Source organism: Bacillus sp. TSO22, from assembly GCF_020223595.1.
In the GTDB taxonomy this organism is placed as follows: Bacteria; Bacillota; Bacilli; order Bacillales; family Bacillaceae; genus Bacillus; species Bacillus inaquosorum.
In genome coordinates this window covers 173,015-634,387 of sequence record NZ_JAHAWO010000009.1, presented here as the reverse complement: position 1 = coordinate 634,387, position 461,373 = coordinate 173,015, and the positions used below count along the sequence as shown (strand labels likewise).

421 protein-coding genes, 3 pseudogenes, 8 riboswitches and 1 other annotated feature (2 of these 433 only partly in view) are annotated in these 461,373 nt (G+C 43.5%); of the genes and pseudogenes, 356 read left to right on the top strand and 68 right to left on the bottom strand.

Features of this window, described 5'->3' with window-relative positions; translation table 11 throughout:
- Positions 1-415: the final stretch of a glycosyltransferase family 2 protein gene (locus KHQ79_RS11715; protein ID WP_060398472.1), read on the top strand. The gene continues 689 nt to the left of window position 1, outside the view; the window shows 415 of its 1,104 coding nt (coding positions 690-1,104); its start codon lies off the left edge, out of view; the stop codon is at positions 413-415.
- A 5-nt stretch (positions 416-420) separates the two neighbouring features.
- Here KHQ79_RS11715 and guaD read toward each other — a convergent pair whose 3' ends face one another.
- Positions 421-891 (bottom strand): guanine deaminase, encoded by a 471-nt coding sequence (guaD, locus tag KHQ79_RS11710; protein ID WP_060398473.1) that lies wholly within the window; start codon positions 889-891, stop codon positions 421-423.
- A 135-nt stretch (positions 892-1,026) separates the two neighbouring features.
- Here guaD and KHQ79_RS11705 point away from each other — a divergent pair, with 135 nt between their 5' ends.
- Positions 1,027-1,653, top strand: coding sequence for a histidine phosphatase family protein (locus KHQ79_RS11705; RefSeq protein WP_225515237.1), 627 nt, complete (start codon positions 1,027-1,029; stop codon positions 1,651-1,653).
- Between the two features lie 39 nt (positions 1,654-1,692).
- Here KHQ79_RS11705 and metE read toward each other — a convergent pair whose 3' ends face one another.
- Both metE and isp read right to left on the bottom strand, forming a co-directional pair.
- On the bottom strand, positions 1,693-3,981 hold the full coding sequence (gene metE / locus KHQ79_RS11700; protein ID WP_225515235.1) for a 5-methyltetrahydropteroyltriglutamate--homocysteine S-methyltransferase: 2,289 nt from the start codon (positions 3,979-3,981) through the stop codon (positions 1,693-1,695).
- Between the two features lie 127 nt (positions 3,982-4,108).
- Positions 4,109-4,264: riboswitch (SAM riboswitch) on the bottom strand.
- Between the two features lie 131 nt (positions 4,265-4,395).
- Complete coding sequence (gene isp / locus KHQ79_RS11695; RefSeq protein ID WP_003239048.1) at positions 4,396-5,355, bottom strand: serine protease Isp; 960 nt, start codon at positions 5,353-5,355, stop codon at positions 4,396-4,398.
- Between the two features lie 222 nt (positions 5,356-5,577).
- Between isp and rsbRB the strand changes: the two genes are divergently transcribed.
- Entirely contained in the window at positions 5,578-6,411 is an 834-nt protein-coding gene (rsbRB, locus tag KHQ79_RS11690) for an RsbT co-antagonist RsbRB (protein WP_225515233.1), read from the top strand.
- Positions 6,412-6,443: 32 nt separating this feature from the next.
- Here rsbRB and thiX read toward each other — a convergent pair whose 3' ends face one another.
- Genes thiX through KHQ79_RS11670 form a run of 4 tightly spaced genes read right to left on the bottom strand, consistent with a single transcriptional unit; the run spans position 6,444 to position 10,016 of the window.
- The gene (gene thiX, locus KHQ79_RS11685; protein WP_119913765.1) at positions 6,444-7,208 is read right to left on the bottom strand and encodes an HMP/thiamine ABC transporter permease ThiX; all 765 of its coding nucleotides are present in this window, start codon (positions 7,206-7,208) and stop codon (positions 6,444-6,446) included.
- Positions 7,183-8,826, bottom strand: coding sequence for an ABC transporter ATP-binding protein (locus KHQ79_RS11680; protein ID WP_225515231.1), 1,644 nt, complete (start codon positions 8,824-8,826; stop codon positions 7,183-7,185). Before KHQ79_RS11680 ends, thiX begins: the two co-directional genes overlap by 26 nt.
- Complete coding sequence (locus KHQ79_RS11675; RefSeq protein WP_019258206.1) at positions 8,813-9,412, bottom strand: ECF transporter S component; 600 nt, start codon at positions 9,410-9,412, stop codon at positions 8,813-8,815. Before KHQ79_RS11675 ends, KHQ79_RS11680 begins: the two co-directional genes overlap by 14 nt.
- A 1-nt stretch (position 9,413) precedes the next feature.
- Positions 9,414-10,016 (bottom strand): YkoF family thiamine-binding protein, encoded by a 603-nt coding sequence (locus KHQ79_RS11670; RefSeq protein WP_003239036.1) that lies wholly within the window; start codon positions 10,014-10,016, stop codon positions 9,414-9,416.
- A gap of 96 nt (positions 10,017-10,112) precedes the next feature.
- Positions 10,113-10,224: riboswitch (TPP riboswitch) on the bottom strand.
- Positions 10,225-10,325: 101 nt separating this feature from the next.
- Here KHQ79_RS11670 and ykoG point away from each other — a divergent pair.
- From ykoG to mgtE, 7 genes are all read left to right on the top strand, one after another.
- A complete protein-coding gene (gene ykoG, locus KHQ79_RS11665; RefSeq protein ID WP_225515229.1) occupies positions 10,326-11,012 on the top strand; it encodes a two-component system response regulator YkoG in 687 nt (228 codons plus the stop codon).
- A gap of 3 nt (positions 11,013-11,015) precedes the next feature.
- Positions 11,016-12,380: a two-component system sensor histidine kinase YkoH gene (ykoH, locus tag KHQ79_RS11660; RefSeq protein WP_003239033.1), complete on the top strand. Its 1,365-nt coding sequence runs from the start codon at positions 11,016-11,018 to the stop codon at positions 12,378-12,380.
- The gene (locus tag KHQ79_RS11655; RefSeq protein ID WP_225515227.1) at positions 12,377-13,057 is read left to right on the top strand and encodes a PepSY domain-containing protein; all 681 of its coding nucleotides are present in this window, start codon (positions 12,377-12,379) and stop codon (positions 13,055-13,057) included. Before ykoH ends, KHQ79_RS11655 begins: the two co-directional genes overlap by 4 nt.
- A gap of 92 nt (positions 13,058-13,149) precedes the next feature.
- On the top strand, positions 13,150-13,665 hold the full coding sequence (locus KHQ79_RS11650; RefSeq protein ID WP_225515225.1) for a PepSY domain-containing protein: 516 nt from the start codon (positions 13,150-13,152) through the stop codon (positions 13,663-13,665).
- An 81-nt stretch (positions 13,666-13,746) separates the two neighbouring features.
- Positions 13,747-13,884, top strand: coding sequence for a transcriptional regulator SplA domain-containing protein (locus KHQ79_RS11645; RefSeq protein WP_003218541.1), 138 nt, complete (start codon positions 13,747-13,749; stop codon positions 13,882-13,884).
- Positions 13,885-13,991: 107 nt separating this feature from the next.
- A riboswitch (M-box (ykoK) riboswitch) is annotated at positions 13,992-14,158 on the top strand.
- A gap of 90 nt (positions 14,159-14,248) precedes the next feature.
- On the top strand, positions 14,249-14,371 hold the full coding sequence (locus KHQ79_RS22235) for a hypothetical protein (protein WP_003239030.1): 123 nt from the start codon (positions 14,249-14,251) through the stop codon (positions 14,369-14,371).
- 17 nt (positions 14,372-14,388) lie between these two features.
- A complete protein-coding gene (gene mgtE, locus KHQ79_RS11640; RefSeq protein WP_225515223.1) occupies positions 14,389-15,744 on the top strand; it encodes a magnesium transporter in 1,356 nt (451 codons plus the stop codon).
- A gap of 42 nt (positions 15,745-15,786) precedes the next feature.
- Here the strand turns inward: mgtE and KHQ79_RS11635 are convergent, their stop codons facing one another.
- The gene (locus KHQ79_RS11635; RefSeq protein WP_003239028.1) at positions 15,787-16,119 is read right to left on the bottom strand and encodes a MerR family transcriptional regulator; all 333 of its coding nucleotides are present in this window, start codon (positions 16,117-16,119) and stop codon (positions 15,787-15,789) included.
- Positions 16,120-16,312: 193 nt separating this feature from the next.
- Between KHQ79_RS11635 and KHQ79_RS11630 the strand changes: the two genes are divergently transcribed.
- The 3 genes from KHQ79_RS11630 to KHQ79_RS11620 all read left to right on the top strand — a co-directional run bounded on the left by KHQ79_RS11630 (position 16,313) and on the right by KHQ79_RS11620 (position 17,335).
- Positions 16,313-16,468 carry a hypothetical protein gene (locus KHQ79_RS11630; RefSeq protein ID WP_003218545.1) on the top strand — a complete coding sequence of 52 codons (156 nt, stop codon included), beginning with the start codon at positions 16,313-16,315 and terminating at the stop codon, positions 16,466-16,468.
- 87 nt (positions 16,469-16,555) lie between these two features.
- Complete coding sequence (locus tag KHQ79_RS11625; RefSeq protein ID WP_003239027.1) at positions 16,556-16,738, top strand: hypothetical protein; 183 nt, start codon at positions 16,556-16,558, stop codon at positions 16,736-16,738.
- Between the two features lie 132 nt (positions 16,739-16,870).
- On the top strand, positions 16,871-17,335 hold the full coding sequence (locus KHQ79_RS11620) for a MarR family winged helix-turn-helix transcriptional regulator (RefSeq protein ID WP_003232536.1): 465 nt from the start codon (positions 16,871-16,873) through the stop codon (positions 17,333-17,335).
- Positions 17,336-17,339: 4 nt separating this feature from the next.
- Here the strand turns inward: KHQ79_RS11620 and KHQ79_RS11615 are convergent.
- Positions 17,340-18,469 (bottom strand): annotated as a pseudogene (locus KHQ79_RS11615) (MGDG synthase family glycosyltransferase).
- Between the two features lie 91 nt (positions 18,470-18,560).
- Here KHQ79_RS11615 and KHQ79_RS11610 point away from each other — a divergent pair.
- Entirely contained in the window at positions 18,561-19,112 is a 552-nt protein-coding gene (locus KHQ79_RS11610; protein ID WP_032732168.1) for a YkoP family protein, read from the top strand.
- Between the two features lie 27 nt (positions 19,113-19,139).
- On the opposite strand, the gene KHQ79_RS11605 is transcribed toward KHQ79_RS11610, so the two are convergent.
- Positions 19,140-19,952, bottom strand: coding sequence for a metallophosphoesterase (locus KHQ79_RS11605; protein ID WP_225515221.1), 813 nt, complete (start codon positions 19,950-19,952; stop codon positions 19,140-19,142).
- Between the two features lie 196 nt (positions 19,953-20,148).
- Here KHQ79_RS11605 and KHQ79_RS11600 point away from each other — a divergent pair, with 196 nt between their 5' ends.
- Together KHQ79_RS11600 and KHQ79_RS11595 are read left to right on the top strand one after the other, a co-directional pair.
- Entirely contained in the window at positions 20,149-21,843 is a 1,695-nt protein-coding gene (locus tag KHQ79_RS11600; RefSeq protein WP_225515219.1) for a DUF6044 family protein, read from the top strand.
- 12 nt (positions 21,844-21,855) lie between these two features.
- Positions 21,856-22,869 carry a glycosyltransferase family 2 protein gene (locus KHQ79_RS11595; protein ID WP_225515218.1) on the top strand — a complete coding sequence of 338 codons (1,014 nt, stop codon included), beginning with the start codon at positions 21,856-21,858 and terminating at the stop codon, positions 22,867-22,869.
- A gap of 23 nt (positions 22,870-22,892) precedes the next feature.
- On the opposite strand, the gene KHQ79_RS11590 is transcribed toward KHQ79_RS11595, so the two are convergent.
- From KHQ79_RS11590 to KHQ79_RS11580, 3 genes are all read right to left on the bottom strand, one after another.
- A complete protein-coding gene (locus tag KHQ79_RS11590; RefSeq protein ID WP_225515216.1) occupies positions 22,893-24,728 on the bottom strand; it encodes a DNA ligase D in 1,836 nt (611 codons plus the stop codon).
- A 3-nt stretch (positions 24,729-24,731) separates the two neighbouring features.
- Entirely contained in the window at positions 24,732-25,616 is an 885-nt protein-coding gene (ku, locus tag KHQ79_RS11585; protein ID WP_003239017.1) for a non-homologous end joining protein Ku, read from the bottom strand.
- A gap of 88 nt (positions 25,617-25,704) precedes the next feature.
- Positions 25,705-28,107, bottom strand: coding sequence for an EAL domain-containing protein (locus tag KHQ79_RS11580; protein WP_225515214.1), 2,403 nt, complete (start codon positions 28,105-28,107; stop codon positions 25,705-25,707).
- Between the two features lie 215 nt (positions 28,108-28,322).
- On the opposite strand from KHQ79_RS11580, the gene KHQ79_RS11575 reads away from it, so the two are divergent.
- The 4 genes from KHQ79_RS11575 (at position 28,323) to KHQ79_RS11560 (ending at position 32,174) form a co-directional block, all read left to right on the top strand.
- Entirely contained in the window at positions 28,323-28,958 is a 636-nt protein-coding gene (locus KHQ79_RS11575; RefSeq protein WP_019258221.1) for a DedA family protein, read from the top strand.
- A 259-nt stretch (positions 28,959-29,217) separates the two neighbouring features.
- The gene (locus KHQ79_RS11570; protein WP_412056950.1) at positions 29,218-30,012 is read left to right on the top strand and encodes a TerC family protein; all 795 of its coding nucleotides are present in this window, start codon (positions 29,218-29,220) and stop codon (positions 30,010-30,012) included.
- A 264-nt stretch (positions 30,013-30,276) separates the two neighbouring features.
- Positions 30,277-31,032, top strand: coding sequence for an RNA polymerase sigma factor SigI (gene sigI / locus KHQ79_RS11565; RefSeq protein ID WP_225515210.1), 756 nt, complete (start codon positions 30,277-30,279; stop codon positions 31,030-31,032).
- Positions 31,029-32,174 carry an anti-sigma factor domain-containing protein gene (locus KHQ79_RS11560; RefSeq protein ID WP_225515208.1) on the top strand — a complete coding sequence of 382 codons (1,146 nt, stop codon included), beginning with the start codon at positions 31,029-31,031 and terminating at the stop codon, positions 32,172-32,174. Before sigI ends, KHQ79_RS11560 begins: the two co-directional genes overlap by 4 nt.
- Before the next feature lie 10 nt (positions 32,175-32,184).
- Here KHQ79_RS11560 and sspD read toward each other — a convergent pair whose 3' ends face one another.
- Complete coding sequence (gene sspD / locus KHQ79_RS11555) at positions 32,185-32,379, bottom strand: acid-soluble spore protein SspD (protein ID WP_003218568.1); 195 nt, start codon at positions 32,377-32,379, stop codon at positions 32,185-32,187.
- 121 nt (positions 32,380-32,500) lie between these two features.
- Positions 32,501-33,202, bottom strand: a complete 702-nt coding sequence (gene htpK / locus KHQ79_RS11550; RefSeq protein ID WP_003239009.1) for a transcriptional regulator HtpK — start codon at positions 33,200-33,202, stop codon at positions 32,501-32,503.
- 168 nt (positions 33,203-33,370) lie between these two features.
- Here htpK and htpX point away from each other — a divergent pair, with 168 nt between their 5' ends.
- From htpX to KHQ79_RS11530, 4 genes are all read left to right on the top strand, one after another.
- Positions 33,371-34,267: a protease HtpX gene (gene htpX / locus KHQ79_RS11545; RefSeq protein WP_225515206.1), complete on the top strand. Its 897-nt coding sequence runs from the start codon at positions 33,371-33,373 to the stop codon at positions 34,265-34,267.
- Between the two features lie 163 nt (positions 34,268-34,430).
- Positions 34,431-35,780: a TrkH family potassium uptake protein gene (gene ktrD, locus KHQ79_RS11540; RefSeq protein ID WP_225515204.1), complete on the top strand. Its 1,350-nt coding sequence runs from the start codon at positions 34,431-34,433 to the stop codon at positions 35,778-35,780.
- Positions 35,781-35,934: 154 nt separating this feature from the next.
- Complete coding sequence (locus tag KHQ79_RS11535) at positions 35,935-36,090, top strand: hypothetical protein (protein ID WP_003232510.1); 156 nt, start codon at positions 35,935-35,937, stop codon at positions 36,088-36,090.
- A 2-nt stretch (positions 36,091-36,092) separates the two neighbouring features.
- Positions 36,093-36,263 (top strand): hypothetical protein, encoded by a 171-nt coding sequence (locus tag KHQ79_RS11530; protein WP_003239006.1) that lies wholly within the window; start codon positions 36,093-36,095, stop codon positions 36,261-36,263.
- A 42-nt stretch (positions 36,264-36,305) separates the two neighbouring features.
- Here KHQ79_RS11530 and KHQ79_RS11525 read toward each other — a convergent pair whose 3' ends face one another.
- Positions 36,306-37,328, bottom strand: a complete 1,023-nt coding sequence (locus tag KHQ79_RS11525) for an acyltransferase family protein (RefSeq protein ID WP_060398489.1) — start codon at positions 37,326-37,328, stop codon at positions 36,306-36,308.
- Between the two features lie 252 nt (positions 37,329-37,580).
- On the opposite strand from KHQ79_RS11525, the gene kinE reads away from it, so the two are divergent.
- From kinE to KHQ79_RS11510, 3 genes are all read left to right on the top strand, one after another.
- On the top strand, positions 37,581-39,797 hold the full coding sequence (gene kinE, locus KHQ79_RS11520; protein WP_225515202.1) for a sporulation two-component system sensor histidine kinase KinE: 2,217 nt from the start codon (positions 37,581-37,583) through the stop codon (positions 39,795-39,797).
- Positions 39,794-40,291, top strand: a complete 498-nt coding sequence (locus KHQ79_RS11515; RefSeq protein WP_060398491.1) for a methylated-DNA--[protein]-cysteine S-methyltransferase — start codon at positions 39,794-39,796, stop codon at positions 40,289-40,291. Before kinE ends, KHQ79_RS11515 begins: the two co-directional genes overlap by 4 nt.
- Positions 40,292-40,380: 89 nt before the next feature.
- The gene (locus KHQ79_RS11510) at positions 40,381-40,506 is read left to right on the top strand and encodes a hypothetical protein (RefSeq protein ID WP_003218585.1); all 126 of its coding nucleotides are present in this window, start codon (positions 40,381-40,383) and stop codon (positions 40,504-40,506) included.
- A gap of 33 nt (positions 40,507-40,539) precedes the next feature.
- On the opposite strand, the gene mtnA is transcribed toward KHQ79_RS11510, so the two are convergent.
- The 3 genes from mtnA to KHQ79_RS11495 all read right to left on the bottom strand — a co-directional run bounded on the left by mtnA (position 40,540) and on the right by KHQ79_RS11495 (position 43,926).
- Complete coding sequence (gene mtnA / locus KHQ79_RS11505) at positions 40,540-41,601, bottom strand: S-methyl-5-thioribose-1-phosphate isomerase (RefSeq protein WP_003238999.1); 1,062 nt, start codon at positions 41,599-41,601, stop codon at positions 40,540-40,542.
- Between the two features lie 7 nt (positions 41,602-41,608).
- A complete protein-coding gene (gene mtnK / locus KHQ79_RS11500) occupies positions 41,609-42,802 on the bottom strand; it encodes an S-methyl-5-thioribose kinase (protein ID WP_225515200.1) in 1,194 nt (397 codons plus the stop codon).
- Between the two features lie 105 nt (positions 42,803-42,907).
- Positions 42,908-43,063, bottom strand: a riboswitch (SAM riboswitch).
- 83 nt (positions 43,064-43,146) lie between these two features.
- A complete protein-coding gene (locus tag KHQ79_RS11495) occupies positions 43,147-43,926 on the bottom strand; it encodes a carbon-nitrogen family hydrolase (RefSeq protein ID WP_060398492.1) in 780 nt (259 codons plus the stop codon).
- 94 nt (positions 43,927-44,020) lie between these two features.
- On the opposite strand from KHQ79_RS11495, the gene mtnE reads away from it, so the two are divergent.
- From mtnE to mtnD, 5 genes are all read left to right on the top strand, one after another.
- On the top strand, positions 44,021-45,214 hold the full coding sequence (mtnE, locus tag KHQ79_RS11490; protein WP_225515199.1) for a methionine-glutamine aminotransferase: 1,194 nt from the start codon (positions 44,021-44,023) through the stop codon (positions 45,212-45,214).
- A 41-nt stretch (positions 45,215-45,255) separates the two neighbouring features.
- Positions 45,256-45,356: riboswitch (SAM riboswitch) on the top strand.
- A gap of 84 nt (positions 45,357-45,440) precedes the next feature.
- Complete coding sequence (gene mtnW / locus KHQ79_RS11485; protein WP_225515197.1) at positions 45,441-46,658, top strand: 2,3-diketo-5-methylthiopentyl-1-phosphate enolase; 1,218 nt, start codon at positions 45,441-45,443, stop codon at positions 46,656-46,658.
- The gene (gene mtnX, locus KHQ79_RS11480) at positions 46,655-47,362 is read left to right on the top strand and encodes a 2-hydroxy-3-keto-5-methylthiopentenyl-1-phosphate phosphatase (RefSeq protein WP_225515195.1); all 708 of its coding nucleotides are present in this window, start codon (positions 46,655-46,657) and stop codon (positions 47,360-47,362) included. Before mtnW ends, mtnX begins: the two co-directional genes overlap by 4 nt.
- Entirely contained in the window at positions 47,320-47,949 is a 630-nt protein-coding gene (locus KHQ79_RS11475) for a methylthioribulose 1-phosphate dehydratase (RefSeq protein ID WP_225515193.1), read from the top strand. The genes mtnX and KHQ79_RS11475 overlap by 43 nt, the downstream gene beginning before the upstream one ends.
- 14 nt (positions 47,950-47,963) lie before the next feature.
- Positions 47,964-48,500 carry an acireductone dioxygenase gene (gene mtnD, locus KHQ79_RS11470; RefSeq protein WP_225515191.1) on the top strand — a complete coding sequence of 179 codons (537 nt, stop codon included), beginning with the start codon at positions 47,964-47,966 and terminating at the stop codon, positions 48,498-48,500.
- A 40-nt stretch (positions 48,501-48,540) separates the two neighbouring features.
- On the opposite strand, the gene KHQ79_RS11465 is transcribed toward mtnD, so the two are convergent.
- Positions 48,541-48,861: a YkvA family protein gene (locus tag KHQ79_RS11465; protein WP_133487678.1), complete on the bottom strand. Its 321-nt coding sequence runs from the start codon at positions 48,859-48,861 to the stop codon at positions 48,541-48,543.
- Between the two features lie 202 nt (positions 48,862-49,063).
- Here KHQ79_RS11465 and spo0E point away from each other — a divergent pair, with 202 nt between their 5' ends.
- Entirely contained in the window at positions 49,064-49,321 is a 258-nt protein-coding gene (gene spo0E, locus KHQ79_RS11460; RefSeq protein ID WP_003218598.1) for an aspartyl-phosphate phosphatase Spo0E, read from the top strand.
- 85 nt (positions 49,322-49,406) lie between these two features.
- On the top strand, positions 49,407-49,838 hold the full coding sequence (locus KHQ79_RS11455) for a hypothetical protein (RefSeq protein ID WP_019258237.1): 432 nt from the start codon (positions 49,407-49,409) through the stop codon (positions 49,836-49,838).
- 27 nt (positions 49,839-49,865) lie between these two features.
- Here KHQ79_RS11455 and KHQ79_RS11450 read toward each other — a convergent pair whose 3' ends face one another.
- Entirely contained in the window at positions 49,866-51,386 is a 1,521-nt protein-coding gene (locus KHQ79_RS11450) for a sporulation kinase KinD (RefSeq protein ID WP_080010785.1), read from the bottom strand.
- Positions 51,387-51,578: 192 nt separating this feature from the next.
- Between KHQ79_RS11450 and mhqR the strand changes: the two genes are divergently transcribed.
- Complete coding sequence (gene mhqR, locus KHQ79_RS11445; protein WP_003232475.1) at positions 51,579-52,016, top strand: MarR family transcriptional regulator MhqR; 438 nt, start codon at positions 51,579-51,581, stop codon at positions 52,014-52,016.
- 39 nt (positions 52,017-52,055) lie between these two features.
- On the opposite strand, the gene motB is transcribed toward mhqR, so the two are convergent.
- The 3 genes from motB to clpE all read right to left on the bottom strand — a co-directional run bounded on the left by motB (position 52,056) and on the right by clpE (position 56,109).
- A complete protein-coding gene (gene motB, locus KHQ79_RS11440) occupies positions 52,056-52,841 on the bottom strand; it encodes a flagellar motor protein MotB (RefSeq protein WP_225515189.1) in 786 nt (261 codons plus the stop codon).
- Complete coding sequence (gene motA, locus KHQ79_RS11435; RefSeq protein ID WP_003238984.1) at positions 52,813-53,625, bottom strand: flagellar motor stator protein MotA; 813 nt, start codon at positions 53,623-53,625, stop codon at positions 52,813-52,815. The genes motB and motA overlap by 29 nt, the downstream gene beginning before the upstream one ends.
- A gap of 384 nt (positions 53,626-54,009) precedes the next feature.
- Complete coding sequence (gene clpE / locus KHQ79_RS11430) at positions 54,010-56,109, bottom strand: ATP-dependent protease ATP-binding subunit ClpE (protein ID WP_225515187.1); 2,100 nt, start codon at positions 56,107-56,109, stop codon at positions 54,010-54,012.
- 366 nt (positions 56,110-56,475) lie between these two features.
- Between clpE and KHQ79_RS11425 the strand changes: the two genes are divergently transcribed.
- The 9 genes from KHQ79_RS11425 (at position 56,476) to KHQ79_RS11385 (ending at position 63,565) form a co-directional block, all read left to right on the top strand.
- Positions 56,476-57,519, top strand: coding sequence for a YkvI family membrane protein (locus tag KHQ79_RS11425; protein ID WP_003238981.1), 1,044 nt, complete (start codon positions 56,476-56,478; stop codon positions 57,517-57,519).
- 139 nt (positions 57,520-57,658) lie between these two features.
- Positions 57,659-57,703: riboswitch (PreQ1 riboswitch) on the top strand.
- 127 nt (positions 57,704-57,830) lie between these two features.
- Positions 57,831-58,490, top strand: a complete 660-nt coding sequence (gene queC, locus KHQ79_RS11420; protein WP_225515185.1) for a 7-cyano-7-deazaguanine synthase QueC — start codon at positions 57,831-57,833, stop codon at positions 58,488-58,490.
- On the top strand, positions 58,483-58,932 hold the full coding sequence (gene queD / locus KHQ79_RS11415; RefSeq protein ID WP_080010786.1) for a 6-carboxytetrahydropterin synthase QueD: 450 nt from the start codon (positions 58,483-58,485) through the stop codon (positions 58,930-58,932). Before queC ends, queD begins: the two co-directional genes overlap by 8 nt.
- Positions 58,925-59,656, top strand: a complete 732-nt coding sequence (queE, locus tag KHQ79_RS11410; protein WP_003238976.1) for a 7-carboxy-7-deazaguanine synthase QueE — start codon at positions 58,925-58,927, stop codon at positions 59,654-59,656. Before queD ends, queE begins: the two co-directional genes overlap by 8 nt.
- Positions 59,657-59,673: 17 nt before the next feature.
- Positions 59,674-60,171 carry a preQ(1) synthase gene (gene queF, locus KHQ79_RS11405; protein ID WP_003218613.1) on the top strand — a complete coding sequence of 166 codons (498 nt, stop codon included), beginning with the start codon at positions 59,674-59,676 and terminating at the stop codon, positions 60,169-60,171.
- Positions 60,172-60,520: 349 nt separating this feature from the next.
- The gene (locus KHQ79_RS11400) at positions 60,521-61,720 is read left to right on the top strand and encodes a DUF3880 domain-containing protein (RefSeq protein WP_032732105.1); all 1,200 of its coding nucleotides are present in this window, start codon (positions 60,521-60,523) and stop codon (positions 61,718-61,720) included.
- Between the two features lie 15 nt (positions 61,721-61,735).
- The gene (locus tag KHQ79_RS11395) at positions 61,736-61,963 is read left to right on the top strand and encodes a LysM peptidoglycan-binding domain-containing protein (RefSeq protein WP_003238974.1); all 228 of its coding nucleotides are present in this window, start codon (positions 61,736-61,738) and stop codon (positions 61,961-61,963) included.
- Positions 61,964-62,054: 91 nt separating this feature from the next.
- On the top strand, positions 62,055-62,990 hold the full coding sequence (locus KHQ79_RS11390) for a glycosyl hydrolase family 18 protein (protein WP_003238973.1): 936 nt from the start codon (positions 62,055-62,057) through the stop codon (positions 62,988-62,990).
- A gap of 284 nt (positions 62,991-63,274) precedes the next feature.
- On the top strand, positions 63,275-63,565 hold the full coding sequence (locus KHQ79_RS11385; RefSeq protein ID WP_225515183.1) for a DUF3219 family protein: 291 nt from the start codon (positions 63,275-63,277) through the stop codon (positions 63,563-63,565).
- A 123-nt stretch (positions 63,566-63,688) separates the two neighbouring features.
- Here the strand turns inward: KHQ79_RS11385 and KHQ79_RS11380 are convergent, their stop codons facing one another.
- Positions 63,689-63,874 (bottom strand): YkvS family protein, encoded by a 186-nt coding sequence (locus KHQ79_RS11380; RefSeq protein ID WP_003232446.1) that lies wholly within the window; start codon positions 63,872-63,874, stop codon positions 63,689-63,691.
- A 164-nt stretch (positions 63,875-64,038) separates the two neighbouring features.
- On the opposite strand from KHQ79_RS11380, the gene KHQ79_RS11375 reads away from it, so the two are divergent.
- The 5 genes from KHQ79_RS11375 to pfeT all read left to right on the top strand — a co-directional run bounded on the left by KHQ79_RS11375 (position 64,039) and on the right by pfeT (position 69,315).
- Positions 64,039-64,233: a hypothetical protein gene (locus tag KHQ79_RS11375; RefSeq protein WP_003238971.1), complete on the top strand. Its 195-nt coding sequence runs from the start codon at positions 64,039-64,041 to the stop codon at positions 64,231-64,233.
- Between the two features lie 298 nt (positions 64,234-64,531).
- Positions 64,532-65,161 carry a cell wall hydrolase gene (locus KHQ79_RS11370; RefSeq protein WP_019258246.1) on the top strand — a complete coding sequence of 210 codons (630 nt, stop codon included), beginning with the start codon at positions 64,532-64,534 and terminating at the stop codon, positions 65,159-65,161.
- 118 nt (positions 65,162-65,279) lie between these two features.
- Positions 65,280-66,617 (top strand): sporulation protein YkvU, encoded by a 1,338-nt coding sequence (gene ykvU, locus KHQ79_RS11365; protein ID WP_100274798.1) that lies wholly within the window; start codon positions 65,280-65,282, stop codon positions 66,615-66,617.
- Between the two features lie 50 nt (positions 66,618-66,667).
- Positions 66,668-67,165: an endospore biogenesis thiol-disulfide oxidoreductase StoA gene (stoA, locus tag KHQ79_RS11360; RefSeq protein WP_225515181.1), complete on the top strand. Its 498-nt coding sequence runs from the start codon at positions 66,668-66,670 to the stop codon at positions 67,163-67,165.
- A gap of 236 nt (positions 67,166-67,401) precedes the next feature.
- A complete protein-coding gene (pfeT, locus tag KHQ79_RS11355) occupies positions 67,402-69,315 on the top strand; it encodes a metal-transporting ATPase PfeT (protein WP_225515179.1) in 1,914 nt (637 codons plus the stop codon).
- A gap of 37 nt (positions 69,316-69,352) precedes the next feature.
- On the opposite strand, the gene KHQ79_RS11350 is transcribed toward pfeT, so the two are convergent.
- Positions 69,353-69,556 carry a hypothetical protein gene (locus tag KHQ79_RS11350; protein WP_133487657.1) on the bottom strand — a complete coding sequence of 68 codons (204 nt, stop codon included), beginning with the start codon at positions 69,554-69,556 and terminating at the stop codon, positions 69,353-69,355.
- A gap of 164 nt (positions 69,557-69,720) precedes the next feature.
- Between KHQ79_RS11350 and papB the strand changes: the two genes are divergently transcribed.
- From papB to splB, 8 genes are all read left to right on the top strand, one after another.
- Positions 69,721-70,815 carry a di/tri-peptidase gene (papB, locus tag KHQ79_RS11345; protein ID WP_225515177.1) on the top strand — a complete coding sequence of 365 codons (1,095 nt, stop codon included), beginning with the start codon at positions 69,721-69,723 and terminating at the stop codon, positions 70,813-70,815.
- 281 nt (positions 70,816-71,096) lie between these two features.
- Positions 71,097-72,062 (top strand): LacI family DNA-binding transcriptional regulator, encoded by a 966-nt coding sequence (locus KHQ79_RS11340; RefSeq protein ID WP_003238962.1) that lies wholly within the window; start codon positions 71,097-71,099, stop codon positions 72,060-72,062.
- 84 nt (positions 72,063-72,146) lie between these two features.
- A complete protein-coding gene (glcT, locus tag KHQ79_RS11335; protein ID WP_003238961.1) occupies positions 72,147-72,992 on the top strand; it encodes a glucose PTS transporter transcription antiterminator GlcT in 846 nt (281 codons plus the stop codon).
- A 228-nt stretch (positions 72,993-73,220) separates the two neighbouring features.
- Positions 73,221-75,320 carry a PTS glucose transporter subunit IIABC gene (gene ptsG / locus KHQ79_RS11330; protein WP_003238960.1) on the top strand — a complete coding sequence of 700 codons (2,100 nt, stop codon included), beginning with the start codon at positions 73,221-73,223 and terminating at the stop codon, positions 75,318-75,320.
- A 97-nt stretch (positions 75,321-75,417) separates the two neighbouring features.
- Complete coding sequence (locus KHQ79_RS11325; protein WP_003218637.1) at positions 75,418-75,684, top strand: phosphocarrier protein HPr; 267 nt, start codon at positions 75,418-75,420, stop codon at positions 75,682-75,684.
- Positions 75,684-77,396: a phosphoenolpyruvate--protein phosphotransferase gene (gene ptsP / locus KHQ79_RS11320; protein WP_019258254.1), complete on the top strand. Its 1,713-nt coding sequence runs from the start codon at positions 75,684-75,686 to the stop codon at positions 77,394-77,396. Before KHQ79_RS11325 ends, ptsP begins: the two co-directional genes overlap by 1 nt.
- Before the next feature lie 90 nt (positions 77,397-77,486).
- Positions 77,487-77,726: a splAB operon transcriptional regulator SplA gene (gene splA / locus KHQ79_RS11315; RefSeq protein WP_003218644.1), complete on the top strand. Its 240-nt coding sequence runs from the start codon at positions 77,487-77,489 to the stop codon at positions 77,724-77,726.
- Positions 77,727-77,803: 77 nt separating this feature from the next.
- Positions 77,804-78,832: a spore photoproduct lyase gene (splB, locus tag KHQ79_RS11310; RefSeq protein ID WP_003238958.1), complete on the top strand. Its 1,029-nt coding sequence runs from the start codon at positions 77,804-77,806 to the stop codon at positions 78,830-78,832.
- Here splB and KHQ79_RS11305 read toward each other — a convergent pair.
- On the bottom strand, positions 78,825-79,526 hold the full coding sequence (locus KHQ79_RS11305) for a GNAT family N-acetyltransferase (RefSeq protein WP_133487647.1): 702 nt from the start codon (positions 79,524-79,526) through the stop codon (positions 78,825-78,827). The two genes, splB and KHQ79_RS11305, sit on opposite strands and share 8 nt — an antisense overlap.
- Before the next feature lie 133 nt (positions 79,527-79,659).
- Between KHQ79_RS11305 and mcpC the strand changes: the two genes are divergently transcribed.
- From mcpC to KHQ79_RS11290, 3 genes are all read left to right on the top strand, one after another.
- Complete coding sequence (gene mcpC, locus KHQ79_RS11300; protein ID WP_225515175.1) at positions 79,660-81,627, top strand: methyl-accepting chemotaxis protein McpC; 1,968 nt, start codon at positions 79,660-79,662, stop codon at positions 81,625-81,627.
- Positions 81,628-81,775: 148 nt separating this feature from the next.
- Positions 81,776-82,642 (top strand): NAD(P)-dependent oxidoreductase, encoded by an 867-nt coding sequence (locus KHQ79_RS11295; protein ID WP_003238955.1) that lies wholly within the window; start codon positions 81,776-81,778, stop codon positions 82,640-82,642.
- A 589-nt stretch (positions 82,643-83,231) separates the two neighbouring features.
- Entirely contained in the window at positions 83,232-84,122 is an 891-nt protein-coding gene (locus tag KHQ79_RS11290; RefSeq protein ID WP_225515173.1) for a Vgb family protein, read from the top strand.
- Positions 84,123-84,705: 583 nt separating this feature from the next.
- Here the strand turns inward: KHQ79_RS11290 and KHQ79_RS11285 are convergent.
- Positions 84,706-85,515, bottom strand: a complete 810-nt coding sequence (locus KHQ79_RS11285) for a CAP domain-containing protein (RefSeq protein WP_225515172.1) — start codon at positions 85,513-85,515, stop codon at positions 84,706-84,708.
- A 337-nt stretch (positions 85,516-85,852) separates the two neighbouring features.
- On the opposite strand from KHQ79_RS11285, the gene KHQ79_RS11280 reads away from it, so the two are divergent.
- Both KHQ79_RS11280 and kinA read left to right on the top strand, forming a co-directional pair.
- Positions 85,853-87,967 carry a peptidoglycan D,D-transpeptidase FtsI family protein gene (locus KHQ79_RS11280; RefSeq protein WP_225515170.1) on the top strand — a complete coding sequence of 705 codons (2,115 nt, stop codon included), beginning with the start codon at positions 85,853-85,855 and terminating at the stop codon, positions 87,965-87,967.
- 163 nt (positions 87,968-88,130) lie between these two features.
- The gene (gene kinA / locus KHQ79_RS11275) at positions 88,131-89,951 is read left to right on the top strand and encodes a sporulation histidine kinase KinA (protein ID WP_003238947.1); all 1,821 of its coding nucleotides are present in this window, start codon (positions 88,131-88,133) and stop codon (positions 89,949-89,951) included.
- A gap of 9 nt (positions 89,952-89,960) precedes the next feature.
- On the opposite strand, the gene KHQ79_RS11270 is transcribed toward kinA, so the two are convergent.
- On the bottom strand, positions 89,961-91,142 hold the full coding sequence (locus KHQ79_RS11270; RefSeq protein WP_003238945.1) for an aminotransferase A: 1,182 nt from the start codon (positions 91,140-91,142) through the stop codon (positions 89,961-89,963).
- A 200-nt stretch (positions 91,143-91,342) separates the two neighbouring features.
- The gene (locus KHQ79_RS11265) at positions 91,343-91,504 is read right to left on the bottom strand and encodes a hypothetical protein (RefSeq protein WP_003238943.1); all 162 of its coding nucleotides are present in this window, start codon (positions 91,502-91,504) and stop codon (positions 91,343-91,345) included.
- A 206-nt stretch (positions 91,505-91,710) separates the two neighbouring features.
- Between KHQ79_RS11265 and cheV the strand changes: the two genes are divergently transcribed.
- On the top strand, positions 91,711-92,622 hold the full coding sequence (cheV, locus tag KHQ79_RS11260; protein WP_032732103.1) for a chemotaxis protein CheV: 912 nt from the start codon (positions 91,711-91,713) through the stop codon (positions 92,620-92,622).
- Between the two features lie 42 nt (positions 92,623-92,664).
- Here cheV and KHQ79_RS11255 read toward each other — a convergent pair whose 3' ends face one another.
- The 4 genes from KHQ79_RS11255 to KHQ79_RS11240 form a co-directional block, all read right to left on the bottom strand.
- A complete protein-coding gene (locus tag KHQ79_RS11255; RefSeq protein ID WP_003238939.1) occupies positions 92,665-93,129 on the bottom strand; it encodes a YkyB family protein in 465 nt (154 codons plus the stop codon).
- Positions 93,130-93,254: 125 nt separating this feature from the next.
- Entirely contained in the window at positions 93,255-94,547 is a 1,293-nt protein-coding gene (locus KHQ79_RS11250) for an MFS transporter (RefSeq protein WP_225515168.1), read from the bottom strand.
- A gap of 75 nt (positions 94,548-94,622) precedes the next feature.
- Positions 94,623-95,117 (bottom strand): L,D-transpeptidase family protein, encoded by a 495-nt coding sequence (locus tag KHQ79_RS11245; protein WP_080030847.1) that lies wholly within the window; start codon positions 95,115-95,117, stop codon positions 94,623-94,625.
- A gap of 56 nt (positions 95,118-95,173) precedes the next feature.
- Positions 95,174-96,034, bottom strand: coding sequence for a metallophosphoesterase (locus tag KHQ79_RS11240; RefSeq protein WP_225515166.1), 861 nt, complete (start codon positions 96,032-96,034; stop codon positions 95,174-95,176).
- A 142-nt stretch (positions 96,035-96,176) separates the two neighbouring features.
- Here KHQ79_RS11240 and fadH point away from each other — a divergent pair, with 142 nt between their 5' ends.
- The 14 genes from fadH (at position 96,177) to KHQ79_RS11175 (ending at position 106,004) form a co-directional block, all read left to right on the top strand.
- Complete coding sequence (fadH, locus tag KHQ79_RS11235) at positions 96,177-96,941, top strand: 2,4-dienoyl-CoA reductase (RefSeq protein WP_003238930.1); 765 nt, start codon at positions 96,177-96,179, stop codon at positions 96,939-96,941.
- A gap of 63 nt (positions 96,942-97,004) precedes the next feature.
- On the top strand, positions 97,005-98,228 hold the full coding sequence (locus KHQ79_RS11230) for an EAL domain-containing protein (protein WP_003238927.1): 1,224 nt from the start codon (positions 97,005-97,007) through the stop codon (positions 98,226-98,228).
- Positions 98,229-98,475: 247 nt separating this feature from the next.
- Positions 98,476-98,610: a hypothetical protein gene (locus KHQ79_RS22230; protein WP_268279105.1), complete on the top strand. Its 135-nt coding sequence runs from the start codon at positions 98,476-98,478 to the stop codon at positions 98,608-98,610.
- 328 nt (positions 98,611-98,938) lie between these two features.
- Complete coding sequence (locus KHQ79_RS11225; protein WP_003218671.1) at positions 98,939-99,178, top strand: YkuJ family protein; 240 nt, start codon at positions 98,939-98,941, stop codon at positions 99,176-99,178.
- 110 nt (positions 99,179-99,288) lie between these two features.
- Complete coding sequence (locus KHQ79_RS11220) at positions 99,289-99,807, top strand: ribonuclease H-like YkuK family protein (protein ID WP_003218672.1); 519 nt, start codon at positions 99,289-99,291, stop codon at positions 99,805-99,807.
- A 133-nt stretch (positions 99,808-99,940) separates the two neighbouring features.
- The gene (gene abbA, locus KHQ79_RS11215; RefSeq protein WP_010886502.1) at positions 99,941-100,138 is read left to right on the top strand and encodes an AbrB antirepressor AbbA; all 198 of its coding nucleotides are present in this window, start codon (positions 99,941-99,943) and stop codon (positions 100,136-100,138) included.
- A gap of 138 nt (positions 100,139-100,276) precedes the next feature.
- The gene (gene cbpB, locus KHQ79_RS11210) at positions 100,277-100,720 is read left to right on the top strand and encodes a cyclic-di-AMP-binding protein CbpB (protein ID WP_003238922.1); all 444 of its coding nucleotides are present in this window, start codon (positions 100,277-100,279) and stop codon (positions 100,718-100,720) included.
- A 146-nt stretch (positions 100,721-100,866) separates the two neighbouring features.
- On the top strand, positions 100,867-101,748 hold the full coding sequence (gene ccpC, locus KHQ79_RS11205; protein WP_003238920.1) for a transcriptional regulator CcpC: 882 nt from the start codon (positions 100,867-100,869) through the stop codon (positions 101,746-101,748).
- 110 nt (positions 101,749-101,858) lie between these two features.
- Positions 101,859-102,335 (top strand): flavodoxin, encoded by a 477-nt coding sequence (locus KHQ79_RS11200; RefSeq protein ID WP_119913783.1) that lies wholly within the window; start codon positions 101,859-101,861, stop codon positions 102,333-102,335.
- Entirely contained in the window at positions 102,325-103,218 is an 894-nt protein-coding gene (locus tag KHQ79_RS11195) for a WD40/YVTN/BNR-like repeat-containing protein (RefSeq protein WP_225515164.1), read from the top strand. The genes KHQ79_RS11200 and KHQ79_RS11195 overlap by 11 nt, the downstream gene beginning before the upstream one ends.
- Positions 103,219-103,233: 15 nt before the next feature.
- Positions 103,234-103,689 carry a flavodoxin gene (locus KHQ79_RS11190; protein ID WP_003238914.1) on the top strand — a complete coding sequence of 152 codons (456 nt, stop codon included), beginning with the start codon at positions 103,234-103,236 and terminating at the stop codon, positions 103,687-103,689.
- A gap of 104 nt (positions 103,690-103,793) precedes the next feature.
- A complete protein-coding gene (dapD, locus tag KHQ79_RS11185) occupies positions 103,794-104,504 on the top strand; it encodes a 2,3,4,5-tetrahydropyridine-2,6-dicarboxylate N-acetyltransferase (protein ID WP_003238912.1) in 711 nt (236 codons plus the stop codon).
- A 69-nt stretch (positions 104,505-104,573) separates the two neighbouring features.
- Positions 104,574-105,698, top strand: coding sequence for an N-acetyldiaminopimelate deacetylase (locus tag KHQ79_RS11180; RefSeq protein WP_225515162.1), 1,125 nt, complete (start codon positions 104,574-104,576; stop codon positions 105,696-105,698).
- A gap of 60 nt (positions 105,699-105,758) precedes the next feature.
- The gene (locus KHQ79_RS11175) at positions 105,759-106,004 is read left to right on the top strand and encodes a YkuS family protein (protein WP_003238909.1); all 246 of its coding nucleotides are present in this window, start codon (positions 105,759-105,761) and stop codon (positions 106,002-106,004) included.
- Between the two features lie 37 nt (positions 106,005-106,041).
- Here KHQ79_RS11175 and mscT read toward each other — a convergent pair whose 3' ends face one another.
- The gene (mscT, locus tag KHQ79_RS11170; protein ID WP_003238907.1) at positions 106,042-106,845 is read right to left on the bottom strand and encodes a small-conductance mechanosensitive channel protein MscT; all 804 of its coding nucleotides are present in this window, start codon (positions 106,843-106,845) and stop codon (positions 106,042-106,044) included.
- A 243-nt stretch (positions 106,846-107,088) separates the two neighbouring features.
- On the opposite strand from mscT, the gene ahpA reads away from it, so the two are divergent.
- From ahpA to rok, 3 genes are all read left to right on the top strand, one after another.
- Positions 107,089-107,631 (top strand): biofilm-specific peroxidase AhpA, encoded by a 543-nt coding sequence (gene ahpA, locus KHQ79_RS11165; protein WP_003238905.1) that lies wholly within the window; start codon positions 107,089-107,091, stop codon positions 107,629-107,631.
- A 69-nt stretch (positions 107,632-107,700) separates the two neighbouring features.
- Entirely contained in the window at positions 107,701-108,159 is a 459-nt protein-coding gene (locus KHQ79_RS11160; protein WP_003238903.1) for a TlpA disulfide reductase family protein, read from the top strand.
- Positions 108,160-108,609: 450 nt separating this feature from the next.
- Positions 108,610-109,194, top strand: coding sequence for a transcriptional regulator Rok (gene rok, locus KHQ79_RS11155; protein WP_003238902.1), 585 nt, complete (start codon positions 108,610-108,612; stop codon positions 109,192-109,194).
- 41 nt (positions 109,195-109,235) lie between these two features.
- On the opposite strand, the gene KHQ79_RS11150 is transcribed toward rok, so the two are convergent.
- Positions 109,236-110,201 (bottom strand): coiled-coil domain-containing protein, encoded by a 966-nt coding sequence (locus tag KHQ79_RS11150; RefSeq protein ID WP_225515160.1) that lies wholly within the window; start codon positions 110,199-110,201, stop codon positions 109,236-109,238.
- Positions 110,202-110,336: 135 nt separating this feature from the next.
- Between KHQ79_RS11150 and KHQ79_RS11145 the strand changes: the two genes are divergently transcribed.
- From KHQ79_RS11145 to sipT, 16 genes are all read left to right on the top strand, one after another.
- The gene (locus tag KHQ79_RS11145) at positions 110,337-110,936 is read left to right on the top strand and encodes a molybdenum cofactor guanylyltransferase (RefSeq protein WP_119913785.1); all 600 of its coding nucleotides are present in this window, start codon (positions 110,337-110,339) and stop codon (positions 110,934-110,936) included.
- 50 nt (positions 110,937-110,986) lie between these two features.
- Positions 110,987-112,006: a molybdopterin-synthase adenylyltransferase MoeB gene (locus KHQ79_RS11140; protein ID WP_225515159.1), complete on the top strand. Its 1,020-nt coding sequence runs from the start codon at positions 110,987-110,989 to the stop codon at positions 112,004-112,006.
- A gap of 17 nt (positions 112,007-112,023) precedes the next feature.
- On the top strand, positions 112,024-113,316 hold the full coding sequence (locus KHQ79_RS11135; protein ID WP_225515157.1) for a molybdopterin molybdotransferase MoeA: 1,293 nt from the start codon (positions 112,024-112,026) through the stop codon (positions 113,314-113,316).
- Entirely contained in the window at positions 113,277-113,798 is a 522-nt protein-coding gene (gene mobB / locus KHQ79_RS11130) for a molybdopterin-guanine dinucleotide biosynthesis protein B (protein ID WP_225515155.1), read from the top strand. Before KHQ79_RS11135 ends, mobB begins: the two co-directional genes overlap by 40 nt.
- A complete protein-coding gene (locus tag KHQ79_RS11125; protein ID WP_003238892.1) occupies positions 113,798-114,271 on the top strand; it encodes a molybdenum cofactor biosynthesis protein MoaE in 474 nt (157 codons plus the stop codon). The genes mobB and KHQ79_RS11125 overlap by 1 nt, the downstream gene beginning before the upstream one ends.
- Positions 114,264-114,497, top strand: coding sequence for a molybdopterin converting factor subunit 1 (moaD, locus tag KHQ79_RS11120; protein ID WP_003238889.1), 234 nt, complete (start codon positions 114,264-114,266; stop codon positions 114,495-114,497). Before KHQ79_RS11125 ends, moaD begins: the two co-directional genes overlap by 8 nt.
- Before the next feature lie 222 nt (positions 114,498-114,719).
- Positions 114,720-116,477, top strand: coding sequence for an ABC transporter ATP-binding protein (locus KHQ79_RS11115; protein ID WP_225515153.1), 1,758 nt, complete (start codon positions 114,720-114,722; stop codon positions 116,475-116,477).
- Between the two features lie 10 nt (positions 116,478-116,487).
- Entirely contained in the window at positions 116,488-118,302 is a 1,815-nt protein-coding gene (locus KHQ79_RS11110; protein WP_225515151.1) for an ABC transporter ATP-binding protein, read from the top strand.
- A gap of 112 nt (positions 118,303-118,414) precedes the next feature.
- Positions 118,415-119,110 (top strand): YknW family membrane protein, encoded by a 696-nt coding sequence (gene yknW / locus KHQ79_RS11105; RefSeq protein ID WP_119913792.1) that lies wholly within the window; start codon positions 118,415-118,417, stop codon positions 119,108-119,110.
- Positions 119,111-119,114: 4 nt separating this feature from the next.
- The gene (locus KHQ79_RS11100) at positions 119,115-120,248 is read left to right on the top strand and encodes an efflux RND transporter periplasmic adaptor subunit (RefSeq protein WP_225515149.1); all 1,134 of its coding nucleotides are present in this window, start codon (positions 119,115-119,117) and stop codon (positions 120,246-120,248) included.
- Positions 120,249-120,941, top strand: coding sequence for an ABC transporter ATP-binding protein YknY (gene yknY / locus KHQ79_RS11095; protein WP_187953228.1), 693 nt, complete (start codon positions 120,249-120,251; stop codon positions 120,939-120,941). It abuts the gene before it with no gap.
- Complete coding sequence (gene skiZ, locus KHQ79_RS11090; protein ID WP_060398534.1) at positions 120,938-122,131, top strand: sporulation-delaying-protein transporter subunit SkiZ; 1,194 nt, start codon at positions 120,938-120,940, stop codon at positions 122,129-122,131. Before yknY ends, skiZ begins: the two co-directional genes overlap by 4 nt.
- A gap of 279 nt (positions 122,132-122,410) precedes the next feature.
- Positions 122,411-123,166, top strand: a complete 756-nt coding sequence (locus tag KHQ79_RS11085; RefSeq protein ID WP_003218720.1) for a DeoR/GlpR family DNA-binding transcription regulator — start codon at positions 122,411-122,413, stop codon at positions 123,164-123,166.
- Positions 123,163-124,074, top strand: coding sequence for a 1-phosphofructokinase (gene pfkB / locus KHQ79_RS11080; RefSeq protein WP_003238876.1), 912 nt, complete (start codon positions 123,163-123,165; stop codon positions 124,072-124,074). Before KHQ79_RS11085 ends, pfkB begins: the two co-directional genes overlap by 4 nt.
- Positions 124,075-124,088: 14 nt before the next feature.
- The gene (locus tag KHQ79_RS11075) at positions 124,089-125,990 is read left to right on the top strand and encodes a PTS fructose transporter subunit IIABC (RefSeq protein ID WP_225515147.1); all 1,902 of its coding nucleotides are present in this window, start codon (positions 124,089-124,091) and stop codon (positions 125,988-125,990) included.
- 144 nt (positions 125,991-126,134) lie between these two features.
- Positions 126,135-126,716, top strand: coding sequence for a signal peptidase I sipT (gene sipT / locus KHQ79_RS11070; protein WP_003238872.1), 582 nt, complete (start codon positions 126,135-126,137; stop codon positions 126,714-126,716).
- 35 nt (positions 126,717-126,751) lie between these two features.
- Here the strand turns inward: sipT and KHQ79_RS11065 are convergent, their stop codons facing one another.
- Complete coding sequence (locus KHQ79_RS11065) at positions 126,752-127,021, bottom strand: hypothetical protein (RefSeq protein WP_003222329.1); 270 nt, start codon at positions 127,019-127,021, stop codon at positions 126,752-126,754.
- Between the two features lie 177 nt (positions 127,022-127,198).
- Between KHQ79_RS11065 and KHQ79_RS11060 the strand changes: the two genes are divergently transcribed.
- Both KHQ79_RS11060 and KHQ79_RS11055 read left to right on the top strand, forming a co-directional pair.
- The gene (locus KHQ79_RS11060; protein WP_003238870.1) at positions 127,199-128,818 is read left to right on the top strand and encodes an ABC-F family ATP-binding cassette domain-containing protein; all 1,620 of its coding nucleotides are present in this window, start codon (positions 127,199-127,201) and stop codon (positions 128,816-128,818) included.
- A 59-nt stretch (positions 128,819-128,877) separates the two neighbouring features.
- Positions 128,878-129,789, top strand: a complete 912-nt coding sequence (locus KHQ79_RS11055; protein ID WP_225515145.1) for a ketopantoate reductase family protein — start codon at positions 128,878-128,880, stop codon at positions 129,787-129,789.
- A gap of 28 nt (positions 129,790-129,817) precedes the next feature.
- On the opposite strand, the gene KHQ79_RS11050 is transcribed toward KHQ79_RS11055, so the two are convergent.
- The 3 genes from KHQ79_RS11050 to mreBH form a co-directional block, all read right to left on the bottom strand.
- Positions 129,818-131,050 (bottom strand): aminopeptidase, encoded by a 1,233-nt coding sequence (locus KHQ79_RS11050; RefSeq protein ID WP_225515143.1) that lies wholly within the window; start codon positions 131,048-131,050, stop codon positions 129,818-129,820.
- A gap of 111 nt (positions 131,051-131,161) precedes the next feature.
- Positions 131,162-131,296: a protein YkpC gene (locus KHQ79_RS11045; RefSeq protein ID WP_003238865.1), complete on the bottom strand. Its 135-nt coding sequence runs from the start codon at positions 131,294-131,296 to the stop codon at positions 131,162-131,164.
- A 100-nt stretch (positions 131,297-131,396) separates the two neighbouring features.
- A complete protein-coding gene (gene mreBH, locus KHQ79_RS11040) occupies positions 131,397-132,404 on the bottom strand; it encodes a cell shape-determining protein MreBH (RefSeq protein WP_029316824.1) in 1,008 nt (335 codons plus the stop codon).
- Positions 132,405-132,686: 282 nt separating this feature from the next.
- Here mreBH and abhA point away from each other — a divergent pair, with 282 nt between their 5' ends.
- The 5 genes from abhA to ade all read left to right on the top strand — a co-directional run bounded on the left by abhA (position 132,687) and on the right by ade (position 137,915).
- On the top strand, positions 132,687-132,965 hold the full coding sequence (abhA, locus tag KHQ79_RS11035; protein WP_003238863.1) for a transcriptional regulator AbhA: 279 nt from the start codon (positions 132,687-132,689) through the stop codon (positions 132,963-132,965).
- A 192-nt stretch (positions 132,966-133,157) separates the two neighbouring features.
- The gene (kinC, locus tag KHQ79_RS11030) at positions 133,158-134,444 is read left to right on the top strand and encodes a two-component sensor histidine kinase KinC (protein WP_060398540.1); all 1,287 of its coding nucleotides are present in this window, start codon (positions 133,158-133,160) and stop codon (positions 134,442-134,444) included.
- Between the two features lie 15 nt (positions 134,445-134,459).
- Positions 134,460-135,287: a gamma-glutamylcyclotransferase family protein gene (locus KHQ79_RS11025; protein ID WP_225515141.1), complete on the top strand. Its 828-nt coding sequence runs from the start codon at positions 134,460-134,462 to the stop codon at positions 135,285-135,287.
- 71 nt (positions 135,288-135,358) lie between these two features.
- A complete protein-coding gene (gene ktrC, locus KHQ79_RS11020) occupies positions 135,359-136,024 on the top strand; it encodes a Ktr system potassium transporter KtrC (protein WP_003222311.1) in 666 nt (221 codons plus the stop codon).
- 157 nt (positions 136,025-136,181) lie between these two features.
- Entirely contained in the window at positions 136,182-137,915 is a 1,734-nt protein-coding gene (gene ade / locus KHQ79_RS11015; protein ID WP_225515139.1) for an adenine deaminase, read from the top strand.
- 237 nt (positions 137,916-138,152) lie between these two features.
- On the opposite strand, the gene rnjA is transcribed toward ade, so the two are convergent.
- Positions 138,153-139,820, bottom strand: coding sequence for a ribonuclease J1 (gene rnjA / locus KHQ79_RS11010; protein ID WP_003238841.1), 1,668 nt, complete (start codon positions 139,818-139,820; stop codon positions 138,153-138,155).
- Positions 139,821-139,825: 5 nt separating this feature from the next.
- On the bottom strand, positions 139,826-140,035 hold the full coding sequence (rnpZA, locus tag KHQ79_RS11005; protein WP_003238840.1) for an RNA polymerase subunit omega 1: 210 nt from the start codon (positions 140,033-140,035) through the stop codon (positions 139,826-139,828).
- Between the two features lie 382 nt (positions 140,036-140,417).
- On the opposite strand from rnpZA, the gene KHQ79_RS11000 reads away from it, so the two are divergent.
- Positions 140,418-141,191, top strand: a complete 774-nt coding sequence (locus KHQ79_RS11000; RefSeq protein WP_225515137.1) for a Cof-type HAD-IIB family hydrolase — start codon at positions 140,418-140,420, stop codon at positions 141,189-141,191.
- Between the two features lie 41 nt (positions 141,192-141,232).
- Here KHQ79_RS11000 and def (KHQ79_RS10995) read toward each other — a convergent pair whose 3' ends face one another.
- Both def (KHQ79_RS10995) and KHQ79_RS10990 read right to left on the bottom strand, forming a co-directional pair.
- On the bottom strand, positions 141,233-141,787 hold the full coding sequence (gene def, locus KHQ79_RS10995) for a peptide deformylase (RefSeq protein ID WP_119913799.1): 555 nt from the start codon (positions 141,785-141,787) through the stop codon (positions 141,233-141,235).
- Between the two features lie 108 nt (positions 141,788-141,895).
- Positions 141,896-142,045, bottom strand: a complete 150-nt coding sequence (locus KHQ79_RS10990; RefSeq protein ID WP_060398544.1) for a YjcZ family sporulation protein — start codon at positions 142,043-142,045, stop codon at positions 141,896-141,898.
- Positions 142,046-142,258: 213 nt separating this feature from the next.
- Here KHQ79_RS10990 and KHQ79_RS10985 point away from each other — a divergent pair, with 213 nt between their 5' ends.
- The 5 genes from KHQ79_RS10985 to lpdA all read left to right on the top strand — a co-directional run bounded on the left by KHQ79_RS10985 (position 142,259) and on the right by lpdA (position 148,307).
- Positions 142,259-142,930, top strand: a complete 672-nt coding sequence (locus tag KHQ79_RS10985) for a YkyA family protein (protein WP_100274761.1) — start codon at positions 142,259-142,261, stop codon at positions 142,928-142,930.
- 420 nt (positions 142,931-143,350) lie between these two features.
- Entirely contained in the window at positions 143,351-144,466 is a 1,116-nt protein-coding gene (gene pdhA, locus KHQ79_RS10980) for a pyruvate dehydrogenase (acetyl-transferring) E1 component subunit alpha (RefSeq protein ID WP_003222294.1), read from the top strand.
- A 3-nt stretch (positions 144,467-144,469) separates the two neighbouring features.
- Positions 144,470-145,447, top strand: a complete 978-nt coding sequence (gene pdhB, locus KHQ79_RS10975; protein ID WP_014113660.1) for a pyruvate dehydrogenase complex E1 component subunit beta — start codon at positions 144,470-144,472, stop codon at positions 145,445-145,447.
- A 114-nt stretch (positions 145,448-145,561) separates the two neighbouring features.
- Positions 145,562-146,890 (top strand): pyruvate dehydrogenase complex dihydrolipoyllysine-residue acetyltransferase, encoded by a 1,329-nt coding sequence (pdhC, locus tag KHQ79_RS10970; RefSeq protein WP_225515135.1) that lies wholly within the window; start codon positions 145,562-145,564, stop codon positions 146,888-146,890.
- Between the two features lie 4 nt (positions 146,891-146,894).
- Positions 146,895-148,307, top strand: a complete 1,413-nt coding sequence (lpdA, locus tag KHQ79_RS10965) for a dihydrolipoyl dehydrogenase (RefSeq protein WP_003222288.1) — start codon at positions 146,895-146,897, stop codon at positions 148,305-148,307.
- Between the two features lie 44 nt (positions 148,308-148,351).
- Here the strand turns inward: lpdA and slp are convergent, their stop codons facing one another.
- Complete coding sequence (slp, locus tag KHQ79_RS10960; RefSeq protein WP_003238801.1) at positions 148,352-148,726, bottom strand: peptidoglycan-associated lipoprotein Slp; 375 nt, start codon at positions 148,724-148,726, stop codon at positions 148,352-148,354.
- Between the two features lie 418 nt (positions 148,727-149,144).
- On the opposite strand from slp, the gene KHQ79_RS10955 reads away from it, so the two are divergent.
- Positions 149,145-149,264, top strand: a complete 120-nt coding sequence (locus tag KHQ79_RS10955) for a GapA-binding peptide SR1P (RefSeq protein ID WP_003232305.1) — start codon at positions 149,145-149,147, stop codon at positions 149,262-149,264.
- Between the two features lie 34 nt (positions 149,265-149,298).
- Here KHQ79_RS10955 and speA read toward each other — a convergent pair whose 3' ends face one another.
- Positions 149,299-150,771, bottom strand: coding sequence for an arginine decarboxylase (gene speA, locus KHQ79_RS10950; RefSeq protein ID WP_225515133.1), 1,473 nt, complete (start codon positions 150,769-150,771; stop codon positions 149,299-149,301).
- Between the two features lie 184 nt (positions 150,772-150,955).
- On the opposite strand from speA, the gene KHQ79_RS10945 reads away from it, so the two are divergent.
- The gene (locus KHQ79_RS10945) at positions 150,956-151,222 is read left to right on the top strand and encodes a UPF0223 family protein (RefSeq protein ID WP_003238797.1); all 267 of its coding nucleotides are present in this window, start codon (positions 150,956-150,958) and stop codon (positions 151,220-151,222) included.
- A gap of 32 nt (positions 151,223-151,254) precedes the next feature.
- Here the strand turns inward: KHQ79_RS10945 and KHQ79_RS10940 are convergent, their stop codons facing one another.
- Entirely contained in the window at positions 151,255-151,893 is a 639-nt protein-coding gene (locus KHQ79_RS10940; protein ID WP_003238795.1) for a YktB family protein, read from the bottom strand.
- A gap of 241 nt (positions 151,894-152,134) precedes the next feature.
- On the opposite strand from KHQ79_RS10940, the gene KHQ79_RS10935 reads away from it, so the two are divergent.
- The 3 genes from KHQ79_RS10935 (at position 152,135) to KHQ79_RS10925 (ending at position 153,713) form a co-directional block, all read left to right on the top strand.
- The gene (locus KHQ79_RS10935) at positions 152,135-152,323 is read left to right on the top strand and encodes a hypothetical protein (protein ID WP_009967148.1); all 189 of its coding nucleotides are present in this window, start codon (positions 152,135-152,137) and stop codon (positions 152,321-152,323) included.
- Positions 152,324-152,461: 138 nt separating this feature from the next.
- Positions 152,462-153,259 (top strand): inositol monophosphatase family protein, encoded by a 798-nt coding sequence (gene suhB / locus KHQ79_RS10930; protein ID WP_225515131.1) that lies wholly within the window; start codon positions 152,462-152,464, stop codon positions 153,257-153,259.
- Positions 153,260-153,284: 25 nt separating this feature from the next.
- Entirely contained in the window at positions 153,285-153,713 is a 429-nt protein-coding gene (locus KHQ79_RS10925) for a GNAT family N-acetyltransferase (protein WP_003238787.1), read from the top strand.
- Positions 153,714-153,785: 72 nt separating this feature from the next.
- On the opposite strand, the gene KHQ79_RS10920 is transcribed toward KHQ79_RS10925, so the two are convergent.
- From KHQ79_RS10920 to nprE, 4 genes are all read right to left on the bottom strand, one after another.
- Positions 153,786-154,700: a class I SAM-dependent methyltransferase gene (locus KHQ79_RS10920; protein ID WP_225515129.1), complete on the bottom strand. Its 915-nt coding sequence runs from the start codon at positions 154,698-154,700 to the stop codon at positions 153,786-153,788.
- 142 nt (positions 154,701-154,842) lie between these two features.
- Positions 154,843-155,745, bottom strand: coding sequence for a prolyl oligopeptidase family serine peptidase (locus KHQ79_RS10915; protein ID WP_225515127.1), 903 nt, complete (start codon positions 155,743-155,745; stop codon positions 154,843-154,845).
- Positions 155,746-155,820: 75 nt separating this feature from the next.
- Complete coding sequence (locus KHQ79_RS10910) at positions 155,821-156,255, bottom strand: Rrf2 family transcriptional regulator (RefSeq protein WP_019258305.1); 435 nt, start codon at positions 156,253-156,255, stop codon at positions 155,821-155,823.
- A 99-nt stretch (positions 156,256-156,354) separates the two neighbouring features.
- On the bottom strand, positions 156,355-157,920 hold the full coding sequence (gene nprE, locus KHQ79_RS10905; protein ID WP_225515125.1) for a neutral metalloprotease NprE: 1,566 nt from the start codon (positions 157,918-157,920) through the stop codon (positions 156,355-156,357).
- A gap of 289 nt (positions 157,921-158,209) precedes the next feature.
- Here nprE and KHQ79_RS10900 point away from each other — a divergent pair, with 289 nt between their 5' ends.
- Genes KHQ79_RS10900 through KHQ79_RS10885 form a run of 4 tightly spaced genes read left to right on the top strand, consistent with a single transcriptional unit; the run spans position 158,210 to position 161,220 of the window.
- The gene (locus KHQ79_RS10900; protein ID WP_225515123.1) at positions 158,210-160,150 is read left to right on the top strand and encodes a hypothetical protein; all 1,941 of its coding nucleotides are present in this window, start codon (positions 158,210-158,212) and stop codon (positions 160,148-160,150) included.
- Complete coding sequence (locus KHQ79_RS10895; RefSeq protein WP_003238776.1) at positions 160,140-160,409, top strand: hypothetical protein; 270 nt, start codon at positions 160,140-160,142, stop codon at positions 160,407-160,409. Before KHQ79_RS10900 ends, KHQ79_RS10895 begins: the two co-directional genes overlap by 11 nt.
- Positions 160,409-160,930, top strand: coding sequence for a sigma-70 family RNA polymerase sigma factor (locus KHQ79_RS10890; protein WP_225515354.1), 522 nt, complete (start codon positions 160,409-160,411; stop codon positions 160,928-160,930). Before KHQ79_RS10895 ends, KHQ79_RS10890 begins: the two co-directional genes overlap by 1 nt.
- Positions 160,927-161,220, top strand: coding sequence for an anti-sigma factor family protein (locus tag KHQ79_RS10885; RefSeq protein ID WP_003238772.1), 294 nt, complete (start codon positions 160,927-160,929; stop codon positions 161,218-161,220). Before KHQ79_RS10890 ends, KHQ79_RS10885 begins: the two co-directional genes overlap by 4 nt.
- Positions 161,221-161,261: 41 nt before the next feature.
- Here the strand turns inward: KHQ79_RS10885 and KHQ79_RS10880 are convergent, their stop codons facing one another.
- Together KHQ79_RS10880 and KHQ79_RS10875 are read right to left on the bottom strand one after the other, a co-directional pair.
- The gene (locus KHQ79_RS10880) at positions 161,262-161,873 is read right to left on the bottom strand and encodes a hypothetical protein (protein WP_225515121.1); all 612 of its coding nucleotides are present in this window, start codon (positions 161,871-161,873) and stop codon (positions 161,262-161,264) included.
- A gap of 271 nt (positions 161,874-162,144) precedes the next feature.
- Complete coding sequence (locus KHQ79_RS10875) at positions 162,145-162,333, bottom strand: YlaF family protein (protein WP_003238768.1); 189 nt, start codon at positions 162,331-162,333, stop codon at positions 162,145-162,147.
- Between the two features lie 112 nt (positions 162,334-162,445).
- Between KHQ79_RS10875 and typA the strand changes: the two genes are divergently transcribed.
- Together typA and KHQ79_RS10865 are read left to right on the top strand one after the other, a co-directional pair.
- The gene (gene typA, locus KHQ79_RS10870) at positions 162,446-164,284 is read left to right on the top strand and encodes a translational GTPase TypA (RefSeq protein ID WP_003232278.1); all 1,839 of its coding nucleotides are present in this window, start codon (positions 162,446-162,448) and stop codon (positions 164,282-164,284) included.
- A 56-nt stretch (positions 164,285-164,340) separates the two neighbouring features.
- Positions 164,341-164,658 (top strand): YlaH-like family protein, encoded by a 318-nt coding sequence (locus KHQ79_RS10865; RefSeq protein WP_084992590.1) that lies wholly within the window; start codon positions 164,341-164,343, stop codon positions 164,656-164,658.
- Between the two features lie 54 nt (positions 164,659-164,712).
- Here the strand turns inward: KHQ79_RS10865 and KHQ79_RS10860 are convergent, their stop codons facing one another.
- Together KHQ79_RS10860 and KHQ79_RS10855 are read right to left on the bottom strand one after the other, a co-directional pair.
- A complete protein-coding gene (locus tag KHQ79_RS10860; RefSeq protein ID WP_003238763.1) occupies positions 164,713-164,922 on the bottom strand; it encodes a YlaI family protein in 210 nt (69 codons plus the stop codon).
- A gap of 82 nt (positions 164,923-165,004) precedes the next feature.
- Positions 165,005-165,634, bottom strand: coding sequence for a YhcN/YlaJ family sporulation lipoprotein (locus KHQ79_RS10855; RefSeq protein ID WP_060398559.1), 630 nt, complete (start codon positions 165,632-165,634; stop codon positions 165,005-165,007).
- A 154-nt stretch (positions 165,635-165,788) separates the two neighbouring features.
- Between KHQ79_RS10855 and KHQ79_RS10850 the strand changes: the two genes are divergently transcribed.
- Positions 165,789-167,117: a PhoH family protein gene (locus tag KHQ79_RS10850; RefSeq protein ID WP_225515119.1), complete on the top strand. Its 1,329-nt coding sequence runs from the start codon at positions 165,789-165,791 to the stop codon at positions 167,115-167,117.
- Between the two features lie 2 nt (positions 167,118-167,119).
- Here the strand turns inward: KHQ79_RS10850 and KHQ79_RS10845 are convergent, their stop codons facing one another.
- Positions 167,120-167,605 carry a peptidyl-prolyl cis-trans isomerase gene (locus KHQ79_RS10845; protein WP_225515117.1) on the bottom strand — a complete coding sequence of 162 codons (486 nt, stop codon included), beginning with the start codon at positions 167,603-167,605 and terminating at the stop codon, positions 167,120-167,122.
- Positions 167,606-167,707: 102 nt separating this feature from the next.
- Here KHQ79_RS10845 and glsA point away from each other — a divergent pair, with 102 nt between their 5' ends.
- The 5 genes from glsA (at position 167,708) to KHQ79_RS10820 (ending at position 174,394) form a co-directional block, all read left to right on the top strand.
- Positions 167,708-168,637, top strand: coding sequence for a glutaminase A (glsA, locus tag KHQ79_RS10840; RefSeq protein ID WP_003238757.1), 930 nt, complete (start codon positions 167,708-167,710; stop codon positions 168,635-168,637).
- 97 nt (positions 168,638-168,734) lie between these two features.
- Positions 168,735-169,016 carry an Fpa/YlaN family protein gene (locus KHQ79_RS10835; RefSeq protein ID WP_003221339.1) on the top strand — a complete coding sequence of 94 codons (282 nt, stop codon included), beginning with the start codon at positions 168,735-168,737 and terminating at the stop codon, positions 169,014-169,016.
- Positions 169,017-169,222: 206 nt separating this feature from the next.
- Entirely contained in the window at positions 169,223-170,434 is a 1,212-nt protein-coding gene (ftsW, locus tag KHQ79_RS10830; RefSeq protein WP_003238755.1) for a cell division protein FtsW, read from the top strand.
- A 74-nt stretch (positions 170,435-170,508) separates the two neighbouring features.
- Positions 170,509-173,955 (top strand): pyruvate carboxylase, encoded by a 3,447-nt coding sequence (gene pyc / locus KHQ79_RS10825; protein WP_019258317.1) that lies wholly within the window; start codon positions 170,509-170,511, stop codon positions 173,953-173,955.
- A gap of 298 nt (positions 173,956-174,253) precedes the next feature.
- On the top strand, positions 174,254-174,394 hold the full coding sequence (locus KHQ79_RS10820; protein ID WP_225515115.1) for a hypothetical protein: 141 nt from the start codon (positions 174,254-174,256) through the stop codon (positions 174,392-174,394).
- An 18-nt stretch (positions 174,395-174,412) separates the two neighbouring features.
- Here KHQ79_RS10820 and ctaA read toward each other — a convergent pair whose 3' ends face one another.
- Complete coding sequence (ctaA, locus tag KHQ79_RS10815) at positions 174,413-175,333, bottom strand: heme A synthase CtaA (protein WP_003238753.1); 921 nt, start codon at positions 175,331-175,333, stop codon at positions 174,413-174,415.
- A gap of 354 nt (positions 175,334-175,687) precedes the next feature.
- On the opposite strand from ctaA, the gene cyoE reads away from it, so the two are divergent.
- From cyoE to ctaG, 6 genes are all read left to right on the top strand, one after another.
- A complete protein-coding gene (gene cyoE / locus KHQ79_RS10810; RefSeq protein WP_003221348.1) occupies positions 175,688-176,605 on the top strand; it encodes a heme o synthase in 918 nt (305 codons plus the stop codon).
- 240 nt (positions 176,606-176,845) lie between these two features.
- Positions 176,846-177,916 carry a cytochrome c oxidase subunit II gene (coxB, locus tag KHQ79_RS10805; protein ID WP_060398563.1) on the top strand — a complete coding sequence of 357 codons (1,071 nt, stop codon included), beginning with the start codon at positions 176,846-176,848 and terminating at the stop codon, positions 177,914-177,916.
- Positions 177,917-177,948: 32 nt separating this feature from the next.
- A complete protein-coding gene (gene ctaD, locus KHQ79_RS10800) occupies positions 177,949-179,817 on the top strand; it encodes a cytochrome c oxidase subunit I (RefSeq protein WP_003238747.1) in 1,869 nt (622 codons plus the stop codon).
- Complete coding sequence (gene ctaE, locus KHQ79_RS10795; RefSeq protein WP_060398564.1) at positions 179,817-180,440, top strand: cytochrome c oxidase subunit III; 624 nt, start codon at positions 179,817-179,819, stop codon at positions 180,438-180,440. Before ctaD ends, ctaE begins: the two co-directional genes overlap by 1 nt.
- 2 nt (positions 180,441-180,442) lie before the next feature.
- Positions 180,443-180,775 carry a cytochrome c oxidase subunit IVB gene (gene ctaF, locus KHQ79_RS10790; protein WP_003238744.1) on the top strand — a complete coding sequence of 111 codons (333 nt, stop codon included), beginning with the start codon at positions 180,443-180,445 and terminating at the stop codon, positions 180,773-180,775.
- Positions 180,776-180,801: 26 nt separating this feature from the next.
- The gene (ctaG, locus tag KHQ79_RS10785; protein WP_060398565.1) at positions 180,802-181,695 is read left to right on the top strand and encodes a cytochrome c oxidase assembly factor CtaG; all 894 of its coding nucleotides are present in this window, start codon (positions 180,802-180,804) and stop codon (positions 181,693-181,695) included.
- Positions 181,696-181,726: 31 nt separating this feature from the next.
- On the opposite strand, the gene KHQ79_RS10780 is transcribed toward ctaG, so the two are convergent.
- Positions 181,727-182,089, bottom strand: a complete 363-nt coding sequence (locus KHQ79_RS10780) for a YugN family protein (RefSeq protein WP_003238740.1) — start codon at positions 182,087-182,089, stop codon at positions 181,727-181,729.
- Between the two features lie 139 nt (positions 182,090-182,228).
- Here KHQ79_RS10780 and KHQ79_RS10775 point away from each other — a divergent pair, with 139 nt between their 5' ends.
- The 8 genes from KHQ79_RS10775 to coaD all read left to right on the top strand — a co-directional run bounded on the left by KHQ79_RS10775 (position 182,229) and on the right by coaD (position 186,933).
- A complete protein-coding gene (locus tag KHQ79_RS10775) occupies positions 182,229-182,675 on the top strand; it encodes a CBS domain-containing protein (protein WP_003238738.1) in 447 nt (148 codons plus the stop codon).
- 84 nt (positions 182,676-182,759) lie between these two features.
- Positions 182,760-183,800 (top strand): CAP domain-containing protein, encoded by a 1,041-nt coding sequence (locus KHQ79_RS10770; RefSeq protein WP_225515113.1) that lies wholly within the window; start codon positions 182,760-182,762, stop codon positions 183,798-183,800.
- Positions 183,801-184,028: 228 nt separating this feature from the next.
- A complete protein-coding gene (ylbD, locus tag KHQ79_RS10765) occupies positions 184,029-184,427 on the top strand; it encodes a YlbD family protein (protein ID WP_225515111.1) in 399 nt (132 codons plus the stop codon).
- A 15-nt stretch (positions 184,428-184,442) separates the two neighbouring features.
- A complete protein-coding gene (locus KHQ79_RS10760) occupies positions 184,443-184,682 on the top strand; it encodes a YlbE-like family protein (protein ID WP_003238732.1) in 240 nt (79 codons plus the stop codon).
- A 105-nt stretch (positions 184,683-184,787) separates the two neighbouring features.
- A complete protein-coding gene (ricF, locus tag KHQ79_RS10755; RefSeq protein WP_003221370.1) occupies positions 184,788-185,237 on the top strand; it encodes a regulatory iron-sulfur-containing complex subunit RicF in 450 nt (149 codons plus the stop codon).
- A 54-nt stretch (positions 185,238-185,291) separates the two neighbouring features.
- Positions 185,292-185,564 (top strand): YlbG family protein, encoded by a 273-nt coding sequence (locus KHQ79_RS10750; protein ID WP_009967171.1) that lies wholly within the window; start codon positions 185,292-185,294, stop codon positions 185,562-185,564.
- Positions 185,565-185,888: 324 nt separating this feature from the next.
- The gene (gene rsmD / locus KHQ79_RS10745) at positions 185,889-186,443 is read left to right on the top strand and encodes a 16S rRNA (guanine(966)-N(2))-methyltransferase RsmD (RefSeq protein ID WP_225515109.1); all 555 of its coding nucleotides are present in this window, start codon (positions 185,889-185,891) and stop codon (positions 186,441-186,443) included.
- Positions 186,444-186,447: 4 nt separating this feature from the next.
- Complete coding sequence (gene coaD, locus KHQ79_RS10740; protein ID WP_225515107.1) at positions 186,448-186,933, top strand: pantetheine-phosphate adenylyltransferase; 486 nt, start codon at positions 186,448-186,450, stop codon at positions 186,931-186,933.
- Between the two features lie 10 nt (positions 186,934-186,943).
- Here coaD and spoVV read toward each other — a convergent pair whose 3' ends face one another.
- A complete protein-coding gene (spoVV, locus tag KHQ79_RS10735; protein ID WP_225515105.1) occupies positions 186,944-188,170 on the bottom strand; it encodes a dipicolinic acid transporter SpoVV in 1,227 nt (408 codons plus the stop codon).
- A 180-nt stretch (positions 188,171-188,350) separates the two neighbouring features.
- Between spoVV and KHQ79_RS10730 the strand changes: the two genes are divergently transcribed.
- Together KHQ79_RS10730 and ddcP are read left to right on the top strand one after the other, a co-directional pair.
- On the top strand, positions 188,351-189,133 hold the full coding sequence (locus KHQ79_RS10730; protein WP_003238724.1) for a patatin family protein: 783 nt from the start codon (positions 188,351-188,353) through the stop codon (positions 189,131-189,133).
- A gap of 1 nt (position 189,134) precedes the next feature.
- Positions 189,135-190,160, top strand: coding sequence for a protease DdcP (gene ddcP / locus KHQ79_RS10725; RefSeq protein WP_003238722.1), 1,026 nt, complete (start codon positions 189,135-189,137; stop codon positions 190,158-190,160).
- Between the two features lie 16 nt (positions 190,161-190,176).
- Here the strand turns inward: ddcP and KHQ79_RS10720 are convergent, their stop codons facing one another.
- Together KHQ79_RS10720 and KHQ79_RS10715 are read right to left on the bottom strand one after the other, a co-directional pair.
- On the bottom strand, positions 190,177-191,424 hold the full coding sequence (locus KHQ79_RS10720; RefSeq protein ID WP_225515104.1) for a nucleotidyltransferase: 1,248 nt from the start codon (positions 191,422-191,424) through the stop codon (positions 190,177-190,179).
- Positions 191,421-191,606 carry a hypothetical protein gene (locus KHQ79_RS10715; RefSeq protein WP_003238719.1) on the bottom strand — a complete coding sequence of 62 codons (186 nt, stop codon included), beginning with the start codon at positions 191,604-191,606 and terminating at the stop codon, positions 191,421-191,423. The genes KHQ79_RS10720 and KHQ79_RS10715 overlap by 4 nt, the downstream gene beginning before the upstream one ends.
- 27 nt (positions 191,607-191,633) lie before the next feature.
- Between KHQ79_RS10715 and KHQ79_RS10710 the strand changes: the two genes are divergently transcribed.
- The 3 genes from KHQ79_RS10710 (at position 191,634) to gerR (ending at position 193,081) form a co-directional block, all read left to right on the top strand.
- Positions 191,634-192,152: a YceD family protein gene (locus tag KHQ79_RS10710; protein WP_003221388.1), complete on the top strand. Its 519-nt coding sequence runs from the start codon at positions 191,634-191,636 to the stop codon at positions 192,150-192,152.
- 21 nt (positions 192,153-192,173) lie between these two features.
- The gene (gene rpmF / locus KHQ79_RS10705) at positions 192,174-192,353 is read left to right on the top strand and encodes a 50S ribosomal protein L32 (protein ID WP_003154457.1); all 180 of its coding nucleotides are present in this window, start codon (positions 192,174-192,176) and stop codon (positions 192,351-192,353) included.
- A gap of 146 nt (positions 192,354-192,499) precedes the next feature.
- Positions 192,500-193,081, top strand: a complete 582-nt coding sequence (gene gerR / locus KHQ79_RS10700) for a sporulation-specific transcriptional regulator GerR (protein WP_003238716.1) — start codon at positions 192,500-192,502, stop codon at positions 193,079-193,081.
- Between the two features lie 55 nt (positions 193,082-193,136).
- Here the strand turns inward: gerR and KHQ79_RS10695 are convergent, their stop codons facing one another.
- Entirely contained in the window at positions 193,137-193,619 is a 483-nt protein-coding gene (locus KHQ79_RS10695; RefSeq protein ID WP_003238714.1) for an N-acetyltransferase, read from the bottom strand.
- A 159-nt stretch (positions 193,620-193,778) separates the two neighbouring features.
- On the opposite strand from KHQ79_RS10695, the gene KHQ79_RS10690 reads away from it, so the two are divergent.
- From KHQ79_RS10690 to sirC, 53 genes are all read left to right on the top strand, one after another.
- Positions 193,779-194,675: a 2-dehydropantoate 2-reductase gene (locus tag KHQ79_RS10690; protein WP_225515102.1), complete on the top strand. Its 897-nt coding sequence runs from the start codon at positions 193,779-193,781 to the stop codon at positions 194,673-194,675.
- A gap of 70 nt (positions 194,676-194,745) precedes the next feature.
- The gene (gene bshC / locus KHQ79_RS10685; protein ID WP_225515100.1) at positions 194,746-196,365 is read left to right on the top strand and encodes a bacillithiol biosynthesis cysteine-adding enzyme BshC; all 1,620 of its coding nucleotides are present in this window, start codon (positions 194,746-194,748) and stop codon (positions 196,363-196,365) included.
- 125 nt (positions 196,366-196,490) lie between these two features.
- Positions 196,491-196,922: a division/cell wall cluster transcriptional repressor MraZ gene (gene mraZ / locus KHQ79_RS10680; protein WP_003221402.1), complete on the top strand. Its 432-nt coding sequence runs from the start codon at positions 196,491-196,493 to the stop codon at positions 196,920-196,922.
- A gap of 69 nt (positions 196,923-196,991) precedes the next feature.
- Entirely contained in the window at positions 196,992-197,927 is a 936-nt protein-coding gene (rsmH, locus tag KHQ79_RS10675) for a 16S rRNA (cytosine(1402)-N(4))-methyltransferase RsmH (protein ID WP_003238706.1), read from the top strand.
- A 39-nt stretch (positions 197,928-197,966) separates the two neighbouring features.
- The gene (gene ftsL / locus KHQ79_RS10670; protein ID WP_003238704.1) at positions 197,967-198,320 is read left to right on the top strand and encodes a cell division protein FtsL; all 354 of its coding nucleotides are present in this window, start codon (positions 197,967-197,969) and stop codon (positions 198,318-198,320) included.
- Positions 198,321-198,325: 5 nt separating this feature from the next.
- Entirely contained in the window at positions 198,326-200,467 is a 2,142-nt protein-coding gene (pbpB, locus tag KHQ79_RS10665; RefSeq protein WP_456537248.1) for a penicillin-binding protein 2B, read from the top strand.
- A 131-nt stretch (positions 200,468-200,598) separates the two neighbouring features.
- Positions 200,599-202,539, top strand: a complete 1,941-nt coding sequence (locus KHQ79_RS10660) for a stage V sporulation protein D (protein WP_119913819.1) — start codon at positions 200,599-200,601, stop codon at positions 202,537-202,539.
- A 175-nt stretch (positions 202,540-202,714) separates the two neighbouring features.
- The gene (locus KHQ79_RS10655) at positions 202,715-204,199 is read left to right on the top strand and encodes a UDP-N-acetylmuramoyl-L-alanyl-D-glutamate--2,6-diaminopimelate ligase (protein WP_133487530.1); all 1,485 of its coding nucleotides are present in this window, start codon (positions 202,715-202,717) and stop codon (positions 204,197-204,199) included.
- Positions 204,200-204,309: 110 nt separating this feature from the next.
- Complete coding sequence (gene mraY / locus KHQ79_RS10650; protein ID WP_003238695.1) at positions 204,310-205,284, top strand: phospho-N-acetylmuramoyl-pentapeptide-transferase; 975 nt, start codon at positions 204,310-204,312, stop codon at positions 205,282-205,284.
- The gene (gene murD, locus KHQ79_RS10645; protein ID WP_133487529.1) at positions 205,285-206,640 is read left to right on the top strand and encodes a UDP-N-acetylmuramoyl-L-alanine--D-glutamate ligase; all 1,356 of its coding nucleotides are present in this window, start codon (positions 205,285-205,287) and stop codon (positions 206,638-206,640) included.
- A gap of 60 nt (positions 206,641-206,700) precedes the next feature.
- On the top strand, positions 206,701-207,801 hold the full coding sequence (spoVE, locus tag KHQ79_RS10640) for a stage V sporulation protein E (protein WP_019258336.1): 1,101 nt from the start codon (positions 206,701-206,703) through the stop codon (positions 207,799-207,801).
- Between the two features lie 121 nt (positions 207,802-207,922).
- Positions 207,923-209,014 (top strand): undecaprenyldiphospho-muramoylpentapeptide beta-N-acetylglucosaminyltransferase, encoded by a 1,092-nt coding sequence (gene murG, locus KHQ79_RS10635; protein ID WP_225515096.1) that lies wholly within the window; start codon positions 207,923-207,925, stop codon positions 209,012-209,014.
- Between the two features lie 31 nt (positions 209,015-209,045).
- The gene (gene murB, locus KHQ79_RS10630; protein WP_003238687.1) at positions 209,046-209,957 is read left to right on the top strand and encodes a UDP-N-acetylmuramate dehydrogenase; all 912 of its coding nucleotides are present in this window, start codon (positions 209,046-209,048) and stop codon (positions 209,955-209,957) included.
- Positions 209,958-210,086: 129 nt separating this feature from the next.
- Positions 210,087-210,878, top strand: coding sequence for a cell division protein DivIB (divIB, locus tag KHQ79_RS10625; RefSeq protein WP_084992560.1), 792 nt, complete (start codon positions 210,087-210,089; stop codon positions 210,876-210,878).
- Complete coding sequence (locus KHQ79_RS10620; RefSeq protein ID WP_003238685.1) at positions 210,875-211,570, top strand: DUF881 domain-containing protein; 696 nt, start codon at positions 210,875-210,877, stop codon at positions 211,568-211,570. Before divIB ends, KHQ79_RS10620 begins: the two co-directional genes overlap by 4 nt.
- A 22-nt stretch (positions 211,571-211,592) precedes the next feature.
- Positions 211,593-212,300: a DUF881 domain-containing protein gene (locus KHQ79_RS10615; RefSeq protein WP_019258340.1), complete on the top strand. Its 708-nt coding sequence runs from the start codon at positions 211,593-211,595 to the stop codon at positions 212,298-212,300.
- Positions 212,301-212,317: 17 nt separating this feature from the next.
- Positions 212,318-212,683: a small basic family protein gene (locus tag KHQ79_RS10610; RefSeq protein ID WP_003238683.1), complete on the top strand. Its 366-nt coding sequence runs from the start codon at positions 212,318-212,320 to the stop codon at positions 212,681-212,683.
- A gap of 176 nt (positions 212,684-212,859) precedes the next feature.
- Positions 212,860-214,182, top strand: coding sequence for a cell division protein FtsA (gene ftsA / locus KHQ79_RS10605; protein ID WP_003238682.1), 1,323 nt, complete (start codon positions 212,860-212,862; stop codon positions 214,180-214,182).
- Between the two features lie 35 nt (positions 214,183-214,217).
- A complete protein-coding gene (gene ftsZ / locus KHQ79_RS10600; RefSeq protein WP_003238681.1) occupies positions 214,218-215,366 on the top strand; it encodes a cell division protein FtsZ in 1,149 nt (382 codons plus the stop codon).
- A 302-nt stretch (positions 215,367-215,668) separates the two neighbouring features.
- Positions 215,669-219,970: a S8 family peptidase gene (locus KHQ79_RS10595; RefSeq protein ID WP_225515094.1), complete on the top strand. Its 4,302-nt coding sequence runs from the start codon at positions 215,669-215,671 to the stop codon at positions 219,968-219,970.
- Positions 219,971-220,161: 191 nt separating this feature from the next.
- Positions 220,162-221,091 carry a sigma-E processing peptidase SpoIIGA gene (spoIIGA, locus tag KHQ79_RS10590; RefSeq protein ID WP_032732082.1) on the top strand — a complete coding sequence of 310 codons (930 nt, stop codon included), beginning with the start codon at positions 220,162-220,164 and terminating at the stop codon, positions 221,089-221,091.
- Between the two features lie 62 nt (positions 221,092-221,153).
- The gene (gene sigE, locus KHQ79_RS10585) at positions 221,154-221,873 is read left to right on the top strand and encodes an RNA polymerase sporulation sigma factor SigE (protein WP_003221446.1); all 720 of its coding nucleotides are present in this window, start codon (positions 221,154-221,156) and stop codon (positions 221,871-221,873) included.
- 139 nt (positions 221,874-222,012) lie between these two features.
- Entirely contained in the window at positions 222,013-222,795 is a 783-nt protein-coding gene (gene sigG / locus KHQ79_RS10580; protein WP_009967190.1) for an RNA polymerase sporulation sigma factor SigG, read from the top strand.
- 152 nt (positions 222,796-222,947) lie between these two features.
- On the top strand, positions 222,948-223,742 hold the full coding sequence (locus KHQ79_RS10575) for an ABC transporter ATP-binding protein (protein WP_060398584.1): 795 nt from the start codon (positions 222,948-222,950) through the stop codon (positions 223,740-223,742).
- Between the two features lie 12 nt (positions 223,743-223,754).
- Positions 223,755-223,856, top strand: a riboswitch (TPP riboswitch).
- Positions 223,857-223,942: 86 nt separating this feature from the next.
- Complete coding sequence (locus KHQ79_RS10570; protein WP_119913822.1) at positions 223,943-225,223, top strand: acetylornithine deacetylase; 1,281 nt, start codon at positions 223,943-223,945, stop codon at positions 225,221-225,223.
- A gap of 82 nt (positions 225,224-225,305) precedes the next feature.
- Positions 225,306-225,551 (top strand): YlmC/YmxH family sporulation protein, encoded by a 246-nt coding sequence (locus KHQ79_RS10565; protein WP_003232153.1) that lies wholly within the window; start codon positions 225,306-225,308, stop codon positions 225,549-225,551.
- Between the two features lie 162 nt (positions 225,552-225,713).
- Positions 225,714-226,550, top strand: a complete 837-nt coding sequence (pgeF, locus tag KHQ79_RS10560; protein WP_119913823.1) for a peptidoglycan editing factor PgeF — start codon at positions 225,714-225,716, stop codon at positions 226,548-226,550.
- Positions 226,551-226,556: 6 nt separating this feature from the next.
- The gene (locus KHQ79_RS10555; protein WP_003238669.1) at positions 226,557-227,249 is read left to right on the top strand and encodes a YggS family pyridoxal phosphate-dependent enzyme; all 693 of its coding nucleotides are present in this window, start codon (positions 226,557-226,559) and stop codon (positions 227,247-227,249) included.
- Positions 227,246-227,701 carry a cell division protein SepF gene (sepF, locus tag KHQ79_RS10550; protein ID WP_019258347.1) on the top strand — a complete coding sequence of 152 codons (456 nt, stop codon included), beginning with the start codon at positions 227,246-227,248 and terminating at the stop codon, positions 227,699-227,701. The genes KHQ79_RS10555 and sepF overlap by 4 nt, the downstream gene beginning before the upstream one ends.
- Positions 227,702-227,707: 6 nt before the next feature.
- On the top strand, positions 227,708-227,980 hold the full coding sequence (locus KHQ79_RS10545) for a YggT family protein (RefSeq protein WP_003221463.1): 273 nt from the start codon (positions 227,708-227,710) through the stop codon (positions 227,978-227,980).
- Positions 227,981-228,040: 60 nt separating this feature from the next.
- Positions 228,041-228,814: a YlmH family RNA-binding protein gene (locus tag KHQ79_RS10540; protein WP_225515092.1), complete on the top strand. Its 774-nt coding sequence runs from the start codon at positions 228,041-228,043 to the stop codon at positions 228,812-228,814.
- A gap of 93 nt (positions 228,815-228,907) precedes the next feature.
- Positions 228,908-229,402 (top strand): septum site-determining protein DivIVA, encoded by a 495-nt coding sequence (gene divIVA / locus KHQ79_RS10535; protein ID WP_003221468.1) that lies wholly within the window; start codon positions 228,908-228,910, stop codon positions 229,400-229,402.
- Positions 229,403-229,464: 62 nt separating this feature from the next.
- Positions 229,465-229,691: a binding site (T-box leader), on the top strand.
- A gap of 52 nt (positions 229,692-229,743) precedes the next feature.
- Complete coding sequence (gene ileS, locus KHQ79_RS10530) at positions 229,744-232,509, top strand: isoleucine--tRNA ligase (protein ID WP_225515090.1); 2,766 nt, start codon at positions 229,744-229,746, stop codon at positions 232,507-232,509.
- 144 nt (positions 232,510-232,653) lie between these two features.
- Entirely contained in the window at positions 232,654-233,028 is a 375-nt protein-coding gene (gene ylyA / locus KHQ79_RS10525; protein WP_003238661.1) for a sporulation-related RNA polymerase-binding protein YlyA, read from the top strand.
- A 102-nt stretch (positions 233,029-233,130) separates the two neighbouring features.
- Positions 233,131-233,595, top strand: a complete 465-nt coding sequence (gene lspA, locus KHQ79_RS10520) for a signal peptidase II (protein WP_003238660.1) — start codon at positions 233,131-233,133, stop codon at positions 233,593-233,595.
- Position 233,596: 1 nt separating this feature from the next.
- Positions 233,597-234,508 carry an RluA family pseudouridine synthase gene (locus tag KHQ79_RS10515; RefSeq protein WP_003238658.1) on the top strand — a complete coding sequence of 304 codons (912 nt, stop codon included), beginning with the start codon at positions 233,597-233,599 and terminating at the stop codon, positions 234,506-234,508.
- A 183-nt stretch (positions 234,509-234,691) separates the two neighbouring features.
- Positions 234,692-235,237, top strand: a complete 546-nt coding sequence (pyrR, locus tag KHQ79_RS10510) for a bifunctional pyrimidine operon transcriptional regulator/uracil phosphoribosyltransferase (RefSeq protein WP_003221477.1) — start codon at positions 234,692-234,694, stop codon at positions 235,235-235,237.
- A gap of 174 nt (positions 235,238-235,411) precedes the next feature.
- Positions 235,412-236,719: a uracil permease PyrP gene (pyrP, locus tag KHQ79_RS10505; protein WP_019258351.1), complete on the top strand. Its 1,308-nt coding sequence runs from the start codon at positions 235,412-235,414 to the stop codon at positions 236,717-236,719.
- Positions 236,720-236,864: 145 nt separating this feature from the next.
- A complete protein-coding gene (locus KHQ79_RS10500) occupies positions 236,865-237,779 on the top strand; it encodes an aspartate carbamoyltransferase catalytic subunit (protein ID WP_060398591.1) in 915 nt (304 codons plus the stop codon).
- Complete coding sequence (locus KHQ79_RS10495; RefSeq protein ID WP_225515088.1) at positions 237,763-239,049, top strand: dihydroorotase; 1,287 nt, start codon at positions 237,763-237,765, stop codon at positions 239,047-239,049. Before KHQ79_RS10500 ends, KHQ79_RS10495 begins: the two co-directional genes overlap by 17 nt.
- On the top strand, positions 239,046-240,140 hold the full coding sequence (locus tag KHQ79_RS10490) for a carbamoyl phosphate synthase small subunit (RefSeq protein WP_060398593.1): 1,095 nt from the start codon (positions 239,046-239,048) through the stop codon (positions 240,138-240,140). The genes KHQ79_RS10495 and KHQ79_RS10490 overlap by 4 nt, the downstream gene beginning before the upstream one ends.
- Positions 240,125-243,340: a carbamoyl-phosphate synthase (glutamine-hydrolyzing) large subunit gene (carB, locus tag KHQ79_RS10485; RefSeq protein WP_060398594.1), complete on the top strand. Its 3,216-nt coding sequence runs from the start codon at positions 240,125-240,127 to the stop codon at positions 243,338-243,340. The genes KHQ79_RS10490 and carB overlap by 16 nt, the downstream gene beginning before the upstream one ends.
- Positions 243,337-244,107 carry a dihydroorotate oxidase B electron transfer subunit gene (gene pyrK / locus KHQ79_RS10480; protein WP_003238651.1) on the top strand — a complete coding sequence of 257 codons (771 nt, stop codon included), beginning with the start codon at positions 243,337-243,339 and terminating at the stop codon, positions 244,105-244,107. Before carB ends, pyrK begins: the two co-directional genes overlap by 4 nt.
- Positions 244,107-245,042, top strand: a complete 936-nt coding sequence (locus tag KHQ79_RS10475) for a dihydroorotate dehydrogenase (protein WP_225515086.1) — start codon at positions 244,107-244,109, stop codon at positions 245,040-245,042. The genes pyrK and KHQ79_RS10475 overlap by 1 nt, the downstream gene beginning before the upstream one ends.
- Positions 245,011-245,730 (top strand): orotidine-5'-phosphate decarboxylase, encoded by a 720-nt coding sequence (gene pyrF, locus KHQ79_RS10470; protein WP_225515084.1) that lies wholly within the window; start codon positions 245,011-245,013, stop codon positions 245,728-245,730. The genes KHQ79_RS10475 and pyrF overlap by 32 nt, the downstream gene beginning before the upstream one ends.
- Positions 245,727-246,359 carry an orotate phosphoribosyltransferase gene (pyrE, locus tag KHQ79_RS10465; RefSeq protein ID WP_284438275.1) on the top strand — a complete coding sequence of 211 codons (633 nt, stop codon included), beginning with the start codon at positions 245,727-245,729 and terminating at the stop codon, positions 246,357-246,359. Before pyrF ends, pyrE begins: the two co-directional genes overlap by 4 nt.
- Before the next feature lie 144 nt (positions 246,360-246,503).
- Positions 246,504-246,609, top strand: a riboswitch (SAM riboswitch).
- 162 nt (positions 246,610-246,771) lie between these two features.
- Entirely contained in the window at positions 246,772-247,473 is a 702-nt protein-coding gene (locus KHQ79_RS10460) for a phosphoadenylyl-sulfate reductase (protein WP_003238646.1), read from the top strand.
- Between the two features lie 11 nt (positions 247,474-247,484).
- Positions 247,485-248,549 (top strand): sulfate permease, encoded by a 1,065-nt coding sequence (gene cysP / locus KHQ79_RS10455; RefSeq protein WP_003238644.1) that lies wholly within the window; start codon positions 247,485-247,487, stop codon positions 248,547-248,549.
- A 48-nt stretch (positions 248,550-248,597) separates the two neighbouring features.
- Positions 248,598-249,746, top strand: coding sequence for a sulfate adenylyltransferase (gene sat / locus KHQ79_RS10450; protein ID WP_225515082.1), 1,149 nt, complete (start codon positions 248,598-248,600; stop codon positions 249,744-249,746).
- Between the two features lie 12 nt (positions 249,747-249,758).
- On the top strand, positions 249,759-250,352 hold the full coding sequence (gene cysC, locus KHQ79_RS10445) for an adenylyl-sulfate kinase (RefSeq protein WP_003238641.1): 594 nt from the start codon (positions 249,759-249,761) through the stop codon (positions 250,350-250,352).
- A gap of 98 nt (positions 250,353-250,450) precedes the next feature.
- Positions 250,451-251,224, top strand: a complete 774-nt coding sequence (cobA, locus tag KHQ79_RS10440; RefSeq protein ID WP_019258360.1) for a uroporphyrinogen-III C-methyltransferase — start codon at positions 250,451-250,453, stop codon at positions 251,222-251,224.
- Positions 251,225-251,226: 2 nt separating this feature from the next.
- The gene (sirB, locus tag KHQ79_RS10435) at positions 251,227-252,012 is read left to right on the top strand and encodes a sirohydrochlorin chelatase (protein ID WP_225515080.1); all 786 of its coding nucleotides are present in this window, start codon (positions 251,227-251,229) and stop codon (positions 252,010-252,012) included.
- Positions 251,993-252,481 carry a precorrin-2 dehydrogenase/sirohydrochlorin ferrochelatase family protein gene (gene sirC, locus KHQ79_RS10430; protein ID WP_225515352.1) on the top strand — a complete coding sequence of 163 codons (489 nt, stop codon included), beginning with the start codon at positions 251,993-251,995 and terminating at the stop codon, positions 252,479-252,481. Before sirB ends, sirC begins: the two co-directional genes overlap by 20 nt.
- 38 nt (positions 252,482-252,519) lie before the next feature.
- Here the strand turns inward: sirC and rqcH are convergent, their stop codons facing one another.
- A complete protein-coding gene (rqcH, locus tag KHQ79_RS10425) occupies positions 252,520-254,232 on the bottom strand; it encodes a tRNA modification protein RqcH (protein ID WP_225515078.1) in 1,713 nt (570 codons plus the stop codon).
- 121 nt (positions 254,233-254,353) lie between these two features.
- Here rqcH and KHQ79_RS10420 point away from each other — a divergent pair, with 121 nt between their 5' ends.
- The 17 genes from KHQ79_RS10420 (at position 254,354) to spoVM (ending at position 271,911) form a co-directional block, all read left to right on the top strand.
- Positions 254,354-257,026 (top strand): calcium-translocating P-type ATPase, SERCA-type, encoded by a 2,673-nt coding sequence (locus KHQ79_RS10420; protein ID WP_225515076.1) that lies wholly within the window; start codon positions 254,354-254,356, stop codon positions 257,024-257,026.
- Between the two features lie 81 nt (positions 257,027-257,107).
- Positions 257,108-257,983: a YicC/YloC family endoribonuclease gene (locus KHQ79_RS10415; protein ID WP_019258365.1), complete on the top strand. Its 876-nt coding sequence runs from the start codon at positions 257,108-257,110 to the stop codon at positions 257,981-257,983.
- Between the two features lie 76 nt (positions 257,984-258,059).
- Positions 258,060-258,329 (top strand): extracellular matrix/biofilm regulator RemA, encoded by a 270-nt coding sequence (remA, locus tag KHQ79_RS10410; protein ID WP_003154355.1) that lies wholly within the window; start codon positions 258,060-258,062, stop codon positions 258,327-258,329.
- Between the two features lie 7 nt (positions 258,330-258,336).
- Positions 258,337-258,951: a guanylate kinase gene (gmk, locus tag KHQ79_RS10405; protein ID WP_003238626.1), complete on the top strand. Its 615-nt coding sequence runs from the start codon at positions 258,337-258,339 to the stop codon at positions 258,949-258,951.
- Between the two features lie 3 nt (positions 258,952-258,954).
- On the top strand, positions 258,955-259,158 hold the full coding sequence (gene rpoZ / locus KHQ79_RS10400; protein WP_003221520.1) for a DNA-directed RNA polymerase subunit omega: 204 nt from the start codon (positions 258,955-258,957) through the stop codon (positions 259,156-259,158).
- A gap of 81 nt (positions 259,159-259,239) precedes the next feature.
- On the top strand, positions 259,240-260,460 hold the full coding sequence (gene coaBC, locus KHQ79_RS10395; RefSeq protein WP_019258367.1) for a bifunctional phosphopantothenoylcysteine decarboxylase/phosphopantothenate--cysteine ligase CoaBC: 1,221 nt from the start codon (positions 259,240-259,242) through the stop codon (positions 260,458-260,460).
- Entirely contained in the window at positions 260,457-262,874 is a 2,418-nt protein-coding gene (gene priA, locus KHQ79_RS10390) for a primosomal protein N' (protein ID WP_225515074.1), read from the top strand. The genes coaBC and priA overlap by 4 nt, the downstream gene beginning before the upstream one ends.
- Positions 262,875-262,900: 26 nt before the next feature.
- Positions 262,901-263,383, top strand: coding sequence for a peptide deformylase (gene def, locus KHQ79_RS10385; RefSeq protein WP_225515072.1), 483 nt, complete (start codon positions 262,901-262,903; stop codon positions 263,381-263,383).
- Positions 263,384-263,387: 4 nt separating this feature from the next.
- Positions 263,388-264,341: a methionyl-tRNA formyltransferase gene (gene fmt / locus KHQ79_RS10380; RefSeq protein ID WP_003238617.1), complete on the top strand. Its 954-nt coding sequence runs from the start codon at positions 263,388-263,390 to the stop codon at positions 264,339-264,341.
- Positions 264,328-265,671, top strand: a complete 1,344-nt coding sequence (rsmB, locus tag KHQ79_RS10375; RefSeq protein ID WP_225515071.1) for a 16S rRNA (cytosine(967)-C(5))-methyltransferase RsmB — start codon at positions 264,328-264,330, stop codon at positions 265,669-265,671. Before fmt ends, rsmB begins: the two co-directional genes overlap by 14 nt.
- Positions 265,672-265,674: 3 nt before the next feature.
- Positions 265,675-266,766, top strand: coding sequence for a dual-specificity RNA methyltransferase RlmN (rlmN, locus tag KHQ79_RS10370; protein WP_003238612.1), 1,092 nt, complete (start codon positions 265,675-265,677; stop codon positions 266,764-266,766).
- Positions 266,767-266,772: 6 nt separating this feature from the next.
- Entirely contained in the window at positions 266,773-267,537 is a 765-nt protein-coding gene (gene prpC, locus KHQ79_RS10365; RefSeq protein WP_225515069.1) for a protein-serine/threonine phosphatase PrpC, read from the top strand.
- On the top strand, positions 267,531-269,477 hold the full coding sequence (gene prkC / locus KHQ79_RS10360; protein WP_225515067.1) for a serine/threonine protein kinase PrkC: 1,947 nt from the start codon (positions 267,531-267,533) through the stop codon (positions 269,475-269,477). Before prpC ends, prkC begins: the two co-directional genes overlap by 7 nt.
- A 14-nt stretch (positions 269,478-269,491) precedes the next feature.
- Complete coding sequence (gene rsgA, locus KHQ79_RS10355) at positions 269,492-270,388, top strand: ribosome small subunit-dependent GTPase A (RefSeq protein ID WP_225515065.1); 897 nt, start codon at positions 269,492-269,494, stop codon at positions 270,386-270,388.
- 4 nt (positions 270,389-270,392) lie between these two features.
- Positions 270,393-271,046 (top strand): ribulose-phosphate 3-epimerase, encoded by a 654-nt coding sequence (gene rpe, locus KHQ79_RS10350; protein WP_003221541.1) that lies wholly within the window; start codon positions 270,393-270,395, stop codon positions 271,044-271,046.
- Positions 271,047-271,116: 70 nt separating this feature from the next.
- Complete coding sequence (locus tag KHQ79_RS10345; protein ID WP_225515063.1) at positions 271,117-271,761, top strand: thiamine diphosphokinase; 645 nt, start codon at positions 271,117-271,119, stop codon at positions 271,759-271,761.
- Positions 271,762-271,830: 69 nt separating this feature from the next.
- Positions 271,831-271,911 (top strand): stage V sporulation protein SpoVM, encoded by an 81-nt coding sequence (gene spoVM, locus KHQ79_RS10340; RefSeq protein ID WP_003221545.1) that lies wholly within the window; start codon positions 271,831-271,833, stop codon positions 271,909-271,911.
- A 72-nt stretch (positions 271,912-271,983) separates the two neighbouring features.
- On the opposite strand, the gene rpmB is transcribed toward spoVM, so the two are convergent.
- Positions 271,984-272,172 (bottom strand): 50S ribosomal protein L28, encoded by a 189-nt coding sequence (rpmB, locus tag KHQ79_RS10335; protein ID WP_003221548.1) that lies wholly within the window; start codon positions 272,170-272,172, stop codon positions 271,984-271,986.
- 278 nt (positions 272,173-272,450) lie between these two features.
- Between rpmB and KHQ79_RS10330 the strand changes: the two genes are divergently transcribed.
- From KHQ79_RS10330 to ftsY, 13 genes are all read left to right on the top strand, one after another.
- Positions 272,451-272,813, top strand: a complete 363-nt coding sequence (locus KHQ79_RS10330; protein ID WP_003238605.1) for an Asp23/Gls24 family envelope stress response protein — start codon at positions 272,451-272,453, stop codon at positions 272,811-272,813.
- 15 nt (positions 272,814-272,828) lie between these two features.
- Complete coding sequence (locus tag KHQ79_RS10325; protein WP_225515061.1) at positions 272,829-274,490, top strand: DAK2 domain-containing protein; 1,662 nt, start codon at positions 272,829-272,831, stop codon at positions 274,488-274,490.
- Positions 274,491-274,628: 138 nt separating this feature from the next.
- Complete coding sequence (gene sdaAB, locus KHQ79_RS10320) at positions 274,629-275,291, top strand: L-serine ammonia-lyase, iron-sulfur-dependent subunit beta (protein ID WP_003238602.1); 663 nt, start codon at positions 274,629-274,631, stop codon at positions 275,289-275,291.
- Between the two features lie 23 nt (positions 275,292-275,314).
- Positions 275,315-276,217, top strand: a complete 903-nt coding sequence (gene sdaAA, locus KHQ79_RS10315) for an L-serine ammonia-lyase, iron-sulfur-dependent, subunit alpha (RefSeq protein ID WP_003238601.1) — start codon at positions 275,315-275,317, stop codon at positions 276,215-276,217.
- The gene (gene recG / locus KHQ79_RS10310) at positions 276,195-278,243 is read left to right on the top strand and encodes an ATP-dependent DNA helicase RecG (protein WP_060398615.1); all 2,049 of its coding nucleotides are present in this window, start codon (positions 276,195-276,197) and stop codon (positions 278,241-278,243) included. The genes sdaAA and recG overlap by 23 nt, the downstream gene beginning before the upstream one ends.
- A 108-nt stretch (positions 278,244-278,351) precedes the next feature.
- Positions 278,352-278,918: a transcription factor FapR gene (gene fapR, locus KHQ79_RS10305; RefSeq protein ID WP_003238599.1), complete on the top strand. Its 567-nt coding sequence runs from the start codon at positions 278,352-278,354 to the stop codon at positions 278,916-278,918.
- Positions 278,919-278,931: 13 nt separating this feature from the next.
- Positions 278,932-279,933: a phosphate acyltransferase PlsX gene (plsX, locus tag KHQ79_RS10300; protein WP_003238598.1), complete on the top strand. Its 1,002-nt coding sequence runs from the start codon at positions 278,932-278,934 to the stop codon at positions 279,931-279,933.
- An 18-nt stretch (positions 279,934-279,951) separates the two neighbouring features.
- On the top strand, positions 279,952-280,905 hold the full coding sequence (fabD, locus tag KHQ79_RS10295; protein WP_003238597.1) for an ACP S-malonyltransferase: 954 nt from the start codon (positions 279,952-279,954) through the stop codon (positions 280,903-280,905).
- On the top strand, positions 280,898-281,638 hold the full coding sequence (fabG, locus tag KHQ79_RS10290; RefSeq protein WP_003238596.1) for a 3-oxoacyl-[acyl-carrier-protein] reductase: 741 nt from the start codon (positions 280,898-280,900) through the stop codon (positions 281,636-281,638). The genes fabD (KHQ79_RS10295) and fabG overlap by 8 nt, the downstream gene beginning before the upstream one ends.
- An 84-nt stretch (positions 281,639-281,722) precedes the next feature.
- Positions 281,723-281,956 (top strand): acyl carrier protein, encoded by a 234-nt coding sequence (acpP, locus tag KHQ79_RS10285; RefSeq protein ID WP_003154310.1) that lies wholly within the window; start codon positions 281,723-281,725, stop codon positions 281,954-281,956.
- Between the two features lie 139 nt (positions 281,957-282,095).
- A complete protein-coding gene (rncS, locus tag KHQ79_RS10280) occupies positions 282,096-282,845 on the top strand; it encodes a ribonuclease III (protein WP_003232030.1) in 750 nt (249 codons plus the stop codon).
- 100 nt (positions 282,846-282,945) lie between these two features.
- Positions 282,946-286,506, top strand: a complete 3,561-nt coding sequence (smc, locus tag KHQ79_RS10275) for a chromosome segregation protein SMC (protein WP_225515059.1) — start codon at positions 282,946-282,948, stop codon at positions 286,504-286,506.
- Between the two features lie 19 nt (positions 286,507-286,525).
- Complete coding sequence (gene ftsY / locus KHQ79_RS10270) at positions 286,526-287,515, top strand: signal recognition particle-docking protein FtsY (protein WP_003238594.1); 990 nt, start codon at positions 286,526-286,528, stop codon at positions 287,513-287,515.
- Between the two features lie 36 nt (positions 287,516-287,551).
- On the opposite strand, the gene KHQ79_RS10265 is transcribed toward ftsY, so the two are convergent.
- A complete protein-coding gene (locus KHQ79_RS10265; protein WP_088110940.1) occupies positions 287,552-288,037 on the bottom strand; it encodes an Ig-like domain-containing protein in 486 nt (161 codons plus the stop codon).
- Between the two features lie 179 nt (positions 288,038-288,216).
- Here KHQ79_RS10265 and KHQ79_RS10260 point away from each other — a divergent pair, with 179 nt between their 5' ends.
- The 108 genes from KHQ79_RS10260 to mutL all read left to right on the top strand — a co-directional run bounded on the left by KHQ79_RS10260 (position 288,217) and on the right by mutL (position 396,671).
- Entirely contained in the window at positions 288,217-288,549 is a 333-nt protein-coding gene (locus KHQ79_RS10260) for a putative DNA-binding protein (protein WP_003238590.1), read from the top strand.
- Positions 288,550-288,562: 13 nt separating this feature from the next.
- Positions 288,563-289,903 carry a signal recognition particle protein gene (ffh, locus tag KHQ79_RS10255; protein ID WP_019258383.1) on the top strand — a complete coding sequence of 447 codons (1,341 nt, stop codon included), beginning with the start codon at positions 288,563-288,565 and terminating at the stop codon, positions 289,901-289,903.
- Positions 289,904-290,008: 105 nt separating this feature from the next.
- Positions 290,009-290,281, top strand: coding sequence for a 30S ribosomal protein S16 (gene rpsP, locus KHQ79_RS10250; protein WP_003220815.1), 273 nt, complete (start codon positions 290,009-290,011; stop codon positions 290,279-290,281).
- Complete coding sequence (locus tag KHQ79_RS10245; RefSeq protein WP_003238584.1) at positions 290,281-290,526, top strand: KH domain-containing protein; 246 nt, start codon at positions 290,281-290,283, stop codon at positions 290,524-290,526. The genes rpsP and KHQ79_RS10245 overlap by 1 nt, the downstream gene beginning before the upstream one ends.
- A gap of 121 nt (positions 290,527-290,647) precedes the next feature.
- Positions 290,648-291,034: a YlqD family protein gene (locus KHQ79_RS10240; RefSeq protein ID WP_003238581.1), complete on the top strand. Its 387-nt coding sequence runs from the start codon at positions 290,648-290,650 to the stop codon at positions 291,032-291,034.
- 4 nt (positions 291,035-291,038) lie between these two features.
- The gene (rimM, locus tag KHQ79_RS10235; protein ID WP_060398618.1) at positions 291,039-291,563 is read left to right on the top strand and encodes a ribosome maturation factor RimM; all 525 of its coding nucleotides are present in this window, start codon (positions 291,039-291,041) and stop codon (positions 291,561-291,563) included.
- A complete protein-coding gene (gene trmD, locus KHQ79_RS10230; RefSeq protein WP_003238578.1) occupies positions 291,560-292,291 on the top strand; it encodes a tRNA (guanosine(37)-N1)-methyltransferase TrmD in 732 nt (243 codons plus the stop codon). The genes rimM and trmD overlap by 4 nt, the downstream gene beginning before the upstream one ends.
- A 139-nt stretch (positions 292,292-292,430) precedes the next feature.
- Positions 292,431-292,778 (top strand): 50S ribosomal protein L19, encoded by a 348-nt coding sequence (gene rplS / locus KHQ79_RS10225; protein ID WP_003220825.1) that lies wholly within the window; start codon positions 292,431-292,433, stop codon positions 292,776-292,778.
- A 144-nt stretch (positions 292,779-292,922) separates the two neighbouring features.
- Complete coding sequence (gene ylqF / locus KHQ79_RS10220) at positions 292,923-293,771, top strand: ribosome biogenesis GTPase YlqF (protein ID WP_019258385.1); 849 nt, start codon at positions 292,923-292,925, stop codon at positions 293,769-293,771.
- A gap of 70 nt (positions 293,772-293,841) precedes the next feature.
- Positions 293,842-294,609, top strand: coding sequence for a ribonuclease HII (rnhB, locus tag KHQ79_RS10215; RefSeq protein ID WP_060398619.1), 768 nt, complete (start codon positions 293,842-293,844; stop codon positions 294,607-294,609).
- Between the two features lie 29 nt (positions 294,610-294,638).
- Entirely contained in the window at positions 294,639-296,369 is a 1,731-nt protein-coding gene (locus KHQ79_RS10210) for a hypothetical protein (RefSeq protein WP_225515057.1), read from the top strand.
- Positions 296,366-296,647, top strand: coding sequence for a FlhB-like flagellar biosynthesis protein (locus KHQ79_RS10205; protein ID WP_225515055.1), 282 nt, complete (start codon positions 296,366-296,368; stop codon positions 296,645-296,647). The genes KHQ79_RS10210 and KHQ79_RS10205 overlap by 4 nt, the downstream gene beginning before the upstream one ends.
- A 173-nt stretch (positions 296,648-296,820) precedes the next feature.
- Complete coding sequence (gene sucC, locus KHQ79_RS10200) at positions 296,821-297,978, top strand: ADP-forming succinate--CoA ligase subunit beta (RefSeq protein WP_003238568.1); 1,158 nt, start codon at positions 296,821-296,823, stop codon at positions 297,976-297,978.
- Positions 297,979-298,006: 28 nt separating this feature from the next.
- Positions 298,007-298,909 (top strand): succinate--CoA ligase subunit alpha, encoded by a 903-nt coding sequence (gene sucD / locus KHQ79_RS10195; RefSeq protein WP_003238566.1) that lies wholly within the window; start codon positions 298,007-298,009, stop codon positions 298,907-298,909.
- A 60-nt stretch (positions 298,910-298,969) separates the two neighbouring features.
- Positions 298,970-299,863 carry a DNA-processing protein DprA gene (gene dprA / locus KHQ79_RS10190; RefSeq protein ID WP_225515053.1) on the top strand — a complete coding sequence of 298 codons (894 nt, stop codon included), beginning with the start codon at positions 298,970-298,972 and terminating at the stop codon, positions 299,861-299,863.
- Positions 299,864-300,047: 184 nt separating this feature from the next.
- Entirely contained in the window at positions 300,048-302,123 is a 2,076-nt protein-coding gene (gene topA, locus KHQ79_RS10185) for a type I DNA topoisomerase (RefSeq protein ID WP_225515051.1), read from the top strand.
- Positions 302,124-302,198: 75 nt separating this feature from the next.
- Positions 302,199-303,506, top strand: coding sequence for an FADH(2)-oxidizing methylenetetrahydrofolate--tRNA-(uracil(54)-C(5))-methyltransferase TrmFO (gene trmFO, locus KHQ79_RS10180; protein WP_225515049.1), 1,308 nt, complete (start codon positions 302,199-302,201; stop codon positions 303,504-303,506).
- A gap of 67 nt (positions 303,507-303,573) precedes the next feature.
- The gene (gene xerC / locus KHQ79_RS10175) at positions 303,574-304,488 is read left to right on the top strand and encodes a tyrosine recombinase XerC (RefSeq protein ID WP_003238557.1); all 915 of its coding nucleotides are present in this window, start codon (positions 303,574-303,576) and stop codon (positions 304,486-304,488) included.
- A 12-nt stretch (positions 304,489-304,500) separates the two neighbouring features.
- Complete coding sequence (gene clpQ / locus KHQ79_RS10170) at positions 304,501-305,046, top strand: ATP-dependent protease subunit ClpQ (RefSeq protein ID WP_003238555.1); 546 nt, start codon at positions 304,501-304,503, stop codon at positions 305,044-305,046.
- Between the two features lie 16 nt (positions 305,047-305,062).
- Positions 305,063-306,466 (top strand): ATP-dependent protease ATPase subunit HslU, encoded by a 1,404-nt coding sequence (gene hslU, locus KHQ79_RS10165; RefSeq protein ID WP_019258392.1) that lies wholly within the window; start codon positions 305,063-305,065, stop codon positions 306,464-306,466.
- Positions 306,467-306,505: 39 nt separating this feature from the next.
- Complete coding sequence (codY, locus tag KHQ79_RS10160; protein WP_003238551.1) at positions 306,506-307,285, top strand: GTP-sensing pleiotropic transcriptional regulator CodY; 780 nt, start codon at positions 306,506-306,508, stop codon at positions 307,283-307,285.
- Positions 307,286-307,665: 380 nt separating this feature from the next.
- The gene (gene flgB / locus KHQ79_RS10155) at positions 307,666-308,055 is read left to right on the top strand and encodes a flagellar basal body rod protein FlgB (RefSeq protein ID WP_003238548.1); all 390 of its coding nucleotides are present in this window, start codon (positions 307,666-307,668) and stop codon (positions 308,053-308,055) included.
- Positions 308,055-308,507: a flagellar basal body rod protein FlgC gene (gene flgC / locus KHQ79_RS10150; RefSeq protein WP_003238546.1), complete on the top strand. Its 453-nt coding sequence runs from the start codon at positions 308,055-308,057 to the stop codon at positions 308,505-308,507. The genes flgB and flgC overlap by 1 nt, the downstream gene beginning before the upstream one ends.
- An 11-nt stretch (positions 308,508-308,518) precedes the next feature.
- Positions 308,519-308,839 (top strand): flagellar hook-basal body complex protein FliE, encoded by a 321-nt coding sequence (gene fliE, locus KHQ79_RS10145; protein ID WP_003238544.1) that lies wholly within the window; start codon positions 308,519-308,521, stop codon positions 308,837-308,839.
- 45 nt (positions 308,840-308,884) lie between these two features.
- Complete coding sequence (fliF, locus tag KHQ79_RS10140) at positions 308,885-310,495, top strand: flagellar basal-body MS-ring/collar protein FliF (RefSeq protein ID WP_225515048.1); 1,611 nt, start codon at positions 308,885-308,887, stop codon at positions 310,493-310,495.
- 12 nt (positions 310,496-310,507) lie between these two features.
- A complete protein-coding gene (gene fliG / locus KHQ79_RS10135) occupies positions 310,508-311,524 on the top strand; it encodes a flagellar motor switch protein FliG (RefSeq protein WP_003231981.1) in 1,017 nt (338 codons plus the stop codon).
- Entirely contained in the window at positions 311,517-312,269 is a 753-nt protein-coding gene (fliH, locus tag KHQ79_RS10130; RefSeq protein WP_060398627.1) for a flagellar assembly protein FliH, read from the top strand. Before fliG ends, fliH begins: the two co-directional genes overlap by 8 nt.
- Positions 312,266-313,582: a flagellar protein export ATPase FliI gene (gene fliI / locus KHQ79_RS10125; protein WP_225515046.1), complete on the top strand. Its 1,317-nt coding sequence runs from the start codon at positions 312,266-312,268 to the stop codon at positions 313,580-313,582. The genes fliH and fliI overlap by 4 nt, the downstream gene beginning before the upstream one ends.
- 2 nt (positions 313,583-313,584) lie before the next feature.
- Entirely contained in the window at positions 313,585-314,028 is a 444-nt protein-coding gene (gene fliJ, locus KHQ79_RS10120) for a flagellar export protein FliJ (RefSeq protein WP_003238536.1), read from the top strand.
- Between the two features lie 11 nt (positions 314,029-314,039).
- Positions 314,040-314,654: a MotE family protein gene (locus KHQ79_RS10115; protein WP_019258398.1), complete on the top strand. Its 615-nt coding sequence runs from the start codon at positions 314,040-314,042 to the stop codon at positions 314,652-314,654.
- Between the two features lie 12 nt (positions 314,655-314,666).
- Positions 314,667-316,124: a flagellar hook-length control protein FliK gene (locus KHQ79_RS10110; RefSeq protein WP_225515044.1), complete on the top strand. Its 1,458-nt coding sequence runs from the start codon at positions 314,667-314,669 to the stop codon at positions 316,122-316,124.
- Positions 316,121-316,543, top strand: a complete 423-nt coding sequence (gene flgD / locus KHQ79_RS10105; RefSeq protein ID WP_225515042.1) for a flagellar hook assembly protein FlgD — start codon at positions 316,121-316,123, stop codon at positions 316,541-316,543. The genes KHQ79_RS10110 and flgD overlap by 4 nt, the downstream gene beginning before the upstream one ends.
- A gap of 20 nt (positions 316,544-316,563) precedes the next feature.
- Complete coding sequence (gene flgG / locus KHQ79_RS10100) at positions 316,564-317,358, top strand: flagellar basal body rod protein FlgG (protein WP_003238530.1); 795 nt, start codon at positions 316,564-316,566, stop codon at positions 317,356-317,358.
- A gap of 39 nt (positions 317,359-317,397) precedes the next feature.
- Entirely contained in the window at positions 317,398-317,613 is a 216-nt protein-coding gene (gene swrD, locus KHQ79_RS10095; RefSeq protein WP_003220876.1) for a swarming motility protein SwrD, read from the top strand.
- On the top strand, positions 317,610-318,032 hold the full coding sequence (gene fliL, locus KHQ79_RS10090; RefSeq protein ID WP_225515040.1) for a flagellar basal body-associated protein FliL: 423 nt from the start codon (positions 317,610-317,612) through the stop codon (positions 318,030-318,032). The genes swrD and fliL overlap by 4 nt, the downstream gene beginning before the upstream one ends.
- 33 nt (positions 318,033-318,065) lie before the next feature.
- Positions 318,066-319,064: a flagellar motor switch protein FliM gene (gene fliM, locus KHQ79_RS10085; protein WP_003220879.1), complete on the top strand. Its 999-nt coding sequence runs from the start codon at positions 318,066-318,068 to the stop codon at positions 319,062-319,064.
- Positions 319,054-320,187: a flagellar motor switch phosphatase FliY gene (gene fliY, locus KHQ79_RS10080; protein WP_225515038.1), complete on the top strand. Its 1,134-nt coding sequence runs from the start codon at positions 319,054-319,056 to the stop codon at positions 320,185-320,187. The genes fliM and fliY overlap by 11 nt, the downstream gene beginning before the upstream one ends.
- Before the next feature lie 25 nt (positions 320,188-320,212).
- Positions 320,213-320,575, top strand: coding sequence for a chemotaxis protein CheY (gene cheY, locus KHQ79_RS10075; RefSeq protein ID WP_003220882.1), 363 nt, complete (start codon positions 320,213-320,215; stop codon positions 320,573-320,575).
- Between the two features lie 14 nt (positions 320,576-320,589).
- Complete coding sequence (gene fliZ / locus KHQ79_RS10070) at positions 320,590-321,249, top strand: flagella biosynthesis regulatory protein FliZ (protein ID WP_225515036.1); 660 nt, start codon at positions 320,590-320,592, stop codon at positions 321,247-321,249.
- Positions 321,242-321,907: a flagellar type III secretion system pore protein FliP gene (gene fliP / locus KHQ79_RS10065; protein ID WP_019258404.1), complete on the top strand. Its 666-nt coding sequence runs from the start codon at positions 321,242-321,244 to the stop codon at positions 321,905-321,907. Before fliZ ends, fliP begins: the two co-directional genes overlap by 8 nt.
- A gap of 14 nt (positions 321,908-321,921) precedes the next feature.
- Positions 321,922-322,191: a flagellar biosynthesis protein FliQ gene (fliQ, locus tag KHQ79_RS10060; RefSeq protein ID WP_014113798.1), complete on the top strand. Its 270-nt coding sequence runs from the start codon at positions 321,922-321,924 to the stop codon at positions 322,189-322,191.
- Positions 322,192-322,198: 7 nt separating this feature from the next.
- Entirely contained in the window at positions 322,199-322,978 is a 780-nt protein-coding gene (gene fliR / locus KHQ79_RS10055) for a flagellar biosynthetic protein FliR (RefSeq protein WP_003238525.1), read from the top strand.
- Positions 322,978-324,060 (top strand): flagellar biosynthesis protein FlhB, encoded by a 1,083-nt coding sequence (gene flhB / locus KHQ79_RS10050; RefSeq protein ID WP_225515034.1) that lies wholly within the window; start codon positions 322,978-322,980, stop codon positions 324,058-324,060. Before fliR ends, flhB begins: the two co-directional genes overlap by 1 nt.
- A gap of 32 nt (positions 324,061-324,092) precedes the next feature.
- Positions 324,093-326,126: a flagellar biosynthesis protein FlhA gene (gene flhA, locus KHQ79_RS10045; RefSeq protein WP_019258406.1), complete on the top strand. Its 2,034-nt coding sequence runs from the start codon at positions 324,093-324,095 to the stop codon at positions 326,124-326,126.
- Positions 326,126-327,226, top strand: a complete 1,101-nt coding sequence (locus KHQ79_RS10040; protein ID WP_060398631.1) for a flagellar biosynthesis protein FlhF — start codon at positions 326,126-326,128, stop codon at positions 327,224-327,226. Before flhA ends, KHQ79_RS10040 begins: the two co-directional genes overlap by 1 nt.
- Positions 327,217-328,113 carry a flagellum location/number ATPase FlhG gene (gene flhG, locus KHQ79_RS10035; protein WP_225515032.1) on the top strand — a complete coding sequence of 299 codons (897 nt, stop codon included), beginning with the start codon at positions 327,217-327,219 and terminating at the stop codon, positions 328,111-328,113. Before KHQ79_RS10040 ends, flhG begins: the two co-directional genes overlap by 10 nt.
- A 1-nt stretch (position 328,114) precedes the next feature.
- Complete coding sequence (cheB, locus tag KHQ79_RS10030; RefSeq protein WP_003238518.1) at positions 328,115-329,185, top strand: protein-glutamate O-methylesterase CheB; 1,071 nt, start codon at positions 328,115-328,117, stop codon at positions 329,183-329,185.
- A 5-nt stretch (positions 329,186-329,190) separates the two neighbouring features.
- Positions 329,191-331,200: a chemotaxis protein CheA gene (gene cheA, locus KHQ79_RS10025; RefSeq protein WP_225515030.1), complete on the top strand. Its 2,010-nt coding sequence runs from the start codon at positions 329,191-329,193 to the stop codon at positions 331,198-331,200.
- A 21-nt stretch (positions 331,201-331,221) separates the two neighbouring features.
- The gene (cheW, locus tag KHQ79_RS10020) at positions 331,222-331,692 is read left to right on the top strand and encodes a chemotaxis protein CheW (protein WP_003238516.1); all 471 of its coding nucleotides are present in this window, start codon (positions 331,222-331,224) and stop codon (positions 331,690-331,692) included.
- An 18-nt stretch (positions 331,693-331,710) separates the two neighbouring features.
- Positions 331,711-332,340, top strand: a complete 630-nt coding sequence (cheC, locus tag KHQ79_RS10015; protein WP_019258412.1) for a CheY-P phosphatase CheC — start codon at positions 331,711-331,713, stop codon at positions 332,338-332,340.
- Positions 332,337-332,837, top strand: coding sequence for a chemoreceptor glutamine deamidase CheD (cheD, locus tag KHQ79_RS10010; protein WP_019258413.1), 501 nt, complete (start codon positions 332,337-332,339; stop codon positions 332,835-332,837). Before cheC ends, cheD begins: the two co-directional genes overlap by 4 nt.
- Before the next feature lie 22 nt (positions 332,838-332,859).
- A complete protein-coding gene (gene sigD, locus KHQ79_RS10005; RefSeq protein ID WP_003220911.1) occupies positions 332,860-333,624 on the top strand; it encodes an RNA polymerase sigma-28 factor SigD in 765 nt (254 codons plus the stop codon).
- Between the two features lie 28 nt (positions 333,625-333,652).
- Complete coding sequence (locus tag KHQ79_RS10000; RefSeq protein ID WP_225515028.1) at positions 333,653-334,156, top strand: DUF6115 domain-containing protein; 504 nt, start codon at positions 333,653-333,655, stop codon at positions 334,154-334,156.
- Positions 334,157-334,299: 143 nt separating this feature from the next.
- Positions 334,300-335,040 carry a 30S ribosomal protein S2 gene (rpsB, locus tag KHQ79_RS09995; RefSeq protein ID WP_003220918.1) on the top strand — a complete coding sequence of 247 codons (741 nt, stop codon included), beginning with the start codon at positions 334,300-334,302 and terminating at the stop codon, positions 335,038-335,040.
- Positions 335,041-335,140: 100 nt separating this feature from the next.
- Positions 335,141-336,022 (top strand): translation elongation factor Ts, encoded by an 882-nt coding sequence (gene tsf, locus KHQ79_RS09990; RefSeq protein WP_003238511.1) that lies wholly within the window; start codon positions 335,141-335,143, stop codon positions 336,020-336,022.
- A gap of 145 nt (positions 336,023-336,167) precedes the next feature.
- The gene (pyrH, locus tag KHQ79_RS09985) at positions 336,168-336,890 is read left to right on the top strand and encodes a UMP kinase (RefSeq protein ID WP_003238510.1); all 723 of its coding nucleotides are present in this window, start codon (positions 336,168-336,170) and stop codon (positions 336,888-336,890) included.
- Between the two features lies 1 nt (position 336,891).
- A complete protein-coding gene (gene frr / locus KHQ79_RS09980; protein WP_003238508.1) occupies positions 336,892-337,449 on the top strand; it encodes a ribosome recycling factor in 558 nt (185 codons plus the stop codon).
- Positions 337,450-337,579: 130 nt separating this feature from the next.
- Positions 337,580-338,362, top strand: coding sequence for an undecaprenyl pyrophosphate synthase (locus tag KHQ79_RS09975; protein WP_060398636.1), 783 nt, complete (start codon positions 337,580-337,582; stop codon positions 338,360-338,362).
- Positions 338,363-338,365: 3 nt separating this feature from the next.
- Positions 338,366-339,175: a phosphatidate cytidylyltransferase gene (gene cdsA / locus KHQ79_RS09970; protein WP_080010796.1), complete on the top strand. Its 810-nt coding sequence runs from the start codon at positions 338,366-338,368 to the stop codon at positions 339,173-339,175.
- Positions 339,176-339,236: 61 nt separating this feature from the next.
- Positions 339,237-340,388: a 1-deoxy-D-xylulose-5-phosphate reductoisomerase gene (gene dxr, locus KHQ79_RS09965; RefSeq protein ID WP_225515026.1), complete on the top strand. Its 1,152-nt coding sequence runs from the start codon at positions 339,237-339,239 to the stop codon at positions 340,386-340,388.
- Positions 340,389-340,394: 6 nt separating this feature from the next.
- Positions 340,395-341,663: an RIP metalloprotease RseP gene (gene rseP / locus KHQ79_RS09960; protein WP_133487465.1), complete on the top strand. Its 1,269-nt coding sequence runs from the start codon at positions 340,395-340,397 to the stop codon at positions 341,661-341,663.
- A gap of 32 nt (positions 341,664-341,695) precedes the next feature.
- Positions 341,696-343,390 (top strand): proline--tRNA ligase, encoded by a 1,695-nt coding sequence (gene proS, locus KHQ79_RS09955; protein ID WP_225515024.1) that lies wholly within the window; start codon positions 341,696-341,698, stop codon positions 343,388-343,390.
- 108 nt (positions 343,391-343,498) lie between these two features.
- Positions 343,499-347,812, top strand: a complete 4,314-nt coding sequence (locus KHQ79_RS09950; protein ID WP_225515023.1) for a PolC-type DNA polymerase III — start codon at positions 343,499-343,501, stop codon at positions 347,810-347,812.
- A gap of 330 nt (positions 347,813-348,142) precedes the next feature.
- On the top strand, positions 348,143-348,613 hold the full coding sequence (gene rimP, locus KHQ79_RS09945) for a ribosome maturation factor RimP (RefSeq protein WP_003220940.1): 471 nt from the start codon (positions 348,143-348,145) through the stop codon (positions 348,611-348,613).
- Positions 348,614-348,647: 34 nt separating this feature from the next.
- Positions 348,648-349,766, top strand: coding sequence for a transcription termination factor NusA (gene nusA, locus KHQ79_RS09940; RefSeq protein ID WP_225515021.1), 1,119 nt, complete (start codon positions 348,648-348,650; stop codon positions 349,764-349,766).
- 13 nt (positions 349,767-349,779) lie between these two features.
- On the top strand, positions 349,780-350,055 hold the full coding sequence (gene rulR / locus KHQ79_RS09935; protein WP_064813803.1) for a glucose-induced regulator RulR: 276 nt from the start codon (positions 349,780-349,782) through the stop codon (positions 350,053-350,055).
- A gap of 1 nt (position 350,056) precedes the next feature.
- Positions 350,057-350,359, top strand: coding sequence for a YlxQ family RNA-binding protein (locus KHQ79_RS09930; RefSeq protein ID WP_003220946.1), 303 nt, complete (start codon positions 350,057-350,059; stop codon positions 350,357-350,359).
- Positions 350,360-350,378: 19 nt separating this feature from the next.
- The gene (gene infB, locus KHQ79_RS09925; RefSeq protein ID WP_003238494.1) at positions 350,379-352,532 is read left to right on the top strand and encodes a translation initiation factor IF-2; all 2,154 of its coding nucleotides are present in this window, start codon (positions 350,379-350,381) and stop codon (positions 352,530-352,532) included.
- Positions 352,529-352,807, top strand: coding sequence for a DUF503 domain-containing protein (locus tag KHQ79_RS09920; protein WP_003238492.1), 279 nt, complete (start codon positions 352,529-352,531; stop codon positions 352,805-352,807). Before infB ends, KHQ79_RS09920 begins: the two co-directional genes overlap by 4 nt.
- A gap of 16 nt (positions 352,808-352,823) precedes the next feature.
- The gene (gene rbfA / locus KHQ79_RS09915; protein WP_019258420.1) at positions 352,824-353,177 is read left to right on the top strand and encodes a 30S ribosome-binding factor RbfA; all 354 of its coding nucleotides are present in this window, start codon (positions 352,824-352,826) and stop codon (positions 353,175-353,177) included.
- 83 nt (positions 353,178-353,260) lie between these two features.
- Positions 353,261-354,190, top strand: coding sequence for a tRNA pseudouridine(55) synthase TruB (gene truB, locus KHQ79_RS09910; RefSeq protein ID WP_225515019.1), 930 nt, complete (start codon positions 353,261-353,263; stop codon positions 354,188-354,190).
- An 18-nt stretch (positions 354,191-354,208) separates the two neighbouring features.
- Positions 354,209-355,159: a bifunctional riboflavin kinase/FAD synthetase gene (gene ribF / locus KHQ79_RS09905; protein WP_225515018.1), complete on the top strand. Its 951-nt coding sequence runs from the start codon at positions 354,209-354,211 to the stop codon at positions 355,157-355,159.
- Between the two features lie 156 nt (positions 355,160-355,315).
- Positions 355,316-355,585, top strand: a complete 270-nt coding sequence (gene rpsO / locus KHQ79_RS09900) for a 30S ribosomal protein S15 (protein ID WP_003154182.1) — start codon at positions 355,316-355,318, stop codon at positions 355,583-355,585.
- Between the two features lie 172 nt (positions 355,586-355,757).
- The gene (gene pnp, locus KHQ79_RS09895; protein WP_019258423.1) at positions 355,758-357,875 is read left to right on the top strand and encodes a polyribonucleotide nucleotidyltransferase; all 2,118 of its coding nucleotides are present in this window, start codon (positions 355,758-355,760) and stop codon (positions 357,873-357,875) included.
- A 116-nt stretch (positions 357,876-357,991) separates the two neighbouring features.
- A complete protein-coding gene (locus tag KHQ79_RS09890) occupies positions 357,992-358,951 on the top strand; it encodes a polysaccharide deacetylase family protein (protein WP_019258424.1) in 960 nt (319 codons plus the stop codon).
- A 39-nt stretch (positions 358,952-358,990) separates the two neighbouring features.
- The gene (locus KHQ79_RS09885) at positions 358,991-360,220 is read left to right on the top strand and encodes a M16 family metallopeptidase (RefSeq protein WP_225515016.1); all 1,230 of its coding nucleotides are present in this window, start codon (positions 358,991-358,993) and stop codon (positions 360,218-360,220) included.
- Between the two features lie 77 nt (positions 360,221-360,297).
- Positions 360,298-360,555 (top strand): YlmC/YmxH family sporulation protein, encoded by a 258-nt coding sequence (locus KHQ79_RS09880; protein ID WP_003238478.1) that lies wholly within the window; start codon positions 360,298-360,300, stop codon positions 360,553-360,555.
- Between the two features lie 189 nt (positions 360,556-360,744).
- Complete coding sequence (gene dpaA, locus KHQ79_RS09875) at positions 360,745-361,638, top strand: dipicolinic acid synthetase subunit A (protein WP_225515014.1); 894 nt, start codon at positions 360,745-360,747, stop codon at positions 361,636-361,638.
- A gap of 2 nt (positions 361,639-361,640) precedes the next feature.
- A complete protein-coding gene (gene dpaB / locus KHQ79_RS09870; protein WP_003238472.1) occupies positions 361,641-362,243 on the top strand; it encodes a dipicolinate synthase subunit B in 603 nt (200 codons plus the stop codon).
- 125 nt (positions 362,244-362,368) lie between these two features.
- Positions 362,369-363,409 carry an aspartate-semialdehyde dehydrogenase gene (asd, locus tag KHQ79_RS09865; RefSeq protein WP_019258426.1) on the top strand — a complete coding sequence of 347 codons (1,041 nt, stop codon included), beginning with the start codon at positions 362,369-362,371 and terminating at the stop codon, positions 363,407-363,409.
- 91 nt (positions 363,410-363,500) lie between these two features.
- A complete protein-coding gene (gene dapG / locus KHQ79_RS09860) occupies positions 363,501-364,715 on the top strand; it encodes an aspartate kinase (protein WP_225515012.1) in 1,215 nt (404 codons plus the stop codon).
- A 30-nt stretch (positions 364,716-364,745) separates the two neighbouring features.
- Positions 364,746-365,618: a 4-hydroxy-tetrahydrodipicolinate synthase gene (gene dapA / locus KHQ79_RS09855; RefSeq protein WP_003238467.1), complete on the top strand. Its 873-nt coding sequence runs from the start codon at positions 364,746-364,748 to the stop codon at positions 365,616-365,618.
- Between the two features lie 178 nt (positions 365,619-365,796).
- Positions 365,797-367,464: a ribonuclease J2 gene (rnjB, locus tag KHQ79_RS09850; RefSeq protein WP_019258427.1), complete on the top strand. Its 1,668-nt coding sequence runs from the start codon at positions 365,797-365,799 to the stop codon at positions 367,462-367,464.
- 116 nt (positions 367,465-367,580) lie between these two features.
- Entirely contained in the window at positions 367,581-368,318 is a 738-nt protein-coding gene (gene tepA, locus KHQ79_RS09845) for a translocation-enhancing protein TepA (RefSeq protein WP_003238463.1), read from the top strand.
- Positions 368,315-368,527, top strand: a complete 213-nt coding sequence (locus tag KHQ79_RS09840) for a YlzJ-like family protein (protein ID WP_003238462.1) — start codon at positions 368,315-368,317, stop codon at positions 368,525-368,527. Before tepA ends, KHQ79_RS09840 begins: the two co-directional genes overlap by 4 nt.
- Before the next feature lie 129 nt (positions 368,528-368,656).
- Complete coding sequence (spoIIIE, locus tag KHQ79_RS09835; RefSeq protein ID WP_225515010.1) at positions 368,657-371,020, top strand: DNA translocase SpoIIIE; 2,364 nt, start codon at positions 368,657-368,659, stop codon at positions 371,018-371,020.
- Positions 371,021-371,163: 143 nt separating this feature from the next.
- Positions 371,164-371,889, top strand: a complete 726-nt coding sequence (locus KHQ79_RS09830; RefSeq protein ID WP_003238458.1) for a GntR family transcriptional regulator — start codon at positions 371,164-371,166, stop codon at positions 371,887-371,889.
- Between the two features lie 124 nt (positions 371,890-372,013).
- Positions 372,014-373,225 carry a bacillibactin exporter BcbE gene (gene bcbE / locus KHQ79_RS09825; protein WP_133487443.1) on the top strand — a complete coding sequence of 404 codons (1,212 nt, stop codon included), beginning with the start codon at positions 372,014-372,016 and terminating at the stop codon, positions 373,223-373,225.
- Positions 373,226-373,475: 250 nt separating this feature from the next.
- Positions 373,476-374,756, top strand: a complete 1,281-nt coding sequence (gene yfmF, locus KHQ79_RS09820) for an EF-P 5-aminopentanol modification-associated protein YfmF (RefSeq protein WP_225515008.1) — start codon at positions 373,476-373,478, stop codon at positions 374,754-374,756.
- Positions 374,753-376,039: an EF-P 5-aminopentanol modification-associated protein YfmH gene (gene yfmH / locus KHQ79_RS09815; RefSeq protein ID WP_003238452.1), complete on the top strand. Its 1,287-nt coding sequence runs from the start codon at positions 374,753-374,755 to the stop codon at positions 376,037-376,039. The genes yfmF and yfmH overlap by 4 nt, the downstream gene beginning before the upstream one ends.
- Positions 376,040-376,093: 54 nt before the next feature.
- Complete coding sequence (gene ymfI, locus KHQ79_RS09810) at positions 376,094-376,822, top strand: elongation factor P 5-aminopentanone reductase (RefSeq protein WP_032732048.1); 729 nt, start codon at positions 376,094-376,096, stop codon at positions 376,820-376,822.
- A gap of 80 nt (positions 376,823-376,902) precedes the next feature.
- Positions 376,903-377,160, top strand: a complete 258-nt coding sequence (locus KHQ79_RS09805) for a DUF3243 domain-containing protein (RefSeq protein ID WP_003238448.1) — start codon at positions 376,903-376,905, stop codon at positions 377,158-377,160.
- A 129-nt stretch (positions 377,161-377,289) separates the two neighbouring features.
- Positions 377,290-378,081, top strand: coding sequence for a DUF3388 domain-containing protein (locus KHQ79_RS09800; protein ID WP_003220998.1), 792 nt, complete (start codon positions 377,290-377,292; stop codon positions 378,079-378,081).
- Positions 378,082-378,099: 18 nt separating this feature from the next.
- Complete coding sequence (gene rodZ, locus KHQ79_RS09795) at positions 378,100-379,014, top strand: cell shape determination protein RodZ (RefSeq protein WP_133487437.1); 915 nt, start codon at positions 378,100-378,102, stop codon at positions 379,012-379,014.
- Between the two features lie 49 nt (positions 379,015-379,063).
- Positions 379,064-379,645 (top strand): CDP-diacylglycerol--glycerol-3-phosphate 3-phosphatidyltransferase, encoded by a 582-nt coding sequence (gene pgsA / locus KHQ79_RS09790; protein ID WP_003238444.1) that lies wholly within the window; start codon positions 379,064-379,066, stop codon positions 379,643-379,645.
- Between the two features lie 18 nt (positions 379,646-379,663).
- Positions 379,664-380,914, top strand: coding sequence for a competence/damage-inducible protein A (locus tag KHQ79_RS09785; RefSeq protein ID WP_003238442.1), 1,251 nt, complete (start codon positions 379,664-379,666; stop codon positions 380,912-380,914).
- A gap of 172 nt (positions 380,915-381,086) precedes the next feature.
- Positions 381,087-382,133, top strand: a complete 1,047-nt coding sequence (gene recA / locus KHQ79_RS09780; protein ID WP_060398650.1) for a recombinase RecA — start codon at positions 381,087-381,089, stop codon at positions 382,131-382,133.
- 167 nt (positions 382,134-382,300) lie between these two features.
- The gene (locus tag KHQ79_RS09775; protein WP_148981772.1) at positions 382,301-383,476 is read left to right on the top strand and encodes a serine hydrolase domain-containing protein; all 1,176 of its coding nucleotides are present in this window, start codon (positions 382,301-382,303) and stop codon (positions 383,474-383,476) included.
- Between the two features lie 275 nt (positions 383,477-383,751).
- Positions 383,752-385,314, top strand: coding sequence for a ribonuclease Y (gene rny, locus KHQ79_RS09770; RefSeq protein ID WP_003221010.1), 1,563 nt, complete (start codon positions 383,752-383,754; stop codon positions 385,312-385,314).
- A 69-nt stretch (positions 385,315-385,383) separates the two neighbouring features.
- Positions 385,384-386,178: a 2',3'-cyclic-nucleotide 2'-phosphodiesterase gene (ymdB, locus tag KHQ79_RS09765; RefSeq protein ID WP_003238436.1), complete on the top strand. Its 795-nt coding sequence runs from the start codon at positions 385,384-385,386 to the stop codon at positions 386,176-386,178.
- Between the two features lie 199 nt (positions 386,179-386,377).
- Positions 386,378-386,638, top strand: coding sequence for a stage V sporulation protein SpoVS (spoVS, locus tag KHQ79_RS09760; protein ID WP_003154135.1), 261 nt, complete (start codon positions 386,378-386,380; stop codon positions 386,636-386,638).
- 265 nt (positions 386,639-386,903) lie between these two features.
- Complete coding sequence (tdh, locus tag KHQ79_RS09755) at positions 386,904-387,947, top strand: L-threonine 3-dehydrogenase (RefSeq protein WP_225515006.1); 1,044 nt, start codon at positions 386,904-386,906, stop codon at positions 387,945-387,947.
- 13 nt (positions 387,948-387,960) lie between these two features.
- Complete coding sequence (locus KHQ79_RS09750; protein WP_225515004.1) at positions 387,961-389,139, top strand: glycine C-acetyltransferase; 1,179 nt, start codon at positions 387,961-387,963, stop codon at positions 389,137-389,139.
- A gap of 144 nt (positions 389,140-389,283) precedes the next feature.
- Positions 389,284-390,813, top strand: a complete 1,530-nt coding sequence (gene miaB, locus KHQ79_RS09745) for a tRNA (N6-isopentenyl adenosine(37)-C2)-methylthiotransferase MiaB (protein ID WP_225515002.1) — start codon at positions 389,284-389,286, stop codon at positions 390,811-390,813.
- 1 nt (position 390,814) lies between these two features.
- Positions 390,815-391,246 (top strand): regulatory iron-sulfur-containing complex subunit RicA, encoded by a 432-nt coding sequence (ricA, locus tag KHQ79_RS09740; RefSeq protein WP_003238428.1) that lies wholly within the window; start codon positions 390,815-390,817, stop codon positions 391,244-391,246.
- Between the two features lie 262 nt (positions 391,247-391,508).
- A complete protein-coding gene (cotE, locus tag KHQ79_RS09735) occupies positions 391,509-392,054 on the top strand; it encodes an outer spore coat protein CotE (RefSeq protein ID WP_003221022.1) in 546 nt (181 codons plus the stop codon).
- A gap of 132 nt (positions 392,055-392,186) precedes the next feature.
- Positions 392,187-394,769 (top strand): DNA mismatch repair protein MutS, encoded by a 2,583-nt coding sequence (gene mutS / locus KHQ79_RS09730; protein WP_060398655.1) that lies wholly within the window; start codon positions 392,187-392,189, stop codon positions 394,767-394,769.
- A gap of 15 nt (positions 394,770-394,784) precedes the next feature.
- Positions 394,785-396,671 (top strand): DNA mismatch repair endonuclease MutL, encoded by a 1,887-nt coding sequence (gene mutL, locus KHQ79_RS09725; RefSeq protein WP_060398656.1) that lies wholly within the window; start codon positions 394,785-394,787, stop codon positions 396,669-396,671.
- A 121-nt stretch (positions 396,672-396,792) separates the two neighbouring features.
- On the opposite strand, the gene KHQ79_RS09720 is transcribed toward mutL, so the two are convergent.
- On the bottom strand, positions 396,793-396,876 hold the full coding sequence (locus tag KHQ79_RS09720) for a hypothetical protein (protein WP_187441455.1): 84 nt from the start codon (positions 396,874-396,876) through the stop codon (positions 396,793-396,795).
- Between the two features lie 684 nt (positions 396,877-397,560).
- Between KHQ79_RS09720 and KHQ79_RS09715 the strand changes: the two are divergent.
- From KHQ79_RS09715 to KHQ79_RS09695, 5 genes and pseudogenes are all read left to right on the top strand, one after another.
- Positions 397,561-397,930 (top strand): annotated as a pseudogene (locus KHQ79_RS09715) (tyrosine-type recombinase/integrase).
- Between the two features lie 315 nt (positions 397,931-398,245).
- Positions 398,246-398,503: a hypothetical protein gene (locus tag KHQ79_RS09710; protein WP_060398657.1), complete on the top strand. Its 258-nt coding sequence runs from the start codon at positions 398,246-398,248 to the stop codon at positions 398,501-398,503.
- Between the two features lie 18 nt (positions 398,504-398,521).
- Positions 398,522-398,902: a hypothetical protein gene (locus KHQ79_RS09705; RefSeq protein ID WP_003238417.1), complete on the top strand. Its 381-nt coding sequence runs from the start codon at positions 398,522-398,524 to the stop codon at positions 398,900-398,902.
- Positions 398,903-398,998: 96 nt separating this feature from the next.
- Positions 398,999-399,367, top strand: a complete 369-nt coding sequence (locus tag KHQ79_RS09700; RefSeq protein WP_225515000.1) for a hypothetical protein — start codon at positions 398,999-399,001, stop codon at positions 399,365-399,367.
- 415 nt (positions 399,368-399,782) lie between these two features.
- Positions 399,783-400,388: a hypothetical protein gene (locus KHQ79_RS09695; RefSeq protein ID WP_225514998.1), complete on the top strand. Its 606-nt coding sequence runs from the start codon at positions 399,783-399,785 to the stop codon at positions 400,386-400,388.
- A gap of 366 nt (positions 400,389-400,754) precedes the next feature.
- On the opposite strand, the gene KHQ79_RS09690 is transcribed toward KHQ79_RS09695, so the two are convergent.
- Positions 400,755-401,222: a regulatory YrvL family protein gene (locus tag KHQ79_RS09690; protein WP_225514996.1), complete on the bottom strand. Its 468-nt coding sequence runs from the start codon at positions 401,220-401,222 to the stop codon at positions 400,755-400,757.
- A 176-nt stretch (positions 401,223-401,398) separates the two neighbouring features.
- Positions 401,399-401,956 carry a hypothetical protein gene (locus tag KHQ79_RS09685; RefSeq protein WP_225514994.1) on the bottom strand — a complete coding sequence of 186 codons (558 nt, stop codon included), beginning with the start codon at positions 401,954-401,956 and terminating at the stop codon, positions 401,399-401,401.
- Between the two features lie 120 nt (positions 401,957-402,076).
- On the opposite strand from KHQ79_RS09685, the gene KHQ79_RS09680 reads away from it, so the two are divergent.
- The 15 genes and pseudogenes from KHQ79_RS09680 to KHQ79_RS09610 all read left to right on the top strand — a co-directional run.
- Positions 402,077-402,694 (top strand): TetR/AcrR family transcriptional regulator, encoded by a 618-nt coding sequence (locus KHQ79_RS09680; RefSeq protein WP_225514992.1) that lies wholly within the window; start codon positions 402,077-402,079, stop codon positions 402,692-402,694.
- A 187-nt stretch (positions 402,695-402,881) separates the two neighbouring features.
- Positions 402,882-403,559, top strand: a complete 678-nt coding sequence (locus tag KHQ79_RS09675) for an MBL fold metallo-hydrolase (protein WP_225514990.1) — start codon at positions 402,882-402,884, stop codon at positions 403,557-403,559.
- Between the two features lie 182 nt (positions 403,560-403,741).
- Positions 403,742-403,937: pseudogene (locus KHQ79_RS09670) on the top strand (hypothetical protein).
- Positions 403,937-404,803, top strand: coding sequence for an ACP S-malonyltransferase (gene fabD / locus KHQ79_RS09665; protein ID WP_003238400.1), 867 nt, complete (start codon positions 403,937-403,939; stop codon positions 404,801-404,803). The pseudogene KHQ79_RS09670 and the gene fabD (KHQ79_RS09665) overlap by 1 nt, the downstream one beginning before the upstream one ends.
- Positions 404,804-405,315: 512 nt before the next feature.
- Positions 405,316-406,290, top strand: coding sequence for an acyltransferase domain-containing protein (locus KHQ79_RS09660; RefSeq protein WP_225514988.1), 975 nt, complete (start codon positions 405,316-405,318; stop codon positions 406,288-406,290).
- Positions 406,287-408,569 (top strand): ACP S-malonyltransferase, encoded by a 2,283-nt coding sequence (fabD, locus tag KHQ79_RS09655; RefSeq protein WP_225514987.1) that lies wholly within the window; start codon positions 406,287-406,289, stop codon positions 408,567-408,569. Before KHQ79_RS09660 ends, fabD (KHQ79_RS09655) begins: the two co-directional genes overlap by 4 nt.
- 88 nt (positions 408,570-408,657) lie before the next feature.
- The gene (locus KHQ79_RS09650) at positions 408,658-408,906 is read left to right on the top strand and encodes an acyl carrier protein (RefSeq protein ID WP_225514985.1); all 249 of its coding nucleotides are present in this window, start codon (positions 408,658-408,660) and stop codon (positions 408,904-408,906) included.
- Positions 408,884-410,131, top strand: coding sequence for a beta-ketoacyl synthase N-terminal-like domain-containing protein (locus KHQ79_RS09645; RefSeq protein ID WP_225514983.1), 1,248 nt, complete (start codon positions 408,884-408,886; stop codon positions 410,129-410,131). Before KHQ79_RS09650 ends, KHQ79_RS09645 begins: the two co-directional genes overlap by 23 nt.
- Entirely contained in the window at positions 410,132-411,394 is a 1,263-nt protein-coding gene (gene pksG, locus KHQ79_RS09640; RefSeq protein WP_003238391.1) for a polyketide biosynthesis 3-hydroxy-3-methylglutaryl-ACP synthase PksG, read from the top strand. It begins immediately after the preceding gene.
- Entirely contained in the window at positions 411,382-412,161 is a 780-nt protein-coding gene (locus KHQ79_RS09635) for an enoyl-CoA hydratase/isomerase (protein WP_225514980.1), read from the top strand. Before pksG ends, KHQ79_RS09635 begins: the two co-directional genes overlap by 13 nt.
- A gap of 41 nt (positions 412,162-412,202) precedes the next feature.
- Entirely contained in the window at positions 412,203-412,952 is a 750-nt protein-coding gene (locus KHQ79_RS09630) for a polyketide synthase (protein ID WP_003238386.1), read from the top strand.
- A 45-nt stretch (positions 412,953-412,997) separates the two neighbouring features.
- Positions 412,998-428,105 (top strand): non-ribosomal peptide synthetase, encoded by a 15,108-nt coding sequence (locus tag KHQ79_RS09625; protein ID WP_225514978.1) that lies wholly within the window; start codon positions 412,998-413,000, stop codon positions 428,103-428,105.
- Positions 428,089-441,786: a type I polyketide synthase gene (locus KHQ79_RS09620; RefSeq protein WP_225514977.1), complete on the top strand. Its 13,698-nt coding sequence runs from the start codon at positions 428,089-428,091 to the stop codon at positions 441,784-441,786. The genes KHQ79_RS09625 and KHQ79_RS09620 overlap by 17 nt, the downstream gene beginning before the upstream one ends.
- A gap of 15 nt (positions 441,787-441,801) precedes the next feature.
- Positions 441,802-454,605: a type I polyketide synthase gene (locus tag KHQ79_RS09615; RefSeq protein ID WP_225514975.1), complete on the top strand. Its 12,804-nt coding sequence runs from the start codon at positions 441,802-441,804 to the stop codon at positions 454,603-454,605.
- Between the two features lie 67 nt (positions 454,606-454,672).
- Positions 454,673-461,373, top strand: partial view of a non-ribosomal peptide synthetase gene (locus tag KHQ79_RS09610; RefSeq protein WP_225515348.1) — the 5' portion only. The gene runs 9,757 nt beyond the window's last position; 6,701 of the gene's 16,458 nt are visible here — the first part of the coding sequence; the start codon lies at positions 454,673-454,675; its stop codon lies beyond the right edge, outside the window.

Genomic DNA, 461,373 nt, shown 5'->3' with positions numbered 1-461,373 from the left:
AAAACAGCAAATTCCGCCGCCTGCTTTCTATTATTTAAAGTATAAATTATTGATTGACGCAGAACGGTACGAAGAAGCGGAACGGGATATCAATGAAGCGCTGGGGCATTATCCCGATTACTGCACGCTTCACTATTATAAAGGGATTATTATGTATCAGTCTAAAAAAGTAAGAGAAGCGATCACAGCGTTCGAAGCTTGCCTGCAAATCGATAGTGAAAATCTTCAGTACGTACAGGTGAAAGGAGCAGCTGATTTTAGATCAAGCTGCTGGCTCGGTGTCTGCCATGCTGAATTGCATCAGCATATGACCGCTGTTTTGTATTTGCAAAAAGCGCTGAAAGTCAATCCGAAGTGCGCACGGGCACAGCGGCTTCTCACCGAATTAACAAAGGATCAGGCCGCACATGCCTGATCCTTTTAATATTCTTTCTTATTGGCAAAATCCCGCCATGCCTGGAATGGAGATAAATGCTCCTTCAGGGTCACCTGATAAAAAGGTATGTTTCTTTTTTCTGCCGGTTTATCAATTTCTTCATATATGAATGAATCATCAAATCCGGCTTCAGCAGCATCTGTGTGCTCCGCTGCATAGTAAACGGCTTTCGGCCTGGCCCAGTAGATGGCGCCTAAGCACATGGGACACGGCTCGCAGCTCGCATATAAAATGCAATCATCAAGCTGATAGGAGTCAAGTGCCCGGCAGGCGTTTCGAATAGCCGTCACTTCTGCATGGGCAGTCGGGTCATTGCTTGTTGTGACGTTGTTCTGCCCTTCGGCTATAATAGCTCCGTCTTTCACGATAACGGCTCCGAAAGGCCCGCCAACTCCCGCATTCACTCCTTCACGAGCAAGATCGACAGCCCGTTTTAAGAACTTTTCATGATTCATCCTAAACCCTCCTGTCAATTGAGTGTTATAAGTATAGCCGAAAAGAAGTGCAAAGAACATTCTCAAAAAAGTGAAAAGTAAACAAAATATTTGGGGGATTTGCTAAGATAAGAGGAGAAAAGAGGAGGGGTGATCATGCTGCATTTATATATTGCTAGGCACGGACAGACTCAATGGAATGTGGAAAAACGGATGCAGGGCTGGCTGGATTCTGATTTAACAGAACTTGGACTGTACAACGCCCGCGCTCTTGGGAAGCGTCTGAAAGATATTGAATTTAATCAGGTTTACATCAGCCCGAGCAAGCGGACAGAAGAGACGGCAAAAACCATACTGGGATCGCGCCGGCCCCCGCTGGTTAAAGATCATATATTCAGAGAAATGTCACTGGGCTCATGGGAAGGGAAAAAACAAGAGGATATTGAAAGAGACGAACCTGATCTTTTTCATGCTTATTTTCATCATCCCGAAGCTTATCGCCAGCCGGGATGTGAAACGTTTTTTGACCTTGAAAGCCGGGTAAGGCTGGCTCTCCAAACGATTTTAGACAGCCATTCTTCCGGTAATGTTCTCTTGGTTACCCATTCTGTCTTTATATTAATGTTGTTAAATATCATAAAGGGAAGACGCATTAATGACATATGGAATTCTGCTTACATACATGATACTTCATTGAGCCTTGTGGAATTTGATGAAAATGGAGCAGCCAAAATAGTAAAAGAAGGGGATGGGGAGCATCGAAAACCGATTCCCGCTTTCTAATAGAAAAAACCATCTGCCAAAGGCAGATGGTTTCTATATTTATACAAGCTGTGTCTGCTGAGCTCTTGCCTGTTTTGCGGCTTCAACCATGTTTTTCAATGCTGCAACCGTTTCTTCCTGCTGTCTTGTTTTCAATCCGCAGTCTGGATTTACCCAGAAGCGGTCAGTCGGACAGACGGCAAGCGCATCAACGATAATGTTGTACATTTCTTCAGTTGACGGCACACGTGGGCTGTGAATGTCATATACACCAAGGCCTAGTCCCTTCAGATACGGATGCTCTCTTAAGTAATCCAAAAATCCTCCGTGGCTTCTGCTGTGCTCGATCGTAATAACATCCGCGTCAAGATCATTAATCGTATCGACGATGTCTTCAAAGTTGCTGTAGCACATATGCGTATGAATTTGCGTCTCGTTTTTCACGGAAGAAGTGGTTAATCTGAATGCTTCTGCCGCCCAAGTCAAATATTCATCCCAATCTTGGGTTTTTAATGGAAGACCTTCACGCAGCGCCGGTTCATCGACTTGAATGATTTGAATGCCTGCGTCTTCAAGCGCTTTTACTTCTTTGCGAAGAGCAAGCCCAATTTGGAAGGCGATTTCTTTTCTCGAAATGTCGTTTCGAGGGAAAGACCAGTTTAAGATCGTAACAGGGCCCGTCAGCATTCCTTTCACATGCTTTGAAGTCAATGACTGTGCATACACAGTATCTTTTACTGTCATCGGTTCAATAAATTCAACATCTCCGTAAATGACTGGCGGGCGGACACAGCGTGAGCCGTATGATTGAACCCAAGCGTATTTTGTGAAGGCAAAGCCGGCCAGCTTCTCACCGAAGTATTCGACCATGTCGGTCCGTTCGAATTCACCGTGAACAAGGACATCAAGTTCCAATTCTTCCTGAATATCAATCCATCTTTTTGTTTCTGCATTGATAAAGTTTTGATACTGTTCATCAGACCACTCATTTTTCCGCCATTTTTGGCGTGCGCTCCGCACTTCAGCAGACTGCGGGAAGCTCCCGATCGTAGTCGTCGGCAAAAGCGGAAGGCCGAGAGATTTATTTTGCAGGGCTAAACGTTCTTCAAACGGAATCGGGCGCTTGAAGTCTTTATCGGCTAATTGCTCAAGCTCTTTCTTCTGTTCAGAATTCGCGCCTGTTGCAAACTGTTTGAGCGCCTGAATATCAGTTTTAGCCTGCTGAATTTGTTCGCTGATCGCCGCTTTTCCTGAAACTAAGCCTTCTTTCAAAGCTGTCAGCTCGGCTAGTTTTTCTTTTGCGTAGGATAATCCGTTCAGCAGATCCTTTTCCAAATGCTCGTCAGGGTGTTTTGCTACAGGAACGTGCAGCAGGCTGCTGGAAGGCTGAATCCACAGTTCCTCAACTTTTGCAATGCTGAGAATATCGAGAACGGCATCGAGACGTTCTTCAAGATCTGCTTTCCAAATGTTGCGTCCGTCGATCACACCGGCTGCCAGCACTTTGTCTGTTGGAAAGCCGTGTGTTTTCAGCTGTTCCAGGTTTCTGCCTTTATCGTGAACGAAATCAAGGCCAATTCCCTGTACCGGGTAAGAGATCAGCTCTTCATAAGCATCAACAGAATCAAAATACGTCTGCAAAAGCACATTCAAGGAGGAAAGCTCGCTTGTGATGTTTTCAAATAATTCTTTTGCGCCGCGGACATCTTCGGCAGAGGCGGTAACGAGCGCCGGCTCATCGATTTGAACCCATTTTACGCCTTCTTCTTCAAGCTCTTTCAAAAGCTGTACATATAACGGCACAAGGCGTTTTTGGATCGCTTTAGCTTCAGACGGCTCATAGCCTTTGGCAAGCGTAACGAACGTATAAGGGCCGACAATCACAGGTTTTGTTTCAACGCCGTATTCCTGTTTGATCCGGCGATAATCTTCGAGCTGTTTGTTTTTTGTCAGGCGGAACTCAATGCTCTCGTCATATTCCGGAACGATGTAATGGTAATTTGTATTAAACCATTTTGTCATTTCACTAGATACAGCGTCTTTAATTCCGCGGGCGATAGCGAAGTATGTATCGGTAGCGTCAGTCAAATGTTTGAACCGTTTTGGAATCCAGTTGAAGCTGACTGCTGTGTCGAGTACATGGTCATACTGGGTGAAATCAGAAACAGGCACAACATCAATCTGCTGGTCAATTTGTGTTTTTACTGCGGATAAAAATAGTTCGTCGATTTGCTTTAAAAACGTATCTTTATCAGTGCTGCCTTTCCAATACGCTTCAAGTGCTTTTTTCCATTCTCTGTTCAGTCCGATTCTCGGAAATCCTAAATTTGATGTTTTGATGGTTGTCATTGTTTCTCCTCCTTTATATGTAAAACACTCTCGTTAACCCGCGGATACAGGCTGCTAAGAGGTTTTCTCACAATAAAAAGCCTCTTTCCCATGAGAGAAAGAGGCTTTTCTGCGTAAAACACTGCCTCTCTCATCTCTCAGACACAATCTGATGGAATTAGCACCGTGCCTTATGAGACATCAGTCTCGGCGCGAAAAGCAGTGCGCCCCATTTCACAATGGAATTACGGTCGGTTGCTGTTGGGGTCAAAAGGCCAATCCCTCGCCCAACTCTCGATAAGAGAAAATGTTATTAATTTTTTGAAAAGTTGAATCATTTGTTGGTAATCTTAACAGTAATTCAAATTCGTTGTCAACATAGAATTTGAAATTTTATTTACAAATTACGACATAAATTATATGAGAAAAATAATTTTATAGGGTCATCAAATGTGATTGCTCTGCTTTTTCTGCCAGCTCATCAGGAGCAGTTAAATAAAGGAATCCATTACCTGCCAGTGTTTTTGCGATATCAAGCGGGAGTGTCCTGCGGACCAGCTGCGCATAAACCTCAGGCTCAGTTAGATCTCTTTGAAACGATTCTTCTTCAAAGCTTTTAATTAAAGCAAGTGCTCCGCTGACATGAGGGGCAGCCATTGAAGTGCCGGTCAGCTTACCGTATTTCTTGTTAGGGAGGGTGGATAATATATTTTCTCCCGGTGCAACGAGATCAATTTCTTTATTTGCGTTAGAAAATTCTGACGATTCTCGAGCTACGGAAACAGAACCAACCGCGATCACATCATTATAAGCCGCAGGGTAGGAAAGCTCCTCTGTACGTTCGTCGCCGTCACCTTCATTTCCCGCTGCGCAAACGACAAGCACTCCATTTTTTACGGCGTTTTTCACCGCTTCTTCAAGCTCTGGCACATCGCTCGGTCCGCCAAGAGACATTGAGATGATATCGACTTTCTGTTCCACAGCGTAGTTAATGCCGTTAATAATCCATTCGTATTGTCCGCTGCCGTTTTCACCGCCAAGAACCTTCACAATCAATAGGCTTGCCTCAGGCGCGACTCCGGCAATGCCGCCGCTTGAATCATTAGCTGCAATTGTTCCGGCGACGTGTGTGCCGTGTCCGTTGTAGTCGGAAATCGCATCTTCCTTGCCGCCGTCATCATCCGTGAAGTTCTTTCCTCCGATGATTTGGTTTTTTAAATCAGGATGGCTTGCGTCGCAGCCAGTGTCCAATACAGCAATTTTTACATCTTTGCCTTTTACCCCTTTTGCCCACATTTCTGGCGCCTTAATCACTTTAATGCCCTCAGGAAGCTCGTTTACATCCATGATCTGCTCATTCGTCACATACGGGATCAAGCGGATTTCACCATTCATAAAAAAGCCCTCCTTTTTTATGCTTTCAAGTGGATTCAAGGGTGTTGCCTCATATTATATGAAAAAAACAACCGTTCGGACAGAGCCATTTGAAGCATTTTGAAAAAATAGGATCCAACCCAAAGAATTAGTAATTTTCAAAATATTGGATGGTTTCAGCGTGTATGACTGGGATTCATCTGTCAGTCAAGTTATAATAGTGTTGGGGAAAGGAGCAGTGTGATGAAACTGAATGAAGAATTATATGCGTTTTTTTCAGAGCATGTGGAACAAATGGCCGAGGAATGGATTGAAACGATGGAGGAAAGTGATCCGAATTCGCTTTACGCCTTACATAATGCATCTGTAACGGAAGAATTGAAAGAGCAGGACAGGGAATTTTACCGGCATCTGAATTACATGTATGTTTTACCTGAAAAACAATTTCTCGAAGAATTTCAAGAGTGGGTCATTGAGCTGACAAACGATCAAAAGCATCTCGACACTCCGGTTCAGTACGTCATTCGAGAGTTTATGAGAAATCGGAAATTATATACGAAGTATTTTGAGAAGTTCGCAGAAGAAAACAAATCGGCGTTTGAACCGGGAGAGAAACAAAAATGGGCCGATTTGATTGTAAGAGTCTTTGATTTTACCATTTATACATTTGTCGATCACGCAGAAACGAATGCCAAACAGCAATTAAACGCCCAGAGAGAAATGATATTGGAATTAAGCTCGCCTGTCATTACCCTGAGCAAATCAACAGCTCTGCTTCCGCTTGTCGGTGACATTGATACCGAGCGGGCAAAGTTTATTCTGGAAAACACGCTTCATGCTTGTGCAAAAAGACGCGTGGAGCACCTGTTAATCGATCTGTCAGGTGTTGTGGTGGTCGATACGATGGTGGCGCACCAAATCTTTAAATTAATTGAAGCGCTCAACTTAATCGGTGTCCGATCAACCCTGTCAGGAATCAGGCCTGAAATTGCGCAAACCGCTGTACAGCTGGGGATTGATTTTTCGAACATTACAATTAAAACCAATCTTGCCCAGGCATTAAACTATCATCAATAAGAAAAAAAGCCGCTATCGACAATAGCGGCTTTTTATGAGGCAAAATATAAAGATACGAGAAAAGATCCTGCGAATAACAAGAGAACGAGGCAAAAGAACAGCCAGTCGCGGCGGTTTACGGTCAACGTCCGGTAATATGTCCGATTTCTGCTTCCTGTAAAACCTTTCGATTCCATCGCAAGCGCCGTCCGTTCCGCTTTTCTGATGGCGCTTGCCAAAAGCGGGATGGTATACCGCTTTAGCGCGCTGACTTTCTCTTTGAAGCCGTTCTCCGCCGCTCCTCCTCTGATTTTATGAGCCTGCTGGATCAGCTGGACCTCATCTTTTAACAACGGAAGAAAACGAAAGCCTGCAATGACGCCATATGCGAGCTTTGGTGAGAGCTTGCACTGCTGGACAAGGCTCAGCATAAATAAAATTGGATCGGTCGTAAAAACAAACATCATCGATAAGGCGGAAAAGCATAAAATACGAAACCCGAGAGAGATGCCGACAGACACATTGCCACTGTTGATCGAAAAAGGGCCGGCTTGAAACAAGAAATTATCCGGGGTTGTCGGAACCTTTCCAAAAACAGCGGCTGTCCATACGCATCCGAATGCCAAAATTAAAAACGGAATCGTAAACAAAAACCATTTTTTCAATGGGATTCTGGCTGCTAATAGGACACTCGCCACGATGATGATATAAAAACACGCAGGGGTGTAGGGATTGTAAATAAACGACAGCATGACAACACAGCAAAAAACCGCCGCTGCTTTCACTGTCGGATTAATAAGATGTAACGGCTGCATCATCACGCACCTCCTCTTGATATGCCATCCATTCATATAGAAGGGGAAGGGTGAGCTTTGCGTTTTTGACAAGCCTTGTTTCCTGAGAAAATAACTGCGCTGGAGATCCGTCAAAGGCCAGGCCCGTATCGTGAAGCACAAGCACGCTGTCGGCATACGAAGAGACTAGCTCCATATCGTGTGTAATCATAAGGACAGCGGTTCCTTCTGCCTTGATACGCTGAATCATATCCATGCATTCAGCCGCCGTGCGGGCGTCCTGGCCAAAGGTTGGTTCGTCTAATAATAAAACCTTTACGTCATGCATGAGCATGGTAGCGACGCTCAGGCGCCGTTTTTGTCCTTGGCTGATTGCAAACGGATGATGATCAGCCAAATGCGCAAGACCGAAACGATGCAGCAGGTGCTGCGCTTTTTTCTCGGTTTCAGCATCTGCTTTCTGGCCGAACAGCAGCTCGTCATATACTGTATCGGTGACAAACTGATGCTCCGGGTTTTGAAAAACAAATCCCATTCGTTTTCGCAGTTCATTTTCTTTATACGATTGCAGCGGCTTATCATATAGAAGAATCTTTCCGCTTTTCGGCTTCATCAGACGGGCGAGGACGGATAAGAGCGTCGATTTTCCGGTGCCGTTCGGGCCGACAAGCGCCGTTAAAGAGCCTTCGCGTAATGAAAAGCTGATGTCTTTGAAAATCGTCTGCTGTCCTCTTGCGAACGAAAGGCTGCTGACTTCCAGCACACTTTCCCCAGAAGGAGCTTTCTTCTTTTCAGCATGCCCGGCAGGAAAAGGTTCTTTAAACAGCGTTTCTTTTGATAGAGTAAACGGCATACTGAGTTTTTCCTGCAGGCCGCACACTTTTGGAATCGCGATGCCTAGTTCCTTTAGGGTCTCCGCTTCGTGCAGAAATAGATCTTCTGTCCGGCCGTCCAGCGCTTTTTTTCCTGCTTTGTCCAGCACAATTGTCCTCTCAATCCAAGGCGCCCATTCATCAAGCTGGTGCTCAATGACGAGGAGGCTGAAGCCTTTTTCCCTCTGAAGGTCTTTCATCATGTGAACGAACTCCCGCGCTGAATAAGGATCTAACAGAGAAGTTGGCTCATCCAACATAATAAGCTCAGGCTCCATCGCCAAAATACAGGCGAGAGCGACTTTCTGCTTTTGTCCTCCTGACAGAGTGGATATCGTTTTTTCTTTTAAAGAAGTAATGCGTAATTTTTCTAAAACCGCATCAATTTTTTCTGTCATCTCTTTTTTTGGAATCTGCAGATTTTCCAGCCCGAAAGCGATTTCGTCCTCCACCGTCAGCATGCAAAACTGCTGATCAGGATCTTGAAAAACGACTCCGACATGCTGAGCAATCGTTTCGGAGGTTTCAGGGTCTGTGACCGGCTTCTGACATAAAAAAACATGTCCGGACTGTATGCCGTCGCAAGCCTCCGGGTAAAGACCGTTTAAACATAGGGCGAGCGAGCTTTTTCCGCACCCGCTCGGCCCTAGTAATAAAGCGCATTCTCCTTTTTGAAGCTCAAACGAAATGTTTTGAAAAACCGGTTTCTCGTCTTCTTCATAAGAGAAGCTGAGCTGGTCAACCGTTAGGAGCTCATCAAAGGCTTGCATTGTCTGATACCCGTTTTCTTTTCTTTTTCAGTTCCTTTCCGAGTGCCATTCCGTTTAACACACCCGTATAAGCGAGAGAGTCGCTGACAGCTTTTCCGAGGAGCCCCGCAAGAAGCGCGCCGGAAATCAGACGGATGACAAGCGAAATGAGAAGATAACCAGGTGAATACGCTGCATAGCCAGAAACAAAGAGATCATAGATAAAGCTGGCTACTGAAGATCCCATTCCTGCCAGCAAAAGTACAGGCAGAGAGTATGCTTTCCAGCGTGTCGCGAGAAATACAGCTTCAGCCCCGAGACCTTGAACAATGCCGATGACGATGACCATTGGGCCAGATGGATTTCCCAGCAGGCATTCAACGAGAGCAGCAATGATTTCAGAAACAAGCGCCGCACCCGGTTTTCGAATAATGTACGCGGCGATGACAGAAACGATAAACCAAATGCCGTAAATCGGTTCATAAGCGATTGGACCGAACATACCGGCAAGTACGTTTCCAAAATGCGTGAATAATAAATAAACAACGGCAAAAACGATACTGATAACGGACATGATGACAATTTCTTTTACTTTCCAGCTTTTCATTTTATCCCTGCTTTCTGTTTTTTCTTGATGGACTGTTAGCCGAGACATTCACAGTCATGGTTACGTGGTTTGTTTGCTGTTCAGCCATGCGGAAAACGGCTTCCAGTGTTCTGAATACGTCATGCGCGTCCCCGTCAAGCTCGCTCGCGTAATGGACACCCTGTACGAAGGTGCCTTCTGCTTTCGCAATGTCGACAGCTTCGATGATCAAACCCATATAATCCGGCTCATTCATCGGGTAAAGCGCAAATTGGCATGGTGCTTCCGCGTTCAGGCTTCCGACAGCATCTTCATTGACACGCTTGCCGTCTGCGGAAAGATATGTATCTCCTTGGGTATCGCCCGGGCACCCGATGGAAAACGTGCCGTTCATGACGATGTGTTTTTCGCTGTTCGCCGCATAAAGATAAATGGCTTTGGCAGCATCGAATACATGATCAATCGATCCGCGCAAGACTGTGCTGATATGGTCGGTTTTCGTCCAAACCTTAGATGTGTCGGTTTTTTTCAGCGCAGACTTGATCACACTGATAAAATCATCTGTCATCGGGTATAAAGAGAAGCGAAAACCAGCGATTCTGCTTGTACCGCAAATATGATCCATTTCTCCGACCTCCTGTTTTTTTGGTAAAATAAAAAACTGCATATCCTAAGGGAATATGCAGTCATAGATCGATTAAGCGCACAAAAAAATACACCATTCGGTCAACCTGCACTTCCCCACGCTGGTATTATCCAGATCGGGTCATAAGGGATCAAAGCGCGTTTTTGCGCGCTTTATCTCAGCCAAAACAGCACCCCTAGTGCTTTCCGTATACAATTTTTTATTTTGACATCATAATAGATGATAAGAATCATTTTGTAAACAATGAAATCATTTTTTTCATATTGGGATAGGAGAGGATGATCGATTTTGGAAAAAGGGCACATATTAATTGTGGAAGATGAAGAAAAAATCGCCAGGGTGCTTCAGCTTGAATTGGAATATGAAGGATACAGCGTCACCATCAAACAAAATGGCACAGAAGGGCTGAATGCGGCCGCGGCAGGCGGGTATTCTCTGGTGCTTCTTGATGTCATGCTTCCGGGGCTTAGCGGCCTGGAGGTGCTGCGCCGCTTGAGAAAAACGGATCAGCAGACACCTGTCATTTTATTAACGGCGCGCGACAGTATTCCTGATAAGGTAACAGGGCTGGACATCGGTGCGAACGACTATGTCACAAAGCCGTTTGAAATTGAGGAATTGCTTGCGAGAATCAGGGCGGCGCTGCGCCAAAATGGACCAAAAACAGAAGATATCGGCACCTTTCTTACATATGACGACTTGCGGGTGAACGAAAAAACCCGTGAAGTGAGACGGGGAAACAAAGAGGTGGAATTAACGCCGCGGGAATTTGATTTGCTCGTCTATATGCTGAAGCATCCGCAGCAAGTGCTGACACGGGAGCAGATTTTAAACTCGGTATGGGGATTTGATTACATTGGTGATACAAATGTCGTGGACGTGTACATAAGATACATCAGAAAAAAACTGGACTATCCTTACGAAAAACAGCTGATCCATACTGTTCGCGGGGTCGGCTATGCCATTAAGGGGTAAACGATGAAGCTGAAGACCAAGATTCATCTGTACACATCAATATCGCTGCTGGTTTTATTAATTTTGGTCCATACCGCAGTCTATCTCATTTTTTCATCCGCGCTGACATCAAAGGATGCAGCCCGGCTTGCAGATGAGACGGATAACATTGCCGAAGCGCTGCATGCTGCTGAAACAGAAGGAGTGGCTTTGCAGGACATGCTGCAGGCCTATCTTCCGGCAAACGGCATGGTCCGTGTAGTGAATGGTGATCAAAAAGCCGTCATGACCATTACAAAAGAAAAAGAGTTTAAAGATTTTCCTCTTTCATTTCACAGCGGGGAAACGGCAGATGTAAGGAAACATGACGGCAAACTGTTTGCTGAAGCCGCTGTTCCGGTTATTTGGACCGATGGTCAAGTGGTATCTCTTCAGCTGGTTGAAAGGCTCGAGAACACAGAGGAGAGTCTGTTTCTTTTGAAAATCATCTTAATCGCTGCAAGTGCTGCTGTCTGTATCGCTTCTTTTTTTGCCGGCAGCTTGCTCGCCCGCCGTATCATTAATCCGATCAGACGATTAATGATGACAATGAAAGATATACAGCGGGAGAAAGCATTCAAAACGATTTCCTTGGAAGGACAGTCGCACGACGAGTTATATCAGATGGGGCTGACATTTAATGAGATGGCGATGATGCTGAAAGAGCACTACGATAAACAGCAGCAATTCGTTCAAGACGCTTCACATGAATTGAAAACCCCGCTCACGATTATAGAAAGCTACAGCAGCCTAATGAAGCGGTGGGGGGCAAAAAAGCCGGAAGTGCTTGAGGAATCGATTGAAGCCATTCATTCAGAAGCGGTGCATATGAAAAAACTGACCAACCAGCTGCTGGCGCTGGCCAAAAGCCATAAAGGTCTTGAGCTTGACCTGAAAACAATCGATCTGATTGAAGTGTCACGCGCCGTCATGCAAACGCTCCAGCCCGTCTATCAGCGTGACATTTTGCTTGAAACAGATAAGGAGAGCCTGCTTGTAACAGCTGATGAAGAACGCATCAAGCAGCTGCTGACCATTTTGCTCGATAATGCCATAAAGTATAGTGAAAAAGCCATTGTAATGACAGCCGGAACGAGGAATGGACAGCCGTTTCTGTCAGTAAGGGATGAAGGCATCGGAATACCCGAGGAGCATATCCCGCACCTGTTCGAACGGTTCTACCGGGCGGATGAGGCACGAAACAGAAAAACAGGCGGGACGGGTTTAGGCCTTTCCATTGCCAAGCAAATCGCCGATGAGCACGGCATTGAGCTGTCTGTAAAAAGCAAGCCGGACCAAGGAACAGCTGTCACCATGCAATTCAGAGAACAGAATGGGGGAGGCCGATGAACAAAACAATAAAAGCGGTATCTGCTGCGGCAGCAGCGATTTTAGCCGTCATCATCTGTGCGGTTCTTATCATTCGGCAAACCCACGAGGACGTCCTGTCAAAGGAGGCTGTCGTAAAAAAAATCGAAGCCTCCTATGAAGGCGAGGTCACGAAAGTAACGCAATCAAAGAATAAAAGAACATATGATATGACCCTTGAAAATCCAAAGGGAACTTATTTTATAAAAGCTGACGCAAAATCGGCTGATATTCTTTCGATAAACAGAGTAAAAGCGATGAATCCATCTGCCATGACAGAAAAAGAAGCCGAGCATCTCGCGCTTGAGCGGGTGCCGGGAACCGTCAAAAAACAAACACAACAGAATCGTGTTGCCACATATACCATACAAAAAGAAGACGGAAAAACATACGAAGTGAAGGTAGATATGCAGGCAAAAGCAGTCGTGTCGGCTGATCAGATCAGCAGTGAAGATCAACAAAAAACACCGATTACGAAAAAAGAAGCCAAAACCATTGCAGAGCGAGAAACGGGCGGTACAGCGGATGACGCAGATCTCGAAGAAAATGAGGGCACTCTCATCTTTGAAGTGGATGTTGATCTTCCGGATGATAAGGAAGCGACAGTGAAAATCAATGCCTACACCGGAAAAGTTGCAAACATTGTGTATGAAGACTGACGGTTTCTCATCAAATTCTCATCTTTCTCTCGTTTTCCTTTCATGTTGAGTGTGTAAACTGTACTCATACGAAAACAAAGGAGGAATCACATATGCTAAAGAAAAGATGGATGGTTGGCCTATTAGCAGGCTGTGTAGCGGCCGGCGGATTCAGCTACAACGCGTTTGCGAAAGAAAACAATGAAAACACACAGACTGCTTCGTCCAAGACTGGTGCACTCACTGAACAGGAAGCAGAATCGATTGCCAAAACGGTTGTTGACGGCACGGTGGATGATATCGACAGAGACATTTACAACGGCAAAGAAGTCTATGAAGTCGAGATCCAAAAAGACGGTGAAGACTACGACGTTTATGTAGATATCAATACAAAACAAGCGCTCAATGACCCGTTAAAAGAGAAAGCAGAACAAGTTGCCATAACAAAAGAAGAGGCTGAAGAGATTGCCTTAAAGCAAACAGATGGAACCGTAACAGAAAGCAAGCTTGACGAAGACGACGGTGCTTACATCTATGAAATTGAGATCAAAACGAAACAAGGAACTGAGGCGGAATTTGAGATTTCCGCAAAGGATGGACATATCATTAAGCAGGAGATAGACGACTAATCAAAACCCCGCAGCAGCGGGGTTTTTTCATGATAAGAAACCTTCTTTTGGACAATCTAAATAGAAAAGGAGGCGAAACGCATGGAAAAGAAAGAGGAGCAATACATCAATCAGGCTGAATATGTCCCTCATCCGACGAAGGAAGGAGAGTACGCCTTATTTCTTCATGAAACGTATCATTTGCTCTCTGAAGATGATGAGACGCAAACAACAGAATAAGGGCTTAGGCCCTTGTTTTGTTCCGTATTTGTGATGAAAGCGCATTTATTACTTTTTTGAGTTGACACAGCTTGTTTTTTTCTGTAATCTCAGTGTGTCAATTCAATTAGGAACTTCGTTAGGTGAGGCTCCTGTATGGAGATACGCTGCTGCCCAAAAATGTCCAAAGACGCCAATGGGTCAACAGAAATCATCGACATAAGGTGATTTTTAACGCAGCTGGATGATTGATCCTATGCCATACAGTGCTAAAGCTCTACGATTGAAGGCGCCCGCACGCTTTTTTGCCGTGCTTCTTTCTCCTTCAATCCCGAAGGCTTTTTTTATGCCTTTAAAACGAATTTTACCAAAGGAGGTGCGGAGTATGGATTCTCCCCATTCGAGTCAATCTGAAGAAGTACCCATATACTATGACAGCAAGGCAACTGATTACACGATGAGGAGACGATCTGCCGCACCTTCAGGCGAGGCCGGCACGTCTCCGTAGAGGAGGTACGAGTCCCGATGGTTCAAAACATGACCTATGACGAACTCATTTTACGCATCATTATTTTATTGCGAGACGGGAAAATCAAGGATTTCAGAAGCGTTATTGATGAGCTTCAGCCCTATGATATGGCATTTATTTTTAAAGAAATGCCGGAAAAACACCGCGCCCGCTATTTATCTTATTTAACTGTAGATGATATCACTGATATGATCGGAGAGCTGGAACGTGAATTTCAGCTTGCCGTCTTAAATAAAGTCGGAAAAACCAGAGCAACACTAGCGATGAACAAAATGGACAACGATGACCTCGCTCAATTGCTTGAAGAAATGGACGAAGAACTGAAGGAACAGCTATTGTCCAGCATGGAAGCATCAGAGTCTAAGGCTGTACAGCTTTTGATGAATTATCCGGCTGACTCAGCGGGACGCATGATGACAAACCGCTATGTGTGGATTCCTCAGCATTATACGGTAAAAGACGCGGTCGTCAAACTGAAAAGCTTTGCTGAAATAGCTGAATCGATCAACTACTTATATGTCATCAATGAAAGCAAACAGCTGGTGGGCGTACTTTCCTACCGCGATTTGATTCTAGGCGAACCTGAAGAAAAGGTGCAGGATTTAATGTTTACCCGCGTCATCTCAGCAGGCGCTCTCCAGGATCAGGAAGAAGTTGCCCGCCTGATTGAACGTTACGATTTCTTGGCAATTCCGGTTGTGGAGGAAAACAACGTGCTTGTCGGCATTGTAACGGTCGATGATATTATCGACGTCGTCATTCGGGAAGCTGATGAGGATTACGAAAAATTTGCCGCTTCCGGTAAAGACATCACCTTTGACACAAAGGCTTACGTGGCGGCATACCGGCGTCTGCCATGGCTGATTTTACTCTTGTTTATCGGACTGATTTCAGGAAGCATTATTAGTTATTTTGAAGATGCGCTGCAGCAGGTTGTCGCGCTGGCGTTTTTCATGCCGATGGTGTCAGGGATGACAGGAAATACGGGAACCCAATCTCTCGCGGTTGTCATCAGAGGTTTGTCTAAAGAAGAAATGAACAAAAAAACGATTGTACGCCTGATCCTCCGGGAGTTCAGAACAAGTATTTATATCGGAGCGGTTTGTTCTGTTCTGATTGCGATTATCGCCATCTTATGGCAGGGGAACGCGCTTCTGGGATTTGTTGTCGCCTCTTCACTGCTCTTTACTTTAATTATCGGCACGATGTCAGGAACCATTATCCCTATTATTTTGCACAAGCTGAAAGTAGACCCGGCGATCGCTTCAGGACCGCTGATTACAACGTTAAACGATATTTTGTCTTTATTAATTTACTTTGGCATTGCCACTGCATTCATACACTCATTATAAAAGTAAAAAGTCCGTCTCAATTGCGAGTCGGACTTTTATCATTTAACGGTTTTTGTACCGAAAGTGAGCATTAAGCTGCCCCTCCAGCATTTTTTTCCGCACTTGCGGATCGTTTTTTACCATCTGCTCTTTTTTGCGCATATCCTTTAAAATCTCTGCCGTCTGTACGCCGTCTTCACGCTTATTGGCGATATCCATCAGCCGCTCCACATCGGCGAAAGAATATTTTCTCGTTCCCCTTGAAGACCGCTGCGGATAAATGAGCTTCCGTTCCTCATAGTACCTGATCTGTCTTACGGACAATCCTGTCAATTCACTGACAATCCCGATTGAAATCACTTTTTTGTCTTTATAAGAATGATCTTCTGTGGTCATTTTTCCACCCCTGGATGTCTTTTGATAATAGTATATAAAAAACAAAGAGAAAAAACCTGACGCTTGTCATATTTTCTAACATGAAATAGAAGATTATTGAAAAAATACGGAAGAAAAATTAACAAGAATAATGCGTAACATCCAAGCGCGTTTTATCCTTTATGTAACGAATAAATGAGGAGGAAGGATAATCATGGAGGAAGAAAAAGCGGTCTCACTGGCAAAAGAAATTATAGAGTTGGATATCAAACGTGATGAAATGCTGGAGACGTTTATGCAGCTTGCCGGAGAACATGCTTTTCAACTATTAAGATCGGTTCAAAACGGACTGTACCGAAAATCTTCGTAAACATAAATTCTTTACATTAGATTCATACCACGTTCATTTAAATAGAGTATCTTGTGTATAGGATACCTCAAAATGAAGGAGGACGCTATGAGTAATTTATTGAAATCCGCTTTAGAAAAAGAACGAAGCCATTATTCTGAAAAACTCTTTCAAATCGGAGTTTATAATAAAGAAATAATGAACAAAATGACGATTTCCGAACTGCGAAAGGAATACACATATTTCTTCCGCAACATTGCAAATCACAAAAAAAATCCTTATACAAGATAATGTATAAGGATTTTTTTGCTTTCAGAAGGAATTTCTCGAATTATAGCGAATACATATAGTAAGGGACTGAACTCTTATTATATGTAAGGGTTTTCATTATTTTTTTATAAAAATCCTATATACGAGGTAGATATGATGAGATTATCGTTTAACGAAGAAGAAGTTGAGCGTGCGATGAATTTGTACAGAGTTTTTGCAAGGGCTTTCAAAAGTGTGTCTGAACATAGTATCCGTGACAGTAAAGAGCACGGCTTTAATCCGACTGAATTTGCTGTACTGGAGCTCCTGTACACAAGAGGCCCGCAAAAATTACAGCAAATTGGGTCGAGACTTCTGCTTGTGAGCGGAAACGTCACATATGTCATTGACAAATTAGAAAGAAACGGGTTTTTAGTAAGGGAGCAGGACCCGAAAGATAAACGCTCCGTTTACGCGCATTTAACTGACAAGGGAAATGAGTATTTGGATAAAATTTATCCGATTCATGCGCTGCGTATTGCGAGAGCATTTTCAGGCCTTTCGCCTGATGAACAGGACCAGCTGATCGTCCTGCTGAAGAAAGCAGGCATTCACAGCCAGCATTTGCTGTTTCGTTAACATGTTACACTCTCTGTTTCAGGAGAGTGTTTTTTTGTTTTATATGATCCTTTTTAAGATATCTTCAATCTTCCGATCAGATATTTCACCAAGATATTGATTGACTTGTTTTTCGTATTCGTTCACCTGTTCATTCGATTGGAAAAATGCCGCAATCTGTTCTTCTGCCTTTTTCATGTCCCAGTTTCTCATATCTGTGACAAGCTTTCGTTCCTTTAGAAGGTTTAAATTCATCTCCTCCTGGCCCGGCAGCGCATGATAAATAAATACCGGAAGCCGTTTCTGTAAGCATTCGCTGATGGTCACGCCTCCGGGTTTTGTCATAATGCCTGACGCCTGTTCGTATAAACGGTTCATCTCTGCTTTGCTGTGAAGGTAGGGTATCGCCTCAATAAAAGGGTGGCCTAAACTTTTGACATAGCAGTAGAGCTTTTCGTTCCTGCCGCATAATATTTTGTATAAGATGTTTCCGCCTGGCGACAGCTCCTGAACCCATTTTAAAATACCCCCGACCCCCATACTGCCGCCTGTGATAATGATGGTATATGGCGGATGATGCTGACAGGTGTCTGCAGATCCCATTTCAAACATCCGGTGAACGGGAATGCCGGTCAAGTATATGTTTTTCTGATTGATTCCTTCAGACACGAGCTGCTTCTTGACATCCATGATCGGAACAAAATGGTAATCAATGTTTTCCCGCCCCCATAATTGATTCACAAAAAAATCAGTGTATACATTCACAACCGTCAGATTCGGAAATTCCGGCTTTAGCCGGTTCAGCAGATAAGAAGGCAGCGCATGCGTACAGAAGGCGATATCAGGCTGTTTTTCTTTGAGAATGTGCCTCATTTGTTGTGTGAACAGCCATTCGTACATGGTATAGCGTTTGTCATTCTGATATTCTCCGCAGGCAAGGAGCCTGTAAATGCCGCTGTACGTTTTCGGGAAATATTGAATCCATTTTAAATACGTCTCAGAGGATAGTTTTTCTAACCGTCTATACGCATGTGAAAAGATATCAATTTTTTCAGATGCCAGCCCTTGTGACTCCAGTTCAGCCTGCAGGGCATCGGCGACATGATGATGTCCGGTGGAAATGCTTAAAAAAGGAAAAATGAGAATGTTTTTCATGACGGTCCTCCTTAAAAAATATGGCAACTATATTTTGGGGAGAACGATGACAAAATATAAGGGTATTTTTGATCATAAGGAAGGTGAAGAGATGAAAACCTGTTTCCTTTCCATTTGGAGAGTGATTGACCCGTTTTATTTCTTTTTTTCAAGGCTGACCTTGATTGACAAAGATCGAAAAAGTGTCTTTCGAGTCAGGCTGACGAAGTACAAAGGGCATCATGTCGTGCTGAGCGACGGAACGCATATAAGAAAAAATGATGTGCTCGTTAAAATCCATTTGCACAATATTAAGCTGATCAGGGAGCTGCAAGGCATTGAGAGTGCAGTCAGAAAGGGGATCATTATCTATCAAAAAGTATATCAATCAATGCCGATATTATTGGAATACATCAATAATCATAAAAAAAGTGAAAAAATTAAAGGAATCGTGGGAATTACAATGCTTGACAAAGGTGTAGAAAGGCTCGGCTTTGATGTGGTCACCCCTGTCAATCCTTTTTACAGATGCTTTAAAAAGATAACCCATATGCCCATTTTATATTTAACGTCAAAGCAAGTGGGCCTGCGGCATTTACCGAATACATCCTATTTGTTTATTTCAAAAGAAAAGCTTCAGAAAACCTATCAAAAAAAAGACTGATGCCTTGGTCAGCACAGTCTTTTTTGATTATATCTGATGAAATGTCACTTCAGGGCGGCTTCCGACACGGATATTCACACCGGTTTGTCCTAAGCCTTCGCTGATATAAAACGGCTTATCGTGGTGATAATGAAGCCCTTTAATCATGTTCATGCGCACGAGCTTGCCCATTTTCACCAAATGATACGGTTTTGGCCAGTGGATTTGGCCGCCGTGAAAATGGCCTGACAGCAGGTAATCAAAATGAACATCTTTCATATCCAGAATAATGTTTGGGTCATGTGTTAAAACAAGATGATAGCCGTTGTCTAGATTTTGATAAGAGCCGATAATATTACTGCGATTCGTGCTGTAATCATCAATGCCGATAATATTGACAGGCCCTGCAGCTGTCTTGATTTGAACATGTTCATTTTGCAGCGTGATACAGCCGTTTTCCTCTAAAACACGCTTCAATCTCTGAAAGTCCTTTTCTTTCAATACATAATCATGGTTACCGAACACCGCGTACATTCCATATGCAGGCTTCAGCTTTTGCAATGCGTTTAAATAACCTGCCAGCTTCGGAATATTACGTTTCCGATCTAGAAAATCCCCGGTAAGCGCAATAATGTCCACAGGCTGATTTTTTGTTAAATGATACAGCTCTTCAGGTGAAACAGAAATGTTTTCTAAGTGAAGATCTGATAAATGAAGGATATTTAATTTTTTTCTGGCTGGAAGACCGTCTTTTTGATCAATTGAAATGGTGTTGACCTTCACGTCTTTTGTATTGCGTTTCGCTTTATATATAAATGGCACACATAAGAGTATGGCCAATGAAAGTAAGATTGTAAACAAAATATATCCCCTCCCTCCTATCAGTATAGTAAGTGATCGGGCCTTTTGGATAGCGGGAATTAATGGGTAAGAGACAGGTTGAAAAACGGATTGTCATCTGATGAATGTTTTAGAAGGGAAAAGGGATAATAAATTTTGACACATGAGGCAGAACATGCCGGATATGGAGTCAGAATAACAGATGGATGTGTAAGCGATGTTACGATTGATGAGACAACACAAAAAAGAAACATATTATCTCTGGATCGCATTATTTCTTCTTTTGCTGTATGTATCCCCGCTTTTTATTTTAAAGGAGGATGCCCATATTCGTGTCCACGATAATTTAGATTCCAATATCGCTTGGTACAAGGTGCTGGCAGATAGCGGAGAAATCGTCGGCAAGGTTGACGCGGCCATTCCGCAAATCATTAACGGCCTGCCGCGGGATGCCTTTGGCACCGAGTTGAGCGGAATTGTTTGGCTGCATGCTTTCTTTTCTTCCATGACTGCCTATGCAATAAGCCAGACAATTACAAGGGTTGTCGCTTTTTTTGGAATGTATGTGCTGCTGAAGAAGCACGTGATCCCAGAGCCAAAGGCGGCTTTCATCCGAATTGGCGTATCGCTGGCATTTGCCTTAACACCTTTCTGGCCTTCGGGAATGCTGAGTACGCTTGGATATCCTTTGGCATTGTGGGCTTTTTTGAATATCCGAAAAGGGGATATCTCATGGAGAGAGTGGCTGACGCTCGGTTTGCTTCCTTTATATTCAAGCTTTGTCTTAGGCTTCTTCTTTTTCTTGGCAGGAATGGTGTGCTTTTGGCTGTATGATGCTATCACAAAAAGAAAATGGAATTTGATGTTCTTAGGCAGTATTGCTTTTATGACCAGTATTTATCTTTTCGTAGAGTACCGGCTCGTTTATTCGATGCTGTTCTCGCACGCACCGATGCATCGGATTGAATTTATTTCATCCAGGCATGACGTTTGGCATTCTCTCCGCCTATCCGTAAAAAACTTTGTCTATGGCCATAATCATGTGATGACCGTTCACACCGTTGTCATCCTCCCGATCCTGCTGCTTTTATTTGCAGCTTTGCTGTTCAAGCGAAACCGGACAAAGCCGGAAAATGTGTATCTGTTTTTATGTGTACTTAATTACGGACTGTCTTTATGGTATGCGTTTTGGTTCAACAAAATATGGGCGGTGCCAAAGCAGAAATTTGCCTTTTTAGCTGAATTTAATTTTGCCCGTTTTCATTTCCTGCGGCCGCTTGTCATATACGTGAGCTTTGCGCTTGCTTTATATCTCATTTGGCGAATGGGAAGAGGGTGGAAATGGCTTGTATATGCCGCTGTGGCTGCACAGCTGATGGTATTGGCGCCTTTTAATGAAGAATATACGTATGGCGTTCACTACAATGCGCCGACATTCCGGGAGTTTTATGCATCTGAGCAATTCAAAGAGATTAAGGAGTACATCGGGCGTCCGCAAGATTCATACAGGGTGGCGAGCATCGGACTGCATCCGTCTATCGCCCAATATAACGGGTTTTACACGTTAGATACGTATAACAACCTGTACCCGCTCTCATATAAATATGAATTTAGGAAAATCATCGAAAAAGAGCTGGAAAAAAACGCTCGGCTGAAACAATATTTTGATGAATGGGGCAGCCGCTGCTATCTTTTCGTCGACGAGCTCGGTAAACGGTATGATTTTAAAAAGAACTCGAAGAAAACGATCAACAATCTGGAATTAAATACAGATGTATTTAAAAAAATGGGCGGACGTTACATTTTTTCTTCAGTTCCGATCATGAATGCTGACCAAAACCATCTCGCGCTCGTCAAGACGTTTGACCATAAAGATTCCGCCTGGCGCATTTATTTATATGAAACAAGATAAGGAGGATATCGATTGAAACAGCCACAGCCAGTGTTAACCATCGTCGTTCCGTGTTTCAATGAAGAGGAAGTGTTTCAAGAGACAAGCCGTCAGCTGACAGAGGTTGTAGACGGCTTAATTGAAGAAAAATTAATTGCTGAAGACAGTAAAATTCTGTTTGTCGATGACGGCAGCAAAGACAGAACCTGGGCCTTGATTGCCATGGAAAGCATAAGAAACAAGAAGATTACCGGCTTAAAATTAGCCTGCAATGTCGGACACCAAAAAGCGCTTTTAGCCGGACTCCATAAAGCGAAGAACAGATCAGACTGCGTCATTTCGATTGATGCTGATCTTCAGGACGACATCTCTGTGATCCGGGATTTTATGCTGAAATATCATGAGGGCTGCGAGATCGTTTACGGTGTCCGCCGCAGCAGAAAAACCGATACCTTTTTCAAGCGCACGACCGCTTTAGGGTTTTACCGCCTCATGAATAAGCTTGGGATTAAATTAATTTATAATCATGCGGATTTTCGTTTAATGAATAAAAGATCGCTTGAAGAGCTCGCGCGCTATTCGGAAGCGAATCTGTTTTTAAGAGGCATTGTTCCCATGATCGGCTTTAAATCAGCCGAAGTCTTGTATGACCGTAAGGAACGCTTTGCCGGTAAAACGAAATATCCGCTCAAAAAAATGCTATCATTCGCTTTTAACGGGATTACATCATTCAGTGTTGCGCCAATTCGATTCTTTACGCTTTTAGGTTTTGTTTTACTTTTCGTCAGTGCTGTGGCGGGAATCGGCGCGTTCGTTCAAAAGCTGCTCGGTCATACAAATGCAGGCTGGGCGTCGCTCATCATTTCCATTTGGTTTTTGGGCGGGCTGCAATTAATGGGAATCGGGATCATCGGAGAGTATATCGGTACGATTTTTTCTGAAGTGAAAAGACGGCCGAAATATGCAATTGATATCGATTTATATAATGAGCCGCTGAGCCCTCTCCAGCGCCAGGAAGAAGAACGGTTGGAAAAAAAGTACAGTTGAACGGAAAGAGCTGACTTAATTAGTCAGCTCTTTTTCTGCAACTGATGTAAAATGGCGCTAAGAGGCTCGTCTTGCGGGTAACGGTAAAAATCAAAAAATGGGCAGCCCTGCTTCTTAATACGATCAACGACAGTATCAATCGTAAACAGGGCGGGGGTTAAGGATGTTTGTACCTCATGCCAATAGAGCGGTGCCGCGACAGTGCCAAGGTCGTTCCCTCTTGTTGAATAAGGACAGATAATCGTTTTACCTTCTGCATGCTGCAAATAATCAAGATACAATTTGCCGTGCCTGTTTTTAATCAAGCGTTCTGTTGTAAAGAGCTCGGGAAATGCATTGGTGCAGTACACTGCGATCAGCTGTGTAAATTGACGTGTTTCTTCATACGTAAATGCCTCAGGAGACAAGGGAATATAAAGCTGGATGCCTTTGTTGCCGGACAGCTTCGGATACGATGTGATGCCAAAGGAGTCAAACAGTCGCTTCAGTTCATTTGCGGCCTGCACGGCCATGAGAAAGTCATCTCGTGAAGGCGGGTCCAAATCAATGACAATCTCAGCCGGACGTCTGCTTTTAATGGTTTGAAAAGGAACATGAAACTCCAAAGCAAGCTGGTTGGCAAGCCATAATAAAGTGGACATGTCCTCGCAGATGATGTGCTCATGGCTTCCATCATTGAAAGATTGAACAAAATCTGGCGCATAGTCTGGCTTATTTTTTTGAAAAAACGATTCGCTCCTTGATCCATGCGGATAGCGGATGACGGTGACAGCACGGTTTTTCAGAAATGGGAACAGGTAGTCACTGACTTCAATCATGTACTGAATAAAATCTTCCTTTGTTTTTTTATTCTTTTCAAATACGATTTTATCCAGGCTTGTGAACTGAAGCTTTGGATGAACCGGTTTTGAGTGGCGTATGACTTGCGCATACGTGCATTCTGTCCAGTCCATATGGAATTCAAAGCTGACAAACGATACCTCTCTTAATGTACCTTGGAGAATCGTTAAGTATTGAACGGTTGCACAAATCGACGGTTCGAGGGTAAATTCACCTGATGCTGTTTTATGTCCGTGCTGTTCCATAATCTTGCGTATGGCGCTTTTTTCCTCATCGCGCATTCCGTGTGAGACGGAGGCAATAGGTGTCATTACGCCGTTTTTTAACACAGACACCGTAAGAAAGCCATTGTTGGGGTTGAAACCTGTTATACAAACATAAGCTTGTTTAAAATTTTTATATTTGAGCCAATCAGACGACCGCTTTTTTTCAAGCCATTTGCTGTTTGTTTTCTTCGCTACAATTCCTTCACCGTCATATTTCGTAACCATCTCCCACGTCGGATCAAAATGATTATAGCAGGGGATATACTGAATGGTTTCCTTAGCGTAAGGGTCTGGAGACGCAGGAAGCTTTGCCGCAGACATGAGATCGTACAGCGATTTTTTCCGATCCAGATACGAAAGAGATGATACATCTTCTCCGCTTCGCTCTAACAGATCAAAGGCGAGAAAGCAGCACGGCCGCGCGTTTGCCGATTCCTGAATCTTGTCTGATCTTTTCAAACGCCCACGCACTTGAAGGTGTTCAAAATCTGCACGACAAGGGTTCACCAAACGTACAATTTCGCCATCGAGTGTCAGCGGAAGATCTTTTTCCATGTGCTGAAAGGCTGTCTTGGCGAATTGAGTGATTTCAGGGAAGGTGCTGTTAAGCTCCAAGCCATTTCTGCTAGTTAAAGTCACACCTGCTGAATGGATGCGGAGAATGCAGCGGTATCCATCATATTTTACTTCGTAGCGCCATTCTGCTCCTTTTGGCGGTGACGAAGTAAGGACGGGCTGCATCGTAAACGCCATGTGTTATGACGTGCCGGAGGCTTTTTTTCTAGTCGTTTTTTGTTTTTTATCTCCGGCTCCTTTCGGTTCAGCGGCCTGTTCTGGTGCGGCTGCCGGGGTTTCCCGGTTCGGCTTTCTCGTGCGGTCGATGCTGGCTTGCAGGGCGCTGACAAGGTCGATGACATCTTCACGAGGAGGCGCTTTATCAGGAGTGACGGCTGTTTCTTTATTTTCGAGCTTGTCATTGACTCTTTGCAGCAGGGCGTGCCGGTACGTATCTTCATATTTCTCAGGCTCAAACTCAGTCGTCAGCTCATCTATTAATGTGATAGCGGTTTGCAGTTCCTTATCGTTTACATTCGATTGATCCGGTACACCTGGGACATGAGCAGCGCTTCTGACCTCATCCGGATAATGGATAGACTCCATAATGATACAATTTTCATAAACGCGGAGGATGGCAAGCTGCTGCTTCGACCTGATTGTCATATTGGCGATGCCGATCTTTCCGGTAGAGCGCAGCGCCTCACGCAGCAGGGTATAGGCTTTCGTGCCGTTATCCCCGGGGCCGACAAAGTAGGAGCGATTAAAATAAATCGGGTCAATTTCCTGAAGCTGAACAAAATCAACAATCTCAACGGCTTTCTCCTCATGCTCCTGCTTTAAGCTTTTTAGATCATCGTCCGTCAGCACCACATATTTTCCTTTTACATATTCGTATCCCTTTACAATTTCATCAGGACCAAGTGTTTTTTCGCAATTCGTACAAATTTTTTCGTATTTGATTGGCGCGTGATCCTCTTTATGAAGGCTTCGCAGCTTAATGTCTTTATCCTCTGTGGCCGCATATAGCTTGATGGGAATGTTTACTAATCCGAAACTGATCGATCCCTTCCACATTGTATGCATATCGATAAACCCCTTTTTTTCTTTAGTGTGAAGAGGAGGAGTACGATTCATGTGTAGCAACTTATGGGTAAAAAAACAGCCGGCACTGTTATTGCAGCGGCTGTTCGAGAATTAATTGTTCGAGTTGTTCCGGCGGTATCGGCCTGCTGAAATAGAAGCCTTGTAAATGGTCACAGCCTTTTTCGTAAAGAAGCTGTTTTTGAGCTGAATTTTCCACGCCTTCAGCAATCACCTGCAAAGACAGCTGATGGCCCATGGCAATAATAGCCCCGGTAATTTGCTCTGATTTCGGATGGGTTTGAATATCATCGATAAACGATTTGTCGATTTTCAGCCTGTGAATCGGAAAATCCTTCAAATAGCTAAGAGAACTGTGCCCCGTTCCGAAATCGTCAATACTGATTCTGATTCCTAATTCCGTTAAAGACGACAAAACTTTTTTGGAGTGATCGAGATTGTCCATTGTCATGCTTTCTGTCACTTCAACTTCAAGAAGCTGCGGAGGAAGCTGGTATTTCATTAGCGTGTCCTTGATCAGGGGAATCAGATCTTCGGATTGAAACTGTCTGGCGGAAATATTAATAGCGACAGAAAGATCAAAGCCTTTGTCATACCAAGCCCTTGCCTGCTTGCAGGCTTCATCTATTATCCACTTTCCGATATCAATAATGAGACCCGTCTCTTCAGCAACACCAATGAATTCTCCGGGCGGACACAGCTGCCCATCGGGGGTGACAAGGCGTATTAGTGCTTCGGCACCCGTCATTTTTTGGTTTTTTGTACTGAATTGAGGCTGATAATGCAAGACAAATCGATTGTTTTCTATGGCTTCTCTGAGCACCATCTCTTGGTTAAGCTTGACGGTTTCTTTGTTGCCGATTGAAAAAGAATAGTATCTGTATTTGCTTTTGTTTCGTTCTTTAGCGGCATACATCGCCATATCTGCTTTTTTCATCAATTCAAGGCCGTCCGTCCCGTCTTTCGGTGATATCGCAATCCCGATACTGACAGATGTGACAAGCGTGTGATCCTGGATTTTAAATGGCTTTTTGAATTTTTGGATAATTTTTCTTGCTAAAACATCTGCTTCGCCTGTTCTGGTATTGGCGTCCGTCAATATGATAATAAATTCATCTCCGCCAAGGCGGGCGATAAATCCATTATCAGGGACAACAGAAGACAGACGTCTAGCTGCCAGCTGAAGCAGCTGATCGCCGACATTGTGTCCTAGTGCATCGTTAATCACTTTAAAGCGGTTTAAGTCCAGAAAGAATACAACGGTGTTATAATTCAAGGTATACTCGCGATTCAGCACCTCTGTTAAGTGCGAGATGGCGTGCCGTCTGTTGGGTAAATCTGTTAGCGAATCGTAATGAGCCATTCTATGGATTTCTTTTTCTGCTCTATACTGCTTTGTCATGTCCTTGCAGATGACATAAATGCTGTCCAGCTCTTGATTGACCTCAACGGGTATGAGCGTAATATTTAAGTGGAACTGGCCTTTTTCAGTGGTAAGGTCGCTATCGCTGTTAATGGCTTGTTTCTCTTTTTTGACTTGCTCAAAAAGGCGCTTAATCTTCTGCGATGTATAGTTTCTCCAATCGTGCATGCTAAAGCCAAATTTGCTGATCATGTCCTCACCAGCATGATTGGATGATACAATCTCTCCTTCTAATGACAAAATAAAAATGGCATCAATATTGTGAATGATTAAAGACTGAAACCTCTGTTCGTTATCCTTTATGCGTTCGCTCTGTTTAATAAACTTTCGGTCGGCATGGGAACTGAATAATAATAGCGTTTGTATACAGAAAATGAGTAACGTAACAAAAATCGACCAATGAAACGTATGGACCTCCATATGGCTTCCGGGCGGTGCCATGTCCATGTGGAAAGTCGCCGCAAGCATTCCCGTATAGTGCATGCCTGAAATCCCTATACCCATTACAATCGAACTGATGACTTTATAGAACATAAGATGATCAGAATGTTTTTTTACAGCCAAATCAAAGAATATTTTTAACGAGACGAAAGATGCTACAATTGCAATAATTATTGAAACTGTAAAAAGAATCGGTTCGTACATAATCATTACCCGGGAAATGGAAGACATTCCGATATAGTGCATAGATGCAATAGATGCGCCAAGCACTACTGATCCGGTAAGCAGTCTGTAATATGTAAGAATGTGTCGGCTGACAAAATATAATGATACAAATGATCCGGAAACAGCTGCGCCAATGGATGCCATTAAAGGCATGAATTCATATTGCATCGGCATCTCCATATGCATGGCCATCATCCCGACAAAATGCATTGCCCAAATACCGAATCCCATAATAAGTGAGCCGCTGATCAGCCAAACTTTGCTTTTTAAACCTGTATTGATGGTGACTTTCCTTGACAATTCAAGGGAAGTGTACGATGCGGCACAGGCAATTAGAATAGATAAACATATGAGTGTTGTATTATACGTTACGTGTATTTCCAAATGGAGATTCCCCCCGTGTGTTCCAGTCTAGTTGACTCTCCTTAATATCGGCTGCTTAACCGCAGAGTTTCAGCCTTTAAGACCATAGAAATTGCAAGAAATACATGTGAGATTTATTTTTAGTTCAGCTGACCGTGAAAAATGTGTTAAAATCATGTTGACGTTTTCCGAAAAAACAAAATGTATTTTACATAAATTTGGACAAAGGGGAAGTGATGGATATCGAAGAGCTGATTATGTCTTGGATAGAAGCATTTAAAAGCTTATCTTATTTTGGAATATTTCTAGCGCTCTGTATTGAGTTTATCCCTGCTGAAATCGTCCTGCCGCTTGCGGGTTATTGGGTATCTAAAGGTGATATGACGCTTGCCGGCGCCGTTTTGGCGGGGTCGCTTGGGGGAGTGGCCGGCCCGCTCACGCTGTATTGGATAGGGCGATACGGAGGAAGGCCGTTTCTTGAGCGTTTTGGGAAGTACCTCTTTATTAAACCTGAGGCTCTCGATAAGTCGGATGAATTTTTCAAAAAGCATGGGGGCTTTGTAGCCTTCAGCGGCCGTTTCTTGCCAGGCATCCGCACATTGATCTCCATACCGTGCGGAATTGCAAAAATGAACGTTTGGGTGTTTTCGCTTTATACGTTCATCGCTATGGTCCCGATAACATTTGTATATGTTTATCTCGGTGTAAAACTCGGTGAAAATTGGAAGGAAGTCGGCTCTATTCTCGATCAATATATGCTTCCGATCGGGATAGCGATTTTGGCGCTGTTTGTGTTTTACTTGCTGTTGAAAAAGAGGAAAAAACGCACGCACTCCGAACATTTATCTGTATTTTTAAAAAATAAACGTTGACAAATAATCGCACTGCACATATCATTGACGTATAATATCATATTTCTTGAAATCCCAAAGGGGAGTAGCGTCCGGAATGCTTTCCGGAAACAAAGTCGTCATTTCATGGATTGTCATATCCATCGGCTTTGTTGGCATGCCTGAATTCATGTCTAGCAAGACCTTTGCCTTATGTCGGCAAAGGTCTTTTTTGTATGGTCCGGCCGGCATAAGATCGGATGAAGAGAAAGAAAACAACTTTTTTGGGAGGGTATCATTTATGGATGCAGCATTATTATTAGAGTATGGTTGGGTTCTTCTCGTCTTGATCGGGCTGGAAGGTATTTTAGCCGCCGATAACGCGTTGGTTATGGCGGTAATGGTAAAACATTTGCCGGAGGAAAAAAGAAAAAAGGCTTTATTTTACGGATTGGCAGGGGCTTTTGTTCTGCGGTTTGGCTCTTTATTCGCGATTTCTTTTTTGGTCAACGTATGGCAGGTTCAAGCGATTGGCGCGATCTACTTACTGTATATCTCAGCAAGCCACCTATTGAAAAGGTATGTATTTAAGAAAGAAGACACGCATAAAGAGACGAAACAAAGCGGTTTTTGGCCGACTGTTTTAAAAGTTGAACTGGCTGATATCGCGTTTGCGGTTGATTCCATCTTAGCGGCAGTAGCGCTAGCGGTTACGCTTCCTGGAACATCGCTTCCGAAGATCGGCGGACTTGACGGAGGACAATTCATCGTCATTTTGGCCGGTGGTATCATCGGCCTGGTGATTATGCGGTTTGCGGCTTCAATGTTTGTTAAATTATTAAAGGAACGTCCAAGCCTAGAAACAGCAGCCTTTGTGATTGTCGGCTGGGTCGGAGTGAAGCTTGCTTTATATACACTTGCTCATCAAGATATAGCGGTTGTTTCCGAGCACTTTATCCATTCTGGAACATGGAAGTTGATATTCTGGGGTGTATTAGCGGCAATCGCGGTTTGCGGCTGGTTCATGTCAGGTGCAAAAAAACAGCCGGAGGGCGCACAAAACGAACAAAAAAACAGCAGCCGGGAAAGGGCGTAATCTTAAAGACTCTGCTTGAAAAGCAGAGTCTTTTCATGTTTAAAACGTTTTCATAGGCGAAATAAAATAACATTTTTATAACAGCTTTGTTACAAAAAACACGGATAAAACCCCCTTAATTCTCTAGAAAGGCACGAAATCATGTATAGTACGTCAGAATGGTTTGTCATAATTGAGACATTGGAAATTAATATTTCTTTTTCTCCTTTGCGAATCCCTATCAAATTAGCTATCATTAATGAGTAGTTATAGGGAGGAACTGAGGTGAAACCAGTGCTTAGCCTTTTGTTTAAATTGGGAAAAAAGAAGCAAACGCTTGAAAAAACTGTTGAAAGTATACAAAAAGGCAATAAAGATCTGCAAAATGAATTAATACAGCAATATAAGCCATTTATCGCAAAGACGGTTTCATCCGTTTGTAAACGATATATAGATGAAAAAGACGATGAGTTCAGCATCGGACTGATCGCGTTTAATGAAGCTATTGAAAAATACTCACCTGAAAAAGGCAATTCTCTGCTCGCATTTGCTGAGCTTATTATAAAAAGAAAAGTCATTGATTACATCAGAAAAGAAGCTAGAAGCGCACAAAATATAAATATCGATTTACAGGAAGGAGACGATCAGGAGTCATCACAAAGCCTGATTGAAGCTGAGCTTTCCATTGATGAATACCGCCGTCAGATTGAACAGGAGCAGAGGCGGGAGGAAATTCTCTATTTTCAGAAGCAGCTCAAAGATTATGGTTTATCGTTTAAGGAGCTGCTTGAAAACTCTCCAAAGCATGCGGACGCAAGGCAAAACGCCATAAAGGTGGCGATTACCCTCGTTGAACATGAAGAATTGGCCACTATCTTGTATACAAAGAAACAGCTTCCGGTGAAACAGCTCGAACAGCTTGTCTCTGTAAGCCGAAAAACGATTGAGAGAAACAGAAAATATATTATTGCGATGTGTATTATCATTACAGGTGATTATATTTATTTAAAAGATTATCTTAAAGGGGTGCTGCACTCATGAGAAGAGGGATTATAGTAGAGAAAAATAGAAAATTCGTCACGTTGCTGACCCCTGACGGACAATTTTTAAAAGCCAAAAATGATCGCCACAGCTATGAAATCGGAGAAGAAATCATGCTTCCGAGTGAGTCACGCATGGGCAGAAGGGCCAGCTTTTTTGATTTTTTAAAACTGCGCCCTTTCAAAATGGGGATTTTTACGATGACTGCTATTATGCTTTTTATTTTTATAGTTCTCCCCGTTTTTTCTAATAATAAGGCCTATGCGTATATGACAATTGATATCAATCCAAGCTTCGAAATGGCGTTAAACAGCGATTACGAAGTGATTGAACTGACGCCTCTGAACGATGAGGGGAAGAAGGTCGTGAATGATATAGATGATTGGGAGAAGACTGATTTTAAAAAGGTGATTGACGATATTATAACCGACTGCAGTGAGCACGGATATGTAAATGAATCGAAAGAAATATTGATTTCCACTGTTTATGAAAATACGGAAGATAATACATATAAAACCGCTGTGAAAAAGCAGCTGAATGATGTGACGGAAAAATATAAAACGACATACCGCATGGAATCTCTCGAGTCAGATATGCAAACGAGGGAAAAAGCGAAGAAGGAAGGCGTTTCAACAGGCAGCTACATCAAATCAAATGAAAAGAATAATCATAAAGATTCAAAAGAAGACTCCACCAAACCATCCGGGGAAGAGGATCAAAAGAGTGCCGGAAATGAGGATGAAACCATCGATCAAACAGACGGCGAGGACAGCAAGCAAGGAGATAATGAACAGCTGGATGATACGGATTCCGGTGAACAGAAAGAAGACACAACGGATGACCAGACTGATGATAGTGACAAAGATAAAGATGTAAAGGAATCAGATGAAAACACAAATGCTGAAAAAGATGGGGATCATGAGCAAACCCCAATACAAGATCCTCAAGATAAAGGAAATGAGGAAAATAGCGCTGAAAAGGGCCAAAGCCAGTATCACAGGGACTGGAATAACGGTGACAAAGGAAAGAATCGTTCTTCGTCCGGCGGGAATAACGCTTCTGACCGCCGTAATCCAAACGGCTACAGCAGTAATAATAATTCAGCTCAAACTGAAGATTCGCCGAGTGACCCCGGCGAATAAAGACCTGAATTTATTTAGTTGTGCCATTTAATTGTGATTGTGCTTGCTGTACCAGACGCTTTGTCATTTCCCCGCCTACAGAGCCGTTAGCGCGTGCGACTGTATCAGAACCAAGGTTCACACCGAATTCTTGAGCCACTTCGAGTTTAAATTGGTCTAGTGCCTGCTCCACCCCTGGAACAACGAGTTTATTTCTGCTCGCCATCTTTTTCATCTCCTTTTTCTATAAAGAAATTCTTAACGCGTATTTAGTTTGAAATGTACGGGGTTTATTTATGCTGGCAATTGTTGTGGAGAATAAGAAAACCCCGGCCTTTAGCCGGGGACTATAGAATGTCAGCTGTCATTTTATGTGCGGTTGCCTGAATATGGAACGTCAAAATGGAGAGTACTGTAATGGCGATGATCTGTCTGATTTTAAGCCATTGGCTGTCATTCAGTTCTTCAAAACGGTGGCGAAGACGATTTGTCTCCTGTTCGACGATCTCCTGCAGATTGGATTCTTTCATAGAAGGCGTGTCTTGGTGATAAATGGCATCAAGCACATATGCACAGCTTTCATAATAATCAATCGGGCTGATGACATCATCGGATCTGTCTGAGATGGTGTTAAAGGCCACTTTTAAAATAGCCCGTATGTGTTCAAAGTCATAAATGGATTTTAAATCACGTACAATTAAAAGAATGACTGCCTGTTCAACTGAATATTTTTTGCCCAGTTCAGGATGTCCGATCAGATCTTTGATATCACGCTTTACCCAGTTTTGGATCGCGGTTGACTTTAACGAAGTCAGCTCGCATAAGTTGCCAAGTTCTACGATTTCGTTTGTAGAGAGACCGTATTCTTTTTTCTGTTTTTTTCGTTCGTATCTTGTAAGAAATTCAGGAATTTCAAGATGATTGGCTGCATTGTCTGCTGACATGTTCGCTGATTGGACGAGAATGTCGAGCGGGCTTATTTCTCCTTGTCCTTTTAGGGAATAGAGCAGCCGCACCATATCGGTTCGAGTGAGTTTAAAAATGTTCATTGTTCACCTCTTCAAAACAATTTGACGCGGATATAAGTTTATGTATGAATTCAAAATTAAAGCGTCATCAATACATTAACATCATACGTCTAATTACTTGCATTTTCAAACGGTTGTTTTATAATTAAATATACAGGTTCTTTTGATCTTAAAATAACGGAGGTTATTATGGCGAAAAGAATTTTTCTGTTTATTTTAACGAATATTTTGGTGCTTACAACAATCGGGATCGTTTTGTCTGTTTTAAGCTCTGTTACTGGTGTCGGAACGTACTTTACAGCTGACGGCGGTATCGATCCAATTGCGCTCCTTGTGTTCAGTTTAGTCGTTGGTTTTGTCGGTTCCTTTACATCTCTTGCGATGTCCAGATGGATGGCAAAGACGATGATGGGTGTCAGAGTGCTGAACCCGAACAAGCACACACTCAGTTATGAGGAACAGCAATTGGTTGATCGCGTACACCGATTAAGCCGCTCTGCCGGTTTAACCAAAATGCCGGAGGTCGGAATTTACCGTTCACCTGAAGTGAACGCGTTTGCGACTGGACCGTCAAAACGCCGTTCCCTTGTGGCAGTGTCGTCAGGGCTGCTGGAGCAAATGGATGATGCCGCTGTTGAAGGTGTGCTTGCACACGAGGTCGCGCATATCGCTAATGGTGATATGGTGACAATGACGCTTTTACAAGGTATTGTCAATACCTTTGTCGTCTTTTTATCGCGTATCGCAGCATGGATTGCGAGCCGTTTTGTCAAAGAAGATCTTGCGCCGATCGTTCATTTTATTGCAATGATTGTCTTTCAGATTGTCTTTTCCATTCTCGGCAGCCTGGTTGTGTTTGCGTACTCACGCCATCGTGAATTCCATGCTGACAGGGGAGGAGCGGATCTTGCCGGCAAGGATAAGATGATTCATGCGCTCCGGACGCTTAAGAGCTATTCTTCCCGCATTATAGAAGACGATCAGACAGCTGTCCAAACATTAAAGATTAATGGCAAGAAGCGATCTTCGCTTTTCTCTACTCACCCTGATTTAGATGAGCGAATCAGACGGTTAGAAGCGAAATAACAACATTCCTCTGAGATAATCCTCAGAGGTTTTTTTTATTCCTTTGACTAAAACGATAAAAAATGAAGCAAGTTAAGAAAATGTTTCGTAAAAGCCTTTAAAAATGGACCTAATATCTTTAGAATAATTACCGTATCTAAAAAGAGAGGCAGAAGGATTTTACATGAAATTTAAGCTTGGAAAACTGATACAGGCACTATCTCCAGCCCAGCTGATTGCATTATATTATTTTCTTGCAGTTACTGTGGCCGTTATATTGCTGAGTCTGCCGGCGGCCCATAAACCGGGGGCGGACTGGACGTTTATTGATGCGCTGTTTACGGCTGTCAGTTCAGTCAGCGTGACGGGGCTGACGGTAGTTGATACAGCTGACACATTCAGCACAATAGGTATTTTTATATTGGCATTTGTTCTGCAATTTGGCGGAATCGGGATTATGACGCTCGGAACGTTTATTTGGCTGATCATGGGAAAACGAATCGGGCTGAAAGAACGTAAATTGATTATGGTTGACCAAAACCAATCCCAGTTTTCAGGGATTGTCAATCTCATGAAGCAGGTTCTTTTTCTGATCTTGTGGATTGAATTTTTTGGCGGGCTCATACTCGGCACCTATTTCTTAACCTACTATGATTCCTATCAGGAAGCTTATTTACACGGATTTTTTGCCAGTATCAGCGCAACCACAAATGGCGGATTTGATATTACCGGCAGTTCCATGATTCCATTCCGCCACGATTATTTTGTGCAGTTTATTACAATGCTTTTAATTGTATTTGGAGCAATTGGATTTCCCGTGCTTGTCGAAGTAAAGGATTTCTTGTTTTCAAAGCATCGGAGATATCCGTTTACACTTTTTACGAAAATCACGACCATTACGTTCGGCTCACTCGTCTTGTTTGGAGCCATCGGCATTTATATCCTGGAAGCAAACCACGCGTTTGCGGGAAAGTCATGGCATGACATTTTGTTTCTGTCCCTGTTTCAATCAACGGCAACCCGAAGCGGGGGGCTGGCAACCATTGATATCAGCCAATTATCAGACGCTACAATATTTTTTGTTTGCGCGCTGATGTTTATCGGAGCGTCGCCAAGCTCAGTCGGGGGAGGCATCCGGACAACGACTTTCGCTCTGAACCTTCTTGCGCTGTTTCATTTTGCCCGCGGCAATAAAGCGGTAAAGGTATTCAAGCGGGAGCTTCACCCTGCAGATCTCATGAAGTCGCTTGTTGTCACGATGATGGCAATCCTGCTCGTTTTTGGCGCGACACTTATCCTGACCATCACAGAAAAGCATTCTCTGCCGGAGCTGTTGTTTGAAGTGTGTTCGGCATTCGGCACAACCGGACTGTCGCTTGGCATTACTGCTGATTTGAGCAACGTTGGAAAATGCGTCATTATGACTGTGATGTTTATCGGGCGAATCGGCATCCTGACCTTCCTGTACCTGATCGGAAGAAAGGAAATCGAAGCGAATTATCATTATCCGAAGGAAAGAGTGATTATCGGATAGAAAAAACACCGCATGTTTTGCGGTGTTTTTTGATTGCCAAAAAAAAGATGTGTGACGCCGTTTCAGTTGGAGAACCTAACATCAACAGGTGCAGCTTAAGGATATTGCATCTTTAATGAAATAAAATGTCTGAAAACTGGCGAGGAGGATTCGTATGAAGCGCAAAGCTGAAGTGAATGAAGCCATTAAAAATAACAATACACCTACCGAGAGCATGGACCCAAATTCATATAAGACACAGTATCATGACGACCCGAATTTTAGGGGTGCAAACCGCAATTCCAAACAGGGTCAGCAAGGAGGCATGTGATTTTGAAGAAAAACCGTCATAGCAAAGATATGCAAAATCATAAAAAGCCTATGAATAAGAAGGTGCTGGAGGAAGAATTCTCAAGTGAATTTGGGGATTATAATGCCGGGAAAATCATTGAAACGCTAGAAGTCACAAAGCCTAAAAAGAAAAAAGAGAAAAAACAAAAATAAAAAAAGACCTCTTAGGCGATGTTCCGCTTAAGAGGTGCTTTTCTATTTTAAATAAGCATTTTTGCTGCTTCCCCTGACGAATTGCAATAAGCTGGTCATTCTCAGCTCAATGAAGGGCTGAGCAACTGTCTTAACAAAATTGCTGGAGAGAACGGACGTAAGGGCAGCGGTTAAAAGTAATAGAATGACTAAGTTCTGATAGTCAGTAAGCTGATCCTCAAGACCGACCTGCCGCAGCGTTTTAATAATAAACCCATGAAGCAGATAGACGTAAAATGTCCGCGTGCCCCATTTTGTAAAGAAATAGCGTTTTTGCGGAACGAGCGCTAAAAAGCTGAAAGTAGATGCGAAGGCGAGTACATACCAGCCGATCCTGATCAGGCCGCTAGCCAGGGTAACGTCTCCAAATGAAGAATACGGTTTAGAGCCGAACAGAAAAGAATAGTCAAAATCAATGCCCCAGCAGATGACGAATACGGCGGCAAGCACCCCGGTCGCAATTTGTTTGCCTCGTTTTGATCTCAGTAAATCAAAATGATGTTTATTTAAATAAAACCCGACAAGGAACATCGGTAAGAATACAAATGTCCGCGACAAGCTCAGCGTGCTGCTGACAAAGTCAAGATAGCCGATCAGCACGGCAATTCCGCAGCTGACAAACAGCGCCCACAGCTTAGAAAGCTTTGAAAAAGGATAAAGCAGCAGATTCCAAAAGAATAAGCTGACGAGAAACCATAACGACCATTGCGGATCAATCGGATTCACATTTGCCATACTTTCGTCTTGCATAATGTAATAAAAGACGGAATAAATGATTTGGAAAATCAAATACGGAATAATCAGCTTGACCGCTAGCTTTTTCACATATCCCGCGCGTTTAAAGCCTTTCGCGAAATATCCGGATACGAGAATAAAGGCAGGCATGTGGAATGTGTAAATGAACTTGTAGAGGTAGAGCATAAAGTTGTTATCATTAATAAAAGATCGAAGAATATGACCGAATACAACAAGGAATATCAATAAGAATTTTGCATTATCAAAATAACTGTCCCGCGATTTACTCATAGCATCACCTTCTCTTTAATCAGTCACTAAGAGATTATTCCCTGTTGGTATATATTTTAAAATAAAAGATGAAAAAGGAATCTAAAAAACCGTTGATTGTTAGGACGATGTAAAGTGGCGGTAAGGATCGTAGAAAATGTCTTCGTTATGTAACCGCGCTGAAATTTTCTGAAATTTATAGGGCAAATGAAGGAAGTTCCCGCATTTTGTAGAAATATTGAGGGATAGGTTTTGAAGAAGGAGTGTACACGTATGGAAACTCTTGGTGTCCAGACAAATTCAGAGCTGCAGGAAGAACTGAAGCGTCTCAAAGAAGAAAATGTCCGGCTGAAAAAGGAATTGAATCAGCATCAAGTGATTGTCAACAATACGCTCGATGCTATTTTTATATGTGATAATGAAATGCGGATCGTTCAGGCGAATGAAGCGACGGAGAGGATGCTTCAAGTTGATTCGGAAGATTTGAAAAAGCGTTCCGTTTTGGATTTTTTGTTTTCAATCCCAAAGGATGAGCTGAATCTTGCCGTAAAGAAGTTTTTTAAGAAAGGTTTCCTGTGGAAGGAGGTTCCGATCAGGCTTGATGGCGGGGCGACAAAATACATAGAGTTTCTGGCCAAAAGAGGGATTGGCGAGGATTTCTTTTTTGTTGTCATGAGAGACATATCTTCCAAGAAGATTCTGGAGCGGGAATTCTCTATGAATGAACAGCTTTTTAAGGACTTGTTTGACAGAGCTGTTGACGGAATCGTTCTGTTTGATAAAGATGGCGGTTTTATTGATGCCAATTTGTCCTTCTGTAAAAGCTTTGAAATCAATCAAAATGAGCTGTCTCATTTATCGTTGTATGAGTTCATAGACAGCGGCTCACGAAAAGACTTTGATAATATATGGAAGGCGCTCAACCGCAAGGGAAAAGCGAAGGGGGAGCTGCCCGTCAAGCTTCGTTCAGGAGTCCAAAAGCTATTTGAATTCACGATTACTTCAAACATCATCAGCGGTTTTTACATGTCCATTATGAGGGATATCACAGAGAAGCGGTCTATGGAGCTGCAGCTCTTTAAAAGTGAGGAGCGATTTAGAGAAATATTTGAAAATGCGATGGACGCCATTATCATCTGGTCGAATGACGGAAGAATTGTGAAGGCGAATCAGTCAGCCTGTAAAATCTTTGAGCTGCCGATGAATTTGCTGTTGAAGAGAAGGCTGTGTGATTTTCTCGTTGACTCGCAGCAGAAATACAGCATAACGAAAAGGAAATACGCAAAATACGGAGAGATCAGAGAAGAGCTGCTGTTTCAAATGGGGAACGGGCAGTTCAAAGAACTCGAATTTACCTCAAAGCGGACAATATTAGAGAATCAGCACTTGACGATTTTAAGAAACGTCAGCGACAGAAAGCGGATGGAAAAGGAGCTTCGGGAAAGTGAGCTGAAATTCAGAAAAGTGTTCAACGGCTCAATGGACGGCAATGTATTGTTCGACAATCAATACCGAATCATCGACGCCAACCCGTTAGCAAGCAACATTTTAGGCCTGTCACATGAAGAGATTAAACAGCACAGCCTATTAGATATTATTTCTTCATATGAAATAGAAAACCTTGCTTCGCCGGCAAGGCAGATTAATTTTGATGAAATGGACAACGAAATTCCGTTTTTGTTGAGCAGCAATGACAACAGAAAACTGGAATTCTCATTTAAACGAAATATTATTCAAAATATGAACCTGGCTATCTTTAAAGACGTAACAGAGCGAAAAGAACTGGAGGAACGCCTGCGCAAGTCAGATACCCTTCATGTTGTCGGCGAACTCGCTGCAGGCATCGCTCATGAAATCAGAAATCCGATGACAGCTCTTAAAGGCTTCATTCAGCTTCTGAAAGGAAGTGTGGAGGGAGACTACGCCCTTTACTTCAACGTGATCACCTCAGAACTAAAGCGCATCGAATCCATCATCACCGAATTCTTGATTTTAGCCAAGCCCCAGGCCATTATGTATGAAGAAAAACATGTTACCCAAATTATGAGAGACACCATAGACCTTCTCAACGCGCAAGCCAATCTTAGCAACGTGCAAATGCATCTTGAGCTAATTGGCGACATCCCACCGATCTACTGTGAACCGAATCAGCTGAAACAAGTATTTATCAATATATTAAAAAATGCCATCGAAGTGATGCCTGACGGCGGAAACATTTTTGTGACGATAAGGACATTGGATCAAGATCATGTTCTCATCTCCTTAAAAGACGAGGGAATCGGAATGACAGAAGATAAATTAAAGCGCCTTGGTGAACCGTTTTATACGACAAAGGAACGGGGAACTGGACTTGGGCTTATGGTAAGCTATAAAATTATTGAAGAGCATCAAGGCGAAATCATGGTAGAAAGTGAAGAAGGGAAGGGCACCGTTTTCCATCTTACGCTTCCCGTCAGACAGAATGCTGAAGAAAGAAGGATTGATGAATGAACTACTATACGACAGCGGAAACGCCGCTCGGGGAACTTATAATTGCTGAGGAGGATGGACATATCACTCGTCTATTTCTCAGTCAGGAAGATTGGATGGATTGGAAAGAAAGCGTTCAGAATACAGAGCACATGGAAACACCTTATCTGGCAGAGGCCAAAAAACAGCTTCATGAATATTTCGCCGGCGAAAGAAAGAGATTCTCACTGCCGCTCAGCCAAAAGGGCACTCCTTTTCAGCAAAAAGTGTGGGAAGCGCTGGCGATGATACCATACGGAGAATCCCGAAGCTATGCTGACATCGCCGCTGCGGTCGGCAGTCCGAAAGCGGTGCGCGCAGTCGGACAGGCTAATAAACGAAACGACCTGCCGATTTTTGTCCCATGCCACAGAGTGATCGGCAAAAACAGTGCGTTAACAGGGTACGCTGGGAGCAAAACTGATATCAAAGCATTTTTGCTGAACATCGAGCAAATCTCCTACAAAGAAAAATAAAACATATGGCACGTTCCCTTTTTTCACGGCCGACATATCATTTTATTAAGTTAAAAAAGTTGGTCTGATGAAAAAGGAGGACAAAGCAATTGAAGCCGAGCCGCTCTGAGAAAATTGCCGTTTTTGCCAAACTGTTTGTGAAACTGCATATCTTATCAAGCGCTCAAAAAGATGAAATCATCAATATCAATAAAAACAAACAAAAAAACCGCTGACTCGGCCCAAAATGAGCAAAGTGCAGCGGTTTTTTAGTGAACCTTTTCGCCTCTGAACAGCTGTTCAATTTCTTCTTCATACGAACCGGTCATAATCCCTTTTTCTGTGATGATTCCTGAAATGAGATCATGGGGCGTAATGTCAAAAGCGGGATTAAAGACAGGCACGTCGGTTGGTGCGGTCCGGACTCCGGAAATCTGCCTTACTTCCTCGGGATCCCGTTCCTCTATCGGGATATCAGCGCCGCTTTTCACTTTCGTATCAAATGTAGATAATGGTGCGGCGACAAAAAACGGAATATCAAAGGCGTTTGCTAAAATCGCGAGACCGTATGTTCCGATTTTATTTGCCGTATCACCGTTCTTTGCAATTCGATCAGCTCCGACGATGACAGCGGAAATTTGTTTTTCCTTCATCGTATGGGCGGCCATGCTGTCTGTGATTAGAGTGACATCAATGCCTCCCTGCATCAGCTCCCACGCAGTGAGGCGTGAACCTTGAAGGACAGGTCTTGTTTCACAAGCATAAATATGCAATCCCAAATCCTTTTGTTTGGCTAAGTAAAATGGAGCGAGTGCCGTTCCATAACGGCTTGTCGCGATAGAACCGGCATTGCAGATCGTCATAATCCGGTCGCCTTTTTTGAAAAGCTGCAGGGCGTTTTGGCCGATCATTCGGCACGTTTCCTCATCTTCGACCTGAATCTGAATCGCTTCATGGACAAGGTTTGTTTTTGCTTCATTTACGGAAATGGCGTTTTCGATCGAATGACTCAGTCTCTCAAGCGCCCATGATAAATTAATGGCGGTAGGCCGTGAGCTGTTTAAATACTGTTTGATGTCATCCAGTCTGCGGCGGAATTCCGTGACATCATCTGTTTCGATGTCTTTTGCAGCAAGCGCAAGTCCGAAGGCAGCTGTAATGCCGATGGCCGGAGCGCCTCTTACTTTGAGTGTGACAATGGCGTCAAATACATCCTCTTTCGTCGTCAGCTCCAGATATTCCGTCACATCAGGAAGCTTTTGCTGATTTAAAATGGTAATGGCTGTTTCTTTCCATTCAACAGAACGCGGAACAGCAAATGAATGGGTCATGAATGGATCATTCCTTTACAAGTAACTTAAATAATTCAATAACATCCGTTATCGTTTTGAATTCCGAACGTTTTTCGATAAAAGCTGTGCCGGTTTCGAGCGCCAGCCGTTTTCTGCCGATTCGTTTATCAAACGGCACGATCGTATCCAGATCAGCCACATGCGCAAGTCCGATCGCGCGGCGTATCAGCTCGCAGCCCGCAAACCCGATCGCCTCTTCAAAAATATGACTGAGCGTATCAGTAAGGTAACCGTCGATTTTGGCGTAAACATCCAGACTGTCCTTCTCCCAGGCTACACTAAACGTCTCTTTAAACGTTTCCCAGACCTGCTTAACATGTTCATATAACGGCCCTCTGTCAGCCCCGTCACGACCGAGTGCGTTCAAGAATAAGTTGGCAATAAATTGGCCTACATCAAAGCCGATCGGTCCGTAAAAAGCAAATTCAGGATCAATCACCTTTGTTTCATGTTCGCTGGCGAAAATGCTTCCTGTATGCAAATCACCATGAATCAATGTTTCTGCAGATGTTAAAAACGACTTTTTCAGCTTAGCGGCTTCGATTTTGACGTTGTCATTATTCCACAGCTTCTCGACAAAAGGCCGAAGCTCTTCTTCAAAGTCATTTGTGTCATGATCAAAGAAAGGATCTGTAAAGACAAGTCTTTCCGTTATGTCGCACAGCTCCGGATTTGTAAATTGTTTAACAAGCTGTTTTTTCACCTTGGGTTCAAGCGCGTAATCTGATGAGTAGAAAAGTGTTTTTCCTAAAAATTCACCGATGTGCTGTGACAGGTGCGGATAATGTTCCCCCTCAATGAGTCCTTTTCTTGCGATTTTCAGGTGAGAAAGATCCTCCATGACGGTAACCGCCATTTCTGTATCAGAATAAAACACTCTTGGAACCAGATGGGGGACATGCTCGCCCTGGCGTATGAGAGCACTGCTTTCAATTCTTGCGCGATCGATTGTCAGCGGCCAGCTTTCTCCGACCACTTTTGCATAAGGAACTGCCTGTTTAATGATCAATGCTCTGTCATGTTCTTGATCATAAATATGAAAAACGTAATTTAAATTGCCGTCGCCGATCTCCTGGCATGTCAGCGTGCTTTTGCTTGGAAATAAGCCAAGCTTCACCGCAAGTGCCACAGCGGAGCTTTCATTTAACGTTTCGTATAAAGGTGTTTTTGTGACTGCCATTGTCATAACCTCCAATTATGTAATCTCTTTGATATGTTTGCAGCTGAATGGCCGTAAAAAAGCCTCCTTCTCAGAGAGAAGGAGGCTTAACATCTATGTCCGCCTCTCTTATCTCTCAGATCAGATCTGAAGGAATTAGCACCGTGCCTTAAGAGACGAGCGTCTCGGCGCGAAAAAGATGCGCCCCATTTCACAATGGAATTACGGTCGGTTGCTGTTGGGGTCAAAAGGCCAAATCCCTCGCCCAACTCTCGATAAGAGAATATATTCACTTGTTAAACAATTCTAATTTATCAGTTGATGAACATAGTAACAGGTGTTTTATTAAGTTGTCAATATATTTTTTAATATAAATCTTTTCTGATATCATCGAAAACAGGAATGCTCTCCCGCACTTCAACGCTTTCCTGAAGGTCGATTTCCGCACGTACTATGCCTTCTTCCAGGCCGCCTTCAGCAAGTATACGCCCCCATGGATCAATAATCAGGCTATGCCCGGCAAATTCATTATCTGGATTTGAACCGGTACAATTGCAGGCAGCGACAAAGCATTGATTCTCAATGGCCCGCGCAATAAGCAGGCTTTTCCAATGATCAAGGCGGGGAAGGGGCCATTCCGCAGAAATAAACAGCACGTTGGCTCCTTTCGTCGTATGTTTTCTGATCCACTCCGGAAAACGGATATCGTAACAGATCAGTCCTGAGCTTTTGACGCCATCTAGCTCAAAGTAGCCGTCTTCGGAACCGGCTGATAAATACACATGCTCATCCATCAGCTGAAAAAGATGGACTTTTCTGTACTCTTTAATGATTTGTCCTTCCTTATCCGCGATGTACATTGTATTATAAACATCAGAATCCTTTCTGACAGCGACCGATCCGGCGACAATATGAACGCCATGTTTCTTTGCCGTTTTCTTCAGCCAGTTCTGAGCAGAACGCCCGTCTTCATCAGCGAGCTCATCAAGGTTGGACAGGTCATATCCGGTCGTCCATAATTCAGGAAGAACAAGAACATCAGCATGCTTACTTTCTTTTTCGATTAAAAATTCAGCCTTTTTTATATTTTCCGAAGGTTTACCGTATGAAATATCAAATTGAAGACAAGATATCGTCCATTTCATCTTTTTAACACCCCAAATTTTTCTTTACTTTTTTCATTTAACCATATATGATGATGGACTATTATTTCAAGAATTTTTTAGAAGGTGAGAATAGATGAAATTTGAACAGTCTCATGTATTGAAGGAATTGCCTAAACAATTCTTCGCTTCTCTGGTGCAGAAAGTGAACCGAAAGCTCGCAGAAGGACACGACGTCATTAACCTCGGACAGGGAAATCCGGATCAGCCGACTCCGGAACATATCGTTGAGGAAATGAAACGAGCCGTTGCTGATCCAGAAAATCATAAATATTCGTCTTTTCGCGGCTCATACAGTCTGAAGTCGGCAGCGGCAGCATTTTATAAAAGAGAATACGGCATTGATCTTGATCCTGAAACTGAAGTCGCTGTATTATTCGGCGGGAAAGCCGGTCTGGTCGAGCTCCCGCAATGCTTGCTGAATCCTGGTGATACGATTTTAGTTCCGGACCCGGGCTATCCTGATTATTGGTCAGGTGTCACACTCGCGAAAGCGAAGATGGAAATGATGCCGCTCGTAAAGGACAGGGCGTTTCTTCCTGATTACTGCAGCATCGCCGCTGAAGTGAGGGATCAGGCGAAATTGATGTATTTAAATTATCCGAATAATCCGACCGGAGCTGTTGCTACCTCTGAATTTTTTGAAGAAACCGTGAGTTTTGCGAAAGAAAACGGGATCTGTGTCGTTCACGATTTTGCTTACGGCGCTGTAGGATTTGACGGCTGCAAGCCTTTAAGCTTTTTGCAGACTGAAGGTGCGAAGGATATCGGAATTGAAATTTACACGCTGTCAAAAACGTATAATATGGCAGGGTGGCGGGTCGGCTTTGCCGTCGGAAACGCTTCGGTCATTGAAGCGATTAATCTTTATCAAGACCATATGTTTGTCAGCCTTTTCAGAGCGACTCAGGAAGCTGCAGCGGCGGCACTGTTAGCTGATCAGGCATGTGTGGCGGAGCAAAATGCCCGATATGAAAGCAGGCGAAACGCTTGGATCACGGCATGCCGGGAAATCGGCTGGGATGTGACAGCTCCGGCAGGTTCATTTTTTGCATGGCTGCCTGTGCCTGAAGGGTATACTTCCGAGCAGTTCTCAGACCTTTTGCTGGAAAAAGCGAATGTGGCGGTTGCAGCTGGAAACGGCTTTGGTGCATATGGTGAGGGTTACGTCAGAGTCGGACTGCTGACAAGTGAAGAAAGACTCAAGGAAGCCGCTTATCGAATTGGGAAACTGAACCTGTTTACCCAAAAAAGCATTGACAAGATCTGATAACGATGGGATAATTCAAAATAATTTATAAAATCTATATTTTCTTATCAAGAGCAGGCAGAGGGACGAGCCCGATGAAGCCCGGCAACCGACTTGTAAAGCACGGTGCTAATTCTTGCAGCTGGCGGCTGAGAGATAAGATTCGGACGAGAAACGAAACCTCTTTAGACGCGATTGCTGTTTGAAGAGGTTTTTTTATATGGATGAAAATGAAAGGAGCTCTGGCATGAGTGAGTTATTAGCAACATATCTCCTGACAGAACCGGGAGTCGATGCAGAGAAAAAAGCAGACCAAATCGCAACAGGATTGACAGTAGGCTCCTGGACTGATCTGCCCTTGGTAAAACAGGAGCAAATGCAAAAGCACAAGGGACGGGTGATAAAGGTCGAGGAGAGAGAGGGGACTCTTGCATCAGGAAAACAAGCGGTGATCACAATTGCCTATCCTGAAATGAATTTCTCTCAGGATATTCCGGCTTTGCTGACAACAGTGTTTGGCAAGCTGTCGCTGGACGGGAAAATCAAATTAATCGATCTTCACTTCTCTGAAGCATTTAAGCGCACGCTGCCGGGACCGAAGTTTGGCGTATATGGTATTCGGAAGCTGTTGGGAGAGTTTGAGAGACCGCTGTTAATGAGCATATTTAAAGGGGTTATCGGAAGGGACCTGAGTGATATTAAAGAACAGCTCAGACAGCAGGCGCTTGGCGGTGTTGACTTGATTAAGGACGATGAAATTTTCTTTGAGACAGGTCTGGCGCCTTTTGAAACAAGAATTACAGAAGGAAAGCAAATATTGAAAGAAACGTATGAGCAAACCGGGCATAAAACGCTGTATGCTGTCAATTTGACTGGACGTACGGCTGATCTGAAAGACAGAGCGAGACGCGCTGCCGAATTAGGAGCGGATGCGCTTTTGTTTAATGTCTTCGCTTACGGTTTGGACGTCATGCAAAGCCTAGCGGAAGATCACGAAATCGCAATCCCGATTATGGCACATCCAGCGGTCAGCGGGGCGTTTACGTCTTCACCGTTCTACGGCTTTTCTCACGCTCTTTTGCTCGGAAAATTAAACCGGTATTGCGGTGCTGACTTCAGTCTCTTCCCATCTCCATACGGTTCGGTTGCGCTTCCAAAAGAAGATGCGCTGGCGATTCACGAAGAATGTGTGAGAGAGGATGCCTTTCATCAAACATTTGCCGTTCCGTCAGCAGGCATTCATCCCGGTATGGTTCCGCTTTTAATGCGGGATTTCGGTATAGATCATATTATTAACGCCGGGGGAGGAGTACACGGACATCCGAACGGCGCCCAAGGCGGGGGCAAAGCATTCAGAGCCATTATTGATGCGGTCTTAGAAGCTCAGCCGATTGATGAAAAAGCCGAACAATGTAAGGATCTGAAGCTTGCGCTTGATAAATGGGGAAAGGTTGAAGCCGTATGACGACTCGAAAGCCTTTAATTATTTGTGATTTTGACGGAACCATCACAATGAACGACAACATTATAAGTATCATGAAAACTTTCGCTCCGCCGGAGTGGACGGCATTAAAAGACGGCGTACTTTCCAAAACGCTTTCGGTCAAGGAAGGTGTCGGGCGGATGTTCGGTCTTCTGCCAAGCAGTTTAAAAGAAGAGATTACAAGGTTTGTATTGGAAGATGCAAAAATCAGGGAAGGCTTTCGGGAATTTGTAGCGTTTGTCAAGGAGCATGAGCTTCCGTTTTATGTCGTTAGCGGAGGAATGGACTTTTTTGTGTATCCATTGCTTGAAGGCATTGTGGAGAAAGATCGTATTTATTGCAACCATGCGTCATTTGACAGTGACTATATTCATATTGACTGGCCTCATTCTTGCAAGGGAACATGCAGCAACCAATGCGGCTGCTGCAAGCCGTCGGTGATACATGAACTTTCTGAGCCAAACCAATATATCATCATGATCGGTGATTCGGTTACAGATGTGGAGGCGGCAAAGCTGTCTGACCTTTGCTTTGCAAGGGATTACTTATTAAACGAATGCCGGGAACGGAACCTGAATCATCTTTCGTATCAAGATTTTAATGAGATAAGAAAAGATATTGAGAATGTAACGGAGGTACAGGAATGGCTGCAAAACAACAACGCTGGCGAGAGCTCGCTGAAGTAAAACGGGAATTGGCCGAACGAGATTGGTTTCCGGCGACTAGCGGCAATTTGTCTATTAAGGTTACTGATGAGCCTTTAACATTTCTCGTAACCGCAAGCGGTAAAGATAAACGAAAAGAAACGGACGAAGATTTTCTGTTAGTGGATCAAAACGGAGAGCCTGCCGAGAGCGGACATTCTTTGAAACCGTCAGCAGAAACGCTCTTGCATACACATTTGTACAATAAAACAAATGCCGGATGCTGCCTGCACGTCCATACGGTAAACAATAATGTGATTTCAGAGCTATACGGGGACCAAAAGAAAATCACATTCAGAGGCCAGGAAATTATAAAAGCGCTCGGCCTGTGGGAAGAGAATGCAGAAGTGACCATTCCGATCATTGAAAATCCGGCTCATATTCCTACACTCGCGGCACTGTTTGTCGAAGAGGTTTCAGAAGATTCAGGAGCTGTTCTGATCCGAAACCACGGTATTACCGCTTGGGGCAGAACGGCATTTGAAGCAAAAAGAGTGCTTGAAGCATATGAATTTTTGTTCAGCTACCATTTGAAATTGAAAACACTCCAGCATCAGCTGGTTAAATAAAAGGAGGAACTAAATTGGCAACAATTCGAATTCATGATGAGGCGAATACAACGATTGTAAAACAAGAGGAAGTTGCAAGCTTTCTCGACAGTCAAGAGGTTATTTATGAGCAATGGGATATCGCAAAGCTTCCTGTACAGCTTTCTGAGAAATATGATCTGACAGAAGAAGAAAAACAGCAAATCCTCGATACCTTTGAAACTGAAATTAAAGATATCTCAGCCCGACGCGGCTATAAAGCACAGGATGTTATCTCCTTGTCAGACAGCAATCCGAAACTTGATGAACTGCTTGAGAACTTTAAAAGAGAGCATCACCATACAGACGATGAGGTCCGTTTTATCGTAAGCGGACACGGCATTTTTGTTATTCAAGGCAAAGACGGAACGTTTTTTGATGTCCGTTTAAACCCTGGAGATTTAATCTCAGTGCCTGAGAATATCCGCCATTACTTCACGCTTCAGGAGGACCGCAAAGTTGTTGCTGTGAGAATCTTTGTCACAACTGAAGGCTGGGTTCCGATTTATGAAAAAGACAGCGTGAATCAATAAGCAGGAAAAGCCCCGTTCAATCGAACGGGGCTTTTTATATTTATTGCAAACGCCACTTTTCATATTGTGACATTTCTTTTTTAATCAGTGTCCAAATCAAACCTAGAACAGCTGCATCGTCAATGATCCCAAGACCGAGGATAACGTCTGGAATGATATCGAGCGGCATGGCGATATACAAGATGGCAGCACTTAGAAGCAAAAGTGTTTTAATCTGTGAACGGGGGTAGTCACCGTTTCTCCAATCGCGAAGCATTTGAAAAAAAATAGTGATGTGCTGGATACATTTTTTTCGGTTTTTCCTTTTTAAAACCGCTTTTCCGCCTGCCGCTCCGAGCATTATTGCTTTCTTTTTCTTCATCGGGCATACCTCCTGCCTGGCGGTGTGTTTAAGATATTCTTCACCTGGGTATTGTTCTTCTAATCCTATCAATATATCTATTATACCTGAAAAATTAACTTATTTAATGAAAATATGTTTACAAATAAAGTATAATCTGTAATAATGCACAATAACCCAATCAAACTTGTTTCCTATTTCTTAGCGGCGAGGGGTGAAGTGAATGGGCGGTTCTTCTGAACAAGAAAGATTGTTGGTGTCTATTGATGAAAAAAGAAAGTTAATGATAGATGCCGCTAGAAAGCAGGGATTTACAGGGCATGACACGATCAGACACAGTCAGGAGCTGGATTGTTTAATAAATGAATATCACCAGCTCATGCAAGAAAACGAACATTCCCAAGGGATTCAAGGCCTTGTAAAGAAATTAGGCTTGTGGCCCCGCAGAGATGTTATGCCTGCATATGATGCAAATAAATAGCGGCGCTATCAGATGCATATATAAAGAGAGAGCTTTTCAGAAGCGCTCTTTTTTTCTGGAAAAATTCATATGAAAGAGGGAACTGATGAAAGAACTGGCGATTATCATTACTGAAATGGTCAATCAATTTCATGATGCTTTTATTTCATTATGCGGAATGTTTGGCATTCATTTAACCGACAAAGAGATGCATTTTTGGGTGATCGGCATTTTTGGCATTTTCTTTTTCGGCGTCACTCACGCTGTGTTTACATGGCTATCTAAGTGGAGCATGACAGCCTTGTCCTTTATCTATACCGTTACAGTCATCATTGTCATCGTATTTGCTATTGAAATTCAGCAAAAAGTAACGGGGAGAGGGAATATGGAGTTTTTAGATGCCACTGAGGGTTTAAAGGGTTTTTTGGTATTCTTTATGTTTTTTTTGGTTCTGAAACTGCTGTTGCGTTTCATCAAAATACTCTTTTCTGGCAGAACAGCAAGCAAGTCGAATGGCAATTCACGTTCAAGAAGATAAAAACCCCTCCTGACACGGTCAGGGGGGTTATGAAGCGGATACGGGGAGGGTGATCGTCACCTCCGTGCCTCTTCGCACTTCACTTTCGATATGAATGGAGCCTCCGTACATCAGCACGATCCGTTTACATACAACAAGGCCGAGACCAGTTCCTTTTTCTTTAGAAGTGACAAAGGGAAGGAAGATATGATCGAGCATTTCCTGAGAAATCCCTTCACCGTTATCCACGACTTTGATAATGGCCTTTTTATCCAAAGCTCCTAAGGAGATCGTCAGTTTGCCTCCTTCAGGCATTGACTCGAGGCCATTTTTTGCTACATTTAAAATCACTTGTTTAATATGATCTTTTGTACATTTTACGAGTAAGGGCTGCTCGGTTAAATACTGTAATTCAACTTCAACATTGTATAGGTTGCCCTCAGAATAGATGATCGGCATAATTTCACCGATAATATCCTGAAGCGAGTTCAGCTCCCATTTTTCAGCTGTCGGCTTGCCAAGAACGAGGAACTCACTCACAATTTGATTAATGCGCTTTATCTCCTGTTCAATAATGGAGAAGTAAAGCTGATCTTCTTCACCTTTATATTTCTTTTGCAACAGCTGAATAAAGCCGCTTATGCCGGTGAGCGGGTTACGGATTTCATGAGCCGTGCTGGCAGCAAGCGTCCCGATCAGCTCTAATTTTTGCGCCTCATTTTCTGACCGCTCCAGCTGGGTCTGCCGCTTCAGCAAATAATACAGCACGAGAATAAAAAGGATATTCAGCAGAACAATAATACATGAAAGTGGAAGCACAAGGCTTTTCGTCAGTTCTTCTATTGTGACGGGGTTCGGATATACTTTCATATTCCAGCTGATATCATCCAGATATCCGCTGACTGGTTTCTGATCTTTTGCATGAGAGGCCTGTCCGCTTGTAAAAATCATTTTCCCGCCTTGGTTTATCACTTCAATATAAACATCAGGGCTCAGCAAGTTAATGAGGTTTTTCAAATAATCAATTTGAATAGCTGCGACAAGATAATCTGTCACATTTTCCTTTGAGTCCAAAACAGGAACACAAATGGTAAAAATCGGCTGGCCTGTAATTCTGCTCGAATAACTATCTGAAATGACTGTCTTTTTTGTTTCCTTCGCTTTTGTAAAAAAAGATCTGTCGGCCAGGTTTACTTTCGTTTTTAATTCCGTTGTGCTTACGGTAACGTCTCCTTTGGCGTTCAGAAAATAGAGACCGGAAAATCTCGGCTCTGAATCAAAGGTTTTTTCCAAAATCGACTGCATTTTCTTTATATCAACCGGTCTGTCAATGGCGATGGACAAGGAGGTCATTCTCGCCTTTGTTTCTCCGATTAAATAATTGATTTTGTTGCGGTGAAGGTTCAGCAGGACACTAGCTTCTTGCTTATGTTCTGCAGCTATTGTATCTTTTTCTTTTTCATATACGAAAAAGCTGATGACGATTGCCGGAATCACGACCAGTATAATATAAAGTTTGACTCTCCCGCAGGCGCCTTTTAGTATTTTCAATTTGCATCGCTCCAACATACACCTGATTAGAGGTATTATATCATTGTTTCTTCTTCTTTAATAAGAAAAAATAACCAAAAAAATTAGAAAAAGATGTTGAGCAGCTTACATGATAAAAAAGAAGAGAAATATTGGAAAGATTTTTATTGACATTTTGGTCTTTGTTTATTAATGTTTCTCTGTAACGGTTTCTAAAAGGATGATTGAGACATGACAGAAAAATCACTGAAGTTATTTATCGTGCTGTCGCGCGCGTATCGGTCTATTAACGATCATATGAATAAACATATTCATAAGCATGGACTGAATCCGACTGAATTTGCTGTGCTTGAGCTGTTGTACCATAAAGGCGATCAGCCGCTGCAGCAGATAGGGGATAAAATTCTCTTGGCTAGCGGGAGCATCACATATGTTGTAGATAAGCTGGAGCAAAAAGAACTCCTCATTCGGAAAGCGTCTCCTACAGACAGACGAGTGACATTTGCACAAATCACTGAAAAAGGCATCGGTCTTTTGAACGATATTTTCCCTGATCACGCTGCTGAAATTGATGAAATGATCAGCGTATTAAGCGAAGAAGAGGTAGAGATGTGCACAGAAATGTTAAAAAGAGTAGGATTAAACGCAAAACAATTTCATAATAAGTAAAAAAAGGAAGCCTGATATGTCACAAGGCTTCCTTTTTTACTATTTTTCATTTGTTTCCGCTGCGCCTCTCGGCAAGATGAGAACTTCAACGCGCCGGTTTTTGCTGCGGCCTTCCGCTGTTTTGTTGGAAGCCACCGGTTTATACTCACCGTAGCCCTTGGCACTGAACACTTTTGCGTCTAGCTTAGGGTTTTCAATCAGAAGCCCCATAAAGTTTACCGCTCTCATGACACTTAAATGCCAGTTTGATTGGAATTCAGAATTTTTAATTGGCATATTATCAGTATGTCCGCTGATAATGATATTTCTCGGAGGATTAATCACAAGAAGATTAGAAATCTCTTTTGCAAGCGGTACATCTACTTTACGTATGGTCGCTTTTCCAGAATCAAAGAAAATGCTGTCTTTAATCGTAATCAGCAGGCCTTCACTAGTCATCTTTGTTTCCAGCTGATGTTCCAGCTTTTTATCTTTGATGAACTTTTCCACCTGGCTTTTTACATTTTCAAGCTCTTCTTGATCAGCTGCTTTTTCTCTTTCTTTCTTGTTTTTCTCTTTCTCTTCTTTTTCCTTTTTCACTTCATCGATTCCGTCTGACTCGTTTGCAGGAGGGGTGACACTGGAGTAGTCCAGTACGCCGGTGCCGCCTGTAAAGACTTCATTAAATGATTTTGAAAGCATTTGAAACTTAGCTGCGTCAATTGAACTGCTTGCGTACAGCACAATAAATAATGCCAGGAGAAGAGTAAGGATATCGGCGTAAGGAACCAGCCATGATTCATCAACATGCTCGTCCTCATGCTTCTTCTTCTTTTTTCTCGCCATTTTGCGCCTCTCCTTGTTCTGCAAATTTCAAGCGGTCCTTCGCAGGAAGGTACATTAAAAGCTTTTGTTCGATGACTTTCGGTGCTTGTCCTTCTAATACGGACAGGACGCCTTCAATCATAACCTCACGCAGTTTTACTTCTTGTTTTGATTTTCGCTTTAATTTATTTGCGAAAGGATGCCATAACACATATCCCGTAAAGATACCGAGAAGGGTGGCGACAAAGGCTGCACTGATGGCGTGTCCAAGCTCATCTGTATTGTCCATATGAGAGAGGGCGGCAATCAGTCCGATTACTGCGCCGAGTACGCCAAGGGTCGGCGCGTAAGTTCCCGCCTGTGTAAAAATAGCGGCTCCGGCTTGGTGCCTGTCCTCCATCGCTTCAACTTCCTCTGTCATGATATCTCTGATAAATTCCGCGCTTTGCCCGTCAACAGCCATGCTGAGCCCGTTTTTCAGGAAAGCGTCATCTACATCCTCAATGCTTGCTTCTAAAGCAAGCAGGCCTTCGCGGCGCGCAAGCTGGGCCCATTCTGAGAACATAGGAATGAGCTCCTCTATTGTCAGCTGTTTGTTTTCCTTAAATAACACTCGGAACAGTGCAGGCACTTTTTTAATTTCTTTAGTTGGGAACGCAATAACGACTGCTGAGATTGTCCCGGCGATAATAATTAAGATGGCAGCGGGGTTTGCAAGCGCGCTGAAACTGACGCCTTTCAGAACCATCCCGACGCTCAATGCCACAAAAGCAAGAATAATACCGATTAACGAAGTTTTATCCATAGTTTTCACCAAATCCTTTTTTACTAGCTTGTCTATGGTTAATATCGGTTTCGGTGCCCGGAACTTTAGGGACATTGTGAATTTGTTCATGAAATATTCAAGGAAGAGGCATAGAAGGGAGAAATAAACAAAACCGGGCCTTTTAAAATTGAAAAGCCCTCTTAACGGTATTGAAATTGACAGCTTGATTGCAAGCTGTTCCTCAGACGGTCTTCATATAAAAATAGAAACAAATATTCACTGTATATAAACAAGCTCCATCCCTCCTTAAGAAAAGGGTAAAGGATGAAGGGGAGTAGCGCTTCAGGGGAAGGGACGGTATTTTCTCAGCCAAGAGTATGAATGCACAAAAAAACGGCTTCCTAAATAGGAAACCGCTGATCGTTATTTCGCTTGTACTTTGATTTTATTATCCTCTGCAGTGACGTGAAAACTTGTGATCTCGCTATTGTCAAGCAGCAGATCGGTCATTTCATCCTCCACCCATTCTTGGATGGTTCTTCTGAGCGGACGTGCACCGAATGAAGGATGGTAGCCCAGCTCAGCGATTTTTTCTTTCGCTTCGTCTGTCACACTCAAGCTGATGCCGCGTTCTGCCAATGTTTCTTCAAGTTCTCCAAGCAGCAGGCTGACGATTTTGACCAGATGTTCTTTTTCCAGTGAGCGGAACTCAATAATGCTGTCAAAACGGTTGAGGAACTCAGGTTTAAAGAACATGCTCAGTGAATCAATCAATGTTTGTTCTTCGATTACACTGTCATCTGATTGGAAACCGACTTTCGTTTGTTTTTCGCCGGTACCCGCGTTACTTGTCATGATAATCACAGTGTCTTTAAAGCTTACGGTTCTGCCTTGGCTGTCTGTCAGACGGCCGTCCTCCATGATTTGCAGGAACATATGCTGAACGTCAGGGTGTGCTTTTTCAATTTCATCCAGCAACACGATGCTGTAAGGATTGCGGCGCACTTTTTCTGTTAATTGTCCAGCTTCCTCATGGCCGACATATCCAGGCGGTGAACCGATGATTTTAGATACGGCGTGTTTCTCCATGTATTCGCTCATATCGAGGCGGATAATAGAGTCTTTTGTGCCGAATAATTCATCTGCCAGCGTTTTAGAAAGCTCTGTTTTCCCTACGCCGGTAGGACCGACAAAGAGGAAGGAGCCGACTGGTCTGTTTTTGGATTTTAATCCTGCGCGGCTTCGTCTTACCGCTTTTGCCACTTTTTGAACAGCGGCTTCTTGTCCGATGACACGTTCATGAAGTTTTGCTTCAAGCTCTTTCATTTTTGTTTGTTCATCTGCCTGCAGTTTGCCGACAGGGATGCCTGTTTTTTGTTCAACAATTTCCTGAATGTGCTCAGCTCCTACAGTGACAGCAGAATGAGCGGAAGAGCTGTTCAGTTTTTTCTCCAATGCGATTTCTTCATCACGGAGTTTTGCCGCCAGTTCGTAATTTTCTTCTTCCAGGGCTTTTGTTTTTTCAGCTTCAATCGCAGTTAAGCGTTCAGCCGCATCCTCATCATTCAGTTCATCAATTAACAGGTTGGCCTTTGACCCTGCTTCATCCAATAGGTCAATTGCTTTATCCGGCAGGTGTCTGTCTTGAATGTAACGGGATGATAAAGTCACACAAGCTTTGATTGCTTCATCACTGAATGTCACGCCATGGTAGGCTTCATATTTGTCTTTAATCCCTTGCAGAATGAGGATAGCCTGTTCAATTGAAGGCTCCTGTACCATGACAGGCTGAAAACGTCTTTCCAGTGCGGCATCTTTTTCGATTTGACGGTATTCTTTCAATGTTGTCGCACCGATGACTTGCAGTTCGCCTCTGGCAAGGGCAGGCTTGAGAATATTGCCTGCGTCCATTGAACCTTCTGCAGAGCCTGCGCCAACGAGAAGATGAATTTCATCAATGAACAGTATGACATTTTTTCGTTCTTTCAGCTCAGTGATCAGCTGTTTCATTCTCTCTTCAAATTGGCCTCTGATCCCTGTGTTTGCAACCAGGGATGCAACATCAAGCAAGTAAAGCTCTTTGTTTTTCAGTTTGTTTGGAACATCATCTTCAGCAATTTTTAAAGCAAGCCCTTCGGCGATTGCGGTTTTCCCTACACCCGGCTCACCAATGAGAACCGGATTGTTTTTGTTGCGGCGGTTCAGAATTTCGATCACGCGCGCCACTTCTTCATCACGGCCGATGACGGGATCAATGAGACCGGCTTTTGCACCGTTTGTAATATTTTGAGCCAGCTCATCAAGCAATCCTTTTTTCTCGCTTTGTTTTGCTGCGTTTTGTTCTTTCGGCTGGAATGCTTGTTCAAACGGAAAACCGAAAGATTGAGGACCCATGCTCATTGAAGGTTTGCGGGTCAGCTCGTTATAGCAAGTTTCACATAGAACCATATGTTTATGAACAGAATTTATTTGCATGTTAAGGCGAATCGTCGCCTCGTTTTTATGACAATGTTGACAACGCATTTGCCAAAACCTCCTTAAAAGTTTGATCTTCTTTGACCAATGGATGTGAATAAAAAGGCCGTTTGGATTTGACCTTCTTTGACTATAAGTATACGGCAAACTTATCGGCTTTCAAAACAATATGCTCAGAGCAGTCTGACTATTTGACTAACTTTGACCAATTGATTTTAAAAAAAGGCCGGTTCGTTTGACCAACTTTGATTAATAGTATACTCTGACTAACTTTGACTTTCAAGTCATTTGCGTAAAAAATTTTTGATTTGTTTACACAGTAAAACATGTTTTCTTCGTCTTTTCAAGGAACTTGTCTCATAGGTTATAAAAAGGCATATATGGACAAAACTGCGGTTCGTTTGGAGGGGAGAAATGGAACAATCAAAAGGATCAGCAAGTCAGCTTGCTTTCGTGTATATCGGCACAGTAGTTGGAGCTGGATTTGCGACTGGCAGGGAAATTGTTGAGTTTTTTCTGAAGTTTGGCTGGTTCGGTTTATTCGGCATTATCGTCAGCGGCGGGATGTTTACGTTACTGGGAGCCAAGCTGATGATCATTTCAAAGCGAATCAATGCCAAGTCATATCAAGAAATGAACATATTCTTGTTCGGGGCGACGGCTGGCCGGATTATCAATGTGTTTATGCTGTTTGTTCTCCTCGGCGTCACATCTGTTATGCTCTCTGGGGCAGGGGCGCTTTTTGAGGAGCAGCTGGGGATGTCCGCTCAAATTGGGATGCTGATTACAATTGGGTTGAGCTTAATTGTGATGACTAGAGGTGTAAAAGGCATTTTCGGTGTCAACGTGTTTGTTGTTCCTCTTTTGATCATCTTTTCTATGATTGTGGTGGCCGACTCTTTTATTTTCAGCGAGTCGCGGAACACAGCTCAGTGGGTATGGCCGCATCGCTGGGACTGGCTCTTATCAGCGTTTTCTTACGGCGCTTTGAATTTATCGCTTGCCCAAGCGGTTTTGGTTCCGCTTGCGAATGAAATGTCATCGGAAAAAGTGATAAAAAAAGGCGCTTTAATCGGAGGCACGATACTGACGATTGTGCTGTCCGCGAGTTTTCTGTCTTTGTCGATGCTCCCGGATGTATTTTTGTATGATATACCGATGGCCCAAGTGGTTTATCTCTTTGCACGATCTGTCCATTTGATTTATTTGCTCATTATTTTCGGCGAAGTGTTCACATCGGTTATCGGCAATCTATATGGGTTGGAAAAACAAGTGCAGAGCTTTCTTCCAATCAAAAGCAAATATATCTTTGCAGCCATTATGACCACGGCTTATATCACGAGCCAAATTGGATACGGCAAGCTCATTTCAACGATTTATCCATTGTTTGGCTATGTGAGTCTGGCCTTCATAGGCGCCCTGATTTGCAAAAAGGCTCCCCGGCGGCGCAGTTTATAATTACATATATAATAAAGCGGGCCGTCATTGCAGAACGGCGCTTGTTCGGGAAGCTAGGGGCTGACTTTTTTATTGTCAAGAAAAACAACATTATGGTAAGATAGCAGAAGTGAAAAATTGAAGAAAATCCGTGCGATATGCGGGAGAGGTTCTAGCTACACCCTCTATAAAAAACTAAGGACGAGCTGTATCCTTGGATACGGCCTTTTTTATGTTTTTCTAGAGCACCTTCCGAAAAGGTGTTTTTTTGTGTGAATCAGCTGTAGCGATGTCTCTCGCCGACGTTTTTATTGCGGAGAAGGAGAGGAATCATGAAAAAAGAAAAAGCAATTGTCGTATTCAGCGGCGGTCAAGACAGCACCACATGTTTACTATGGGCTCTAAAGGAATTCGAAGAAGTCGAAACGGTGACTTTTCATTATAATCAGCGTCATTCGCAGGAAATTGAAGTGGCAAAATCTATTGCAGAAAAGCTTGGTGTGAAAAACCATTTGCTTGATATGTCACTTTTAAATCAGCTTGCACCGAATGCCCTGACAAGAAATGATATTGAAATAGAAGCAAAAGATGGTGAACTGCCATCCACATTCGTTCCGGGCCGCAATTTGGTATTCTTATCTTTTGCGTCTATCCTGGCATACCAAATTGGTGCGCGCCACATTATTACAGGAGTTTGCGAGACAGACTTCAGCGGTTATCCTGATTGCCGTGATGAATTCGTAAAATCTTGCAATGTAACGGTAAACCTGGCGATGGAGAAGCCGTTTGTGATTCATACACCGCTCATGTGGCTCAATAAGGCGGAAACGTGGAATCTTGCAGATGAGCTTGGCGCGCTTGATTTTGTAAAAAACAACACGCTGACCTGTTATAACGGCATCATCGCGGACGGCTGCGGCGAATGTCCGGCATGCCACCTTCGTTCAAAAGGTTATGAAGAATATATAGCGATGAAAGGAGAGCGTGCATAAATTGTTATCTCAAATTTATCCGCAGGCCCAGCATCCTTACTCATTTGAACTGAATAAGGACATGCACATCTCAGCTGCTCATTTTATCCCTCGGGAAAGTGCGGGAGCGTGCAGCAGGGTTCACGGGCATACGTATACCGTAAATATAACCGTTGCCGGCGACGAACTTGACGATTCCGGCTTCCTTGTCAATTTCAGTGTGCTCAAAAAACTGGTGCACGGAAACTATGATCATACGCTTTTAAATGATCATGAAGAATTTTCTCAGGACGACCGGTATTCGCTGCCGACAACTGAAGTCGTGGCGAAAACGATTTATGACAAGGTGCAGGCTTACTTAGACACATTGGAGAATAAGCCAAGCTGTGTACAGGTGTTTGTCCGTGAAACACCGACAAGTTATTGTGTCTACCGTCCGAAAAAGGGTGGTTTGAATGGCTAAAGGAATTCCTGTATTAGAAATTTTCGGCCCGACGATTCAAGGGGAGGGCATGGTGATCGGACAGAAAACGATGTTCGTCCGGACAGCCGGCTGTGATTATTCCTGCAGCTGGTGTGACTCCGCCTTCACTTGGGACGGGTCTGCTAAAAAAGATATTCGCTGGATGACGGCTGAGGAGATTTTTGCAGAGCTTAAGGAAATTGGGGGAGACGCGTTTTCCCACGTGACGATCTCAGGCGGCAACCCGGCCCTGTTAAAGCAGCTGGATGCTTTTATTGAACTGCTAAAGGAAAATGACATCCGTGCAGCGCTTGAAACCCAGGGGACCGTTTATCAAGACTGGTTTACACTGATCGATGATCTGACGATTTCTCCAAAACCGCCAAGCTCAAAAATGGTGACGAACTTCCAAAAGCTTGATCACATTTTGACTTCACTTAAAGAGAATAATAGACAGCATGCTGTCAGCTTGAAGGTAGTTATTTTTAATGATGAGGATTTGGAGTTTGCCAAAACGGTGCACAAGCGTTACCCGGGAATCCCGTTTTATTTACAAGTCGGTAATGATGACGTGCATACGACAGATGATCAGACATTGATTGCACATTTGCTTGGGAAATATGAAGCCCTTGTTGATAAGGTAGCTGTCGATGCGGAGCTGAATCTGGTCAGAGTGCTTCCGCAGCTGCACACCCTGTTATGGGGCAACAAACGCGGAGTATAATAGAAAGGAAGATAAATATGACGACAAGAAAAGAATCAGAATTAGAAGGTGTCACACTGCTTGGCAACCAAGGAACAAATTATTTGTTCGAATATGCGCCGGACGTGCTTGAATCCTTCCCGAACAAACATGTAAACCGTGATTACTTTGTAAAATTCAACTGTCCTGAATTCACATCTTTATGCCCGAAAACAGGACAGCCTGACTTTGCGACAATCTACATCAGCTACATTCCTGATGAAAAAATGGTTGAAAGCAAATCATTAAAGCTGTACCTGTTCAGCTTCAGAAACCATGGAGACTTCCACGAAGACTGCATGAACATCATCATGAACGACTTGATCGAATTAATGGACCCGCGCTACATTGAAGTATGGGGCAAATTCACGCCAAGAGGCGGAATTTCCATTGATCCGTACACAAACTACGGAAAGCCGGGCACGAAGTATGAGAAAATGGCCGAGTACCGCATGATGAATCATGACTTGTATCCGGAGACAATTGATAATCGTTAATGAGAAGTCACACTCAGTTACAATAAAATTGTGACCTGAGGTGCAACCTGAAGTGTAACTTAATGCAGTGAAAAATTGATATTGCAGAGGTAATTTAAGACGTACAAATGTGTACGTCTTTTTTTTATGCACAAAAACAATTTATTAACGTAAATATTTTGATAGAAAAGCTAGCAAAATCAAAGGCAAATATGCTGTAGATCGCTTTCTTTTTTTGTGGGGCATCTGCACAAGCTATCATGTCATCTCGCACCTGAACGTTTTTTATAGACTAGTACCGCGACAAGTTATATTACAAATACATACCAATAAAGTAGACATTAAATAGTGAAAGAGAGGACGAAAACGTGTGAAAATTCTTTTTCTTGAGAGTCATCCCATGTGGCTCTATGGTTTACCGAATGGGTTTAGGGAAGCAGGCCATACCGTAATGATTTCGGGTCCTGTAAGCCGGGAAAATATTACTGAAATGATAGACGAATTTAAACCGGATCTAATAGTATCTATGGGATGGACACCAGAGCATTCAAGGGAAAAGCAAGCCTGGATTCGCAACGCAACTAAAAAGGTGAATATTCCTCTCGTTTATTGGGCAACTGAAGACCCACTGCACACTCAAAACTTTACCATCCCGTTAATTAAAAAGATGAAACCGGATTTTGTTTTCACCGTTACACCTTCTCTGTGTAAAATTTATGAAAGCATGGGGATTAAAGCAGCTCACTTAGACTTTGCATATCACGAAAGTATACATCATCAGATTAAACCATTGGAGAAATACAGTTGTGATATAGCAGTGGTGGCTAATGCTTACCCTAATTATCTTGAAGAACATCCGGAAGTGTTCCGTTCGTCCTCTTTAAAAACGCTTATTCGCCCTCTTATACGAAAAGGGATTCGCATAGATTTTTGGGGCAAAAATTGGGAAAAAATGAGTAAACATATAGGAAAAGAAATTCCCCGCAATTGGATTCATGGATACCTCGATTATACTGAAGCATATAAAGTTTACAGTTCAGCAAAAATCATTATCGGTTTGCAAAACTGTGAAAGCCAACTTACGCAGCGCACCTATGAAATTCTTGGTTCCGGCGGGGTTTTATTGACATCGGATACACCGGCAGTTCGAGGTAAATTCAAACCTGGCCGCGATCTCATCGTCTCTTCCTCCCCAAAAGAAACATTTGAAAAGGTGAAATACTATTTGAATCATGATAGCGAGAGAAAAAAGATTCAGATAAACGGTAAAAAGGCAGTGAAGAATGACTCCTATCGGCATAGAGCTGAGAGAATGATTGAGGTGCTAACAAGAAGAGGAATCATAAGGAACGTAGGGGAAACCATACATTACGTAGATGTTCTCAAAGAAAAATACGAGATTCATCATGTTACTCCCGGTGAAACATTATTGAAAATTGCCATGAAGTATAAAGTTTCTCTGCAGCAAATCATGGAGCTTAATCATTTCAAATCAGATCAAATATATGCTGGACAAATTATTAAAATAAGAAAGAAACGGTCTAGAGATGTGAAAAATAAATTTTTCTAAAGGAGAGTAATAAGAATGAAGGGGAAAATACCTAAAACAAGAAACCAAGCGAATAAAGTAAAAAGAACGCCTCGTTATATGGAATTTCCCGTGACATACGAAGTGTATCATGTGGAATCTGGTGATACACTATGGACGATTTCCAAATCCTTTAATATTCCGGTACAACAACTTATGAATCTTAATAAGCTTTCTTCAGATATTATTTATCCTGGACAAATGATAAAGATAAGAGAGAGGTAATCTATGAAGTTTCGGAAACGAAACAAATTGAAATGATCAATCATTTTATTTGTTGGGAACTTGATATTTTTGGGGATGAAGGGGTTATGAGATGTTTCAAATGAGCTATTTCTATTCTGGATTAGGTTGCGATTTTATTCAACACGTTGATCAAACGAACGGAGTATTAAATGTCGTGTCTCCTGACTTTTTCTATATCAGGAAAGATGGATCATTGCTTCTCCGTTCAGCTAATCCCGATGTAATTAAAGCTCTTCATAGAAGAAAATTAAAAGTAGTTCCTTTTCTAAGCAATCATTGGGATCAGGATTTGGGACGATCTGCATTAAAGAACCGAGTGCTTTTGGCTAAACAAATTTCTAATGCAATAGAAGAACTGGATCTAGACGGAGTCAATATCGATATAGAAAACCTTACAGAGAAAGATCGGCAGGCATTTACGGAGTTTGTTAGACTGGTGAGAAAAGGTATTCCTAAGCGTAAAGAGGTATCGGTTGCAGTGGCGGCAAATCCTTTTGGCTGGACGAAGGGCTGGCACGGATCATATGATTATGAGAATTTAGCTAAACATGCGGACTATCTAATGGTTATGGCCTATGATGAAAGCCGCCTTGCTGGGCCTACTGCAAGTGTAGGATGGGTGGAAAAGTCCATTCAATATGCTCTAACCCAAAACATCTCTCCCCAAAAACTAGTTTTAGGATTGCCATTCTACGGCCGTTGCTGGATGCAAGGCCAATCTAACTCCCAAGCCATTTCCCTTTACCTTGTTAACTCACTAGTAAAAAGACATAACGGAACAATTATTTTTGACACAAAGAGTCAATCTCCAAAAGCTGTTTTTACGATCAAACACGATAAGAAGGATCCATTACCGCCAGGAGCATATACATTATGGTTTGAAAATGAACAGTCACTCAGAGCAAAAATAAAACTCATTCAAAAATATAATCTGAAAGGCCTTGGCAGCTGGAGTCTTGGACAAGAGGATTCGTCATTCTGGAATAAAGTGTTTAAAAATATATAGGCGGAGACGACTGATAATCATTAATATAGTTTCTCCTGCGAAAATGCAGGGGATTATATACATAAAAAAGACGAGTGAATCCGGGGGGAATGCCACTCGCCACCTTCTAATGAAAAGACGGGATGCTGGATGGCAGCTCGTCTGTTTCATTATAAAACATCGAACGTATGTTTGTAAAGGCGTCTTTTTTAAAGAAATGGTTAAAATAACTGCTCCGAACAGATTCATTGTAAACGTTAGCTAAGTTATGTTAAGATGCATGAACTGATAAGGAGTGGTACAAAGTGAAAACATTGCGTTTAAACGATGTAACGTTAGAAATGGCTTCATATCAAGAAGAGAGTGAGCCGAAGAGGAAAATTGCCTTCACCTTACACGTCACAAGTGAGACTTATCAAGATATCGCTGTCCTGTTATATGAAAAAACGTTTAAAGTCGAGGTTCCTGACGAGAATCTTGCCTTCCGCGGGGAAATCACAAATTATTCAACGTCATTGACCAACCTGTACGAAGCGGGAGCCGTCAGTGAGTTCCATATCGAAATAATGGAAACAGACGGGAGCGCCGATTCATAATCGGTGTTTTTTTATGTGAAAAAGCTGCCGGGCGGCAGCTTTTGAGAAAGCTAAATTTGATATGTAAGGTGTTTAATTTCTCGTCTTGCAGTTTTTGCGAAAGTGTGTGGATGAAAGGAGGTTTTAATAGGAGTCTCTGATGATCTTGTAATTTTTATGATTGACAACCGTCAGTGAATCTAGCTCAAGATCCCGATAGTTATCCATAATGGTAACATCTACGATAACAGAATTCTCATTTACTTTTTCTACAACACCGGTTAACCCGTTTTTAAATTCAATTACGTTTCCGACCTTAGCGATTTTCACAAGCTTCCTCTCCTTTAAACATAATTATTCCTTTTGAAAGTATTTTGCAGTATTTTCATTGAGAAGTAAAGCGATAAGGAGTTTTATCTCCCTAAGGATTTGTCCTGGCGTTATAAAGATGATATATTGTTTTTCGTCCAAAGAATAAAAAGGGGGAGTTTTGATTGCGTCCCGAAGACATAACAGAACAGATTGAGCAGCTGCGCACTGGCGAAATAAAGGAACTGAGAGTCCAAAAAGAAGACTTTCTTGATTTCAGGGCCGTTTTATCTAAACAAGACGATTTTAAGTATTTCCGCGGCATAGCCCAGCAAGGCGGGGATGTGGTGTTTCAATATTTAGAACAGCCAAGAAGTTAACAAGGTTTCTCATGAGTGAGAAGCCTTGTTATCATATATGACAGAAAAACAGCCTTTTATTACATTGGCTGTAACATTCGTAAATAAAATGTAAATCGAAAAAAATGGATAAATATGCTTTTTGTTGACAAGATTTATAGAAAAACAGCCTGTTTTTTTGCCAGTAACCAGCGCATCACCCGGTATATTCCATCCTGGTACCTGTTTGGGAGAGTTGGAAAATCTTTTTCCGTGAAAATGATTTGTTCTCTTGTTAAGGTTATGAAGTGTTTTTTGAGCACTTTAAGGAGGAAACTGTATGACGACAAAATTTACTGCTCTGGCTGTTTTTCTTCTTTGTTTCATGCCTGCTTCGAAAATTGAACATACACAAGCTTCACTACTGAGCACAAAGAAGACTAAACATGAAGAAGCTAAGCTGCTTACACATATAAATCAAGACACAGACACATCTTTCTCTTCACTGTCTGCTGATAAGGACAAGAAAAAAATAAAACCGATCAAGCTATCAGCGAACACTGAAAAGAAAGAAGAAGAAAAACCAAAGAAAACGAATGATAAGGAAGAAACATATTCGCAGTCTGAAAAAGAATTGCTTTCCCGTCTTGTTCACGCAGAGGCTAAGGGAGAATCCTATGAAGGAAAGGTCGCTGTTGCAAGCGTTGTGCTGAACAGGACGGAGAAAAAAGGTTTTCCTGATACAATAAGAGGGGTTATTTATCAGAAAAACGCCTTTGAACCGGTCGCGAACGGAAGCATTAATCAAAAGCCTGATAAAGAATCAATTGCTGCTGCCGAAGAAGCGCTGTCTTCAAAAAATAGAGAAACAGATGCCATATTCTTTTATAATCCGAAAACAGCGTCGGATGATTGGATTCGCTCAAGAAAAATCGTAGAAAGAATCGGCGGGCACGTTTTTGCCATCTAAGCATAGAAGAGACAATTTGTCTCAGCTGTGCTTTTTTTTCATATAAAGAGTAAAAATAAAATAATTTTTGAACTTGTCTCATATGATGTTGGTAGTACAAGAGACAAGGGGAGACATCATGAATCGATTTGTGAAAGGGATCATTCTTTTATCCATTGCCGCCTTTTTCGCTGAATGCCTTGAATTTGTGGTGAATATGATTTTGGCACGGGAACTTGGCGAGCATGGGATGGGGCTTTACATGAGTATTTTGCCCACGATTTTTTTAATTATTGTCATCGCAAGCCTGGAACTGCCGATCTCGATTTCTAAATTCATTGCTGAATCAAATCCTAAGCTTCATGAAAGCATGCTGAGGCACGCTTTCAGAATGACAGCCATATTTACAGCATTTTCTACTGCCGCCGCCAGCATTGCGCTTCCGTTTATTCCGGTATTTGATACATACCACCCGTTTATTAAAGGGATTGTCATCGGCTTAATTCCTGTTGTGGCCTTTACTTCAATCGCCAGGGGTTACTTTATGGGTGTGCAAAAAATGGGGAAGATCGCAATCGCCAATGCGCTGAAAAAAATCATCCAGCTCTTGTGCTTATTCCTCTTTTTTCAATGGTACTCATTTGAATTGGACATGGCTGTGCTGATTTCCTTGTTTGTCCTAGTCGTGAGTGATGTGGTCGTGCTTGTTTATTTATATTCACAATTTATCATGGCGAGGCGGGCTATGTCCGGCCAGCAGCACATTCATTTGCGCGGAAAGGATGTAAGAAAAAGACTGCTTGCCGTTTCAATTCCTACAACAGGACTTCGCATTTTTCATGCCGTTGTCAACGCTATAGAACCCTTTTTAGTAAAAGGAGCGCTTTTGGCAGCGGGCGTTGCCGGAACAGCAGCGATCGACCAATACGGAATGCTGGCCGGAGTGGCTGTGACGATAGGATCGTTTCCTGCTTTCATTGCCCACTCGCTAATGGTTGTCATGATTCCGAGTATTTCTGAAGCCTATGCGCTCTCACAATATGACATCGTATTAAAAAGGCTGAAGCAGTCGATTTTCATTACATTTGGTTACGGTATACCGGCTGTTTGGATTATGTTCCAGTTTGCGGAGCCTCTGACCCACCTGTTTTTTCACTCTCCTGAAGCGCAGTATTACTTGCAGCTGTTATGGCCTTACTTTCTCTTTCATCTGTTTGTCATGCCGCTGCAGGCGTGTTTAATCGGGATGGGGTTTGTGAAAGAAGCGTTTTATCACAACGTGTGGAGCCATATCGTTGCCCTAAGTATGATGTATGTGCTGGGATCAATGGAGAATCTGCAAATGCTCGGGATCATCCTGGGGATGAACACCGGCATGATTTTGCTGACGAGCCTTCACTATACACAGATTTGCAAAGCGCTGCGGGTATCAGTTTTCCTTACGGGAGGAAACAGAACGCCGCGAATTGAAGGATGATAAAGAAAAAGCAGGGGCAAGCTAATTGAAAAGCATGAAAGGAAGATTCCATGTTGACGAAGCGCTTGCTTACTGTATGCATTATGTTATTGGGGATGATTGCATGGTCTCCTGATGTGGCAGCTGCTGACGATAAACAGCCTGCCGTTCCCGCTGTTTTTCTTATGAAAACGATAGAAGGGGAGGATATCTCGATCCCGAATAAAGGGCAAAAAACCATCCTGCATTTTTGGACATCATGGTGTCCGCCCTGCAAAAAAGAGCTTCCGCAATTTCAATCATTTTATGATGCCCATCAATCTGAGAACGTAAAGCTGGTAACGGTGAATTTAGTGAACTCGGAACAAAATCAGCAAGCCGTTGAAGACTTTATTAAAGCAAACAAGCTGACGTTTCCGATTGTTCTTGACTCAAAAGGGGAATTAATGAAGGAGTATCGCATCATCACGATCCCAACCTCGTTTTTATTGAATGAAAAGGGAGAAATTGAAAAAACAAAAATTGGTCCGATGACGGCGGAACAACTGAAAGAATGGACGGAAGAATAAGCTGAGAGCGTAGCCTTTCAGCTTTTTTGTCATATAATGAAAGGTGACAGATGTTAATGATAATTATTATCAAAAAGAAATTAAAATAATTATAATTGAAATTTTCTTCCCGCATGCTATAATTAAGGAAGACATCAAGAAATAACAACGATGAAGCTGCCTTTTGGGCGGCGATTTTGTTTTTTATAAGGGAAATGAAGATGATTTGCGTTCTCAATTAGAGGGGAGAATTAAATATGAATGAACAAGTTATCGTTCAACACGATCCGCATAAGCCATTAAAAACAGAACAGAAAGATAAAAACTGGGCACAGCATGCTGAGCTTATCGCAGCACTGGTGTCAGGCGGTCTTATTTTGGCAGGCTGGCTCTTATCGGGACATCAAGTAATATCAGTAACGCTTTACTTGCTGGCTTTTGTGATCGGCGGATTCGCTAAAGCAAAGGAAGGAATCGAAGAAACGCTCGAATCCAAAACGCTGAATGTAGAACTTTTAATGATTTTCGCTGCTATCGGCTCCGCCTTGATCGGATACTGGGCAGAGGGTGCTATTTTAATATTTATTTTTTCCTTAAGCGGCGCTTTAGAAACATACACGATGAATAAAAGCAGCAGAGATTTAACATCTTTAATGCAGCTTGAGCCTGAAGAGGCAACACTGTTGGTCAATGGCGAAACCAAAAGAGTTCCGGTTTCGGACTTGCAGGCCGGTGATATGATTGTGATCAAACCTGGAGAACGCGTAGCGGCAGACGGTGTCATTGAATCGGGCTCAACAAGCCTTGACGAGTCAGCATTAACAGGTGAATCAATGCCTGTAGAAAAAAACACCGGCGACGCTGTATTTACGGGAACTGTGAATCGCAACGGCTCCTTGACCGTTCGTGTCACGAAAGCAAATGAAGATTCGTTATTCAGAAAAATTGTCAAACTGGTTGAATCTGCGCAAAGCAGTGTTTCACCCGCACAGGCTTTCATTGAACGATTTGAAAATGCTTATGTAAAAGGTGTGCTGATTGCGGTAGGGCTCTTGTTATTCGTGCCACACTTTGCGCTAGGCTGGAGCTGGAGTGAAACCTTCTACCGCGCAATGGTGTTTATGGTTGTCGCTTCACCTTGTGCGCTTGTCGCTTCTATTATGCCCGCGGCGCTTTCCTTAATTTCGAATGGCGCCCGCAACGGTATGCTTGTAAAAGGTAGCGTCTTTCTTGAACAGCTCGGTTCTGTGCAAATGATTGCCTTTGATAAAACGGGCACTGTAACAAAAGGCCAGCCTGCCGTCGAGACTGTCAGAATCGCAGAAGGATTCAGTGAAACGGAGGTTCTTGAGGCTGTCTACGCCATCGAAACGCAATCAAGCCATCCGCTCGCTCAAGCTATAACGTCATACGCTGTAAGCCGCGGCGTGAATCAGTCAGGCTACATATCTATAGAAGAAACATCAGGATTTGGCGTTATGGCAGAAGTCTCTGGCGCGAAATGGAAGATTGGTAAAGCAGATTTTATCGGCAAGGAAATGGCAGCACAATTTATAAAACAAACAGCATCAGATGTCATTCAAAGCGGCCATACGATTGTATTTGTGAAAAAGGATGATCAAATAGCGGGCTGTATCGCACTGAAAGATCAAATCAGGTCCGAAGCAAAAGAGGTCATGGAAGAATTGAACCGGCTTGGTATTAAAACGGCCATGCTGACAGGAGATCATAAGGACACGGCTCAAGCGATAGCGAAGGAAGCCGGAATGACAACTGTTGCGGCAGAATGCCTGCCTGACCAAAAAGTGAATGAAATCAAACGGTTAAAAGAAGAATTCGGAACGATTGCAATGGTCGGTGACGGAATCAATGATGCGCCGGCACTTAAAGCGGCGGATGTCGGCATTGCAATGGGCGGCGGAACAGATGTTGCTCTTGAGACCGCTGATATGGTACTCATGCAAAACGATTTGAAAAAACTCGTAAACATGTGCCGCTTGTCTCGGAAAATGAACAGGATTGTCAAACAAAATATCGTATTCTCCCTAGCTGTGATCTGCCTGCTGATTTGTGCAAACTTTTTGCAGGTGATGGAATTGCCATTTGGCGTGATCGGTCATGAAGGAAGTACGATCTTGGTAATATTAAACGGGTTAAGGCTTTTAAAATAAAACCAGCAGTCCAATCGGGCTGCTGGTTTTTTATGTATCAAGCTTTCTCTTCTTTTTTGTCTTTACCGGATCTTTTTGTAACCATGATGAGAGCGAGGATGCAGCAAAGGAAGCCCGCTGCACAACCGATGATAGAGCTGTAATAATAAAAGCCGACCATCTTCATACCGATAAAAGGAGCGGAAATTCCCAAAATCGTTAAGAGCATAACTGCTTTTCGCCTGAAAAAATTCATCAGCAAACGGAACAACTCCCTGCGATTGAACTCTACTGTCAGTATACAGGATGGGGGGCAGGAAATAAAATGAATCTGAAAATGAAGGCGCCGCGAAAGGCAAACACCTGTAAAACCTGTTACAATGGAAGACAGAACAATGCATTGCAAATGGCAGGGAGGAACAAGAAGTGAATAGAATACAACGCGTCTCTTCATGGCTGAAGGAAGCGGGGCATACTGCCGCATTTATTCATACGAAAGAAAATGTTTTTTACTTAACCGGTTTTTACACAGAGCCGCATGAAAGATTAATGGGTTTATTTATTTTTCAAGAAGAGGAGCCTTTCTTTGTTTGTCCTGGAATGGAAGCAGGTCAGGCACGCAGCGCAGGCTGGAATCATGAAATCATTGGCTATGCGGATCACGAAAATCCGTGGGAGCTGATAGAGAAAGCCTTGAAAAAGCGAAATATCAGCATACATACACTCGCGGTAGAAAAAGATTCGATCTCACTATCACGCGCAGAACAGCTAAAGCATTCAGTGGGCGGGGCTCAATTTATTTCAGCAGAAGAAACACTCAATCAATTTCGCCTGATTAAAGACGACAATGAAATTCGTTTGCTGAAAGAGGCGGCAAAACTTGCTGATTTTGGTGTTGAAGTCGGCACAGCCGCTTTGCGTGAAGGCATCAGTGAAGTGGAAGTGCTCGCTCAAATCGAGTATGAGCTGAAGAAAAAAGGAATTCAGGGCATGTCTTTCTCCACAATGGTTCTATTCGGAGAAAAATCAGGCCAGCCTCATGGAAATCCAGGGACAGCCACATTGAAGAAAGGTGATTTCGTTTTATTTGATCTCGGTGTTATTCTTGACGGCTACTGCTCTGATATTACAAGAACGTTTGCATACAAGACCATCAATCCGAAGCAAGAGGAGATTTATGAGACCGTTCTTCAAGCGGAAAAAGCTGCGATTGAGGCAAGCAAACCCGGTGTCAGAATCGGAGATCTGGATTTAACTGCCCGCGGGATCATTGAAAAAGCGGGATACGGAGATTATTTTCCTCACCGGCTGGGACACGGACTCGGGATTTCCGTCCATGAGTACCCGTCTATGAGCCAAGCCAACGATACACTGCTGCAGGAAGGCATGGTCTACACGATCGAACCGGGTATTTATGTGCCTGAGATCGGCGGCGTGCGCATTGAGGATGACGTTCATGTAACAAAGGACGGAGCGGTTGCTCTGACCCAATATCCGAAGGAATTAATCATACTGCCGTAACAGGAAATAAAAAAGGACTTTGTTCTTGACATCGTCCTTTTTTATCTGCATTAAATAAAAAAATCATCAAATGTTCGAAAGGGTTTAATTTCATGTTTTTGGTTGAGAGGTTTTACAGCAAGACAGCTGCCGCCGAGAACAGTCAGACATAATCCAATTAAAATGAAGAAACCCATGTGATCTTCTCCTTTCAGCTAAAAACACAAAATATGTCTGGTACGCTCATATCATATTGTATGAAACGCATTCCAGATCAAGGGAATTTAGAAAGAAGGGAATCTATGGCTAATATTAAAGACATTGCAGAAAAAGCCGGTGTCTCCGTTACAACGGTTTCCCGAGTCATAAACAATCATCCTTACGTCAGCGAAGACAAAAGAAATAGAGTGCTCGAGGCAATGGAAGCATTAGAGTACACGAGAAATATCCACGCTGTTCATTTGTCGAAAGGATTTTCAAACATGATTGGTGTTGTCTTGCCGACGATTAATCTGCCTTATTTTGCAGAGCTGATCGCAGGTATAGCTGACGCAGCCGCGGAATCCGGGATTCACCTCTCTTTATTCCAAACAAACTATGATGTGCAGAAAGAAATCTTTGCGCTGTCCCAATTAAAGCAGCGTCAGGTTGACGGGTTGATTTTTTGCTCAAAGGCGCTGGCTGATGAAAAACTCATGGAATGGGAGGGCCCGATATTGCTTTGCCAGAATTCAGATATCAGCCGTTTTCCAACCATCAGCATTCCTCACCAACAAGCATTCCGGAAAGGCTTGGACTATTTAATTGCCAAAGGGCACACAAAAATAGCCATCTGTTTGGCAAGAAAAAAGGGCATGAACAGCCATTTCCGAATCAAGGCCTATAAAGAAGCATTGGAAGAGATCGGAGAAGCATTTCGTGAAGACTGGGTGATCGAGAAAGCGATTACAATCAATGATGGCAAGGCGCTTTTTCATAAGTGGCAAAAGTGGAAGGAAAAGCCGACAGCTATTTTTGTTGCCAATGATCAAGTGTCAGCAGGGCTTTTACTTGAAGCAAGAGCCCAGCGGGTATCGGTACCGGATGAGCTTGCAATCTTAAGCGTTGATAACCATGAAATCAGCCAATCGCTTGGTATCACAACAATCGATATTCAGACAAAGGAAATGGGAAAGCAGGCATTTGCCATGCTGGAAAAAAGAATTCAAGGGCAGCCGATTGAAAGGAAAGTTCTGGATTACCGTCTCGTCGAAAGATCGACTGTTTAGTGAAAGCATCGAAAAAAGGTTTGACGTGCATTCCGTTCGTTATGTACGATATGAGGTATTGAATGACAAAAGGAGCTGAGGATCGTGAATGGGTCCTTCACAGTGAAAAAGGTACTGAATAATAACGTATTAATTGCTTCTCATCATAAATACAGCGAAGTCGTTTTAATCGGAAAAGGTATTGGTTTCGGAAAAAAACAGGATGATGTCATTGAAGATAAAGGCTACGATAAAATGTTCATTTTAAAGGACGAGAAGGAACAAAAGCAGTTTAAAAAGCTCCTTGACTATGTTGATGAAAAGCTCGTTGATATTTCAAACGATGTGATCTACCACATCAGCAATAGGACAAACCACTCATTAAATGAGCATATTCACATTGCGCTGACAGACCATATCGCATTTGCGATCAAAAGGCAGCAGCAGGGCTTTGATATGAAAAATCCATTTTTAATGGAGACTCAGTCGCTGTATCCGGAGGAATACCAAATTGCCAAAGAAGTTATCGATATGATTAATGAAAAAGCGGGAATTTGCCTTCCGGAAGGAGAAATCGGTTTTATCGCCCTGCATATCCATTCAGCCCTGACAAACCGCCCGCTGTCTGAAGTCAATCAGCACTCGCAGCTGATGGCGCAGCTTGTTGAGGTGATTGAAGACTCATTTCAAATGAAAGTAAATAAGGAAAGTGTCCACTATTTGCGGCTGATCCGGCATATCAGATTTACAATAGAGAGAATCAAAAAAGAAGAACCGACTAAAGAACCAGAAAAATTAATGTTGTTATTGAAAAATGAATATCCGCTATGCTACAATACAGCTTGGAAATTGATTAAAATCTTGCAGCAAACATTGAAGAAACCAGTTCATGAGGCGGAAGCGGTTTACCTAACGCTTCATCTGTACCGATTAACCAATAAAATTTCATAAATTCAGTTTATCCTTATAACGTGTTACTGATCCGATCAGGCATGAGTGATTGAGGGGAAAAAACGGGAAGTCTATTCTCGTTCTTTTGTGCACCCAATTTGCTCATGCCTTTTTTGTTGTGTAAAAGGGCAAATGTAAACGGTTAAACTGGAAGACTTACGCCTGTGAATTCGTTGTCATGATTTTTAGCTGTAAGGTCAGACTAGTAAAAAGAGGAGGTCAATTCTTATGTTTAAAGCATTATTCGGCGTTCTTCAAAAAATCGGGCGCGCGCTTATGCTTCCAGTTGCGATCCTACCGGCTGCGGGTATTTTGCTTGCGATCGGAAATGCAATGCAAAATAAGGACATGATTCAAGTCCTGCATTTCTTGAGCAATGACAATGTTCAGCTCGTAGCAGGTGTTATGGAAAGCGCTGGGCAGATTGTTTTCGATAACCTTCCGCTTCTTTTCGCAGTAGGTGTAGCCATCGGGCTTGCCAACGGTGATGGAGTTGCAGGGATTGCAGCAATTATCGGTTATTTGGTGATGAACGTATCCATGAGTGCGGTTCTTCTTGCAAACGGAACCATTCCTTCCGATTCAATCGAAAGAGCCAAGTTTTTCACGGAAAACCATCCCGCATATGTAAACATGCTTGGTATACCTACCTTGGCGACAGGCGTGTTCGGCGGTATTATCGTCGGTGTGTTAGCTGCATTATTGTTCAACAAATTTTATACAATTGAACTGCCGCAATATCTTGGTTTCTTTGCGGGTAAACGTTTTGTTCCAATTGTTACGTCAATTTCTGCACTGATTCTGGGTCTTATTATGTTAGTGATCTGGCCTCCGATCCAGCATGGATTGAATGCCTTTTCAACAGGATTAGTGGAAGCGAATCCAACCCTTGCTGCATTTATCTTCGGGGTGATTGAACGTTCGCTTATCCCATTCGGTTTGCACCACATTTTCTATTCGCCGTTCTGGTATGAATTCTTCAGCTATAAGAGTGCAGCAGGGGAAATCATCCGCGGGGATCAGCGTATCTTTATGGCGCAGATTAAAGACGGCGTACAATTAACAGCAGGTACGTTTATGACAGGTAAATATCCATTTATGATGTTTGGTCTGCCTGCCGCGGCGCTTGCGATTTATCATGAAGCAAAACCGCAAAACAAAAAACTCGTTGCAGGTATTATGGGTTCAGCAGCCTTGACATCCTTCTTAACAGGGATCACAGAGCCATTGGAATTCTCATTCTTATTCGTTGCCCCTATCCTGTTTGCGATTCACTGTGTGTTTGCGGGACTTTCATTCATGGTCATGCAGCTGTTGAATGTTAAGATTGGTATGACATTCTCCGGCGGTTTAATTGACTACTTCCTATTCGGTATTTTGCCGAACCGGACGGCATGGTGGCTTGTGATTCCTGTCGGCTTAGGGCTGGCGGTCATTTACTACTTCGGATTCCGATTTGCCATCCGCAAATTTAATTTGAAAACACCTGGACGCGAGGATGCTACGGAAGAAACAGCAGCATCTGGGAAAACTGGTGAAGCAGGAGATCTTCCTTATGAGATCCTTCAGGCAATGGGTGACCAGGAAAACATCAAACACCTTGATGCTTGTATCACTCGTCTGCGTGTGACTGTAAACGATCAGAAAAAGGTTGATAAAGACCGTCTGAAACAGCTTGGGGCATCCGGGGTACTGGAAGTCGGCAACAACATTCAGGCTATTTTCGGACCGCGTTCTGACGGTTTAAAAACACAAATGCAAGACATCATTGCGGGACGCAAACCAAGACCTGAACCGAAAACATCTGCTCAAGAGGAAGTAGGTCAGCAGGTTGAGGAGGTCATTGCAGAACCGCTGCAAAATGAAATCGGCGAGGAAGTTTTCGTTTCTCCGATTACCGGCGAAATTCACCCGATTACTGATGTTCCTGACCAAGTTTTCTCAGGAAAAATGATGGGTGACGGTTTTGCGATTCTCCCTTCTGAAGGTATTGTCGTATCACCGGTTCGAGGAAAAATTCTAAATGTGTTCCCGACGAAACATGCAATCGGCCTGCAATCAGACGGCGGAAGAGAAATTTTGATCCACTTTGGTATTGATACGGTCAGCCTGAAGGGCGAAGGATTTACGTCTTTCGTATCAGAAGGAGACCGCGTTGAACCTGGACAAAAACTTCTTGAAGTTGATCTGGACGCAGTCAAACCGAATGTACCGTCTCTCATGACACCGATTGTGTTTACGAACCTTGCTGAGGGAGAAACAGTCAGCATTAAAGCAAGCGGCTCAGTTAACAGAGAGCAAGAAGACATTGTGAAGATTGAAAAATAAGGGTGTTAGTACGCTGTGCTTGTCAGATGACAAGTACGGCTGTATGATATAATATTGTGAAGTAATATAGCTTTAAGTTAAAAGGAGAATGATAAAAATGGCACAAAAAACATTTAAAGTAACTGCAGATTCTGGAATCCACGCTCGTCCTGCGACAGTTCTTGTACAAACTGCAAGCAAATACGACGCTGACGTTAATTTAGAATATAACGGCAAAACAGTTAACCTTAAATCTATCATGGGTGTTATGTCTCTAGGTATCGCTAAAGGCGCTGAGATCACAATCTCTGCTACTGGCGCTGACGAAAACGATGCTCTTAACGCTCTAGAAGAAACAATGAAAAGCGAAGGACTCGGCGAGTAATGCAAGAATTAAAAGGGATTGGCGCTTCAGCCGGCATCGCGATTGCAAAAGCGTACCGGCTTGAAGAGCCAGATTTAACGGTTGAAAAGAAAAACATCTCTGATTCTGAAGCGGAAGTAAGCCGTTTTGATGAAGCGATTGCACGTTCAAAAGAAGAGCTCGAAAAAATCAAAGAGCACGCTTTAAAAGAACTTGGTCAGGATAAAGCTGATATTTTTTCTGCTCACCTTTTAGTTCTCAGTGATCCTGAGCTTCTAAACCCTGTGAAAGAAAAAATCAGCACTGATTCAGTGAACGCTGAATTCGCTTTAAAAGAAACGTCTTCTATGTTCGTTTCCATGTTTGAATCAATGGACAACGAATATATGAAAGAGCGTGCGGCAGATATCCGCGATGTAACAAAACGCGTAACCGGCCACCTGCTTGGCGTCGAAATTCCAAACCCAAGCATGATCTCAGAAGAGGTTATTATTATAGCTGAAGACTTAACACCATCTGACACAGCTCAATTAAACCGTGAGTTCGTAAAAGGATTCACAACTGATATTGGCGGACGCACATCTCACTCTGCCATCATGGCGCGTTCTCTTGAGATTCCTGCAGTTGTTGGTACGAAAGCGGCTACAGGCACAATCCAAAACGGCGTGACTGTTATCGTTGACGGTATCAATGGCGATGTCATTATCGACCCATCTGCGGAAACTGTAAAAGAGTATGAAGAAAAACATAATGCTTATTTGGCTCAAAAAGCTGAGTGGGCGAAGCTTGTCAATGAACCGACTGTCTCAAAAGACGGACATCATGTAGAACTTGCAGCGAATATCGGTACTCCTGATGATGTGAAAGGCGTTCTTGAAAACGGCGGAGAAGCAGTTGGCCTTTACCGTACAGAGTTCCTTTACATGGGAAGAGATCAGCTGCCTACAGAAGATGAGCAGTTTGATGCTTACAAAACGGTTCTTGAGCGTATGGAAGGAAAATCAGTTGTCGTGCGGACACTTGATATCGGCGGAGACAAAGAGCTTCCTTACCTGCAGCTTCCTAAAGAAATGAACCCGTTCTTGGGATACAGAGCGATTCGTCTTTGCCTTGAAGAGCAAGAAATCTTCAGAACACAGCTTCGCGCGCTGCTTCGTGCAAGTACATACGGAAACCTGAAAATCATGTTCCCTATGATTGCGACAGTTAACGAATTCAAAGAAGCAAAAGCGATCCTTCTTGAAGAGAAAGAAAAGCTTGTAAAAGCGGGACAGGCTGTATCTGACGATATTGAAGTCGGTATGATGGTTGAAATTCCGTCAACTGCAGTCATCGCTGATCAGTTTGCTAAAGAAGTTGATTTCTTCAGTATTGGAACAAACGATTTGATCCAATACACGATGGCAGCTGACCGTATGAATGAACGTGTATCTTACCTGTATCAGCCATACAACCCGGCAATCCTTCGCTTAATTACACTCGTAATTGAAGCGGCACACAAAGAAGGAAAATGGGTTGGCATGTGCGGAGAAATGGCAGGAGACGAGATTGCGATTCCGATCCTTCTCGGCTTAGGCTTAGATGAGTTCTCAATGAGCGCAACGTCTATCCTTCCGGCAAGAACACAAATCAGCAAATTGTCTAAACAAGAAGCTGAGTCATTCAAAGAGAAAATTTTATCTATGAGCACGACAGAAGAAGTTGTCGCGTTCGTAAAAGAAACATTCAAGTAATGTACAAAAACCAGACGGCCTCCGGCCTGTCTGGTTTTTTTCATAAGTAAGGGTATAGGAGGGCACAATAATATGGCTAGGAGGGATAGTATGTCAAACCAATTTAACGCAGGAGATACAGTTTACGTGATCTACAGAAATCCGCACGCCGCCAATGTTGCCCACATAAAGGAAGCTGAAATTGTACACCACCCATACCATGAAGGTGAGCTTTCCCTGTTTATTTATGAAACCTATCATCCGTTTGCAGAGGACGATGCTGTGTTTGCAAGCTATGAAGAGGCTAAATCACTTTACAAAGAACTATTTGATATCGATCCGTATGAGTAACAAGGAAATCATTACAACTCATATCCTTTCCGCCTTATGAGAAAAGTAACGTTAGTAAAGGAAAAGGATGTGGCATCATGCAGAACCCATTTGTTCCGCAGCTTGTGTATATAGAACCGAGAGCGCTGGAATATCCGCTGGCTCAAGAATTACAAGATAAATTTGAAAAAATGGGCATTGAAATCAGAGAAACGACATCCCACAATCAGGTGCGTAATATTCCTGGAAAAAATCATCTTCAGCAGTATCGTAATGCGAAGTCAACTTTAGTTATCGGTGTCAGGAAAACATTAAAGTTTGATTCTTCTAAACCCTCGGCTGAATATGCCATTCCGTTTGCAACAGGCTGCATGGGTCACTGCCATTACTGCTACCTGCAAACAACCATGGGATCAAAGCCGTATATCAGAACCTATGTAAACGTCGAAGAGATATTGGACCAGGCAGATAAGTATATGAAGGAGCGCGCACCAGAGTTCACAAGGTTCGAAGCTTCATGTACGTCAGACATTGTAGGAATCGATCATCTGACACACACGCTGAAGCGCGCCATAGAACATTTTGGACAAAGTGAGCTCGGAAAGCTCAGATTTGTAACGAAATTTCACCATGTCGATCACCTACTAGATGCAAAGCATAACGGGAAAACGAGATTCAGATTCAGCATTAATGCCGACTACGTGATTAAAAATTTTGAGCCGGGAACCTCACCTCTTGATAAGCGGATAGAAGCGGCGGTAAAAGTTGCAAAAGCAGGGTATCCGCTAGGCTTTATTGTTGCGCCGATTTATATTCATGAAGGCTGGGAAGAAGGATACAAACATCTGTTTGAAAAACTTGATGCCGCTTTGCCGCAAGATGTCAGACATGATATTACTTTTGAATTAATTCAGCACCGTTTTACAAAACCGGCGAAACGAGTCATTGAGAAGAATTATCCAAAGACGAAGCTCGAATTAGATGAAGAAAAGCGGCGTTATAAATGGGGCCGTTACGGGATCGGAAAATATATTTATCAGAAAGATGAAGAGCATGCACTTCGGGAAGCGCTTGAATCCTATATTGATACTTATTTCCCAAATGCGAAAATCGAATATTTCACTTAAAGGGCTGTTGTGACGAACAGCTCGCTTTTTTATAAAAAGGATTTTTCCATTCCATCAAAACGCCGAAATTCAATGATTCTTCATCCTCTAAATAATTGCTGACTACACGAATCGGTGAACGGCCGCAATGGAGGAGAAAGGACAGCACAGGGTCTTTTTTCCTGCCCTCCATCACATCTTCAACGTATTGTACAGCGCTGATCTCGTGCGAGTATTTATGATAAAAAGGAATGCGCCCGCCGCCGAGCAGGCGCTCCAGTCGCTTGTCAACAGTCAGCTCATACATCGTGTTCATCAGCCATTTTCCGATTCCAAGCTTTCGATAATGAGGAGAAACGGAAATATCCACTACATATAAAGTATTTCCATGAGGATCATGATTTTTAATAGATCCGTTGTCTGTTGCCTGCGCCCATGTATGGTCAGGAGACTCTGGCTTAAAATGTACGATAAGGCCAGTCATAGAACCAACTATTCTGCCATTGACCAGCGCGCATAAAGCCCCTTCCGGAAAGGTTTTGATATGGCTTTCAAGCTGTTCCTCTGACCACAGCAATTCCTGAGAAAACGGAGGGGGGAAACATTCTCTTTGAAGTGAAATCAGCCCCTTTATGTCAGTCTTTGAATAGTTTTGGATGGTCAGAGCCTCAAATTTTCTGCCGTTATGCACGTACATTTGTTTTAGTATGATCATCACCCTCCTTATGTGTTTTATTATAAATAAGATTGAATGTTCAGTAAATATATTCCGGATTTCATATAATTTATTTTTTTATTATTCATTTTTCAAATGAAAGGGCCGATATAGAAATTAGGAGGGGATTGGTTTGTTTAAAAAACTTCACATGAAGATTGCTGTTTTTGTTTCGATCATGTTAATCGTCACAGTTGTTCTTTTAATGCTGTCTTCTTATCTGACGCTAAAACCAATGATTACAGAGGATGGGAAAAATACAACTCAAAACGTGACACAGTCACTTGAACAAAATATTGAATTGCAATTAAAGAGTTATGCCATTTCGTTAACAAGATTGGCTAATGGAGAATTAACTCATACATTTGTCACGAAACCAAGTAAAGAAGCTTCTCGGCTGTTTAATGATGACATTAAACAAATCAAAGATAACGATAATTATGTTGCGCTGGCTTACATAGGCACCGCAAAAAAAGAGATGTTTACATATCCGAAAGCCGATTTTGCTGATGATTATGACCCGACATCAAGACCATGGTATAAGCTTGCAGCTGAAACTCCGGATCAAGTCGTTTGGACGGAACCCTATAAAGATGTCGTGACAGGAGACATGATTGTCACTGCATCGAAAGCGGTACTTGACGGGCAGAAAGTGATAGGGGTTGCCAGCTACGATTTGAAACTTTCTGCTATCCAGAGCATGGTCAATAAGCAAAAGGTGCCTTACAATGGATTTGCCTTTTTAGCTGATGCAAGCGGCAATCTTTTAGCCCACCCGTCAAACCAAGGAAAAAATATATCAAAGGATCAATCATTGAAAACCATTGCATCTGAGAAAAAAGGGATACAGGATGAAAATGGGAAAATGGTTGTGTACCAAACGATTGGTGTAACGGGCTGGAAAGTCGGAACACAATTTGATACTGATAAATTAATGTGGATTTCAGATAAAATGAATCGGGCGAACCTTTGGATATCACTGATCGCGCTTGTCGCAACGATAATTCTCAGCTATTTCCTGGCCAAAACGATAACCGGCCCGATACAGCAGCTGATCGCAAAAACGAAGGCAGTCTCCGAAGGCGATTTAACCGTTCATGCTGAATCAAAATCCAAGGATGAAGTCGGTATTTTAACAAGAGACTTTAACCAAATGGTTGAAAATATGAAGGAAATGGTTGAACAAGTAAGACTCTCTTCAGGGAAAGTATCTGATACCTCTGAGCAATTAACGGCTGTCTCTGCGGAAACAAATGAAACAAGCGGACAAATTGCAAAAGCAATTGAAGAAGTAGCCGCAGGAGCATCAGAACAGGCTTCTGAAGTTGAGACCATTAATGAAAAATCAGAAAGCCTGTCAACTAAAATCAGACAAATCGCTGAGGAGGCGGGCGGAATTAAAGAGCGCTCAAAATCATCTGAGGATGCAAGCTATAAAGGACTTGACGCGCTCGGCCAGCTATTGATGAAGTCAAACGAAGCCAACATGGAAACAAAAAAGGTTGAAACGATGCTGCTTGATCTGGAAAATCAAACAAAGAATATTGAAGAAGTGGTTACAGCTATTTCGAATATTTCTGATCAGACCAACTTGCTTGCTCTAAATGCCAGCATTGAGGCAGCCAGAGCCGGAGAAAGCGGACGCGGCTTTGCCGTCGTAGCCGATGAAGTGCGGAAGCTTGCTGAGCAATCAGCACTTTCTACAAAGCATATCAGCGAGACTGTGAAGCTTATCCAGCTTGAGACAAAAGAGGCCTCTCACGCAATGGTTGAGGCAAGCAGAATGAATGATGAACAAAACAGTGCCATTCATGAGACTGGAGAGGTATTAAACACGATAACCGCAGAAATGCAATCACTGGTACAAGGCATTGATCACATTTACGAAGAAATTCAAAGAATGAGTGATGAACAGCTCGCGATTTCTGAAGCGATTCAAAGCATATCAGCCATATCACAGGAATCGGCCGCTGCAGCAGAGGAAGTGAACGCATCAACCGATGAACAGCTGATCACCCTTGATAAAGTCAAACACTCAACGGAAACGTTAAAACATGCAAGCCAAGAGCTTATGAACACAATTCAGAAATTCAAATTGTAATCCAATCAAATCCCCAAAACATGATATGTTTTGGGGATTTTTCATTTTAAGAGTCTACTATATGATGAATAGATATGGTAGTCTAGAAAATGAAGGAAAAATGATAAATTTTAACTAAAATCAAACAAAGCATCTGGGAGGAATGACCTTGAAAAAAACAATTGGTTTTATCGGTCTTGGAGTGATGGGAAAAAGCATGGCATCACATATTCTGAAAGACGGCCATCCTGTATTGGTGTACACCCGGACAAAAGAAAAAGCAGACAGCATACTTGAAAAAGGCGCGGTATGGAAAGAAACGGTCAAAGATCTTTCAAAAGAAGCGGATGTTATCATTACAATGGTCGGCTATCCCAGTGATGTTGAAGAAGTGTATTTCGGAAGCAGCGGAATTATTGAAAATGCAAAAGAAGGCGCATATCTCATTGATATGACGACATCTAAACCTTCGCTTGCGAAGAAGATTGCTGAAGCGGCCAAAGAAAAAGCATTGTTCGCTTTAGATGCCCCTGTTTCCGGCGGAGATATCGGTGCACAAAACGGAACTCTCGCGATTATGGTCGGCGGAGAAAAAGAAGCATTTGAAGCCTGCCTGCCGATTTTCTCTTTAATGGGAGAAAACATTCAGTATCAAGGACCGGCTGGAAGCGGCCAGCATACCAAGATGTGTAATCAGATTGCAATCGCAGCTGGTATGATCGGTGTTGCTGAAGCGATGGCCTATGCTCAAAAATCAGGCCTGCAGCCGGAAAATGTCCTGAAAAGCATCACAACGGGCGCAGCCGGAAGCTGGTCATTGTCAAATCTTGCTCCCCGTATGCTTCAAGGTAACTTTGAACCAGGTTTTTATGTGAAACATTTTATTAAAGATATGGGAATTGCGCTTGAGGAAGCGGAATTAATGGGGGAAGAAATGCCAGGCTTGTCGCTTGCGAAATCCTTGTATGACAAGCTCGCTGCACAAGGCGAAGAAAACAGCGGAACACAAAGTATATATAAGCTATGGGTGAAATAAAAAAGATTGCATGCCTTCAGGCTGTGAGCCTTATTTGATATTCGTTCTGAGAAGGATTTATCCTTCTCTTTTTTATTTCAATCGTGTTTTTACTCTTTTTAAAACTTGAGGCATACGATTTACAATGCTGCTGTCACTGATCCGCATTATTTTATTTTTGTTCAAAAAGCACCCTTCTTTCGATCATGCGCCTTTTTTTGGGGGAGAAAAATATCATCATCTCCTGCATACATTGTTTTTTATTTTTAGCAGTTGACAAAACTGAGACAGTATTTTACTGTTGCCTTAACATAAAACGGAAGGGTGAAAATAAGAACATGATTCTATAACCCTAGCTTTTAGAAAGAATCAATAGCTTAACCTATACATTTAACTTCAGTACTATTTTTCCGATGATCTGAATGCTTATTTGTTTTGTTTATTGATTCATTTTCTGAGATAGGATTATGGGGTAATGTTCTTTATTTATACTGACTAAAGCGGCTTTGAAGTGAAGCCTATTTAGGTATGAATGTAAGCATTGCCTCCTATCTCAGAAAAGTGAGTATAGGAGGCTTTTTTGTAGATTATTATTGATGGGGGAATTGATATGAAGCTTGAACAGCAAGAAATAAATATTTTACATTCTGATTCTGGTCCATACGGGATAGCCATTTCACACGAAGGAAAGGTATGGTTTACTCAACATAAAGCTAACAAGATTAGCTGTATTGATAAGAAGGGGCAAGTTCAAGAGTATACTGTTCCGACACCTGATGCTGGAGTCATGTGTTTAACGGCGTCTTCAAAAGGTGAAATCTGGTTTACAGAAAATAGAGCTAATAAGATAGGAAAATTGACAGCAAAAGGGCAATTCATAGAATATCTTTTGCCACATCCAAATTCAGCCCCATATGGAATTACGGAAGGTCCAAACGGCGATATCTGGTTTACTGAGATGAATGGAAATCGTATAGGTAAATTGACATCAGAGGGCAAGATTCATGAATACGAACTGCCTAATGAAGGATCATATCCTTCTTTTATTACGTTGGGTTCGGATCAGTCACTTTGGTTCACTGAAAACCAGAACAATGCTATCGGCAAAATAACCGAATCAGGAGAGGTAACGGAATATCCAATTCCTACACCAGCATCAGGACCAGTAGGGATTACAAAGGGGCATGACGATGCGCTTTGGTTTGTAGAAATCATGGGTAATAAGGTAGGTAAGATTACGGTTTCTGGTGAAATAACTGAATATGACATCCCTACACCAAATGCACGTCCCCACGCTATCGCTGCAGGAGTGAAATCTGATTTATGGTTTACCGAATGGGGGGCAAATAAAATAGGAAGGCTGACAAGTGATCAAACAATTGAAGAATATACAATCAACACACCTAATGCTGAACCTCATGGCATTGGATGCGATAATGATGGAATAGTGTGGTTTGCCTTAGAATGTAACAAATTAGGAAAACTAAAGTTAACAAAATAATGAAAAAGGAGCCACCCTTTGCTCCTCAGGCCGTCGAGAAAACCTCGGCAGCCTCTATTTCCCCCATCGCACGGTTTGGTTTTCAAGTAGAAGCCGTCGCTTTCAGATTCTGGTTACTTAAACGACCCCAATCTCTAAAGGATTATCTGACTGTGATATCTTTGGTGTTATCGCTCATAGGCGCTATCATCCTGCCCTGAAGTTTGTTTCCACAATGGTAATTTCATTGCGACAGTGAAAAAGACAGGTGCATTTGTCTGAACCGGCATTTACGCATTCAACAACTGACCGCAAAGGCCATCGGTCATATAAATCACCCCGCATGTATGGAGACAAAATCGTTTGTCTGTTTCAGGGAAAACGGAATGTGAGCGAACAAGTTCTCCTCGCAGCCGCGCACCCGAATATGAAGAAGATTGCCATATACCTAGCCAAGCAGGGTTAGATATGTAGGTGCTTTTTTTCTGTTTCTAGAAACAGATCAATTGGTGTATGAAAAGGTATAAATCAAAAAAAGCTTGCAGAAAAAACATGGTTTTTTCTACAAGCTGAAGATTATCTGTATCGTACAGGATATTTTTTATTATTTTCCGATGAATTGCTGTGTCCAGATGCTTCCAGACTCAACGTAGCCTACACCGATGTGAGTAAAGTTAGGGTTTAGAATGTTTTTTCTGTGTCCTTCACTGTTCATCCAAGCTTTTACTACTTCTTCTGGTGTCTTTTGGCCCTTAGCAATGTTTTCACCTGCTGTTTTGTAGCTGATTCCGAAAGATTTCATCATATCAAACGGTGAGCCGTAAGTTGGGCTTTGGTGATCAAAGTAGTTTTTGTCCTTCATGTCCTGAGATTTTGCGCGTGCAGATTTGCTTAACGTTTCATCAATTTGAAGCGGTTTTAACCCTTGTTTTTGTCTTTCTGCATTTGTAAGCTCAACAACTTTCTTCTCATATGCGCTTACAGATGAAGGCGCAGATGTAGTTGTGTTTGTTTTTTCAGCAGCTGCAGGTGCTTTAGAAGCAGCGTTTTGTTCAGTAGCAGCTGGTGCTTTAGAAGCAGTGTTTTTTTCAGCAGCTGCTTTTTCAGCAGTCTTTTGCGCAGGTTTTGCAGTTTCAGTCTTTTGAACATCCTGAATGTTCATGTTAGATTGCTTCGCATATTTTTGAAGAAGCTGCTTGATCTCTTTTTCGTTTGCAGCGTCTAATGTTTTGATATTTGTTTTAATATGCAGTTTTTTCACTGCATCGTTAAGGGGCATGTTTTGCACAGTGTTCCCCGTTTTTACTGTTACCACATGCTGGCAGGAGAGTTCTTTCGCTGATGCTTGCTGTACGCCCCCGAATGTGAATAATCCAACCGCAGCGGCAGCAGATAAAATAAATGCTTTCTTCATTAGTTCATAACCTCCTAGAGTTGTTTGTTTCTACAAAAAAATCATAACATAGCTTTTTTGTCATAAAGTATCCATCACTTTCCTTTGACAAAGAGAGATTGTCATTTTCGTAACCAATATGCGCATAACCGCTGTGAAGAAGGGAATCAGCTGCATTTCATATTATTATCGTACAGTTACATAGCTTCCTTTTATTTGAATCGTTAGTTATATTTTAATGTGTTTTTATATTGACAGCTTTTTTTATCCCTTTTTGCTGTAACAACTGTTACAAAGGTGTTACAATTAATCTCAGTATATGTAAATATATTGAATGATTTGAGAGGGGTAACCAGAAGTGACTGAAATAGGGCGTGAACCAAAGAAAAAGCGCAAAGGAAACCGGGCAATTAGAATGAACTTTTTTTTCCTTGCTGTCTTTGTTCTATTCACTGCATTAATCTTTAAGCTTGGCGTTGTTCAAATTGTTGAAGGTGAACAGCATGAAGAAGACGCTGAGAAAGCAAATGCAAAAACAGCGTACTATCCCGCGCCGCGAGGAAAGATGTACGACAGAAACCAGAAAGTGGCTGTCGATAACCAAAGTGTGCCTGAAATTGTGTATGTTTCTACATCGAGCACAAAAACAGAAGACAAAATCAAAACAGCGAAGCGTCTGGCTGCTTTAATCCATATTGATACCGAATTTTTGAAGGAAAGAGATTTGCGTGATTACTGGATTGCATCTCATCCGAAAAAAGGCGCCGCTCTGCTTAAGGAATCTGAAAGCAATCTGAAAGGGGCCGAGGCTTACAAGCTTCAAATTGAGCGTGTGCCGAATCAAGAGCTGAAAACTATTCAGCGAGATGATGAAGAAATGGAAATCGCTGCGATATATACAAGGTTTTCAAGCGGTAATGCTTACGAACCTCAAATCGTAAAGGCGATGAACCCAAATGAAAGCAACAGCAATGGAAAGAACGGAACGCTGCTTGATGAGAAGAAAAGCTCCACGCAACGACCAAAAAATGACTTAACATATGATGAAATTTCAATTGTTTCTGAGCATTTAGAAGAGCTTCCGGGAATCGACATCGTAAACGATTGGACGCGAAAATATCCTTATGACAAAACCCTCTATTCCGTTTTTGGAGGTGTCACGACACCTGATCAGGGCCTGCTGAGCGACCGGAAAGATTTCTACTTAACAAGAGGCTATGCGAATAATGACAGGGTTGGGAAAAGTTATATAGAGTATCAATATGAAGACTACTTAAATTCCCAAAAGGAAAAAGTGCAATATGTAGAAGATAATAAAGGAAATGTCGTCAGCCAAAAAACCATTGATAAAGGCAGCAGGGGATACGATCTTCAGCTTTCTTTTGACATGGAGCTCCAAGCAAAAGTGGAAAAGATCATTGAAGAAGAAGTGAGAAACAGCCGTGCACGTGGGAACTATATGCTTGACAGAGCCTTTGTCGTGATGATGGACCCGAATAACGGCGATATTTTATCGATGGCGGGAAAAAAGATAGATTTAGAAACAAACAAAATTCAAGATTATGCGATAGGGGCATTTACAACCCAATATGAAATGGGTTCAGCAGTAAAGGGTGCCACCGTACTTGCCGGTTATCAGGACGGGATTCCGCATTATAAATATTTTCTCGATGCTCCAATGCTTCTAGGAACAAATCTGATAAAAAAATCTTATACCAATATGGGAACCATTAATGAATTAACCGCTTTGCAAAAAAGTTCTAACGTATATATGTTTAATGTCGCCTTGCATATTGCGGGTGTAACATACAGGCCACATGGGTCTCTCCCGGCTGATCAGCAGGATTTACTGAAAATGAGAAACTATTACAGCCAGTTTGGCCTGGGAGTAAAGACAGGTATTGATCTGCCTCAGGAATCAGCCGGTATGCAAACCACACCTGAAACTGTAGGGGGATTAATTTTAGACTTGGCAATCGGTCAATATGATACATACACACCGCTTCAAATGGCGCAGTACATTTCAGTAATCGCCAATGGAGGCTATCGTGTGCAGCCTAGAATCGTCACTAGTATTCATGAGCCAGGCAGTAAAGACCAGCTTGGTAAGGCAATTGAACATAGAAAACCTAAAGTACTGAATAAGATCAACAATTCAGAGAGTGATTTGAAGCAAGTCCAAACAGGTATGAAATTAGTCACTTCTTCAGGGACAGCTAAAAATACGTTTACAGAAGATGTATCAGGGAAAACGGGAACAGCGGAAACATTTTACTACGGCACGAATCGCAACTGGTGGGGGAAAAAAACATACAATCTGACTTTTGTCGGCTATTACCCGTCGAAAAATCCAAAAGTGGCTTTTAGTGTTGTTGTTCCATCAGTAGATGATGATGATAAGATCAATAAAATTATTGCCAAAAGAGCTATACACGCCTACGCAGAGCTCGAAAAGAAACATAGCAAAAAATAAAAAAGAGGGTGCACATCTGAAAGATTGTGTGCCCTTTCTTTTATTCAAAAATTGACGATCAACATAAGAATAGAAGGAGAATACTCATTTTCTAGCGAATCATACTAGGTAAAAGTCAATCTGTATATATCGAAACACGATGATCATGCAAAGGAGGGATTCTGTGGAACAGGATACGCAGCATGTTAAACCATTTCAAACAAAAACCGATATTCATGCAGTCTTGGCCTCTAATGGACGCATCATTTATATATCTGCCAACTCTAAACTGCATTTGGGCTATCTTCAAGGAGAGATGATTGGATCATTCCTCAAAACGTTTCTGCATGAGGAAGACCAATTTTTAGTTGAAAGCTATTTTTATAATGAACATCATCTGATGCCGTGCACCTTTCGTTTTATTAAAAAAGACCACACGATTGTGTGGGTGGAGGCTGCGGTAGAAATCGTTACGACAAGAGCTGAGCGGACAGAACGGGAAATCATTTTGAAAATGAAGGTTCTTGAAGAAGAAACAGGCCATCAATCCCTAAACTGCGAAAAACATGAAATCGAGCCTGCAAGCCCGGAATCGACTACATATATAACGGATGATTATGAACGGTTAGTTGAAAATCTCCCGAGTCCGCTATGCATCAGTGTCAAAGGCAAGATCGTCTATGTAAACAGCGCGATGCTTTCAATGCTGGGAGCGAAAAGCAAGGATGCTATTATTGGAAAATGGTCCTATGAATTTATTGAAGAAGAATATCATGATATCGTCAGAAACAGGATTATACGAATGCAAAAAGGAATGGAAGTCGGAATGATCGAACAGACGTGGAAAAGGCTTGATGGCACACCTGTTCATTTAGAAGTGAAAGCGTCCCCGACCGTCTACAAAAACCAGCAGGCTGAACTGCTGCTGCTGATCGACATCTCTTCAAGGAAAAAATTCCAAACCATCCTGCAAAAAAGCCGTGAACGATATCAGCTGCTGATTCAAAATTCAATCGATACCATTGCGGTGATTCATAATGGCAAATGGGTATTTATGAATGAGTCGGGAATTTCACTGTTTGAAGCGGCTACCTATGAGGATTTAATTGGCAAAAACATATACGATCAGCTGCATCCTTGCGATCACGAGGATGTAAAAGAGAGAATCCGAAACATCGCCGAGCAAAAAACAGAGTCAGAAATTGTCAAGCAATCCTGGTTCACCTTCCAGAACAGGGTCATCTATACGGAGATGGTCTGCATTCCGACGACCTTTTTTGGTGAAGCGGCTGTCCAAGTCATTCTTCGGGACATTTCAGAGAGAAAACAAACAGAAGAATTGATGCTAAAATCGGAAAAACTATCAATCGCAGGTCAGCTTGCGGCGGGAATCGCCCATGAAATCCGCAACCCGCTGACAGCGATCAAAGGATTTTTGCAGCTGATGAAACCGACGATGGAAGGGAATGACCACTACTTTGATATTGTATTTTCTGAACTCAGCCGCATCGAATTAATACTCAGTGAACTGCTAATGCTGGCAAAACCCCAGCAAAATGCCGTTAAAGAATATTTGAACTTGAAAAAATTAATTGGTGAGGTATCGGCCCTGTTAGAAACGCAGGCAAATTTGAATGGCATTTTTATCAGAACCAGCTATGAAAAAGACAGCATTTATATAAACGGAGATCAAAACCAATTAAAACAGGTATTCATTAATTTAATTAAAAATGCAGTTGAATCGATGCCTGACGGGGGAACAGTAGACATTATCATAACGGAGGATGAGCATTCTGTTCATGTCACTGTCAAAGATGAAGGGGAAGGCATACCTGAAAAGGTGCTGAACCGGATTGGAGAACCATTTTTAACGACAAAAGAAAAAGGCACGGGGCTTGGACTGATGGTGACATTTAATATTATTGAAAATCATCAGGGAGTCATCCATGTAGACAGCCATCCCGAAAAAGGCACAGCGTTTAAAATTTCATTTCCCAAAAAATAAAACAACGGCTTAAACGCCGTTGTTTATCGTCTGCATTGATTCCCGTTTTTTTAATACAAATAATTCTAAACGGTCCAGGCCTTCTCTTAGCGTGTCCAGCGAGTATGCGAAAGACAGCCTCACATATCCTTCACCATACTTTGAGAACGAGCTGCCCGGCACGAGTGCCACACCAGCATCCTCCAAAAGAGCCATACTAAAATCAAATGAAGACATTCCAAATGATTTAATAGAAGGGAAGATATAAAACGCGCCAGACGGTTTTACAACGTCAAGTCCCATGGAAACAAGACGGTCATACACATAGTCCAGACGTTTTTTGTATTGCTCCCTCATAATCAGGGCGTCATCAAAGCCGTTTGTCACAGCTTCAAGCGCGGCTTTTTGGGAAATCGAAGACGCACATGACACATTGTATTGATGAACCTTTAAAATGTGCTTTGCAATGTCTTTCGGTGCAAATAAAAATCCAATTCTCCATCCGGTCATGCTGTGTGATTTTGACAAGCCGTTAATGACAATCGTTTGATCCCGCAAATGGGTTGCGATAGAGTAATGCGGTCTGTCATATGTTAATTCACTGTATATTTCATCAGACAATACGAATACATTTCTGCCTTTTAAAAGGGCGGCGATGCTTTTCAGCTCTTCTTCAGATAAAGTCACTCCGGTAGGATTTGACGGATAAGGAAGCACCACACACTTGGTGTTAGGAGTCAGAGCATCTTCAATCAGCCGGGCAGTAAGCTTAAAGCCGTGTGACGTAGTATCAACAATGACAGGCTTGGCGCCGCACAAATTGATAATAGGTTCATAGCCTGGATAAATCGGGCCTGGCATAATCACTTCATCACCGGGAGATAAAATTGTCCGGAATGCAGCATCAATGGCTTGGCTTGCGCCTGTTGTGATGATGATTTCAGATTCAGCATCATAGTTGAAATCTGCTTTTTTCTTCATATAAAGCTGCACAGCTTGTCTCAGCTCGAGGTAGCCGGCGTTCGGCGTATATGACGTCACGTTTTCATCAATGGCTTTTTTTGCGGCAGCTTTCACGTGATGCGGCGTGAAAAAATCAGGCTGGCCGATTGTAAGTGAAATGACATCTTCGTGTTGAGCTACAAGATTTGAGAATTTGCGTATTCCTGAAATTTCAATCTCTCTTGCTTTCGGATTCAGCAAATGTTCCATAATTCATCACCTTAACAAATATAATGAGTTTATCCTATTTTACCACTAGCTGATCATTTGTCACCTGTTTAGCCGATATATTTCGATTGTATGCGCCTATTTTCTAAACATACCTTTCTTTTCAGAAAAAAGAAGACAACCAGCGATTTGATTGTCTTTATTGTATCATGTTCTATTATTGTTTATATGTGCCAATTTCATTAATAACCATAATCAAAATGAAGGTCTTCGTGCCAAATCATATACGGGGGATGCTCTTCTTGAAGGTCAGCTGATTCTTTCTTCATATGCAGATAAGTCTCTTCACTGATATCTTCTAAAACAGTCATTTCATTTTCTTTAAATATTACTAAGGTACCCATTATTTACACCCTTCTTTGGAAAAATCCTTGACTATTTTATCACTGTTAGTTGGAAAGTCAATGGTTATTAGGAAAAAAGTTTCTTTTTTTGAGAATCGCGGCGTAACGCTCCCAGAATCCGATTTTGAAGTACCATGCCATTCACTTTTTACAATTTACGCCGATATATACAGTACAATACTGAATGCGAATAGCGAGGGATTGAATTGTCGTTACAACAATACGAAATTTTATTGGATTCTGGTACAAATGAATTAGAAATTGTGAAGTTTGGCGTGGGCGATAATGCTTTCGGAATTAACGTCATGAAGGTAAGGGAAATTATTCAGCCAGTCGAGGTGACATCAGTGCCTCACTCCCATCAGCATGTAGAAGGAATGATTAAGCTCAGAGGAGAAATTCTTCCTGTGATCAGCCTCTTCTCATTTTTTGGAGTTGAGCCTGACGGATCAAAAGACGAGAAATATATCGTGACTGAATTTAATAAACGGAAAATTGTTTTTCATGTCGGATCTGTTTCTCAAATTCACCGAGTGTCTTGGGAATCAATTGAAAAGCCGACATCGTTAAATCAAGGAATGGAGCGGCACCTTACCGGAATTATTAAGCTCGAAGACCTGATGATCTTTTTGCCTGACTATGAAAAAATTATTTATGACATCGAATCAGACTCAGGTGTGGAAACGTACAATATGCATACCGAGGGCTTCGATGAAAGAAGAACTGATAAAAAGCTTATCATTGTAGAGGACTCACCGCTCTTGATGCGCCTCTTGCAGGATGAATTAAAAGAAGCAGGGTACAACAATATCTCTTCGTTTGAAAACGGAAAAGAGGCATATGACTACATTATGAACCTTGCTGAAAACGAAACTGATTTATCAAAACAGATTGATATGATCATCACTGATATTGAAATGCCAAAAATGGACGGGCACAGGCTCACAAAGCTCCTGAAGGAAAATCCGAAAAGCTCAGACGTGCCAGTTATGATTTTCTCATCATTAATTACGGATGATTTGCGTCACCGTGGAGAAGTCGTTGGCGCAGATGAGCAAATCAGCAAGCCTGAGATCAGTGATTTGATTAAAAAAGTGGATACGTATGTGATTGAATAAATAAAAACAGCCGGTGCCTGAAGGGGCACGGCTGTTTTTATTTTAAAAGTAACTCTCGCCAAGTTTTTTAAAGACAGGTTTATGATAAGCTGGCTGCTGGCGATTTGGCACAAGCGGCTTTTCTTTCATGCCGACATATTCTTGCAATAGGTGTTTCGCTTTTGTTAAAGACATATGAGCTTTAGGATTTCGGTACGATTGATTAAGTGTACCTAAATGCGGAAGATGTTCGAAGTCTTCTTTAGTTGGAGGCATGTGAAAATAGTAGTCTCCGATTGAGATAAGCACGTCCGATTGCTGTTGGCTGAACCTTGGATTTTTTGAAAAATGAAGCCCTATTTTCTTTCCTTTACCTTCTTTGACAAGCTTTTGCAAAGCCCGTTTTTTCAGCAGATATAGGTATTTAGGGTTGGGGGCGGTTTTTGCATGGCGGTTCACAGTGTAAACTGCTTTTGAAAGATTTTCTACGGTTGGCTGCAGATCTTTCGTATATGCATGGTCGTCCATTATTTCTCTCCTTTGCTCTTATCAAATTCTATATGATTAGATTATACTTTTTTAAAGTTGAAATGCAAATATTGAATGTAAAAATGCGCTTTTTTCTGAGAAAAAAAGCGCACTTTTAACGTATATTATACAGATCTTACTTTCTTCCTCGGCTGCTCTTGAAATGCTTCCTGAACATTCACTTCCGCAGCCTGTGCACTGTATTTTGGCAGTGCAACAAAATAAAAAATAAAAACAAGCAGGATGATAACGCCCATGCCGTAATAAAGATAATCAATGTTTGAAACGAACTTAGGGAATAACAGCGCAACTAAGCCGAGTGTCAAAGACTGTGCAAACATCATAAAAGGGTCCTGCAAGCCGCTTACACGTCCCATCAGCTTTGGATGAACAATCTTTGGCATCCATCCTCCGATTGCAATGTTGATCGGTCCGATGCACATTCCCAGGGCAAAAGCTGCCGCGTAATACACCCATAAAACATTCGTGTAGCCGAGGACGAAAATCAGCAAGCCTGCAATGAAAATCGGTATCGACATTAAAAAGTGCGGCTTCACTTTTTTAGAGATGACCGTGCCGATTACACTTCCAGCCAGCAGCCCAAACCCGAGTGCGATCGTAAATACAGACGTATGCCACTCATAACGGTCAGGCGCCAATCCGTATTTCATTGTAAACATCGGCAATACGGCGAATCCTCCGTTGACAAATCCAAATATGAAGAAACCGAAAATAAGAGATGCCAGCAGTTTGTTTTTTAAAATATAGAGAATGCCTTCCCTAAAATCATTTATTGAATCTTTAACAGAAGCTTTTCTCCAGCTGAATGCACCGTTTGGCTGTCGGGCTTCTTTCGGAATCCGGCAGCTGCGGATCAGCAGCCCGGAAATGATAAAGCTGACAAAATCAAGAATAATGGCGCCTTCAATTCCGATTGTGTTGTACATAACAGCGCCTATTCCGACTCCGAACACCATAAAAATACTAAAAAGCATCTGGTTAAGCCCTGCCGCTTTCGCATAATGCTCCTTCGGCAAGATGGCTTGTACCAAACTGTTTTCTGCCGGAAAGAAAAACTTCGTTACGGCGCTTCTGACAAATAAAATACAGAAAACAAGAGGAATATTGCCGGTAAATAAAGTGAAAAAAAGAACGACAGTCAGGCCGGCTCTGATCCAATCACAGTTTTCCGCTACCTTTTTTCTGTCAAAACGGTCCGCTACGACTCCCACGATCAGAAATACAAATACGGTAGGAAGAGAATACATCAGCTCCGCCAAGGTCGTATATGAAGGCTGGCTGCTGAAGCGGTCCAGCAAGAAAAAAGCAAATGCCATGTTGCCTACTGTCGTGCCCATTTGAGAAGCGAGTGCTGCGAAAAATAGACGAACAAAATTACGATTTTTAAATATATCCATAAAAACGCTCCTTACCCTAAAGGTCCCACTTTATCATATTATAAACCGCCTGTTTTTGAAACAAATAAGAAAACATTACCGGTTAATGGTGACTCTTGTTCCGTTTGGCACAATTGAAGCGAGTTCGATCACGTCTTTGTTATGCATGCGAATGCAGCCTTTAGAAACAGCCTTGCCAATCGAAGCGGGATTATTCGTCCCATGTATTCCGTAGTGCTGCTTTGAAAGGCTTAGCCAATAAGCGCCAAATGGGCCACCGGGATTGGGCTGGCGGTTAATAATGTAAAACTCGCCAGTGGGCGTTTGCGTCAGTATTTTACCTACGGCGATGGGATAGGTTTTCATTACCCGATTATTTTGGAACAGCGTAAGGGTCTTCGCTCCGATTGAGACTGCGATATGATACGGAATCGTATTGGGGTCTGGCAGACCGGGTATGACAATGCGTTGTCCCGCAGTGATCCCTGCCTGCAGTGACGGATTAGCCTGAATTAATGCAGCGGTGCTGATTCTGAAATCAGCTGCGATGCTGTTCAGTGTATCACCTTGCTTCACCTGGTACGTAAGCAGTTTCCTCACCCTCTCTTTTTACTTATAAGTATTGATGAGGAGCCCATCCTGCTACATTAATTTGTGCTTTTTAAGGTAAAGACAGTGATTTCAGGTTTGGCCAGAAACCGCAAAGGCAATCTGGTCATCCCGAGGCCGCGATTTACGTAAATATGAGTGCTGCCTGTTTGATACATTCCCTCTGTGTAGACATTTCCATAGGGAGGCGTAATAATCGGTCCGTAAAAAGGCAGCTGAATCTGGCCGCCGTGTGTATGGCCGGAAAGCTGAAGATTCACCGGATAGCCTGTTGTGTTCAAGGCTGCATCAGGTTCATGGACGAGCAAAATGGAAAAAAGTCTGTCGCTTAGCCTTGATAGGATGCCTTCATAATCTGGGTTTCCGAGCATTAAGTCATCAAGAAATGCAATCTCGATTTCGCTGCCATCTGTGAGCGACAATGTTTGATAGCCATTGCGGTATACTGTAAAACCGCCGGCTGTCATCAGGCTTTTGTATACGGCAGTTCCATAGCCTCCGTGATCATGATTGCCGTAAATACAAAGCTTGCCGAAGGGCGCATTCAGTTTTTTCAATAATGGAATCACTGCCTGGTGTTGCAGATACGTATCAGGATTATCGATGATATCACCGGTAAAAACAATGAGATCAGGTTTACATTCATTAATTGTCAGAATGACAGTTTTTAAGTCTTCAAGAGTAAAATAATCACTCAAGTGCGTATCACTGAACTGCACGATTTTAAAACCGTCAAATCCATGCGGGATGAGAGAGCTTTTTATTGTGTGTTCGGTTGTCTCAATCATATGCGGCTCCAGGTATCTGGCATAGCCGTATCCTCCGCCGGCCGTTAAAGCCCCGGCGGCAAGAGCGCCGAACATTCCTTTTAAAAATTGCCTTCTGGACATCTTTTTCATTTCAAACCAACCTTTAATAGAGTTTTTCTATTATATCATCTGTATCTTAAAAAAATCTCATGTCAGCATGTACTGACAGAAGCAGGCATATAATGATAGAATAATATTGAATGAATACTCATTCATAACAGGAGGGAGAATCATGGAAAAAAAGGCGGTTATCATTACTGGCGGGTCAAGCGGCATGGGAAAAGCAATGGCAAAAAAACAGGCTGAATTAGGCTGGTACGTCATGGTGACAGGGCGGAACCAGGAAGCACTTGAGGAAACGAAAAGAGAAATTGAGACCTTTGAGGGGCAGGTCGCATGTTTTCAAATGGATGTCCGTTCTGATTCCGCCGCTTCAGAAATGATTACAGAAGCGATAAAAGCCTTTGGCCGGCTTGACGCGCTGATTAACAATGCGGCCGGAAACTTTATTTGTCCGGCAGAAAAGCTGACGCCCAATGGATGGAAAGCCGTCATTGAGATTGTTTTAAACGGCACATTCTTTTGCAGCCAAGCCGCGGCAAAGCATTGGATCGAGCAGCAGCAGAAGGGTGTCATTTTAAATATGGCCGCCACATACGCTTGGGGAGCGGGAGCGGGGGTCGTTCATTCCGCTGCGGCTAAAGCAGGGGTATTGTCACTGACAAGAACGCTGGCCGTTGAGTGGGGAAGCCAATACGGAATCCGAACAAACGCCATCGCACCCGGCCCAATTGAACGAACAGGAGGTGCGGAAAAGCTTTTTGAATCGGAAAAAGCGATGGCCCGCACAATGAACAGTGTACCGCTGGGCCGGCTGGGCACGCCGGAGGAAATCGCTTCTTTGGCCGCGTTTTTGCTTTCTGACGAAGCATCCTATATAAACGGGGATTGTATCACAATGGATGGGGGGCAATGGCTGAATCCTTATCCGTTTTAAAGCATATTAATCTATGGATTCAATGTGGTATAATCAGACAAAGATAGAGAAGCAGGTGATAACATGTTGGATCCACTTGATATTTTAACGAACATTGATGATGTCCTTCCATATTACCAGGCGATTTTCAGTGCCGAGGAACAGAAGATCGTCGGATATGAGGTGCTCGGACGAATTTTGGCAGATTCAGAAATCCAAAGTCTCGGGCCTTTCTTTTTAGATGCAGGGATACCTGAAGAATATAAACTAGAGGTTGATAACAGAATTATCCGCCAGGCTCTTGACCGCTTTTTAGAAGCGGATTCTGATCTGCTGATTTTTATGAATCAGGATGCCAATCTCCTAATGCTTGATCATGGTGAAAGCTTTCTGGAGCTTCTGAAAGAATATGAAGCAAAGGGAATCGAACTCCATCGGTTTGTGCTTGAAATTACAGAGCACAATTTTGAAGGGGATATTGAGCAGCTCTACCATATGCTTGCCTACTATCGTACATACGGAATTAAAATCGCAGTTGATAACATCGGAAAAGAAAGCAGCAACTTGGACAGAATCGCACTGCTCTCACCAGATCTGTTGAAAATCGATTTGCAGGCGCTAAAAGTATCACAGCCATCACCGTCATATGAGCATGTGCTGTACAGCATATCTTTATTAGCGAGAAAAATCGGTGCGGCGCTGCTGTATGAAGACATTGAGGCGAACTTCCAGCTTCAATACGCTTGGAGAAACGGGGGCCGCTATTTTCAGGGCTATTACTTGGTGTCTCCGTCTGAAACGTTTCTAGAGAGAGATGTATTGAAACAAAGACTTAAAACTGAATTTCATCAATTTATCACACATGAGAAAAAGAAGCTTGAAACCGTCTATGAGCACTCTGAACAGTTTTACAAACGAGTGCATCAGGCTGTGACGTCTTTGCGAAAAAACAATCTATCTTCTGATGATGACTTTATTAAAAAGCTGGCGGAAGAGCTGACAGATTGCAGCTTTAGAATTTACATGTGTGATGAAGAAGGCGATCAGCTGACGGGAAATGTGTTTAAACAAGATGGAGAATGGGTTTACCAGCCGGAATATGCGGAAAAGAACTGGAGCTGGCGACCTTATTTTCTGGAGAACATTATGAGAATGAGAAATCTCAGAAAAGGATTTTTCAGTGATTTGTACAGTGATTTGGAAACAGGTGAAATGATTAGAACGTTTTCGTATCCGATGGATGATCAGATGTATTTATTTATAGACTTGCCTTATTCTTATTTATATGAACAGGATGGACTGATTTAAGCGGCTGAATGGCCGTTTTTTTTATATGAATTGAAAAAAATATCAAAAAACGATTGACATTGATACTGAGAATCATTATCATTTAATTATAGAGAGAAGCTACTCTCTGTTCCCCAACCCCTCTATCAGATCAAGATCCGAAAAAGCTTGGCGCTACCCCCGCCAAGTTTTTTTATTTGCCAAAGCATAAGACAATCTAACGAAACAATAAACCTTACTAGTGGAAAACGTTCTGGGAGGAACAAAAATGTTCTTTCAGCGTGCGAACACCCCGACTCAATGCAGCAGCGGCCGTGCAAGAGTAGGCGACAAATTCGGCAAGAAGTCCACTCTGATCATTACATATTCCAATCGTTTAATTTACGAAGCAAGAACAACATGAAAACCGCTTTGCGATCTCGTATCCAGTATGACTGCTAAGAAGTTTGCCCACGTTGAACTTCTCCAGGAATTTCAAAAAAAATTTGCTGAAATTGCAAAAAAGCTTCTTGATTCTGCGGGCATATGAAAAAAAACATAATTGTGTGCATGACATTCCAAAAAAAGCCTCAAACTAATTAAAAATAGTTTTTTCACATTTTTTCTTTTCTTAAATTCAGCAGTGAAAATGCCATCCTGTACGACTTTATGGTATGATGCTCAATAGAACTTGTATTATAATAAATACTTGTTGATTTGAAGTTGCTTTTTGAAAGGAGTCTTTTTTTAGAATGTCACAATTAATGGGTATCATCACACGGCTGCAAAGTCTGCAAGAAACAGCGGAAGCGGCTAACGAGCCAATGCAGCGTTATTTCGAAGTAAATGGTGAGAAAATATGCAGTGTTAAATATTTCGAAAAAAATCAAACGTTTGAGCTGACGGTTTTCCAAAAAGGTGAAAAACCTAACACATATCCGTTTGATAATATCGACATGGTTTCCATCGAAATCTTTGAACTTCTTCAGTAAGATTCCTGATATAGGGCGAACAAGCTTCCGCTTTTGCAAAAAGTAATCGCAATAAACGATAAGGAACATACTTGTTTCATGGTTGTAAATCCTTGAAAAGGAGTGTCGTCATGGCTGATTCTTTTCTGTTTTATAATCTTTCAGAAGCACAGATGACCTTTCAAGATGTGATGGAACGGCTTAAAGCCTTTGTTCGAAAGGACCCCCGTTCTTCCTATGTGTTATCGATCGGAACCGATTCACAGGTCTACCGCGATTACACAAAGTTTATTACCGCATTGCATTTGCATCGTACAGGCAAGGGAGCTTGGGGCTGTTTGAAAAATCATACAGTCGACAGACCCATACATAGCCTTCGGGAGAAGATTTCGTTAGAAACGGCGTACAGCCAAGAAACGGCCGCTCATATTCTTGATGGGCACTTAATGGATATTACCGATCTGCTCCTGCCCTTTACCGGTGAGGGGGCGGATCTTACCTTTGAGGTTCATTTGGATATTGGGAAAAAAGGGCTTACAAAAGAACTGATCCAAGAAATGACAGGACGTATCACTTCCATGGGGATTGAGGCGAAAATAAAGCCGGATTCATACACTGCCTTCAGCTATGCAAATCGTTTCACAAAATAATTCTGGCTGAAAAGCCAAGGGAAATGTCGAATTATGCGGTTGACGTTTGTTTTCTGATTACTTATTCTAGCGGTAGAGCTGAAAGTAAGTTGTCTTGCTTTCAGAGGTATTCAGTATAAAACAGGGGGCCTGATTGCGAATGAGTCTTATCGGTGAACGATTTACAGAAGAAGAACAAAAACTTCTGCTGAATATCCTGATCAACCATGAATATGCCATCGAGCTTTTAAGCAGTGAAATCAACGATATAGAGACAGGAACCAAAAACGTTGACGGAACCACCTACAAAAAACTTGTAACGCTATACGACCGATTTCGATTTGAAAATTAATGGAGCACCCTATAATTGATACTCGCCCAAAGAGTATCTTTTTTATTGAAAGGAAACTTTTCGACAAATACTGATAAAGTTTATATTATTGTAATATAGGGAATGTATTGTTGATGAAAATGAAAAGGGGTCGAAAACATGATAAGCTTACAATCAGACCAGCTTCTTGAGGCAACAGTCGGACAATTTATGATTGAGGCGGACAAAGTAGCGCACGTTCAAGTCGGCAATAACCTTGAGCACGCATTATTAGTGCTGACAAAAACCGGATACACAGCCATTCCAGTTCTTGATGCTTCCTATCGTTTACATGGTTTAATCGGTACAAATATGATCATGAACAGCATTTTCGGGCTTGAGCGAATTGAATTTGAAAAGCTTGACCAGATTACTGTCGAGGAAGTCATGGTCACCGATATTCCGCGTCTTCATATAAATGATCCAATTATGAAGGGGTTCGGCATGGTCATTAATAACGGATTTGTCTGTGTTGAAAATGATGAGCAGGTGTTTGAAGGAATTTTTACGAGAAGAGTGGTTTTGAAGGAATTGAATAAGCACATACGCTCATTAAACAAGTAGGCTTTACGGCCTATTTTTATTATATTGGCAGAGTAACAAAGAAAGCGCATACATAATTTAAACCAGAATAGGGCTTGAATCAGAAACAAAGATTTTATTAGAATGGGAGATAAGAAAAACTTATTGATCATAAAAAGGAGGACGACATGCAGCTTCAAGAGCTTCATATGCTCGTAGTTTTAGCTGAGGAGTTAAATATGAGAAAGGCGGCGGAACGGCTTTTTGTATCTCAGCCGGCTTTATCTCAGCGCTTACAAACAATTGAAAAGGCGTGGGGCACAAAAATCTTTTTAAGATCCCAAAAAGGATTAACGGTAACGCCGGCCGGTGAGAAAATCATTCAGTTTGCGAATGATGTGACGTTAGAGCAGGAAAGAATAAGAGAAAATATTGATGAGCTTGAAGGTGAAATTCACGGCACATTGAAGCTTGCCGTCGCCTCCATAATCGGCCAGCATTGGCTCCCTAAAGTCCTGAAGACGTATGTGGAAAAGTATCCGAATGCAAAGGTCTCGCTCATTACCGGCTGGAGCAGCGAAATGCTGAAAAGCTTATATGAGGATCAGGTTCATATCGGCATTATAAGAGGCAACCCTGAGTGGAAGGGCCGTAAAGATTACTTAATGACAGATCACCTTTATTTAGTGGACACTGAAATTTCCTGCATCGAAGACATTGCCCATACAGAACGGCCGTTTATCCAATTTAAAAGCGACAGCACTTATTTTCAGGAAATTCAGCACTGGTGGCATCAAAAATTTAAAACGTCTCCAAAACAGACAATATTGGTTGATCAGATTGAAACGTGCAAACAGATGGCGTTGCACGGAATTGGTTATGCCATTTTGCCGTCTGTTACCCTGCAAAACGAAGATAAAGTCAACAAAATGCCTCTGTTAGACACGAAGGAGCAACCAATCGGACGGGATACATGGCTATTAGGCTATGAACCTGCCTTTGAGCTGAAGCAAGTTCAAGCTTTTGTACAAGTGATAAAGGATATGCTGGATCAGGAAAATCCATTTTAAAGACAGCGATATGCTGTCTTTTTTTATTTATATATTGACAATGAAAATCATTATCATTTAAAGTGATACATATGATATTGAAAATCATTATCAATTGATGAGGTGATAACATGGCTAAAGCCTTGATTACATATGCAAGCATGTCAGGAAATACAGAAGACATTGTTGCAATTATAAAAGAAACGCTTCAGGAATATGAGTTGGATATCGATTGTGTCGAGATAGATGATGCGGATGTGTCTGTTCTGACATCCTATGATTATGTGCTGATTGGCACGTATACATGGGGCGACGGCGACCTGCCTTACGAAGCGGAGGATTTTTTTGAAGAGGTCAAACAGCTTCAGCTTAATGGCTTAAAAACAGCCTGCTTCGGATCTGGTGATTATTCATATCCGAAGTTTTGTGAAGCGGTCAATTTGTTCAGTGACATGCTGCAAGAGGCGGGAGCTGCTGTTTACCAGGAAACATTAAAAATCGAACTGGCGCCTGAGACAGATGAAGATGTAGAAAGCTGCCGAGCGTTTGCGAGAGGTTTTCTTGCATGGGCAGATTATATGAACAAGGAAAAAAGCCATGTTTCATAAAGGAGCGACTGCTGTCACGGCGTCGGCATTTTCTGGTTATTTTGTGGCGGTACAAAGAGAAGGCATTTTTCATTATTCCTTGGAGCAGGGCTGGAGAAAGCTTTTTCGTTTGAAAAGCAAAATTCATTGCATCAGTTACATAGGGCCGTACTTATTTGGCGTCGGTGAAAAGGGAACGGTCATTCGCTCGTCTGACGAAGGGAAAACCTGGACGATGTCTAGCTTTCCGACAAATGCAACAGTGTGGGCGATTACCGGGCGAAACGACGGGTTTGTCTGCGCCCACGGCAAGCATTGCATTTATGTATCGGATGATTTTGGGGTTTCGTGGCGTGTAGCCAAGCCTTTTGCGGATTTTGATAACCCGCCTGTTATCCGTTCGTTATGCGTGCACGGCGGCAGTCTTTTCATCGGCACACAAATACACGAATATTTTGGAGGCATTTGGGCTTACGACTTTAAACGTAACACTGTCCAAATCGTTAAGAAAGAAGAAAGCCGGATGACGGCATCCATGCTCGTGTTCAATGAAAATTGGCTGGTGGCGGCGATGGGTTCTGTGAAAGGAAAGCACGGTGCTGTCACTGTTAGGAATATTTTGACTGACGAAGAATTCACCATACAATCCAGCATGATCAGAAAAGAAGAATCATTTCTTGATATTTCAGAGGATGATGGAATCATATATGTTACCACCACGCAAGATGAAAATGGTTATTCGAGAATTTACCAGGCTGATCTCGAAGCCAGGGCGTTAAAATGGTTCGATACCATTAAAGGGCATGGGTGGAGAGTGGCCAATCAGAAAGAGAATTTCTTTTGTGCAGGCTTGTATGAATGTAAATTTGTCCAACCGTACGAAGTTTCAGCAATGATTCATTAGAGGAGGAAAATAGAATTGGGGAAGATATTGCTCGTTTATGCAACAATGTCAGGCAACACTGAAGCAATGGCTGATTTGATTGAAAAGGGGCTTCAGGAGGCGGAAGCGGAAGCAGACCGTTTCGAAGCGATGGATATTGATGATGCACAGCTGTTTAACGACTATGATCATATCATTATGGGAACCTATACGTGGGGTGACGGAGATCTGCCTGATGAATTTTTAGACCTTGCTGAAGACATGGATGAGATTGATTTCTCCGGCAAAACATGCGCTGTATTCGGTTCCGGTGATACAGCATATGAATTTTTCTGCGGAGCGGTTGATACGCTTGAAGCAAAAATAAAAGAACGCGGAGGCGAAATTGTTCTGCCTTCGGTAAAAATCGAAAATAATCCAGAAGGTGAAGAAGAGGAAGAATTAATGGAGTTCGGGAGACAATTCGCAAAGAAAAGCGGATGCGCTGTCTGATCACCCAATGGGAACTGCTAAAGCGGCTGTTCCTTTTTTTCTTGTCTTTGTATCTTTCCTTTGATACAGTAATGAGGTAGAAAATCAGGAGGAGGACTTTACATATGAAAATGATGGACGCAAATGAAATTATTTCATTTATTCAAAATAGTACAAAATCTACACCTGTAAAGGTTTACGTGAAAGGTGAGCTGGAAGGAATCAATTTCGGCGAATCTGCGAAAGCTTTTATCAACGGAAACACTGGTGTCGTTTTCGGTGAATGGAGCGAAATCCAAACAGCAATTGAAGAAAATCAAAGCAAAATCGAAGACTATGTGGTTGAAAATGACCGCCGCAATTCTGCGATTCCAACGCTTGATCTTAAAAATATCAAAGCGCGTATCGAGCCGGGCGCGATCATCCGCGACCAAGTTGAAATCGGTGATAACGCAGTCATCATGATGGGTGCTTCTATCAATATCGGCTCAGTCATCGGCGAAGGTACAATGATTGATATGAACGTTGTACTGGGCGGACGAGCTACTGTTGGTAAAAACTGCCATATCGGCGCGGGTTCTGTACTTGCGGGCGTTATTGAGCCGCCATCCGCTAAACCGGTTGTCATTGAAGACGACGTTGTGATCGGCGCAAATGCCGTTGTGCTTGAAGGCGTAACAGTAGGTAAAGGAGCCGTTGTTGCTGCGGGAGCGATCGTAGTAAACGATGTTGAGCCATACACTGTTGTTGCAGGAACACCTGCTAAAAAAATCAAAGACATTGATGAGAAAACAAAAGGCAAAACTGAAATCAAGCAGGAATTACGCCAGCTGTAAGGAATGATTTGATAAAAAGGGCGTGGATAATATATCCACGCCTTATTCGTATAGGCAGGAGGAATGAAAATGAAGAAAGAGGAGCTCATCGCAATCCGCAGAGATCTGCACCGTATACCGGAGCTTGGATTTCAGGAGTTCAAAACCCAACAGTATTTATTAAATGTCTTGGAACAGTACCCGCAAGACAGAATTGAAATTGAGAAATGGCGAACAGGGCTTTTTGTAAAGGTGAACGGGACTGCGCCGGAAAAAATGCTGGCGTACAGAGCGGATATCGACGCACTTTCTATTGAAGAGCAGACCGGTCTTCCATTCGCATCAGAGCATCACGGAAACATGCACGCCTGCGGACACGATTTGCATATGACGATTGCACTCGGCATTATTGACCATTTTGTTCACCACCCGGTCAAACATGATTTGCTTTTTCTGTTCCAGCCCGCAGAGGAAGGGCCTGGCGGTGCAGAACCAATGCTCGAGAGCGATGTATTAAAAAAGTGGCAGCCTGATTTCATCACTGCGCTGCATATTGCTCCAGAGCTGCCTGTAGGCACCATCTCGACAAAAAGCGGTCTCCTTTTTGCGAATACATCAGAGCTTGTCATCGATCTGGAAGGAAAAGGGGGACATGCAGCCTATCCGCATTTGGCTGAGGACATGGTTGTAGCAGCAAGCACACTTGTCACCCAGCTGCAAACGATCATCTCTAGAAACACAGATCCGCTGGACAGTGCCGTCATTACAGTTGGTACCATTACCGGCGGTTCAGCGCAAAATATCATCGCGCAAACAGCTCACCTGGAAGGCACGATCCGTACGCTTTCTGAAGAATCGATGAAGCAGGTAAAGGAACGGATTGAAGATTTGGTAAAAGGAATCGAAATTGGGTTCCGCTGCAAAGGAAAAGTGACATATCCGTCTGTGTATCACCAAGTTTACAATACGAGCGGACTGACAGAAGAATTTATGTCTTTCGTTGCTGAACATCAACTGGCAACAGTAATTGAAGCAAAAGAAGCAATGACTGGAGAGGATTTTGGCTACATGCTGAAAAAATATCCTGGCTTCATGTTCTGGCTCGGCGCTAATTCTGAACACGGGCTTCATCACGCAAAGCTGAATCCTGATGAAAATGCGATAGAAACAGCGGTTAACGTCATGACAGGTTATTTTTCTGTTTATGCCAATTAAGTACAAATGAAAGAATAAAATTCCATAAAATGAGCACTCTAGTAAACGGAGGTGTTCAATATGGCTAAAAAAATAGGAATTGAACAATCGTTATCAGATGTAGAAGCTGCATTAAAAGAAAAAGGATATGACGTTGTAATGATGAAAAGCCCTGCCGATGCAAAAGGCTGTGACTGCTGTGTCGTAACAGGTCTTGATAATAATGTGCAAGGGATAGCCGATACGGTAACACAAGCACCTGTCATTACAGCTTCCGGGATGACTGCTGAAGAAATTTGCAGCGAAGTTGAAAGCAGAATTCAGTAAAATAAAAACCGAAGCAAAGAGCTTCGGTTCTTTTTATTTATTCTGTTTCTTTAGGAAAAGCGCGGTCAAGCGCGTTTTTTATTTCTTTTCTCAGCACTCGCTCGACCCGCCACTGTTCCATATTTTCTGTTTTGGCAATGATTCTGATCACAATTTCAGAAGTTCCCAGTTCTTGAATTCCGATGACATTGGGGCCTTCTTTTATTTGCGGGAGAGCGGCTGCCGTTTCATCACATACTTGCTGTAAAATGTGGATCATTTCATCAATGTTTCTTTCAGTCGGCACTTTAATATCAACCAGAGCCTGCATTGTTCCCCGAGAATGATTGCTCACGTTTGTAATGTTTCTGTTTGGGATGTAATGCAGTGTTCCGTCAAAGCTGCGGACTTGAGTTGTTCTTAAGCCAACCTGCTCGACAATTCCGTTAAAGGTGGAAACGGTAATATAATCTCCGACATCCAATTGTTTTTCAAGCAGAATAAAAAAACCTGTCACGATGTCGCTGACAAGCCCTTGGGCGCCAAATCCGACAGCCAGTCCGACAATTCCTGCTCCTGCTAAAAGGGCGCTTGGATCGTAATGAAACAGATCCAGAACCATGACGAAGAATATAAAAATCAGTATGTAAGCAAATATGTTAAGAGTCAGGCTTCGGAGCGTATGTGCACGTCCGATAGACAAGCTGTTCTGCTCCTCGAATTTTGCAAACAGATGTTTAATGATTTTCATGCCTAATGATCGGACGATAAAATAGAGCAATATCATAATGACGAGTTTAATGAGCAGAACACCTGCATTTGTAATCAGTCCCGCCCAATCGTATTGTTTAATAAAATCCATGTTGGTGCTCCTTTTCTGAATTGATTGCTGCACGTTGAGATTTGTTACCCTATACATGAACATGTTAAACGTTTTATTTGAAAATGTCGAAGCCAAAGACATGCAAGATTTGTTAAAAATTGACTCGGGAAATCTCCTCCTATATAATGGGCATTGTGATGTTGTTAACGTAATATGGATAAAAATCCTTTATTTTCATGTGAATCCGGCTTTTAAGCCAAACTATAAATTGGAGGGATACATATGGCGGAACGTATGGTAGGTAAACAAGCTCCTCGTTTTGAAATGGAAGCAGTCCTTGCAAGTAAAGAATTTGGCAAAGTAAGTCTTGAGGAAAACATGAAAAAAGACAAATGGACAGTGCTGTTCTTCTATCCAATGGATTTCACTTTTGTTTGTCCGACAGAAATTACAGCAATGTCTGACCGCTATGACGAATTCGAAGATCTTGATGCAGAAGTAATCGGGGTTTCTACTGATACAATCCATACTCATTTGGCGTGGATTAATACAGACCGAAAAGAAAACGGCCTTGGCCAGCTGAAATATCCGCTTGCTGCTGATACAAACCACGAGGTATCCCGTGAATATGGCGTATTAATCGAAGAAGAAGGTGTGGCCTTGCGGGGATTGTTTATTATCAATCCTGAAGGCGAGCTCCAATATCAAACGGTTTTCCATAATAACATTGGCCGTGATGTTGATGAAACGCTTCGTGTTCTTCAAGCGCTGCAAACTGGCGGACTCTGCCCGGCCAACTGGAAACCAGGCCAAAAAACACTTTAATTCTTTCTAAGAACGAAAAAGGGTCTAACATATTCGTTAGGCCTTTCTGTTTAATAGGAGGGAAAAGCAATGAAATTACGTCAGCCAATGCCTGAATTAACAGGGGAAAAAGCTTGGTTCAATGGTGAAGTAACGAGAGAGCAATTGATCGGGGAAAAGCCGACGCTTATTCATTTCTGGTCCATCAGCTGTCATCTGTGCAAAGAAGTGATGCCGCAAGTGAATGATTTTCGTGATAAATATCAAGATAAACTGAACGTTGTAGCTGTGCATATGCCTCGTTCCGAAGATGACCTTGATCTCGAAAAAATTAAAGATGTAGCTGCTGAACACGACATTACTCAGCCGATTTTTGTCGACAGTGATCATGCTTTAACCGATGCATTTGAAAATGAATATGTGCCTGCATACTATGTGTTTGATCAAACAGGACAGCTCCGTCACTTCCAAGCCGGAGGGAGCGGCATGAAAATGCTTGAAAAACGTGTGAATCGCGTTCTAGCTGAAACAGAACAGGCATCTGAATAGTTCTTCATAAAAACCTGATCTCTTCAGGTTTTTTTATTTGTGCAAGAAAGTAATCGGAGAAGTGTAAGAAGCTTATTTTTCCAAATTTGGGCATAAGAAATGGTGATTTGTTTGATTGATACGCTAAAAAAACTGCTAATTTTTTATGTTTTTCCTCAATTTTAGATAAATTTCATATCCCATAACTCGAAAATTGTAGATATTACACTAAATTTCATTAAAGAAGTAAGTAAAATATATATTTTCAACATTATACCAATTGAATTTGAAAGACCCTCGATCCCTTGTGAATAAAGGACTCTTTTGAAAAATAAAACATTTTCAGAAAATAAGGAATTTTTCATAGAGTAAATATAATAGTAAAATGCTAAAATAATAGTTGATAAAATTACTTTTGTAATCTAATATCTTAATTAAAGATGTTAATTTTGATAGGGGGTACATTGAGGAATGTTTAATGAAAGAGAAGCTTTGCGCTTACGATTAGAACAATTAAATGAAGCTGAAGTGAAAGTCATTCGTGAATATCAAATCGAACGTGATAAAATATACGCAAAATTAAGAGAGCTGGACAGAAATGGAAGCCCTTCCGAAGTCAAAAAGGATTTCCGTTCTGAACGAAAAACTGACTCTCTGCCGGTTCTTGCTGAGCTTGCGGCTCAGGAAATCAGAAGCTATCAGCCGCAATCACAACAGCAGTCTGTACAGCCTCAGCTTCAATCTATTTCCTCTCTTCCTGCCGGTATACCTGACGGAACAACACGAAGAAGAAGAGGAACGGCAAGACCGGGATCGAAAGCAGCTAAGCTGCGTGAAGCTGCCATTAAAACATTAAAACGCCACAACGCGGCGATTAAGAGCTCCGAGCTTCAAAAAGAGATTGAAAAAGAAAGCGGTCTTGAAATCCCTAATATGACAACGTTTATGCAAAGCTTAATTAAAATGTACCCGGAAGTGAAAAAACCGTATCGCGGCCAGTACATTTTAGAAGGTGAAATCGAATCAGCTGAATCTGCAGAATCAGCAAATGAATAAACATACAGAAAAACTGCTTGGCGTAGTGCTCAAGCAGTTTTTTATTGAGTTTTTTTCTGTGAAGGTTTGTTTTCTTTTTCAAGATTGAGCTTATATACCCACTTTTGATAAGGTTTTTCCTCAGCGGCTCTGTTTTTCAGCTCTTCGATTGTATGAGTCATGGACTGGTCTGATGATTGGGCGCGAACGAGCTGTTTTTGAAGTGCATGTATCTGTTTGGTGACATCTTCAAGTATGGTTTCTACATGATTTGGCTGCGCGTAGACCGCTGGAGCTTCTTCTTCCGTTTTTTCTGTTTGTTTCGTGCCGCCATCAATATCGGCAAAATGAGAAGCAATCCAGGCATCACTTTCATCAAGCTGCCGTTTATACGATATAATAGTTTCGTGAAATAATTTTTCTTTCGTTTTTTCTATTTCGAGCAGCCTTTCTTTCGTTTCTATGATTCGGTCTTTCATATGATCAACTTCTATTTTGATATGTTTTAGCTGATATTCTTTTTCTACCATTTGCTCTTTTAGACGGCCGTTTTCGGCTTTTATCATTTCGGTTTGCTGTTTTGCTTGAAGCAGTGCGTTCTGTTTCTGCTCAATAGAGGCCTGAAGATGGCTGATCCGTTGATGCAGATGTTTATTTTCTTCTTCAATTTTAATTTTAGCGATATGAAGTTTATGTTTTTCTTGGATTTCGGCTTTGCGTTTGTAGGTTTCAGCAGAAAGTAGCTCCTGCAAAGCAACGATTTTATCAAGCAGTTCAGCTCTTATTTGGTGCAGGGTATGGCTGGTATGGGAGGCGTGTTGTTCTTTCGTTGACATTTGTGTTAATTCGGCAGACAGCTGCTGAAGTTTTTCTTTCATATCGTTATTTTCTTTGAGCAGTTTGTTATTTTTCTGATGGAAGTAGCTTGCTTCAAGTTCGGCAATCAGCTTATGGCACCTTGAAAGCTCTGATTTTAAGTAAAGGTTCTCCTGAGACACGTCGTGGAAAAAAGGACCTGATCTTTTCATTCGAACCATCTCCCTCATGATGTTAACACTACAATATGCAAATACTGAACAGCTATTCCTCTTTAATAAACAGACAAGCAGTGGCGTCGGGGCTTTGCTTTTGCTATGCTTTTAACGAACTAGAGGTGAGATGACATGGAGCATATAAACGTACTGCTGGCAGGGGGAGCCTCACGGCGCTTCGGAGAACCGAAGGCGTTTGTGAAATGGAGGGGCAGGATGTTTTACGAATGGGCCAAAAGGGCGCTTGGAGAACATACGGTTATCATCAGCCGTCCTGAGTTTATTGATAGATTTCAAGAAAACGGTGAAAATGAAGTGTATCAAGATGCTGAGCCTTTTCAAGGCATGGGGCCATTGGCTGGTATATATACCGCTTTTAAAAAGACAAACGGTGATCTTTATACCGTTCTTTCCTGTGACACGCCGCTGATACAAAGAAGGACGATGCTGGAGCTCGAGCGTTTGATGACTGCCGGTACAGACGCGGTTGTCCCGATTTCAGACGGACGGGAGCAGCCATTGATTGCAATGTACCATAAAAGAATCATGCCCATTCTATATGATCAGCTTTCTGAGAAGAGATTAAGAATTTCAGATTTGTTAGATCGAATTTCGGTTTGTTACGTACACGCTGAAGAAATTGGGGCAAATCCGGCTGAGTTTATCAACATTAATACACGTGAGGATTTTAACTGTTTGGAAGAAAAAACGGATTCCTTCAGGTGGGACTGATGGGGCAAAAACATGTTAAGATGACATAAAAGATAAGGAGAACAGGTTTGATGGAGGAGCGTTATTCACGGCAAATCAGATTTAAACAAATAGGGGAAAAGGGCCAGAAAAGACTGGGAGACAGCCATGTCCTGGTTGTCGGAGCGGGGGCGCTTGGCACTGCAGGAGCTGAAGGGCTTGCGAGAGCGGGAGTCGGCACCATTACCATTATTGACCGTGACTATGTGGAGTGGAGCAATCTGCAGAGGCAGCAGCTTTATACAGAAAGCGATGCCAAGCTCCGCATGCCGAAAGCCATGGCTGCCAAGGAGCATCTATCAGTGATTAACAGCGGAATACATATTGAGGCCCATGTTGCCGAAGGAACGGCCGAAACGCTTGAGCCGCTGATTGAAAAAGCAGATGTCGTGATCGACGCGACAGATAATTTTGAAACCCGCATGCTGATAAACGATCTTGCCCAGAAAACAAAGACACCGTGGGTCTATGGCGCTTGTGTAAGCAGCCAAGGGATGTTCATGACGATTATTCCGGGAGAAACCCCTTGTCTGTCTTGTTTGTTTGAGCAAATTCCTGTCGGCGGGGCGACGTGTGATACGGCTGGCATCATTCCGCCAGCTGTGCATATCGTGTCTGCCTATCAGCAGGCTGAGGCATTAAAGCTGTTAACAGGCCAAACAGACGCGGTACAGCGAGGTTTTGTGACATTCGATGTCTGGAACAACTCGCATATGAAGATTAACGTTAATCATGTACGCCGTGAGGATTGCCCGTCTTGCGGAACACATGCGGTTTATCCTTATCTCCAAGACTGGAACACACCAAAAGCCGCTGTACTGTGCGGCCGTGATACAGTTCAGATAAGGTCGGAGTCATTAAAAAGAATTCCGAAACAGGAGCTCATCAAGCGGCTGAAAACAATTGGCAAGGTCGAGGCCAATGCGTTTTTGCTGCATATTTTTTACGAGGATTTCAGAATTGTCATATTCAATGACGGACGTGCACTGGTGCATGGAACAAATGATGTGAAAGAAGCCAATTCCGTGTTGGCAAGAGTAATTGGATTGTAACAACAGGAGGGGTCAGAATGCTGGAGAAAAGAACACCGATACCGGTAGACGAGGCAGTTCGGCGTGTCTGCCATTTTCAAAAACAAGGGGAAACAGAATGGGTGGCGCTTGAAGACAGCCTTCATCGATTTTTAGCTGAAGACGTAACAGCAGATCACCACGTACCCGCATTTGACCGTTCACCATACGACGGTTTTGCCGTCAGAGCGTGCGATACGGCTGAAGCTTCACGTGAGAACCCGGTTAGGTTTGAAGTCATTGACCATATCGGAGCGGGGGCTGTATCTGAAAAAGAACTTGGCCCGTTTGAGGCCGTGCGGATTATGACTGGCGCGCAAATCCCTGAAGGGGCTGATGCTGTCGTCATGATTGAGCTGACTCAACCCTTTGAGGAGAATGGGAAGGCGTTTATGTCTTTAAAACGCCGTTTTCAGCCAGGGGATAATATTTCAAAAACAGGTGAAGACGCTCAAAAAGGGAGTGTTTTATTGAGAAAGGGTACCCGAGTGACACCAGGAGTGACTGCGCTTTTGGCAACGTTCGGATACGCATCTGTGCCTGTCGTGAGAAAGCCTGTTGTCGGGATTATCGCAACCGGTACCGAATTGCTGAATGTCAGTGATCCGCTGGAGCCGGGGAAAATCCGCAACAGCAATGCCAGTATGGTGTATGCGCAAGTAATAGAAGCAGGCGCATCACCGCTTTATTTAGGGAAAATTTCTGATGATCTGGATAAAAGCTTTGCCGCGGTCAAAGAAGCGATGAAAAAGGTTGATTTTCTGATTACAACTGGCGGTGTGTCGGTTGGTGATTTTGACTTTTTGCCTGCGATCTATGAAAAACTCGGAGCGGACGTGCTCTTTAATAAAGTTGCCATGCGACCGGGCAGCGTGACGACGGTGGCGCATGCAAACGATATGCTGCTGTTTGGCCTGTCGGGTAATCCGTCGGCATGCTATGTCGGCTTTGAACTGTTTGTCAAACCGATGATCCAGACATGGCTTCTCAATGAAAAACCTCATTCGATTTGTGCGGAAGCTGTTTTGACTAAGGATTTTCCAAAGCCGAACCCCTTTACCCGATTTGTTCGTGCTTTCGTATATCATCAGGAAGGAAAGCTGTTGGCGGAACCCGTCGGATTAGATAAGTCCAGCTCCGTCACGTCACTTGCAGAAGCAAATGCGTTTATTATCCTGCCGGGCGGCACGAGAGGATATGAATCAGGCAGAACGGTTCAAGTGCTGCTCATCAGAGAAGAGAATGGAAGTGAATGGCCTTGGTCCGTCCTTTCCCGATCGTCCAAGTTGTAGGATTTCAAAACAGCGGGAAAACAACGTTTATCGAGCGCATCCTTGAAAAAGCCTTTGAACAGGGGCTCAATTTAGGCTGCCTGAAGCACCACGGTCACGGCGGTGAACCGCAAACGTTCACTGAAGGAAAAGACACTGACCGTTATCGAGCGGCAGGTGCTGATGTGACAGCAGTAGAAGGTGCTGGTGTGTTACAGCTGACCGCTCGCCGCAATTGGGATTTGCCGCGGCTGATTGAGTTATATCGGTTTCTAGAAACAGACTGCCTTCTGATTGAAGGCTTTAAAAAAGCCCCTTATCCTAAAGTGGTTATACTAAGCAAAGAGGAAGATCTAGAAGCGCTGCAGGCAGTAAATACAATCGCCATCATCTATAGAAAAAAAGAGCATATGATAGAGCATCAGGGATTACCCGTTTTTCATGCGGATGATCCGGTTGCCGTGGATTTTGTGCTTTCACAGCTGAAGGGGGAATCTGCATAATGGAACGGTTTGAGATCACGAAAACACCCATTATTACTGAAGACATTATCAAAAAAGTGGAGAAACGGGAAGCAGGGGCAATTACGACATTTATTGGCACGGTTCGGGAATGGACAAACGGAAAAAGAACGGTTCGGCTGGAATATGAGGCATATGAACCGATGGCCGTACAAATGCTGGCTCAAATCGGCGCTGAAATCGAAGAAAAATGGGAAGGTGCTTCAGCTGCGATCACGCACCGTATAGGTGTGCTGGATATCGGTGAAGCAGCGGTAGTGATCGCTGTATCATCTCCCCATCGAAAAGCTGCTTATGAAGCCAATGAGTATGCGATCGAACGAATTAAACAGATTGTGCCGATTTGGAAAAAAGAAATTTGGGAAGACGGTGAGCAATGGATCGGCGATCAGCTTGAAACAACAGCTTATCCGAACGGAAAACCAGATCTAAGCGGGGGAGAGCAGCATGATTAAAATTCTTTTATTTGCAGGGCTTGCTGAACAGGCTGGCAAACAAGCATTGGAAATAGATATGGAACAAGCAACTACAGACGAAATAAAAGCGAATCTAAAAGAACAATACGGCCTTGCATCCATTGATACAGCTATGATTGCTGTTAACGAAAGCTATGTAAAGGAAAATACTTCTGTATCTTCAGGTGACACGGTAGCCATCATTCCGCCGGTCAGCGGAGGATGAAAACCGGACGGCACTCAGCCGTCCGGTTTTTTTGTGCTTCATTCGCATATCCCCAAGTACTCCCAGCATACAATGATTTTCTGTAAGCGTTTATTTTACATAAGGGACTCCCTATAAAGTAAGAGACTCACTCCAACATTAGACTGAATTTTTGAAAAACAATAGAAATTTATTTCGGGTATCGATATAGTAAAGAAGATATAAACGAGAAAGGTGCTGGATATGGAGACATTTAAAAGATTAAAAATGTTTTATTGGCCGTACAGAAAGGTGTTTATGTGGTCGCTTCTCGCCATGCTTTTGATGACTGCGATTACTGTCGTTTATCCGATTATCCTGCAAATTACGATTGATGAAATCGTGCTGGGGAGACAGTATCAGCTTGCAGCATGGGTCAGTTTAGGATTTATTGCGGTAATGGCCCTGAAAGGAACCGCCACTTTTTTTCACCAATATTTAGGTGATATGTTCGGGATCAAATCCGTTTATCGGCTGAGAAATGGCCTCTATGAAAAACTGCAGCGGCTTTCTTTTTCTTATTATGATAACGCGAAAACAGGTGATTTGATGTCCAGGCTGACAGCTGATGTTGAAGGGCTTCGTTTTTTCTTATCATACGGTCTCGCTGAGCTCATTCGATTCGTCCTGTTGGTCGCCATCAGCCTGTCGGTCATGTTTTACTATTCTGTTCCACTTACGCTTGTAACAATAGCTGTTCTGCCATTTCTCGCTGTTGCTGTATATCAGTTTGACAAAAGGGTCCATCCGGCCTTTAGAGGCATCCGCAAATCGTTTGCAACACTCAATACAAAAGTTCAGGAAAATATCAGCGGCATCAATACGGTGAAATCTCTTTCCAGAGAAGATTTTCAGATCAGCACTTTTAATAAGGCTAATGCGGAATACAGGGCACAGTATTTACAAACATCATCCATTTGGTCTGCGTATTTCCCTTTAATGGAGTTCATCGGTAATATTTGTATTGTAGCTCTCCTCTCATATGGCGGCTACTTGGTCATGCAAAATCAGCTTAATCCCGGCGAGCTTGTCGCTTTTTTCAGCCTCGTGAATTATATGATGTGGCCGATTATGAACTTAGGTTTTGTAATCAATATGTTCTCTCAAGCAAAAGCGTCAGGTGAACGCCTGCTGGAAATTCTGGAAAAAGAAGAAGACATCACAGACCATGCTCATGTTTCGCATAAACAAAAATTAACCGGCAATGTCCATTTCGAAAATGTTTCTCTTGCATACGGAAAAGAACAAACAAACGCGCTGCGCAATGTAAGCTTTGAGGCAAACAGCGGGAAGGTAATCGGCCTATTGGGCCCGACAGGTTCAGGCAAAAGCTCAGTTACACAGCTCCTCACCAGATTTTACAGCCCTGTTGGCGGAATGATTACCATTGATCACAAGCCCCTCACAGATTATTCATTAAAAACCCTTCGCTCCAATATCGGGGTCGTACTTCAAGAATCTTTTCTGTTTTCATCTACGATTCGAGCAAACATTTCGTACGGGAGGCCGGATGCCTCAATGGAAGACATCATCGAAGCCGCAAAAAGGGCGCAGGCTCACGACTTTATTATGGAGCTTCCTGACGGATATGACACCATGCTGGGAGAGAGGGGAATGGGGCTTTCCGGCGGACAGAAACAGCGTATTGCCATTGCGAGAGCCATTTGCTTGAACCCGAGCATTTTAATATTGGACGACGCCACAAGTGCAGTAGATATGCAAACGGAGCACAGCATACAGCTTGCCTTAAAAGAAGTCATGAAAAACCGCACAACCTTTATCATCGCTCACCGCATTTCTTCACTGAAACACGCCGATGAAATTCTCGTTTTTGATAAGGGGCGCATTTGTGAAAGGGGAACACATCAAGAGCTTCTTGAAAAAGGCGGCTATTATAAAAAGATTTACGATTTGCAATACCGTGATGTCAAATTGATCAATGAGCCGCATCAGGTCGGATAGGGAGGGCCATATGAAACAAGCAAAAAAACAGGGGATTTTGGAGCGTTTCTATTATTCTTCAGATGAAATCATTGAAAAGCCGTTTAACTGGGCTCAAATGTGGCGGCTGCTGAGCTATGTCAAACCATATCGAAAAACAATTTTGCCGCTTTCCTTTCTCACCGTATTGATTGGGACTGCTGTAAAGCTTGTGATTCCTATTCTGATCGGCGTTTATGTTCTCGATCAAGCCATTACAGCGAGAAACTCGGGGCTGCTGATCCAGCTCATTTTCATCATTAGCGGTTTATATGTCCTCAATTATGCCGCCAATGTGTTAAGAATCAGGTGGATGAATCAGCTTGGCCAGCATGTGATATACGATTTGCGGCAGCATTTATTTACCCATGTGCAGCGCTTATCCCACCGATTTTTTGATCAGCGGTCGGCCGGGTCGATCTTGGTCAGGGTTATGAATGATATTAACTCTCTTCAGGAGCTCTTTACAAGCGGAGTCATCAACTTATTGACGGACTTGCTGCTTTTGGCCGGCGTTATTATCATTTTGTTTACGCTGAGTCCTGAGCTGACTATCGCCATCATGGTGACACTGCCGATTATGTTTTTTATTTCAACAAGTCTAAGGAAAAAAATACGCCGCTCGTGGCAATCGGTGCGTCTAAAGCAATCGAAGCTAAACTCTCATTTGAATGAAAGCATTCAGGGCATCCGTGTCACACAGGCATTTACGCAGGAAGAAGAAAACATGGCGTATTTTGACGGCGTTAATCAGGAGAACTATCAATCTTGGCAGGAAGCAACAAGAAAAAATGCCATGTTCCGTCCTCTGGTAGAAATGACGAATGCGATTGGAACAGCTGTCTTAATTTGGTATGGCGCCACACTCATCATGAATGAAACCATCACGATTGGCGTCTTCGTTTCTTTTGCCTTCTATCTGGGCATGTTTTGGGAACCTATTTCGAGACTGGGCCAGGTCTACAACCAGCTGTTAATGGGGATGGCATCATCAGAGCGGATTTTTGAGTTTCTGGACGAACAGCCAAATGTCAAGGAGAAGCCGGATGCCATTCATAAGAAAACGATAAATGGAGAGATCAGCTTTGAAGAGGTTGAATTTTCCTATGATGAAAAACGAAAAGCCCTTCACGCTGTTTCCTTCTCTATCCCGGCGGGCTCGACGCTTGCGCTTGTCGGGCATACGGGAAGCGGGAAAACGACGATCGCCAACTTAATCAGCCGTTTTTATGATGCCACGGGAGGCGCGATTAAAATAGACGGTATTCCGATTCAGGATCTTTCTCTTGCCAGTTTGCGCTCTCAGATTAGCATTGTGCTGCAAGATACATTTATTTTCTCCGGGACCATCATGGAAAATATTCGTTTTGGACGGCCGGGTGCTTCAGAAGAAGAGGTGATGAAAGCTGCCCAAGCGGTCGGAGCGGATGAGTTTATATCTGGTTTAGCAGAAGGATACAAAACAGAGGTGGAGGAAAGGGGCAGCGTACTGTCTGCCGGACAGCGCCAGCTCATTTCCTTTGCAAGAGCATTGCTTGCCGATCCGGCTATTATCATCCTCGACGAAGCAACGGCAAGTATTGATACAGAGACGGAGGTGAAAATTCAGCAAGCTTTGAAAACGTTGCTGAAAGGGCGTACAGCAGTGATGATCGCCCACAGATTGTCCACGATCCGCGACGCCGACCGCATCATTGTTCTTGATCACGGCAGGAAAATGGAAGAAGGAAACCATGAGCAGCTGCTCGCTAAAGGAGGCATCTATGCCGGGCTTGTGAAAGCGCAATACAGTACAGCGATAGAATAAGAGCAAAAGCCTTCAGTTATACTGCAGGCTTTTCGAATTTTATTAGAAAAACATGAAACTTTTTGATACTTCTCCCGTATGATCTGTTAGATATTCTCAAGGAGGTTTTGAAATGGAAACAAATGTAGAAAAAAACAGCGGAATGGTGACTGAAAAGCCGTCACTTTTCGGAGTGATCACAAGCCCTGCCGTTCAGTTTGAAAGAATAAGAGAAAGGCCGGTTGTATGGGGGCCGCTTTTGATTGTTGCAGTGATTATCATCGTTGGCGCGGTGCTGCAATCGCTCGGTACGGATTATAGTGAACTTCTGAAAAGCGGGGACACTCAAGGGTTATCAGCTGAACAAATTGAAACAGTCGCAACCATAACCAAATTTGGAGGAATGGCAGGCGCTATTTTCGGCGGTATCGCAGCGTTATTTATTGCCCCTCTTATTTATTGGCTCTGTGTGAAAATATCAGGCGGGGTTACGTCATACAAAAAAATGCTTTCTCTCGGTCTATTTGTCTCTTTGATTAGCAGCCTAGGATTATTGATTAATGGAATCGTTGCTTTTACAACTGATGCGAGCTCTCTTTACAGTATGACGTCATTGGCAGGAATTATCCCGTCTGACGGAGCTCTCGCCAGTGTGTTGAACACCTTTGAGATATTCAGCATATGGAGCTATGTATTATTAGCAATCGGACTTCACAAAACAGGCGGCATCTCAAAAAAAGCAGGATGGATTTCAGTCATTGTTCTTTTCGGGATTTTGGTCGCATTTTCGTTCTTTTCAGGTTTAATCAATTCTGTGGCGGGTGCATAAACTCATGAAAAAAGTTTGGATCGGAATTGGAATCGCCGCTTTAGTCGCTCTTTTTGTTGGAATTAATATATACCGGTCTGCCGCTCCGACAAGCGGCAGCGCCGGCCAGAAGATACAGACGGGAAGCCTCGAAGAAAAAGAAATCTCGTCAACGGTTATGGTTCCTGGCACACTTAAATTTTCAAATGAACAGTATGTGTTCTATGAAGCGGATAAAGGGACATTAGAAGACATTAAAGTGAAGGAAGGCGATAAAGTTAAAAAGGACACGCCTTTAGTCACCTATACAAATGAGCAGCTGAGCTTGGAAAAAGAACAGAACCAGTTAACGGCTGAATCGAATCAGCTTCAAATTGACCAAATTCAAGAAAAGATAAAAGCGTTAGACAATAAAGAAAAAGAACTGGCAAAACAGGTTGGAAAGAAAGAAGCAGAAAAACAAATTGAATCTGAACGGACGGAGCTTCAAATGCAGGAAAAAACAGCTGAGATCGAATTAAAACAAACCGAGCTTCAGCGGCAGTCACTTGCCAGTCGGGTATCAGATCTTGAAGTGAAAAGCGAAATCGAAGGCACTGTTATTTCTGTCAACCAAGAAGCGGCATCCAAAAAATCAGATATTCAAGAGCCTGTCATACATATCGGCAACCCAAAAGACCTTGTCGTCTCAGGGAAATTGTCTGAATACGATACACTGAAAGTCAAAAAAGGCCAGAAGGTCACACTCACTTCAGATGTTATCCAGGATAAAACATGGAAAGGCACAGTTTCCGCTGTCGGACTTGTTCCGGATCAGCAGGAAAGCACTGCGGCACAAGGAACAGAACAAGCAGTCCAATACCCCCTTCAAGTGAAAATAAAAGGGAAGCTTCCAGAAGGAAAGCCAGGCTTTAAATTCATCATGAATATTGAAACAGATAAGCGGAAAGCAAATACGCTTCCTTCAAAGGCAGTTAAAAAAGAAGATGATCAATATTATGTGTATACAGTAAAAGACGGAAAAGCAAAACGAGTTGATGTCAAAATCGGTGAAGTAACAGATGATCTGACAGAAATTAAAGAAGGAATTTCTCAAGATGATCAAGTCATTTTGAATCCTTCTGATCAGGTGACCGATGGAACGGAAGTGAAAGCATAAATGATTCAGCTTTCTAATGTGCGAAAAAGCTATCAGATCGGCAGGGAAACGTTTGATGTTCTCCATTCTATTCATTTGGACATCCATCAAGGGGAATATGTCTCAATTATGGGGCCGTCAGGATCAGGGAAATCGACGATCATGAATATTATCGGCTGCCTTGACCGGCCGACTTCCGGTACGTATAAATTAGACGGCGAAGATATTTCTTCATATAAAGATAAAGAATTGGCGGCAGTCCGTAACCGGTCCATCGGTTTTGTATTTCAGCAATTTCAGCTTCTTCCGCGGCTGAATGCCAAAAAAAACGTCGAGCTGCCGATGATTTATTCCGGGATAGGCAAAAAAGAACGTCAAGAGCGGGCTGAGAGAGCGTTGGAAAAAGTCGGGTTAGCTGATCGAATGCTCCACATGCCCAATGAGCTGTCTGGCGGGCAGAAGCAGCGGGTGGCGATTGCGAGGGCGATCGTGAATGAGCCAAAATTGATTTTAGCTGATGAACCGACCGGCGCGCTTGATACGAAAACAAGCGCGGCGATTATGGATCAATTTACAGCATTAAATGCCGAGGGGACGACAATCGTTCTTGTTACTCACGAGCCGGAGGTTGCAGATTGTACGAATCGGATTGTCATGGTGCGTGACGGAAACATTGTTCCTGCCAGCTCCGGGCAAAGGAGCGTGGGAGAATGAGCCTGTTAGAGAACATCAGAATGGCTCTAAGCTCTGTTCTTGCCCATAAAATGCGTTCGATCTTAACGATGCTCGGTATTATCATTGGTGTAGGATCTGTCATTGTCGTCGTTGCGGTAGGGCAGGGCGGCGAGCAAATGCTGAAACAGTCGATCAGCGGTCCGGGAAATACCGTGGAGCTGTACTACATGCCAAGTGATGAGGAGCTTGCAAGCAATCCGAACGCCGCAATTGAATCTACGTTTACAGAAAACGATATTAAAGGTTTAAAAGAGATAGAGGGCATCAAACAAGTCGTTGCTTCCACTTCTGAGAGTATGACAGTGCGTTATCATGAGGAAGAAACGGATGTTACGATTAACGGAATAAACGATGGATACATGAATGTCAATTCTTTAAAAATAGAAAGCGGCAGATCCTTTACCGACAATGATTTTCTCGCGGGGAAAAGAGCCGGAGTCATCTCTCAAAAGATGGCAGAAGAGCTGTTTGATAAAACCTCCCCTCTCGGTGAAGTAGTCTGGGTCAACGGACAGCCTGTTGAAATTATCGGCGTGCTGAAAAAAGAAACAGGCTTGCTTTCTTTCGGTTTAAGTGAAATGTATGTGCCATTTAATATGATGAAATCCTCTTTTGGCACAAGTGATTTCAGTAACGTATCATTGCAAGTCGAATCAGCAGACAACATAAAATCAGCTGGAAAAGAAGCTGCACAGCTGGTAAATGACAATCATGGCACAGAGGATTCTTATCAAGTGATGAACATGGAAGAGATTGCTGCCGGAATTGGCAAAGTAACGGCGATTATGACGACAATTATCGGCTCAATTGCAGGCATCTCTCTTTTGGTCGGCGGAATCGGTGTTATGAATATTATGCTCGTATCAGTCACAGAACGGACGCGAGAAATCGGAATCAGAAAATCACTCGGTGCGACGAGGGGGCAGATTCTGACTCAGTTTTTAATTGAATCAGTCGTATTGACGCTTATCGGCGGACTGATTGGGATTGGAATCGGATACGGAGGGGCCGCGCTTGTTTCTGCCATTGCGGGCTGGCCGTCACTCATATCCTGGCAGGTTGTATGCGGGGGCGTGCTTTTCAGTATGCTCATTGGTGTTATTTTCGGCATGCTTCCTGCAAATAAAGCCGCAAAGCTTGATCCAATTGAAGCTCTGCGTTACGAGTAGCCTCATGCAACATGCATGAGGCTTTTTTATGTTTAGTGATTTCTACTACGAATATAAAAGACTTTTTTCATTAAAATAAGAAGAAAATGTCGTACAATTGTCCTTATTTTTGTCGAATTTACAGTTTACAAACCCTATAGACATGCGTTAATATGGAGAAACGTGAAAGATTTTGATAGTTATTGAATGAATTTGAATGATTTTAGTTGCCTAAACTGAAAATAGCGTTTACAATGAAATTGTATTCAAAATGAATACGTTTTCATTAGGAGGTGAAGCATGCTAACTCCTGAACGGCATCAATTGATTATTGATCAAATAGAAAAGTATGATGTGGTAAAAATTCAAGAGCTCATAAATCTGACAAATGCTTCTGAATCAACAATCAGAAGAGATTTATCGACACTTGAAGAACGCGGTTTTTTAAAGCGTGTTCATGGGGGAGCCGCCAAGCTTTCCGATATCAGACTTGAACCCGATATGCTTGAAAAATCATCCAAAAACCTTCACGATAAATTGAAGATTGCTGAAAAAGCGGCTTCACTTTTAGAAGAAGGGGATTGCATTTATCTTGATGCAGGCACGACGACTTTGCACATGATTGATTTTATGGATAAAAGCAAAGATATTGTCGTTGTCACAAACGGGGTGATGCATATCGAAGCATTAATAAGGAAAGAAATTTCTTTTTATCTGCTTGGAGGATACGTAAAGCACAGAACGGGCGCGGTTATTGGAGGCGCTTCACTGATTGCCATGGATCAGTACAGATTCGATAAGAGTTTTCTGGGGACAAACGGTGTCCATACAGAGGCTGGATTCACAACGCCGGACCCTGATGAGGCCCTTTTAAAACAGAAAGCTGTCAAACAGGCAAAACACGCTTACGTCTTAGCAGACCCTTCGAAATTCGGAGAAATTTCATTTTCGGCATTCGCCGGAATAGGCGACGCAACAATCATTACGACTGACGCTGAAGAGCTTACATTCGATAATTACCAAGAAAAAACTGTCGTAAAGGTAGTGAAACCATGATTTACACTGTAACACTTAATCCATCTGTCGATTATATTGTTCACGTTGAAGATTTTACTGTAGGAGGCCTGAACCGTTCCGTATACGATACAAAGTATCCAGGGGGCAAAGGCATCAACGTATCGAGACTGCTGAAAAGACACCATGTACCGTCTAAAGCGCTCGGATTTGTCGGCGGATTTACCGGAGAATATATCAAAACGTTTTTGCGGGAAGAAAACCTGGAAACAGCTTTTTCTGAAGTGAAAGAAGATACCCGTATCAATGTAAAGCTGAAAACTGGTGATGAAACTGAAATTAACGGGCAAGGACCGACAATTTCGGATGAAGATTTCAAAGCCTTTTTAGAACAGTTCCAATCTTTGCAAGAGGGAGATATCGTCGTCCTTGCAGGAAGCATTCCATCTTCACTGCCTCACGATACTTATGAAAAAATCGCAGAGGCCAGCAAACAGCAGAACGCGCGAGTTGTTCTGGATATCTCAGGCGAGGCGCTTTTAAAAGCGACAGAAATGAAACCCTTTTTGATGAAGCCAAACCATCATGAGCTGGGAGAAATGTTCGGCACGACAATTACATCTGTTGAAGAAGCTGTTCCTTATGGGAAAAAGCTTGTAGAACAAGGCGCTGAACATGTAATCGTATCCATGGCCGGAGACGGAGCGCTTCTGTTTACGAACGAAGCCGTTTACTTTGCTAACGTGCCTAAGGGGAAATTGGTAAACTCAGTCGGAGCGGGAGATTCCGTCGTTGCAGGGTTCCTTGCCGGTATTTCCAAACAGCTGCCGCTTGAAGAAGCATTCCGCTTAGGAGTGACATCAGGCAGCGCTACCGCGTTCTCTGAAGAACTTGGAACAGAAGAATTTGTCCAGCAGCTTCTTCCTGAAGTTAAGGTCACACGTCTATAGAGGAGGAAACAAAAGTGAAAATAACTGAGCTTTTAACGAAACATACGATAAAGCTTAATATTGAGAGCAAAGAAAAAGAAAATGTTATTGACGAAATGGTCACTGTTCTTGATAAGGCTGGAAAGTTAAATGACCGACAAGCCTACAAAGAAGCCATTTTAAATCGTGAGAGCCAGAGCTCAACGGGTATTGGTGAAGGAATCGCTATCCCGCATGCGAAAACGGCAAGCGTTATCAACCCGGCGATTGCGTTCGGACGTTCTAAAGACGGTGTCGATTATGAATCATTAGACGGCCAGCCGGCTCACTTGGTGTTCATGATCGCTGCGACTGAAGGCGCAAACAACACTCACCTTGAAGCATTGTCAAGACTTTCAACGCTGCTAATGCGTGAAGAAATCCGCAAGCAGCTCCTTGAAGCTGAGTCAGAAGATGCCATCATCGACATTATTAATCAGCACGATAAAGATGATGACGAAGAGGAAGAAGAAGCGGCACCAGCACCTGCCGGAAAAGGGAAAATCCTAGCGGTTACTGCATGTCCGACAGGTATTGCACACACATTCATGGCTGCGGATGCCCTTAAAGAAAAAGCGAAAGAGCTTGGTGTGGACATTAAGGTCGAAACAAATGGGTCAAGCGGTATTAAGCACAAGTTGACTGCCCAAGAAATTGAAGATGCACCTGCAATCATTGTCGCAGCGGACAAGCAGGTTGAAATGGAGCGCTTTAAAGGCAAGCGCGTGCTTCAAGTACCTGTTACAGCAGGTATCAGACGCCCGCAAGAGCTTATCGAAAAAGCGATGAATCAAGATGCGCCGATTTATCAAGGAAGCGGCGGTGCTTCTTCAGCTTCAAACGATGAAGATGAAGCAAGAGGCAAGTCTGGCAACAGCATCGGAAGCGCGTTTTATAAGCATTTGATGAGCGGTGTCAGCAACATGCTTCCGTTCGTAGTCGGCGGCGGTATCCTCGTTGCGATTTCATTCTTCTGGGGAATTAATTCATCCAATCCGGATGATCCTACTTACAATACGTTTGCTGCAGCTCTTAAGTTTATCGGCGGTGACAATGCATTAGGATTAATTGTGGCTGTTCTTGCCGGATTCATCGCAATGAGTATTGCAGACCGTCCTGGTTTTGCGCCTGGTATGGTCGGCGGATTTATGGCAACTCAAGCAAATGCTGGATTCTTAGGCGGTTTAATTGCCGGATTCCTGGCTGGTTATATCGTTGTTCTTTTGAAAAAAGCATTCGTCTTTATTCCGCAGTCACTTGACGGACTGAAACCTGTATTAATTTATCCGCTGCTTGGAATTTTCTTAACTGGTATTATCATGCGTTTCGTTGTGAATACACCGGTAGCGGCATTTATGGATTTCTTAACAAACTGGCTCGAAAGCCTTGGTACTGGAAACTTAGTATTAATGGGTATTATTTTGGGCGGTATGATGGCGATCGATATGGGTGGTCCGCTTAATAAAGCAGCCTTTACGTTCGGTATCGCGATGATCGATGCAGGCAACTATGCGCCTCATGCAGCGATCATGGCCGGCGGTATGGTTCCTCCGCTTGGTATCGCACTTGCAACAACAATTTTCCGAAACAAGTTCTCTCAGCGTGACCGTGAAGCAGGTATTACATGCTACTTCATGGGTGCTGCTTTCGTAACAGAGGGAGCGATCCCGTTTGCTGCGGCTGATCCGCTTCGCGTCATTCCAGCTGCTGTCGTTGGTGCAGCTGTTGCCGGCGGATTAACAGAATTCTTCCGTGTAACGCTTCCGGCCCCTCACGGAGGAGTATTCGTAGCCTTCATTACAAACCACCCGCTGCTTTACCTATTAAGTATCGTGATCGGTGCTGTCGTGATGGCAATTATCCTCGGTATCTTAAAAAAACCTGTTACAGAGAAATAAGAAAAAAAGCGTCCTTCATTCGAAAGGACGCTTTTTCTTTATCCTGCTGGCGGGAGCGCGGTTAAGTTATGTACTTTATCATCATTTATGATAAAGTAAAAGAAGGGAAACAACTGACATAGCAATCGTCTAGGAGGAAACACTTTGACCGAGGAAAAAAATACGAAAACTGAAAAAACGGCGAAGAAAAAAACCAATACGTACTTGGAATGGGGAAAAGCGATTGTCATCGCTGTTCTGCTGGCTCTCCTGATCCGTCACTTTTTGTTTGAGCCTTATTTAGTTGAAGGTTCATCTATGTATCCCACATTACATGATGGAGAAAGGCTGTTTGTGAATAAAACAGTCAACTATATCGGCGAACTGCAGCGCGGAGATATCGTCATTATCAACGGTGAGACGTCAAAAATCCATTATGTAAAAAGATTGATCGGAAAGCCTGGAGAAACCGTTCAAATGAAGGATGACACGCTTTATATAAACGGAAAAAAAGTAGCCGAGCCTTACTTGTCTAAAAACAAAAAGGAAGCAGAAAAACTTGGTGTCAGTCTGACAGGCGACTTTGGACCGGTTAAGGTTCCAAAAGGCAAATATTTTGTCATGGGAGATAACCGGCTGAATTCAATGGACAGCCGAAACGGGCTGGGACTGATTGCGGAAGACCGGATTGTCGGTACATCGAAGTTTGTCTTTTTCCCGTTTAACGAAATGCGTCAAACAAAATAAAAACGCCTTGCTGGCCTTTGGACAGCAGGCGTTTTTTAATTTGAAAAAGAAGCGACTAATGCAATGCATAATACCGTGATGAACACTGAACCGATAATGGCCAGCACACTGAAGAAAAGGTGAACCTGTTTGTTCTCTTTTCCGCGCTTTTCTAAAAGTCGCTTAGAGAAAATGTGCGAAAATATGTAAATAAGGGCTATGCCAATATATAAGCCGATATCTTTGGCGGTAAAGCCTGTTACGGCAAGGTAAAAGCCCGTAAAAAAGATTAATAAGCAGTATTCAGTAAGTGTTAAAAGCCTCAACGTGTTCCTCCATGAGAGTGTAATTTTCCAGCCGGATGCATCTCTCTGCTTCATTGTAACATAGCTGGCCGCTTTGAGTGTATAAGTGTTTTCTCTCTGTTTTATCAGGGAATCATTTCTCTTGCCCTGCATTCATGGTATACTTTTATTGATGATAGACATGATGGAGGATAATAAATGATTGCTGTAAATAATGTAAGCTTGCGGTTTGCAGATCGCAAGTTATTTGAAGATGTCAATATTAAATTTACCCCAGGCAACTGCTATGGGTTAATTGGTGCAAATGGTGCCGGTAAATCAACGTTTCTGAAAGTGTTATCAGGCGAAATTGAGCCTCAGACAGGCGACGTTCATATGAGTCCTGGCGAGCGTCTTGCCGTCTTGAAGCAGAACCATTTTGAGTACGAAGAGTATGAAGTGCTGAAAGTGGTCATTATGGGTCACAAACGCCTGTATGAAGTCATGCAGGAGAAAGACGCCATCTACATGAAGCCTGATTTCTCAGATGAGGATGGAATTCGTGCTGCTGAGCTCGAAGGTGAATTTGCAGAGCTGAACGGATGGGAAGCGGAAAGTGAAGCTGCGATCCTTCTAAAAGGCCTTGGAATCTCAGAAGATCTTCATACGAAGAAGATGGAAGACCTTGGCGGTTCAGAGAAAGTAAAAGTGCTCTTGGCCCAGGCATTATTCGGCAAGCCGGATGTTCTGCTGCTTGATGAGCCGACGAACCACTTGGACCTTCAGGCGATTCAGTGGCTGGAAGAGTTTCTGATTAACTTTGAAAACACAGTTATTGTTGTATCCCATGATCGTCACTTCTTAAATAAAGTGTGTACACACATCGCTGACCTTGATTTTAACAAAATCCAAATCTATGTCGGAAACTATGATTTCTGGTACGAATCAAGCCAGCTGGCGTTAAAGCTTTCTCAAGAAGCGAACAAGAAAAAAGAAGAGCAAATTAAACAGCTTCAAGAGTTTGTCGCTAGATTCAGCGCCAATGCGTCTAAATCTAAGCAGGCAACATCAAGAAAGAAACTTCTCGAAAAAATTACGCTGGATGATATTAAACCGTCTTCCCGCCGCTATCCTTACGTTAACTTTACGCCGGAACGGGAAATCGGAAATGATGTTCTTCGGGTGGAAGGCTTAACGAAAACAATCGATGGCGTAAAAGTGCTCGACAATGTCAGCTTCATTATGAATAGAGAAGATAAAATTGCTTTTACTGGCCGCAACGAACTGGCTGTTACTACGCTGTTTAAAATCATTTCTGGGGAAATGGAAGCTGACAGTGGAACGTATAAATGGGGCGTTACAACATCTCAAGCGTTTTTTCCAAAAGACAACAGCGAATATTTCGAAGGCAGTGATCTGAATCTTGTAGACTGGCTTCGCCAATATTCTCCTCACGACCAAAGTGAGAGCTTTTTACGCGGATTCTTAGGTCGCATGCTGTTCTCCGGCGAAGAAGTCCACAAAAAAGCAAATGTACTATCCGGGGGAGAAAAGGTTCGCTGTATGCTTTCGAAAGCGATGCTTTCTGGCGCCAATATTTTAATTTTGGATGAGCCGACCAACCATTTAGACTTAGAATCCATTACAGCGCTCAATAACGGCTTAATCAGCTTTAAAGGCGCTATGCTGTTTACATCCCATGACCATCAGTTTGTACAGACCATTGCCAACAGAATTATAGAAATTACACCTAACGGCATCGTCGATAAGCAAATGAGCTATGATGAGTTCCTTGAAAATGCTGATGTGCAGAAAAAATTGACTGAACTATACGCGTGATAAAAAAAGCAGAGATTCCTCTGCTTTTTTTGCTACATAGATATGAAAGGGGACACGACATGAAATTTTTAGTTGTCGGAGCAGGAGGAGTAGGCGGGTATATTGGCGGACGGCTTGCAGAGAAAGGCAATGATGTGACATTTCTCGTACGCCAAAAGAGAGCTGAGCAGTTAACAGAAACCGGGCTTGTCATCCATAGTGAAAAGGGGAGTGTATCATTTCAGCCCGCATTAATCAGTGCTGGAGAAACAGGGCAGTTTGATGTCGTTATCATCGCTTCTAAAGCATATTCACTTGGTCAAGTGATAAACGATGTCAAACCGTTTATCAATCGCGAATCTGTCATTATCCCTTTCTTAAACGGGTACCGACACTACGAGCAGCTGTTTGCGGCATTTTCAAAAGAACAGGTGCTGGGCGGTTTGTGTTTTATAGAAAGTGCCCTAGACAACAAGGGAGAAATTCATCATACGAGCGCATCGCATCGTTTTGTATTCGGAGAATGGAACGGTGAGCGTACGGAACGAATAACAGCGCTTGAAGAGGCGTTTTCAGGCGTGAAGGCAGAAGTCATCATCAGCGATCATATCGAGAAGGACATTTGGAAAAAGTATCTGTTTATTGCGGCGCAATCGGGGATCACAACGTTATTTCAAAGGCCGCTTGGCCCGATCCTCGAAACAGAAGGCGGACGTCACACGGCTCAAACTCTTATTGGAGAGATTGGCTCTATTTTGCGAAAAGACGGCGTTCCGGCTGATCCGAGTCTTGAGGAAGAGAGCTTCCGGACGATGTTAAGCATGTCTTATCATATGAAGTCCTCCATGCTGCGTGACATGGAAAAGGGACAAACGACTGAAGGCCACCACCTGCACGGCTTTTTGCTTGAAAAAGCAAAGCGTTTATCTCTTGCGGCACCTATATTAGAAACGGTTTATGCCAATCTGCAAATGTATGAAGCAGAAAAATAAAAAGGAGGCGAAAGCCTCCTTTTGTTTACTAAAAAGCCCAATTTCCGTTTCTGAAGATAGGCTCTCTTTTACCGTCTGCTGTAATTCCGTCAATATTCATATCCTGAGAACCAACCATAAAGTCCACGTGTGTAATGCTTTCATTTAAGCCTTCTTTGACAAGCTCCTTACGAGACATCTGCTTTCCGCCTTCAATGTTAAAGGCATAGGCACTGCCGATCGCCAAATGATTTGACGCATTTTCATCAAACAATGTGTTATAGAAAAGAATATTTGATTGTGATATAGGCGAATCGTAAGGAACAAGTGCCACTTCACCTAAATAGTGAGAACCCTCATCTGTTTCCACCAGTTCTTTTAAAATGTCCTCGCCTTTTTCGGCTTTAATGTCGACTATACGGCCATTTTCAAAAGTGAGGGTGAAGTTTTCGATAATATTTCCGCCGTAGCTTAACGGTTTTGTGCTCGATACGAATCCGTCGACTCCATCTTTTTGCGGCAGCGTAAATACTTCCTCTGTCGGCATATTGGCCATAAACTCATGGCCGCTTTCATTTACGCTGCCCGCGCCTGCCCATACATGCTTTTTCGGCAGCTTAATGGTTAAATCAGTTCCCTTTGCTTGATAATGTAAAGCAGCATAATGTCTCTCGTTCAAATGGTCAACTTTTTCATGAAGATTTTGATCATGCTTGATCCAAGCTTGTACCGGGTCGTCTTCGTTTACGCGCGTTGCTTTAAAAATTTCTTCCCACAGAAGCTGAATCGCTTCCTCTTCTGATTTGCCAGGAAACACTTTCTGAGCCCAGCCTGCTGATGCCGCACCTACGACAGTCCAGCTGACTTTGTCCGATTGAATATATTGTCTGTATGTATGTAATGCTTTGCCAGCAGCTTTTTGGAATGCAGCAATCCGCTTGGAATCTACACCTTTTAGTAAGTCTGGGTTTGACGACACGACAGAGATGAAAGCAGCTCCTTTTTTAGCAAGCTCTTCTCTGCCTTTTGCTTCCCATTCAGGGTATTCTTCAAATGCTTCAAACGGCGCGAGTTCATATTTGAATTTGGCGACTTCGTCATCCTGCCAATTCACCGTTACATTTTTTGCGCCTTTTTCATATGCATGTTTCACAATTAAGCGGACAAAATCCCGTACATCTGTTGAAGCATTTACGACTACATACTGCCCTTTTTGGACGTTTACGCCGACTTCTACCGCCAGCTGTGCATATGTATTTAATTTCTGTGAAAATGAATCCATGAATCATTCCTCCTCAAGCTTTTTTCTCATCATATCAAATATAATCCTATAAAGGAAAGAAAGGAGGCCAAAGTGAAAAACCCAAAACAACATGTCTTGGGTTTTTCAATATTATGGATGATTCAGTTTTACAGTGCCGCCTGCAGGCGAATGGGGCATATTGGCCAAAGAAATGCTCATGCCTCCAAGAATGATTCCGCTTAAAATGGCTGCGATCGCTACTCTTCTTCCTAAATCTCTTAGCATCTGTTTCCTCCTTAACGTTTCTCCATTTCCCACAATATGAAGGAAGTGAGGAAAAAAGAAGCAAGAAATTTGCTGGATGTGAGATTTTTGCAGGAAAAGACTATTTAATCGCCTTTTGAAGCTTATCGATCACTTCTAAAGAACGGCCTGTGCCGATTGCCACAGATTCAAGCGGATTTTGCGCCACGTGTACAGGCACTACAATCTCTTCTGTGAGCCATTCTTTTATCCCGTTAAGAAGTGCGCCGCCGCCCGTTAAAATAACGCCGCGATCAACAATATCTCCGCTCAATTCAGGCGGGCAGTCCTCAAGCGTAGCTCTGATGGCTTCAAGAATATGCAGGAGAGATTCACGCATGGCATCTTGAATTTCGTTAGATTGAAGCATAATGGTTTTTGGAAGGCCTGTCACGAGGTCGCGTCCCCGAATTTCCATTGCTTCCGGCACATGCTCAATCAGGGCATGGCCAATTTCCATTTTCACCTGCTCAGCTGTGCGTTCCCCGATCAGCAAATTGTATTTTTTCCGGACAAAAGAAACGATATCCTCATCAAGCTGGTCTCCGCCGATTCTGATAGAGTGACAGGAAACAACGCCGCCGAAGGAAATGATGGCGACCTCTGTCGTCCCTCCGCCGATGTCTACTACCACATTGGCAACCGGCTCATCAACCGGTAAATCCGCTCCAATTGCGGCTGCTACTGGCTCTTCAATTAAATGGACGTTTTTCGCGCCGCAATTTTTCACTGCATCACTGATGGCGCGGCGTTCTACTGCTGTTGAGCCTGACGGTGTGCAAACGACTACATTCGGTTTTCTGAACGACATGCCGATGCTTTTTGCGGCTTTTTTCATAATGTGCTTTAACAAATCAGTTGTCATATCATAGTCTGCGATAACGCCATCTTTCATTGGTCTGACAGCGACAATTTTTCCCGGCGTTTTGCCAATCATGTTTTTTGCGTCAGCTCCGATAGCAAGTACTGCTTTTGTCGTTGTATCCACGGCGACAACAGATGGTTCATTTAAGATAATTCCTTTATTTTTGCTGTAAACAAGTATATTAGCTGTTCCTAAGTCAATCCCGATTTCAGTTGATTGAAACATGTCTTCACCCAATCTCTATCCTGATTTTATATGATTCTACATTTAAAGTTTCTAAGAAATGAAGCGATTTTTGGGGGTGTGCGTCGGGAAAGAAATGTTTTTGTAAAAAAACGCGGAACTGTGTAACAGAAGTAATACATTTCTCGGTTTTATGGAAAAAATATCTTGTAATTCTTATAGAAAGCGGGAAACTTTTTCTAAGTTTCGTACGTCTACGATATATTGAGGTACATCCTTAAACATTACATGAGAAAAGAAACATTTAAAGGAAGAAGGGTTTTTATGAAATCAATAGGTGTTGTGAGAAAAGTAGATGAATTAGGCCGTATTGTTATGCCGATAGAATTAAGACGGGCACTGGATATTGCCATAAAAGACAGTATTGAATTTTTTGTTGACGGAGATAAAATTATCTTGAAAAAGTACAAACCTCATGGTGTTTGTTTAATGACCGGAGAAATCACTTCAGATAATAAAGAATACGGCAACGGTAAAATTACGTTAAGCCCAGAAGGTGCACAGCTGCTTCTTGAAGAAATTCAAGCCGCTTTAAAAGAATAATATCATGTTGAAAAAAGGCGGAGCGATACAATCTCCGCCTTTTTTTGCGTGCCTATTTCTGTTTACCGCCGCCTAAGATATGACAGCATGAACATCAGGTAATGAATGATTTGGGATACTTTACATATTTTACTCAATTTTTTGTCGAAGAATGGTACAATAAACAAAGAAACACAAGCGGCAGGTGGTCATATGAGAAAATATCAAGCGCGTATCATTTCCATCATTTTGGCAATGATTTTTATTATGTTTTGGGATTATTTATTTTATTTTATAGGCAAAAACCCGATTAATTGGCCTGTTGATATTGTGTATACTGCGGTCACGATAGTAAGTGTCTGGATGCTGGCTTATTATATTGATGAGAAACAGCAGCTGGTTAAGAAAATGAAGGATAATGAATGGAAGTATAAGCAGCTCTCTGAAGAAAAGAACCGCATCATGGATAATTTGCAGGAAATCGTATTTCAAACGAATGCAAAAGGCGAAATTACATATCTAAACCAAGCGTGGGCATCAATAACCGGCTTTTCAATCCGTGAATGTATGGGAACGATGTATAATGATTACTTCATAAAAGAAAAGCACGTAGCCGACCATATTAACACCCAAATCCAAAACAAAGCGTCTTCTGGCATGTTTACTGCAAAATACGTGACAAAGAACGGCACGATTTTTTGGGGAGAAGTTCATTATAAGCTTTACTACGACCGGGATGACCAATTTACAGGCAGCCTGGGCACAATGTCAGATATCACAGAGCGGAAAGAGGCTGAAGATGAGCTCATTGAGATTAATGAACGGCTGGCGAGAGAATCTCAGAAACTGTCAATCACAAGTGAACTTGCCGCCGGTATTGCACATGAGGTCAGAAACCCTTTAACATCTGTCAGCGGTTTCCTTCAGATTATGAAAACACAATATCCGGACAGAAAAGGCTATTTTGACATCATCTTTTCAGAGATTAAAAGAATCGATTTGGTGCTCAGCGAGCTGTTGCTGCTGGCAAAACCGCAGGCGGTCACATTTAAAACACATCAGCTCAATGAGATCTTGAAACAGGTTACGACACTGCTTGATACCAATGCTATTTTGTCCAATATTGTCATAGAAAAAAATTTCGAAGAGACAGACGGCTGTATCATTAACGGGGACGAAAATCAGCTAAAGCAGGTCTTTATCAATATTATTAAAAACGGGATTGAAGCAATGCCAAAAGGCGGTGTCGTTACCATTTCGACTGCTAAGACAGCCTCTCATGCAGTCATAAGCGTCAAAGATGAAGGGAACGGCATGCCGCAGGAAAAGCTTAAGCAGATAGGCAAACCTTTTTATTCAACAAAAGAAAAGGGCACCGGACTCGGGCTTGCCATTTGTTTGAGAATCTTGAAGGAACATGACGGGGAATTGAAAATCGAAAGTGAAGCTGGAAAAGGCAGCGTCTTTCAAGTGGTTTTGCCTTTAACATCAGACAGCTGAGAGGGGAAAAATAAAATGAACTCGCTTCTGTTTGTATACGGGACATTAAGAAAGCATGAAAAAAATCATCATCTGCTGGCACAATCGGCATGTATCAATGAGCAGGCCAGAACGAAGGGATGTCTGTTTGCTGCAATAGAGGGGCCCGCAGCCGTTTTTGAAGATGAAGGCTATATATACGGCGAAGTATATGAAGCAGATGAATTGTATATACATAAGCTCGATCAGTTTTTTCAAGGCTATGATCAACAAACGGTGCTTGTAGAAACGGATACCGGGATCAAAAAAGCGCTTATTTATTTTATGAACAAAGACAAGTGTGCCGGCTTTCCGAAAATAAGCAGCGGCGACTGGAAAGAACATCAGATGATCAGTAAATCGCAAAATCCTGTTTATTATTTTGCCTATGGGTCCTGCATGGACAATGCCCGCTTTCAAAAGGCGGGAGTCGATCACTATTTTCAAGATCCAGTGGGAAGAGCTGTTTTAAAAGGATACACAACCCGCTTTACGCTAAAAAGAGAGGATGGCTCAAGAGCGGATCTGATGGAAGACGGAGGAACAACAGAAGGTTTTTTATACCGTATCCCTTTTTCTGCTCTCTCCTATCTATATAAAAGGGAGGGCGTTGAATCTCTTACGTATCGGCCGGCATTTGTAGATGTTGAAGCAGGCGGAAGGCGCTACACGGACTGTTTAACCTTTCTCGTCCTTCAAAAAGCAGCGGAAACTGCCCCGCCTGAGCACTACCAGATTGAAATTGAACGCGGAGCGGAGCTGTATTTGTCACCGGGGTTTGCTGACAAGCTTAAGCGGCATATGAATTCGCTGCCAAAAGGTTAACGAAATTAACACTGTTACAAAAGAATATGATAAAATTTGATCAATATGATGTCAGGTAAAGGAGCACCACTATGAAAAAAGAATTTGCGGTAATTGGACTAGGCCGTTTTGGTGGCAGTATTTGCAAAGCATTAAGCGAAGAAGGCGTAGAGGTTATGGCAATGGATATCGATGAAGATAAAGTCAACGAGTATGCCAAGATCGCATCTCACGCCGTTATCGGTGATTCAACAGACGAATCTGTCCTGAAAAATTTAGGTCTGCGAAACTTTGACCACGTCATTGTAGCCATCGGAGAAAATATCCAAGCGAGTATTTTAACGACTCTCATTCTGAAAGAACTGGGCGTTCACACCATTACAGTTAAGGCCCAGAACGATTATCACGAAAAAGTGCTGTCTAAAATTGGTGCAGATCACATCGTCCATCCGGAACGCGATATGGCAAAGCGAATTGCGCATAACATCGTATCCAACAACGTACTGGATTATTTAGAGCTGTCTGAAGAGCATAGTCTTGTTGAAATCGTAGCCAACAGCCGCCTGGCCGGAAATACGCTTCTCGATTTAGATATTCGTGCGAAATACGGTATTAACATCGTAGCCATCAAAAGGGGCAAGGAAGTTATCGTATCGCCGCTTGCAACCGAGGTCATACATCAAGAAGATATTCTCATCGTTATTGGTTCGGTTACAGACATTTCCCGTTTTGAAAAAAGAGTTCTCCATACAAAATAGCAGTAAAACAAAAGCCGTCCCAAAGGGGCGGCTTTTAATATTATCAGAATATAACAACTTTAATGAAGTGAGCGCCAATTTCTTAAAATTTTATTGACTAAGCATAGGCGTTCCGATAGCATATTGTACCATATAATAAAAAAGAGGAGGGGCCTATTTGAATAAAGAAACGCTGGTCAATAGGCTGAATGCTTCAGCCCGAAGACAAAAAGCTGATATCGTCATTAAGAACGGAAAAATCATGGACGTATTTAACCAAGAGTGGATATATGAAGATATTGCAATTACAGATGGAGTCATTGTAGGCCTCGGCGAGTATGAAGGCGAAAAAATCATTGATGCAGAGGGACAAATGGTTGTTCCGGGTTTTATTGATGGACATGTACATATTGAGTCTTCAATGGTTACACCGATTGAGTTCGCTAAAGCGGTATTGCCGCATGGCGTGACAACCGTTGTTACCGATCCGCATGAAATAGCGAATGTGTCTGGCGAAAAAGGGATTGCATTTATGATTGAACAGGCTCGGCAAACACCGCTGAATATCCATTTTATGCTTCCCTCCAGTGTGCCTGCTGCAAGCTTTGAGCGATCAGGCGCAGTACTCAAAGCTGCTGATTTAAAGCCTTTTTACGAAGAGCAAGAAGTATTGGGACTGGCTGAAGTCATGGATTATGTGTCGGTTCAGCATGCTGAAGAAGATATGGTTCAGAAACTGCTCGATGCCCGCGTTGCAGGAAAGCGGATTGACGGTCATTTAGCGGGTTTATCAACAGATCTCATTAACATTTATAGAACCGCATTTGTCTTGAACGATCATGAAGTAACGACGAAGGAAGAAGCCCTTGATCGTATTAGAAGGGGAATGTATGTCATGATGCGTGAAGGATCAGTCGCAAAAAACACTCTAAAAGTGCTGCCCGCGGTGAATGAAAAGAACGCGCGCCGTTTCTTTTTCTGTACAGATGATAAGCATGTGGATGATTTATTGTCAGAGGGAAGTGTAAATCATCAAGTAAAAATGGCGATTCAAACCGGACTTGACCCGTTTTTAGCCTATCAATTAGGAAGCCTTAACGCAGCCGAATGCTACGGGCTAGATACAAGGGGAGCGATCGCCCCGGGTTTTGACGCTGATCTGCTCTTTGTTTCTGATCTGGAAAACGTCACAGTCACAATGACGATGGTAAAAGGACAGACTGTTGCTGAAGGCAAAAAAGCAGTCTATCAAGATAGCGCTCCAGCTGCAGCTCCAGAACCGGCACTGCTCGATTCTGTTAAGCTTGCTGCTCCTCTTAAAGAACAGAATTTACATATGCCAATCAATTCAAGTCAGCAAATCAATGTGATTCAAATTATTCCAAACCAGCTTGAAACACGATTGGTACATGTTCCGGCTCCTGATGCACACGTTTTTGAGCCTGACACCGAGCTCGATTTGTTAAAGATTGCAGTCATTGAGCGGCATAAAGGATTAAAAGAAGTCGGACTTGGTGTGGTGAAAGGATTTGGATTCAAGAGCGGAGCGATTGCAACAACCATTTCGCATGATTCCCACAATATTATTGCCGTTGGAACAAATGATGCCGATATCGCGGCTGCAGTTAATAAGCTGCAGGAAATTGGCGGAGGATTAACGATTATAAAAAATGAAGAAGAGCTTCATTCAGTACCGCTGCCGATTGCGGGGTTATTATCCGACCAATCTGCGGAGCAGGTGAATCAAAGCTTGCTGACGCTGCATGATAAATTGTCGTTAGTTGGTTTCACAGGCGGGTTTAATCCATTTTTGACGCTGTCGTTTTTAGCTTTGCCTGTCATTCCCGACATTAAAATGACGACAACGGGATTATTTGATGTGAAGTCATTTCAGCATATTGGATTACAATAAAAAAAGATGCACTCTCAAGTGAGTGCATCTCAGCGTAGCGACAAACCCTCGCATTCGTTGTCAGGCCTGCGCTTCGGTGCTCACGAATTTCAACATTCGCTGTGCTCCGATGCTCGTCCTTCCTAGAATTCAAGGGTTTTCAATCACGCTGAAAAGATGAAAAAATCCTAAAACTAAAAATCGTTTTAGGATTTTTTCAACAATCTAAGATGCACTCTCAAGTGAGTGCATCTTTTTTTAAACCTCCATAATGATCGGAAGGATCATCGGACGGCGTTTCGTTTTTTCGTATAAGAACGGCGCAAGCGTATCTGTAATCTCGTTTTTGATTTCAGACCATTGAGTCGTTTTTCGTTCCATCACTTTTTGTAAGTGGTTTGAAATGAGCTCTTGAGCGTCATTGATCAAGTCGCCAGATTCTCTCATGTACACAAATCCTCTGGAAATCAAATCAGGCCCAGCTGAAATCTTAAAGCCATCCATGTCAATGCTGACAACCACGATGACAAGGCCTTCTTCAGAAAGAATTCTGCGGTCACGAAGCACGATATTGCCAATATCACCGATGCCGCTTCCGTCAATGTATACTGAACCGGACGGGATTTTGCCGGCAACTGAAGCTTCATCACCTTTAAGCGCCAATACTTCACCATTATCCATGATAAAGCAGTTTTCTTCAGGGATGCCGCAATCTGTTGCAAGTTTGACATGCATCTTTTGCATTCTGTACTCACCGTGAATCGGCATGAAGAATTTAGGCTTAATTAAACGTAGCATAAGCTTCTGTTCTTCCTGTCCGCCGTGACCGGATGTATGGATATCATTAAGAGGTCCGTGAATAACCTCGGCCCCTGCACGATACAGCTGGTTGATTGTACGGCTCACGCTGATTGTGTTGCCTGGGATAGGGGATGAAGAAAATACGACTGTATCTCCAGGATTGATTGAAATCTGGCGGTGTGTGCCGTTTGCAATCCTTGATAATGCCGCCATCGGTTCCCCTTGGCTTCCTGTACATAAAATCGTTACTTTATTAGCAGGCATACGATTGATTTCGTTATGCTCAATAAACGTATTTTTAGGACAGTTAATATATCCGAGAGTTTGTCCGATTTCGATAGCCGATTCCATACTGCGTCCAAATACGGCAACTTTTCTTCCATTTAATACAGCAGCCTCAATTACCTGCTGCAAGCGGTGAATATTCGACGCAAATGTAGCAAAGATAACTCGGCCGTCTACCTTGCGGAAAATGTCGTGAATGCTTTCTCCGACACGGCGTTCAGACATGGTGAACTCTGGGTTCTCGCTGTTCGTGCTGTCTGAAAGGAGGCACAGAACGCCTTCTTTTCCGATTTCGGCCATTTTCGTCAAGTTTGCCGGCTCGCCGACTGGAGTAAAGTCGAATTTGAAATCTCCAGTATGTACGATGTTTCCAGGCGGTGTCTTTACAACAATACCGTAGGAATCCGGAATACTATGTGTTGTTCTGAAGAATGACACAGCCGTTTTGCGGAACTTTACGATATCATCCTCACCGATAATGTTCAGTTTCGTCTGTCTTAATAATCCATGCTCTTCAAGTTTATTCCGAAGTAAGCCGATCGCGAGTTTACCGCCGTAAACAGGAATATTTACTTGTCTGAGCAGGTACGGAATACCGCCGATGTGGTCTTCGTGCCCGTGGGTGATAAAAAGCCCTTTAATTTTATCTTCGTTTTTGACTAAATACGTGTAATCAGGGATAACGTAGTCAATTCCCAGCAGTTCGTCCTCGGGAAACTTGATCCCCGCATCAATCAGCACAATTTCATCCTGAAATTGTACCGCATACGTATTTTTACCGATTTCGCCCAACCCTCCGAGGGCAAAAACAGCAGTCTGATCATTTTTTACAAATTTCATACCGCTCATAACTCCAATACTTTAAAATTTTCGCTCTGTTGTTCATATTCTAAAAATGCACCATTAACAGGTGTGATAAACTCAATATTAAATTTCTTCTCTTTCAGCTTTGTTCTGACGTCACGCTCAGATACGCCTTCAATATAAAGTGAATCTGTCTTTTCCCGAACAGGTACTTCGTCAGCCTTTTCTTGATAAAATACCTTATAAATCATCCAAATCTCTCCTTAAATGCCGTATGTTAGACTCGCTTACTCTATTATATTCGAAAACGGAATATAAGGAAAGCCTTGAGCAAAATAAGGACCTCTCGAAAAGTGAAAGATCCCTTGTCAGGCAATCGCTTTCTTGCGGAGCATTCCGTTCCATTGTCTTCTGAGTTTCTTTCTTAATTTGCGCAGCATTTGTTAGTTCCTCCTTTAATATAAACTTGTCCAGCGTTCTTTTATACAAATAGTATACGGAGATTGAGGAAGACTTTTCGTGGTTATTAATGGAATTTAATGTGATTTTTGAACGAAATAGTTTGCTGAATGGCAATCTTTTTGTATGATGAGGGTGGGAATTGCAGATCATGACGATAAAGGGGAAGTTATAATGGACTCAAAATTAATCTTTTTTGATATTGACGGTACGATATATGATCATGACAAGAATATACCGGAAAGTACGAGAAAAACGGTGGCTGAGCTGCAGCGCCAAGGGCATCATGTGTTTATCGCCAGCGGGCGGTCTCCGTTTATGGTTAAGCCGATTTTGGAGGAGCTGGGCATATACTCATTTATCTCCTATAATGGGCAGTATGTTGTCTTTGAAAATCAAGTGATCTATAAAAATCCGCTGCCTGAAGAGGCAATCAGACGATTATTAAAGCAGGCGGGAGAGGGCAAACATCCTGTTGTTTTTATGGCTGAGGACACGATGAAAGCGACTGTTGCGGATCATCCCCATGTTCTGGAGGGAATCGGCAGCCTTAAAACCGATTATCCAGAAACCGATGACCTTTTCTATGAAGGAAAAGAAATTTTTCAGCTGCTTTTATTTTGCCAGGATGAAGAAGAAAAGGCTTATGCCGCTTTTCCTGAATTTGACCTCGTACGCTGGCATGAGTTTTCGACTGATGTTCTGCCGCACGGAGGTTCGAAGGCGGAAGGGATCAAAAAAGTGATTGAGCGTCTCCCGTTTGATATCAGCGATACATATGCTTTCGGTGACGGATTAAACGATCTTCAAATGATTGAATATGTCGGGACAGGCATAGCTATGGGAAACGCTGTTCCTGAATTAAAAGAAATCGCGGACTTTGTAACAAAGGCGGTAGACGAGGATGGAATCGCGTACGCTGTCAAAGAATTGGGTCTTTTAAAATAAAGAAACGGCTGGCACTGCACTGTGCCAGCCGCTTTTTCTTTTTAGCGCTCAATCGCGATTGCATTTTCAGGTTCTTTGAAAGGATTCTCCTTATCAATATGATCATAGAACATAACGCCATTTAAATGATCGATCTCATGCTGAAACACAATAGCCGGAAATCCTTTTAAACGGATATCAATGTTTTCGCCTTCAAGGGTTGTTCCTTTTACTCTGATGCGAGCGTAGCGGGGAACATAACCGGGAATCGCTTCATCAACAGACAGACAGCCCTCGCCGCTTGTTAAGTAGCTTTTTTCGACAGAATGGCTGACGATCTTAGGATTAAACAAAGCATAGCTGTATAACTTTCCGGAAGCATCCTCCGCATGAACGGCGATCATTCGTTTTTTGATATTAATTTGAGGAGCTGCGAGTCCTACGCCTGGACGCAGCGTGTATTTTTCGGCTAATTCTGGATTTTGGCTGTTCTTAACAAATTCGATCATGTCGGCCAGCTGCTGTTTGTCTGCATCAGTCGGAGGCAGCTCAACAGGTTCGGCTGTCTCTCTTAGGGCTGGATGGCCGTCACGTACGATGTTTTCCATAGTAATCAAGAAACTTCACTCCTAAAACTTAATATGTAAATTATATCGGATTTCTTCACAAAGGTGCAACGAACGAATGACCAGCCGTAGATGGCTGGTCAAGTTCATGCTGTGTGATTAGCAACAGCCTCCGCCTAAATAAGCAGCTCCGACAATGATTAACAGAATGAATAAAACAACAATTAGCGCAAATGTGCGGCCGTAGCCATATCCATATCCGTAACCACCATAACCGCAGCAGCTTCCGCCGTAACCATATCCATACATATTACAAAACCTCCTCTTTTAATTACGCCAGAGCCTTTATCAGTAGGCATAGCGTCTACTATAAGCTATGTAAAAACAAAAAAGTTGTATGGTCATCTGTCCTGATTTTTCAGTTTTTTGATTTGATTGCAGCGTTGCATTCATACAGTACATCTATTGCCAAATGCCCCCATGGATTCTATAGTAGAAATTGTCAAGATTGGGGGATTTAACGTGAAAGACGCAATAAAACGGCAGCCCGTAATGAAAATCGGAGCTTTTTGTGCTGTGACATTGATATTAACAGGTTGCATGGGACAGGACCCGGTTGATTCACTGCATCACTCATTAGAAAAAGCCGCAGAATCGGAAAAGCCGTTTCAAGAAGAACAGAAAACGCTCGAAGAATTAGAGGCGAAAGAAAATCAGCTTTATGATGATGTCATGAATCTCAATATGGATGATTATAAAAAAATTGTTGCTTTATCTAACGAGGCACTTGAAAATGTCAGCAAGCGAGAAGAACATCTAAAGATTGAAAATGACAGCATCAAACAATCGGAATCGGAATTTGAGGAAGCAAAAACCTCTGCCGAACATATTAAGGATAAACACATAAAAGAAAAGGCAGATGCCGCAGCAAGCCACATGGAGAAAAGATATTCATCATATGGCACTATGTATGAAGAATATAAAAAAGCGCTTCAGCTTGATAAAAATCTGTATAAGCAGCTGAAAGACAAAGACTTGACACGAGACGATCTGGATCAGCAGATCGACAAAGTCAATGCTTCTTATGAAAAAGTCCTTAAATATAGCGGAGAATTTAATGAACAAACAGAAAAATATAATAAAGCCCGGGAAGATCTATATGATGCCGCGGGCTATCATGTGAAAAAGAGCTGACTTTGGACAGCTCTTTTTTAAATAAACACGCCACCGATTTGTTCAAAATTTTCATTTCTATTGTAGTACAGCGTGGGAGTGTATACTAGTACAGTTTTGGATGCAGTCAGCATCTGTTTTTTTATTGAAAATGTAAAGCGAATACATTTATTGAAAATCAGCGATGAAAACGATTGACGGTTCTTCTTTATTTGGTGTAAACTAATCCATGTTAAGCGGTGTTGTATTAGTTTTTTACAACTTCGAAATAATACAGTTCAAAGCAGAGTGTAACTATCCTACATAAAAGGTTTCGGCAAACTGGGGATCGGCTAAAATATATACGACTTACTGCTGATACTTTAGGGTACCCTAAGTTTGTATGTATAAAAGGAATGCACGTCTAATGACTGTTTAAAAGAAAGGAAGAGGTGACTTAGTATGGCTGCAAAAACGAAAAAAGCTATCGTTGACAGTAAGAAGCAATTTGATGCCATTAAAAAGCAGTTCGAAACGTTCCAAATTTTAAATGAAAAGGGAGAAGTCGTGAATGAAGCGGCGATGCCTGATTTAACAGATGATCAATTAAAAGAGCTAATGCGCCGCATGGTATTTACGCGTGTGCTTGATCAGCGCTCTATCTCATTAAACCGTCAAGGACGTCTCGGATTCTACGCTCCTACTGCGGGTCAAGAAGCTTCTCAGATTGCAACGCATTTCGCGCTTGAAAAAGAAGACTTTGTACTTCCTGGATACCGTGATGTGCCTCAGTTAATTTGGCACGGCCTTCCATTATACCAAGCGTTTCTTTTCTCTCGCGGACATTTCAGAGGAAACCAAATGCCTGATGATGTGAATGCCCTTTCTCCACAAATCATTATCGGTGCTCAATACATTCAAACTGCCGGTGTTGCGCTTGGTCTTAAAAAGCGCGGCAAGAAAGCTGTCGCAATCACTTACACTGGTGACGGCGGAGCTTCACAAGGGGACTTCTACGAAGGAATTAACTTTGCCGGCGCTTATAAAGCACCTGCAATCTTCGTAGTACAAAACAACCGCTACGCGATTTCAACTCCGGTTGAAAAACAATCTGCGGCTGAAACAATTGCACAAAAAGCTGTCGCTGCCGGTATTGTCGGCGTACAAGTAGACGGAATGGATCCGCTTGCTGTATACGCTGCAACTGCTGAAGCACGCGAGCGCGCAATCAACGGCGAAGGCCCAACACTGATTGAAACACTTACATTCCGTTACGGCCCGCACACAATGGCTGGTGACGATCCGACTAAATACCGCACAAAAGAAATCGAAAATGAGTGGGAACAAAAAGATCCGCTTGTACGTTTCCGTGCGTTCCTTGAAAACAAAGGCTTATGGTCTGAAGAAGAAGAAGCAAAAGTAATTGAGGATGCGAAAGAAGAAATTAAGCAAGCGATCAAAAAAGCTGATGCTGAGCCTAAGCAAAAAGTAACTGATTTAATGAAAATCATGTACGAAAAAATGCCTCATAACCTTGAGGAGCAATTTGAAATTTATACACAGAAGGAGTCGAAGTAAGCCATGGCGCAAATGACAATGATTCAAGCAATCACGGATGCGTTACGCACAGAACTGAAAAATGACGAAAATGTCTTAGTTTTCGGAGAAGACGTTGGTGTAAACGGCGGCGTATTCCGTGCGACAGAAGGATTGCAAAAAGAATTCGGTGAAGACCGTGTGTTTGACACGCCACTTGCTGAATCTGGTATCGGCGGACTTGCCCTTGGTTTAGGCTTAAACGGCTTCCGTCCGGTAATGGAAATCCAATTCTTCGGATTTGTTTACGAAGTAATGGATTCTGTTTCTGGCCAAATGGCTCGTATGCGCTACCGTTCTGGCGGACGCTGGACTTCACCTGTAACAATTCGTTCTCCGTTCGGCGGCGGTGTTCATACTCCTGAACTTCACGCTGACAGCTTAGAAGGTCTTGTTGCACAGCAGCCTGGTATCAAAGTTGTTATTCCATCAACTCCTTACGATGCCAAAGGACTTTTAATTTCTGCAATCAGAGACAATGATCCTGTTGTTTTCTTAGAACACATGAAGCTTTACCGTTCTTTCCGTCAGGAAGTTCCTGAAGAAGAATACACAATTGAGCTTGGCAAAGCTGACGTAAAACGTGAAGGTACTGACCTTTCAATCATCACTTACGGCGCAATGGTTCATGAATCATTAAAAGCTGCCGAAGAGCTTGAAAAAGACGGCATTTCAGCTGAAGTTGTCGACCTTCGTACTGTAAGCCCGCTTGATATCGATACAATCATCGCATCTGTAGAAAAAACAGGACGCGCGATTGTTGTTCAAGAGGCACAAAAACAAGCCGGTATTGCTGCAAACGTAGTAGCAGAAATTAATGACCGTGCGATCTTGAGCTTGGAAGCGCCTGTACTTCGCGTGGCTGCGCCTGATACAGTATTTCCTTTCTCTCAAGCGGAGAGTGTATGGCTTCCAAACCATAAAGACGTTCTTGAAACAGCAAGAAAAGTACTTGAATTTTAATCAAACTGCATAATCGAGAGGGAAGATGAACGTTTTCCCTCTATTATATATCTGTTTTCAATGCTTACGATGTAAACTTTAAAATTGCTTAATCAAACTAGGAGGTCGAGAACTGTGGCATTTGAATTTAAACTTCCAGATATCGGGGAAGGTATCCACGAAGGCGAAATCGTAAAATGGTTTGTCAAGCCTAACGATGAGGTAGACGAAGATGATGTACTGGCTGAAGTCCAAAATGATAAAGCAGTAGTAGAAATTCCTTCACCTGTTAAAGGAAAAGTATTAGAATTAAAAGTTGAAGAGGGAACGGTTGCAACTGTTGGACAAACGATCATTACGTTTGATGCACCTGGTTACGAAGATCTTCAATTTAAAGGCAGCGATGAGTCTGACGATGCGAAAACTGAAGCACAAGTTCAGTCAACTGCAGAAGCTGGACAAGACGTTGCGAAAGAAGAGCAAGCTCAAGAGCCTGCAAAAGCAACTGGCGCAGGACAGCAGGATCAAGCTGAAGTTGACCCGAACAAACGCGTGATCGCTATGCCTTCTGTACGTAAATATGCTCGTGAAAAAGGCGTAGACATCCGTAAAGTAACTGGTTCAGGCAACAACGGACGTGTTGTAAAAGAAGATATCGACAGCTTTGTAAACGGAGGAGCGCAAGAAGCTGCGCCGCAAGAAACAGCTGCACCACAAGAAACAGCTGCTAAACCGGCTGCTGCACCAGCTCCAGAGGGCGAATTCCCAGAAACACGCGAAAAAATGAGCGGTATCCGTAAAGCAATTGCGAAAGCGATGGTTAACTCTAAACACACTGCTCCTCACGTAACGTTAATGGACGAAGTGGACGTAACAAACCTTGTTGCACATCGTAAACAGTTCAAACAGGTTGCTGCTGATCAAGGAATCAAGCTGACTTACTTGCCTTACGTTGTAAAAGCTCTTACATCTGCACTGAAAAAATTCCCTGTTTTAAACACGTCAATTGACGATAAAACAGATGAAGTAATCCAAAAACATTACTTCAACATCGGTATCGCTGCAGACACTGAAAAAGGTTTGCTTGTACCGGTTGTGAAAAATGCAGATCGTAAATCTGTCTTTGAAATTTCTGATGAGATCAATGGCCTTGCAACAAAAGCTCGTGAAGGCAAGCTTGCTCCAGCTGAAATGAAAGGCGCATCTTGCACAATTACAAACATCGGTTCTGCCGGCGGACAATGGTTCACTCCGGTTATCAACCATCCAGAAGTTGCGATTCTTGGTATCGGACGTATTGCAGAAAAAGCGATTGTTCGTGATGGCGAAATCGTAGCAGCTCCAGTCTTAGCTCTTTCTCTCAGCTTCGACCACCGTATGATCGACGGAGCAACTGCGCAAAATGCATTAAATCACATCAAGCGTTTACTGAACGATCCACAATTCATTTTAATGGAGGCGTAATGTTATGGTAGTAGGAGATTTCCCTATTGAAACAGATACTCTTGTAATTGGTGCGGGACCTGGCGGCTATGTAGCTGCCATCCGCGCTGCACAGCTTGGACAAAAAGTAACAGTCGTTGAAAAAGCAACTCTTGGAGGCGTTTGTCTGAACGTTGGATGTATCCCTTCAAAAGCGCTGATCAATGCAGGCCACCGTTATGAGAATGCAAAGCATTCTGACGACATGGGAATCACTGCTGAAAACGTATCAGTTGATTTCACAAAAGTTCAAGAATGGAAAGCTTCTGTTGTAAACAAGCTTACTGGCGGTGTAGCAGGTCTTCTTAAAGGCAACAAAGTAGATGTTGTAAAAGGTGAAGCTTACTTTGTAGACAGCAATTCAGTTCGTGTTATGGATGAGAACTCTGCTCAAACATACACGTTCAAAAACGCAATCATTGCAACTGGTTCTCGTCCTATCGAATTGCCAAACTTCAAATATACTGAGCGTGTCCTAAATTCAACAGGCGCTTTGGCTCTTAAAGAAATTCCTAAGAAGCTCGTTGTTATCGGCGGCGGCTACATCGGAACTGAGCTTGGAACTGCGTATGCTAACTTCGGAACTGAGCTTGTTATTCTTGAAGGCGGAGATGAAATTCTTCCTGGCTTCGAAAAACAAATGAGCTCTCTCGTTACACGCAGACTGAAGAAAAAAGGCAACGTTGAAATCCATACAAATGCGATGGCTAAAGGCGTTGAAGAAAGACCAGACGGCGTAACAGTTACTTTTGAAGTAAAAGGCGAAGAAAAAACTGTTGATGCTGATTACGTACTGATTACAGTAGGACGCCGTCCAAACACTGACGAGCTTGGTCTTGAGCAAGTCGGTATTGAAATGACGGACCGCGGTGTCGTGAAAACTGACAAACAGTGCCGCACAAACGTACCTAACATTTATGCAATCGGTGATATCATCGAAGGACCGCCGCTTGCTCACAAAGCATCTTACGAAGGTAAAATCGCAGCAGAAGCTATCGCTGGAGAGCCTGCAGAAATCGATTACCTTGGTATTCCTGCGGTTGTCTTCTCTGAGCCTGAACTTGCATCAGTTGGTTACACTGAAGCGCAGGCGAAAGAAGAAGGTCTTGATATCGTTGCTGCTAAATTCCCATTTGCAGCAAACGGCCGTGCGCTTTCTCTTAACGAAACAGACGGCTTCATGAAGCTGATCACTCGTAAAGAGGACGGTCTTGTGATCGGTGCGCAAATCGCCGGCGCAAGTGCTTCTGACATGATTTCTGAATTAAGCTTAGCGATCGAAGGCGGCATGACTGCTGAAGATATCGCGATGACAATTCACGCTCACCCAACATTGGGCGAAATCACAATGGAAGCAGCTGAAGTAGCAATCGGAAGTCCGATTCACATCGTAAAATAATGCTCATATCAAAAACAGCCCTCGCTCAAAGCGGGGCTGTTTTTTTATTTTGACAGCACATGCTGTAATGGTTTAATGATGTCTTCTTTCTTTTTCACACATCCCTCGATTTTCACCACGACATGGCGCTGATCCACAACCATAAGGGTAGGGACGGTTTCAATCTCATCTTCCCAGCCCTCTTTGTTATCATAGACCTTCATTTTATCTATTTGCTCAGGATAATCTTTTTCTAAATCAAGCAGTGCATCATAATATGGCGCTTCCTGGTCAATTTGGTTTTCATCAGAAAAAAACAGGATTTGTGTATGATGAATGTTGTCAATCCGGCTTTTTTTCATCGGATTGATGGTGGAAAGCGTACAGCCCGATAAAGCAAATACTATTATCAGTATGGGGAATACCGCGCGATATCGCATCTATCTTCTCCTCTGTATAAACAATAGTAAACTAGTTTTAGTTTATCATGAGAGGCGGCTTAAACTGCTTCTTGTTACCTAATTGTTATATAATTGAAACCGTTTTTAAAGTGACATTACATATCATATCAATCGTTTAAAATAGCGATCTGGGAGTATATAGGATTTATCGCTGTGTTCTTCAATAAACGTTCAAGAAAACATGAAATCATAAATATGTTTTGGCATATGTATCGATTAAAGCTGTTGCATGAAGAAGATATAGTGTGATGGAAGACGAAAAAATATGCTATATATAAGGATATAGAAATAAATGTGTTATACAATTTATTGTTGACATTTTAAATGTGACATATTAATATAATAGCAACAAAAGAAATTAAGCGTTTTCAAATTTCAAAGAAATGGGGAATGAGAGATGGGTACGATTGTTTGCCAAGATTGCAACGAAGCCATTCATTACTTTGAAGATGAGAAAGTGACAACATTATACGGAACATGCTGCGGACAATGTCAATGTCCTGTTGATGAAGAGTAAAAAAAGCATGCGGCTCAAGCCGCATGCTTTTTATTTATTGAATCGCTTTTTGCTCTTTAATGACCCGGATCATGTTTAGCGTCGAGTCCTCAGGCCCTTGAACAGGGAGACCTGCGTCGAGGTTCTTGAAAATGTAGCTGATGTTTTCTTCTGTAATAATCTCACCTGGAATGAAGATTGGAATACCAGGCGGATATACCATGACAAATTCAGCGATAATCCGTCCGGATGCTTCTTTTAATGGGATGACTTCCGTATTTGCATAGAAAGCATCACGCGGTGTCATTGCCAATAAAGGAATTTCCGGAAGCAAAACCTCAGTTTGCCGATGTGTTACATCTTGTTCTGACATTTGATGTGCGATCTCCGTTAAAGCCTCTACAAGCCGGTCTGCATCATTTTGGCTGTCACCAGGGGTGAAAATACACAAAATATTGTACAGATCAGAAAGCTCAACTTCAATATTAAAGGATTCACGAAGCCATTTTTCAACGTCATGACCTGTAAGCCCAAGATTTTTGACAGAGATAATCAATTTTGTCGGGTCATAGCTGTAAGCTGCTTTCGAACCAAGCATCTCAGAACCGACACAATAAATGCCTTCAATCTGATTGAGGCGATCTCTCGTCTGGTTGGCAAGCTTCAGTGTCTCCTCAGCAAGGTGATGGCCTTCTGTTGCAAGGCGTTTTCTGGCAACATCCAGAGAGGCGAGAAGCAAGTAAGATGTTGACGTTGTTGTAAGCATGCTCAGGATGGATTGCACTCTGTCTTTAGATACAAGGCCTTCTCTCATGTTTAAAATAGAGCTTTGTGTCAGTGATCCGCCCAGTTTGTGGACACTTGTCGCTGCTATGTCTGCTCCTGCCTGCATAGCTGAAAGCGGCAATTCATCGTGAAAATGAATATGAACGCCGTGTGCTTCATCAACAAGCACCGGCACATCGAACGAATGAGCGAGTTCTACGATGCTTTTTAAGTCGGCTGCAACACCGAAATATGTCGGGTTGATGACGAGAAGCCCTTTTGCATCTGGGTGCTCGGTAAGTGCCCGTTTAGCAGATTCGAGTGTAATGCCGTGGGAGATGCCCAATTCATTGTCAATTTCAGGATGAATAAAGATTGGGATCGCTCCGGAAAATACAATAGCTGTCATAATTGATTTGTGCACATTTCTTGGAATAATAATTTTATCTCCAGGTCCGCAAACAGCCATCACCATTGTCATAATGGCGCCGCTTGTTCCTTGAACAGAAAAAAATGTGTGGTCCGCGCCAAATGCTTCAGCCGCCAGATCCTGTGCTTGTTTAATGATGCCTTTTGGCGCGTGCAGGTCATCTAATGGTTCAATATTGATTAAATCTATGCTTAACGCGTTTTCACCGATAAATTGTCTGAATTCTGGGTCCATTCCTGCCCCTTTTTTATGGCCGGGAATGTGGAATTGAACAGGCTGTCTGCTTGCATGCTTTTTCAGTCCTGTGTATAAGGGTGTTTCATGTTGCGACAATTGTTTTCCCACCTTTGTAATCATACCTATGCATAATAGTGTGTATTAAAATCAGTTTCTCAACCGTTTTTTAGACGTAAAACAAATGAATTATATTATGAACTTGAAAGAATGTAAAGAACAATTTATGATCAAATGAAGATGCTTTCTCTTAAGGGAAGCAAATCTATAAGGAGTGAAGAAAATGGAATACCAATATCCGATGAATGAAGATTGGACAACCGAAGAAGCAGTAGATGTGATTGCGTTTTTCCAGCAGGTTGAGCATGCATATGAAAAAGGTGCGGATCGTGAAGAACTGCTTAAAGCTTACCGCCGTTTCAAGGAGATTGTCCCGGGGAAGGCCGAGGAGAAAAAGCTATGCAGCGAGTTTGAAGAACAAAGTACATACTCTCCTTATCGTACGGTCAAACAAGCAAGAGAATCTGATCAGGCGAAGATTAAGATGTAAGAAAAAGAGCCGGGTGATATCCCGGCTCTTTTTTATGCTTGTGATACTTTTTGGGTGAAACGGTACAGAAAAGCAAGCTGCTGGAAGGCATCGTCGATACGCTGAAGGAATTCCTGGTTATTCATATTCAGCACTTCTTCTTTTTGAAGCTGGATGCCGCATAACAGCTCGGCTTTCTTTATAGTCTGCAAACGCTCAAACAACGTCTTCAGCTGTTCCTTGTCCATTTCAGACTGCTTATGTACTCCCGGTTTTGTGTGATCTGCGGACCAAACGAAGCTGTCTGGAATATTCTTGGTAATCGTTTCCTGGTTCGCTTCAAGCAATTTGCCGTATTCTTCTTTGATAGGGGATTCATAAATAATCGCGAACCACACAAATACGTGGCTTTCCCATAAACCAATCTGAAAATGCGGCAGTTTTTTATAGCCTCTTTTGCTGTTTGCGAACGCCACCCAGCTGTCAGCAGGGGGATTGACGGATCTTCTTGCGTGCTTTGCCACATGCGGAAACATTTCATCTCCGGTTAGAGCTGATAAAGTTGGGGCAAAATGTTCGCCTAGAGCTGTAAGCTTCGGACGGACCGTCTCTTTTAATACTTCCATGCGCGCGTCTAAGCCTTCTATTGTAAATGTGTTAAAGTCTTCTTCCGTAAAACGCATTTGTGTCATGATTTTTCCTCCTTCATGCTAAGTATACATATTTTATCACAGTTAGGACGAGCGGCAAAAAGATTGAGCGCGTTTGAAGAAAGGGGAAATGTGGTAATAAATGAGTAGGTAAACACACAATTTTCAGAATCATGTTACGCGCAAATAGAACAATCATACGATATAAGAAGTAATCATTGTTGAATGGCAAAATGGGATGCTTTTTTTACAAACAAATGATCTCTGGAAGGGGCGAAAGACAATGAGGCAAGTTGTGAAAGAGGGATTTAAGGAAGAGAAAAACAATCGTGTAGCTGTCTGGAGACTAGAGGTTGATTATGAATTGGCAACCCTATATGAAGCAATGCAAAAAGAAAATGAAGAACAGATTGAGCAAAGCAAAAACAAACTTGAGCGACTCAGAAAAGAATGGATTCGTCTTAACGGGTAAAAAAGCGATAGTGAAAACGAACCGCGTGAATGGTTCGTTTTTACATGAGAAGGGATATTTTTCATTTTCCTTGCTTTTTCACCGCCGTTATCAGTATCCTATAAAATAAAGGTCTACATAGAAGAGAGGTACGCACGAATGACAAATTGGACGGAAATTGATGAAATTGCAAAGAAATGGGTAAAAGAAGCAGGCGCGAGAATTAAACAATCCATGCATGAAAGCCTGACAATTGAAACGAAATCAAATCCGAATGATTTAGTCACCAATATTGACAAAGAAACGGAAAAGTTTTTCATTGACCGCATTCAAGAAACGTTTCCGGGACACCGCATACTCGGCGAAGAAGGGCAAGGGGACAAACTCCACTCACTGGAGGGAGTCGTCTGGATTATCGACCCGATTGACGGGACGATGAATTTTGTGCACCAGCAGAGAAATTTCGCAATTTCAATCGGAATTTTTGAAAACGGAGAAGGGAAAATCGGGTTAATTTATGATGTGGTGCATGATGAGCTGTATCACGCATTTAGCGGCAGAGGAGCTTATATGAATGAAACAAAGCTGGCTCCCTTAAAAGAAACCGTCATTGAAGAAGCGATTCTTGCCATTAATGCGACATGGGTGACGGAAAACAGAAGAATTGATCCAAGTGTGCTAGCGCCCCTTGTGAAAAGAGTCAGAGGCACTCGCTCCTACGGTTCTGCTGCTTTAGAGCTGGCAAATGTTGCGGCAGGAAGAATAGATGCTTACATCACGATGCGGCTTGCGCCATGGGATTATGCAGCCGGCTGTGTGCTGTTAAATGAAGTAGGAGGCTTTTATACGACCATTGAGGGAGAGCCGTTTACCTTTTTAGAAAATCACAGTGTGCTGGCCGGAAACCCATCTATACATAAAACGATATTTGAAGAGTATCTTCATGCTGGAAAGTAGGCCTTTTGAACAAGATGACCTCAGCTTGTTAGAGAAGCTCGCGGAGGCTCATCCTGTATGGAAAGAGGAGGAGTTTGGGGAGAAAGATGCAGAAAGCTATATAATCTCCTATTCCATGTACAACGGGTCATGGCTTGTATGGGAAAAAGATGGTCAGCCTGTTGCCGTCAGCTATCATCTCGAGTGGGCGCCTTCCAACGGAAAGCCGTGGCTTGGAACGGTGCTGGTAGACCCGGCTGAAGAAAAAAAGGGACATGCGAGGATAATCATTGAACGGATCAGCAAATCGCTTAGAGACAAACATAAAGCGATGTTTGCGGCAGTTCCCATTGACCGCAGTGAATGGATACTGTTTTTGAGCCAATGCGGCTTTGAACAGCTGAAAACGGAAAATGATGAGAAAGGCAAATCATTTTTGATCCTGGTAAAGCCTTTAGCGGAAGCTGCCGTATGATGACGGCAGCTTACTTTTTTTATGCCAGTACCTTAAAAAGCCTCCCAAAATTGAGAGGCATCTGTTAAAAAATTATTTTTTCACTGCATGAATATAATGAATCGCTTCAAACGCTGACAAATAGTCTGTTCGATTGCCAAAGAAAAGGCCATTAATGTCGTCTGGTGATAGATGTTCATAAATCAGCAAACCTGATGACTCTAACATTCTTTCAATTTCATCATAAGTAAAACAAGATTTCATCGGTTCTCCGCTTGCAGCAGCCATCTTCACCATATGTTCAACTCTATTTGATGTTCCTTTTGCAGTAAAGAGTGTTTCGTCCGCATAATCAAAAACGATAGAGCTCCCTGATGGGACATGAGAAAATAAATTGCTGATCAAGATTGCATTTTCTTCTCGTGTTAAATAATAAGACACTCCCAGAAGGCTAAAGAATGTTTTTGTGTTTTCAAATCCTTTATCTATGAGAGGCTGATACGAAAACGTTTTGGTAAAATCCATAGGAACAAAGTGAAGATGTTCAGGAACTGTCAGATTTGCATCTGTCAGTTTATTTTTTTTGAATTGCTGTGTAGCCGGATGATCAACCTCGAAAACTTGTAAGCTGTTTTCCAATTCAGGATGCCGAAAACAGAAAGTATCGAGCCCGGCCCCAAGAATGACATACTGTTTTGCTCCAAGCATTAATTCGTTGTGTAAGACTTTTTCGCAATACGAAGCACGTGCTAAGGGCGTGGGCGACAGCTGGACTTGCGTAACCCATTTTAATATTTCTTCGGGATCATTTTGCAGGCGTTCAGCAATCTCTTTATTGAAAAACGTGATTCCTTGAATCATATTCTCGCTGATGTCGGAAAACTCTTTTTCGTTAATAAGCTCTTTTGCAATAAAATCATCAAAAATGAGAGGCGTGTCATATCGGCTGTGATACGCACGGGCAAAAGCTGAAATCAAAGACGTTAAGCTGGACTCATTTTTCCTCATGAAATGATCCTCCCATAAAAAAATAAGATTCCCCTGGCCAGGAGAATCTTATTATACATATAAATATATTAATAGTAAATTATAGCATAAATAAAATTTTTTGTCAATGTTTTTGCTCTTTCTTCAGTCGTATGAACTTCCTTTATTTCATATGCTTACGTTCATTCTTTAGATAGCAGTTAAAAAAATCTTTTACAATGTTAAGAGTATGATGCTGGGTAAAACCGATATGTCCGGCCTCCTTTATTTTATACATAATGGCATCGTGGCCTGCTTTTTTTAGTGCGTGATAAAATTCAGCGCTTTGCTCATACGGAACGACGTCATCCTGATCACCATGCATAATAAGAATTGGCGGCGCCTTGCGATGTACATATTCAATAGGGCTGGCTTTTCTGGCTTTTTCCTTATGTTCCTGAATTGCCCCGCCAATAAGCTTTGATTCAGGAGAATGAGGGGAGTCATGGTCAAAAATAGACGGATATCGGCTCATTGTCAGTAAATCGGTCGGCCCAAACCAATCTGCAATGGCCTGCACTCGACTCGATACATGTGCATATTCCCGGTTTCCATCGAATTCTTTTAATCCTTCAGTTAATCCGAGCAGTAGAGCCAAGTGTCCGCCGGAAGAATCTCCCCAAACCCCGATGTTTTGCGGATCGATACTGTATGCTGAAGCGTTGGCTTTTAAAAAACGTATTGCTGTTTTTACATCCTGCAGCTGAGCGGGGAAGACTGCATCGCCGCTTCCTCTGTACTGCACACTTGCGATGGTGTACCCCTCTTTTGCAAATTCAGCAAGCTGAGGCAAAAAAGCGTATGTATCCTGTTTTGTCCAGCCCCAGCCGCATCCTTGTAAATAAACAATTAAAGGGTAGGTTTCTTGGTTGCCCTTTTTGTCAAACAACGCATCCATTGGATCACGGCGTACCAACAAATTTAATGTAAGAGTAGTATTTTCTACGGTTGAAAATTCAATATCGGGAATGAGTTGTACATAGGAATTAACATTTTGCTCCCAATGAAGTTCTTTTATTTCTTTCATCTCATCATCTCCAGTATGAAATAGGGTTTAATCGTTGTAATAAACTTCATTACAACGGTTATAAAAAAAGTATGCTTACTGTGAAGCATTTCTTTTTTGAACGATTAATTCAGTCAGTTCCTTTACGCTTGTTTCCTTCAATATATTCTCCATGGCATCTTGGGCTTTTAATAAAATGAGCTCGAGAACACGATGAATATTTGCTCCGACCCAGCAGTTTGGGTTGGGATTTTCATGGGAATGAAAAAGCGCGCCTTCTTCAACAACTTCAGTGGCCTTATAGATGTCGTATAAAGTGATGGCGTCTGCATCTTTTAATAAATAAGCCCCACCCGAACCCCTTTTCACATCGATTAGACCTGCTTTTTTTAATAAGCGGCTGATTTGGCGAATAATGACTGGATTGGTATTTACGCTGTCAGCCATTTGTTCTGAGGTGAGGTGATCCGTCCGCACATTTAATAGAGACAACATATGTACGGCTATCGTGAAGCGGGTGCTGATTCTCATGGTATCATCCTTTCGTTGTAATGATTATACTTACAACGAAAAAGGAAATCAATACATGTAACGAAAAAAAGCCTGAGAGATCTCAGGCTTTTTCTAATATTACAATCCAACAGCATTCCAGGCTGCTTCAACTTTAGCGGCATCAGTTGAGCCGTACAGATCACGGGCAGACTGAATAAGAGCTGCCTTTGCATCTTTGAACGTGGAAGAAGGCGTGAGGTACGTTGTTAACGCACGGTAATAGATTTGCTGTGATTTAGATACACCAAGCTTTGTAATGGTATTGTAAGCGGCTTTGTTTGGAATCCCGCTGTTTATGTGTACGCCGCCATAATCGCCTTCATCTGTGTTTGGAAGGTTTTGATAATCGGCGTAGTTGTCAGGCTGATCGTATTTTGTCGGATTGGACAGGCTGCGGAGAGCAGGCTGGCTGACTGTAATGTCTTCACCAATGTCCCAGTCTTCTGTATCTGTAAAATAACCGAATACGTCAGAGAATGATTCGTTTAATGCCCCCGGCTGATTTTCATAAATCAAGTTGGCCGTTTCTTGAGTGACGCCATGTGTCATTTCATGTGCTGTCACATCTAATGAGCCGGAAAGCGGAGAGAAGAATGATCCGTCGCCGTCACCGTAAATCATTTGATCGCCTGTCCATGCAGCATTGTTATACCGAGTGCCGTAGTGAACGGAAGAAACGATTTTACTGCCTTTGTTATCATAGCTGTTCCGTTTAAATGTCGAATAAAAATAATCGTACACTTTACCAAGGTTATAGTGGGCGTCAACGGCTGCCCGCTGAGATGAAGTTGTAAATGTATTAGTTGTGCTTGAGACAAGCGTTCCCGGAAGGCGGCTTTGTCTGTTTTGCAAGTCATATGTGATGATTTGAGTGCCTGTTGGTTTTGAAAGATCTCTTAGAACGTATTTTCCGCTCTCATAAGAGATGTTCAAAGGAACGGTTGCGCCCTTTAGAGTTGTTCCGCTTCCAGTGGCGGCAGCATGCTCTACTTTATTTTGCTGTTTTAATATGCTGCCTGTTTCGGCATCAACTAAGACTTCCCAGTTTGCAGGTTCAGGCTCGATATAGCGAATCGTCACATCGTAAGCAAGACGATAGCTGCCGTCCTTTGTTTCTACCGCTTTTAACTCGGCTTTATCACTGTTTTTGGCCGTTCCGTTAGAAACAGCGTCTGGTGATTTGCCGATGGCTTTGAAAGCGAGTGCCAGCGCTTTTTCAGAAGAGACTTTTTGGCTGTTTTCTGTTTTGCCAGCAGATTGATTGTGTAATTCACCATTGACCGCATAGACATTATCGGATTTATCGACGTGAACGATCACTTGTGAATCTTTAATAGGCACTCCATTAACCACAGGCGCATATCGAAAGTGCTTGTACCCAAGGGCATCAGTCGTGCTTTCAACTAGCTTCAGCCTTTTAGCAGGGTCACCTTTGAAAATGTTACTGTTCTTTTTCAAAAACTGTTTGACAGCCTTGTCATTTGGTGCAGATAGTTCTGATTGCGCAATTGCGTTTTTGGAGAGGAAATTTGTTTGATTCTCTTTAAGCTGATGACTTTCAGCAGCCTGAACACCAGGAAGGCTGATTGACAAACTCATAAACGAAGCAGCGACAGCAACAGACAATTTCTTACCTAAACCCACAATAAATCCCCCTTTTTGAAAATACTGAAAAATCTTTATATCGTTATATTAAACTAGCATTCTGGAATACTCAACAAAAACTAACATAACTAGACAAAATTGATAGAATTGTCCTGTGTTTATTTTTGCTGAATAATATCAAGATGAGTCATGTGTCATGTGATGGTGCATTGCAAGTGTTATGTCTTTTTACATATCAAGGAGAAGATGAGAGATTTTTTGTTTCTTATTGAAACTTTTTGACAAGCCGGCTGTCTAACCGACTGAGGCCTTAATAAGAAGTAAAGGATTGTTGTTCTTGTTGGAGTTATTCAGTCATTATGTATTGCATTTCGAACGTTATTTTATATTAAGCAGACAAAGCACCTTGCTGATTCAATGGTCCATTGTTGTTCTTGCGGGCTTATATCTATTGGTGCATCATCCTAAAATAAACCGGTACCGCACAATGTTCTTGGCAGGTGTCTTATTGCGGATTGTTTTGCTGGCCGGGGTGTCTGTTGAACTCATTCATCAGGTGCAAGTAACAAACTTTTCCAGTGCTTACTTGAGGGATGATGGAAATGAACTGCTGCCGCTGTTGCATTTTTTGTTATACGGATACGTGCTGCTGACGGCTTTTCACTATATGCTGGTGCTTCGTGATCATGGCGGAAAAGGCATGTTTTATACGTTTGATCTTGCCGTTGTCAGTTTGCCGATTGTACAAATGATATTCAGTTTCTTTTCGTTTTTGAAGGAATATCCTGATGGGGTCGAGCCGATTGATTTCGTGTTCCTGTTTTTAATCATCATTCTACCTATTGTGTTGAATGTACTGTTTTTCAAACTGTATTGGAGAACAAATAAGATTTTACTGGGTTTATTTTATACGCTGATTATCGGACTGCTTGTCCTGCTGCTTGCGCCATATCCTGAGCATATCTCGATTGACTATGGTGCGGTGATGCCATATACGATTTATTTGACAATGGCGGGATTTTTGATGAGCTATCATCTGTTCCAAAAGTCAGGGAAGGTTTATGTGCGTGTGAATAAGTGGCTGACGATGGCTGTCATTGTGTTTTTTATCTTGCTCTTAAATCCGATATATAACATAGGAACGGCTGCTTTCGCTGTTTCAAAGCCAGCAAATGTCCACGATTCATTCAATTTTGTAGGAGAGCACATTTCATCAGAAAAAGCGGAACAGATACTAAAGTCGTTTTTTCCTACGGATGAGACATTGTATTTGCATGATACAAAGATGGATGTGCATTATTTCTACTCATTTGAAAGCATGAGCTATGAGGCTGAAGTGGATGAGGTGTCACAGCTGATTCTTAATTATCAGTACTTGAAAAAGCCGCGGGGAAAAACGCTTACTGATCAAGAGTACGTCCGGAAATCCGTTGCTTTCCTTGAACGGCATGGCCGTGTGTTAAATAAGGATCATGTCGAAACAGTGGTATCCAAAGAAGACGGCCAGACAGTCGTACATATATTCTTGAAAAATCAATTTCATAAAAAAGATAACGATGATGAAGGCACAGTATTTTATTGGGAAAAGGAAACCTTAATGGGCTTTGGTGAAGATCCTTCTATTTATCAGCTTAATTCTCTTCAGCATGTTCATATCACAGAACGAGACATACACGACAAAGTGAAGGAAATGTTTGCAGTTTTAAACATACCGAAACAGCCTTATCAGATCACAGATATTGAAAGCGACAGCCTGCTTGGAAGTTTAGTGCAAGTTGAAACAAAAGACGGAATTGTTTTGGACTTTGAAAGTGAATCCGGCAGTTTACAAAGTCTTTCGCTTCCAACGAAAAAGAATATCTCATTGACAAACAGTCGGCTGCAACAGCAAATATTATTGGTCTTCGGTGCTGATGTATCAGAAATGAAGAAAAAAAGCAGGCAGAGTGATACGGTGATGTATCATGACTCTTCTAAAACGTACGAGCTTTTTGAAGATCAAGGGCTGCTTAACGTTTATGTTTACAGCGATACACGCGATAAATCATTTCCTTATACGTATCGTGATGGAAAATTGGCTTATGAAAAAGTAGCTGCTGCATATCGGGATGTCATTTATAAAAAGCGCATGCGTCCGATTATCATTCAAAGAGGAAATGAACGCCATTATGCATGGCTGATCATTATTCAGCCGTTCGGGTCAAACCGCCATGATGCTTACGTGGTGGATGGAGAAACACAAGAGGTGAAAAGTCTTTATGAATCATAAAGAAAAAGAGTCTGTTTTTTTAGATTTATACGACCTATATAAAGAGGGTGAGCTAGAGGATGAATCAATGGAATGGATGAAACAGCATGAGCCCTTATATCAAAAGAGCGCGGAAGGCTTAAAGAGTGAATCTTGTTTCAAGAGAAGCCCGGGTGCTGAAGAAGAGAACCAAATTAGACATATGAAAGTATACCTGTCTTCCATGTATATCTGTTTCATTTTATTGGCCATCTGGATGACGGTGTGGTTTTACTTTTAATGAAGCATAGGGATTCTATTGAGGACTTGTATCGACAGTATTACCAAGAAATTTTGAATTATTTATTCAGAAGGACTCATCACCTTGAAACAGCCAAGGACTTAGCGCAGGACACGTTTATGAAAGCTCTAAACGGTTTGTCTTCGTTTAGGGGGCATTCTTCCATCAGAACGTGGCTTTATACAATTGCACATCACACCTTTGTTAATTGGTACCGCAGGGATGTCAAATACCAATTTACTGATATCAGCAAAAATGAAGGGTTAACGCAGACAACTTATGAACAGCCTGAACAGTATCTGTCACGGATGGTAAAAAACGAAACACTTCGGCAGGAGCTCCTGCAGTTAAAGGATCAGCATCAATCCGTTTTGATTTTAAGAGAATTCCAAGAGCTTTCTTATGAAGAAATCGCGGAGATATTAGGATGGAGTCTTTCAAAGGTGAAAACCACACTTCACCGGGCCAGATTAGAGCTTAAGAAAAACATGGCGAAAAGAAGAGAGGAGGAGGGGATATGACCTGCTTTCTAGTAAGAGACCTGCTTCCTCTGTATCTTGAAGGTGATTGTAAAAGAGAAACGGAACACGTCATTGAAGAGCATTTAAAAACCTGCAGCAGCTGTAGAGAAATGTTTGACATGATGGCTGAGCCTTTTGAATTGGAAGGTGAACAGGCCGTTGAGGAGAATTTTCTGCCGGAAGAGGAAATACGGTTTAAACAGAGGTACTACGGTTTGCTGATCGTTAAAGCTGCCTGCTGGTTTGGAGCGGCGGTTGCCGTGATGCTGATCATCAAACTGCTGATATAAGGAAAAGCGCTTGCCGGAACACGGACAAGCGCTTTTTTAGATTAAGCTTGGGGATGAATCATTTCGTAGATTGCGGCAAGCTGTTCTTGTGAAAGAGCACCGAAGAGTTTTTCGTAAACGTCAGCTTGCAGTGGTGTCGCGCCTGCTTTTACCGCTGCATCTTTATCATAGCTGTATACACCGTCCTGTAATACAATTGCTGCTTGAAGAATGTGGATCTTTAGGGAAACAGCAGAGAAAAATTGTTCAAGTGCGAGTGCTTCTTTTTCTGTGAAGCCAAGTTCAATTGCTTTTTCTGTATCAAATTTGTAATTTCCATCTTCGACATACACACATTGTGAAACAACATTGAAAAATTCTGATGTCGACTCCCATAATGTTGCGATTACTTGAGCCTCTTCTTTTGTCATTCCTAGCTCGACAGCTTTTTCACTGTCAAAATAATACACACCGTCTTGTTCGTATATACATTGATTTAATATATCAATGAATGTATTGAGATCTTCGTTTGTGATTGTCTGATGTTGAACATGAACAGCAGTGTTATCAGCCAATGTTTTTGCGCTGGCTGCATCAGGGCCGAACGTTAATAGAGCAGCTGAGGTCATTGCGGCAGTCGTTAGCATAGCTTTTTTTACAAATGTTTTCTTCATGTTTCTTCTCTCCCTTTTATGAATTGTGCTACAAATTCCATTATAGGGAGAGATTAGTGTGAGAAAAATAGGCTCTATGGTATTTTATGTATGCCGTTGCCGAACTACTTTTGGCCGTCACATGTGTAATCGTTAGAACGATTGTCTATGTATGAATCGTGTTTTGCATCTTCCCGACTAAGAAACAGGGGAGATAAGACTTAATGAAATAAAAAACACCGCTTTCTTTGCGGTGTTTTTTGATTACAATGTCTCCAGCGGGGCAATGCTTTTAATCAAGCAAGCCCTGCTCGCGCATTTTCTTTTTTAATGTAAATCCGCCGCCCATAACGGCGCAAACCAGTACAATGCTGGCTGCAATGCCTATTGCGCTTTTTTCAGCGATAAAGACGCCGATCAGCATAATGCTGAAAACCGCTGCAAATGCAAATAATAGTAAAAGCCAATTCATTTTTTTCATATTTTCCATCCCCTTTTACGTCTTATAATAAGTTTACAGAAAAACGTGACGCTTTTAAAGAGGATGTGTGGTATAATATGAAAGTTATCTAATTTTATTAGGAGATGAAAAAGTGAAACTTCGAAATGATCTTCGCAACATCGCGATTATTGCCCACGTTGACCATGGGAAAACGACTCTAGTCGATCAGCTTTTACATCAGGCTGGTACGTTCCGTGCCAACGAACAGGTTGCTGAACGCGCAATGGACTCTAATGATCTTGAACGCGAACGCGGCATTACAATTTTGGCGAAAAATACTGCGATTAACTATAAAGATACACGCATCAATATTTTGGATACCCCTGGACACGCAGACTTTGGGGGAGAAGTAGAACGGATTATGAAAATGGTTGACGGCGTAGTGCTTGTCGTTGACGCATATGAAGGCTGTATGCCTCAAACTCGTTTCGTTTTGAAAAAAGCTCTTGAGCAAAACCTGAACCCGGTTGTTGTTGTAAACAAAATTGACCGTGACTTTGCTCGTCCTGAGGAAGTTATCGATGAGGTTCTTGATCTGTTCATTGAGCTTGATGCCAATGAAGAGCAGCTCGAGTTCCCAGTAGTATACGCTTCAGCGATTAATGGAACAGCGAGTCTTGATCCAAAACAGCAGGATGAAAACATGGAAGCTTTATATGAAACGATTATTAAGCATGTTCCGGCACCTGTTGATAATGCAGAGGAGCCGCTTCAATTCCAAGTTGCCCTTCTTGACTACAACGACTATGTAGGCCGTATCGGTATCGGACGCGTATTCCGCGGCACGATGAAAGTCGGCCAGCAGGTTTCTCTTATGAAGCTTGACGGAACGGCTAAATCATTCCGTGTAACAAAAATTTTCGGTTTCCAAGGCTTAAAGCGTGTGGAAATTGAAGAAGCAAAAGCGGGAGACCTCGTTGCGGTTTCCGGTATGGAAGATATCAACGTTGGTGAAACGGTCTGTCCTGTAGACCATCAAGATCCGCTTCCAGTGCTTCGCATTGATGAGCCGACACTTCAAATGACATTTGTCGTAAATAACAGTCCGTTTGCAGGCCGTGAAGGCAAATATGTAACGGCCCGCAAAATCGAAGAGCGTCTTCAGTCACAGCTTCAGACGGATGTGAGCTTGCGTGTCGAGCCTACAGCTTCTCCTGATGCTTGGGTTGTTTCCGGACGCGGTGAGCTGCATTTGTCAATTTTAATTGAAAATATGCGCCGTGAAGGCTATGAGCTTCAGGTGTCAAAACCTGAAGTTATCATCAAAGAAATCGACGGCGTACGCTGTGAGCCTGTTGAGCGTGTACAAATCGATGTTCCTGAAGAGCATACAGGTTCTGTCATGGAATCAATGGGTGCCCGCAAAGGCGAGATGGTTGATATGATCAATAACGGTAACGGCCAAGTCCGTCTCATCTTTACAGTTCCTTCCCGCGGATTGATCGGTTACTCTACAGAGTTCCTGTCATTAACACGCGGATTCGGTATTCTGAACCATACGTTTGACAGCTACCAGCCGATGCAGGCGGGCCAAGTCGGCGGACGCCGTCAAGGTGTGCTTGTGTCAATGGAAAACGGAAAAGCGACATCTTATGGTATTCAAGGAATTGAAGACCGCGGTGTTATCTTCGTTGAGCCGGGTACTGAAGTATACGAAGGAATGATCGTTGGAGAGCATAACCGTGACAACGACCTTGTTGTTAACGTCAGCAAAATGAAACAGCAGACGAACGTCCGCTCTGCGACAAAAGATCAGACAACTACAATCAAAAAAGCGCGCATCATGTCTCTTGAGGAGTCTCTAGAGTACTTAAACGAAGATGAATACTGTGAAGTAACACCTGAATCCATCCGTTTAAGAAAGAAAATCCTCAATAAAAACGAACGTGAAAAAGCAGCTAAAAAGAAAAAAACAGCAGGATTGTCTTAATCTCTTGCAGAATTTGAAAAGATAGAACCCGCACGTTTGCAGGGGAGGGAATCTTTTTGAATGACGTAAATGAACGCCTGTCGTTCTTCGCCGCTCTATATCAAGTAGACCGGCAGCCTGCGGCAGGCATGTGGCTGCTGTACGGCACGATTTTTGTGCTAGCCGTTATTGTGTTTAAGCTTGGCTTTGCTAAACGGCTTCCGGTATTAAAATCAGCAGTGGTGTATTTATTTCTGGCTTTGGGCTGCACTGTTTTGACCTTTTTAGGAGTGTTTTTGCCCGTGGCAGAGGGATTGGTCGTCGCTGCGCTGATTTTAATCATTTACAAAATTCGGCTGTATCAGTCGAAAAAGGGACAGTCTGCAAAATCATAAAAAGACTCAGCTGAGAAGCTGAGTCTTTTTTGTTCTTTATGGTAAAGCGTTGCTTTATTTTTTGACTTTTTCTTTCTTCTGCTGTCCCGGATGAAAAGTGAATTTTCCCGTTTTCAGCCGTTCTTCTGTTTTTTTGGTAATCCGGTCGTGGCATTCCTGACACATATATGTATGGATTGGGCGGTTTCGAAGCCGTTTCGCGATCAGGGTATCATCATCAATAGTTTCAATTTTATCGCAAATAGAACATTGGACCCTCATCATATCACCTCTTTCACTAACATGTATTATAGCACGGATCAGAAGCTGTCCAAAATAAGAAAAAGCTAAAGCGCGAGGCTATAGCTTAATCATTGGTATTCTTTTTCATATGATGATCAGATTGATCGTTTTGCTCCTGATCCATTTCCTGCTGCTGCTTTCTGTTTAATTGATCATTTTGCTGCTTTGTTTGCGGCTCGTCTTCATTATCAATCACATCGTTAGGCACTTCCGGAAGCACTCGGCCGACAATCGCAGCCAATTCATCTAATATGCCTGTCACCGGACGGCCTTCACTGATTTCTCTGCTCATTTCATTCAGGCGGCTGACCGTATCTGGGTCAGCAATGACAACTGCGTTGGCGCCGTATCGATCATTTTTTAGAGCTTGGGCTACAGAATATTTAATGGTTTCCACTTTGCTTCTGTCCAAAGTATCATCGACGTCAATCCCCACAACGGCATATCCTCCGAGCACAACGGCTGTTGCATCCTTGACATCAGGGATTTTTTCAGCAACGCTGACAAGATGCTTGGCAATATCCGTTCTTGTTCCATTGTCTTTTGTCTCCTGTGTTGTGTCCTTTACGTGAATCGGTTTAGTTTCCTGTTGTCTTGTTGATTCTTCTTCAACATTTTGATCCTGTCTTCCTTGCTGGTAGGCACATGCGGACAGGATAAGCGTCAGCTGTATGATAATGAAAAGAATTCGCACTTGCGGGTTCCCTCCTTGAGATACATTCATTAATTTTATTGTTGAATTAACCTTCTATCTTTATGCACAAAAACATATATTTTAGCAGGCATTCACCTTTTTCATCGTAAGAGAAGCAGGAAGAACTTTGACCCTTATATCAGGAGGCTGAGACTTGAGTAAAATTTATGTGTTAGATACGAATGTGTTATTACAGGATCCTAACGCGATATTTTCTTTTGAAGAAAATGAGGTTGTCATCCCTGCTGTTGTATTAGAAGAGGTTGATTCAAAAAAACGGTATATGGACGAAGTTGGGAGGAATGCAAGGCACGTATCTAAGCTGATCGATGCGCTAAGGCAAAAGGGCAGGCTGCATGAGCAGGTCCCGCTCCACACTGGGGGCACACTGAGAATTGAACTGAATCATCGTTCGTTTCACCAGCTGCAAGAGATCTTTATTGAAAAAACGAACGATAATCGTATATTAGCTGTTGCTAAAAACTTAAGCCTTGAGGAAGAAACGAAGGAAGATGGCAGGGCGGTTATCCTTGTCAGCAAGGATGTATTGGTCAGAGTTAAAGCAGACGCAATCGGGCTGCATGCTGAAGATTTCTTAAATGACCGGGTTGTGGATAATGATGAAATGTACAGCGGCTATAAGGATTTATATATCAGCCAGCAACTGCTCAGCTCTTTTTATGGGAAAAATCAAATTTCAGTAAATGATTTAAAACAGCACGCATTTTATCCGAATCAATTCGCATTAATGAAGGATGAGCTGGGAGGATCATCCTCAGCTGTCGGAATTGCAGATAAAACAGGAAAGGTCTTAAAAAGGCTTGTATTTGATGATGAACATGTATGGGGAATCAGGCCGAAAAATGTACAGCAGACAATGGCATTAGAGCTTTTGCTGCGTGAAGATATTCCGCTCGTCACCCTGATCGGAAAAGCAGGAACCGGCAAAACGCTTTTAGCATTGGCGGTGGGGCTATTGCAGACAGAAGACTTGGGAATATATAAAAAGCTGGTCGTCGCAAGACCGATTGTTCCTGTTGGCAAAGACATCGGATACTTGCCCGGCGAAAAAGAGGAAAAGCTAAAGCCTTGGATGCAGCCGATTTTTGACAACTTAGAGTTTCTGTTTAATGCGAAAAAACCGGGGGAGCTTGAGGCCATTCTGTCGGGTATTGGCTCAATTCAGGTTGAGGCGCTGACTTATATCAGGGGGAGAAGTATTCCGGATCAATTTATTATTATTGATGAAGCGCAAAATTTGACCAGGCATGAAGTGAAAACGCTGCTGACGAGAGTTGGTGAGGGCAGTAAAATTGTCTTAATGGGCGATCCTGAACAAATTGATCACCCATATTTAGACAGTTTGAACAATGGTTTGGCCTATGTGGTTGAGCGATTTAAAGGACAACCCATCTCAGGCAGCGTGAAGCTGTTAAAAGGTGAGAGATCAGGTCTCGCTCAGCTGGCCGCTGACTTGCTGTAATACTAAACGATTTCAATTTCTTTTATATGGGTGATCGGCTGTTCGTGATCAACTGGATCTTCAAAGTAAATATGTACGGGGCCGCCTTCTTGAATCGGCTTGCCTGCTTCACTGAAATGGACAATACTGTTCAGAGCGGTTTTAAGAGGAACGGCGGCCTTTCCCGAACTTGTGACGAATACGCATTGTGTCGCGGAGCTGAGCGGCTCGGCATTTTTCAGAACAGTTCCAAGTTTCATTGCGAAACTGCCGTTCATCAGTTTTTGCTTCTCGAATTGTTTTTCCGTCTTTAATGTTGGCGGCGCAATCCGGCCTTCTCTGATCACGCGTTCAGGATCAAGATCCGATTCATCCCCGGCTGATTGTAAATGTATGTCTTGACCGTCCCCTTTGCGGTCAAACGAAAATTTGCGATCATCAAAAATCCATACACTCGGATCAATGGTGATCGGATATGTAACATTGCCTTTTACTTGTATAACACTCATGATATAACCCCCTTCTCTCAAAATTATAAAAGTTTTCGCATGAATTGTCACTTTGTGTACAAATTATGTGTATTGAAATGCTCAGGGAGCGAGGGTGGTTGCATGGTATGCCGGCATAATGACGAGCTTGAAGCCTTAGTAAAAGAGGCAAAAAAGGTGACAGACAAGGGGGAAGTAGCCAGCTATATTCCCGCCTTGGCAAAAGCTGATAAACACGGTCTGTCAGTGGCGATTTATTATTCCAATAATGCTTGTCTGTCAGCGGGTGACGTAGAAAAAACATTTACGCTTCAAAGTATATCGAAAGTCCTCTCACTTGCATTGGTGTTAATGGAATACGGCAAAGATAAGGTCTTCAGTTATGTCGGACAGGAGCCGACCGGTGATCCGTTTAATTCAATTATCAAGCTGGAAACAGTGAATCCGAGCAAGCCGTTAAACCCTATGATCAATGCCGGGGCATTGGTCGTGACAAGCTTGATTAAAGGGAAGACGGTGAAAGAGAGACTTGATTATTTGCTTTCTTTTATCAGAAGGCTGACAAACAACCGAGAGATTACATACTGCCGGGAAGTGGCTGAATCCGAATACAGCACGTCAATGATTAATCGGGCAATGTGTTATTATATGAAGCAGTACGGCATTTTTGAAGATGATGTAGAAGCTGTAATGGATTTATACACGAAGCAATGTGCGATTGAGATGAACAGCCTGGACTTGGCGAAAATCGGATCTGTATTCGCGCTGAACGGCAGACACCCTGAGACTGGGGAGCAAGTCATCTCAAAAGATGTTGCGAGAATTTGCAAAACGTTTATGGTGACGTGCGGAATGTACAATGCAAGCGGGGAATTTGCAATTAAGGTCGGAATTCCTGCAAAAAGCGGCGTATCCGGAGGGATTATGGGCATTTCGCCTTACGATTTCGGGATCGGCATTTTCGGCCCGGCATTGGACGAAAAAGGGAACAGCATTGCGGGTGTAAAGCTTTTGAAAATAATGTCTGACATGTACAGGCTGAGTATTTTTTAATTTATGGCATCTGCTTAAATCCTCTTGCATTTTCTGCTCATACCCTTTATGATAAATAGAAGAATTAGGTACTCGCCTGGGGAACGGAGGGATACTTTTGGCTTCAGAGATGATAGTTGACCATCGGCAAAAAGCTTTTGAGCTCTTAAAAGTTGACGCTGAGAAGATTTTGAAGCTGATCCGAGTACAAATGGATAACTTAACGATGCCTCAATGTCCTCTATATGAAGAGGTTTTAGATACTCAAATGTTCGGGCTTTCGAGGGAAATCGATTTTGCTGTCCGCCTGGGATTGGTTGATGAAAAAGACGGTAAAGACCTTTTATACACATTGGAGCGCGAATTGTCGGCTTTACATGACGCGTTTACAGGTAAATAAATGATAAAACTCAAACTTATTAACAGTTTGGGTTTTTTTATAACCGCTAATTTTCTCTCATCTCCTTAAAGACGGTCTTTTTTTACACATTCCTACCGAATCGTATAGAGATTCTTCGTCTCGTTTGATAAATTGTAGTAAAATAAAAAAATAGAAATACATAAAAACCATAGATAATGGAAGTTAGAAGCAGGGAAGAGGATGTTATGTTAAAAAAAATGCTAAAATCTTATGATTACTCACTGATATTCGCAATTGTTTTATTATGCGGATTCGGTTTAGTGATGGTATACAGCTCAAGCATGATTACGGCTGTTTCTCGGTATGGAGTAAGCAGTAATTTTTTCTTCATGCGGCAGCTGTTTGCTTTAATTGCGGGGGGCGCTCTTTTTATTCTCATGGCTTTGTTTCCTTACAAAGCACTGGCTCACCAGAAGTTTCAGAAGGGGATGCTGCTTGTTTCTGTTCTGGCGCTTATCTCGCTGTTCGTATTCGGGCATGTTGCCGGAAACGCACAAAGCTGGTTTAAAATTGGCGGATTGAGTTTGCAGCCGGGCGAATTTGTCAAGCTGGTGGTCATATTATATCTTGCAGCCGTATACGCCAAAAAACAAAGCTATATTGATCATCTGTTAACGGGAGTGGCGCCTCCAGTGGTGATGACAATCATTCTTTGCGGATTGATTGCTATGCAGCCTGACATCGGTACAGCGTCGATTATCGCTTTAATTGCAACATGCATGATTTTGTGCTCAGGTTTCAGCGGAAAAACGTTGGTAAAGCTTATTTTGTTGGGCGGGATTGTTTTAATACTGGTCAGCCCGATTATTTATTTAAATAAGGACAAGATACTAACAGAAAAGCGTTTAGATCGTTTTGAGAGCCTTGAAGACCCGTTTAAATATGCGGATTCATCAGGTTTACAAGTGATCAATTCATATTATGCGATCGGCTCAGGCGGTATTTTCGGTCTGGGACTCGGTGAAAGTATTCAAAAATACGGATATCTGCCTGAATCACATACTGACTTTATCATGGCCGTGATTGCTGAAGAACTAGGTATTTTTGGGGTATTGTTTGTGATTTTCCTATTGGGTTTTATCGTAATAAAAGGCTTTTATATTGCCAGGAAATGCGAGGACCCGTTTGGAAGTCTTCTAGCGATCGGCATTTCGAGCATGATCGCCATACAATCGTTTATTAACCTTGGCGGTGTCAGCGGATTAATTCCGATTACGGGGGTTACGCTGCCATTTATCAGTTACGGGGGCTCTTCTTTAGTGCTGCTGCTGGCGAGTATGGGGATATTAGCGAATATCAGCATGTTTGTGAAATATTCAGAGAATAAGAAAAAGAGAGAGCCCTTGGCGCCAAAGGGAATGAAAAAGAAACAGCTCAAAAAAACTGTTTATCTGTAAAAAACAAGTGTGTACATGGGAAGGATATTTCGCTATGATAGATTATATTCCATTCGGGTAAGGGGGAGAAAAGTTTGTCTCAGCAAACGATACAAAAAGTATTAGTAGCAAACAGGGGAGAAATTGCAATCCGAATATTTCGGGCTTGTACCGAATTAAATATTCGTACTGTTGCGGTCTATTCAAAAGAAGATTCCGGTTCCTACCATCGGTACAAAGCGGATGAAGCATACCTGGTCGGTGAAGGGAAAAAACCGATTGATGCTTACCTGGATATTGAGGGTATCATTGATATTGCGAAAAGAAACAAAGTCGATGCGATTCATCCGGGATACGGTTTCTTATCTGAAAATATCCATTTCGCGAAACGATGTGAAGAAGAAGGCATCGTATTCATTGGTCCAAAATCCGGGCATCTAGATATGTTTGGTGACAAGGTAAAAGCGCGTGAGCAGGCAGAAAAAGCCGGAATCCCTGTGATTCCCGGAAGCGACGGTCCTGCAGAAACGCTTGAAGCAGTCGAACAATTTGGACAAACTAACGGTTATCCGATTATCATTAAAGCTTCGCTTGGCGGCGGCGGCCGCGGTATGCGGATTGTCAGATCTGAAAGTGAAGTCAAAGAAGCATATGAGCGTGCAAAATCAGAAGCAAAAGCAGCCTTTGGCAATGATGAAGTTTATGTAGAAAAATTGATTGAAAATCCGAAACATATTGAGGTTCAGGTGATTGGAGACAAGCAGGGCAATGTCGTCCACCTTTTTGAGAGGGACTGTTCTGTTCAAAGACGCCACCAAAAAGTCATTGAAGTGGCACCGAGTGTCTCGCTGTCACCTGAATTGAGAGATCAGATTTGTGAAGCGGCAGTTGCGCTTGCGAAAAATGTAAACTATATAAACGCAGGTACGGTTGAATTCCTTGTTGCAAACAACGAGTTCTACTTTATTGAAGTAAACCCTCGCGTACAAGTTGAACATACGATTACAGAAATGATTACAGGTGTCGACATTGTTCAAACACAGATCCTTGTTGCCCAAGGGCACAGCCTTCACAGCAAAAAAGTAAATATTCCTGAGCAAAAGGACATTTCTACAAACGGCTATGCCATTCAGTCACGGGTTACGACTGAGGATCCGCAAAATGATTTCATGCCTGATACAGGAAAAATCATGGCTTACCGCTCAGGCGGCGGTTTTGGTGTCCGTCTTGATACCGGAAACAGCTTCCAAGGAGCCGTAATTACGCCGTATTATGATTCACTTCTCGTTAAGCTATCCACTTGGGCTTTAACGTTTGAACAGGCGGCGGCCAAAATGGTCCGAAACCTTCAGGAGTTTAGAATCAGAGGCATTAAAACAAACATTCCGTTTCTTGAGAACGTTGCAAAGCATGAGAAGTTCCTGACAGGGCAATATGATACATCTTTCATTGATACAACACCTGAATTATTTATTTTCCCTAAACAGAAAGACCGCGGAACGAAAATGCTCACTTACATCGGCAATGTGACAGTGAACGGGTTCCCTGGAATCGGTAAAAAAGAAAAACCGGCGTTTGACAAGCCGTTAAACGTAAAAGTAGACGTTGATCAGCAGCCTGCCAGAGGGACAAAGCAAATTCTCGATGAAAAAGGTGCTGAAGGGCTTGCGAAATGGGTTAAGGAGCAGAAATCTGTCCTTTTAACTGATACGACATTCAGGGATGCCCACCAATCGTTATTGGCGACGAGATTCAGATCTCATGATTTGAAAAAAATCGCGAATCCGACGGCTGCTTTATGGCCTGAGCTATTCAGCATGGAAATGTGGGGAGGCGCGACCTTCGATGTAGCTTACCGATTCCTGAAAGAAGATCCGTGGAAGCGTTTGGAGGACCTTCGCAAGGAAGTGCCGAACACCTTATTCCAGATGCTGCTTCGTTCATCAAATGCGGTCGGCTATACGAATTATCCGGACAATGTGATTAAAGAATTTGTGAAGCAATCTGCTCAAGCCGGTATTGATGTGTTCCGTATTTTCGACAGCTTAAACTGGGTAAAAGGGATGACGTTAGCCATTGATGCTGTTCGGGATACCGGCAAAGTGGCAGAAGCAGCGATTTGTTACACGGGAGATATTCTTGACAAGAACCGCACGAAATATGATCTTGCTTATTATACGTCGATGGCGAAGGAGCTTGAGGCTGCCGGAGCCCATATTCTCGGAATTAAAGATATGGCGGGACTGTTAAAACCGCAGGCTGCATATGAACTCGTTTCTGCATTGAAAGAGACGATCGACATTCCGGTTCACCTTCATACGCATGATACGAGCGGCAACGGTATTTTTATGTATGCGAAAGCTGTTGAAGCCGGCGTTGATATTATAGACGTGGCGGTCAGCTCAATGGCGGGATTAACGTCTCAGCCTAGCGCGAGCGGGTTTTATCATGCGATGGAAGGCAACGCCCGCCGTCCGGAAATGAATGTTCAAGACGTTGAATTGCTGTCCCAGTATTGGGAGTCAGTGCGTAAATATTATAGTGAATTTGAAAGCGGAATGAAGTCTCCGCATACTGAAATTTATGAGCACGAAATGCCTGGAGGCCAATACAGCAACCTGCAGCAGCAGGCGAAAGGAGTAGGCCTTGGCGACCGCTGGAATGAAGTTAAGGAAATGTACAGACGCGTCAACGATATGTTCGGTGACATCGTGAAGGTAACGCCTTCCTCTAAAGTAGTCGGAGATATGGCGCTCTACATGGTGCAAAATAATCTCACTGAAAAGGACGTTTACGAAAAAGGCGAATCATTAGATTTCCCTGATTCTGTAGTGGAGCTTTTCAAAGGAAATATTGGCCAACCTCATGGCGGATTCCCGGAAAAACTCCAAAAGCTGATCTTAAAAGGCCAGGAGCCGATTACGGTCAGACCGGGAGAGCTGTTAGAGCCGGTATCCTTTGAAGCAATCAAACAGGATTTTAAAGAGCAGCATAACTTGGAGATTTCAGATCAAGATGCTGTGGCGTATGCTCTTTATCCTAAAGTCTTCTCTGATTATGTGAAAACGGCAGAAAGCTATGGAGACATTTCGGTATTAGATACGCCGACATTCTTCTATGGCATGACCTTAGGTGAAGAAATAGAAGTGGAAATTGAGCGCGGAAAAACATTGATTGTCAAGCTGATTTCAATCGGTGAGCCTCAGCCTGATGCCACTCGCGTCGTTTATTTCGAACTGAACGGACAGCCGCGCGAGGTTGTCATTAAAGACGAAAGCATCAAGTCTTCCGTTCAGGAAAGGCTGAAAGCGGACCGGACAAACCCAAGTCACATCGCAGCTTCTATGCCTGGAACGGTTATTAAGGTATTGACTGAAGCAGGCACAAAAGTCAATAAAGGTGATCATTTGATGATCAATGAAGCGATGAAAATGGAAACAACGGTTCAGGCGCCTTTCTCAGGAACAATCAAGCAGGTTCATGTCAAAAATGGCGAGCCGATCCAAACGGGAGATCTTCTTCTCGAAATTGAAAAAGCATAATAAACCGGAGTGTATATCATTGGATATACACTCTTGTTTTTTTAAAAGCGGAGTGAAACAGTTGAAAGTGTGTGTATGGTTTTAAGGCTTGAAGACAATTCAGCACTGTCACAAATCATTTTCTATTCAAAACAAAAAACAGAACTTATCTGCTGCCGATCTTTCAGGTAGATCAGTACTTTATAAACGTGAAGTATGATATAAGCCATGAATATCTCTTTAAGACTCAATCTGTTTTTTTAAAATGAGGCGCGGCAAAAGGCTTTACCTGCACATTTTTTATCATGAAGCGATACAGATGGACTCATATGAAATTGATGAGGTTTCTATAATCAGGATGATGCAGGTTACGGAGCGCACCGATCCGCTCATTGATCATCAAGTTCAGCGACTAGCGATGGAAGCGTATGAAGCGGCAAAAAAAAAGACCAAAGCGTAGGGCTTTGGTCTAGAGTCGTTATGATTGTCTGGATTCATAACGGAAACGTGCAATTAATAATAAGAAATAGCATAGAACGCCAAACAGGCAGGCTATAAAGAACGAGTGGGCAAGTGCAAAACCCAGAGCGAGTTCAGTGTATACGATCATAATACCGGACAGCGCCTGTAATGTGATAAAAATAAGACATGAGATCCAGCCCCAAAAGATCTGTTTTTGATCTTTATAGGAAGTAATAGCATGAACAGCGGCAACAATAATCCATACAAACAACAGCAAGGCTGCTGCTCTGTGGCCCATTTGCACCCATTCATGGAATTGAGTCGGAAGTCCATTGTTCAGCGGACTGCACAGCGGTACATCAGGACATGCCAAGCTTGACTCGGTATGTCTTACATATGCACCAGTATACACAACGATATAGGAATATATTAAAATCCCTATCATGTGAAATTGCATTGTTTTGCCGATTTGAAGCGGCTTAACCAGCTTTCTAACTGATTTATCAGCTTCAAATATGAGCAATGTCAAAATGAGCACTGAAGCGAAAGAAATCAATGAGATGCCAAAGTGAAGCGCCATAATCAGCGCGTTTGAACCGAATACGACAGCCAATGCGCCAAGCAGTGCCTGTAGAAATAAAAAGATAATAGACATGATCGCGAGAAACGTTGTTTCACGGAAAATAGGCGTAATTTTTCTCCAAGACCAAAACGCAAGGCTTAACACAAGGATAATAGAAATCCCGCTTGCGAATCTGTGGCTCCATTCAATAATTGAAGCCGGATTCAGTTCAGGGAAAAAACGGCCGTGACACAGCGGCCACTGTCTGCCGCATCCTTGGCCGGAACCTGTTTTTGTAACGAGGGCACCCCCGATTAAAACAATAAGCATGACAAATGTTGTCAGAACACCGAGAGCTTTTAATGCTTTATTCATACAATATTCACCTTCTCAACATACTGCTGCAATTTTATATACGTTCCAAGTGTAAGCGAATATGTGTTTTGTGGCAATTCTTAGAGCCTTTTGTTCACAAAAATATAATAGAATGACGGCTTCCGGAAAATGTACACTTGATTATTCCTGCCGGGTCTGATAGAAATAAGGTAAACGCACTGCCGATTTGGCGATTGCCTTCATCTTTGGTAAAATTCATAAAAAGTTCACAAATAAATTCCTGTTTGTCGTTTAATATTTAATAGGATGTTTTTTTACAAGATGTTATCTTGTATGATAGAGTTGCAGGTTTTTTTATTCTCCTGCGTTAGGTTTGTAAGGGAGGTTTACGTTATGGCTAACTCCAGAATCTTAAATGATACAGCTATAGACGGACAAATTGAAGAAACAACGGCATGGAAAGATTTTCTGTCCCTTATTAAAATAGGGATCGTCAATTCTAATCTCATCACGACTTTTACTGGAATGTGGCTTGCACTGCATATTTCCGGTTTGAGTTTTTTAGGCAATATAAACACCGTTCTTCTTACATTAATCGGGTCTTCTCTGATTATTGCGGGCTCCTGCGCGATCAATAACTGGTATGACCGGGATATTGACCATGTTATGGAGCGCACGAAAGTAAGACCTACGGTTACGGGTAAAATTCAGCCGAATCAGGCGTTATGGTCTGGAATTTTACTGGTTGCTTTAGGATTGATCATGCTGCTGATGACAACTGTCATGGCTGCCGTTATCGGTTTTATCGGAGTCTTTACGTATGTTGTATTGTACACAATGTGGACGAAACGCCGTTATACGATTAACACAGTAGTAGGAAGTGTTTCCGGTGCAGTGCCGCCGCTTATTGGATGGACGGCAGTAGAAGGCAATATCGGTGTCGTGGCATGGGTATTATTCATGATTTTATTTATTTGGCAGATTCCTCATTTCTTAGCATTGGCTATTAAGAAAACGGAGGATTACAGAGCTGCAAATATTCCGATGCTTCCTGTCGTATACGGATTTGAAGTGACAAAAAGACAAATTATTGTCTGGGTTGCGTGTCTGATGCCGCTACCGTTTTTCCTTGGAAGCCTTGGCCTTCCGATTGTCATCCTCGGCTTGCTGTTAAATATCGGCTGGCTGATTCTCGGCTTGATGGGCTTCCGCTCCAAGAATATCATGAAGTGGGCAACACAGATGTTCGTTTACTCGCTCAATTACATGACAATCTATTTCGTTGCCATGGTTGTCTTGACTCTTTTCTAAAAAAATAGATACATTGCTTGTTTTATCGCTTCAAAATAAACGATGACAACTAGTAAATGCCGCCTTGACCTTTTGTTTAATCAGGCGGCTTTACTTTTATACATAGATGGCATTTTGAGTAAAAAAACTCATAATTTAAGAGAAGAGGAAATGTAAGTGCTTTATTGGTGGTAGGCTGGATTGCGATGAATTTCGAGTCTGCTTTCCGCCTTGTATTGACCAGAAAAGGGGTTGGGTGAAATGGTAAAGCATTGGCGTCTTATTTCATTATTAGCCTTAGTGCCGCTTCTATTAAGCGGATGTGGAAAACCTTTTTTATCCACACTCAAGCCTGCTGGCGAGGTGGCTGATAAACAGTATGATCTGACAGTGCTCAGCACATTGATTATGGTGGTTGTTGTTGCAGTAGTATCTGTTATCTTCTTTTATGTGATTGTGAGATTCAGAAGATCACGGGTCGGTGAGAACACGATACCGAAACAGGTAGAGGGGAACAAATTTTTAGAAATCACATGGACCGTGATCCCGATTTTGCTGCTCATCATTCTTGTGATCCCTGTCGTATTATATACGCTTGAGCTAGCAGATACATCACCAATGGATAAGAAAAGCCGCAAAGCTGAGGATGCGCTTGTAGTCAATGTCCGGGCAAATTTATATTGGTGGGAGTTTGAATATCCTGATTACGGCATTATCACAAGCCAGGAGCTGATTGTGCCGACAGACCAGCGGGTATATTTTAATTTAAAAGCTTCCGATGTCAAACATTCCTTCTGGATTCCTTCAGTCGGAGGAAAACTTGATACGAATACAGATAATGAAAATAAGTTTTTCCTGACATTTGATTCAAAACGAAGCAAAGAAGCAGGAGATATGTTTTTTGGGAAGTGTGCAGAGCTTTGCGGCCCTTCACACGCGCTGATGGATTTTAAGGTAAAGACGATGTCTGCAAAAGAATTCCAGGGCTGGACAAAAGAAATGAAAAACTATAAGTCTACAACAGAAAGTGATTTGGCTAAGCAGGGCGAAGAACTGTTTAAAGAGAAGAACTGTCTAAGCTGCCATGCGGTAGAGCCGAATGATAAACGTGCAGAAGCAGCAAGAACGGCACCTAACTTAGCGACCTTCGGTGAAAGGGCAAAAGTGGCAGGGGTGAAAGACGCCAACGAAGAAAATGTGAAGGCTTGGCTGAAGGATCCTGAGAGCATAAAACCGGGTAACAAAATGACAGGAACATATCCGAAGCTGTCAGACAGTGAAACAGATGCGCTTTATGAATACTTAAAAGGCTTAAAAACGGAAAGCAAGTAGGGAAGAAAGGGAGATATTGGGGGAGGTCACATATGTTGAATGCGCTTACAGAAAAACGGACGCGCGGATCTATACTTTGGGATTATTTGACGACGGTGGACCATAAAAAAATCGCAATTCTTTACTTAATCGCCGGGGGATTCTTCTTTCTTGTCGGGGGAATTGAAGCGATGTTTATCAGAATTCAGCTTGCAAAACCTGAAAATGCTTTTCTCAGTGCCCAAGCGTACAATGAAGTAATGACAATGCACGGGACGACAATGATCTTTCTGGCTGCGATGCCGCTTTTATTTGCCTTGATGAATGCGGTCGTGCCTTTGCAGATTGGGGCTCGCGACGTTTCGTTTCCATTTTTAAACTCGCTCGGTTTTTGGCTCTTCTTTTTCGGGGGCATTTTCTTAAATCTAAGCTGGTTTTTGGGCGGAGCACCAGACGCGGGCTGGACGTCATACGCCTCACTTTCGCTTCATTCTGAAGGGCACGGCATAGACTTTTTCGTCCTCGGACTGCAAATATCGGGGCTTGGGACGCTGATAGCCGGGATTAACTTTTTGGCCACGATTATCAACATGAGGGCTCCGGGCATGACATACATGAGGCTGCCTTTGTTTACATGGACGACATTTGTGGCTTCGGCATTGATTTTGTTTGCATTTCCGCCGCTTACGGTCGGATTGGCACTGATGATGCTGGATCGGCTGTTCGGCACCAATTTCTTTAATCCGGAGCTTGGCGGGAATACGGTCATTTGGGAGCATTTATTTTGGATCTTTGGCCATCCGGAGGTTTATATCTTAATTTTGCCTGCATTCGGTATTTTTTCAGAGGTCATCCCTGTGTTTGCCAGAAAGCGTTTGTTTGGGTACTCATCAATGGTTTTTGCCATCGTGCTCATTGGCTTTTTGGGCTTTATGGTTTGGGTGCATCACATGTTTACGACAGGTCTCGGCCCGATTGCAAATGCGATTTTTGCGGTTGCCACAATGGCTATCGCGATACCGACCGGGATTAAGATTTTTAACTGGCTTTTGACGATCTGGGGAGGAAATGTAAAGTATACGACAGCGATGCTGTATGCCGTCTCATTTATTCCGTCCTTCGTGCTCGGCGGTGTGACGGGAGTCATGCTGGCAGCAGCAGCAGCTGATTATCAGTTCCATGATACGTATTTTGTGGTAGCGCACTTCCACTATGTCATTATTGGCGGCGTGGTATTCGGCCTTTTAGCCGGTGTTCATTTCTGGTGGCCGAAAATGTTCGGTAAGATTCTGCATGAAACGATGGGGAAAATTTCATTTGTATTGTTTTTTATCGGCTTTCATCTCACGTTTTTCATTCAGCATTTTGTCGGTTTGATGGGGATGCCGCGCCGGGTTTATACGTTTTTGCCAGGCCAGGGTCTTGAAACCGGCAACTTGATCAGTACGATCGGAGCGTTCTTTATGGCGGCAGCTGTTATTCTTCTGCTGGTCAATGTCATTTGGACATCAGTAAAAGGTGAATATGTCGGAGCCGATCCTTGGCAGGACGGACGTACGCTTGAATGGACCGTTTCTTCACCGCCGCCGGAGTATAACTTTAAACAGCTTCCTTTTGTCAGAGGGCTTGATCCGTTTTGGATCGAGAAGCAGGCAGGACACAAATCAATGACACCGGCTGAACCGGTTGATGATATTCATATGCCGAACGGTTCAATCCTGCCGTTCATCATTTCCTTCGGCCTCTTTGTCGCAGCGTTCGGTCTGCTGTACAGAACCGATCACGCTTGGGGGCTGCCGGTGATCTTTATCGGACTCGGCATCACATTTATTACGATGCTGCTTCGCTCAGTAATTGATGATCACGGCTATCATATTCATAAAGAGGAACTGCCGAATGATGATAAAGGGGTGAAGGCATAATGCAAATTGAAGAAAAATTCACCGCAGAAACCTTTCCAGCTTCTCCCGAAAAAGTAACACTGGAAGGGAAAAATAAATTTTTAGGCTTTTGGCTTTTTCTTGGGGGAGAGACAGTTTTGTTCGCGTCTCTCTTCGCAACGTTTCTTGCACTCCGGAATTCAAACGCCGGTGATCCGCCTACGACGGAAATGTTCGATGTAACACTTGTTTTTATCGCCACAATGCTATTGTTAACGAGCAGTTTAACGAGTGTGTACGCGATGTACCACATGAAGAACTTTTCCTTCGGCAAAATGCAGCTTTGGCTGGGAATTACGATCTTATTGGGGGCTGGCTTTTTAGGACTGGAAATCTATGAGTTTAAGCATTATACCCATGAGTTTGGCTTTACCATCACAAGCTCTGCGCTCGGTTCCGCGTTTTACACGCTTGTCGGTACACACGGCGCCCACGTGGCATTTGGGCTTATGTGGATCAGCGCGCTGATGATCCGTAATGCAAAGAGGGGTCTGAACCTGTATACGGCGCCTAAGTTTTATGTTGCCAGTCTTTATTGGCACTTTATTGATGTCGTGTGGGTCTTCATCTTTACCGTTGTATATTTAATGGGGATGGTGGGATAAACATGGTCGGTAAAAAAAGCAGAGGGCATATCAACAGCGACCTTGAATTTAAAAAAAAGAAGCATGCTCAGGAGATGAAATATCAGGTTCTGTCTTTTGGCTTAATGATCGGTCTTACGATTGTTGCATTTCTGACTGTGGCAACGGACGGTGTCGGCAGCTGGTTTACGATTCCTTTCATTATTCTGCTTGCTGCAGTTCAAGTCATCTTCCAGCTGTATTATTTCATGCATATGAATCAAAAAGGGCATGAGGCGCCGGCACTGTTTTTGTATTCAGGGGTGTTTGTCGCGTTCATCACTGTGCTTGCGTTTGTCACAATTATATGGTGGTAATTTGAACAGCCGCCGGAGGTGAAGGAATGAATCAGTTAGAGGTATTTGGGTTTCGCGCGATGTGGAGCCCTTATCTTTTTTGTATCCTGTTGGGCATTACGGTGCTTTATCTCTTTTTTTACAGGCGAATGTCTTCAAAGCCTGAACGGATAACAGGTAAAGAGATGATGTGCTTTCTGTCGGCGATGCTGTTTTTATATGCAGCCGAGGGAAGCCCGGTTGATCTGCTCGGACATATTATGTTCAGCGCGCATATGGTGCAGATGGCTGTGCTGTACTTGGTCGTCCCGCCGTTATTGATCGCGGGAATTCCTGCATGGCTCTGGGAGAAAATCATTTTCAAGCCTGCCATTAAACCGGTTTTTTCATTTTTCTCGACGCCTTTAATTGCTTTGCTTTTATTTAACGGCATTTTTTCTTTATATCATGTTCCGTTTATATTTGATGCTGTCAAAACGGATCCGTTTTACCATACGTTAATGACTTGGCTTATCTTTGTGCTTGCGTTTTTGATGTGGTGGCCGCTTGTTCACAAGGTAGAGCGTCTTCGGCAGCTCAGCGGCTTGATGAAGCTGGGATATATTATGGCGGACGGTATACTGCTCACGCCTGCTTGCGCACTGATCATGTTCAGCGGTGCGCCGTTATACGCCACCTATACAGATCCGTCTGCGTGGGCTGAGGCAATGAAGCTTTGTGTGCCTGCAGATATGATGGGGCAGGTCCCATTAACAGGACCGGAGATATTCAATACACTGCCTTTGTTAGAAGATCAGCAGCTCGGAGCGGTTATGATGAAAATCATTCAGGAAATTGTGTACGGTACTTTTTTGGCGATTATTTTTTTCCAATGGGTGAAGAAAGAAAGGGAAAAGGACGGGCAAGAGGAGCCGCCGTATATTCAGCAAACGATATCATAAAAGGTACAGCAAAACATGCTGTACCTTTTCATTACATTTGAACTGTTTTTAACAAGTCGGAGATGTCCTGAATCAGTGCCTTGCTTTTTGTCACAACCTGTACGGGAAACTCTTCCGTTTCTCCATATTCTACTCCATGCGGGTAATAATGCTTGCCTAAGAGAGGGGACATTAATTGAATCACGGCGCGGCCGCTTCCAACATCGCCCTCTGCCGCAATGCCTTGTATCCGCAGATAAAACGTACCCTCGATCGTCGAAAACTTCCTGTCATAGGTGACTCTTTCGTAATCCCATTGACCCGCTCTGACGAGGCCTTTGCTTTCCATCAAGTCGTCCAGCCAGCTTAGCTCAGCCTTTACCCCTTCAAGTCCGCTTTCAGTAAACTTCAACACTGACCCCTCCTTATAAAAATTACCTTTCCTGACAATCATAGTATGAAAGCGTTAAACTTTCAATGAATCTTCTTCTTTTGAAAGTATGCAAAAATTAAATTTTGACGACAATAGCACTAGACTAAAGGAGGTTATACGGATGACAAAAATAAAAGATCTGATGACAGCCGACTTGCAATATTGCACGGTATTAGATAATGTATATGAAGCTGCGGTAAAGATGAAAGACGCGAATGTAGGTGCGATTCCGATAGTTGATGAGGATGGAGAAACACTGGTAGGCATCGTAACCGACCGTGATCTCGTGTTAAGAGGAATCGCCATAAAAAAACCAAACTCGCAAAAAATCACTGACGCGATGACCGAAAAACCTGTCAGTGTGGAGGAAGATGCTTCAGTCGATGAGGTTCTTCATTTGATGGCATCCCATCAGCTCAGAAGGATACCTGTTACAAAAAACAAAAAGCTGACTGGAATTGTCACGCTTGGTGATCTTTCTTTATCTGAACAAACCAATGAACGTGCCGGCAGTGCCTTATCGGATATTTCCGAGGGTGATAATAGAGAAGAAGGCTTTTTTCATTAACACATAAATCTTTGACATGTTAAATAGGCTGTATTGTAATGAGATGTAAGGCAAGACATTGTGATTCGCCACGGGGGTGATAGATTGAAAAATATATTGAGAGCACTGGTTATCCTCTTGATTATCTGTGGAACTTATGTTCTGTTTATTCAATATGGATCTGTTCCTGAAAAAAAATCAAATGACAGCGAGCCTCAAGTGTCTAATGAGGAAGCGCAAAGCGGCAAACGAATACATATGCCGACTTCAGGGTTATTGTCCTTTATGGGCAAGTCCGCCGATGATGTAACGAAAAAACTGGGGGAACCTGAACGCATTGACCCTTCAGCTTATGATTATGATTGGTGGGTATACAATCAAGGAAAAGACCAATATATCCAAATCGGGGTATTAAACAATAAAGTGGTCACATTATATGCGGCTGGGAATGATATTAACGCAAAGCCTTTCAAAATTGGTGAATCGACCGGAGAAGTATTCAAGACGACCCAGGTGGCACCATTTGTGAATGTAGAGTATAAAGGAAATTCCTATCGATTTGAGTTTTCTGAAGAGGATATCAATACAAGACCGACTGTAAAAGTAGGAAAGATGTATGTCCAGCTGTATATGGACAAATTTGAGGGGAAGCTATCCAGCATCAGGGCATTTGATGCGCAAACCTTTGTTAAGCAAAGACCTTATGAGGTTGTGTACCGCGGTGAATTGATTGAACCGAAAGCTGTTTCAGATGATAAGTGGAAAAAGATCCAAACAACGAGCGAAAAGCAAATACTTGATTTGACGAATGTCATACGCGTCAAACATGGGCTTGCGAAGCTTGAGTGGGATCAGCCGACGGCGGAAGTGGCTTTTGGACATAGCGAGGATATGAAGGACAATAACTATTTCTCCCATGTCTCTAAAAAATACGGCTCACTGAAAGACCGCTTAGAAGAAGGGGATGTTGACTTTCAGCAAGCGGGAGAAAATATCGCATACAATTATGTGGACGGTCCGGCCGCTGTAGAAGGCTGGCTGAATAGTGAAGGCCATCGAAAGGCGCTTCTGAATTCAGATTATACGCATCTTGGTGTCGGAGTAGACCGAAAATATTACACCCAAAATTTTATTAAACGATGGTAATGAAAAGCCGCGGACGAATGGTTCCGCGGCTTTTCCTATTCCGCAAAAGCTGATAGTGCAAGTACTGATGGTAACAGAGGATGCAGATTCCCATTCCTTCTAAGGCTACGGCTTTTATGTGTATGGAGGCAAGGTTAAAAATTCATGCCTGAATGAATATAGGCGAACACAATGCCTCACAAAACGATACATTGTAGTAGGTATCGATTTTCGGAGGGGGTGAGGATTGTGGCGAATCAACATGGCAATCATTCAATCAATGACTTTAAACAATTCGTCAAAAAGCATCCCAAGCTGATAAAAGAAGTGCGTAAAGAACAAAGAAGCTGGCAGGACGTTTATGAAAATTGGGTTCTCTTTGGGGAGAGCGACCCGATTTGGGATCCATATCGGGAACCGGAAGAAGCTGCGGAAGATGTGCCTGAAACACCGCAAAAAAATGATTTTGTCTCTAAGATGGTGATAGCGGTGAAAAAGATGGATGTCAATCAAATGAACGAACAAATCAATAAAATGAGCCAGTCGATCTCATCGTTGCAAAGTCTTCTTCATACATTTTCCGGAAACGGCCAGAAGCAATCTCAGCCAGGCTCTGGACAGCATCCTTTTTCTTTTCGAAAGGATTAAAAAAGGGGAGCTCATATGCGCAAAGAGGTTCAGGAATTTATTTTAGCAAACGAAGAACGGAAACGATTCATCAGAGAACAGCCGATATGGTACCGCAGGCTTTCGAGAAAACCGGATGATCTGTCCTCCTTTCAGCTTGAGATGATGAACTTTTATGAAAAAACCATACCGCACCGGGTGAACCAGTTTTCGAACGGGGTTCAAATGGCGCAAATGATGATGCAAATGTTTCAAGCGATGCGGACAAAAGATTAAAAGGCCCGAAAGAGGGTCTTTTTTCGTGAGATTGTTTTCGGGCTGCGGTTAAGCATTTTCCAATTGGTTGGTTTCATGGTAAACTAACAACTGGAGGTGCGTGTTATGTATGCGACGATGGAATCCGTGCGGCTTCAAAGTGAAGCTCAGCAGCTTGCCGAGATGATTCTGCAGTCGGAGACGGCTGAGAACTACCGCAATTGTTACAAGCGTCTCCAGGAAGATGAAGAGGCAGGGCGGATTATTCGTTCTTTTATCAAAATAAAAGAGCAGTATGAGGATGTACAGCGTTTTGGTAAATATCATCCTGACTATAGAGAAATATCCCGGAAAATGAGGGAGATCAAGCGGGAGCTGGACCTGAACGATAAGGTGGCTGACTTCAAGAGAGCTGAAAATGAGCTCCAGTCTATTCTTGACGAGGTTAGCGTCGAGATTGGGACTGCTGTTTCAGAGCATGTTAAAGTTCCGACTGGGAACCCTTATTTTGACGGTTTGTCTTCATGCGGAGGCGGCTGCGGTTCAGGCGGAAGCTGCGGATGCAAAGTATCCTGACGAGACTGGCCGTCTCGTCTTTTACATAAAAGAGAAATCAGGCAGGTGATTGTATTGGAGAATAGGCGCCAGGGCATGGTTGTGTATTTGCATTCCCTTAAGCAAAGCAAAATGCTGAGGAAGTTCGGAAATGTGCACTATGTATCAAAACGCTTAAAATATGTCGTGCTGTATTGCGATATGGACCAAATTGAAAAAACAATGGACAAGATCGCATCGTACTCGTTTGTGAAAAAAGTAGAGCCTTCTTATAAACCGTTTTTAAAATTGGAATTCGAGTCAAAGCTTGATAAAGCAAAAGAATACGATTATAAAATCGGAATATAGCTGTATAAAAAAATCCCCGCAGGCTTCTGCGGGGTCCTTCTATTCCTTAACATGTTAAGGAGAAGGCAAAGGGAGAGGAGAAACCGGAGGAAGAACTTATGGGGAAACGTAAGTCTTCTCCGCGGTTGGCAACAACATCCTCTAGATGCTGTTGCTTATAGTATGGACAAGGATCATTCTGCCTATACACCTGTTTATCAAGATTAGCGTTCATTGTTTGAAAGAATGCTTTATGTTAAGATAGGGATGATTTTTTTCTATGTACATAGCGGCGTCCGGCCGAACAAAGAAACAAAATAGCTTTTAGAAAAAGTGGTGTGGAACATGAGAGTAATTTCTGGATCAAAAAAAGGCCGTTCATTAAAGGCTGTGCCGGGAACATCAACAAGACCGACAACCGACAAAGTGAAGGAATCCATTTTCAATATGATCGGCCCTTATTTTGACGGGGGCAGGGGACTTGACTTATTCGCGGGGAGCGGAGGCCTAGGAATCGAAGCGCTTTCACGCGGATTTGAGCATTGTATATTTGTTGACCGTGATTTTAAAGCAATTCAAACGGTAAAATCAAATTTGAAAACGCTGGAGCTTACAAAACATGCACAGGTATACCGCAATGATGCGGAACGGGCTTTGCATGCTGCTGCCAAAAGAGAAACAGGCTTTCACGGAATTTTTCTTGATCCGCCGTATAAGGAACAAAAGCTGAAAGCGCTCTTAACGATGATTGACGAATATCAAATGCTGGAAGAAGACGGCTTTATCGTTGCTGAGCATGACAGAGAGGTTGAGCTTCCCGAAACCGTAGGAGATCTTGTGAGGACAAGGAAAGAAACCTACGGGCTTACAGGGGTGGCGATTTATAAAAAGAGGGGGTAGTGATGTGGCGAGTATAGCTGTCTGTCCCGGCAGTTTTGATCCGGTGACCTACGGGCATTTGGACATCATCAGACGCGGGGCGTATATTTTTGAACAAGTGTATGTATGTGTGCTGAATAATTCTTCAAAAAAGCCCTTGTTCAGTGTGGAAGAACGGTGTGAGCTTCTGAGAGAAGTGACAAAAGACATTCCAAACATAACAGTTGAAACGTCGCAAGGGCTGTTGATCGATTATGCAAAAAGAAAAAATGCGAAAGCGATTTTAAGAGGCTTGAGAGCGGTATCTGATTTTGAATACGAGATGCAGGGGACATCCGTAAACCGTGTGCTGGATGAATCCATTGAGACGTTTTTTATGATGACAAACAATCAATATTCGTTTTTAAGTTCAAGCATCGTAAAAGAAGTGGCAAGATACAATGGCTCGGTATCAGAGTTTGTGCCGCCGGAAGTAGAGCTGGCGCTTCAGCAAAAATTCAGACAAGGATGAGGGTTTTGACTCATCCTTTTTTTGTTCCGTTTGTCAGTCTGTAAGAAAAAATGATAATGTACGTAAACAGCGCGCATAATGTGACAGCAGGCCCAATCTGCACAAGCAGATTCCATCCGTTTATAAATGCAGTTGGCATTTCGCCGCTATTAAGAGGTTTGAATACATGCTGATATGGATCATGCCATGCTATGTAAAGAGGTTTCCATAAAAGCATGACGAACACGGCCGCATAAACGCCCTGCAGCAAACGTGCGATAAAGAATGGTTTAAATCTGATATCGGTTTCCGATAAAATACCTGCCACCTGAGCTTGAACGGAAAAGCCGCTAAACCCGAGAATAAAGCTGACGATAATGGCTTTTTGCAGAAGAGAAACATCTGTCTCGCTGACAAGCTTGCTTCCTAACGTGATTTCAAACATCCCTGATAAAAGGGGAATGTCCAATTTAGCCGGAAGCTGAAACAAGGTCAGCGCGCCTTTTGTGAAAACAGACAGAATATCAGTCAGCTGAATGACAGACAACAGCCGGTTAAAGACAGAAAATAAAATAATAAAGCCGCCTACCATAAGAAGCGTTTGAACTGAAGACGTCACAGCGTCGCCTAAAATTTTGCCCAGAGGCCGTTTTTCCGCAAGTCTGGCAGTGTGAAGAGCGTGTAAAGCATCTTTGATCGAAGGAAAAGGTATCGTTTTCCTCCTTCTGAGATGCTGCTCTTCCTTGCGTCCGTAGGAACGCATCGTTAAACCGACAGCCAGATTCCCCAAATAGTGTGCAGAAGCCAATAAAATGCCCAATGACGCGTTTTGAAAGAAACCGACGGCAACAGCGCCGAAAATAAAGAGCGGGTTTGAAGAATTGGTAAACGACGCAAGCCGTTCTGCTTCTACTCTTGAAATCTGTTTTTCCTGCCGCAGACGGGCAGTGAGTTTTGCTCCCGCTGGGTTTCCTGATGCCATTCCCATAGCAAGTACGAAGCCGCCGACACCCGGCACACGAAAGATCGGCCGCATAAAAGGCTCAAGCAAAACACCGACAAACCGTACAATGCCAAAACCGATTAAGAGTTCAGACAGAATAAAAAATGGCAGCAATGACGGAAACACAACCTCCCACCACATAGAAAGCCCGGTTTTAGAGGCTTCGAATGAAGCCTGCGGATGTGAGATGACAGTCGCTGTTAAAAAAAGAAAAAACGAAGCAATCAAAAGTGTATTAATCTTCGACAAGTTCATTCTTACCTCCCCGATGCTAAAAATGCCCAATGACATGTATATCATGATAAAATAATGTATGACACGAAACGGCCAAGCAGTACCTGTCCTCTTGATTCTTTGTACTAATATACGAGCATAGGGGTTCAGTTTAGACCATAGAATTCGGTATACAGGGAATTCAGGCAGGAGGTTAACGCGTTGGCCAAACCTAAAATCGGGTTAGCGTTAGGATCGGGAGGGGCCAGAGGGCTCGCTCATCTCGGTGTGCTTTCCAGTTTACATAAGCACCAAATTGAAGTGGATATGATTGCGGGGAGCAGCATGGGCGCTTTGGTGGGCAGTTTCTATGCCGCCGGCCATGACGTGGCAACGATGAAAAAAGTCGCCAAAGCCTTTAAACGGCGGTTTTATGCTGATTATACGGTGCCCAGACTCGGTTTTTTAAAAGGTGACCGCGTCAGGCAGCTTGTGCATGCTTATACATTCGGAAAACCGATCGAAGAGCTTCAAATCCCGCTGGGCATTGTTGCATGTGATTTACAGACGGGAGAAAAGATTGTGTTCCGCAAAGGATCAGTGTCAGATGCGGTGCGGGCCAGCATAAGCATACCGGGTATCTTTATTCCGCAGAAGCTGGACGGACGGCTTCTTGTAGATGGTGCGGTCGTAGACCGAATTCCGGTTTCTGTTGTAAAAGACATGGGCGCTGATATCATCATCGCCTCTGATGTCTCCAGGGTTCGAAAAACCGAAACGGCGTCGCATATTTTTGATGTAATTATGCAAAGTATGGATATACTGCAAAATGAATTGGTGCGACATCAAACGATCGCCGCGGATATCATGATTCGCCCTTCTCTTGAAACATACAGCTCCAGCTCGTTTGCCAATATTGAAGCAATGATATCGGCAGGCGAGGAGGCGACAAACCGAATGATCAGCCAGATAAAAAAAGAAATAGAGAATTGGGAGGGCTTATAATTTGCTACGTAAAAAACATTTTAGCTGGATGCTTGTCATCCTCATTTTGATTGCCGTTTTATCATTTATAAAACTTCCATTTTATATTACAAAACCGGGAGAAGCGACAGAGCTTGCTTCACTGATAAAAGTGGAGGGAGGCTACCCGGAAAAAGGGAGTCTGTCCTTAATGACTGTCAAAGTGGGACCGGCTAATCCATTTACATATGTGTGGGCAAAGATGCACCCTTATTATGAGATTGTTCCTGATGAAAGCATCAAGGAAGAAGGCGAATCAGATAAGGAGTATATGAAAAGGCAGATCCAAATGATGGAAAGCTCGCAAGAAAACGCCGTCATAGCCGCCTATCAAAAGGCAGGAAAAAAAGTCAGCTATTCCTTTAACGGCATATACGCAAGCTCAGTTGTAGAAAACATGCCTGCAAAAGGGAAAATAGAAGTCGGTGATAAAATCATCAGCGCAGACGGCAAAAACTATCAGTCTGCTGAAAAGCTGATTGATTATATCAGCAGCAAAAAAGCGGGAGATAAAGTCACGTTAAAAATCGAAAGAGAAGAAAAAGAAAAGAGTGTCACCCTTTCGTTAAAACAATTTCCTGATGAGCCGGAACGGGCAGGAATCGGAGTATCGCTCTATACGGACAGAAACGTGAAAGTGGAGCCTGATATTGATTTTGAAATCGAAAATATCGGCGGACCGTCAGCAGGGTTAATGATGTCTCTTGAAATCTATAATCAGCTGACAAAAACAGACGAAACAAAAGGCTACGATATTGCGGGAACCGGTACAATTGATGTTGACGGAAAAGTAGGCCCGATTGGCGGCATTGATCAAAAAGTCGTCGCCGCAGACAAAGCCGGAAAAGACATTTTCTTCGCGCCAAATCAAAATGGTGCCAGCAATTCTGATTATAAAAACGCAGTAAAAACAGCAAAAGATATCGATTCAGACATGAAGATTGTGCCTGTTGATACGATGCAGGATGCGATTGATTATTTGAATAAGCTGAAAGCAAAAAGCACCTGATACTCAGGTGCTTTTTCTATAAGTTTAAAAAACGTTGTTCATCCTCGTCATATTGAATCGGTGCATGTCCGTATTCTTGCAGGTCAAACTCAGTTCTCAGCGGCTCTTCTATCGGCAGGCTGTAGATCCTGCTCGCTTTAATGTCCAGATCTAGAGCGGGATGGGAGAAAGAAGACAGTTTGCTGACAAGCGGAACGGACAGCGCTTTTTTCTTTTCCGATAAATAAGCCTGTCCTTTTTTCGTCATGCCGAGAAGCCTGATATAAGGCACTTCTTTGTCGTCAAGTAGCTTGTGTATATCCTGTTTTTTCGTTCTGGTTAAAATGTGCGTGTTCATCCGCTGAAGCCTTGTCCACGTATAACGTTTTGTTTTCAGCAGCTCCATAAATTCCTGATAGGAGCTGGCTTTTCTGATTGAACGAAGAATTCTGTGCTCTAAGCCCTCCTCCACCTCGTATATTTGCTGTAATTCTTGTGCTGTTACAGTTGAAAGGCTGTATTTTAAGTAAGAAAAATAGCTTTCAGGTGTATGCCACAGTCCGAAAGATTTGCGGTAATCTGCCAATTCACATGCAGATGCAGCAGGAAGAAACCGAAGGCAGTTTTCAAGATTCTGTTCAATCATCGCTTTTCTGATGCTTGTGGCGCTTGCGATATGGTGTTCGCCTTCAGGAAGGTCGGCATCATGATAGTCCGAGGAAATTCGAGCTGTGGTATAAGGTTTCATCGGATATCTCCCGGAAAGAATGGAAGTCACATAATGGTATCCCAGAATGTTGTTTGGTTTTGACAAATCAAGTGCATTTTCGGTATGTAAAATGGAGCTGAAGGCGATAGCTGCCGCTGCTGGGTAGCTTGCACCCTTTTTAATTTCTTCTTTAATACGCTGATCAAATGTATGTTTATGATCATCAATAAGCTTTGCAGTTTTTAAAAACGGCTCAATATCACCATTTTCGCTTCCGAAAAACAGCGCCTCGCATCCGAGTTTGTTCAGGCTGGATACACTGCCGCGTGCAAAAATCTCCGCTTTTTGCACCGCATACAGATAAGGCAGCTCAATCACAAGATCGACGCCGCTTTGCAGCGCCATTTTTGTTCGTGCCCATTTTGACACAACAGCTGATTCTCCGCGCTGTAAAAAATGCCCGCTCATTACCGCGACAGCCGCGTCGCATCCGGTTTGCCGCTTTGCTGTTTGGGCATGATAAAGGTGACCGTTATGAAAGGGATTATATTCAACCACCAATCCGACAGCTTTCATATTTTTTCCGCCTTTCTTGCTATGTTTAAAAACGTATGGTACATTTGCAAATGAAAACTCTTATGTCTTATTTTTGTTTTAAGTGTATGCATAGCACATTCCGCTGTCAACGATACTTGAATGGCAGCATTATGCTGTAAAGAAAAAATATTGACAAAAACAATCTTAAAAGCTATAATCATGTTTGTTGCTTTCCTGAGGTGATACAAATGAAATGGACGATTTATCAGCTGCATCAAATGCCAAAACAAAGTTTTGAATTTGATGAAACAGTTGAGTTAAATGAGCTGACAAAACTGAATTCTGACATTCGCCGCATTTCTCCCGTCCGGGTGAAGGGCAGAGCGGATATCAAATCCAAACAGGTTTCGTTTGATTTTACAATTTCAGGCGAAATGATTTTGCCATGCTCAAGAACACTCGTTGATGTTCCGTATCCATTTGAAATTTCAACAAAAGAACTGTTTATATTTCATCAGACGGATGATATAGAAGATGATGACGTTCACATTGTTGAGGACGATACTATCGACTTAACTCCGATCGTGAAAGAAGAAATTCTTTTAGAAATCCCTATGCAAATCTTTTGTGAATCTGAACAAGAAAAAGGGGCTGCTCCTCAAGAAGGAAAGGACTGGCAAGTCATTTCGGAGGAAGACAAGAAGAATCAAGTTGATCCGAGACTTGCAGCCCTCGAAAAGCTCTTAAAACAAGATGATGAATCTTAACTCTTTAAGGAGGTGGGAATAATGGCTGTACCTTTTAGAAGAACTTCTAAAATGAAGAAAAGATTGCGCCGTACACATTTCAAACTTAATGTACCTGGTATGACAGAATGTCCGTCATGCGGAGAGATGAAATTGTCTCACCGTGTATGCAAAGCATGCGGATCATACAACGGCAAAGACATAAATGTAAAAAGTAACTAAGTAAGAAAAGCGCAGGGTGAAAACCCTGCGCTTTTTCTTTTTCTCTTCCTGTCAGCTTGCGGAAAAATTGTGAGTGCAAATAGTCTATCTAATCTATTACTGGCATATGTATGAGATAAATAAGCTGACATGGAGGGAGATTAAATTTGACCATTACAAGACAAGATGCTTGGACTCAGGATGAGGATTTGCTGCTGGCGGAAGTGGTGCTTCGTCATATTCGAGAGGGAGGAACACAGCTTTCCGCCTTTGAGGAGGTTGGAAGGGCGCTGACCAGAACTGCGGCAGCCTGTGGTTTCAGGTGGAACTCGTATGTGAGAAAACAATACCAGTCAGGCATAGAGCTTGCGAAAAAGCAGAGGAAAGAATTGAGAAAGCAAATCGGCGTTCATTCAGTCAATATGCCGAATTCCGTGAAGCAGACTGCCGCGGCAGCGCCAGAAGGAAAACGAGATTTGTCCATTCAGGATGTGATTCAATTTCTTGAACAATTCAAAGAAACGCCGTCTTCGCAAGAATTTCAGCTTGAAAGGGAAAAATTGAAGGAGCAAATCCAATCGCTACAAAAAGAGCTTGAGGATTTACGGAGTGAAAATCAAACATTGAGGAACCAGCTAGAGATGACAGAAGAGGATTACAAGGCGCTGATCGATATCATGGATCGGGCCAGAAAAATGGTTGTTTCAAAGGAAGACGGAAGAATGAAAAAAGCAGCTCAAGAAACGTAATGAACGTCTGAAATGAACCGGCCCTATATTTAGAAGAGGCCGGTTGTTTTTATTTCTATGCAGACTCTCCCGGTGTCATTTCGTGATCCATGTCAGGATGCCAGATGAGCGGGTTTTCCCCTTTGTCCCGCGCCATATCATACTTAACAGTTTCAAAGTTCATTTTATTCCAAAATTCCGCTGATTTCATTCGTGGATTTGTCCGGATCGGCATTTTGAATGATTTAGCGAATTCAACCAATGCTGTCCCGTAACCCCTGTTCTGGTAGCCCGGAAGAACCTCAAGCTTCCACAGCTCCAAATAATCCTGGCGATTGTCGAAATAAGGATTCGATTTGCCGTTAACTTGATATAGACTCATTCGCGCTACAAGTTTATCCCCAAAATAAATCCCGTAAAAAGGCGAAGTGCTGTCATTTTCAATAATATTATCCTGAAGATCTTCAAGCATTGAAAGCTCCTGGATACCGTATTCTTTGAATTTCTTGAATTCATCAAGCGTTTTATAGTTGATAAGCAGACGTTCTACCTTTACCAAACAAATCTCCCCCTTTGTTGTTTCTACATATATTGTAAACGCTTTATTTAAAAAATCCAAATATTTAAACTTTAATTTTAAGCACACGGGATCTTTGAGAAGTAATTTCTTTGCACTTCTGCTATGATAATACGTAAATGCTAAATTGGGTGTGACATCATGAAAATTGGAATTATCGGCGGAGGTTCCGTCGGCCTTTTATGCGCCTATTATTTGTCACTTCATCACGAGGTGACTGTTGTGACGAGGCGGGAAGAACAGGCTGCGGCCATTCAGTCTGAAGGGATCCGGCTTTATAAAGGCGGAGAAGAATTCAGAGCTGATTGCAGTGCGGACATGAGTATCAATTCGCATTTTGATCTTCTTGTCGTGACAGTGAAGCAGCATCAGCTTCAGTCTGTTTTTCCATCGCTTGAACGGATCGGGAAAACGAATATTTTATTTTTGCAAAACGGTATGGGGCATATCCATGATCTCAAAGACTGGCGCGCTGGCCATTCCATTTATGTTGGAATTGCTGAGCACGGAGCTGTAAGGAAATCAGATACTGCTGTTGAACATACAGGCTTAGGTGCGATAAAATGGAGCGCGTTCGACGGTGCTGAACCAGATCGGCTGAATGTCTTGCTTTCGCATAACCATTCGGATTTTCCGATTCGTTATGAGACGGATTGGTATCGCCTGCTGACGGGCAAGCTGATTGTAAATGCTTGTATCAATCCGTTGACCGCGTTATTGCAGGTGAAGAACGGAGAACTGCTGACAACGCCAGCTTATCTGGCTTTTATGAAGCTGGTTTTTCAGGAGGCGTGCCGTATTTTAAGGCTTGAAAACGAAGAAGAGGCTTGGGAACGGGTTCGGTCCGTTTGCGGGCAAACGAAAGAAAATCGTTCTTCTATGCTGGTTGACGTCATCGAAGGCCGGCAGACAGAAGCTGACGCCATTATCGGATATTTATTGAAGGAAGCAAGACTTCAGGGCCTTGATGCCGTCCACCTGGAGTTTTTATACGGCAGCATTAAAGCTTTGGAGCGAAATACAAACAAAGTCTTTTGAGCTTTTTCGGTAACATGCTATACTCATTTCGGATAACTAACTATTTATTGGAGAAAGGAAGTTCTAGAAGATGCAGCTAACTGAACTTTCCATCAAAAATCAAAATGTGTTTGTACAGCACTATATAGATGGCAAAGAAGAAATGTCTTCTTTTTTTGATTACAGCATTCATCATAAGGACATGTGGCGCGAAAGACTGAAAGATTTATCCTCCCGGTTTTTCGCAAGAGAGGAATTGGCGGCGTACTTATCCTCTTACCATCATAAATTCGGATCAAGTGCCATGCAGTCTGCCATTGAGAAGCTGAAGGACCCGTCAAGTGCCGCTGTTGTCGGCGGACAGCAGGCCGGACTTTTAACAGGACCGCTTTACACTATACATAAAATCATTTCAATCATTGTGTTAGCAAAGGAACAAGAAAAGCAACTGCAAGTGCCTGTCATACCGATCTTTTGGGTGGCCGGAGAAGACCACGATTTGGATGAGATTAATTTTGTCCATACGTCAGAAGAGAATGGGCCTGTGAAAAAAAAGCTGCCTCAGTCTTACTGGAAGAAGTCTTCGGCAGCAAGCACATCGCTTGATCAGGAAAAATGTGCCGCCTGGATAGATGATGTATTTGCCGCGTTTGAAGAAACAGACCATACGAATGCACTTCTCGACAATGTAAAACGATGTTTAAGGGAATCTGTTACGTTTACTGACTTCTTTGAACTGCTGATTGCGGATCTGTTCCAAGAGGAGGGCTTAGTATTATTAAATTCTGGAGATCCGGGGATTAAAAAGCTGGAAACGGCCATGTTCCAAAAGATTCTTCGGGAAAATGATGAACTCGCCCGCGCTGTTTCAGATCAGCAGGCCTTCATGCGTGAAGCAGGCTACAAACCGATTATCGAGTCCGGAAAAGAGCAGGCGAATCTGTTTTATGAATATGAAGAAGAACGTTTTTTAATTGAAAAAGATAACGGCCGTTTTGTGATCAATGAGCTTGATCTCGGATGGACGATGGATGAACTTTATACCCATATGGAAGAACATCCTGAGCGCTTCAGCAACAATGTTGTGACGAGACCGTTAATGCAGGAATACCTCATTCCGACTTTAGCATTTATTGCAGGCCCTGGAGAAATCAACTATTGGGGTGAGCTCAAACAGGCCTTTGCGGTGATGGGCTTTAAAATGCCTCCTGTTATGCCGAGGCTGAACATTACAATACTTGAACGGCATATTGAGAAAAAACTGCTTGAACGGAATATCTCGTTACAAGACGCGATTGAACGCGGAACGGAGAATCAAAGAGAGACATACTTTGAGCGCCAGATTCCGGAAGAGTTTACCGCGGTGATGGATCAGGCGAAGAGCCAAATTGAAGCGATTCACAAAACGGTCCGGCAGGAGGCGTTAAAGGTTGATCAAAGCATGGAACCTTTACTCATGAAAAATGCCGCTTTTATCCAGGATCAGCTTCAGTTTTTAGAGCGTACGGTGACGAAACGAATTGAAGAGAAAGAAGGCTACGTTCTGAGGGATTATGAGAGAATCCAAAATAGCATTAAGCCGATGCTTGCGCCGCAAGAACGAATTTGGAATATTATGTATTATTTGAACAGGTACGGTCCAAAATTCTTCACATCATTCAAGAATCTGCCATTTTCTTTTCAAAATCAACATCAAGTTGTCAAACTTTGAAATAAAGTTTTAAAGAACCCTGAATAGTTCAGGGTTTTTTTTTATGGGTAAACAGTGTAAAATGAAGTTGTGGAGAGAAGTGGTGGATAGTGGTGAGTTAAGGAGAGAAAGTGGGGCAAGAGATCATGTTTATGGGTGAATATCAGCATACCATCGATGCGAAGGGCCGCATGATCGTACCCGCTAAATTCAGAGAAGGCCTCGGTGAGCAGTTTGTGCTAACTAGAGGGCTTGACCAATGTCTCTTCGGCTACCCTATGCACGAATGGAAACAAATTGAAGAAAAACTAAAAGCTCTTCCTCTCACTAAGAAAGATGCCCGCGCGTTTACCCGTTTTTTCTTTTCAGGGGCAACCGAATGCGAACTGGACAAGCAAGGCAGGGTAAATATTGCATCATCTCTATTGAATTACGCCAAACTGGAAAAAGAATGTGTTGTTATCGGGGTTTCTAATCGAATTGAATTGTGGAGTAAAGTAATTTGGGAACAATACACAGAAGAGCAAGAAGATTCATTTGCTGAAATTGCTGAAAACATGATTGGGTTTGATATATAATGATTCTTCGTGTATAACACTCTAAAAACAATTTCAATTCATCCTGATAAAAGGTGGGACCAACACAATATGTTTCAACACAAGACAGTACTTCTTCATGAAACCGTAGACGGGCTTAATATTAAACCGGACGGTACATATGTAGACTGCACACTCGGCGGAGCTGGGCACAGTACATACTTATTGCAGCAGTTATCCGAGAAGGGGCGTTTAATCGCTTTTGACCAAGATGATACGGCATTACAGCATGCGAAAGAAGCGTTGTCCGATTATAAAGGGCAGCTCATTCTGATTAAAAGCAATTTCAGGTATTTAAAAGAATGTTTGAATGAACAAGGCATTACAGAAGTAGACGGTATTTTATTTGATTTAGGGGTGTCCTCCCCGCAGCTGGATACACCGGAACGCGGATTCAGTTACCATCATGACGCTCCGTTGGACATGAGGATGGACCAGTCGGCCACGCTTACGGCGAAAGAAGTCGTAAATGAGTGGCGCTATGAGGATCTCGTACGTATTTTCTTTAAATACGGCGAAGAGAAGTTCAGCAAACAGATCGCCAGAAAAATTGAGGAGGCAAGAATCAAATCTCCTATTCAAACTACGGGCCAACTGGTCGATCTAATAAAAGACGCGATTCCCGCTCCAGCGAGAAGGAGCGGGGGACATCCCGCTAAACGCGTGTTTCAGGCAATCAGAATTGCCGTGAACGATGAACTTAAGGTTTTTGAAGAGGCTTTGGAGCAGGCAATTGAGGTTCTTAAGCCAGGGGGAAGGGTATCAGTCATTACCTTCCACTCGCTTGAAGACAGAATTTGCAAAAGCACTTTTAAAGAAAAGTCGTCGCTTCCGGAACTTCCACCGGGTCTTCCTGTCATACCGGAAGAGTTTGAACCGGAGCTGAAGCTCATCACACGAAAACCGATTACGGCATCTCATGAAGAGCTTGAAGAAAACAACCGGGCTCGTTCTGCGAAGCTTCGGATTGCCGAAAAAAGAAAATAACGAAACACGAACGCAAAATTAAAAGGAGGTCATCAGCCTATGAGCAATTTAGCTTACCAACCAGAGAAACAGCAGCGGCATGCGATCAGTCCTGAGAAAAAAGTGATTGTCAAGAAAAGGGCTTCCATTACTCTCGGAGAAAAAGTGCTTCTTGTCCTCTTTGCTGCGGTGGTGCTCAGCGTATCGCTTTTGATCGTATCGAAGGCGTATGCGGCATATCAAACCAATATTGAGGTACAAAAGCTTGAGGAGCAAATTTCATCCGAAAATAAGCAAATTGGTGACCTCGAAAAAAGCGTTGCTGATTTAAGCAAACCGCAGCGCATTATGGACATTGCGAAAAAGAACGGCTTGAATTTAAAAGATAAAAAAGTGAAAAACATACAGGAATGATTCAAATGCCAAAAAAGAATAAATTTATGAATAGAGGAGCAGCGATTCTAAGTATTTGTTTCGCTCTCTTTTTCTTTGTCATCCTCGGGAGAATGGCATATATTCAAATAACCGGAAAAGCGAACGGTGAAGTGCTTGCGACAAAAGCAACAGAGCAGCATGAAAAGAAACGGACCATCGAAGCAAGCCGCGGCTCGATATTAGACCGAACCGGAAAAGTGATTGCAGAGGACACAGCTACGTATAAGCTGATTGCGATTCTCGATAAAAAAATGACCACTGATGTCAAGCATCCTCAGCATGTCCAAGACAAAGAAAAAACGGCGGAAGCGCTGTCTAAAGTAATAAACATAGACAAGGCTGATATCCTTGATATCTTAAATAAGGATGCAAAACAAGTAGAGTTCGGCTCAGCGGGCCGGGATATTACGTATTCACAAAAGCAAAAGATCGAAAAGCTGAAACTCCCGGGCATTTCATTTTTACGGGATACAAAACGCTACTATCCAAACGGCGTTTTTGCATCCAATTTAATCGGCTATGCCGAGGTTGATCAAGACACAAATGAAATTTCCGGCGCGATGGGATTAGAAAAAGTGCTGGATAAGTATTTGAAGGAGCGGGACGGATATGTGACTTATGAAAGTGACAAATCCGGCTGGGAGCTCCCGAACAGCAAAAATAAAATTACAGCGCCAAAAAATGGTGACAATGTATATTTAACCATTGACCAAAAAATTCAAACCTTTTTGGAAGACAGCATGACAAAAGTGGCGAAAAAGTATAATCCGAAAAAAATCATGGCCGCAGTCGTCGATCCGAAAACGGGCAAAGTCCTTGCGATGGGACAGCGCCCAAGCTTTGACCCGAACACACGCGATGTGACGAACTACTATAATGATTTGATTTCATATGCTTATGAACCAGGATCAACGATGAAGATTTTTCCACTCGCTGCTGCCATACAGGAAAACGTGTTTAATCCGAATGAAAAATACAAATCCGGTACGTTTGAAGTTGGCGGGGAACCTGTGAAGGACCATAATAGGGGTGTAGGCTGGGGACCGACAACATATCATGACGGCGTCCTAAGATCGTCAAATGTCGCATTTGCGAAGCTGGCGAAAGAAAAGCTGGGATACGACCGTCTCAATCAATATTTACACAAATTCAATTTTTATCAAAAAACAGGTATTGATTTGCCTGGAGAAGTCTCAAGTAAAATCAACTATAAATATGAATTTGATAAAGCATCAACCGCATATGGCCAAGCGTCTGCTGTTACACCGATTCAGCAGCTTCAGGCTGCAACCGCAATTGCGAATGATGGCAAAATGATGAAGCCTTATGTCATTGACCATATTGTTGATCCAGATACAGATAAAACCGTTTATCAAAATAAGCCTGAATCAGCTGGAACCCCAATTTCTGCAAGCACTGCGAAAAAGGTGCGAGATATTTTAGGAGAAGTCGTAACGTCGAAAATCGGAACAGGACAATCCTATAAAATCGAAGGATTTGATGTTGCCGGGAAAACAGGTACTGCGCAAATAGCAGGTAAAGGCGGATATTTGGACGGAACAGATAACTATATCTTTTCGTTTATGGGTATGGCTCCAAAAGATGATCCTGAGCTTTTAATTTATGTTGCTGTACAGCAGCCGCAGTTGAAGGCAGGACAAAGTAGTTCAGATCCAGTTTCTGAAATCTTCAACCCAACAATGAAAAACAGCCTGCACTACCTAAACATAGAGCCAACTGAAAAGTCTGACTCAGATAAGGAAGACACAAAAGCGCAGACGATGCCTGATTTAACAGATCAAACGGTAACTGCTGCTCAAAAGAAAGCAAAAGAAGAGAATCTCACACCGATTGTCATCGGCAGTGATATCGCTGTAAAAGAACAGTATCCGAAAGCGGATGAGGAAGTTCTGACCAATCAGAAGGTCTTCCTGAAAACGGGCGGCAAAATCAAAATGCCTGATATGACAGGCTGGTCGAGAAGAGAGGTTCTTCAATACGGCGAGCTGGCGGGTATTCATATTGAAGTAAGCGGACAAGGCTATGCTGTCAGCCAAAGCGTCAAGAAGGACAAAGAAATAAAAGACAAAACCGTCATCAAGGTAACGTTTAAAAATCCAGATTAAAAAAAGAAAGCCTGCTGGGATTTTCCCCATTATGCAGGCTTTCTTTTTTTATACCTTCAAAGGAGCATCGTTCTACCCGTCCAATTTCAGGCATAAAATGAAACAAGCCTAAATAAGGAGTGGACGGTCTCTTGCGCGTCTCGAATGTAACGGTTAGAAAACGTTTATTATTTGTTTTGCTTTTTGGCGTGATCGTGTTTCTGATCATTGATACAAGGCTGGGGTATGTTCAGTTTGTGATGGGCGAGAAACTGACTTCGCTGGCGAAAGATTCCTGGAGCCGGAACTTGCCGTTTGAGCCGGAGAGAGGCGAGATCCTGGATCGGAACGGCGTGAAGCTGGCAACAAACAAAAGTGCGCCGACCGTATTCGTCGTCCCGCGCCAAGTTCAAAATCCGATGAAAACGAGCAAGCAGCTTGCGGCGGCTTTAAACATGTCAGAAGAAAAAGTATATAAGCATGTGACAAAAAAAGCGTCAATCGAAAAGATAACTCCTGAAGGGAGAAAGATTTCAAATGAGAAGGCGAAAGAAATCAAAGCGCTTGATTTAAAGGGAGTGTATGTTGCGGAGGACAGTATCCGCCATTACCCTTTCGGCAGCTTTTTATCTCATGTGCTTGGATTTGCCGGCATTGACAACCAAGGGCTCCTTGGACTTGAAGCCTATTACGACGATGATCTGAAAGGGGAAAAGGGCTCTGTTAAGTTTTATACAGATGCAAAAGGGAAGAAAATGCCTGATGAAGCGGACGACTACACACCGCCTAAGGACGGGCTTGATATGAAGCTGACAGTTGATTCGAAGGTTCAGACGATAATGGAAAGGGAGCTTGATAACGCTGAGGCCAAATATCACCCTGACGGTATGATTGCCGTAGCGATGAATCCGAAAAACGGAGAAATATTGGGGATGGCTAGCAGGCCTGACTTTGACCCGGCTGATTATCAATCAGTCGATCCGTCCGTCTACAATCGGAATCTGCCGGTATGGAGCACGTATGAGCCGGGATCCACCTTTAAAATTATTACACTTGCAGCAGCTCTTGAAGAACAAAAAGTAAATTTGAAACGTGATCAATTTTATGATAAAGGGCATGCGGAAGTGGACGGAGCGAGACTGCGGTGCTGGAAAAGAGGCGGACACGGGCTGCAGACGTATCTAGAGGTTGTACAAAACTCCTGCAACCCGGGGTTTGTTGAATTAGGCGAGCGCTTAGGGAAGAATAAGCTTTTCAAATATATTAAAGACTTTGGTTTCGGCCAAAAAACGGGAATTGATCTGCAGGGCGAGGGGACAGGAATCTTATTCCCGCTTGATAGAGTAGGTCCGGTCGAGCAAGCGACTACGGCTTTTGGACAGGGGGTATCTGTCACGCCGATTCAGCAGGTTGCAGCCGTATCTGCCGCTGTAAATGGAGGAACGCTCTACACACCTTATATTGCAAAGGAATGGATCGACCCTGTAACGAAAAAAACGGTTAAAAAACAATCACCAATCGCAAAGAAACAAGTCATTTCTGAGGAGACATCCAAACAAATCCGCTATGCTTTAGAAAGCGTCGTTGCAGAAGGTACCGGCCGTAACGCATTTGTTGAAGGATATCGTGTCGGCGGAAAAACGGGAACCGCACAAAAGGTAAAGGATGGAAAATACCTCGAAAACAACCATATTGTATCATTTATCGGTTTCGCGCCGGCTGACGATCCGAGTCTTGTCGTCTATGTCGCGGTGGATAACCCGAAAGGCACGATTCAGTTTGGCGGAACGGTTGCAGCGCCTATTGTCGGGAATATTATGAGAGACAGCCTGCCGGAGATTGGTGTGAAGCCTCGGAAAAATCAAATCGAGAAAAAGTACCAATGGAACGACACAAAAACAATAGAAGTTCCGAATGTTGTAGGGATGTCTGTCTCAGATCTTGAGTCACTTTTGGTGAATCTCAATGTGGATGCTTCCGGGAAAGGAAGCAAAATCGTTAAACAATCGCCAGCTGCCGGAACGAAAGTAAAAGAGGGCTCAAAGATACGCGTTTATTTGACTGAAGAAGATGAAAAAGAGGCAGCCGATTAATTCGGGCTGCCTATTATTTTATTGCAGAAAAAATGCTCATATCTTCAAGATTAGCTGGATGTATCCTTTTATTTACGCTAAAATATGAACTGTATGCTTAAAATCATTATCACATCATTTGACGTGACTTCAAATGATAAAAAGAACGAATTAGAATGTTGAGAGGTTTGATACGATGAAACTTACAAAGCTGCTTACATACTTAACAACCGAACCTTCTGTAAACGACTCACAAGACCCTGAAATAACTTCAATTGAGATGGACTCCAGGGAAGTAAAGAAAGGGAGTCTTTTTGTATGTGTAAAAGGGTATACGGTAGATGGCCATGATTTTGCGCAAAAAGCAGTAGAGAACGGCGCAGCGGCTATTGTGGCTGAAAGAGAGCTCGATGTGGATGTGCCCGTCATTATTGTCCGGCAGTCACTGCGTGCGCTCAGCGTTTTGTCTGATGCGTTTTACGGACAGCCGACAAAGAAGCTTCAGCTGATCGGGATAACAGGCACAAACGGCAAAACATCAACGACCCACATGGTCGATGAGATTCTGAAAAAAGCGGGAAAACGCACAGGCTTGATCGGCACAATGTACATGAAAATCGGCGATGAAACACTTCCCGTTAAAAACACGACTCCGGAAAGCGTCACGCTGCAGAAAACGTTTAAGAAAATGAATGACAAGCAAGTTGACACTGCTATCATGGAGGTTTCTTCTCACGCTTTATCTTTAGGGCGTGTTCATGGCTGTGATTATGATATTGCCGTGTTTACGAATTTAACGCAGGACCATCTGGACTATCATAAAACGATGGATGAGTACAGACAGGCAAAAAGCCTGCTCTTTTCTCAGCTTGGCGGGGCTTTCAACCATGAATATCCAAAGCGTGCCGTACTGAACGCTGATGATGAGGCGAGTGCTTATTTTGAAAAGGTGACTGCAGCGCATATTTCTACATACGGAATTAAAAACAACGCTGATGTGATGGCGAAGAACATCACGATCACTGCACAGGGCACAAGCTTTGATCTTGTGACAAACAAAGGCACTAAACATATCACGATGTCGCTCGTCGGACAATTTAACGTGTATAATGTGCTGGCAGCTGTTGCAACATGTATTGCAGCAGGCATACCGTTTGAAACCATCACTGAAGCTGTTGAAGAATTGCATGGCGTAAGAGGCCGCTTTGAATTGGTCAATCAGCAGCAGGAGTTTCCGGTTATTGTAGATTACGCGCACACACCGGACAGCCTTGAAAATGTGCTGAAGACATGCAGAGACATGACGGAAGGAAAGCTCTTTGTCGTTGTCGGCTGCGGGGGAGACAGAGATAAGACGAAACGCCCAAAAATGGCTAAAATCGCTGTAGAGCTGGCTGATGAGCCGATTTTCACTTCAGATAACCCGCGAAGCGAAGATCCTCGCGCGATTTTAAGAGATATGGAAGCCGGAGTAGAGAACGAATACTACCACAGCATTGCAAACCGCGAGCAGGCAATCTTTTTCGCGATTGCCAATGCCAAAAAAGGAGATGTAGTTCTCATAGCCGGAAAAGGGCATGAAACCTATCAGCAGATCGGAAGCGAAACCTTCGATTTTGACGATGCTGAAGTGGCGGCGAGAGCCATTGTCGAACTCAATAAGAATAAGACGAATTCATAGGAAAGAGATGTTATTGAATATGGAGCTTGAAAAGAATTTTCATATGAGAAAAAATCATGAATATGATAACTACGTATGTCGTTTGAAAGAAACAGGAGGAGAAAAGGACAATGCTTGAGCAAGTCATTCTGTTTACAATTTTAATGGGGTTTTTAATTAGTGTTCTGCTCTCTCCGATTCTTATTCCGTTTTTAAGAAGATTAAAATTCGGCCAGAGTATTAGAGAAGAAGGACCGAAATCACATCAGAAAAAATCAGGGACGCCGACAATGGGCGGGGTCATGATCATACTTTCTATCATTGTGACAACAATTGTTATGACACAGAAATTTTCAGAAATAAGCCCGGAAATGGTGCTGCTTCTGTTTGTTACGCTCGGCTACGGTTTGCTTGGCTTTTTAGATGATTACATCAAGGTCGTCATGAAGCGCAATCTGGGATTGACGTCAAAGCAAAAGCTGATCGGACAAATTATCATTGCGGTTGTATTTTATGCCGTGTACCATTACTACAATTTCGCGACAGATATTCGCGTGCCTGGAACTGACTTATCATTTGATCTTGGCTGGGCTTACTTTATCCTGGTGCTCTTTATGCTTGTCGGCGGATCAAATGCGGTTAACCTAACTGACGGTCTTGACGGCTTATTATCCGGTACTGCGGCGATTGCTTTTGGCGCTTTTGCCATCCTGGCATGGAATCAGTCTCAATATGACGTAGCGATTTTCTCAGTTGCCGTTGTGGGTGCGGTGCTGGGCTTCCTCGTATTTAATGCTCATCCGGCCAAAGTCTTTATGGGAGATACGGGATCACTTGCATTGGGAGGAGCCATCGTTACCATTGCCATTTTAACGAAATTAGAGATCCTGCTGGTTATCATCGGCGGTGTATTCGTTATCGAGACATTATCCGTTATACTGCAGGTTATCAGCTTTAAAACGACAGGTAAACGTATCTTTAAAATGAGTCCGCTTCATCACCATTATGAGCTTGTCGGCTGGTCTGAATGGAGAGTAGTCGTGACGTTTTGGGCTGCGGGACTTTTGCTTGCCGTTTTAGGAATTTACATCGAGGTGTGGTTATAAGTGGAAAACGATCAATTTTTACAGAATCAGCATTTTTTAATCCTTGGGCTCGCGAAAAGCGGGTATGCGGCGGCATCCATTCTTCACGAAAAAGGCATTTATGTTGCAGTCAACGACCAAAAGCCTTTTGAAGAAAATGAACCAGCGCAGAAGCTTTCTAAAAAAGGACTCGAGGTTGTTTGCGGAGAGCATCCAGTTTCTCTGTTTGATCAGCATCAAATCACGGTCCTGATCAAAAACCCGGGAATTCCATACGAAAATATTATGGTTCAGGAAGCGGAAAAAAGAGGCATCCCGGTTTGGACGGAAATTGAGCTCGCTTATTACCTGACAAACGCCAAGTTTATCGGGATTACCGGATCGAACGGAAAAACGACCACGACAACGCTGATTTATGAAATGCTCAAAGCTGACTCGCAAAAAGCACTGATTGCCGGAAATATCGGCACAGTCGCAAGTGAGGTTGCCTATCATGCTGATGGGGATGAGTGGATCGTTACTGAATTGTCTTCGTTTCAGCTGATGGGGACACACGCTTTCAGACCGGAAATCAGCTTGATTTTAAACATATTTGACGCTCATTTGGATTATCACCATACGCGAGAAAACTATGAAAAAGCGAAACAGAAAGTGTATCTTCATCAGACTGCTTCAGATAAAGCCATTGTCAACCAGGATGATGAAACCGTCATGCGTCTGGCTGAAGCCGGAAAAGCCGGTACCGTTCCATTTTCAGTCAGCAAAACGCTTGAACAGGGGGCTTATGTAAAAGACGGTATGATTATGTTCAACGGCGAAGTCATTCTTCCTCTGGAAGAGGTTGTGCTGCCCGGCGCTCATAACCTGGAGAACATTTTAGCTGCCATTGCAGTTGTGAAAACGGCAGGAGCGTCCAACGAAGCAGTAAAAAAGGTGCTGACAAGCTTTACTGGCGTGAAGCACCGTCTCCAATATGTCACAACAGTGAAAAACCGCAAGTTTTATAATGACAGTAAAGCGACAAACATTTTGGCGACAAGCAAGGCGCTTTCAGCTTTTGACAAACCGGTCATTCTGCTTGCGGGCGGACTGGATCGCGGAAATGGTTTTGACGACTTAAAACCGTATATGAAGCATGTCAAAGCAGTGCTGACATTTGGCCAGACTGCTCCGAAACTCGAGAAGCTCGGTAATGAGATGGGAATACAACATGTCAAACGTGTCGATAATGTTGAACAAGCAGTATCTGCGGCGTTTGCGCTCTCAAATGAAGGAGATGTCATCTTGCTGTCACCTGCGTGTGCGAGCTGGGATCAATTCAAAACATTTGAAGAACGCGGTGACATGTTTATAGATGCCGTGCATATGCTTAAGTAAGGGCTTGTCTTGAAGTAAATCGGCAGCCCTAATGACTTTAAGCTTGGGGTGTCGATTGCTTTGACTACTAAAAAAACATCGCCTGATTTGTTATTGGTCATCATTACGTTATTATTATTAACAATCGGATTAATTATGGTGTACAGTGCGAGTGCGGTATGGGCGGATTATAAATTTGATGACTCATTCTTTTTCGCGAAACGGCAGCTGCTGTTTGCGGGAATAGGCGTCATAGCCATGTTTTTTATCATGAATGTTGATTATTGGACATGGCGGACATGGTCCAAATTGCTGATGGTTATCTGTTTTTTTCTTTTGATTCTTGTTTTGATACCGGGCGTCGGCATGGTGCGGAACGGCTCAAGAAGCTGGATCGGAGTCGGGGCATTCAGCATACAGCCTTCAGAGTTTATGAAGCTTGCGATGATTGCATTCCTTGCTAAATTTCTCTCTGAAAAACAAAAAAACATAACATCGTTCAGAAGGGGATTCATCCCGGCACTTGGCATTGTATTTTCAGCATTTTTGATTATTATGTGCCAGCCTGACCTCGGAACGGGGACAGTAATGGTCGGAACTTGTATTGTCATGATTTTTGTAGCTGGCGCGCGAATCGCCCATTTCGTCTTTCTCGGACTGATCGGCCTCAGCGGATTTGTTGGGCTCGTACTATCGGCCCCATATCGGATTAAGCGGATTACTTCATATTTAAATCCGTGGGAAGATCCGCTCGGCAGCGGTTTTCAAATCATTCAATCGCTTTATGCAGTGGGGCCCGGCGGATTGTTCGGAATGGGACTTGGACAAAGCAGACAGAAGTTCTTTTATCTGCCTGAGCCGCAAACAGACTTTATTTTTGCCATCTTGTCAGAGGAACTTGGGTTTATCGGGGGAACACTTATTTTGCTCCTCTTCAGCGTCCTGCTGTGGAGAGGAATCAGAATTGCACTCGGTGCACCTGATCTGTACGGAAGCTTTGTCGCAGTCGGCATTATTTCAATGATTGCCATTCAAGTCATGATTAATATCGGCGTAGTAACGGGCCTTATTCCGGTAACAGGGATCACGCTCCCGTTTCTGAGCTACGGAGGTTCTTCATTGACCCTGATGCTGATGGCCGTCGGTGTGCTGCTGAACGTGAGCCGATACTCGAGGTATTAATGAATGTTTGCCTAAAGCTCCCTGTGAAACAGGAAGCTGGGAAACAATTGATGCGATAACCCTGTCCAACAAAACAGGGTTATCGCTATGTTATAGAGAAACTTAGACTGGGGGAAGAGATATGCGAATTGCAATAAGCGGAGGCGGTACAGGGGGACACATTTATCCCGCTCTTGCCTTTATTAAAGAAGTGCAGCGCCGTCATCCTAATGTGGAATTTTTATATATCGGAACAGAAAACGGGCTGGAGAAAAAAATTGTGGAACGGGAGAATATACCGTTTCGTTCAATTGAAATTACAGGGTTTAAAAGAAAGCTGTCATTTGAAAACGTCAAGACTGTGATGCGTTTTCTGAAGGGTGTAAAAAAGAGCAAATCGTATTTAGCGGAATTTAAGCCTGATGCCGTAATTGGAACGGGCGGCTACGTATGCGGACCGGTTGTCTATGCCGCTGCCAAGATGGGAATTCCGACTATCGTCCATGAACAAAACAGCCTGCCGGGCATCACGAATAAGTTTCTTTCAAAATATGTTAATAAAGTAGCAATTTGTTTTGAAGAAGCAAAATCGCATTTTCCTAGCGAGAAAGTTGTATTTACGGGAAACCCGAGAGCCTCTGAAGTCGTCTCAATAGAGACGGGCCGATCAATGGCTGAATTTGGGCTTTCTGAAGAGAAAAAAACGGTCTTAATCTTCGGCGGAAGCAGAGGCGCCGCACCGATTAACCGTGCTGTCATTGACATGCAGGATGCGCTGAAAACAAGAGACTACCAAGTGCTGTATATTACCGGTGAAGTTCACTATGAAAAAGTGATGAATGAGCTGAAAAGCAAGGGTGCAGCTGATAATATGGTCACAAAGCCGTTTCTTCATCAAATGCCAGAGTATTTGAAGGCCATTGCTGTCATTGTGGCCAGAGCTGGTGCGACGACGATTGCTGAAATTACTGCTCTCGGAATCCCAAGTGTACTGATTCCAAGCCCATATGTAACAGCGAATCACCAAGAGGTCAATGCGAGATCTCTCGGCCAGCATGATGCGGCGATTGTGCTGAAAGAAACAGAGCTCAACGGGGAAAAACTGATTGAAGCGCTTGACCGGATCGTACTGAATGAGAAAACGTTAAAGGAAATGAGCGAACGGACAAAGTCACTCGGTGTTCCTGACGCGGCTGCCCGTTTATACAGCGTACTCGAAGAATTGAAAAAATAATAGAAAAGCAAATGGAATGCGGAGGTTTACGATGGAGAAAGTGATACAGGAATTAAAAGAACGCGAAGTCGGCAAGGTTCTTGCAAATGAACCGCTCGCGAATCATACAACGATGAAAATCGGCGGACCTGCGGATGTATTGGTCATTCCAAGCAGTGTAGATGCTGTCAAAGATATTATGGACGTTATTAAAAAATATGATGTGAAGTGGACAGTCATCGGCCGCGGATCAAACCTTCTTGTTTTAGATGAGGGAATCAGAGGCGTAGTGATTAAGCTGGGCGCAGGTCTTGACCATTTGGAGCTTGACGGGGAACAAGTAACAGTCGGAGGCGGTTATTCCGTGGTCCGTCTTGCAACATCATTGAGCAAAAAAGGCCTGTCCGGGCTGGAATTTGCTGCCGGTATTCCAGGATCAGTCGGCGGAGCGGTTTATATGAATGCCGGCGCCCACGGTTCTGATATGAGCGAAATCCTCGTCAAAGCACATATTTTATTTGAAGACGGCACGATTGAGTGGCTGACAAATGAGCAGATGGATTTCAGCTATAGAACATCTGTATTGCAAAAGAAACGCCCGGGCGTTTGCCTTGAAGCTGTTCTGCAGCTGGAGCAGAAGGATAAGGAATCAATCGTTCAGCAAATGCAAAGCAATAAAGATTACAGAAAAAATACACAGCCGTATTCAAGCCCTTGTGCGGGAAGCATATTCAGAAATCCGCTTCCGAATCATGCCGGAAACCTTGTAGAAAAAGCAGGCTTGAAAGGATATCAAATCGGCGGTGCAAAGATATCGGAGATGCACGGAAACTTCATCGTCAATGCGGGCGGAGCATCAGCAAAAGATGTGCTTGATCTCATTGACCATGTGAAAAAGACAATCCGTGAAAAATACGAGATTGATATGCACACAGAGGTTGAAATCATCGGCGAAAATCGCTGATTCAAGTTCTGACTGAAGCTGTTCATATGATATACTGTAAGCAAACGACAAACGGCATCGTAGTATGCCGTTTGTTTTGGAATAGACAGACTTTTAACAGCTGTTTCATTTGAATGAGGTGAACAGGCAATGAACCCGGGTCATGACCGAGAAAAAATCGTAAACATTGAAGAACGGATTCCTAAAATTAAAGAGCAGAGGAAACAGAAGGCAAACCGCCGTCTCATTTCATTTATTATGCTCTTTTTTATTATGGTGCTGATCATCGTGTACCTGCAGACGCCAATCAGTAAAGTATCAACCATCTCTGTTACAGGGAATGAAAATGTATCCAAAAAGGAAATTATCGAGCTTTCCGATATTAACAGCGGAGATACTGAGTTTTGGAGTTTGGACAAGAAAAAAACAGAAAAGAAGATTCAGCAAAATAAATTAGTAAAAAAAGCGGAGATCAGCAAATCGCTTCCTAATAAAATCAACATTGCGATCGAAGAGTATAAAGCGATTGCTTATTTAGAAAAAGACAATGTGTACTATGAAGTGCTTGAAAACGGATCAGTTCTGCCAAACGAAGTAACGCCGGAGGATGCCGGACCGATTTTGGTCAATTGGACAAACGCGAAAAAGCGGTCTCAAATGGCCAAGCAGCTCGATGCTTTGTCAAATTCTTTAAAACAGTCAATTTCAGAAATTTATTACACGCCTGTAAAAATGGATGAAAACCGTATTAAATTGTATATGAACGACGGTTATGTTGTCACTGCGTCTATTAAAACCTTTGCAGACCGAATGAAAACGTATCCTTCTATCATTTCACAGCTTAGCAGCAATAAGAAAGGCATTATTCATTTAGAAGTTGCCACCTATTTTGAAGAGTTTGGAAAAAACAATAAAGCTGCTAAAAAGGAAGATGAAAATTGAGGGGCAAATCAGCAGTCCTTCTTTCTTTGATTATGCTTATCGCAGGCTTTTTGATCTCATTTTCTTTTCAAATGACAAAAGAAAACAACAAAAGCGCGGCTGAGACGGAAGAATGGAAAAAAGAATATGCGCTGAGAGATGAACTCCTGAAACAGGAGAAAGAAAATAAGAATCTTGAAAAAGAATTGTATCAAAAGCAAAACAAAGTCCGTCAGGCGGAAAATAAGCTGAAGAAAGAAAAGACGGAATACTATAACGTCCTCGAAGATACAGAAAAGTACAGAATGTATATTGGGGAAGTCGGTGTGCAGGGAGAAGGCGTTGAGGTGACCTTGGAAGATGCGTCGTACATACCGGAAGGGGAGAATGTGAACAGTTACATCGTTCACGAAAGCCATATCTTTCAAGTGGTAAACGAACTGTATATTTCGGGGGCGGCGGCCGTCGCCGTTAATGGCCAGCGTTTGACACATGATTCCTATATCAAGTGCAACGGTCCTGTTGTAACGGTAGACGGGGTACAGCATCCGGCTCCGTTTACGATATCCGCTATTGGAGATCCTGATGTTCTGCTGCCTTCGTTAAATATAGCAGGAGGCCTGATCGATCAGCTGTCAATGGATCATATTTCTGTTACCGCAGAAAAAGAGAAAAACGTACAAATGAAACCGATTCTGAAAACGAAGGAATGACTGAAAAAGCGGGTGAAACAGATTGAAAATAAAGCGTTCCTTCATAAGCATCAGTGTGCTTATGGTCATCTTCGGCCTCATGATATCTGTTCAGTTTAACTCGTTAAAGCATCCTAAAGTCCGAGATACAAGAGATATGTGGGATATAAGAGAAGAGCTGACATCAGAGCAGAAGAAGCAGGAAAAGCTGCTGGCTGAAATAAACAAATATGATAAACTGCTGAATAGTTATTCGCAAAGTAAAGAAATGACAAAAGAAACCGCGCTCAATAATACCTTGCAAACCTTAAAAAAAACAGCAGGCATGACCGATATAACAGGTAGCGGAATTGTCATCACCATTTCCCCGCTTTTTTCTGAAAGCTTAACAGGAGAGCCGATCGAAAATCCTCCTCCGGATTTGCTGAAGAAGCTGATCAATGAACTCAACTCCTTTGGTGCAGAGCATATCTCGATTAATGAGCGAAGAGTTGTGAATCATACAGTCATAAGGGATATAAACGGCACAACAAAAATAGACGGATACGGCCTTGACGATTATCCTTTAACAGTAAAAGTGCTCGCCGAAGATCCGGACATGCTGTACAGCAGAGTGAAGGGGTCCGGCCTTGAGGATCTTTTTGCATCTGAAAATTTAGCATTAAAAGCCGGTAAATCTAAAAGCGAGCTGACATTAAAAGCATACGACAGACCATTGGACGTACAACAGCTGAAACCGCTTAAAGACTGAAAAGGAGGAGAATTGTCATGTGGCTGCCCGTGCTGGGACTGGTGCTCGGAATAGCGATTGGACTGATGACAAACTTAACGATACCGAGTGAATACTCAAACTATTTATCGCTTGCGGTGCTCGCCGCACTTGATACATTAATCGGCGGAATCAGGGCGCATTTACAAGGTACATATGATGAAATGGTATTTGTTTCCGGTTTCTTTTTTAATATTATATTGGCAATAAGTTTAGCTTTTCTGGGAGTCCATCTTGGTGTAGACTTGTATTTAGCAGGTATATTTGCATTTGGAGTCAGATTATTTCAGAATATAGCTGTTATTAGAAGAAATCTACTAACAAAGTGGACTCTTTCTAAAAAAAATAAAAAAAATGTGATATAAAAGAGGATATACATAGGATATAACGAATATTTTCAATAAACATAAAATGTGAAAAGCACATAAGGAATATTCTGTTGTGATATTTTTTGTTACACACTTGTAAAGCCACATTCATTGTATTGTTGTTCCGCAAATAATAGAATAGAAATGATCGAAATGTGAGGAGGTGCCATAGAATGAACAACAATGAACTTTACGTCAGTCTTGACATCGGTACGTCCAATACAAAAGTGATCGTCGGAGAAATGACAGATGATTCCCTTAATATTATCGGTGTGGGAAATGTACCGTCTGAAGGGTTGAAAAAAGGCTCAATCGTTGATATAGATGAGACCGTTCATTCTATAAGAAAAGCGTTTGACCAAGCTGAAAGAATGGTAGGTTTTCCGCTTAGAAAAGCTATTGTCGGCGTTAATGGAAATTATATCAATATTCAAGATACAAACGGTGTTGTAGCAGTTTCCAGTGAGAATAAAGAAATTCAAGTTGAAGATGTACGCCGTGTCATGGAGGCGGCACAGGTTGTTTCAGTACCGCACGAACAGCTGATTGTCGACGTCATTCCTAAACAGTTTATCGTAGATGGAAGAGATGAAATCACCGACCCGAAAAAAATGCTGGGTGTGCGTTTAGAAGTAGAAGGCACCCTGATCACCGGTTCAAAAACAATCTTACATAACTTGCTTCGCTGTGTTGAAAGAGCCGGTATTGAAATAACTGATATATGTCTTCAGCCGCTGGCAGCCGGTTCTGCTGCATTGTCAAAGGACGAGAAAAATCTTGGTGTGGCTCTCATTGATATAGGAGGAGGGTCAACAACCATTGCCGTGTTCCAGAACGGACATCTCACTTCTACCCGTGTCATTCCTCTCGGAGGCGAAAATATCACCAAAGATATCTCCATCGGATTGAGAACGTCAACAGAAGAAGCAGAACGCGTGAAAAAGCAATTTGGACATGCCTACTATGACGAAGCCTCGGAAGATGAAGTATTTGAGGTAACCGTTATAGGCACCAATCAAAAACAAACATTTACACAGCAGGAAGCAGCGAATATCATTGAAGCAAGAGTAGAAGAAATTCTTGAAATTGTTTCAGAAGAGCTTCGCAGTATGGGAATTACCGATCTGCCGGGAGGCTTCGTGCTGACAGGGGGACAAGCAGCAATGCCGGGTGTCATGTCATTGGCACAGGATGTGCTGCAAAACAATGTCAGAGTGGCAAGCCCGAATTATATCGGTGTAAGAGATCCTCAATATATGACGGGAGTGGGTCTGATCCAATTCGCCTGCCGAAATGCAAGAATCCAAGGCAGAAAAATAGGCTTTAAGATGCCTGAAGAAGCGATACAGGAAATTGCAGTCTCATCATCAGAGGAACAAGAGCAGCATCACCACCAGAATGAGGTGCAGCAGCGGCCAAAAGGAAAACAAAAAACACAAGCCGAACATAATAAACAGAGCAAAATGAAAAAACTATTAAGCATGTTTTGGGAATAGATAGATAGTCATTCGGCAGATTAGGAGGATTTAGCATGTTGGAGTTCGAAACAAACATAGACGGCTTAGCATCAATTAAAGTAATCGGAGTAGGAGGCGGCGGTAACAACGCTGTCAACCGAATGATTGAAAATGAAGTGCAAGGAGTAGAGTACATCGCGGTAAATACGGACGCTCAAGCTCTTAACCTGTCAAAAGCAGAAGTGAAAATGCAAATCGGCGCAAAGCTGACAAGAGGATTGGGAGCAGGTGCGAATCCGGAAGTCGGAAAAAAAGCCGCTGAAGAAAGCAAAGAGCAGATTGAAGAAGCGTTAAAAGGCGCTGACATGGTATTCGTGACAGCTGGTATGGGCGGCGGAACAGGAACAGGTGCTGCACCGGTTATCGCACAAATCGCGAAAGACTTAGGCGCATTAACAGTCGGAGTTGTTACAAGACCGTTTACATTTGAAGGACGCAAAAGACAGCTTCAGGCTGCAGGCGGAATCTCAGCAATGAAAGAAGCGGTGGATACACTGATCGTGATCCCGAACGACCGAATTCTGGAAATTGTTGATAAAAACACGCCGATGCTTGAAGCATTCCGTGAAGCTGATAACGTACTCCGTCAAGGGGTTCAAGGTATTTCAGACTTGATTGCTACACCTGGTCTTATCAACCTTGACTTTGCTGATGTGAAAACAATCATGTCAAACAAAGGATCTGCTTTGATGGGTATCGGTATTGCGACTGGAGAAAACCGCGCGGCAGAGGCTGCGAAAAAAGCAATCTCCAGCCCGCTTCTTGAAGCGGCCATTGACGGTGCGCAAGGTGTCCTCATGAACATCACTGGGGGAACAAACCTCAGCTTATATGAAGTTCAGGAAGCAGCAGACATTGTCGCTTCTGCGTCTGACCAAGACGTAAACATGATTTTCGGTTCTGTTATTAATGAAAATCTAAAAGATGAGATTGTGGTGACAGTGATTGCAACTGGTTTTATCGAACAAGAGAAGGACGTCACGAAACCCCAGCGTCCAAGCTTAAACCAAAGCATCAAAACACATAACACAAGTGTTCCAAAGCGTGAACCAAAACGTGAGGAGCCTCAGCAACAAAACACAGTAAGCCGTCACACGTCACAGCCGGCTGATGATACGCTTGACATCCCGACATTCTTAAGAAACCGTAATAAACGCGGCTAATGTAAAGGACAAAATCGTTTTCGATTTTGTCCTTTTTGTTTTTCTCCAAAACTTTTCTTCTTGTAAAGTCTTTTTCCCTATGTCTTCCTTCACAGAATAACAAATCAGCCTATTAGACCTATTCTTATTTCATGACGATTTTATCATTTTCATATATATGGAAATCGAATGACATAAAACGACAATATCTGTAATACAGATTGTCTACAGTTAACGTACAGCGATGTTCTGACAAACCATTCACTTTTTAAAAGGAGGGACGACATTTTTTTACAAAGCATTTTGAAAAAAGGGGGATAAAAATGAGGAAAAAAACGAAAAACAGACTCGTTAGCTCTGTTTTAAGTACGGTTGTTATCGGTTCACTGCTGTTTCCGGGTGCAGCCGGGGCAAGCAGCAAAGGCGCCTCAACTTCTGTTAAACAGGAGCTTCAATCTGCTGAATCCATTCAGAACAAGATCTCAAGTTCATTAAAGAAAAGCTTTAAAAAGAAAGAAAAAACGACCTTTCTGATTAAATTTAAGGATCAAGCTGACACAGAAAAAGCGGCAAAAGCAGCTGTCAAAAAAGCAAAATCGAAGAAGCTGACTGCCGCTAAGACGGAATATCAAAAGCGTTCTGCCGTTGTGTCATCCTTAAAAGTCACAGCCAATGAATCACAGCAAGACGTCTTAACATACTTGAACAGCCAGAAAAATAAAGGAAATGCAGACCAGATCCACTCTTATTATGTGGTGAATGGGATCGCTGTTCATGCCTCAAAAGAGGTTATGGAAAAAGTAGCGCAGTTCCCCGAAGTGGAAAAGGTGCTTCCAAATGAGAAACGGCAGCTTTTTAAGTCATCCTCCCCATTTAATATGAAAAAAGCGCAAAAAGCAGTCAAAGCAACCGACGGTGTGGAATGGAATATAGACCAAATCGACGCCCCGAAAGCTTGGGAACTTGGATACGATGGAACTGGCACAGTTGTCGCGTCTATTGATACTGGTGTGGAATGGAACCATCCGGCATTAAAAGAGAAATATCGCGGATATAATCCGGAAAATCCTGATGAGCCTAATAATGAAATGAACTGGTATGATGCCGTAGCAGGCGAAGCAAGCCCTTATGATGATCTGGCTCATGGGACCCACGTGACAGGTACGATGGTGGGATCTGAACCCGATGGAACAAATCAAATCGGTGTAGCGCCTGGCGCAAAATGGATTGCTGTAAAAGCGTTCTCCGAAGAGGGCGGCACTGATGCTGACATTTTGGAGGCGGGTGAATGGGTTTTAGCTCCAAAGGATGCAGAGGGCAATCCTCACCCGGAAATGGCTCCTGATGTTGTCAATAACTCATGGGGCGGGGGCTCAGGACTTGATGAATGGTACAGAGATATGGTCAATGCCTGGCGTGCGGCCGATATTTTCCCTGAGTTTTCAGCGGGGAATACGGATCTCTTTATTCCGGGCGGACCTGGTTCTATCGCAAACCCGGCAAACTATCCGGAATCGTTTGCAACTGGCGCGACTGATATTAACAAAAAGCTCGCTGACTTTTCTCTTCAAGGGCCATCTCCATATGATGAAATAAAGCCGGAAATTTCTGCACCGGGCGTAAATATCCGGTCTTCCGTTCCCGGCCAGGCATATGAGGACGGATGGAACGGCACATCAATGGCAGGACCGCATGTGTCTGCTGTTGCTGCACTGCTGAAACAGGCGGATGCCTCACTTTCTGTCGATGAGATGGAGGATATATTAACGAGCACGGCTGAACCACTGACGGATTCAACATTTCCTGATTCTCCGAATAACGGATACGGTCATGGTTTGGTGAACGCTTTTGATGCTGTATCAGCTGTTACAGATGGTTTAGGAAAAGCAGAAGGACAAGTTTCTGTAGAGGGAGATGATCATGAGCCTCCTGTCTATCAGCATGAGAAAGTAACAGAAGCCTATGAAGGCGCCAGCCTGCCGCTGACTTTGACAGCTGAAGACAATGTGAGTGTGACGTCTGTAAAACTGTCCTATAAGCTGGATCAAGGTGAATGGACAGAAGTAACGGCTAAACGAATCAGCGGTGATCACCTGAAAGGAACGTATCAGGCAGAGATTCCAAACATTAAAGGAGCTGCACTAAGCTATAAGTGGATGGTTCAGGATTTTGGCGGCCATGTCGTTGAGTCTGACACATACGATGTAACTGTGAAGCCAAGCATCACGGTGGGATACAAGCAGGACTTTGAAGCTGCACCCGGCGGCTGGATTGCAAGCGGAACAAATAATAACTGGGAATGGGGAGTTCCGTCTTCAGGTCCAACTACAGCAGCATCGGGAGAAAAAGTATACGGAACAAACCTGGCAGGAAACTATGATAATTCAGCAAACATGAATCTCGTGATGCCTCCCGTTGAAGTGCCGGATTCAGGAAACCTGTTTCTTCAATTTAAAAGCTGGCACAATTTAGAGCATGATTTTGATTACGGTTACGTTTTTGTTCTTCCGGAAGGCGAAAAGAATTGGGAGCAGGCTGGTGTCTATAATGGAAAGACATCAAGCTGGACGGATGAAGAAATTGATTTATCCGCTTATAAAGGTCAAAACATTCAAGTGATGTTTAACCTTCAATCAGATGAAAGCATAGCAAAAGAGGGCTGGTACATTGATGATGTAGAGCTTTCTGACAAATCGGCCGGAAAAACAGCCAAGAAGAATAAGCTGGGCGTCGAAAAGCCTTCAGGAAAGCAAAAGAAAAAGCCAGTGAACCCGAAAAAGGCTAAGCCATCTGCAAACACAGCGGTAAAAAATCAGAGTAAAGATATACAGCCTCAGGTTTTGCCGATCAGGGCACAAGTCAGTGTCGTGGAAACAGGAAAATCAACATATTCAGATCAATCCACAGGGCAGTACACGCTGACACACAAAGCGGGAGATTATACGCTTAAGGCAGAAGCGTATGGTTATCAATCGAAAACCCAAAAAGTTTCTCTGCAGGCAGATCAGACGACACAAGCTAATTTTACGTTAGAGGAAATGAAGAAGGGGACATTAAAAGGCACAGTCATTAATAAAACGACAGGAGAGCCGGTAAAAGGCGCCACCGTCTATGTTATAGAGGATGCTGCAGTTGAACCTGCTACAACAAACGACAAAGGTGAATATACGCTTGAGGCCTATGAAGGCGCCTATACGATTAAAGTCGCTGCACCGGGTTATTACAGCGATGAATTTACCGTTGATTTAAAAGGTGATGTTACGAAGGAAACTGTACTGAAGCCTTTCGTCGGTTATCCGGGTGAGATTGCATATGATGACGGAACGGCGGAAAATGCCAATTCCTATTTTGCAGCAGGTAACGGATGGGCGGTAAAAATGACGTTGGCTGACGGCAAGGACAAAGGCATGCTTACAGGAGGACTGTTCAGATTCTGGGATACAGAGTTCCCTGATCCTGGCGGCACCGAGTTTAAGGTTGAGGTATACGATGCTACAGGAGAAGACGGAGCACCAGGCAAAAAAATTGCCGGGCCATTTAACGCCGAAGCCCTTCGCAATGGCGAATGGACCAAGGTAGATCTCAGTTCAAAAGGGATTATGGTCGATAAAGACTTTTATCTCGTGTATATCCAGTCAAAACCTGATCCGTATTCACCTGGACTGGCAATGGATGAAACCGGTCAGAATTCTGGCCGCAACTGGCAGTATATAGATGGACAATGGCAGCCAGGTGACGAAGCGGACGGCAACTATATGATTCGCGCATTAGTTGATTATGAAGCTGCTGTACCTGAAATTACTTCACCGGCAGACAAATCGTACACAAACAAGGAGAACGTTACTGTAAAAGGAAAAGCCTCTCCTGGTACAACAGTACACATTTATAATGGAGAGAAAGAAGCAGGAGAAACGAAAGCTGCTGCGGATGGCACCTTCCAGGCAGGCATCTCACTCAGCAAGGGTGAAAATAAGCTGACGGCCACGGCATCAACAGACAACGGAACTACGGATGCCTCCAGCCCTGTTACAGTCACGCTTGATCAAGTCAAGCCTGAATTGACGCTGGACAATCCAAAGGATGGCGAGAAAACAAATAAAGAAGCACTGACTGTCAAAGGGGCTGTATCCGATGACAATCTGAAAGAAGTCAAGGTGAATGGCAAAAAAGCAACGGTTACAGATGGTTCATACTCAGCCCGTGTTCTCTTGGAGAACGGAAGCAATGAAGTCAAGGTGACTGCCTCTGACTTGGCGGGCAACAAAACGACGAAAAAGGCAGTCATTGACGTTAACTTTGACAAGCCTGTCATTTCCGGATTGATCCCTGGAGAGGACAAAACCTTAAAAGCCGGTGAATCTGTGAAAATCGCTTTCTCAAGCGCTGAAGATTTGGATGCAACGTTTGTCATTCGCCTGCCGCTGACAAATGCAAGGGCGAGTGTGCAAAACGCCACCGAGCTCCCGCTAAGAGAAATTTCTCCGGGGAGATATGAAGGCTATTGGACAGCCACTTCTTCTATTAAAGCAAACGGAGCAAAAGTAGAAGTGATTGTACGAGATGAGTATGGAAATGAAACTAGAAAAACAGCGAATGGAAAACTTTATATCAATACTGAAAATTAAGTGTAAAAAAGCTGCCGTCACAGGCAGCTTTTTTATATACTCTCATTTATTTCCTCGACAAATTAAGCAGATATCCCTGAAAAATTGTATTTTCCTCTCAACATTAATTGACAGACTTTCCCACAGAGCTTGCTTTATACTTATGAAACAAGAAGGGGAACAGCGTGATGCAAGAAAGAAAGGAGTCAGATGTGAAAATCTATTTAGATGTCATTTGGCTGTTAAACTTTTGTTTTGATGCACTTTTACTTTTGCTCACGGCATTTATTTTAAAACGTCATGTGAAAAAAAGAAGACTGATAGGCGGAGCGTTCATCGGTTCAAGTATTGTCCTTTTGATGTTTACTCCTTTTTCGCCGATCGTTGAACATCCGGCCGGGAAGCTGGCTTTTTCAGTTGTGATTGTGATGGTGACATTTGGATTTAAAAGATTTCGTTATTTCTTTCAAAATTTGTTTTCCTTTTATTTTGCCACTTTTTTAATGGGGGGAGGAATTATCGGAGCTCATTCTTTGCTGCAGTCACATTCCGTTGTTCGAAACGGTGTCATGATCACCAATCAAACAGGGTTTGGAGACCCAATCAGCTGGTTGTTTATTGTTGCTGGCTTTCCAGCGTTATGGTTTTTTTCTAAGAGAAGAATTGACGACATTGAAACAAAAAACATTCAATATGAGGAACGAGTCAGCGTACAGGCGGATTTGGGCGGTCAAACGCTTCATGTCAGAGGGTTGATTGATTCCGGTAATCAGTTGTACGATCCTCTTACAAAAACGCCGGTTATGATTATTTACATTGATAAACTGGAGCCGATTTTCGGAGCGGCTGAAACGATGATCATTCGAAACACAGATCCATTGGAAGCGATTGAACAGCTCGATGATTCATTTCGTTTTTTAGATAAAATGAGGCTGATTCCATACAGGGGGGTAGGGCAGCAAAATCAATTTTTATTATGCATTAAACCGGATCACGTAACGATAATGACAAAAGAAGAAATGGTTTCTGCGGATAAATGCTTAATCGGCATCAGCACAACAAAGCTATCGGCAGATGGAGAGTTTGACGCGATTATTCATCCGAAAATGCTTTCGGGCAAGGCCATCAAACACGTTTCATAATGTTCGCAAATGTCCGTTACTTATCATACTCAAACGACGTGACATTTAGAAGGGAGAGGAAGATGAAAAAACTGAAATTGCGACTGACGCACCTCTGGTATAAGCTGCTGATGAAACTTGGATTGAAAAGTGATGAAGTCTATTACATAGGCGGGAGTGAAGCGCTGCCGCCGCCATTATCTAAAGATGAGGAGCAGGTTCTGTTAATGAAGCTCCCAAACGGTGATCAGGCGGCTCGCGCCATTTTGATTGAACGCAATCTGCGTCTGGTCGTCTATATCGCACGGAAATTTGAAAATACAGGAATTAATATAGAGGATTTAATCAGCATCGGCACCATCGGATTAATTAAAGCTGTGAATACATTCAATCCAGAAAAGAAAATCAAGCTGGCGACCTATGCCTCACGGTGTATAGAAAATGAAATCCTGATGTATTTAAGAAGAAACAATAAAATTCGTTCAGAGGTTTCCTTTGATGAGCCGCTTAATATTGATTGGGATGGCAATGAGCTTTTGCTTTCTGACGTACTCGGCACTGACGATGACATCATCACAAAAGATATAGAAGCCAACGTAGATAAAAAACTCTTAAAAAAAGCGCTTGAACAGCTCAATGAGAGAGAAAAGCAAATCATGGAGCTGCGGTTTGGGCTTGTCGGTGAAGAAGAAAAAACCCAAAAGGATGTAGCGGATATGATGGGGATTTCACAGTCCTATATTTCGCGGCTTGAGAAAAGAATTATAAAAAGATTGAGAAAAGAGTTCAACAAAATGGTGTAAAATTTTTTATGGTTATAACCCCTTGATTTTACAGGGATTTCCTGATTTCGACTGTTTTTCGGTCTGAGTGCAGTGCATATTTTTCCCACCCAAGGAGATACTTAACGTTGTACAGCAGCTCCTGTAGGGAGGGAAAAAAGTGTCTAGGAATAAAGTCGAAATCTGCGGGGTGGATACCTCCAAATTACCAGTACTCAAGAATGAAGAGATGAGAAAGCTGTTTAGGCAGCTGCAGGATGAAGGCGATGATTCAGCCAGAGAAAAGCTTGTAAACGGGAACTTGCGTCTTGTCTTAAGTGTCATTCAAAGATTTAATAACAGAGGGGAGTATGTTGATGACTTATTTCAGGTCGGCTGCATCGGACTAATGAAATCCATTGATAATTTTGACCTAAGCCACAATGTTAAGTTTTCAACATACGCTGTACCTATGATTATCGGAGAGATCCGCAGGTATTTACGCGATAATAACCCGATCCGTGTTTCAAGATCGCTTCGGGACATCGCTTACAAGGCGCTTCAGGTAAGAGAGCGGTTAATCAGTGAGACAAGCAAGGAGCCGACTGCAGAAGACATCGCAAAAGTTCTTGAGGTACCGCATGAGGAAATCGTATTTGCGCTTGATGCCATCCAGGATCCGGTTTCTCTATTTGAACCGATCTATAACGACGGGGGAGACCCGATCTATGTGATGGACCAAATCAGTGATGAGCGCAATACAGATTCACAATGGATTGAAGAGCTGGCTTTAAAAGAGGGCATGAGAAGGCTGAATGATAGGGAAAAAATGATTTTGAGAAAGCGCTTCTTCCAAGGGAAAACACAAATGGAAGTAGCCGAGGAAATCGGGATTTCCCAAGCCCAGGTGTCCAGGCTTGAAAAAGCGGCTATCAAACAAATGAATAAGAATATTCATCAATAGTGAAATGAAAAGCCTTTAAAACAATTTATGTTTTAAAGGCTTTTCTATTGATTGCGGGTTGTTTACGTTTTGGAAAAAATAAGGTATCCTAGTCCGTACGAAGTTTTATGAAAATTAAAACAATTATAATAGAAGTTTAGAGGAGGACCACGATGATTTTGCAGCTTGACAATGTCTCACTAAAACGAAATGGAAAATGGATACTGAGGGATATTCATTGGAAGGTGGAGGAAAAGGAAAATTGGGTCCTTTACGGATTAAATGGTGCCGGAAAGACAGCGCTGTTAAATATGCTTTGCTCATATTACTTTCCAACATCAGGCGAGATGCAGGTGCTTGGCCATGAATTTGGAAAAACCGAGCTTGGGGAGAAGCTCAGACGGAAAATTGGCCTCGTCTCAGCGGGTCTTCAGCAAAAATTGTATCCGGCAGATTCAGCCTTTGAGATTGCGTTGAGCGGAGCTTACGCTTCGATAGGATTATATGAAACGCCAAGTGCGGAAATCAGGGAAAAAGCGATTGGTTTGTTAGAGGATTTGGGTGCAATAGAATATGCCGACCGACGCTATGAAACCCTTTCTCAAGGAGAAAAACAAAGAGCCTTGATTGCAAGAGCGCTAATGGCCGATCCGGAGCTGCTGATATTGGACGAACCGGTCACAGGGCTGGATTTTATTGCCCGGGAAAAGCTGTTAGACACGATTACATATATTGCAAACAAAGAAAAAGCGCCATCGATCCTTTATGTGACACATCATGCGGAAGAAATTTTACCGGTCTTTGACAAAGCCCTTTTGTTAAAACAGGGAGAGGTCTTTAGCTCAGGAGAAATAAAGGAAATGCTCACTGATCACATACTTTCCGCTTTTTTTGATACGCCAATCCATGTATTATGGAATCAGGATCGGCCGTTTTTAACAAGAGCCGAGCCGATAACGAATGCCTGACAAACACATATAGATTCATCCTAGGGGTGCTTTGCGAAGCTGAGAGAGACATTGTCTCAACCCTTTTGACCTGATCTGGATCATGCCAGCGGAGGGAAGCGGTGAAATAGCGGAGTACATAGGACTCTGTTTGTTTTTACTAAGCCGTTTCATAACATTTGAAACGGCTTTTTGATTTTTAAGAATAGGAGCGGATCACATTGAATCAACAAATAGACTCTCTGTTAAAAAAGGTGGAAGATCAAAAGGAGGAGCTTATTCAGCTGGCAAAAACGCTGATTTCTTATCAAACACCTGCACCGCCTGCAAGAAATACAGACGGCATTCAGTCATGGATTGCTCGGTTTTTAAATGAAATGGGATTCTCGATCGACAAATGGGACGTGTACCCGGGAGATCCCAATGTTGTAGGCCTGCTAAAGGGAACAGATGCAGCAGACTATCATAGCTTGATCATCAATGGTCATGTAGATGTGGCAGAGGTAAAAGAGGATGAGGATTGGGAGCATGCTCCGTTTCATCCAATTGAAAAAAACGGTTTCTTAATCGGACGGGGTGCTTCTGATATGAAAGGCGGAATGGCGTGTGTGCTGTTTGCGGTCAAATTGATTCGTGAAGCCGGCATTGAACTTCCCGGTGATTTGATTCTGCAATCGGTTATCGGGGAGGAAGTTGGAGAAGCCGGTACGCTTGAGTGCTGTAAGAGGGGCTATCGCGCTGATTTTGCAGTTGTCGCAGATACGAGCGATATGCATATTCAAGGCCAAGGCGGTGTCATTACAGGCTGGATCGAAATCAAAAGCAGTCAAACGTTTCATGATGGGACGAGGCGGAATATGATTCATGCAGGCGGAGGAACATTCGGGGCAAGCGCAATTGAAAAAATGGCAAAAATCATTGCGGGGCTCGGTGAACTTGAGCGCCACTGGTCCATTATGAAAAGTTATCCCGGCTTTAAACCAGGCACAAATACGATTAACCCGGCTGTCATTGAAGGCGGCAGACATGCGGCTTTTATAGCGGACGAGTGCCGGCTGTGGATCACAGTCCATTTTTACCCGAATGAAACCCATGACCAAGTGGCAGCGGAAATAGAAGATTACATCAATCGGCTGAGTGACAGTGATATTTGGCTTAGGGAAAACCGCCCTGTTTTTAAGTGGGGAGGCTCATCTATGATTGAAGACAGAGGAGAAATTTTTCCGGCACTGGAAGTTGATCCTGGCCACCCAGGCGTCTCAGCGCTTACTGTGTCTCATGAGAAAGTGAAACGGGAGCGCCCAGTTATGGACGTTTCTCAATCCGTTACAGACGGGGGATGGCTGTATAATGCCGGCATTCCATGCGTGATATACGGTCCCGGCGATCTGCACAATGCACACTCCGTAAACGAGGAGGTATCGATTGAGCAGCTGGTAGATTATACAAAAATCATGCTCGATTTTATCATCAGCTGGTGCAGCCGTAAAAAAGAACAGTGATCATGAAAATTTCTTCTTGCTGACAAGGTTCAGCCCGCCCGTTCATATACTGGAAAAAAGGACGGAAAAAGGACGTGATGGGATGATCAGCATTTCTGAATTTCAGGTGAAGGATGTCGTCAATGTCTCAAACGGAAAAAAGCTGGGGAGCATTGGTGATATAGATATCAATGTGACCACTGGAAAAATTCAGGCGATCATACTGGGAGGAAATGGGAAGGTTCTCGGTTTTTTTGGAAAGGAAGAGGAATTGGTCATTCCATGGCGAAATATAGTAAAAATCGGGGAAGACGTGATCTTGGTCCGATTAAGTGAACCGCATGCATAACCTGCTTTGTCTGCCGCGGATTGGCAAATGCCGGAAGTCTCGATTCTTCCGGCACATTTCATTTAGAAATATGCAAATCGGCGCTCAACGAATGCAGAAAGATGTGGTAAAATAAGTGGGAAATTCCGCTTTTTTAAATGTTTGTCGAAAGGTTGGATCATCATGAATACATATCACCCATTCAGTCTTACCACACCCTCGACACTCATGATACAAGACTGGACACAAACGAATCAAAACAACAGAGAAGTCATTGCCGGATTTACTACGAAAAACGGCGGTGTCAGCCAAAAGCCTTTTGAATCGTTAAATACAGGATTGCACGTTCATGACAAAGATGCAGATGTAGTTAAAAATCGTGAATATATTGCCGATATGTTTAATATTGATTTGCAGTCTTGGGTATTTGCTGATCAGACACATGATAATCGCGTTCAGAAAGTGACGCAGAGGGATAGGGGAAAAGGCGCCCGTGAGTATCACACGGCTTTAAAAGCAACGGACGGGCTCTACACAAATGAAAAGAATGTGTTTTTGGCATTATGCTTTGCTGATTGTGTGCCTCTTTTCTTTTATGATCCGGTTAAATCGCTTGTCGGAGTCGCCCATGCCGGGTGGAAAGGCACTGTCAAACAGATTGGCAGAGAAATGGTGAAGCAATGGACCGAGCAGGAAGGTTCAAAGCTCTCAGATATTTATGCTGTTATCGGACCGTCTATCAGCGGAGCATGCTATACGGTTGACGACCGTGTCATGGATGCTGTCCGCGCATTGCCAATTACAGCAGAACGTGCTGTAAATCAGACGGGACAGGGACAATATCAGCTTGATCTGAAAGAGCTGAACCGCCTCATACTGATCGACAGCGGTTTGGCAAATGAACAGATTTCTGTCAGCGGTTTATGCACGGAAAGTGAGCAGTCGCTTTTCTATTCTCACCGCCGCGATCAGGGGAAAACTGGACGGATGATGTCCTTTATCGGAATGAAGGAGGCATAAAAGATCTTGCGTGTTGTTGATAATTTACGACATATAAACGAACGAATAAACGAAGCATGTAACAGATCGGGCCGCAGCTCCGATGAAGTTACGGTTATTGCTGTCACAAAATATGTATCGCCTGAAAGAGCACAGGAGGCAGTGGATGCGGGCATCACCTGCCTCGGAGAGAATCGGGACGCGGAACTGCTCCGCAAACAGGAAATGATGAAAGGGAATCCTGAATGGCATTTTATCGGCAGTCTTCAATCAAGAAAAGCAAAAGCTGTCGTCAATGCGGTTTCCTATATCCATTCCTTAGACCGGCTCTCATTAGCGAAAGAAATTGAAAAACGGGCTGAAGGTACTGTCCAATGCTTTGTGCAGGTCAATACCTCTCTTGAGCCTTCTAAACACGGCATGAAAAAAGAAGAAGTCATTCCCTTCATACAGGAGCTTTCCGGTTTCGAACACATCGTTGTGGCCGGACTGATGACAATGGCTCCGCTGACTGATGATCAAGATCAGATCAGAAGCTGTTTCCGGGCGCTGAGAGAACTCCGTGACCAGGTTCAGGAGCTGAAACAGCCAAACGCTCCGTGTACTGAACTGTCGATGGGCATGTCAAATGATTTTGAAATTGCAATTGAAGAAGGGGCTACTTATATTAGAATCGGCTCATCGTTAGTCGGAAATGAAACAGGGGGTGTACAGCAATGAGTATGAAAAATAAACTGAAAAACTTTTTCTCGATGGATGAGGAAGAATACGAATACGAATATATTGAGACAGAGCGGGAGTCTCAAGAAGAGCATGAGCAAAAAGAAAAGCCGGCTTATGCCGCAAACAAACCTGCGGGCAAACAGAATGTAGTGAGCTTGCAAAGTGTTCAGAAATCCTCTAAAGTGGTGTTGAGTGAGCCGCGCGTTTATGCGGAGGCGCAGGAAATAGCCGACCATTTGAAAAACCGGCGGGCAGTCGTCGTCAATCTTCAACGGATACAGCATGACCAGGCTAAGCGGATTGTTGACTTTTTAAGCGGAACCGTTTATGCCATCGGCGGCGATATTCAAAGAATCGGCTCGGATATTTTCCTCTGCACGCCTGACAACGTAGATGTATCAGGCACAATTTCTGAGCTCATATCTGAAGACGAACATCAGAGGTGGTAAAGCGAGATGATCCTTTATCAAGTTTTTTCGGTTTTAAGCTTATTAATTACAATATACTCATTTGCCCTGATCATATATATTTTTATGTCATGGGTGCCGAGTACGAGGGAAACGGCAGTCGGGCGTTTTTTAGCTTCGATTTGTGAACCATATCTCGAACCATTCAGAAAAATCATCCCTCCGATCGCAATGCTGGATATTTCACCGATCGTAGCTATACTTGTGCTTCGGTTTGCGACAACCGGCTTGTGGGGGCTTTATCGCATGATTGCGTTTTAAAGTGACAGTTTGATAGGGGCTTGGCAGCAGCCAAGCCTCTTTACATAGAAGGGAAAGACGATGAGCGATATCTATCAGCACTTCAGAAAAGACGAGCGGGCCTTTATTGATCAGGCGCTCGAATGGAAAAGTATTGTCCAGGAGCAGTACCGGATGAAACTGACTGACTTTTTAGATCCCCGAGAGCAGGTCATCCTCTCTGCTGTTACCGGACAGGCAGATGTTGGGCTTGCTTTTTCCGGCGGCTATGACAGAGCGGAGCGGAAACGGGCGATCCTCTATCCAGAGTACATCATTCCGGAAGAATCGGATTTTGAACTGCAGGCGTTTAACGTCCGTTATGCTGAAAAGTTTGTCACAGTAGACCACCGTTCTCTCCTAGGTGCATTAATGGGTATAGGCTTAAGGCGGCAAAAGTTTGGTGACATCGTGTTTTCTGAGACATCAGTGCAATTGATTGTCTCAGCCGATACCGCTGATTTTGTGGCTGCACAGCTGACCCAAGCAGGCAAAGCTGCGGTCAGCCTAGAGAAAATTGACTTGTCAGACCTTAACATTCCGGCAATAGATGTCGAAATAAGAGATGACACGGTTTCTTCTTTAAGGCTTGACGCCGTCTGCGCCTCTATGAGCAGGCAATCCCGCCAGAAATCACAGACGCTCGTGAAAAACGGACTCGTGAAAGTGAACTGGAAGGTAGTTGAAGATCCTTCATATATGGTAGCAGAAGGGGACATGCTCTCTATCAGAGGTTTTGGACGATGCAGCTTAACAAAAATCGAAGGAAAAACCAAAAAAGACAAATGGAGAGTTACGTTTGAACGACAAAAATAGTCGGTTTTTCAGTTTTTTTCTCCATCTGTGCGAAATTTGTTTTATAATGTGAACTAGATAACCGTACTGAAATGTAAAAATGGAGGTGGCATAATGCCATTAACGCCAAATGATATTCACAACAAGACGTTTACAAAAAGCTTTCGCGGATATGATGAAGATGAAGTAAATGAATTCCTAGCGCAAGTCAGAAAAGATTATGAAATTGTTCTCCGTAAGAAAACTGAGCTTGAAGCGAAAGTCAATGAACTTGATGAAAGAATCGGACACTTTGCCAATATTGAAGAAACGCTGAATAAATCGATTTTAGTTGCTCAAGAAGCGGCTGAAGACGTAAAACGCAATTCTCAAAAAGAAGCAAAGCTGATCGTTCGGGAAGCGGAGAAAAACGCTGATCGCATTATCAACGAATCTTTATCAAAATCAAGAAAAATTGCAATGGAAATTGAAGAGCTGAAAAAACAGTCTAAAGTTTTCAGAACACGTTTCCAAATGCTGATTGAAGCACAGCTCGATCTTCTGAAAAATGACGATTGGGATCATCTGCTTGAGTATGAAGTCGACGCGGTATTTGAGGAAAAGGAATAAATTCTCTGATTATCTTGACATTATCTTAGCTTGTCGAATATAATACGTTCATAAATTCAGATGAAAAGACGGTTGAAAGGGACAGTCATGTTTCCTTCAGGCCTTCATAGCGACCCGGAGATGGTGAGAGCCCGGGATGGCCGGAATCATGTAGATCAGCCCTTAAGTTTCCTTTCTGAACTCACAGTAGGTTAGGACGTTCATCACGTTACGATGCTCGAGAGGAAAAAGCGTATGCTGGCTTTTTCTAAAAGGGTGGTACCGCGAGATAAGCTTTCTCGTCCCTTATGGGATGAGAGGGCTTTTTTTATTTTCTGAAAAAATGCAGTGGAGGAATGAAAATGGATTTTAAAGACACGCTCTTAATGCCGAAAACAGATTTCCCGATGCGAGGGAATTTGCCAAACCGTGAGCCTGACATTCAAAAGAAATGGGAGGAACAGGATATCTACCGTCTTGTGCAGGAACGGACGAAAGACCGCCCGAAATTTGTTTTACATGACGGACCTCCGTATGCAAACGGCGACATCCATATGGGCCACGCGCTTAACAAGATCTTGAAGGATTTCATTGTCCGTTACAAATCAATGAGCGGTTACAACGCGCCGTATGTACCAGGCTGGGATACACATGGATTGCCGATTGAAACAGCTCTTACAAAAAACAAAAAAGTCAACCGCAAAGAAATGTCAGTAGCGGAATTCCGCAAGCTGTGTGAAGAGTACGCCTGGAAGCAAATCGAGGGGCAGCGTGAGCAGTTCAAACGCCTTGGTGTCCGCGGTGACTGGGAAAACCCGTATGTGACATTAAAACCGGAATACGAAGCGCAACAAATCCGCGTATTTGGTGAGATGGCAAAACGAGGCTACATTTATAAAGGCCTTAAACCGGTTAACTGGTCACCTTCAAGTGAGTCTGCTTTGGCTGAAGCTGAGATTGAATATCAAGATAAACGTTCAGCATCTATTTACGTTGCTTTCGGTGTGAAAGACGGAAAAGGCGTTCTTGAAAACGGTGAGCGTATCATCATTTGGACAACAACGCCTTGGACAATTCCGGCGAACCTCGGAATTTCAGTGCACCCTGATCTTGAGTACAGCGTGGTTGCAGTTGGTGAAGACCGCTTTGTCGTAGCAAGTGCTTTAGTCGAAAATGTTGCATCTGCATGCGGATTTGATCAATATGAAGTGACAAGAACGATTAAAGGGAAAGACCTTGAGAACATTATCGCTGAACACCCGCTCTATGGCAGAGACTCACTCGTTATGCTAGGCGAGCACGTAACAACTGATGCCGGAACAGGCTGTGTTCATACAGCGCCCGGACACGGAGAAGATGACTTTATCATCGGTCAAAAATACGGTTTAGATGTGCTTTGCCCAGTTGATGAAAAAGGTGTAATGACAAGTGAAGCTCCTGGCTTTGAAGGCATGTTCTATGATGATGCGAACAAAGCGATCACACAGCAGCTTGATGAAAAAGGCGCGCTTGTGAAGCTTGAATTCATTACTCACTCTTATCCGCACGATTGGAGAACAAAGAAACCAACCATTTTCAGAGCGACAGCGCAATGGTTTGCGTCTATTAAAGATTTCAGATCAGACCTGCTGGATGCCATTAAAGAAACCAAATGGGTTCCTGAATGGGGCGAGCAGCGTTTGCACAACATGGTGCGTGACCGCGGAGACTGGTGTATTTCCAGACAGCGTGCGTGGGGTGTTCCGATTCCGGTATTTTATGCCGAAAACGGAGAACCGGTTATTACAGATGAAACCATTGAACATGTTTCTGAATTGTTCAGACAGCACGGCTCAAACATTTGGTTTGAAAAAGAAGCGAAGGATCTTCTTCCGGAAGGCTTTACGCATCCTGGCAGCCCTAACGGCATATTTACAAAAGAACAGGACATCATGGATGTTTGGTTTGATTCAGGCTCTTCCCATCAAGCGGTGCTTGAAGAACGTGAAGACCTCGTTCGCCCGGCTGATTTATATCTAGAAGGATCAGACCAATACCGCGGCTGGTTTAACTCATCTCTTTCTACAGCAGTAGCCGTAACAGGAAAAGCGCCATATAAAGGTGTGCTCAGCCATGGATTTGCACTGGATGGAGAAGGACGCAAGATGAGTAAATCAATCGGTAACGTCGTTGTTCCAGCTAAAGTCATGAAACAGCTCGGTGCCGACATCTTGAGATTATGGGTGTCTTCAGTTGATTATCAGGCGGACGTTCGTGTGTCTGACGCAATTCTGAAGCAGGTTGCTGAAGTATACCGTAAAATCCGCAATACGTTCCGTTTCCTTCACGGCAACCTATTCGATTTTGATCCAAAAACGAATGCGGTGGCTGTCGAAGATCTTCGCGAAGTGGATCAGTATATGCTGATTAAGCTGAACAAACTGATTGATAAAGTGAAAAAAGCGTATGATGAGTACGAATTTGCGGTTGTGTATCACAGCATCCATAATTTCTGCACAATCGAATTGAGCTCATTCTATCTTGATTTCGCAAAAGATATTGTGTACATCGAGCATGCGGATCATCCGGATAGACGCAGCATGCAGACAGTATTCCATGAAACGCTTCTTGCATTAGTGAAGCTTTCAGCGCCGATTCTTCCTCATACGGCTGACGAATTATGGTCTCATTTAACATTTGTCGAAGAGCAAAGCGTTCAGCTGGCAGACATGCCGGAAACAATTGCGGTTCCAAACAGCGAAGCGACAGAAGATAAATTTGACCGCTTTATGGCTATTCGTGATGATGTACTAAAAGCGTTAGAAACTGCGCGGAATGAAAAAATTATCGGTAAATCATTGGAAGCGAACCTGAAATTGTATCCAAACAAAGAAAACCAAGAGCTCTTGGCTTCCATTAAAGAAAATCTTTCTCAGCTGTTTATTGTTTCTGAACTAACAATCAGCGAAGAAAATGAAGCGCCGAACGATGCGCAAAGCTTCGAGACAGGCAAAATTGCTGTCGAGAAAGCGGAAGGCGAAATGTGTGAGAGATCCCGTGTGATCTCAAAAGATGTAGGCGCGAATCCGAAATACCCTACACTTTCACTGCGAAACGCAGAAATCGTTGAAAAATACTATCAAAAATAATGAAAAATAGTCCGGCGTTAAAGCCGGGCTTTTTTTGTGCCAAGAGTGACATCGTTTAGAACGGCAGGAAAAATCTTATGGGCTTTAGATCATCATTCACAGGCAACACTATAGGTACTACGTTAAGAGCAGGAGTTGTGATGAATGAATGATCAACTGACCGCAATTTATACGGAACTTCTTCTGATGAAAGAAGAATTACAGTCGAGATTATTTGAGTATTCTTGCTTTCAGGTTTCAACAAGCCCGCAAGCAGCAATCAATCATAAACAAAAAGCAACTCTGATCTATCACATTAAAGAAGAGCTACAAGACGTTCTCCTCGCATTGTCCAAAATCGAAAACGGCACATTCGGATACTGTGAAGAAACCGGGGCTCCCATTCCTCTTTCAAAACTGGCGGTGTTGCCGACTGCCCGAACAGCAAACGATTTTCTTTATTCTGTCCAATTCGAAAAAAAAACGCTTCCGCTGTGGAAATCAACCGATATCGAATATGGTCAGGCACTGTATGAATAACAGTGTCTGGCCAGTTTATATGCCTGATATTTCTTTACTCCAGTGCTTTTTATTGATAAAATGCATAATGGATTAAAGTAACCGTAAACTGGAGGAACGTTTGTGCTGTATTATGTGATTGCACTACTTATTATTGCAGCCGATCAATTGACAAAATGGCTTGTTGTTAAAAACATGGAGCTTGGACAAAGCATTCCGATCATTGATCAGGTATTCTATATCACCTCCCATCGCAATACGGGTGCTGCATGGGGGATATTAGCCGGTCAGATGTGGTTTTTCTACCTCATTACAACCGCGGTTATTATTGGCATTGTTTATTACATACAGCGTTATACAAAAGGACAAAGGCTTCTTGGTGTGGCCCTCGGACTTATGCTTGGCGGTGCCATCGGCAACTTCATCGACCGGGCTGTCAGACAGGAAGTTGTGGATTTTATCCATGTCATTATTGTGGATTATAATTACCCGATTTTTAACATCGCGGACTCGTCACTATGTGTCGGCGTAATGCTTTTATTTATACAAATGCTGTTGGACAGCGGGAAAAAGAAAAAGGAGCAATAGCATGAATCAAATTGATATAACCGCTTCAGAAGAACAAAAAAGTGAGCGGATTGATAAATTTCTGGCATCGACTGAAAATGATTGGTCGAGAACCCAGGTGCAGCAATGGGTGAAAGACGGACAAGTTGTCGTGAACGGAAGCCCTGTAAAATCGAATTATAAAATTCAGCCGGGTGATCAGGTGACCGTCACCGTACCTGAGCCGGAAGCGCTCGACGTGCTGGCAGAACCTATGGATCTGGATATTTATTATGAAGACCAGGATGTGCTGGTCGTCAATAAACCTCGCGGAATGGTTGTGCACCCAGCCCCTGGGCATCTTACGGGTACGCTTGTAAACGGTCTTATGGCTCATTGTACGGACCTTTCCGGAATAAATGGCGTGATGCGTCCGGGGATCGTTCACAGAATCGATAAGGACACGTCCGGCTTATTAATGGTAGCGAAAAATGATATGGCGCATGAGTCTCTCGTGAACCAATTGGTCAACAAAACGGTCACGCGGAAATATACGGCAGTTGTCCACGGGCTTATTTCTCACGATGACGGCACAATTGATGCACCGATTGGACGAGACAAGAAAGACCGTCAAAGCATGACTGTGACGCGTGATGGCAAAAACGCCGTCACTCATTTTCATGTGCTTGAGCGTTTTCAGGATTTTACGTTGGTAGAATGCCAGCTTGAAACAGGGAGAACGCATCAAATTCGTGTTCATATGAAATATATCGGATTTCCATTAGCAGGCGATCCAAAATACGGTCCAAGAAAAACGATCGATTTTAACGGCCAGGCCCTTCACGCCGGAATTTTAGGTTTTGATCATCCTCGTACCGGTGAATATGTCGAATTTGAAGCGCCGCTCCCGGAGGATATGGCAGAATTAATCGAAAACCTCAGAAAAAACGGTTGACAGACTGTTTCTTTTCTGAAATAATAAATGAAGCTCAATAGATTCTTTAAAACAGTCCAGAGAGGCTGAGAAGGATAACGGATAGACGGGATGCGTGTATATGCGCGCACCTTGTCCTAAAACCCCTCTATGCTCTGGCAGGAGGGGTTTTTTTCTTCTATATGAACTGTGAGGTGTCACACATTGAATCAAAAAGCTGTCATTCTCGACGAACAGGCAATCAGACGGGCACTGACCAGGATTGCTCATGAAATGATCGAACGCAATAAAGGAATGAATAACTGCATCCTTGTCGGCATCAAGACAAGAGGGATTTACTTGGCAAAACGCCTTGCAGAACGAATCGAACAGATTGAAGGGAATCCTGTAACAGTTGGTGAAATTGATATTACTCTTTACAGAGACGATCTTTCCAAAAAAACGAGCAACGAAGAACCGCTTGTGAAGGGTGCAGATATTCCGGTAGACATCACAGATCAAAAAGTCATTCTCGTTGACGATGTCCTGTACACCGGAAGAACGGTCAGAGCAGGTATGGATGCGCTTGTTGATGTAGGCAGACCTTCCTCCATTCAGCTGGCTGTGCTTGTTGACAGAGGACACCGGGAGCTGCCGATCCGAGCGGATTATATCGGGAAAAACATCCCGACATCAAAAGCTGAAAAGGTTATGGTTCAGCTTGATGAGGTAGATCAAAACGATCTCGTCGCCATTTATGAAAATGAATAATAGATCACCTTTTTAAAGGCAATCCAGAGAGGTTGCAAAGAGGTGCACAACAAAGTCCCGGAAGTATTCGGCAGGTCTTTGTATGCCTCTTTGCGTAAAAATAGCAAAGAGGTTTTTTTATACAGTCATTGAGTCATCCTAAAATGAAAGTCAACAATCAGGGGGAAATTCATCATGAGTAAGAAAAAAGTAAATTTAGGAGTCAGGGATGTCCCGACACCTTTCTCTTGGGTTTCATTCAGCCTGCAGCATTTGTTTGCCATGTTTGGCTCAACGATTTTGGTTCCGAAGCTGGTCGGAATGAGTCCTGCTGTGGCATTGGTGACAAGCGGCATCGGGACACTTGCTTACCTTCTTATAACGAAAGGGCAAATTCCGGCGTATCTCGGTTCATCCTTCGCCTTTATTTCTCCAATCATACTGGTAAAAGCGACCGGCGGGCCGGGAGCGGCAATGGTTGGGGCGTTTCTTGCAGGGTTAGTGTACGGGCTGATTGCCTTATTGATCAGGCAGCTTGGAACAGGATGGCTGATGAAGATTCTCCCGCCTGTAGTCGTAGGCCCTGTTATTATCGTCATCGGGCTGGGTCTGGCAAGTACTGCGGTAAACATGGCGATGTACGCTGATCCGAACGCAAGTGAATTAGTCTACAGCTTAAAGCACTTCAGTGTCGCAGGAGTTACGCTGGCCATCACGATTATTTGCGCCATTTTCTTACGAGGATTTTTAAGCCTGATCCCTGTTTTGATCGGAATTATCGGCGGATACTTGTTTGCCCTTACTCAAGGGATTGTCAACTTCCAGCCGGTGCTTGACGCGAAATGGTTTGCAGTGCCTGAATTTATCATCCCGTTCAAAGACTATTCACCGTCAGTAACACTCGGCATCGCAGCGGCAATGGTTCCCGTCGCGTTTGTGACAATGTCAGAGCATATCGGCCACCAAATGGTGCTGAGCAAAGTTGTCGGACAAGATTTCATTAAGAAGCCGGGGCTTCATCGCTCCATTATGGGGGACAGCGTGGCGACAATCCTTGCTTCCCTGATCGGCGGTCCGCCGACAACGACTTACGGGGAAAACATTGGCGTGCTGGCCATCACAAGAGTATTCAGCGTCTTTGTCATCGGCGGCGCGGCAGTGATTGCCCTTTGCTTCGGCTTTATCGGCAAAATCTCAGCGCTGATCAGTTCAGTGCCGTCAGCGGTCATGGGAGGCGTCTCCTTCCTGCTGTTCGGAATCATCGCTTCGAGCGGTCTGAGAATGCTGATTGACAACAAAATTGATTATGAAAACAACAGAAACCTCATTATTACATCAGTTATCCTTGTGATCGGTGTAGGAGGCGCATTTATCCAAGTGTCTCAAGGGGGATTCCAAGTGTCGGGAATGGCGCTTGCAGCAATAGTCGGTGTCATCTTAAACCTGATTCTTCCACAGCCGAAGGAAGAGCAGGCAGATACATCTGAACAACATCATATCTAAAACCTTTTAAAGAAAGTCCAGAGAGGCTTGGAAGGGTTATGAAGAGAAGGAAGCTTCAATGCTGCCCTCTATTTAACCATACCCCGAGTCTATCTAAGACCGGGGTTTTTTTCAGCCTTAAAGTTGAAATGAGAGGGGAAAAAACATGAAGCATTTAACGACGATGAGCGAACTCAGTATTGAGGAAATCAAAGATTTGCTTCAAACAGCACAAGACCTAAAAGGCGGAAAAACAGACAATTGGCTTATGGGGAAATTTGCAGCGAACCTGTTTTTTGAACCGAGCACGAGAACGCGGTTCAGCTTTGAGGTCGCAGAAAAAAAGCTGGGTATGAATGTGCTCAACCTTGATGGAACAAGCACAAGCGTGCAAAAAGGCGAAACCTTATACGACACCATCCGGACGCTCGAATCAATTGGTGCGGACGTGTGCGTCATCAGGCACAGTGAGGATGAGTACTATAAAGAGCTTGTCAGCCAGGTGAATATCCCGATTCTGAATGCGGGAGACGGATGCGGCCAGCATCCGACACAATCACTGCTTGATTTAATGACGATTTATGAAGAGTTCAATACGTTCAAAGGGCTTACCGTCTCCATTCACGGCGATATCAAGCACAGCAGAGTGGCAAGGTCTAATGCAGAAGTTTTGACTAGACTAGGTGCCCGAGTCCTGTTTTCCGGTCCTTCGGAATGGCAGGATGAAGAAAATACATTCGGCACATATGTCTCAATGGATGAAGCAGTTGAGTCTTCCGATGTCGTCATGCTGCTGCGCATTCAAAATGAAAGACATCAGTCCGCTGTCAGCCAGGACGGCTATTTAAACAAGTACGGTTTGACTGCAGAACGGGCTGAACGTATGAAGCAGCATGCGATCATTATGCATCCAGCTCCGGTAAACAGAGGAGTCGAGATTGATGACAGCTTAGTCGAAAGCGAAAAATCAAGAATCTTCAAGCAAATGCAAAATGGCGTATTTATCAGAATGGCAGTGATACAGCGTGCCTTACAAACCAATGTGAAAAGAGGAGAAGCAGCGTATGTCATATCTCATTAAAAACGGCTGGATACTTAACAAAAATGGTGAAAAAACAGAAGCGGATATTCGAGTGACAGGAGAAATCATCTCTGAAATCGGCAAGCTTGATGCAGCGGATGCAGAAACAGTAATTGATGCAAAAGGATTGCTTGTTTCACCTGGATTTGTTGATCTCCACGTACACTTCAGAGAGCCGGGCGGAGAGAAAAAAGAAACCATTGAAACCGGCGCAAAAGCAGCAGCGCGCGGCGGCTATACAACAGTAGCAGCAATGCCGAATACGCGGCCTGTTCCTGATACGAAGGAGCAGATGGAATGGGTGCAAAACCGTATTAAAGAAACATCATGCGTCAGAGTTCTTCCGTATGCATCTATTACGATCAGACAAATCGGCAGTGAAATGACAAACTTTGAAGCTTTAAAAGAAGCCGGGGCATTTGCCTTCACAGATGACGGCGTCGGTATACAGACAGCAGGAATGATGTATGAAGCGATGAAACGGGCAGCTGCAATTGACAAAGCGATTGTTGCGCATTGCGAAGACAACTCCTTAATTTACGGAGGAAGCGTTCATGAGGGGACATTCTCCAAAGCGAACGGTCTCAATGGCATTCCTTCTGTGTGTGAATCGGTCCATATTGCCCGCGATGTATTGCTGGCTGAAGCGGCAAACTGCCATTACCATGTATGCCATATCAGCACGAAAGAGTCTGTCAGAGTCGTACGCGATGCGAAAAAAGCAGGAATCAGAGTGACAGCAGAAGTATCACCGCATCATTTGCTGCTTTGTGATGAGGACATCCCGGGGCTGGACACAAATTATAAAATGAATCCTCCGCTCCGCAGCGCAGAAGACAGAGCCGCTTTAATCGAAGGTCTTTTAGACGGAACAATTGATTTTATCGCAACAGACCATGCGCCGCATACAGAAGAAGAGAAAAACACAGACATGAAGCTGGCGCCATTCGGAATTGTCGGCTTAGAAACAGCGTTTCCGCTTCTATACACACACTTTGTCAAAAAAGGCAGCTGGTCGCTGAAACAGCTGATTGACTACATGACAATCAAACCATGCGAAGCGTTCGGTCTCCCATACGGAACATTACAAACGGGGCAAGTCGCTGACATTACGTTAATCGATTTGGAAAAAGAAGCAGTTATAGACAAAGAGACATTTTTATCAAAAGGAAAAAATACACCATTCAACGGCATCAGCTGCACCGGCTGGCCGGTCGCTACAATTGCGGCAGGAAAGCTTGCTTATGAAGAAGGGAGACTTGTCAAATGAAGAGACGATTAGTACTGGAAAACGGGGCGGTATTCGAGGGAGAAGCCTTCGGAAGCTTAGAGCACAGCATGGGAGAAGTCGTTTTTAACACTGGGATGACAGGCTATCAGGAAATTTTATCTGATCCTTCTTACTGCGGGCAGATCGTAACATTAACGTACCCGCTTATCGGAAATTACGGCATTAACCGTGATGATTTTGAATCCATTACCCCTTTTGTGAAAGGGCTGATCATCAAAGAATTATGTGAACTGCCTTCAAACTGGCGTTCAGCATACACATTGGACGAATATTTAAAAATGAAAAACATTCCGGGATTGCAGGGAATTGATACGAGAAAGCTGACAAGAATGATTCGCACGGCAGGCGCGCTAAAAGGAACATTCACTTCACCAGATGAAGATATCGAGGCAGTGCTGAAAAGACTGAACGAAACTGAACTGCCGAGAAATCAAGTATCCCAAGTATCAGCCAAAACAGCATATCCGAGCCCGGGAAGAGGCAAACGCATTGTCTTGGTTGACTTCGGCATGAAGCACGGGATTCTAAGAGAGCTGAACAAACGGAAATGTGACGTTATCGTTGTGCCTTACAACATTACAGCAGAAGAAGTGCTTCAGCTGAAACCGGACGGCATCATGCTTTCTAACGGACCTGGGGATCCAAAAGATGTGCCTGAAGCGATTGAAATGATTAAAGGTGTTCTTGGAAAAGTGCCGTTATTTGGAATATGTCTTGGCCACCAATTATTCGCGCTGGCGTGCGGGGCGAATACTGAGAAAATGAAATTCGGCCACAGAGGCTCAAACCACCCGGTAAAAGAGCTGGCTACCGGAAAAGTCGCCTTAACATCTCAAAACCATGGCTATACAGTGTCATCCATCAACGAAACAGAACTGGAAGTGACACATATCGCAATTAATGACGATACGATTGAAGGGCTGAAGCATAAAACACTGCCGGCATTTACAGTTCAATACCATCCTGAAGCCTCGCCTGGTCCTGAGGATGCCAACCATCTATTTGACAGATTCATTGAAATGATCGAAACAACAGAGAAAGAAGGGGAAGCGGTATGCCAAAACGCGTAGATATTAACAAAATTTTAGTAATCGGATCCGGACCGATCATCATCGGCCAAGCAGCAGAATTTGACTATGCGGGAACGCAAGCCTGCCTTGCTTTGAAAGAAGAAGGCTATGAAGTCATCCTTGTCAACTCAAACCCTGCCACGATCATGACAGATACAGAAATGGCTGACCGGGTTTACATCGAACCGCTCACACCGGAATTCCTGACACGAATTATCAGAAAAGAACGCCCAGATGCCATTCTCCCCACTCTCGGAGGCCAAACCGGTTTGAATCTTGCGGTTGAGCTTTCAGAAAGAGGCGTCCTGGCAGAATGCGGCGTTGAAGTGCTTGGCACGAAGCTGTCTGCGATTCAGCAGGCTGAAGACCGCGACTTGTTCAGAACACTGATGAATGAGCTGAATGAACCGGTGCCTGAAAGTGAGATCATCCACTCTCTGGAAGAAGCTGAAAACTTCGTCAGTCAAATTGGTTTCCCTGTCATTGTCCGCCCGGCATATACATTAGGCGGAACAGGCGGAGGCATCTGCTCGAATGAAACCGAACTGAAAGAAATTGTTGAGAACGGCTTAAAATTAAGCCCGGTGCATCAATGTCTGCTTGAAAAAAGCATCGCCGGCTATAAAGAAATCGAGTATGAAGTCATGAGAGACAGCCAGGATCACGCCATTGTCGTTTGTAACATGGAGAATATTGATCCAGTCGGAATCCACACTGGAGACAGTATTGTAGTCGCGCCGAGCCAAACGCTCAGCGACCGCGAATATCAGCTCTTGCGGAATGTATCGTTAAAACTGATTCGCGCTCTTGGAATCGAAGGCGGATGTAACGTACAGCTCGCTTTAGATCCAGACAGCTTCCAATACTACATTATTGAAGTAAACCCGCGTGTCAGCCGTTCATCTGCTCTTGCATCAAAAGCGACGGGATATCCGATTGCAAAACTCGCTGCTAAAATCGCAGTCGGCCTTTCATTAGATGAAATGATGAACCCGGTGACAGGAAAAACATATGCAGCATTTGAACCGGCTCTTGACTATGTCGTATCCAAAATTCCGCGCTGGCCGTTTGATAAGTTTGAATCAGCAAACAGAAAGCTCGGCACGCAAATGAAAGCGACAGGAGAGGTCATGGCGATCGGCCGCACGCTTGAAGAGTCATTGCTGAAGGCTGTGCGTTCCCTGGAAGCGGATGTGTATCATCTGGAATTGAAAGACGCTGCTGACATTTCCGATGAGCTTCTTGAAAAACGAATTAAAAAGGCCGGTGACGAACGCTTATTCTACTTAGCTGAAGCATACAGAAGAGGCTACACGGTAGAAGAGCTCCATGAATTTTCCGCTATCGATGTCTTCTTTCTGCATAAGCTGTTCGGAATCGTACAGTTTGAAAAAGAATTGAAAGCACATGCTGGTGATACGGATGTGCTGAGACGGGCAAAAGAACTCGGATTCTCTGATAAGTACATCAGCCGTGAATGGGAAATGAAAGAATCGGAGCTTTACAGCTTGAGAAAACAAGCGGGAATTGCGCCGGTTTTCAAAATGGTAGATACATGTGCGGCAGAATTTGAATCAGAAACGCCATACTTCTACAGCACATACGAAGAAGAAAATGAGTCTGTCGTTACGGATAAGAAAAGTGTGATCGTGCTTGGTTCCGGTCCGATTCGAATCGGCCAGGGTGTTGAGTTCGACTACGCGACTGTTCACTCTGTGTGGGCCATTAAACAAGCAGGCTATGAAGCCATTATTGTCAATAACAATCCGGAAACCGTTTCAACAGATTTCAGCATCTCAGACAAGCTGTACTTTGAGCCGCTTACAATTGAAGATGTCATGCATATCATTGACCTCGAACAGCCGGTGGGCGTTGTCGTACAATTCGGCGGGCAAACTGCCATTAACCTGGCTGACGAGCTTTCTGCACGCGGAGTCAAAATCCTTGGGACTTCATTAGAAGATTTAGACCGCGCTGAAGACCGGGATAAATTTGAACAAGCGCTTGGAGAACTTGGCGTTCCGCAGCCGCTTGGCAAAACAGCGACATCAGTTGATCAGGCGGTAAGCATCGCGAGTGACATCGGCTATCCGGTACTGGTGCGCCCTTCCTATGTACTAGGCGGCCGGGCAATGGAGATTGTTTATCATGAGGAAGAACTGCTTCATTACATGAAAAACGCAGTCAAAATCAATCCGCAGCACCCAGTATTAATTGACAGATATTTAACTGGGAAAGAAATTGAAGTGGATGCAGTATCTGATGGTGAAACAGTTGTAATCCCGGGAATTATGGAGCACATTGAACGTGCGGGCGTTCACTCCGGAGACTCAATCGCTGTTTATCCGCCTCAGTCTCTCACAGAGGACATTAAGAAAAAAATTGAACAGTACACGATTGCACTAGCGAAAGGGCTGAACATTGTCGGTTTGCTCAATATTCAATTCGTCTTGTCAAAAGGCGAAGTGTACGTGCTCGAAGTGAATCCGAGATCAAGCAGAACCGTACCGTTCTTAAGCAAAATTACAGGTATCCCAATGGCGAATCTCGCAACCAAAATCATTCTCGGTCAAAAGCTGTCTGCGTTTGGCTATACAGAGGGCCTTCAGCCTGAACAGCAAGGTGTATTTGTAAAAGCACCGGTCTTCTCCTTTGCTAAGCTGAGAAGAGTGGACATTACGTTAGGGCCTGAAATGAAATCAACAGGTGAGGTCATGGGTAAAGATTCTACCCTTGAAAAGGCGCTCTATAAAGCCCTGATTGCTTCAGGCATTCAAATCCCTAACTACGGTTCCGTGCTTTTAACAGTGGCTGACAAAGACAAAGAAGAAGGGCTAGCCATCGCTAAGCGGTTCCATGCGATCGGCTACAACATTTTAGCCACGGAAGGAACGGCAGGTTACCTGAAAGAAGCTTCAATTCCAGCGAAGGTCGTCGGAAAAATCGGCCAGGACGGCCCGAACTTGCTTGATGTGATCAGAAACGGAGAAGCGCAGTTTGTCATCAATACGCTGACAAAAGGAAAGCAGCCTGCACGAGACGGATTTAGAATCAGACGTGAATCAGTAGAAAACGGTGTTGCCTGCTTAACATCTTTAGATACGGCAGAAGCGATATTGCGAGTACTGGAAAGCATGACATTCCGTGCTGATCAAATGCCGGCAGTCAATACAAATCAGGAGGCGGCAGTCACTATATGAAAAAAGCGTATTTGACAGTATGTTCTAACCAGCAAATTGCAGACCGGGTGTATCAAATGGTTCTGAAAGGGGAGCTTGTCCAAGGGTTTACAACCCCGGGACAGTTCCTTCATCTTAAAGTGAGCGAAGCGGTTACGCCTCTTTTGAGAAGGCCGATCAGCATCGCCGACGTCAACTTTGAAAAAAATGAAGTTACCATCATTTATCGAGTAGATGGGGAAGGAACAAGGCTCTTGTCGCTAAAGCAGCAGGGAGAGCTTGTAGATGTCCTCGGGCCTTTGGGAAATGGCTTTCCGGTCAATGAAGTCCAACCCGGAAAGACGGCTTTGCTGGTAGGAGGCGGTGTAGGTGTGCCGCCTCTCCAAGAGCTGTCGAAACGCTTGAACGAAAAAGGGGTCAAGGTCATACACGTTTTAGGATTTCAATCAGCAAAGGATGTTTTTTACGAAGAAGAGTGCCGGCAGTACGGAGACACGTATGTGGCAACAGCTGACGGAAGCTATGGGGAAACTGGGTTTGTTACAAATGTAATTAAACAGAAAAATCTAGAGTTTGACATTCTCCTCAGCTGCGGGCCGACACCGATGCTGAAGGCGTTAAAACAGGAATATGCCCATAAAGAAGTCTACCTGTCTATGGAGGAACGAATGGGCTGCGGAATCGGCGCATGCTTCGCGTGTGTGTGCCATACAAACGAAAGTGAGACATCCTACGTAAAAGTATGTCTCGACGGGCCTGTATTTAAAGCTCAGGAGGTGGCGCTGTAATGCTAGAGGTGAAATTACCTGGGCTTGATTTGAAAAACCCGATCATTCCTGCATCAGGCTGCTTCGGTTTTGGAAAAGAGTTTGCGCGTTTTTATGATTTGTCTTGTCTCGGAGCAATCATGATCAAAGCTACGACAAAAGAGCCTCGCTTCGGGAATCCGACCCCTAGGGTAGCTGAGACTGGCGCTGGAATGCTCAATGCGATCGGTCTGCAAAATCCGGGGCTGGAAAGCGTCTTGCAAAATGAGCTGCCGTGGCTTGAGCAGTTTGATACGCCGATCATTGCCAATGTCGCAGGCTCTCAAGTCGAGGATTATGTTGAAGTCGCGAAGCATATCAGCAAAGCGCCTAATGTTCATGCACTTGAATTGAACATTTCCTGCCCGAATGTGAAAACAGGCGGAATCGCTTTTGGCACGAACCCTGAAATGGCTGCCTGTTTGACGAAAGCGGTTAAAGAGGTTTCAGATGTGCCCGTTTATGTGAAGCTTTCCCCGAACGTGGCAAATATCACAGAAATTGCATCAGCGATCGAAGAGGCGGGAGCGGATGGTCTTACGATGATCAACACATTAATCGGCATGAGGCTCGATTTAAAATCAGGCAAGCCGATATTAGCGAATAAAACAGGGGGACTTTCCGGCCCTGCTGTGAAGCCGGTTGCCATTCGCATGGTGTATGAAGTCAGCCAGGCTGTCAATATCCCGATTATCGGTATGGGAGGCGTGCAGACGGCTGAAGATGCACTGGAGTTTCTTCTCGCGGGAGCAAGCGCGGTCGCAGTCGGAACAGCAAACTTTGTGAATCCTTTTGCATGTCCAGACATCATTGAACAGCTCCCTGCTGTTTTGCGCCAATACGGCTATCAATCAATTGAAGAATGCATCGGAAGGAGCTGGAATCATGAAAAACAACCTGCCCATCATCGCGCTTGATTTTGCATCAGTTGAAGAAACACTTGCATTCTTAGCGCCTTTTCAGCAAGAACCGTTATTTGTAAAGGTTGGAATGGAGCTTTTTTATCAAGAAGGGCCATCCATAGTTAAACAGCTAAAAGAAAGAAATTGCGAACTGTTTTTAGATTTAAAACTTCATGACATCCCGACCACTGTAAACAAAGCGATGAAGCGCCTTGCCGGTCTCGGAGTAGACCTCGTCAATGTTCATGCGGCCGGGGGCAAAAAAATGATGCAAGCAGCTCTGGAAGGTTTAGAAGAAGGTACGCCGGCTGGAAAAAAATGCCCGTCACTTATCGCGGTAACCCAGCTGACAAGCACATCTGAACAAATGATGAAAGATGAACTGCTGATCCAAAAGCCTCTGATCGACACGGTTGTGCACTACAGCAAACTGGCGGAAGAAAGCGGACTGGATGGAGTGGTCTGCTCTGTTCATGAAGCAAAAGCCATTTACCGAGCGGTTTCGCCTTCATTTCTGACTGTCACTCCGGGGATCAGGATGTCAGAGGACGCTGCGAATGACCAAATCCGCGTAGCAACACCTGCAATTGCAAGAGAGAAAGGTTCATCAGCGATTGTGGTAGGACGCTCGATTACAAAAGCAGCAGACCCGGTAAAAGCCTATGAAGCTGTCAGACTCGAATGGGAGGGAATCAAACAATGAAACAAATCATCGCAAAACATCTATTAGACATCCAAGCTGTATTTTTACGCCCAAACGAGCCATTTACATGGGCAAGCGGCATTTTATCGCCAATCTACTGTGACAACCGCCTTACACTATCTTTCCCGGAGGTCAGAAATGATGTCGCCACAGGCATCAGCAAGCTTGTCGAAGAGCATTTTCCTGAAGCTGAAATGATTGCGGGAACAGCAACAGCCGGTATTCCTCATGCTGCTCTGGCGGCTGACCGTTTGAATCTTCCGATGTGTTATGTGAGAAGCAAGCCGAAAGCGCACGGAAAAGGCAATCAGATTGAGGGAGCTGTTCAAAAAGGCCAAAAAACGGTCGTCATTGAAGACTTAATCTCCACAGGAGGCAGCGTGCTTGAAGCTGCGGCAGCTTTACAAGCGGCTGGCTGTGAGGTGCTTGGAGTTGTCTCAATCTTTACGTACGGGCTTCCTAAAGCGCAGGAAGCGTTTGCGAAGGCAGAACTGCCATACTACTCATTAACTGATTATGATACGCTGACAGAGGTCGCGCTTGAAAACGGAAATATTCATTCGGACGATCTAAAAAAGCTGCAAACGTGGAAGCAAAATCCCGAGTCAAAAGATTGGTTTAAAAAATAAAAAATAAATTCCGGTGATGCACAGGGGCTTCAAAGCCTTGCTGTGCGTGAAAACAGGCCTAGAGGCCTGTTTTTTTATTAATCCTATAAAAAAAGTCGGGTTGACTTATGTTAGAATTGTGCTAAAATTTACTACAAATCTAAAAACTTATCAAGAGCGGCTGAGGGACTGGACCTATGAAGCCCGGCAACCTGCACAGTGTGTAAGGTGCTACTTCCAGCAAAATGAATTCCATTTTGAAAGATAAGGGCTACATGCTGTTCCTGTCTTTCTTTCCGCCGGATTGAAAGTTTTTTATTTTAAGAGGAAAAAAGGCTGTTTGCGATATCAGCAGCTGCACCACATTACAATTGGGAAAAGACAACCGGCAGAAAGCTACTGTTTGTTTGTCTCCGAAAGGAGGAAAGAAGAAATGTTAACGTACGATAATTGGGAGGAACCAACGATTACATTTCCGGAAGACGATCCTTATAAAGGAGCGCTGTCAGTTTTAAAGTGGGCATACGGCCATTACGGCAATCAGCTTGTTTATGCCTGCAGTTTCGGAATTGAGGGAATCGTTCTGATTGACTTAATTTATAAAGTGAAAAAAGACGCAGAGATTGTGTTTCTTGATACAGGACTTCATTTTAAAGAAACCTATGAAACGATTGAGCGAGTGAAAGAGCGTTATCCGGGTCTTAATATCATCCTGAAAAAGCCAGATCTTACCCTTGAGGAGCAAGCCGAAGAATATGGTGACAAACTGTGGGAAAGAGAGCCGAATCAGTGCTGCTATCTTAGAAAGGTTGTTCCTTTAAGAGAGGCGCTTTCAGGGCATCCGGCCTGGCTTTCCGGTCTGCGCCGCGATCAAGGGCCAAGCCGTGCCAATACGAATTTCTTAAACAAAGATGAAAAATTCAAATCAGTAAAAGTATGTCCGCTTATCCATTGGACTTGGAAAGACATTTGGAGATACACATCCCGGAATGAGCTGGACTACAACCCGCTTCATGACCAAGGATATCCAAGCATTGGCTGCGCACCTTGTACGGCTCCTGCTTTTACCGCAGAGGATTTACGCTCAGGCAGATGGAATGGTATGGCGAAAACAGAATGCGGATTGCATGAATAAGGAGCTGCAAAATGGAATTAGCCGCTATTTTATTTAGCTTGTTTTTCGCGATGAATATCGGTGCAAGCGGCGCTGCAGCTTCGATGGGAGTTGCTTACGGCTCTGGAGCCATCAAAAAGAAAACCTACGCTTTGATCATATGTGCAGTCGGTGTGCTGGCCGGGGCGGTCATTGGCGGGGGCGAGGTTGTAAAAACCATCAGCTCCGGCATTATCCCCGAGCAGACGATTACACTGACGATTGTTTGCATCATTATTGGAGCCGCTGCGCTGTCGCTCTTTACGGCTAATCTGCTCGGCATTCCATTGTCGACAAGTGAAGTAACAGTCGGCGCGGTTGTCGGAGTGGGAGTGGCTTACAAAGTATTGTTTGTGAACAATCTTCTAGTCATTGTGGCGTTTTGGGTTTTTGTCCCGCTGTTTGCTTTCGGCTTCACCTATTTTGTTTCAAAGCTGTTTAGCTATTTTAAGATTGAAATTAAGTCTTCTAAAAAGCAAAAAATCCTTGGCATTGTTTTGTTAGTTGCCGGATTTTTTGAAGCGTTCTCTGCCGGCATGAACAACGTAGCGAATGCCGTTGGCCCATTAGTAGCGGCCGGTGTGCTTGATGTCGCGAAAGGAACCTTGTACGGGGGAGTTTTTGTCTCCCTTGGCGCACTGTTATTAGGCCGGCGGGTGTTAGAAACAAACGGGAAGAAAATTACGAGATTCTCAAAAGGAGAAGGCATTCTCTTATCCGGTACAGGAGCCGGACTGGTGATCATCAGTTCTGTATTTGGGATGCCGGTGCCCCTGGCGCAAGTCACGTCATCGTCTATTATCGGAATAGGCATGGCAAAAAACGGTCCGAATGTGTTCCATAAACAAGTTGTTCAAACGATGCTGAAGGTATGGATCGTATCGCCGTTTTTATCTTTATCGATTTCTTATCTGCTTGTATCCTTGTTTTTAAAAGAGGATTATTATTCAATCTTTATCATGGTAAGCGTGCTTTTAGCGGCGGGCGGTGCCATCAGCCTGACGAAGGCCATTCGTAAAGAGAGACGCTCTGTCCACGAACAAGGCGGGGGAATCTGATCATTAATCTGAGTTATTTTATATGTTAACTAGGAGGAAATGGATATTATGAGTTTAGCACCACACGGAGGAACATTAGTAAACAGAGTAGATGAATCATATGATGTGAGCAGCATTCAAAAAGAAATTGAACTTGATTTAATTTCTTTCGCGGATTTGGAATTAATCGGAATTGGCGCATACAGCCCGATCGAAGGCTTCTTTAATGAAAAAGATTACGTATCTGTTGTCGAAAACATGCGTCTTTCTTCCGGCGTTGTCTGGTCCCTTCCAATCACACTTCCGGTCGATGCGCAAAAAGCAGCGGAACTGTCAGTCGGTGAAACGGTAAAGCTAACGTATGAAGGAGAAACATACGGCGTGATCCAAATCGAAGACCTGTACGTGCCTGACAAACAAAAAGAAGCTGTCAAAGTGTACAAAACGGATGAGCAGGAGCATCCAGGTGTTAAAAAGCTGTTCAGCCGCGGCGATACATATGTCGGCGGACCGATCACATTGATTAAAAAAGCTTCAAAACAGTTCCCTGAGTTTACGTTTGAACCAGCGGAAACAAGACGCCAGTTTGCGGAAAAAGGCTGGGAAACCATTGTCGGATTCCAAACAAGAAATCCTGTTCACAGAGCGCATGAATACATTCAAAAAACGGCTCTTGAAACAGTAGACGGCTTGTTCTTAAACCCGCTGGTAGGCGAAACAAAATCTGATGACATCCCAGCTGATGTGCGGATGGAAAGCTACCAAGTGCTTCTAGACAATTACTATCCGAAAGACCGCGTGTTCCTTGGCGTCTTCTTAGCGGCGATGCGTTATGCAGGACCAAGAGAAGCGATTTTCCACGCGCTTGTCAGAAAAAACTACGGCTGCACGCATTTTATCGTCGGCCGCGATCACGCAGGTGTAGGTGACTATTACGGAACATACGAGGCACAGGAGCTGTTTGACACATTTAAACCTGAAGAACTCGGAATTACACCGCTGAAATTCGAGCACAGCTTCTTCTGCGAAAAATGCGGGAATATGGGAACAGCGAAAACTTGCCCTCATGGCAGAGAGCATCACGTCATCTTATCAGGCACTAAGGTAAGAGGCATGCTGAGAGACGGTGTGCTGCCTCCTGCAGAATTCAGCCGGGCAGAAGTCGTAGAAGTGTTAATCAGAGGTATGAAGAAAAAAGAAGAAGCAGGCGTATCTTAAGGAGGACTGGCAGTGACAAATCGCGATATCGTATGGCATGAAGCCTCTATTACAAAAGAAGAGTATCAGCAAAAAAACAAGCACAAAAGCTCCATTCTCTGGCTGACAGGGTTAAGCGGTTCAGGTAAATCAACGATTGCCAATGCAGCTGCGAGAGAATTGTTTGAGCAGGGATACCAAGTGATTGTGCTGGACGGGGATAATATCCGTCACGGCTTAAATAAGGACCTTGGTTTTTCTGATGAAGACCGAAAAGAAAACATCCGCCGAATTGGAGAGGTGGCAAAGCTTTTTGTTCAGCAGGGCACCATTGTGATTACTGCTTTTATCTCTCCTTTCCGTGAGGACAGAGAACAGGTTCGCCAGCTTGTGGAAGCAGGCGAATTCAATGAGGTATACATTAAATGCGACCTCGATATTTGTGAACAAAGAGATCCGAAAGGGCTCTACAAAAAAGCAAGAAACGGGGAAATTCCGTTCTTTACAGGAATTGATTCTCCTTATGAAGAGCCGGAAGCACCGGAGCTCGTTCTTGATTCAGGACAGCATGACCGTGAAGAGTGTAAAAACCAGCTGATCGAGTTTGTCAAACAAAAATTGAGCTAAATATGATCTGCTGTGTTCTTCTCAGATGCCGGAATGCAAGCGAGAACAACATCACAGCGAATGTTCTGGAAGAACTCGAATAGATCGGGGGAAATACGATGGGGAAAGTATATATTGTAGGAGCGGGTCCCGGAGACCCTGATCTGCTGACAATTAAAGCGCTGAAAGCCATTGAAAAAGCTGATGTCATCTTATATGACAGATTAGTAAATAAAGAGATTTTACAATATGCCAAAGAGCAAGCAGACCTGATCTACTGCGGGAAGCTTCCAGATTTTCATACGATGAAGCAAGAAACCATCAATCGATTTCTTGTGAAGTATGCACAAAAAGGGAAAACCGTTGTCAGACTGAAGGGCGGAGACCCATTTGTGTTCGGCAGAGGAGGGGAAGAAGCGGAATGCCTCTCTGAAAACGGAATTCCGTTTGAAATCATCCCCGGCATTACGTCAGGAATCGCGGCAGCCGCTTATGCCGGGATTCCTGTTACTCATCGGGATGCGGGCTCTAACGTCGCTTTTGTAACGGGTCATTATAAAAAAGAAGAAGATTTTGAGGAAAAGTGGAAAGCGCTGGCTACAGGAATTGATACACTTGTCATCTATATGGGTATCAAAAACGTGCAGCAGATTGAAAGAAAACTCCTTGAAAACGGCCGGGACGGTTCTACGCCGGCAGCCTTTATTCACTGGGGAACAACGGACAAGCAAAAATCTGTTTTTTGTACAGTTGAAACCCTTTCAGAAACGGTGATAAAAGAAGATATTAAAAATCCGAGTTTAATTGTCATTGGAAATGTTGTAAATTATCACTATAAGCTGGATTGGTTTGAATCTGAACTGAAAAAACAAGATTTAAGCGAGGCGTTGTAAAAATGAAACAAGCGATTTTATATGTCGGTCACGGCAGCCGGGTAAAAAAGGCGCAGCAAGAAGCCGCAGCCTTTTTGGAAGGATGCAAGGCGCACGTCTCTGCGCCTGTACAGGAAATCAGCTTTTTGGAGCTTCAGGAGCCGACAATTGAGACAGGGTTTGAAGCATGTGTGAAGCAAGGCGCCACTCATATCGCAGTGGTGCCTCTGCTTCTTTTAACAGCTGCGCATGCAAAACATGATATTCCGGAAGAAATTGCGCGTGCAGCATCGCGATATCCTTCAGTCCGCATTTCATACGGAAAGCCGATCGGGATTGACGAAGAAGTAGTCAAAGCAGTATATCACCGAATGAAAGACATAGGTGTTCCGTATGAAAATGCCAGAGTCGTGCTCATCGGAAGGGGAAGTTCAGATCCCGATGTAAAAAGAGACGTAACCGGTATTGCCAGTCTTCTTCAAAATATGCTTCCGGTCAAGGAAGTCATCCCGTGCTTTTTGACAGCATGCGGCCCGAATTACAAAGAGATTTTTTCAGAGCTTAAAAAAGATGACGGCATGACAACCTTTATTGTTCCCTATTTGCTCTTTACCGGTATGCTGATGAATGAAATAGAACGAGAGGTTCAGAAATTAAAAGCTGAAAATCCGAATGTCTATCTCTCTTCCTATATCGGTTTCCACCCCCATGTGAAAAACGCATTTTTAAACCGTGTGAGAGAAACCGCCGCAAACCATGAGGGGCAATTTGATTTTGACGGAGGTTCATATGCTTCCGCTGCACATTAGCCTGGAAAAGAAAAAGGTTGTCATTGCGGGGGGCGGCAGCATTGCTCTCAGAAGGCTGAAAACGGTACTTTCTGAGGGAGCTGATATTACGCTTGTCAGTCCGGATGTTGAACCGGAAATCAAGAAGATGGCAGACAACCGCCGCATCAGATGGGCCAGCCGCACGATTGAAAAAGAAGACTATCTCGATGCTTTTTTGATTATTGCCGCGACGGATAATGCGGCAGTGAACAAAGAAATTGCTCAAACCGCTTCACCTTTTCAGCTTGTCAATTGTGTCAGTGAAGCTGAGCTTGGCAACGTGTACATACCGAAAATCGTAAAAAGAGGGCATGTTACGGTGTCTGTTTCTACAAACGGAGCCAGTCCAAAGCATACAAAGGAACTGTCTGAAAAAGTGGATGAGCTGATTGACGGCGACTTTGTCGCTGAAGTTGACAGGCTTTATCATGTAAGACGAAAGAAATAAGCCAGAGCATACAATGCTCTGGCTTTTCTTTATGCGGCTCAGCTTTTTTTCAGCTTGATGACAGTATCAGCATCAGGTGTGACAAAGACGGTGTGCTGGCTGTCATAGGTGACGAAGCCGGGCTTCGCGCCGTTCGGTTTTTTGACATGCCTGATTTTTGTATAATCTACAGGCACTGAACTTGAATCTTTAGCTTTTGAAAAATAAGCTGCAATTGTCGCGGCTTCAATGATTGTTTGCTCATCCGGTTCGCTGCTTCTGATCACAACGTGGGAGCCTGGAATATCCTTCGTGTGAAGCCAAATATCGTCTCTGGCTGCCGCTCTTGTCGTTAAATATTCATTTTGGCGGTTGTTTTTACCCACTAAAATCGTCAAGCCCGAAGAGGATTCATATGTTTCTAAAACCGGGTTGTGCGGTTTTTGTTTTTTCTGTCCTTTTTGCTGCTTAGGGCGTAAATATTTGCCCTCCACGAGCTCCTCCCTGATTTCGCTGATATCTCGAGGAGAAGCGGACGAAAGCTGCTGAATCAGCTGATCAAAGTATTCGATCTCCTCCTGTGCCAGCCTGATTTGCTCTTCGACAACTGCGACCGAATTTTTCGCTTTCTGATACTTCGTGAAGTAGGCCTGTGCGTTTTCAGAGGGCGTTTTGTTCGGATTTAACGGGATCGTGATTGTCGGACTTTCTTCATCGTAATAGTTGATGACCTCAGCCTGTTTATCACCTTTTTTCAGCATGTATAAATTAGCAGTTAAAAGCTCCCCGTATAGCTGAAATTCCTTGGCGTTTTCCGAATACTCCAGTGTTTTCTCTAATTTTTTGATTTTGTTGGCATTCTTCTTCCGTTCATTGACAACAAACCGTTCAAGATCCTGAGCCTGCTGCTTAACCCGGTCTCGTTCAGCTTTTCCGAAATAAAAACGGTCGAGCAGCTCGCTTAATGAATCAAACCAGCGCGCTTCACCTTTTAGATGAGTCAGCTCCAGCAGATAAAAATATTCCTTTCCGTTTACAGTTGTAATGTTGGGAATGAAGCGGTGCTCTTTTACTTCCGTAAACAGCTCCAGCAGCGCTTTTGGCAGTGTGACTTTGTTGGCAAGCCCCGCCCTGTGAACCGCTTCTTTAGCAAAGAGTGGAGACACACCTGAAAAGTGGTCGACAATTTGTTTGTCCAGCCGTCCTTCTTGAAAACTGAGATGACGTAAAATATCGTCTTCTGTCGCCTCAAGCGGCGAGATTTTGTCCTGGGCCGGCGGAAGCTTATAATCGTAGCCGGGCAGTACGGTACGGTAGCTGTTCATTGACGGCGATAAATGCTTAAGTCCGTCGATGATCACATTTTCTGCTCCGTCTGTCAAAATGATATTGCTGTGGCGGCCCATAATTTCTACATAAAGCTTTCGAACGGTTTCATCGCCAATTTCGTTCCGGCTTTTGATATGAAAAATCATAATGCGGTCCAAGCCCGCTTGTTCAATTTTCTCAATGAATCCGCCTTCGATATGCTTTCTCAGCAGCATGCAAAACATTGGCGGTTCGCTTGGGTTTTCATAAGCTTGCGTCGTGATGTGCACCCGTGAATAGCTCGGGTGAGCGGATAGTAATAGTTTTTGGTTTTTTCCATTAGCACGGATGTGAAAAATCACATCGTGCTTATATGGCTGATGGACTTTCGTAATTCGCCCGCCCATCATTTTCTCATTAAGTTCGTGTGTCATTCCGTATGTAAACATGCCATCAAACGACATATGCAATACACCCTCTCATTCTTCCTGCATTCGATAATTATAGCATGAAATGGGACGAGTCAGAATAAGCATGCTTATAGAGTGATATCTCTATACGAGAGCAGGGGAGTGGACGAGCGGAATGAAGTTTCATGAAATGGGACAAACAGATTTACTAGAGGCAACCAATACGTCCATGAAACAAGGATTAACAGAAAAAGAGGTGAAAAAACGCCTCGACAAGCATGGACCAAACGAGCTGCAAGAAGGGAAAAAAACATCAGCGCTTCTCTTGTTTTTGGCGCAGTTCAAAGATTTTATGGTGCTTGTGCTTTTGGCGGCAACGTTAATCTCAGGATTTCTTGGGGAATATGTAGACGCGGTTGCGATTATTGCGATTGTGTTGGTGAATGGCATACTCGGTTTCTTTCAAGAAAGGCGTGCTGAGCAATCTCTTCAGGCTTTAAAAGAGCTTTCAACACCGCATGTCATGGCGCTCAGGGAAGGAAGCTGGACAAAGATTCCTTCTAAGGAACTTGTGCCGGGTGATATTGTGAAATTTACAAGCGGGGACAGGATTGGTGCGGACGTTCGAATTGTCGAAGCGAAAAGCCTTGAAATAGAAGAATCAGCGCTGACCGGGGAATCAATCCCGGTTGTGAAGCATGCAGATAAATTGAAAAAACCGGATGTTTCCCTCGGTGATATTACGAATATGGCATTTATGGGAACCATTGTGACCCGCGGCAGCGGTGTCGGGGTCGTTGTCGGCACAGGAATGAATACGGCAATGGGGAAAATTGCCGACATGCTTGAATCAGCAGGGACACTGTCAACCCCGCTGCAAAGAAGACTTGAGCAGCTCGGGAAGATTTTAATTGTTGTTGCCTTGCTTTTGACCGTACTTGTCGTCGCTGTCGGTGTCATTCAGGGGCACGATCTGTACAGCATGTTTTTAGCGGGTGTGTCGTTAGCAGTCGCTGCAATTCCAGAGGGGCTCCCGGCGATTGTGACAGTGGCGCTGTCGCTAGGCGTACAGCGGATGATTAAGCAAAAATCAATCGTACGAAAGCTTCCCGCGGTGGAGACGCTTGGGTGTGCGTCTATCATTTGTTCAGATAAGACAGGGACAATGACGCAAAACAAAATGACGGTGACACATGTCTGGTCCGGAGGAAAAACATGGAGAGTAACCGGGGCCGGCTATGAACCGAAAGGAAGCTTCACACTGAACGATAAAGAGATCAGTGTGAATGAGCATACGCCGCTTCAGCAGATGCTGCTGTTCGGAGCGCTTTGTAACAACTCCAATATTGAAAAAAGAGACGGCGAATATGTGCTTGACGGAGATCCAACGGAGGGAGCGCTGCTCACCGCGGCAAGAAAAGGCGGTTTTTCAAAGGAGTTTGTTGAATCTCATTACCGGATGATTGAAGAGTTTCCGTTTGATTCTGCACGGAAAATGATGACTGTCATTGTCGAGGATCAGGACAGAAAGCGGTATATCATTACAAAAGGTGCACCGGATGTGCTGATGCAGCGCTCTTCCCGTATTTTTTATGACGGCTCAGCGGCGCTTTTCTCAAATGAGAGAAAAGCAGAAACAGAGGCGGTATTAAGACAGTTGGCATCCCAGGCGCTCAGAACGATAGCGGTTGCCTACAGGCCGCTAAAAGCAGGTGAAACACCGTCTATGGAGCAGGCGGAAAAAGATTTGACGATGCTCGGTCTTTCGGGCATTATCGATCCGCCGCGGCCGGAAGTCAGACAGGCGATTAAAGAATGCCGTGAAGCGGGAATTAAGACCGTCATGATTACAGGTGATCATGTGGAGACTGCTAAAGCGATAGCGAAAGACTTGCGCCTCCTCCCGAAAAGCGGCAAAATCATGGATGGCAAGATGCTGAATGAACTTTCTCAAGAAGAGCTTTCTCATGTAGTGGAGGATGTGTATGTATTTGCCCGCGTTTCTCCAGAGCACAAACTGAAAATCGTGAAAGCCTACCAGGAGAACGGGCATATTGTGGCGATGACGGGAGACGGCGTCAATGACGCCCCAGCCATTAAACAGGCTGACATTGGAGTCTCTATGGGCATTACCGGGACAGATGTGGCCAAAGAAGCGTCATCCCTTGTTCTCGTGGATGATAATTTTGCGACGATCAAATCAGCGATAAAAGAGGGCAGAAACATCTATGAAAATATCAGAAAGTTTATCAGATACCTGTTGGCTTCTAACGTCGGAGAAATTCTTGTCATGCTGTTTGCGATGCTGCTTGCCCTTCCTTTGCCGCTCGTGCCGATTCAGATTTTGTGGGTCAACTTGGTGACCGACGGATTGCCGGCAATGGCGCTCGGCATGGATCAGCCGGAAGGAGATGTGATGAAGCGGAAGCCGCGTCATCCGAAAGAAGGAGTGTTTGCCCGCAAGCTTGGATGGAAGGTCGTCTCCAGAGGATTTTTGATCGGAGCTGCCACCATTTTAGCGTTTATCATTGTGTATCACCGGAATCCGGAGAATTTGGCTTATGCCCAGACGATCGCGTTTGCCACATTGGTTCTGGCTCAGCTTATTCACGTTTTTGACTGTCGCAGCGAGACCTCTGTTTTTTCCAGAAATCCGTTTGAAAATCTGTACTTAATCGGCGCAGTATTGTCATCAATTTTGCTGATGCTGGTCGTGATCTACTATCCACCGCTTCAGCCGATTTTCCATACAGTTGCCATCACGCCGGGAGACTGGATGCTCGTCATCGGCATGTCCGCCATTCCTACTTTTTTGCTGGCTGGGTCACTTTTGACAAGAAAAAAATAAATTCATATGATATAATCTTAGGGGTAATAGCATGTCTATTGCCCTTTTATTATAGAACAGGGAAGAATTGGGTGTTTTAAAATGATACGAAGTATGACAGGCTTCGGCAGTGCAAGCAAAACACAAGATGATCTCTCTGTAAGCGTTGAACTTAAATCTGTGAACTACAGATTTAAAGAAGTGAACGCTCGTTTGCCAAGGCCTTTGCTATATTTTGAAGATAAGCTGAAACAGACCATTCTGCAGCATATCCATCGCGGAAGAATTGAACTTTTCGTATCCGTTGACAGCGATATGCTTGTTGAGAAAAGGCTTGAAATTGATTGGCCGCTGCTCGATGAGTTTGTCGCAGCTGCGAGAGATATGAAGAAGCGGTATCAATTGTCTGCAGAGCCTGATGTAATGGATTTCTTCAAGCTTGACCATGTCGTTCAGATTCATGAAGAACAGACGCAAAATGACAAGCTGGAGGCGTTAATCACCGCTGCTGCAGAGGAAGCGGTAAAAGGGCTCTGTGAAATGCGTGAAAAAGAGGGGCTGCTTTTAGCAAAAGACTGCCTGCTGCACATTGATCAGCTTGAAGAGCTGGTGAAAGAGACTGAATTGCTGGCAGCGGATGTCGTATCTCGTTACCGGGAACGGCTGTACGCCAGAATAAAAGAATGGACTGAAGACGTGTTAGACGAGAGCCGGCTTGTAACAGAATGCGCTATTTTTGCAGACCGCTCTGATATCACTGAAGAGATTACCAGGCTGAAGAGCCACTTCGCCCAGTTTCGTGATATATTAGCTGGAGGCGGAGCTGTCGGGCGCAAACTCGACTTTCTCGTTCAGGAGCTGAATCGGGAAGCAAATACAATCGGCTCAAAAGCAAATGATCATCAGATCACAAAGCTTGTCGTCGAAATGAAAAGTTCTATTGAAAAAATAAAAGAACAAGTGCAAAATATAGAATAGTGACTGTGCGTATTGTTTACAGACGGTCTTACTAGGCTAAACTAGAGACGTCTATTTTACAGGGGGAACGTAGAAGATGACGATTAAACTGATTAATATCGGATTTGGCAATATTATCTCCGCCAATCGGATGATTTCGATTGTCAGCCCGGAGTCTGCGCCAATCAAACGAATGATCCAGGATGCAAGAGACCGCGGAATGCTAATTGACGCTACATACGGGCGAAGAACCCGTGCAGTTGTCGTCATGGATAGTGATCACATTATCTTATCTGCCGTCCAGCCTGAGACAGTTGCACACAGACTTTCTGTTAAAGAAGAAATTATGGATGAAGGGCAGGGATAATTGCCGCATGAAAGAAAGAGGGTTATTAATCGTTCTCTCAGGTCCCTCAGGAGTTGGTAAAGGAACGGTTCGGCAAGCGATTTTTTCGCAGGAAGACACAAAATTTGAATATTCGATTTCAGTAACCACAAGAAGCCCGCGAGAGGGCGAAGTGAACGGAGTCGATTATTTTTTCAAAACGAGAGATGAATTCGAGCAAATGATTGCAGACAACAAGCTGCTTGAATGGGCAGAGTATGTCGGCAATTACTACGGCACGCCTGTCGATTATGTTGAACAGACGCTTCAAGAAGGAAAAGACGTCTTTTTAGAAATCGAAGTTCAAGGCGCTCTTCAAGTGAGAAATGCTTTCCCGGAAGGCCTGTTTATTTTCCTTGCGCCTCCAAGCCTTTCTGAACTGAAGAACAGAATCGTGACAAGAGGAACGGAAACAGACGCTCTGATTGAAAATCGAATGAAAGCCGCAAAAGCTGAGATCGAAATGATGGATGCTTATGATTATGTCGTTGAAAACGATAATGTCGAAACGGCTTGCGATAAAATCAAAGCAATCGTTCTCGCTGAACATTTGAAGCGCGAGCGCGTTGCGCCAAGATATAAGAAAATGCTGGAGGTTGAATAACCAATGTTAGATCCGTCAATTGATTCTTTAATGAATAAATTAGATTCCAAATACACGCTCGTGACTGTTTCTGCGAGACGTGCCCGAGAAATGCAGATCAAAAAAGACCAAATGATTGAACATACGATTTCACACAAATATGTAGGCAAAGCTTTAGAAGAAATTGATGCAGGCCTGCTTTCGTTTGAAAAGGAAGACCGCGAATAGTAGCACAAGTAGCAACCTATATCATGTAGGTTGTTATTTTTTTCCGTGCGGTTTTTGTAAAGTGCAGAGGGGGAGAAGTCATTGCTTAACAATCGAAATGTGTTACTTTGCGTGAGCGGAGGCATCGCTGTTTATAAAGCCTGTGCGTTAACGAGTAAGCTGGTTCAGGCAGGTGCAAATGTCAAAGTGATTATGACTGAATCAGCATGTCGGTTCGTCTCACCGCTGACATTTCAGGCATTGAGCCGCCATGAAGTCTATACAGATACATTTAAAGAACAAAATCCAAGCGTCATTTCTCATATTGATGCCGCAGACTGGGCCGACTTGGTTATCGTGGCGCCGGCTACGGCTAATGTGATTGGAAAACTGGCAAACGGCATTGCTGATGATATGCTGACGACAACATTGTTAGCAGCAACGGCTCCCGTTTGGATCGCGCCGGCGATGAACGTTCACATGTACGACCACCCGGCAGTCAAACGAAATATTTCAGTTCTTTATCAGGATGGTTTTCGTTTTATTGAGCCGAGCGAGGGCTATTTAGCATGCGGTTATGTAGGAAAAGGCAGATTGGAAGAGCCTGAAAATATCGTGAAGCTAGCCGAAAAGCATTTTGCTGACGAAAAAATCGCTCCTTTGGAGGGCAAACGTGTGGTCATTACAGCTGGTCCGACAAGGGAAGCGGTTGATCCTGTCCGATTTTTCACCAATAAATCAACGGGCAAAATGGGATATGCATTAGCGGAGGCTGCTGTCCAGCTCGGCGCACAGGTAACCTTAATCTCTGGCCCTGTTTCGCTGGATCAGCCGAAAGGCCTTTCTCAGTTTATCCCTGTTCAATCGGCTGCGGATATGCGCGAAGCGGTGCTCTCTGTGTATGACGCAAGCGATATTGTCATCAAAACAGCTGCAGTAGCCGATTTTACGCCGAAAACAGTGTTTGACCATAAAATGAAAAAACAAGACGGCGGGATGACCCTTGAATTGAAAAGAACGGTTGATATTTTGAAAGAATTGGGCGAGAAAAAGCAGGAGCAGCTATTGGTCGGATTTGCCGCTGAAACACAAGACGTTGAACACTATGCCCGTAAAAAGCTCACCGCCAAAAATCTTGATATGATTGTGGCAAATGACGTGAAAGCAAATGGGGCCGGTTTTGGTGCTGATACGAATATCGTGACAATCTTCTTCAAAGACGGGCGCAAACGCGAGCTGCCGATGATGTCTAAGCTCGATGTTTCTTTTGAAATCCTTCAGGAGATCGCAGCCCTCTTAACACAAACCGGAGAGCGCCCATGAATTTTGCCGAAGTCATCGTTGATGTCAGCACCAAAAATATAGACAGGCCTTTTGATTACAAAATCCCAGACCATCTCAAGGGCATGATCAAAACGGGCATGCGGGTCATTGTTCCGTTTGGCCCCCGTAAAATTCAAGGATTTGTGACAGCTGTCAAAGAAGCATCTGATCTCTCGGGGAAGTCTGTCAAGAAAGTAGAGGATTTATTAGATCTTACACCTGTTTTGACAGAGGAGCTTATGAATCTGTCATCTTGGCTGTCCGACAAAACGCTGTCTTTTAAAATAACGGCGCTTCAAGCGATGCTGCCTGCTGCATTAAAGGCGAAATATGAGAAAGAATTAAAAATCGCAGACGGCGCCGATCTTCCGCCTCAAGTGGAACGGCTGTTTTCTGAAACAAAGACTCTGCTGTATTCGGATATACCCGATCACGATACGCTGAAAATGATTCAAAAGCATGTTCAAAAAGGCAGCATTGACGTGACGTATAAAGTCGCGCAAAAAGCCAATAAAAAAATGGTCAGGCACATTCAGGCAAATGCGAGTAAAGAAGAGCTTGCCAAGCAGGCTGAGGGATTATCCCGCCAAGCAGCAAAGCAGCAGGCAATTCTTCACTTTTTCATCGCTGAGCCGGAAGGGGTGAAAATCCCTGCGGCGGAATTGTGCAACAAAACGGATGCGAGCTCTGCGACCATCAAAACCCTGATCCAAAAGGGGCTTTTGAAGGAAAGCTATGAAGAGGTTTACAGAGATCCCTATCAGGACAAAATGTTCAAAAAAACAGAACCGCTCCCGCTGACAGACGAACAGAGCGCTGCCTTTGAGCCAATACGTCAGACCTTGGACAACGATGAGCATAAAGTGTTCCTTCTTCACGGCGTGACAGGAAGCGGAAAAACAGAAATTTATCTGCAATCGATTGAAAAAGTACTGGCGAAAGGAAAAGAAGCCATCGTCCTCGTACCGGAAATCTCGCTGACGCCGCAGATGGTCAATCGCTTCAAGGGCCGTTTCGGCTCTCAGGTTGCAGTCATGCACAGCGGATTATCCACAGGGGAAAAATATGACGAGTGGCGCAAAATCCACCGGAAGGAAGTGCGGCTTGTCGTCGGCGCCAGATCAGCTATTTTTGCTCCATTTGAAAATCTCGGCATGATTATCATCGATGAAGAGCATGAATCCTCTTATAAACAAGAAGAAATGCCGCGCTATCATGCGAAAGAGGTGGCAATCAAGCGGGCTGAGCATCACAGCTGTCCTGTTGTGTTAGGCAGTGCTACCCCAACATTAGAGTCATATGCACGGGCGCAAAAGGGTGTGTACGAGCTTCTTTCGCTGAAGCATCGCGTTAACCGCCAGGTGATGCCTGAGGTTTCCCTTGTCGATATGAGAGAGGAGCTCAGAAACGGCAATCGCTCGATGTTTTCAATTGAATTGATGGAAAAGCTTGAAGAAACGATTGCCAAGGGTGAGCAGGCCGTGCTGTTTTTAAATAAAAGGGGCTATTCTTCCTTTGTGATGTGCAGGGATTGCGGATATGTCCCGCAATGCCCGCACTGCGACATTTCCATGACGTACCATCGTTACGGCCAAAGGCTGAAATGCCATTATTGCGGACATGAAGAGCCTGTTCCGCATACTTGTCCCGAATGCACAAGCGAGCATATTCGTTTTTTCGGAACGGGAACACAGCGGGTGGAGGAAGAGCTGACAAAAGTTCTGCCAAATGCGAGAGTGATTCGGATGGATGTTGACACGACATCGCGGAAAGGCGCCCATGAAAAATTATTGTCAGCTTTTGGAGAAGGAAAAGCGGATATTCTTCTCGGAACGCAAATGATCGCGAAAGGGCTTGATTTTCCGAATGTCACACTTGTCGGAGTGTTAAGTGCCGATACCACACTTCATATTCCTGATTTCAGATCGGCCGAAAAAACATTTCAGCTGTTAACGCAAGTCAGCGGCCGGGCAGGCAGGCATGAAAAACCCGGCCATGTCATCATTCAAACGTACACACCGTCCCATTACAGCATCCAGCTGACGAAGACGCACGATTATGAAACGTTCTATCAGCACGAAATGGCGCACAGAAGAGAGCAATCCTATCCGCCCTATTACTTTTTGGCTCTTGTGACTGTTTCTCATGAGGAAGTGGCGAAAGCAGCTGTTACTGCTGAAAAAATCGCTCACTTTTTGAAAGCAAACTGCGGAGCTGACACGAAAATTCTCGGGCCAAGCGCGTCGCCGATAGCCAGGATCAAAGATAGATATCGCTATCAATGCGTGATAAAATACAAACAGGAAACCCAGTTATCCGCTTTGTTGAAGAAGATACTGGAACATTATAAACGCGAAATTGAACAAAAGCATGTAATGATTTCAATTGATATGAATCCTTATATGATGATGTAAGATCTCACGTCTTGGAGGGTAACAAATTGGTAGTGAAAAAGGTTGTCACACATCCTGCGGAGGTGTTGGAAACATCTGCGGAAACCGTGACTGTTTTTGATAAAAAGGTAAAAAAGCTGCTTGATGATATGTACGACACCATGCTTGAAATGGATGGAGTCGGACTGGCAGCGCCGCAGATCGGCATTTTAAAAAGAGTGGCTGTCGTAGATATCGGAGATGACAGCGGCAGAATTGATCTCGTTAATCCTGAGATTTTAGAAAAAAGCGGTGAGCAAACCGGAATTGAAGGATGCCTGAGCTTTCCTGGCGTCTATGGTGATGTCACACGTGCCGATTATGTCAAAGTGCGTGCGTTTAACCGTCAGGGAAAACCGTTCATTCTGGAAGCGCGAGGCTTTTTAGCGAGAGCCGTGCAGCACGAAATGGACCACTTAGACGGTGTGCTGTTTACATCTAAAATAAGCAAATACTATACAGAAGATGAACTAGCGGATATGGAAGGATGATTTGATGACGAGGATCGTATTTATGGGGACGCCGGATTTTTCAGTTCCTGTTTTAAGAACCCTGATAGAGGATGGTTATGAAGTAGTGGGGGTCGTCACACAGCCGGACCGTCCGAAGGGCAGAAAAAAAGTGCTGACACCTCCTCCGGTAAAGGAAGAGGCATTGCGTCACGGCATCCCGGTTCTTCAGCCGGAAAAAGTCAGATTGAAAGAAGAAATTGAGAAAGTGCTGGCTTTAAAGCCAGACCTTATTGTAACGGCAGCATTCGGACAAATTTTGCCTAAGGAGCTTCTCGACAGCCCGAAATACGGCTGCATTAACGTTCACGCGTCACTTTTACCGGAACTGCGCGGGGGGGCTCCGATCCATTATTCCATTCTGCAGGGAAAGAAAAAAACCGGTGTTACCATTATGTATATGGTAGAAAAATTGGATGCAGGCGATATGATCTCAAAAGTGGAAGTGGACATTGAAGAAACCGATAATGTCGGAACGCTGCACGATAAATTAAGCGTAGCTGGCGCGAAGCTATTGTCTGAAACAGTTCCAAACGTCATTGCCGGCAGCATATCACCTGAAAAGCAGGATGAAGAGAAAGCGACATACGCGCCTAACATCAAAAGAGAGCAAGAGCTGATCGATTGGTCTAGAACAGGTGAAGAGCTTTACAACCAAGTCCGCGGCTTAAACCCTTGGCCTGTTGCCTATACGACTCTTAATGGACAAAACTTGAAAGTGTGGGCGTCGAAAAAAACACCCGCACAAACAAAAGCTGAGCCCGGCACAGTCGTTTCGGTTGAAAAGGAAGGGATTATCGTTGCCACAGGTAACGATACGGCCCTGTTATTAACCGAACTTCAGCCGGCCGGCAAAAAACGCATGAAAGGCGAGGACTTTGTGCGCGGCGCTCATGCTGAAGCCGGCGATATGTTAGGAGTAAACAATGAAAAAAAATAGTGTTCGTGATATCGCCCTAGAGGCGCTGGTCAAACTAGAACAAAACCAGGCATACAGCAACCTGCTACTGAAATCGGTCATTAAATCAAATGAACTGAGTGATCAGGACAGAGGGCTTTTGACTGAACTTGTCTACGGTACATTGCAAAACAAGATCGCGCTCGATTATATGCTCAAACCGTTTATTAATAAGCCTCAAAAAGTAAAGCCGTGGGTGATTCAGCTTCTTCGCCTATCCTTGTATCAAATGGAGTATTTGGAGAAGATTCCAGAGAGGGCGGCCATTCATGAAGCGGTCGAAATTGCTAAAATCCGCGGACACAAAGGCATTGCTTCATTTGTCAACGGCGTGCTTCGTTCCATTCAGCGCGAAGGTGTTCCATCCTTTGACGCTATCGAAGATCCTGTCCGCCGGCTGGCTACAGAGACAAGCCATCCGGAATGGCTTGTGAAAGAGTGGGCGGATGCATATGGATTTGATGCGGCTGAAAAGATTTGCCGCATCCACCTCATTCCGCCGAAGCAGACACTGCGGGTCAATCAAATGAAAATAGACAGAGCGGATTTGCTTAACCAAATGGCTGCTGAGGGAATCGAAGTTGAAAAAGGCGATCTGGCTGAAGACGCTGTGAAGCTCCTAAAGGGATCAATCGCTGGAACTCATTTCTTCCAAAACGGTGAAGTTTCCATTCAGGATGAGAGCTCCATGCTCGTCGCCCGCGCCCTTGATCCTAAGCCCGGTGAAACGGTGCTTGACGCGTGTGCCGCGCCTGGAGGAAAGTCGGCTCATATCGGAGAATTGATGGAGAACAAGGGAAGCGTTACATCACTTGATCTTCACAAGCATAAAGTGAAGCTGATCAAAGAAGCTGCAGATCGGCTTGGACTTACAATCATTGACGCGAAAACGATGGATGCGAGAAAAGCAGGCGAAACGTTTGAAAATGGACAGTTTGACCGGATATTGGTCGATGCCCCGTGCTCAGGTTTTGGTGTCATCCGAAGAAAGCCGGACATGAAATACACGAAAAAGCCTGATGACAGCGCGCGGCTTGCTGAAATCCAGCTGTCGATCTTGAGGGAAATCGCACCATTAGTAAAAAAAGGTGGCACTCTTGTCTACAGTACGTGTACAATGGACCGGACAGAAAATGAAGAAGTAATACATGCGTTTATACAAGAACATCCTGATTTTGAACCCGATTTGTCTCTTGAAAAGCGGCTGCCCGAAAAGGCGAGACCCTTTGTTCGGGATGGAAGGGTGCAAATCCTTCCTCATTATTTCGGAACAGATGGTTTCTTTATTTGCAGCATGAGAAAGAAGGGATAAGTAATGGCTGAACTTAAAAAAACAAAAGTAAGAAAAGAATTGCGGACAGAGCGCCCGTCTATTTATTCTTTTGAATTAGATGAAATCAAACAATGGCTGACAGACAACGGAGAGAAACCGTTCCGCGCGGCACAGATCTTTGAATGGCTATATGAAAAACGCGTGTCTTCTTTTGAAGAAATGACAAACTTGTCAAAGGATCTGCGTGAGAAATTAAGCGCTCATTTTGAGATGACGACGCTGAAAACGGCTGTTAAACAAACCTCTCAAGACGGTACGATGAAGTTTTTGTTCGAGCTGCATGACGGTTATACAATCGAAACCGTTTTAATGAGACACGAGTATGGCAATTCTGTATGTGTAACGACACAAGTCGGCTGCCGTATTGGCTGTACGTTCTGCGCGTCAACACTCGGAGGTTTGAAACGAAACCTTGAAGCGGGTGAAATTGTCGCTCAAGTACTCAAAGTTCAAAAGGCTCTGGATGAAACGGATGAACGTGTCAGCTCTGTGGTGATCATGGGAATTGGTGAACCTTTTGATAACTTTAATGAAATGCTCGCTTTCTTGAAAATCATTAACCATGACAAGGGCCTGAATATTGGTGCTCGTCATATTACGGTTTCTACAAGCGGCATCATCCCGAAAATTTACGAATTCGCTGATCAGAAAATGCAGATTAACTTTGCAATTTCTCTGCACGCGCCGAATACAGAAATCAGAAGCCGTTTGATGCCGATTAACAGAGCCTATAAACTGCCTGATTTAATGGAAGCCGTTAAATATTATATTAATAAAACGGGACGCCGTATCAGCTTTGAATACGGGCTGTTTGGGGGCGTAAACGACCAGGTCGAGCACGCTGAAGAACTTGCCGACTTGCTGGAAGGAGTCAAATGCCACGTAAACTTGATTCCGGTAAACTACGTTCCTGAACGGGACTATGTGCGTACACCACGTGATCAGATTTTTGCTTTTGAGAAAACGCTGAAATCCCGCGGAGTAAATGTCACAATCCGAAGAGAGCAAGGACATGACATTGACGCAGCCTGCGGTCAGCTTCGCGCGAAGGAGCGTCAAGACGAGACGAGGTGATGAGGGTTGTTAACAGCCTTAAAAACAGATACAGGGAAAATCCGCCAGCATAATGAAGATGATGCGGGAATATTCAAGGGGAAAGATGAATTTTTATTAGCGGTTGTCGCTGATGGCATGGGCGGCCATCTTGCTGGAGATGTTGCAAGCAAGATGGCTGTGAAAGCCATGGGGGAAAAATGGAATGAGGCAGAAACGATTCCAGTTGCGCCCTCGGAATGTGAAGAGTGGCTTATTGAACAGATTCTTGCGGTAAACAGCAAAATATACGATCACGCCCAGGCCCACGAAGAATGCCAAGGTATGGGGACGACGATTGTATGTGCGCTTTTTACAGGGAAAACGGTTTCTGTTGCCCATATAGGTGACAGCAGATGCTATTTGCTTCAGGACGATGATTTCATTCAAGTGACAGAAGATCATTCGCTTGTAAATGAACTGGTTCGCACTGGAGAGATCTCCAGAGAAGACGCCGAACATCATCCGCGAAAAAATGTGTTGACGAAGGCACTTGGAACAGACCAGTCAGTCAGCATTGATACACGTTCCTTTGACATTGAAGCCGGGGACAAACTGCTTCTATGCTCTGACGGACTGACGAATAAAGTGGAAGGCACTGAATTAAAAGACATCCTGCAAAGCGATTCAGCTCCTCAGGAAAAAGTAAACCTGCTTGTGGACAAAGCCAATCAGAATGGCGGGGAAGACAACATTACAGCAGTTTTGCTTGAGCTTGCTTTACATGTTGAAGAGGGTGAAGATCAGTGCTAATCGGCAAGCGGATCAGCGGGCGTTACCAAATTCTCCGCGTTATAGGCGGCGGGGGAATGGCCAACGTGTATTTAGCTGAGGATATCATTCTAGACCGTGAAGTCGCAATCAAAATCCTTCGGTTTGACTATGCGAATGACAATGAATTTATCAGGCGTTTCCGCAGAGAAGCCCAATCCGCATCAAGCCTTGATCACCCGAATATTGTCAGCATTTACGATTTGGGCGAGGAAGGCGATATTTATTATATTGTCATGGAATACGTTGAGGGCATGACGCTCAAAGAATACATAACAGCAAACGGGCCGCTTCACCCTAAAGAAGCGCTGAACATCATGGTGCAAATTGTCTCAGCTATTGCTCATGCCCATCAAAATCAGATTGTTCACAGAGACATTAAGCCGCATAACATTTTGATTGACCACATAGGAAATATCAAAGTGACGGATTTCGGAATTGCGACGGCACTGAGTTCGACCACAATCACCCATACCAATTCTGTCCTGGGCTCAGTCCATTACTTATCACCTGAACAGGCGCGAGGCGGTTTGGCGACAAAAAAATCGGATATTTATGCGCTTGGAATCGTTTTATTTGAGCTTTTAACCGGCCGTATCCCGTTTGATGGAGAATCGGCAGTCAGCATCGCCTTAAAGCATCTTCAGGCGGAAACTCCTTCGGCGAGAAGGTGGAATCCGTCAGTACCCCAAAGCGTTGAAAACATCATACTAAAGGCAACTGCCAAAGATCCTTTTCATCGCTACGAAACGGCTGAAGACATGGAAGCAGACATACAAACAGCTTTTGACGCCGACAGACTCAATGAAAAGAGATTTACCATTCAAGAAGATGAAGAAATGACAAAAGCGATTCCTATCATTAAAGATGAAGAGCTCGCTAAAGCTGCTGGCGAAAAAGAAGCTGAATTGACATCCGCCCAAGAGAATAAAACAAAGAAAAACGGCAAAAGAAAAAAGTGGCCGTGGGTTTTGCTCACGATATGCATCGTTTTCATCACGGCTGGAATTCTCGCTGTCACTGTTTTCCCATCGCTTTTTATGCCTAAAGATGTCAAAATACCTGATGTCTCCGGAATGGAATACGAAAAGGCGGCAGGCCTTTTGGAAAAAGAAGGTTTGCAGGTTGATTCCGAGGTTTTGGAAATCTCGGATGAGAAAATTGACGAGGGCCTGATGGTAAAAACGGATCCTAAAGCGGATTCCACAGTCAAAGAAGGAGCAACGGTCACTCTTTATAAGAGCACCGGAAAAGCAAAAACGGAGATCGGTGATGTGACAGGCCAAACGGTCGATCAGGCAAAAAAAGCGTTAAAGGACCAGGGGTTTAAACATGTAACGGTGAGTGAAGTGAATGACGAGAAAAACGCGGGCACTGTCATTGACCAGAATCCGTCAGCAGGGACTGAGCTTGTGCCGAGTGAAGATCAAGTCAAGCTCACAGTCAGTATCGGACCCGAAGACATTACGCTTAGAGACTTGAAAACTTACAGTAAAGAAGCAGCGTCTGGATATCTGGAAGACAACGGGCTGAAGCTGATAGAAAAAGAAGCATACTCGGATGACGTTCCAGAAGGACAGGTTGTTAAACAAAAACCAGCAGCAGGAACGGCAGTAAAGCCGGGAAACGAAGTTGAAGTGACATTCTCTCTCGGACCTGAGAAAAAACCTGCGAAAACAGTGAAAGAAAAGGTTCAGATCCCCTACGAGCCAGAAAATGAAGGGGACGAGGTTGAAGTGCAAATCGCAATTGACGATGCGGATCACAGCATCTCTGACACTTATGAAGAATTTAAGATAAAAGAGCCGACTGAACGGACGATCGAACTAAAGATTGAACCCGGTCAAAAAGGGTACTATCAAGTGATGGTAAACAATAAAGTCGTCAGCTACAAAACCATTGAGTATCCAAAAGATGAATAACAAGGAGGGAAAATATGCCTGAGGGCAAAATTATTAAGGCGCTAAGCGGCTTTTACTATGTACTGGATGAATCAGAGGATTCAGATAAAGTGATACAATGCAGAGGAAGAGGTATTTTCAGAAAGAACAAAATTACCCCTCTCGTCGGCGATTACGTTGTGTATCAGGCTGAAAATAATAAAGAGGGATATCTGTTAGAAATTAAAGAAAGAACCAATGAGCTTATCAGGCCGCCAATTTGCAACGTTGATCAAGCGGTCCTTGTATTCTCAGCGGTTCAGCCTTCTTTCAGCACGGCATTGCTCGACCGCTTCTTGGTTCTTGTTGAGGCCAATGATATTCAGCCGATTATATGCATTACAAAAATGGATCTGATTGAAGATCAAGATACACGAGATGTGATTCAAGCCTATGCAGAAGACTATCGGAAAATTGGTTATGACGTGTACCTCACCTCCTCTAAAGACCAAGACAGTTTAACGGACATCATCCCGCATTTTAAGGACAAAACAACGGTGTTTGCCGGTCAGTCCGGTGTTGGAAAATCCTCGCTTCTCAACGCGATCAGTCCGGAGCTCGGTTTGAGAACAAACGAGATTTCCGAGCATTTGGGCCGCGGGAAACACACAACCCGTCACGTGGAGCTGATTCACACGTCCGGAGGCTTGGTAGCGGATACTCCGGGATTCAGTTCGCTTGAATTCACAGACATTGAGGAAGAAGAGCTGGGCTATACCTTCCCTGATATTAGAGAAAAAAACTCTTCATGCAAATTTAGAGGCTGTCTGCATTTAAAAGAGCCGAAATGTGCGGTGAAACAAGCTGTTGAAGACGGGGAATTAAAGCAGTACCGCTATAACCATTATGTTGAATTTATGACGGAGATTAAAGACAGAAAGCCGAGGTATTAGCATAATGATAAAGGTTGCACCATCTATTCTTTCCGCTGATTTTGCCGCTTTAGGCAATGAGATTAAAGATGTAGAAAAGGGCGGAGCCGATTGTATTCATATTGATGTCATGGACGGCCATTTTGTCCCGAATATCACGATCGGTCCGCTGATTGTAGAAGCTGTCCGGCCAGTAACAGATCTGCCGCTTGATGTTCATTTAATGATAGAGGAGCCGGATCGTTATATCCCGGCTTTCGCGAAAGCGGGCGCAGATATCCTGTCTGTGCATGCTGAGGCATGTCCGCATCTGCACCGAACCATCCAGCTCATTAAAGAGCAAGGCGTGAAGGCCGGTGTTGTTCTGAACCCGCATACGCCTGTTCAAGTCATCGAGCATGTTTTTGACGACCTTGATCTTGTTCTTTTAATGACTGTGAACCCGGGATTTGGCGGGCAGAAATTTATTCATTCAGTCCTTCCTAAAATAAAAGAGGTTAAGCGAATGGCCGATGAAAGAGGAAAAAAAGATCTGTTAATTGAAGTAGACGGCGGCGTCAACAAAGAAACCGCTCCGCTAGTCATTGAAGCGGGCGCAAATTTACTCGTTGCCGGCTCAGCTGTTTATGGCCAGCCTGACCGCAAAAAAGCGATTTCTGAAATCAGAGGAAGCAAATAAGCAAATCAAAAAAGAGCTGGGCATACTGAGCCTAAGCTCTTTTTCCTGTATGCAGAGAAAGGAATCAGAGATGAAAACAATCAATATCGTTGCGGGAGGCCCTAAAGATCTCATTCCCGATCTAACCGGCTATACGGCTGAACACATCCTCTGGATCGGTGTCGACAAAGGCACGGTCACTCTTTTAGATGCCGGGATCATTCCTGATGAAGCCTTTGGAGATTTTGACAGCATAACAGAGCAAGAACGCCGCCGAATTGAAAAAGCCGCTCCCGCACTCCATGTGTATCAAGCAGAAAAAGATCAAACAGATTTAGACCTCGCCATTGACTGGGCGCTGGAAAAGCAGCCGGATATCATTCAGATTTTCGGCATTACAGGCGGCAGAGCTGATCATTTTTTAGGAAACATCCAGCTTCTGTACAGAGGTGTAAAAACAAATATAAAAATTAGGCTGATAGACAAACAAAATCATATTCAAATGTTCCCTCCCGGTGAATATGATATTGAGAAGGATGAAAACAAGCGATATATCTCCTTCATACCGTTTTCCGAAGAAATACATGAGCTGACCCTGGACGGTTTTAAATATCCGCTAAATAAGTGTCATATTACGCTCGGTTCAACACTATGTATTAGTAACGAACTCATTCATTCACGAGGTACTTTTTCGTTTACAAAAGGCATATTAATAATGATAAGAAGCACGGATTAGCATGTGCTTTCATTCATTTGCTGAAATCAATGAACAGGCGGTTACGGGACGTTATAGGAGGGGACAAAAATGAAATTTTACACCATTAAATTGCCGAAGTTTTTAGGAGGAATTGTCCGGGCGATGCTGGGCTCATTTAGAAAAGATTAATGCCCAGGGGTTCAAAGCCCTCTTTCACCACATAAAAACGCCTGCCACATATCGGGGCAGGCGTTCATTTTGTTATACACGCTCAACTTTACCGGATTTCAAAGCTCGAGCAGATACATATACTTTTTTAGGTTTTCCGTTCACAAGGATACGAACCTTTTGAAGATTCGCGCCCCAAGTGCGCTTAGAAGCGTTCATTGCGTGAGAACGGTTATTCCCAGCTGTTGTTTTTTTACCTGTGATAACGCATTTACGTGCCATTTGTTTCCCTCCTCACTTGCACAAAACATCTACTTTTAAACATTCATATGATCTTAGATGCTTTCGATATGGATACTTTAAATAATTTACCACAGCTAAAAAACGTTTGCAACTATTGTTTCATCATCTTTCAAGAAAATTCACTTGACATCTTGCAGAAACAGCGGCGCTATAGTATATGTAGAGGGACGGGCAGCAATACCCGGGTCTTTTCTTTTCATAATGGAAACCATATAGTAGAATAGCTGTAACTCTATGCATTCGAAGGAGGAACTAGTGTGTCCATTGAATTAAGAACGAAGTACGGGCAGATTGATATATCTAATGAAGTCATTGCGATGGTTGCAGGAGGGGCGGCGATTGACTGTTACGGCATTGTCGGCATGGCCTCCAAAAACCAGATTAAAGACGGACTGACTGAAATCCTTCGGAAAGAGAATTTCAGCAGGGGTGTCCAAGTTCGCCAAGAAGGAGAACAGATACATATTGACATGTATATCATTGTCAGCTATGGCACGAAAATTTCTGAAGTGGCACATAATGTCCAAACAAAAGTAAAGTACACAGTAAACCAAACCATCGGACTGGCAGTGGACTCTGTCAATATTTATGTCCAAGGCGTACGAGTGACGAACCCGTAGTTAGGAGGAGTAGGATTGTCTATCAGAACATTAGACGGCAGAACCTTTGCCGAGATGATTCTTGCGGGAGCGCAGAATCTGTCTCAAAACGCGAGTGCGGTTGATGCGCTGAACGTGTTTCCGGTGCCGGACGGCGATACGGGAACAAACATGAACCTGTCGATGACTTCCGGAGCAAGAGAAGTGGAGCAAATGGATACGGATGATATCGGTAAGGTGGGCTCCGCGTTATCTAAAGGACTGCTCATGGGAGCACGCGGAAATTCAGGAGTTATCCTGTCCCAATTGTTCCGCGGCTTCAGTAAAAGCATTGAAACGAAAAAAGAAATTAATGCGTTAGAGTTTGCACAAGCACTGCAAGCAGGTGTTGATATGGCGTATAAAGCTGTCATGAAACCTGTAGAAGGCACCATTTTAACAGTTGCAAAAGATGCTGCGAAAAAAGCGGTGGCTCTGGCAGAAAAAGAAACCGATATCACAGCGCTGATGACTGCTGTGACAGGTGAAGCAGAGGCGTCTTTAAACAGGACCCCTGAATTGCTTCCTGTCCTGAAGGAAGTAGGAGTCGTCGACAGCGGCGGCAAAGGCCTGCTTTGTGTGTATGAAGGTTTTCTTGCTTCATTAAAAGGTGAAATTGTGCCTCAGAAAGCAGTTCTTCCGTCACTTGACGACATGGTCAGCGCAGAGCATCACAAGAGCGCGCAAAGCATGATGAATACCGAAGATATTGAATTTGGTTTTTGTACCGAAGTGATGGTTAGGCTCGATCAGACAAAACGAGAATTCGACGAAGGCACGTTCAGACAAGACCTAAGCCAGTTCGGTGATTCTCTGTTAGTCATTGCGGATGAATCGCTGGCAAAGGTTCATATTCATGCGGAAGAGCCGGGAAATGTATTAAACTATGCCCAGCATTACGGTGAATTGATCAAAATTAAAATAGAAAATATGAGAGAACAGCATACCTCCATCATCAGCCAAGAAAGCAAGCCTGCTGAGAACGAAAAACCGCCGGCAAAGCAGCCGTATGGCATTGTGACTGTAGCGATGGGAGAAGGCATTTCTGACTTATTCAAAAGCATCGGCGCTTCTGTTGTGATTGAAGGCGGGCAGACCATGAACCCGAGCACTGAGGATATTGTCGAGGCCGTGAAATCTGTAAATGCAGAAACGGTGTTTATCCTACCGAATAACTCAAACATCATCATGGCTGCTAATCAAGCGGCCAGCGTAATGGGTGAACAGGTTTTTGTCATTCCTGCCAAAACGGTTCCGCAAGGGATGTCAGCCCTGCTGGCATTTAATCCGGATCAAGAAACTGAAGCGAACGAAGCCAATATGCTCAGCGCCATTCAGCAAGTAAAAAGCGGGCAGGTGACGTACTCAGTCAGAGACACTCATATTGACGGCAAAGATATTAAAAAAGGCGACTTTATGGGAATTCTGAATGGAACGATTATCGGCACTGCTGAAGATCAGCTGTCAGCCGCGAAAATGCTGCTGTCAGAAATGATCGGAGAAGACGACGAAATTGTCACCATCCTATATGGTGAGGATGCGTCTCAGGAAGAAGCGGAGAAGCTTGAAGCGTTTCTTAGTGAAAAGTACGAGGAGATTGAGGTTGAGATCCACAACGGAAAACAGCCGCTGTATTCGTATATAGTTTCTGTAGAATAGAAGGGCGATTCGCCCTTCTATTCTTATGTCTGCTTTTAAGTGCGGCAGCGCTGTAACGCGCCCGCTTGCCATTTTATATGTGATCAATTAGTCTAGAAGCAAAGCGCTTATAAGCTCTTGTTCATAAGGAGGAATAGCATGAAATACAGAAGCGTTTTTGATATTATCGGCCCGGTTATGATCGGTCCGTCCAGCTCGCATACAGCGGGAGCGGCGAGAATTGGGAGAGTGGCCAGAAGTTTATTTGGCAGAGAGCCTGAGAGCATCGTCGTATCCTTTTACGGCTCTTTTGCGGAAACGTATAAGGGCCACGGCACAGATGTCGCGATTATCGGCGGATTGCTTGATTTTGATACATTCGACGAACGAATTAAAACCGCTATAAAAATTGCAGAAGATAAAGGAATTGATATAGAGTTTCGGGTTGAAGATGCTGTCCCGGTCCATCCGAACACAGCCAAAATCACCATTTCTGATGAAAAGGGAGAGCTTGAGCTGACGGGTATTTCAATTGGCGGAGGAAAGATTGAAATCACAGAATTAAATGGTTTTGAACTCCGGCTTTCAGGAAATCATCCGGCCATATTGGTTGTTCATAATGACAAGTTTGGCACGATTGCCGGTGTTGCCAATGTTTTGGCGAAATTTTCAATCAACGTAGGCCATATGGAAGTAGCCCGCAAAGATATCGGCCAGCTTGCGCTGATGACAATAGAAGTCGATCAAAATATTGACGACCACGTTCTCGACGAGCTGTCGAAGCTGCCGAATATTATTCAAGTGACAAAGATTGCTGACTAGAGAAAGGTCAGGAGGAGCCAGTTATGTTTCGTAATGTAAAGGAATTAATTGAGATTACTAAAGAAAAGCAAATATCCATCTCTGAGGTAATGATCGCACAAGAGATGGAAGTAACAGAAAAAACAAAAGAAGAGATTTTTCAGCAGATGGATCACAATCTGACTGTTATGGAAGCGGCGGTTCAGAAAGGACTCGAGGGAGTTACGAGCCAAACGGGCTTAACAGGCGGGGATGCCGTTAAATTGCAGGCCTACATTCAATCAGGAAAAAGCCTGTCTGGACCGCTGATTTTAGATGCGGTATCGAAAGCTGTTGCAACTAATGAAGTAAATGCAGCCATGGGAACGATCTGCGCGACACCGACTGCAGGTTCTGCTGGTGTGGTGCCAGGCACGTTATTTGCTGTAAAAGAAAAGCTGAACCCAACAAGAGAACAAATGATCCGCTTTTTGTTTACGGCCGGTGCTTTCGGATTTGTTGTGGCTAACAACGCAAGTATTTCCGGCGCCGCCGGGGGATGTCAGGCAGAGGTTGGATCAGCCTCAGGCATGGCAGCTGCGGCGATTGTTGAAATGGCAGGCGGAACGCCCGAACAAAGCGCAGAGGCCATGGCCATTACATTAAAAAATATGCTCGGCCTTGTGTGCGACCCTGTTGCGGGGCTTGTTGAAGTGCCTTGCGTGAAACGGAATGCAATGGGCGCGTCAAATGCGATGATTGCTGCTGATATGGCATTGGCAGGCATTACAAGCCGCATCCCATGTGATGAGGTTATCGATGCAATGTATAAAATTGGCCAAACGATGCCCACTGCACTTAGAGAAACAGGCCAGGGCGGTTTAGCAGCAACACCGACTGGAAGAGAATTAGAGAAAAAAATTTTCGGAGGAGCGCTAGGTTCACGTGAAACAACATCAGCAAACTAGTATAGCTAACATTAAGGGTATTGGGCCGGAAACAGAAAAAACATTGAATGAACTCGGTATTTATGACATTTCTGATCTTCTGAATTATTTCCCTTATCGCTATGATGACTACGAGCTGAGGGATTTAGAAGAAGTGAAGCATGATGAAAGAGTTACCGTCGAAGGGAAGGTTCATTCAGAGCCTTCTCTTACCTATTACGGAAAGAAACGAAACAGGCTGACATTCAGGCTTCTTGTCGGCCACTATTTAATCACAGCCGTATGTTTTAACCGGCCTTATTTGAAGAAAAAGCTTTCGCTTGGCTCTGTTGTGACGGTCTCCGGTAAATGGGACAAGCACCGCCAAACCATCTCTGTTCAGGAGTTAAAAAACGGGCCGCATCAAGAGGATAAAAGCATTGAACCAGTGTATTCTGTGAAAGAAAATGTAACCGTCAAAATGATGAGACGCTTTATTCAACAGGCGCTGACCCAATATGCAGACTCACTTCCGGATCCTCTTCCGGAAAAGCTAAGAACAAGCTATAAGCTGCCGGACTATCAACAGGCGTTAAAAGCAATGCACCAGCCTGAAACAAGAGAAGCGTTAAAGCTTGCCAGACGCCGGTTTGTTTACGAAGAATTTTTGTTGTTTCAGTTGAAAATGCAGGCGTTCCGAAAGGCGGAAAGAGAGCAGACTCAAGGGATACGGCAGCGTTTTTCAAACGAAGAACTCATGAGATTTATCAAAAGCCTCCCGTTTCCCCTCACAAACGCCCAGTCGCGCGTGCTTCGCGAAATAACATCAGACATGTCTTCTCCATACAGAATGAACCGTCTTCTTCAAGGGGACGTAGGATCAGGAAAAACGGCAGTCGCCGCCATTGCGCTGTATGCCGCGATTCTGTCCGGATACCAGGGAGCGCTCATGGTGCCGACAGAAATTCTGGCCGAACAGCATGCTGATTCGCTCGTTTCACTATTTGAAAAGTGGGATGTCAGCGTCGCCCTTTTGACAAGCTCTGTCAAAGGAAAGCGGCGAAAAGAACTGCTTGAGCGCCTTGCGGCGGGAGAGATTGATATTCTTGTAGGAACCCACGCTTTAATCCAAGATGAAGTGGAGTTTAAGGCGCTGAGTCTCGTTATTACAGATGAACAGCATAGATTTGGAGTTGAGCAGCGCAAAAAGCTTCGGAACAAAGGGCAGGATCCCGATGTTCTCTTTATGACAGCCACTCCAATCCCAAGAACGTTAGCCATTACAGTGTTCGGTGAAATGGATGTATCTGTCATTGATGAAATGCCGGCGGGACGAAAACAAATCGAAACCTATTGGGTAAAGCATGACATGCTGGACCGTATTTTGGCATTCGTCGAAAAAGAATTAAAGCAGGGCAGGCAGGCTTATATCATCTGTCCGCTGATTGAAGAATCAGACAAGCTTGATGTGCAAAACGCCATTGACGTGTACAATATGCTTTCTGACATTTTCCGGGGGAAATGGAACGTCGGTCTTATGCACGGAAAGCTGCATTCTGATGAAAAAGATCAGGTCATGAGAGAATTCAGCGCGAATCACTGTCAAATTCTCGTATCAACCACTGTTGTTGAGGTTGGCGTGAATGTTCCGAATGCAACCATTATGGTGATTTATGATGCCGACCGTTTCGGGCTGTCACAGCTTCACCAGCTGCGCGGACGTGTCGGACGGGGGGAGCATCAATCTTTCTGCATTCTGATGGCCGACCCTAAATCAGAAACAGGAAAAGAACGGATGAGAATCATGTCCGAGACCAATGACGGCTTCGAGCTATCTGAAAAGGACCTTGAACTTAGAGGCCCCGGGGATTTCTTCGGGAAAAAACAAAGCGGTATGCCTGAATTCAAGGTGGCGGACATGGTTCATGATTACAGAGCGCTTGAAACAGCAAGGCAGGATGCTTCGAATCTTGTGGCTTCTGACGCGTTCTGGAAGGAGCCGGAATACGGTGCGCTGAGAGAGCATTTGCTGAAGAGCGGCGTAATGGACGGGGAAAAATTGAGCTGAGCACCAGAAGTTTTTGGTGTTCAGTCAGAAACAATCGTTGCATTCCAATCTATGAAATTATATACTACTATTAGTACCTAGTCTTAATTGTCCGGATGGTGTTTAGATATGAGAAGAAATAAGAGAGAACGCCAGGAATTACTTCAGCAGACGATTCAAATAACCCCCTTTATTACAGACGAAGAATTAGCGGGTAAATTTGGGGTGAGCATCCAGACGATACGTTTGGACCGCTTAGAGCTTTCCATACCGGAGCTGAGAGAAAGAATTAAGAATGTGGCAGAGAAAACGCTTGAAGATGAAGTCAAATCTCTGTCACTGGACGAAGTTATCGGAGAAATTATTGACCTTGAGCTGGATGATCAGGCGATATCCATTTTAGAAATAAAACAGGAGCATGTGTTCAGCCGGAATCAGATTGCGAGAGGGCACCATTTATTTGCGCAGGCGAATTCTTTGGCCGTTGCAGTCATTGATGACGAGCTGGCGCTGACTGCAAGTGCAGACATCCGCTTTACAAGACAGGTAAAGCAGGGTGAACGTGTCGTAGCGAAAGCGAAAGTGACGGCAGTCGAAAAAGAAAAAGGAAGAACGGTCGTCGAAGTGAACAGCTATGTCGGCGAAGAAATTGTTTTTTCTGGACATTTTGACATGTACCGTTCAAAACATTCATAAAGGTGGAGCATGCATGAGAATAGCTGTAGATGCAATGGGAGGAGACCACGCTCCCAAAGCTGTTATTGACGGAGTTATAAAGGGGATAGAGGCATTTGATGATCTCCATATCACACTTGTCGGTGACAAAACAACGATAGAATCACACTTAACCACAACATCAGATCGCATCACGGTGCTGCACGCAGATGAAGTGATTGAGCCTACGGATGAACCGGTCCGCGCCGTGAGAAGAAAAAAGAACTCATCTATGGTCCTTATGGCGCAGGAAGTTGCGGAAAACAGAGCTGACGCCTGCATTTCAGCAGGAAATACCGGTGCATTAATGACAGCCGGTCTGTTTATTGTCGGAAGAATTAAAGGAATTGACCGCCCGGCGCTTGCCCCGACACTTCCGACCGTTTCAGGAGACGGTTTTCTTCTCCTTGATGTTGGCGCCAATGTCGATGCCAAACCGGAGCACCTCGTTCAATACGCCATCATGGGTTCTGTTTATTCTCAGCAAGTGCGCGGTGTCACTTCACCGAGAGTCGGGCTTTTAAATGTCGGAACAGAAGATAAAAAAGGAAACGAACTGACGAAGCAGACGTTTCAAATTTTAAAAGAAACAGCAAATATTAATTTTATCGGAAATGTGGAAGCGCGAGACCTTTTAGATGATGTGGCGGATGTTGTAGTAACAGACGGCTTTACCGGGAATGTTACACTCAAAACACTGGAAGGCTCTGCGTTATCTATTTTTAAAATGATGAGAGAAGTAATGACGTCTAATCTCACATCAAAGCTTGCAGCAGCTGTGCTGAAGCCAAAGTTGAAAGAAATGAAAATGAAAATGGAGTATTCGAATTATGGCGGAGCAAGTCTTTTTGGCTTAAAAGCGCCTGTGATCAAGGCGCACGGCTCTTCAGATTCTAATGCTGTTTTTCATGCGATTCGGCAAGCAAGAGAGATGGTCAGCCAAAATGTGGCTGCGCTCATTCAGAAAGAAGTTAAAGAAGAAAAAACAGATGAGTAGTCTGGAGGTTTTTACATCATGAGTAAGATTGCATTTTTATTCCCGGGTCAGGGATCACAATTTATCGGCATGGGAAAAGAGCTTTATGAGCAGGTGCCTGCTGCAAAACGTCTGTTTGATGAAGCGGATGAAACATTGGAAACAAAACTCAGCTCACTGATTTTTGAAGGTGATGCTGAAGAATTAACACTTACATACAATGCGCAGCCTGCCTTGCTGACGACAAGCATTGCTGTTCTTGAGAAATTTAAAGAATCAGGCATTACACCTGATTTCACAGCAGGACACAGCCTTGGTGAATATTCCGCACTGGTTGCGTCTGGCGCACTGTCTTTCAAAGATGCTGTTTATACCGTCAGAAAACGCGGCGAGTTTATGAATGAAGCGGTGCCGGCTGGCGAAGGAGCTATGGCTGCGATTCTCGGCATGGATGCTGAAGCACTAAAGCAAGTAACCGATAAAGTCACGGAGGAAGGCCACCTTGTACAGCTTGCGAATCTCAACTGTCCCGGACAAATCGTTATTTCCGGAACAGCTAAAGGGGTAGAGCTTGCGTCTGAACAGGCAAAAGAGAACGGTGCAAAACGCGCAATCCCGCTTGAAGTAAGCGGTCCGTTCCATTCCGAACTGATGAAGCCTGCTGCTGAAAAACTGAAAGAAGTACTGGACTCCTGTGAAGTAAAAGACGCTGACGTTCCGGTCATCTCAAATGTTTCTGCTGATGTTATGACTGATAAGGCAGACATCAAAGAGAAACTCATTGAGCAGCTATACTCTCCGGTTCGTTTTGAGGAAAGCATTAACAAGCTGATTGCAGAGGGTGTGACGACTTTTATTGAAATTGGTCCCGGAAAAGTGCTTTCAGGCCTTGTGAAAAAAGTAAACAGACGCTTAAAAACAATTGCTGTATCAGATCCGGAAACGATCGAGCTGGCAATTCAAACGCTTAAGGAGGAGAATGAAAATGCTTAATGACAAAACAGCTATTGTCACTGGCGCATCCCGCGGAATCGGCCGCTCAATCGCCCTTGACCTGGCAAAAAGCGGCGCAAACGTTGTCGTGAACTACTCCGGCAATGAAGCGAAAGCAAATGAAGTCGTAGATGAAATCAAATCAATGGGCAGAAAAGCAATTGCTGTCAAAGCGGATGTATCAAATCCCGAAGATGTACAAAACATGATAAAAGAAACGCTATCTGTTTTTTCTACGATTGACATTCTTGTTAATAATGCCGGAATTACAAGAGACAATCTCATCATGAGAATGAAAGAAGATGAATGGGATGATGTCATTAACATTAACCTGAAGGGTGTTTTCAACTGCACGAAAGCTGTTACAAGACAAATGATGAAACAGCGTTCAGGCCGGATTATTAACGTATCGTCTATCGTCGGCGTCAGCGGAAATCCTGGACAGGCCAACTACGTGGCTGCAAAAGCCGGTGTGATCGGTTTAACAAAATCTTCTGCTAAGGAGCTCGCAAGCCGCAATATTACGGTAAATGCGATTGCGCCTGGATTTATCTCAACTGATATGACAGATAAGCTTTCAAAAGACGTTCAAGACGAAATGCTGAAACAAATTCCGCTCGCGCGCTTTGGCGAACCTGGCGATGTCAGCAGCGTTGTCACGTTCCTTGCTTCAGAGGGAGCCCGTTACATGACAGGCCAAACGCTTCATATTGACGGCGGAATGGTGATGTAAGTTTTTTTCTCAAAAATTTCATCATAGTTTCTCTAGTTTTTTAAAAACGAATCCACTATAATACTTGAGGGGAGGTGAATTGCTATGGCAGATACATTAGAGCGTGTAACGAAAATCATCGTAGATCGCCTTGGCGTTGATGAAGCAGACGTCAAACTTGAAGCTTCTTTCAAGGAAGACTTAGGTGCTGATTCCCTAGATGTAGTTGAGCTTGTTATGGAACTTGAAGACGAGTTTGATATGGAAATTTCTGACGAAGATGCTGAAAAGATTGCAACAGTCGGCGACGCTGTGAACTACATACAAAACCAGCAATAAGCTGATGCTAAAAGTCCCGCCGAAACGCGGGGCTTTAGCCCTTTATTCGTGCAGTTATTACAGCATGCCGCTTTTACGCGCGCTGTATCCGGTTTAGTCAGAGAAGCGCGGTGAACCTGATGTGCCTATGGAGGTTACTATGTCAAAACACTCACATTATAAAGATAAAAAAAAGTTCTATAAAAAAGTAGAACAATTTAAAGAGTTTCAAGAACGGATTTCGGTTCACTTTCAAAATGAAAAGCTTTTGTATCAAGCATTTACACATTCATCTTATGTGAATGAGCATCGGAAAAAGCCGTATGAAGATAATGAAAGGCTTGAATTTTTAGGTGACGCTGTTTTGGAACTGACGATCTCCAGATTCTTATTTGCCAAGTACCCGGCTATGAGTGAAGGAGATTTGACGAAATTGAGAGCCGCGATTGTATGCGAACCGTCTCTCGTTTCATTGGCTCATGAACTGTCATTCGGCGACCTTGTCCTGTTGGGTAAAGGTGAGGAAATGACAGGCGGAAGAAAGCGTCCTGCTCTATTGGCGGATGTTTTTGAGGCATTTATCGGAGCCTTGTATCTTGACCAGGGGTTAGAGCCGGTCGAAAGTTTCTTAAAAGTCTATGTGTTCCCTAAAATTAACGATGGTGCTTTTTCTCATGTGATGGATTTCAAAAGCCAGCTGCAGGAATATGTGCAGCGGGACGGCAAAGGCTCTCTGGAGTATAAAATCTCCAACGAAAAAGGTCCTGCGCACAATCGTGAATTCGAAGCCATCGTATCTCTAAAGGGTGAACCACTCGGAGTCGGAAATGGCCGTTCAAAGAAAGAAGCCGAACAGCACGCTGCTCAGGAAGCTTTAGCTAAATTGCAAAAACACCATACGAAACAATAAAATCCCCCTGAGTCGTAAGGGGGATTTCAGTATGTATGCCGTCTTATTTCACCCATGTTTATGATAGAATTGAAATACTTATTACATAAGGAGGATCGCTATGTTCCTCAAACGTTTAGACGTTATAGGATTTAAATCATTTGCAGAACGGATTTCCGTAGATTTTGTAAAAGGCGTTACAGCGGTTGTCGGACCGAACGGAAGCGGAAAAAGCAACATCACAGATGCCATTCGCTGGGTTCTCGGAGAACAATCAGCCCGGTCTCTTCGCGGCGGAAAAATGGAAGATATCATTTTTGCCGGCAGTGATTCGAGAAAGCGATTAAATCTAGCTGAAGTTACGCTTACTCTTGATAATGATGATCATTTCTTGCCGATTGACTTCCATGAGGTCAGTGTCACAAGACGCGTGTACAGATCAGGCGAGAGTGAGTTTCTGATTAACAATCAGCCGTGCCGCTTAAAAGATATTATTGATTTATTTATGGACTCTGGCCTGGGTAAAGAAGCATTTTCTATTATCAGCCAAGGGAAAGTGGAAGAGATCCTGAGCAGTAAAGCGGAGGATCGCCGCAGTATCTTTGAAGAAGCGGCCGGAGTGCTTAAATATAAAACGAGAAAGAAAAAAGCAGAAAATAAATTGTTTGAGACACAGGACAATTTAAACCGGGTAGAAGATATATTACATGAGCTAGAAGGACAGGTTGAACCTCTTAAAATTCAAGCTTCAATAGCGAAAGACTACCTGGAGAAAAAGAAAGAGCTGGAGCATGTTGAAATTGCGCTGACAGCCTATGATATCGAAGAGCTGCATGGCAAATGGTCAACTCTTAAAGAGAAGGTACAGCTCGCCAAAGAAGAAGAGCTCGCTGAATCGTCTGCGATTTCTGCGAAAGAAGCAAAGATTGAGGATACGCGAGACAAAATTCAAGCGCTTGATGAATCAGTAGATGAGCTCCAGCAAGTCTTACTGGCAACGAGTGAAGAGCTGGAAAAGCTTGAAGGCCGTAAAGAAGTCCTGAAAGAACGCAAGAAAAACGCTGTGCAGAACCAAGAACAGCTTGAAGAAGCCATCGTTCAGTTTCAGCAAAAAGAAACGGTGCTGAAAGAAGAGCTAGCGAAGCAGGAAGCTGTCTTCGAAACGCTTCAGACAGAGGTGAAACAGTTAAGAGCTCAGGTAAAAGAAAAGCAGCAGGCTCTCAGTCTTCACAATGAAAATGTCGAAGAGAAAATCGAGCAACTGAAAAGCGATTACTTTGAGCTTTTGAACAGCCAGGCTTCGATTCGTAATGAGCTCCAGCTGCTGGATGACCAGATGTCCCAATCCGCTGTTATATTGCAGAGGCTTGCGGACAACAATGAAAAGCATCTTCAGGAACGGCGCGATATTTCTGCGCGAAAAGCCGCATGTGAAACGGAGTTTGCCCGAATTGAGCAGGAGATACACAGCCAAGTCAGTGCATATCGTGACATGCAGACAAAATATGAGCAGAAAAAGCGTCAATACGAAAAAAATGAATCCGCTCTGTATCAGGCATACCAATACGTTCAGCAAGCGAGATCGAAAAAGGACATGCTTGAGACGATGCAGGGTGATTTCTCCGGCTTTTATCAAGGTGTTAAAGAAGTGCTGAAAGCGAAAGAGCGCCTTGGCGGAATTCGCGGAGCTGTACTTGAGCTGATCTCAACAGAACGGAAGTATGAAACGGCCATCGAAATTGCGCTCGGCGCTTCTGCCCAGCATGTCGTGACCGACGATGAACAGTCTGCCCGTAAAGCGATTCAATATTTAAAACAGAATTCCTTCGGCCGGGCGACGTTTCTGCCTCTTTCTGTTATCAGAGACCGCCAGCTTCAAAGCCGTGACGCGGAAACAGCAGCACAGCACCCGTCATTTCTCGGAGTTGCCAGTGAACTGGTCACATTTGATCCTGCATATCGGCGCATCATCCAGAACCTGCTTGGAACCGTGCTGATCACAGAGGATTTAAAGGGAGCAAACGAGCTTGCGAAGCTTCTCGGTCACCGGTACCGCATCGTAACCCTTGAGGGAGATGTCGTGAATCCGGGTGGTTCGATGACGGGCGGCGCGGTTAAAAAGAAAAATAACTCCCTGCTTGGAAGAAGCCGGGAGCTTGAAGATGTGAGCAAACGGCTCGCTGAAATGGAAGAGAAAACAGCACTGCTTGAACAAGAAGTCAAAACCCTTAAGCAATCCATTCAGGATATGGAGAAAAAACTGGCTGACTTAAGAGAAACCGGGGAAGGCTTAAGATTAAAGCAGCAGGATGTAAAAGGCCAGCTGTACGAACTACAAGTTGCCGAGAAAAATATCAACACCCATTTAGAGCTCTACGATCAAGAAAAATCTGCTCTGTCAGAAAGCGATGAAGAGAAGAAAACACGCAAACGCAAGCTGGAAGAAGAGCTTTCTTCCGTATCAGAAAAGATGAAACAGCTTGAAGAGGATATTGACAGACTGACAAAACAAAAACAAACACAATCGTCAACGAAAGAGTCTCTCTCCAACGAGCTGACTGAGCTGAAGATCACAGCGGCCAAAAAAGAACAGGCATGCAAGGGTGAAGAGGACAACCTTGCCAGATTAAAGAAAGAGCTCACAGAAACAGAGTTTGCGTTAAAAGAGGCGAAAGAAGACTTAAGCTTTTTAACGTCAGAGATGTCTTCAAGCACCAGCGGCGAAGAAAAGCTGGAAGAAGCCGCAAAACATAAATTGAATGACAAAACGAAAACGATCGAACTGATTGCGTTAAGACGCGATCAGCGTATCAAGCTTCAGCATGGGCTTGATACGTATGAGCGTGAGCTGAAAGAAATGAAACGCCTATATAAACAAAAAACAACGCTCCTAAAAGACGAAGAAGTCAAACTCGGCCGAATGGAAGTAGAGCTTGATACTTTACTCCAGTACTTACGGGAGGAATACAGCTTGTCCTTTGAGGGGGCAAAAGAGAAATATCAGCTTGAAACTGATCCAGAGGAAGCCAGAAAGCGCGTGAAGCTGATTAAACTCGCAATCGAAGAGCTGGGCACCGTAAACCTCGGAAGCATAGATGAGTTTGAGAGGGTCAACGAACGGTATAAGTTTCTGTCAGAACAAAAAGAAGATTTGACAGAAGCGAAAAATACTCTGTTCCAAGTGATTGAAGAAATGGATGAAGAAATGACGAAACGCTTTAACGACACATTCGTTCAAATCCGCTCACACTTTGATCAAGTCTTCCGCTCCCTATTCGGAGGAGGACGAGCTGAACTGAGGCTCACCGATCCTAACGATCTGCTTCACTCAGGAGTCGAGATTATCGCACAGCCGCCGGGGAAAAAACTGCAAAACTTAAACCTTCTGTCTGGCGGAGAGCGTGCGCTTACTGCAATAGCGCTCTTATTCTCAATCCTAAAGGTTCGTCCTGTGCCGTTTTGTGTCCTTGACGAAGTAGAAGCTGCGCTCGACGAAGCGAACGTGTTCCGTTTTGCGCAGTATTTAAAAAAATACAGCAGCGATACCCAGTTTATCGTGATTACCCACAGAAAAGGGACGATGGAGGAAGCGGATGTGCTATACGGCGTAACAATGCAGGAATCCGGTGTTTCCAAGGTAATCTCAGTTAAGCTGGAAGAAACAAAAGAATTCGTTCAGTAACGAGGAAAGAGGTTAAAAGATGAGCTTTTTTAAAAAATTAAAAGAGAAAATCACAAAACAGACAGATTCCGTATCTGAAAAGTTTAAGGATGGCCTTGAAAAAACAAGAAACTCCTTTCAAAACAAAGTGAATGATCTTGTGTCCCGTTACCGTAAAGTGGATGAGGATTTCTTCGAAGAGCTTGAAGAGGTTCTCATCAGCGCGGATGTCGGTTTTACAACCGTTATGGAATTAATAGATGAGCTGAAAAAAGAAGTGAAACGCAGAAATATTCAAGATCCGATGGAAGTCCAGTCTGTTATTTCTGAGAAGCTGGTCGAGATTTATAACAGCGGAGATGAGCAAATTTCTGAGTTGAACATCCAGGATGGCCGTTTAAATGTAATCCTTCTGGTGGGTGTAAACGGAGTCGGCAAAACGACAACGATCGGAAAGCTTGCCCATAAACTAAAGCAAGAAGGAAAATCTGTCGTACTTGCTGCCGGAGACACATTTAGAGCAGGCGCCATTGAACAGCTTGAAGTATGGGGAGAGCGTACGGGAGTTCCTGTCATTAAGCAGACCGCCGGTAGCGACCCTGCGGCTGTCATCTACGATGCTGTCCATGCTGCCAAAGCAAGAAATGCCGATGTATTAATCTGTGATACGGCAGGGCGTCTCCAAAACAAAGTAAACTTAATGAAAGAGCTTGAAAAAGTGAAGCGCGTCATCGAAAGAGAAGTGCCTGAAGCGCCGCATGAAGTGCTGCTTGCCCTTGATGCCACAACCGGCCAAAACGCTATGGCACAGGCGAAAGAGTTCTCTAAAGCAACAAATGTTACCGGCATTGCTTTAACGAAGCTTGACGGTACGGCAAAAGGCGGTATCGTCCTTGCGATCCGCAACGAACTTCACATCCCGGTTAAACTAGTCGGGTTAGGTGAAAAAGTTGATGATCTCCAGGAATTTGATCCTGAATCGTATGTGTACGGACTCTTTTCAGATTTAGTGGAAAAAGCCGACGATTAAAAAAGGGCCCTCACATTTGGGGGCCTTTTTCTTTTTTTATCTTCTCACTTGATAGGCGAAATGATAAAGGCTGTTATCAGTGGATGCCAGTCTTGAATCTCCTGAATAAACTCTGAATGGGATGATGTCATAGTAATGAACGGAAACAGATGTGTAATACGTGTAGTACCCTGCAGCTGGCCCCAAATACATTGGAACCTCAAACGTTCCGTTTGCATCGGTTGTTCCTGAAGCTGTTTGTGTTGTATTTCCGACTTTCGTATCTGCTTCGAATCTTACTGGAGCGTTTGGCACCGGCTGTCCGTTTTGGTCGAGTAATTTGCCGCTTATCGTAATATTGTACTTGACTCGCCAAAATTGACCTTGGCCGTAATTGATTTTTCCGTAAACCCCTCCATCTGTGCTGATATTAGTGATTGAAGCCTTATAAGGCGCTTCAGCAGCGTCTGCTTGATGTGCAGGGAAAATGATTGTAAACACGGTTGCCAAGCACAGCATAAATAATAAACCGATTTTTTTCATAAAAAATCCTCCTTTAAAATAGGGTTCATATACAATATCGGAATTAATTGGATTTTATTTAGCGTATTTTGGAAAAAGGTAATCATTGCTTTGACAAGATAAAAACTTGACAGTCTCAATGAAACCGTGTAAACTAAGTTATCGTAAAGGGATTTGACTTAACAAAGGGGAGAGCTCAAATGTCACTCGAAAAGACAACGAGAATGAACTATCTGTTTGATTTTTATCAGTCGTTGTTGACGTCAAAACAGAAGAGCTACATGTCGCTTTATTATTTGGACGATTTCTCCCTAGGCGAAATAGCCGAAGAATATGAGGTTTCAAGACAAGCTGTTTATGATAACATCAAACGAACAGAAGCGATGCTTGAACAATATGAAGAAAAGCTGCTCCTTTTGAAAAAGTTTCAGGAGCGTAAAGAGATGTTTAATAAGCTGAAGGAGCTTGCTTCCGGTTCAAAAGAAGAGGAAGAAATTACAGCTCTGATTGAAGCGCTTGAGAAATTAGATTAGGAGGCGGCAAACTATGGCATTTGAAGGATTAGCCGACCGACTGCAGCAGACGATTTCTAAAATCCGCGGAAAAGGGAAAGTCAGCGAACAAGATGTAAAAGATATGATGCGTGAGGTTCGTCTTGCGCTGCTTGAGGCTGACGTTAACTTTAAAGTAGTCAAGGATTTTGTCAAAAAAGTAAGTGAACGCGCTGTAGGCCAAGACGTCATGAAAAGTCTGACGCCCGGCCAGCAGGTCATTAAAGTTGTTAAAGAGGAACTGACTGAGCTGATGGGCGGCGAAGAGAGCAAAATCGCCGTTGCAAAAAGACCGCCGACTGTTATTATGATGGTCGGTCTCCAAGGTGCCGGTAAAACGACAACAAGCGGTAAGCTTGCGAATCTGCTGCGCAAAAAGCATAATCGCAAACCGATGCTGGTTGCTGCCGATATTTACCGCCCAGCCGCAATTAAGCAGCTGGAAACGCTCGGCAAACAGCTTGACATGCCTGTTTTCTCTCTTGGTGATCAGGTCAGTCCTGTAGAAATAGCTAAACAGGCTATTGAAAAAGCCAAGGAAGAACATTATGACTATGTCATTTTGGATACCGCAGGCCGCTTGCATATCGACCATGAACTGATGGATGAACTGACCAACGTGAAAGAAATCGCGAATCCAGAAGAAATCTTCCTGGTTGTCGATTCAATGACCGGTCAGGACGCTGTGAATGTTGCCAAAAGCTTTAATGAACAGCTCGGTTTAACGGGTGTTGTGTTAACTAAGCTTGATGGAGACACACGCGGCGGTGCTGCGCTTTCTATTCGCGCGGTCACAAACACGCCGATTAAGTTCGCTGGTTTAGGCGAAAAGCTTGACGCATTAGAAGCGTTCCATCCTGAACGCATGGCATCAAGGATTCTTGGCATGGGCGACGTGCTGACATTGATTGAAAAAGCACAGGCCAGCGTCGATGAAGATAAGGCCAAAGAGCTCGAACAAAAAATGAGGACGATGAGCTTCACATTGGACGATTTTCTGGAGCAGCTCGGGCAGGTCAGAAACATGGGGCCGCTTGATGAGCTTCTGCAAATGATGCCGGGTGCAGGCAAAATGAAAGGCCTGAAAAACATCCAAGTTGATGAAAAACAGCTGAATCATGTGGAAGCGATCATTAAATCCATGACTGTTCTTGAAAAAGAACAGCCGGATATCATCAATGCCAGCCGGCGGAAGCGGATTGCGAAAGGAAGCGGGACATCCGTGCAGGAAGTCAACCGTCTGCTTAAGCAGTTTGACGAAATGAAAAAAATGATGAAGCAGATGACAAACATGTCAAAAGGTAAGAAAAAAGGGTTTAAGCTACCTTTTATGTAATCGGTTATACATGATAAAACCGTTGTTAAGAAAAAACACTTTACAAACACTTTTATCATTGTTAATATACTATCTTGTTGAAATATTTTCGGAGGTGCTAGTAAAATGGCAGTAAAAATTCGTTTAAAACGTATGGGAGCAAAAAAATCTCCTTTCTATCGTATTGTTGTAGCAGATTCTCGTTCACCGCGTGACGGCCGTTTCATCGAAACAGTCGGAACTTACAACCCGGTTGCAAAACCAGCGGAAGTAAAAATCGACGAAGAGCTTGCTCTTAAATGGCTTCAAACTGGAGCGAAACCATCTGATACAGTTCGCAACTTGTTCTCTAGCCAAGGAATCATGGAAAAATTCCACAACGCTAAACAAGGCAAGTAATGACTGATCAACACTTGGAAGATTTGATTGTCAAAATTGTGACGCCGCTTGTTGATCATCCAGATGACATTCGCGTCATAAGAGAAGAAACCGATCAAAAGATTGCGCTGCGCTTATCTGTCCATAAGTCAGATACCGGTAAAGTTATCGGAAAGCAAGGCCGGACTGCAAAAGCGATTCGAACAGCTGTATTTGCAGCTGGCGCACAGTCTTCTAAGAAAGTTCAATTTGAGATATTTGACTAAAAGGGAGAGGGCCGGCACCTCCCCTTTTTTTACACGCAAAAAAAGGGTAAACTGATAGAAGCTTAGGCAAAATAGAAAAGCCTGAGCCAAAAAAAGTTTTAAAAGCGGGGAGCTTGGTGCGATGCAAATTATTCACCGTGTAGCCGTTATGCAAGTCTTAACCGAGCGCAGCAAAGAAAAGCTTTTAGCTTCTTTTGCCGAAAAGAAACAAATGCTTGAACGAGAATGCAGCCAGCTCTATTTTCAGCTTAGAAAACATGAGAAAGAACAGCAAAACCCAGATATGATTGAACAATTTAAAAAGGCAATAGAAAAGCGAAAAGATAACATAAAAATAATCGATTTTCAAATCGGTCAAGTACATACATTGCCGCTCGGCAGTGAGATGAAAGAAAAGGAAGTCGATGCGCTGCTGACAATTGAAGCCGGGGATGACTGGCAGGAGAAAACAGCAGCAAACACCATCGTCATAAAAGACGGAAAAGTAATTGAAATTCGCCAGAGGTGATCATATGACAACGCGATGGTTTAATGTAGGCAAAATCGTAAATACCCACGGAATCAAAGGCGAAGTTCGGGTGATTTCGAAAACAGATTTTGCCGAAGAACGGTACAAGCCGGGCAACACGCTGTATTTGTTTATGGACGGACGTAACGAACCCGTGGAAGTAACGGTAAACACGCACAGACTGCATAAGCAATTTCATCTGCTGCAGTTTAAAGAAAGACAAAGCCTGAATGAAGTAGAGGAACTGAAAAACGCAATCATTAAAGTTCCTGAAGAGGATTTAGGAGAGCTGAATGAGGGAGAGTTTTATTTCCACGAAATTATTGGGTGCGAAGTATTTACAGAAGACGGCGAACTAATCGGAAAGATCAAAGAAATTTTGACGCCTGGAGCTAATGATGTATGGGTCGTCGCGCGAAAAGGGAAAAAAGACGCGCTGATTCCTTACATTGAATCAGTGGTCAAGCATATCGATGTCAGTGAAAAGAAAATTGAGATTGAACTCATGGAAGGGTTAATAGACGAATGAAAATCGACTTTTTGACACTGTTTCCCGAAATGTTTGAAGGTGTGCTCGGTTCATCGATTCTTCAAAAAGCCCAGGAAAAAGATGCGGTGCAGTTTCAGGTTGTGAATTTCCGGGAGTATTCTGATAACAAGCACAATACTGTTGATGATTATCCTTATGGCGGCGGCGCAGGCATGGTTCTCAAGCCTCAGCCTGTTTTTGACGCGGTCGAGGATCTGACATCAAAGGCAGCCGCTGCTCCGCGTATCATCCTCGTATGCCCGCAAGGTGAGCGTTTCACCCAAAAAAAAGCCGAACAATTAGCAAAGGAAGAGCATTTGCTGTTCATTTGCGGCCATTATGAAGGATATGATGAACGCATTCGAGAGCATCTGGTGACGGATGAAATATCCATTGGCGATTTTGTTCTGACAGGCGGCGAGCTTCCTGCAATGATGATTGCAGACAGTGTCGTCAGACTGCTTCCGGGTGTGCTGGGCAAAGAAGCTTCCCATATTGAGGATTCATTCAGCACCGGCCTCTTAGAGCACCCGCATTATACAAGACCGGCAGATTATAAAGGTTTAAAAGTGCCTGAAACACTTCTATCAGGAAACCATGCAAAAATCAAAGAATGGCGGAATAAAGAATCAATCAGAAGGACCTATGTAAGACGTCCGGATCTTTTGAAAGACTATCCGCTTACAGAACAGCAAAGAAAATGGATTTCTGAATGGGAAAAAGAATAGATTTTATTGCATAGGCTATGAAATTGTGATAAGATACTACTTGTGGCTTAAGCGGGCTTATCCGCTATAAGCTTGAAAACGATGTTCCGCTGTGCCGGGTTTTGTGGCCAAGAGCATCTGTTGGAAGGAGTTGAAAACGATGCAAAAACTAATTGAAGATATCACAAAAGAACAGCTTCGTACTGATCTTCCTGCGTTCCGTCCTGGTGACACTTTACGTGTACACGTTAAAGTTGTTGAGGGTAACCGTGAGCGTATCCAGATCTTTGAAGGTGTTGTGATTAAGCGTCGTGGTGGTGGAATCAGCGAAACGTTCACAGTTCGTAAGATTTCTTACGGTGTTGGCGTTGAACGTACTTTCCCTGTACACACACCAAAAATCGCGAAAATCGAAGTTGTACGTTACGGTAAAGTACGCCGTGCTAAGCTTTACTACCTGCGTGAACTTCGCGGAAAAGCGGCTCGTATTAAAGAGATCAGACGATAATGATAACGAACGAAAAGAGCTTGTTACCTGTAACAAGCTCTTTTTTTATACAGAATTTGAAAATGCCGGACAGGCATCGTAAAATACATAAAGGACAACAAAGAATCTTACATACTGAAGAGATAAAGGCGGTGTTCGTGTCACATGACAATTCAATGGTTCCCGGGCCATATGGCAAAAGCAAGAAGGGAAGTAACCGAAAAACTAAAATTAATCGATATTGTATATGAATTGGTAGATGCCAGAATTCCTATGTCATCAAGAAATCCAATGATTGAAGACATTCTAAAAAATAAGCCGCGAATTATGCTGTTAAACAAGGCTGACAAAGCAGATGCGGCAGTAACACAGCAATGGAAAGAGCACTTTGAGAAAGAGGGTATCCGCTCTCTGTCCATTAACTCTGTGAACGGACAAGGCTTAAATCAAATTGTGCCGGCATCGAAAGAGATCCTCCAAGAAAAATTTGACCGGATGAGGGCGAAAGGTGTGAAGCCGAGAGCAATTCGCGCTTTGATTATCGGCATTCCAAACGTCGGAAAATCAACGCTCATCAACCGGCTGGCAAAGAAAAACATAGCGAAAACGGGAGACAGACCTGGTATTACGACATCTCAGCAGTGGGTCAAAGTCGGAAAAGAATTAGAGCTCTTAGATACACCGGGGATTTTATGGCCTAAATTTGAGGACGAGCTTGTCGGCTTGAGACTCGCAGTCACCGGGGCTATTAAAGACTCGATTATCAACCTGCAGGATGTGGCCGTGTTTGGTCTTCGTTTTCTCGAAGAACACTATCCTGAACGGCTTAAAGAGCGTTACGGCCTTGATGAGATCCCAGAGGACATTGCGGAGCTGTTTGATGCAATTGGTGAAAAGCGCGGCTGTCTCATGAGCGGAGGGCTCATTAACTACGATAAAACGACTGAAGTCATCATTCGTGATATCCGCACTGAAAAGTTCGGCAGGCTGTCATTTGAACAGCCGACTATGTAAAGGCGCGCAGAAATGCGGGTCTTTATTTTTTCCTGACCGAACCGATACATACAGTAAGGGAGAAGAGAAAGTGAATACATTAACCGTAAAGGACATTAAAGACCGTTTGCAGCAAGTGAAGGATGAACAAGACCCATTTCTTGCCCAATGCGAAAACGACCCGAGAAAAAGCGTTCAAACGCTTGTAGAGCAATGGCTTAAAAAGCAGGCGAAAGAAAAAGCGCTGAAAGAACAATGGGTGAATATGACTTCCTATGAAAGGCTGGCAAGAAACAAAGGATTTCGCTTGATTGCAGGTGTTGACGAGGTCGGCCGAGGGCCATTGGCAGGACCTGTGGTCGCCAGCGCAGTTATCCTTCCAGAGGAATGTGAAATGCTTGGGCTGACAGACTCCAAAAAGCTTTCAGAAAAAAAGCGTGAGGAATATTACGAGCTTATTATGAAAGAAGCATTGGCGGTCGGAATAGGGATTGTAGAAGCCTCTGTCATTGATGAAATCAATATATATGAAGCTTCAAAGATGGCAATGGTGAAAGCGATACACGATTTGTCAGATACACCTGATTATTTGCTTGTTGACGCAATGACGCTGCCGCTCGACACGGCTCAGTCGTCAATTATAAAAGGTGATGCCAAAAGTGTGTCTATTGCGGCAGGTGCGTGTATCGCGAAAGTCACAAGAGACCGGATGATGAGCGCCTATGCCGAAACATATCCCATGTACGGCTTTGAAAAAAATAAAGGCTATGGGACAAAAGAGCATCTTGAAGCTCTTGCCGCATACGGCCCAACTGAATTGCACCGCAAAACTTTCGCTCCTGTTCAATCTTTCAGATAAAACAATGGACAAGGAGGCACCTTTTTTAAATGAATATACGAAATGATGTGCAAAAGGCGCTGCAGCACCTTTTGGGAAATACAGCAGTCCCGCAGGAAACATCAAATGCCAGCGAAGCGTTAAACGGGGAGAAGCGTCTCCTTTTAGGAAAAGTGCTTCGTTTATTAGGAGACCAGCATGCACTGATCCAAGTCGGCAATCAAACCGTCCAGGGAAAACTTGAAACCCAGCTTCGTCCTCAGGCGTACTATTGGTTTTCCTACGAAAAAAAAACGACAGAACAGACAGGCCGTCTTCAGGTCGTTCAAAGCTTTGACCAAAATCCAAAAACCATTCAGGATGCAGCTGGCAAGCTTTTAAATGCCATATCAGTGAAACCGTCAAACACTGCTCTCATGATGACAGGAGCAATGCTGAAGAGCAAAACACCTGTAACAGAAAATGATATCAAAACGGCTGTCCGCTGGATGGATACGCTGCCTGCGCAAGACACAAAAAAAGCGATTGAAACGGTTCTGTTCGCCTTAAAACGTGATCTTCCCATTCACCCCGAGGTGTTGAGTGGTGTTCATGCTATAAAATCACCTGTTCCGCTGCATCAGCACGTATCCCAGCTGCTTCAGGCAATCAGCCAAAGCCCTCAGCAGAGCCAGATGATGGCAAAACTGAAAGAAGCAGTTACGGCACTTTTTAATAGTGAAATCGAAATCCATGCAGAACGTCTGATCGAAAAGCTTATTTCTTTAACGGACAATACAAAAGCACCTTCTTCAGGCAATACAGCTGGAAACAGGGAGCTTAGCACACCAGCCGGCTCCCCCGTAAAGGCCAATTTGCCGCCTGTAAACCACACAGCGGAACAGAGAAGCATACAAGAAGAGCCTATTAAAAACGCAGCAGACATTCCAATCAAAGAAGCCCGCCAGCTGCTGACAAAGCTGACGGAATCTGCTGAAAAAAACAGTATTCAAATTGTGAAAGAAGCAGCAAATTGGATTAAAGCGGCTGCTTTATCGGGTGATGGTAAGTCACCTGCAGCTTCAGCTGTTTTACAGGAGGCGCGAGTAACAGATCAGGAAGCCGAAGTTTTTTTAAAGGCTGCCCAGCAGACAGCACCTAGTTTGGCGGATAAGGCAGATGTCCTTTCTTTTTTATCCAAAGTGAAAATGGCAATCGGCGCAAGGGACGAGCTAGCATTTATTAAAGCATTTGAACAAGGAAGCTCAGTCACACCTGACGATATACAATCCATCAAGCTGGCTCTTCATGCCGCAAGAGCATCGCATGAGGTAGCCGAGCCTGTCAAACAGGAAGCTGATCAGCTTTTTCATAAATTAAACGGCCAGCTTTTCATGCAGCAGGATCACCCCTCATACAGCCAAATTGTGATGTCATTTCCGCTGTTTTCGAAGTTAGGGGCTCAGGACATGACTGTTTTGTTTAAAGGTAAGAAAGAAGCGGATGGAAAGCTTGATCCTTCCCATTGCCGCCTTTTGTTTTTACTGCAGCTGGATACGTTAAAAGAAACCGTCGTTGACTGCTTGATACAGCAAAAAGTCATGACCATTACAATTGAGACTGATTTCGAGCTTCAGGCTGCGATCGATCCGATGGTGCCCGCGCTTAAACAGGGCCTCAAGGAAATGGGGTACAGCCTTTCAGGGGTAAACGCTAAAAAAAGGATTCACCCCGAAGAAAAGACTGCAATCGATCAATACATAACAAGCATCAGTGATCAGGAAGTGGATGTGAAAATATGAAAGAGCAGACGTCGATCAGAAAAGCTGTGGCTCTCCATTATGATGAACAAAAAGACAAGGCGCCGAAAGTGATTGCGACAGGTAAGGGCCATGTAGCTGACAACATTATCAAAGAAGCAAAAAAGGCAGGGGTCCCGATTCAAGAAGATCGGACCCTTGTCGAATTAATGCGCCATTTGACTGTAGATGATCAAATTCCGGAAGCTCTTTATGAAACGGTAGCTGAGATTTTTTCGTTCATTTACCGATTGGACGAAAGCGTAAAAAACAAAAAATAGCTAAAATATTCCCCATCCTCTGTTTGAAATTTATGTTTTTAATAAAATAAAAGTTTGAATGTTTAGAAGGATTTTAAGATTTTGCATCGAACTCTAGACAATTCTTCCAGTATTATTATAGAATGAAAGCGCAGTCTATTTTAGTTTTGTTACATAAGTTAGGAGGATGGGAAATGAATATCCATGAGTACCAGGGAAAAGAAGTCCTCAGAAAATATGGGGTATCTGTTCCTGAAGGTAAAGTGGCTTTTACAGCAGAAGAAGCAGTTGAGAAAGCAAAGAGTTTATCCAGCTCGGTTTATGTCGTAAAGGCTCAAATTCATGCTGGCGGTCGAGGCAAAGCTGGTGGGGTAAAAATAGCAAAATCATTAGACGAAGTGAAAGCGTATGCCGAAGAACTCTTAGGGAAGACCCTAGTTACACATCAGACGGGTCCGGATGGCCAAGTAATAAAACGCTTACTTATTGAAGAAGGCTGCGATATTAAAAAAGAATACTACGTGGGGCTCGTTCTTGACCGCGCTACTTCTAGAATCGTTCTGATGGCTTCTGAAGAAGGCGGAACGGAAATTGAAGAAGTTGCGGAGAAAACACCGGAAAAAATCAAAAAAGCTGTCATTGATCCGGCTGTCGGCCTTCAAGGCTATCAAGCTAGAGAAATCGCATTCGCTATTAATATTCCAAAGGAGCTCGTGGGAAAAGCTGCTAAGTTTATGCTTGGACTATATAAAGCGTTTGTTGAGAAAGACTGCTCAATCGCCGAAATCAATCCGCTCGTTGTAACCGGCGATGGAAATGTGATGGCGCTTGATGCGAAATTGAACTTCGACAGCAACGCGTTGTACAGACAAAAGGACATTATGGAGTACAGAGATTTGGATGAAGAAGATCCGAAAGAAATCGAAGCATCCAAATATGATTTAAGCTACATTTCCCTTGATGGAAATATCGGCTGTATGGTAAACGGCGCGGGACTTGCAATGTCCACAATGGATATTATCAAGCATTATGGAGGAGAACCGGCCAACTTCCTTGATGTGGGCGGCGGTGCAACCGCAGAAAAAGTCACGGAAGCATTTAAAATCATTCTTTCTGATCAAAACGTTAAAGGGATTTTTGTCAACATTTTCGGCGGCATTATGAAATGTGATGTCATCGCAGAAGGGGTTGTTGAAGCGACAAGACAAGTCGGTTTGACATTGCCGCTTGTCGTCCGTCTTGAAGGCACAAACGTGGATCTAGGGAAGAAAATCCTTAGTGAATCAGGATTAAATATTACATCTGCGGAATCAATGGCTGACGGCGCGCAGAAAATCGTATCCTTAGTTTAGGAAAGAATGAAAGGCAGGGGACCAGATAATGAGTGTTTTTATTAATAAAGATACAAGAGTTATTGTGCAAGGGATTACAGGTTCTACCGCTTTATTTCATACGAAGCAGATGCTCGAATACGGCACAAATATCGTAGGCGGTGTAACACCTGGAAAAGGCGGAACTGAAGCGGAAGGTGTTCCTGTATTTAATACAGTGGCTGAAGCAGTCCAAACGACCGGAGCTAACGCGTCTGTTATATATGTGCCGGCACCGTTTGCAGCTGATGCGATTATGGAAGCGGTAGATGCGGAGCTTGATCTCGTGATTTGCATCACTGAGCATATTCCGGTTTTGGATATGGTGAAGGTCAAACGCTTCATGGAAGGCAAGAAAACGAGACTGATAGGGCCGAACTGCCCTGGTGTCATCACGCCTGAAGAATGTAAAATCGGCATTATGCCTGGATATATCCATAAAAAGGGTCATGTAGGCGTTGTATCGCGTTCAGGAACTTTAACATACGAAGCGGTGCACCAGCTGTCAGAAGCGGGTGTAGGACAATCTACAGCTGTTGGAATCGGCGGCGACCCTGTAAATGGAACAAACTTTATTGACGTTTTAAAAGCGTTTAACGAAGATCCTGATACACACGCCGTCATCATGATTGGCGAAATCGGCGGTACTGCCGAAGAGGAAGCGGCAGAGTGGGTAAAAGCCAACATGACAAAACCGGTAGTCGGCTTTATCGGCGGGAAAACAGCACCACCAGGGAAGCGCATGGGGCATGCAGGCGCCATTATTTCCGGCGGAAAAGGCACAGCTGATGAAAAAATCAAAACCCTTAATGCATGCGGAATCGAAGTTGCAGAGACACCTTCTGTAATGGGTGAAACCTTAATAAAGGTGCTGAAAGAGAAGAACTTGTTCGAAACTTGCAAAACGCATTAATAAAGAAGGGACAGCCGTCAAGGCTGTTCCTGCTTTTTCTGTCAAAAGGAGGTCAATATATTGGACCAGGCCGCTGCCTGTTTAATGATTTGCAGAATCAATCAATTATTATCCCCATCCCTTCTATTAAAATGGTGGAAAGCTGATCCGTCTATGTCGCTGACATCACCCGTGTTCGAAACTGTTACTCGCGGTAAAGTAAAGGCAGCTGCATTAAAAAACAAAATAGAAGAACATTACCCAAAACTTCAGCGTGTACTTGCTGCTTACCATGAGCAAGGCATTAACATCATCCCGATTTCTTCAAAGCAATATCCTTTCTGGCTGAAAACCATTTATGATCCCCCCGCTGTCCTGTTTGCAAAGGGTGATATGACCCTTCTTTCTAAAGGGAGGAAAATTGGAATTGTAGGTACAAGAAATCCAACAGCGTATGGTATACAAGTTGTCAATCATCTTACAAAAGAGCTTTGCCGTAAAGATTGGGTGATTGTCAGCGGACTGGCGTCTGGGATAGACGGAATGTCCCATGCTGCAAGTATTAAGGCGAAGGGGCGGACAATCGGCGTCATTGCAGGCGGATTTCAGCACATTTATCCCCGGGAAAACCTTCAGTTAGCAGATCACATGGCTAAACACCATATCCTTCTGTCAGAGCATCCACCAGCAACCAAACCCCAAAAATGGCATTTCCCTATGAGAAACCGTATCATCAGCGGATTAAGTGAAGGCATTATTGTCGTGCAGGGCAAAGAAAAAAGCGGTTCGCTGATTACTGCAGATCAAGCAATGGAACAAGGGAGAGAAGTTTTTGCCGTACCCGGTTCATTATTTGATCCTTACGCCGGAGGTCCTATAAAACTAATCCAGCAGGGGGCTAAAGCCATATGGTCAGCAGAGGATATTTTCGAGGAGCTTCCTGAGAGAAACGTTCAATATACGGAACCCTTTTGAATTATCGTTTGACAAACGGCATTGTAATATTTAATAATAGTGAGGATTTAAAGTTGCATATTGTTTTCTATTTAAATAATGACGTTCATCATAAAGAATGAAATGTTGAAAGCCAAATAAAGACAGCTGCAAAAACAAAATTGAAATACTTGAAGAGAGAGAACACCTCTTGAGGGGGATGAAAATGTCTGATTATCTAGTCATCGTGGAATCGCCCGCTAAGGCGAAAACGATTGAACGTTACTTAGGTAAAAAATATAAAGTAAAAGCATCAATGGGACATGTCCGGGATCTTCCAAAAAGTCAAATGGGAGTTGACATAGAACAGAATTTTGAGCCGAAATACATTACCATTCGAGGTAAAGGGCCGGTATTAAAAGAGCTGAAAACGGCTGCAAAAAAAGCCAAAAAAGTGTATCTCGCAGCCGACCCCGACAGAGAAGGGGAAGCGATTGCATGGCACTTGGCACACAGCCTTGATTTAGATCTCAATTCAGACTGCCGTGTGGTGTTTAACGAAATTACAAAAGACGCCATTAAGGAATCGTTTAAGCATCCTCGCATGATCAATATGGATTTAGTGGATGCACAGCAGGCGAGACGTATTTTAGACAGGCTTGTCGGATATAAAATCAGTCCAATCCTATGGAAAAAAGTCAAAAAAGGCCTTAGCGCAGGCCGCGTACAATCCGTTGCCCTCCGCTTGATTATTGACCGTGAAAAAGAGATTAACGACTTTAAGCCAGAGGAATATTGGACAATTGACGGTACGTTCTTGAAAGGACAGGAAACGTTCGAAGCGAGCTTTTTCGGAAAAAACGGCAAAAAACTTCCTTTAAAAAGTGAAGCCGACGTAAAAGACATTCTTTCTCAGCTCAAAGGCAATAAATATACAGTTGAAAAAGTAACGAAAAAGGAACGCAAACGTAATCCGGCCTTGCCTTTTACAACTTCCACCCTGCAGCAGGAAGCTGCGCGTAAGCTCAATTTCAGAGCGAAGAAAACGATGATGATTGCACAGCAATTATATGAAGGAATCGATCTTGGAAGAGAAGGAACTGTCGGTCTGATCACGTATATGAGAACGGATTCAACCCGTATTTCAAATACGGCTGTTGATGAAGCAGCTGCATTTATTGATCAGGCATACGGCAAAGAGTTCTTAGGCGGCAAACGAAAGCCTGCGAAAAAGAATGAAAATGCTCAGGACGCTCACGAAGCAATCCGCCCGACATCAGTTCTCAGAAAACCAAGTGAATTAAAAGCAGTACTTGGTAGAGATCAAATGAGATTGTATAAATTAATTTGGGAGCGCTTTGTTGCCAGCCAAATGGCACCTGCTGTTCTCGATACAATGAGTGTTGACCTGACAAACAATGGTTTGACATTTCGTGCAAATGGAAGTAAAGTCAAGTTTTCCGGGTTTATGAAGGTGTATGTTGAAGGAAAAGACGACCAAATGGAAGAAAAAGACCGGATGCTGCCTGACTTACAAGAAGGCGACACGGTATTATCAAAAGATATAGAACCGGAGCAGCATTTTACCCAGCCGCCTCCGCGCTATACTGAGGCACGACTCGTTAAAACCCTTGAAGAACTCGGTATCGGCCGTCCTTCCACATATGCTCCGACGCTTGATACCATTCAGCGGCGCGGCTACGTGGGTTTGGATAATAAACGCTTTGTTCCGACTGAACTGGGACAGATCGTCCTTGACTTGATTATGGAATTTTTCCCTGAAATTATTAACGTTGAGTTTACAGCGAAAATGGAAAAAGACCTTGATCATGTTGAAGAAGGCAATACCGAATGGGTTAAGATTATTGATAACTTCTATACCGATTTTGAAAAACGGGTTAAAAAAGCAGAAGCGGAAATGAAGGAAGTTGAAATCGAACCGGAATATGCAGGAGAAGATTGTGAATTGTGCAGTTCTCCAATGGTATATAAAATGGGTCGGTACGGTAAATTCTTAGCGTGCTCCAACTTCCCGGACTGCCGGAACACAAAACCGATTGTGAAACAAATCGGCGTAAAGTGTCCGAGCTGCGGTGAAGGAAATATTGTGGAGCGAAAATCGAAAAAGAAACGGGTTTTTTACGGCTGTGACCGTTATCCGGACTGTGAATTCGTTTCCTGGGACAAACCAATTGAACGGAAATGCCCGAAATGCGGAAAAATGCTTGTCGAGAAAAAACTCAAAAAAGGCATACAAGTCCAATGCGTGGAATGCGATTATAAGGAAGAACCACAGAAGTAGCGGTGAGCAGGGTCTTGCTCACCTTCTTTGTGTGTTAAAAGAAGGCCTTGAATAATAAACTAGGAGATGTGAAAGATGAACCAACAAACAGTGAATGTAATCGGAGCCGGACTCGCAGGAAGTGAAGCAGCATGGCAGCTTGCCAAACGGGGAATTCAAGTTAAATTATATGAAATGCGCCCTGTTAAACAAACGCCTGCGCACCATACAGATAAATTTGCCGAGCTTGTGTGCAGCAACTCTCTGCGCTCCAACACGCTTGCTAACGCTGTCGGTGTATTAAAGGAAGAAATGCGGGCGCTTGATTCAGCCATCATCGCGGCTGCTGACGACTGTTCGGTCCCTGCCGGGGGCGCTCTCGCAGTTGACCGTCATGAATTTGCCGAAAGTGTGACAAATCGGGTAAAAAATCATCCAAACGTAACTGTTATTAATGAAGAAATGACAGAAATCCCACAAGGCCCTACCATTATCGCAACGGGTCCATTAACGTCAGAATCGCTGTCTGCCCAGCTGAAGGAGCTGACTGGAGAGGACTATTTATATTTTTATGATGCAGCGGCGCCGATTGTAGAAAAAGACAGCCTTGATATGGATAAAGTATACCTGAAATCCCGTTATGATAAAGGTGAAGCGGCGTATTTGAACTGCCCGATGACAGAAGAAGAGTTTGACCGTTTTCATGAAGCATTAACATCAGCAGAAACAGTCCCGTTAAAAGAATTTGAAAAAGAGATTTTCTTTGAAGGCTGCATGCCGATTGAAGTCATGGCAAAACGGGGTAAGAAAACAATGCTTTTCGGCCCGATGAAACCGGTTGGTCTAGAGCATCCTGTTACAGGAAAACGTCCTTATGCTGTCGTTCAGCTCAGACAGGATGATGCAGCAGGAACACTCTACAATATTGTAGGATTCCAGACTCATTTAAAGTGGGGAGACCAAAAAGAAGTTCTTAAGTTGATTCCAGGGCTTGAAAATGTAGAAATCGTCAGATACGGCGTGATGCACAGAAATACATTCATTAACTCTCCAAGCCTGTTAAAGCCGACTTATCAATTTAAAAACCGCAATGACCTGTTCTTTGCAGGCCAAATGACGGGAGTAGAAGGATATGTGGAATCAGCTGCCTCAGGACTGGTAGCAGGCATTAATGCGGCTAAACTTGTTTTAGGAGAAGAGCTTGTCACTTTCCCTCAGGAAACAGCAATAGGCAGCATGGCTCACTATATTACAACAACAAACCAAAAGAACTTCCAGCCGATGAATGCAAACTTTGGGCTTTTAAAAGAATTGCCTGTTAAAATTAAAAATAAAAAAGAGCGGAACGAGCAATACGCGAACCGCGCGATTGAGACAATTCAAACAATTTCGAAAACAATATAGGTATTGATTGCAACTTGAACGCGATTTGTGATACCATTTAAAAGCCCTTCCTGGGGAGGTACTAAGCATGGAGAATGTTAAGAATTTCGTAAAGTTATTCGTTGAATATTTACAAATTGAAAAAAATTATTCACAATATACTATTGTGAATTATGTGGATTCAATTGAAGAATTCGAGACTTTCCTGCGCGTTCAAGGTATAAATGGATTTGAAAAAGCTGCATATCAAGATACTAGGATTTTTTTGACAGAAGCCTATGAAAAAGGTTTATCGAGACGAACAATAAGCAAAAAGATATCTGCATTGAGAAGCTTTTATAAGTTTCTGATGCGGGAAAAGCTTGTTGAAGAAAATCCGTTTCAGCTTGTTCATCTGCCGAAACAAGAGAAACGGATACCGAAGTTTCTATATCAAAAAGAGCTTGAGGAGCTGTTTGAAGTTTCAGATATAAGCCAGCCGGCCGGAATGAGGGATCAAGCGCTGTTAGAGCTTCTCTATGCCACCGGAATGAGGGTCAGTGAATGTTGTTCCATAAGTGTCAACGATATCGATTTATTTATGGACACTGTACTTGTTCACGGTAAAGGCAAGAAGCAGCGCTATATCCCCTTTGGGTCTTACGCCCGCGAAGCATTGAAGGTATATATGAATAGCGGAAGACAGTGCTTGCTGATGAAAGCAAAAGAACCTCATGATCTATTATTCGTGAATCAAAGAGGCGGACCGCTTACAGCCCGAGGCATCAGACATATTTTAAGCGGGCTTGTTCAAAAAGCGTCCGGCACTTTACATATCCATCCGCATATGCTTCGACATACGTTCGCCACTCATCTGTTAAACGAAGGAGCAGATTTGAGAAGCGTTCAAGAACTGCTCGGGCATTCCAATCTGTCTTCGACACAGATATACACGCACGTTTCGAAGGAAATGTTGAGAAACACATATATGTCTCACCATCCAAGAGCTTTTAAGAAAAATTAAAGGAGGCCCTTTATGTCATCTTTTCATGCGACCACAATATTTGCCGTCCAGCATAAGGGACGAAGCGCAATGTCCGGAGACGGCCAAGTGACATTTGGTCAGGCTGTTGTCATGAAACACACTGCGAGAAAAGTGAGAAAACTGTTTAACGGCAAGGTTCTTGCTGGGTTTGCGGGTTCTGTTGCAGACGCTTTCACTTTATTCGAAAAGTTTGAAGCTAAGCTTGAAGAGTATAACGGCAACTTAAAACGGGCAGCTGTTGAGCTTGCAAAGGAATGGCGCAGCGATAAAGTGCTTAGAAAGCTTGAAGCTATGCTGATTGTGATGAACCAGGATACTTTGCTTCTCGTATCGGGAACAGGCGAGGTGATCGAACCAGATGACGGCATTCTCGCGATTGGATCAGGAGGCAATTATGCTTTGGCAGCCGGAAGAGCTTTGAAAAAGCATGCCGGTGAAAGCATGTCTGCAAGTGAGATTGCTAGAGCCGCGTTAGAAACAGCAGGCGAAATTTGTGTTTACACGAACGATCAAATCATACTGGAAGAGCTTGAATAGAAAGGACTTGAGGCGCATGGAAAAAAAACCGTTAACACCTAGACAGATAGTAGATCGGTTAGACCAATATATTGTCGGTCAGCAAAACGCTAAAAAAGCTGTCGCCGTGGCATTAAGAAACCGCTATAGAAGAAGTCTTCTGGATGAAAAGCTGAAGGACGAGGTCGTTCCGAAAAACATTTTAATGATGGGGCCTACCGGCGTTGGAAAAACTGAAATTGCCAGACGTATCGCCAAGCTTTCAGGTGCGCCATTTATTAAAATTGAAGCAACAAAATTCACCGAAGTCGGTTATGTAGGCAGAGATGTTGAATCAATGGTCAGAGACCTTGTGGAAACTTCTGTTCGGCTTATAAAAGAAGAGAAAATGAATGAAGTAAAGGAGCAGGCAGAAGAAAATGCAAACAAACGCATTGTTCGTCTGTTAGTTCCTGGGAAGAAAAAACAATCAGGCGTGAAAAATCCGTTTGAAATGTTTTTTGGCGGCAGCCAGCCGAATGGCGAAGATGAGGCGGAGAGCCAGGAAGAAGCAAACATTGAAGAAAAAAGAAAACGCATGGCGCATCAGCTGGCTTTAGGAGAGCTCGAAGACTATTATGTAACAGTAGAAGTCGAAGAGCAGCAGCCTTCTATGTTTGACATGCTGCAAGGCTCGGGTATGGAGCAGATGGGCATGAATATGCAGGACGCGCTGAGCGGATTAATGCCAAAGAAAAAGAAACGGCGCAAAATGACAGTCAGAGAAGCCAGAAAAGTCCTGACAAATGAAGAAGCAAGCAAACTCATCGATATGGATGAAGTCAGCCAGGAAGCTGTTCAGAGAGCAGAAGAGAGCGGCATTATCTTTATCGATGAGATTGATAAAATTGCAAAAAACGGAGGCGCGTCATCATCTGCCGATGTATCAAGAGAAGGCGTTCAGCGGGATATCCTCCCAATCGTTGAGGGTTCTACCGTTGTCACTAAATATGGTTCGGTAAAAACAGACCATGTGTTATTTATTGCAGCAGGAGCGTTTCATATGGCCAAACCGTCTGATTTAATTCCTGAGCTGCAGGGACGTTTCCCGATTCGTGTAGAACTGAGCAAACTCACGGTAGACGACTTCGTGAGAATTTTGGTTGAGCCGGATAATGCGCTGCTGAAACAATATCAGGCTTTATTGCAGACAGAAGGTATATCTCTTGAATTTTCTGACGAAGCTATTCATAAGATTGCTGAAGTTGCTTATCATGTGAACCAGGACACAGATAATATCGGTGCGAGACGCCTTCATACAATACTCGAACGCCTATTAGAAGATCTGTCGTTTGAGGCTCCTGATGTAACAATGGAGAAAATAACGATTACACCACAGTATGTCGAAGAAAAGCTCGGAACGATAGCCAAAAATAAAGATTTAAGTCAATTTATATTGTGAAAAATTTAATAAGAGGAATGTTTAGGAGGATTATTTATCATGGCTTTATTACAAAAAACAAGAATTATTAACTCCATGCTGCAAGCTGCGGCAGGGAAACCGGTAAACTTCAAGGAAATGGCGGAGACGCTGCGGGATGTAATTGATTCCAATATTTTCGTTGTGAGCCGCAGAGGCAAACTCCTTGGATATTCTATTAACCAGCAAATTGAAAATGATCGTATGAAAAAAATGCTTGAGGATCGTCAATTCCCTGAAGAATATACGAAAAATCTGTTTAACGTCCCTGAAACATCTTCTAACTTGGACATTAATAGTGAATATACTGCTTTTCCTGTTGAGAATAGAGACCTGTTCCAAGCTGGTTTAACAACAATTGTACCGATCATCGGAGGCGGAGAAAGATTAGGAACCCTCATTCTTTCACGTTTACAGGATCAATTTCATGATGATGATTTAATACTCGCTGAATACGGCGCTACAGTTGTCGGCATGGAAATTCTGAGAGAAAAAGCAGAAGAAATCGAAGAGGAAGCGAGAAGCAAAGCTGTCGTACAAATGGCTATCAGCTCTCTTTCTTACAGTGAGCTTGAAGCAATTGAGCACATTTTTGAAGAGCTTGACGGAAACGAAGGCCTTCTCGTTGCAAGTAAAATCGCAGACCGTGTCGGCATTACCCGCTCTGTGATTGTTAATGCACTCAGAAAGCTAGAAAGCGCCGGTGTCATCGAGTCAAGATCATTAGGAATGAAAGGTACTTATATCAAAGTTCTTAACAACAAATTCCTAATTGAATTAGAAAATCTAAAATCTCATTAATCACCGAAAGAACCCCTTAAAAAGGGGTTCTTTTTTATACTCAAATAAAGGAAATTGATAAGCTTTATTTCCTGGGTTGAAAGTCTTTTGTTGTAATAATTTTAATAAAATTTACATTTTTCTTCAAATGGACATAAAAATGACGAAAATAATGAAGAAAAAACAGGAATTTTGCTATTTTCAGGCTTATATCAAAGTGAAAACATAGTTCAAATAATCTAGGACTATGTGCCTAGTTGTAAAATAGATAATTGTGAGGACATTTTTTTACACGAACTTCATAGACTTTATGCCTGTTATTTCTTACAATAAGCATATAGTTTTACAATTCTCGACAAGGATATTGAGGGTGAAAAAAACTGAAATGGAGGTAAGTGGATTTGAGCTTATTTTCTGGAACGATACAAAATCTTGAAAATGCCTTGAGCAGAGCGGATATTAAGCAAAAAGTCATAACTAATAATATCGCCAATATAGATACACCGAACTATAAGGCAAAAAAAGTCTCTTTCCAAAATTTATTAGATCAAGAATCCTCGCGTCTTGATGCGACAAAAACAGACTATCGTCATATTGATTTTTCTGATACTAATTCGAATTATTCAATTGTAACAAGCGGGAATACATCGTATCAGCAAAATGGAAACAATGTTGATGTTGACAAAGAGATGACGGAATTAGCACAAAACCAAATCAACTATCAAGCTTTAGTTGAAAGAATGAACGGTAAATTTAATTCGCTGAAGACCGTATTAACAGGAGGAAAATGATGACAGCTTTTCATAGCTTAAATGTTTCAGCATCAGCTTTAACAGCTCAGCGTGTCAGAATGGACGTTGTATCGTCTAACTTGGCTAATATGGATACGACAAGAGCTAAGCAAGTGGATGGAGAGTGGGTGCCTTACAGAAGAAAAATGGTTTCCCTTCAGTCAAAAGGTGAATCGTTCTCTTCCATTCTCAATTCACAAATGAGCGGAAGCGGCAATGCAGGAAACGGTGTAAAGGTTTCGAAAATCACGGAAGATGATTCGGATTTTAATCTTGTCTATGATCCGACAGACCCTGATGCAAACGCTGAAGGATATGTACAAAAGCCTAATGTTGATCCATTGAAAGAAATGGTTGACCTTGTCAGCAGCACAAGATCATATGAGGCGAATGTGACAGCGATGAATGCCACAAAGGGAATGCTGATGAAGGCGTTAGAAATCGGAAAGTAAGGTGAATGAATGTGATTAATGCAATTTCTCCTTTTCAGGTTCAAAATACTCAAAACACTCAAAATGCAACAAATCAAGTAAACAATAGCCAAAAAACAGATTCTTCAAATCAAACAAGCTTTTCGGAGCTTTTAAAAAACTCTATTAGTTCGTTAAATGAGTCCCAAGTAGCTTCTGACAACATGACTAATGCCTTGGCAGCAGGAAAAGATGTAAATCTTGATGAGGTCATGATCGCCGCTCAAAAAGCAAGCATCTCTCTAACTGCTGCAACAGAGTTCCGCAATAAAGCTGTGGAAGCCTATCAGGAGATTATGAGAATGCAAATGTAGGGGGTCTGACGATTAAGAGAAAGAGTGGAATGACCGGGGGTTAACATGAATCGTACTCTAATGCAAATGAAAAACAAAACGAGTGAGTTTTGGAAAAATAGATCTAAGTTACAAAAGATTTTAATGATTAGTGCTTTAGCGGCAATTATTATTATTGGAATTATTATTAGTGTTTTTGCTTCCAGCACACAAATGGCGCCGCTATACAAAGATTTGTCTGCCGAAGAAGCAGGGCAAATCAAAGAAGAACTCGATGCAAAAAAAGTGCCAAACGAACTTTCAAACGGCGGTACAGTGATTAGCGTTCCGGAGGATCAGGTTGATTCATTGAAAGTGCAGATGGCTGCAGAAGGACTTCCTAAAACCGGATCAATCGATTATTCGTTTTTTGGGCAGAATGCCGGTTTTGGTTTGACAGACAATGAGTTTGATATGGTCAAAGTGAAAGCAACACAGACAGAACTATCAAATTTGATCAATGAAATGGACGGTATCAAAAATTCAAAAGTAATGATTAACCTCCCGAAAGACGCTGTGTTTGTCGGTGAGGAGCAGTCTGCAGCATCTGCGTCAATCGTTCTGCAGATTCAACCGGGCTATACACTTGATCAAAGCCAGATCAACGGATTGTATCATCTGGTATCGAAAAGCGTGCCGAACTTAAAAGAAGATAACATCGTCATCATGGACCAAAATTCTACATACTACGACAAGTCAGACAGCGATGCAGGGTCCTACGCGGATAGTTATTCTTCTCAGCAAGGAATTAAGTCCCAAGTTGAAAAAGATATTCAAAAACATGTTCAGTCATTGCTTGGAACGATGATGGGACAAGATAAAGTCGTTGTCTCCGTGACAGCTGACATTGATTTCACAAAAGAAAATCGCACAGAAGACATTGTTGAACCTGTTGATAAAGAAAACATGGAAGGTATTGCAGTCAGCGCGGAAAAGGTTTCTGAAACATACCAGGGTGATGGTGCAGCCAATGGCGGAACTGCCGGAACCGGCGACGAAGATGTAACAAACTATAAAGCTGACGGCGAAAATACCGAAAGCGGGAACTACGAAAAGAGCAGTAATAAAATCAATTACGAAGTTAACCGCATCCATAAAGAAATCGCTGAAAGCCCTTATAAGGTCAGAGATTTAGGGATTCAAGTCATGGTAGAGCCGCCTGATGCCAAAAACACAGCGTCGCTATCAACTGAAAGACAAGATGATATACAAAAAATCCTTTCAACTGTTGTCAGAACATCACTGGATAAGGATGCAACACAAAACCAGAACCTTTCTGATGAAGATATCAATAATAAAATTGTGGTTTCCGTTCAGCCATTCGACGGAAAAGTCAACTTGGATACAAATACGGAAAAATCCTCAGGTATCCCGCTGTGGGCATACATCATAGGCGGTGTTTTAATCGCAGCGATCATTGTTCTCATCATTATGCTAGTGAGAAAGAAACGGGCGCAAGAGGATGAATATGAGGAATATGAATATGAGGTTCCTCAAGAACCGATCAATCTGCCTGATATCAACGAAGAGGAAAATGAAACAGCGGAAACAGTCAGACGAAAACAGCTTGAAAAGATGGCGAAAGACAAGCCAGAAGATTTTGCAAAATTGCTGAGAAGCTGGCTGGCCGAGGATTAGGAGGAATTAGAAATGGCGAGACGTGATCAAGATAAGCTTACAGGAAAACAAAAAGCAGCCATTCTCATGATTTCCTTGGGGTTAGATGTGTCAGCTTCTGTATATAAGCACTTAACCGATGAAGAAATTGAAAGGCTTACCCTGGAAATATCGGGTGTTCGAAGTGTTGATCATCAAAAAAAGGATGAAATTATAGAAGAATTTCATAATATAGCCATTGCGCAAGATTATATTTCTCAGGGCGGTCTAAGCTATGCAAGACAAGTTCTTGAGAAGGCGCTTGGAGAGGATAAGGCGGAAAACATTCTAAACAGGCTGACTTCATCTTTACAGGTTAAACCATTTGATTTTGCCAGAAAAGCGGAGCCAGAACAAATTTTGAATTTTATACAGCAAGAGCATCCGCAGACGATGGCTTTAATCTTGTCTTATTTAGATCCTGTGCAAGCCGGGCAAATTTTATCCGAGCTGAATCCTGAGGTACAGGCTGAGGTCGCAAGAAGAATCGCGGTCATGGACAGAACGTCACCTGAAATTATTAATGAGGTAGAACGGATTCTGGAACAAAAATTATCTTCTGCATTTACTCAAGATTATACACAAACAGGCGGAATTGAAGCTGTTGTTGAAGTGTTAAACGGGGTAGACAGAGGAACAGAGAAGACGATCTTAGATTCATTGGAAATTCAGGATCCTGATCTTGCTGAAGAAATTAAAAAGCGGATGTTTGTCTTCGAAGATATTGTTACACTTGATAACCGCGCAATTCAGAGAGTCATTCGCGATGTTGAAAACGACGATCTGCTCCTTTCATTAAAGGTTGCGAGCGAGGAAGTCAAAGAAATTGTATTCAACAATATGTCACAGCGTATGGTTGAAACCTTTAAAGAAGAAATGGAATTCATGGGCCCTGTACGCTTGAAAGATGTAGAAGAAGCTCAATCAAGAATTGTAAGCATCGTCAGAAAGCTTGAAGAAGCCGGTGAAATTGTGATAGCAAGAGGCGGAGGGGACGATATTATTGTCTAATATCATTAAACAAGAATCATCTTTTTCTCCACAAAAGGAAAGAAGAAAACTCTCTGTACAAGAGGTGCGAATCGATCATTCTCACCTTTTGCAGGCTGAAGAGAATCCGGAAGCGCTTATCGCCCGAGTGAAAGAGGAAGCTGACCGGATTTCAGAGCAGGCCAACAGCCATATAGAAACTATTCGCCGTCAAATTGAGCAGGAAAAAAATGATTGGGCAGCTGAAAAACAAAAGCTTATTGAGGAAGCAAAAGCCGAGGGTTTTGAACAAGGTGTGGCATTAGGCAAAGCGGAGGCGCTTCAACAGTATTCCGAGCTGATCGACCAAGCAAACAGCATAACTGAAATGTCCAGAAAAGCTGTTGAGGACAAGCTTGAAGACGCTTCTGAAGAAATCGTTGAGCTTGCCGTTGCACTGGCTAAAAAAGTATGGCAGCAAAAATCTGATGATAAAGAGGCTTTTCTCCTGCTAGTGAAACAGGTTGTAAACGAAGTAAAGGAATATGACGATATCTCAATATATGTAGACCCATATTACTATGAGACAGTCTTTCAGCAAAAAGATGAAATTCTGCAGCTTCTTTATAAAGAATGCCGGCTTGGCATATATGCTGATGAAAAAGCTCAAAAAGGATCTTGTTATATAGAAACTCCTTTTGGCAGAGTGGATGCGAGTGTTGACACACAACTAATGCAATTGAAAGATAAACTTCTGACAGTGCTGGAAGCGGGTGCAGCTGAATGAAGACACAGAGTCTGATAGATTGTATAGAAATGACGGACTCGTATAAACGGTACGGAAAAGTCAAGCGGGTGATCGGCCTGATGATTGAATCAAAAGGGCCTGCAAGCTCAATTGGCGACGTGTGCCTGATTTATGCAAAAGGACAATCTGGTAAAGTCATTAAAGCTGAGGTTGTCGGCTTCCAGGAAGAAAATATTTTGCTTATGCCTTATTTAGAGGCTGCAAGCATTGCGCCCGGCAGTATTGTAGAAGCCACTGGTGAATCTCTTCGGGTTAAAGTCGGAGCAGGACTGATCGGACAGGTTATCGATGCTTTTGGCGAGCCGCTTGACGGAAAACTGCTGCCGAAAGGGCTCTCGCCTGTATCGACGGAGCAATCACCGCCCAACCCGATGAAACGGCCGCCTATCCGTGAAAAGATGGGTGTAGGAGTCAGATCAATTGACAGCTTGCTGACAGTCGGTAAAGGCCAGCGGATTGGCATTTTTGCAGGAAGCGGTGTCGGAAAAAGTACATTAATGGGGATGATCGCCAAGCAGACAGAGGCTGACTTAAACGTCATTGCACTTGTCGGAGAACGCGGGCGAGAGGTTCGGGAGTTTATTGAAAAAGATCTTGGGGAAGAGGGGCTTAAACGATCGATTGTGGTCGTTGCCACCTCAGATCAGCCAGCATTAATGAGATTGAAAGCGGCATATACAGCGACGGCAATTGCCGAGTATTTCCGCGATAAAGGCAAAAATGTCATGTTTATGATGGATTCTGTTACAAGGGTGGCAATGGCACAGCGTGAGATTGGACTGGCTGCCGGAGAACCTCCGACGACAAAAGGCTATACACCTTCTGTGTTCGCTATTTTACCTCGTTTATTAGAGCGAACAGGTGCAAATGAGCACGGAACCATTACGGCGTTTTATACAGTATTGGTAGACGGGGATGACATGAATGAGCCGATTGCGGACACTGTTCGCGGAATTTTAGACGGACATATTGTGTTGGACAGGGCGCTTGCCAATAAAGGCCAGTTTCCTGCAGTTAATGTACTAAAAAGCATCAGCAGGGTGATGTCAAACATATCGACAAGACAACATCTGGAAGCAGCAAATAAATTCCGTGAACTTTTATCAACATATCAAAATTCGGAAGATCTCATTAATATCGGAGCTTACAAAAGAGGATCCTCAAGAGAAATTGATGAAGCGATACAATTTTATCCGCAGCTTATTCAATTTTTAAAACAGGGAACAGACGAATCAGCATTATTGGAAGAAAGCATTGCTGCATTAACTAGTTTGATAGGAAATGAGGAATAAACGTGGCTTATCAATTTAGATTCCAAAAGCTGCTGGAACTAAAAGAAAATGAGAAAGATCAATCCTTATCCGAGTATCAGCAATCAGTTTCTGAATTTGAAAATGTTGCTGAAAAATTATATGAGAATATGAGCAAAAAGGAATTGCTTGAACAAAATAAGGAAAAGAAATTGAAAAGCGGCATGAGTGTACAAGAAATGAGGCATTACCAGCAATTTGTCTCAAACCTTGAAAACACGATCTATCACTATCAAAAGCTTGTCATTATGAAAAGAAATCAAATGAATCAAAAACAAGAAATTTTGACAGAGAAAAATATAGAAGTAAAAAAGTTTGAAAAAATGCGTGAAAAACAGTTTAAAATGTTTGCTCTTGAAGACAAAGCTGCAGAGATGAAAGAAATGGACGATATTTCGATCAAGCAGTTTATGATTCAAGGCCATTAGGAGCGAATGTAATGTCCGGCAAAAAGAAAGAATCAGGTAAGTTCCGTTCGGTTTTGCTTATCATTATCCTTCCGTTGATGTTTCTTCTAATCGCTGGGGGGATTGTTCTTTGGGCTGCTGGTGTCAATGTCTTAAAGCCGATACAGGAAGCTGCGGCAAAAACGCCGGTTCTTAAAGAATTAGTTCCTGAAACCGAAAATAAAAAAGACACAGCATCAAATAAGGATAGCAGTAATACGGCAGCTCTGGAAAAGACCATTAAGGACCAAAAAAGTGAAATCAGTATATTGAATAAAGATTTAGAAACAAGTAAATCTGAAATCGACAGGCTCAATCAAAAGATCCGTTCACTTGAAAAGACGGCGGAGGATCAAAAAAAGTCATCAGAAGATAATCCTGAAGAAACATCAGGTTCGAATTCTTCTTCTAAGGATGACAAAGTGATCAGTGTATATAAAAGCATGGACAGCGGAAAGGCTGCTAAAATTATTGCCCAATTAAAGGAGCAAGAAGCGCTGAAAATATTGAATGGTCTAAGCAAAAAGCAGCTTGCTGACATCTTGGCAAAAATGACTCCTGAGCAAGCAGCAACCTATACAGAAAAAATTGCTGCCAGCCAAGAATAGGGGGAATTGAAGGTGAAGCTGCTTGAATTGGCGGGACCTTTGCTGCAAACCACAGCGGGTACTGCTGCTAAAACCATGAAAAGTAACCAGGGAGTTTTTCAAAACTGGCTGATGTCTGAGGCCGGATTGAAGGAAATCTCAGAACAAGGAAAGGGAACTCCTACTTCCGGTCAGCTTTTGGCAGATGCGCTTAAAAAGATCAGTGATTGGCTAAATGCAAGCCCTGAAGATCAAGACAAACAAAAAGTGGAACTTCTGCAAACATTAAACAAACTAACAGGGGAGCAGTTGGATGAAACTGCTCAGCGAATGCTGCAGAATCTGTTGCAAGCAGTTGAATCAAAAGTGTCCGGCGGGACAAATCAATTACTCGCAGAAGCAGACAAAATCATTTCAGAAAGTAAAACGGCTTTGGCAACCAATGAGTCTGCTGCTGACATTAATGGAGAACTGAAGTCTGATACAGAGCAATCAAATCAGGAGAATGAAGGATCTGAGGATGATAAAGAACTTATCCTTATCCAGATGTTCATTAGTCAGCTGCTAGAAGGGAATAAGCTGTCTGACCGCGGGAAGGGAAATGAAGCTCATGTCATTTACCAGAATGGTGATCAATTTCTTTCTGCATTAGAAAAAAAGGGCGTATCTCAACAGCTCATTCAGGATCTTAAACAGCAAATATTCACTAAAGATGAGTCTAGTTCAAAACTTTATTCGATGACAGCGTCAGAGCTGAAAAGCTTTCAAAGCTTAATGGAACAAATGTCTATGCTTCCTCAAAAAGGGACCAAAGAATGGAATTTAGCTGAAAGTCAGCTGAAAGCTTTCCTGTTATCGAAATCATCCGAATCATCGCAAGACTTTGGAAAGCGTGCCCTCTCACCGCTCTCACAGAGTTCATCCAGCAAAAGTGGACCGGATGCTTCTGGAAGTATTCAGCCTGTAGATAGTAAATCAGGACTCCAAATGCTGTTTTCAGGATACCGGAACACTGGAGTTCAAACACTGGATCTGCAGCAGCTCTCAACTGATTTACCGACTGCTGAAACAAAAACGGTGGCTGATCAAGTGATCAATGCATGGAAGCAGATGAAATATACGCCTTTCGGCAGATCGACGGGAAGTTTCACCATTCGGCTGAACCCTGAACATTTAGGATTTGTCACAATCAAGCTGACAAATGAAAATGGGATCTTTCAGAGTAAAATTATTGCATCGAGCCAATCAGCAAAGGAACTGCTTGAACAGCATCTTCCTCAGCTGAAGCAATCATTGCCGAATATGGCCGTTCAAGTTGACCGTTTTACTCTCCCGGTCCAAACCGGAGATCAGCCGATATACGGCCAGCTTGCTGATGAACAGAAACAGCAGCAAGAGGGGCAGAGACAGCAAAGACAGAAAAAGCAATCAAATGATTTCGGCGATCTGCTCGATGAAGTGTCGATGGTTGAAATGGAGGAAGAAGAATGACTTCTATAAGTTCAGAATATAAACTGCCTGAAAAAACAAGCACTGTGACGACTAGCAATAGCAGCTTGGGGAAAGATGAGTTCTTAAAGATATTAATGACTCAAGTCCAAAACCAAGATCCGCTCAACCCGGTTGATGACAAAGAATTTATCAGTCAGATGGCGACTTTTTCAAGCTTGGAGCAAATGATGAACATGAATAAGACCATGACTCAATTTGTTGAAAATCAAGATCCGTTTACTTCGTATGTTGATTGGTTGGGAAAAGAAGTATCTTGGACTGATGGTCAAAGTACAACAAATAAAACTGGCACAGTAAGCTCTGTTAAACATTCTCAAGGAAACTATTATCTCATTCTTGATGATGGGACCGAGATCAATCCGTGGAATGTAATGTCTGTAGCACAGTCTTCTAAATAAAAAATCTGGGGGAATTTATTATGTTACGTTCACTTTATTCTGGAATCAGCGGTATGAAAAACTTTCAAACAAAGCTTGACGTTATCGGCAACAACATTGCCAACGTAAATACAGTAGGATTCAAAAAGAGCCGTGTTACCTTTAAAGATATGGTAAGCCAAACAATTGCCGGCGGTTCTGCGGCTGGTGCAACTATCGGCGGTACGAACTCTAAGCAGATCGGTTTAGGTTCATCTTCTGGCACAATTGATACAATTCATTCAACAAGCGCAACACAAAGCACAGGGCGAACACTTGATTTAGCGATTGACGGCGATGGTTACTTTAGAATTGATACAGGCGACGGAACAGCTTATACAAGAGCAGGAAACTTCTATTTAGATAATACCGGAACACTGGTTACCGGTGATGGCTATCATGTGTTAAATATGACTGGTGGAACAATTCAAATCCCTCTTGATGCACAAAGCTTCAGCATTGGTTCTGATGGAAAGGTGTCAATTGTTGATGCGGGCGGTCAAACACAAGACGGCGGACAAATCGGGATTGTTACTTTTGCAAACAGTGACGGTCTGGATAAAATCGGAAGCAACTTATACCGTGAGTCTTTAAACTCTGGGACTGCCAGTGCAGCCAACCAGCCTGGTGATGGCGGTACAGGTTCCCTTAAATCAGGTTTTCTCGAAATGTCTAACGTTGATTTAACTGACGAATTTACTGAAATGATCGTTGCCCAGCGCGGATTCCAATCAAACTCGAAAATTATTACAACATCTGATGAAATCCTTCAAGAACTGGTTAACCTTAAACGTTAAGGAGGGAGGGGAGGTGAGTAATCGCTTCTCCGCTGTTTTATGATTAAAGTAACCCGTTTGAATGGGCAGCCCTTTACACTGAATGCGCTGTTTATTGAACAGATTGAATGCTTTCCGGATACTACAATCACTCTGTCAAATGGTAAGAAGTTTGTAGTAAAAGAAGATGAAGAAGCTGTTCTGGAAAAGATCGCATCTTTCTACCGAAAAATACAAATATTTTCAATGGATCAAGGAATAGAGGAACCGGAATGAAGAAAAAATTAATGATCATTTTACTAATTATTCTTATCATAATTGGTGCTCTCGGGGCGGCGGCTTATTTTGTTTTAGGCGGAAAGTCCGAAAAAAGTGAAGCGAAAAAAAGTATTGATGAAATCGTTGCATCTTCTGTTGATGTAGAAGAGATCACAACAAATTTAAAGTCTGATAACATTATCCGGCTTGCTATTAAACTTGAAACTGACTCTGATAAATCAAAAGAAGAACTTGAGAAACGTGATTTTCAAGTGAAGGACGCTGTAATATCACTGCTGGCTGATACGAATGCTGATGAGATTGAGGGAGACAAGGGAAAAGAAACCTTTAAGAAGGAACTAAAAGATAAAATAAATAGCTACCTCCAAAAAGGAAAAGTAGAAAAAGTGTATATTACCTCCTTTAATCTGCAATAAAGCATAATTTGACAGAATACGGAGGTGAGGAAAATGTCAGGAGAAGTTCTCTCCCAAAATGAAATAGATGCACTGCTTTCTGCAATATCAACTGGTGAAATGGACGCTGAAGAGCTGAAAAAAGAAGAAAAAGAGAAGAAAGTGAAGGTTTATGATTTCAAACGTGCGCTGCGGTTTTCTAAGGATCAGATCCGCAGTTTAACGAGAATTCATGACAATTTTGCAAGACTTCTTACTACTCACTTTTCTGCTCAGCTCAGAACCTATATTCACATATCTGTCAGTTCTGTTGACCAAGTCCCGTATGAGGAATTTATCAGATCTATACCGAACATGACGATCCTGAATCTGTTTGATGTCCATCCGATGGAAGGCAGAATTATGATGGAGGTTAACCCGACGATTGCTTATACGATGATGGATCGGGTAATGGGCGGTATTGGAATCAGTCATAATAAGGTTGATAGCTTGACAGAAATTGAAACAAAAATCATTTCTAATTTATTTGAAAATGCACTGGGAAATTATAAAGAAGCTTGGCAGTCAATTGCTGATATTGAACCGGAAATGACTGAGTTTGAAGTAAATCCGCAATTCGTTCAGATGGTATCTCCTAACGAAACAGTTGTGGTAATTTCACTCAATACTCAAATCGGTGAAATCAGCGGTGTCATAAATCTCTGTATCCCGCATATCGTCCTCGAGCCGCTCATACCGAAACTTTCAGTCCACTATTGGATGCAATCAGATCGAAATGAGCCGAAGCCTGAGGAAACAAAATCGCTTGAAAAACGTATCATGACAGCACAAATACCTGTCGTGGCCGAGCTCGGCACATCTGAACTGACAATAGAAGAGTTTTTAAGTTTAGAAGTCGGAGACTGCATAACTTTGGACAAATCAGTCACGGATCCTCTTACTGTATTGGTCGGAGATAAGCCGAAATTTTTAGGACAAGCCGGCCGGGTGAATCGAAAACAGGCAGTGCAAATTTTAGATCACGACATAAGAGGTGAACAAGATGGAGAATAATAGATTATCTCAAGATGAGATTGACGCGCTTCTTAACGGCACTGGCAGCACGCCGGATGAGCCAGAGGTTCCGGAAGTACTTGACTTATCGGAAATGGAGCGTGATGCGATCGGTGAAATCGGAAATATTTCATTCGGCAGTTCTGCAACAGCGCTGTCAACGCTTTTAAACCAAAAAGTCGATATTACGACTCCGAGCGTAACTGTCATACCTAAAAGTAAAATCAGCGATGCGTTTCCTGAACCGTATGTAGCGATTGAAGTAAATTATACGGAGGGCTTCAGCGGCAGCAACCTGCTGGTCGTGGAACAAAATGACGCGGCGATCATTGCTGACTTAATGATCGGGGGAGACGGAAAAGGTGCGGACCCTTCACTGGGTGAAATCCATTTAAGTGCGGTTCAAGAAGCAATGAACCAAATGATGGGATCGGCAGCCACATCAATGTCTACTGTATTCAGTAAAAAAATTGATATTTCACCGCCTCGGGTTGAATTGCTCGATGTAACTGAAGAAAAGGGAACAGACCGTATTCCTGATGATGAAATGCTGGTGAAAGTTTCTTTCAACTTAAAGGTGGGAGAATTAATAGACTCCAGCATTATGCAGCTTTACCCACTGACATTTGCGAAAGATTTAATTTCAAGCCTTATGAATACAGGAAATGCAGAGGGAGAAACATCGCCGCAGCCTGATGTTACATATGAGCAGCCGAAAGAGCCTGTGGCACCAGAGCCGCGTATTGAACCGCAGGAGCAACAGCCGCCAAAAAGGCAGGGGACGCCGAAAAAAACAGCACCAGTTCAGGTTTCACCGGTGGAATTTTCCGCGTTTGACCCAAATGAGGCTTCGCAAGCCCCTATAAACAACCTGGATATGCTTTTGGATATCCCGCTTTCGATTACTGTTGAGCTTGGCAGAACAAAGAGAAGCGTAAAAGAGATTTTGGAGCTTTCTGCCGGAAGTATTATTGAGCTTGATAAATTAGCCGGTGAGCCGGTAGATATTTTAGTTAATCAGCGTATTGTTGCCAAAGGCGAGGTCGTTGTGATTGAAGAAAACTTTGGTGTAAGAGTCACTGACATTTTAAGCCAGGCAGAGCGCATTAATAATTTAAAATAACGAAACACAAGGAGAGAGATTGAATATGGCACACAGAATTTTAATTGTAGATGACGCAGCATTTATGCGAATGATGATTAAAGATATTTTGGTGAAAAACGGTTTTGAAGTAGTAGCGGAAGCTGAAAATGGAGCACAAGCAGTAGAAAAGTATAAAGAGCATTCTCCTGATCTTGTTACTATGGATATCACGATGCCAGAAATGGATGGGATTTCAGCATTAAAAGAAATTAAACAAATTGATGCACAGGCAAGAATCATTATGTGTTCTGCTATGGGACAGCAATCAATGGTTATCGATGCCATTCAGGCCGGCGCTAAGGATTTTATCGTAAAACCTTTCCAGGCAGACCGTGTGCTTGAAGCAATCAACAAAACATTAAGTTAAAGGGTGTACGACTGTTGAAAAAGAGTCAATATTTCATCGCTTTTATTTGTTTTTTCGTTTTATTCAGTGTACATCCGATTGCTGCTGCCGCAGCAGACTCTGATAATTCAACTGTAAACGAATGGTTTCAAAAGAAAGATGAAAAAAATGCAGATAAGTCAGAGCAAAAGGAAGAAAAAACAACACAAACTGCTGATGAGACGGAGGGAGCGGCGGCTCCTTCTGTCTCAGCTTTTGATTTTGTAAAGATGATTTTCGCTTTACTGTTTGTTATCGTGCTGATTTACGGGCTGGTTAAGCTCATGAACAAAAGAAATCGGCTCCTAAAGCCTTTTCAATATGTTGAAAATATTGGCGGCACATCGGTCGGCCAAAACAGATCCATCCAATTGATCAAAGTCGGAAAAAGTGTGCTCGTCGTCGGTGTTGGAGAGACGATCCAGCTGCTGAAAGAAATTGAGGATGAAAAAGAGATTGAAGTCATTCTCAGCCAGCATGAAGAGGCTATGTCAAGCAAGATAGAGTGGCAAAAGTTTGTGAAGCCGTTGAAGAGCTCTGAACATCAGCCGCAGCAAAAACTGCCTTCATTTTCAAAAGCTTTAAAAGAGCAGCTTGAAGAGTTAAAACAAAACCGTTCTGAAGGAAAGAAGAAAGGCCCACGTCATCATGAATGAGTTTATAAATATTTTCAATTCAAGCGATCCGGAAAACGTTAGTTCAACTGTTAAATTATTATTATTGTTAACTGTATTTTCAGTGGCGCCTGGAATATTGATTCTTATGACTTGTTTTACCCGCATCGTCATTGTTCTGTCATTTGTCAGAACTTCACTGGCGACGCAATCTATGCCGCCAAACCAGGTTCTTATCGGGCTTGCGCTGTTTTTAACGTTTTTTATTATGGCTCCTACTTTTTCAGAGATTAATAAAGAAGCGCTGACGCCATTGATGGACAACAAAATCAGCTTGGACGAAGCGTATACGAAAGCTGAGGAACCAATTAAAGAATTTATGAGTAAACACACAAGGCAGAAGGATCTGGCGCTGTTTATGAATTACGCCAAAATGGATAAACCCGAATCATTAAAGGATATTCCGCTAACAACAATGGTTCCCGCTTTTGCCATATCGGAGCTCAAAACAGCGTTTCAAATAGGTTTTATGATTTTTATCCCATTTTTAATTATAGATATGGTAGTGGCGAGCGTCTTAATGTCAATGGGAATGATGATGCTCCCTCCAGTTATGATTTCTCTGCCCTTTAAAATATTACTTTTTGTTTTAGTAGACGGCTGGTATTTAATTGTGAAATCTTTGCTTCAGAGCTTTTAGGGTAGGTGCTAAACGTGAGTTCAGAATTTGTAATTTCTATGGCGGAAAAAGCCGTATACGTAACGCTGATGATCAGTGCGCCATTGCTGGCTATTGCTTTACTGGTCGGTTTAATCGTCAGCATATTTCAGGCGACAACCCAAATCCAGGAACAGACTTTGGCGTTTATTCCCAAAATCGTGGCGGTTCTTCTGGCCTTGATTTTTTTTGGTCCATGGATGCTGTCGACCATTCTTTCGTTTACAACAGAACTGTTTTCTAATTTAAATCGTTTTGCAGGGTAATGTAGAGATGAATTCGATTATTGATTTATTTCCTGCCTTCTTATTGGTTTTTATTAGAATTTCTGCTTTTTTTGTAACGATTCCGCTATTCGGACACCGGAATGTCCCAGCTGTTCATCGTATTGGATTTGCTTTTTTTCTCGCGGTCATTTGTTTCAGCACCATTGATAAACCTCCCTCTTTGGAGATAGATGGGCAATATATGCTCTTGGCGTTTAAGGAAGCTTTGGTTGGTCTTTGTCTAGGCTTAATTGCTTATATGATGATTGCCGCAGTTCAAATTGCCGGCTCTTTTATTGATTTTCAAATGGGATTTTCAATTGCGAATGTTATTGATCCGCAAACTGGTGCACAAAGTCCGTTGATCGGCCAGTTTATCTATACGATGGCACTTTTGTTTATGCTGAGTGTCAATGCCCACCATTTGCTGCTTGACGGTATTTACTACAGCTTTCAGTATATTTCAGTTGATCAGGCATTTCCGAATTTCGGCGATGAAAAGTTTGCTTATTTTATCGCGAAAAGCTTTAATGCGATGTTTATTATTGCTTTTCAAATGTCAGCGCCGGTTGTGGCCAGTTTGTTTCTTGTTGATTTAGCATTAGGTATCGTGGCTCGAACTGTTCCGCAATTAAATGTATTTGTGGTCGGTCTGCCTTTAAAGATCGCTGTCAGTTTCATCATGCTTATTGTGTGTATGTCCGTTATCTTCGTCGTTGTGCGGAATGTCTTTAGTTTAACGATTGAAACGATGCGGAATCTTTTAGCATTGGTCGGTGTTTCTTAATGAAGCTTAGAATTGACCTGCAGTTTTTTGCGGGAGAAAAGACAGAGAAAGCCACTCCGAAAAAACGGAAGGATACGCGAAAAAAAGGGCAGGTAGCAAAAAGCGCGGATGTCAATACCGCCATTTCTTTATTGGTAGTATTCCTTTCGCTTATTGCGATTGGTCCGTTTATGAGAGACAGGCTGCTGTCATTTATAGAAACTTTTTATACCGAGTCGCTCACAATGAAGCTCTCAGAATCAAATGTGCACACACTGTTTATCAGCTTATTAGAGGATACGGGCATCATACTTGCACCGATCTTGCTTGTCGCTCTTGTTGCAGGGGTCGTAAGCAACTATATGCAGGTTGGGTTCTTGTTTTCTGCTGAAGTGATACAGCCTAAGCTTGAAAAACTGGACCCGATCAAAGGATTTAAACGAATATACAGTATGAGGGCGATTGTAGAGCTGATTAAATCGATATTGAAAATCACGGTTGTCGGTTTTGCGGCCTTCGCTGTTCTTTGGCTGCATTATGGAGAAATTCTCCGGCTCCCGCTCCTGACACCAGAAGAGGCCCTTTCTTTTGTTTCAAAACTCACTCTGTGGATGGGGCTGAGCGGTGCAGGCGCTTTGTTGATTCTTGCTGGTCTCGATTATTTATATCAGAGATTTGACTATGAGAAAAATATCAAAATGTCAAAACAGGATATAAAAGATGAGTACAAAAAATCTGAAGGAGACCCGATTATCAAGTCTAAAATTAAACAAAGACAGCGGGAAATGGCGATGAGGCGGATGATGCAGGAAGTTCCAAAAGCGGATGTCATTATCACAAACCCTACTCACTATGCGATTGCCCTGAAATATGACGAAGAAAAAATGGACGCTCCTTATATTGTTGCAAAAGGTGTTGACCACCTGGCGTTAAAAATCAGGAAAATTGCTAAAGAGCATGATGTCATGATGGTAGAAAACAGACCGCTTGCCCGTGCGTTATATGATCAGGTAGAAATTGACCAGGCAGTGCCGGAAGAATTTTTTAAAGTGTTGGCAGAAATTCTGGCTTACGTATATAAAACAAAACAAAAAGTATATTGAACTTTTCGATTTAAAAGGAGAGAAAAAACAGCATGTCAACAAGAGATTTATCCGTTTTAATAAGTGTGGTCCTCATTGTGGCGATGCTGGTGATTCCATTTCCTCCATGGCTGTTAAGTATTTTGATCATTATAAATATTTCTCTTGCGTTGATCGTGCTTCTCACCACAATGAATATGCAGGAAGCGCTCCAGTTTTCGATTTTTCCGTCACTGTTGCTGCTTTTAACCCTATTTCGTTTGGGCTTGAACGTCTCAACTACCCGTTCAATTCTTTCACATGGTGAGGGAGGAAAAGTCGTCGAGACTTTCGGAAATTTCGTTGTCGGCGGAAATGTATTAGTTGGTCTCGTTGTATTTATCATCCTGATTATTATTCAGTTTATCGTCATTACGAAAGGTGCTGAACGTGTTTCTGAGGTTGCAGCAAGGTTTACGCTGGACGCAATGCCGGGGAAGCAGATGAGTATTGATGCTGATTTAAACGCAGGGATGATTACCGAACAGGAAGCGAAGCACCGCCGCGAAAAAGTGGCAAGAGAAGCAGACTTTTATGGAGCAATGGACGGTGCCAGTAAATTTGTAAAAGGCGACGCGATTGCCGGAATCATCATTGTGATGATCAATATTATTTTCGGTATCGTTATCGGAATGCTTCAGCAAGGCATGTCTATTCAAGAGGCCGCTTCACACTTTACGATGCTGACTGTAGGGGATGGAATTGTTTCGCAAATTCCGGCGCTGTTAATTTCTACAGCTACGGGTATTGTCGTGACAAGAGCTGCCTCTGAAGGAAACTTAGGGCATGACATTACAGGTCAGCTGTTTGCTTATCCAAAGCTTTTATACGTCGCAGCAGCTACGATTCTGCTTCTTGGTATTTTCACTCCGATTGGCATTTTTCTGACGGGGCCGCTTGCAGGGCTGCTTGCTTTCGGTGCTTATACGCTATCTAAATCAGGTAAGGAAAAAGAAGAAGTGGATGAGATTCTTGAGGAAGAGGCTGAGGTTGACGAGCTTAAAAGCCCTGAAAGCGTTGTTCAGCTTCTGCACATCGATCCGATAGAATTTGAGTTTGGGTATGGTCTGATACCGCTTGCTGATGCCAATCAAGGCGGTGATTTATTAGACCGGATTGTTATGATTCGCCGCCAGTTGGCTCTGGAACTAGGGCTTGTCATTCCTGTCGTGCGCATCAGAGATAATATAGCACTGCAGCCTAATGAATACCGATTGAAAATTAAAGGAAACGAAGTAGCAAAAGGCGAGCTGCTCCTTGATCATTATTTAGCGATGTCGCCTACGCCTGAAGACGATCTCATAGAAGGGATTGAAACAGTGGAGCCGTCATTCGGACTGCCGGCCAAATGGATTGGCGAATCGGTAAAGGATGAGGCTGACATGCTTGGTTATACAGTTGTCGATCCTGCTTCAGTCGTTTCAACCCATATTACGGAGAAAATTAAGCAGTATGCCCACGAATTGATCGGAAGACAGGAGACGAAACAGCTCATCGATCACTTGAAAGAAACGTATCCAGTCCTTGTGGAAGAGGTTACGCCGAATCCGTTGTCTGTTGGTGATATTCAGAAGGTGCTGGCTAAGCTTTTAAAAGAAAAAGTTTCAATCCGAAACTTAGTAACGATTTTCGAAACGCTTGCTGACTATGGAAAATTAACAACAGATTCTGATCTTTTGACAGAGTATACAAGACAGGCACTGGCAAAACAAATTACAGCCCAGTTTGCTAAAGAAAATGAAGTGTTGAAGGTTGTTACTTGTTCGGGCCGTGTAGAAAAGGCAATAGCAGACGGTGTACAGCAAACGGAACACGGGAATTATTTGTCGCTTGAACCAGATATTTCAGAAAGTATTGTGCGCTCTGTCGCTAAAGAAGCCGAACAGCTCTCATTGCGTCAGGAAACTGCGATTCTTCTTTGCTCGCCGCCTGTCAGAATGTATGTGAAACAGCTTCTGGAACGATACTTCCCTGATCTTCCGGTACTCTCTTATAACGAACTTGAGGCGAATGTTGAGGTACAAAGCATTGGAGTGGTGGATATTTAATGAAAATCAAAAAATTTACTGCTGCTTCAATGCAAGAAGCGGCACTTCTCATCAGAAAAGAGTTGGGTAATGAAGCGGTCATCTTAAATTCGAAAAAAATTAAAAAGCGAAAATGGTTTGGACTCGTCAACAAGCCTGCTGTTGAAGTAATTGCCGTATTGGATCAAGACTTTCTTGAGAAAAAAACGCCTCAGAAGGCAGCTGAGCCGAAACAAACATTAAAAACTCCGGTCAGCAGTCCGAAAATAGAGGAGAGGACATACCCCCCTCAATTTCCGGCGCAACATGAACCCGTTGATTTTTCAGCTTATCAATCTGTACTTCCTGAGCCGCTGCGAAAAGCAGAAAAGCTTTTGCAAGAAACGGGGATTAAAGAGGCAACGAAGACGAGCGCTCTGAAAAAACTGCTGGGCTGCTCTGTGGAAGCGGGCGGTCTTACGGAAGAAAACGTGGTCAGTAAACTTCAGGATATCCTATGTGATACGCTGCCTTCAGCAGACAAGTGGCAGGAGCCTATCCATTCAAAGTATATCGTGCTGTTTGGTTCAACAGGGGCTGGTAAAACAACAACGCTTGCTAAGCTCGCAGCCATATCTATGCTTGAAAAACAGAAAAAAATTGCTTTTATTACAACAGATACGTATCGGATTGCAGCTGTTGAACAGTTGAAAACATACGCCGAACTGCTGCAGGCTCCTCTGGAAGTTTGCTATACAAAAGAAGAATTCCAGCAGGCGAAAGAGTTATTTTCTGAGTATGATCATGTGTTTATTGATACAGCCGGAAGAAACTTCAAGGAGCAGCAATACATTGATGAATTGAAAGAGACGATTCCTTTTGAGAGCAGCATTCAGTCATTTCTCGTTTTATCCGCGACTACAAAATATGAAGATATGAAGCATATTGTCAAACGGTTTTCATCTGTCCCTGTCAATCAGTTCATTTTTACAAAAATAGATGAGACTTCTTCTTTAGGTTCTGTATTTAATATACTGGCAGAATCAAAAATAGGTGCCGGATTTATAACAAACGGCCAGAATGTGCCGGAGGATATACAGACTGTATCACCTCTTGATTTTGTAAGGATGCTGTGCAGATGAACAGATTTGACCAAGCAGCAACTTTACGGGCGAAAATGGAAAAGCGTCAGCGTGTTCTGCCAATGGTTTATTCTCAAAAAGCGAAGACACTTGCTGTCATCAGCGGCAAGGGCGGTGTCGGAAAATCCAATATTACCTTAAACATGGCTCTTGCGCTGCAGGATAAAGGTAAGAAGGTACTGCTCATCGATCTTGATATCGGGATGGGGAACATTGATATATTAATGGGAAATTCATCGTCTTCCACGATTATCGATGTATTAACCGATCGCAAGCCTTTGATGCAGTCATTATCTGTTGGGCTAAAGGGTTTGCGGTACATATCAGGGGGAACCGGTCTTGATGTGATATTTCAGCTGGATCAGAGAAAATGGGCGTTTTTTGCCAATGAGCTTTCTCATGCGTTAAGCCAGTTCGATTATGTACTGTTTGACATGGGAGCGGGCTTATCAAAAGATCAGCTGCCTTTTATTTTATCGGCGGAAGATATTTTGATCATAACAACTCCCGAACCTACGGCCATCATGGACGCATATAGCGCTGTCAAGCACTTGGTTTTGACAGAAAATAAGCTATCAATGAAGGTCGCTGTCAATCGGTGCCGTGATCAACAAGAAGGGCTGGATGCTTTTACCCGCCTTTCCCGCACGATTCATATGTTTTTGGATGTTCAGGTTCAGTTTGCAGGTTCTGTTTCTGAAGATCCGATCGTAAGCAAAGCAGTTGTCGAACAGGTTCCTTTTTTCATACAAAGTCCTCAGGCAAAAGCCAGCCGGTCAGTCCGTCTTTTAGCGGATGCCTTGTTTGAAAGAGAAGAAACAAGACACAAAGTAGAAAAACAGACATTTATTGAGAAGTTATCTTCTTTTTTAATGAGGAGGGCTTAATTTGATTCGTGTGCTTGTAGTTGATGATTCAGCTTTCATGAGAAAAATGATAAGTGATTTTCTAACCGAGGAAAAGCAGATAGAAGTAATCGGAACTGCGAGAAACGGAGAAGAAGCGCTTAAGAAAATTAAATTACTAAAGCCGGATGTTGTTACTCTTGATGTTGAAATGCCGGTCATGAATGGGACAGACACACTGCGCAAAATCATTGAGATTTATAACTTGCCGGTCATCATGGTGTCAAGCCAGACCGAGAAAGGAAAAGAGTGCACAATTAATTGTTTAGAGATCGGTGCCTTTGACTTTATCACAAAGCCATCAGGCTCAATATCTCTGGATTTGTACAAAATTAAAGAACAATTAGTTGAGCGTGTCGTCGCGGCTGGACTTTCCGGCAAGCGGAAACATCCTGCTTCACAGGCAGTTCGGCCTGACCCTATAGTACGTGCTGTAAAGCCTGAATTAAGCAAACCGAAACCCGGCACAGGCAGACAAATTGTATGCATCGGCACATCAACAGGCGGGCCAAGGGCTTTACAAAAGGTGATACCGAAGCTCCCTAAGGATTTGAACGCACCAGTGGTTGTTGTTCAGCACATGCCTGAAGGCTTTACTGCTTCTTTGGCTGAGCGGCTGAATCATTTATCCGACATTCAAGTAAAAGAAGCAAAAGATGGCGAAACAGCTCTTAACGGCTGTGTTTACATAGCACCGGGCGGAAAAAACATATCCGTTATCAAAAATAGCGGAGGACTCCAGATCGTTCTTGATAATCTCGATACGCCAAGCCGTCATAAGCCATCAGCCGATTATTTATTCCGTTCTGTCGGTAAACTGGCAGACTATGAAAAAGTAGCGGTCATCATGACCGGAATGGGCAGTGACGGCACTGCCGGCCTAAAGGACATGCTTACGGCCGGCAATGTGAAAGCCATTGCGGAGTCTGAAGAATCTTGTGTCGTATATGGGATGCCGAAAGCTGCTGTTAAAGCGGGCCTCATTCATGAGATTAAACATGTGGAAGATATCGCAGCATCCATCACAAGCTGTGTGAAAAAAGAGAGGGTGTGATTCAAATGGATATGAATCAGTATTTAGATGTCTTTATTGATGAGAGTAAAGAACATTTACAAACATGTAATGAAAAGCTTCTCCTTTTAGAGAAAGACCCGACTGACCTTCAGCTCGTTCATGATATTTTCAGGGCTGCCCATACATTAAAAGGAATGAGCGCAACGATGGGCTATACGGATTTAGCACATCTAACCCACCTGCTTGAAAACGTGCTGGATGCAATCCGAAACGGAGATATGGCAGTTACCTCAGACTGGCTGGATATCTTGTTTGAAGCTCTGGATCACCTGGAAGCTATGGTTCAGTCCATTATTGACGGCGGGGATGGTAAAAGAGATATCTCAGAAGTGAGCGCAAAGCTTGATGTAAATGGTGCGCACGCTGAAACGGCTGCCTCTGCGGAACCTGCAGTAGCAGAAAATTTAGCATCTGATTGGGGATATGACGAATTTGAACGGACTGTCATACAAGAAGCGGAGGAGCAAGGCTTCAAACGATATGAAATCAAGATTTCTCTGAACGAAAACTGTATGTTAAAAGCAGTTCGTGTATATATGGTGTTTGAAAAGCTTAATGAAGTCGGAGAAGTAGCGAAAACAATCCCAAGTGCGGAAGTGCTTGAAACCGAAGATTTCGGCACTGACTTTCAAGTTTGCTTCTTAACACATCAATCAGCGGAAGAGATTGAACAATTGATCAATGGCGTTTCAGAAATTGAGCATGTTGAAGTCATTCAAGGGGCTCCTTTAACATCAGCAGAAAAGCCGGAAGAATCTAAGCCGGCAGATTCACCAGCAGCTGTACCTGTGAAGCAGGAGAAACAAAAACAGCCTGCTAAAAACGATGAACAGGCGAAGCACGGCGGATCTAAAACAATTCGTGTCAACATTGACAGACTTGATTCTTTAATGAACTTATTTGAAGAGCTTGTCATTGACCGCGGGCGTCTCGAGCAGATTGCAAAAGAGCTTGAGCACAATGAATTGACTGAAACGGTTGAACGAATGACGAGAATTTCCGGAGATTTGCAATCGATTATTCTTAATATGAGAATGGTTCCGGTTGAAACCGTTTTTAACCGGTTCCCGAGAATGATTCGCCAGCTTCAAAAAGAGCTGAATAAAAAAATCGAACTCTCGATCATCGGTGCGGAAACTGAACTGGATCGAACAGTAATTGATGAAATCGGAGATCCTCTCGTTCACTTGATCAGAAACAGTATTGACCATGGTATCGAGTCGCCGGAAATACGTTTGCAAAAGGGAAAACCAGAATCAGGAAAAGTTGTGCTTAAAGCCTATCACAGCGGCAACCATGTCTTTATTGAAGTAGAGGATGACGGTGCAGGCCTTAATCGCAAAAAAATTCTTGAAAAAGCGCTTGAGCGCGGGGTCATTACGGAAAAAGAAGCTGAAACCTTAGAAGACAATGAAATTTACGAATTGATTTTTGCTCCAGGGTTCTCAACTGCTGATCAAATTTCTGATATTTCCGGACGCGGTGTCGGACTTGATGTTGTGAAAAATAAACTGGAGTCTCTTGGCGGTTCAGTCAGTGTGAAATCTGTAGAAGGTCAAGGCTCTTTGTTCAGCATCCAGCTTCCGCTTACATTGTCCATTATTTCAGTACTGCTGATTAAATTGGAAGAAGAGACATTTGCCATTCCGATTTCTTCAATCATTGAAACAGCAGTTATTGATAGAAAAGACATTTTGCAAACGCATGACCGTGAAGTGATTGACTTTAGAGGACACATTGTCCCTGTCGTTTATTTAAAAGAAGAGTTTAAAATAGAAGATTCAAGACAAGATGCGGAACAGCTCCATATCATTGTCGTGAAAAAAGGCGACAAACCTACTGCATTTGTGGTGGACTCCTTTATTGGCCAGCAGGAAGTTGTGCTGAAATCACTCGGAGATTATTTAACAAACGTCTTTGCAATTTCCGGAGCTACTATTTTAGGAGACGGAGAAGTAGCGCTTATTATTGATTGTAATGCACTGATTATTTAACCATTCGAGGAGGTGTCTCACATGACTGCAGAAATTAAAACAGGCGAAAAAATGATTGTCTTTGTGGTAAATGGCAAAGAATATGCCATTTCTGTCACTCAGGTGAAATCAATTGAAAAATGGCAAAAACCAACGAGAGTGCCTGGCGTCGAACCATATATTTGCGGGGTAATCAATTTGCGCGGAGTGGTGACTCCGGTTATTGATTTAAGAAAGCGCCTGAATTTGCCAGAGTATGAAATTACGGATGAAACACGAATTATCATTATTGCTTATCGCGATACTGAAGTCGGCTGGATTGTGGATGAAGCCAATGATGTGATCACCGTACACGAAAGTGAAATCGAATCCGCTCCAGAAAGCATCCAGAAAGATACGGATGTGTCGATCAAACAGATTGTGAAGCAAGAGAACAGGCTATTAAATATTATTGATGCGAACGCGGTTTTGGATAAAGAATCATCTCAGTCCGCTGTGCCCGATCAAGCTTAATCTTAAAGGGGTTATGACATGAGTATTTTTAATGGAATCAAAGAAGAGCAGATGGACATTTTGCGGGAAGTCGGCAATATTGGCGCCGGCCACTCCGCCTCTGCAATGGCCCAGCTGTTAAATAGAAAGATAGATATGGAAGTCCCGTTTGCAAAGCTGCTGTCTTTCGATGAGCTTGTCGATTTTTTCGGAGGCGCTGATATCCCGGTTGCCAGCATCTTTTTAAGAATGGAAGGCGATTTAACGGGTTCGATGTTCTTTATAATGCCTTTTTATCAGGCGGAGCAGTTTATCAGAGAGCTGATTGGAAACCCCGATTTTGATATAGAGGACTTAAGTGAAGACCATATGAGCTCATCCGCTTTGCATGAACTGGGCAATATTTTAGCAGGATCATATTTAACGGCCTTGGCGGATTTGACGAAACTACAGCTTTATCCTAGTGTTCCTGAAGTTTCATTGGATATGTTCGGCGCTGTGATCAGCGAAGGGCTGATGGAGCTCAGTCAGGTTGGAGAACACGCTATTGTTGTCGACACGTCGATTTTTGACCAAAGCCATCAGCAGGAGCTGAAAGCGCATATGTTTATGCTGCCGGACTATGATTCATTTGAAAAGCTCTTTGTCGCCTTGGGTGCATCATTATGAGTACAACTGAGGCTGTTGTTGTAAAGGTAGGAATTGCTGACGTGAAGATCGCCCGCTTCCCGGACACCATCCGGACATCTGGTTTGGGATCATGTGTGGGGCTGGTGCTTTATGATAAAGAAAAGCAAACGGCGGGCCTTGTCCATGTTATGCTGCCGGATTCAACGTTATCTAAAACTGCCGAACTCAATCGGGCTAAATATGCTGACACCGCCGTAAAGACCACGATTGATATGCTGGTAGAAGCGGGTTGCCGGAAATTTGCATTAAAAGCAAAGCTTGCGGGCGGGTCAGAAATGTTTAAGTTTAAATCAACAAATGATTTGATGAAGATCGGACCGAGAAATGTATTAGCGATAAAGGAACAGCTGTCTTTATATAATATTCCTATTATGAGTGAAGATACAGGCGGCTCAAGCGGCCGGACGATAGAATTTGAACCGAAGTCCTGCATGCTGCATATTCGAACTGTTAAACAAGGTGAAAAAACGATTTAATTAAGGTATTAGGGGGATAACAATGCAATCCTTGAATTATGAAGATCAGGTGCTTTGGACGCGCTGGAAAGAGTGGAAAGATCCTAAAGCCGGTGACGATTTAATGCGCCGTTACATGCCGCTTGTCACATATCATGTAGGCAGAATTTCTGTCGGACTGCCTAAATCAGTGCATAAAGACGATCTTATGAGCCTTGGTATGCTTGGTTTATATGATGCCCTTGAAAAATTTGACCCCAGCCGGGACTTAAAATTTGATACCTACGCCTCGTTTAGAATTCGCGGCGCAATCATAGACGGGCTTCGTAAAGAAGATTGGCTGCCCAGAACCTCACGTGAAAAAACAAAGAAGGTTGAAGCAGCAATTGAAAAGCTTGAACAGCGCTATCTTCGGAACGTATCGCCCGCAGAAATTGCAGAGGAACTCGGAATGACGGTACAGGATGTAGTGTCAACAATGAATGAAGGTTTTTTTGCAAATCTGCTGTCAATTGATGAAAAGCTCCATGATCAAGATGACGGTGAAAACATTCAGGTCATGATCAGAGATGACAAAAATGTGCCGCCTGAAGAAAAGATTATGAAGGATGAACTGATTGCACAGCTTGCCGAAAAAATTCACGAACTCTCTGAAAAAGAACAGCTGGTGGTCAGTTTGTTCTACAAAGAGGAGTTGACATTGACAGAAATCGGACAAGTATTAAATCTATCTACGTCCCGCATATCACAGATCCATTCAAAGGCACTATTTAAATTAAAAAATCTGCTGGAAAAAGTGATTCAATAATGAATTTCATGGTTAGCGAGTGAAAAACATGTCAACACTATTATGGCTTTTAAGCTTTACGCTCCACGGCGCTCTTTTGTACGCTGTCATTATTCTGTATACGAGGCTCGCGGCTGTGAAAGAAACAGAAAAACAGCAAAAGAAGATACTTGAAGAGACGGAAAACACCTTGGCGGCATTTCTTCTTGAATTAAAAGAAGAAAATGAGAAACTGATAGAAAATACCGGTCCACCTTCAAGTCAAACTGAGGAAGAAACCAAAAAGCCAGACCTTCAGCACTCTGAAAAATATTCAGAGCGGGATGCAGTTCAAGAAGAAGAGAATCTTCCTGAACATATTGAAGGTCTGATTACTGCGGTTGAGCGTCAGGAAGAGAGCGTAAACAGCGATGTCCAATCATTTGAAGACCAGGTCATAGAATTATATGAGCAGGGGTATTCGGCTAGTCAAATTGCCCAGAAACTGAAGAGTGGAAAAACAGAAATCGAGCTATTTTTAAAATTTCGCTCCAAAGGTGTAAAGGATTCTTGATTGTCGGATAAAGCTGTGTTATATTATGTCTTGGTGTTAAATACACACGCTTAACGATTTATGCAGAGGGTGCTGCAGGCGGCAGTTCTGCACAAAAATGACCTAAGCGGAGGAAAAAAACCATTATATTAGGAGGAAATAACATGTCAGTCATTTCTATGAAGCAATTGCTTGAAGCTGGTGTTCACTTCGGTCACCAAACACGCCGTTGGAACCCAAAAATGAAGCGTTACATTTTCACGGAGCGTAACGGAATCTACATCATTGACCTTCAAAAAACAGTCAAAAAAGTAGAGGAAGCTTACAACTTCACTAAAAATCTTGCTGCTGAAGGCGGAAAAATCCTTTTCGTCGGAACAAAAAAACAAGCTCAAGATTCTGTTAAAGAAGAAGCTCAGCGCTCTGGCATGTACTATGTCAACCAACGCTGGTTGGGCGGTACATTAACAAACTTTGAAACAATCCAAAAACGTATTAAACGTCTTAAAGACATTGAAAAAATGCAAGAAAACGGTACGTTTGATGTACTTCCTAAAAAAGAAGTCGTTCAATTGAAAAAAGAATTAGAGCGTCTTGAAAAATTCCTAGGCGGAATTAAAGATATGAAGGATCTTCCTGATGCATTATTCATCATCGATCCTCGCAAAGAGCGCATCGCTGTTGCGGAAGCTCGCAAATTAAACATCCCTATCATCGGTATCGTAGATACTAACTGTGATCCAGATGAAATCGATGTTGTAATCCCAGCGAACGATGACGCTATCCGCGCTGTTAAACTTCTAACTTCTAAAATGGCAGATGCAATCTTAGAAGCGAAGCAAGGCGAAGAAGAAGCGGAAGTTGCTGAAGAAACTGCACCAGAAACAGAAACAACAACTGCGTAACCTATTCAAAAGGTGATAAGAGGGACTGCCTTTTATCACCTTTTTTCAAGAAAAATGTGTAAGATACATACTCTTGTTTAACATATAAGGAGGAATACAAATGGCAATTACTGCACAGCAAGTAAAAGAACTGCGTGAAAAAACTGGCGCGGGCATGATGGATTGTAAAAAAGCGTTAACTGAAACTGACGGAGATATGGACAAAGCAATTGACCTTTTAAGAGAAAAAGGGATTGCGAAAGCAGCGAAAAAAGCTGACCGTATCGCAGCAGAAGGTTCTACTCTTATTAAAACTGACGGCAACAAAGGTGTTATTTTAGAAGTAAACTCTGAAACTGACTTCGTTGCGAAAAACGAAGGCTTTAAAGAGCTTCTTAACACTTTAGCTGATCACCTTCTTGCAAATACTCCAGCAGATGTTGAAGAAGCAATGGGTCAAAAAATGGAAAACGGCTCTACTGTTGAAGAGTACATCACAAGCGCAGTTGCTAAAATCGGTGAGAAAATCACTCTTCGCCGCTTTACAGTTCTTACAAAAGACGAAAACTCTGCATTCGGTGCTTACCTTCACATGGGCGGCCGCATCGGCGTATTAACTGTTCTGAACGGTACAACTGACGAAGAAACTGCGAAAGATATCGCAATGCACGTTGCCGCGGTTAACCCTCGTTACATTTCTCGTGATCAAGTATCTGAAGAAGAAGCAAACCATGAGCGTCAAATCTTAACTCAGCAAGCCCTTCAAGAAGGCAAACCTGAAAACATCGTAGCGAAAATGGTTGAAGGCCGTCTGAACAAATTCTTCGAAGAAATTTGTCTTTTAGACCAGGCGTTCGTTAAAAACCCAGATGAAAAAGTGAAACAAGTTGTTGCAGCGAAAAACGCAACTGTTCAAACTTATGTCCGCTATGAAGTTGGAGAAGGCATCGAAAAACGTCAAGAAAACTTTGCTGAAGAAGTAATGAACCAAGTGAAAAAATAATGGCGAAAAGATTTCGCGGCCAAGTCGCGTCTTTTCAGGCAGTATAGGGGACACACTTTGTGTTCCCTATTTTTAAAACTATATTTACAAACCTTTTTTTCTCTTGCATAATAGAAAACGGCAATGTTTACACTTGGAGGTTATCATGGAAAAACCAAAATACAAACGAATCGTATTAAAGCTTAGCGGGGAAGCATTGGCAGGAGAACAGGGTAACGGAATTAACCCGACTGTCATTCAATCCATTGCAAAGCAAGTGAAAGAAATCGCTGAGCTTGATGTCGAAGTGGCTGTTGTAGTAGGCGGCGGCAACTTATGGCGCGGAAAAACAGGAAGTGACCTGGGCATGGACCGTGCAACTGCTGACTATATGGGAATGCTGGCGACAGTTATGAATTCGCTTGCTCTTCAAGACAGCTTGGAAACACTCGGAATCCAGTCCAGAGTGCAAACATCCATTGAAATGAGACAAGTTGCTGAACCGTACATAAGAAGAAAAGCGATACGCCACTTAGAGAAAAAACGTGTCGTTATTTTCGCTGCGGGCACAGGAAACCCATATTTCTCAACTGATACGACAGCTGCACTGCGGGCTGCTGAAATTGAAGCAGACGTTATTTTAATGGCGAAAAATAATGTTGACGGTGTGTATAATGCTGATCCTAGAAAAGATGAATCAGCTGTTAAGTATGAATCACTTTCTTATCTTGACGTTCTAAAAGACGGCCTGGAAGTCATGGATTCAACAGCATCATCTTTATGCATGGATAATGACATTCCGCTTATCGTCTTTTCTATTATGGAAGAAGGAAATATCAAACGTGCCGTTATCGGTGAATCAATCGGAACGATCGTGAGGGGGAAATAACGTGTCAAAAGAAGTATTAACTCAAACAAAAGAAAAAATGGAAAAAGCAATTGCTGCTTATCAGCGCGAATTGGCTACAGTACGTGCAGGCCGTGCAAATCCATCTTTATTAGATAAAGTAACGGTTGAATATTACGGAGCACAGACACCTTTAAATCAGCTGTCTTCTATTAACGTGCCTGAAGCTCGTATGCTCGTTGTAACGCCATATGATAAATCAGCAATCGGCGATATCGAAAAAGCGATTTTAAAAGCTGATTTAGGCCTTACGCCAACAAGTGACGGCAACATGATTCGAATTGCGATTCCGGCATTAACAGAAGAAAGACGCAAGGAATTAGTAAAAGTTGTGAAAAAATATGCTGAAGAAGCGAAAGTAGCTGTCCGTAACGTTCGCCGTGATGCTAACGATGATCTCAAAAAACTTGAGAAAAACGGAGACATTACTGAGGATGAACTGCGTGCTTCAACTGAAGACGTTCAAAAACTGACAGATGAATATGTGTCAAAAATTGACAGTGTCACAAAAGACAAAGAAAAAGAAATCATGGAAGTTTAATGAAAAACTATGTACAATAGATAATAGTGAAAAGACCCTCTCATGTTTACAGGGGGTTTTTTTGTTAATACTGTTGATTACATCGGTTATCAGCAGGGAATGCAACCTTTTTGGGTGACGGAGGAATCTCATGCTCAACATACTCAAAAATTGGAAGAACCAGCAAACTGCGGCTTCCAACTTAGAACGTTATACAAAAGAAGACATACTTAAGGGAGAAATTCCCGAACACATCGCCATTATCATGGATGGAAATGGCCGTTGGGCTAAAAAACGCTCTCTTCCCCGAATTGCAGGCCACCATGAAGGAATGAAGGTGGTAAAAAGGACAACGAAGCTTGCGAACGAACTAGGTGTCAAAGTATTGACATTGTATGCATTTTCAACAGAAAACTGGAAGAGGCCGAAAATGGAAGTCGATTTTTTAATGAAGCTTCCAGAAGAATTTTTAAATACGTATCTTCCAGAGCTTGTAGAGGAAAATGTACAGGTTCGGATCATAGGAGATGAAACGGCTTTGCCTGCGCACACATTACGTGCGATTGAAAAGGCTGTAGAGGATACGGCGCAAAACGACGGAATGATCCTTAATTTTGCTCTCAATTATGGAGGCCGTACTGAAATTGTCACTGCTGCAAAAGCACTCGCGGAAAAAGTGAAGGAAGGCTCTTTGGATATTGAAGACATTGATGAATCGCTTTTTTCTAATTATTTAATGACTGAATCTTTGCAGGATCCTGAACTTTTAATTCGAACGAGCGGCGAGATTAGACTGAGCAATTTTATGCTATGGCAGGTTGCCTACAGTGAATTTGTCTTTACTGACGTCTTATGGCCTGACTTTAAAGAGGATCACTTCTTACAGGCGTTAGGAGAATATCAGCAGAGGGGCCGGAGGTTTGGCGGAATTTAGAGGATGGTGGACATGAAACAAAGAATTTTGACAGGTGTTCTGGCAGCAATTGTATTTTTATTTTTGGTTATTGTCGGGAAATTGCCGTTCACCATATTAATTTATGCTATGGGCAGTGTGGCGCTTTTTGAGCTTTTACGGATGAAAAAGCTGAAGCTGGTTTCACTGCCGGGTTTGATCAGTCTTTTATTATTGTGGATGTTCTTATTGCCAAGCCAGTATTCGTTTTTTGAAGCGAATGGTATTTCAAAAATGGAAATCGCTTTGTTTGCGGTACTGCTTTTGCTGACTTACACAGTGTTGGTGAAAAACACCTTTACTTTTGATGAAGTCGGGTTTATTACGCTTGCAGCAATTTACATCGGAATGTGTTTTCATTATTTTATAGAAATCAGAAATCTTGACCAATACGGGTTAACATACATTTTTTACGCGTGTGTTGTGATTTGGTCCACTGATTCCGGTGCATATTTTGTCGGGAAAGCGCTTGGTAAGCGAAAACTGTGGCCTGAAATCAGTCCGAATAAAACAGTGGAAGGCTTTGCAGGCGGAATTGTCATCGCACTTGTACTGGCGACGATTTTTCAGCTTTTTGCACATCTTCCGATCCCGTATATCTATCTGCTTTTGATCACGCTGTTTTTGTCTGTTTTCGGACAACTTGGAGATTTAGTGGAATCCGCCTTGAAAAGACATTACGATGTAAAGGATTCTGGGAAGATTCTTCCCGGGCATGGCGGTATATTAGACCGTTTTGACAGTTTCTTGTTTGTCATGCCTTTCTTGTACTTTCTGCTTGCCCTTTTTTCATAAAAAAGTCTAATATGAATATGAGACTGATCATGCAGCAAAAAGAATAGGAGTAGTGGCAGCTTTGAAAAATATTTGTCTTTTAGGAGCAACAGGATCAATCGGCGAACAGACTCTTGACGTATTGCGTACGCATCAAGATCAATTTCAGCTGGTATCTATGTCGTTTGGCAGAAATATTGATAAGGCCGTACCAATGATTGAGGCCTTTCAGCCGAAGTTTGTCTCTGTCGGTGATCTGGATACATATCATAAATTAAAACAAATGCCTTTTTCTTTTGAATGCCAAATCGGGCTGGGAGAAGAAGGACTGATAGAAGCAGCAGTGATGGAGGAGGTTGACATTGTTGTCAACGCCTTGCTCGGAAGCGTCGGTCTTATCCCGACGTTAAAGGCAATTGAACAGAAAAAAACAATTGCGCTTGCAAATAAGGAAACTCTTGTCACTGCAGGGCATATAGTAAAAGAACATGCTAAGAAATATGATGTTCCGCTGCTGCCTGTTGACAGTGAGCATTCGGCAATTTTTCAAGCCCTTCAAGGCGAACAGGCTAAAAACATTGAACGCCTCATCATTACGGCATCCGGCGGAAGTTTTCGGGACAAGACGCGGGAGGAGCTCGAATCAGTAACAGTTGAGGATGCGTTAAAACACCCGAATTGGTCAATGGGTGCAAAAATTACGATTGATTCGGCTACAATGATGAATAAGGGATTAGAGGTGATCGAGGCACATTGGCTATTCGATATACCATATGAACAAATTGATGTAGTTTTACATAAGGAGAGCATCATCCATTCAATGGTTGAGTTTCATGACAAAAGTGTGATCGCACAGCTCGGAACTCCGGATATGAGAGTTCCAATCCAATATGCGCTCACTTATCCTGACCGGTTGCCATTACCAGATGCGAAAAGGCTTGAATTATGGGAAATCGGCAGCCTCCATTTTGAGAAAGCTGATTTTGACAGGTTCCGATGCTTACAATTTGCTTTTGAATCAGGTAAAATAGGAGGAACAATGCCGACAGTGCTAAATGCGGCAAATGAAGTAGCTGTAGCTGCCTTTTTAGCCGGCAAGATACCGTTTTTGGCTATTGAAGACTGTATCGAAAAGGCACTATCCCGCCATCAGGTAATGAAAAAACCGAGGCTGGCGGACATTCAAGAAGTGGACAAAGATACCCGGGGATACGTCAATTCAATACTCACATAAGGTGGTATGTTCGTGAATACAGTTATAGCGTTTATCATTATTTTCGGAACGCTCGTTTTCTTCCATGAACTGGGCCATTTATTGCTAGCCCAAAGAGCGGGAATTCTCTGCCGTGAATTTGCGATCGGCTTCGGTCCAAAAATTTTTTCTTTCAAAAAAAATGAAACAGTTTATACGATCAGGCTGCTTCCGGTCGGCGGATTTGTCCGTATGGCAGGCGAAGACCCGGAAATGATTGAGGTGAAACCCGGTTACACGGTCGGGCTTCTCTTTAATAAAGAAGATCAAGTTGAGAAAGTCATCATCAATCAAAAGGAAAAATACCCGGATGCTTTAGTCATTGAAGTGGAAACAGCGGATTTAGAGCATGACATGAAGATCACCGGCTATGAACAGGGGAAAGAGGATGAGCTTTCCAGCTTTACTGTCAGCGAAACATCCTTTTTCATTGTAGACGGAGAAGAAGTACAGATTGCGCCGTATAATCGCCAATTTGGTTCCAAACCTGTGTGGCAGCGGATTAAAGCGATTGCTGCAGGACCGATTATGAACTTTATTTTAGCTTACGTCATTTTAGTAATGCTTGGACTTGTTCAAGGCGTGCCTTCAAATGAGCCTGTGCTCGGGCAGCTGACTGACAATGGAAGGGCGGCCGAGGCAGGGCTAAAAGAAGGGGATTACATTCAAAGCATTAACGGTGAGAAAATGAGGTCTTGGACTGACATTGTCTCCGCTGTAAAAGAAAACCCGGAAAAAGAAATGGACGTTGCAGTAAAAAGAGATAACAAAACGCTTCATATTTCAGTGACTCCGGAAGCTGTGAAAGATGAGAGCAAAAAGACAATCGGACGTTTCGGTTCCTATGCGCCGACTGAAAAAGGCGTTCTCTCAGCAGTTGCTTACGGCGCGACATCAACAGTTGATGTCACCAAAGCCATTTTAACCAACTTAAGCAAATTAGTAACAGGCCAATTTAAACTTGATATGTTGTCAGGTCCTGTCGGCATATATGATATGACAGACCAAGTGGCGAAAACGGGGTTAGTTAACTTATTCCAGTTTGCTGCGTTTTTAAGCATTAACCTTGGGATTGTCAACTTGCTTCCGATTCCGGCACTTGACGGAGGAAGGCTGTTATTTCTATTTATTGAAGCGATTCGGGGCAAACCGATTAACAGAGAAAAAGAAGCATTTGTTGTGTTTATCGGGGTAGCTTTCTTAATGCTTCTTATGCTGGTCGTCACATGGAACGATATCCAGCGGCTGTTCTTGTAAATGAAAAGTAAATCAATCAGAGGTGCGAAGAAATGAGACAAAGCTTGACGCTTATTCCTACGCTCCGTGAAGTTCCAGCTGATGCCGAAGCAAAAAGTCATCAGCTTCTTCTGAGAGCAGGATTTATCAGACAGAATACGAGCGGGGTATACAGCTATATGCCTCTTGCGTATAAGGTGATTCAAAACATTCAGCAGATTGTTCGTGAAGAAATGGAGAAAATTGATGCCGTAGAAATGCTTATGCCCGCATTGCAGCAGGCTGAGACATGGCAGGAATCAGGCAGATGGTATACGTATGGTCCTGAACTGATGAGACTAAAAGATCGTCATGGCCGTGAGTTTGCTTTAGGAGCAACGCATGAGGAAGTTATCACTTCACTTGTTCGCGATGAGGTTAAATCCTATAAGCGTCTCCCTCTGACTCTGTATCAAATTCAGTCTAAGTTCAGAGATGAAAAACGTCCTCGCTTTGGTTTGTTAAGAGGCCGCGAATTTATTATGAAGGATGCGTATTCTTTCCATGCATCTGAAGAGAGTTTAGATGAAACGTATCAAAAAATGTACGAGGCCTATTCTAATATTTTTGCCCGCTGCGGCATTAATGTAAGACCTGTCATCGCCGATTCAGGCGCAATGGGAGGAAAGGATACGCACGAGTTTATGGCACTTTCTGCAATCGGAGAGGATACAATTGCGTATTCTGATGAATCACAATATGCGGCGAATATCGAAATGGCTGAAGTTCTTTATCAAGAAGTCCCTTCTGATGAAGAGCCTAAAGCTTTAGAGAAAGTTCACACGCCTAACGTGAAAACAATCGAAGAACTGACTGCGTTTTTACAGGTTTCCGCTGAAGCCTGCATTAAGTCAGTATTGTTTAAAGCAGATGACCGTTTTGTCTTAGTGCTTGTAAGAGGCGACCATGAAGTCAACGATATTAAAGTGAAAAACTTGCTTCATGCAGAAGTTGTGGAGCTTGCCTCACATGAAGAGGTCATTCAACAGCTCGGAACAGAGCCAGGATTTGTCGGCCCTGTCGGTGTCAATCAAGATGTTGAAGTATATGCCGATCATGCTGTGAAAGCAATGGTCAATGCTGTTGCCGGTGCGAATGAAGGAGATCATCATTATCAAAATGTCAACGTGAACCGTGATGCGCAAATTAAAGAATTTGCCGATCTTCGATTTATTAAAGAAGGTGATCCTTCACCGGACGGTAAAGGCACAATCCGCTTTGCGGAAGGAATCGAAGTCGGACAAGTCTTTAAGCTCGGAACACGCTATTCAGAAGCGATGAATGCCACATACTTAGATGAAAACGGACGCGCGCAGCCAATGCTGATGGGCTGTTACGGAATCGGTGTGTCAAGAACGCTGTCTGCTATTGCTGAACAGCATCATGACGAAAAAGGATTAATTTGGCCAAAAAGCGTTGCGCCGTACGATCTTCATATTCTTGCTTTGAACATGAAAAACGATGGGCAAAGAGAGCTTGCTGAAAAGCTGTATGCTGATTTAAAAGCGGAAGGCTATGAAGTGCTCTATGACGATCGTGCTGAGCGCGCAGGCGTAAAATTTGCTGATTCAGATCTAATCGGCCTTCCAATCCGCATCACAGTCGGAAAACGGGCTGACGAAGGAATTGTCGAAGTGAAAATCCGCAAAACGGGTGAGTCAACTGAGATTTCAGTAGACGAATTATCTGCATTTATCAGCAAGCAGTAATCACCATAACGATTTATCAAAAAACATGTTAAAATAGAAATAATAGAAGGTACCTCATTGCCTGAGGTACCTTCACTTATGATGTTTTTAGGGAGGGATACTGTCTGAATGGAACAGTTATCAGTCAACAGAAGGCAGTTTCAAATTCTTCTGCAGCAGATTAATATGACAGATGATACCTTCATGACATACTTTGAAGATGGCGAGATTAAAAAGCTGACGATACACAAAGCCTCTAAGTCTTGGCATTTTCATTTTCAATTTAAATCTTTGCTGCCTTTTCAAATATATGACACATTAACAATGAGGCTGACGCAATCGTTTGCCCACATAGCAAAAGTTACATCTTCAATCGAAGTGCAAGATGCAGAGGTCAGCGAAAGTCTTGTACAAGACTACTGGTCACGCTGCATTGAAGAATTGCAAGGCATTTCGCCGCCGATTATCAGTCTATTAAACCAGCAAAAACCGAAGCTGAAGGGCAATAAACTGATTGTCAAAACAAAAACAGATACGGAAGCGGCTGCTCTTAAGAACAAATATAGTTCCATGATTCAAGCAGGCTACCGTCAATTTGGTTTCCCGGACCTTCAACTTGATGCCGAAATATTTGTATCCGAGCAAGAAGTTCAAAAGTTTCGGGAACAAAAGCTTGCAGAAGACCAAGAGCGGGCCATGCAAGCGCTGATTGAAATGGAGAAGAAAGACAAAGAAAGTGATGAAGATCAAGCGCCATCTGGGCCTCTTGTCATCGGTTATCAAATTAAAGATAACGAAGAAATCCGGACACTTGACAGCATCATGGACGAAGAACGGAGAATTACGGTTCAGGGTTATGTGTTTGATGTGGAGACCCGAGAGCTGAAAAGCGGGCGCACGCTATGCATCTTCAAAATTACAGACTACACAAATAGTATTTTAATCAAAATGTTTGCACGTGAAAAAGAAGATGCGGCACTGATGAAGTCTCTGAAAAAAGGAATGTGGGTAAAAGCACGCGGAAGTATTCAAAATGACACTTTCGTCAGAGATCTCGTCATGATCGCAAATGACGTAAATGAAATGAAAGCGAAAACCCGCGAAGATACGGCTCCTGAAGGAGAAAAAAGAGTGGAATTGCACCTGCATTCCCCGATGAGCCAAATGGATGCTGTGACGGGGATTGGAAAGCTTGTCGAACAGGCGAAAAAGTGGGGGCATGAGGCCATTGCTTTGACTGACCATGCTGTCGTTCAATCCTTCCCTGATGCGTATTCTGCCGCCAAGAAGCATGGAATTAAAATGATCTACGGGATGGAAGCGAATCTTGTTGATGACGGCGTGCCAATTGCTTATAACGCTGCACATCGTCTGCTTGAGGAAGAAACATATGTTGTTTTTGACGTCGAGACGACAGGACTGTCTGCTGTATACGATACCATTATTGAGCTGGCTGCAGTAAAAGTAAAAGGCGGAGAAATTATTGATAAATTTGAGGCGTTTGCGAACCCGCATCGTCCGCTTTCAGCCACAATCATAGAGCTTACTGGCATCACCGATGATATGCTTCGCGACGCTCCGGATGTTGTAGATGTAATTAGAGAGTTTAGAGAGTGGGTCGGCGATGATATCCTTGTCGCTCATAATGCAAGCTTTGATATGGGATTCTTAAATGTAGCTTATAAAAAGCTTCTTGAAGTCGAAAAAGCTAAAAACCCAGTCATTGATACGCTTGAGCTAGGCCGTTTCCTCTATCCGGAATTTAAGAACCACCGTCTGAACACACTCTGTAAAAAGTTTGATATCGAACTCACACAGCACCACCGTGCGATATACGATACTGAAGCGACGGCTTATTTGCTCCTGAAAATGCTGAAGGACGCAGCTGAAAAAGGCATTCAGTACCATGATGAGCTGAATGAAAATATGGGACAGTCCAACGCTTATCAAAGATCAAGACCGTATCATGCAACATTACTTGCTGTGAACAGCACGGGGCTTAAAAATTTATTTAAGCTTGTGTCACTTTCTCATATTCATTATTTTTACAGAGTACCTCGTATTCCGAGATCTCAGCTTGAGAAATACAGGGAAGGGCTTCTGATCGGTTCGGCCTGTGACAGGGGAGAGGTTTTTGAAGGAATGATGCAAAAATCGCCTGAAGAGGTTGAAGATGTCGCGTCATTCTATGATTATCTTGAGGTTCAGCCGCCTGAAGTGTACCGTCACTTGCTAGAGCTTGAGCTGGTCCGTGATGAAAAGTCGCTGAAAGAAATTATTGCGAATATCACGAAACTGGGTGAAAAGCTTAATAAACCGGTTGTTGCTACGGGAAATGTTCATTACTTGAATGATGAGGATAAAATCTACAGAAAGATTTTAATATCCTCTCAAGGCGGGGCCAATCCGCTGAACAGGCATGAACTGCCGAAAGTGCATTTCAGAACGACAGACGAAATGCTTGAAGCATTTTCTTTCTTAGGCGAAGAAAAAGCGAAGGAAATCGTTGTCACCAATACCCAAAAGGTTGCTTCTTTAATTGATGACATCAAGCCGATTAAAGATGATTTGTATACACCGAAAATCGAAGGCGCTGATGAAGAGATCAGAGAAATGAGCTATCAGCGTGCAAGAAGCATTTACGGCGAACAGCTGCCTGAAATTGTAGAAGCGCGGATTGAAAAAGAATTAAAGAGTATCATTGGCCACGGCTTCGCTGTTATTTATTTGATCTCTCACAAACTTGTAAAACGTTCACTAGATGACGGGTATCTCGTAGGTTCCCGTGGTTCTGTAGGATCTTCATTAGTTGCGACGCTTACTGAGATCACTGAGGTGAACCCGCTGCCGCCGCACTATGTATGCTCTGAGTGCCAGCATTCTGAGTTCTTTAATGATGGTTCTGTCGGTTCCGGTTTTGACCTGCCTGACAAGACATGTCCTCATTGCGGAACGCCTTTGAAAAAAGACGGCCATGATATTCCGTTTGAAACGTTCTTAGGATTTAAAGGGGACAAAGTACCTGATATCGATTTGAACTTCTCAGGGGAATATCAGCCGCAAGCACACAATTACACAAAAGTATTGTTCGGAGAAGACAATGTATATCGTGCGGGAACAATAGGCACTGTTGCAGAAAAAACAGCTTATGGTTATGTAAAAGGCTATGCCGGAGACAATAACCTTCACATGCGCGGGGCCGAAGTAGATCGGCTCGTACAGGGATGTACAGGTGTTAAACGGACGACTGGACAGCACCCTGGGGGTATTATCGTCGTTCCGGATTATATGGATATTTATGATTTTTCACCGATTCAGTTCCCGGCAGATGCCACGGGCTCGGAGTGGAAAACGACTCATTTTGATTTCCACTCCATTCATGACAACCTGTTGAAACTCGATATTCTCGGACACGATGACCCGACCGTCATTCGGATGCTTCAGGACTTAAGCGGAATTGATCCGAAAACAATTCCAACAGATGATCCTGAAGTGATGAAGATCTTCCAGGGAACCGAATCACTCGGTGTTACAGAAGAACAGATCGGCTGTAAAACGGGCACTCTTGGAATCCCTGAATTCGGAACCCGATTTGTCCGGCAGATGCTTGAAGACACAAAGCCGACAACTTTTTCCGAGCTCGTTCAGATTTCGGGCTTGTCTCACGGAACTGATGTATGGCTCGGCAATGCGCAAGAGCTCATCCACAATAATATTTGTGAGCTGAGTGAGGTTATCGGCTGCCGTGATGACATTATGGTTTACTTAATCTATCAGGGCCTTGAGCCGTCCCTTGCCTTTAAAATCATGGAATTTGTGCGTAAAGGAAAAGGATTAACGCCTGAATGGGAAGAAGAAATGAAAAATAACAATGTCCCAGACTGGTATATTGATTCTTGTAAAAAGATTAAATACATGTTCCCGAAAGCCCACGCCGCAGCTTATGTATTAATGGCAGTCCGCATTGCTTACTTTAAAGTCCATCACGCGCTTTTGTATTATGCGGCTTATTTTACCGTTCGTGCAGACGATTTTGATATCGATACAATGATCAAGGGTTCTACAGCAATCAAGGCTGTAATGGAGGATATTAACTCTAAAGGACTTGATGCTTCACCGAAGGAAAAAAACCTTCTCACTGTTTTAGAATTAGCTCTTGAAATGTGTGAAAGAGGCTATTCATTCCAAAAAGTCGATTTATATCGCTCCAGCGCTACAGAGTTTATTATTGACGGCAACAGTCTTATCCCGCCGTTTAACTCCATTCCTGGATTAGGGACGAACGCCGCTCTGAACATTGTAAAGGCTCGTGAAGAAGGTGAATTCCTCTCGAAAGAAGATTTACAAAAGAGAGGGAAAGTGTCAAAAACGATTCTAGAGTATTTAGATCGTCATGGCTGCTTGGAATCACTGCCTGATCAAAACCAATTGTCACTGTTCTAACATGGAAAGCAGAATTTCTCTGGAAATTCTGCTTCTATGCATACATAGGCGTAAAAAGTGCCATCGTAACATTAGAGTCTCTGTTATTTGCTTAGGTATGAAGGTAAGCGTATATCCATTTGCAATAAAAATATGGTTATGGTATAGTTTTATTGGAAATGCTAACGATTACCGAGGCAAAGAGTGGGGAAACCCGCTCTTTTGTATTGAACAAGAGAATTTTGTCTCGACATGTTCATCGTTTACTTTTTAGCCCCTGCTCTTTTGAAGCAGGGTTTTTATGCAGAGTGACGAGACGAATATGAGATCGACAGCACAAGGAGGAAGAACATGAGCAAAAAAGTGACTGACACCGTTCAAGAAATGGCTCAGCCAATCGTAGACAGCCTTCAGCTTGAACTCGTTGACATTGAATTTGTCAAAGAGGGTCAAAGCTGGTTCCTTCGCGTGTTTATTGATTCCGATGACGGTGTGGATATTGAGGAATGTGCCAAAGTAAGCGAAGCTTTAAGCGAAAAGCTTGATGAGGCAGATCCAATCAGCCAAAATTACTTTCTTGAAGTTTCATCTCCGGGAGCTGAGCGTCCGCTAAAGAAAAAGGCCGATTTCGAAAAATCACTTGGAAAAAATGTGTACATTAAGACGTATGAGCCTATTGAGGGCGTTAAAGTGTTTGAAGGTGAACTGGCTGAATTTGATGGACAAACAGTGACAGTTGAGATCACGATCAAAACAAGAAAGAAACGGATCAATATTCCGTATGAAAAGATAGCTAATGCAAGATTAGCTGTTACATTCTAATGAATACAAATGTTTTAAGGGGGGAGACCGTTAAATGAGCAGTGAATTATTAGATGCTCTCACGATTCTTGAAAAAGAAAAAGGCATCAGTAAAGAAATTATCATTGAAGCAATCGAAGCTGCCTTAATTTCTGCTTATAAGCGGAATTTTAATCAAGCGCAAAATGTACGAGTGGATTTAAACCGTGAAACAGGCTCCATCCGTGTATTTGCAAGAAAAGATGTCGTTGACGAAGTATACGATCAAAGACTGGAGATCTCTATTGAAGAGGCGCAGGGCATCCATCCGGAATATATGGTCGGCGATGTCGTCGAAATCGAAGTAACACCTAAGGATTTCGGGCGCATAGCTGCTCAAACAGCGAAGCAGGTCGTCACACAGCGTGTGCGCGAAGCTGAGCGCGGTGTGATTTATTCTGAATTTATCGACCGTGAAGAAGACATCATGACGGGTATTGTCCAGCGTCTGGACAATAAGTTTATCTACGTGTCTTTAGGCAAAATTGAAGCCTTGCTGCCGGTTAATGAGCAAATGCCGAATGAAAGCTACAAGCCTCATGACCGCATTAAGGTATATATCACAAAAGTAGAAAAAACGACGAAGGGTCCGCAGATTTATGTGTCAAGAACACATCCAGGCCTGTTAAAGCGTTTGTTTGAAATTGAAGTGCCCGAAATTTATGATGGAACTGTCGAGCTGAAATCTGTTGCCAGAGAAGCCGGCGACCGTTCAAAAATTTCTGTCCGCACAGATGATCCTGACGTGGATCCTGTCGGCTCATGCGTAGGCCCTAAAGGCCAGCGTGTTCAGGCGATCGTCAATGAATTAAAAGGTGAAAAAATTGACATTGTCAACTGGTCCAGTGATCCTGTAGAATTTGTCGCGAATGCGCTCAGCCCTTCGAAAGTGCTGGATGTCATCGTTAATGAAGAAGAAAAAGCGACAACTGTTATCGTTCCTGATTACCAGCTGTCTCTGGCGATTGGCAAAAGAGGACAAAACGCACGCTTAGCTGCTAAACTGACAGGCTGGAAGATTGATATTAAGAGCGAAACGGACGCAAGAGAACTTGGAATCTATCCGAGAGAATTTGAAGAAGAAGACGATGAGCCGCTCTTTACGGAGCCTGAAACTGCTGAATCGGATGAATAAGAGGTGACCTTAGGTGAATAAACACAAGAAGATCCCGTTACGCAAATGTGTAGTGACTGGGGAAATGAAGCCTAAAAAGGAACTGATCCGAGTTGTACGTTCGAAAGAAGGCGAAGTCTCAGTAGACCCGACCGGAAAAAAGAACGGGCGGGGTGCTTATTTAACGCTGGATAAAGAGTGCATCTTAGCAGCAAAAAAGAAAAACACTTTGCAAAATCAATTTCAATCACAAATCGATGACCAGATTTTCGAAGAATTGCTGGAGCTGGCGGAAAAGGTGAAAAAATAAAATGTCTGGAATGGAATGGTTTCCCTTGCTGGGTCTGGCCAATCGAGCTCGTAAGGTCGTGTCAGGCGAGGACTTGGTAATTAAAGAAATCAGGAATGCGCGTGCAAAGCTTGTCCTGCTTACAGAGGATGCATCATCTAATACAGCAAAAAAAGTAACCGACAAGTGCAATTATTATAAAGTCCCTTATAAAAAAGTCGAGAGTCGCGCGGTTCTTGGACGCTCTATCGGTAAAGAAGCCCGTGTCGTTGTCGCCGTCACTGACCAAGGTTTTGCGAATAAGCTGATCAGCTTGCTCGATTAATATTTTTGGGGGTGAACGAATGGCTAAAATGAGAGTATACGAATATGCAAAAGCGTTAAATGTTTCAAGTAAGGAAATTTTGACCGCACTGAAAAACATGGATTTAGAAGTGAATAATCATATGGCCATGCTTGAAGAAAAGGCCATTAAACAGCTTGATGCCAAATATAAAAAAGGCGGCGCAAGCGCAGCCGCTAAATCTCAAAAGCCTGCAGAAACGAACAAAAACAAACAGCCGCAAGGGGTTAATCAGCAATCAGCTGGAAATCAACCAAATAAAATTCGAGACGGAAAGAAGAATGACGTGCAGAATAATCAATTTAACAAAAACAAGAAGAATAACAACAACAAAAAAAATAAACGTAACAACAACAATAAAAATCAATATCAGCAAAAGCCTGTAAAGCCGAAAAAAGAGCTTCCTGAGAAAATTACGTTCTCCGGTACTTTAACAGTCGGCGCACTGGCTGAAGAGCTTGGCAAAGAGCCTTCAGAAATCATTAAAAAGCTGATGCTTCTTGGTGTAATGGCAACCATCAACCAAGAGCTTGATAAAGATACAATTGAACTCATTGCATCAGAATATGGTGTTGAAACAGAAGAAGTCATTGTGCTTGAAGAAACAGAGCTGGAAAAATACGAAGAGCCTGATAATGAAGAGGATCTCGAAATTCGTCCTCCTGTCGTTACGATCATGGGTCACGTTGACCATGGGAAAACGACGCTTCTTGACAGCATCCGTAAAACGAAGGTTGTTGAAGGAGAAGCAGGCGGAATCACTCAGCATATCGGTGCTTACCAAATTGAAGAGAACGGCAAGAAAATTACGTTCTTGGATACTCCGGGTCACGCTGCATTTACAACAATGCGTGCACGCGGTGCAGAAGTAACTGATATTACAATTCTCGTTGTTGCTGCTGATGACGGTGTAATGCCGCAAACAGTAGAAGCGATTAACCATGCAAAAGCAGCTGAGGTTCCCATTATCGTTGCTGTGAATAAAATTGATAAAGAATCCGCAAATCCTGACCGTGTGATGCAAGAACTGACGGAATACGGGCTTGTCCCTGAAGCTTGGGGCGGAGAAACAATTTTTGTTCCGCTTTCCGCTTTAACTGGAAAAGGCATTGATGAACTCGTTGAAATGATTTTGCTTGTCAGTGAAGTTGAGGAACTGAAAGCGAACCCGAATCGCCAGGCAAAAGGAACGGTTATTGAAGCGGAACTCGATAAAGGCAGAGGATCAGTTGCGACATTGCTCGTACAGACTGGAACACTGCATGTCGGAGATCCAATCGTAGTCGGCAACACATTCGGCCGTGTCCGTGCAATGGTTAACGACATTGGACGCCGTGTGAAAACTGCCGGCCCGTCAACTCCGGTTGAAATTACCGGTTTGAATGATGTCCCTCAAGCGGGAGACCAATTCCTTGTCTTTAAAGATGAAAAAACAGCTCGTTCTGTCGGGGAAGCCCGTGCTTCGAAACAGCTTGAAGAGCAGCGCAGCGATAAAGCGAAGCTCAGTCTTGATGACTTATTCGAGCAAATTAAACAAGGTGATGTAAAAGACATCAACATCATCGTAAAAGCTGACGTTCAAGGATCTGCTGAAGCTTTAACGGCCGCACTTCAAAAAATTGAAGTAGAAGGCGTTAAAGTGAAAATCATCCATACAGGCGTTGGTGCGATTACTGAATCTGACATTATCTTGGCATCTGCTTCCAATGCAATTGTTATCGGGTTTAATGTGAGACCGGACGGAAATGCTAAGAGTACGGCTGAAGCTGAAAATGTAGATATTCGACTTCACCGTATCATTTACAAAGTAATCGACGAGATTGAAGCTGCCATGAAAGGTATGCTTGATCCTGAATATGAAGAAAAAGTAATTGGTCAAGTAGAAGTGCGCCAAACATTCAAAGTATCTAAAATCGGTACAATTGCCGGCGGATATGTTACTGAAGGAACCATTACGCGCGACAGCGGCCTCCGTTTAATTCGTGACGGCGTCGTCATCTTCGAAGGCGAAGTAGACGTTCTGAAACGCTTTAAAGACGATGTGAAAGAAGTTTCACAAGGCTATGAATGTGGTATTACAATTAAGAAATACAATGACATTCGTGAAGGTGACATCCTTGAAGCGTTTGTCATGCAAGAAATTGAAAGAACGTGATCGGATTTGCGGAGTGTGAATGCATCATTTATGACGCAGGATCGCTAAAAGAAAAGCGTGCCGTTCTGAAGCGGATCGTAACCAGGGTTCAAAATAAGTTCAATGTTTCGATTTCGGAGATTGGCTTTCAAGACACTTGGCAAAGAACCAGCTTTGGAATCGCCGCTGTTTCTTCCTCTCGCGTTCAAACAGAAAAAGAGCTGCAGCGCGTTTTGGCGTTTATCGATTCTTTTCCTGAAATTGAACGGACGATCACTAGAACAGAGTGGTTTTAACTTAGAGGTGATTGAATTGAGTATGAGAGCAAACCGTGTCGGCGAGCAAATGAAAAAAGAACTCGGTGATATTATCAGCCGCAAGCTGAAAGACCCGAGAATTGGTTTTCTGACAGTAACGGATGTACGTGTATCAGGTGATTTGCAAATTGCAAAGGTGTATATCTCGGTTCTCGGTGACGAGAAAAAACGGGAGGAAGCGCTGAAAGGGCTGGCTAAAGCGAAAGGATTTATCCGATCCGAAATTGGCAGCCGTATCAGACTTCGAAAAACGCCTGAAATTGAATTTGAGTTCGATGAATCAATCGATTACGGAAATCGTATCGAAACATTGATTCACGAAATACATTCAGAGAAACCATCTGAATAAAAATGGAGAGGATAGGCGTATATCGTCTGTCCTCTTTTCTGCGTTTTAAAGAGAAAAGCTCAAAAGAAGGAGTGAAAGGACAAATGGTTAACGGAGTTCTCCTTTTACATAAACCAGTTGGCATGACATCGCATGACTGTGTCATGAAGATCCGAAAACTGTTAAATACAAAAAAAGTAGGGCATACGGGAACGCTCGATCCAGAAGTGTCAGGCGTGCTTCCGATTTGTGTGGGAAGGGCGACAAAAATTGTCGAATATTTAACTGAAAAGTCTAAAACGTATGATGCGGAAATAACACTTGGCTTTTCAACGACAACAGAGGATCAAACCGGAGAAACAGTTGAAACAAAGCCTGTCAGTCAAGATATTGATAAAGCCGATGTAGAAAAGGTGTTAAACAGTTTAAAGGGTAAACAGGAACAAATTCCTCCCATGTATTCCGCTGTAAAAGTAAACGGCAAAAAATTATACGAGTACGCAAGAGCAGGCATTGAAGTAGAACGTCCGAAACGCATGATTACCATTGAAGACATTGCCCTGACTACAGAGATTAAACATAACGGAGAAACCGCAAGCTTCCGATTTACAGTGACATGCTCCAAAGGGACCTATGTAAGGACGCTGGCGGTCATGATCGGAGAAAAGCTCGGATTTCCGGCTCATATGTCTCATTTAATCCGTACGGCATCCGGAGACTTTTCTCTTGACGAATGCTTTACCTTTGAAGAACTGGAAGCACAGGTCCAGTCCGGAACCGTGGGAGAGCATACAGTTCCTATTGAACGTGCGCTCAATCATTTGCCGAAATGGATCATAAGTGATACATTAGCTAAGAAAGTAGAAAATGGGGCTTTGCTTGAGACGCCCGAGCAGTTTTCTGAAATGACAAGCGAAGACCGCATTGCCGTCTTTACTGAATCCGGAAGCTGTTTGGCGATCTATTTCCCCCATCCTACAAAAAATGGGCTGTTAAAGCCGGCAAAAGTATTGATGCAAAAAAGCGAACAATAGAAAAAAGGTGACCGTTCTGTGAAGACGATACATATTACACATCCTCATCATTTAATCAAAGAGGAGCAGGCAAAGTCTGTGATGGCGTTAGGGTATTTTGACGGCGTTCATCTTGGACATCAAAAGGTAATCGGCACAGCGAAGCAAATAGCTGAAGAAAAGGGCTTGGCATTAGCTGTGATGACCTTTCATCCTCATCCTTCTCATGTATTGGGCAGGGATCAGGAGCCAAAGGATCTGATTACGCCTCTGGAAGATAAAATAAACCAAATTGAACAATTAGGCACAGAGATTCTGTATGTCGTTAAATTTAATGAAGTATTTGCTTCTCTTTCTCCTAAGCAGTTTGCAGACCAGTATATTATCGGCCTTAATGTGCAGCACGCAGTGGCGGGCTTTGACTTTACGTACGGGAAATACGGCAAGGGAACAATGGAGACCATGCCGCATGATTTAGAAGGAAAAGCTGAGTGCACAATGGTAGAAAAATTAACGGAGCAGGATAAAAAAATCAGTTCCTCGTATATCCGTACCGCGCTTCAAAACGGAGACGTTGAATTGGCGAATGTCTTGCTCGGACAGCCTTATTTTATTAAAGGAGTTGTCATTCACGGTGATAAAAGAGGGCGGACCATCGGGTTTCCGACAGCAAATGTCGGTTTAAATAACAGCTATATCGTTCCGCCGACGGGTGTATATGCCGTAAAAGCGGAAGTGAACGGCGAAGTCTACAATGGCGTTTGCAATATCGGCTATAAGCCGACGTTTTATGAAAAACGTCCGGAGCAGCCTTCAATTGAAGTCAATCTGTTTGATTTCGATCAGGAGGTATACGGAGCCGCTATAAAGATCGAATGGTATAAACGGATTCGGAGCGAGCGAAAATTCAATGGCATCAAAGAATTAACAGAGCAAATTGAGAAAGATAAGCAGGAAGCCATCCGTTATTTCAGCAATCTGCGGAAATAACATGCAACGCACACAAATTTTATTCTAAAATATTTGCATATAGGCCCGATTTTTAGTATGATAGTTTTCGTAGTCTTAAAACCATTGCTTGGCAATCCGAAGTCACCAACGGTTGCTAGGTAACTGGGGCTAAATATGATTTGGAGGTGAAACAGGATGGCAATTACTCAAGAGCGTAAAAACCAACTCATCAGCGAGTTCAAAACACACGAATCTGATACTGGATCTCCAGAAGTTCAGATCGCTATCCTAACTGACTCAATTAACAACTTGAACGAGCATTTACGTACTCACAAGAAAGACCACCATTCACGTCGCGGTCTTCTTAAAATGGTAGGTAAGCGTCGTAATCTTCTTACGTATCTACGTAATAAAGACGTAACTCGTTACCGTGAGTTAATTAACAAACTAGGCTTACGTCGATAATCGTAAAAAGCGGGAGGATTCCCGCTTTTTTATCGTATTAAAGCGAAATTTCTTATAACAAATCATTGAAATCCTTTTACATACTACTTTGACATTGATATGTTCAATTCATTTCGTTCATAATAGGAGTAATTGATTATTTCACACAACGAAGAGAGGAGTTCGTAATCGTATGGGACAAGAAAAACATGTCTTTACCATAGATTGGGCCGGAAGAACGCTTACAGTTGAAACCGGCCAGCTTGCCAAACAGGCAAACGGTGCTGTGATGATCCGCTACGGTGATACAGCAGTGCTTAGTACAGCAACCGCTTCAAAAGAACCAAAACCGCTTGATTTCTTCCCGCTTACTGTAAACTATGAGGAAAGATTATATGCGGTAGGAAAAATTCCGGGCGGATTTATTAAAAGAGAAGGACGCCCAAGTGAAAAAGCGGTTCTTGCCAGCCGTTTAATCGACCGTCCGATCCGTCCTTTGTTTGCAGATGGATTCCGTAATGAAGTTCAAGTCATCAGCATTGTCATGAGTGTTGACCAAGACTGCTCTTCTGAAATGGCTGCTATGTTCGGTTCATCTCTTGCTCTTTCTGTATCGGATATTCCGTTTGAAGGACCGATTGCAGGGGTAACTGTCGGACGCATTGATGATCAATTTATCATTAATCCAACAGTCGATCAGCTTGAGAAAAGCGACATCAATCTTGTCGTTGCCGGCACGAAAGATGCCATTAACATGGTAGAAGCGGGAGCGGACGAGGTTCCTGAGGAAACCATGCTTGAAGCCATTATGTTCGGCCATGAAGAGATTAAACGCCTGATTGCATTCCAAGAAGAAATTGTTGCAGCAGTCGGCAAAGAGAAATCAGAAATTACGCTCTATGAAGTTGATGAAGAGCTTAGTGAAAAAGTAAAAGCTTTAGCAGAAGACGATCTGCTGAAAGCCATCCAAGTTCATGAAAAGCATGCCCGCGAAGATGCCATTAATGAAGTGAAAAATGCAGTTGTGGCAAAATTCGAGGATGAAGAGCATGATGAAGACACAATCAAGCAAGTGAAGCAGATTTTATCCAAGATGGTGAAAAATGAAGTGCGCCGCCTGATTACTGAAGAAAAAGTAAGACCGGACGGCCGCGGTGTCGATCAAATCCGCCCGCTTTCTTCAGAGGTTGGCCTCTTGCCAAGAACGCACGGATCAGGTCTGTTTACAAGGGGACAAACTCAGGCTCTCAGCGTATGTACGTTAGGTGCTCTGGGAGATGTGCAAATCCTTGACGGCTTAGGTGTAGAAGAGTCGAAACGGTTTATGCATCACTACAACTTCCCGCAATTCAGCGTTGGGGAAACAGGACCGATGCGTGGACCGGGACGCCGTGAAATCGGACACGGAGCACTGGGTGAGCGTGCGCTTGAGCCAGTTATTCCGTCTGAAAAAGATTTCCCTTACACTGTCCGTCTTGTATCAGAAGTGCTTGAATCAAACGGCTCTACGTCTCAAGCAAGTATTTGCGCAAGCACACTTGCAATGATGGATGCCGGTGTACCGATTAAAGCTCCAGTTGCTGGTATCGCGATGGGCCTCGTCAAATCAGGCGAACATTACACTGTTCTGACTGACATTCAAGGCATGGAAGATGCGCTTGGAGACATGGACTTTAAAGTAGCTGGGACTGAAAAAGGCGTAACGGCGCTGCAAATGGACATTAAAATCGAAGGCCTTTCCAGAGAGATTCTTGAAGAAGCGCTACAGCAGGCGAAAAAAGGGAGAATGGAAATCCTTAACAGCATGCTTGCGACATTAAGCGAATCAAGAAAAGAGCTTTCTCGATATGCGCCTAAGATTTTAACAATGGCCATTAATCCTGATAAAATCCGCGATGTCATCGGGCCAAGCGGAAAACAAATCAATAAGATCATCGAAGAAACCGGTGTTAAAATTGATATTGAGCAGGACGGCACAATCTTTATTTCTTCAACAGATGAAAGCAGCAACCAAAAAGCGAAAAAAATCATCGAAGACCTTGTCAGAGAAGTTGAAGTTGGCCAGCTTTACTTAGGTAAAGTAAAACGAATCGAAAAATTCGGGGCTTTCGTTGAAATTTTCAGCGGAAAAGACGGTTTGGTGCACATTTCAGAGCTTGCGCTTGAACGCGTAGGAAAAGTTGAAGATGTTGTAAAAATCGGAGACGAAATTCTTGTCAAGGTCACTGAAATTGATAAACAAGGACGAGTCAATTTGTCTCGTAAAGCGGTGCTCCGTGAAGAGAAAGAAAAAGAAGAACAACAATCTTAAATGAAAACATAAAAGGAGCCTGGGAGACCCGGCTTCTTTATTTTGAAGCTTTTAAAGCGCAGGCGGGTTCTACCTTGTCCTTCTCCTTCATAATGTGAGGTGAGGGGGGACAGAACATGTACAAAAAATTTGTACCGTTTGCCGTTTTTCTATTTCTTTTTTTTGTCTCATTTGAGATGATGAAAAATCCGTACGCACTTGATTATATAGGGGCAATGAAAAAAGATACGGTAACTGTCACGGCGTCCAAAGACCCGTTATATGAAGAATTGCTTCAAAAAGCGCCAGAGTACGAAGTCAAGCCCCAGGATGCCAGAATAGATAAAGTGTGGAAAAGCATTCCCGGCTATAATGGATTGAAGGTCAATATTGAAAAATCATATAAAAAAATGAAAAAGCACGGCGAGTTTCGCGAAAACGATCTGGTATACAGCCAAGTAAAACCAAGCGTTCATCTTGAGTCTCTTCAGCCTGAGCCTATTTATAAAGGAAATCCTGATAAACCGATGGTGGCTTTTTTAATTAATGTGGCATGGGGAAATGAGTATTTGGAAAAAATGCTCCCTATTCTGCAAAAGCACCAAGTCAAGGCTACGTTCTTTTTAGAAGGCAATTGGGTGAGAAACAATGAACAGCTCGCTAAGAAGATTGCAGAAGACGGACATGAAATCGGAAATCATTCATACAATCATCCGGATATGAGCAAACTGACTACAGGAAGAATTTCCGAGCAGCTTGACAAGACAAATGAGCAAATAGAACAAACAATCGGCCATAAGCCGAAGTGGTTCGCTCCGCCGAGCGGAAGTTTCAGAAAAGCGGTTGTCGACATTGCAGCTGAGAAACAGATGGGAACAGTAATGTGGACAGTTGATACGATTGATTGGCAAAAACCGGCTCCTTCTGTACTCCAAACGAGAGTGTTAAGCAAGATACATAATGGTGCCATGATTTTAATGCATCCGACCGAACCCACGGCGGAAAGTCTTGAAGCGCTGATTACAAAGATAAAAGATAAAGGATACGCGCTTGGAACAGTCACTGAACTAATGGATGAAACCAGACTGTTGAAGTAACAGATGCAGGCAGCTTGTCTTTGAATAGGAGGAACAAATTTGATAAAACGATATACGTGTCAAAATGGTGTAAGAGTTGTGCTGGAAAATAACCCGACAGTCCGTTCTGTTGCGATCGGCGTGTGGATCGGCACAGGTTCGCGGCACGAAACGCCGGAGATAAACGGGATTTCTCACTTTTTAGAGCACATGTTCTTTAAAGGGACGAGCACAAGATCTGCACGCGAGATAGCAGAATCTTTTGATCGTATTGGCGGTCAGGTCAATGCGTTTACCTCAAAGGAATATACCTGCTACTATGCAAAGGTGCTTGACGAGCATGCGAATTACGCGCTGGACGTATTAGCAGATATGTTCTTTCATTCAACATTTGATGAAAACGAGCTGAAAAAAGAAAAAAATGTAGTATATGAAGAAATTAAAATGTACGAAGATGCGCCGGACGACATTGTGCATGATTTACTGAGCAAAGCCACTTACGGCAATCATTCTTTAGGCTACCCAATTCTTGGCACGGAAGAAACGCTTGCTTCTTTCAATGGTGACTCTCTCAGACAATACATGCATGATTATTATACACCGGACAGAGTGGTGATTTCGGTAGCGGGCAATATATCTGACAGTTTTATCAAAGATGTAGAAAAATGGTTCGGGTCATACGAGGCGAAGGGCAAAGCGACAGGTCTTGAGAAACCCGAGTTCTACACGGAAAAACTGACAAGAAAAAAAGAAACAGAGCAGGCTCATTTGTGCCTTGGATTTAAAGGCCTTGAGGTTGGCCATGAACGCATTTATGATTTAATCGTCCTGAATAATGTGCTCGGAGGCAGTATGAGCAGCCGGCTGTTCCAAGATGTCCGCGAAGATAAAGGCCTCGCTTACTCTGTTTACAGCTATCACAGCTCTTATGAGGACAGCGGAATGCTTACCATTTATGGCGGAACCGGTGCAAATCAGCTTCAGCAGCTGTCAGAAACAATTCAAGAAACCCTTGCGACATTAAAACGCGACGGCATTACCTCGAAAGAGCTGGAAAACAGCAAAGAGCAAATGAAGGGAAGCTTGATGCTGAGCTTAGAGAGCACAAACAGCAAAATGAGCCGAAACGGGAAAAATGAACTGCTGCTCGGCAAACATAAAACATTAGATGAGATCATCAATGAATTAAACGCCGTGAACTTAGAGCGTGTCAACGGTCTTGCCAGACAATTGTTTACTGATGACTATGCATTGGCACTCATCAGCCCTTCCGGCAATATACCGTCTTAAAAGGAAATGCCTGCCCTATAACGGAGCAGGCATTTTTTTATCCTTTTGAACATACATAGTACAAGGGGGTGACAGACATGCGGCTCAGTGAATTATCAGGAAAGGAAATTGTAGACATCAAAAGAGCTGAACGGCTGGGAGTGCTTGGCCAGACCGATTTAGAAATCAATGAACAGGATGGCCAGATTACAGCACTCCTCATTCCGACAGTTAAGTGGTTTGGTTTGAGAAAACACGGTCAAGACATTCGTGTCCCCTGGCATCATATTCAAAAGATCGGATCAGATATGATCATATTAGACGTACCTGAGGAAATGTCTCCTCGACAAGAGTAAATGAAAAAAGCCCAAAATGACTGTGATGCGGGCTCTAAAGTAAACATGAAACATCGGCTCCGGCAGCCGATGTTTTTTTATATAAAAAAAGCGCATGTTTTAATTCACCGGTATTTCCTTTTGATCATAAGATGAAGGGGAGCTTAACAACTAGAGATCCAGTATATACAAAGAAGGTGAACGTTTAGAATGTTAACCGGATTGAAAATTGCAGTTATCGGCGGTGACGCAAGACAGCTCGAAATTATAAGAAAGCTCACTGAACAGCAGGCTGACATCTTTCTTGTCGGTTTTGACCAATTGGATCATGGTTTTACCGGAGCAGTAAAATGCAACATTGATGAAATTCCTTTTCAGCAAATAGACAGCATCATTCTTCCAGTGTCTGCGACAACAGGGGAAGGTGTCGTATCGACTGTATTTTCGAATGAAGAGGTTGTGTTAAAACAAGAGCATCTCGACAAAACGCCTGCACACTGTGTCATTTTCTCAGGAATTTCTAACGCCTATTTAGAAAACATTGCAGCTCAAGCAAACAGAAAACTTGTTAAGCTGTTTGAGCGGGATGACATTGCGATATACAATTCTATTCCGACAGTAGAAGGAACGATCATGCTGGCTATTCAGCACACGGATTATACGATACACGGGTCTAAGGTGGCCGTTCTAGGTCTGGGGCGCACCGGGATGACGATTGCCCGTACATTTGCCGCGCTCGGGGCGAATGTAAAAGTGGGGGCAAGAAGTTCAGCGCATCTGGCACGTATCACTGAAATGGGGCTCATTCCTTTTCATACCGATGAGCTGAAAGAGCATGTAAAAGATATAGATATTTGTATTAATACCATACCAAGTATGATTTTAAATCAAACGGTACTTTCTAGCATGACACCAAAAACCTTAATATTGGATCTGGCCTCACGTCCCGGGGGAACGGATTTTAAATATGCCGAAAAACAGGGGATTAAAGCACTTCTTGCCCCAGGTCTTCCAGGGATTGTCGCTCCTAAAACAGCCGGACAAATCCTCGCAAACGTCTTGAGCAAGCTTTTGGCTGAAATACAAGCTGAGGAGGGAAAATAAGCATGTCGTCATTAAAAGGAAAAAGAATCGGGTTTGGGCTGACCGGCTCGCATTGCACATATGAAGCGGTTTTTCCGCAAATTGAGGCGCTGGTCAACGAAGGTGCTGAAGTCCGTCCGGTTGTCACATTTAACGTGAAGTCCACAAATACCCGATTTGGAGAGGGAGCAGAATGGGTTAAAAAAATTGAAGACCTGACCGGATATGAGGCCATTGATTCGATTGTAAAGGCAGAGCCCCTTGGGCCGAAGCTGCCCCTTGACTGCATGGTCATTGCTCCTTTAACAGGCAATTCAATGAGCAAGCTGGCAAATGCCATGACGGACAGTCCGGTGCTGATGGCGGCAAAAGCGACAATCCGAAACAATCGGCCGGTCGTTCTTGGCATTTCCACAAATGATGCTCTCGGATTAAACGGAACAAATTTAATGAGGCTCATGTCAACAAAAAATATCTTTTTTATTCCATTCGGGCAAGACGATCCATTTAAAAAACCGAATTCAATGGTAGCCAAAATGGATCTGTTACCGCAAACCATTGAAAAGGCATTGGTGTATCAGCAGCTTCAGCCGGTTCTAGTTGAGAATTATCAGGGAAATGACTAAATTTACAGAAAATCTTTCCCAAACTAAAAAATTCGGTCATCACCCGCATATTCTATGGTAAAATAAAACGTAAAATCATAGTCAAATCAATTCAATGATGCTGATTGGCGGAAGGAGTTTTACAGATGGGAAGAGGTTTACACGTAGCTGTTGTCGGAGCGACAGGAGCTGTAGGACAACAAATGCTTAAAACACTTGAAGACAGAAACTTTGAAATGGACACACTTACATTGCTATCTTCAAAACGCTCTGCGGGGACAAAAGTCACGTTTAAAGGCCAAGAGCTGACTGTTCAGGAAGCTTCTCCTGAGAGCTTTGAAGGGGTAAATATTGCTTTGTTCAGCGCCGGCGGAAGCGTATCACAAGCATTGGCACCAGAAGCTGTAAAACGCGGCGCGATTGTTATAGATAATACGAGTGCATTCCGTATGGACGAAAATACACCGCTAGTTGTGCCTGAAGTGAATGAGGCAGACTTGCATGAACACAACGGCATTATTGCCAATCCTAACTGCTCTACAATCCAAATGGTGGCGGCTCTTGAACCGATCCGCAAAGCATACGGCTTAAATAAAGTCATCGTATCAACTTACCAGGCGGTATCAGGAGCGGGAAATGAAGCTGTAAAAGAGCTTTACAGCCAAACACAGGCGATTTTAAATCAAGAAGAAATTGAGCCTGCGATCATGCCGGTCAAAGGTGACAAAAAACACTATCAAATCGCCTTCAACGCGATTCCGCAAATTGATAAATTCCAAGATAACGGCTATACGTTTGAGGAAATGAAAATGATAAATGAAACGAAAAAAATCATGCACATGCCTGACCTTCAGGTAGCGGCTACATGTGTGAGACTGCCAATTCAAACTGGGCACTCAGAGTCCGTCTACATCGAGGTAGACCGTGATAACGCTACAGTTGAAGATATTAAAAATCTATTAAAAGAAGCTCCGGGCGTGACACTTCAGGATGACCCAAGCCAGCAGCTTTATCCGATGCCTGCTGATGCCGTCGGCAAAAACGATGTATTTGTAGGCCGCATCCGCAAAGACTTGGACAGAGCAAACGGTTTTCATTTATGGGTTGTTTCTGATAACCTATTAAAAGGCGCGGCATGGAACTCTGTTCAAATTGCAGAAAGCCTGAAAAAACTAAACCTCGTATAAAAGAGAGAATTTCCTAAAGACGAATAGAAGAGAGTAAGGCGCTATCAGCCTGCTCTCTTCTGTTACGTCCGAATAATTTGGAGTGAAAACAGTGAAGATAATTGTTCAAAAGTTCGGCGGAACATCTGTAAAAGATGATAAAGGCCGTAAACTGGCTTTAGGGCATATTAAAGAAGCAATCAGTGAAGGATATAAGGTTGTCGTTGTCGTTTCAGCGATGGGCCGGAAAGGAGACCCGTATGCAACAGATTCTTTGCTGGGGCTGCTTTACGGCGATCAATCAGCGATTTCTCCAAGAGAGCAGGATTTGCTTTTATCTTGCGGAGAGACCATTTCCTCTGTCGTCTTTACAAGCATGCTGCTTGATAACGGTGTGAAAGCAGCTGCGCTGACAGGGGCCCAGGCTGGCTTTTTAACAAATGATCAGCATACCAATGCGAAAATCGTTGAAATGAGAACGGAGCGTTTATTCAGTGTGCTTGCGAATCATGACGCTGTAGTCGTCGCAGGGTTCCAGGGTGCAACTGAAAAGGGTGATACAACAACGATCGGCAGAGGGGGCAGCGATACGTCAGCAGCCGCACTCGGAGCAGCGGTTGACGCGGAATACATCGATATTTTCACAGATGTTGAAGGTGTGATGACTGCTGACCCGAGAGTGGTGGAAAATGCGAAACCGCTCCCTGTCGTGACGTATACGGAAATTTGCAACCTGGCGTATCAAGGGGCGAAGGTCATTCATCCTCGGGCTGTGGAAATTGCGATGCAGGCCAAGGTTCCGATCCGCGTCCGTTCGACTTATTCGAAAGATAAAGGCACATTGGTGACATCACATCACTCTTCTAAAGTCGGAAGCGATGTTTTTGAAAGGCTGATTACGGGAATTGCCCATGTCAAAGATGTCACGCAGTTTAAAGTTCCTTCGAAAATTGGCCAGTATAACGTTCAGACTGAAGTGTTCAAGGCGATGGCGAATGCGGGAATCAGCGTCGATTTCTTTAACATTACACCTAGTGAAATCGTATATACAGTAGCTGGGAATAAAACAGAAACAGCTCAGCGTATTTTAATGGATATGGGCTATGATCCAATGGTAACGAGAAATTGCGCGAAGGTATCGGCGGTCGGAGCGGGCATTATGGGTGTTCCTGGTGTCACGTCCAAAATTGTTTCGGCTCTTTCAGAAAAAGAAATACCGATCCTTCAGTCGGCTGACAGCCATACGACGATATGGGTGCTCGTCCATGAAGCAGATATGGTACCTGCTGTAAACGCTTTGCATGAAGTGTTTGAACTTTCCAAGTAAATGTGATTGAATCATGATGAGGTGAAAAAAATGAATTTCGGAAATGTGTCTACAGCGATGATTACACCCTTTGACAATAAAGGGAACGTAGACTTTCAAAAACTGTCTACACTGATTGATTACTTGTTGAAAAACGGAACGGATTCTTTAGTAGTAGCGGGAACAACTGGAGAATCTCCAACCCTTTCAACTGAAGAAAAAATTGCGCTTTTTGAATATACGGTAAAAGAAGTGAACGGAAGGGTGCCGGTTATTGCGGGTACTGGAAGCAACAACACAAAAGATTCCATTAAGCTGACAAAAAAAGCTGAGGAAGCGGGCGTAGACGCGGTTATGCTCGTTACGCCGTATTACAATAAACCTTCTCAAGAAGGAATGTACCAGCATTTTAAAGCAATTGCGGCAGAAACGTCTCTTCCTGTTATGCTGTATAATGTGCCGGGCCGCACGGTAGCTTCTCTCGCTCCTGAAACGACGATCCGTTTGGCGGCAGACATCCCGAATGTGGTTGCGATTAAAGAAGCGAGCGGAGACCTAGAAGCGATTACAAAAATTGTTGCAGAAACGCCGGAAGACTTCTCTGTCTATTCAGGGGATGACGCCCTGACGCTTCCTATTCTCTCAGTCGGAGGAAGAGGAGTTGTGTCAGTTGCGAGCCATATTGTAGGCTCTGATATGCAGCAAATGATCAAAAATTATACGAATGGGCAAACAGCTAATGCGGCACTAATTCATCAGAAACTGCTGCCGATTATGAAGGAACTGTTTAAAGCGCCTAACCCGGCTCCTGTCAAAACAGCTCTTCAGCTGAAAGGCCTTGATGTCGGATCAGTGCGACTTCCTCTTATCCCGCTAAGCGAAGATGAACGGCTGAGCTTAAGCAGCACGATCAGCGAACTGTAAGAAAAATTTCATACAGTGAAACAAACGCGGTCATTCTCACATTCAGCTGAGTTTGACCGTTTCTTATACATATTGGTTTTCCCTAAACCTTCTGCTTTATCTTGTTTTCTAAATTTACTTTCAGTTATAATAGGAACAAGTGATGATGGACGGGTATGAGACTAGGAGGATATAGATTTTGAAAAAGAAAAATACAGAAAACGTTAGAATTATCGCCCTTGGCGGTGTCGGAGAAATTGGGAAGAACCTTTATGTCATCGAAATTGACTCAGACATATTTGTTGTTGATGCCGGCCTTATGCATCCAGAAAATGAAATGCTCGGTATTGATGTTGTGATTCCTGACATATCATATTTGATTGAACGGGCTGACCGCGTCAAGGCAATCTTTTTAACGCACGGGCACGATGAAAATATCGGCGGCGTTTTTTACTTATTAAACAAGCTGTCCGTTCCAGTATACGGAACAAAGCTGACGCTTGCACTGTTAAGAGAAAAATTAAAACAATACGGACATAACCGAAAAACTGATTTAAGAGAAATTCACTCCAAATCTGTCATTACATTTGAATCGACAAAAGTATCGTTCTTTAGAACGATTCACAGCATCCCTGATTCTGTAGGTGTAAGTTTTAAAACATCACTTGGATCTATTGTATGCACGGGAGACTTCAAATTTGACCAAACACCTGCACTTAATCAAACGTGCGACATTGGCGAGATCGCCAAGATCGGCAATAGCGGCGTGCTCGCCCTGCTTTCTGACAGTGCAAATGCGGAACGTCCGGGTTATACCCCTTCGGAAGCAGCTGTCAGCGGCGAAATTTCGGACGCGCTGTATAATTCAGATAACCGGGTGATTATTGCTGTTTTTGCATCCAATATTAACCGGATTCAGCAAGTCATTCATGCTGCGGCTCAAAATGGCAGAAAGATTGCCGTTGCCGGAAAAAATCTTCAATCTGTCTTGCAGCTGGCAAGAAAGCTCGGATATATTGAAGCAGATGATGAACTGTTTATTTCTGTGCAGGATGTCAAGAAATATCCGAAGCGCGAAGTGGCCATTATTACAGCCGGCAGCCAAGGTGAACCGTTAGCTGCCCTGACAAGAATGGCAAACAAAGCTCACAAACAGCTGAACATTGAAGAAGGGGATACGGTTGTGATTGCGTCCACACCAATCCCTGGGCAGGAACTCATTTATTCTAAAACAGTAGATCTTCTCGCGAGAGCCGGTGCACAAGTCATCTTTGCCCAAAAGCGTGTCCATGTATCTGGCCACGGCTCACAAGAAGAGTTAAAGCTGATGATCAATCTGCTTAAACCGAAATATTTAATTCCTGTAAACGGCGAATACAGAATGCAAAAAGCTCATTCAAAAATCGCTGAAGAAATCGGCATGAAGCGCAGTGATATCTTCTTAATTGAAAAAGGAGACGTCGTTGAATTCCGCGGCCAAAACGTAAAAATTGGGGATAAAGTTCCGTACGGCAATATTTTAATTGATGGTTTAGGTGTCGGTGATATCGGCAATATCGTATTGCGAGACCGCCGCTTACTTTCACAGGACGGGATTTTAATCGTTGTCATTACACTTGATAAACAAAAGAAACATCTTGTATCAGGACCAGAAATTATCACGCGCGGTTTTGTTTATGTAAGAGAGTCTGAAGGCCTTATCGTACAGGCTACTGAGCTTGTCCGTTCTATCGTGACAGAAGCGACTGAAACATCAAATGTTGAATGGTCAACGCTGAAGCAGGCAATGCGGGATGCTTTGAACCAATTCCTATATGAAAAAACGAAACGTAAACCGATGATCATCCCAATCATTATGGAAGTATAATGTCTGAATAAAGACCGGAGCTGCTCCGGTCTTTATTTTTTTGCCTTTCAAGCCGGGATTGAATTGAGTATCTTTGTTCATAATACAAAGAGAAACTCGGAAAGGGTGAAAGCGAGATGGATCATCGTATGGAAAACACAGAAGAAGAGCGTTCTGAAAAAAATGATGCGAAAGACAGCATTATGAATAAAATACAGCAGCTTGGGGAAACAACGCTCCCGCAGCTGTCCCAAGATACAAATATTCATTGTCTGACCATTATCGGACAAATAGAAGGCCATGTTCAGCTTCCTCCGCAAAACAAAACAACAAAATATGAGCATGTCATCCCGCAAATTGTCGCAATTGAACAGAATCCCAAAATTGAAGGCCTGCTGATTATATTAAATACTGTCGGAGGAGATGTTGAAGCGGGTCTTGCGATAGCAGAAATGCTCGCATCTTTATCAAAACCGACCGTTTCTATCGTGCTTGGCGGCGGGCATTCTATCGGCGTTCCGATTGCAGTATCCTGTGATTACAGCTATATCGCTGAAACAGCAACAATGACGATTCATCCCGTTCGGCTGACCGGACTGGTCATCGGTGTGCCGCAAACGTTTGAATACCTGGATAAAATGCAAGAAAGAGTTGTGAAATTTGTGACAAGCCATTCCAATATAACCGAAGAGAAGTTTAAAGAGCTGATGTTTTCAAAAGGAAACTTAACACGAGACATCGGAACAAATGTAGTCGGGAAGGATGCAGTTGAATACGGGCTGATCGATCACACAGGCGGTGTTGGACAGGCGATCAATAAGCTGAATGAGCTCATTGAGGAAGCAAGGGCAGAAGAAGGACGGATGATTCAATGATTCTGTATACCGTGATGCCGCAGGAAATTGTGTTTGCGGAACAGAACCAGGAGACAAGCGTTCATGAGCAAATTGAGTATAAAGGTGTGCCGCTTCTTGTCGAGATGAAAGGCAATGAAGCGGAAGTCATTCAAATCATGAGCACAAATCCAATGCATTTTCTGCACCCAGACATTTCTCCGGGACAAAGGCTTAAATTAAACGTATAAGATCCACCCCTTTTTTAAGGGCAAAATATGCTATAATAGGGGAATCCTACAGAAAAAACGCAGCCTGTAAACGGCTGCTTTCTTCATTATGTAAGAACTTACATTTTTTAACGCAGTAAGGTGATGAGTGTGGCAAAGAAAAAACGAAAATCAAGAAAAAAACAGGCGAAACAGCTCAATATAAAATATGAACTCAACGGATTGCTGTGTATAGCCATTTCAATTATCGCGATTCTGCAGCTTGGGGTAGTCGGCCAAACCTTTATTTACTTGTTCCGCTTTTTTGCTGGAGAGTGGTTTATTTTATGTTTGTTAGGTTTATTGGTGTTAGGCGTATCGCTGTTTTGGAAGAAAAAAACGCCAAGCCTATTAACGAGACGAAAGGCTGGGTTGTACTGCATCATCGCAAGCATATTGCTGCTTTCCCATGTGCAGCTGTTTAAAAATTTGACGCACAAAGGGTCTATTGAGTCCGCAAGCGTGGTGCGCAACACGTGGGAATTGTTTTTGATGGACATGAATGGCAGCTCCGCTTCACCTGATTTGGGCGGAGGGATGATCGGTGCGCTGCTGTTTGCGGCTTCACACTTTTTGTTTGCGTCGACTGGTTCTCAGATCATGGCGATTGTCATGATTTTGATCGGAATGATTTTAGTTACAGGTCGCTCTCTTCAAGAAACGCTGAAAAAGTGGATGAGCCCGATTGGCCGCTTTATAAAAGAACAATGGCTTGCATTTATTGATGATATGAAATCCGTCAAAACAAATATGAAGTCATCGAAAAAAACGAAGGCGCCTGGCAAAAAACAAAAGCCGGCCCGCAAAAAACAGCAAATGGAACCAGAGCCTTCTAATGAAGAGGAGGACCAGGAAACGGCATCGCCTCTTATTCATTCAGAGCCGATTATCTCAAGCTTTTCAGATCGTAATGAAGATGAAGAATCTCCAGTCTTAGAAAAGCGAGCTGAACCTGTATCAGAGCCGCTTCAGGACATCCAGACTGAGACAGGTGATCAGGAAACTGTTTCTGCTCCTCCTATGACCTTTACGGAGCTTGAAAATAAGGATTACGAGATGCCGTCACTGGATTTACTGGCTGATCCAAAGCATACCGGCCAGCAGGCTGATAAAAAGAATATTTATGAAAATGCAAGAAAGCTCGAACGCACCTTCCAAAGCTTTGGCGTAAAGGCGAAAGTTACACAGGTTCATCTCGGGCCGGCCGTAACCAAATATGAAGTTTATCCCGATGTCGGAGTGAAGGTTAGCAAAATTGTCAATTTAAGCGATGACTTAGCGCTTGCACTTGCTGCGAAGGATATCAGGATTGAGGCGCCTATACCAGGCAAATCAGCAATCGGAATAGAGGTTCCGAACGCAGAAGTGGCAATGGTATCACTGAAGGAAGTGCTCGAGTCTAAATTAAATGACAGACCGGATGCGAAACTGCTAATTGGACTCGGCCGTAATATTTCAGGTGAAGCTGTATTGGCTGAGTTAAACAAGATGCCCCATCTTTTGGTCGCAGGCGCAACCGGAAGCGGGAAAAGCGTTTGTGTCAACGGCATCATTACAAGCATTTTGATGCGAGCGAAACCGCATGAAGTGAAAATGATGATGATCGATCCTAAAATGGTAGAGCTGAATGTCTACAACGGGATTCCGCATTTGCTTGCTCCGGTCGTAACCGATCCGAAAAAAGCGTCACAGGCTTTGAAAAAAGTTGTCAATGAAATGGAGCGGCGGTACGAATTATTTTCTCATACGGGTACAAGAAATATTGAAGGTTACAATGATTATATAAAGCGCGCCAACAATGAAGAAGGAGCGAAACAGCCGGAGCTGCCGTATATCGTTGTGATTGTGGACGAGCTTGCCGATCTCATGATGGTCGCTTCATCTGATGTGGAAGATTCGATTACGAGATTGTCCCAAATGGCGCGGGCTGCCGGCATCCATCTCATTATTGCGACACAGCGGCCGTCGGTTGACGTTATCACAGGGGTCATCAAGGCGAATATTCCGTCACGAATCGCGTTCAGTGTTTCTTCACAGACGGATTCAAGGACGATTCTTGACATGGGTGGCGCTGAGAAGCTGCTCGGACGAGGCGATATGCTGTTTTTGCCTGTCGGGGCTAATAAACCCGTCCGGGTGCAGGGAGCATTTATGTCGGATGACGAAGTGGAGAAGATCGTCGACCATGTGATTACGCAGCAGAAAGCGCAATACCAGGAAGAAATGATTCCGGAGGAGACAACGGAAACACATTCCGAGGTTACCGATGAGCTTTATGATGAAGCTGTTGAATTAATCGTCGGCATGCAGACGGCATCTGTTTCAATGCTGCAAAGAAGATTCAGAATCGGTTATACGCGAGCGGCGCGCCTGATTGATGCAATGGAGGAAAGAGGCGTTGTTGGGCCGTATGAAGGCAGCAAACCTAGGGAAGTCTTATTATCAAAAGAGAAATATGATGAGCTCTCTTCTTAATGAAGGGAGTTCAGTTTTCTGCAGTTATTAATAATAACATTATGTAAACTAACAACCTTTCTATTTATTTTTTCGACAAAACATGATATAGTTGTCCCAATTGTTCAATAATTTTTATCGAAAGTGGTTTACGGAGGGGAAACATGTCTACAAAAGCTGATAATCGGCACTTGTATTTAAAAGTGATTGAACGAATTAAAGAGGATATCAAAAATGGCATCTACACTGAGAAGGAAAAGCTGCCTTCTGAATTTGAGCTTTCCAAAAAGCTGGGTGTCAGCAGAGCGACGCTAAGAGAAGCCTTGCGGATACTGGAAGAAGAGCATGTGATTATCAGAAGGCATGGTGTAGGCACTTTTGTCCATTCTAAGCCGTTATTTCTTTCGGGCATTGAACAGCTGAACAGTGTAACCAAGATGATAGAACAGGCAAATTTGACACCTGGCACGATTTTTCTATCATCGCAAGTGCTTATGCCGTCTGAAGATGATATCAAGAGATTTCATTTGGCAGAAGGGCAAGAACTTTTTTACCTCGAACGAGTCAGAACAGCTAACGGACAGCCGATTGTGTATTGTATAGACAAAATTCCGATGGATATTTTGCCGAATTCTTTTTCTCATCAGCAAGAATCTATGTTTGATTTGCTTGAGAAAAATTCAGGCTCCGTGATCAGCTATGCAGTTACTGATATTGAACCGATCGGTTATCATGATACAATTTCTCCAGTGCTGGAATGCGATCCGGAAACAGCTCTCCTGCTGTTAAAACAAACCCATTACGATCAGCACGATCAACCGGTGCTTTACTCATTAAATTATTTTAGAGCGGATAAATTCAGATTTCATGTTTTGCGTAAACGATTCTAAAACGGACGCCTGTGATGTGTCTGTTTTTTTATTTGTCTTTTTACATACTTTCACTCGGGTTAACGCAACATATAAGGGATGACAAGAAAGTGAATGGGTGAAAATGTTGAGAGAGAAAAATGGAATGAAAAATATTATTGCATTGTCTTCCGTACCGCTTGTGATGACACTCGGGAACTCCATGCTGATTCCCGTTCTGCCGATGATGGAGAAAAAGCTGTCGGTGACTTCATTTCAAGTGTCTTTAATCATTACTGTATATTCGGTCGTGGCAATTATTTGCATTCCGATTGCGGGGTATCTGTCAGATCGATTCGGGAGAAAAAAAATATTGCTGCCATGCCTCCTCATTGCAGGATTAGGAGGGGTGGTCGCTGCTTTTGCCTCCACCTATATGAAAAATCCTTACGCTATGATTTTGGCGGGCCGGGTTCTTCAAGGCATCGGTTCTGCAGGTGCAGCTCCTATCGTCATGCCGTTTATCGGCGATTTGTTTGAAGGAGACGATGAAAAGGTCAGTGCCGGTCTTGGCGATATTGAAACCGCCAACACATCTGGGAAGGTACTGAGTCCCATACTTGGCGCTTTACTGGCTTCCTGGTACTGGTTTGTACCGTTTTGGTTTATTCCGTTTTTCTGTTTAATCAGCTTTTTGCTCGTGTTGTTTCTGGTGTCTAAGCCTGAAGAAGATGAAGATGCACCAGCGGTTTCTGAGTTTGTCAAGAGTGTGCGGAAAATCTTTAAACAGGACGGGCGCTGGCTTTATACGGTCTTTATTATCGGGTGTGTGATTATGTTTTTGTTATTCGGCGTATTATTTTATTTGTCAGATACGCTGGAGAACAAGTATGCCATTGACGGAGTGGCTAAAGGCGGATTACTGGCAATCCCACTTTTGTTTCTGTCAACCAGTTCTTTTATAGCTGGCAAAAAGATCGGTAAAGATAAAGGGCGCATGAAATTTTGCGTTGTTACGGGAATGGTTATGTTAACCCTGTCGTTTATTGCTTTGTGGTGGAACCACAGTTTTTATTTTTTATTTGCCTTTTTAAGTTTTGGCGGGATTGGGATCGGAATGGCTCTCCCTGCTTTAGATGCACTGATAACCGAAGGCATTAAAAGTGAGCAATGCGGAACCATTTCCTCCTTTTACAATAGCATGCGCTTTATAGGAGTAGCTCTCGGTCCTCCTGTGTTTGCGGCGTTAATGTCTAATGCAAGCTGGCTTATTTTCATTCTATCGGCATTTTGCAGCATTGTTTCTTTATTTCTAGTGCTCTTTACTGTCGATGCTAAAAAAAGTGAAGAGGAAGAAAAAAACTTAGGGACGGTCTAGCCAACCGTCTTTTTTTGCTGTGAAGGCCGGATGCTGTCATTTAGCGGAAAGTCATTCTCTGTGTAAGGCTCAAACAGCAGCTTTTCAGAATGAAAAAGGATTAACCTATACAGCCTCTGTCTTGTCAGGCGGAGGTTATTGTTTCCTTATAAATCCTACAGTTGCTATAATTACATGAAAGAGTGTTTCTGCGTATGCTGAAAATTGGTCATAATACATACTAATAAGAAATGAACGAAGGAGGTTCCATATGTCATATGTAAATGAAGTCAAAACAAAGCACGGCGGTTTAACCGCACACATTGTAGAAACAGAAAAATTCAAAACCGTCTCGCTTATTTTTAAAATGCTTGCGCCGCTGACAAAGGACCAAGTCACAAAAAGAGCACTGCTTCCGCATGTGCTTCTTCGCGGAACAAAAAACCATCCGAAAACAGCAGAATTGCGCTCTTATTTAGATGAACTGTACGGCACGTCAGTTTCGGCGGATCTTTCGAAAAAAGGAGAGCGGCACGTCATTACGCTCAGGCTTGAAATCCCGAATGAAAAATATTTAAAAGATCAAACGCCGCTTCTTGAAAAAGGACTGCAGCTTCTCGCAGAAATCGTTTTTTCACCTGCTCTAGAGGGAGGCGTGTTTCAATCACAATACGTGACTCAAGAAAAACGGACGCTCAAGCAAAGAATCCAAGCGGTCTATGATGATAAAATGCGCTACTCGAATTTAAGGCTGATACAGGAAATGTGCAAAAATGAGCCTTACGCGCTCCATGTCAATGGCGAAATCGACGATGTCGATGCCATTACGGCTGATCAATTGTATGAAACATACCAAAGCGCGATCCAAAAAGACCAGCTTGATCTTTATGTTGTTGGCGATGTGGACAGTAACCAAGTGCAAGCGTCAATTGACAAGTATTTTCAAACAGAAGAGCGCACCCTCGCAGCGATTGAAAACAATCACGCTGAGCAAAAAGCCCAGCCTAAAGAAGTGATTGATGAAGAAGATGTCAAACAAGGAAAGCTGAACATAGGCTACCGCACCGGTATCACTTATACGGATCAGGATTATCCTGCTTTACAAGTGTTTAACGGACTGTTCGGCGGGTTCTCTCATTCCAAGCTTTTCATCAATGTTCGGGAAAAAGCCAGTCTTGCTTACTACGCCGCTTCTCGAATAGAAAGTTTTAAAGGCTTGTTAATGGTGATGTCGGGCATTGAAGTGAAAAATTACGAACAGGCTGTTTCTATTATTGCTGAGCAATTTCAGGCAATGAAAAACGGCGACTTCAGTGAGCAGGACATCGCTCAGACAAAGGCTGTCATTCGAAATCAAGTGCTGGAAACCATTGATACTGCGTACGGTTTATCTGAATTTTTATATCAGCAGGCCGCTGCTCAGGTCGATATTCCAATCGAAGACTTTCTTGCCAATATCGAGCAGGTCACAAAAGAGGATATCATGAAAGCCGGCGAAAAGATTCAGCTTGATACGACTTATTTCTTAAAAGGGACGGAGGGTGCATCTTGATCAAACCAATTGAATATGAACAGCTTCAGGAGACGCTGTACCATGAAAAAATGCCAAACGGCCTTGACGTTTACGTTTTGCCGAAAAAAGGCTTCAACAAGACATATGCGGTCTTTACAACAAAGTACGGCTCTATAGATAACCGGTTTGTCCCTTTAGGTAAAAATGAGATGGTCCACGTGCCGGACGGCATTGCCCATTTTCTTGAGCACAAGCTATTTGAAAAAGCGGACGGAGACGTTTTTCAAGATTTCAGCAAACAGGGCGCTTCTGCCAATGCGTTTACGTCATTTACAAGAACGGCTTACCTTTTTTCAAGCACATCAAATGTTGAACGTAATTTAGAGACACTGATCGATTTTGTGCAGGACCCATATTTTACTGAAAAAACGGTTGAAAAAGAAAAAGGGATTATCGGGCAGGAGATTAACATGTATGACGACAACCCTGATTGGAGGCTTTACTTCGGGGTCATTGAAAACATGTACAAAGAACATCCTGTCAGAATTGACATAGCGGGAACAGTGGAAAGCATTTCACATATTACAAAAGACCTTCTTTATGAATGCTATGAAACGTTTTATCACCCGAGCAACATGCTCCTCTTCATTGTTGGCCCAGTAGATCCTGAAACGATCATTTCTCAGGTAAGAGAAAATCAGGAAAGAAAGCCGTATACTGATCAGCCGGAGATCAAACGGGAGGAAGTACAGGAGCAAGAAGCGGTTTTCCGAAAAGAAAAAGAGATCAAAATGAACGTGCAGGGACCGAAATGCCTTGTCGGGCTGAAATCAAAGAACCCTTTTAAATTAGGCAAAGAGCTGTTAAAGCATGAACTTTCAATGAACTTATTGCTTGAATCTCTTTTCGGCAAAAGCTCTGCCCAGTACGAAACACTTTATGAAAAAGGGTATATTGACGAAACGTTCAGCTTTGATTTTACTGCAGAATATGGGTTTGGTTTTGCAGCGATCGGAGGCGATACGCCGGAACCTGATCAATTGGCTGAAGACATTTCAAGCATGCTTCTGCGCGCCGGTGAACTGATTACTGCTGAAAAGATTGAACTTGCCAGAAAGAAAAAGATCGGTTCATTCTTAAAGGCGCTGAATTCACCTGAATACATTGCCAATCAATTTACCCGTTATGCTTTCTTGGATATGAGCCTGTTTGACGTCGTAACGGTACTCGAGCAAATTACCCTCGAGGATGTCCAGCAAGTAATACAAGAGGAAATTGCTGCAGACAGACTGACCGTCTGCAAGGTTGTTCCTAAATCATAAACAAAACATCCCTCCAGTGTGAGGGGTGTTTTTCTGCGGAAAGAAGGAAAGAGGATGAACAAAACAGCACTAATCACCGGAGCAAGCGGCGGCATTGGCAAAAGCATAAGTGAAACCCTTGCGGCAGATGGATATAATTTGCTGCTGCATTACAATACAAATCAAAACGCGGCAGCGGAGCTTGCTGAAAAACTAAGAGAGACGTTTGGCGTGCATGCTGAAATTTTACAAGCCGATCTGTCCGCGCCAGAAGGAGCAGATAAGCTGACAGGTTCAATTGTTCAGCCGATTGATGCGATTATTTTAAATAGCGGAAGAAGCCATTTTGGGCTGATTACGGATGTGGATAATGCAACGGTCCAGGAAATGGTTCAGCTTCATGTGGCGAGTCCTTATATGCTGACGAGAAACCTTCTTCCAGGCATGATCCGGAAGAAATCAGGAGCAATTGTGGCTGTCAGCTCTATTTGGGGAGAGACTGGAGCATCTTGTGAAGTGCTGTACAGCATGGCAAAGGGAGCTCAGCACTCGTTTGTAAAAGGACTGGCTAAGGAGCTGGCGCCAAGCGGAATCAGAGTAAACGCCGTAGCGCCAGGCGCGGTTGATACAAATATGATGAATCAATTCACCCCGTCTGAAAAAGAAGAGATCGCTGATGAGATCCCGATCGGCCGGCTGGCCCGGCCGCAAGAAATTGCGGATGCAACAGCTTTTCTCCTGTCTGAAAAAGCGTCATATATCACTGGCCAAATTTTGTCGGTGAATGGCGGCTGGCACTGCTGATCCGAAAATATTCGGTGTATAGTTTCTTTTGCGAAGGACACAATAATCTTGTAACTTCACATGAAATGGAGGAAACAAGCATGTCAGTATTAGAAAACTGGGATAGCTGGAAAAACTTCCTTGGCGACCGTCTGAACTATGCGCAAGATCAAGGTATGAGCCAGGATACTATTACAGATCTTGCGACAGAAATCGGCAGCTACTTGGCTAATGAAGTGGAATCTAAGAACGAGCAGGAAAAAGTGCTGGCAGATCTTTGGAGCGTAGCATCAAAAGATGAACAGCACGCCATTGCCAATATGATGGTTAAGCTTGTTGAAAATAACAGCACTCACTAGGAAGAGAGGGGATTTTTCCTCTCTTTTTTATGTTTTCCTCATCACAGCAACATTCTTCTTTCTAATTAGAGAAAAATGCTTTATGATAAAGGAAGGTAAAATTTTGCCACAATGAAGGGGGTATATCATTTGGCAAAGCTCGAATGGTATTTTGAATATGAAATTCAAGTGAACCGCCCCGGACTGCTCGGGGATATTTCATCTCTTCTTGGGATGCTTTCTATTAACATCGTAACGATAAACGGCGTCGATCTTTCCAGAAGGGGAATGCTCCTCAGGTGCCGCCATATAGATCAAATTAAACGATTAGAATCAATCTTAAAAACGATGGAAACAATTAAAGTAACGAAGCTGAGAGAACCGAGGCTTCGCGACCGTCTTGCCGTACGCCACGGCCGTTACATTCAAAGGGATGCCGATGACAAGAAAACGTTCCGCTTTGAACGGGACGAGCTAGGCTTATTAGTCGATTTTATGGCCGAACTGTTCAAAAAAGAAGGCCATAAATTAATCGGAATTCGTGGTATGCCGCGTGTCGGGAAAACAGAATCAATTGTGGCCTCCAGCGTGTGTGCAAGCAAAAGGTGGCTTTTTGTGTCATCAACCTTGCTGAAGCAGACGATAAGAAGTCAGCTGATTGCCGATGAATACAGCACTGAGAATGTCTTTATCGTTGACGGAATTGTGTCAACACGAAGAGGGTCAGAACGCCATCTCCAGCTGGTCAGAGAAATTATGAGGCTGCCTGCAACAAAAGTGGTGGAACATCCAGACATATTCGTTCAAAATACAGAGTATACACTAGATGACTTTGATTATATTATTGAACTGAGAAATGACCCTGATGAGGTTATTACATATGAACATGCCGAGGAACCCCAAATGTTTGATCAATCCGGGTTTTCAAGCTTTGATTTTTAAAATTGGAAGGTGTTTGTTGTGACTGAACTAGGAATCCGGCTCAAAGAAGCCAGAGAGGAAAAAGCAATGTCATTGGATGATCTCCAAGCGGCAACAAAGATTCAAAAAAGGTATTTAACCGCCTTGGAGGAAGGAAACTATGACATTATTCCGGGGAAGTTTTATGTTCGGGCATTCATCAAGCAATATGCAGAAGCCGTCGGGCTAGATGCGGATCAGCTGTTTGAGGAGCATAAAAAAGATATCCCGAATACGTATCATGACGATGTGTCTGAAAAGATCTCCGGCATGAATCTTCAAAAGGAAATGCCAAAGCCAGCATCTAAGGCGCTGGAGCTGCTGCCAACAATACTTGTGATTCTCGGCGTGATTGTCGTAATTGCGATTGTGTACGCGATCATTCAATTTGCAAATCATAAAAACAGCGATGATAACAATGCGGCATCTGAAAAATCAATTACGCAAAGTGAAAGCAAGTATGAAATCCCTAAAGATTCAACACTAAAAGAGAATCAAAATAACAGCTCTGAAAAAGAGGCAGACACTAAAAAAGAAACAAAAGAAAATGAAGATAAAAAAGAAGAAAGTGACAGTGATAAACTGGAGATTAAAGCGGCTGGCACTGAAGGGTCGTTAACGACTTATGAAGTGTCCGGCGCTGATAAAATCGAGCTTGAACTGAAGGCGTCAGACAGCTCTTGGATTCGAGTGCGCGATGAAAACAGCAGCTCGTTAAAAGAAGGAACGCTGAAAAAAGACGAAACCTATAAAAAAGACATAACTGATCAGAAACAAGTTGAAATCCGCACAGGATATGCACCTAATCTGAAAATAAAAATCAACGGTAAGGTTCTTTCATATGAACTTGATCCGAATGATGTGATGGCACAAACCATTAAGATTGTAAATAAAAAGGAAGAAAAGTCATCTTAATTACCAGATGACTTTTCTTCACGTCCGAGTATGAAACTGGAGGGGCTTTATGTTTAACTTACCAAATAAAATCACACTAGCTAGAATCGCATTAATCCCAATCTTCATGATTATCATGCTGGCGCCGTTTGACTGGGGCAGGCTCGAATTTGGAGACGAATCGATCCCGGTCGCACACTTGGCGGGCGCTATTTTATTTATTATTGCATCCACAACAGACTGGGTGGACGGGTATTATGCCCGAAAACTGAATCTCGTGACAAACTTCGGGAAATTTCTTGATCCGCTTGCTGATAAACTGCTTGTATCCGCAGCGTTAATTATCCTTGTTCAATTTGATCTTGCTCCAGCTTGGATGGTCATTGTGATTATCAGCCGGGAGTTTGCCGTGACAGGTTTAAGGCTTGTCTTAGCCGGAACAGGAGAAGTAGTAGCTGCTAATATGCTTGGTAAAATTAAAACCTGGGCACAAATCATTGCGGTTTCCGCATTGCTTCTTCATAATCTTCCGTTTGAACTTGTGTCATTCCCGTTTGCTGACTTAGCGTTGTGGGTAGCTGTCTTCTTTACTGTCGTATCAGGCTGGGAATATTTCTCTAAAAACTGGGAAGCGCTAAAAACATCTAACTAAGAAAGAAGGACTTACGTCATGGAATTTCCAAAAAAAGCAGAAATTATTGCAGTCGGTTCAGAGCTGTTGCTTGGCCAGATCGCCAATACAAATGCTCAATTTATCAGCAAACAGCTCGCTGAGATCGGAGTTAACGTATTTTATCATACAGCAGTCGGAGATAATCCGGAGCGGCTGAAGCAAGTCATCCGCATTGCTGAAGAACGCTCTGACTTCATTATTTTTTCAGGAGGTCTCGGACCGACAAAAGATGATCTGACGAAAGAAACGATTGCAAACGCGCTAGGACGTCCGCTCGTATTAAATGATGAAGCGTTCCAATCCATTGAGGACTATTTCAAACGAACAAAACGCACGATGTCACCTAATAATCGCAAACAGGCGCTTGTGATCGAAGGATCTGACGTACTGGCGAATCACTTTGGAATGGCGCCGGGAATGCTCACAGAGCATGAATCGCGCTTTTATATGCTTCTTCCTGGGCCGCCAAGCGAGTTGCGTCCAATGTTTGAAAATGAAGCAAAGCCTCTTCTGCTGAAAAAGATGGGCTCAAATGAAAAAATTGTTTCAACTGTTCTTCGCTTTTTCGGTATCGGCGAATCTCAGCTTGAAGCCGATTTGGAAGACATTATTGATGCACAAACGAACCCGACAATCGCTCCTTTGGCGGCTGACGGTGAGGTGACGCTGCGACTGACAGCCAAACATGCTGACGAAAAGGAAACAGAGCGTCTGTTAAAAGAAACAGAGGCTGTTATCTTAGAACGAGTCGGTGAATTTTTCTATGGCTACGATGATACTTCCCTTGTAAAAGAGCTTTCTAAAGCATGTAAGGAAAAAGGCATTACGATTTCCGCGGCGGAAAGCTTTACCGGCGGGCTATTTTCTGAATGGCTGACGGATCTTAGCGGTGCTTCAAAATTATTTGCCGGCGGCGTCGTTTGCTATACAAACGACGTGAAGCAGAATGTGCTTGGTGTCAAGAAGGAAACATTAGATCGTTTTGGCGCGGTCAGCAAGGAGTGCGCATCAGAGCTGGCAAAGGGTGTTCAAAAGCTCACTGGCAGCGATATCGGCATCAGCTTTACCGGTGTAGCAGGACCTGATACTCAAGAAGGGCATGAGCCTGGACATGTGTTTATCGGCATTTCAGCAAATGGAAAAGAAGAGGTTCACGAGTTTCACTTTGCCGGCTCCAGAACGGGAATCAGAAAACGAGGCGCTAAATACGGCTGCCATTTAATCTTGAAGCTTTTAGAGCAAAAATAATACTTTTAGCACATTATCCTCCTAAGAAAACATGATTTCTCTGATGCATTATGATATTTTGATAGAAATCACGCCAGTAAAAAATCCGAATATGCGTTCGCTTTTTTCTTGGCAAATCCCTTCAAACAGGGTATAGTATATGTAGTGGTAACATAAAGGAGGAAAAAATAGAATGAGTGATCGTCAGGCAGCCTTAGATATGGCTCTTAAACAAATAGAAAAACAGTTCGGTAAAGGTTCCATTATGAAACTGGGAGAAAAGACAGATACAAGAATTTCTACTGTCCCAAGCGGCTCCCTCGCTCTTGATACGGCACTGGGAATTGGCGGATATCCGCGCGGACGGATTATTGAAGTATACGGTCCTGAAAGCTCAGGTAAAACAACTGTTGCGCTCCATGCGATTGCTGAGGTTCAGCAGCAAGGCGGACAAGCCGCGTTTATCGATGCGGAGCATGCGTTAGATCCGGTATACGCGCAGAAGCTCGGAGTCAACATCGAAGAGCTCTTACTGTCTCAGCCTGACACAGGCGAGCAGGCGCTTGAAATTGCGGAAGCGCTGGTTCGAAGCGGTGCAGTTGATATTGTCGTAGTCGACTCTGTGGCAGCTCTCGTTCCGAAAGCGGAAATTGAAGGCGACATGGGAGATTCACATGTCGGTTTACAAGCACGCTTAATGTCTCAAGCGCTTCGTAAGCTTTCAGGAGCCATTAACAAATCGAAGACAATTGCGATTTTCATTAACCAAATTCGTGAAAAAGTCGGCGTTATGTTCGGAAACCCGGAAACAACTCCTGGCGGCCGTGCGCTGAAATTCTACTCTTCCGTGCGTCTCGAAGTGCGCCGTGCTGAACAGCTGAAACAAGGCAACGACGTAATGGGGAACAAAACGAAAATCAAGGTCGTAAAAAACAAGGTAGCTCCGCCGTTCCGTACAGCCGAGGTTGACATTATGTACGGAGAAGGCATCTCAAAAGAAGGCGAAATCATTGATCTTGGAACTGAACTTGATATCGTGCAAAAAAGCGGTTCATGGTACTCTTATGAAGAAGAGCGTCTTGGCCAAGGCCGTGAAAATGCAAAACAATTCCTGAAAGAAAATAAAGATATCATGCTGATGATCCAGGAGCAAATTCGTGAACATTACGGCTTGGATAATCACGGCGTAGTGCAGCAGCAAACTGAAGAGGCACAAGAAGAACTCGAATTTGAAGAATAAAAATATAATAAGTTTGAAATGATAGAAAAGGCTGAGTGAAAAACTCAGCCTTTTTGTATTTTGCAAAAAAATGATAAAAATATTGCTTTTTTTGACAACTTTTTCAGTGCTTTATTCGTCTAACAAAACGTGTGCAAAATGGAATTTATTTTGGGAGGAAAAAATGAATGACAAGCCCAACCCGCAGGAGAACTGCAAAACGCAGACGGAGAAAACTAAATAAAAGAGGCAAACTTTTGCTTGGTCTTTTAGCAGTGATGATTTGCTTTACGATTTGGAATGCGCTTCATCGAAATAGTGAAGAAAACGAGCCATCTCAAGAAACTTCAGCAGTTTCAGATACCAGTCAGAAAAAAGAAGTCAAAAAGAAAACCGCCAAAAAAACAGAGGAACAAATCAAAACAGTCGATCGTAATCAAAAAATAAGCAATTATTTAAATGAGATCGGTTTCAGCGGAACAGCCATGATTGTCAGAAATGGAGAAATCGTAACAAGTAAAGGTTTTGGTTATGCAGACCGTAAACATCACATTCAAAATAATCCGTTGACATCTTTTTATATCGGTTCGTCACAAAAAGCGCTGATTGCAACCGCAATTTTGCAGCTTGAGGAAAAGGGGAAACTTCAGACAAGCGATCCGGTAAGCACGTATTTACCTCATTTCCCTAACGGACAAACGATTACTTTGAAGAATCTGCTTACACATACATCGGGAATAAACGGACATATTGAAGGAAACGGCGCAATCACTCCGGAAGATTTAGTAAAAGACATAGAACGTCAGGGAATCAAACGCCAGCCGGGCGTATGGGACTATAAGGATTCCAACTATTCTGTTCTCGCTTATATTGTTGCTGAAGTGAGCGGCGAGTCCTATGAACAATACATAACGAATCATATTTTTAAACCGGCGGGAATGACGCATGCAGGCTTTTATAAAACATATGATAAAGAACCTTATCCTGCTGTCGGGTATAAGCTGAAGGGCGGCAGAGCGTTTACGCCGTATATGCCCGATTTATCCCAGCTGTATGGAGCCGGTGATATATATATGAGTGCTATAGATATGTACAAATTTGACCAAGCGCTGATAGACGGCAAACTGTACTCCCAAAAAAGCTACGAAAAGATGCTGACACCAGGGAGCAGCTCTACATACGGTATGGGATTTTATGTTGCTCCCGGAAGCTATTCAAACCATGGTGTCATGCCGGGCTTCAACATCTTGAACAGCTTTAGCAAATCTGGGCAAACGATTGTAGTTTTGTTCTCAAACATTCAAAATAACGCTAAACTCGGCCAAGTGAACAATAAAATATACCAGCTTTTGAATCAAGAATAATTCATGATCTTCTTTTGGAAGGATTGCATTCGGCACGCTAAAAGGCATCTGGTCGCAATCGTTAAGATGGCAAGCTTGACAAGTATTTCCGACACATTTACAATGAAGTTGTAACATTTGTTTTTTTAACATGATTGTTAAACCATTTAAACTTGACAAGGGCGATGAAAATACTCATTCCCTGTGAAGGTTCTGTATGTTGAGAAAACTAGACAATGTACATGCCGACACTTATTTAAGCAACAACCAAGTTCATAGCAAGAGGAGGTGAAAGTATGACCCCAATTATGATGGTTCTCATCTCCATTTTGCTGATTCTACTCGGTTTAGTTGTTGGCTACTTTGTTCGTAAAACCATTGCCGAAGCGAAAATTGCGGGCGCACGCGGTGCAGCCGAGCAAATTCTTGAAGATGCAAAGCGTGATGCTGAAGCACTGAAAAAAGAAGCTCTGCTTGAAGCAAAGGATGAAATCCACAAACTTCGAATAGATGCTGAACAGGAAGTTCGTGAAAGACGAAATGAGCTTCAAAAACAAGAAAACCGTTTACTCCAAAAGGAGGAAAACCTTGATCGCAAACATGAGGGAATTGATAAACGGGAAGCGATGTTGGAGAAGAAAGATCATTCTCTGAATGAACGACAACAACATATTGAAGAGATGGAAAGCAAAGTGGATGAGATGATTCGTATGCAGCAGTCAGAGTTGGAACGAATTTCGAGTCTGACTCGTGATGAAGCAAAACAAATCATTCTTGAGCGGGTTGAAAACGAGCTTTCACATGACATCGCCATCATGACAAAAGAAACTGAAAACCGTGCGAAAGAAGAGGCGGATAAGAAAGCGAAAAACATTCTTTCACTCGCCTTACAGCGCTGCGCAGCGGACCACGTTGCCGAAACAACGGTATCAGTTGTCAATCTTCCAAATGATGAGATGAAAGGACGTATCATCGGACGGGAAGGGCGTAACATTCGTACGCTTGAAACGCTGACAGGTATTGACCTGATTATTGATGATACACCTGAAGCTGTCATTCTTTCCGGATTTGATCCGATCAGACGTGAGACAGCAAGGATTGCTCTTGATAAACTCGTTCAGGATGGCCGTATTCATCCGGCACGGATTGAAGAAATGGTTGAAAAATCTCGCCGCGAGGTCGATGACTATATTCGTGAGATGGGTGAGCAAACGACATTTGAGGTTGGCGTTCACGGCCTCCACCCAGATCTCATCAAGATCCTCGGCCGCTTAAAGTTCCGTACAAGCTACGGTCAAAATGTGCTCAAGCATTCCATGGAAGTCGCATTCTTGGCCGGTCTAATGGCATCGGAGCTTGGAGAAGACGCAAAGCTTGCTAAACGTGCGGGCCTTCTTCACGACATCGGAAAAGCAATTGACCATGAAGTAGAAGGAAGCCACGTTGAAATCGGGGTAGAGCTTGCGACCAAATATAAAGAGCACCCAGTCGTGATTAATAGTATTGCATCACACCACGGGGATGAAGAGCCGACTTCCATTATCGCTGTACTGGTAGCTGCAGCAGATGCACTTTCCGCTGCAAGACCTGGCGCAAGAAGTGAGACGCTCGAGAATTATATTCGAAGACTTGAAAAGCTCGAAGAAATTTCTGAGTCCTACGAAGGTGTAGAAAAATCATTTGCGATTCAGGCTGGACGCGAAGTGCGTATTATGGTGAAGCCGGATTCAATTAATGATCTTGAAGCTCATCGCCTGGCGCGAGATATCCGTAAGCGAATTGAGGACGAGCTCGATTATCCAGGTCATATTAAAGTGACGGTAATCAGAGAAACTCGAGCCGTAGAGTATGCAAAATAAAGTGATGCGCTAAGCATCACTTTATTTTTTTGACGGCCAAGGAATTTTCAAGAAGAAAGGATTTACAAAATGAGAATTTTATTTATCGGAGATGTTGTCGGTTCACCGGGCCGTGACATGGTCAAAGAATATGTACCAAAGCTAAAAACAAAATATAAGCCTCACTTTACCATTATTAATGGTGAAAATGCTGCACATGGAAAAGGCCTGACAGAAAAAATTTATCACAGCTTAATCCAAGCCGGTGCAGATGCAATCACGATGGGGAACCACACATGGGATAAAAAAGAAATTTTCGATTTTATAGATGACGTTCCGAACTTGGTTCGTCCCGCAAACTTTCCAGAGGGAACACCAGGAAAAGGGATAACCTATGTGAAAGCAAACGGCAAAGAGCTTGCCGTTATTAATTTACAGGGACGCACGTTTTTACCGCCGCTTGATGATCCGTTTTTAAAAGTGGATGAATTGATTGCCGAAGCTGCGAAAAGAACACCGTACATTTTTATCGACTTCCATGCTGAAGCGACAAGTGAGAAGCTCGCACTTGGCTGGTACACGGATGGACGGGCATCAGCTGTTGTTGGAACTCATACACACGTGCAAACAGCGGATAACCGCATTTTGCCGAAGGGTACAGCATATATTACTGATGTAGGAATGACTGGCCCATATGACGGTATACTGGGGATGGACAGAGAGACGATTATCAAGCGCTTCAAAACAAACCTTCCAGTGCGTTTTACTGTCGCTGAAGGAAAAACAACACTGAGCGGTGTTGTCATCGACATCGACGATCAAACGAAAAAAGCCGTTAAAATCGAACGTATTTTAATCAATGATGATCACATGTTCTTTGAATAATTGAACATATGGTTATTTTATAAAAATATTAAAAAGAAAAGCAGGAATATAGCAACTCCTTAGTGAATATAGTAAAAATGGAAGGTAGCCCGCTATTTTTGAAAAGCATTGTGGGGATGGCTTTTTGGATAGCAACATCTAATAATGATTGTTCTAATGAACACTCACTTATCCATTGTAAAACTAAGGGGGAGCAGAAATGGAAATCTTAAAAGTTTCAGCAAAATCGAGTCCAAATTCAGTGGCAGGTGCGCTTGCAGGTGTGTTAAGAGAGCGAGGGGCCGCCGAGATTCAAGCAATTGGAGCGGGTGCATTAAACCAAGCTGTAAAAGCTGTGGCGATTGCCAGGGGATTTGTGGCGCCTAGCGGCGTAGATTTGATTTGTATTCCGGCTTTTACTGATATTCAAATCGATGGTGAAGAAAGAACGGCGATTAAATTAATCGTGGAGCCTCGCTAAAAACAAATAAAGCATTCTCAACCTGTTTGCCTCATGCAAACAGGTTGTTTTTCATTTATTGTGATATTTTCTTCCGATAGTATTTTCGGCATATAAATGACGGGAATACAAAAGTCAGAAATGAACTAGAACGTTTCAGAAAAAAATTTCGCCCATTTTTCAAGACGGATACTTTTGTCTTTCTCAGAAAGACAGTGCTATTTACGCTTATTCCATATCATGGTACAATCCGAATGTAACAAGAATTTTTCAAGGAGGATTGTACATGCAGAGTGGAAAGATGAAAGCTCTAATGAAAAAGGACGGGGCGTTTGGTGCTGTGCTGACTGAAGTTCCCATTCCTGAGATCGATAAACATGAAGTCCTCATAAAAGTAAAAGCTGCTTCCATATGCGGCACGGATGTGCATATTTATAATTGGGATCAATGGGCACGTCAGAGAATCAAAACACCTTATGTTTTCGGCCATGAGTTCAGCGGCATTGTTGAAGCTGTAGGAGAGAATGTCGGCAGTGTAAAAGTGGGGGAGTATGTGTCTGCTGAAACGCATATTGTCTGCGGTGAATGTGTCCCTTGCGTAACCGGAAAATCTCATGTTTGTACCAATACTGCTATTATCGGGGTGGACACAGCAGGCTGTTTTGCGGAGTATGTAAAAGTCCCCGCTGATAACGTTTGGAAGAATCCCGCCGATATGGACCCAGCAGTTGCTTCCATTCAAGAGCCTTTAGGAAATGCGGTTCATACAGTACTCGAGAGCCAGCCGGCAGGAGGGACGACTGCAGTCATTGGATGCGGACCGATTGGTCTTATGGCTGTTGCGGTTGCAAAAGCAGCAGGTGCTTCTCAGGTGATTGCGATTGATAAAAATGAATACAGGCTGAAGCTTGCCAAACAAATGGGAGCTGCACGTACTGTTTCTATTGAAAAAGAAGATCCGCTCAAAATTGTAAGCGCTTTAACGGATGGGGAAGGAGCAGATCTCGTTTGTGAAATGTCGGGCCATCCTTCAGCGATTGCCCAAGGTCTTGCGATGGCTGCGAATGGCGGAAGATTTCATATTCTCAGCTTGCCGGAACATCCAGTGACAATTGATTTGACGAATAAAGTGGTATTTAAAGGACTTACGATCCAAGGAATCACAGGAAGAAAAATGTTTTCGACATGGCGGCAGGTGTCTCAATTGCTCAGATCAAACGTGCTCGATCTTTCACCTGTTATTACCCATCAGTTTCCGTTAGAGGAGTTTGAGAAAGGATTCGAACTGATGAGAAGCGGCCAGTGCGGAAAAGTGATTTTAATTCCATAATAGGGGGATAAACATGACGAAGGAATTTGAGTTTTTAAAAGCAGAGCTTGATAGAATGAAAGAAAACCATACATGGCAAGAGATAAAACAGCTTGAATCAATGCAGGGACCTTCTGTCACAGTAAATCACAAAAACGTCATTCAGCTTTCTTCTAATAACTACCTCGGATTTACTTCACACCCAAGACTCATCAAAGCCGCGCAGGAGGCTGTTCAGCAATTTGGAGCCGGCACCGGATCAGTGAGAACGATTGCCGGTACACTTACAATGCATCAAGAGCTTGAGCAAAAGCTGGCAGCCTTTAAAAAAACGGAGGCGGCACTTGTATTCCAATCAGGTTTTACAACCAACCAAGGCGTACTTTCAAGTATTCTTTCAAAAGAAGATATTGTCATCTCAGATGAATTAAACCATGCCTCTATCATCGACGGAATCAGGCTGACAAAGGCGGATAAAAAAGTGTATCAGCATGTTGATATGAGTGATTTAGAGAGGGTGCTGAGAAAGTCAATGAATTATCGGATGCGTCTGATTGTGACAGACGGCGTATTTTCCATGGATGGCAACATAGCCCCTTTGCCTGATATTGTAGCGCTCGCTGAGAAATATGACGCATTTGTGATGGTGGATGACGCCCATGCATCCGGAGTGCTTGGCGAAAACGGGAGGGGAACGGTGAACCACTTCGGTCTTGATGGCAGAGTCCATATTCAGGTTGGAACGCTAAGCAAGGCAATCGGAGTGCTCGGCGGCTACGCTGCCGGTTCAAAGGTGCTGATCGATTATTTGCGCCATAAAGGCCGTCCGTTTTTATTCAGCACGTCCCATCCGCCGGCTGTCACCGCAGCTTGTATGGAAGCGATTGATGTCTTGCTGGAGGAGCCGGAGCATATGGAGCGCTTATGGGAAAATACGGCCTATTTTAAATCAATGCTTATGAAAATGGGTTTGACTCTCACGCAGAGTGAAACGCCGATTCTTCCGATTTTAATAGGTGATGAAGGTGTGGCAAAGCAATTTTCTGATCAGCTCCTTTCACGCGGCGTTTTTGCCCAAAGCATTGTATTTCCGACTGTTGCAAAGGGGAAAGCCAGAATTCGCACGATTATCACCGCTGAGCATACCAAAGAAGAACTGAATGAGGCGCTTGACGTCATCAAAAAGACGGCTGAAGAACTCCAGCTATTGTAAGAGGAAGAGTATACTCTTCCTCTTTTTATTCCTTATTGATTATTATTCTCAATAAGTGTACAATGATAGGTTGCCAGTTGTGCAGAGCTTCAATAACCTTTATACTGGAGGGTGGAAGTTTGGTTTGAAAGGAGAAATCATGACATGAATGAAAAACAAAAATTAGAGAGCGGACAAGTTAATCCATCGGACAAAAAATCCGAGAAGGATTACAGCAAGTACTTTGAAGCTGTTTACATTCCGCCTTCCTTAAAAGATGCGAAAAAACGAGGCAAGGAAGCCGTTACTTATCATAATGACTTTAAAATTTCTGAACAATTTAAAGGGCTGGGAGACGGAAGGAAGTTCTATATCCGTACGTACGGCTGCCAAATGAATGAACACGATACAGAGGTTATGGCAGGGATTTTTATGGCGCTCGGTTACGAAGCGACAAACTCTGTTGACGATGCCAATGTCATTTTGTTAAATACATGCGCAATCCGCGAAAATGCCGAGAACAAGGTGTTTGGTGAGCTGGGGCATTTAAAAGCGCTGAAAAAAAACAATCCCGATCTGATTTTAGGGGTGTGCGGCTGTATGTCCCAAGAGGAATCAGTCGTGAACCGGATTTTGAAAAAACATCCGTTTGTCGATATGATTTTCGGAACGCATAACATCCATCGCCTGCCAGAGCTTTTGTCAGAAGCATACCTTTCAAAAGAAATGGTCTTAGAAGTTTGGTCCAAGGAAGGGGACGTTATTGAAAACCTTCCGAAAGTCCGGAACGGAAAAATTAAGGGCTGGGTCAATATCATGTACGGCTGTGACAAATTCTGTACGTATTGCATTGTGCCTTACACACGCGGAAAAGAAAGAAGCCGCCGCCCTGAAGAGATCATTCAGGAAGTGAGAAGGCTTGCAAGCGAAGGCTACAAAGAAATTACACTATTAGGCCAAAACGTAAACGCGTACGGAAAAGACTTTGAAGATATGACGTACGGTCTCGGTGATTTGATGGATGAACTGAGAAAAATCGATATCCCGAGAATCCGTTTTACAACGAGTCATCCGCGTGACTTTGACGACCGCCTTATTGAAGTGCTGGCAAAAGGCGGCAACCTGCTTGATCACATTCATCTTCCGGTTCAATCAGGAAGTTCAGAGGTTCTGAAACTGATGGCCCGCAAATATGACAGAGAGCGTTATATGGAGCTCGTTCGAAAAATTAAGGAAGCAATGCCGAATGCATCTTTGACAACGGACATTATCGTCGGATTCCCGAACGAAACGGACGAACAGTTTGAAGAAACGCTTTCTCTTTACCGTGAAGTGGAGTTTGACAGCGCCTATACGTTCATTTACTCTCCGCGTGAGGGCACTCCGGCTGCCAAAATGAAAGATAATGTTCCGATGCGCGTGAAAAAAGAACGTCTGCAGCGTTTGAACGCACTGGTGAATGAAATTTCTGCTAAAAAAATGAAGGAATACGAAGGCCAGGTTGTCGAAGTATTAGTTGAGGGTGAAAGCAAAAATAACCCTGATATTCTTGCCGGCTACACTGAAAAAAGCAAGCTTGTCAATTTCAAAGGGCCGAAGGAAGCAATCGGCAAAATCGTCCGCGTGAAAATCCAGCAAGCGAAAACATGGTCGCTTGACGGAGAGATGGTAGGAGAAGCAATCGAGGTGAAATAAGATGACGCTCTACTCAAAAAAAGACATTGTGCAGCAGGCACGAAACCTTGCAAAAATGATCTCTGAAACAGAAGAGGTTGATTTTTTCAAACGGGCTGAAGCGCAAATCAATGAGAATGACAAAGTGTCTGCAATCATTAATCAGATTAAAGCCCTGCAAAAGCAAGCTGTCAATCTGAAGCATTACGAAAAGCATGAAGCGCTCAAACAAGTAGAAGCAAAAATTGACGCGCTGCAAGAAGAGCTTGAAGAGATTCCTGTCATCCAGGAATTCAGAGACTCGCAGATGGAGGTAAATGACCTTCTGCAGCTCGTTGCACACACCATTTCCAACCAAGTCACAAATGAAATCATCACGTCAACCGGAGGAAACCTTCTGAAAGGGGAAACCGGTTCAAAGGTGAAGCATTCAAATAACAGCTGTTCTTTCTAAACACGGTGCCTTTACAGGCCCGTGTTTTTTTAGACTTATGCGGCTAAAAATGAACTAAAAAATCTATGTGCCAAATGTTCAAAGTGTTTTTTGGGGTTCTCACCCGCGAAGAAACTTTATCGCACTTATAAGTAAAGTTTCTAGGCGCGCCTGCATACAATGGAACAGAAACTTTGTATTTTTATATTTTAATTATAAAAATGCACACTAGACAAATGCCCAGCATAAGATAACACGAAGAAGAACAAGGAGGCATGCCGGAATGTCTGAATACAGGGAAATTATTACGAAGGCGGTAGTAGCGAAAGGCAGAAAATTCACCCAATGCACCAATACCATCTCCCCTGAGAAAAAACCGAGCAGCATTTTGGGTGGTTGGATCATTAACCACAAGTATGACGCTGAAAAAATCGGGAAAACAGTAGAAATTGAAGGGTATTATGATATAAACGTATGGTACTCTTACGCGGACAACACAAAAACAGAGGTTGTCACAGAACGGGTGAAATACGTAGATGTCATTAAACTCAGATACAGAGACAACAATTACTTAGATGATGAGCATGAAGTGATTGCAAAAGTCCTTCAGCAGCCTAACTGTCTTGAAGTGACCATTTCACCGAATGGAAATAAAATTGTTGTGCAGGCGGAAAGGGAGTTTTTGGCGGAAGTGGTGGGAGAAACAAAAGTTGTTGTTGAGGTTAATCCTGACTGGGAAGAAGAGGACGAAGAAGATTGGGAAGATGAGCTTGATGAAGAGCTGGAAGACATCAATCCTGAATTTTTAGTGGGAGATCCTGAAGAATAAAAAAGGGACTAGGGGAGGCAGTACCCCCAAGTCTCTTTTTTATATTGATATATCATTCTTTTATCACTTTTTGTTTATGTTATAATGAAGGCTGGAAAATAGAAACGTTGATACATAGTGAGGGATTAAACAATGGCCGGTTATACGCCTATGATACAGCAATATTTAAAAATAAAGGCAGAGCACCAGGATGCCTTTTTATTTTTTCGCCTTGGTGATTTTTACGAAATGTTTTTTGAGGACGCCAAAAAAGCGTCACAAGAGCTGGAAATTACATTAACGAGCAGAGATGGCGGTGCGGCTGAAAAAATACCGATGTGCGGTGTGCCGTATCATTCTGCTTCTGCGTATATTGAGCAACTTATTAAAAAAGGGTACAAAGTGGCGATCTGTGAACAGACGGAAGATCCGAAAGCCGCAAAGGGCGTCGTGAAACGGGAAGTGGTTCAGCTTATTACGCCCGGAACAGTAATGGACGGTAAAGGCATCCATGAATCAGAAAACAACTTTATCGCATCTGTTTCCGTCTGCTCGAACGGATACGGACTGGCGCTGTCTGATTTAACAACGGGAGAAAATTTGGCTGTCTTGATTGAACGGCTTGAAGACGTCATATCAGAAATTTATTCAGTCGGTGCACGGGAAATCGTCGTTTCAGGAAGCATGGATCCCGATAAGGTCGTACAGCTGAAAGAGCGGTGCGGTGCAACGATCTCAATTGAAGACGGAGAAACAGACGAACACGTAACGATCATTGAGCACTTAAATAATGAAGATGTAACAAAAACATTTTTGCGCTTATATACGTACCTGAAAAGAACCCAAAAGCGCAGTCTTGATCATCTTCAGCCCGTGCAGGTGTATGAGCTTGAGGAAGCGATGAAAATTGATTTGTACTCAAAGCGAAATCTGGAGCTCACTGAAACGATCCGTTCGAAAAATAAAAAAGGCTCTCTTTTGTGGCTGCTGGATGAAACGAAAACTGCCATGGGAGGCAGGCTGCTTAAACAGTGGATTGACCGGCCGCTCATCAGAGTCAATCAAATCGAAGAGCGCCAAGAAATGGTGGAAACATTGATATCCCATTTCTTTGAACGGGAAGATCTGCGTGAACGTTTAAAAGAAGTATATGACTTAGAACGCCTTGCAGGCCGTGTTGCATTCGGAAATGTCAATGCACGGGATTTAATTCAGCTGAAGGAATCGTTAAAGCAAGTGCCTGGTATCAAACAGCTGGTTGCTTCACTGGCTCATGACAAAGCTAAGGAACGTGCGGAACGGATTGATCCTTGCGGGGATGTGCTTGAATTGCTGGAAGAAGCGCTGTACGCTAACCCTCCTTTATCGTTAAAAGAAGGGAACCTGATTAAAGACGGATACAATCAAAAGCTCGATGAATACCGTGATGCAAGCAGAAACGGAAAGGACTGGATTGCCCGCCTGGAACAGCAGGAGCGTGAATACACAGGCATTCGCTCTTTAAAGGTCGGCTTCAATAAAGTTTTCGGTTATTATATTGAAGTGACAAAAGCGAATTTGCACTTGCTTGAGGAAGGGCGCTATGAGAGGAAGCAGACGTTAACGAATGCAGAGCGCTACATCACACCTGAATTAAAAGAAAAAGAAGCGCTCATTTTAGAAGCGGAAAATAACATCTGCGAACTGGAATACGAGCTGTTCACCGAACTGCGTGAGAAAGTGAAGCGGTATATTCCGCGTCTGCAGCAGCTTGCCAAACAGATGAGCGAGCTTGATGCACTTCAGTGCTTTGCGACAATCAGTGAAAATCGTCACTATACGAAACCGGAGTTCTCTGAAGATGAAGTCGAAGTGATTGAAGGCAGACACCCAGTTGTTGAAAAAGTCATGGATAGCCAGGAATATGTCCCGAACAATTGTATGATGGGCGATAACAGACAAATGCTTCTCATTACCGGTCCAAACATGTCAGGGAAAAGTACGTATATGAGACAAATCGCGCTCATTTCCATCATGGCGCAAATCGGCTGCTTTGTACCCGCGAAGAAAGCGGTGCTTCCGATTTTTGATCAAATCTTCACTCGAATCGGCGCTGCAGATGATTTGATTTCCGGACAAAGTACATTTATGGTGGAAATGCTTGAAGCCAAAAATGCAATTGTCAATGCGACGAAAAACAGCCTTATTCTGTTTGACGAAATCGGCCGGGGAACGTCCACTTATGACGGCATGGCGCTGGCACAAGCGATTATCGAATACGTTCACGATCATATCGGCGCCAAGACGCTGTTCAGCACACACTATCACGAGCTGACCGTTCTTGAGAACAAGCTGCATCAGCTGAAAAACGTTCATGTGCGTGCAGAGGAATATAATGGAACGGTTGTCTTTCTTCATCAAATAAAAGAAGGGGCAGCCGACAAAAGCTACGGTATCCATGTAGCCCAGCTTGCCGAGCTGCCGGAAGATCTCATTTCGCGCGCTCAAGATATTTTAAAAGAGCTTGAGCATTCAGGGAACAAACCGGAAGTGCCAGTGCAGAAGCAGAAGCCCGAGGTGAAAGAAGAGCCGGCACAGCTATCCTTTTTTGATGAAGCGGAAAAGCCTGCTGAAGCGCCGAAGCTTTCAAAAAAAGAAAAGCAAGTGCTTGATGCCTTCAAATCACTTAATATATTAGATATGACACCGCTTGAAGCGATGAATGAAATGTACAAGCTGCAAAAGAAATTACATTAAAACGGGGTGATGAATGTGGCAAAAGTCATCCAGCTGTCAGATGAGCTTTCAAATAAAATAGCGGCGGGCGAGGTTGTGGAACGGCCCGCCTCAGTCGTCAAAGAATTGGTGGAAAATGCGATCGACGCTGACAGCACAGTCATTGAAATCGATATTGAGGAAGCAGGTCTTGCATCCATTCGAGTGTTGGATAACGGCGAAGGAATGGAAAATGAAGATTGCAAGCGTGCTTTTCGACGCCACGCAACGAGTAAAATTAAAGATGAAAATGATTTATTCAGGGTGAGAACGCTTGGTTTTAGGGGAGAAGCACTGCCGAGTATCGCGTCAGTCTCTCATCTGGAGATTACGACAAGCACCGGTGAGGGAGCAGGGACGAAGCTCGTCCTCCAAGGAGGAAATGTCATTTCTGAATCACGTTCCTCAAGCAGAAAGGGAACTGAAATCGTCGTTTCTAACCTGTTTTTTAACACACCGGCCCGCTTGAAATATATGAAAACCGTTCATACAGAGCTTGGAAATATCACTGATGTAGTCAACCGTATTGCACTGGCGCATCCGGAGGTATCAATCCGCCTGCGCCATCATGGGAAAAACCTGCTTCAAACGAACGGAAACGGAGATGTGCGTCATGTCCTGGCAGCGATTTACGGAACGGCTGTCGCCAAAAAAATGCTTCCGCTGCATGTGAGCTCTTTGGATTTTGAAGTAAAGGGATATATCGCTCTCCCAGAGATTACACGGGCGTCGAGAAATTATATGTCGTCTGTGATCAATGGCCGTTACATTAAAAATTTCCCGCTCGTCAAAGCGGTCCATGAAGGATACCATACCCTTCTGCCCATTGGGCGTCATCCGATTACCTTTATAGAAATTACGATGGACCCGATTTTAGTCGATGTCAACGTGCACCCATCGAAGCTTGAGGTTCGTCTCAGCAAGGAAACAGAGCTACATGACTTAATTCGTGACGGAATTAAAGATGTATTTAAACAGCAGCAGCTGATTCCGAGTGCCCAACTCCCGAAAAAATCGGCACCTGTCATCAAAAATGAGCAACAGTTCATAACCTTTGATGAAAAGCCTGCGGAAAGAAAAGTTCCGGAAAAAGCGCCTGCGCCATCTTATTCCCCAATGAAGCTCAGCTCAGTCGTGAAAGAGCCGGTTGATGCGGAGGAAGAATTGCCTCCTCTCCAATTTAATGCTCCTCCTATCGTTGATGAGGAACAAAGCATTGAGGTGCCTGATGTTTCAGAAGAACAGCCTGAAGCATTTGAGCAAGAATACCATCAAGAAGAACAGCCTGAGCCAACGTCTGAGCGGGTTCCGATTATGTACCCGATCGGCCAAATGCATGGGACTTATATATTGGCACAAAACGAAAACGGCCTGTATATTATCGACCAGCACGCCGCCCAAGAGCGTATTAAGTACGAATACTTCCGTGAAAAGGTGGGAGAGGTTGAACCTGAGGTGCAGGATATGATCGTGCCGCTGACGTTCCACTACTCCACGAACGAGGCATTGATTATTGAACAGCACAAACAAGAACTCGAAAGCGTCGGTGTTTTTTTAGAGTCATTTGGCTCAAACAGCTACATCGTCCGCTGCCACCCGGCCTGGTTTCCAAAGGGGGAAGAAGCTGAGCTGATTGAAGAAATCATTCAGCAGGTGCTCGACTCCAAACATATTGATATTAAAAAACTGCGCGAGGAAGCGGCGATTATGATGAGCTGCAAGGGCTCCATCAAAGCGAACCGCCACCTCAGAAATGACGAAATCAAAGCGCTTCTGGACGACCTCCGAAGCACATCAGACCCATTTACATGCCCACACGGCCGGCCGATCATCATACACCATTCGACATATGAAATGGAAAAGATGTTCAAACGCGTGATGTAGCGGGGGGTGGCGGAGGGGAATACCCCCTTTGCCCATATTTTGCCCATACATTTTTCAAGCATTGAGATATTCTTCGAATTGATCAATGCTTTTTTTATTGTGTTTTTTCAGTGAAATGAATTTAAACATCTGCAGTTATCTTGACTGTAGTATGACCAAGTCGTTCACTTACATATTTAAGATCTGCACCACTTTCTAACAGCATGATTGCATGGGTATGCCTTAGCCATGTGGGGTTTTATGATGCAAATCCGTTTTATTTAGAACTGCGTCTATTACTTTATTAATTGCGTAAGGCCCAAAATCTTCCCCCTTTGGAGTTGAAATAAAGAAAGGGGAGTCATCTTATTTTTCGCCGTACGTTTCCTTGTTATTTCTTGTCAGCCTTTATATTTTGTTAATTCGTTAACTAAAGTGACTAGGGGATGAAATCGTCAGGGCAGCCGTTCTTTGGTGGATACAGTGATGTTGCCAACACTTACGGTCAGGGTTTGTAAGGGGCCAATAGGACCGAATTGGAACCATCAGACATTACCGGTTTCAGTTATTTTCAAACAGGAACCGAATCAGTTGCTGGCTTGCTGCTGAACCCGGCGTGTATAGAGTGGTCTCATGGGGTTCCCAATCTGGTGGACAGAATTTAAGGATTAGTCAACTGTTGTGCAAGCAGATTTGTCCGATATTTAGATTCATAAGGGGATTTTATGATTAAAAAATATAATTTCACTTTTTTGTGATTTAATATGATTATAAATTATAAAAGGGTGGTTTTCTTGGCTGTTTCATTAGAAAAACTAGTTGATTTAGAATTGACTTTGCTTTATAGTACGTCGCTTAAGGAACTGAAGCAGTGAGGTATAATACTGACCAACAATGTTGTTGGGGAGCTTTGAGAATACGTGATCCGGAATGTATCTTCTACATCAAGAGTTTTTTAAAAGAGCAAAACATGAGGAATTACATACTATTCGTGACGAGTATCAACTCAGGGCTACGCATATCGGATATTCTGCAGCTGAGAGCAAGAGACGCTAAACGATCTCATAGAGAAGAAAACGAAAAAGAAAAAAGAGAATCGATATGACGCCAGCCCTTCAAAGGGAATTTAAGGCCTATGTGGGGTTAGATGACATTGGCACGCATATATTGAGGAAAACATTCGGCTATCAATTTTACAAACAAAGGACGTTGCTATGCTGCAGGAGATATTTAATCACTCAGACCAACGGACAACCCTGCGATACATCGGAATCAATTAAGGCGCCATGAACAACGCTATGAAGAAATTTAAAATATAACCAGGCTCATCCAAAACAACAAGGATGAGTCTTTTCTTTAAATCTTAATAAAAAGGTATGGAATTCATTTATGAGATATCTTCAAAAAGAGAGGGTAAGTGATCGGCAAATATATAGTATTTGATTAATTGCTAAATCCTTAAATCCTTATATAAAAAATGGTCTTAAGGAAAATGTTTGAAATAGCATAACTTGTACTATTTGTCCAAACAAAATTGTTAAAAGATTATACCTTATATGGAATAAAAATTATTGATATGAAGGAGTGAATAATTCGTGGAAAAGAGAAAGAAAAAGCGGCCGGATCAAGAGCAGGAACCTATTTTAATTAGTATTATCAACTTTAATGACTCTGCAATTTCTATTGATGGTAGTAATGCTGCTGAGTGTAATGATGACAGTGCAGTTGCCCAAGGTCATAGTAGTGCTTCAGATAACCCGATGGATAGTGCAGTTGCTCAAGATTACAGTAATGCTTCTAGGGACCCTGAAGACAGTAATTTTGATCAATCTGTAAAAACCAAAAAGGATTAATATAAGGGAGGTTATTATATGTTTTTTGATGATAAATATAAAGATATAGATCATAAGGAAAAAGATAAAGAAAAAGATAAGAAAAAGTCAAAAAAATATCAAAAACAGAATCCGGTACTAATCTCGATTGGAGATTTTGCTGATACTGCAATTGCTATTAGAAATAGTAATGCAGCCGAGGATAACGACGGCAGTGCAATTGCCCAAGATTATAGTCAAGCTTCAGATAACCCAAGGAAAAGCGCAGTTGCTCAAGGTCATAGTAATGCATCTCGTGATCCCGAAAATTCAGATTTTGATCAGTCTGTTAAGCATAAAAAACGTAAAAAAGACACTGAATATAAGAAAGATGACGGTAAGCATAAAGGGAGTTCTAAAATCTGGACTCCTAAACATTAGTTGAGTGCTATTTAAAGGGAATAGTGGCACCACCCTATCTACATTCTTAAACAGTAGTAGGGTGGTATCTTTTTATTAGAAAGAGGTGAAAGCACCATGTTTAATAGACCAGAAAGACATGTGGACAGGAATTTTAAAATCAATGATAGCGATTTATTAAATAAAGAAATAAAAAAGAAAATAGAAGAAGTATTAGAAGATACACCACTTCAAATAAACATTAATCTTTATTTAACGCAAGAACAAAACCCTGAACTTACAAGTATTAGTAATGTAAAGAGAGCAGCAATAGCTATGAAGGAAAGTAATGCAGCCGAGGATACACGAGATAGTGCAATTGCTCAAGAAAAGAGTAACGCAGTTGATAAAACAATTAATTCAGGTGAAAAATACGTGAATAAACCTATTACCAAACAAAAAAGAAATAAAGTGAGTAAAGGATCAACTCCGTTCTATCCTAAATAGAGAAGGTTGGTTATTCTTAAAATGGACAGTAACGGCCTATGATAAAAGCTTCATGAAAACCACTTTATAGTGTTTCCCTAGAAATATTTAAGTAATAAGCAATAAATCAAATCGATAGACGCTTTCCTAAAATCGGGAGAGCGTTTTTTATTGGGATTAATCACTTGCTAAACTGTGTACTTAGCATTTAGATTTTTTAACATTGTTTTTAATGACTCATCCAGAACTCTATGGTGAACGTTTTATTTTAATTTTTTTGAGTTCCATAAAAGATAACAGGTGTGTAATTAATGTTAGGGTTTTAGCTTGAAAACAGATAGGGCAAGGGGTTGGCACAGTTCGACGAGTTGCACAGTATAAAACATATGGGGAATTGAGAAAAATAGGGTATTAAATGAAAAGGGGGTGTGGAACTTTGGAAATAGAGATAAGAAATGCTATCGAAATAGATAATAAACAATATAGTTTAAGTGATAATAAAATGGATCTATTTAAAAAAGTTATAGAGAATCTAGCCAATACAATTTTAAAGACAGATAAGTTAGAGAAAATAGTGTTTAGTGAATGCTATGAAGAAGATTTATTTGCAGTACTCAAGGAAAAAGGCAAGCCTCTCAGATATACAAATGATAGTATTGGAAAAGGTCGTGCGATGATGGTGAAGTATTTAGGAGCCGAGAAAATACAAAAAGCTACTATTGTTTATCACTCTGAAATTTTAACGGAGATGATATCTAATATTAGATCAATAGATAAAGATAATCCAGAAAACAATAGAGGTCTGAATGTCTTTTTTCATGAATTAGCTCACGTAAATGATCCAGTAAACTTTAGTGTTAATGATTTTAATGCTAAAGGAACAGATTTAGCAATAGTTCCACTAGCTCTTATGGTTTGGAAAGAATATTTTGCAAATCGAATAGCAAATGAAATGTATCCAACCATAGAATTTAATTCATATAATAACTTGATCAAAATAATAAGCAGACTTTTTAATGGCGAAATGGGCAAGATCAAATAAATGACTTTGCCCATATTTTGCCCATGTTCTACGTAATGGGTTTATGGACATATCCCTTGCCATAATAAAATGTTGCAAATAATTAAAATAAATGTATATTTTAGGTAGGGAGGTGGGAACATGACATTCGATCCAAATAGAATTATCCTTTTGGATGAGCTTGAGCATGAGATGGAAGGAATTATTTATGAATGCAGAATCTAAATCAAATCAACATTGTTTTGCTTCCTGTTTTTATGAACAGGGAGTTTTTTTGTGATGAGAAAGCAAAAAGATGTGAGCTGTTGTTTGAGTGTATTAGTTATGGAAATGTATTTTTGTTCTCTCATATTTCAATCTGGGTAAAAGTAAAAACCACTTGAAATATCACAGGCTGTTTTTAACAGTTCCTTCATTAGGCTGTTCATCAAATGCAAGTTCAATGAAAGCCATCAATGCTGATATCACAAAAAGCAAGACATCTGGAATATATATAGACTGCATAAAGTAATCAGCAAAACCGATCGTTATGAAATTGCTGATAAAGTACAGGATAAAAGCAAAAAGTGCAGTCTTTTTCAATGAAAGTGATTTTGCCAGAATCATAGAGACAATCATTGTGAGTGGGTCTATGATCAAGCCTGCAGCAAAACAGACTAAAATAAATAAAACTAATGTTTGATTGGAATCGTATGTGATGCCCAGTATAGAGAATAACCCTTTCATCCCGAAGAAATAGCCGCCAAAGATCATTGCTAGTGCAATGGCAACGATAAGAATGATAGATACAATTACGATTAATTTCGAGCTCAGCTTTAACTCTTTAAACTGCTCGTTCTGTTCTTTTTGGCTCAAGCGCGACACTCCTTTCACATGCTTACTTACTCATTGTAATATGAATCTCCTAAGCTTATTTTAATGAAAACAGCAAGGGTCGAGATCCCAGTAGATCACCGGAAAACAGTATAACATATTTTGACAAAAACTTAAAAAGCCCTTTTCCAGCGGAAAGGACCTTCTTCTTCATCATGTTAACTTTTGAGAGTTGACGAAGCTTTCTCTTTTTTCGGCCAAATAAAATAGCTGGCGGTAAAGAGAAAATCAATGCCTAAAATGACTGTCCATGTTTTAAGAATGCCGCTTAATGCCTCGGTTCGGGCAGAATCATTGATGAAGTAGATCATTCCTGCTAATAATCCCGCACCAATAAGGTAGGCCAGCACGTGTCTTATCCAGCTTTTTGCATAGTGCTTGGCATGATCCATTCCATAACGCTTCAGCGGTTTGGCTCCTTGTTTTGTCACATAATATTGAAATTTTTCATCCGCCCATTGAATCATTTGCTTTCCGTAAGCGATCGATATACCGATGTAAACACCCGCAATCCCGTGGGCAGCAGTCGCTGAGGCTCCGCGGTAAAGGTCCACAGCAGTTGCCGCTAATAAGATCAAATCGATCACTGGGGTTAAGGCAAGGAATAGCAGTCCTAATGTACGTTGTTTGAATAGGTAGCGTACAGCAAGCCCTAAAACAATCACAACCCAAAATGCAATTTCACAGAAGACAATCATCCATGCGATACCGTTCAATCCATTCCCCTCTTTTCAATACAGTTGTATTATTTAAACAATATTTTACCATCTTTATTTTTATAACACAACTGTATTATAAAAATTGCTCTCTTATTTTTTTCTTGTTACAATAAAACTATGCCAAAACAAATTGACCATGAGAAAAGAAGAAAACAAATTGCAGAAGCGACGTGGCGCGTGATTTTAGAACGGGGGATGGAGGGAGCCTCAGCCAGAAACATTGCAAAGGAAGCAGGATTGTCATTAGGTGCGCTGCGCCATTATTTTTCTACTCAAGATGAACTGCTTGTTTTTGCAATGAAACTTGTTCAGGAAAAGGCGATGGCCCGAATTAAGGACATTGCAATGAAGGATTTGCCCCCTAAGGAAAAAGTGTTGCATATTTTGCTTGAAATTGTCCCAACGAATGAAGAAACGATTAGAGAGATGGAGGTGTGGTTCGCCTTTACGGTTTACGCTAGACATAAAAAGGATATGTTTGATGCGAATCATGACGGGATTTACAGCGGCATGCGGAATCTGGTTGCCTATTTAGATGAATTTGATTTACTGAAGCAGAATGCTGATAAAGACATTGAAGCTGAGAGACTTTACGCGCTAATTGACGGCTTGGCTTTACATGCGATGCTTGACCCTGTGCGAGTGAATAAAGACCGGATCAAACGTGTCATTATGCAGCATGTAGCATCAATTTGCATAGAAGAAACATGTGAGATAGAAGAAAGAAATACCTAAACGAAGAGCTATTCTTGTTGGACATGCTTCCAAAGGAATAGCTTTTTTATATGCAAAAAGAACAAGGGCCTCTGAAAAAAATGGAAAACAATCATGCCGTTTGGTAAAGTGGAATGAAAGACGGACTGAGGGTTGAACAGTTTGTCTAACTTTCATTTAAGAACTTTACATGATAGGAATGGTGTAAATGAATCTTACTTATAAGGTACATCCAATTAAAACAAGGTATCAAGGCTGGACGAATTATTGCTATATCATTGAAGATATTGTAAGTAAATCTGCAATTGTTGTTGACCCCTCATGGGAACTGAGTAAAATAACAACTAAACTTTCAGAACTCGAAGCTGAATTAACAGCAATTGTATTGACACACTCTCATTATGATCATGTAAACCTGGTAGAGCCGCTGACAAAGATGTTTAACGCTCAAGTTTATATGTCCCAAAAAGAAATTGATTATTATCAATTCCGATGCAGAAATTTAATTGGCCTTCATGATCATCAGACGATCAGCATAGGAAACACAAGTGTGCAATGCCTTCTCACGCCGGGGCATACAGCCGGCGGAATGTGTTATTTGTTTTCTAATAGTATTTTTACCGGAGATACGGTATTTACAGAAGGGTGCGGCATATGTGAGGATGATGGCAGTTCTGCGGAAGAGATGTTCAGAAGCATTCAAAGGATTAAGTCAGAGGTTTCACCCTATGTACGGGTTTATCCTGGTCACTCATTTGGCAAAGTGCCCGGCTATACGATAAAGGATCTTTATCAGTATAATATTTATTTTCAAATTGATAAGATAGAATATTTTGTGAAATTTCGCACCCGCAAAAACCAAAAAGGTATTTTTGATTTTAAATAATTCTTCTGAATCTATTATCCTATTTTTCTTCGAATATCTAAATAATTAGTATTTTTTAAAATGATTACATAGAAGGATTTAATTTGTATCGAAAAGGCTCAGGTGATAAGTTGAAGCGCATTGTCAGCATATGGCGACCTTTATGTGATGCAGGTCATTTTTCTTATGTTGTGTGATATGCCCTGATCCTTTATGCCTTAATTGAAAAAAGCAGGAAAGCAATCGAGTAAACTGTAGGAAAAATTAACTTGACGGACATATTGACAGAGGTTACCATCAACATGAACATGCTACTATTTATCCGGTCATCACTATTTTTTTATAAAATCATACAGAAGTGATACAAATCTACTTATCGGAAGGGTGGCTTTGAGATAATGATCACATATGTTTTTCCGGGTCAGGGTTCACAGAAACAGGGAATGGGCAGCGATCTATTTACTGAATTTAAAGAACTGACGGCTCAGGCAGATGAGATCTTAGGGTATTCAATTAAACGTCTTTGCTTAGAAAATCCTTATTCTAATTTAAACAAAACGCAATTTACTCAGCCGGCTTTATATGTGGTAAACGCATTAAGCTACCTGAAAAAAATCCGAGAAGCAGAAGCTAAGCCTGACTTTGTCGCCGGGCACAGCTTGGGTGAGTACAATGCGCTATTTGCAGCTGGGGCCTTTGACTTTGAGACAGGTTTAAAGCTTGTCAGAAAAAGAGGCGAGCTGATGAGTATGGTGAGCAACGGCGGTATGGCCGCTGTTATGGGATTAAATGAAGAGCAGGTTGCAAAGGCTCTGCAAAAATACCATTTACACAATGTTGATATCGCTAATGTGAACGCCCCATATCAAATAGTGATTTCAGGCCGAAAAGATGATATCGAAAAAGCCGCATCTCTTTTTGAAACGATGACTGAAGTTACAATGGTACTCCTCTTAAACGTAAGCGGCGCGTTTCATTCCAGATACATGAATAAAGCAAAAGAAGAATTCGAGCAGTTTCTTCATACCTTCCATTTTTCGCCTCCGTCTATCCCGGTTATTTCTAATGTGTATGCCAAACCGTATACATACGAATTTATGAAGCAGACGCTGGCCGATCAAATCAATCATTCAGTGAAATGGACTGAGAGCATAAGCTACTTAATGAAAAAAGGCCAAATGGAGTTTGAGGAAATAGGGCCAGGAAATGTTTTAACAGGGTTGATTCACCGTATTAAGAAAGATGCGGAACCAATGCCCCGCTGAAAATGATTGTTCCTAAGACCATGCGCCGCATAGGCAAGGCTAAGGACAGATTTCCTTTTATTTAGGGTATAAAGCTTTAGAGACGCAATCGTTCAATAGACACTGTTTCTAAATGAATAACTTTATATACTGTTACATAAAGAGGCTGATCAAACATATCCGCACCCTATTAGACATTTGAACTATGTCAGACAGCCGGAATATCATGACTGACCATCGCTCTCACATCAAGATGGCCTACTTTTTAACCGCACCCAAATTTAGAGTCGATGTTCTTTGCTGATCCTGTCATATCTATTTTTGAGACTAACAACATACATCTATGACCACTTCATAAAAGAGTTGCATCCAGAGCACTAATAGCAATCCTCCTAAAGTTGATTCTTCTCATTTCTTTTTTACATCATGTCTTACCGATTAAATAATCGGATCTCAATCGCTGTTATGTATTGCATACAATGAGTCGAGATATCAAAATAGCCGTCATAAATATAAAAAAAGAAGGTATGCACATGAATGAACCGCTCGTTTTTATGTTTTCCGGACAAGGTTCCCAGTACTATCATATGGGGAAGGAATTATTTAAGGAGAATATCGTGTTTCGCCAATCGATGCTTGAAATGGATGCCATTGCAGCACGGCGCATTGGCGCATCGATTGTTGAAGAAATCTATCATCCAGCTAAACGTGTGTCGGATCCGTTTGACAGCATTCTTTTTTCCCATCCTGCAATCTTTATGGTTGAGTATTCCTTATACAAAGTTTTGGAAGATAGGGGAATCTATCCTGATTACGTATTGGGATCAAGTCTGGGAGAATTCGCATCAGCGGCTGTTTCTGGTGTATCAGACGCAGAGAATATACTGGATTGCATACTTGAACAGGCTATTGTCATCCAAAAATCCTGCGATAAAGGGAAAATGCTGGCCATTCTTGATAAACCGCAATTACTGAATGATCATCCGCAACTGTTTGAAAACAGTGAACTCATTTCTATCAATTTTGATTCGCACTTCGTCATTTCTGGTGAAGAAGAAAACATAAAGCAGATCATGGAGGTTTTAAAAGAGAAACAGATTCTTTGCCAGCTGCTGCCTGTGTCCTATGCCTTTCATTCTTCACTTATTGATCCGGCAGAAAGTGCCTATGCAGAATATTTAAAGTCAATATCTTTTAAAAACCCGTCAATACCAGTTGTATCGAGTTTAACGGGAAGCTGCCTTCACGAAATGGACAAGCATTTCTTTTGGGATGCGGTAAGAAAGCCAATGAGATTTCGCGAAGCGATTCGATATTTGGAAAGTCAGCATGCATGCCGGTTTATCGATTTGGGGCCATCCGGCACCTTAGCTGCTTTTGTGAAACAGCTGCTCCCGGGAGATTCAGCTCACCGCAGCTGCTCGATCATGACACCATTTCATCAGGAGCTGAAAAATCTGAATACGGTTGAGTGTTTCCGTAGACCAGAAAGGAAGTTTACAAGATGATTACATATGTTTTTCCAGGGCAAGGCTCCCAGCAAAAGGGAATGGGACAAGGGCTGTTTGAACAATATCGGCATTTGACAGATCAAGCAGATCAAATATTGGGCTTTTCAATAGAAAAGCTCTGTACCGAAGAATCCTATTTGGATTTAAATCATACGCAATACACGCAGCCGGCTTTGTACGTCGTCAATGCACTCAGTTATTTGAAGAGAGTGGAGGAGACCGGCAGAAAACCTGATTTTGCGGCCGGACATAGCTTAGGAGAATACAATGCGCTGTTTGCAGCGGGTGCATTTGATTTCGGAACCGGATTAAGGCTTGTCAAAAAAAGAGGCGAACTGATGGGGCGGATTACAGGAGGCGGAATGGCTGCTGTGATTGGCCTGAATAAGGAACAAGTTACAGCCGTTTTAGAAGAGCACCGTCTTCATGCCATTGATGTAGCAAATGAAAATACGCCCCGGCAAATTGTGATTTCCGGCCAAAAAAAAGAGATTGAAAAAGCGCGACTTGTTTTTGAAAACACCAAGGATGTAAAGCTGTTTCATGTTTTAAATGTAAGCGGGGCTTTTCATTCCAGATATATGAATGAAGCAAAACAGGAATTTAAGCAATTTATTGACTCATTCCATTTTGAGCCTCTGGCTATCCCGGTTATTTCCAATGTCTATGCAGAGCCATATCATCAGGACAGGTTAAAGGAGACATTATCTGAACAAATGGACAGCACAGTGAAATGGACGGACAGCATACGTTTTCTGATGGGAAGAGGAGAAATGGAGTTTGAAGAGATCGGGCCTGGAACTGTATTGACCAGTCTCATCCATCGGATTAAAAATGAAGCAGAACCGTTAACGCATGCACCCGAAAAGAACCTTGCTTCAAGTCATCCAGAAGCTGCTGACCATCCACATAATGTTCAAGCTGGGATTACGGCAGAGTCTTTAGGAAGTGCTGAGTTTAAACGGGATTATCATCTTACATATGCTTATCTTGCAGGAGGAATGTACCGCGGCATTGCTTCGAAAGAAATGGTAGTAAAGCTGTCAAGAGCGGGTATGATGGGGTTCTTTGGCACAGGCGGCCTGAGCTTGAATGAGGTTGAAGATGCGATCCTCACCATTCAAGTTGAACTAGGGGAAGGCCAAGCCTACGGCATAAATCTCGTCCACAATATGAAACATACTGAATCAGAAGAAAAGATGATCGACCTTTTATTAAAGCATCAAGTGAGAAATGTGGAAGCTTCAGCATTTTTAAGTGTCACTCCCGCATTGGTAAGGTATCGCGCAAAAGGAGTGAGACGAAACCCCAATGGTGACGTCATATGCTCAAATCGTCTCATAGCGAAAATATCACGGCCGGAAGTTGCAGAATCATTTCTGAGTCCTGCGCCTGAGAATATGCTGCAAAAGCTTTTAGGAGAAAATAAAATCACAGTGAGCGAAGCTGAATTATTGCGGCGCATTCCGATGGCTGACGATATTTGTGTTGAAGCTGATTCAGGAGGTCATACAGATAGCGGTGTGGCATACAGCCTGATGCCGGCCATGACATCATTAAGAGATGAAATGATGAAAAAATATCAATATCCGAAAAAAGTAAGAGTTGGTGCAGCTGGAGGAATTGGAACGCCTGATGCAGCGATGGCAGCTTTTATGCTTGGTGCGGATTTTATTGTTACAGGCTCAATCAATCAATGTACAGTTGAGGCGGCAACAAGTGACAAAGTAAAGGATTTGCTTCAGCAAATGAATGTACAAGATACTGCCTATGCGCCTGCGGGTGATATGTTCGAATCTGGCAGCAAAGTACAAGTGCTGAAGAAAGGCGTGTTCTTTCCGGCGCGGGCAAACAAGTTATATGAACTGTACCAGCGATATGGGTCAATACGTGAGCTGGATGCAAAAACGTTAACTCAGCTTGAGGAGAAATACTTCAAACGCAGTATAGAAGACATCTATGAAGATATGACATTACATTATCCCGCAGCAGAAATTGAGAAGGCTGAACAAAATCCGAAGCATAAAATGGCTTTGATTTTCCGGTGGTACTTCAGATACAGCTCCAACTTGGCAATCAGCGGCAACGAACATTCGAAGGTCGATTACCAAATTCACTGCGGTCCGGCGCTGGGAGCCTTTAATCAATGGGTCAAAGGGTCGGAATTAGAAAACTGGCGCAATCGCCATGTGGATGAGATCGGAAAAAAATTAATGACAGAAACAGCAGCATTGCTTCATGAACGGATGCAATCAATGTATCAACCGTCGCATTAAACAGACAGCATAAGATTAATCGTTCGAATATTATGAAAATATACCTATAAAAAGCACTAAAATGATCCCTTGAAGGAGAGAGCGCGTTATGGATAAACAGAAAATTTTTGAAGTGTTAGTCACCAATATTTGCGAGGTGCTACCTGAATTAGACGGACACAGGTTTGAGCCTGAAGATCAGTTAGTTGAGTTAGGAGCTGACTCTGTAGACAGAGCTGAAATTATCACAATGGTGCTTGAGGCTCTATCATTAAAGATTCCCCGGATTGAGCTGTCTGGGGTGAAAAACATCGGCGAATTAGCTGAGGTGCTTTATGACAAAGTGCAATCTGTCTGAGGTGGTGGTGACCGGTGTAGGCGTCACGGCTGCCATCGGTCAAGGGAAAGAGGCATTTGCTTCTTCGCTGCTGTCCGGCAGGCATGCCTTTGGTGTCATGGAGCGTCCGGGCAGACAAAAAGACAGCCGGTTTATCGGCGCTGAAATTGCGTCATTGTCTTATCCCGACCGCCTTTCTAAAAAATTGCTGCGAAAAGCGTCATTTTCGAGCCGTACTGCATTGGTGACCCTCTCAGAGGCTTGGGAGGAGGCTGAATTAGATGATGTCGATTCTGTACGTATCGGACTGGTAGTCGGCGGGTCAAATTTTCAGCAGAGAGAAACCTTACAGCTTTATGAAAGTTATCAAGACCGCTCTGGTTTTATTTCGCCGGCATATGGCCTGTCTTTCATGGATAGTGATCTTTGCGGGCTATGCACAGATCAGTTTGGCATCACGGGCTTAGCTTATACGGCGGGAGGAGCCTCCGCCAGCGGCCAGTTAGCAGTGATTCATGCGATTCAGCAAGTCTTATCAGGCGAGGTTGATGTTTGCATAGCACTGGGGGCATTAATGGATCTTTCTTACATGGAATGCGGAGCGCTCAGGGCTTTAGGCGCTATGGGAACGGACAAATATGCTGATGAGCCTGAGAAAGCGTGCCGTCCCTTCGATCAGAACAGAGACGGGTTTATTTATGGAGAATCTTGCGGCGCCCTGGTGATAGAACGAAAGGAGACGGCTGTCCGCCGAGGTGTCAAACCTTATGGAGCATTGTCTGGGTGGTCAATCAAACTAGACGGGAACCGGAATCCCGATCCTTCTTTAGAAGGAGAGATTTATGTCATCCAGGAGGCGCTGGAGCGTGCCGGTCTTTCACCAGAAGACATTGATTATATTAATCCCCATGGCACAGGTTCTTTTATTGGGGACGAAATTGAATTAAAGGCGCTGCATGCATGCCGGCTTTCCCATGCTTATATCAACGCAACAAAATCGATAACCGGGCACGGTCTCAGCGCGGCAGGAATCGTAGAGATTGTTTCTGTTTTGCTGCAAATGAGAGAATCTGCCCTGCACCCGAGCCGGAATTTGGATCATCCAATCGATGATTCCTTTCATTGGGTAAATGAGAAATCGATTTCATACCGCATCAAAAATGCGCTGAGCTTAAGCATGGGCTTTGGCGGAATGAACACCGCGGTTTGTATACAAAACATTGAGAAATGTGGAGGCGAATCATAAATGGTTTCAGCCGGAATAGAAGCGATGAATGTCTTTGGCGGAACGGCGTACCTTGATGTCATGGAACTGGCCAAATACAGACATTTAGATACTGCAAGATTTGAAAACTTATTAATGAAAGAAAAAGCGGTAGCACTGCCTTATGAAGATCCTGTGACCTTTGGAGTCAATGCAGCTAAGCCGATTATTGACGCTTTATCCGAAGCCGAGAAGGACCGGATTGAATTGTTAATCACTTGTTCTGAATCCGGGATCGACTTTGGGAAATCGTTAAGTACATATATCCATGAATATTTAGGGCTGAACCGCAACTGCCGTTTGTTTGAGATTAAACAGGCATGTTATTCAGGAACAGCGGGATTTCAGATGGCGGTGAATTTTATATTATCCCAGACCTCTCCGGGTGCCAAAGCACTGGTTATCGCCAGTGATATTTCACGTTTTTTAATCGCTGAGGGCGGAGACGCTTTAAGTGAAGACTGGTCTTATGCCGAACCGAGTGCCGGAGCAGGAGCGGTGGCCGTTTTAGTAGGCGAAAATCCCGAGGTGTTTCAGATAGATCCGGGAGCAAATGGCTATTACGGCTATGAAGTGATGGATACCTGCCGTCCCATTCCTGATAGTGAAGCGGGAGATTCTGACCTGTCTTTAATGTCATATCTGGATTGCTGTGAACAAACCTTTCTGGAATATCAAAAACGTGTACCCGGTGCCAATTATCAGGACACGTTTCAATATCTTGCTTACCATACGCCTTTTGGCGGGATGGTGAAAGGTGCGCACCGGACAATGATGCGTAAGGTGGCGAAGGTGAAAACAGCTGAGATTGAAACGGATTTTTTAAATCGGGTAAAGCCAGGTTTAAACTACTGCCAAAGGGTTGGAAATATTATGGGGGCTGCCTTGTTTCTGGCATTAGCCAGCACGATAGACCAAGGGCGGTTTGATTCGCCTAAACGAATCGGCTGTTTTTCTTACGGATCAGGCTGCTGTTCTGAATTTTACAGCGGAATTACAACTCCGCAAGGCCAGGAACGCCAGCGCTCATTTGGCATTGAGAAGCATTTAGATCGCCGATATCAGCTCTCCATGGATGAGTATGAGCTGTTGTTTAAGGGGAGTGGGATGGTGCGGTTCGGGACGCGCAATGTAAAGCTGGATTTTGAGATGATACCGGGCATCATGCAGTTTACTCAAGAGAAGCCTCGATTGTTTTTAGAAGAAATTTCTGAGTTTCATCGGAAGTACAGGTGGATCTCGTGACCTATCAAACAATAAAGGTCCGCATTCATGAGTCGGTTTGCTACATCACATTTCACCGTCCTGAAGCGAACAATACGATAAATGACACACTCATAGAAGAATGTTTACAAGTGTTAAACCAATGTGAAACATCATCAGTTACGGTTGTCGTTTTAGAAGGGCTTCCCGAGGTGTTTTGCTTCGGAGCGGATTTTCAAGAAATCTATCAGGAAATGAAAAGCGGCAAAAAACAGGCAAGCTCCCAAGAGCCTCTCTATGATTTGTGGCTGAAACTGCAGACTGGCCCTTATGTCACGATTTCGCATGTCAGGGGAAAAGTCAATGCCGGCGGCCTTGGATTCGTATCTGCCACAGATATTGCCATTGCGGATGAAACGGCGTCATTCAGTCTCTCTGAGCTGTTATTCGGTCTGTATCCGGCTTGTGTTTTACCGTTTCTGATCCGCCGGATCGGCTGGCAGAAAGCACATTATATGACGCTAATGACAAAGCCGATTTCCATTCAGGAAGCCAGTGAATGGGGGTTAATAGATGCCTTTGATGCTCAAAGTGAGGTGCTGCTGAGAAAGCATTTATTGCGCTTGCGGAGGCTGAATAAAAAAGGAATCGCACGTTATAAACAGTATATCAGCTCACTTGATCATCAAGTCAGCCGTTCGAAATCCATCGCTTTAACTGCAAATCAAGACATGTTTTCTGATCCTCAAAACCAAATGGGAATCATCAGGTATGTTGAGATAGGGCAATTTCCATGGGAGGAACAGTAATCATTTGAAAAGATGACAATCAGAACCGTTAGGAGGACATCATGACGCATTCTGTTGTAGAGCTCATCGAAATTGAGCCCGCTATTATTCAGGTAAAGATGCATGACCGCACTCATAAAAACGCGTTTTCACAAGAACTTACAGACGGTTTAATTCAAGCGTTTAAATTCATTCGGCAGAAACCAGATTATAAAGCGGTCATTTTGACGGGATATGATAATTATTTTGCTTCAGGAGGAACACAAGAAGGACTGCTTCGTATTCAGCAGGGATTGACCAAGTTCACGGATGACAATCTTTATTCTCTGGCGTTGGATTGCGAGATTCCAGTCATTGCGGCCATGCAGGGCCACGGAATTGGAGGCGGCTTTGTCATGGGGCTCTTTGCTGACATTGTCATTCTAAGCAGAGAGAGCGTGTATACGGCTAATTTTATGAAATACGGATTTACGCCTGGAATGGGCGCTACCTTTATCGTCCCTAAAAAACTGGGATTCAGCCTGGCCCAGGAAGTATTAATGAATGCGGGCAGCTACCGCGGAGCTGATCTTGAAAAAAGAGGGGTCCCCTTTAAAGTGCTGCCCCGTGCGGAAGTAGTAGATTATGCGGTGGAGCTGGCGCATGAACTGGCGGAAAAGCCAAGAAACTCATTGATTACATTAAAAGATCATTTGGTGGCCCCGCTTCGTGAGCAGCTGCCGCACGTCATAGAACAGGAATTAATGATGCATGAGAAAACATTTCATCATGACGAAGTCAAAACGAGAATCAAAGGTATGTATGGAAATTAACTGAGAACCTACATAAAAATTTGCAGGTGAAATGGAGGCAGCGCGATGAGAAATAATGATAATACCCGCATATTAGCTAACCCTTCTGTCAGCTATGGTGAGCCTTTACATATATCTGAAGAGCAGCCGGCAACAATACCTGAAGTTTTATACAGAACGGCTGCGGAGCTTGGGGATACAAAGGGAATCATTTATTTGCAGCCGGATGGAACTGAAGTGTACCAATCATATGGACGATTGTGGAATGATGCACTGCGTATCGTGAAGGGGCTCCGCCAATCAGGCCTGAAAGCAAAACAAAACGTGATTTTGCAGCTTGGCGACAATTCACAGCTTCTCCCTGCATTCTGGGGGTGTGTTTTAGCAGGCATTGTTCCGGCTCCGTTAGCCGTTCCGCCAACGTACGCTGAATCGAGCAGCGGGACTCAAAAGCTGAAAGACGCATGGACGCTTCTTGACAAGCCGACGGTAATTACTGATCAGGACATGCACCAGGAAATGCTCGATTGGGCAAGAGAGCAAGGCCTTCAAGGATTCCGTGCAATTGCTGTAGAGGATCTGCTCAGTGCTGAAGCAGAGACGGATTGGCATCAATCCAGTCCTGAAGACTTAGCGCTTTTATTGCTGACTTCAGGCAGTACGGGAACGCCCAAAGCGGTTATGCTGAATCATCGAAACATTATGAGCATGGTGAAAGGGATTATTCAAATGCAAGGCTTCACCAGAGAAGATATCACATTTAACTGGATGCCGTTTGATCATGTCGGGGGCATCGGGATGCTGCATTTGCGGGATGTCTATCTTGGCTGCCAAGAAATTAACGTCTCAAGTGAAACGATCTTAATGGAGCCGCTGAAATGGCTGGATTGGATTGATCATTACCGTGCTTCTGTTACGTGGGCGCCGAATTTTGCATTCGGTCTTGTCACTGACTTTGCAGAAGAAATGAAAGATCGGAAATGGGATCTGTCCTCAATGCGTTACATGCTCAATGGCGGCGAAGCAATGGTAGCCAAGGTAGGGCGCAGAATGCTTGAGCTTTTAGAACCTCATGGACTGCCTGCTGATGCCATCCGACCTGCATGGGGAATGTCCGAAACTTCATCCGGCGTTATTTTCTCTCATGAGTTTACCCGGGCTGCAACTAGTGATGACGATCATTTTGTTGAAATAGGTTCCCCGATTCCTGGATTCTCTATGAGGATTGTGAATGACCAGAATGAAGTGGTTGAGGAAGGGGAGATTGGCCGTTTTCAAGTCTCTGGACTTTCCGTTACAAGCGGTTATTACCGGCGCCCAGATTTAAATGAGAGTGTGTTTACAGAAGATGGATGGTTTGAAACCGGAGATCTTGGCTTTTTGCGAAACGGGCGCTTAACCATTACGGGGCGCACGAAAGATGCCATTATCATTAACGGGATTAATTACTACAGTCATGCGATTGAGTCTGCTGTTGAAGAATTACCGGAAATCGAAACTTCTTATACAGCTGCCTGCGGAGTCCGCGTGGGTCAGAATTCAACGGATCAGCTGGCAATCTTCTTTGTTACTTCCGCAAAAATGAATGATGAGCAGATGTCTCAGCTTCTTAGAAAGATACAATCCCATGTCTCACAGGCGATCGGAGTTACTCCAGAATATTTGCTGCCGGTACAAAAAGAAGAGATTCCGAAAACGGCTATAGGGAAGATCCAGCGCACCCAGCTGAAAACTTCATTTGAAAATGGGGAGTTAGACTACTTGCTTCATAAATCCAACCGGATGAACGATGCGGTCCAGGATGGGGAGATGCAGCAAGCAGATCATGCGAAAAGAATGAGGGAAGAGATACAGGAGCATCTGCTCAGCTGTTTGACTGAGGAGCTGCACATTTCCCGTGATTGGGTAGAGCCAATTGCAACTATCCAGAGTCTTGGAGTGAATTCTATCAAAATGATGAAGCTCATTCGGTCGATCGAGAAAAAATACCGCATCAAACTCACAGCCAGAGAGATACATAAATATCCTACGATTGAACGCTTGGCTTGCTATCTATCTGAACGTGAAGACATCAGCAGCTTGTCTGCTGACAGAGAGGACACTGGCACATCCAAAATAGAACAGGAAAGGAGTCAGGCATCTTTTCAGCCTCTTTCTGAGGTTCAAAAAGGATTATGGACATTGCAGAAAATGTCACCTGAAAAAAGTGCATATCACGTACCTCTCTGTTTTCGATTTTCGTCAGGGCTTCACCTTGAAACATTACAAGAGGCTTTCGGCCTTGTATTGAAGCAGCATCCGATCTTAAAGCACGTCATCCAAGAGAAAGACGGAGTGCCATTTCTTAAAAATGAGCCAGCGCTTTCACTTGAAATCCAGACAGAAGACATCTCAGGTATGAAAAAGTCTGATATTCCTGCTTTTCTTAGAAAGAAAGTAAAGGAACCGTATGTAAAGGAAAACAGCCCGTTAGTGCGTGTTATGAGTTTTTCCAAATCTGATCAAGAGCATTTTTTGCTTATTGTCATTCACCATATGATTTTTGACGGGGTTTCGTCCGTCACATTTATACGCAGTCTGTTTGACAGCTATAAGCTTCTTTTAGAAGGGCAGCAGCCGGAAATATCAGTTTCTCCTGCCATTTATCATGATTTCGCGGCATGGGAGCAGAATATGCTTGCCGGAAAAGACGGTACGAAGCATCGTTCATACTGGCAGAAACAGCTATCGGGAACTTTGCCGAATCTTCAGCTGCCTAAGGTCAGTACAAGTTCAGCCGATTCTGAGTTTGAAGAGGATACATACACCCGGCAACTGTCCAGTGGCTTCATGAATCGAGTCAGGGCGTTTGCGAAAGAGCAATCTGTGAATGTTTCGACGGTATTCTTGAGCTGCTATATGATGCTGCTGGGCCGTTATACCGGCCAAAAGGAACAGATTGTCGGCGTGCCGGCGATGGTGAGACCGGAAGAAAGATTTGATGCTTCCATTGGACATTTTCTCAATATGCTCCCGATTCGGAGTGAGTTGAACCCGGCAGACACTTTTTCTGAATTTATTTCAAAATTGCAATTCACCATGTTGGATGGACTTGATCATGCAGCTTATCCTTTTCCGAAAATGGTGAGGGATTTGAATGTTCCTCGCAGCCAAACGGGTTCACCAGTATTTCAAACCGCTTTTTTCTATCAGAATTTTCTTCAATCTGGAAGCTATCAAAGCTTGTTGAACCGTTATGCTGACTTCTTTTCTGTCGATTTCGTTGAGCGTATTCATCAGGAGGGTGAATACGAATTAGTATTTGAACTGTGGGAAACAGAAGAAAAAATGGAGCTGAATATCAAATACGATACTACGTTGTTTGATGCGGCTTCTATATCCGCGATGTTCGATCATTTTGTTTATGTAACAGAACAGGCGATGTTGAATCCTTCTCAGCCGTTAAAAGAGTATTCTTTGTTACCTGAAGCAGAGGAGCAGATGATTCTCAAAACATGGAACGCCACTGACAAAACGTATCCATATACATGTTTTCATGAATTATTTGAGAAGCAGGCGAAAAAGACGCCTGATAGAGCGGCTGTCAGCTATGAAGATGAAACATTGACGTATCGGGAGCTCGATGAAAGAAGTACACAGCTGGCCATTTATTTGCAGACGCATGGAGTGGGGCCTGACCGTCTGGCGGGAATCTATGTGGATCGATCGCTGGACATGCTGGTGGGATTATTGGCGATTCTCAAGGCTGGCGGAGCATATGTGCCGTTAGACCCGTCCTATCCGGCTGAGCGACTGGAATACATGCTGGAAGACAGTGAAGTTTCCATTACGCTGACGACATCAGAATTAGTAAATACTTTACGCTGGAACGGTGTCAAGACTGCTCTGTTAGATAAAGATTGGGATGACATCGCTCAAACTGCCTCTGATCGAAAAGGGCTTACACGCACTGTCACGCCGGAAAACTTGGCATATGTCATTTATACATCCGGCAGCACAGGGAAGCCAAAAGGTGTCATGATACCGCATAAAGCTTTGACAAATTTTCTCGTTTCAATGGGAGAAACGCCGGGTCTTTCGCCAGAGGATAAAATGCTCGCTGTCACAACCTACTGTTTTGATATCGCTGCCCTGGAGTTATATCTGCCTTTGATAAAGGGGGCACACTGCCATATTTGTCAAACGGAACATACAAAAGACGTTGAAAAACTGAAACGAGACATCCAAACGATCAAACCGACAGTGATGCAGGCAACCCCTGCTACATGGAAGATGCTCTTTTATGCAGGCTGGGAAAATGAAGAGAGAGTGAAAATTCTATGCGGAGGCGAAGCTTTGCCTGAGACGTTAAAAAGATATTTCTTACATACGGGCAGCGAGGCCTGGAATATGTTCGGGCCAACAGAAACAACCATCTGGTCAGCGGTTCAGCGCATTAACGAAGAATGCTCACATGCCACAATAGGAAAGCCAATAGCCAATACACAAATGTACATTACGGATTCTCAGCTTGTTCCAGTCCCGGCTGGTGTCCCGGGTGAGCTTTGCATTGCAGGAGACGGCGTGGCGAAGGGCTATTACAAAAAGCAAGAATTAACGAATTCGAGATTCATTGACAGCCCTTTTGAGCCTGGAACAAAGCTTTACCGAACGGGAGACATGGCGCGCTGGCTTCCGGGAGGACGAATTGAATATATAGGCCGTATCGATAATCAGGTGAAAATACGCGGATTCCGTATTGAGCTTGGCGATATTGAAAGCAGGCTCAGTGAGTATCCCGGCATTCAGGACTGCGTCGTTGTCGCAGCTGAGGAGAATGGAATGGATAAGCTTGCTGCCTATTATACAACTAAAGATGCAAATGCATCTCTTGCGGCGAGGGAGCTGCGTCATTATGTGAAAGACGTTTTGCCTGCCTATATGGTGCCTTCTTATTTTATTCAGCTTGACCATATGCCGTTGACACCGAACGGAAAGATAGACAGAAACAGTCTTAAGCATAACGAATTAACTGCAAAGCAGCCAAAGCAAAGGGAGATCTCTCCTTTGAACATTCAGGAAGCTGTTTTCGCCATTTGGCAGGATGTATTGAAAATGAGTGACATTGAATGGGAAGACGGATTTTTTGATGTTGGCGGGGATTCGCTTCTCGCGGTTACTGTGGCTGATCGCATCAAACATGAGCTATCCTGTGAGTTTTCTGTCACAGACCTGTTTGAGTACTCAACGATCAAAAATATCAGCCAATACATCACTGAACAGCGAATGGGAGATACAAGCGCCTCTATGCCGACAGAACCGGCTGCTCATATAGATCAGTTCACCCAGATGAACGATCTCCCGGATTATTATGAGGATAGTGTAGCGATTATTGGTATATCGTGTGAATTTCCAGGGGCGAAAAATCATGATGAGTTTTGGGAGAACCTCAGAGACGGCAAGGAAAGCATTACGTTTTTCAGTAAGGAAGAGCTTCAGCGCTTTGGTATTTCAGAGGAGATCGCGGAGAATGCCGGATACGTCCCGGCTAAATCTTCAATTGATGGAAAAGACAGATTTGACCCAAGCTTCTTTCAAATCTCTCCTAAAGACGCTGAAATTATGGACCCGCAGCTTCGGATGCTGCTGACTCATTCATGGAAAGCAATAGAAGATGCCGGTTATGCTGCGAAACAGATTCCGCAAACCAGTGTTTTTATGTCGGCAAGCAATAATTCTTACCGCGCGCTGCTGCCGTCCGATACAACAGAAAGTCTGGAAACGCCTGACGGCTATGTCTCGTGGGTGCTTGCGCAGAGCGGGACGATTCCGACAATGATTTCTCATAAGCTCGGGCTGAAAGGGCCAAGCTATTTCGTCCACGCCAACTGCTCATCGTCTCTGATTGGATTGCATTCTGCCTATAAAAGCCTGCAGTCGGGGGAATCTGCTTATGCTTTAGTAGGTGGTGCAACACTGCATACCGAGTCAAATATCGGATATATGCATCAGCCGGGACTGAACTTTTCGAGCGACGGACATATTAAAGCTTTTGACGCTTCAGCTGACGGAATGATAGGCGGTGAGGGTGTTGCCGTTGTATTGCTGAAAAAAGCAGCGGATGCTGTAAAGGACGGGGATCATATCTATGCTTTGCTGAGAGGCATAGGTGTAAATAACGACGGCGCTGACAAAGTCGGTTTTTATGCTCCGAGTGTCAAAGGGCAGGCTGACGTGGTGCAAAAGGTCATGAATCAAACGAAGATTCAGCCTGAATCCATCTGCTATGTGGAAGCGCACGGAACCGGAACGAAGCTGGGAGATCCAATCGAGCTGGCAGCTTTAACAAACGTTTACAGGCAATACACAAATAAAACGCAATTTTGCGGCATTGGGTCGGTGAAAACCAATATCGGACATTTAGATACGGCCGCCGGTCTGGCTGGCTGCATTAAGGTCGTGATGAGTCTTTACCATCAGGAGCTTGCACCGAGCCTCAATTATAAGGTGCCGAATCCAAATACAGACTTATCCAGCTCTCCTTTTTACGTCGTCGATCAAAAGAAAACGTTAAGCGGTGAGATCAAAACGCACAGGGCTGCACTAAGCTCGTTCGGGCTTGGCGGGACAAACACTCATGCGATTTTCGAACAATACAAAAGAGATTCTGACAAAAGAAAGATAGACGGGACCTGCATCATACCGATCTCGGCAAAAAATAAAGAGAGGCTGCAAGAGTATGTGCAGGATATTCTGGCCTATTTGGAAAGAACAGGACTTGAGGACGGACAGCTGCCTGATTTTGCGTATACCCTACAGGTCGGGCGGGAAGAGATGGAGCATCGCGTTGCCTTTACTGCCGATCATGTGAACGAGTTAAAACAAAAGCTCACAGATTTAATCAATGGGAAAAAAGCGATTGAAGGCTGTTTTCAAGGAAGTAAGCACAATGACAGGGAGATTTCATGGCTGACGGAGGACGAGGACAGCGCGGAACTGATCCGTAAGTGGATGGCCAAAGGAAAAGTAAACAAGCTTGCGGAGATTTGGAGCAAGGGAGCGCATATGGATTGGATGCAGCTTTACAAAGGTGAGCGCCCATACAGAATGAGTCTGCCGACATATCCATTTGCAAAAGAAAGATACTGGCCATCGCAGGATGACCGCAAGCCGTCGGGTCAGATATCCGGAAATCAGACAGAGATCGGTTCCATCCATCCGTTGGTCCATCAGAATACATCTGATTTTTCTGAACAAAAATTCAGCTCTGTTTTTACTGGTGAAGAATTCTTTCTGAGAGACCATGTGGTAAGAGGAAAACCGGTGCTCCCTGGTGTTGCGTACCTTGAAATGGCGCACGCGGCTATCAAGCAGGCGACGGGAAGCAATAATGGCCAGGGGGTCAGAATCAGATTGAATCATACAGTCTGGGTTCAGCCTGTTGTGGTTGACGAACATTCGGCTCAAGTGGATATCGGTCTCTTTCCTGAAGAAGATGGGAAAATCACTTTTGAGATTTACAGTACACAGGAAGACGGGGCTGACCCGGTTATTCATAGTCAAGGCAGCGCGGAGCTGGTATCTGCCGCCGAAACGCCGGTCACTGATCTCGCTGAAATTTCACGCCGCTGCGGCAAAGGAAACATGTCACCTGGTCAATTTTACGAAGAAGGCAGAAGGAGAGGGATGTTCCATGGTCCGGCCTTCCAAGGAATTAAGAATGTTGATATAGGAAACAGAGAGGTTCTGGCGCAGCTGAAGCTCCCAGAAATCGTTTCTGGAACGAAGGAACAGTTTGTACTGCACCCAAGTATCATGGACTCCGCCTTGCAGACGGCAACAATATGCATCATGCAGGAATTGACGGATCAAAAGCTGATTTTGCCATTTGCGCTTGAAGAGCTTGAGGTGATCAAAGGATGTTCCTCTGCTATGTGGGCATATGCTCGCTTAAGTGACAGTGATCTCTCCGGGGGGATTGTTCAGAAAGCGGATATCGATGTCCTTGATGAGAGTGGAAACGTATGTGTCAGGATTAAAGGATTCTCAACGAGAGTATTGGAAGGAGAGGTCCATTCATCCAAGCCGCATGAACGCTTAATGCTTGAGCCGGTATGGAGAGAACAGAATGGCGGATATGAGGACGAAGATCTTTCATTCGCAGAGCATATCGTTGTTCTCTTTGAAACTGAACGAAGCGTCACGGACAGCATTGCATCAAACATGAAGGATGCCCGTGTCATTACACTGAATGAAGCTGAAGGACATATTGCTGAACGTTATCAATGTTACATGCAGCACATTTTTGAACTCATGCAAAGCAAGATCCGTGAGCATTCTGCCGGCCGTATCATCATTCAAGCTATCGTTCCGCTGAAAAAAGAGAAACAATTGTTTGCCGGTGTTTCCGGTTTGTTTAAAACAGCTGAATTAGAATTCAGCAAACTTACAGCTCAGGTTATCGAGATTGAGAAGCCTGAAGAGATGAATGATCTTCATCTCAAGCTGAAAGATGATAGCCGGAGGCCTGCTGATAAACAGATTCGATATGAGGCTGGAAACCGTTTTGTGAAAGGCTGGCGGGAAATGGCGCTTCCTTCCGCTAATGAGCTTCATATGCCGTGGAGAGACGAAGGCATTTATCTGATTACAGGCGGAGCCGGAAGCTTAGGCCTTCTGTTTGCAAAGGAAATTGCCAATCGAACTGTTCGATCCACCATTGTGCTGACGGGACGCTCTGTTTTAAGTGAGCGTAAGGAAAATGAACTGAAGGCTCTTCGAAGCATGGGGGCGGAGGTTGTCTATCGAGAAGCTGATGTAAGTGATCAGAGGGCGGTTCGGCGTCTCATGGAGGAAATCAAAGAAAAGTATGGCACTCTCAACGGAATTATCCATGGTGCAGGCAGCATTAAAGATCACTTCATCGTTCATAAAACGAAGGAAGAGTTTCAAGAAGTGTTACAGCCAAAAGTGAGCGGGTTGTTACATGTAGACGAATGCAGCAAGGATTTTCCATTGGACTTTTTCATTTTATTCTCATCTGTTTCAGGATGTTTAGGAAACGCTGGACAAGCCGATTATGCTGCGGCCAATACGTTTATGGATGCATTTGCTGCATACCGCAGTTCTCTTGCTGCATCTAAGAAGCGATTCGGTTCAACCATTTCCTTCAACTGGCCGTTATGGGAAGAAGGCGGTATGCAAGTCGGCGCTGAAGATGAAAAGAGAATGCTGAAAACCATGGGAATGGTCCCGATGCAGACAGATAGCGCCTTGAATGCATTTTATCAAGGGATAGCATCCGATAAGCCGCAAGTTTTTGTGATGGAAGGGCAGCTTCAGAAAATGAAGCAAAAACTGCTTTCTGCAGAAACGACATCCAAACGGAAGGGGCAGAAAAACGCAGATCAGGCTCACGGTCAAACTCAAAAATTAGAAGCGTCTTTAATTGAAATGGTTGGAGCGATTTTAAAAGTAAACACTGACGATATCGATGTCAATACAGAGCTGAGTGAGTACGGATTCGATTCGGTAACATTTACTGTCTTTACAAACAAGATCAACGAAGCGTACCAATTGGAATTAACGCCGACCATTTTCTTTGAATATGGAAGCATCCAAAGCTTGGCTGAATATGTAATTGCGGCGTATCCGGGAGAATTGAATCAAGATGCTGCTGTTAATGACACAGATGAAACGTCAAGCTCATTACACAGTTTAAACAGCCTGAGGGCATCATTAGGCAACATGGTCAGTGCGATTTTAAAAGTAGATAGTGAAGATATTGATGTCAATACAGAGCTGAGTGAATACGGATTTGATTCGGTAACATTTACAGTCTTTACAAACAAGATCAATGAGGCATATCAATTGGAGCTTACGCCGACCATTTTCTTTGAATATGGAAGCATCCAAAGCCTGACTGAATATTTGATAGATGAACATGAGGCGACTTTTGTTCAGGAGATCGAAAAATCAGAGGGGCAAGAAGAGTTACAGACAATCTCCTCTACTGTGCCGAAAATCACAACACGAAGCAATCACCGCTTCAAACAGCCTGTTATTGCAAAAGAAGAAAGAAGCAAAAAGCAGACTGCCGATTTTGAGCCGATTGCGATTGTCGGCATCAGCGGCCGATTCCCTGGTGCTAAGGATATAGATGAATTTTGGAGAAATCTTGAGGAAGGCAAAGACAGCATTACAGAGGTTCCAAAAGATCGATGGGATTGGCGGGAGCATTATGGAAACCCTGACACTGATGTCAATAAAACCGACATCAAATGGGGCGGGTTTATTGATGGTGTCGCAGAGTTTGATCCGTTGTTTTTTGGTATTTCGCCGAGAGAAGCCAATTATGTAGATCCTCAGCAGCGTCTCTTAATGACGTTTGTATGGAAGGCGCTGGAAGATGCGGGTTGCTCGCCGCAAAGCCTTTCGGGTACAGGGACGGGGATCTTTGTCGGCACAGGAAACACGGGTTATAAAGATCTATTCCATAGAGCGAATCTTCCGATTGAAGGCCATGCGGCTACAGGTCATATGATCCCTTCGGTTGGCCCGAATAGAATGAGTTATTTTTTAAATATCCACGGTCCGAGCGAACCAATCGAAACAGCTTGTTCCAGCTCTCTTGTAGCCATCCACCGTGCTGTAACCGCTATGCAAAGCGGCAATTGTGAGATGGCGATTGCAGGAGGTGTGAACACGATCCTGACCGAAGAGGCGCACATTAGCTACAGCAAGGCGGGGATGCTCAGCAAAGACGGCAGGTGTAAAACCTTCTCCGCCGATGCAAATGGCTATGTCAGAGGCGAAGGTGTCGGAATGGTCATGCTGAAAAAGCTGGCAGATGCCGAGCGTGACGGGAATCATATATACGGCGTTATTCGGGGGACGGCGGAAAATCACGGCGGAAGAGCCAATACCCTGACATCACCTAATCCGAAAGCCCAAGCTGATCTGTTGGTGCGTGCATATCGCCAAGCAGGCATAGACCCAAACACGGTCACATATATTGAAGCCCATGGAACGGGGACTGAATTGGGGGATCCGATTGAAATAAACGGGCTGAAAGCCGCGTTTAAGGAACTATCCAATAAGAGAGGCGGCAGCCAGGCGGACATTCCAGAGAACCGTTGCGGCATCGGCTCAGTTAAAAGCAATATCGGTCATTTAGAGCTTGCCGCAGGTATTTCTGGTCTGATCAAAGTGCTGCTGCAAATGAAGCATAAAACGTTAGTGAAAAGCTTGCATTGCGAGACGCTTAATCCTTATCTTCAGCTGGCTGACAGTCCGTTTTACATCGTTCAGGAAAAACAGGAATGGAAGGCTGTAACAGATCGTGACGGAAACGAGCTTCCGCGCCGTGCCGGAATCAGTTCGTTTGGGATTGGCGGAGTAAACGCACATATTGTGATTGAAGAATATATTCCAAAAGTGAATTCAGAACAAACGGCACCAGAACAGCCAAGCATAATTGTGCTGTCGGCTAAAAATAAAAATAGGCTAATAGATCGTGCTTCACAATTGCTGGAGGCGATTCGCAAGAAAAGATATACAGATCAGGATTTGCACCGTATCGCTTACACCCTGCAAGTTGGGCGCGAAGAGATGGATGAGCGTCTGTCGTGTATTGCGGGGACAATGCAGGAACTTGAAGAAAAACTGCAAGCGTTTGTTGACGGTAAGGAAGAAACTGGTGAATTCTTCCGGGGGCAGTCTAATCGCAATAAAGAAACCCAGGCTATTTTTACAGCAGATGAGGATATGGCAATGGCACTTGATGCTTGGATCAGAAAAAGAAAATACGCCAAACTTGCGGATTTATGGGTCAAAGGCGTAGTGATCCAGTGGAATACATTATATTGCGAGACCAAACCGAGCCTGATCAGTCTTCCTTCATATCCATTTGCGAAGGATCACTACTGGCTACCGGCAAAGGAACATTCAGAACTTGTTGATACTAGTGAAAAGCGCACCGCATGTTTTTTGACAAAAGAATGGAGTTTGAGTCCGATTGGTTCAAAAGTGCCGGGGACACGAACGGTTGCCATCCTGAGCAATCAAGAGACAGCAGATTTGGCAGCTGAAGTGTCTAAGTATTTTCCGAATCACCTTTTATTAGATGTGAGCCGGACTGACTGTTATCAGTCAGACATCGATTGGAAAGAGTTTGACGGTCTAGTGGATGTCATCGGCTGTGGTGAACATGATGAAGACCGGCTGGATTGGATTGAATGGATGCAAAGGCTTATTGAATTCGGGCATAAAGAGGGACTCAGGCTGCTTTGTGTGACGAAGGGGCTCGAATCGTTTCAAAACACATCCGTCCGGATGGCTGGAGCCTCACGAGCTGGTTTGTATCGGATGCTTCAAAGTGAGTACAGTCACCTTACATCAAGGCATATGGATGCAGAGGGGGGCATTGATCATCATCGTCTCGCGAAGCAGATCGCTGATGAGTTCTATTCGGATTCTCACGATACGGAGGTTTGCTACAGAGACGGTTTGCGGTATCAGGCTTTTCTAAAAGCGCGTCCTGAAACAGGTAAGGGAGTCAAACAAAGCATGTCCTTCCCTAAAGAGCATGTGCTTTTCATTACAGGCGGGACACGAGGCATCGGACTATTATGCGCCCGGCATTTTGTGGAGCGCTATGGAGTGAAAAAGCTGGTGCTGACCGGACGAGAGCAGCTTCCTCCGCGAGAGGAGTGGGCTCGCTTTGAGACATCAAACACATCCGCGGCACAGAAAATCCAGGCAGTGCGGGAGCTGGAAGCGCAGGGTGTGCAAGTGCAAATGCTGTCGCTTACTTTATCTGATGATGCTCATGTTGAACAAACGCTGCAACATATCAGGCAAACAATAGGGCCGATTGGCGGTGTTATTCATTGTGCAGGTCTGACCGATATGGATACGCTGGCATTCATCCGAAAAACTCCTGATGATATTCAGCGGGTGCTGGAGCCTAAAGTGGCTGGCTTGACAACGCTATATCGCCACGTGTGTAACGAGCCATTACAGTTTTTTGTATTATTTTCTTCTGTTTCAGCCATTATCCCTGAGCTTTCGGCGGGACAAGCTGATTATGCGATGGCAAATAGCTATATGGATTATTTTGCGGAAGCACATCAGAAAAATGCGCCGATCATCAGTGTTCAGTGGCCGAATTGGAAAGAAACCGGTATGGGTGAAGTGACAAATCATGCATATCGGGAAAGCGGCTTGTTGAGCATTACCAATTCAGAGGGCTTACGTTTTCTAGATCAAATCTTATCGAAAACACTCGAACCGGTTGTTCTCCCTGCGGTGGCGAATCAAACAAATTGGGAGCCGGAGCTGCTGATGAAGCGGAGGAAACGTCATGAGCAGGAAGCAATTTTGCAGAGCCCGCTGGCCACAGACATCAAAGAGATTGATGACATTTCCAAAAGTGATGGGCTATTATCTGAAACACAGTCCTGGCTTGTTGAACTGTTTACCGAAGAGCTGAGAATTAATCGTGAAGACTTCGAAATTGACGGATTATTTCAAGATTATGGGGTGGATTCGATCATTTTGGCGCAGGTGCTCCAACGTATAAACCGCAAATTAGAAGTAGCGCTCGATCCATCTATTCTATATGAATACCCGACAATTCAAAGGTTCGCAGATTGGCTGATCAGCTCTTATTCCGAAGCGCTGTCCGCTTTATTCGGAGACAGGATCTCGAAAACAGCAGCACCTATGGAGAGCAAAATGGAGGCAGGTGTTACTGGCCCTGCGAAAGATCGTACTCCTGCCGCCCAGATACAAGCGCCGGCGACTATTTCGCCGGGCTCCCATGCAAAAGATATTGCTGTTGTCGGGCTGTCTTGCCGCTTTCCGGGAGCAGATAAGCTGGAAGCCTATTGGTCATTATTATCTGAGGGACGTTCGTCAATCGGTCCGGTTCCGGCAGAGCGCTGGGGCTGCAAGACGCCATATTATGCCGGCGTGATTGATGATGTCAGCCATTTTGATCCTGATTTCTTTCTGCTTCATGAAGAAGATGTAAGGGCAATGGATCCGCAAGCATTACTCGTATTGGAAGAGTGTTTGAAACTCTTGTATCACGCCGGATATACACCTGAGGAAATAAAGGGGAAGCCTGTCGGCGTTTATATTGGGGGCAGAAGCCAGCACAAACCTGATGAAGAGAGTCTTCATCATGCTAAGAATCCGATCGTGACAGTCGGCCAAAATTATTTAGCGGCTAATATTTCACAATTTTTCGATGTGCGCGGCCCGAGTGTTGTAGTTGATACAGCATGTTCGTCAGCTTTGGTCGGCCTGAATATGGCCATTCAGGCGCTGCGTAGCAGTGATATTCAATCTGCCTTAGTCGGCGGTGTCAGCTTGCTAAGCTCAGATGCTTCTCACAGGCTGTTTGACCGGCGCGGCATTTTAAGTAAACATTCATCCTTCCATGTGTTTGATGAACGTGCTGACGGAGTTGTTTTAGGTGAAGGCGTCGGAATGGTCATGTTAAAAACAGTAAAACAGGCGCTGGAAGACGGAGATACCATATATGCTGTCGTGAAAGCGGCCTCGGTCAATAATGACGGAAGAACGGCAGGACCGGCAACACCTAATCTGGAGGCGCAAAAGGAAGTCATGAAAGATGCGCTTGCCAAAAGCGGAAAAAAACCAGAGGACATCAGCTATCTTGAAGCAAACGGGTCAGGTTCAGTGGTAACCGATCTGCTTGAACTGAAAGCGATCCAATCGGTGTACCGTTCCGGTCACTCATCGCCTCTTTCTCTCGGCTCAATCAAGCCAAATATTGGGCATCCGCTATGTGCAGAAGGGATCGCCAGCTTTATTAAGGTTGTGCTGATGCTGAAAGAGCGAAGTTTTGTCCCGTTTTTATCAGGTGAAAAAGAGATGGCGCATTTCGATCAACAGAAAGCGAATATCACGTTCACCCGAACGCTGGAAAAATGGACAGATTCGCGGCCTGCGGCGGCCATTAACTGCTTTGCCGATGGGGGGACGAATGCTCATGTCATCGTAGAGGCGTGGGAAAAAGATGAAAAACGCGCGATCAAGCGCAGTCCAATATCGCCTCCTCAATTAAAGAAACGGGCGTTTTCGCCTGGCAAGTCAAAGCCGGAAGCGGAGACCTTAAAAATGGATGCGGCAAACATATGGGATACTTATGAGGTGGAGGTCTAACGTGAAAAATATAACGAAACAACTCACATTATCGTTAAAAAATCCGTTTATATATCACCATGTGGTTTACGGACAAAATGTCCTTCCGGGATTGGCCTATATCGATATGATCTACCAGATATTCAGAGAACATGGCTACTCTTGCTCAGAGCTTCAGCTGCGAAATTTATCCATCTATCAGCCGCTGACGGTGGGACAGGATGCGATGATTGTTCTCAATATCCAATGTACGGAGAAAAAAGAAGGAAAGTGGCAAATCACAGCCAAAGGCTTTGAAAAAAGTGGCGGGAAAGAAGCTTCAGAAGAAAAGCTCTATATGAAGGCTGACATGCACGCTCATTCCCCGGTTGTATTTGAAGAAACACTGGAGATCGGTCAGATGAAAGCATCTGCGAGGAACGTTGTTCAGCTTGATGATGTATATGAACAATGCAGACGTCAGGAATTGGTGCACAGTGAATATATGAAAGTCAAAGGCTGCATCTATGAAGAGGAAGACGGCGTCCTTCTTGATCTTTCTCTCGGCTCAGAAGCCATGCGTCACGCAGAAGGCTTTATGTTTCATCCAACTCTCATAGATGGGAGCGGGGTGGGGGCCAACAATTTGCTCACATCTTTGCTTAAAGGAGAACAGAGGCTGTATTTGCCTCTGTTCTATGAATCCTTTTCCGCTTCAGCACTTTTGCAGACACATTGTATGACGAGAATTAAGCGCTCCTCCGTCCGTCAGGAAAAAGAGCTGATTTATGTAACACTTGAATTTTTCAATGCTTCCGGAGAAAAAGTGGCTGAACTGAAGAACTTCACAAGCAAACTAGTGCGTGAAGCAGAGCTGATTAGCGGAAAGCATCAGGATGTACAGGAGAAACAAGAGACGAGTAAGGACATAGCTGAGCATACTCATGCTGCTGATACCGTATCTTCAACCGGCAGTATGGGAGCCTATGGCGGGGCTGAACAGTTCGTCAGCCAATTAATCGCAGACAAAATAAATAAACCGATTGAACAGATTGAAAAACAGGTCGGCTATTACCAAATGGGACTGAATTCATCAGGATTGCTTGAAGTGGTAGAAACCATCAGTGACAAGATCGGTGAGAGCCTTTCGCCGACTCTCCTGTTTGAGCATACCACCATTGCAGAGTTGTCAGCATTTCTTGCCGAGGAATATGCCGAGCATTTTAGTGCCGCTGGTTCCGTTGTTCAAAATGAAAGAGAACACGTCTCTGATCGCATAACCGACGATAAGACTGCTGAAAGCGTACGTACTGAATCTTCTAATGTTATACCTTCTGAGGCGGCAGGCGACATTGCAATAATTGGTATGGCGTGCAGGTATCCGAAGGCGAACAATATTCATGAATTTTGGAACAATCTGAAAGAGGGGAAGGATTGCATTAGCGAGATTCCTGAGTCGCGCTGGGATTGGCGGCGCTTTGAAGGAATCACATCTCCTTCAGGCAAGGATATTTCCAAATGGGGCGGATTTATTGATGACCCAGACTGCTTCGATCCTCAATTTTTCAGAATCACGCCGAGAGAAGCAGAGACAATGGACCCTCAGGAGCGGCTGTTTTTAGAAACCTGCTGGGAAACCATTGAGGATGCTGGCTACACACCAAAGACGTTGGCTAAGCCTAAAGGACGAAATAAAAGGCATCATGTAGGAGTTTTTGCGGGCGTCATGCACAAGGATTATACACTAGTCGGCGCTGAAGAAGCATCAGCGGAAAATGTGTTTCCTCTCTCGCTCAACTATGCGCAAATCGCCAACCGTGTATCTTACTTTTGTAATTTCCACGGTCCGAGTATGGCGGTTGATACGGTATGCTCCTCGTCTCTGACTGCTGTACATCTGGCATTGGAAAGCATTCGCCACGGTGAGTGTGATGTCGCGTTAGCAGGCGGAGTGAATCTGTCCCTGCATCCTAATAAATATATGACATACGGGGTCTGGGATATGTTTTCCACTGACGGGCACTGCCGTACATTTGGCAAGGATGGGGACGGTTATGTGCCGGCCGAAGGAATTGGTGCGGTTTTATTAAAGCCTTTGCGCCAGGCGGAGGAAGACGGAGATCGCATTTATGCCGTGATTAAAGGAAGTGCTGTGAATCATGTGGGCACTGTAAGCGGCATTTCAGTGCCGAGTCCGGTTTCTCAAGCTGATCTGATTGAGAAATGCTTGGAGAAAACGAGAATTGACCCGCGGACGATCAGTTATGTGGAAGCACATGGAACCGGTACGTCCTTAGGAGATCCGATCGAAATACAAGGGTTGGTGAAAGCATTCCGCCAATATACACAGGATCGGCAATTCTGTTCAATCGGTTCTGTTAAATCGAACATCGGTCATGCTGAATCCGCAGCTGGTATCAGCGGTTTAAGCAAGGTTGCCCTTCAGCTTCACTATCAGACTCTCGTGCCTTCTTTGCATTCGGAAGAACTGAATCCGTACGTGGATTTTAAAAAGTCACCATTTTATGTACAGCATGAAGCAGAAACGTGGAAGCAGCCTGTTATTAAGGAAAATGGGAAAGACCTCCCTTATCCTCGCCGTGCAGGTATCAGTTCCTTCGGGGCGACCGGTTCAAACGCACATATTATTGTAGAGGAATATATTCCTCAAACAGCGGAGCAGGACGTTACTTTGCTGTCAGATTCTGAAATGCCGGCTGTTATCCCGCTTTCTGCCCGTAATCAAGAACGTCTTCATGTATATGCAAAACGTCTCTTGGATTTTCTTCATGATGGGATTCAGATTAGAGATTTGGCTTATACATTGCAGGTAGGTCGTGAACCGATGGAAGAGCGGGCTGCTTTTGTAGCAGATGGAATTCAAGAATTGACCGGTCAATTGAAGGCTTTTATAGAAGGGCACGAAACCGTTCAGCATTGCTGGATGGGCCGAGTGTCAAGAGGAAGCGATTTATCGCTTTCTGCCGAAACGGTACATAAATCGCTGGAACAAAGAAATTTCGATCTGATTGCAGAGCAGTGGGTCAACGGAGCTTCGATTGACTGGAAACTTCTTTACGATGGAAAGAAACCAAAGCGGATCAGCTTGCCGACATATCCTTTTGAGAAGGTGCGTTATTGGGTGCCGAAAGCGGAGGCAGCGACTGATCGATCCAAACGGGAAGGTCATGTCCTTCATCCTCTTCTGCATCAAAATGTGTCCGACATGTCGGGAATACGCTTCCGTTCAGCGTTCACGGGACGTGAATTTTTCCTGAAGGATCATGTCATTAAGGGCGAGCGGGTTTTACCCGGTGCAGCTTTATTGGAGATGGTTCGTGCTGCTGTGGAAAAGGCAGCTGCCAATCAGTTTCCGACAGGATTCCGACTCCGGAATATCGTCTGGGTTCGGCCGTTTGCCGTCACAGAACAGCAAGCAGACATACACATACGTTTATATCCTGAAGACAATGGTGAGATTGCATTTGAAATCTGCCAGGAGCCGGAAAGCGCAGAGAAGGAGCCAGTTGTATACGGACAAGGGAGTGCAGTGCTTTGTGAGGCTGATGAATCTCCGGTAATAAACATTGAAGAACTGAAGGCAAATGCTAAGGAGCGGATTCTGTCACCTTCTGATTGTTACGACGCTTATGCGGACATGGGAATTCATTATGGTGACAGCCACAGAGCCATCGACAGCATATATGCCGGCAAAAGCGGAGTTCTAGCTAAATTGGCGATGCCATCTGTGATCTCTGATACGCAAGACCGTTATGTTCTGCATCCGAGCATGATAGATTCGGCATTTCAAGCATCTATCGGTTTGAGGCTGGGAGGCGATGCGAGTTTAACAGACAGAAAGGCAATGCTGCCTTTTGCGTTACAGGATGTTCAAATCTTCAAAGGCTGCGAGGCGTCTATGTGGGTATGGATCACATACAGCGAGGGCAGTGCAGCTGGGGATCGTATGCAGAAGCTTGATATCGATTTGTGCAATGAAGAGGGGCAGGTTTGCGTGCGAATGAAAGGCTATTCTGCAAGAGTGTTAGAAACAGAGGCAGAAAATCCTTCTGAGACAATTGACACGCTGCTGTTTGAACACGTTTGGGAAGAAAATGCTCCTGCAGAAAAGCAAGAGCTTATAGGGTATGAGACACATAAAATCATTGTCTGTGATTTTGGAGAACAAATGGAAAGTATTCGGAATCATCTTGACTGTACAGTACTGCAGCATCATACAGAGGCAATTGATGAACGGTTTGAAGGATATGCCGTACAGTTATTTGAAGAAATCAAGCAGCTGCTGCACTCAAAAACTGGGGGACATACACTCATTCAAGTGGCGGTGCCTGCATTGAACGAGCCGCAGCTATTAAGCGGCTTAACCGGACTGCTCAAAACGGCTGAGTTGGAAAATCCAAAACTGACAGGACAGCTGATTGAATTAGATACTGGGGTGTCTGCTAGTGACCTCTTCGAAACATTGGAAGAAAACAGACGCTGTCCCCGTGACACGCATATCCGCTATTGGCAAGGGAAACGGTTTGTAAGCAAATGGAAAGAGACGTCTGGTGAGCACCTAAGTGCTGACATACCGTGGAAGGATAAAGGGGTTTATCTGATTACAGGCGGTGCAGGCGGTCTTGGCTTCATCTTTGCAAATGAAATCGCAAACGAAACGAATGATGCTGTTGTAATCCTGACAGGACGCTCTCCGCTCGATGAAAGGAAGCAGGAGATGCTTCAAGAGCTACAGAAACTTGGCGTCCGAGCAGTTTACAGAAAAGCGGATCTGACAGAGAAACGAGCTGTTGATGCCTTAATAGAAGAGATTCAAAACGCTTACGGCGGCTTGGACGGCATCATCCATAGCGCCGGTATGATAAAAGATAATTTCATTATTAAGAAAAAGAAAGAAGAAATTCAAACCGTGCTCGCTCCAAAGGTAACTGGTCTGATTCATCTTGACGAAGCAACGAAAGATATTCCGCTCGACTTCTTTATCCTTTTTTCCTCAGGTGCGGGAGCAGTGGGAAGTGCGGGACAGGCTGATTATGCAATGGCGAATGCATTTATGAATGCATTCAGCGAATATCGAAATGGCCAAGCAGCGCTCCGCAAACGTTACGGAAAAACGCTTTCGGTGTGCTGGCCGCTGTGGAAAGACGGGGGCATGCGTATTGATGCTGAAACTGCAAGGATGCTGACAAAAGAAACAGGCATGGTGGCCATGGAAACAGGTCATGGGATTCAGGCATTATACCATGGCTGGGCGTCAGGAAAGCCGCAGCTGTTGGTGGCATCAGGTGTTGCCAATCGGATTCGTGCATTTTTATATGAAACGGGACATGGTCAAGGCCAATCCCAAAATATTAAAAATACAAATGACAATCAGGATACGGAAAAAGCAGACATTGTCTTTGGAGCCGATGAAGAGACATTGAGAGAAAAAGCAGAGAACTATGTGAAACAAGTGCTTTCTTCGGTTATCAAGCTGCCGGCCAGCCAAATTGATGCTGAAGCTCCTCTTGAGGATTACGGGATCGATTCTATTATGATCATGCATGTAACCGGTCAATTAGAAAAAGTATTTGGATCTTTGTCCAAGACGCTGTTCTTTGAATACCAGGATATTCGGTCATTAACCCGGTATTTTACTGATTCCCACAGAGAAAAGCTGCTGGACATTTTGGGAATTGAAAAAGACAAACCTTCTGCTGCGGAAAATACAAAAACTGATTCTGAGCCTGAAAAGAGAGAAATCTCTGTTGCCCCAAGAAAGTCTGGATTCTTTCCTTTGCAAGAAAAAGAGCAACAACAGTTAAGAGAAAAGGGAATAGAGGAAATTGCAATCATCGGTATCTCAGGGCGCTATCCACAGGCAGACAACATCTATGAATTGTGGGAAAACCTGAGGGACGGGCGAGACTGTATTACGGAAATTCCTGAAGACCGCTGGGATCATAGTCTCTATTATGATGAAGATAAGGACAAGCCTGGAAAAACCTACAGCAAGTGGGGCGGCTTCATGAAGGATGTAGACAAGTTTGACCCGCAGTTTTTCCATATTTCGCCTCGTGAGGCAAAATTAATGGACCCTCAAGAGCGTTTATTTTTGCAGTGTGTGTATGAAACGATGGAAGACGCAGGATATACAAGGGAGCATCTCGGCCGTAAGCGTGATTCGGAGCTTGGCGGAAGCGTCGGTGTTTACGTAGGTGTCATGTACGAAGAATACCAGCTGTATGGAGCGCAAGAGCAGGTGCGGGGCAGGTCTCTGGCTTTAACAGGAAATCCATCATCCATCGCAAACCGAGTATCTTATTATTTTGATTTTCATGGACCGAGTATTGCGTTAGACACCATGTGTTCTTCTTCCTTAACAGCTATTCATTTGGCCTGTCAAAGCTTGCAGCGCGGAGAGTGTGAGGCGGCATTCGCGGGCGGCGTGAATGTTTCAATCCACCCAAATAAATATTTGATGCTTGGGCAGAACAAATTTATGTCCAGCAAAGGCCGATGTGAAAGCTTCGGACAGGGCGGAGACGGCTATGTGCCGGGAGAAGGCGTTGGAGCAGTGCTTCTTAAGCCATTGTCTAAAGCTCTTGAAGATGGCGATCACATTTATGGAATCATTAAGGGGACAGCTATTAACCACGGAGGAAAAACAAATGGTTACTCAGTTCCAAACCCGAATGCCCAAGCTGATGTGATCAAAAAGGCGTTTGTGGAAGCGGAGGTTGACCCGCGGGCAGTCAGTTATATAGAAGCGCACGGCACGGGAACCTCTCTAGGAGATCCTATTGAAATGACTGGGCTGTCCAAAGTGTTTACGCAACAAACGGATGACAAACAATTTTGTGCAATAGGCTCGGCCAAATCAAATATCGGGCACTGTGAGAGTGCGGCAGGTATCGCAGGATTAACGAAGGTACTGCTCCAAATGAAATACAGGCAGCTTGCACCTTCCCTGCATTCAAACGTGCTGAATCCGAATATTGATTTCCTTAACTCACCGTTTAAAGTACAGCAAGAGCTAGAAGAATGGAAGAGACCAATCATTTCTGTCAATGGAAAAGAAATCGAATATCCGAGAATCGCAGGCATTTCTTCATTTGGCGCCGGGGGAGTAAACGCCCATATTTTAATAGAAGAGCATGTTGCCGAATCTAAGCAGGAACGTTCGCCAGCGGGGAAACAGCCGGCTGTCATTGTGCTCTCAGCAAAAAATGAGGAAAAACTTCAGAAACGGGCGGAGCGATTGCTGCATGCCATTCGTGAACAAAGATATGCAGAAGCAGATTTGCACCGGATCGCCTATACGCTGCAAGTCGGTCGTGAAGCGATGAATGAGCGTCTGGCGTTCGTTGCTGAAACAATGGAGGAACTTGAAGAAAAACTCAACGACTTTATCTCTGGAACAGAAAATCGAGAATATGTCTATCAAGGACAAGTAAAACGCAATAAAGAATCTATTGCCGCTTTTGCCGCTGATGAAGATATGTCAAAAACAATCGAGGCATGGATGCAAAAAGGAAAGTATGCGAAGGTTTTAGACCTTTGGGTAAGAGGCTTGCGTATCGATTGGAGCACGCTCTATCAAGATCAAAAACCGCGGCGCATCAGTTTACCCGCCTATCCTTTTGCACGAGATCGCTATTGGATAGACGTAAATGCAAAGGCTGAGGAAATAAGAAAAGACGAACCGGCCGCTTCGGTACAGCCCGTCATTCAAAAAACGTCTATAGCCAAAGAAGCCAGCGGTAAGCCTGCCAATATCACGTTACAGCCTTTAATGGCCAATCAGGATCGTTTGCAGCGTGCGGCATCTCCGCTTCCATCTGATACAGAAACAAAGACGATCGCGGCGGAAGCCTTGTGCGATGAACTAACGGCGAGCTTAGCGGAAGTGCTGTACATGGATCAAAACGAGGTTGATCCAGACGAAGCATTCATTGATATCGGAATGGACTCGATTACCGGACTCGAATGGATAAAAGCAATAAATAAACAGTATGGCACATCACTAAATGTCACCAAGGTTTATGATTATCCGACAACACGTGATTTCGCTGTTTACTTAGCACAAGAGTTAAGCACACAATCTGGAGAAAAAACAGCAGGAATCGAGTTTTCAAAACAAACGGAGCCGTACGCGCCGATGAAACAGAAAACAGCAGCACCCGCTCCAAAACCGGACAATATATCCCTGCAGCCGTTAGAGAATCATCTGCCGCTGCAGGAGGAACCTGCAGCAACCATTCGATATGCAGCAGCAGAAATATCCGCATCAAGCCAATATACTGGGGCAATTGAAACGCTACATGAAGAATTGAGGGAAAGCATAGCAGCCGTGTTATTCATGGAGCCCAACGAGGTGGATATTGACGAAGCATTCATCGATATCGGAATGGACTCGATTACCGGGCTCGAATGGATAAAAGCGGTGAATAAGCAATATGGCACGTCCTTTTCAGTCACCAGAGTGTATGATTATCCAACGATACGTGATTTTGCCGAGATGCTAAAGTCCGAGCTTGGAACGCATTTTAAGAGAAAGCAAGAAATGACAGATCAGCATGATGTCTCTGAAGCTGTTAAACATGTGAAACAGCCGGCAGCACTCCCTAAGGCAAAGCCGGCAGACCGTCCGCTTCAGTCTGTTCAATACCCAATAAAGAAAGAGCATGAGCAGAAACCGGCTCCTATTCAACAAGATCACCGAGAGGATGCGATAGCCATTGTCGGGATGTCGGGGAGGTACCCGGGCGCCAGTAATGTAAGAGAATATTGGGATAACCTGGTTCATGCGAGAAATGCGATTCGGGACATTCCAACATCACGTTGGGACGTTGACAAATATTATGATCCTGCCCTGAACCAAAAAGGAAAAAGCTATTGCAAATCAATGGGGATGCTTGATGATATTGAACATTTTGATCCGTTGTTTTTTAATATTCCGCCGTCAGAAGCTGAACTGATGGATCCCCAGCATCGAATATTTTTGCAGGAAGGCTATAAAGCTTTTGAGGACGCTGGATATAACGCCCGAACATTAAATGAGAAAAAATGCGGCGTTTATCTCGGGATTATGAGCAATGAATATGGAGTTATGCTGAATCGGAAGGCAAGAGCAAACGCCACCGGGAACAGCTTTGCGATTGCTGCGGCGCGTATTCCGTATTTTCTTAATTTAAAAGGGCCTGCTATTCCTATTGACACCGCATGCTCATCTTCATTGGTCGGCACACATTTAGCACGACAGGCACTCATAAACAAAGAAATTGATATGGCGCTGGTTGGCGGTGTCAGCTTATACCTGACGCCGGAATCTTACATCAGTATGTGTGAGGCCGGCATGCTTTCACCTGATGGACAATGTAAAGCATTTGACAATGGCGCGAATGGTTTTGTGCCCGGCGAGGGTGCGGGTGCGTTGGTACTGAAAAGGCTGAAAGATGCGGAAGCGGACCGTGACCATATTTACGGCATTATCATTGGCTCAGGTATTAATCAGGACGGGAAAACAAACGGTATCACGGCACCGAGTGCAAAAAGCCAAATGGATCTGGAAAGAGGTATATATGAAACATACGGAATAGATCCTGAGAGTATTAGTTATGTAGAAATGCACGGCACCGGAACAAAACAAGGCGATCCAATTGAATTAGAGGCCTTATCTACCGTTTTTCAAGAAAAAACAGATAAAAAACAGTTTTGCGCTATCGGTTCAGTCAAAAGCAATATTGGCCATACATCTGCGGCGGCCGGAGTAGCCGGAGTTCAAAAAGTGTTATTGTGTATGAACCATAAAATGTTGGTGCCGACATTGAACTTCACGACGCCGAATGAGCATTTTCAATTTGAGCATTCTCCTTTATATGTAAATACGGAGCTCAAGCCTTGGGAAACGGCTGACGGAAAACCGCGGAGAGCCTGTGTCAGCTCTTTCGGATATAGCGGGACGAATGCCCACATCGTGATAGAAGAATATCAGCCGAAAAAGAGGCATGATCGATTAACAAAGCAGCATCATTCAACACTCTTTGTACTCTCAGCGAAAAAAGAGCAGCAGCTGAAGGCCTATGCAAAAGCAATGAAAGATTTCACAAATTCGATTGAAGAAATCAATCTGGAGGATATGGCATATACACTTCAGACGGGCCGGGAAGCCATGGATTATCGCATGGCGTTTTTGGCGGATTCAAGAGAATCGCTGATCAAAGCTTTGGATGATTATTTGGCAGATGTACCGAACAGCAACTTATATGCCGCTCACGTGAAAACGAAGAAAAGCGAAATCAAGTTGTTTGAAACAGATCACGATGCCAAAGCATTGCTGCAAACATGGATAGAGAAGAAAAGGCTGGAGAAAGTTGCGGAATTATGGGTGAAAGGGCTGCAGGTCGATTGGAACGGACTTTATGGAGATCACAGACCTCGCAGAATCAGTCTGCCTGCTTATCCGTTTGCAGAAGAATATTACTGGCTGCCAAATCTAGAAGAAAACACCGAAAACAGTGGTTCAGCACTGCCTCACTCCGAACCGCTTACTAAGCATTGCATTCTGCATAAACAGTGGCAGCGTTGTCCGATTGAACCAGCAGTACGTACGAATCAAGCCGTAGCCATATTAGCAAACGAGGAGACTATGGCATTGGCGGCAGAGCTTTCGAAGTATTTCTTGGATTACCGTATATTTAACAGTCAAGAGCTCGATCATGTATCTGCCACTGACTATGAAGATGCTGACGGAGCAATCGATCTGATCGGGTGCGGAACGAGCCATGAGCAGTCTACAAGCTGGATAAACTGGCTCCAAAAGCTGATCGAGCAAGGACGTACAAGCAAGCGCAATTTAATGATCTTGGGTGTAACGAAGGGGCTGGAGGCTTACGCAAATGAAGCTGTTCATTTGTCCGGTGCTTCGCGGGCCGGCTTATACCGCATGCTTCAAAACGAGTACAGCCATCTTACATCAAGACATGCAGACATGGAGTGCGGAGCCTCTCATGAGGAGCTGGCCAGACTGATCGCAGACGAGTTTTATGCTAATAGTGCCGAATCAGAAGTATGTTATCGAAACGGACAGAGGTATCGCGCATATTTGGCAGAGAAACCAGCAGAAGCCGAGATTACTCCTAAGCAAGTATCGTTTTCATCAGACAAAGTCCTGCTGATTACAGGCGGGACAAGAGGTCTCGGTTCGTTGTGTGCGCGGCATTTTGTGAAAACATACGGCGTTAAGCGGCTGGTGCTCATCGGCCGGGAAGAGCTGCCGTCGCGTGATCAGTGGAATTTAGTAAAAAATGCTTCACTTGAGAAGATAAAAGCCATTCAAGAGCTAGAAGCCATGGGTGCGCAAGTTCAAGTGCTGTCTCTGGACCTGACCGATTCATTTGCTGTCAAACAGAGCCTGAAGACAATACACGAAACAATGGGGGCAATTGGCGGAGTCATCCACTGTGCCGGGAAGGTGAACAAACATAATCCGGCATTTATTAGAAAATCACTAGAAGAGATCGAACAGGTGCTTGAACCGAAAGTCAAAGGCCTGCAAACGTTATTTGACCTGCTTAAAGACGAACCATTGGCGTTTTTTATCTTGTTTTCATCAGTATCAGCGGCCATTCCTGTTCTTGCAGCCGGACAAGCTGATTACGCGATGGCGAATGCTTTTATGGATTATTTTGCAGAGGCCCATAAAGGTGAATGTCCAATTGTCAGCATTCAGTGGCCTAACTGGAAGGAGACCGGTTTAGGTGAGGTTCGAAGCAAAGCTTTAGAGCAGACTGGATTGGTGAGCTTGAGAAACGATGAGGGATTACAACTGCTGGATCAGATTTTATCAGATACACAGCGTGCTGTCGTGCTGCCGGCGATTCCAGATACAAATGTATGGAAGCCTGACAAGCTTATGCAACAGTCACTGCCTGTTGAAGCCCTCTCACATCCTGAGACTAAAGAGCAAGCCAGCCCTCAAAACCTGTTCCTTGAAACAGTTGACTGGCTCGTAACTCTTTTTACAGATGAACTGAAGATAGCAGCTGAAGACTTTGAAACGGACGAGCCTTTCCAAGAATACGGAATCGACTCAATTATATTGGCTCAGCTGGTACAGCAGATGAACCAAACATTAAATGGAGATATTGATCCATCGATTTTGTTTGAATATCCGACAATAGAATCCTTTGCAAACTGGCTCATATCGAAATATGACGTGTCAGCTGTTTTGCATCCATCTGTTCCTGAGACACAAATACCTGCTAAGGCACAATCGGCAGTGAAACAGGCGCCCATGCAAGAACAGCAGCCACAACAAATAAGTCATGAAAAAACGGCGGGTCTTGCAGAAGATATCGCCATCATCGGTCTTACTTGCAGGTTCCCTGGAGCGGCAACACTTGAGGCATACTGGGATTTAATACGTAATGGTCAGTCTGCAATTAAACCTGTACTGCCTGAACGATTCGGGCACTCCAGTACTAATTACGCGGGCCTCATTGATGATATAAATCGATTTGATCATGATTTCTTCATGATGTCCGAGAACGATGTCAGAGCGATGGACCCTCAAGCTTTGGCCGTATTGGAGGAAAGCCTGAAACTGTGGTATCACGCCGGTTATACAGAGAAAGAAGTGAAACGCATGAGGGCTGGGGTTTATATAGGAGGCCGCAGCCAGCACAAGCCTGATCCGTCCAGTCTTTCAAAAGCAAGAAATCCGATTGTCGCTAGCGGACAAAACTATTTAGCAGCTAACATCTCGCAATTTTTTGACTTAAGGGGCCCCAGTATTGTGCTGGATACTGCTTGTTCCTCTGCGCTGGTCGGATTGAATATGGCCATTCAGGCTCTGCGGAGCGGAGATATTGAGGCAGCGGTTGTCGGCGGCGTCAGTTTGCTTGATGCTGATGCGCATCAAATGTTTCAGGAGCGCGGACTCTTATGTGATAAGCCGTCATTCCATATTTTTGATAAGCGGGCAGACGGTGTCATTTTAGGAGAAGGCGTGGGCATGGTTCTCGTCAAAACCGTCAGCCAGGCACTCAAAGACGGAGATTCCATATATGCTGTCATTAAAGCCGCCGCTATCAACAATGACGGAAGAACGGCAGGCCCATCTTCACCGAATCTCGAAGCGCAAAAGGATGTCATGCAGACAGCGCTTGAAAAAAGCGGCAAAAAGCCTGAAGAGATCAGTTATCTTGAAGCGAATGGCTCGGGATCAGCGGTGACAGATTTACTTGAACTGAAGGCGATTCAAGCCATTTACCGTTCAGGCTCAAAGGTGCCATTAGGGCTGGGATCAGTGAAACCTAACATCGGCCACCCTTTATGTGCAGAAGGAATAGCGAGCCTGATTAAAGTCGCTTTGATGCTGAAACATAGACAATTGGTTCCATTCCTGTCAGGTGACGAAAACATGTCGCATTTTGATATAGAAGAGACTGATTTGTATTTCTGTAAATCGCAAGACGAGTGGAAGGAGACAACGCCGGCTGCAGCAATCAATTGTTTTGCAGATGGCGGAACGAATGCCCATCTGATTGTAGAAGGCTGGAAAGACTCGACCGAGCGTGCAATCAGAAGAAAACCTTTGCCTCTGCCGGAATTAAATCGGAAGCCCGTTTTAAGAGAACCATCGGCTCAGACCGTGCAGAAAAAAGTGCTTTCAGGCACGGGGGCTTCTAAAGAAATGTTTTGGAAAACTTTCAAATAAGAGAGGAGTGGGAAAATGATAACTGAACAACTGCACATTTCATTAAATAATCCGATCATGTCCAACCATAAGGTATATGGACAAGCGTTATTACCCGGCCTTGCTTATATAGATTTGATCTATCAAGTATTCCAAGAACATGGTTTCTCATACCAAGAGCTTGAATTAAAAAACCTGACCATTTTTTACCCTTTGACCGCAGACGAATCGCATGACATCGCCCTGACCATTCATGCGTCTGAAAGCAAGGAGGGGACATGGTCCATCATCATCGACGGACAAAAACAGCATGGCGAGTCGCTAACGGACAAAAGACAATATGTGACGGCTGAAATGCATCGTAAAGAGCGGACTGCTTTTGCCGAAACCATAAACCTTAATCAGTGGAAAAGTACAGCTGACAGGATTCTGAATTTAGATGATCTGTATGAACAATGCCGCTCTCAACAATTAGTTCATACAGGCATGATGAAGGCGGAAGGGCAGATTTATGAAAACAAAGAGGGTGCTTTAATTGATCTATCTGTCGGACAGGAAGCATTGCTTCATTCTGAGGCGTTTCTGTTTCACCCGACTCTCATTGACGGCAGCGGCATAGGTTCAAGCTGCCTGCTCTCAGAACAAACGATGTATCTGCCATTGTGTTATGAATCGTTTTCAGCTTCAGAACGATTACAAAAAGGATGTACAGCCCGGATCCTCTCTTCATCTGTGCGCCAGAAGAAAGAACTCACTTATATGACGGTTGAATATTTTAATTCCTCCGGACAAAAAGTGGCCGAGCTGAAACAGTTTGCAGGCAAGTCTGTACGGGATGGGGCAGCCTTTCATTCGGCAAAAGAAATTCAAGAAGAAAGACATGCTGTCTCTCAGAATACCGGTCGGGACTATACTGCATTTGAAACGTATTTGCGACAATTGCTTGCTGAACAGCTTGAAAGGCCGGCAGAACAAATGGATATCCACGCCGGATACTATGAGCTTGGGCTGGATTCACCATCTTTGCTTAAAGTAGTTCAGGAGATAGGGGCTAAGATTGGAGCGGATCTTTCGCCAACGCTGCTGTTTGAATATACAACGATTGCAGAACTAGCTGCGCATCTTGCTGAACACTATTTAATGGGAGAGGCGGACGAAACAGTCCGTCAGTCTCCTAAACCAATGCAGGATTCTTCAGACGCCGCTCCCTCTTTACGAGAATTCGGGGAAGATATCGCCATTATCGGAATGGCAGGCCGTTATCCTAAGGCAAAAAACATACAGGAATTTTGGGAAAATCTTAAGGCAGGTACCGACTGCATCACGGAGATCCCAAACTCGCGCTGGGAATGGAAGGAAAACAATGGGCTGGATTCACCTTCGGGCAAGCCATTGTCAAAATGGGGCGGGTTTATCGAGGATGCTGATTGTTTTGATCCTCAATTTTTCAGGATTTCACCCCGTGAAGCGGAAACCATGGACCCTCAGGAACGCTTATTTTTAGAGACGTGCTGGGAAGCTATTGAAGATGCGGGGTATACACCAGAAACAATTGCTTCACCGCAGGGAGAAAATAAAAGGCAGCATGTCGGCGTATTTGCAGGTGTTATGCATAAGGACTACTCCCTTTTAGGAGCGGAGGCTCTATCAGAACAAAATGCATTTCCTTTATCGCTGAATTATGCGCAAATTGCCAACAGGGTCTCTTACTATTGTAATTTCCACGGTCCAAGCATGGCGGTGGATACAGTCTGCTCTTCTTCATTAACTGCGGTTCATCTGGCGATAGAGAGCATCCGGAATGGAGAATGTGAGGCCGCGCTTGCCGGGGGCGTCAATTTGTCACTGCATCCGGCTAAATATATCAGCTACGGCAGTGTGGGGATGCACTCAAGTGACGGCTATTGCCATACATTCGGCAAAGGCGGGGATGGCTACGTATCCGGAGAAGGTGTCGGAACAGTGCTGTTAAAGCCGCTGCGAAAAGCTGAACAGGACGGCGACCGGATCTATGCTGTCATCAAAGGCAGTGCAATTAATCATGTAGGAAAAGTAAGCGGAATTACAGTTCCGAGCCCGGTAGCTCAAGCTGATGTTATCGAAGCGTGCTTAGAGAAAACAGGAATTGATCCGCGCACCATCAGCTATGTTGAAGCCCATGGCACTGGCACCTCATTAGGAGATCCGATTGAAATACAAGGATTGGTGAAGGCTTTCAGCAGCAATACGCAGGACAAGCAATTCTGCTCAATCGGTTCTGTGAAATCAAATATTGGCCATGCCGAATCTGCAGCCGGCATCAGCGGTTTAACGAAGACTGTCCTGCAGCTCCATCATAAAACATTGGTGCCGTCATTACACTCAGAAGAGTTGAATCCATATTTGCAGCTCGATCAAACCCCGTTTTTTGTCCAGCATGAAACGAAAAAATGGGAGCAGCCATCATTGACAGAAAACGGGATGGACATCACATATCCCCGCCGCGCCGGTTTAAGTTCGTTTGGCGCTTCAGGATCAAATGCACATCTTATTTTGGAGGAATATATTCCGGCAGAGAGTTTTTCAGAGCCGGTTTTAGCGAAAAATGACCAAATAATGATTCCGTTGTCCGCGAGAAACAAAGACCGTCTGCAGGCTTATGCTCTAAAACTCCTTGATTTTCTTAGCGAGGATATCAATATTGTAGCATTAGCTTATACATTGCAGGCAGGACGGGTGGAAATGGAGGAACGGGCAGCCTTCATCGTGAAGGACATAAAGGATTTAACTGCTAAACTTCGGGCGTTTGCAAATGGTGACAAAGAGCTCGATGGCTGCTGGACCGGACAAGCCAAGGAGAATCAGGAGGCCGCCGGGCCAACATCGGAGAATGCGCTGAGAAACAGCACGATAACAGACAGCCAATTGAAGAAAATGGCGGAATCATGGGTTCAAGGAAAGCGGGTCATTTGGGACGAGCTATACGGTGATCGCAAGCCGCTTAAAATCAGTGTTCCGACATATCCATTTGCTAAAGAGCGCTACTGGATACCGGCTCCTGAAACAAAAACCAGCACAGTAGATCATACCTTACATCCGCTGGTGCACCGCAATACGTCAGACTTTACTGAGCAGCGCTTTAGCTCTGTTTTTACAGGCAAGGAATTTTTCCTATCTGATCATGTTGTGCAGGGACAAAAAATCTTGCCGGGTGTTGCCTATTTAGAAATGGCAAGGGAAGCAGCCGAAAAAGCTGCGGGAGATCCGGAAGGTGAACAAAGAGTTGTGTCGCTTAAGGACATCGTCTGGATTCGTCCTATCACGATAGGAAGTGAACCAAAAGAAATACATATTGGCCTTTATCCTGAGGATAACGGGGACATTTCCTTTGACATTTACAGCAGCTCTGAAAATAAAGAAGAAACCCCGATGATACACAGTCAAGGTCGTGCAGTCATTTCAGCTGAAGCGGACACTCCTGTTTTAGACCTTGCATCAATACAGACAGAATGCAGCCTGGATACAGTGACGTCAGAACAATGCTATACAGCGTTTCGAAAGATTGGGCTTGACTATGGCAAGGGCTATCAAGGGATTGAAAAAGTGCTTGTCGGACAAGATCGATTGCTTGCAAAAATCTCATTACCCGCTTTTTTAAAAGACGGCAAGCAGCATTTTACGCTCCACCCGAGTTTGATGGATTCCGCCTTCCATGCCACAGTCGGTTTTATCGTTAGCTCAGTCAATGCTGAAGCGCAAGCCCATCAGCTGTCTCTCCCGTTTGCATTGCAGCAGCTTGACGTTTTCAGCCCGTGTCCTGAGGAGATTTGGTCTTATATTCGATACAGTTCAGACAGTAAAGCGGAGGACAAGGTCAGGAAGTACGACATTGATTTATGCGATGAGAACGGAAACGTTTGTGTTCGAATGAAGGGGGCTTCGATGCGAACACTTGAGGGAGAACAGCAGACCAAACCTCAAGCAGCAGCTGATTCTCCGCTGACAGGGCATACAATGATGATCCCTGCCTGGGAACCGGTTTCTCCAAATGGTAAAGACAATGCTTCGTTTGTTGGGATGCAGGCTGTTTTATGCGGCGGTACTGAAGGTGAACGGATGTTAATAAAGCAGCATCATCCTCAGGTTTCATTTGTAGTTATCCGGCCTGCAGATGACATTGCTGCAATAGCGGACAAGCTGCAAGCGTGCGGAGACATTGACCATGTATTGTGGATTGCCCCGTCACACCCGGAGAATATGGTTGGTGAGGGACAAGGAGAGGCTGTTCTTCAGGCATTTAAGCTTGTGAAGGCATGTCTTCAATTAGGCTATGGTGAGAAAAAGCTAGAATGGTCTTTTGTGACCGTCCAAGCGCAGCCGGTTACTCAACACGAGACAGTACATCCCGCTCATGCAAGCATTCATGGACTCGCCGGCACAATCGCTAAGGAATATCCGCATTGGAACATCCGTCTTCTTGATCTTGAAGAAGGCTGCACATGGCCGGTACATCAAATGTTTACGCTCCCTGCTGACCATCTTGGCCACACTTGGGCTTATCGGAATCAGCAATGGCATCAGCAGCAACTGATCCCATATCGCCATTCACCGTCAAATGACACGCTATATCGAACAGGCGGAGTATATGTGGTCATCGGAGGTGCCGGGTACATCGGGGAGGCATGGAGTGAGTACATGATCCGCCGCTATCAGGCGCAAATCGTTTGGATTGGACGCAGTCAAATCAATGATGCCATTCAGGCGAAAGTAGACCGTCTTTCCGAGCTTGGCCCTGAGCCTTACTATATTTCAGCCGATGCAGCGGACTTGCATTCATTGCAGCAGGCTTATGATCAAGTGAAAAAGCGTCATCCTCACATTCACGGGATCGTCCACTCTGCAATGGTTTTATTTGAGCAAAGCCTGGAAAATATGACACTGGAAGAATTTGAAACCGGACTGGCGGCCAAGGTGGATGCCAGTGTCCGTACGGCTCAAGTGTTCCAACATGAACGTTTGGATTTTGTACTATTCTTCTCTTCGCTTGTAGCTCATATCAAAAACGTAAAGCAAAGCCATTATGCCTCTGGCTGTGCATTTGCAGATGCTTTTGCTCACCAGCTCTCCCAAAGCTGGGCTTGCCCTGTAAAAGTCATGAACTGGGGATATTGGGGGAACAGTGAAGCGGCCGAGGATGAACAATATGTACAGCTCATGAATCAAATTGGCTTAGGTTTAATTGAACCTGCGGAAGGTATGAAGGCGCTGGAAGCACTGCTTTCTGGGCCAGTCAGCCAAACGGCTTTCATTCATACGACAAAACCTGTCGCAGTCGAAGGTGTGAATCAGAATGAATTCATCACCCTTTATCCCGAGCACCCTTCAGCAGACGCTGAAAGCCTGAAAGAACGACTGCCGAAAACAGGACAAGTACAAAGAGCTACACATGAAGAGCTGGACGATCTTCTTTACAGGCTGTTATTAGGTCAGCTGCAAACGGCCGGGCTGTTTGATGGTCATAGATTATCAGTTGAGCGCCTTCAACAACACAAGACTCGTGAATTTTATGAAAAATGGCTTCAGCAAAGCAGTGAATTCCTTCTGCAGCATGATTACCTTAAGAAAGATGGAGATTCATTGGTAAGGAAGAATCGAGCAGAGGATATCGCGCTGCTTTGGCAAGAATGGAATGCGAAAAAAGAAAAATGGCTCAAAGACAGCAACACCAAGGCGATGGTTGTTTTAGCAGAGACTATGCTGAAAGGATTACCGGATATTTTGACAGGGGAAGTGCCTGCCACAGATATCATGTTCCCGCATTCCTCAATGGAATTGGTGGAAGGCATTTATAAGCAAAACCAAGTGGCAGACTATTTTAATAAAGTGCTTGCCGATACGTTAACAGCTTACCTGGATGAACGGCTGAAGCATGATCCTGAGGCATCGATTCGCATTATGGAAATAGGCGCAGGCACAGGCGGCACGAGTGCCGGAATCTTTCAAAAACTGAAAGCCTATCAAAATCATATCAAAGAATACTGTTATACAGATCTGTCGAAAGCATTTTTGCTGCATGCAGAAAAGGAATATGGGGTGGAAAATCCGTATCTGACGTATCAGCTTTTTGACGTAGAAAAACCGATTGACCAGCAGGAGATCGAGGCTGGCGGCTATGATGTCGTCATTGCCGCTAATGTCCTTCACGCGACAAAAAATATCCGTCAAACCCTGCGGCATACAAAAGCAGTGATGAAAAACAACGGAATGCTGCTGCTGAATGAAATGGCGGGAAACAGCCTGTTCCCTCACATCACCTTTGGTCTCTTGGAAGGCTGGTGGCTGTATGAAGATCCTGCAGTGCGGATTCCCGGATGTCCAGGCTTATATCCTAACAGCTGGAAATCGGCACTAGAAAGCGAAGGCTTTGAATCTGTCTTCTTTCCGGCCGAAGCGGCCCATGATCTCAGTCACCAGATCGTCGCAGCCTCAAGCAATGGGCTGGTTCGCCGTATGATGATGAAAAGTGTGGTCTCGCCAGAGAAGGATGTTTCCCCCGCGTCTAATAAAGAGCAAGCCTATACACAAAACATAGATACGCAGAAAGATGGACAATCAAATACTGCTGCTCTCAGAGAAAAAAGCACAGAATATATGAAAAAACTAATTGGAGAAACATTGAAAATTCCTGTAGGCAAGATTGAGTCATCTGAACCGCTTGAAAAGTACGGTATTGATTCTATCGTCGTTGTCCAGTTGACAAATACATTGCGTAAAGAATTTGACCATGTAAGCAGCACTTTATTTTTCGAGTATCAGACCATTGACGCGTTAGTGGAACACTTAATCAAAACAAAATCAGAAGCGCTCATGAAACTGACTGGTCTTGACCGTCAAGTTCAACAAAAGACACCAGCCGCAAGCAAGAATGAATCTTTAAAAAAGCCTGGACAGGCCGCTAAAAGATCGCGGCACTTTCGCAAGCTCGGCTTCAGCAGGGAGAAAGAAATGCCAACACACGCTCTTGCCAGCCGTGACGTTGCCGTTATCGGCATTTCCGGACGTTATCCTCAGGCTGAAACAGCAGAAGATTTTTGGAACAACCTAAAAGAAGGAAGAAATTGTATTGAGGAAATTCCGAAAGAACGCTGGGATTGGAAAGCCTATTACGATAAAGAAAAAGGAAAAGAAGGGTCGATTTATACAAAATGGGGCGGATTTATCAAGGATATGGACAAGTTTGATCCTTTATTCTTTCAGATTTCTCCGCTCGAAGCAGAAAGAATGGACCCTCAGGAGCGATTATTTCTGCAAACCGCTTATGCAAGTATAGAAGATGCGGGATACACGCCTGACACGCTCTGTACAAGCAGAAAAATCGGCGTCTTTGCCGGAGTGATGAACAAAAATTATCCGACCGGCTACGGCTATTGGTCTATCGCCAACAGAATATCCTATTTGCTGAATTTCCAAGGCCCGAGCCTTGCCGTCGATACTGCCTGCTCATCCTCTCTGACAGCGATTCATTTAGCGCTGGAAAGCATTTATAGCGGATCGAGTGATTGCGCCATTGCCGGCGGTGTTAATTTAGTTGTCGATCCGGTCCATTATCAGAACTTATCTGTCATGAATATGCTCTCTGCAAGTGATACATGTAAATCATTCGGCGATGACGCAGATGGATTTGTCGACGGAGAAGGAGTAGGAGCTATTGTGTTAAAGCCGTTGCAGCAAGCAATAGCAGACGGCGACCATATTTACGGTGTGATAAAGGCCAGTGCGATTAACAGTGGAGGAAAAACGAATGGCTATACCGTTCCTAATCCTCATGCACAGGCACAGGTGATTAAAGAAGCGATTGAGCGCGCCAACATTCCTGCCCGAACCATCAGTTATGTGGAAGCGCACGGAACAGGCACCGCGTTAGGAGATCCGATTGAGATAGCGGGATTAACAAAAGCGTTTGAGGAAGATACGCAAGAGAAACAGTTTTGCGCGATTGGCTCCAGCAAGTCAAATATCGGCCATTGTGAAAGTGCAGCTGGAATCGCAGGGCTGACAAAAATACTTTTTCAGTTTAAATACGGCCAAATTGCGCCATCATTGCATTCTCAGCGATTGAATCCAAACATTGAATTCAACCATACGCCATTTGTCGTTCAGCAGGATCTTGGTGAATGGAAGCGCCCGGTGATTGACGGGCAGGAGGTGCCGAGACGTGCCGGATTGAGCAGTTTTGGCGCCGGAGGGTCCAATGCCCATATGATCCTGGAAGAATATATTCCGAGAACAGAAGCGCAAACTCCTGAAGCTCATCCTCCTGCGCTGATTGTGCTGTCAGCGAAAAACAGGGAACGGCTTCAGGAAAAAGCGGAGCAGCTGCTCACAGCCATTCAAGAAAAAAGGTACAGCGAAACAGATCTGATCCGGATCGCCTATACCTTACAAACGGGCCGTGAAGCAATGGAGGAACGGCTGGGCTTTATAGCAGAATCATTAGAGGATCTTGAAAGAAAACTAAACGATTTTATCGAAAACAAAACAGACAGCCTCTACTTGGATCGCATTGATGATAACAAAAAAGCATTAGCGGTCTTATCAGCTGATGAAGATACGGAAAAAATCATAGAGGCATGGATGAGTAAAGGGAAATACACGAAACTGCTGGATCTTTGGGTGAAAGGCTTGTCTTTTGACTGGGGGAAGCTGTACGAAACCCATAAGCCGATCCGGATCAGTCTTCCGGCATATCCATTTGCAAAAGAACGTTACTGGGCACCAGGCACGGCAAAGGCCCCAGCTCCTATAGAACAGCATCATGAACAGCAAACAGAAGAACATTTCGAGGTGATGACTTTTAAAGAAGTGTGGAAAGAAGAGCCAGTGTCTCTCACATCGAAACGCTTCAAAACGTTTATCTGTTTTCTGACTGATAGAGAAAAGCAAAACGCATTCGCTGCATCTGTGAAAAATGTTGATCAAGACACCAAGGTCATTTTTATTTCGCAGGGTGAGGTGTACGTCAAACAATCTCAAAACAGCTATCAGATTGTACGGCAACAACCCGCCACTTTTGAAAAAGCCTTCCAGAGCATTCAGGACGAACATGGAGAGCCAGATGCAGTCCTTTATATGTGGCCTGCGGAAGACGCGAGCTGTATAAAGGACCATTCCTTGATTGTCTATCTATTACAAGGTATGTCCGCGGCAAAGCTTCATCCTTCACGGCTTCTGCTGGCAGGACGTTTTGAAAATGGTCTTGACCGGAGCTATCTGGAATCATGGATTGGCTTCGAACGTTCACTCGGGCTTGTTCTCCCGCATACAAAAGTGACTGGAATCTTTCAGCCGGCAGGACAAAAATCAATGGATGATTGGGCTCGAAAGATCTGGACGGAATTACAGGCTTCAACTGAACAAACTGTTTTGTATCAGAATGGCAAACGATATGTAAGTCACATTGAACAGACAGCGATACAACCGAACAACAGCAAATTGAAGTCTGGCGGTACTTACCTGATTACAGGCGGTTTAGGAGGGCTCGGTTATTTATTCGCCAAACATTTGGCTAAACACTATGCCGCAAACGTTATTTTAACAGGGCGGTCGCCTTTCAATGAAGAAAAGCAAAAGAAAATAAAAGAAGTAAAGGATCTAGGCGGCGAAGCCATGTATGCAGAAGCAGATGTCTCTGATCCTATCGCGATGGGAGACTGCGTGAAACGAGGGAAAGACCGATTCGGCGCCATAAATGGCGTTATTCATGCAGCCGGAGTCGAGAGCGATTCTGCTATTTTTGACAAAGAGATCGAAACCTTCCAGCGCATCATTGAACCGAAAATCAACGGTACGATAGCGCTTGATGAATGGCTTAAAAATGAAAATCTTGATTTTATTTGTTATTTTTCTTCATCTTCTGCAATTTTGGGAGATTTCGGCTGTTGTGATTATGCAATCGGGAATCGGTTCCAAATGGCTTATGCGCAATACAGAAACGAGCTTCATAGCGGCAAAACGTTTGTCATCAACTGGCCTGTATGGAAAGATGGCGGAATGAAGATCGGTGATGAAGAAACAACTGATATGTATCTGAAATCAAGCGGCCAGCGCTTCTTAGAAGAGGATGAAGGCATCCGTATGTTTGAACACATCCTGTCTCAGCAGGATGCTCAGCATCTCGTGATAGCCGGCCAGCCCAGCCGGGTCAGCCGCTTTTTAGGAATGACTGAACCTATTCAGGAACCGGCCATTCAAGCCCCTGCTGTACAAGAAAAAAGGGGCGAGATCAAAACGCTAAGCATTGAAAAGCGTTTAGAACACGATTTGAAAGAGCATATTCACGCATTGCTTAAAATCTCAAAGGACAAGCTGAATTTGAACAAAAATTGGGCCGACTTCGGATTTGATTCGATCTATTTGGCTAAATTCTCGAATGTATTATCAAAGCATTTCAACATTGAAGTGCCACCGGCTTTATTTTTTGGCTATTCGACTTTACAAGAATTGATCCGCTTCTTCTTAACGGATCACAAAGAGCTGATCGAAGCATTTTACCGGGATGATGCATCTGAGGCACAAAAGCCTTCTGAAGCTGATGCTCCGGTTTCTGTAGAACCAGAAACCAATAAAAAAAGCGTCCGGCAGTCTCACGCTGAGCCAATCGCCATTATCGGCATGAGCGGCAGGTTTCCTCAAGCTGATTCGGTTCATGAGCTATGGGACAATCTGAAAAACGGGAAAGATTGTATCTCTGAGATTCCGAAAGAACGCTGGGACTGGGGAAGAGCTAACAGAGATCCAGAAAAAGCAGTGCCGAGATGGGGCGCATTTTTGAAGGACATAGACCGGTTTGATCCGCTGTTTTTTCAAATATCGCCTAAAGAAGCTGAAAGCATGGATCCGCGCCAGCGCATTTTTCTAGAGGAAGCATGGCACACATTTGAAGACGCTGGCTATATGGGACATCGGATAAAAGGAAAATCCTGTGGTGTTTATGTAGGTGTGGAAGAAGGAGAATATGCGCATTTAACCGGAGATACGGATTACATTAATGGAACGCAAAACGCCACATTATCTGCGCGAATCGCATACGCGTTAGATTTAAAAGGGCCTAATATGGCGTTGACAGCAGCATGTTCATCTGGACTTGTGGCGATTCATCAGGCGTGTTCAGCCCTGCGTCAAGGAGATTGTGAAATGGCTTTAGCCGGCGGCGTCAGCCTGAATATTTCTCAAATGTCTTTTGAGGCGCTGACAAGAGCCGAAATGCTTTCTCCGAACGGACAATGCAAAGTGTTTGACCAGGATGCCAATGGTCTGGTGCCAGGTGAAGCAGTAGCTGCTGTTCTCCTGAAACCATTATCAAAGGCAATTGAAGATAAAGATCATATTTATGGCTGCATAAAGGCCAGCGGTGTGAATTACGATGGCAAAACCAATGGCATTACTGCACCAAATCCTTTCAGCCAGGCGGAATTGATCGAAAACATTTATGAAAAAAATGAAATCAACCCGCTCGATATTCAATATGTGATGGCACACAGTACCGGCTCAAATCTTGGAGATCCGCTTGAGGTCCAAGCATTAACGAGCGTGTTCAGCAAATATACGAAGCAGAAGCAATTCTGCATGATGAGCTCGATTAAACCTTTAATCGGACACACATTTGCAGCATCAGGGGTGGTTGCTTTAATCAGTATGCTGATGGCAATGAAAAACCAGACCATTCCGGCTACTCATCACTGTGAATCGGACAACCCGTATATTCAGTTTAAAGAAAGCCCGTTCGTGCTTTGCAAAGAGAACCGTTCATGGATCAGGGAAAATCAGAAGCCGAGGATGGGAACAATCAGCACGACAGGAATCAGCGGCACCAATGCGCATGCAGTCATTGAAGAATACATCCCGGATGAGCAGCCGTTCACACAGCCACATAAAGAGCCGGCTGAATGCCCGCAGGTCATCGTGCTCTCAGCCCAAAATGACGATCGGCTTCAGGAAGCTGTCAGCCGCATGATTGTGTATCTTGAGCAGAATCATAACCTTTCTTTACCTGATGTTGCATATACGCTTCAGGTAGGGAGAAAAGCCATGGAAGCAAGGCTCGCGATTGTTGTGAACAATCAGGAGCAATTGGTGCGAAAATTGAAGGAATATGCGGAAGCGATGAAGAATGGTGGGGTATCAGGCCAACAGGCATTCCTTTATACAGGACATACGGAAGGGATGTTAGAAGAACAAGATGAAGCTTTCCTGCAAGCTTTTGCAAAAGAGAGAAATTTGGAAAACATTGCCGAATGTTGGGTGAAAGGATATCAGATCCCTTGGGAACTCCTTCATGAAGGTGATGACGTTCGGATGCTCCCTTTACCTGGCTATCCATTTGCAAGGGAGCGATATTGGGTTTCATCAGGCAATCACCAATCAGAGTCCGTTAAACCGCATACACAAGACATGAAAACAGAGATTGACGAGCCAAATAGGGAGACACACATTCAAAAGATCATTGTTCAATTTTTAGCACGAGAGTTAGGCATATCTGAGGATCGAATCAATTTCAAAAGAAACTTTCTGGATTATGGGATGGATTCAATTCTTGGCCGAAAATTGATGCGTCATATCGAAAAAACCACGCAGATGAAGATGACTGGCCGGGAAATCCTTGAATGTCAGACTGTCCAAGCTCTATCCGCTCATTTGGCCTCGAAAGCGGAAAGACACAATCAAAGCGCGGCAGCACATCAAACAAAGGGCACGTATACAGACGAACAGATCATCGGATTAATGCAAGAGGTGGCGCAAGGAAAATTGGATTTTAAGAGTGTGCAAAACATCATAGAAGGGAGTAAATCGTATGAATCATAAAGAAATTCTCGATGCCTTCAGATCAGGAGAATTAACCATTACTGAGGTAGAAGAACATCTTCAAGGCATGAAGCGGCAGTTCAAAAGCCCGCTATCAGAAGGGCAAAAAGGGCTGTGGATGCTTCAAAAAATGTCTCCTGATATGAGTGCATATAATCTTCCTTTATGCTTTCGCAACAGCAAACCAATACATGCAGAGACGTTCAAGAAAGCCCTTCTGTTTGTACAGAAACAATATCCTGTTTTAACTAGTGTGATTCAAGAGGAGAATGGCATTCCATTTCAAACGGTTCAGTCATCTGGGGCTCTTTATTTTGAGGAAGAGGATATATCAGCGATGAAATCAGAAGAGGTATTGCCTTTTCTCAAAGAAAAAGCAAAAGAACCTTTTCGTTTGGAAGCTGGCCCGTTATTCCGCACACATCTTTTTCATCGATCAAAAGAAGAATGCATTGTGCTCATAACGATTCACCATATCATATTTGACGGTGTGTCGATGCTGACATTGATATCGGCGCTTTTAGAGGCGTATCAGCAATTGCTGAATGGGATTGAGCCCGTGCTGCAGCCATTAACAGCTGATTATTACGATTTTGTCGAATGGGAAACCCGGATGCTGAACAGCAGAGAAGGGGAAGAGCATCTCGCTTACTGGAAAGAACAGTTGTCTGGGAATCTGCCAGTTCTTGATCTCCCTGTTGACCGTCCGCGGTCTTCAGCACGAAAATTCAAGGGGCAAGCTTATAAAAGCTTGCTCCCTCATAACCTGAGGAATCAAATCAAATCGTTTGCCCGCACCTATCATGTGAATGAATCGGCTGTGTTTCTCTGCATTTACAAGGTACTGCTGCATCACTATACAAAACAAAAGGATATTATTGTCGGCGTTCCGACAATGGGACGGCCTGAAGATAGCTTTGAATCTATTATCGGATACTTTATCAATATGATGGCTGTTCGGAGCAAGAATATCGGATCCCAGCCATTCACAGCATTTATTCGGGAGCTTCAGCTGACAATGGCTGACGGTCTGGATCATGCGGCATATCCGTTCCCTGCATTGGTAAGAGAGCTCAATGTAGACCGCTCGGCTGCGGATTCGCCGGTTTTTCAAACAGCCTTTCTGTACCAAAACTTCTTTCAGGCAACAGGCTTGCAAAAAGTGCTTGAATCATATCAAACGCTTGGCATTGAATATATGGAGGATATTCGGCAAGAGGGAGAGTTTGAGCTGGCACTCGAAATATACGAGCAAGAAAATGAAACGGTGCTTCATATTTTATATAACCCTGATCTATATGAATTGTCCTTCATTGAAAGTATGATGGAGAACTATATGAAGCTCGCGCAACACATGATGGAGGACCCGTCTTTGCCGCTTGAAACCTACTCTTTGCAGTTACATCAAGAGCAAAGCAGTTTACTGGAACAATGGAATGCGACAGGCACAAATACGCCAAATGACAAGTGTATACATGAAGTGTTTGAGGAAAAAGCGAAACAAACCCCAAATGCGGTTGCTGTGATTTTCGAAGACAGGTCTCTTACATATAAAGAAGTAGATGAAAAAAGCACATCTGTGGCAGTCTACCTTCAACATCAGGGGGTTGGACCTGAACACCCCGTTGCAATTTGTGCAGAGCGTTCGTTTGATATGATTATCGGGATTTTAGGAATACTGAAAGCCGGCGGAGCGTATGTGCCGTTAGATCCAAGCTTCCCGCAAGAACGGTTGGAGTACATGCTCAAAGACAGTCAAGCGTCCATTGTCCTGACTCAATCTAACGTTCATCATAGGATCAGCGGATTAACTGGCAGCCATATAAAAGCAATCAATATCGAGTTGGCTTGCCGAAACGGTTATACAGATCTGCAAAGCAGCGGTTTAAAGCGGAAAGTAAAACCGGAGCATCTCGCTTATATCATTTACACATCGGGAAGCACCGGACAGCCTAAAGGGGTTATGGTAGAACATCGTAGCATAATGAATACCCTGAATTTTCTTGAATCTCACTATCCCGTGACTGCTGAGGATGCATATTTATTGAAGACAAACTATGTTTTCGATGTTTCGATCTCGGAATTATTCGGATGGTTTATCGGAAACGGCCGCCTTGTGATTCTTCCGCCAAACGGAGAGAAATCACCGCAGCAATGCATGGATTATATAGAAACATATCAAGTGACCCACATTAATTTTGTGCCGGCTATGCTGCATGTTTTTTTAGAAACGGCGAAAGACAACAAGCAGTTAACTGATAATGGACCGCTCAAGTATATGATGGTTGCAGGTGAAGCTTTTCCTAAAGAATTAGTGAAAAAGGCGGTATCTATCTTTAAAAACTGCTGTGTTGACAATATTTACGGACCTACCGAAGCCTCCATTTACGCTGCGTATTTTGGGTGCAGAAAAGGAGATATCGCAAGTCACCATACACCGATTGGAAAGCCTCTCTCCAACGTGAAAATTTATATTGTGGACCAGCATTTGAAGCCTGCCCCAATCGGACAGCCTGGTGAACTTTGCATCGCAGGAGCAGGTTTGGCAAGAGGCTACTATAATAAGCCAGGGCTTACGGCTGAAAAATTTATTGACAATCCGTTTGAACCAGGGACGAAGCTTTATAAATCGGGTGATTCAGCAAGATGGCTCCCTGACGGCAACATAGAATATTTAGGACGGATTGACAGCCAAGTCAAAATACGCGGTTTTCGCGTAGAGCTGGGTGCAATAGAAACAAAGCTGAGTGAATATCCGGGCATTTTAGATCAGGCGGTAGTGGTAAAGCAGCTGGAAGGCCATCAACAGCTCGCTGCTTATTATACAGAGGAAAGCGGACATTCCCTTGCAGACCCAAAAGATTTGCGCCGTCATCTAAAATCCAGTCTGCCTGAATATATGATACCTTCACACTTTATCCGCTTAGATGAGCTGCCGTTATCTCCTAGCGGGAAAGTGAACCGTAAAGAACTGGAAAAACGAGACATCGTTTTCAATAGAAAGAAACCAAATCACTTGCAGTTAACGAAAATAGAGGATCAGGTGCTTCGTATTTGGGAGGAAACGCTCAAGGTCAGCGGCTTTGGGACGGAAGACGGATTTTTCGATGCGGGCGGCGATTCGCTTCTGGCTGTAGCTGTGGCTGAACGAATCAAAAAAGAACTGGACTGTGAGTTTAGTGTCACTGAGCTGTTCGAGTATTCTACGATCCGTGCGATCAGCCAATACATTTTGGAGATGAAAAACTCAGATCAAGCTGCGACTCAAAATGAAGGCAATCATGATGTCAAAAGAGATGGAAAATACCCGCAGCAGACGATTCCTCCTTATTTTGATGACAGTGTTGCGATTGTGGGGATATCCTGCCAGTTTCCGGGTGCGAAAAATCATCATGATTTTTGGAATCACATCAAAGAAGGCAAAGAAAGCATTCAGTTCTTCTCTGAAGAAGAGCTTCGCGAAAACGGCGTTCCGGAAGATTTGATTCAACATCCTGACTATGTGCCTGTGCAATCGGCGATCGAAGGGAAAGATTTATTCGACCCCGGTTTCTTTCAAATCTCTCCGAAAGATGCTGAGTATATGGACCCTCAGCTCCGCCTCTTATTGCTGCATTCCTGGAAAGCGATTGAGGATGCGGGATATGTGGCAAAGGAGATTCCGGGCACAAGTGTATATATGTCTGCAAGCAGCAATTCATACAGAACGTTATTGCCTAAGGAGGCAACAGAAGGGCATGAATCACCGGATGGCTATGTCTCATGGGTTTTAGCCCAAAGCGGAACCATTCCGACGATGATTTCGCATAAGCTCGGATTAAAGGGGCCAAGCTATTTTGTTCATTCTAACTGCTCTTCATCACTAGTCGGCTTGTATCAGGCATACAAAAGCCTGACATCAGGTGAATCTCAATACGCGCTTGTCGGAGGCGCAACATTGCACGCACAATCAGCGATAGGCTACATGCACCAAAACGGGTTGAATTTTTCAAGCGACGGACATGTTAAGGCGTTCGATGCTTCAGCAGATGGAATGACCGGAGGTGAAGGCGTAGCGGTCATCCTGCTGAAAAAAGCTGTGGATGCCGTAAAAGACGGAGACCATATTTATGCCATTATGCGCGGAATAGACATTAATAATGATGGCGCAGATAAGGCCGGCTTCTATGCGCCAAGTGTAAAAGGCCAAACAGAAGTGATACAGCAAGTATTGGATAAAACCAACATTCATCCCGAAACGGTCAGTTATATTGAAGCGCACGGAACGGGAACAAAATTAGGCGATCCTATTGAAATGTCTGCTTTAAATAAAGTGTATAGGCAATACACTGACAAAACACAATTTTGTGGAATTGGTTCGGTGAAAACGAATATCGGCCATTTAGATACAGCTGCTGGGTTAGCCGGATGCATTAAAGTTGCGATGAGTTTATACCATAATGAACTTGCACCGACCATCAACTGCACTGAGCCGAATCCGAATATTAACTTTGAAAGCTCTCCCTTTTATGTTGTCCGGGAACGAAAGCCGTTAGAGAAAAGTAAAGGTGTCCATCGGGCGGCTCTGAGCTCATTCGGTCTTGGCGGCACTAACGCCCATGCTATTTTTGAGCAATATGAAAACCACTCTGATGTGAGGGCCGAGAACGAGGGAAATCTGCCCTGCCTCATTCCTGTATCAGCAAAAAACAGAGAGCGGCTCCAAGCATACGTGAAGGAATTGCTGATCTATATCAATCGAACCGAGCAAGCGTCTCTCTCTTTAAGAGATTTTGCATACACCTTCCAGATCGGCCGGGAAGCAATGGACAGCAGGGTCATTTTTATGGCGAACGATCTGGAAGAATGGAAACAGCAGCTGGAAGCTTTTGTGGATGGAAAGCCGCTGGAAGAAGGCTGTATCCAAGGAGAAAAAACGAGAATGACCTCCGCTGAACAGTTGCTTGGCAACGCAGAAGCAGAAGAACTGGCTGCATCAAGGCTGTCAAAAGGAGAATTGAAAAAGCTTGCCGAGATGTGGGCAAAAGGCTTTCATGTTGAATGGCGCAGACTTTATCAAAATACGAAGCCGCGCCGCATCAGTTTGCCGACATACCCTTTTGCTGAAGAACGGTACTGGCCTGAAAGCAGCACCAGCGAACCAAGAACAGTTGAACCATCGCGTTTACATCCCTTGGTGCACCATAATACATCGGTTCTGTCTGAGCAGCGGTTCAGCTCCATCTTCACAGGACAAGAGTATTTTATTTCAGAGCATATCATTAAAGGCATGGCGATTTTGCCGGCGGCGGTCACGCTTGAAATGGCAAGAGCCGCTATAGAACAAGGAATTGGCGGATTGGAGGATCATGAAACTGGAATCAGGCTGAAAAATGTCGTGTGGATTCGCCCGGTTGTAGCAGGGGATGAGCCGGTTCAAGTAAACATCGGACTTTATGATGAAGACGGCGGACACATTCTTTATCGGATGTATGGTGAGCCGGAATCTGTTGATGCAGAACCAATTGTATATAACCAGGGTATAGCGGAATTGATTCAGGTAAAGCAAGAAAAATCGCTTGATCTTTCTGAGATCAAAACCCGATGTGATCAAAGCAGAATGGACGCTGCCTCGTTTTATGAAGGAATGATCGGAGCCGATTACGGTCCTGGTTACAAAAGTGTAGAGGCCGTATATAAAGGCGACGGCCAGCTGCTTGCCAAATTATCACTGCCCGAATCTGTGATGCATACGTCAGACGATTATGTTCTTCATCCAAGTGTAATGGACGGGGCGTTACAGGCGGCTGAATATTTGCAAAACGTCATCAGGGCGGAGCTTTCAGACAGTGAAGACTTTAAGGCCGCACTGCCATTTGCCCTGGAGGAGCTTGAGGTCTTTCATCAATGCGTTTCTGACATGTGGGTTTATGTTCAATTCAACTCGAAAAACAAACCGGGAGATTTGATACAGAAAGTCGATATTGATCTATGCGATGAGCATGGCACGATTTGCGTGCGGATGAAAGGATTTTCGACGAGAGTGATGGAGGCAGATATACAAACCGAACCATTAAAAATGAACACTGAAACTTTATTGCTTCAGCCCGTTTGGCAAGAAAAAGAAGCTGAAGGCGCGGCAGCAAAAAAATATGCAGAGCATCTCGTGTTCCTCTGTGAATATGACAATGAGACGAGAGAACAGATTGAAGCAGTAATAGAGGATGCCCATGTATACAGCCTGGAAGCAAGGCCTTCTTCAGTGGATGGGCGTTTCCATTCTTATACGGAACAAGTGTTTAAGAAGGTACAAGAGATCATTCGCAAGAAACCGAAAGACGGCATGCTCATTCAGATTGTAACCTCTGCAGAAGGAGAACAGCAGTTGTTTTCAGGGTTGACTGGACTGCTGAAAACTGCTGAGCAGGAGAATGCCAAGCTAACCGGCCAAATGATTGAAGTCAGCAGTGAAGAAAGCGGAGAAAGCATTGCTGGCAAACTGAAAGAAAATCAAATGAGCCCCGATTCATATATCAAATATCACAACGGTAAACGGTACATTGCTGATTGGAGTGATATCAAAACGGAAAAATTTGCTATCAGCAAGCCGTGGAAAGACGATGGCGTTTATCTCATTACAGGAGGTGCCGGAGGCTTAGGTCTTATTTTTGCAAAAGAAATCGCGGAACAAACGAAGAATGCGACAGTCATTCTGACGGGCCGCTCACCTCTTAGCGAAAGCAAAAGCAAAAAGCTTAAAGAGCTTCACGGCAAGGGGGCTGAGGTCAC

What these genes read in the sequence shown, in the direction of transcription:
- gmk (WP_003238626.1), top strand. Translation starts at nt 258,337, where the DNA reads ATGAAAGAAAGAGGGTTATTAATCGTTCTCTCAGGTCCCTCAGGAGTT.
- KHQ79_RS10240 (WP_003238581.1), top strand. Translation starts at nt 290,648, where the DNA reads ATGCAAATTATTCACCGTGTAGCCGTTATGCAAGTCTTAACCGAGCGC.
- KHQ79_RS11060 (WP_003238870.1), top strand. Translation starts at nt 127,199, where the DNA reads ATGATTGCTGTAAATAATGTAAGCTTGCGGTTTGCAGATCGCAAGTTA.
- KHQ79_RS09880 (WP_003238478.1), top strand. Translation starts at nt 360,298, where the DNA reads ATGCGGCTCAGTGAATTATCAGGAAAGGAAATTGTAGACATCAAAAGA.
- KHQ79_RS11110 (WP_225515151.1), top strand. Translation starts at nt 116,488, where the DNA reads ATGAAACAAGCAAAAAAACAGGGGATTTTGGAGCGTTTCTATTATTCT.
- KHQ79_RS09720 (WP_187441455.1), bottom strand. Translation starts at nt 396,876, where the DNA reads ATGCTGTTAGAAAGTGGTGCAGATCTTAAATATGTAAGTGAACGACTT.
- dpaB (WP_003238472.1), top strand. Translation starts at nt 361,641, where the DNA reads ATGTCGTCATTAAAAGGAAAAAGAATCGGGTTTGGGCTGACCGGCTCG.
- KHQ79_RS10265 (WP_088110940.1), bottom strand. Translation starts at nt 288,037, where the DNA reads ATGAAAAAAATCGGTTTATTATTTATGCTGTGCTTGGCAACCGTGTTT.
- KHQ79_RS11625 (WP_003239027.1), top strand. Translation starts at nt 16,556, where the DNA reads ATGAGTAATTTATTGAAATCCGCTTTAGAAAAAGAACGAAGCCATTAT.
- ctaA (WP_003238753.1), bottom strand. Translation starts at nt 175,333, where the DNA reads ATGAATAAAGCATTAAAAGCTCTCGGTGTTCTGACAACATTTGTCATG.
- murG (WP_225515096.1), top strand. Translation starts at nt 207,923, where the DNA reads ATGCGAATTGCAATAAGCGGAGGCGGTACAGGGGGACACATTTATCCC.
- KHQ79_RS11575 (WP_019258221.1), top strand. Translation starts at nt 28,323, where the DNA reads ATGGATATCGAAGAGCTGATTATGTCTTGGATAGAAGCATTTAAAAGC.
- KHQ79_RS09620 (WP_225514977.1), top strand. Translation starts at nt 428,089, where the DNA reads ATGAGGTGGAGGTCTAACGTGAAAAATATAACGAAACAACTCACATTA.
- hslU (WP_019258392.1), top strand. Translation starts at nt 305,063, where the DNA reads ATGGAAAAAAAACCGTTAACACCTAGACAGATAGTAGATCGGTTAGAC.
- KHQ79_RS10875 (WP_003238768.1), bottom strand. Translation starts at nt 162,333, where the DNA reads ATGAAAAAAATGAATTGGCTTTTACTATTATTTGCATTTGCAGCGGTT.
- mscT (WP_003238907.1), bottom strand. Translation starts at nt 106,845, where the DNA reads ATGGATTTTATTAAACAATACGATTGGGCGGGACTGATTACAAATGCA.
- KHQ79_RS22235 (WP_003239030.1), top strand. Translation starts at nt 14,249, where the DNA reads ATGGATTCTCCCCATTCGAGTCAATCTGAAGAAGTACCCATATACTAT.
- KHQ79_RS09975 (WP_060398636.1), top strand. Translation starts at nt 337,580, where the DNA reads ATGCTCAACATACTCAAAAATTGGAAGAACCAGCAAACTGCGGCTTCC.
- KHQ79_RS11610 (WP_032732168.1), top strand. Translation starts at nt 18,561, where the DNA reads ATGAAAACCTGTTTCCTTTCCATTTGGAGAGTGATTGACCCGTTTTAT.
- tdh (WP_225515006.1), top strand. Translation starts at nt 386,904, where the DNA reads ATGCAGAGTGGAAAGATGAAAGCTCTAATGAAAAAGGACGGGGCGTTT.
- mtnA (WP_003238999.1), bottom strand. Translation starts at nt 41,601, where the DNA reads ATGACCCATTCATTTGCTGTTCCGCGTTCTGTTGAATGGAAAGAAACA.
- KHQ79_RS11570 (WP_412056950.1), top strand. Translation starts at nt 29,218, where the DNA reads ATGGATGCAGCATTATTATTAGAGTATGGTTGGGTTCTTCTCGTCTTG.
- KHQ79_RS11135 (WP_225515157.1), top strand. Translation starts at nt 112,024, where the DNA reads ATGCTGGAGAAAAGAACACCGATACCGGTAGACGAGGCAGTTCGGCGT.
- dapD (WP_003238912.1), top strand. Translation starts at nt 103,794, where the DNA reads ATGAAAATGATGGACGCAAATGAAATTATTTCATTTATTCAAAATAGT.
- KHQ79_RS10715 (WP_003238719.1), bottom strand. Translation starts at nt 191,606, where the DNA reads ATGATTATAGCTTTTAAGATTGTTTTTGTCAATATTTTTTCTTTACAG.
- KHQ79_RS09630 (WP_003238386.1), top strand. Translation starts at nt 412,203, where the DNA reads ATGACGCATTCTGTTGTAGAGCTCATCGAAATTGAGCCCGCTATTATT.
- bcbE (WP_133487443.1), top strand. Translation starts at nt 372,014, where the DNA reads ATGAAAAATATTATTGCATTGTCTTCCGTACCGCTTGTGATGACACTC.
- mtnK (WP_225515200.1), bottom strand. Translation starts at nt 42,802, where the DNA reads ATGGCAGTCACAAAAACACCTTTATACGAAACGTTAAATGAAAGCTCC.
- KHQ79_RS11475 (WP_225515193.1), top strand. Translation starts at nt 47,320, where the DNA reads ATGGCTGCAAAACAACAACGCTGGCGAGAGCTCGCTGAAGTAAAACGG.
- flhB (WP_225515034.1), top strand. Translation starts at nt 322,978, where the DNA reads ATGAAGCTTAGAATTGACCTGCAGTTTTTTGCGGGAGAAAAGACAGAG.
- KHQ79_RS11650 (WP_225515225.1), top strand. Translation starts at nt 13,150, where the DNA reads ATGCTAAAGAAAAGATGGATGGTTGGCCTATTAGCAGGCTGTGTAGCG.
- KHQ79_RS10915 (WP_225515127.1), bottom strand. Translation starts at nt 155,745, where the DNA reads ATGAAAGAAATAAAAGAACTTCATTGGGAGCAAAATGTTAATTCCTAT.
- ykoH (WP_003239033.1), top strand. Translation starts at nt 11,016, where the DNA reads ATGAAGCTGAAGACCAAGATTCATCTGTACACATCAATATCGCTGCTG.
- KHQ79_RS10040 (WP_060398631.1), top strand. Translation starts at nt 326,126, where the DNA reads ATGAAAATCAAAAAATTTACTGCTGCTTCAATGCAAGAAGCGGCACTT.
- KHQ79_RS10345 (WP_225515063.1), top strand. Translation starts at nt 271,117, where the DNA reads ATGAAAACAATCAATATCGTTGCGGGAGGCCCTAAAGATCTCATTCCC.
- ktrD (WP_225515204.1), top strand. Translation starts at nt 34,431, where the DNA reads ATGAAATTTAAGCTTGGAAAACTGATACAGGCACTATCTCCAGCCCAG.
- rpmF (WP_003154457.1), top strand. Translation starts at nt 192,174, where the DNA reads ATGGCTGTACCTTTTAGAAGAACTTCTAAAATGAAGAAAAGATTGCGC.
- cheW (WP_003238516.1), top strand. Translation starts at nt 331,222, where the DNA reads ATGACTGCAGAAATTAAAACAGGCGAAAAAATGATTGTCTTTGTGGTA.
- yknY (WP_187953228.1), top strand. Translation starts at nt 120,249, where the DNA reads ATGATTCAGCTTTCTAATGTGCGAAAAAGCTATCAGATCGGCAGGGAA.
- rsgA (WP_225515065.1), top strand. Translation starts at nt 269,492, where the DNA reads ATGCCTGAGGGCAAAATTATTAAGGCGCTAAGCGGCTTTTACTATGTA.
- dapA (WP_003238467.1), top strand. Translation starts at nt 364,746, where the DNA reads ATGAATTTCGGAAATGTGTCTACAGCGATGATTACACCCTTTGACAAT.
- rnjA (WP_003238841.1), bottom strand. Translation starts at nt 139,820, where the DNA reads ATGAAATTTGTAAAAAATGATCAGACTGCTGTTTTTGCCCTCGGAGGG.
- cyoE (WP_003221348.1), top strand. Translation starts at nt 175,688, where the DNA reads ATGGCTAACTCCAGAATCTTAAATGATACAGCTATAGACGGACAAATT.
- priA (WP_225515074.1), top strand. Translation starts at nt 260,457, where the DNA reads ATGAATTTTGCCGAAGTCATCGTTGATGTCAGCACCAAAAATATAGAC.
- sucC (WP_003238568.1), top strand. Translation starts at nt 296,821, where the DNA reads ATGAATATCCATGAGTACCAGGGAAAAGAAGTCCTCAGAAAATATGGG.
- mhqR (WP_003232475.1), top strand. Translation starts at nt 51,579, where the DNA reads ATGACAGAAAAATCACTGAAGTTATTTATCGTGCTGTCGCGCGCGTAT.
- clpQ (WP_003238555.1), top strand. Translation starts at nt 304,501, where the DNA reads ATGTCATCTTTTCATGCGACCACAATATTTGCCGTCCAGCATAAGGGA.
- KHQ79_RS10260 (WP_003238590.1), top strand. Translation starts at nt 288,217, where the DNA reads ATGTCACTCGAAAAGACAACGAGAATGAACTATCTGTTTGATTTTTAT.
- mgtE (WP_225515223.1), top strand. Translation starts at nt 14,389, where the DNA reads ATGGTTCAAAACATGACCTATGACGAACTCATTTTACGCATCATTATT.
- thiX (WP_119913765.1), bottom strand. Translation starts at nt 7,208, where the DNA reads ATGATGCAGCCGTTACATCTTATTAATCCGACAGTGAAAGCAGCGGCG.
- flgG (WP_003238530.1), top strand. Translation starts at nt 316,564, where the DNA reads ATGTTACGTTCACTTTATTCTGGAATCAGCGGTATGAAAAACTTTCAA.
- rsmB (WP_225515071.1), top strand. Translation starts at nt 264,328, where the DNA reads ATGAAAAAAAATAGTGTTCGTGATATCGCCCTAGAGGCGCTGGTCAAA.
- xerC (WP_003238557.1), top strand. Translation starts at nt 303,574, where the DNA reads ATGGAGAATGTTAAGAATTTCGTAAAGTTATTCGTTGAATATTTACAA.
- KHQ79_RS11115 (WP_225515153.1), top strand. Translation starts at nt 114,720, where the DNA reads ATGGAGACATTTAAAAGATTAAAAATGTTTTATTGGCCGTACAGAAAG.
- KHQ79_RS10760 (WP_003238732.1), top strand. Translation starts at nt 184,443, where the DNA reads ATGCGCAAAGAGGTTCAGGAATTTATTTTAGCAAACGAAGAACGGAAA.
- flgD (WP_225515042.1), top strand. Translation starts at nt 316,121, where the DNA reads ATGACTTCTATAAGTTCAGAATATAAACTGCCTGAAAAAACAAGCACT.
- sirB (WP_225515080.1), top strand. Translation starts at nt 251,227, where the DNA reads ATGAAACAAGCGATTTTATATGTCGGTCACGGCAGCCGGGTAAAAAAG.
- sucD (WP_003238566.1), top strand. Translation starts at nt 298,007, where the DNA reads ATGAGTGTTTTTATTAATAAAGATACAAGAGTTATTGTGCAAGGGATT.
- KHQ79_RS11465 (WP_133487678.1), bottom strand. Translation starts at nt 48,861, where the DNA reads ATGAAGAAAAAGAAAGCAATAATGCTCGGAGCGGCAGGCGGAAAAGCG.
- KHQ79_RS11425 (WP_003238981.1), top strand. Translation starts at nt 56,476, where the DNA reads ATGGAACAATCAAAAGGATCAGCAAGTCAGCTTGCTTTCGTGTATATC.
- KHQ79_RS11255 (WP_003238939.1), bottom strand. Translation starts at nt 93,129, where the DNA reads ATGGACGACCATGCATATACGAAAGATCTGCAGCCAACCGTAGAAAAT.
- pyrH (WP_003238510.1), top strand. Translation starts at nt 336,168, where the DNA reads ATGGAAAAACCAAAATACAAACGAATCGTATTAAAGCTTAGCGGGGAA.
- skiZ (WP_060398534.1), top strand. Translation starts at nt 120,938, where the DNA reads ATGAGCCTGTTAGAGAACATCAGAATGGCTCTAAGCTCTGTTCTTGCC.
- mtnX (WP_225515195.1), top strand. Translation starts at nt 46,655, where the DNA reads ATGACGACTCGAAAGCCTTTAATTATTTGTGATTTTGACGGAACCATC.
- pfeT (WP_225515179.1), top strand. Translation starts at nt 67,402, where the DNA reads ATGAATGAACAAGTTATCGTTCAACACGATCCGCATAAGCCATTAAAA.
- KHQ79_RS10595 (WP_225515094.1), top strand. Translation starts at nt 215,669, where the DNA reads ATGAGGAAAAAAACGAAAAACAGACTCGTTAGCTCTGTTTTAAGTACG.
- yfmF (WP_225515008.1), top strand. Translation starts at nt 373,476, where the DNA reads ATGTCATATGTAAATGAAGTCAAAACAAAGCACGGCGGTTTAACCGCA.
- ptsG (WP_003238960.1), top strand. Translation starts at nt 73,221, where the DNA reads ATGTTTAAAGCATTATTCGGCGTTCTTCAAAAAATCGGGCGCGCGCTT.
- infB (WP_003238494.1), top strand. Translation starts at nt 350,379, where the DNA reads ATGGCTAAAATGAGAGTATACGAATATGCAAAAGCGTTAAATGTTTCA.
- KHQ79_RS10415 (WP_019258365.1), top strand. Translation starts at nt 257,108, where the DNA reads ATGATACGAAGTATGACAGGCTTCGGCAGTGCAAGCAAAACACAAGAT.
- KHQ79_RS11395 (WP_003238974.1), top strand. Translation starts at nt 61,736, where the DNA reads ATGAAGGGGAAAATACCTAAAACAAGAAACCAAGCGAATAAAGTAAAA.
- KHQ79_RS10710 (WP_003221388.1), top strand. Translation starts at nt 191,634, where the DNA reads ATGAAATGGACGATTTATCAGCTGCATCAAATGCCAAAACAAAGTTTT.
- plsX (WP_003238598.1), top strand. Translation starts at nt 278,932, where the DNA reads ATGAGAATAGCTGTAGATGCAATGGGAGGAGACCACGCTCCCAAAGCT.
- cheY (WP_003220882.1), top strand. Translation starts at nt 320,213, where the DNA reads ATGGCACACAGAATTTTAATTGTAGATGACGCAGCATTTATGCGAATG.
- KHQ79_RS11250 (WP_225515168.1), bottom strand. Translation starts at nt 94,547, where the DNA reads ATGGATATATTTAAAAATCGTAATTTTGTTCGTCTATTTTTCGCAGCA.
- KHQ79_RS22230 (WP_268279105.1), top strand. Translation starts at nt 98,476, where the DNA reads ATGTTCTTTCAGCGTGCGAACACCCCGACTCAATGCAGCAGCGGCCGT.
- ccpC (WP_003238920.1), top strand. Translation starts at nt 100,867, where the DNA reads ATGCAGCTTCAAGAGCTTCATATGCTCGTAGTTTTAGCTGAGGAGTTA.
- KHQ79_RS11535 (WP_003232510.1), top strand. Translation starts at nt 35,935, where the DNA reads ATGAAGCGCAAAGCTGAAGTGAATGAAGCCATTAAAAATAACAATACA.
- KHQ79_RS11125 (WP_003238892.1), top strand. Translation starts at nt 113,798, where the DNA reads ATGGAACGGTTTGAGATCACGAAAACACCCATTATTACTGAAGACATT.
- KHQ79_RS11325 (WP_003218637.1), top strand. Translation starts at nt 75,418, where the DNA reads ATGGCACAAAAAACATTTAAAGTAACTGCAGATTCTGGAATCCACGCT.
- KHQ79_RS09775 (WP_148981772.1), top strand. Translation starts at nt 382,301, where the DNA reads ATGACAAGCCCAACCCGCAGGAGAACTGCAAAACGCAGACGGAGAAAA.
- swrD (WP_003220876.1), top strand. Translation starts at nt 317,398, where the DNA reads ATGATTAAAGTAACCCGTTTGAATGGGCAGCCCTTTACACTGAATGCG.
- KHQ79_RS10940 (WP_003238795.1), bottom strand. Translation starts at nt 151,893, where the DNA reads ATGACACAAATGCGTTTTACGGAAGAAGACTTTAACACATTTACAATA.
- KHQ79_RS09890 (WP_019258424.1), top strand. Translation starts at nt 357,992, where the DNA reads ATGTACAAAAAATTTGTACCGTTTGCCGTTTTTCTATTTCTTTTTTTT.
- queC (WP_225515185.1), top strand. Translation starts at nt 57,831, where the DNA reads ATGAAAAAAGAAAAAGCAATTGTCGTATTCAGCGGCGGTCAAGACAGC.
- cysP (WP_003238644.1), top strand. Translation starts at nt 247,485, where the DNA reads ATGGAATTAGCCGCTATTTTATTTAGCTTGTTTTTCGCGATGAATATC.
- lpdA (WP_003222288.1), top strand. Translation starts at nt 146,895, where the DNA reads ATGGTAGTAGGAGATTTCCCTATTGAAACAGATACTCTTGTAATTGGT.
- kinE (WP_225515202.1), top strand. Translation starts at nt 37,581, where the DNA reads ATGGAAACTCTTGGTGTCCAGACAAATTCAGAGCTGCAGGAAGAACTG.
- KHQ79_RS10460 (WP_003238646.1), top strand. Translation starts at nt 246,772, where the DNA reads ATGTTAACGTACGATAATTGGGAGGAACCAACGATTACATTTCCGGAA.
- suhB (WP_225515131.1), top strand. Translation starts at nt 152,462, where the DNA reads ATGACAAATTGGACGGAAATTGATGAAATTGCAAAGAAATGGGTAAAA.
- KHQ79_RS10690 (WP_225515102.1), top strand. Translation starts at nt 193,779, where the DNA reads ATGAAAATTGGAATTATCGGCGGAGGTTCCGTCGGCCTTTTATGCGCC.
- mtnW (WP_225515197.1), top strand. Translation starts at nt 45,441, where the DNA reads ATGAGTGAGTTATTAGCAACATATCTCCTGACAGAACCGGGAGTCGAT.
- KHQ79_RS11390 (WP_003238973.1), top strand. Translation starts at nt 62,055, where the DNA reads ATGTTTCAAATGAGCTATTTCTATTCTGGATTAGGTTGCGATTTTATT.
- KHQ79_RS10955 (WP_003232305.1), top strand. Translation starts at nt 149,145, where the DNA reads ATGGGTACGATTGTTTGCCAAGATTGCAACGAAGCCATTCATTACTTT.
- miaB (WP_225515002.1), top strand. Translation starts at nt 389,284, where the DNA reads ATGAATGAAAAACAAAAATTAGAGAGCGGACAAGTTAATCCATCGGAC.
- KHQ79_RS11050 (WP_225515143.1), bottom strand. Translation starts at nt 131,050, where the DNA reads ATGGATTCATTTTCACAGAAATTAAATACATATGCACAGCTGGCGGTA.
- pdhA (WP_003222294.1), top strand. Translation starts at nt 143,351, where the DNA reads ATGGCTGCAAAAACGAAAAAAGCTATCGTTGACAGTAAGAAGCAATTT.
- moaD (WP_003238889.1), top strand. Translation starts at nt 114,264, where the DNA reads ATGATTAAAATTCTTTTATTTGCAGGGCTTGCTGAACAGGCTGGCAAA.
- KHQ79_RS10495 (WP_225515088.1), top strand. Translation starts at nt 237,763, where the DNA reads ATGTCATATCTCATTAAAAACGGCTGGATACTTAACAAAAATGGTGAA.
- pyrE (WP_284438275.1), top strand. Translation starts at nt 245,727, where the DNA reads ATGAAACAAATCATCGCAAAACATCTATTAGACATCCAAGCTGTATTT.
- proS (WP_225515024.1), top strand. Translation starts at nt 341,696, where the DNA reads ATGAGACAAAGCTTGACGCTTATTCCTACGCTCCGTGAAGTTCCAGCT.
- rseP (WP_133487465.1), top strand. Translation starts at nt 340,395, where the DNA reads ATGTTCGTGAATACAGTTATAGCGTTTATCATTATTTTCGGAACGCTC.
- mtnE (WP_225515199.1), top strand. Translation starts at nt 44,021, where the DNA reads ATGAAATTTGAACAGTCTCATGTATTGAAGGAATTGCCTAAACAATTC.
- rpsO (WP_003154182.1), top strand. Translation starts at nt 355,316, where the DNA reads ATGGCAATTACTCAAGAGCGTAAAAACCAACTCATCAGCGAGTTCAAA.
- ymdB (WP_003238436.1), top strand. Translation starts at nt 385,384, where the DNA reads ATGAGAATTTTATTTATCGGAGATGTTGTCGGTTCACCGGGCCGTGAC.
- fmt (WP_003238617.1), top strand. Translation starts at nt 263,388, where the DNA reads ATGACGAGGATCGTATTTATGGGGACGCCGGATTTTTCAGTTCCTGTT.
- pyrP (WP_019258351.1), top strand. Translation starts at nt 235,412, where the DNA reads ATGAGTAAGAAAAAAGTAAATTTAGGAGTCAGGGATGTCCCGACACCT.
- KHQ79_RS09950 (WP_225515023.1), top strand. Translation starts at nt 343,499, where the DNA reads ATGGAACAGTTATCAGTCAACAGAAGGCAGTTTCAAATTCTTCTGCAG.
- KHQ79_RS10540 (WP_225515092.1), top strand. Translation starts at nt 228,041, where the DNA reads ATGAGCGATATCTATCAGCACTTCAGAAAAGACGAGCGGGCCTTTATT.
- glsA (WP_003238757.1), top strand. Translation starts at nt 167,708, where the DNA reads ATGGTATGCCGGCATAATGACGAGCTTGAAGCCTTAGTAAAAGAGGCA.
- recA (WP_060398650.1), top strand. Translation starts at nt 381,087, where the DNA reads ATGAGTGATCGTCAGGCAGCCTTAGATATGGCTCTTAAACAAATAGAA.
- motB (WP_225515189.1), bottom strand. Translation starts at nt 52,841, where the DNA reads ATGGCGAGAAAAAAGAAGAAGAAGCATGAGGACGAGCATGTTGATGAA.
- KHQ79_RS10475 (WP_225515086.1), top strand. Translation starts at nt 244,107, where the DNA reads ATGCTAGAGGTGAAATTACCTGGGCTTGATTTGAAAAACCCGATCATT.
- guaD (WP_060398473.1), bottom strand. Translation starts at nt 891, where the DNA reads ATGAATCATGAAAAGTTCTTAAAACGGGCTGTCGATCTTGCTCGTGAA.
- ricF (WP_003221370.1), top strand. Translation starts at nt 184,788, where the DNA reads ATGTATGCGACGATGGAATCCGTGCGGCTTCAAAGTGAAGCTCAGCAG.
- tsf (WP_003238511.1), top strand. Translation starts at nt 335,141, where the DNA reads ATGGCAATTACTGCACAGCAAGTAAAAGAACTGCGTGAAAAAACTGGC.
- rsbRB (WP_225515233.1), top strand. Translation starts at nt 5,578, where the DNA reads ATGAAACTGAATGAAGAATTATATGCGTTTTTTTCAGAGCATGTGGAA.
- mraZ (WP_003221402.1), top strand. Translation starts at nt 196,491, where the DNA reads ATGTTTATGGGTGAATATCAGCATACCATCGATGCGAAGGGCCGCATG.
- KHQ79_RS09675 (WP_225514990.1), top strand. Translation starts at nt 402,882, where the DNA reads ATGAATCTTACTTATAAGGTACATCCAATTAAAACAAGGTATCAAGGC.
- motA (WP_003238984.1), bottom strand. Translation starts at nt 53,625, where the DNA reads ATGGATAAAACTTCGTTAATCGGTATTATTCTTGCTTTTGTGGCATTG.
- flhA (WP_019258406.1), top strand. Translation starts at nt 324,093, where the DNA reads ATGTCAACAAGAGATTTATCCGTTTTAATAAGTGTGGTCCTCATTGTG.
- ymfI (WP_032732048.1), top strand. Translation starts at nt 376,094, where the DNA reads ATGAACAAAACAGCACTAATCACCGGAGCAAGCGGCGGCATTGGCAAA.
- KHQ79_RS10910 (WP_019258305.1), bottom strand. Translation starts at nt 156,255, where the DNA reads ATGAGAATCAGCACCCGCTTCACGATAGCCGTACATATGTTGTCTCTA.
- queF (WP_003218613.1), top strand. Translation starts at nt 59,674, where the DNA reads ATGACGACAAGAAAAGAATCAGAATTAGAAGGTGTCACACTGCTTGGC.
- fapR (WP_003238599.1), top strand. Translation starts at nt 278,352, where the DNA reads ATGAGAAGAAATAAGAGAGAACGCCAGGAATTACTTCAGCAGACGATT.
- clpE (WP_225515187.1), bottom strand. Translation starts at nt 56,109, where the DNA reads ATGCGTTGTCAACATTGTCATAAAAACGAGGCGACGATTCGCCTTAAC.
- KHQ79_RS11290 (WP_225515173.1), top strand. Translation starts at nt 83,232, where the DNA reads ATGAAGCTTGAACAGCAAGAAATAAATATTTTACATTCTGATTCTGGT.
- KHQ79_RS11000 (WP_225515137.1), top strand. Translation starts at nt 140,418, where the DNA reads ATGGACTCAAAATTAATCTTTTTTGATATTGACGGTACGATATATGAT.
- KHQ79_RS11495 (WP_060398492.1), bottom strand. Translation starts at nt 43,926, where the DNA reads ATGAAATGGACGATATCTTGTCTTCAATTTGATATTTCATACGGTAAA.
- pfkB (WP_003238876.1), top strand. Translation starts at nt 123,163, where the DNA reads ATGATTTACACTGTAACACTTAATCCATCTGTCGATTATATTGTTCAC.
- KHQ79_RS09785 (WP_003238442.1), top strand. Translation starts at nt 379,664, where the DNA reads ATGGAATTTCCAAAAAAAGCAGAAATTATTGCAGTCGGTTCAGAGCTG.
- ahpA (WP_003238905.1), top strand. Translation starts at nt 107,089, where the DNA reads ATGGCGGAACGTATGGTAGGTAAACAAGCTCCTCGTTTTGAAATGGAA.
- divIVA (WP_003221468.1), top strand. Translation starts at nt 228,908, where the DNA reads ATGCCATTAACGCCAAATGATATTCACAACAAGACGTTTACAAAAAGC.
- KHQ79_RS11270 (WP_003238945.1), bottom strand. Translation starts at nt 91,142, where the DNA reads ATGGAACATTTGCTGAATCCGAAAGCAAGAGAGATTGAAATTTCAGGA.
- fadH (WP_003238930.1), top strand. Translation starts at nt 96,177, where the DNA reads ATGGAAAAAAAGGCGGTTATCATTACTGGCGGGTCAAGCGGCATGGGA.
- tepA (WP_003238463.1), top strand. Translation starts at nt 367,581, where the DNA reads ATGGATCATCGTATGGAAAACACAGAAGAAGAGCGTTCTGAAAAAAAT.
- KHQ79_RS11220 (WP_003218672.1), top strand. Translation starts at nt 99,289, where the DNA reads ATGGCTGATTCTTTTCTGTTTTATAATCTTTCAGAAGCACAGATGACC.
- ktrC (WP_003222311.1), top strand. Translation starts at nt 135,359, where the DNA reads ATGAAAAAAGAATTTGCGGTAATTGGACTAGGCCGTTTTGGTGGCAGT.
- divIB (WP_084992560.1), top strand. Translation starts at nt 210,087, where the DNA reads ATGAACCCGGGTCATGACCGAGAAAAAATCGTAAACATTGAAGAACGG.
- spoVV (WP_225515105.1), bottom strand. Translation starts at nt 188,170, where the DNA reads ATGAACTTGTCGAAGATTAATACACTTTTGATTGCTTCGTTTTTTCTT.
- KHQ79_RS10610 (WP_003238683.1), top strand. Translation starts at nt 212,318, where the DNA reads ATGTGGCTGCCCGTGCTGGGACTGGTGCTCGGAATAGCGATTGGACTG.
- KHQ79_RS10490 (WP_060398593.1), top strand. Translation starts at nt 239,046, where the DNA reads ATGAAGAGACGATTAGTACTGGAAAACGGGGCGGTATTCGAGGGAGAA.
- KHQ79_RS11370 (WP_019258246.1), top strand. Translation starts at nt 64,532, where the DNA reads ATGACGACAAAATTTACTGCTCTGGCTGTTTTTCTTCTTTGTTTCATG.
- isp (WP_003239048.1), bottom strand. Translation starts at nt 5,355, where the DNA reads ATGAATGGTGAAATCCGCTTGATCCCGTATGTGACGAATGAGCAGATC.
- ftsA (WP_003238682.1), top strand. Translation starts at nt 212,860, where the DNA reads ATGAACAACAATGAACTTTACGTCAGTCTTGACATCGGTACGTCCAAT.
- ptsP (WP_019258254.1), top strand. Translation starts at nt 75,684, where the DNA reads ATGCAAGAATTAAAAGGGATTGGCGCTTCAGCCGGCATCGCGATTGCA.
- rpmB (WP_003221548.1), bottom strand. Translation starts at nt 272,172, where the DNA reads ATGGCACGTAAATGCGTTATCACAGGTAAAAAAACAACAGCTGGGAAT.
- KHQ79_RS10655 (WP_133487530.1), top strand. Translation starts at nt 202,715, where the DNA reads ATGAAACTTACAAAGCTGCTTACATACTTAACAACCGAACCTTCTGTA.
- fliI (WP_225515046.1), top strand. Translation starts at nt 312,266, where the DNA reads ATGAAGACACAGAGTCTGATAGATTGTATAGAAATGACGGACTCGTAT.
- bshC (WP_225515100.1), top strand. Translation starts at nt 194,746, where the DNA reads ATGCAGCTAACTGAACTTTCCATCAAAAATCAAAATGTGTTTGTACAG.
- pyrK (WP_003238651.1), top strand. Translation starts at nt 243,337, where the DNA reads ATGAAAAAAGCGTATTTGACAGTATGTTCTAACCAGCAAATTGCAGAC.
- KHQ79_RS11225 (WP_003218671.1), top strand. Translation starts at nt 98,939, where the DNA reads ATGTCACAATTAATGGGTATCATCACACGGCTGCAAAGTCTGCAAGAA.
- ffh (WP_019258383.1), top strand. Translation starts at nt 288,563, where the DNA reads ATGGCATTTGAAGGATTAGCCGACCGACTGCAGCAGACGATTTCTAAA.
- fliF (WP_225515048.1), top strand. Translation starts at nt 308,885, where the DNA reads ATGAATCGTACTCTAATGCAAATGAAAAACAAAACGAGTGAGTTTTGG.
- fliG (WP_003231981.1), top strand. Translation starts at nt 310,508, where the DNA reads ATGGCGAGACGTGATCAAGATAAGCTTACAGGAAAACAAAAAGCAGCC.
- htpX (WP_225515206.1), top strand. Translation starts at nt 33,371, where the DNA reads ATGGCGAAAAGAATTTTTCTGTTTATTTTAACGAATATTTTGGTGCTT.
- ctaE (WP_060398564.1), top strand. Translation starts at nt 179,817, where the DNA reads ATGCAAATTGAAGAAAAATTCACCGCAGAAACCTTTCCAGCTTCTCCC.
- KHQ79_RS10720 (WP_225515104.1), bottom strand. Translation starts at nt 191,424, where the DNA reads ATGAAAGCTGTCGGATTGGTGGTTGAATATAATCCCTTTCATAACGGT.
- rqcH (WP_225515078.1), bottom strand. Translation starts at nt 254,232, where the DNA reads ATGTCGTTTGATGGCATGTTTACATACGGAATGACACACGAACTTAAT.
- pyrF (WP_225515084.1), top strand. Translation starts at nt 245,011, where the DNA reads ATGAAAAACAACCTGCCCATCATCGCGCTTGATTTTGCATCAGTTGAA.
- cheA (WP_225515030.1), top strand. Translation starts at nt 329,191, where the DNA reads ATGGATATGAATCAGTATTTAGATGTCTTTATTGATGAGAGTAAAGAA.
- trmFO (WP_225515049.1), top strand. Translation starts at nt 302,199, where the DNA reads ATGAACCAACAAACAGTGAATGTAATCGGAGCCGGACTCGCAGGAAGT.
- KHQ79_RS11560 (WP_225515208.1), top strand. Translation starts at nt 31,029, where the DNA reads ATGAGAAGAGGGATTATAGTAGAGAAAAATAGAAAATTCGTCACGTTG.
- KHQ79_RS11675 (WP_019258206.1), bottom strand. Translation starts at nt 9,412, where the DNA reads ATGAAAAGCTGGAAAGTAAAAGAAATTGTCATCATGTCCGTTATCAGT.
- KHQ79_RS11340 (WP_003238962.1), top strand. Translation starts at nt 71,097, where the DNA reads ATGGCTAATATTAAAGACATTGCAGAAAAAGCCGGTGTCTCCGTTACA.
- KHQ79_RS10885 (WP_003238772.1), top strand. Translation starts at nt 160,927, where the DNA reads ATGACCTGCTTTCTAGTAAGAGACCTGCTTCCTCTGTATCTTGAAGGT.
- KHQ79_RS10945 (WP_003238797.1), top strand. Translation starts at nt 150,956, where the DNA reads ATGGAATACCAATATCCGATGAATGAAGATTGGACAACCGAAGAAGCA.
- slp (WP_003238801.1), bottom strand. Translation starts at nt 148,726, where the DNA reads ATGCGATATCGCGCGGTATTCCCCATACTGATAATAGTATTTGCTTTA.
- KHQ79_RS10500 (WP_060398591.1), top strand. Translation starts at nt 236,865, where the DNA reads ATGAAGCATTTAACGACGATGAGCGAACTCAGTATTGAGGAAATCAAA.
- KHQ79_RS11680 (WP_225515231.1), bottom strand. Translation starts at nt 8,826, where the DNA reads ATGCAAGCCTTTGATGAGCTCCTAACGGTTGACCAGCTCAGCTTCTCT.
- KHQ79_RS09705 (WP_003238417.1), top strand. Translation starts at nt 398,522, where the DNA reads ATGTTTTTTGATGATAAATATAAAGATATAGATCATAAGGAAAAAGAT.
- murB (WP_003238687.1), top strand. Translation starts at nt 209,046, where the DNA reads ATGGAGAAAGTGATACAGGAATTAAAAGAACGCGAAGTCGGCAAGGTT.
- KHQ79_RS10420 (WP_225515076.1), top strand. Translation starts at nt 254,354, where the DNA reads ATGAAGTTTCATGAAATGGGACAAACAGATTTACTAGAGGCAACCAAT.
- KHQ79_RS10860 (WP_003238763.1), bottom strand. Translation starts at nt 164,922, where the DNA reads ATGATGAGGGTCCAATGTTCTATTTGCGATAAAATTGAAACTATTGAT.
- pnp (WP_019258423.1), top strand. Translation starts at nt 355,758, where the DNA reads ATGGGACAAGAAAAACATGTCTTTACCATAGATTGGGCCGGAAGAACG.
- KHQ79_RS09645 (WP_225514983.1), top strand. Translation starts at nt 408,884, where the DNA reads ATGACAAAGTGCAATCTGTCTGAGGTGGTGGTGACCGGTGTAGGCGTC.
- KHQ79_RS11055 (WP_225515145.1), top strand. Translation starts at nt 128,878, where the DNA reads ATGAAATTTTTAGTTGTCGGAGCAGGAGGAGTAGGCGGGTATATTGGC.
- KHQ79_RS10990 (WP_060398544.1), bottom strand. Translation starts at nt 142,045, where the DNA reads ATGTATGGATATGGTTACGGCGGAAGCTGCTGCGGTTATGGTGGTTAC.
- trmD (WP_003238578.1), top strand. Translation starts at nt 291,560, where the DNA reads ATGAAAATCGACTTTTTGACACTGTTTCCCGAAATGTTTGAAGGTGTG.
- KHQ79_RS11200 (WP_119913783.1), top strand. Translation starts at nt 101,859, where the DNA reads ATGGCTAAAGCCTTGATTACATATGCAAGCATGTCAGGAAATACAGAA.
- KHQ79_RS11045 (WP_003238865.1), bottom strand. Translation starts at nt 131,296, where the DNA reads ATGCTAAGAGATTTAGGAAGAAGAGTAGCGATCGCAGCCATTTTAAGC.
- cheD (WP_019258413.1), top strand. Translation starts at nt 332,337, where the DNA reads ATGAGTACAACTGAGGCTGTTGTTGTAAAGGTAGGAATTGCTGACGTG.
- sigE (WP_003221446.1), top strand. Translation starts at nt 221,154, where the DNA reads ATGAAAAAACTGAAATTGCGACTGACGCACCTCTGGTATAAGCTGCTG.
- rimM (WP_060398618.1), top strand. Translation starts at nt 291,039, where the DNA reads ATGACAACGCGATGGTTTAATGTAGGCAAAATCGTAAATACCCACGGA.
- pgeF (WP_119913823.1), top strand. Translation starts at nt 225,714, where the DNA reads ATGAATACATATCACCCATTCAGTCTTACCACACCCTCGACACTCATG.
- KHQ79_RS11705 (WP_225515237.1), top strand. Translation starts at nt 1,027, where the DNA reads ATGCTGCATTTATATATTGCTAGGCACGGACAGACTCAATGGAATGTG.
- flgC (WP_003238546.1), top strand. Translation starts at nt 308,055, where the DNA reads ATGACAGCTTTTCATAGCTTAAATGTTTCAGCATCAGCTTTAACAGCT.
- KHQ79_RS11590 (WP_225515216.1), bottom strand. Translation starts at nt 24,728, where the DNA reads ATGGCGTTTACGATGCAGCCCGTCCTTACTTCGTCACCGCCAAAAGGA.
- sspD (WP_003218568.1), bottom strand. Translation starts at nt 32,379, where the DNA reads ATGGCGAGCAGAAATAAACTCGTTGTTCCAGGGGTGGAGCAGGCACTA.
- KHQ79_RS09660 (WP_225514988.1), top strand. Translation starts at nt 405,316, where the DNA reads ATGAATGAACCGCTCGTTTTTATGTTTTCCGGACAAGGTTCCCAGTAC.
- cotE (WP_003221022.1), top strand. Translation starts at nt 391,509, where the DNA reads ATGTCTGAATACAGGGAAATTATTACGAAGGCGGTAGTAGCGAAAGGC.
- KHQ79_RS10545 (WP_003221463.1), top strand. Translation starts at nt 227,708, where the DNA reads ATGATCCTTTATCAAGTTTTTTCGGTTTTAAGCTTATTAATTACAATA.
- ctaF (WP_003238744.1), top strand. Translation starts at nt 180,443, where the DNA reads ATGGTCGGTAAAAAAAGCAGAGGGCATATCAACAGCGACCTTGAATTT.
- kinC (WP_060398540.1), top strand. Translation starts at nt 133,158, where the DNA reads ATGAGAAAATATCAAGCGCGTATCATTTCCATCATTTTGGCAATGATT.
- KHQ79_RS11285 (WP_225515172.1), bottom strand. Translation starts at nt 85,515, where the DNA reads ATGAAGAAAGCATTTATTTTATCTGCTGCCGCTGCGGTTGGATTATTC.
- fabG (WP_003238596.1), top strand. Translation starts at nt 280,898, where the DNA reads ATGCTTAATGACAAAACAGCTATTGTCACTGGCGCATCCCGCGGAATC.
- KHQ79_RS09840 (WP_003238462.1), top strand. Translation starts at nt 368,315, where the DNA reads ATGATTCTGTATACCGTGATGCCGCAGGAAATTGTGTTTGCGGAACAG.
- KHQ79_RS11160 (WP_003238903.1), top strand. Translation starts at nt 107,701, where the DNA reads ATGAAATTACGTCAGCCAATGCCTGAATTAACAGGGGAAAAAGCTTGG.
- KHQ79_RS11655 (WP_225515227.1), top strand. Translation starts at nt 12,377, where the DNA reads ATGAACAAAACAATAAAAGCGGTATCTGCTGCGGCAGCAGCGATTTTA.
- fabD (WP_003238597.1), top strand. Translation starts at nt 279,952, where the DNA reads ATGAGTAAGATTGCATTTTTATTCCCGGGTCAGGGATCACAATTTATC.
- KHQ79_RS10920 (WP_225515129.1), bottom strand. Translation starts at nt 154,700, where the DNA reads ATGAGGAAAAATGAGTCCAGCTTAACGTCTTTGATTTCAGCTTTTGCC.
- KHQ79_RS09680 (WP_225514992.1), top strand. Translation starts at nt 402,077, where the DNA reads ATGCCAAAACAAATTGACCATGAGAAAAGAAGAAAACAAATTGCAGAA.
- KHQ79_RS10820 (WP_225515115.1), top strand. Translation starts at nt 174,254, where the DNA reads ATGGACTCATATGAAATTGATGAGGTTTCTATAATCAGGATGATGCAG.
- KHQ79_RS11670 (WP_003239036.1), bottom strand. Translation starts at nt 10,016, where the DNA reads ATGGATCATATTTGCGGTACAAGCAGAATCGCTGGTTTTCGCTTCTCT.
- KHQ79_RS10895 (WP_003238776.1), top strand. Translation starts at nt 160,140, where the DNA reads ATGAATCATAAAGAAAAAGAGTCTGTTTTTTTAGATTTATACGACCTA.
- KHQ79_RS10205 (WP_225515055.1), top strand. Translation starts at nt 296,366, where the DNA reads ATGAAAGAGCAGACGTCGATCAGAAAAGCTGTGGCTCTCCATTATGAT.
- rpsP (WP_003220815.1), top strand. Translation starts at nt 290,009, where the DNA reads ATGGCAGTAAAAATTCGTTTAAAACGTATGGGAGCAAAAAAATCTCCT.
- mobB (WP_225515155.1), top strand. Translation starts at nt 113,277, where the DNA reads ATGGCCTTGGTCCGTCCTTTCCCGATCGTCCAAGTTGTAGGATTTCAA.
- ctaD (WP_003238747.1), top strand. Translation starts at nt 177,949, where the DNA reads ATGTTGAATGCGCTTACAGAAAAACGGACGCGCGGATCTATACTTTGG.
- ctaG (WP_060398565.1), top strand. Translation starts at nt 180,802, where the DNA reads ATGAATCAGTTAGAGGTATTTGGGTTTCGCGCGATGTGGAGCCCTTAT.
- KHQ79_RS11025 (WP_225515141.1), top strand. Translation starts at nt 134,460, where the DNA reads ATGAACTCGCTTCTGTTTGTATACGGGACATTAAGAAAGCATGAAAAA.
- KHQ79_RS09830 (WP_003238458.1), top strand. Translation starts at nt 371,164, where the DNA reads ATGTCTACAAAAGCTGATAATCGGCACTTGTATTTAAAAGTGATTGAA.
- fliM (WP_003220879.1), top strand. Translation starts at nt 318,066, where the DNA reads ATGTCAGGAGAAGTTCTCTCCCAAAATGAAATAGATGCACTGCTTTCT.
- carB (WP_060398594.1), top strand. Translation starts at nt 240,125, where the DNA reads ATGCCAAAACGCGTAGATATTAACAAAATTTTAGTAATCGGATCCGGA.
- ku (WP_003239017.1), bottom strand. Translation starts at nt 25,616, where the DNA reads ATGCATACAATGTGGAAGGGATCGATCAGTTTCGGATTAGTAAACATT.
- rny (WP_003221010.1), top strand. Translation starts at nt 383,752, where the DNA reads ATGACCCCAATTATGATGGTTCTCATCTCCATTTTGCTGATTCTACTC.
- pdhB (WP_014113660.1), top strand. Translation starts at nt 144,470, where the DNA reads ATGGCGCAAATGACAATGATTCAAGCAATCACGGATGCGTTACGCACA.
- rnpZA (WP_003238840.1), bottom strand. Translation starts at nt 140,035, where the DNA reads ATGATTTATAAGGTATTTTATCAAGAAAAGGCTGACGAAGTACCTGTT.
- KHQ79_RS10890 (WP_225515354.1), top strand. Translation starts at nt 160,409, where the DNA reads ATGAAGCATAGGGATTCTATTGAGGACTTGTATCGACAGTATTACCAA.
- KHQ79_RS11305 (WP_133487647.1), bottom strand. Translation starts at nt 79,526, where the DNA reads ATGATCATACTAAAACAAATGTACGTGCATAACGGCAGAAAATTTGAG.
- fliL (WP_225515040.1), top strand. Translation starts at nt 317,610, where the DNA reads ATGAAGAAAAAATTAATGATCATTTTACTAATTATTCTTATCATAATT.
- KHQ79_RS09650 (WP_225514985.1), top strand. Translation starts at nt 408,658, where the DNA reads ATGGATAAACAGAAAATTTTTGAAGTGTTAGTCACCAATATTTGCGAG.
- KHQ79_RS10775 (WP_003238738.1), top strand. Translation starts at nt 182,229, where the DNA reads ATGACAAAAATAAAAGATCTGATGACAGCCGACTTGCAATATTGCACG.
- KHQ79_RS11600 (WP_225515219.1), top strand. Translation starts at nt 20,149, where the DNA reads ATGTTACGATTGATGAGACAACACAAAAAAGAAACATATTATCTCTGG.
- rok (WP_003238902.1), top strand. Translation starts at nt 108,610, where the DNA reads ATGTTTAATGAAAGAGAAGCTTTGCGCTTACGATTAGAACAATTAAAT.
- asd (WP_019258426.1), top strand. Translation starts at nt 362,369, where the DNA reads ATGGGAAGAGGTTTACACGTAGCTGTTGTCGGAGCGACAGGAGCTGTA.
- ykvU (WP_100274798.1), top strand. Translation starts at nt 65,280, where the DNA reads ATGAATCGATTTGTGAAAGGGATCATTCTTTTATCCATTGCCGCCTTT.
- htpK (WP_003239009.1), bottom strand. Translation starts at nt 33,202, where the DNA reads ATGAACATTTTTAAACTCACTCGAACCGATATGGTGCGGCTGCTCTAT.
- KHQ79_RS10245 (WP_003238584.1), top strand. Translation starts at nt 290,281, where the DNA reads ATGACTGATCAACACTTGGAAGATTTGATTGTCAAAATTGTGACGCCG.
- KHQ79_RS11450 (WP_080010785.1), bottom strand. Translation starts at nt 51,386, where the DNA reads ATGTTGGAGCGATGCAAATTGAAAATACTAAAAGGCGCCTGCGGGAGA.
- acpP (WP_003154310.1), top strand. Translation starts at nt 281,723, where the DNA reads ATGGCAGATACATTAGAGCGTGTAACGAAAATCATCGTAGATCGCCTT.
- fliP (WP_019258404.1), top strand. Translation starts at nt 321,242, where the DNA reads ATGAATGAGTTTATAAATATTTTCAATTCAAGCGATCCGGAAAACGTT.
- fliY (WP_225515038.1), top strand. Translation starts at nt 319,054, where the DNA reads ATGGAGAATAATAGATTATCTCAAGATGAGATTGACGCGCTTCTTAAC.
- spo0E (WP_003218598.1), top strand. Translation starts at nt 49,064, where the DNA reads ATGGGCGGTTCTTCTGAACAAGAAAGATTGTTGGTGTCTATTGATGAA.
- mutS (WP_060398655.1), top strand. Translation starts at nt 392,187, where the DNA reads ATGGCCGGTTATACGCCTATGATACAGCAATATTTAAAAATAAAGGCA.
- KHQ79_RS09750 (WP_225515004.1), top strand. Translation starts at nt 387,961, where the DNA reads ATGACGAAGGAATTTGAGTTTTTAAAAGCAGAGCTTGATAGAATGAAA.
- pksG (WP_003238391.1), top strand. Translation starts at nt 410,132, where the DNA reads ATGGTTTCAGCCGGAATAGAAGCGATGAATGTCTTTGGCGGAACGGCG.
- remA (WP_003154355.1), top strand. Translation starts at nt 258,060, where the DNA reads ATGACGATTAAACTGATTAATATCGGATTTGGCAATATTATCTCCGCC.
- rimP (WP_003220940.1), top strand. Translation starts at nt 348,143, where the DNA reads ATGAGCAAAAAAGTGACTGACACCGTTCAAGAAATGGCTCAGCCAATC.
- topA (WP_225515051.1), top strand. Translation starts at nt 300,048, where the DNA reads ATGTCTGATTATCTAGTCATCGTGGAATCGCCCGCTAAGGCGAAAACG.
- queE (WP_003238976.1), top strand. Translation starts at nt 58,925, where the DNA reads ATGGCTAAAGGAATTCCTGTATTAGAAATTTTCGGCCCGACGATTCAA.
- rpsB (WP_003220918.1), top strand. Translation starts at nt 334,300, where the DNA reads ATGTCAGTCATTTCTATGAAGCAATTGCTTGAAGCTGGTGTTCACTTC.
- KHQ79_RS10000 (WP_225515028.1), top strand. Translation starts at nt 333,653, where the DNA reads ATGTCAACACTATTATGGCTTTTAAGCTTTACGCTCCACGGCGCTCTT.
- cdsA (WP_080010796.1), top strand. Translation starts at nt 338,366, where the DNA reads ATGGTGGACATGAAACAAAGAATTTTGACAGGTGTTCTGGCAGCAATT.
- KHQ79_RS11265 (WP_003238943.1), bottom strand. Translation starts at nt 91,504, where the DNA reads ATGGGTACCTTAGTAATATTTAAAGAAAATGAAATGACTGTTTTAGAA.
- KHQ79_RS11175 (WP_003238909.1), top strand. Translation starts at nt 105,759, where the DNA reads ATGGCTAAAAAAATAGGAATTGAACAATCGTTATCAGATGTAGAAGCT.
- KHQ79_RS11140 (WP_225515159.1), top strand. Translation starts at nt 110,987, where the DNA reads ATGGAGGAGCGTTATTCACGGCAAATCAGATTTAAACAAATAGGGGAA.
- KHQ79_RS10845 (WP_225515117.1), bottom strand. Translation starts at nt 167,605, where the DNA reads ATGAGTGTTATACAAGTAAAAGGCAATGTTACATATCCGATCACCATT.
- sdaAA (WP_003238601.1), top strand. Translation starts at nt 275,315, where the DNA reads ATGTTTCGTAATGTAAAGGAATTAATTGAGATTACTAAAGAAAAGCAA.
- sigD (WP_003220911.1), top strand. Translation starts at nt 332,860, where the DNA reads ATGCAATCCTTGAATTATGAAGATCAGGTGCTTTGGACGCGCTGGAAA.
- ftsW (WP_003238755.1), top strand. Translation starts at nt 169,223, where the DNA reads ATGTTAAAAAAAATGCTAAAATCTTATGATTACTCACTGATATTCGCA.
- KHQ79_RS11195 (WP_225515164.1), top strand. Translation starts at nt 102,325, where the DNA reads ATGTTTCATAAAGGAGCGACTGCTGTCACGGCGTCGGCATTTTCTGGT.
- KHQ79_RS11630 (WP_003218545.1), top strand. Translation starts at nt 16,313, where the DNA reads ATGGAGGAAGAAAAAGCGGTCTCACTGGCAAAAGAAATTATAGAGTTG.
- fabD (WP_225514987.1), top strand. Translation starts at nt 406,287, where the DNA reads ATGATTACATATGTTTTTCCAGGGCAAGGCTCCCAGCAAAAGGGAATG.
- rplS (WP_003220825.1), top strand. Translation starts at nt 292,431, where the DNA reads ATGCAAAAACTAATTGAAGATATCACAAAAGAACAGCTTCGTACTGAT.
- KHQ79_RS09930 (WP_003220946.1), top strand. Translation starts at nt 350,057, where the DNA reads ATGTCTGGAATGGAATGGTTTCCCTTGCTGGGTCTGGCCAATCGAGCT.
- mreBH (WP_029316824.1), bottom strand. Translation starts at nt 132,404, where the DNA reads ATGTTTCAATCAACTGAAATCGGGATTGACTTAGGAACAGCTAATATA.
- KHQ79_RS09700 (WP_225515000.1), top strand. Translation starts at nt 398,999, where the DNA reads ATGTTTAATAGACCAGAAAGACATGTGGACAGGAATTTTAAAATCAAT.
- KHQ79_RS11635 (WP_003239028.1), bottom strand. Translation starts at nt 16,119, where the DNA reads ATGACCACAGAAGATCATTCTTATAAAGACAAAAAAGTGATTTCAATC.
- coxB (WP_060398563.1), top strand. Translation starts at nt 176,846, where the DNA reads ATGGTAAAGCATTGGCGTCTTATTTCATTATTAGCCTTAGTGCCGCTT.
- ftsL (WP_003238704.1), top strand. Translation starts at nt 197,967, where the DNA reads ATGAGCAATTTAGCTTACCAACCAGAGAAACAGCAGCGGCATGCGATC.
- pgsA (WP_003238444.1), top strand. Translation starts at nt 379,064, where the DNA reads ATGTTTAACTTACCAAATAAAATCACACTAGCTAGAATCGCATTAATC.
- ylyA (WP_003238661.1), top strand. Translation starts at nt 232,654, where the DNA reads ATGAATGATCAACTGACCGCAATTTATACGGAACTTCTTCTGATGAAA.
- KHQ79_RS09615 (WP_225514975.1), top strand. Translation starts at nt 441,802, where the DNA reads ATGATAACTGAACAACTGCACATTTCATTAAATAATCCGATCATGTCC.
- stoA (WP_225515181.1), top strand. Translation starts at nt 66,668, where the DNA reads ATGTTGACGAAGCGCTTGCTTACTGTATGCATTATGTTATTGGGGATG.
- nusA (WP_225515021.1), top strand. Translation starts at nt 348,648, where the DNA reads ATGAGCAGTGAATTATTAGATGCTCTCACGATTCTTGAAAAAGAAAAA.
- KHQ79_RS11180 (WP_225515162.1), top strand. Translation starts at nt 104,574, where the DNA reads ATGAAGAAAGAGGAGCTCATCGCAATCCGCAGAGATCTGCACCGTATA.
- KHQ79_RS11085 (WP_003218720.1), top strand. Translation starts at nt 122,411, where the DNA reads ATGCTAACTCCTGAACGGCATCAATTGATTATTGATCAAATAGAAAAG.
- sat (WP_225515082.1), top strand. Translation starts at nt 248,598, where the DNA reads ATGAGTTTAGCACCACACGGAGGAACATTAGTAAACAGAGTAGATGAA.
- KHQ79_RS11515 (WP_060398491.1), top strand. Translation starts at nt 39,794, where the DNA reads ATGAACTACTATACGACAGCGGAAACGCCGCTCGGGGAACTTATAATT.
- codY (WP_003238551.1), top strand. Translation starts at nt 306,506, where the DNA reads ATGGCTTTATTACAAAAAACAAGAATTATTAACTCCATGCTGCAAGCT.
- ftsY (WP_003238594.1), top strand. Translation starts at nt 286,526, where the DNA reads ATGAGCTTTTTTAAAAAATTAAAAGAGAAAATCACAAAACAGACAGAT.
- pbpB (WP_456537248.1), top strand. Translation starts at nt 198,326, where the DNA reads ATGCCAAAAAAGAATAAATTTATGAATAGAGGAGCAGCGATTCTAAGT.
- KHQ79_RS11230 (WP_003238927.1), top strand. Translation starts at nt 97,005, where the DNA reads ATGTTGGATCCACTTGATATTTTAACGAACATTGATGATGTCCTTCCA.
- splB (WP_003238958.1), top strand. Translation starts at nt 77,804, where the DNA reads ATGCAGAACCCATTTGTTCCGCAGCTTGTGTATATAGAACCGAGAGCG.
- mraY (WP_003238695.1), top strand. Translation starts at nt 204,310, where the DNA reads ATGCTTGAGCAAGTCATTCTGTTTACAATTTTAATGGGGTTTTTAATT.
- sepF (WP_019258347.1), top strand. Translation starts at nt 227,246, where the DNA reads ATGAGTATGAAAAATAAACTGAAAAACTTTTTCTCGATGGATGAGGAA.
- KHQ79_RS10565 (WP_003232153.1), top strand. Translation starts at nt 225,306, where the DNA reads ATGATCAGCATTTCTGAATTTCAGGTGAAGGATGTCGTCAATGTCTCA.
- KHQ79_RS10880 (WP_225515121.1), bottom strand. Translation starts at nt 161,873, where the DNA reads ATGAAGAAAACATTTGTAAAAAAAGCTATGCTAACGACTGCCGCAATG.
- KHQ79_RS10575 (WP_060398584.1), top strand. Translation starts at nt 222,948, where the DNA reads ATGATTTTGCAGCTTGACAATGTCTCACTAAAACGAAATGGAAAATGG.
- KHQ79_RS11145 (WP_119913785.1), top strand. Translation starts at nt 110,337, where the DNA reads ATGGAGCATATAAACGTACTGCTGGCAGGGGGAGCCTCACGGCGCTTC.
- KHQ79_RS11100 (WP_225515149.1), top strand. Translation starts at nt 119,115, where the DNA reads ATGAAAAAAGTTTGGATCGGAATTGGAATCGCCGCTTTAGTCGCTCTT.
- KHQ79_RS09625 (WP_225514978.1), top strand. Translation starts at nt 412,998, where the DNA reads ATGAGAAATAATGATAATACCCGCATATTAGCTAACCCTTCTGTCAGC.
- rncS (WP_003232030.1), top strand. Translation starts at nt 282,096, where the DNA reads ATGTCAAAACACTCACATTATAAAGATAAAAAAAAGTTCTATAAAAAA.
- abhA (WP_003238863.1), top strand. Translation starts at nt 132,687, where the DNA reads ATGAAATCAATAGGTGTTGTGAGAAAAGTAGATGAATTAGGCCGTATT.
- cheC (WP_019258412.1), top strand. Translation starts at nt 331,711, where the DNA reads ATGAGTATTTTTAATGGAATCAAAGAAGAGCAGATGGACATTTTGCGG.
- metE (WP_225515235.1), bottom strand. Translation starts at nt 3,981, where the DNA reads ATGACAACCATCAAAACATCAAATTTAGGATTTCCGAGAATCGGACTG.
- spoVM (WP_003221545.1), top strand. Translation starts at nt 271,831, where the DNA reads ATGAAATTTTACACCATTAAATTGCCGAAGTTTTTAGGAGGAATTGTC.
- KHQ79_RS11620 (WP_003232536.1), top strand. Translation starts at nt 16,871, where the DNA reads ATGATGAGATTATCGTTTAACGAAGAAGAAGTTGAGCGTGCGATGAAT.
- KHQ79_RS10935 (WP_009967148.1), top strand. Translation starts at nt 152,135, where the DNA reads ATGAGGCAAGTTGTGAAAGAGGGATTTAAGGAAGAGAAAAACAATCGT.
- KHQ79_RS09805 (WP_003238448.1), top strand. Translation starts at nt 376,903, where the DNA reads ATGTCAGTATTAGAAAACTGGGATAGCTGGAAAAACTTCCTTGGCGAC.
- rpe (WP_003221541.1), top strand. Translation starts at nt 270,393, where the DNA reads ATGATAAAGGTTGCACCATCTATTCTTTCCGCTGATTTTGCCGCTTTA.
- sirC (WP_225515352.1), top strand. Translation starts at nt 251,993, where the DNA reads ATGCTTCCGCTGCACATTAGCCTGGAAAAGAAAAAGGTTGTCATTGCG.
- KHQ79_RS11150 (WP_225515160.1), bottom strand. Translation starts at nt 110,201, where the DNA reads ATGAAAAGATCAGGTCCTTTTTTCCACGACGTGTCTCAGGAGAACCTT.
- splA (WP_003218644.1), top strand. Translation starts at nt 77,487, where the DNA reads ATGTCAAACCAATTTAACGCAGGAGATACAGTTTACGTGATCTACAGA.
- KHQ79_RS11455 (WP_019258237.1), top strand. Translation starts at nt 49,407, where the DNA reads ATGAAAGAACTGGCGATTATCATTACTGAAATGGTCAATCAATTTCAT.
- dpaA (WP_225515014.1), top strand. Translation starts at nt 360,745, where the DNA reads ATGTTAACCGGATTGAAAATTGCAGTTATCGGCGGTGACGCAAGACAG.
- rpoZ (WP_003221520.1), top strand. Translation starts at nt 258,955, where the DNA reads ATGTTAGATCCGTCAATTGATTCTTTAATGAATAAATTAGATTCCAAA.
- KHQ79_RS10515 (WP_003238658.1), top strand. Translation starts at nt 233,597, where the DNA reads ATGAATCAAATTGATATAACCGCTTCAGAAGAACAAAAAAGTGAGCGG.
- ileS (WP_225515090.1), top strand. Translation starts at nt 229,744, where the DNA reads ATGGATTTTAAAGACACGCTCTTAATGCCGAAAACAGATTTCCCGATG.
- truB (WP_225515019.1), top strand. Translation starts at nt 353,261, where the DNA reads ATGGTTAACGGAGTTCTCCTTTTACATAAACCAGTTGGCATGACATCG.
- cbpB (WP_003238922.1), top strand. Translation starts at nt 100,277, where the DNA reads ATGATAAGCTTACAATCAGACCAGCTTCTTGAGGCAACAGTCGGACAA.
- cobA (WP_019258360.1), top strand. Translation starts at nt 250,451, where the DNA reads ATGGGGAAAGTATATATTGTAGGAGCGGGTCCCGGAGACCCTGATCTG.
- yknW (WP_119913792.1), top strand. Translation starts at nt 118,415, where the DNA reads ATGGAAACAAATGTAGAAAAAAACAGCGGAATGGTGACTGAAAAGCCG.
- KHQ79_RS10115 (WP_019258398.1), top strand. Translation starts at nt 314,040, where the DNA reads ATGTCCGGCAAAAAGAAAGAATCAGGTAAGTTCCGTTCGGTTTTGCTT.
- ftsZ (WP_003238681.1), top strand. Translation starts at nt 214,218, where the DNA reads ATGTTGGAGTTCGAAACAAACATAGACGGCTTAGCATCAATTAAAGTA.
- KHQ79_RS11240 (WP_225515166.1), bottom strand. Translation starts at nt 96,034, where the DNA reads ATGAAAAAGATGTCCAGAAGGCAATTTTTAAAAGGAATGTTCGGCGCT.
- spoVS (WP_003154135.1), top strand. Translation starts at nt 386,378, where the DNA reads ATGGAAATCTTAAAAGTTTCAGCAAAATCGAGTCCAAATTCAGTGGCA.
- sdaAB (WP_003238602.1), top strand. Translation starts at nt 274,629, where the DNA reads ATGAAATACAGAAGCGTTTTTGATATTATCGGCCCGGTTATGATCGGT.
- KHQ79_RS11525 (WP_060398489.1), bottom strand. Translation starts at nt 37,328, where the DNA reads ATGAGTAAATCGCGGGACAGTTATTTTGATAATGCAAAATTCTTATTG.
- fabD (WP_003238400.1), top strand. Translation starts at nt 403,937, where the DNA reads ATGATCACATATGTTTTTCCGGGTCAGGGTTCACAGAAACAGGGAATG.
- rlmN (WP_003238612.1), top strand. Translation starts at nt 265,675, where the DNA reads ATGGCTGAACTTAAAAAAACAAAAGTAAGAAAAGAATTGCGGACAGAG.
- KHQ79_RS10210 (WP_225515057.1), top strand. Translation starts at nt 294,639, where the DNA reads ATGAATATACGAAATGATGTGCAAAAGGCGCTGCAGCACCTTTTGGGA.
- fliR (WP_003238525.1), top strand. Translation starts at nt 322,199, where the DNA reads ATGAATTCGATTATTGATTTATTTCCTGCCTTCTTATTGGTTTTTATT.
- smc (WP_225515059.1), top strand. Translation starts at nt 282,946, where the DNA reads ATGTTCCTCAAACGTTTAGACGTTATAGGATTTAAATCATTTGCAGAA.
- rsmH (WP_003238706.1), top strand. Translation starts at nt 196,992, where the DNA reads ATGTTTCAACACAAGACAGTACTTCTTCATGAAACCGTAGACGGGCTT.
- ylqF (WP_019258385.1), top strand. Translation starts at nt 292,923, where the DNA reads ATGACAATTCAATGGTTCCCGGGCCATATGGCAAAAGCAAGAAGGGAA.
- ricA (WP_003238428.1), top strand. Translation starts at nt 390,815, where the DNA reads ATGACGCTCTACTCAAAAAAAGACATTGTGCAGCAGGCACGAAACCTT.
- KHQ79_RS11645 (WP_003218541.1), top strand. Translation starts at nt 13,747, where the DNA reads ATGGAAAAGAAAGAGGAGCAATACATCAATCAGGCTGAATATGTCCCT.
- rsmD (WP_225515109.1), top strand. Translation starts at nt 185,889, where the DNA reads ATGAGAGTAATTTCTGGATCAAAAAAAGGCCGTTCATTAAAGGCTGTG.